Here is a 456264-nt window from a genome sequence, read left to right as displayed (position 1 = left end):
TGTCGTCCAGGCTGCGGGCGCGGGGGATGGCGCGCTCCGCCGGGGTCTGACCATCGGGCATGCAGGCACCTCCGACACTCCGGGGCAAACGGCAATCTGATGCAAGTCGGTTCCCCGGCCGGTCGGCGGGGTGCATGCCGGCCAGGGAACCACCGGGACCAAGAACGACCGGGACCGGGAACCACCGGGACCGATCCGGGGCCTCAGCCCCGCTTCAGCCCGGCATGGGCGGCACGGGCCGCCGCCAGCGCGACACGGATATCGCCCTGCTGGCGGTTCTGCGTCTCGGCCGCGGCCAGCGTCGCCTTCAACACCCCCAGATCGCCGCTGACGATCGCAGCGCGCACACTGGGCCCATAAAGCGCACTCACCATTGCGGTGGCGCCGTCGGACGTCTTGTCGACCATGGCGTTTCTCCCAGCCGCGACGTTCAGCGTTCCAGCTTCGCGATCTCGGTCTTCAGCTGTTCGATCAGCGACGGCAGGTCGCCATACTTGTCCAGATAGGCTTCGGCCTGGCAGATCAGGCTGTCCAGCTCATCCACATCGTTGCGGGCCACCGCGGCATGCAGGGTGGCCGCATAAAGGGGGATCGGATGGGGCTGCGGCGGCGCGGCATAAAGCGGGCGGATGACGGAATCACTCATCTCCGGTCTCCTCGACTGGGTCGCGATCAGGTGATGGATCGCGCGGCAAGATCAGTTCTTAGGGCTGATCACTTCTTGGGTTTGCGGGCGGTCGCCAGATGAGCGCGGGCGGCCGAAACCGCCGAGCGGACATCCCCGTCCCGGGCATAGAGTTCCTGGGCAAGCGACAGCGCCACCTTCAGCGCATCGACATTGCCACTGGCCATCGCCGTGCGGATGGCGACGCCATAGGGCGTAATGGGGGTAAATTCGGTCACGGTAACCTCCCTGCCGGTTGACGCAGGTCAGGCCGGGGCGTCCAGGGTCCCTGCCGGCCCGTCCTGGCGCAGACACCCGCCCCAGACGCCCCGCAGATCACGCCTCTGCCACCATGCGTATGAATATGTACGCACAGAAACGCGCTTAAGGCGAGTCGATTCCGATGCAAAACGCGGAGGTTGTGCCGACCGGCCAGCGATGCCGGACAAGCCGCAACCATCGGGCATGACAAAGCCCATAGCCGGGGGCGTGGCCCCCGGCCGTGGGGTCGGTTCAGGTTCTGGAGGTCGGTTCAGGCGGCCCTGTGGGGCGCGACCCAGATGTTATAAAAGGAAGACGGCCAGAAGCCGTTTCAATCCACGCACCCCCGCGGGGTGCGACCTACCCCTCTTCAATACCCTGATTCGGCGCCAAAAAAGCCGGTTTGCGCGAACCTCGCGGCAGACCATGCCGACGCGTGTGTGTCATGTCACTGCAAAATGCATACGCTTGATAAATATGGGGAATCCCCGCTGCGAACCTCCCGGGGTTTTCACGTGTGCTTGGGGTTCGCGCAAAAGCCTGCGGGGGATCAGTCTGCCGGAAAGGCGGGGCGGCGTCATCTTTGATGGCGGCCGGGGCTGTCGGCGCTTGACGGGCGGGTGGATAAGTAGGTAGATCGGTCTACCTATTTATCGAGGCTGATGCCCATGCCCCCTGCCGCCACACCCCCTGCCGCCACGGATGACAAGACCGGCCGCCCCGCCGATGGCGCCCTTCCCGCGCGCGACCGCCTCCTGAGAGCGGCGGCGGCGCTGTTCTATGATCATGGGATCGCCGGCACCGGCATCGACGCCATCGTGGCCCGGGCCGGGGTGGCGAAGAAGAGCCTTTACAACAACTTCGCCTCCAAGGCCGATCTGGTGAACCAGTATCTGGAGGCGCGCCATGCCGAATGGCTGGGGCTTTACGCCCGGCGGGCCGCAGTGGCGCAAACGCCGCTGGATCATGTGCTTGCGGTTTTCGATGCCTATCGCGACCACGCCGAATTCGCCTATGAGCACGGCTTTCGCGGCTGCGGCCTGCTGAATGCCGCGGCCGAGCTTGCCGCCGACGATATCGGCCGCCAGGCGGTGCGGCGGCACAAGGAAGAAATCGAGGCCCTGCTGGCCGCCCCGCTGGTCGGGCTGGCCGGCGGCGACGGCGCGCGGGCGGCGCGGCTGGCGAAGCGGCTGGCCTTTCTGCTGGAAGGCGCCATGGCCCGCGCCGGGCTGGAGGGCCAAAGCACGCTGATGATCGAGGCCCGCAGCATGGCGGAAGAGATGGTGAGGGACATGATGGCCGATGGCGGGGCGGTTCTGAAGTGAATAACGCATCACGCGACCAGGGGTTGGGTAGTCTGGCGGTGCTGTTTGCCGCCCTCGTCTGGGGCACCACCGGCACGGCCGCGACCTTCGCGCCCGAGGTCGGCGCCGCCGCGATCGGGGCCGCGGCCATGGGGCTGGGCGGGCTGCTTCAGGCCCTGCGTGCCGGGCGCGGCATCCTGCGCGCCCGGCACGATCTTGCCCGCAACCGGGTGCTGCTGATCCTGGGCGGGGTGGCGGTCGCGGTCTATCCGCTCGCCTTCTATGCCTCCATGCGGCTGGCCGGCGTCACCATCGGCACGGTGGTCACCATCGGCTCCGCCCCGCTGCTCTCGGCGCTGATCGAGCGGATCTTCGACCGCACCCGCCTGTCGCCCCGCTGGCTGGCCGGGGCGCTGACCGGTGTCGCCGGCATCCTGCTGCTCTGCCTGGCGGAAGGAGGGGCCGGGGTCGGGGTGACCGAGGTGGGGGCCTCTGACACCGGAGATGCCGTGCTCGCCGGCATCGGGCTCGGCCTGGTCGGCGGCTTCACCTATGCGCTCTATTCCTGGACCGCACGGGGGCTGATGCTGCGCGGTATCCGGTCCTCCGTCGCCATGGGGGCCACCTTCGGCATCGGCGGGCTGCTGCTGATGCCGGTGCTGGCCCTGACGGGCGCGCCCTTCCTCACGTCCTGGGGCAATGCCGCGGTCGGGATCTATATGGCGCTGGTGCCGATGTTTCTGGGCTATGTCTGCTTCGGCCTGGGTCTGGCGCGCATCCCCGCCAGCCTGGCCACCACCATCTCGCTGATCGAACCGGTGGTCGCCGCCATTCTGGCGATCCTGGTGGTGGGCGAAAGACTGCCGCCGGCCGGCTGGGCGGGGGTGGCACTGGTGATCGCCTGCCTCGCCATCGTCACCCTGCCCGCCCGGCGGCGGCCGTTCAGACCAGCACCGCCGGCAGCCACATCGTCAGGGCCAGAACTGCCGTAAGCGCCGGCAGCCGGCGCGGCGCGTAGCTCAGCCCCAGCACCAGCCCGCCGCCGGAGAGGCCAAGCACGCCCCAGAGCGCGGCAAGCCCGATCGACCAGCCCCAGCCGGCGATCGAGGCAGCGGTGGCGAGCCCGAGCAGGCCCCAGCCGGCAAGGGTCGCGATCCGCCGCCGCAGGACCGAGGGCCTGCCGCCCAGAACCTGATCGTGGTGGCGGTCCATGGCCAGTGCCAGCCCCAGAAACCCCGCCCAGGCCAGCACGCAGGCGGGCCAGGTGAATGCAGCCGCGCTCATGCCCGCTCTCCCGCCGCCATGGCGGTTCTGCGGCGGGCGGCGGGCCTGCCAGCCGCCGCCGGCCGCGACAGCCGCCGCGCGGCATGGGCCAGCCCCGCCGCTGTTGCCAGCGACACCAGCGCAAAGCCGATCACCCGCGCATCTCCGGCCAGAAGCCCCGGCATCCCGGCCAGCGGCAGAACCGCCAGCAGCAGCGCCGAAACCCCCAGCTGTTCCACCCAGCCGCGGCGGACCGGGCGCGCCAGGGCGTGCAGCGCGGTTGCCGCCCAGACCAGGAAGAAGATCCTGATCTCCCATTCCGCCCGACCCGCCAGATCGGCCGGCAGCAGGCGGTTGGCCCAGAAATAGCCGGCGGTGGCAAGACAGAGCCCGGCGATGCCGGCCACATTCAGGCGCTCGACGATCCGGAAGCCGATGGAGGGGCCGCCATTGCGGGCATGCTGTGCAGCGCGTTTCACCACCCAGAGCACCAGCCCTGACGCGACCATGATCGTGCCGGCGACACCTGCCACGAAGAACAGCCAGCGCAGCCAGGGCTCGGCAAAGCGGGCCCGGTGCAGCACATTGATGACGGTGTTGATCTCCGCCACCGTGCTCATCCCCGCCGAACCGTCCACCGCCCGGATCAGCCGGCCGTCGGCGGCATCCAGGATCAGCCGGTCGCCGGTGCGGCCGGCGGTCGGCAGGCTGGCGGCATGCAGCGGCCGCAACTCGATCTCCGCCCCCGGCCGGCCGGGTCGGGTGATGGTGACACTGCCGACCTTCCCGCCCCAGCGCGCTTCGGCAGCCTGGATCAGCGGCGCCAGCGGCACGACGGGTGCTGCGGCAGAGGCCGGCGCCACGGCGTGCGCCAGCGGCCGCTCCCCGCCCCGCTCACCACCACTGCGCGGGCCGTCGAACAGGAAGGGCATCAGCGTGCCGGCCAGCAGCACCAGGCCGCTATAGGTGATCATCACATGAAAAGGCAGGGCCAGTACCGCGGTCGCGTTATGGGCATCCAGCCACGACCGCTGCCCGGCCTTGTCGGGGCGGAAGGTGAAGATGTCCTTGAAGATCCGGCGATGGGTGATGATGCCGCTGATGATCGCCACGAACATGAACATGGTGGCGATGCCCACGATCCAGCGCGCGGTGTCGCGCGGCACGGCATACAGCTCGAAATGGAAGCGGTAGAGGAAGTTGCCGCCCGCCGTTTCCCGCGGGTGCAGTTCGGCACCGGTCGCGGGGTCGAGTTCGGCGCGGCGGAACCCCGCCCGCCCCGCCGGCGCGCCATCCGGCCGCCAGGCAGCGCCCAACACGGGCGAACGTTCGTCGGGCAGGGTCAGCATCCACATCCCGGCACCGGCGGCATTGCTCCGCAGCCAGTCCAGCCCCACATCCGCCGCCGTCGCTCCCCCGGCCTCGGCCCGGACCCCGTGCAGTTCGGGCTGCATCCAGTGGGTGACCTCGTCGCGAAAGAAAGCGATCGTGCCGGTCAGGAAGATGGCGAAAAGCAGCCAGCCCATCAGCAGCCCGGCCCATTCATGCAGCCACGCCATGGACTGTCGGAACCCGGCCTTCATGGCAGCCTCCAGGCCAGAAGCAGTGCCACGCCCAAGGGGCAGAGCCAGGCCCAGGCCCGGGCGGCGCTCGCCGCCGCGAACACCCAGATCACCACCCCGCCATGAACCAGAAAGCCCAGCATCATCGCCGCCTGGGCGGCGTCGCGCGCGGGGCCCGGCAGATGGCGCGCGGCCACCAGCGCCGTCATCGCCCCCAGCGCATAGCCGAGCGGCCCCGCCGCCAGGACCCGCAGGATCACACCCAGCCCATGGGGCAGACGCTCCCCGGACCGTGCCTCGACCTGCGTCGTCATCGCAGCCCCTCCCCGCCCCGGCGGCCGCCCTGCCGCCCGTGCCGATCCGTCATGCCCGTCTCCAGTCTTCAGTGTTCTTGCCCGGCCGGCGGGCGGGTTCAGAAACTCGCCCGCAGCCCCAGCCAGAAACGGCGGCCGTCCTCGACATACCAGTACTTGCCCTCCTCGGGCTCGTGCACCTGGTCGGTGACGTTGTAGACCGCGGCGTTCATCGACAGGTTGGGATGGATCTTCCAGGTGCCGCCCAGATCGAAGGTGGTGGTCGATCCGATGCCGTCGCTGGCGGTGTTGCCCTGGCCGAAGGAAATCCGGCTCTCGCGGCTGCGATAGGATCCCGTTACGAAGGTCGAGACATCCTCGGTCACCAGCCAGTCCAGCGTCAGGCTCAGCGTGTGGTCGGGCACGCCGACCAGTTTCTCGCCGTCCAGGCTTTCAAGGCTGTAGTTGTAAAAGGTGGCACCCTTGGTGTTCATCTCGGAATCGATGAAGGTGTAATTGCCGCGCAGCCCGAAGGCTTCGGTGATCTGCCAGCGGCCGGCCAGTTCCAGGCCGCGCATGGTCGCCTCGCCGATGTTGAAATAGCCGCTATAGGGCGTGCCCGATCCGTCGGGGCTGTAGATGATCTCGCCGTTCTCGTCGCGCAGGATGGCCGAGCCGGTATTGGCGATCTTGTTCTTGTAGTCGGTGTTGAACAGCGTCGCGTTGACCGAGAAGTCGCTGCCTTCGTAATAGAGGCCGATTTCGGTGTTCACGCTCTCTTCGGGCTGAAGATCCGGGTTACCCCAGGTGACGGTGCCGCCGCGCTGCGGGTTGCCGATATCCGGGTTGATCTGCACCAGAGCGGGCGATTTGAAGCCCTTGGCGATGCCGCCCTTCAGCGTCCAGTCGGGCGCCATCCGCCAGACCGCATAGGCACGCGGGGTCCAGTGGTCGCCGAAATACTCGTTGTCGTCGACGCGCAGGCCGCCGGTCAGGCTCAGGCTGTCGGTCACCCGCCATTCATTCTCGACGAAGGCCGAACGCTCCCAGACGGAGGTGGTGGTGCGGTCACCATCGGTGCGTCCGCGATAGCCGCCGGAGGAAAGTTCGGACTCCTTCCATTGCAGGCCGATGGTCGGCACATGCTCCTCGAATTCCGTCACCACCAGCTTCGCATCGGCCACGATATTGGTGGCTTCGGGCCGCCAGGTCTCGGTCGGGCCCTCGCGACGGGCGACCTCGCGATACACCGCCACCTCGCTGCGCCCGAACGACCAGTTGCCGCCATGAGAGATCGACATATGGTCGCGGGTGTATTCGGTCTCGCGGTCCTGGCCGCTCTTGTCCAGACGGTTGCGGAATTCCTGGGTGGTGCGACCGCCTTCCAGCTGGATTTCATGGATGTCGTCGGGGGTCAGGGTCAGCCGGGCCGTGCCGTTGCGGCGCAGCGAGCGGCCATGGCCGCTGGCGATGTCGTCCTCGTCGCGCCGCTTCTCATACCCCCAGACCTGCAGCCCCAGCCGGTCTTCGACCAGCGGTCCCGACAGGTAAACATCGCCCTGCCACTCATCGCCGTACTTGCTATGGCCCTGGGCGGTGTAGTCGGCGCCGACGGCCCCCGACCAGTCGCGGCCGACCTTGCGGGTGATGACGTTGATCACGCCGCCCATCGCTTCCGAGCCGTAAAGCGTCGACATCGGCCCGCGCACCACCTCGATGCGCTCGATCGCCTCCAGCGGCGGGATCCAGTTCTGCGCCAGCCCCTCGGCATTGGCGCCCTTGGGATTGGCGGCGCTGGTCTCCTGGCGCTTGCCGTCGACCAGGATCAGCACATGGCCGGCCTCCATGCCGCGGATCGAGATCGAACCCTTGTCGCCGCCCACAACATTGACGCCTTCGACATGGCGCACGGCATCCGACAGCGATCGGAAGGGCCGCTTCTCCAGCTCCTCGCGCGGGATCACGGTGACGCTGGCCGGCGCATCGACCAGCTTCTGTTCATAGCCGGCCGCCGTGGTGGTCACCAGCATGTCTGGCAGCACCACCGACCCCGCCCGTGTGCGCACCGGATCGATGGTGACGGTGCGGCCGTCGACGAAACGGTGGCCGTAGCCCGTGCCCGCCAGCAACCGGCGCAGCGCCTCGTCCACCTGATGCGGCCCGCGAAGCCCGTCCGACGGAATGCTCGCCGCCTCGGGTGCCGAGAACAGCAGCACCAGCCCGGCCTGATCGGCCAGTGCCGTCAGCGCGCCATCCAGCATCTGCGGCGGAATGTCGAAGGTGACCAGCCCGGCCTCTGCGGTTGCCGCCGCCTGCGCTCTGGCCGGCGTTGCCAGCCCTGCCGGCGCCAGCGCAATCACTACCGCACCGGCCGCCGCCAGCCCGATCCCCGCCTTGCGCCCGCCGATCCGGGCACCCTGCCCCGCCATCCGTTCCGTCATACCGATACTCCGTGGACGTGCCGTCTTGTTGGTCGCTGCCGATCCATCAAGCGATTGCGGATCATTCGCAGCTCTTCTATGACCAGGACGACGGGACGGAGGGGAACCGACAATGGGATGCGTGATTTTTTTCGGGACGGGGCATTCAGGGAACGACCGGCGCCCGCCGGGCCGGCACGGGTCAGGCAGCCGCCGTCACCACGACCACACCCCCCACCCGCCGCACGCGCACCGGCAGCACGGTTGCGATTGCCCGCAGCGTCCCTTCCGGATCATCCAGGTCGAAGACGCCGGTGACGGGAAGGGTGCGGGCGGTGTCGCCCAGGACCAGCAGGCGCAGCGCACCGTCGCGGTCCAGGCGGGCGGCCACCTCGGACAGGGGCTGGCCGGTCACGATCAGCCGGCCGCGGGCCCAGGCGGTGAGGCTTGCGGCGTCGACCGGCTCTGCGGTCATGTCGGGGCCGGTGGTGGCGGCCTGGCCGGCGGTGAGGGGCATCGGCACGTGGCCGTCGGCGGGGCCCGCCTCGACGCGCCCCTCGACCACCACCACCCGGGCCGCCCTGCCCGCACAGGCAACCGAGAACAGCGTGCCCATGGCCTCTGCACGGCCGGTGCCGGCCGTCACGATGAAGGGGCGTGTGGTGTCGGCGGCCACCTGGAACAGCGCCTCGCCGGCCAGCAGCTCGATGCGGCGGCCGGCCGCCGAAACATCGACGCGGATTGCCGAGCAGCCGGCGAGCGTCACGCGGCTGCCGTCGGCGAGGGTGATCGCCCGGCGCTCGCCGCGGGATGTCGTCTCGCCGCCATCGAGCGCGGCGATCACCCGGCCGCCGACCCCGGGCCCGGCGGCGACCAGGGCGCCTGCGCCTGCGGCTGCAACCACGCCGGCCGCAGCGGCGCCGGTCAGCAGGCGGCGGCGCGACAGGGCCCGGGGGTGCCGCAGGGTCGGGGCCGGTGGCGGGCGGAGCGGCACGACCCGCTCGGCCCCGAAGGCCCGCTCCGCCCCGAAGATCTGTGCGGTCGGCGTCTGCCCGATCTCGTCGAGCAGGGCTTCGGCCTCGACCGCGGCCGCCTCATGCGCGGGTGATGCCGCGCGCCAGAGAGCGAAGTCCTCCGGATCGGCCGCCCCCAGGCGCACACGCACCAGCCAGTCGATGGCGATATCCGAGACATCGCCACCCTCGGGCGGGGATGGGGGAGAGGATGGCAAGGACGCGACCATCAGGCGCCGCCCTGCCGGCCATGCCCGACGAGCGGCAGAGCCCCCTCGTCGATCCGGCGCTGCCAGTCGCGGCAATGTTTCAGGGCCTGGGCCACGTATTTGATCACCATGCTTTCCGACACCCCCAGCCGCCGCGCGATCTCGGCCTGGGTCAACCCCTCGACACGATGCAGCAGCAGCGCCCGGCGCGGATTATCAGGCAGCGCCTGCAGGGCGGCGTCAAGCACCCGCAGCCGTTCGCGCGCCGCAACCGCGCGGTCCGGCAGGGGCCGCTCGCAGGCCACCACCATGCCTTCGATCTCGTCGCCCTGCTCGCGCCGCAAGCGAAGGTCACGGCGCTGACCGTCGATCGCCAGGTTGATGGCGATCCGGCGCATCCAGGCCGGCGGATCCTCGACCACCCGCCCCTCTTCCTCGGCGGCGCGGACCCGGAAGTACAGATCCTGGATCAGATCGGCCGCACGTTCGGGGTCGCCGCAGCGCCGTTGCAGAAAGCGCAGCAGATCGCCGTAGTGCATCTGGAAGCTCTCGACCAGCCCGGGCAGGTCTGCGGATTTCGTCGGGGCCATGGCCGGCAGCCGTCTGCGGATCAGCGAAAAGGGACGGCAGGCTATCGATTTTGCAACTCATTATCAATATCACTGAAACGCCGCAACCGAGACAGCCGCTGCATCGGCATGATCCGCAACCTTGTGGTTGCACGCCCCCGCCCCTATCCTTCCGTTGGCGACCGGCATCACAGGAAGGACAACCGGCGGATGACCAAGCCCGACAGTTTGCCCACCCATCCGCCGCGACTGAGCCATCCCCCGAAACCGCGCCTCGCCCTGTCCGTCGGCGTCACCGGCCACAGGCCGAACCGGCTGCCGGCATCCGGCGTCCACCGGATCAGCGCAGAGGTCGCAGACGTGCTCCGCCAGATACAGGTCGCCATCGCCGATGTGCAGAAAAGGCATGCGGCTGTCTGGAGCACGGATGATCCGCGGCTGTCGGTCGTCTCCAGCCTGGCCGAAGGCGCCGACCGCATCGTGGCCGAAGCCGGGTTGGCGGCGGGTTTCGAGCTGGAGGCACCCCTGCCCTTCGCGGCGGAGACCTATGCAGAGGATTTCGCCGACGCAGCATCCCGCCAGGCGTTCAGCGCCCTCCTCACCCGTGCCGCCCGCGTGGTGGAGCTGCCCGGACAGCGGGCTGCGGCGGACCAGGCCTATGAGCGCGCCGGACTGGCCATGCTCGACCATGCGGCCCTGCTGATCGCCATCTGGGATGGCGGCCCCGCAGCCGGCCGCGGCGGCACCCCCGACATGCTGGAAGCCGCCGCCCGCCGCGGCATCCCGGTGGTGGTGATCGCAGCGGCCGACGACACCACACCGCCGACGATCCGCTGGCGCGATCTGGACCGGCATCCGCGCACGGATCTTTCCTTTCACGACCTGCCGCCGCAGCCGATCGGGCAGCTGGGCAGGGTGATCGAGCAGCTGACCGCTCCGCCCGTCCATGGTGACGAGGTCGCACATCTGGCCGACTATCTGAGAGAGGGGCGCAGGCATATCCAGTTCCGGCAGGCCTGGCTGTGGCTCCAGGCCATGGCCTTCATGCGCCGGCCGCGCTGGCGGGATTTCTACGCCACGAGCCCCGAAACGGCAGCGGACGACGAAGCGGCGGCCCATGCCGGCGCACCGCCCGACCTTACCGCGGCCTATGGCTGGGCCGATGCACTCGCCAATTATTACGCCCAGATCTTCCGCAGCGCGGTGGTGGTGAACTTCCTCTGCGCGGCCCTGGCGGTGTTCGTCGTTGCCCTGTCGATCCTGGTCGGCAAGAGCTTCGGGGTAAAATCGATCGGCAAGCCGGTCTTCGTCGGCATCGAAATCCTGCTGCTGCTCTGGGTGGTGCTCAACACCATCCAGGGCCGGCGGCGGGCCTGGCATCGCCGTTGGCTCGAGGCCCGCGAGGTGGCGGAGCGGCTGCGCGTGGCGCTGCCCATGCACGGCCTGGCGGCCCGCCCGACCGTGCAGCAGGGCCGGATTGGCATCTGGACCGCCTGGTATGAACGGGCCCTGCTGCGGGCTGCCGGCCTGCCCGTCCTGCGGCCTGCCGACGACCACGGCATCCGGGCCCGGACCGCCCTGCACAGTATGCTCGACGGTCAGTGCCGGTACCACGGCTCCACCCACAAGCGCATGCACCAGCTGGAACACCGCCTCGAGACCTTCGGTGAGCTGCTTTTCGTCCTGACGCTGATTGTCGCAACCGTCTACATGGCGGTCGAATTGTCGGTCGGACCGATCCGCGACTCGTGGCAATTCCTCGTCACAGCCCTGACTGCCGGCCTGCCGGTGCTGGCCACGGCCGCCTATGGCATTCGCGTCATCGGGGATTTCGAAGGCAGCGCCCGCCGTTCGAAACGCATGGCCGCCGACATCACCGCCCTGATCGCCGCCATGGAGGCCGACGATGCGGCCGGCACCGACGGCCTTGCCGCCGCACAGGAACGGGCGCGGCAGGCCGCCGACATCATGCTGGGCGATGTGGCAAGCTGGCGTGTCGCCGCCGAAGGCCGGACCCTCGCCATCCCGGGATGACGAGATCCGGGTTCAGCCGCCCGCCAGCGCCCCAAGACAGATCCGCTCCAGCCGCCCGGCCCAGTCCCCCACCTCCGTCTCGGTCGGCTCCACCAGCAGCACATAGCGGCGGGTGCCGAGCACGGTGAGGAAGGCGGCGCGGATGGCCGCGGCGTCGATGCCCTGGGGCCGGCCGGGGGTCGCCTCCAGGATCCGCAGCCAGGCGGCGGACAATTCCTCATAGGCGCGGCGATGATGTTTCTCTTCGGCGATCGCGTGCTCGACCATCAGCATGTCGTGGTCGAAACAGGGCGCGGCACCGTCCCGGCCGCAGGTCATCCGCACCAGCCGCACGATCCGCGGCCCCCAGGGCAGATCCGGTTCCGCGGCGGCATCGGCCTCCAGCCGCCGGATCAGATCGTCGATGCAGTGGCGGACATAGCCGGAAAGCAGCGCCGCCCGGTTCGGGAAATAGTCGTAGAGCGTGCCGACCGCAAAACCGGTCTCGGCGGCAATCGCTTTCATCGTCACCGCATCCGGCCCGTCGCGCAGCCAGATCCGAACCAGACCGTCATAGATCGCCTGAACGGTGAAGCGCGCACGGGCCTGAACCGGCCGTTTCAGCGGCCTTGCGACCGGCGGTGTCAGCGGCGTGGCAGGCATGGCAAATCCGAACCCCCGGAGCCCGGCAAAGGGCTAGGCTGATGGCAGACAAAGGGAGGATACACCCATGACCGACAGCCCTGCCATCACCCGGCTGCTGACACCGAAGGCCGATCTCGGCGCGGCCCTGATCGAGACCATACCCGCCCCGGCCGCCGCGCCGGGCAGCATACGGCTCCGGCTCGACCGCTTCGCGCTCACCACCAACAACATCACCTACGCCGCCTTCGGCGAGGCGATGCGCTATTGGGATTTCTTTCCGACCGGCCGGCCTGATCACGGCCATATGCCGGTCTGGGGCTTTGCCGAGGTCGAAGCGTCCGATGTCGACGGCATCGCGCCGGGCGAGCGCTTCTACGGCTATTTCCCGATCGCCACCCGGATCGTCATGCAGCCCGGCCGGGTGACGGAGCGCGGCTTCTATGACCAGGCGGAGCATCGCCTGCCCCTGGTTTCGGCCTATAACCAGTATACCCGCTGCACGGCCGATCCGGTCTGGTCGCCGGCCCTGGAAAACGCCCAGATGCTGATCCGGCCGCTGTTCATCACCTCTTTCGTGCTGGCGGATTATCTGGCCGACAATGGCTGGTTCGGCGCGGCGCGGCTGGTGATCTCGTCCGCCTCGGCCAAAACCGCCTATGGGGCCGCCTTCTGCCTGGCGGGCCTTGCCGATCGCCCCGAGCTGATCGGCCTCACCAGCCGGGCCAATCGCGGTTTCACCGAAGCGCTCGGCCTCTACGACCGGGTGGTGACCTATGACGAGCTGGACGGCATCGCCGCCGACCGCCCGACCACCTATGTCGATTTCTCGGGCGACGACGGGCTACGTGCGCGCGTCCATGGCCATTTCGGCCCGGGCCTGGTCCATGACTGTCTGGTCGGCTCGGCGGCCAACACCGCGCCGCTCGACCGGACGCTCGCGGCCGGTGCCGCCCTGCCCGGCCCGGCGCCGGTGATGTTCTTCGCGCCGGTGCAGATCCGCAAACGCAATGCCGACTGGGGCGGGGCCGAATTCACCCGCCGCTTCAACCTGGACCAGACCCGGTTCATGACTGCCGCCACCACCGGCGGCGATCCCTGGATCCGGATCGAGGAAGCCCGCGGGCTGGGGGCCGCCGCCCGGATCATCCGCGCGCTTCATGACGGCAGCGCAGATCCCCGGGCCGGCCATGTCGTGCTTCCGGCAGCCGGGTCGGAGCCCGTATAGTCATCCCGCAAAAAAATCACAAACATGCCGGAGGAACTCCCCCCATGCAGCTGAAGGACAAGGTCGTCGTCGTCACCGGTGGTGGCGCGGGCATCGGCCGCGCGCTCTGCCGCCGCTTCACCGACGAGGGCGCCAAGGCGGTGATTGCCGTCGACCTGAACGAGGCCGGCGCGGCCGAAACCGTCGCCCAGGGCGCCGCCACTGCGTCTTACAGGGCCGATGTCTCGAAATTCGAGGACATTCTGGCGGTGGTCGACGATGTCGAAGCGAAGTTCGGCCCGATCGACCTCTTCTGCTCCAATGCCGGCATCGCGATCGGCGATCCGGATTTCGACGACGTCGCCTCCGCCACCGAAGCCGACTGGCAGCGCAGCTGGGGCGTGAACGTCATGGCCCATATTCATGCGGCAAAGGCGCTGCTGCCACGGATGAAGGCGCGCGGCGCCGGCTATTTCCTGAACACCGTCTCGGCCGCCGGGCTGTTGTCGCAGATCGGCAGCACCACCTATTCCACCACCAAACATGCCGCGATCGGCTTCGCCGAATCGCTCGCCATCGCCCATAAGGACGACGGCATCAAGGTGTCTGTGCTCTGCCCGCAGGGCGTGGATACCGCCATGCTGCGCTCCATGGACGGCAATCCCGCTTCGCTCGACGGCGTGCTGACGCCGGAAGACGTGGCCGGCATCGTGGTCAAGGCGCTCGACGACGAGCGCTTCCTGATCCTGCCGCACGAGGTGGTGCTCACCTACATGCGCAACAAGACCAACGACTACGACCGCTGGATCGGCGGCATGGTCAAGCTGCGTCGCCGGATCAAGGACGCCCGCCCGGCGTAAGCCGTCAGCTCCCCCACCGCTTCCAGTGGGGGCGCAACGCCTCGACCAGGGTGGTATAGACGCCATAGCGGCGGTCGTGGATCTCCGCGGCCGCCGCATCCGGTTCATGGGCGCGGTCCACCACCACCATGCGTGCCGCGGCGGCGGCGAAATCCGGGAAGATGCCGGCGCCGACACCTGCCACCATGGCGGCCCCCAGCGCGCCGGTCTCCTGGCAGCGGGTGACGGTGACCGGCAGGTTCAGCACATCGGCGAAGATCTGCGACCAGACCCGGCTGCGCGCGCCCCCGCCCGAAAGCACGGCGTCTTCGACCGAGATGCCACGATGGCGCAGATTGTCGACATGGGCGCGATGGCCGAAGGCGACACCTTCGAACAGGGAGAACATCAGATCCGCCCGCTGATGCCAGCCGGCCAGACCGAAGAATCCCGCCCGCGCCGCGGCATCGTCGCCGGCCCCGAACAGGAAGGGATGGAAGATCGGCAGATCGGCCGAGGGTTTGACCGTGCCGGCCAGCCGGTTGACCATGTCATAGGGCCGCTCGGCGGCATCGGCCTCGGGCGCCACCCATTCGCGCATGAACCATTCCAGATTGGCGGCAGAGGTCGCCGAGGCCTCCACCTCCATGAAGCGGGTGCCTTCATAGACCGAGGTGATGAAGGGCGGGTTGTCGCGGATCGGCTCGTCCACGATCACCTGATTGATGCTCCAGGTGCCGGCGACCAGAGAGGCAGCACCGGTGCGGACGACGCCTGATCCGAGCGCGCTCGCGATCACGTCGAACAGCCCGCCGACCACCGGCGTGCCGGCGGCAAGCCCGGCATCGGCCGCCGCCCGCGCCGTCACCCGGCCGGTCACCGCGCTCGACCGGTGCACCGGCGGCAGGATGCCGCCGCAGCCCTCCAGCCCATAGGCGGCGAGCAGCTCGTCGTCATAGCGCCCCTCGGGCAGTTTCAGGCAGGCGGCACCGCTCATATCGGTCTCGTCGCTCGCCACCTCTCCCGTCAGCCGGAAGGCGATGTAATCCTTGCAGGTAAACGCGGTGCCGATCCGGGCGAAGGTTTCCGGGTCGGTTTCGCGGATATGCGACAGCAGGGTCGGCAGCTGCGCCGCCCAGGGCCGTTGCAGTGCCAGACGACAGATCCGGTCGGTGGTGCCGTCGCGGTTCCAGCGCTCGACCAGCCCGCCCGCGCGGACATCGATCGACTGAATGCCCATCAGCGGCTGCCGGTCGCGGTCGAGCGCATACAGCCCGTTGCCATGGCCGGCGCAGCCGATCGCCGCAATCTCGGCCGGATCGATCCCGGCCCGGGCGATGCAGCCGCGGATCGCCGCGGCCGCACAGGCCCAGAGTTCGTCCAGGTCGCGTTCGACATGGCCCGGGCGCGGATGGCGGGTCGACCCGCCCTTCTCGGCGACGGCAAGCTCGACACCGTCGATCGAGAACAGCACCGCCTTCACCATGGTGTTTCCGGCATCGAGGCCCAGAAGATAGGCCATGTCTTTTCCTCCCTGACGTCTTCTTACGGGTGGCGCTGCCTCGGGGGGCAGCGCCCGCCCCCGCCTCAGGCGGCAACGGCCTTATACGCCGCGAAGGCCTCTTCCGCGGTGGCGTCGTCATGGATCAGCGTCATCAGCGCCCGGGTCACCCCCGTCGGGTTGTCGTGCTGATAGACGTTGCGGCCATAGACCAGCCCCTTCGCCCCCTGCTTCAGCAGCGCTTCCGACTTCTTCAGCACCGTCAGCAGATCCTCCTTGCCGCCGCCGCGGACCAGCACCGGGCACCGGGCGGTTTCGACCACACGATGGAAGTCTTCCGGGTTGGTAGTCGGATCGGCCTTGATCACATCAGCGCCCAACTCGCGGGCGAAGCGGACCAGGGCGACGATCTTCTCGGCATCGCCATCCACCATATAGCCGCCGGCCTCGGAATGGGGCGCCATCACCAGCGGCTCGATCATCAGCGGCATGCGATAGCGATCGCAGGCGGCGCGGACCTTCGCGATGTTCTCCACGCACTGGCGGAACAGGTCGTGTTCGCCCGGCAGCATCAGCAGGTTGATCACCACGCAGGCCGCATCCAGCTGCACCGCCGGCAGCACCGGATCATCGGCCTGCTGCAGGGTCGACCACATGTGGGTGTGCTTGTGGCGGTTGTAGACATTCGCTGCATCGACCCGCATCACCAGGGCCGGCTTCGCCGAGGTCGGCACCGATTGCAACAGGTCGGCCTGACCGAAATTGGTCTGGATCGCATCGGGTGCGGCCGCGATCAGCCTGTCGAACACGGCCTTGGCATCCTCCAGCCCCGACAGCATGGTCGGCTCGTTGAAGATGCCGTGGTCGATGGCGACGTCGAGGCAGCGGCCATTGCGGAACAGGCGGTTGAGGCGGAACTTGTCGGACATCGATGGTCGGCCCTTTCTTCAAGCCAGGTGTTCAGAGGCAGGTTCGCGCCGGGCTCAGCCTGCGGCCCGGGTCGTCTCGTTGCGCGCGCGGAGCATGTCTTCGGTGACATCGTGCAGCGCGGCCAGCCGCTCCAGCGTCCGGGCCCGTTCATCGGCGGCCCGTTCCGCCGTCCAGCCGCGCTCTTCACTCAGCAGCGCCAGCAGCTCGTCGAGCAGATCGGCCGACAGCTCGCCCGAGATGGCGAGCGAGGTGCGCCGGCAGATCAGGTCTTCCAGCGCCTCGACATGCTCGGCCCGGATCAGATGGCGGATCTCGGCGGTGCCATAGCCCGGATCGGCGGCGAGCGGCCGGTCGCCCGCGGCCACGAAATCATCCGCCAGCCGGCGCGCGGCAGAGCCGTAACGTTCGGCCAGCGCCCGTGCCCGATGGGCACCGATGCCCGTCGCGGCCGCCAGATCGGCGATCCAGCGCTCCCGCGCCGGCCCGGCCGGCGGGAAATCGCGGCCGCCGCCGATCGCGAGCCTGTCGGTCGACACCCGCCGCCGCCCGCCCAGCCGTTCCAGCGCCTGGTCGGCGGCGATCTCGCCGAAGCCGCGGAAGGTGGTCCATTTGCCGCCGATCATGCACATCACCGGGAAGGGCAGCCCGGCCTCTTCCGGCACGAAACGGCAATGGTGATCGCGCGGGATCTGCCCGGTGGTCGCCGCTGCGGCATTGGTCAGCGGCCGCACGCCCGAGAAGGTGTAGAGGATCTGGTCGGGCGTGATCTCGATATCCGGGAAGACGAAGCGCAGCGATTGCAGCATGTAGGCCCGCTCGTCGGTCTCGCAATGCACACCCTCCGGCGTGTCGACCTTGATGTCGGTGGACCCGATCAGGACATTGCCGAAATAGGGGAACAGGATGCAGACCCGGCCTTCCTGGTTCTCGTAATAGATCATCTGGTCGCCCAGCGCCTTCAGCAACCGCGGGTTGCGCACGATCAGATGCGATCCCTTGGTGCCGCCGATCATCCGCGGCAGCGCGCCGGCACCGGGGGCGTCCACCAGGTTGGCCACCCGCCGGTTGGTCAGGTCGATCCAGGCGCCGGTGGCGTTCACCACAAGCTTCGGCCGCAGGCGGAATTCCCGGCCGCCGATGCGGTCGCGCAGCAGCAGGGCGTCGCCATCGGTGCCCTCGGCGGCCAGATAGTTCACCGCCACCGCATCGGGGCAGGTCGCTTCCAGATCACGGATCATCTCCAGCCCCAGCCGTTCGGGATGGGTGATCCAGGCATCGTAATAGGTGGCGCTGCACTTGACCTTCGGATTGAGGTCGGGCCAGTCGCGTGCGGTGCGCGCCTTGCCGGCAAAGCGATGGGTCGGCACCATCCGGCTCTTGCGGGTGAAGATGTCGTAGAAGGTGAGCCCCAGCTTCAGCACCGCCGCCCCGCGCCGGCTGGGCTTGCGGCTCAACCCCACGAAGCGCAGCGGCGCATTGCCGATCCCTGAGAGGTATTCGAACACCGGCACGGTGGTGGCCAGCGGCGCCACGAAATGCGGCGCGTTGCGCAGCAGCAGGTCCCGCTCGCGCAATGCCTCACGCACCAGATCGAACTCGCCGTTCTCCATGTAGCGCAGGCCGCCATGGATCATGCGCGACAGGGCACCGCTGGCGCCGGCGCAGTAATCCTGCGCCTCTGCCAGCACCACTCGCAACCCCTGCAGGGCCAGTTCACGATAGACGCTGATCCCGTTGATGCCGCCGCCGATCACGACGACGTCAGGATCGGGCGCCTTGGCCAGGACATCCAGCCGATGTCCGCGTGTGCGGGTGGTCATGACGGGCAGGCCTCCGGAAAACTGCGGTGACGCGAAAGACGGGACGGGAAAGCGAGGGGTGCGGGCCGGCGGCGCGGAGACAAAGCCTCCCCTCGCGCATCGCAAGGCTGCGATGCGGCGGGCGTCGTCGGCGGAAGGATCTGGGGGCGGGGGGCGGGCTCAGCTCCGGGCGGCAGGTGCCTCCGCCTCAAGGCCGGGCAGCACGGCATCGGCCGTGGTCTCGTCGGTCACCAGCCCTTTCAGATGCCGGCCGCGCAGCACGGCGCGGATCGGGCCGATCTTGGCCGGCCCGACCGCGACGCCCATCGAGAATGGCACGCGGGAGAGTTCCTCCGGGGTGACCGCCACCAGCCGGTCGTTCATCTGATAGCGACAGACCCGCCCTGCCCCATCCAGAAGATGGGCGAGCAGTTCTGCCTCGGCGCCCGACCGCTCGATCTCCGTCCGGTCGTCGGCGAGTTCCGGATGAAGGTCGTAGTAAGAGCTGCCGGCCGGCGTGACCGAGCCCACACCCACCACCGCGATATCGGCATGGCGTGCGCGGTCCAGGATGTCGCGGGTGGACCGCATGTCGATCAGCATGGCGCGCTGGTCCACCGTGTCGGCGAACATCGGCGCATGGATGCGATGGGCGCGCCCGCCCAGCTTCTCGGCCATCTGCGCCGCTACATAGTTGACGTCGGTATAAAGCGGACCTTCGACGAGACCGGTCGCCGGCACGACCGAGACGTCGTAGCGTCGCGCCGGGTTCAGCCCGGCGACCAGGGCGCTGACACCCTTGCCGCCCGAGATGCAGATCGTGTCGCCGTCCTTGAGGCGCGAGAGCAGCAGCCCGGCCGCCGCCTCGCCCACGCTCGCCAGCGCCACCTCGTCATTGGCCGACAGGTTGGGCACCACCAGCGCCTCCATCAGCCCGGCCGCCCGGGCCAGCCGCCGCTCCAGCTCCAGCGAGGGCTGGAAGGGCGCGCGGACGGTGATCTCCACCATGCCCAGATCGTGACCCTGCTTGATCAGCCGGCTGACGGTCGCGATCGACTGGCCGGTCAGCCTTGCGATCTCGGCCTGTTTCAGGCCTTCGACATAATGCATCACCAGCGCCCGGTAGATCCGGCGGGTCAGGTCGTATTGTCTGACATCCCCGGTGGGCGTCCGGTCGTCATGCCGCATGGTCACTCTCCGCATGGGCACCCGACGTTTGAGCGGTTCGGTCATGGGTCGGGTGGCAGGTCAGGCGCGTCTGCGGTTCAGCATATGGTCGACCGAGACCGCGACAAGCAGGATCAGACCTTTCACCATATCCTGCCAGTAGACCGAGACGTCGAGCAGGATGAGCGAATTGGTCACCAGCGACAGCAGGGCGACACCCAGCACCGCGCCCAGCACCGAACCGGACCCGCCCTTCAGGCTGGCGCCGCCGATGACCGCGGCCGCGATCACGTTCAGCTCCATGCCGACGCCGAAGGTGGGGGTGGCGGCGCCGAAGCGGGCCATGAAGATCACGCCTGCCAGCCCGGCCAGGGCCGAACTCAACACCGTCACCCAGAAGATGACGCGCGAGGTGCGGATGCCGGAATAGTCGGCCGCCTTGGGGTTGCTGCCGGTATAGAACACCCGCCGGAAGGCCACGGCCCGGCGCATCAGCAGGTCGAAGACCACCACGATCGCCAGGAAGATCAGGATCACCACCGGCACCTGACCGAGCGAGCCCTGACCGACGAATTTGAACTCTTTCGGCAACGAGAACAGCGACAGCGGCGTGCCCTCGGTGATCACCAGGCAGGCGCCGCGGACGATCACCATCATCGCGAGCGAGGCGATGAAATGGTTGAGACCGATCCGCGTGACACAGGCGCCCATGATCACGCCGCACATCGCCGCCGCGGCGATGCCGCCGAGCGACGCGGTCCAGGGGTCGACGCCCAGCAGGAACAGCTTGCCCGCCACCACCATGGCGAAACAGACCACCGCCCCCACCGACAGGTCGATGCCGCCCACGATCAGCAGGATGGTCATGCCGACCACCACGATGCCCTCGATCGAGAACGAGAGCATCAGCGCCTTCATGTTGGCGACGGTCAGGAAATAGGGCGAAGCGAAGCTCATGATCACGAACAGCGCCGCGATGATCACGATCAGCCCGGCCTCGCGCATCTTGTTGAAGCGGGCGAGCAGCGACAGGCGGGGTTCGGCCGGATGCGCCCCGGCCTTCATGTCTCCGGTCTTCCGCCCGTCAGTCTCTGCGCGGTTGGTTTCTGCCGTGCTCATGGCCGCAGGCTCCCTTCGCCGGCGGCGCCGGGGGCGCCCACGCCGGATGCAAGTCGGATGATGTGTTCCTCGGTCATCTCCGGCCCCGCCACCTCACCGGCGATCCGGCCTTCGCGGATCACCAGGATGCGATCGGCCAGGCCGATCAGCTCGGGCAGTTCCGACGAGATGACCACGACCCCCCTACCCTCGGCCGCCAGGCCGCGGAGGATCTGATAGATCTCGGATTTGGCGCCGACATCGACGCCGCGGGTCGGCTCGTCCAGGAAGACGATACGCGGGCCGGTCAGCAGCAGCTTGGCGATCGCCACCTTCTGCTGGTTGCCGCCCGACAGCTCCGACACCTTCTGGCCGGGGCCCGCCATGCGCAGCGACATCCGCCGGCCGAATTCGGCCGCCTGGGCCGCCTCGGCGCGGCCGTCGATCATGCCCAGCCGGCCGGCTACGCGGCCCGGATCCTGGGCCGAGACATTGGCCGCGATCGACATGTCGAGGAACACGCCCGCCCCCTTGCGGTCTTCGGAAAGATAGGCGAGGCCCTGTTTCGTGGCGCCACGATAGTCGGGGATCCGCGCCTCGTGCCCCTCGACCACCACCCGGCCGGCCGCGCGGTGGCGCAGCCCGCAGACGGTCTGGGCGATCTCGCTTCGCCCGGCGCCCATCAGCCCGGCCAGACCCAGGATCTCGCCGGCCTTCAGGTCGAAGCCGATTTCCGCGATATGGTCGTCGGCATCGGCCAGACCCTCCACCTGCAGCAGCACCGGCGCGCCCGCGGGCACGCCCGGCTTTTCCGGGTAGAGGTCGCCAAGTTCGCGGCCGACCATGCGTTCGGCCACCTCTTCGGGCGTGGTGTCGGCGATCGCCTTGGTCACCACCTTGCGGCCGTCGCGCAGCACCGTGATCCGGTCGCAGATCTCGAAGATCTCGGCCATGCGATGGCTGATATAGATGATCGCGATGCCCCGTGCCTTCAGCGTGCGGATCACGTCGAACAGCCGCCGGGTTTCGGCCTCGGTCAGGGCGGCGGTGGGCTCGTCCAGGATCAGGATCCGGCAGTCGAGCGTCAGCGCCTTGGCGATCTCGACCAGTTGCTGGGCCGAAATGCCGATCTGCCCGACCGGCGTATCCACCGGCATCGGGTGCAGCAGCCCCAGCACCGCCTCGGCCTTGCGCCGCAACTCGCGCCGGTTCAGGAACCAGCGGCCGCGGGCATGGGGTGCCGCCATGAAGATGTTCTCGGCGATCGAGATGTCGGGGCAGAGGGCGATTTCCTGGTGCACGAAACCGATGCCCCGCGCCTGGGCCTCGGCCGGCCCCGACAGATGCACCGCTTCACCGAACAGCTCCACCTGCCCGCCATCGGGGCGATGGATGCCGTCGATGATGTTCATCAGGGTCGACTTGCCGGCACCGTTCTCGCCGGCCAGCGCATGGACCTCGCCCGCCTTCAGGTCGAAATCCACCCCGGTCAGCACCCTGACCGGGCCGAAGGATTTGGTGATGCCGCTAAGCTTCAGGACGGTCTCGCCCTGTGCGCCGGCCACCGGTTCAGGATGGGTCATGGATCAGCCGGACCGTTCTCGGGTGATGCTGAGGCAGGAAAGAGAGGGGGCAGGAGAAAGAGGGCGGGAGCATGCCGGGCGGTCACCCGCCCGGCCGCAGGGGCCGCACCCCTCAGTTCACTCGTCGATGCCCTTGGTGCCGCGGCGCTTCAGGTAAGCGTCCCAATAGAAATCCTGGGCGTTCTCGGGCGTCACGATCGAGAAGCCGTTGTCGATGACCGGCAGCGTGAACGGGTTGAAGCCGCTGCGCTTATAGTCGTTCATCGGGTCGATCAGATCGGGATGGGCCGCCAGGAACAGCATCATGAAGCCCATATAGCCCTGGACGCCCTGGTTCGGGTTGATCGCGCCGAACATCTGGCCGGCCTTGATCATATCGAGCACCTTGGCGTTCACGTCGACGCTCATGACCTTGATCTTGCCGCCCAGCTCGTTCGCCGCCTGGGCAGCGCCCAGCGCCGAACTCGCCTCGGGCATGAACACGGCGCCGAGCCCGGGATGGGCCTGGGCCATGGTCAGCACCGCGTTATAGGCGCGGGTCGGATCCTGGTTGGTGGCGGTGCGGGCCACCAGCTTCATCTCCGGATACTTTTCCTCCATCTGCCTGATGAAGGACGACACCCGGCGGTCGTGATTGTCCTGGCCGGGATTCTCCAGGATGGCGTAGTCGCCCTTGCCGCCCATGGCCTTGGCGAGAGTATCGGCGGCCGTGGCGCCCTCGCGGAAATTGTCGGAAGTGACATAGGCGACGCGCTTGCTGTTGGGCGAATCGGCCGCAAAGGTCACGACCGGAATGCCCATCTCTGCGGCGCGATCGATCGGCTCGATGAACGGATCGGGGTTCATCGGGTGCAGCAGCACGCCGGCCGGCTGTTTGGCCAGCACCTGTTCGAAGGTCGCCAGCTGCTTGGTCACGTCGTAATCCGGCGTGCCGGTATAGACGGTCTTGCAGCCCATCTGATGGGCGGCCTGCTTGAACATCTCATAGACCGGGAACCAGTATTCCACGCCCGACACCATGACGTTCATGGCATAGGTCTCGCCTTCCTTGCAGCGGAAGGGAGAGGTCTCTTCGGCCTTGGCCGCGGCGGTGGTCATGCCCATCCCGGCCACGGCGATCGCCCCCGCGAGCAGGGCGGCGGTGAAAGTCTTCATCTCGGCGTTTCCCCAACGTCTCGGACCGGGATCGCTTGGCTTCGGATCCCTCGGCGCCCGTTCTGGCCCATACCCTCCGCCCGGCCCTCCCGGCCTGCGTCGGTGCTTCACTGCGGCCGCATCCCGCGGCCCGATGATGGCTGTGAAAGTTTTTTCATAGATCAGAATTTCTTTCACGCCTCGACGTTACGGCGCCGTGACAGGCCGAGTCAAGGGGACCGGAACACGCAAAAAAGCCGGTACCGCTCGCCTCTCGCGCGCAGGCACCGGCCATCGCAACCGGTCGGATCAGGGAATAAAAGAGGGAGGATTCGGATTTATGTCAGGCGGGTTCTTCCGGACGGGCGGCCAGCCGCCCCAGGAACATGTCCCGCAGGGAATTCCCCATCAACCGGCTGAAATCAAGCCGATAGGGCGCCATCTCGGGCCGCTCGTACAGCCCGGCCAGATTGGGCGGCGGCATCGCGACGTGATGGCAACCGATCATGCACACGAACAGGCCGGGCACGACCTCCGCCGCCTCCCGCGCCGGCAGGCCGAGCACCCGGCCGAGATCGCGGGCGATGCCGTTCAACCGTTCGATCATGCCGATCTTGACCGCATAAAGCGCATCCGCATCCAGCCGCGGTTCCAGCGAGCCGTGCAGCGCGGCGTTCAGCCGGGCCATCAACGGCACGTCCGTACAGGCCCCCACCACGGCGGCCGCCGCAGCCCGGGCCGCATCGGCGGCATAGCCCGCCCGCGCCGGATCGGCTGCCGACTTGGCGGCAAGCCGCGCCTCCAGCCGGTTGAGCCAGGCCAGGGTGGTGCGCTCATAAAGCGCCAGGAACAGCGCTTCCTTGGACGGCGCATAAAGATAGACCGTGCCCTTGGCGACACCGGCCGCGCGGGCGACCTCTTCTATACCCACCGCCTCGATCGTCGGCGCCGCCTCGTAAAGCCGCCGGGCGGCATCGAGGATCGCCTCGCGCCGGGCAGCCTTGGCTTCGGTACTGCGTGCGCGCCGTCCGGGGGCAATGGTCAAGGGGGCTCCATCCTGGCCAGTGGCGGGACGTCCGCACGGATCGTCCCATCTGGGTGCCAGAATGGCCGGGAAGTCGCAGCGGGGCAAGGCCGGGACGGCATGTCGACCTGCGCGCACACGCGAAGCGGAGGGGCGCCGCCGCGGCGGCCCTCCGGCCGTCACGAGGCTCAGAGGTCCTGCGCCGTCGGGCGGATGACGATCTCGTTCACGTCGACGGTTGCGGGCTGGGCCATGGCATAGGCCACGGCATCGGCGATCGCCTCGGGGCCGATGGCGATCTCCTGATAGCGGCGGATCATGGCCGCCACCTCGGGCACGGTGATGGTGTCGGCAAGTTCGGTCGCAACCGTGCCGGGTGAAATCACCGTGGTGCGGATCTTCGGCCCCGCCTCCATCCGCAGCCCTTCCGACAGGGCCCGGACGGCGAATTTGGTGGCGCAATAGACGGCGGCGCCGGGGAAGACCTTGTGAGCTGCGACCGAGGCCACGTTGATCACATGGCCGCGCCCCTGGGCCTGCATCTTGGGCAGCACCGCGGCAATGCCGTAGAGCACGCCCTTCAGGTTGACGTCGACCATCCGCTCCCACTCCTCCACCTTGCCGGCGGCGAGCGGCGAGAGCGGCATCAGGCCGGCATTGTTGACCAGCACGTCGATGGCGCCGAAGCGGGCTTCGGTTTCGTCGGCCAGACGCTGCACCGCGGCGCGGTCAGCAATGTCGACCGTGGCAATTGCGGCCGTGCCGCCGGCGGCGGTGATCTCTGCGGCAAGCGCCTCAAGGCGGTCGGTGCGGCGGGCGGCGAGCATCACGGCCGCGCCGTCGGCGGCAAGGCGGCGGCCGATGGCGGCGCCGATGCCGCTGCTGGCACCGGTGATGAGCACGCGGCGGCCTGCGAAGATGGGGGCGGGAGAAGCGGACATGCTGGAAATCCCTGGCTGAGTGATAGATCGACGGCCCCCATAATAAATGACCAATGGTCATTTATGGCGCGACATTGGTCACAGCCCTCGTTCCTCCGCCGAAAAATCTCCCGATACAATCGCCGCTGCCGTCTCGACCGCGCGCCCCGGAACGGGCATCATCCGGCAACACCAGGACGAAGGAGGCCGGCCTGCCGAAGAAGCCGGCCCCGCGCAAGGGAGACCGCCCCGGATGCCCACGACCACCAACCCCGCCGCCACCCGCCACCCGATGGGGCCGCGCTTCCGCATCGCCTCGATCGCCGATGTCGAGCGGATCGAGACCGAGATGCCGCTCGACCAGCGCCTCGGCTTCACCAGCACCTATGACGTGCTGCGCTGGGCGGCGATGGCCTATGGCGATGCACCGGCCATCACCCATCTGTCGGCAGGTACCGCCGAGGAAACCCCGCGTGAGCTTGGCTACGCTGCCTTTTTCGAGGCGGTGACCCGTGCGGCCAATGCCTTTGCCGGGCTCGGTCTCGGGCGCAGCGATGCCGTGGCCATGCTGATGCCCAACCTGCCTGAAACCCATATCGCGCTCTGGGGTGCGGAGGCGGCCGGCATCGCGGCGCCGATCAACCCGCTGCTCGGCATCGACCAGATCGTCGAAATCGCCGAGGCGGCGGATGCGAAACTGATCCTGGCCCCGGGTCCCCTCCCCGGGCTCGACCTCTGGGAAAAGGCCGTGGCCGCGGCCGAGCGCCTGCCGGGCATCACGGCGGTCATCAAGGTCGGCGGCGGGCCCGTGGACATGGCGGTGCATCCGAAGGTGAAGGACTGGGGGGCCCTGCTCACCGCCGCCCCCGCCGACCGGCCGGTCGGCTGGTCGGAACCCGGCCCGGACGATGTCTGCGCCTATTTCCACACCGGCGGCACCACCGGCACGCCCAAGCTCGCCCGCCATCTGCACCGCAACGAGCTGTATATGGGCTGGATCCTGTCGCGGGTGATCGGCATGTCGCCGGCCGACTGCACGCTGTCGGGGCTGCCGCTGTTCCATGTCAATGCCGTCCATGTCACCGGCCTGGCGCCGTTCATGGCCGGCGCCCGGGTGCTGCTCGCCACCCCGGCCGGCTATCGCAACCCCGATCTGATCCGCAATTTCTGGAAGATCGTCGAGCGCTACCGGGTCACGACCTTCTCATCCGTGCCCACCGTACTGACCGCGCTGATGCAGGTGCCGGTGGCGGGTGCCGATCTCTCCAGCCTGCGTTTCGCCGTGGTCGGCGCCGCCCCCCTGCCGCTGGAGGTGATCCGCGGCTTCGAGGGGCTGACCGGTATCAAGCTGCTCGAAGGCTATGGCCTGACCGAAGGCACCTGCGCCTCTGCGGTCAACCCGCCTTATGGCGAGGCACTTGCAGGCTCGGTCGGCATCCGCTTTCCGTACCAGCCGATGAAAACCGTGATCCTGGATGCGGACGGCAAGCTGGCGCGTGATGCCGCGGTCGACGAAATCGGCGTGCTGTGCCTCAAGGGCCCCAATGCCATCTCGGGCTACAAACAGAGCCGGTTCGACGCCGGACTGTTCGTCGGCGACGGCTGGATTTCGACCGGCGACCTGGCACGCATCGACGATCAGGGCCGGATCTTCCTGGTCGGCCGCGCCAAGGATCTGATCATCCGTGGCGGCCACAATATCGATCCGCAATCGATCGAAGAGGTGCTGCACGCCCACCCCGCCGTGGCGCTGGCGGGCGCGGTCGGCCGGCCCGATGCCTATGCGGGCGAGATCCCGGTCGCCTTCGTGACGCTGAAGCCGGGCGCCGCCGCCAGTTCCGACGAGCTGGTCGCCTGGGCGCGCGACCGGGTGCCGGAACGGCCCGCAGCCCCGCATGAGGTGATCATCCTGGCCGAGATGCCGGTGACCGCGATCGGCAAGATCTTCAAACCGACGCTCCGCCAGCTCGCCACCGACCGGGTCTATGCGGCCGAACTGGCGGCGCTGGAGGGCCTGGCCGCGACCGTTAAGACCGGTCCCGACGACCGGCTGGGCACCTGCGCGGTGGTGACGCTGACCCTGGACGACGGCACGCCGGTGCCCGAGGACGACAGGCCGGCGCTGGTCGATCGGGTGGAGCAGATCCTGGGCCGCTTCCCGGTGCCGCACCGGGTCGTCTTCGGCTGAGATACATCGACGTCGATGGATATTGAAATACATCGACATCGATGCATATACTTCGACGTCGATGCAGTTCGGAGACAGGAGCGCATGTCCAGACCACCCCGCCTGATCCACCTTCTGGCCGCCGCCAACCGGCGGGTGATGGCGATCGCCGAGGCGGGGATCGAGGATCTGGGCATCACCACCTCGCAATCGGCGGCGCTGTTCGTGCTGGGGGAGCGCGGGCCGTCGTCGGTGACGGCGCTGGGGGCGGCGCTGGATCTTGGCCAGTCCGCCACCTCCACCCTCGTCCAGAAGCTGGAAACGGCCGGGCTGGTCGCCCGTACCGATGATCCGGCCGACCGGCGGGCGGTCACTCTCCGGCTCACCGAGCGTGGCGAGGCGATCCGCCGGGTCGCCGCGCGCCGCGCCAACGACCTCACCCGCCGCATGGCCCACGGGCTTACGCCCGAGGAGCGCGCGGTGATCGCGCATTGGCTGAAGACGGTCGGCACGAACACCGATGCCGGTCTCCCGCCCGAGGATCAGGAAAGCACCCCCATCATGACGTCACCGATCGTGACCGACGATATCCGCACGACCACCGCCGACGGGATCATGGAGATCGTCTTTGCCCGCCCGGCGAAGAAGAACGCGATCACCAACGAGATGTACGGCGCCGTCGCCGACGCGCTGGAAGCGGCCGAGGCCGATGACGCGATCCGCGTGGTGCTGATCCGCGGCGAGGGCGGCGATTTCACTGCCGGCAACGACCTCGGCGATTTTGCGAAGATCGCCGCCGGCCAGGGCCCGGCGGTGCGCCATGTCCAGCGGGTGCTGAAACAGCTCGCCCGGATGCAGAAGCCGGTGGTGGCGGGCGTGCTGGGCCAGGCGGTGGGCATCGGCACCACCATGCTGCTGCATTGCGACCTGGTCTATGTCGCCCGGGATGCCAAACTCTCCACCCCCTTCGTCGGCCTGGCCCTGGTGCCGGAAGCGGCATCGAGCCTGCTGCTGCCGGCCGCGATCGGCCATCGCCGCGCCTTCGCGATGTTTGCCCTGGGCGAGGTGCTGAGCGGTTTCGACGCAGCCAAGATCGGCTTGGTCAATGCGGCCCTGCCCGCCGACGATGTGCTCGGCGCCGCACGTGCCGCCGCCGGCCGGCTTGCGCAGCAGCCGATCGGCGCGCTTAAGGCGACCAAGGGGCTGATGCGGGATGCGGCCGCCATCGCCTCGGTGATGGACACCGAAAGCAAGCTGTTCTTCGAGCGTCTGCAGAGCCCCGAAGCCCGCGAGGCCTTCACCGCCTTTGCCGAGCGCCGGCGGCCCGACTTCACAAAGCTCGGCTGATCACGATGCGTTCACGTCTCCTGACAAGATGCTGTCAGGAGACGTGCGCTATGGATGGGGCGCAGATGGGACAACCCAGACAAGGCCTCAGCCCCATGGACCAGATCAGTCAGCCTTCCCCGGTTCTCGAAATCGTCCGCTTCCGCCTCAGGCCCGGCATAGATCCTGAGGCCTTCACCGCCGATGCCGCCCGCATGGACGGCTGGCTGGCCACCCGCCCCGGCTTCGTCCGCCGGCGCCTGGGCCTCGCCGATATGGGGGTCTGGATCGACTGCATCGAATGGCAGGATCTGGCCACAGCCCGCGCCGCGGCCGATGCGCTGATGCAGGAACCCACCGCCCGCCCCTTCCTTACTGCCATCGACGGGGGTAGCGTGGTGATGACCCATCTCGACATCGCCCACGCGAGCTGACGCCGATGCGCCGCGCCGACCGCCTCTTCGCCATTCTTCAGTCGCTTCGGGGCGGTCGGCTGCGCACGGCACAACAGCTGGCCGACGAGCTGGAAGTCTCGGTCCGCACGGTCTATCGCGATCTGGCCGATCTTCAGGCCCAGGGCGTGCCGGTGGATGGCGAACGCGGTATGGGCTATCTGCTCCGCGACGGCTTCTTCCTGCCGCCGCTCGCATTGTCGGCGATCGAGCTTGAAGCCCTGACCTGGGGTGTCGCCATGGTCCGTGCCCATGCCGATGAAAGCCTGGCGCGGGCGGCGGAAGAGCTGGAGATCAAGCTCCGCGCCGCCACCCCCACCCGTGGCATAACCATCCCCACCACGGCCGCCGCCTACGGTTTCCGCCTGACCGCCGCCGACCGCCAGCGGCTCAAGGCGGCGCGCGAGGCGATTGCGACCCGCGAGAAGCTGGCGCTCGACTATGCCGATGCGGCCGGCGCCACCTCCGAACGGGTGGTCCGGCCGCTGGAATTGCAGCATTGGGGCGCGGTCTGGACGCTGACCGGCTGGTGCGAGCTGCGCGGCGATTTCCGGGCCTTCCGCATCGACCGGATCCGCCAGCTTACCCGCACCGGCGAGCATTTCCGCCCCGAGCCCGGCAAGCGGATCGAGGATTACATGGCGCTGGTCAGATGCGAAGCGCGGCCACCAGCGTCCTGACGTTATAGTCCATCATGTCCAGATAGGTGGCCGCCGGCCCGTCGGCGGGGGAGAGCGCATCGGAATAGAGCGTGCCGCCGATGGTCGCATCGGTTTCCGACGCGATCCGCTCCAGCAGCCGCGGATCGGAAATGTTCTCCATGAACACCGCCGGGATCTTTTCCGCCCGGATCTGGTCGATCAGCTTTGCGACATCCCCCGCCGAGGCTTCGGCCTCGGTGCTCACCCCCACCGGTGCCAGGAATTCCACGCCATACGCGGCCTCGAAGTAGCCGAAGGCATCATGGGAGGTGACGACCTTGCGGCGCTCAGCCGGCACGCTCGCGATCTCAGCCCGGATCCGGGCGTCGAGCGCGTCGATCTTTTTCAGATAGGCGGCCGCATTGGCTTCGAACACCGGCTTGTCGTCGCTGTCGGCGGCAATCAGCGCTTCCAGCACGTTATGGACATAGATCCGGGCATTGGTCAGGCTCTGCCAGGCATGGGGATCGGTGCCGCCATGGTGGTGGTCGTGATCGTGGTCGTGATCATCGCCCCCGGCGTGATCGTGATCGTGATCGTGATCCTCTTCCTCCGCCATCTTGCGGGGTACGATGCCGGTGGTTGCGACGGCAACCGGGCCGTCATAGCCCGAGGCCTGAACCAGCCGGTCCATCCAGCCCTCGAAGCCCAGCCCGTTCATCACCACCAGATCGGCATCGGCGACCGTGCGGGCATCGGCCGGTGCCGGCTGCCAGACATGGGCATCGCCGTCGGGGCCGACCAGGGTGGTGACGCGGACCCGGTCGCCACCCACTTCCTGCACCATGTCGCCCAGGATGCTGAAGCTGGCGACGACCTTGATCGGTTCATCGGCCGCAAGGGCCGGAACCGGCAGCCGGAGGGCGAGCACAGCCAGCGTGCCCGCGGCCAGCAGATGGCGACGGTTGATCATGAGACGGTCCTTTCTGTCCGGGAGGAAGGTTCCGGGAGGAACCGCCGGCGCGCGCCGGCAGGAGCGGTCAGCAGCGCCGCCAGATAGCAGGCGCCGGCGGCCAGGATGATCGCGGGGCCGGAAGGCAGACCCAGATGATAGGAAAGCAGCAGCCCGACCATCCCCGACACGAAGGCGATGGTTCCGGCCACCAGGATCCGCCACAGCAGGCTGTGGGGGGCGATGAAACGCGCGGCCGCAGCCGGCAGGATCATGATGCCCACCGACATCAGCGTGCCCAGGGCATGGAAGCCGCCGACCAGGTTCAGCACCGACAGCACCAGCAGCCCGTAATGGGCCATGGGGCTGGAACGGCCGACCGCCCGCAGGAAGCCCGGATCGACGCATTCCAGCACCAGCGGCCGCCAGATCACCGCCAGGGTCAGCATCGACACCGAGGCGATCCCTGAGAGCAGGAACAGTGCGGCATCGTCCAGCGCCAGCACCGAGCCGAACAGCACATGCAGCAGATCGACATTGCTGCCGCGCAGCGACACGATCAGCACACCGGCCGCCAGCGACAGCAGGTAGAAGGCAGCGAGGCTTTCATCCTCGCGCCCGCCGGTACGCCGGGCCACGAGGCCTGAGAGCACCGCCACCACCAGCCCGGCGATCAGGCCACCCAGCGTCATCCAGGCGAGCGACAGCCCGGCGGCCAGATAGCCGATCGCGGCCCCGGGCAGGATGGCATGGGACATGGCGTCGCCGGTCAGGCTCATCCGGCGCTGGGTCAGGAACACGCCGATCGGCGTGGCGCCCAGCGCCAGCGCCAGACAGCCGACCAGGGCGCGCCGCATGAAGGCATAGTCGGCGAAGGGACCGATCAGCAGATCGTGGATCACGGTGAATGCGCCTTCGCTTCAGGAATGCCGCGCCTGGGCAAGCCGGGCCCTGCCAAGGGTCTCGGCCGTCAGCACGCGGTGTGTGGGGCCGGCGGCGATCATCCGCCCTGCGATCAGCAGGCAGTCGGGGAAATGCGCGCGGATCGCGTCCAGATCGTGGAGAACGGCCAGCACGGTGCGGCCCTCTTCATGCCAGCCGCGGATCACCCCGATCAGCTCGGCCGCCGTCGCCTCGTCGATCGCGGCGAAGGGCTCGTCGAGCAGGATCAGCCGGGCGTCCTGCAAAAGCAGCCGGGCGAAGAGCAGGCGCTGCATCTGCCCGCCCGAGAGCGCCGCGATCGGCCGGTCGGCCAGATCGGCAATACCCACGGTTGCGAGCGCCTGGAGCACTGCCGCCCCCTGCCTGCGGCCGATCGCCCGGAACGGCCCAAGCCGCTGCCAGAGCCCCATCGCCGCCATCTCGGCCACACAGATCGGAAAGCTGCGGTCGATCTCGGTCTGTTGCGGCAGATAGCCGAGGGCACGCCGGTCCAGCCCCCCGAGATCGATCCGCCCGGCTTCCGGGGTGAGCTGTCCGGTCAGGGCCTTGAGCAGGGTGGACTTGCCGGCCCCGTTCGGCCCGGCAATGGCGGTCAGGCTGCCGGAGGCAAGCGTCAGGCTCACCCCCTCTACCGCCGGCCGGCCGGATCCGTAGCCGAGGGTCAGGTCGGTGCACACCACCTGCGGTCCCGGCACCGATATGGGAGAAAGCCGCCCACCGGCGGCAGGGGACATCATCACCGGATCGCCCCCATCACCGCCAGCCAGAGCAGGGCGACCGGAATGGCCGCAATCAGCAGCCGGCGCAACACGCCGACCCCGAGCGCACTGCGCATCAGCGCCTGCCCCGGCGGCGGATGGGGAACGGGCGGCGTGGCGACGGGGCGATGCAGGTCCATGGGCTCAAGGTCCGGAAGGAGGCGGAACCCCTTCTGCTTACGCCCGCGCCTACGTTAATGCAACAGTATAACATAACTCCTACACAGCCCGATCCCGACCGCCGGAGCGGTCGGGCCGGAAGCTGCCGTCAGAGCTGCAGGATGCCGCGGCTGTACTGGTCCGGCCAGGGCAGCTCCGCCCCCAGCGCCTTGGCGGCGCGGAGCGGCCAATGCGGGTCACCCAGGGTCACGCGGGCCAGCGCCACCAGATCGGCACGGCCATTGGCGATGATCTCCTCGGCATGTTCGGGCTGGGTGATCAGCCCCACCGCGGCGGTGGCGATGCCCGCCTCGCGCCGGATCGCCTCGGCGAAGGGCACCTGATAGCCGGGATAGGCGCGCAGCTTCTGGCGCGGATCACCGCCGCCCGACGAGCAGTCGATGAGGTCGACATCGCCGCGCGCCTTCACCCGCTTCGCGATCTCGACCGAGGCCGCGATATCGAGCCCGCCCTCGACCCAGTCGGAACACGAGAGCCGCAGGAACAGCGGCAGCTCCGCCGGCCATTCGGACCGCACGGCATCCAGCACCAGCATCAGCGCCGCCATCCGCCGGTCGGCATCGCCGCCGAAAGCATCGTCGCGGGTGTTGGACAGGGGGCTCAGGAAGGAATGCAGCAGATAGCCATGGGCGCCATGGACCTCGATGATCCGGAAGCCGGCCCGACGGGCGCGGGCGGCAGAGGCCGCGAAGGCATCGGCGATGCGATGGATACCGTCTTCGGTCAACGCCGTCGGCACCGCATGGGCGGGTGAGAAGGCGGCATCGGTCGGCCCCACCGGCTGCCAGCCGCCCTGATCGGGGGCAAGCAGCCCGCCGCCCCGCCAGGGCGCATCGGTCGAGGCCTTGCGCCCGGCATGGGCCAGCTGGATCGCCGGCACCGCGCCCTGCCCGGCCACAAAATCGACCACGCGGGCAAAGGCCGTCTCCTGCGCATCCGACCACAGCCCCGGGCACCAGGGCGTGATCCGCCCTTCGGGCAGCACACCGGTCGCCTCGGCGAAGACGATGCCCGCCCCGCCCTTGGCGAAGCCGCCCAGATGCGCCAGATGCCAGTCACCCACCAGCCCGTCCGGCACGCTGTACTGGCACATCGGCGCAATCATGATCCGGTTGCGCGCGGTGACGCTGCGGAAGCTGATCGGCTTGAACAGCTGCGGATCCCGCCCCGGCGCCGGAATGGCACTCGGCACAGGCGTGGATGCAGGCGCAGAAGCGGGGGCAGAAGCGGCAGGCTTGTCGGACATCGGTCTCTCCGCGAGGCATCGAACGGGATCGCGGAGAGGATGGAACGACCGGGCGGCGGTGCCAAGCCCGGCGTCCACATCACGATGTATTCAAACCCTGTTCGACTTCAAACCCCATTCGGATTCAAACCCCGTTCGATCGGCCCCGCCGGATCTGCCGGGCCGCCAGCCCCATGGGCGGCAGCAGCGAGGCCGCCAGCGACAGCACCCAGGCGGTCATCGGTGGGGTGGAGGTGACGGCAAGCGCCATGACGGTAGTGAAGACGGCAAGGCTGCTCATGCCGCCGAGCGCCGCAAGCATGGTCTGGCGGGCGGTTTCGCCGCCATAGCGCTGGTGGACGGTCAGCGAGATGGTGATCATGCCGATCGGGAAGCCCATCAGCAGCCCGGCCCAGACCGGCCCCGCCAGGGCCGCCACCACCGAGACGCTGGCAACCAGCGTGCCGGCCAGGATGCCACGCAGGACAAGGTCGGCGATGCGCCGCGCGCCCCGCGGGGCCGGGCCGTCGCCGGCGGCGTGGCGGCAGAAGCGGAGCGCGATGATGGCGACCACGACATAGAGCGGCAGCGCCACCACCAGTTCCACCGGCAGGGCCGCGGTCACCGCGGCCACCACGCACCAGGCGAGGATGGCCGCGCCGACCGAGGCGAAGGGCCCTGCCCGTTTCGCGACCACGATGAAGCAGGCGACGAAGATCAGGGTCGCCACCAGCGCCATCAGCGTCGCCACCGCCGCATCATGCAGGAAATCCGGCGGGTGGTGGCCGATCAGGAAGAAGAAGCCGGGGCCCATGACGATGGGCAGCCCGGCGGCGATACCGCCGAGGGCGGGCCCCGCATGCTGAACCAGCAGCGAGACGCCCATGACGACGATCGCGGTCGCAACCACGCGGGCCGCGATCGGCAACAGCTGGACCGAGAGGTCGGCGAGCAGCGTTTCCATGGCGCGGGGGGAGCCAGGGCCGCTCAGGCAGCGCGGGTGCGGACGACCAGCGCCTCCACACCGGCCGCCACGTCGAGCAGGTCGTGATCGGCGCCGTTGCGGCCCAGCAGCATCAGCCCGGCCGGGAGTGCGCCCGGCTCTGCGATCGGCAGGGTGACGCCGCAGAGGTCGAGCACATTGCCGAAGGTCGGGTTGCGCAGCACCAGCAGGTTCAGCCGGGTGTAATCGGCATCATCGGCCAGATCCGCGATCCGCGGCGGCACGATCGGCACCGTCGGCATCAGCAGCGCGTCGAAGGGGCGGAGCGCCAGATCGGCGGCGGCGACCATCCGGCGGCGGCGCTTGATCAGGTCGATGTAATCGGCCGCCCCCATCGCCTCGCCGCGGCGGATGCGCGACAGCACCCGCGGATCATAGCGCTCGGCGCCGGTCTGGATGATCGCGCGGTGCCAGGCCCAGCTTTCGGCAGCCGAGAAGCCGCCGGCCGCGTTCAGCTGCGGCACCTCGGCGATCTCGGGCAGTTCCAGCTCGATCAGCCGGACGCCGGCATCGCGGAGCCGCTTCAGGGCCGCGTCATAGGCATTGGCGACCTGGTCGTCGACACCGTCCATCGGCAGGCCGCGGGCAACGGCGAAGGTCAGCGTCTCGGGCGCGCGGGGGCGCAGGATGCGCGGCGCCTCGCCCGCCAGCACGGCATCGACCAGCGCGCAGCAGGCGACGGTGGGGGCCAGCGGGCCGATCGAATCCTGGGTGGACGACAGCGGCAGCGCGCCTTCCAGCGGCACCCGCGCCTGCGAGGGCTTGAAGCCGACGATGCCGGCGAAATTGGCCGGGATGCGGATCGAGCCGCCGGTATCGGTGCCGATGGCGGCGGCCGCCATGCCCTTCACCACCGAGATGCCGGCGCCGGCCGACGAGCCGCCGGGGATGCGGTCGGCATCGAAGACATTGCCGGGCGTGCCGTAATGCGGGTTGAGCCCGACGCCCGAAAAGGCGAATTCGGTCATGTTGGTCTTGCCGGTGATCACGGCACCGGCCGCACGCAGCCGGGCCACGATCGGGGCATCGGCCATGGCCGGGGCGGCATCCTTCATCACCACCGAGCCCGCCATGGTGGTCTCGCCCGCCACATCGAACAGATCCTTGATCGAGATCGGCAGGCCGGCCAGCGGCCCCTGGGACAGCCCGGCCGCGCGGCGGTGGTCGGCGGCCAGGGCCTCGGCGCGCGCAGAGGCGTCATAGACGCGGGTGAAGATCTGCGCGCCCGGCGCGAACCCCTCGTCATGAATGCGGGCGAGCGCGGTCTCGGCCAGCTTCAGGGCCGAGACGCTGCCGTCGTTGAACCCGGCCGCGATCCGGGACAGAGGGGTCGGATAGGTCATCTCGCGCGCTTCCTCGTCGGACTGTTATGAAGGCGAACCTGTTACGAAGCCCCGGCGCCGCGGGATCAGGCGACCACGGGCAGGATCTTCGGGGTATAGCGGTGCGTGATCCGCCGGCCAAGCACGGGGTCCTCCAGCTGGACCTCGAAAGCGTCGGCCGGGCGGATGCCGCCGATGACCGCGAGCGTGCCGCAGAGCATCGCCTGGCCGGGGGCCAGACCGTCCCGGCCGGCATTGTAGTCCCGAACCAGCTCCCGCGGGTCAAGCAATCCGTTCACCGGGCCTTCCTGATAGAGCACGGCCTCACCGCCGAAAAAGGCGCGGGAGCGCAGAATCAGCCGGTCCCAGTGGGGGGCGACCTCGTCGAAACGCCAGGCGTCGCGGGCGACCGGCTTGGGGCACATCTGCTTGGAGACGGCGACCGAATAGGCCTCGACACGGCGATCGGTATGGTCGGAGCCGACCGTCACCCAGATCGTGCCGTCGGTATCGCCGACCAGCACCGCCTCGGCCTCGCCCGAACTGTCGGGGCCCAGAACCTCGATGCTCTCGTCCTGGGTCAGCATCTGGGCCGACAGCCGGTAGAACAGCGGCACCCGCGACGGGCGGGGCACGCCGATCGCTTCCAGTTCGCGGATATGTTCCTCCACGTGATGGCGGTCGCGGCCGGCCCAGCCGGCAATGACCAGCTCGGTGACGTCGATGCGGCAGGTGCCTTCGGTGGTGTCGAGGCTGATGACGGACATGAGGGGGGCGTCTCCTCTGAACGGGCGATCGGGCCCGGAGGTTGGCGGATGTCTGCGATTGGAAGGCCGGGGAAAAGCGGCAGGCGGGATCAGCCCGCCATGGCCCCCGGCAGATAGAGGGCGATCCCGGGGAAGAGCACCAGCAGCAGCGCCATCACCAGCATGGCGGCGACGAAGGGCAGCGCGCCGGTCATCACCCGGTTGAGCGAGATGCCCCCGCCCACGCCCTGAACGACATAGAGGTTGAGCCCGACCGGCGGCGTGATCAGCGCCATTTCGATCATCAGGATCAGCAGCACGCCGAACCAGATCGGATCGAAGCCGAGCGCGATCACCACCGGGGCTACGATCGGGATGGTGATGACCATCAGCGACAGGGTCTCGATGAAGAAGCCCAGGATCACATAGAGCAGGATGATGCAGGCGAGCATGCCATAGGCGCCGAAGCCCAACCCGTCAATCAGGGCCGCGAGCTGGCGGGTGACGCCGGCGCCGGCGAGCACGAAGTTGAGGAAATAGGCCGAGATGATGATCAGCATGATCATCGCCGTGGTCTTGACCGCGCTTTCCACCGCCTCTTTCAGCATGCGGAGGTTGAAGCTGCGGTTGGCGACCGACAGCGCCAGTGCCGCAACCACGCCCAGCGCCGCCGCCTCGGTCGGCGTCGCCCAGCCGGCATAGATCGAGCCCACGATCACCGCGAACAGGCCCAGCACCGGCAGCAGATCGGGCAGCGCCCGGAACCGTTCCGACCAGCGCGCCGGGCGGCGGGGGCCGCCAAGCTCGGGGCGGAGCGTGCAGGCGGCGGCCGCGGTCGCCATGAACAGGGCCGCGAGCAGCAGGCCCGGGATCAGCCCGGCGAGGAAGAGGCGCGGAATCGAGGTTTCGGTCAGGAAGCCGTAGACGATCAGGTTGATCGAGGGCGGGATCATAATGCCGAGCGTGCCGCCGGCCGCGATCGAGCCCGCGAACAGCCGGTCGTCATAGCCCAGCGCCTTGGCCTGGGGCATGGCGACCGAGCCCACCGTCGCCGCGGTCGCAACCGACGAGCCCGAGGTGGCGGAGAACAGCGTCGCCGTGCCGATATTGGCGTGGAGCAGCCCACCCGGCATCCAGGACAGCCATTTGTCGAGGGCCGCATAGGTGCGCCCGGCGATGCCGGCCCGGACCAGGATCTCGCCCAGCAGCACGAAAAGCGGCACCGCGATCAGCAGGAAACTGTTGCTCGCGCTCCAGAACACCTCGCCCATCGCCTTGTAGAGCGGGAAGAACGAGAAGGTCTGGTCGAGGAACAGGCCGAGCCCCACCAGCGTGGCCGCGATCGGCACGCTGAGCAGAAGCAGGACGAGCAGGACGACAAGGGCGATGCCGAGCACGGGACGAGGTTCCCCTGAGAATGCGGACGGGCGGAACGAAGCTAAGGGCGACGGATGAGCGGCGGCCGGTCAGCCGCGCGTCGAGTGGTCGTTCTCCGCGATCTCGTCCTCAATGCTGCGATTGCCCCAGACGCGGGCCACGGCATCGCGATCGCCGGTCAGCGCGCCGAGCAGGGTGCGGGCGGCGAGCACGAAGACCGTGAAGGCGAACCAGACCAGGCCAGCCATCCACAGCATCTGCGGGATCCAGAGCGGGGTTTGCAGCGGCGTGTTGGCGGTGGAGCCGCGCTTCAGCGTGCCGGCGACCAGTTCCCAGACCTGGGAGAGCAGCACCACCACGAACAGCGCCATCATCAGGATCGCGATCAGGTCGAGCACGGTCCGCAGCCGGGGGCCGACCCGCATATAGATCACGTCGATCCGGATATGCGCCTTTTCGATCAGCGCCCAGGCCAGCCCCCAGGAGGTGACGATGGCCAGCACATAGCCCGAGAGTTCATGCGCGCCGTGCAGCGACGAGCCGAAGGCGCGAAGCACGATCTCGATCACGATCATCGCCACGGCGGCAAACAGCAGCGCGCCGCAGGCCCAGACCCCTGCCCGGCTGATCCTGGTCGAGATGCCCAGAAGGCAATCGAGGGTTCGGACGAGCGGAGCGGTAGAGGCGGTTCTGGCCATGGGGTCGGGTTCCTGCGGCGGCTGATGGCTGGAGACTGATCTTACGCGACGGCTGCGATCACTTCTTCGCCGCCGTGAGGCCGGTGACCGCACCGACGCCGTCGTTCCAGGCGGTGACCACCGCCGGATCCACGCGCCCCGCCCAGCCGGGCAGGATGGTCTCGGTCAGCACCTTGCGGGCAAGCTCCCGGTCGCCGTCGGTGACCTGAACCAGGGTCATCTTGCCGGGCTCGCCGCGGGTGCAGCTGCCCTTGCCGGTGAGGCACGCGATGCCTTCGACCGTCTCGCCCACAGCGGCGTTCCAGACCGGGGTCTCGAACTTGGTCGCGATCTCGTGCTGGATGAACTTCTGCGTCGCCGGGTCGACCTCGGCCCATTTGTCCTTGTTGACCGCGGTCACGACATAGTCCCAGCCGCCGAGCGGCATGGGCAGAAGATGGGTCGAGACCTCGTGCCAGCCCGAGCTGTAGCCCGACAGCGAGCCGGTGACGGCGCAGTCGACGACCTTGCGCTGAAGGGCGGCCGGCACTTCCGAGAAGGCGAGCGTGATGCCCTCGGCGCCGATGGCGTTCAGGAATTCGGCGGTGGTGCGGCCGCTGGCGCGGACCTTCTTGCCCTTGAGGTCCGCCAGGCTCTCGATCGGCGCATTGCAGAACACGATCTGGCTGGGATAGGGCACGATCGCCAGGATCTCGGCATTGAAACGCTTGCCGAAGGCCTCGTTCAGGGTCGGGCGATAGGCCTCCACCACCTTCTTCGCATCGGCCACACCCGGCGCGATCATCGGCATGTCCAGGCCCTCGATCTCGGGCGCATCCTCGATCGAGTAGTCGGCGACGGTGGCGCCGATGGTGAACACGCCGCGCGACAGCAGGCGGTAGACCTCGGCACCCGCCAGGCCCATCTGGTCGAAGGTCGTGACCTGAACCTCGACGGCGCCCTTGCTGTCGGCGGGCAGGGTCTCGGACCAGAACGGCTTCTCGAAATTCTTGTGCAGGCTGAGCCCGCTCCAGCTGCCCACGAAGCTGAGCTTCGCGGACGGGATATCGGCGGCGGAAGCCGGCGCCGCCAGGATGGCGAGAGCGGTTACCGGAAGCGCCACACCGGCGAGAAGGGCCTTGCTGATGCTGGTCATCTGATCCTGAACTCCTGTGTCAGTCGTCGGGCGGTTGCGTTGCCGCACGATCTCATCGCGGTGCCTCGTGGTTCTGTCGTCTGCTCAGATCACCGCCAGCCGCGCATTGCGCAGATCGGTGATCAGCATATGTCCGGGGGCATGGGCAATGGCGATCGGCGGCTTCGCCGCTTCCACCGCCACCTGGGGCGTGACGCCGCAGGCCCAGAAGACCGGAATCTCCCCCGCCTCCATGATCGGATCGTCCCCGAAATCGGCATGGGCCAGATCGGTGATGCCGATTTCCACCGGGTCGCCCAGATGGACCGGCGCGCCGTGCACCGCCGGGAAGCGGCTCGTCACCTGGATCGCGCGGATGGCGTCGGCCGCCCTGAACGGCCGCATCGACACCACCATACCGCCGCCGAAACGGCCGGCGGACGTCAGCGGAATGGAACTGCGATACATCGGCACATTGCGACCGCGGGCGACATGGCGCACCTCCAGCCCGTCCTGGATCAGCGCCTCTTCGAACGAGAAGGAGCAGCCGATCACGAAGGTGACGAAATCATCCTGCCAGAGATCACCGATATCGGTGGGTTCCCCGGCCGCGGCGACGCCGTCGCGGAACACGCGATAGCGCGGCACGTCGCTGCGGATGTCGATATCGGCGCCCAGCCCGGGCAGCATCGGATCGCCCGGCTCCCCCACCGCCAGCAGCGGGCAGGGCTTGGGGTTGGCCTGGGCGAAGCGCAGGAAATCCCCGGCATAAGAAGCGGGCAGGATGATCACATTGCCCTGCACGAAACCGGGGGCGAGCCCCGCCGTCTGCCCGGTGAAGGCGCCGCTGCGGATCGCCGCCCGGCAGATCGCCGGATCCGCGCGGTCGACGCACAGCTCTCCCGTCGCCGCATGCCTGGTGCCTGCCGCCATCTCGTCCCGTCCGTCCTGTCGTCAACTGGGGGCCGGAGACGCCCTCCCATGGCATCTCCGTGTCCGTCAGGCTACGCCGTCCCGACTGAGCGGGTCCAATGATTCGTTTGGATGGTGACTGATCGGAATTTTCGATCAGTCATGACAGTTGCATAGTGTCCGGGCAAGGCGCGGCTTGAGTGGCCGTCCACGCACGCCAGCGGGACAAGACAAAAAGGGACCAGCCCCCTTTTTCTTCTTTCGGTTGATGAACTGGTGCATTTTGCGTTACCGCTGAAAATTCAGAACAGTCGGCGGCTGTTGCTAATGAAAATTTAAGATGATCAGCGTCATCATGTCCTCACGCCTGCTCCGCACCTGTTTCATAGATGCGCTGCGAAGATGAGACTTCCCTTCAACCTTCGCGACCCAGACCCGGGGCACCGTCAAAGATGTCGTACAGACCATCAAAGCCCAGATCGTGAGGGACGACCACATGTTCGATTTCCTGTCGCCGCGTCGACGGAGCGATGCCGAGGCAGTGATTGCCGCCATCAACCGCTCCCAGGCCATGATCACGTTTGATATGGATGGCCGGATACTCGATGCCAACGCCAATTTCCTGACCCTCGTCGGCTATACGCTCGACGAGATCAAGGGCCAGAACCACCGCATGCTGGTGGATGTGGCGGAGCGCGAGAGCCCGGCCTATACCGCCTTCTGGGACGCGCTGCGCCGGGGCGAGTATCAGGCACGTCAGTTTCGCCGGATCGGCAAGGGCGGCAAGGTCGTCTGGATCGAGGCCTCGTACAACCCGGTGCTCGATGGCGCGGGCCGGCCGGTGAAGGTGGTCAAATACGCCACCGACATCACCGCCGAGAAGACCGCGGCCGCCGACCTCGACGGGCAGATGCGGGCGATCCGCAAGGCGCTGGCCGTGATCGAGTTCGACCTGGACGGCAAGGTCCTGTGGGCGAACGACAATTTCCTGAACGTCATCGGCTATCGCCTGGACGAAATCCAGGGCCGCCAGCATGCCATGTTCGTAGAGCCCGCCGAACGGGACTCGGCGGACTACAAGGCATTCTGGACGGCGCTGCGGCGCGGCGAGTACCAGGCCCGGCAGTTCAAGCGCATCGGCAAGGGCGGCCGTACGGTCTGGATCGAGGCCTCGTACAACCCGATCCTGGATGCCGATGGCCGGCCGATGAAGGTGGTGAAATACGCCACCGACATCACCCGGCAGATCGGCATGCTGACCGATCTCAAGACTCTGATCGACAACAATTTCGCCGAGATCGACCACGCGGTCGACCGCTCCACCAACGAGGCCGGCGCGGCCGCCACGGCCGCCGGCCAGACCAGCGGCGCGGTTCAGATGATGGTGGCGGGGACGGAAGAACTGGCAGCCTCGATCGCCGAGATTTCGCAGAGCATGGTGAAGTCGCGGGAAGCGACCGATGGCGCGGTCGACCGGGCCACGCGCGCCGACGAGGCCGCCCAGCGCCTGGACGGTGTCGCCCGCTCGATGGAGGGCGTGGTCGAGGTGATCCGCGGCATTGCCGGCCAGATCAACCTGCTCGCGCTCAACGCCACGATCGAAGCCGCCCGCGCGGGCGAGGCCGGCCGCGGCTTCGCGGTGGTCGCAACCGAGGTCAAGACCCTCGCCAACCAGTCGGCCGACGCCACCACCCGCATCTCGACCGAAATCGAAGGCATGCAGGGGCTGTCGGGCGAGGTGGCGGAAGCGCTGCGCACCATCCGCGGCTCGATCCTCACCGTCCGCGACCATGTCACCACCACCGCGGCCGCGGTCGAGGAACAGAGCGTCGTCACCCGCGACCTGTCGGCCAATATGCACACCACCGCCGCCGCAGTCGACACCGTCACCCGCAGCCTGGACGGCATCACCGACGCGGTCAGCCGCGTCGCCGGCGCGGTTCAGACCACCAAACAGGCCGCGACGGTACTGGCGCGGTGAACGTCTAACTACTTTAGGCTGTAACTATGCCGTGAATTCGTATTTTCAATTGCAAAGAGTGACCATGCAGGATTAGCGTCACAAGATGCTCTGCTGCCAAGGGCCTCCTTGCCATGCCTTCACCCGCCAGCAAGATCGCAACGACCGTCGAGCCGGAGCAACTTCTCCGGCTCGACATCGCCTATCCAGCCGAAGCCGTTCTTCACACCGCCTATGAAATGGCGGCGGACGCGCTGATCTGGCTGGTGCCCGACGCACCTGAGGACACCCGGCTGGTGGCCTTCGCCCGCAGGCTCCCCGATGGGGTGCCGGTGGATGCAGCACTCATCGCCCGCTTTCTGGAACGACTGACAGATCAATCCCTGCGGGTCATGTTGCGTGATCGCACTGCCGGGATGCGCGACGCCGTTTTCAGGACGGCCATGGCTGCGCTGATACCAGGATGAACAGCCTCGACCTCATGCCCCTGCGTTTCGAGCGGCTGACCTTCCCACCGGCTCAGGTTCTCGTCACCCATGATGGTGGTGATTTCGCGTTTCTGAGCCAGACGGATTTCCGCCGCCTGATCGAGGATCCTGCCGAACTCGCGCCCGATATCCGGGACGACCTGCTCGCCCGTGGCTTCCTGCACGACCCGCTCGCCCCCACCACCATGCGGATCACTGCCGCTCAGCTTGCGACCCGGAAGCGTTTCGTCGCCGAGGGGCCGTCGCTGCATATCTGCGTGGTGACGCTGCGCTGCGACCATGCCTGCGACTATTGCCAGGTCTCGCGCCGTGGCCCCTCCGCCGCCGGCTTCGACATGTCGGAAGAGACGGCCCGAGCTGCGGTCGACCGGATCTTTGAAAGCCCCGCCCCCTCGCTCACCATCGAATTCCAGGGTGGCGAACCGGCGCTGGCGTTCGATCGGGTCCGGCAGATCGTGACACTTGCCCGGGAGCGCGCGGGAACGGACGGACGACCGCTCACTTTCTCGATGGTCTCCACCCTGCAGCGCCTCGATCACGACATGCTTCGCTTCTGCCTGGAGCATGAAATCGCGCTCTCGACCTCGATCGACGGCCCGGCTGCGCTGCATGACCGCCATCGCCGACGGCCCGACGGTGGCGCGTTCGATGCCACCCGACGCGCACTGGACCGCGCCCGCGAGATTCTGGGGGCGGAGGCCGTTGCCGCGATTGCCACCATCACCGGCGATGCACTGGACCGGCCCGACGACGTCGTCGACGCCTATGTCGATCTCGGCTTCCGGTCGGTGTTTCTGCGGCCGGTCGCCCCCTACGGCTTCGCCCGACGCCAACCCGGCCTCGCCCCGTCCGTCGCCGGCTTCATCGAATTCTATCGCCGGGCGCTCGATCGCTGCATCGAACATTGCCGTGCCGGCCGGCACATCGAAGAAGCTTATGCCGCCATCCTGTTGACCCACATCCTCACCCCCTTCGGCGGCGGCTATGTCGATCTCCGCTCCCCCGCGGGTGCCGGGCACGGCGTGCTGGTCTATAACCATGATGGCGGCGTCTATGTCTCGGACGAGGCGCGGATGCTGGCGGCAAACGGGGATCATCGGCTGAGGATCGGGGACGTTCACACGCCGTTCCGGGAGCTTGCCGGCAGCGGCACCCTCCGCGCCCTCCTCGCCGCCGGTCTGGCGGAAAGCCTGCCCGGATGCTGGAGCTGCGCCTTTCTGCCCTATTGCGGCAATGACCCGGTTCACCATCTGGCCACGCAAGGCGACCCGGTGGGCCATCGCGCTTTCAGCGATCACTGCGCGCGCCACAAGGCGCTGTTTCGCCTGCTCTTCGCCCGGATCGCAGCGAACGACCCCGAGGTCAACCGGATCTTCGCAGCCTGGGTCGGTCGACGACAGCCCGCCGATCTCAGCGGCAACATCCGCCTCGACTGATCGGAGAGGCTGCACGCCATGTCCCTGCCCCTGCATCAGCGCCTGATCCGCACCGGTCCTCCGGTCGCCATCGACGTCGCCAAAATCGCGGACCTCGATGTCCTCGCCGCAGGCCGGGTACCAATCGATCACTGTCTGCTCTGGCAGGATGATCTGTCCGGCGGGCGTCTTCCCGCCGGCGTCGAGGCTCTCGCCGCCGGCGTCTTCGGGGCCGGCCATGCCGCGCCACCGACCGGCTATGAAGGACCCTGGTGGGGCGGCGGAAGCCGACGGGATCTGGTGGCACCGGGCGACGTCGTCGGGCTCACGCCTGAAGGCGGACTCGTCACCATACTCTGGCGGCGCGGCTCGCATGCGAACACACTGCTCGCCACGGAACGCTGCAACAGCCTCTGCCTCATGTGCTCCCAGCCCCCGCGTGAGGTCGACGACACGCACCGCGTCGAACATCTGACGCGGATCATCACGCTGATCGACCCCGAAGAGACCCAACTCGGCATATCCGGCGGCGAGCCGACCCTGCTCGATGACGGCCTGATCGAGGTGATCTGGACCGCCCGCCGGCATCTGCCGGCGACCTCCCTGCATGTGCTGAGCAATGGCCGGCGTTTCGCCGATCCCGGCCTGGCACGCGCCATGGCCGGTGCCGCCCCCGAGGCAGTGACCTGGGGCATCCCCCTTTATGGCGACATCGCCAGCCTGCATGACCATGTGGTGCAGGCCGAAGGCGCCTTCGCCGAGACCATGGCGGGCCTGTACAATCTTGCAGCGATTGGCGCGACGGTGGAGATCCGTGTGGTCCTGACCCGACAGACCGTGGCGCGTCTGGAAGCGCTTGCCCGCTTCATCTATCGCGCACTGCCCTTTGCAGCCCACATCGCTTTCATGGGGCTGGAGCCGATGGGCTTCGCCCGGCGCAATCGCGCGAAGATCTGGATCGATCCGGCCGACTATGCCGATGCCCTCTCCCGCGCCGTTCATCGGCTGACGGCTCTGGGCATGACGGTCTCGATCTACAACCTGCCGCTCTGCGCGCTTCCTGCCGATCTTTTCGCCGTCGCCCGGGCGTCCATTTCGGACTGGAAGAACGATTTTGCGCCGCTCTGCGCCCCCTGCCCCGCCCGGCAGGACTGCGCCGGCTTTTTCACCTCGGCCGACGCCCGATGGATCGGGCGCGATGTCAGGCCGTTCGATCACTGGCCACCAACTGCCCATCAGGGAACAGGACCGTCATGTCCCGTCTGATCAAAAAGACCGTCACGGCTCTGGCGGGGCTGTCCCTGCCGGCCATGCTGTCAGGCCTTCTGCCACAACCGGCACTTGCCGCGCGCGGCCCCGCACCCGAATTCGGCCCGGACGGAGGCCTGCCTGTTCCCGTATTCGACAACCCGTTCGATGCGGCAGGTGCCGGCCTGAACCGCTTTGCCGGCCACCGCAGCCATTCAAGCCATCGCAGCCATTCGAGCCACCGCTCGCACTATTCATCCAGCAGCTATCGCAGCACGCCCGGCTATACGGTGCCGACCTACCCGGCCCCCAGCTACACGGCACCGCTCTACACCGCACCGGGCCAGACCTCTTCCGGCAACAGGTCTTCGGCCACCACGTCCGGCCCGGCGGCCGGCAATGCCGTCGCGGCCACCCGTCAGGAGCTGCGCGACATGGTTCTGCGGGCGCAGATCGCCCTCAATGCCCGCGGCTATGATGCCGGGCCGGCGGACGGCATTCTGGGAGAGAGGACCAGATCTGCGATCAGAACCTTCCAGGGCGACAGCCGCCTGCCGGTTACCGGACGACTGGATGGCGACACGCTGGTGAAGCTTGGCATCACCGGCATGTGAGGCAGAAAAAAACCCGCCGGCACCAGGCCGGCGGGTCTGACCTCACATCGTGTGCAGGTCGTAGGAGAGATTGTAGAAGCGGGTGCCTGCGAAGGTCACCGTCATGACCGCGGGATCGGTCGAAATGACCGCGGTGCTGACATTGGTGCCGATGACGTTGTCGATCGCCACCGTGGCCGTCGTCGCACTGCCCGAGGCGCGGGCGAAGGTGACTTCCGCGTAGGACGGGGTGCTGTTCCAGGCATTGGTCCAGACCTTGATCCGCCCGCCGATCGCAGTGCCGATCGGCACGTCGACCGAGGCCGCCTGCGGCAGGCCATAGGGCTGACGCGGCGTCGACATGCCGGGGATGGTCACCGAGCCCAGGCGCACCGGCCGGCCATAGACCAGCTGCTGTGCCGAGGTGTCGGTGCCCCCGAACACACCCGACCCACCCGGATAGCTGGCGGCATAGCCGCCGAAGCCGCCGCCCGAGGCGGTTTCGCCGGCATTGGCGAAGATGGTGATGTTCGAGGTGACGCCCGCGGTACCATCCATGTTGTAGACATAGGCCGGTGCCATCGCGCCGCTGCCGCCGTCATCGACGCCAGCGCGATAGCGGTTGCCGGTAATGGTGCAATCGCGCTGATAGTAGATCTTGATATGGCAGCTGTCGGCGACGGTCGGCGGTGCCAGATAGGCGTTGTGGCCCGGGATCGCCCAGTTCCAGCGGCCCATGCTGCCGTCGCCGCCGGCGCCGTTGCGCGAGAAGTAGTTGCCGGTGACCACATTGCCCCAGCCGCCGTTCAGGTACAGGCCGGCCCAGCCGTTGCGATCGAACAGATTGGCGGTGAAGGTGTGCTCGCCGCTGTTCGACTGGATGCCGTAGGTGGCATTCCATTCGATGCGGCAGCTGGTGATGATCCAGTAATTGGTCGTCAGCAGGATGCCCGCCTCGTGGCAGAACATGGTCACGCTGTTGGTGATCATGCCGTCCGAGCCGCTGGTGGTGATGCCCCGGCGCGAGCGGAAGATGTGGCAGCGCATCACCTTGGTGGTGGTGCCCAGAACCAGCGCCGAATCGGCGAACCCCTGGGAGACCACGTCCTCGACCGTGTTGGCCGAGCCGGTCCGCAGACCGATCGAGGTGTTGCCCGTGCCGGAGGGATAGACCGCACGTTCGTAGGTCACCGCCGCCTCGTTATGCGGCTGCAGCTTCAGATCGCGGATGGTGCAGGACTGCCCCGTCTCCATCACCGCATCGCCGGCGGTGTCGCCATTGGTCTTGACGATGGTGGTGCGGGCATTGGCCGGACGGAAGGCACCCGAACCGTCACCGGTGACGATCGTACCGGCCGGCACGGTCAGCGTCGCCGAGACGGGATAGGTGCCGGCCGGCAGGTGCACGGCGGAAAAACCCGCATCCAGCGCCGCCTGGATGGCTGCGGTGTCGTCGGTGCTGCCATCGCCGCGGGCACCCCACCAGCGCACGCTGACCGGGGCGGCGCTGTCCACGATCCGCTGCCAGAGACCGCCGGTCGCGACCGTGCTTTCGATCCAGAGTCCACCGTCATCGGTGGCGGTGGCACCCGCCTGCCAGGCGAACAGACCGCCGCCGCCATCGGCAACGGCGTGGTAGCCCAGCACCTCGACTTCCATGTTGGAAGACGTGACCGCAAGGGCCTTCAGGTCCGCAATGGTATTCGTCATAATCGACACCTTCTTCTCCGGTGGAAACGAAGACGAGGTGCAGTTTCCTCGCCCTCTTGCAGTGACGATCACTGCTCCAAGGGCGACATTATTGATGTTCTCCAGGCATCGCCACGTGTGGTCTGTTGCAACTTGCGGCAACAGGATCAGGAAGCGGCATCCCGCACAAGTCCGTCAGCGGCCCGGGTCATCTCCGGATCCAGCGCCTGCATCGCCGCATGCTGGCTGAGAAACACCCGACCGGTCAGCTCGTCCAGGAAATGGCTGCGGGCCAGCCGGTCCATCACCGGCCCCTTCACTTCCGACAGGTGGAAGCTGATGCCGCCCTCGGCGAGGCGGCGGTTGATCGCCTCCAGGCTTTCCAGGGCGGAGAGGTCGATGAGATTCACCGCCGGGCACATCAACACCACATGGCGGAGGCTGGGCCGGCAGGCGACCAGCGACGAGATCCGGTCTTCCAGCGCCCGCGCATTGGCGAAATAGAGGCTTTCGTCGATCCGCACCGTCAGCACGGTGTCCGAAACGGCGACGCGATGGCGATCGACATTTCGGAAATGTTCACTGCCCGGCACCTGTCCCACCACCGCCATATGCGGCCGGGCACTGTGGCGCAGGAACAGGGCGAGCGAGGCGATTACACCCGCCAGGATGCCGGCCTCCACCCCCGCCAGCAGCACGCCCAGAATGGTCACCGCCATGGCGATGCCGTCGGCCCTGGAATAGGCCCAGGCCCTGAGCGGCGCCTTGAGGTCGACCAGCGACAGCACGGCGACGATGATGGTCGCCGCCAGCACCGCCTGCGGCAGGTCGCGGAAGGCCGGGGTCAGGAACAGGGCGGCGAGCGCGATGCCGGCCGCGGTGAACACGCCCGCCATCGGGGTTTCCGCCCCCGCGTCGAAATTCACCACCGACCGGGCGAAACCGCCGGTGACCGGATAGCCGCCGGTGACCGAGGCGGCGATGTTGGCCGCCCCCAGCCCGACCAGCTCGGCATCGGCGGAAATCCGCTGGCGGCGCTTGGCGGCCAGGGTCTGGGCGACCGAAATGCTTTCCACGAAGCCGATCAGCGAGATCAGCGCCGCAGGGCCCAGCAGGGCCAGCACGGCATCGGCATCCAGCGGCGGCAGGGTCAGCGGCGGCAGGCCCGCGGGCAGCACGCCCACGACTTTCACCCCCGCGGCGGCCAGATCCAGCTGCCCCACCGCCAGGATCGAGGCGAGCACCGCCACGGCAGGGGCGGCCTTGGCGACGGCATCGGCCGCACGCGGCCCGAAGCCGGCCTTGACCAGCAGCGGCTTCAGCCGCTTGCGGCACCAGAACAGGAAGATGAGCGACAGCCCGCCCACCACCAGGGTCGGCAGGTTGATGCCGCGGGTGAGCAGCCCGTCGTAAAGTGCCGTCAGAATGGCCGGCAGGGTGTCGCCGCGGGCGGAAACACCCAGCAGATGGCCGGTCTGGCCCAGCGCGATCAGCAGGCCCGAGGCGGTGATGAAACCGCCGACCACGGGATGGCTGAGGAAATTGGCGACGAAGCCCAGGCGCAGCGCCGCCATGGCGAGCAGCATCAGCCCCGACAGCCCTGCCAGCAGCAGGGCCGCTGCGGCAGGCGCGATGCCGGTCGCCGCGGCGGCTTCGGCGGTGGCGGCCGCGGTCATCAGCGAGATGACCGCCACCGGCCCCACCGCCAGCGTCCGGCTGCTGCCGAAGGCGGCATAGGCGATCAGGGGCAGGATCGAGGCATAAAGCCCCGCTGCCGGCGGCAGGCCCGCCAGCATGGCATAGGCCAGGCTCTGCGGTACCAGCATGATGGTCACGATGACTGCGGCAAGACCGTCGGCGCCGGCCGTCCGGCCGTCATAGCGCCGCAGCCAGTCGAGCGCGGCCGGACGGAAACGGGCCATGGCGAGGTCGACCTTCAGGCGGGGGGCGGGTTTATGCGGTCAGCGCCGCGCCAGCGGGCAGGTGCGGATGCCGAACAGCGTATAGGCCGGGCACCAGCGCACCAGGCCGGTGGCGAGCGGCAGCAGGCCGATCAGCCCGTACCACTTCCAGCCCTCGTCGCCCCAGAGCAGCATCGACAGCAGGGCCAGGCCCACGACGATGCGCAGCACGCGGTCGAGACCGCCGACATTCGCCTTCATGTTTTCATCTTCCGTCATCTGCGGGCCCGGTCGGGACCCATTGGTTTCCGGCGATAATCCAGGCTTTCCTCAGAAGAGGTTCACCGGGATCTTGAGATAGGCGACGCCATTGGCTTCGGCCGGTGGCATCTCGCCGGCCCGCATGTTCACCTGCACCGAGGGCAGAATCAGCCGGGGCATGGACAGGGTGGCGTCGCGGCCCTGGCGCATGGCCACGAAATCGTCTTCGGAGATGCCTTCGTGGACATGGATGTTGCGCGCCTTCTCTTCCGCCACGGTCGTGACCCAGCGATAGTCGCTCCGCCCCTCGGGCAGATAGTCGTGGCACATGAACAGCCGGGTTTCGCCGGGCAGCGCGAACAGGCGCCGGATCGAGCGGTAGAGCACCCGGGCATCGCCGCCGGGGAAATCGCAGCGCGCGGTGCCGTAATCGGGCATGAACAGCGTGTCGCCCACGAAGCCGGCATCGCCGATGACATAGGTCATGCAGGCCGGCGTATGGCCGGGCGTGTGCAGGGCCACCGCCTCGATCGAGCCGATGGCGAACCGCTCCCCATCCGCGAACAGATGATCGAACTGGCTGCCGTCGCGGGCAAAGCCGGGCTCGGCATTGAAGGCGTCGCCGAAGGTCTTCTGCACGGTGCGGATATTGGCGCCGATCCCGACCCGTCCGCCCAGGGCGTCCCGGATATGGGGCGCCGAAGACAGGTGATCGGCATGGACATGAGTCTCCAGGATCCAGTCGATGGTCAGGCCCCGGGCACGGACATGGGCGATCACCGCATCGGCCGACTGCGTCGAGGTCCGGCCCGAGGCCGGGTCGTAGTCGAGCACCGGATCGACGATGGCCGCCCGCTTCGTCGCCGGATCGGCGACCACATGGGTGACCGTGAAGGTGGCCGGGTCGAAGAAGCTCTCGACCTCGGGCGCCACGGCGGCAGGGATGGCGAAATCGGGCTGGAACGCGGTCGCGGACATCGGATCACCTCTTCAGGGCAGCGGGGGACGCGGAGGCCGGAGACGCCGAAGCCGGCGCGGCGGAGATGAAGCGGGCGGCAATCATGCCGGCGAGCATGGCCGCCACGAAGATCACCACCTCGATCCGGCCGCCGGCGAGGGAGGCGATCGCCGGGCCCGGGCAATAGCCGGCGAGCCCCCAGCCGATGCCGAAGATCGCCGCACCACCGACCAGACGCCGGTCGATCGCGGTTGCGGTCGGCCAGGAAAAGCCGGTGCCGAGCAGTGGATGGCGGCGGCCGCGCAGGATGCGGAAGCCGATGAAGGTCACGATCACCGCCCCGCCCATCACGAAGGCGAGTGCCGGATTCCAGGCACCGGCGACATCCAGGAAGCCCAGCACCACCGCCGGATCGGTCATCCCGGCAAGCGCCAGACCGGCACCGAAGATCAGACCGGTGATCAACCCTGAGGCGAGCCTGAGCATAAGCGTCTCCTTGATCCGCAGGGTGTGCGGATAGCGTGTTGTCTCAATATTTTGGCCTGATCAGATTCAGATCAGGTGGCGCATAACCAGAACGGTCAACGCACCGGTGGCCATGAAGGTGCCGGTCGCGACCAGCGAACGCGGCGACAGCCGTGACAGGCCGCAGACGCCATGGCCGCTGGTGCAGCCCGAGCCGATCACCGTGCCGAAGCCGACCAGCAGTCCCGCCACCACCAGGAGCGGCAGCGACACCACCGGGGCGCCGATCGCCGGGGCGCCGGTCACCGCCTGGACGATCAGCGGACCACCGATCAACCCCAGCGCGAATGTGATGCGCCAGCCGCGATCGCCACCCGCCGCAGGCTTCGGCGGCAGCAGGCCGGCCAGGATGCCGCTCACCCCCATGATCCGCCCCTGGGCCGCCATCAGCCAGACCGCGGCCGCCCCGATCAGCACGCCGCCGATCAGGGCAATGCTCCAGCTCTGGATCATCTCGGGCGTCATGCCACGCTCTCCGTGATGGGTGCCGCACCTTCGGTGGTTTCCGAAGGCGTGCAATAGGTTGCGTAGAGAAAGCCGAGCAGTTCCGCAACATCCGGCCGCGCCAGGCGATAGAGGATGCTCTGGGCTTCCCGCCGGGGGGCGACGATGCCCTCCCGGCGCAGCAGGGCCAGCTGCTGCGACACTGCGGTCTCGCGCATATCGGTCAGCCGGGCGAGGTCGCCGACCGATCGTTCGCCTTCCACCAGGTTGCACAGGATCAGCAGACGCTTCGGATGCGACAGCGTCTTCATCAACTCGGCGACCCGCTCGGCGGTCTCTGTCATGGCTTCAATCTTCATATCTTTGAATATATGCAGATACGCAGATTCCACAAGCCCGAATCGGAAAGATCCTCCCGCCCCTGCCCGCGACGGGTTGCCGCATGCCAGGCGTTGACGGGGCGCCCCGATTGCGGCAATGCTTCAGGTCATGATCACGATGCGCGCATATCCGGCCATCCATGGCCGCCAGTGGCGGGGCCCCGTTCGACCGGGGTCGCCGATCACGCGCGTCTGACCGACCGCACGGCCGCCCCGGAAGACGGGGGTCCGGCCGAGACTGCCGCCCATGCCCGCACGCGGGCGGGCCGCAACCCCTGCCCGCTCTCCCGCCCATCCGGCCGGACCATCCGGTTGTTCCACGGCAAAGGAGAGCCCGCCGCATGACCGCCGAGACCATCCCCGCCCCGTCCAGCTGGCGCACCGCCGGCGGCGTGATCGTGCGCCGCCATGTCGAGGCCCTGCCCCATGACGGTGCCACCCAGCCGCTGATCGATGCGCTCGACACCCGGCCCGGCGTGCTGCTTGCGTCCTCTTACGACTATCCGGGCCGCTATGTCCGTTTCGATCTGGGCTTCACCGATCCGCCGCTGGTCTTTACCGCGCGCATGACCGGGCTTGCCGGTGCCGAGGTCGAAATCCGGGCGCTGAATGCCCGCGGCCGGGTGCTGCTGCCGGCGATCACCCGGGCGCTGGGCGATCACCCCCATGTCACCGGGCTGATGATCGACGAAGACCAGGTCACCGCCCGCATTCTCGACGGCCCGGCCGAATTTCCGGAAGAGGACCGCAGCCGCCAGCCCTCGGCCTTCTCGGCGATCCGCGCGATCATCGATCTGTTCGCGAGCCCCGAGGATCCGCATCTGGGCCTCTATGGCGCCTTCGGCTACGACATCGCATTGGCCTTCGAGCGTATCCCCCTGGCTCGCAAGCGGATGTCGGATCATCGCGATATCGTGCTCTACCTGCCCGACCGGGTGATCTCGGTCGACCATGCCGCCCGCCGGGCCTGGTCGATCGCCTACGACTTCACCGTCGACGGCACCTCCACCGACGATCTGCCGCGCGAGGTGCATGCCGACGTCGCGGCGCCGCCTGCCGCCAATGCCGCGGCCGACGACATGGGCCCGGGCGAATACGCCGCGATGGTCGAGGCCGCCCTGCCCGAATTCGCCGCCGGCAATCTGTTCGAAGTGGTGCCCGGCCGCGTCTTCCGCCGCCCGGCGACGACACCGCCATCGGAACTGTTCCGGCGCCTCTGCCGCCGCAACCCCGCCCCCTATGGCTTTCTGATCAATCTCGGCCGGTCTGAGCATCTAATCGGCGCCAGCCCCGAGATGTATGTCCGGGTGACCGGGCGGCGGATCGAGACCTGCCCGATTTCCGGCACCATCGCCCGCGGCCGCGACGCGATCGAAGATGCCGAACGCATCCGCACCCTGCTCGCCTCGGCCAAGGAAGAGGCCGAACTGACCATGTGCACCGATGTCGACCGCAACGACAAGTCGCGGGTCTCGGTCCCGGGCAGCGTGCGCATCGTCGGCCGGCGCCAGATCGAGATGTATTCCCGCCTGATCCACACGGTCGATCATGTCGAGGGCATGCTGGCCGACGGCTATGACGCGCTCGACGCCTTCCTCAGCCATTGCTGGGCGGTGACGGTAACCGGCGCGCCCAAGCGTGCGGCGATGAGCTGGATCGAGCGGATGGAGAAGAGCCCGCGCGCCTGGTATGGCGGCGCCATCGGCCGCATCGGCTTCGACGGCGACATGAACACCGGCCTCACACTCCGCACCATCCGGGTGAAGGCGGGCGTGGCCGAGGTCCGCGCCGGCGCCACCCTGCTCTTCGACAGCGAACCGGCCGCGGAGGAGGCCGAAACCGTGCTCAAGGCCTCGGCGATGATCGACGTGCTTGAGCGTCCGGATCAGGAGCGCCGCGAGACCCTGCCGCCCCGTCCGGGCAAGGGCCGCCGGATCCTGCTGGTCGACCACGAGGACAGTTTCGTCCACACGCTCTCGGCCTATCTGAAGGCGACCGGCGCGGAAACCGTCACCTGGCGCGCGCCGCTCGCGGCCGACCTGCCCGCCCGCCTTGCCCCCGATCTGGCCGTGCTCTCCCCTGGGCCCCGATCGCCGGCGGATTTCGGCATGAACGCCACGCTCGACCTGCTGACCGCCGCCCGCATCCCGATTTTCGGCGTCTGCCTGGGCCTGCAGGGCATCGTGGAGTATTTCGGCGGCCGGCTGGGCCGTCTGCCGGTACCGATGCACGGCAAGCCGTCGCGCATCCGCGTCCTTGTCCCCGATCTGCTGTTCGAGGGCTTGCCGGAGCAGATCACCATCGGCCGCTACCATTCCCTGTTCGCCGCCGAACTGCCCGACTGCCTGGAGGCGACCGCCGTCGACGAGGCCGGCATCGTGATGGCACTGCGCCACCGCGAGCGGCCGATCCGCGCCGTGCAGTTCCACCCCGAAAGCCTGCTCAGCCTTCAGGACGAGGCGGGCCCGCGCATGATCGCCAATCTCTGCCGCGGACTTGGATGAAGCCACACGGCATCCCGATCAGAAAAGGCTTGGACACACTTCGCGCGTCTCTCATATCGTTGCGGATGACCGGTCTGCCGCACGCAATCCGTGTGCAGCGGACCGGTTGCGCGACAAGATCGGATGCCCCGCCCGAATGAAACTTTTTTCCTGCCAGAACTGCAGCCAGACCCTGTTCTTCGAGAACACAACCTGCCTGCGCTGCGGGCACCGGCTGGGTTATCTGCCCGATGCCACCACGCTGAGTGCGCTGGAGCCTGAAACCGGCGGGCGCTGGCGGCCGCTGGCGATGCCCGATCAGATGTTCCGCTTCTGCGCAAATGCCACCCACGACGCCTGCAACTGGCTGATCCCGACCAGCAGCCCGCATGCCTGGTGCAAGGCCTGCCGGCTGAACCGCACCGTGCCGGACCTTGCCGTGCCGGCCAATCTCGCCGCCTGGCAGAGGCTGGAGGTCGCCAAGCACCGGCTGATCTACGCCCTGCTCCGCCTGGGCCTGCCGGTCGCGGCCAAATGGGAAGATCCGATCGGCGGGCTTGCCTTCAACTTCCTGGCCGATGTCGATCCCGAGGCGCCGCGGGTGATGACCGGTCATGCCGAAGGGCTGGTCACCATCAACGTCGCCGAGGCCGATGATGCCGAGCGCGAGCGGATCCGCCGCGACATGGGCGAACCCTACCGCACCCTGCTCGGCCATTTCCGCCACGAGATCGGCCATTATTACTGGAACCGGCTGATCCGCGACGCCGACCCGTCCCTCAGCCGGCTGGACCGGTTTCGGGCGATGTTCGGCGACGAGAGCTGCGACTATGCCGAAGCGCTGGCCCGCAACTATGCCGAAGGCCCGCCGGCCGACTGGCAGGAACGCTTCGTGTCGACCTATGCCGCCTCTCACCCCTGGGAGGATTTCGCCGAGACCTGGGCGCATTACCTGCACATCGTCGACACGCTGGAAACGGCGCATGCCTTCGGCATCCGCCTGAAGCCGCAGAACATCCTGGACCCCGCCGCCCCTACTGACGTCGCCTATGATTTCGACGCCTACCGCCAGCGCGATTTCGCACCGCTGATCGAGGCCTGGCTACCGCTGACCTATGCCGTCAACAGCCTGAACCGCAGCATGGGCCAGCAGGATCTCTATCCCTTCGTGCTGGCCCCGGCCGTGATCGACAAGCTGCGCTTCGTCCACGACCTGATCCGCGAGGCGGGCTGAAGCGCCCCCGCCGCCCTATTCCGGCCGCGGCGTCGTTGCCGTACTGGCCGGCAGGATCGGATAGGTCACCACCGGCGGCGTGCCGGTCAGCGTGTGCAGGAAGGCGGTGACAGCGCGCACGTCCTCATCGGTCATTTCGGTGCCGAGCTGAGCGGTGCTCATGATCGCCACCGCCTGTTCCAACTCCCACGCCTGGCCGCTGTGGAAATAGGGCGCGGTCAGCGCGACGTTACGCAGCGGCGCCGCTCGGAAGACATATTCGTCGTCGGCAGTGTTGGTCACCGCAAACCGGCCCTTGTCTCCCTGGGGCAGGACCTCGGCGCCCGGACGCTCGACCACACCAAACGGGAAATAGTCCTGGCCACCGACATTGGGGCCGTTATGGCAAGCCGCACAGCCGCTATCGATGAAGACCTGCAATCCGCGGCGCTCGGTCGCGTCCAATGCCGCATCATCGCCGCCCAGAAAACGGTCGAACCGCGCGCCGGGCGTGATCAGCGTGGTCTCGAAGGCCTCGATCGCCAATGCCATATTGTCGAAAGTCACCGGATCGGCCATCCCCGGAAAAGCACCGGCGAATTCGGCGACATAGTCGGGAATGCTTTTCAGGGTAGCCACCACCCGCTCAGGGGTGCTGTTCATCTCTACGCCCGCCTGAACCGGACCTTTGGCCTGCTCGCGCAGATCCGCGGCACGGCCATCCCAGAACTGGGCGACGTTGAAGGCGGCATTATAGACCGTGGGCGAGTTGCGCGGCCCCTTCTGCCAGCCATGGCCGATCGACGTGGGGACATTGTCGGCCCCGCCGGTGCCGAGATTGTGGCAGGTGTTGCAGCTGATCACATGGCTGCGCGACAGCCGGGGCTCGAAGAACAGTTTCCGCCCCAGCTCCACCCGTTCGGCGGTCACCGGCGCGCCACGCACCTGCTCCACCCTGGCCGGCACCGTTGCGAACAGACCGAGAGCCGTTTCCCGCAACTCGTCTGCCATGGCCGGCACGCCCGGCAGGGCGAACGCCGCCATCACGGCGGCTGACATCAACCGACGCATCGTCTTCTCCTCACTTGGATCCGGAACCGGTTTCTTTGGAACCGTTACAAGGAAGGAGACGACAGCCGGTTGCCGCCGACTTTGATCTGGATCAAACGCTGCATGCGACATCCTGGCCGTCGGGGCCGGATCTCACGCCTCGGCATCCCCTGCCGCGGTCTCGATCGCGGCTTCGGCAATGGCACGGGCCAGCGGCGTGTCGGCCTGGGCCTGCCAGGATACGGTGAAATCCATCCCCGGCAGCGTGGCGGCGGCATCGGTTTCCACCAGATGCAGGGCGCCGGAGGCCAGTTCCTCGCGCACGATCCGGGGCGGGATGGCGCTGATCCCGATGCCGTCCAGGGTCATCCGCACGATGGTGGCGAGCGAGCTGGAGCCGTAGATCCGCGGCCGGCGCCCGGGCAGGCCGTGCATCATGTCCTGAATGGCGATATAGGGCCGGCTGAGCCGCGGATAGGTGATGATCGGCCAGTTGGCGAGGGTGTCGAGCGTGACCGCACCGTCGCGCGGCAGCCCCAGCCGGGGGCTCGCCACCCAGGCCAGGGGATAGTGGCAGAGCGGCCGGTTCTGCACCGTCGGCTGGCTGACCGGTCCCAGCAGGAAGGCGATGTCCAGCCCGCGATTGACCAGGCCGTCACGCAGGTTGAGCGAGGTATCGACCTCCAGTTCCAGCGTCACACCCGGGTAATGCTTGTGGATCCGCTCGATCAGCCGCGGCAGCCAGGTGTGGACGATGGTTTCGGCCGCCCCCATGCGGATCGTGCCGCCCAGCCCCGAAATATCGGCCACAGCCGACAGCATCGAGGCCCTGAGCCCCAGCAGCCGTTCGGCATAGTCCAGCAGCACCCGCCCTTTCGAGGTGAGCGTCACATTGCGGGCGCTGCGATCGAAGAGCTGGACACCCAGCTCCTGCTCCAGCTTGGCGATACGCGCCGAAACCGAGGGTTGTGCCGCATTCAGCTTGTCCGCCGCCGCCCGAAAACTGCCGAGGCGGGCGATCCAGACGAAGCTCTCCAGGCTGCGGAAATCGACCATGGCGGCAGTCTAGGGCGCCGCCGCTGCCATGCAAGCGGCTTCAATCGGCGCTGTCTTGCCCTGCCCGCGCCACCCGGTCGCGGCCGGCAGCCTTGGCCGCATAAAGGGCGCGGTCAGCTGCGGCGATCAGGGCGTCACGGTCGCGTTGGCTGCCGATGTCCCGGGGAGGCAGGCCGGCCACACCCAGGCTGATCGTCACATGACCCGACGGCACGTCATCATGGGGGATGGCCAGATCGGCCACCGCCTGGCGCATCCGCTCCGCCACGCGGGCAGCACCGTCCAGATCGCTGCCAGGCAGGATGGCGACGAATTCTTCGCCCCCATAGCGACAGAGTTCATCTTCTCCCCGCCCCAGCGCCGCCGCCGCAGCCTGCGCCACCAGTCGCAGGCAGTCATCGCCGGCCGGATGGCCATAGCGGTCGTTATAGGATTTGAACCGGTCGATATCGGCCATCACCACCGAGAGGGTCTGCCCGCTGCGACGGGCACGGCGGATCTCACGCGCCAGCGCCGCATCCAGATAGCGGCGGGACGGGATGCCGGTCAGGTGATCTTCCCATACCCGCGCCTTCAGGCGCCGGTTGGCTTCCGACAGGCGCTGTTCGACACGTTTCAGCCGGCTGATGTCCGTGAAGGCGATCACGAAGGCCGTGACATTACCGTTGTCGTCTCTGACCGGACGGACCGATACCTGATAATGCCGACCGTCAAAAACCATCTCGTGATCCGGAAGCGTCAGTCCGGCCTCGGCCAGCCAGCCGTCGCGGGCCAGATTGCGCGTCGCATCCTGGTGGAACTCCGACACCTTGCGCCCCACCACCGCCTCGGGTGAGTGGCCCTGCAGAACTGATGTCGCGGGATTGGCGGCGAGGATATTTCCATGACGATCCACCAGAACGACCGCCACCGGAAGAGCTGCGAACAAGGACGGTAGAGAAATTGCCGTCTTGCCGGCGAAGATGTTCGACATGACCATCCATTCCTCCCGATCAGCCAGCTTCGCATGTCGTTCTCGTTCTCATGCAACCGGCAACCTCGGAAGAAATATGTCGTCGTATCAGATAAGAAACCATGAATATCGACGAGGGGACGGCCCCGCCACGGGAATGGCGGGGCCTCTGCCTCAGGCTGCCGTCTCTTCCGCCTCGCGGATGCGGCGGCGAACCTCGTCGGCATAGGCGACGAAGACGTCGAGGCTTTCCGGGTTGCGCATGGCCCCCGGATTGGCCGCCTTCTCGATCGGCGCCCCCATCAGGATGCGGCGCACCGGCACCTCGATCTTCTTGCCGGTCAGCGTATAAGGCACGTCGGGGATCTCGACGATCACATCGGGCACATGGCGGGGGGAGCAGGCCTCGCGGATCTCGCGGCGGATCCGGTTCTGCAGCGCCTCGTCCAGGCTCGCCCCCTCTTCCAGCGACACGAAAAGCGGCATGAAGAACCGACCATGGGGCAGATCCAGGTTCACGATCAGGCTGTCGCGCACGCCGGGCAGATTGTCGACCACGCGATAGACCTCTGCGGTGCCGATGCGGATGCCGTGACGATTGAGCGTGCTGTCCGACCGGCCATAGATCACCGCGGTGCCGCGCTCGGTGATCTTCAGGAAGTCGCCGTGGCGCCACCAGCCGGGATACATCTCGAAATAGCTTTCGCGATAGCGGCTGCCACCCTCGTCGTTCCAGAACATCACCGGCATCGAGGGCATCGGCCGACGGATCACCAGCTCGCCCACCTCGCCGATCAGCTCGCGGCCCTCGTCATCCAGCGCGGCGACGTCGACGCCGAGCGCCCGCGCCTGCATCTCGCCGGCATTGACCGGCAGGATGACCGATCCGCCGACGAAGGCGGCGCAGGTGTCGGTGCCGCCGCTGATCGCGTTCAGCCACAGATCCCGCTTCACCTTTTCGTAGACGAAGGCATAGCCCTCGGGCGGTAGCGGCGAGCCGGTGGAGCCGATCGAGCGCAGGGCCGACAGGTCGAACATGGCACCGGGCTCGGCACCGGCGGCGGCCTGGGCGGTCAGCCAGGCGGCCGACGTGCCGAAGACGTTGAGCTTCGTCTTCTCGATCAACCGCCAGAGCGGATAGGGGTCGGGCCAGGCCGGGTTGCCGTCATAGATCACCAGCGTCGCGCCGACCAGCAGCCCCGACAGCTGGCTGTTCCACATCGTCCAGCCGGTGGTGGTGAACCACATGAAGCGGTCGCCCGGATTGAGATCGCCCGCAAGGCCGTGGCTCTTCACATGCTCCAGCACGATGCCGCCATGGCTGTGGACGATGCCCTTGGGCAGGCCGGTGGTGCCGCTGGAATACTGAATCCAGAGCGGGTGTTCGAACGGCACCTCTTCGAATTCCTGGGTCGCGGCAAGGGCCATCGCCTCGGGCCCCTCGACCAGATCATCCCAGAGCACGGCGCTCTCGACAGGCAGGCTGCGATCGGCCGGGTTCAGATAGGGCAGGAAGACCAGATGCTCGGCATCGGGCAGATGGTCGAAGATCTGCTTCACCACCGCCCGCCGGTCGAACTGCCGGCCGCCATAGGCATAGCCGTCCACCGCGAACACCACTTTCGGCCGGATCTGGCCGAAACGGTCGAGCACCGATCGGGTGCCGAAATCGGGCGAGCAACTGGACCAGATGGCGCCGACGCCGGTCGCCGCCAGGCAGGCGATCGCCGCCTCGGGCGTGTTGGGCAGATAGGCCGCGACCCGGTCGCCGGGCTTCACGCCCATGGCGCGCAGCCGGCCCATCAACGCCCGCACCTTCACCTCGAAATCGTCCCAGGTCAGCGCCCGGAGCGGGCGGACTTCCGACTGATGGAAGATCGCGACCTCGCCCGGCCGGGCCTGATCGAAGGCGACGCGGGCATAGTTGATCATGGCCCCCGGAAACCACACCGCCCCCGGCATCTCTTCCGAGGCGATCGGGGTTTCGGCCGGGCTGGAGAAGCGGATGCCGAAGCGGTCGATCAGCGCCTGCCAGAAGGCCGCGGGCTCGGTCACCGACCAGCGGCGAAGCGCCTCGTAATCGCCGGTTTCGACGCCGCGCTCGGCCGCGAGCCAGCGCATGAAATCTGTGATGCGCGCGGCCTCGACGGTCTCGGCCGAGGGGCGCCAGAGTTCGGCGCCCTCTTCGATACGCATGGGCATGTGCTTCCTCCTGGGGCGCGGCCCTCGGCTGTGCCGGTCTTCACCGGCCGTTTCCCTGCCCGGGGCCGTTCGTGTCGTCCAAGTGTTAGCCTCTGAGAGGCAAGATACGCAAGACTGTTGTATTATTTCGCATGCCGATCAATTGCGTTCGCCGCTGCGGCGCGCCGAGACAAAAGGTCGCTGCGTCGCTATACTGTCATTCTCCACGGGGCCTGCGCCACACTTCCGCAGGCCGCCGGCCATCATCGGTGACGCCACGGCATGACCTCACCCGACAACGGGCGTGCGGCCGCCCTTTCCGAGACCACCGCCGCTTCGGGAGCCACCACCGGCTCCGGAACGGCGGATGGGCCGCTCGCCGGCGGCGGGCCGCATGGCGTCACCCGCGAAATGCTGCAGGCCGACGAGATCCGCCGCCGCTTCGCCCGGCTTTATCCGCACATCCACATTCTGGACGATGCCGAGCTGGCGCAGTCGCTGGAAGAGATGCTCGACACCGCCCCGCCCGGCGCTTTCGCGGGCGGCGCACCGCGGCTGTTCGGCTATGGCTCGCTGATGTGGAACCCTTGCGTGGCGATCACCGAGCGGCGGCGTGCGCGGGTGGTGGGGCTGCACCGCAGCTTCTGCCTGTGGATGCCCTTCGGCCGCGGCACGCCCGATCAGCCCGGGCTGATGCTGGCGCTCGACCGGGGCGGCTCGTGCACCGCCATGACCCTGATGCCCGATCCGGCCGACTGGCGCGCCGAACTTGCCCTGATCTGGCGGCGCGAGATGCTGACCGCCTCTTACTTGCCGCGCTGGGTATCGGCCCAGACACCCGACGGGCCCGTGCCGGCCCTGACTTTCGTGATCAACCCCGCCCATGAACGCTATGCCGGCCGGCTGACGGAAGATCAGACCGCCCGGATCATCGCCCATGCCGCAGGCGAACTCGGCTCGTCGGCCGACTATCTGCGGGCCTGCGTGGGGGCGCTCGACGCCGCCGGCATCCACGACCGGCGCATGGTCGCTCTGCTATCACGGGTGGAATACCACCAGCAGGCGTACACGGATATGCCCGAAGACATCGGTGGTCGCTGAGTCCCATATTCGTCACGCGGAATGCTGTGGACAGGACCGTCACCACGGGTTAACCAGGACACATCATGCGCCCTGCACTGTGGAACGGGCGCGCCACCGCGGGCGGCGACCGGGCCGCGCAGGAGAGATGACGTTCGACCTGACCACCGACCGGCGGAAAATCGAGACGCTGCGCCGCTATCGGGTTCTCGGATCGGAGTCTGCGCCGGCGTTGAGCCAGCTCGTAACGGCGGCGGCCTCGGCGCTCGACGCAACCGCCGGTCTGTTGGTCGGGCTGGATGAACGCGGCCCGCGTGTCCTTGCGGGCACACAGGCCGATGGGCGTGGCAGCTCCGCTTCCCAGGACCTGTTCGACCGGGTGACACGTCAGCTGAGCAGCGAAGGCGATGAGGATCTGCTGCTGGCCGCGATCCGGGCGAAAGACGGCACCACGATCGCCGTTCTGGCGCTGGACGGCTGCCCGCGCATGGATGCCCACGCCACCGCCATTCTGCAGCGACAGCTCGACGCCCTGTGCGCGGTGATGGATCTGGGCGTGACAGTGGCGACCGCCCTCGATCAGGCCGACCGCCTGGCCGCACACGAGGCCGAACTGACCCATCAGAGCAGCCTTCTGGAACAGCAGGCGGAAGAACTGGTCCGGCTGGCCGAGGAAAACTACGCCCAGCGGCTGTCCGCCGAAGGCGCCTTTCAGCAGAAATCGCTGTTCCTGGCCACGCTGACCCACGAACTGCGCACGCCGCTGACCGCGATCATCGGTTTTGCCGAGCTGATGGAACAGCAGGTTCTGGGACCGATCGGCAACGAGACTTATCTGGGCTATCTGAACTCGATCCACGGCAGCGGCAAGCACCTGCTCTCGATCATCAACGACCTGCTCGACATGGCCAAGATCGAGGCCGGCAAATACGACGTCACACCAACCGCCATGGCCGCCAATCCGGTGCTGTCGCAGACCATTCGCGTGGTCGGCGGGCTTGCGATCGAAAAGCGGGTGCGGATCGCCTGGACACCGCTGCGCCCCTCGCCCGAGATCGTCGCCGACGACCGCGCGCTCAAGCAGGTGATGCTGAACCTGCTGTCGAACGCCATCAAATACAGCCCGCCCGGCGGGTCGATCACCGTCGACAACCGGGTGCAGAACGATCGCTTCATCGTGGCGATCAGCGATGAAGGTCCCGGCATCGCGCCGGAAGATCTGGCACGGCTGATGCGCCCCTACGAGCAGGCGCGCAACGGCGGTGCCGAAACCCAGGTCAAGGGCACCGGGCTCGGCCTGACCATCAGCCGCATGCTGGTGGAATTGCAGGGTGGCACGCTGACGCTTGAAAGCGCCGAGGGCCGGGGCACCACCTCGTGCTTCGACCTGCCGCTGGCCGCACCCGACGCCCGACGGGCGGACTGACCTCTCGCGCACACCCGCATATCCGACCCGTGACTGGCACAGTACTTGCTGTTTCCGGGGGCGCACGCATTCCCGACCGTCGGGGTGCGGCCCCCCGGTCGAAAGCCGTTGCCGATGTCCGCTGTTGCCCCCGCATCGCTGACCGAACTTTTGTCGGGCCTGATCGGCCGTTCCACCGGATCTGCCGGCGGCACGGCTGCCCCTCAGGCCGTGACGGTGTCGGACGACAGTGCAGCCGCCTTCCAGGCGCTGCTTGCCGCACATGTGACGGCGGCCGCCGATGTGGCGGGCGAGGTGCGTGCCCCGGCCCAGCCCTCTGCCCCGGCCCAGCCCACCGCCCCCGAGCGGCAGGCCACCCCCTCGGCTTCCGGTCCCGCCATTCCTGCCCCGGCCGGCCGCACGGTCGGTGTGACGGCGGACCAGGGCGCCGATACGCCCGCATCCCCGGCCGCCGCCCCCGCCACCCCGATGGCGGCAGAGGCGCCGCAGACCCCGGTGGCTGCGAACACACCGCCCATGGCGCACGCAGCGGCAGGCGCTGAGACCACGGCGGAGCCTCCGCGCCCCACGGCGGAGCCTCCGCGCCACGCCACCGATCCGGCAGTTTCCCCCCGGCAGGATTTGCCGGGACCGGCAATTGCTGCCGTCGATCGCCCGGCGCCCGAGTTCCTTGTCGACACGAAGACGCAGGCGAGCGCAGAAGCGCGGGTGACCGATACCCCGAGCGGTACCGATACCGCCACGTCCTTGCCGCTTGGCCAGGATCTGGCCGCCCGCGCGGTGACCGCGGCCGCGGTGGTGATCGATACCGCCCGCATCCGCATGGACAGCGCGCCGGCCATGCCCGAGGGCCGCGTCGACCTCCAGCCCGGGCGACCGGCCGGCACAGAGGCCCCCGCCGGCCAGGCGCCGCGCGCCCCCCGCGCCATCGCCGATGAAGACGACGAGATCGATCCGGCGACGCTGGCGGCGGTCGCGAGCGCCGCGGCCCCTGCACCGGCAATCCTTGCGCCCGCGACGACGGCTGCGGCACCCCTGACGCTTACCCCCGACGAGGTCGTGGTGGCCGGCGTGGCGCAGCCGCCCGCGGCAGCGCCCGCCCTGCCCGACGCACCCGCTCTGCCCGATGCAGCCGTGGTCGGGCAGACCGTCACCGTACCGGGGGCGATCAGCTTCGAAGACGCGGTTTCGACCGCGCTCGACAACCCGCCGGCGGGCGACGACGCCGTTCTGGCGGTGACGGTCCGGGCCGGCAATGACGGCGTGGTCACCACCCGCACCCGCCAGCCGGTCGCCGCCGACCAGGCCGTGGACATGATGGGCGGCGAGCTGGTGGCGCGGATGGACCTGCCCATCGGTCTGGCGCGCCCGGCCGGCCGCACCGTCGCCTTCACCGCCCACACCGATACGACCTCGGTCCCGACCGGTCGCAACGCCACCCCCGATGCGGCGCTGGTTTCGGCAGAGCCGGCGGCAGCCGGGGCCCCTGCCCCGGCCGGCCGCCCGGCTGCCCCCATGACCGGTTCGGAAACGGCACCGGTGATCGATGGTCCGGCCGTCGACCGCCCGGTCACGGTTCTTGCGACGGCCGACACGACGCCGACCGTCGCGCCGCGTGACGTGGCGGATACCCGCCCGGCCGCGCGGCCGCAGGTGGAGATGCCGGCACAGCCGACCATCATTGCCCCGACGGTGATGGCGAACGACGCCGGCCCGGTCGCCGGCGATGCCCGCACCGCCCCGACGGCCCCCTCCGCCGAGACGAAACCGGCCCCGCAGGCGGCATCGATGGCGGAAACCACCCCGGCCGGGCGCGACGTGCCCGAGACGGCGACCATCACCGACGGCACCGTTCAGGCGGCGCCTGTTCGGGTGACGACCACCCAGGCAGCGACCGTGCCGGCGGCCGCTGGCCGGAGCGCCCCGGGGACCGCCGAGGCCCCCACCATGCAGGCCCCGGCCACGCAGGCCACAGCCGTGCGGGCACCGACCGTTCAGGCACCGGCTACTGAGGTCCAGGCCGACCGGATCCAGACCGACCGGGCGCCGGCCGTCGAACCCCCGGCAGCCCCGGCGCCGCAGACGGCAAGGACTGCCGTGCCGACCGCCGCGCCGACGGCAGAAACTGCCGCCCCGGCAGGAAATGCCCGCGCAGCCGGTCAGAACCTCGCGCCCCGGCAGGATCCGCCGGCCGGCCGCACGGAGATGGCGGCGGCCCCGGCGGCACCCGCCGCAGCCGATGTCGCCCCCGTCGCGACGGCCCGGACGGACGAGGCCGTCCAGCCGATGGTTGCCCGACCGGACGCAGCCGCCGGCGCCCGGCAGACCGATGCCGAGCCGACCGCTGCCCCGCGTTCCGCCGCCGAACCGGCCCGGGAGGCCGCAAATCCCAGGGTTCAGGCCCCGATCCAGGCCCTTCCCGCCGGTGCAGCAGCCCTTTCGGCCATGACCAGTTTCGACGAGGCGAGCCGCCCCTTGGCGGCCGGCGGCGATCTGGCAGCGGCGATGGGCCTGCCCGAAACCGGCCAGCTCCGCACCGGCTGGACCGGCCAGACCCAGGCCCTGCCGATGCAGGATGCCGCACCGGGCCGGCCGGCGATGCAGGTGGCACAGCACATGCATACGGCCTTGGCAGGCAGCATGTCTCCGGCAGGTGGTATGCCGCTGGCAGGTGGTGAGAGCCACTTCGTGATGACCCTGATGCCGGCCGATCTTGGCCGGGTCCGGGTCGAAATGAAGATCGACGCCCAGGGCCGGATCAGTGCCCGCTTCTCGGCCGAAAAGCCGGAAGCCGTCGATGCCCTCTCCGCCGATGCGGGCGATCTGGAACGCAGCCTCACCCAGGCCGGGTTCAAGATCGAGCCGGGCGCGCTGCGCTACGACATCGACCGTTCGCTCGCCAACCAGGCGGGGGGACAGCAGATGGCGGGGCAGCAGGGCTCCGGTCAGCAGGGCCAGGGCTTTGCGGGCCAGAACTTCGCAGGCCAGGGTTTTAACGGAATGGCCGGTGACGGCAACCGCCGCGGCAATGGCGCCCCGCGCCGCGACCGCGACACGAATATCGATCGCGACCCGCTGGCCGGGATCGGCAGTCTGAACGGCCTGGCGGCGGACCAGGTGGCCACAATCGACGGCCGCCGCGTCGACATGCGGATCTGAGGCGAGAGGAGCAGAGGACATCATGGCGACCAGCTCCGTCACGAACACCACGACGACCACCGCGACGACGTCGAAGGCGACGATCGCCAACAACAAGCTCGCCGATGATTTCGATCAGTTCCTGACGCTGCTGACCACGCAGCTCAAGAACCAGGACCCGACCAATCCGCTCGACACCAACGAATTCACCAACCAGCTGGTTCTGTTCACGCAGACCGAGCAGCTCGTCCAGTCCAACAGCAATCTGGAGAGCCTGATCTCGCTGTCGGAAGGCCAGCAGGTTGCAAACGCCGCCTCGTATATCGGCAAGGTCGTCGACGCCAATGGCGACACGATCCAGATGACCGACGGCAGCGCCAGCTATCACTACCGCCTGCCCGAGAACGCCGAAAAGGTGACCGTCAACATCATCGACGAAAGCGGCAAGGTGGTCCGCTCCGAAGCGGGCGAGACCACGGCGGGCGTGCACAACTATGAATGGGATGGCAAGGACAGCGAGGGCAAGCTGCTGGAAGACGGCCAGTACCGGATGAGCGTCACCGCGCTCGATGCCACGGGCAAGACGATCGCGGTCACCACCTCCATCACCGGCACCGTCGACAGCGTCGGCATCACCAACGGCAATGTCGTGCTGAACGTGAACGGGGTGGAAATCCCGCTCTCCGAAGTGACCGGCATCCGCGATGCCTCGGCCGCAACCAGCGAGGCCGACGCCACGCTGAAGGCCCTCCAGCAGCTCTACAACTCCGGTCTCATCGACCAGTCGACACTTCTCGCGGCTCAGGAAGCGGCCGCGGCTTAAGGATCTCGGGAAGCGACGGCGCAGACCGCGCCGACCTTCAGAGCTTGGGCGGGTCGCCAGGACGGCAGCCCGTCAGAACCATCGGCCGGTGGACCAGACACCCCGGCCCGAAAGTCAGAATCAGGCGGGCGGACGTGCCCCGCCCCCATGATTGAGGAGTGCCCCTGATGAGCTTCGGTCTCTATGGCTCGCTCTATTCCGGTGTGTCGGGCCTGGGTGCCCAGAGCACGGCGATGGGCGTCATCTCGGACAACATCGCCAACGTCAACACCGTGGGCTACAAGGCGAAGACCACCAACTTCCAGACCCTGGTCACCGACAGCGGTTCCGAGTCCTTCTACGCCCCGGGCGGTGTGCGCGCCAGCGTGCAGCAGCTGATCGACCAGCAGGGCCTGGTGCAGGGCACGACCTCGGGTCTGGACGTGGCGATTTCGGGTGACGGCTTCTTCGTCGTCGAAGGCAAGGCCACGGGCACCAACGAGGTGCTCTATACCCGCGCCGGCTCTTTCGTGCCCGACGAGCAGGGCTATCTGCGCAACGCCGCCGGCTTCTACCTGCAGGGCTGGCCGCTCGATTCGGCCGGCCGTCTGCCGGGCGAGGCTGGCAACGTGACCAACACCACCTCCTCGGCCGATATTTCGAGCCTTGAGACGGTGAATGTCGGCCAGATCAGCGGTACGGCAGTGGCGACGACCGAAATGACGGTCGCGGTCAACCTGAACACCAATCAGGAGACCTATACCGGCGCCACCTCGACCAGCACCTCGACCCCCGGCGTCTCCACCTCCGACGATCTGATCGCGGCCGGCGTCGTCACCGCCGGCCAGACGATCACCCTGTCGGACGGGGTGAACACGGTGACCTTCACCGCGGGCACGGGTACGGGTGAGTTCTCGACCCTGGCCGAACTGGCCGATCTGGTGGAAGGCACCGGCAGCTTCGTCGCCGAGCTGGGTGGCACCGCCACCGCCGGCACGATCTCGATCTCGGCCTATGATCCGCGCCGGACGCTGGACGTGTCCGGAACCGCAGCCAGCGGCTCCCTCGCCCTCGACACTGCCGGCACCCCGGTCGCCGCCACCTATGATGCCTCCGACAGCGCGCTCAACATGAGCTCGGGTGCCGTCTCGTCCGATTTCAGCCGCTCGGTGCGCGTCTATGACGGTCAGGGCCGCGGCCACGATCTGATGGTCAACTTCCTGAAGGTCGGCAACAACGAATGGGCGGTTGAAATCAACGCCGTCGACAAGAACGACGTCGTCACCACCGCGCCGACCCCCGAGGCGCAGATCGCCGCCGGCGTCGTCACCTTCAATTCCGACGGCACGCTCAACACGGTGTCCACTTCTCTGACCGACGCGCTGCATATCGACTGGGCGGCCGGTGCGGGCTCGTCGGACATCACCATCGACTGGGGCACCGCCGGCCCGCTCGGCACCGGTCAGGCCGATGGTCTGCGGCAGTATGCCGGCGACTACGAGGTCCGCGACCTCAGCCAGAACGGCGCCTCCTCGGGCGAGTTGACCGAGGTGAAGATCGACGCCGACGGCTTCGTGGTCGCCTCGTTCAGCAATGGCGAGCAGAAGCAGCTCTACAAGCTGCCGATCGCGACCTTCGCCAGCCCGCAGAACCTGCAGGAGCGCACCGGCAACGTCTTTGCCCAGACCGACAAGTCGGGCAATTTCAACCTGCGCGCCTCGGGCCAGAGCGGCGCCGGCCTGATCTCGCCCTCTTCGCTCGAGACCTCGAATGTCGACCTGGCGTCGGAATTCACCGACATGATCATCACCCAGCGCGCCTATTCGGCCAGCTCGAAGATCATCACCACCGTCGACGAGATGCTGCAGGAAATCATCAGCACCAAGCGCTGATCCTGGCGGCACCCACGCCAACGACGCCGGGCACCGCGCCCCGCCCCCGAAAAAAGGGGGCGCGGGCCGTGGTGCCCGGCGTCGTTCTGCCGGCCTTCAGATTTTGTTAAACACATCGGACTAGCATCGGATCCGTGTCGGGTGTTCGGGCGAGGTCGCCCTATGCCCCGCAACCGTTGCGAGACCGCCCTTCCGATGACCACACCCAGGTTGAAGCTGGTATCCCCAGCGCCCGACATTGCCGAGGCCACCGACGGCAATGTTCTCGTCCTGCCGGAGAAGCCTCCCCGGCAGAAGCGGTCCACCACGCTGCGTTTCGACCTGCCGCCCGGCAACGGGGTCAGGTGGGTCGCCCGACGGAAGATCGAGGTCGTGGCGGCGGTGATGGCCGGTGCCGCAGCCCTCGACGAGATCTGCCGGCGCTATGCCCTCAGCCTCGAAGAGTTCGAAAGCTGGCGCCAGACCCATGGCGCCGAGGCCAGCCGGCTGATCGCCAGCCGTTCCCGCCGCGGACGCAAGGGTTGATCTGACCGCACAATCCCGGCAAATGCTTACCTTTCGTTAAGACACCGATCCTCCGCCCGCCACCTCCCCCCTGCCGGCGCGGCCCCGGTCCGCGGACATCATCGCCGCGGATTTCTCTGTATTTTTCGCAAAAACAAGACATTGCCATTGCGTTGAACCACAGTATGATCCGGGCGGAAATTTTTGCCGCCCACCCGGCAAAATCTGCCGGGCATTAACCTTCTGTTCACCAAAGATCGCGTAAACAGGGGTGGGCGGTGCACTGCATCGCCCGGCTTCTTCGTGCGTGCCGATCCCCAGACCCGGGGTCAGGCATCGCGGAAAGAGGATCGTCGGGCGCCCCGATCGGGGCATTGCGAGACGGAGTGGAACGGGTCTCATGGCGGATACGCTGAAGGCCTGGATGCAGGCACTGAAGGGATTGGGGCCGGCGCGGCTTGCGGCACTGGGTGCCGTGGCGGGCGGTCTGCTGATCTTCGCGGTCTTCCTGGCCACCCGGCTGGGCAGCCCGACCATGGGCCTGCTCTATGGCGACCTCGACACTGCCGATGCGGCCTCGGTCGTGGCGGAACTGGAACAGGCGGGCGTGCCCTACACGCTCAGCCCCGACGGCCGCCGGATCATGGTGCCGCAGGATCAGATCGCCCGGCTGCGCCTGACGCTCGCCGAAGGCGGCCTGCCCAAGGGCGGATCGATCGGTTACGAGATCTTTGATCGCTCCGAAGGCCTTGGCACCACCGATTTCGCCCAGAACGTCAATCTGGTCCGCGCGCTGGAAGGCGAGCTGCAGCGCACGATCATGACCATTGATGCGGTTTCGGCCGCCCGGGTCCATATCGTGCTGCCGCGGCGGGAACTGTTCTCGCGCAATCAGGCCGAGCCCACCGCCTCGATCGTGGTCAGCCCCAAGGGCGGCCGCAGCCTGACCCAGGGCCAGGTGCGGGCCATCCAGCAGCTGGTCGCGGCCGCCGTGCCGGGGCTGCGCCCGGAACGGGTGGCGATCGCCGATGATCGCGGCACCCTGCTCGCCCGCGGCGACGGCGGCACGGAAGGCGCCCCGGGTGCCGCCCTCACCGCCGCCGAAGAGGTCCGCCAGAACGTCGAAAGCCAGCTGCGCGCCCAGGTCACCCGCCTGATCGAAGAATCGGTCGGCCCCGGCCGGGTGCAGGTCGAAGTCCATGCCGAGATCGACCACAACCGCGTGACCATCTCGCAGGAAACCTTCGACCCCGATGGCCAGGTGATCCGGTCCCGCCAGGTGAACCGCGAGAACGAGCTGTCGACCGAGGCCGGCGACGAGGCGGTGACTGCGTCCAATAACATCCCCGATGCCCAGCAGGGCCAGGGGGCGGGCGGCAACCGCACCCAGTCCAACCGCGACGGCCAGACGGTCAATTACGAAATCTCGCGCACCGTGCGCAACGAGGTCCGCGAGGGCGGTGCGGTCAAGCGGCTGTCTGTGGCCGTGCTGGTCGACGGCACCTATGTCACCGCCGATGACGGCACCCAGACCTATCAGCCCCGCGCCGCCGACGAGATGGAGCGTCTGACCCAGCTGGTCCGCTCCGCCGTGGGCGCCGATGACGAGCGCGGCGACCGGATCGAAGTGGTGAACCTGCCCTTCGCCCGCAGCCAGGAGACGGTGGTGAATGCCGGCCTGCTGGGGCTGGAGACCAGCGACTATATGCGCATCGCCGAAATGGTGGTGCTGGCGATCGTGGCCCTGCTGGTCATCCTGCTGGTGCTGCGGCCGCTGGTCGGCCGGCTGGGCCCGCAGCCCGCGGGTGCGGCAGCCGGTGCCGGCGGCATGGGCGGCGTCGGTGGCGTGACCATGATCCCCGGTCCCGACGGCACCCCCATGGCCGCCCTGCCCGGCCCCGACGGCAACCCGGTTCCGGCCCTGGCCGGCCCCACCGCCGAACGGGCGCTGGCCGCCGCCATCGAAAGCAGCGAGGCGATGATCGACATCAGCCAGGTCGAGGGCCGGGTGCGGCAGTCCTCGATCCGCAAGATCGCCGAAATCGTCGACCGCCATCCCGAAGAAGCACTGGCCGTGATCCGTTCGTGGATCCGGGAAGAGGATTGAGCCTCCATGGCACGTGGCAAGAGTGAACTCCGGGGGCTGGGCGGCCCCGAAAAAGCCGCCATCCTGCTGCTGGCGCTGGGCGATGAATACGCCGCCAAGCTCTTCCGCATGATGGAGGACGACGAGATCCGCGAGATTTCGCAGGTCATGGCCTCGCTCGGCAAGGTCTCGTCCGAAATGGTCGAGGGGCTGCTGGTCGATTTCGCCGAACAGATCTCGTCCACCTCCACCCTGGTCGGCACCTTCGAGACCACCGAGCGCCTGCTGCTGGCATCGGGCCTGGAGAAGGAACGGATCGAGGCGATCATGGAAGAGATCCGCGGTCCCGCGGGTCGCACCATGTGGGACAAGCTCGGCAATGTGAACGAGCAGATCCTGGCCAATTATCTGAAGAACGAATACCCGCAGACCGTTGCGGTGGTGCTCTCCAAGGTCCGGCCGGAACACAGCGCCCGGATCCTGGCCGCCCTGCCCGATGATTTCGCCATGGAAGTGGTGATGCGCATGCTGCGCATGGAGCCGGTCCAGAAAGAGGTGCTCGACGGGGTCGAGCGCACGCTCAGGGCCGAGTTCATGAGCAACCTGGCCCGCACCAGCCGCCGCGACGCCCACGAGATGATGGCCGAGATCTTCAACAACCTCGACCGGCAGGCGGAATCGCGCTTCCTGGACGCGCTGGAAGGCCGCAACAAGGATTCGGCCGAGAAGATCCGCTCGCTCATGTTCACGTTCGAGGATCTGGGCAATCTGGCCCCCACCGGCGTGCAGACGGTGCTGCGCGTGGTCGACAAGGACAAGCTGGCGCTGGCGCTGAAGGGCGCGTCGGAAAAGATCCGCGAGCTGTTCGTCCAGAACATGTCGGAACGCGCCGGCAAGATGCTGCGCGAAGACATGGCGGCGATGGGTCCGGTCCGGCTGCGCGACGTCGACGAGGCCCAGGCCTACATGGTGATGGTCGCCAAGGACCTGGCCGACAAGGGCGAAATCGTCATCGCCGACGGCAAGGGCGACGACGTCCTGGTCTACTGAGGATCCGCAGTCACGGCATCCGGCCCCGGAGGAACGGCAGAGACATGGCGGGCTACAAGAAGTTCACCTTCGACGTCAGCTTCGACGACGACATCGATTTCGGGCGGCCGCGCAAGAAGAAGCCCGAGCCGGTGGTCGAAGCCGCCCCCGTGCCGCCACCGCCCCCGCCGCCGCCGACCTTCTCGGAAGCCCAACTCGCCGAGGCCCAGGCCGCCGCCTTCGAGGAAGGCCGGCGGGCAGGTGCCGCCCAGGCGCTGGCCGCGATCGAGCAGCAAACCCTGCAGGCCATTCAGCGGCTGGAACGCCAGTCGGCCGAGGCCATCCATGGCTGGCACGACCGGCTGGATGCGACCACCGCCGATCTGGTCCGGCTGGCCCGCATGATTGCGGTCAAGCTGGGCTGCACCGAGGAACAGCGTCTGGACCGGATCGAGACCATGCTGCGCGACTGCATCGCCGGCATCGCCGAGACCGGCGAGGCGGTGCTGCACGTGAACCCCGCCGCCGAGGCGGTGATGAGCGCGCGCGTGGCGCCGGTGCTGGCCGAGGAAGGCGTTCTGGGCCAGTGCCGGGTGATCGCCGATCCGGGCATCGCGCCGGGCGATGCCCGGCTGGTCTGGCCGGGCGGCATGGCCGTGCTCTCACGCGAGGATATCCTGCAGCGGATCGACGAAACCCTGGCGGAGGCGACCGCGTCGGGGCACGGTTCCGGCATGGAGCACTTGACGCCGGGGCATGCTCCGTCCGAATGATGACCTGACGCCTTCTTCCGTTTCACCCCTCTTGTCCCTCCAACCGGCGCCGCGGCGCGGAGATCATCGATGGCCGACGACAAGGACAATCTGAGCCTCGAGGAATTCGACGGCGAGCGCCGCCGGGAGCCCTCGCGCGACGAGATGGACCAGCAGGTCCCCGACGTGCCGCGCAGTGCCGCCGACCTCGAAGCCGTCTATCAGGTGCCGGTGCAGGTCTCGGCGGTGCTGGGCAAGGCCACCATGCAGGTGAACCAGCTGCTGAAGCTGGGCCGCGGCGCGGTGGTGGAGCTGGACCGCAAGGTCGGCGAGGCGGTGGACATCTATGTGAACGACCGGCTGGTGGCCCGCGGCGAAGTCGTCGTCGTGGAAGACCGGCTGGGTGTGACCATGACCGAAATCATCAAGACCGATCGCGGCTGACCTTCCGGTCCGCACACCGTTCTTTTCTGACGTCAACCTCCAGCGCCTGCCCTCGCCCCCCACCGCCTTCCACGTCGGACCGGACCGGAACCCAGGACCTCATGGATCTCGCAACCGTCATCGGCCTTATCGTCGGCTTCCTTCTGGTGGCGGCGGCCATCATCCTCGGCGGCTCGGTCGGCGCCTTCATCGACATCCCGTCGATCCTGATCGTCATCGGCGGCACCTTCTTCATCACCATGGTCAACTTCTCTCTGGCCGAGGTGATCCGGGCCCAGAAGCTGCTGGTGAAGACCATGGTGTCGAAGCCGGTCGATCCGTCGAAGGCGGCGATGCAGGTGGTGGAACTGGCGGATCAGGCCCGGCGCAAGGGCGTGCTGGGCCTGCAGCAGACGCTGGCCCAGCTGCAGGGAGAACCCTTCCTGCACAAGGCATTGAGCATGGTGGTCGACGGCATACCGGTGGAAGACGTGGAGCGGATCCTGAAGCGCGACATTTCGCAGATGGCCTATCGCCATATGCAGTCGGCCCAGATCCTGAAGCGTTCGGCCGAAGTGGCGCCCGCGATGGGGCTGATCGGCACGCTGGTGGGTCTGGTGCAGATGCTGGGCAATCTGGAAGACCCCAGCACCATCGGCCCGGCGATGGCGGTGGCGCTGCTCACCACCTTCTACGGCGCGGTGCTGGCGAACATGGTGTTCAACCCGCTGGCGGGCAAGCTGGAACGCAACTCCATGGAGGAGCAGATGTTCAAGCAGATCTTTCTGGCGGGGGCGACCTCGATCGGCCGGCAGGAGAACCCCCGCCGGCTGGAGCTGACCCTGAACGCGATGCTGCCCCCGGCAAAGCGGATCCAGTTCTACGACTGACCAAGACACCAGGGGCCGCCGCCCGTGCGGAACGACCCCACAAGACGACGAGTTCCGGTTCAAGAATGCCGGTGACGCCCCCCGGGGCGTAACGGCGGCAGGAGTAACCCCGAGATGCGACTTCTGATCATCGGTTCCCTGGGCGGCCAGATCGGCGCGGCGACGCGCATCGCCGTGTCGCGCGGCGCCAAGGTGTCGCAGGTTCCCGACGTGGAAGCGGCGCTGGACCATCTGCGTGCCGGCCATGGGGCGGAGCTGGTGATGGTCGATGTCGGTCTCGACATCGGCCGTCTGGTCCGAAGCCTGGAACAGGAACGCATCCATGTCTCGGTCGTCGCCTGCGGGGTGGGGGCGGATGCCCAGGCCGCCGTGCGCGCCATCAAGGCGGGCGCACGCGAATACATCCCCCTGCCGCCGGACCCGGAGCTGATCGCGGCGGTGCTGGAGGCGGTCGCGTCCGAAGACCATGCGCTGATCTTCCGCGACCCGGCCATGGAACGGGTGGTGTCGCTGGCCGAACAGATCGCGCCCGCCGATGCCACGGTGCTGATCACCGGCGAAAGCGGCACGGGTAAGGAGGTCATGGCGCGCTTCCTGCACCGCAAGAGCCGCCGGGCCGACCAGCGCTTCGTGTCGGTCAACTGCGCCGCCATCCCTGAAAACCTGCTGGAAAGCGAGCTGTTCGGCCACGAGAAGGGCGCCTTCACCGGCGCCGTCGCCCGCCGGGTCGGCAAGTTCGAAGAGGCCGATGGCGGCACGCTGCTGCTGGACGAGATCAGCGAGATGGACCCGCGCCTGCAGGCCAAGCTGCTGCGCGTGATCCAGGAACGCGAGGTCGACCGGGTCGGCGGCACCCGGCCGGTCAAGGTCGACATCCGCCTGATCGCGACCTCCAACCGCAATCTGGAAGACGAGGTCCGCCGCGGCAATTTCCGCGAAGACCTCTATTTCCGCCTGAACGTGGTCAATCTGCGCCTGCCGTCGCTGCGCGAGCGGCCGTCGGACGTGGCGGCGCTGGCCGATCATTTCGTGCAGCGCTATGCCGCCGCCAATGCCCTGCCCGACCGGCCGCTGTCGCCCGACGCGCGCAACCTGCTGCTGACCTATGACTGGCCGGGCAATGTCCGCGAGCTTGAAAACACCATGCACCGGGCGGTGCTGCTGGCCCGCGGCACCGAGATCGGTGCCGAGGCGATCATGCTGGCCGACGGCACCAGCCTGGCGACCGCCGCGGCCCGGCGGCAGGATTTCCAGCCCCCGCGCGCGCCTGCGGCACCGGCGGGCGTGCCCGCGCACAACCCCTATGCCAACCCCTATGGCGGGCCACCCGCGGCCTATGGCGTGCCGCCCGCGGCCTATGGCCAGCCGGCCGGCTTCGCCCCGGCGGCCCCGGCCGCACCGGTCGCCGCCGACGACGAGGACGCCACCCGCGCCCTGGTCGGCCGGACGGTGGCGGAGGTGGAGCGCGACCTGATCATCAACACCATCCAGCACTGCCTGGGCAACCGCACCCATGCCGCCACGATCCTCGGCATTTCGATCCGCACGCTGCGCAACAAGCTGAAGCTGTATGCCGAAGAAGGCGTGGCGGTGCCGCCGCCGGCGGGCGGGGATTTCGAACGCTCCGGCGCCTACGACCGCTGATCCGGGGCGATCACACCGTGGCGGGGGATGGATGCATGACCAAGGCTGCTACCGATGGCTGAACGAGGCGGTCTTCCGACACCCGTGACCGGACGCGGCCCCGGCGGCATGCCGCAGGGCGGCGGGCCGGGCGGTGGCGGCGGCGGCCTGCTCGGCCGGCTTGGCGCCATGCTCGGCAGTGCCGATCTGGTCGTGGCGCTGGGCATGCTCGGCATCCTGATCGTCATGATCTTTCCGGTGCCGACCTGGACGCTCGACCTGCTGCTGTCGATGTCGATCAGCCTGTCGGTCGTCATCCTGCTGATCACGCTGTTCATCCAGAAACCGCTGGATTTCAGCTCTTTCCCGACCATCCTTCTGGTCTCGACGATGTTCCGCCTGGCGCTGAACATCGCCTCGACGCGCCTGATCCTGAGCCATGGCCACGAGGGCACATCGGCCGCCGGCCAGGTGATCGAGGCCTTCGGCCAGTTCGTGATGGGTGGCAACTTCCTGATCGGCGTGGTGGTCTTCATCATCCTGGTGCTGATCAATTTCGTGGTCATCACCAAGGGTTCGGGCCGCATCGCCGAAGTGTCGGCGCGCTTCAGCCTGGACGCCATGCCCGGCAAGCAGATGGCCATCGACGCCGACCTGTCCGCCGGGCTGATCGACGAGGCCGCCGCCCGCACCCGGCGCAAAGAGCTGGAGGACGAAAGCACCTTCTTCGGTGCCATGGACGGTGCGGCGAAATTCGTGCGCGGCGATGCCATCGCCGGCCTGCTGATCACCGTGATCAACGTGGTGGGCGGCATCATCATCGGCACGGTGCAGCAGGGCATCACCTTCAACGAGGCGCTGCGCAGCTATACGCTGCTGACCGTCGGCGACGGTCTGGTCTCGCAGATCCCGGCCCTGCTGATCTCCACCGGCGCCGGCCTGCTGGTCACCAAATCCGGCATCATCGGCACCGCCGACCAGGCGATCATCGGCCAGCTTGGCCGCTATCCCAAGGCGCTGGGCGTCGCGGCCGGCCTGCTGCTGTTCATGGGGCTTCTACCCGGCATCCCGACCGTGCCCTTCTGGGGTTTCGCGGTCGTGCTGGGCTTCATGACCTGGCGGCTGATGAAGCGCAGCCAGCGTCTGGCGGTGGAAGCCGCCGAGGCCGACATCCCGCCGCCGGCCGTGCCGATGGACGAGCCGATTTCCTCGGCGCTGCACATCGATCTGGTCCGCATCGAGCTGGGCTATGGCCTGCTGCCGCTGATTTCGGAAGAGCGCGGCCACCGGCTGACCGAGCAGATCAAGGCGCTGCGCCGCCAGATCGCCGGCGATCTGGGCTTCGTGATGCCGGCGGTGCGCATCCAGGACAATATGCAGCTGCCCGCCAACACCTATGTCCTGCGCGTGAAAGAGATCGAGGCCGGGCGCGGCGAGCTGCGCCCCGCCATGCTGCTGGTGATGGATCCGCGCGGTGAGCCGATCTCGCTGCCCGGCGAAGAGACCACCGAGCCCACTTTCGGCCTGCCGGCCAAATGGGTGGACGAGACCCGGCGCGAAGAGGCACATTTCCGCGGCCTGACCGTGGTCGACCCGGCAACCGTGCTCACCACCCATCTGACCGAGATGGTGAAAGAGTACATGCCCGAGCTGCTCTCGCGCCTGGAGACGCAGAAACTGCTCGACGAGCTGGGCCCCGACCACCAGAAGACCGTGGCCGAGATCGTGCCCAGCCAGATCACGGTCGGCGGGCTGCAGCGGGTGCTGCAGAACCTGCTGCGCGAGCGGATCTCGATCCGCGATATGCCGACCATCCTGGAAGGCGTGTCGGAGGCCTGCAGCTATACCCAGTCCGCCATGCTGATCACCGAACATGTCCGCGCAAGGCTCGCCCGCCAGATCTGCGCCTCGGTGATTTCGGAACAGGGTTATGTGCCGATCGTGACGCTGTCGCCCGATTGGGAGCATGCCTTCGCCGAGAGCCTGGTCGGCCAGGGCGACGAGAAACAGCTGGCCATGGCGCCGACCAAGCTTCAGGAGTTCATTTCGCGTGTCCGGCAGAGCTTCGAGCGTCAGGCGATGCTGGGTGAGACACCGGTGCTGTTGACCAGCCCCATGATCAGACCCTATGTCCGTTCGATCATCGAGCGCTTCCGGCCCATGACCGTGGTCATGTCCCAGAACGAGATCGATTCCCGCGCCCGCATCCGAACGGTGGCCCAGATCTGATGAGTTTGCTGTCGACGTCTCAGCTCCGACGCCTTCGGGCCGGTGACCGCCGGACAGCCATCAACCGGCCCCGGGAGGTCTGCCCATGCGGCTGAAGACCTTCCAGGCCCGCAACATGGCCCAGGCGCTTGCCGAGGTGCGCAAGGTGCTGGGCGAGGACGCGATCATCGTCGCCACCGTGCCGGCCGAAGACGGCCGCGGCGTGGTGGTGACCGCCGCGGTGGATGGGGCCGCGCGACCCTCCGTCGCCACGCCCGCCAGCCTGCCCGCCGCCGTGCCGGCCGCGGAAGCGGTGCTGGCCGAACGCCGGGCCGCTGCCGGTCGCAGGCGCCCGGGCGCGGCCGAGATGCCCTTGCGCAGCGGCCCGCGCGCCGTGCCGCCGGCGGCACCGCCCCCCGATCTGCCGCCCGCCTCGCCCCCGGCGCGGCCCGGGCTTCGCAGCCGCGCCGATGATGTCGACGACGAGATCGAGCTGGAGTTCGAGCGCGAGGAAACCGCATCGATCACGCCGGCCGCCGCTGCGACCGCCCGCCGGGAAGCCGCTGCGGCAGAGGAGGATCCGGAGACCGTCTCCAAGGCGGTCTCGCCAGAACTCGCCCAGATCGAACGGGCGCTCGCCTTCCATGGTGTCGGCGGCCAGACCGGCCGGCGGCTGCTGGCCATGGTCCGCGAACGGCTGCGGGCGGGCGAGGCGCCGGATCGGGCGCTGGCCCAGGCGCTGGACCGGGTGGTGGGTTTCGACCCGCTTGGCCGCACGGCCGGCCGGCCCCAGGCGCTGGCGCTGATCGGCCTTGCCGGCGCCGGCAAGACCGTGACCGTCGCCAAACTCGCCGCCCGCGCCCTCACCCAGGGCCGGCGGCTGACGGTGGTGACGGCCGATACCATCCGCGCCGGTGGGGTGGAACAGCTCGCCGCCTATACCGGCCTGCTCGGCATCGACCTGCTGGTCGCCGGCTCGTCGCGGGAACTGGCCCGCGTCGCCGCCCGTGCCCGGGCCGACGCAGCGGGAGAGCCGATGACCCTGCTGGTGGATACCGCCGGCGTGAACCCCTTCTTCACCGAAGAGACCGAGGAACTCGCCACCCTGCTCGATGCGGCCGAACTGGAACCCGTGCTGGTGCTGCCGGCCGGGATCGACCCGTTCGAGGCCGCCGACCAGGGGGCCGCCTTCTCGGTGCTGCATCCCAGACGGGCGATCTGCACCCGGCTCGACGGTGCCAGGCGATTGGGCGCAGTGATCTGCGCCGCCGCCGCGGCACGCGTCCGGCTGTCGGAGGCCAGCGTGACCGCTCATGTTTCCGAAGGACTGAACCCGTTGAGCGCGACCGGGTTGGCGCAACTCTTGCTTAGAGATCCGCTGAACCTCCGCCCCGCCAAGCTCGACCGAGACGCCGAGATCCGCCCATGAACGTCGACCGTTCGGTTCACATACATCCCGCCGCGAAGCTGCGCGCCCGCAACGTCGTCGCCATCGCCTCCGGCAAGGGGGGCGTCGGCAAGACGTGGTTCTCGATCACGCTCGCCGGCGCGCTCGCCCGCCGCGGGCGGCGGGTGCTGCTGTTCGACGGCGATCTGGGCCTCGCCAATGTCGACGTTCAGCTGGGGCTGACGCCGCCCACCGATCTGGCGGGTGTCGTCACCGGCCGGATCGGCTTTGCCGAGGCGATCAGCAGCTACGAGGCCGGCGGCTTCGACATTCTGCCCGGCCGCTCGGGGTCCGGCTCGCTGGGCCGGCTGCCGGCGGAACGGGTCGCCATGCTGCGCCTCGGCATCGTTCAGGCCGCGCGCCAGTATGATACCGTGCTGATCGATCTGGCCGCCGGGCTCGATCAGTCGGTGCGGGCGCTGGCCGCCACCGCCGGCACCGCCCTGGTGGTGACCACCGACGAGCCGACCTCGATCACCGATGCCTATGCCTTCGTGAAGGCGATGCTGCGCGACAACCCCGAGGCCGACCAGCGCATCGTGGTCAACATGGCCGACAGCCAGGCCGGCGGCTTCCGCACCTATGAAACCCTGCGCAATGCCGCCCAGAACTTCCTGGGCGTCGCGCCCAGGCTTGCCGGCATCGTGCGCCGCGACAAGCTGGTGCGCGAGGCCATCCGCCGCCAGACGCCGCTGACCATCCGCCACCCCAACGCCCCGGCGGCCATGGACGTCGACAAGATCGCCGGCGAACTGACCCTCTGACGGAATACAGGGCCGACGGGGCGTTTTCTGCACGAAACTTGCGTGGCACCCGGCAATAATTGCCCTGACCCGGCAAAATCTGCCGGGTCATCCGCGCATCCGCCCGGGACGCCATGGTCGACATCATCCCGCCTGCCATCCCAGCCGCCCTGATCCGCACCTCCGTCGACGGCCGCCCGGCCGGTGGACGAGAGGGGGCGACAGGACGTGACGGCGCGGGCCAGCGACGTGCGCCGGATCAGGGCCAGGCTTCCCAGACCCCGGCGGGCGATCCCGGCCGGACGGGCAGCCGGCAGGACGGCGCCGTGCAGCGCGATGCAACCGGCGGCCGCAACCCCGGCACCGGCGACCAGCCGCCCGGCCAGCTTCCCCGCCGCCCCGGGGACGCACCGCCCCCCGATCCGCGCAGCCCCGACGGCCGGGCCGCCACCACCGCCGATGGCCGGCCCGTCCGCCAGCAGGGCACCACCGGCCTCCAGGGATCCGAGACCGGCCGCCCCGGCGATCCCCGCCTGACCGGCCCCGACGGCACGGCCCGCACGACGGCCACGACCAGCGGGTCCGAGGTCCGCCAGCCCACACCGCCCGAAGACACCGCCGGCCGGATCGCCCTGCCGGTGGTTCTGCGCGGCCGCGACGAGGCCGGCAGGCCGCTGGTCCGCACCCCGCTCGGCCAGCTGGCCCTGACCGCGGCGCCGCGCGACGGCACGGCGCTCGCCTCTGCCCCCGCCTCTGCCACGGCGGCCACGCCAGCCCCCTCGGCGCCCGCCTCGGCACGGGCCGCGCCGCCTGCCGCCCCGGCACCCTCTTTCGCCGCCGGCCTGCTCGCCGATGACGGGGTTCTGGCACGGGTGGACCATGCCTCGGTCGGCCGCCTGCCGGATCATCGCGGCCGGGTGCCGGTCACCCTGCTCGATGCCGCCGGCCGCGCATTGGTCGAGGCGATGGGCCTGCCCACCCCCGATCCGGAAGCCCCCGATCCCGAGACGGCCGCGACACCGCAGCGCGACCGCGCCCTGCTGGCGCTCCGCCTGTCGCCGCCGCTGCCCCATCCCGCCGCGACATCCCGGGCCGCCACGTCCTCGGCCGCGACAACCCTGGGCGGAACCACTGGCACGGCGCCCCGGCCCCAGCCGACCGGCGTCGACCCGGTCGCCCGGCTGGTGGAATGGGCCGCCCGCGCACCGGCCGGCACCGGTCTCACCCTGCTGTCAGTGGAACTGCCGGCCCTCGCGCCCGGACCGACAGCCGCGGCACCGGCGCCCCTCCCCGGCCAGGCCGCACCGGCGCCGGGACCGTCAGGTCAGCCCGCTCCCCCCCAACCCCTGCCGACCGCAGCATCACCAGGCAGCACTACACCGGTTCCCCCTGCGCCGGCAGGCTCGCCATGGCCTGCAACCGGCGGCACGCCGCCGCCTGCATCCTGGCCGCCGGCCGGCCCGACCGGCGCCCCGACCGGCGCCACATCGATGCCGGCCCCTCCACCGGGTCTGGCCGCACCTGCCGTCCCCGCACCGGCGCCGCCCCTGCCCGGTGCAGCGGCACCCGCAGCCGCGCCGCCACCGCATATGGCAGCACCCGATCCCAGCCCGATGCAGGCCGGCGCCTGGCAACCGCCCGCGCCCGCGACGGGCTGGCAGGCCGATCCGGCAGGCGGCCCGCTGCCGCACCGCATGCCCGCCCCCCTGCCATCCGATGGCCGGGCACCGGCGCCCGCGGCCGGGCCGCAGCCATGGACATCGACACAACCGCCGCAGCCGCCGGCCCCCGCGGGCAGTGCAACCGCCTGGCTGGCGCAGCTCCCCGACGCGCCCCGCGCCGCCGGCCCGACATTGCCGTCTCCGACATCCGCGCCCACCGGCACACCAGCGGCTGCGCCGCCATCGCCAGGCCTCGCCCAGAGGCCACATGTCACGCCGGAAGCCGCACCGGAGCCGCAACCCGCGGCACCGGGCCGGCCGGCTGTGGCAACGGCTGAAACCGCCTGGCGCCCGGCATCCTCCTCGCCGCAGCCCCCGGCCTGGGAACCCCCGGCGCCGGCCATGTCCGCAGCACCGTCGCCAGAGGCTGCACAGCCCCCGCCATCCGCCGCCCGCCCGCCGCAGGCACCACCGCCCGTGCAGAGCCCGTTCACGACAGCCTCCGCACCGGAGGCACCCGCCGCCGGAGCCCCGCATGTCCAGGCGCCACCTGCCGCGGCTGCCAGCGCCGGTGCTCCACCTGCCGGCGCCGCGCCTGCCGCGACGGCCACCTCGGCCGTGACCCAACCGACGGTGCCGCAGCCTGAAGCGGCCATGCCGGCAGACCCTGCCGTTCAGCGGTCGCCGGCCCAGCACCCCGCCCCCGCAGCCCTGCCGGCCGACGCAGCCGCCCCGCGCGTGCCCGGCCCGGCTGGATCTTCGGTCCTGGCGACGCCTGATGCCGCGGCCCATGGCGGCGATCCGACCCGGCCTGCCGCCAGCCCGCCGGCCCAGCTCCCCTCCACGCCAGGCCCCTCCCACGCCGGCCCCGTCCATACAGGCTCCGTCCGTGCAGACCCCACCCATGCAAGCCTGGCCCGGCACGGCCCCAACCACCGGCGCGACGGTCCCCCATGCGGAGCCGACGGCATATCAGACGCCCGCCCAGGCACCGGCGTCCCAGCCCCGCCAGCCCGAGGCCGATTTGCCGCGCCCGGCGCTGCCGCAGGCGTCGGCGGCCGGGTTCCAGCCGCTCAACGTTCCGACGGGCGGGTGGCCGGCAGAGGATGGGGCGGCACCGGTGGCCCGGCCGCTCTGGGCACCGGCGCCCGCACCGGCGGCGGCGCCCCCTCCGGCAGCGGCCCCCCTGCCGACCTCCCCGGCGCAGCCCGCCGCCCCGACCACAGCCGTGCAAGCGGAGCCCACCGCCCCCATGCCGGCCGATCCCGCATCGACGATGGCCGCCGATCCGGTCGCGGCCGGAGAGGATCTGGCCGGCGCCCGCGAACTGGCGCAGCGCACCCGCGCGCTGATCCTGGCCGAGGCCGGCCGCAGCGCCCGCATCCCTGCCGACGATGCGCCGCCGGTCCGCCCGGCCCCCGAACACGGGCCCGAGGCGAGCCGTGTGACCGGCGTGGTGCTGGGCCGGGACGGCAATGGCCGGATGCTGGTCTCCACCGCCCTCGGCCTTTTGTCGATCGACCGGCCCGGGCCGTTGCCGCCGCCGGGCACGCGACTGGCGGTGGTGGTGGCGCCCGAAGCCCCGCCCGCCGGCCGCAGCGGTGCCACCCCCGGCGGCGCGCCTGCCGTTCCGCTTCCCGGAACCTCGGCATCGGGCGACTGGCAGTCCCTGGCCGATGCCGCGCGACTGATCGCCACCCTGCATCCGGCCGCAGCCGAACGCCTGCTGGCCCCCGTGCTGCCGACACCCGGCCGGGATTTCGCCGCCAATCTGATGGTGCTGCTGAAACAGGTGCTCTCGGGCAACCGCCCCGCGGCCGCGGACAAACTCGCCGACGAGCTGAACGAGCTGGACGCCGCCGACACGGCCCGTGCCGTACTGTCCGAGTTCGACGGCGCCGGCCGCGGCGCCCAGACGTCCGCCGGTCAGGCCTTGGGCGGTGAGTGGCGCAGCGTCCAGATCCCGAGCTGGGCCAATGCCACCGTCATCCCGGTGCAGATCCACATCCACCAGCCCCGCCGGGATGATGACGGCACCGGGGACGGCGGCGGGCGCGGCGACGGCATCTGCCGTTTCGTGGTCGAAACCCGGCTCAGCCGTCTGGGCGACATCCAGCTCGACGGCCTGGCGGCTCCCGGCCGGGTCGACATGGTGATGCGCACCGCCCGCGCCCTGCCGCCCGGCACCGCCGCGGCGCTGGCACGGGTGATGGACGACGTGCTCGCGGTCTCGGGCCTGCAAGGCGGTCTTGCCATACGAACCGAACCGCCGATTCGCCTGCCCGCCCATGCACGCCCGGCGCCGCGCCCGGATGGCAGCGGCGTGGTCGCATGACCGGTCCGATCGCGCTATGATGGCTGATCCGGTCTCATCCGAGGCCGGTCCTCACGAGATCCGCCGAGATGTCCGACGACGACACCCCGCCGGGCCCCGACCCGGAGCACCCGATCAGCTCGCTCGACCGCCGCTGGCAGGCGGTGGGGGAACGGCGCGCGCATCTGGTTACCGCCGACAACCCGGCGATCGCCCATGACTATCTGGTCGAACATCGCGGCCGGCTGAAGCTGCGCTTCTCGGAAGACGGTCCCCCCGCCACGGTGCTCTGGCGCCTGCGCTATGTGCCCGACCGCCTGGTCCTGCCGCGCCACGCGCTCGACACCTACATGACCCACCTCGCCGCCACCCCCTGGCCGCTCCCCGAAGCAGCAGCCGCCGCCGTCATCGCCGACATCGGCAGCGAAGTCATGCCCCGCTTCCTCCAGCTGGTCCTGCTGCTCGACGCCACCTCGGGCGGCCTGCGCGTCACCTTCGAGGAACGCCGCCCGAACTGGTCGAACCCGGCCCTGATGGCGCGGTTGGCGTTGCTTTAGCAGCCCGGCAGATCCCCCGTCTCGCGGTCATCAACGGAAGGCTTTCGAAACGATGGAAAACACCACCCGCACCACCATCATCGAAGCCGCCGAAGCCCTGTTTTATGAACAGGGTCTGCGCAGTGTCAGCGTGGATGCGATCGCCGCGCGGGCCGGTGTCACCAAGCGGACGCTGTACTATCATTTCGACAGCAAGGATGCGCTGATCGCCGCCTATCTGGCCGCGCGCGATGCGCCGACGGTGGAGCGGTACCGCAGCTGGCTGGGGCCCGATGACCGGCCCTTGCCGGATCGGATCCTGGCCATGTTCACGGCGCTGGCCAATTCTGCGAAGCGGCCCGGATGGCGGGGGTGCGGCTTTACCCGGGCGGCGCTGGAGATGGCCGGCCAACCCGGCCATCCTGCCGTGGTGATGGCCGCCGATCACAAGAAGAGGTTCGAAGCCTGGCTGGTGGAGGAGCTGACGGCGGGCGGTGTTGCCGACCCCGATCTGGTCGGCCGGCAGGTCATGATCCTGCTGGAAGGCGCGATCGTGCACACGCTGATCCACCGCGACACCGCCTATGCCCTGGCCGGCGGCCGCGCGGCGGCGCTGCTGGTCGCCTGCGGCAGCCCGGCGGTGGCGCCGGCCGCCGCACGGGAGCTGATGTATACCGACTAGTGAGTTTCCAGGGCCGGGTGCGGCTCTATCGTTGAGGGGATGTCTTACGAGGAGGACGCCCCCGTGCCACACGCCGCTGCACGATCCTGGACCCCGGCGCTGATCCTGTCGCTGGTCGCCGCCGGTATCATCCTGTCGCTGTCCATGGGGTTGAGGCAAAGCCTCGGCCTGTTCGTCGAGCCAATGGTGCGCGGCACCGGCATCACCGTCGCCACCTTCGGCTTCGCCATGGCGGTGCAAAACCTGGCCTGGGGCATCGGCCAGCCCTTCATGGGCGCGCTCTGCGACCGCTTCGGCGGCCGGCTGGTGGTGCTGATCGCCGCGGCACTCTATGGTCTCGGCCTCTATCTGGCCGCGAGCGGCAGCCATGTCGGGCTCTATCTGGGCGGCGGGCTGCTGATCGGGCTTGCGGTCGCCGGCACATCGCATGGCGTGCTGGTCGGCATCGTCTCGCGCCTGGCGACCCCGGCGGTGCGGGCGACGGCGGTGTCGATCCTGGCCGCGACCGGATCGCTCGGCACCTTCGTGATCGCACCGGCCGCTCAGGGCATGATCGATCGCTGGACCTGGCAGGACGCCATGATCGGCCTTGCCCTGCTCGCGGCGCTGATGGCGGTGGCGACGCTGCTGTTCCGGCGCGGCCCCGCCCCCGCACCCGCCACCGCGGGGGCCGTGCCGCCGGTCAATGCCCGGGCGGCGATCGGCCAGGCGCTGGGCAACCGCACCTTCATCATCACCACCATCGCCTTCTTCGCCTGCGGCTTTCAGCTGATCTTCATCGCCACCCATCTGCCGAATTTCATCGGCATCTGCGGCCTGCCGCCGATCGTCGGTGCCCAGGCGATCGCGCTGATCGGCATCTGCAACGCCTTCGGCACGCTGGGCGCCGGCTATCTCTGCCAGCGCTGGGGCAATCGCAACGTGCTGGCGCTGATCTATCTGCTGCGCACCGCCGCCATCGCCGTGTTCTTCGTGGTGCCGGTGAGCGTCGAGACCACGCTGATCTTTGCGGCCGCGATGGGGGTTCTGTGGCTGAGCGTGGTGCCGCCGGTCAGCGGGCTGATCAACGGCCTGTTCGGCCCGGCCAATTTCGGCGCGCTGTTCGGGGTGATGTTCCTGAGCCATCAGGTCGGCGCGTTCCTGGGTGCCTGGCTGGGCGGGCTCAGCTTTGAATGGAGCGGCAGCTATTCCACCGGCTGGGTCAGCCTGATCGTGGTCGGCACCATCGCCGCCGTGCTGCAGATGACCGCCGGCGACGAGGCCGACCGGGACGGCCCGGCCGGCACGACGGCCGGCCGGGCGCCCGCAACCTCGTGATCTCGCAGCCTCGTGATCGCCCTGGGCGGCAATCCTAGGCCCTGATCTCCTGGCGCTGGAACAGCACGTAAGCCGCGGTGAACAGCAGGATCATCGCGGCGATCAACCCCGACATCTGCGGCCAGACGATGGCGAGGCTTTCGATCGTCGGCAGCGGGGCGCCGAGCAGCGCGCCCCGCAGCTGGTCGATGAACAACGGCCCCACCGACCGGGCCGCCGGGTCCAGCAGGATGGCGGTGATCTCGCCATAAAGCGTCTGAGGCGAGAGCCGCGCCACCGCCTGCTGGGTCTGGAAGGCATCGATCAGCGACATCGGGTTCAGCGGATCGACCGGCGAAATCGCCGAGGCGACCACCGGTGCGATCATGCCCCAGAACACCGACAGCACCAGCCAGATGGAGAGTGCCGCCAGCGCCGAGGTGGCGGTGGAGCGGATCACCGTCGACAGCGTCATCGCCAGCGCCAGCCAGACCCCGGCATAGGCGATGGTCGCCACCAGATAGGCCAGGCCGCGCAGCACCTCAGCCCCCGTGGGCGGCAGCCCCAGGAACAGGATGCCGAGCCCCGTGGTGCCGAGCCAGAGCGTCACCATCGCCACCGCGATCACCAGCAGCCCGCCCAGGAATTTGCCGAACAGGATCGCATCGCGATAGATCGGCTGGGCGAGCAGGCGGCTCATCGTCCGCCGGCCGTGTTCGGCATTGATCGCATCGAAACCGAGGGCGATCGCCACCAGCGGCAGCAGGAAGCCGAGCAGCCCGGCAAAGGACGGCACCGGCTGGCGGGCGGTGGTGAAGAGTTTCAGGAACAGAAACGTGTCGTCGGTGGCCCCGGCACGGATGGTGCCGATCGCGCCATAAAGCGCGCCGGCGGCGGTGAGCAGCACGAGCAGCATGATCAGATGCAGCCGCGCCCCGGTCATATGGTCGGCCGCTTCCTTGAGCGCGATCGTGCCGACCCCGGTGAAGGGAGATCCCTCACGCATCTCTGTCCGCCTCCTCGAAGAACCGGCCATAGGCCTCGTCCAGCCGCACGCGCCTCAGATCCAGCGTGTGGAGTGCAATGCCGGCCTCGACCAGCCGCCGGGCGATCGCCGCCCGCAGATCGGCACGGGCCTCGATCTGCCAGCCGCCATGGGCCGTGGGGATCACGGCTTCGATGCCGTCGAGCCCCGACAGCAGGGCCGGCAGGTCGCCGGCATCGGCCTCCACCTCGATGACATAGACCCCGCCGCCGATCCGCGCGGCCAGCGCCTCCACCGTGCCGATGAAGCCGATCCGGCCGCGATTGAACAGGGCCACCCGCGTGCACACCGTCTCGACCACATCCAGCATGTGAGACGAGAGCAGCACGGTCATACCGTCGGCGGCGAGGCTGCGGATCAGCGCCAGCAGCTCGCGGGTCGATTGCGGATCCAGCCCCGAGGTCGGCTCGTCCAGGATCACCACCCGGCAGTCGCGCATCAGCAGTTCGGCGATCCCCAGGCGCTGGCGCATGCCGCGCGAGAAGGTGGAAACCCGCCGGCCGGCAACCTCCACCAGCCGCACCCGCTCCAGCGCCGCCAGGATCCGACGGGCGGCCTCTGACCCGTCGATCCCGGCCAGGCGGGCGGTATAGGCCAGGTTCTCGCGCGCGGTCATCGCCTCGTAGAAACCGACCTGGTCGGGCAGATAGCCGACCCGCCGCTTCACCGCCAGCGGCTCGCGCAGCGGGTCGTGTCCCAGGATGCGGACCTGGCCCGCGCTGGCCTCGGTCAGCCCCAGCAGCATCAGGATGGTGGTGGTCTTGCCGGCGCCGTTGGGGCCGAGCAGGCCGACCACCTCGCCGGCACCGACCTCAAGGTCGATGCCGGCGACCGCAACCGCCGCGCCATAGCGTTTGACCAGGCCGCGCGCCTCGATCACCGGCGGCCCGGCCGGGGCGGCCGCGATCGCGGTGCCCTTCGGTCTGGATGAGAGTTCGGGCGTCATCGCTTCACCTCCGCCCATAGCGCAGCACCGCGCCGGCCAACACCAGCACCGCCACGGCGATCACGCCCAGGCCGATCATCCCCCAGAGCGTGGAGGTGGTGACGGTGGTGCGGAACTGCACCGATTGCGAAAGACTGCCGCTGCCGGCGCGCACGCCAACCACGTAATCCCCCGCCACCGCCTTTTCCGACGGGGTGATCCTGACCGCCACCTGGGCGTCGGCGCCGGGGGCCAGGCTGGGGATCTGCTGCGGCGCGAATTCGACTTTCCAGCCCGAGGGCGGGGTCGCCGACATCTCCAGCCCCTCGGCCGGGGCCGAGCCGGTATTGGTGACGGTGAAGGGGAATTCTGTCTGCTCGCCCGCGACCACATCGCCCGACAGCCGTTCCTGCGGGCCCGAAATGGCGAGGTCGGGCTGGCCGGTGATCTCGATGCCGAGATCGGTGGCGGCGCTGACCTCGCCGCCGGTCACCGCGACCTTGACCGGATAGCGGCCGGCCGGGGCGGTGCGCAGCGGCACCACCTCCAGCGTCAGGGTCTCGGACGCGCCGGGCTCGATCGGCAGGCCGGTGATTTCTTCGGTGCCGTAGCCGCGCTTGAACCGGGTCTGGAAACCGTCGGGCGCCTGGGCCGACAGGTTGAACAGGCCCCCCTCGCCGCTCTGATTGGTCACCTTGATCCGGAAGCTGAAGGTGGTGCGCGCGGTTCCGCGGAGCGCCGGCAGTTCAGGGGCGAGTTTCAGCCCGCCACCCGCCGCATCCGACAGCCGGATGGTCAGCGGCAGGGTCGTGGTCTCGCCGTCATGGCGGGCATTGACCGCAAGCGGCACCGGCGCCCTGGCGCCCGTCTTCGGCGGGGTCACCTCCAGCGTGATCCGCTCCCGGTCGTCGGGGCCGACCATCACCGCGCCGATCTCGCGGCCGCCACCTTTCAGCGTGGAGGTCCAGCCCTCGGGCAGGCCCGAGACGTCGAGTGTCGCGCGTTGCGGCGGCAGGCCCTGATTACGCAGGGTCAGCGGAATCGAGGCGGTCTCGCCCGGCTTCACCGCCAGATCGGGATAGGGGGTGGTCATCCAGAACCCGTCGGGCCCTGAGCTGGTCTCGGCCGAAGCCGCCATGGGTGCGATGGCGGCGGGCATCAGCAGCGCCGCGATCACCGCGGCGCGAAGGAGCATCGTCTTCATCATTCTCTTCGCCGGAACGGGGGCGCAAGGCGCCACCCCGGGCATCTCCGCCTCCCTCCGCGCGGATATGCCGGTCTCTCTCTGCCGAAGATCGGGCAGCCTGAACGGGGCGCACCCCCGCATGGATCAGGCAGACCGGACCCCCGGCCCCTGCCGACACCGTGGCCCGGCCGGTGCAGACCCGGCGGCATCACGTGCCGGCCCTGGCGCAATCGGGCCATGCAAGACCCGATCCCGCAGGATGGTGGTCAGGCTGTGCTGTGAATGACGGTGCCGCCGGGCGTGGCCTTGCCGGACGCGATGCGGCTGACGACGCAGTCGTGCGAGGGACGGATTTTCATGCCCATCTTCCTTACGCTGGACGACGATGTCGTATGCGACGGATCTGTTGTCCGTCACGCCCGCAAGCGTAGGCAGATGCGGGGTGGGGTTCAAGTGTTTCCGGGTGGAAAGTGGCGGGACTTACGAGACCTGCGGCTTGCCGAGGGGCCATCCCGACTACTCCCCCTCCTCCGCCGCCTTGCGCCGGAAGCCGGCCATGCCGATTTCGTCCATGCGGTCGGTTTCGCGCAGATCGGCCTCGTGGGCGGCGCGGGCCAGGCGGTTGTCGCGGGCGATTTCATAGCGCTTCACGGTGCGGAAGGCCTCGGCCAGGTCTTCAAGCGCGCGTTCGCGGGCCTTGCGCAGAAGGGTCAGATGCCGGGCGATCTCTGCCCGCCTCCGGTCGACCCGGCCGGCATAGGCGACCCAGCCGGCGATCATCGCCGGGTCGTTGCCTGCCGCCGCCTTTTCGGCCGCGACCTCGGCGACCAGCCGGGCGTCGTCGGCCTCGATCGCGGTGATCTGGTCTTCGACCGCGGTGACGTTGCGCCGGGCGGCATCGACGCCGTTGCGGGCCAGGCGGATCAGCCCGTCGAGGGCCTTGACCGGGTTCGCCATCGGGGATCAGCCTCCGGGCTTCGGCATGCCGAGCAGCTGGGCGAGCTGGTCATAGCCTTCGGCCAGCGTCGCGCGTTCGGCCTTGCCCTGCGAGAGGAACCGCTCCAGCCCCTCGTGATAGCGGATCGCCTCGTCGACCGCGGGGTCCGAACCGGCGCGATAGGCGCCGAGGCGGATCATCTCGGCCATGTCTTCATAGGTCGACAGCAGGCGGCGGGCGCGGATCACGACGGCGTTCTGTTCGGGCGTGTTGCAGTCGGGCATGGTGCGCGACACGCTGCGCAGCACATTCACCGCCGGATAGCGCCCCCGTTCGCCGATCGACCGCTCCAGCACGATATGGCCGTCGAGAATGCCGCGGGTGGCGTCGGCCACCGGCTCGTCGTGGTTGTCGCCTTCGACCAGCACGGTGAACAGGCCGGTGATCGAGCCCTGGCCGGTGCCGGGCCCCGCCCGTTCCAGCAGGCGGGGCAGTTCGGCGAAGACCGATGGCGTGAAGCCCTTGCTCGCCGGCGGCTCGCCCGCCGCCAGGCCGATTTCGCGCTGCGCCTGGGCGAAGCGGGTGATGCTGTCAATCATGCACAGCACATCGGCGCCCTGGTCGCGGAAATGCTCGGCCACCGCGAGCGTGGTATAGGCGGCCTGGCGGCGCATCAGCGCCGGCTCGTCGGAGGTTGCGACCACCACCACGCTGCGCGCCAGACCCTCGGGGCCGAGCGCCCCTTCGATGAATTCCTGCACCTCGCGGCCACGCTCGCCGATCAGCCCCACCACCGAGACATCGGCCGCGGTATAGCGGGCGATCATGCCCATCAGCACCGATTTGCCGACGCCCGAGGCCGCGAAGATGCCGAGACGCTGGCCGCGGCAGCAGGTGACGAAAGTGTTCAGCACCCGCACACCCAGATCGATCTTGGCACCGACCCGGGTGCGGGCATGGGCGGGCGGCGGCGGCGCCCGCATCGGCCGCGGACGGGCGCCGGGCACCAGCGGTCCCTTGCCGTCGATCGGCCGGCCGAAGCCGTCGATCACCCGGCCGAGCCAGCCTCCGGAGGGGCGGATGGTCGCCTCGCCGCCGCTCGCCTCCACCTCGGCCCCCAGCGCCACGCCGTCGAGCGGGCCGAAGGGCATCAGCAGGGCACGGCCGTCGCGGAAACCGACCACCTCGGCCGCAAGCCTGCCGCCGTCACGCAGCCGGATGCGGACATGGTCGCCAAGGGCCGTGCGCGCAGCCACGCCGCTGGCCTCGGCCATCAGCCCGCGCACCGCCACGATGCGCCCGCGCACCACGTAGCTGTCGAGCGCCTCGATCGTGCCCGCCAGAGAGCGGATCAGATCCTGCATCGACCCGGCCCTTTCATCTGCCGCCTCTCCATCTGCCGCCGCCTCTTTTCATTTCGGATCCGCGGACGATATCCCGATAAGCGATCCTACACCCTGAGAAGTGCTCGCAAAGCCGTCTGTCCGATTTTCATCACAATCCTGACGTGATACCGTGGGACGACATAAGAAGGGTCGTTCCAGCGCGCCATGGTCGCCAGACCACGTGCGGGACTGGCGGATTGCCGCCGATCGGAAGAGGTTGCTGATCCATGCGTATTCTGCTCGTCGAAGACGATCCGTCGACTGCCCGCTCGATCGAACTCGCCCTGAAGAAGGAAGGGTTCGTCTGCGACACCACCGATCTCGGCGAAGAGGGCCTCGAGATCGGGCGGCTCTATGACTACGACCTCATGATCCTGGATCTGATGCTGCCAGACATGGACGGCTACGAGGTGGTGCGCCGGCTGCGCGCCGCCCGGGTTCAGACGCCGGTGCTGATCCTGTCGGGGCTGACCGATACCGACAAGAAGATCAAGGGCCTGGGCGTCGGCGCCGACGACTATGTCACCAAGCCCTTCGATATGGCGGAACTGGTCGCGCGCATCCAGGCGGTGGTGCGCCGGTCGCGCGGCCATGCCCAGTCGGTGATCCGCACCGGCCGGCTGACGGTCGATCTGGACAAGCAGTCGGTCACGGTCGACGAGCGGCCGGTCCATCTCACCGCCAAGGAATACGCCATCCTGGAACTGCTGTCGCTGCGCAAGGGCACGACGCTGACCAAAGAGATGTTCCTGAACCATCTCTATGGCGGCATCGACGAGCCCGAGCTGAAGATCATCGACGTCTTCGTCTGCAAGCTGCGCAAAAAGCTGACCAGCGCCACCCATGGCGACAACTACATCCACACCGTCTGGGGCCGCGGCTATGTGCTGAAGGACCCGGAACTGGGCAGCCGCAGTGGTGACGACGGATCGGGCCGTCGGCGCACCGACGCCGCCTGAGCGACCAGCAGCCGCCTGGCTGCCGCGTCGGCACTCCCCAAAGAAAACCGCCGGCGGAAGACATTCCACCGGCGGTTTTTTCTGTGTCGTTTTTGCCTGTGGTGTGCCGCCCGGCGGGCGCCGGATCAGGCCGGGACGTAAACGCCCCGGTGATCCGGCAGCGGCCGGAAGCGGTCGGTGATGCCGAGCACGGTTTCGGCACCGCCCAGGAACAGGAAGCCGTCGGGCGCGATCACCTTGCGCAGATCCTCCAGCACCTTCCGCTTGGTGTCCTGATCGAAGTAGATCAGCACGTTGCGGCAGAAGATGACATCGAAAGTGCCGAAGCCCGAAGCCCCATTCAGCAGGTTGTGCTGACGGAACTGCACCATCGACCGGATGGTCTGGTTCAGGCGCCACTGCTCACCATCCTGCTGGAAATACTTCACCAGCATGGTGATCGGCAGGCCGCGCTGCACCTCGAACTGCGAATAGGTCGCAGCCTTGGCCTTGTCCAGCACCTCGTTGGCAAGGTCGGTGCCGATGATCTCCAGCCGCCAGCCGTCGAGCTTGGCCCCCATCTCCTTGAACAGCATGGCGATGGTATAGGCTTCCTGCCCGGTCGACGCGGCGGCCGACCAGATCCTGAGCTGGCGGCGATCCTGCCGCCGGCCCAGCATCTCGGGCAGGACGAAGGTGCGCAGCTCTTCGAAGGGCTTGATGTCGCGGAAGAACGACGTCTCGTTCGTCGTCATCGCATCCGTGACGTCACGCCGGAGTTCTTCCGCCGACGGCTTGCGCAGCTCGGCGATCAGCTCAGACAGTCCCGGCAGCCCACGGCGCCGGGCAAGCGGCGACAGTCTGCTTTCCAGCAGGTACAGCTTGTCGGGGCCGATCACCAGCCCGGACCGCTGCTTCAGCATGCCGCTGATGAAGGCGAAATCCTCCGGCGCCATCACGGTCCTCCGTCGACCAGCCGGCGGACTTCGCCGGCCATACGATCCAGCGGCAGCACGGCGCTGCACAGCCCGGCCTGGGCAGCCGCACCCGGCATGCCCCAGACGACGCTCGACGCCTCGTCCTGGGCCATGACCACGCCGCCTGCCTGCACGACATGTTCGCCACCACGCTGCCCGTCCGACCCCATACCGGTCAGGATCACGGTCAGCAGGTTGCGGCCATAAATCTTCGCCAGCCCCCGCAGCATCGGATCCACCGCCGGCCGGCAGAAATTCTCCGGCGCGTCCTGGTTGATCCGGATCACCGCCCCGCCGGCCGCTTCGGTCGGCACCATGTGCCAGTCACCGCGGGCGACGTGGATGCGACCGGCCTTCACCGGCATGCCGTCCTCGGCCTCGACGCAGGGCAGGCCGCTTGCGCGGGCCAGATGCTCGGCCAGGATGGTGGTGAAGGTGGCGGGCATGTGCTGGGTGATGAACACCGGAATCCGCTGCAATGCGGGCCCCAGCGCTCCGAACAGGGTGAACAGCGCCTGCGGGCCGCCGGTGGAACTGCCGACCGCCAGCGCCTTGGCCCGGAAGGCCGGCGGGAACGGGCGCAGCACCACGGGCTTGCGCTGCAGACCCAGCCGCTGCGGCAGATCCGCCGCCGCGGCCGGCACCGCGGCCGGACGTGCGGCAGGTGCCGCCGGCTCGGTCCGCGGACGATAGGCCGTGGTCGGGCTGGCGGCAGCGGCAGGTGCCGCCGGTGCGGCGGCACCGCCACCGAGTGCCGGCGCCGTGCCGTCGCGACGACCGCGATCGGCATGGGCCTTCACCTTGGCCAGCAGCTCGCGCGAGAAACCCTCGTTCGAGTAGACCTCGCTGGTGGCGCTGGGCTTGGGAATGTAGTCGACCGCGCCCTTGGCCAGGGCCTCCATGCTGACCGCCGCATTCTTGCGGGTCAGCGTGGAGGCCATGATGACCTTGAGCCCGGGCTGCGCCCGCACCAGCTCCGGCAAGGCGGTCAGACCGTCCATTTCCGGCATCTCGATGTCGAGCACGACCACTTCCACCGGCTGGCGCTTCAGCTGGTTGAGTGCGATCCGACCATTCGCGGCAGAGGCGACGACACGGATCTCGGGATCGGCTTCTAGGACACGGATGAACAGACCGCGAATGACCGCGCTGTCGTCGACCACCATCACGCGATAGGGTTCGACACCTCCGCCCCCTGCTGTGTAAGAGCTCACTAGATGAGGCCCACCTGCGTGAATTTGGTTTCGATGATCTCGCTGTCGAACGGCTTCATGATGTATTCGTTCGCACCCGCCATGATCGCCTCCTGAATATGGGAGAGATCGTTCTCGGTGGTGCAGAACACGACGATCGGCGCGTCGCCGCCCGGCATCTGACGCAGTGCCTTCAGGAACTCCAGCCCGTTCATCACCGGCATGTTCCAGTCCAGCAGCACGGCGTCCGGCATGGCCTCGCGGCAGCGATCCACCGCCTCCTGACCATCCGCGGCTTCCCTGGTGGCGAAGGAGAGACCCTCAAGGATACGCCGCGCGACCATGCGGATGACCTTGGAGTCGTCAACGATCAGGCAGGTCTTCATTTCAGATCGGATCCTCGAACGCGCCGCCCGACGCCCGGGCACTTGTGGGGAGGAAAGGCTTCGGTCGGACAGGCCGGGCCGGCGCGAGGGGCGGCATCAGCCGAATTCGAACAGACGCTCGACATCAAGCACCAGCAGCAGCTTGTCGTTCAGTCGGTATACCCCGAGAGAGACGTCTCGCCAATGCTGCGCGAGATTGGCCGGGTTGCGTTCGAACCGGGCATCGTCGAGCGAGAGCACCTCGCCCACCCCGTCGACCATCAGGCTGTACAGCTCGCCGTCGTGTTCGACGACAACGTTCATGCCCTTCATCTCCGCCGGGCGGGGCGCCAGGCCCAGCCGCCGGCGGACATTGATCGCGGTGACGATGCGGCCGCGCAGGTTCAGCGCGCCTGCGACCTCGGCCGGGGCCAGCGGCACCCGGGTGATCTTCTGGGGGCCCAGGATGTCCTGGACCACCAGCACCGGGATGCCGAAGGTCTGCCGTTCGATCACCACCGTCACGAACTGCCGCTGGGCGCCGACGACCTCGTCGTCACCGGTGCGGGCCAGGGCGTTGCCGCCACCGGCGTAGCGGACGATATCCGCACTCATGCCACGCTCCCCTTCGCCATGTTCATCACCTGACCGATCGCCGCGATCAGGCCCTCACGGTCGAACTTCGCCACATAGTCGTCATACCCGCTGTCGCGGCCGCGATCGAAATCCTCGGGCGCGGTATGCGACGACAGCGCAATCATCGGGACCTGGGACCAGGCGCCCTCTTCGCGGATGGTGCGGGCGAAGGCGAAGCCGTCCATGCCCGGCATCTCGATGTCACTGACGATGATATCGAACTCGGCGCCCTGGTCGCGCAGTTTCAGCGCCGCCTCGGCACTTTCCACACCCGAGACCTCGTAACCGGACACGCGCAGAACCGGCGCGATCAGGCTGCGGAAGAAGGCGCTGTCATCGACCAGCAGCACCCGACGGGCACGCGCGGCGCCGATCCTGCGCGGCTCGGCCTCGTACCAGTCGCCGGTGGCGCGGAGCAGGTAATAGCCCACATCCACGATGTCGGTGGTGCGGCCCGCGATCACCGCGGTGCCGATCAGGCCGTCGCGGCGGCTGCGCAGCTCCACATTGAAGCTGTCTTCCACGATGTCGACGATCTCGTCGACCACCAGGCCCATGGTGCGATTGCGCTCGGTGAAGACCACCACCGGCTGCCGGCCCTCGCGCGCCAGTTCCTGGCTCTCGTTCACCATGACCAGCGGCATGATCTGGCCGCGATACTGCACCACCGGCCGGCCGTCGGAGCGTTCGACCGTGGCCAGGTCGATCTCTTCCAGACGTGCCACCAGCGACAGCGGCACCGCCTTCGGATCCTCGCCACCGGCGCGGAACACCAGCAGCGACAGCTTGTCGTCGGCATTGGCGGCGGCCTCGGCCGCTGCCGCCTCGGCGCGGCGGTCGCTGGCGGTCTGGATCTCGCCCACCGAGGTCGCCAGGCCGTTCGGATCCAGGATCATGACCACGCTGCCGTCACCCAGGATGGTGTTGCCCGAGAACATGGTGATGTCGCGCAGGATCGGCGCCACCGGCTTGACCACGATTTCCTCGGTGTCGAAGACCTGGTCGACGATGATGCCGAACGAGAAGGTGCCCACCTTGCAGACGATCACGAACAGGCCGTCGTCGTCGATTTCGACCTGCGGGTCGTGCTCGTCGACCAGGGCCAGGGCGTGGCCCAGGCTCACCAGCGGCAGCAGATGGTCGCGCAGGCGCAGAACCGGCCGGCTGTTGATCCGCTCGATGCGATGCTCGGAAGTGTTGGAGGCACGCACCAGTTCGACCACGCTGATCTGCGGCAGCGCGAAACGGTCGCCCGCGGCTTCCACGATCAGCGCCGCGACGATCGCCAGCGTCAGCGGGATCTTGATGACGAAGGTCGAACCCTTGCCACTGACGGTGCGCAGTTCGATCGTGCCGCCGATCTTCTCGATATTGGTCCGCACCACGTCCATGCCGACGCCGCGACCCGAGACGCTGGTTACCTTCTCGGCGGTGGAGAAGCCCGGCCGGAAGATGTACTGGGCGATCTGGGTGTCGGTCATGCCGTCGAGTTCGTTCTCGGTGGCAAGCCCGACCTTCACGATCTTCTGGCGCACCTTCCCGAGATCAATGCCGCGGCCGTCATCCGCGATCTCGATGATGATGTGGCCGCCTTCGTGATAGGCGTTGAGGGTGATGGTGCCGGTCTCGGGCTTGCCCGCCGCCCGCCGCTCGTCGGGCCGCTCCAGGCCGTGATCGGCCGAGTTGCGGACCATGTGGGTCAGCGGATCCTTGATCAGCTCCAGAACCTGACGGTCCAGCTCGGTTTCGGAGCCGTACATCTTCAGGTCGAGCTTCTTGTTCAGTTCCTGGCCCAGGTCGCGGACGATGCGCGGCAGCTTGGCCCAGGCATTGCCGATCGGCTGCATGCGGGTCTTCATGACCCCTTCCTGCAGCTCCGACGTCACATGGGACAGGCGCTGCAGCGGCACGGTGAACTCGCTGTCGCTGCGGCCGCGCACCATCTGGAGCAGCTGGTTGCGGGTCAGCACCAACTCGCTGACCATGGTCATCAGATGCTCGAGCAGGTCGACACTGACGCGGATGGTCTGACCAGCGATGTGGCTTTCGCGCGGGCCGCCATTGCTGCCGGCATCATGGTGATCGCCGGCATCGGCCCGCGGTGCGGCCTCTGCCGCCGCCGGCGCCTGCTGGGTTGCAACCGCACCGGCACCTGCGGCCACCAGCGCCTGGGGCTGGGCCGTGCCCACCGGCAGGCCCGCCGGGGCCTCGGCCTCGGCCTCGTCTTCGTCGTCCGGCAGGGCGTTGCCCGACATCTCGGCCGCCATCATCCGGCGCACCGCCTCGAAATCGGGGGCGCCGTCGGCACCGGTCGGCGCGGCGGTCTTGGCCGGGGCCTCGACGCCTTCGGCCGCGGCGTCCAGGCGGCCGATCAGGTCGGCATCATTGCCGGCGGGCTCGGCCTGGGTCCGTTCCAGCTCGGCCAGGATCTCCTTGATCTGGTCCAGGCTTTCCAGGATCAGCGTCACGATATAGGGGGTGACCGTCAGTTCGCGGTCACGCACCTTGCCCAGCACGTTCTCGGCCGCATGCGCCACCTTCTCGAGCCGGGGCAGGCCCAGGAACCCGCAGGTTCCCTTGATGGTGTGTACAAGGCGGAAGATGTTCTGCAGCAGTTCCGGATTGTCTGGATTGCGCTCCAGGCGCACCAGTTCGACGTCGAGCGTGGACAGGCTCTCCGTCGTTTCGGTGAGGAACTCGCTCAGCAGCTCGTCCATGGCGTTCTCATCCCTGCTGCCGTGAATGGCTGGCGCCGTGGCGCCTCGCGTGTGAAGTCGTCGGAGTGTCCGCAGACGGAACCGCCGCGGGCAGGCCCGCCGGCGGTGAGGAGAGAGGTTCAGGGACCGGTCTCGCCGGTCCGTTCCAGGCTGGAGACGCCAGCCCGGGCAGTGAAGACCGGCAGATCGCCCGTGATGGTCAGCCGGCGCAGATCGGCGCCCGACCAGTCGGTGGCAACCGCAAGTCGGCCGCCGACGGCGGCGGCCATTTCGGAAACCATGAAGGGCAGCACGGTGCGGGCATCCAGCGCCGCCGGATCGATCCGTCCCTCGATCGACGGGACCAGCGTCTCGGGCAGGCGCATGGCGCCGCCTTCGGCCACCACGCTCACGCTGCCGCCCTCGACCGTGGTCCGCCAGGCAAGGGTGACCGTGCCGCCGCGGAGCAGGGCCTGTGCCGAGATCGCCGCCAGGCACAACACGATGCCGCCATGGGCCCTCAGCACATTGCCGTCGCTCGGCCAGGCGATGACGTCCAGACCGGCACGCTCGTCGGTGAAGTATCCGGCGAGTGCTGCCGACAGATCGCCGGCTGCTACCCGTTCGTCGGGATTGCCGCCGGCGCCCAGGGCCAGACGATAGAAGCTCAACCGGCGGGCAGCGCGGGCCGCACTGTCGGCCAGCAGTTGCAGCGCGTCGTCTCCCATGCCGTCTTCGGCCAGAAACTCAACGCCGTTGACGACACCACCGACGGGACCGACCAGGTCGTGGCAGAGCCTGGCACACACCAGTCCGGAGAGTCGTACCCAATCTCCCTCGCCCACGTCGCGTCACTCCCTGAAACCGATCGCATCCCCGGTGAACCTACCGGGGCTCGCCTTCTTCTTTTACGGCGGCAAGCGTTAAATTTCCCTTAGGCGCAGCGCGATTGCCGTAACCATATGCGCGTCCCCCCGGATCCCGGCCACGGACGGCATCGGCTCCCCGGAAACGGCCCCTGGTGCAGGCGATGCCGCCACCCCATCTGTGTCGGGAACGGACCCAATCCGGAAGGATCGTCAGATGACCACGCCGGCACCTTACGGCATGCTGTACCCGCCGGGAAGCCTCGTCCGCCTGCCCGGTCAGCCCGATTGGGGGCTGGGTCAGGTCCAGAGCGTGGCCGCCCATCGCGTCACCGTCAATTTCGAACATGGCGGAAAGCGCACCGTGCATGCCGATGTCGTCGATCTGGAACTGGTCCGCGGACCGAACCCGCCGGATGATGACGATTGAGCGACCAGGGGCACCGGAAAGCCACGGTACAGCTTTTGCGGTTGCAGCCGCCATCCGGGCTTCGTAAATACAGGATGCGCCGGACGCTGCGTCCCGCGAGACTTTCTCCGCCGAAGGCCAGGGTCTGCGGTTCTCCGCCAAAGACCAACGCCTGCGGTCACTCTGCTATGGGCCGGCCTGCGGCCGCTCTGCCACGGAACGTGATGATACCTGCCCCCGCATCACCATACCCGCCCCGGGACGCTTCGATGATCCGCATCGTGGATTCCGTTGTCGTGGAGAGGGAAGCCGGGCCATATCGGGGAAGCTGCTGGTGGTCGGCGGGGGGATCGTGATCGAACGCGAGGTCGAAGCACTCGCGCGGGCGGCTCTCCAGAAGCCACCATCGCAGCGGCAGGCGATTGCCGGCACCATCGCAACGATGCTGATCGACCGTGAGCGCAAGCTGACCGAACGGGTGCGCGGGGTCGTCGCCCATTTGATCCAACCTTTGGTTGCGGATATCGAGCACACGCTCCGCCGCGAACTGGCGGAAGAACTGGCGGCGATGCCCGAAGCGGGGGAGCTGCCGCCCAATCTGTTCGTGATGCTGGCCAACGACCGGATCGAGGTCGCCCATCCCCTGCTGTCGCGCTCGCCGATCCTGACCGATCCGGATCTGATCGCGATCGCCCGCGAACGGTCTTCCGCCCACCGCACCGCCATCGCCCAGCGACCGGATCTGAGCGACGCCGTCACCGGCGCCCTGCTGGATGCCGCAGAGGCCGAGGTGGTGACGGCGCGACTGGCGAACCGGACGGCACCGCTCTCGCCGAAGCTGCTGGAGCGTATCGTGATGCTGTCGCAGCGGATGGAGGTGATCCAGCCGCCGCTGTTGCAGCGCCAGGAATTGCCGGCGGGGCTTGCCTATCGGATGTTCTGGTGGGTGGGGGCGTCGCTGCGCCGCCACATCGTCCAGCGGTTCGACGTCTCACCCGAGATGATCGAGCGGGCGGTCGCCCGCGTGGTGGACCGCAGGGTGACCGAAACCGGCCGTCTGGCCGAGGATCAGGGCCGGGCGCGGCAACGCGTCGCCATGCTGGCACGCGGCGGTGGCGTCACCGAGACCTTCCTGCTGCAAAGCTATCGCCAGGGCGAGATCGCGCTGTTCGAGGCGGCACTCGCCCATATGACCGAGATCCGCCCGATCACCGCCCGGCGGATCGCCTTCGAGACCACCGGCCAGGCCCTGGCGATCGCCTGCAAGGCGGCCGACGTCACCCGTCAGGGCTTCTCGACGCTGTTCATGCTCACCCGTAAGATGAGCCGCGGCACCAAGGTGTCGGATCCCAAGGATCTGCTTGAAGCGGTGGCGTTTTTCGACATGGTCGACCGCCGGCGGGCGCTCGCCATCCTGGCGCTGTGGGACGGCGACGCGATCTGAACCGCCGGACGCGGCCCTGCCCGGTTGCGTTGCGGCCCTTGCGCGGCAACCTCTGCACCCCCACAATGTTGTCTCAAGACAGCCCGGTGAACGGGACACGCCCCTGATGACGGCCTTTCCATGACGGGCCTCCGGACGAGCGAGCCGCCGCAGTGAGCCAGATCCGCAATGCCTCCCCCATGCCCCTGAGCGATCGCCCCTCGCTGGTCGATCCCTTCGGCCGGCATGTGCACTATATGCGCCTGTCGGTCACCGACCGCTGCGACCTGCGCTGCGTGTACTGCATGGCCGAAAGCATGACCTTCCTGCCCAAGGCCGATCTGCTGACGCTGGAGGAACTTGCCCGGCTGTCGCGCGCCTTCATGGCCCTGGGGGTGCGCAAGCTGCGCCTGACCGGCGGCGAACCGCTGGTGCGCCGCGGGATCATGGATCTGATCGGCGAGCTGGGCCGGGATGTCGCCGCCGGCCGGCTGGACGAACTGACGCTTACCACCAACGCCACCCAGCTCGACCGCCATGCCGAAGGGCTCTACCGGGCCGGCGTGCGGCGGATCAACGTGTCGATCGACAGTCGCGATCCGGTGCGCTTCCAGCGCATCACCCGCTGGGGCACGCTCGATCGGGTGATGAACGGCATCGCCGCTGCCAAAGCGGCGGGGCTGGCGGTCAAGATCAACATGGTCGCGCTGCGCGGCGAGAACGAAGACGAGATCGAGGACATGGTCCGCTGGTGCGGCGAGAACCGGTTCGACCTCACTTTGATCGAGACCATGCCCTTGGGCGAGATCGACGAGGACCGGGTCGACCAGTATCTCTCCCTCGCCGAGGTCCGCCGCAGGCTGGAGGCTCGCTTCACCCTGACCGATCTGCCCGACCGCACCGGCGGGCCGGCCCGCTATGTGCGGATCGCCGAAACCGGCGGCCGGCTGGGCTTCATCACCCCGCTCAGCCACAATTTCTGCGAGAGCTGCAACCGGGTTCGGGTCACCTGCACCGGACGGTTGTATATGTGCCTGGGCCAGGATGATCAGGTCGACCTGCGCGAGCCGCTCCGCGCCAGCCCTGACGACGACACGCCCCTGATCGCGGCCATCCGCCGCGGCATCGACGCCAAGCCCAAGGGCCATGATTTCGTGATCGAGCGCCGGGGCGCCGCCCCTGCCCTCACCCGGCATATGAGCATGACGGGCGGCTGACCGGCAGATGACCCAGATCCCGCCCCAGGGTGTCGCAACGGTCGGCACCACCCCGATGCCGGCCGCCGCCGGCCGCATTCCCACCTTTGCGGTGGTCGCGGGCGATACCGAAGAGGCCTGCGCCGGCCGGGCGGCGATCGAAGCCGCCTATGCCACAGTCCCGCCCGAAACCGCCGAGGTCATCGTGGCGCTGGGCGGCGACGGGCTGATGCTGGAGACCCTGCACCGCTTCATGGACCGCGATGTGCCGATCTATGGCATGAATTGCGGCACGGTCGGCTTCCTGATGAACGAGTTTCGGGTGGAAGGGCTGGACCAGCGCCTGGCCGATGCGGTGCCGGCAACGATCTATCCGCTGCTGATGCGCGCCTATACGGTCGACGGCACCGAGCACAGGGCATTGGCCATCAACGAGGTGTCGCTGCTGCGGGAAACCCGGCAGACCGCCAAGCTGCGCATTCTGGTCGACGACATCGAGCGCCAGCCGATGCTGATCGCCGATGGCGCATTGGTTTCCACCCCCGCCGGCAGCACCGCTTACAACCTGTCGGCGCACGGCCCCATCCTGCCGCTGCGCGCGGGCGTGCTGGCGCTGACGCCGATCAGCGCCTTCCGGCCGCGGCGCTGGCGCGGCGCCCTGCTGGCGGATACCGCGACCATCACCTTCGAGATTCTGGAGCCGATGAAACGGCCGGTCAGCGCGGTTGCCGACTATACCGAGGTCCGCGATGTGCGCCGGGTGGATGTCGCCCGCGATCCCGCGCGTGAACTGACCCTGCTGTTCGACCGCGGCCACAGCCTGGAAGAGCGCATTCTGCGCGAACAGTTTGAACCCTGACCCACAGAGCCCCTGACCCACAGAGCCGGAGCCCCGCTGCCCGATGACCGTCGCCTCGCCCTGCGTCAATGTCTGCCGCATCAGCACCATCACCGGCTGGTGCGAAGGCTGCTATCGCACCATCGACGAGATCCGCGTCTGGCGCCGGCTGGATGACGACGGCAAACAGACGATCCTGGAGCATGTCGAGGATCGCCGCCGCGACATCCGCGCCGGGCGGGTGGTGCCGGCCGGCGCGGCCAGGTGACGGACGAATCAGCCCGTCAGCATGTCGGCGGGCCGCACCTGACCATCCAGCATCACCCGGTTACGGCCGGCATGCTTCGCGACATAGAGTGCGGCATCGGCCGCTGCGATCAGACGGGCATCCTCGTTCACCGTCTCAGGGAAAACCGCAACACCGAGCGAGATGGTGACCGGCCCGAGCGCTGCATCGCCGCTTTCTTCCACCGTCCCGGCCAGGGCACGGCGGAAGGCGTCGGCCCGTGCCGTGGCATCGGCGGCGGTGGCGCCCGGCATCAGGATCAGAAATTCCTCGCCGCCATAACGACAGACCACGTCGCTGCGGCGGAAATGATCGGCCATCACCCGGGCGGTCATCCGCAGCACCCGATCGCCGGCTTCGTGGCCGTGGGCATCGTTGAAGCGCTTGAAATGGTCGATATCGGCCATCACCGCCGCCAGCGGCCGGCCGTCGCGGCGCGCCACGGCAGCCTCGCGGGCCAGGGTTTCATCCGCGAAACGACGGTTGTAGAGGCCGGTCAGCGGATCGCGGATGGTCATGCCGCGCAGCGTCTCGCGCAGCTTGACGTTGGCGATCGACAACGCCACGCGGTCCAGGGCCGCGATTTCGTCTTCGGCCCAGTCGCTGCGGTCGTCGACGGCATCGCGTTCCAGGGTGATCATCCCCAGGATCTCGCCATGGGCGATCAGCGGCACGCAGAGATGCCGGCCCGGCACCCCGTCCAGATGCCGGCAGATCGGCATCGTGCCTTCCGCCCGGCTGACATGGGCATGGCCCAGGCGCAACGACCAGCAGTCGTCCTCGGTGATGCTGTGCCCGGGCAGCAGAGGCTTGCCCCACAGCGCCGCCGGTTCCAGTGCGGCCTGCCCCGGCCGGTGCAGGAAGGCCCGCCCGCGATCGCCGTTCGACAGTGATGGCATCATCCGCGCCAGCACGTCCATCGCCTCGTCGACCGAGGCGCAGGACTGGATCAGATCGGTCATCCGGCCGGCGATCCGCTCACGGTTGCGGCCGCGCTCCAGATCACGCGCCCGCAGGCGCGCCGCCTCGTGCGCATCCGCGAGTTCCGCCGTGCGCGCCGCCACGGTCCGCTCCATGCCCGCCAGGGCACGCTGCAGGGCTTCTTCCGCCCGGTTACGCTGGGTCTCGCGCTCGGCCAGATCGGCGAAAAGAGCATCCAGGGTGGAGGCCAGGTCGCTGATTTCGCGCACCTTCGAGACATCCGGAATATGGCGGGGCGCCTCTCCCCTGGCCATGGCCTTGGCATAACGCGACAGACGGCCGAGCGGGCGCACCAGCGCCATCCGCATCACCGCCATCGACAGGATGACCAGACCGGCCGCCAGCCAGAGCGCCAGGACGAAATTGCTCGACATCAGCGCCCGGACCGGGCCGAACAGCCGCGCCTCGTCCATCGAGATGCCGAGGGTCAGCGCCTCGTCGCCAAAGGACACCGTCTCCAGCATCATCACCCGTTCGGGCAGGTCCTGCACGGCGGGAAGGCTGAGAATAGGAATGGCGAAGCCGGGATCGAACGCCGGAAGCGCGCCGCCCGCGCCGGTCGGCGGGTGAGGCTCCGTTCCATTGGGGTCCGGCGGTGGCAGCGGGCCGGCATGGGTGACCAGCGCCCCCTCGGGCGACCAGAGCGTCACCCCGGTATCCGCCGGCAGCTCTGCCCGGATCCCCTGCACGAAGGCCAGCAGGTCGATCGACGCCCCGACCATGGCGACGGGCCGGCCCTGAGCGTCGCGGACCGGCATGACCACCGGCAGGATCGGACGGCCATTGGCGAGGCCGGGCAGCCAGCCTGCGACCAGCGGATCGGTGGCCCGCATGCCGGCCGCGAAATAGGGCCGCGCCCCCAGGCTGGCCGGCTGGCCGTCCGCCGAGGGGATCGGCCGTGCCGCGCAGACGATCCGGCCTGAGATGTCGGTGACGAACATGTTGTTGTAGATCGGCCGCAGATGCACCAGCTGGGCGAAGCGCGCATCACAATCCGGATCATTCATGCCCGGCACGCCGCCCGCCGCCATCGCGGCGATCAGCTGCCGGGCGGCATCGATCCGCTGGCGCAGTTCCTGAGCGGCGGTATGCGTCGTCACTGAAAACTGCTCGCCGACGCGCTGCTGATCCAACCGGCCGGTGGTGATCACCGACCAGCCCAGGACCGCCATCAGGGGCAGGACGGTCATGACCGTCAGCGCCAGTGCCAGCTGTCTGATACCAATGTTTCGCATGGCCTCACTTCGGGTCGCCGTTTTTCACCCAAAGATCCAGTAGCCATGCGACTTGAAGCGCGAGGCCCCGGTCACCCCCGTCCGCCATATTTATATGAAGGCCGGGGCAGTCGCACAATATCGTCAATATTAGAACGGAATTTACAGATCAGTCCGGCGCGTTGGACTCCAAGGGTGCGGGGAATACACGGTTCATCCTGCCCGTAATACGATAGGCGAGCAGGCCAACCCATTCACGTGTGGCCAGATGGATCTGGTTCAGCCGGTCGGTAAAGCGATAGTCGTTCCAGCCCCAGACCGGGGCGAAGGTATTGTAGTCCACCGGATAGGCGGTCACGTTCCAGCCCTGGGAAACGAAAATGCCGTAAGAGCGCGGCATATGTGCAGCACTGGTGATCAGCAGCCAGGGACGGGTGGAAACGTCGCCCGCCATCTCTTTGGCCAGGATCGCATTCTGAAACGTGTTGCGGCTCTCGCTCTCGATCATCAACCGGTCGGGCGCCACCCCCAGATCGCGCAACAGCGCTTCGGCGACCGGGCCGCCCTTCGCATCCGGATCGCTGAAGACACCGCTGCCACCCGTGAAGAGCACCGGCAGATCGGGGCGCAGCCGGGCAAGAATCGCCGCCTCGATGAAGCGTTCGGCCGCTGCGCCGACCGACGGCTGATGATGCGCCTTGGTCAGTCTGCCGTCCTCGGGGCCGCCGAGCACGACGATGCCGGCAAAATCCCCTTTTGCCACCGTCTCCCGCTCCACCCTCGGGAAGCGGTTTTCAAGCGGGGCAAGCAGCCAGTAGTCAAGCGGCGTGAACAGGGCCACCGCCAGGGCGACACCACCGGCCGTGCCCAGGAAGCGTGAAATCCGCTTCAAGCCCGCCCAGCGCAGGAACGGCACCAGAGCCAGACTCAACAGCAGGAGCGTCACCGGCAGAACCAGGTGCCCCACGAGCTTCGACACCGAGAAAAACATGGCCGGAATTCCTCTTGCGGATGAGATGGAGCCGGAACGTCCCGGCACCGTCGATGCCGGATACGCATTCCGTAATCATTTATCAACCCTCTCAGCCTTAAGATTTGGTATCGGTTTGCCTCACGGCCTGCCACAGGCCGTGGGCAAGCCCCAGAAAAACGTCACGAACCAGCAGGTTGGTCCCGAACATCATGGCTTCGCCCGTCACCGCTTCCGCGCTCGATGCCGAGCGTCTGCGTTTCCTCGGCATCGATGCCGCCACCATCGCCGATCTCGCTTTGGTCCGGCCGGTGGTCGAAGCGGAGATCGAGGATCTTCTGGACGTTTTCTACCGCACGCTCGCGACCTACCCGCCGATGCAGGCGCTGATCGCGAAGCCGGGGATGGTCGACCATCTGAAAACGGCCCAGAAAGCGCATTGGACGGCGCTGATGTCCGGGCGGTTCGACGCCGATTACGTCGCGCGCGCCACCCGGATCGGCAATGCCCATGTCCGCATCGGGCTGGAGCCGCGCTGGTATATGGGCGGCTATCAGATGGTGCTGCAGCGCCTGCTGGCCGCCATTTCGCGAAGCTATCGCTGGTCGCATGACAAGCGGGAACGCGCCATGTCGGCGGTGAGCCGGGTGGTGTTCCTGGACATGGATCTGGCGATGGAGCAGTACATCACCGGCGTCATGGCGCAGGTGCGCGCGGCACGTCTTGAAGCGGCCAGCGAACTCGACGCCTCGATCCGCGGCGTGGTCGAGGATCTGACCCAGACGGTCGGCCGGCTGGGCGGCGCGTCGAACGGGCTGACCAGTGCGGCCGACATGGCGCGGTCCGAAGCGAGCAGCGTGGCCGGCGCCGCAGAGCAGGCCGCCGCCAATGTCGATGCGGTGGCTGCCGCATCCGAGGAATTGTCGCGCTCGATCAGCGAGATCGCCGGCCAGGTGTCGCAGTCGTCGGAAATCGCCCGGCAGGCGGTGGAGGATGCGCGCCAGACCACGACGACCGTTTCAGGCATGCTGGGTGCCGCCGGCAAGGTGGGCGAGATCGTCCAGCTGATCAACGACATCGCCGAACAGACCAATCTTCTGGCACTCAACGCCACCATCGAGGCGGCGCGGGCCGGCGAGGCCGGCAAGGGCTTCGCCGTGGTGGCGGGCGAGGTGAAGAACCTCGCCGCCCAGACCGCGCGTGCGACCGAAGATATCAGCGCCCAGGTGGGCGACATGCGCAATGTCGCCTCGGCCACCGCACAGGCGATCGAGAAGATCGCCGAGACCATCCGGCGGATGAACGAAATCGCAACCGGTGTCGCCGCGGCGGTGGAGGAACAGAGTGCCGCCACCCGCGATATTGCGCTCAACATTCAGCAGGTCTCGTCGGGCACCCGCGAGGTGACCCGCGGCGTGTCGGGTATCGAACGGGTGAATGCCGATACCAAGACCGCCGCCGACGAAGTGGCTGAAACCGCCCGGGCGCTGGAGGCCCGCGCCAATCATCTGTCGACCGAGATGACCGGCTTCATGAACCGGCTGCGGGCCAACCGCGACTGAGAGAGCATTGAGCATTGACCGGACAAGGCGCACCCGCGTCCGGTTGAGGAACGCCCGCAGGACCGGGGGGGCCGTGCGGGCGTTCGTCGTTTCAGGACCGCAGGGTCTCCGACGGCCGTTCGCCGAACCGGGCGCGATAGCTGCGGGCGAATTCCCCCAGATTGACATAGCCCATCGTATAGGCGGCACGCGACACGGTCATGTCCGACCCGCCCGCCTGCAGCAGACGGCGCACCTCCTGCAGGCGGCGTTCGCGCAGGAAGGCGCTGGGGGTATAGCCGCGGAAGCGCCTGAAGGCGTCGGTCAGGCTGCGCAGGCTGACGCCCGCCGCCCGGGCGACCTCGGTCATGGCCGGGAGGCTGGCCGCATGCTCGGCCATGTAGGCTTCGGCGAGCCTCACATGGCGCGGCACCACACTGCGCCCCGGCTCGGCGGGGTCCAACCCGGCCCGGGCGGCCCAGTCGTTCAGCAGATGAAGGCAGACGGTCTGCTCCAGATGCCGGCCGACCCGGTCGGCCGCCAGCCGGTCCGGGGCCTCTGCAATCGCCCGGACCAGATATTCCATCAGCGCGAGCCAGGCCGAGCCCGGCCGCCGATCCGGCATTTGTGCTGCCAGAGCGCATCGCCCGGCACGAAACCCAGCCAGTCGCGGCAGGCCTGTTCCAGCACCGCATGCGGGATGGTCAGGTTCAGCTGCAGATGGTCGGGGTCGAAATCGATCAGATGGTCGATACGGCTGCAATCGGCCACGAAGCTTTCGCCGATGCCGGTATCCTCGAATTGTCGCGCGGTCGCGGCGTGGCGGGCATTGCCGGCGATGGTGGTCAGCACCACCGCATTGCCGGCATCTTCGGACCAGTCCTGCACGCGGACCGGGATGCCATAGGCGAAGCGGGTGACGATGATCCGCCCCACCCGCGCCGAATGCATGGTCGAGGCCGGCGTCGCGGCCGCGCCCGTGGGCGCCACCCGATAGGGCATGTAAACCCGGTTCGACCAGTCGCGGATCTCGTCCCAGTCGCGGGAATTCACCTTGTGATGCTGGCGGATCGGGTTGCCCCGGGCGTCATAGATCAGCGCATCTTTCAGCATGTGCCCGCCTCCCCTGTCGAAGCACGCAGACGTCTTCCTTCCCCCTCCCCCCTTTACGGGTGGTGCTTTGCCATCACGATAGCGCCCCGACCCGCCGGCTGGCGAGTTTCAGGCGGGTCTGCGGTGCAGAAACTGCCGAAATCCGACAGGCGCTGCCGATGCCGGATAGAGACGGGTCGCCCCTGCCCGCTACCCTTGCCCGCCATGGGCCCCAAGGTCGAACCCCGCCCGGATCGAGAGCGGAGAGGCCTGAGGCTCCGTCCAGGGAGGATGGCAATGACCGAGACATTGAAAACCGCCGCCGATGCGGTGCTGAACCGGGCCGTGACCGAGGGCCCCGGTCTGCCGGGCGTGGTCGCCGTGGCGACCGATCGCGCGGGCGACATCTATCAGGGGGCCGCAGGCCTCCGCGCCGCGGGCGGGGATGCGCCGATGACGGCGGACACCGTCTTCGCGATCTTTTCCACCACCAAGGCGCTGACCGGCACGGCCGTGCTGCAGCTGGTGGAAGACGGCCTGCTCGACCTCGACGCGCCGGCGCGCGACTATCTGCCGGCGCTGGGCCGGGTGCAGGTGATCGAGGGTTTCGAGGCCGATGGCAGCCCGCGGCTGCGGGCGCCGCGGCGCGAGATCACCACCCGCATGCTGCTGCTGCACACCGCCGGCTTCGGCTACGACTTTTTCAACCCGGTCTACGAGCGCCTGGCCACCACACGCGGGCAGCCGAGCGTGATCACCGCCACGGCGGCGGCGCTCGACACGCCGCTGCTGTTCGATCCGGGCGAGGCCTGGGAATACGGCAGCAATATCGATCAGGCCGGGCGGGTGGTGGAGGCGATCACCGGCCGCCGTCTGGGCGAGGTGATGCAAAGCCGGATCCTGGATCCGCTGGGCATGACCGACACCGCCTTCACCATGACCGCCGACATGCAGGCGCGGCTGGCGGTGATGCATCAGCGCGGTGCCGATGGCAGCCTGACGCCCCTGCCCGACTTCATGCTGCCCCAGGATCCCGAGATCCATATGGGCGGCCATGGCCTGCAATCGACCGCCACCGACTACACGAAATTCATCCGCATGTGGCTGAATGACGGCATGGGGCCCAACGGCCCGGTGCTGCGGCCCGAAACCGTGCGGATGGCGGAACAGAACGGGCTGGGCGAGATGAAGATCAAGATGCTGCCCGGCGTGATCCCGTCGTTGTCGAACGATGCCGAGTTTTTCCCCGGCATGCCCAAATCCTGGGGGCTGACCTTCATGATCAACGACGAGCCCGCCCCCACCGGCCGGCCGGCGGGCGCGCTCGCCTGGGCGGGGCTCGCCAATCTCTTCTACTGGATCGACCGGCAGAACGGGCTCGGCGGGTTCTGGGCGACGCAGATCCTGCCCTTCGCCGATGCCGCCTCGGTCGGCGGCTATCTCGCCTTCGAAACCGCGGTCTATCGCCACAGCTGACGGGGACAAAACAGGGGGCGGCGCCGTGACGGTGCCGCCCCTTCCCGGTCAGTCGCGCAACCTCGGTCGCGCAACCTCAGGCCAGCGACTTGCTGACCATCTCGTAGACATCGCGCGACAGGCCCTGGCGGGCGGCGATGCGTTCCAGCGCCTGGCGCATCAGGGCCTGACGCTGGTCGTCATAGCGCCGCCAGCGCTTGAACGGGCCCACCAGCCGGGCCGCGATCTGCGGGTTGCTGGCGTCCAGCGTGATGATCTGATCGGCCAGGAAGTCATAGCCGCGGCCCGAGGCCTCGTGGAAGCCGCGTGGATTGCTGGCGGCGAAAGCGCCGATCAGCGAGCGCACCCGGTTGGGGTTGCGCATCGAAAAGGCCGGGTGCTCCATCAGTTTCAGCACATGGTCCAGCGCATTGGCGCGCGAGGCCGTCGCCTGAACCATGAACCATTTGTCGACCACCAGCGGCTCGTCCTTCCAGCGGGCATAGAAAGCATCGAAAGCCGGCTGCGACAGCGCGTCTTCCTGGTCGGCCAGGACCAGCAGCCCGCCCAGCGCATCGGTCATGTTGTCGGCGGTCTCGAAGCGCCGGCGGGCACGCTCCAGCCCGGCCGTACCGCCTGGGGCGCCCAGATAAGCCAGGCACAGATTGGCCAGCGACCGCCGGCCCACCGAGGCGGGATCGAAACTGTAGGGCTTGCCCGCATCCTCGGCCGCCAGCCGGTCGAAGACCTCCAGCAGCAGCCCTTCCAGGCTGCGGCCGATCTCGCGTCGGACGAACTGCCGGGCGGCGGTGATGCCCTCGACATCGATCCGGGTCATGGTCTCGGCCAGATAGCTTTCGCCCGGCAGGGTCAACGCCTCGGCGATCAGGGCCGGATCCAGGCTGTCATCGCCGATCGTGCGGGCGAAAGCGTCGCGGAAATCCGCGGGCAGCACCAGGGGCCGGCCGGCGGCGGCATCGGCGATCAGGCGGTGGATCACCCGGATCGCATAGGTCTGCGCCGCCTCCCAGCGATTGAAGGCGTCGTCGTCATGGCCCATCAGGAAGGCCAGATCGGCATCTTCCGCGCGCGTCTCCAGCTTGACGGGGGCCGAGAAGCCGCGGAGCAGCGAGGGCACCGGCCGTTCGGCCACATCGGCGAAGGTGAAGCGGGTGACGCGATCCTCCAGCACCAGCACCCGCTCGGTCTGGTCGGCTTCGGGTGCATCCGCCGCCTCGTTCGCCAGCCTGAGCGCGAGCGGCGCGCCGTCGGCGCCGATCAGCGCGGTGCGCACGGGGATCACCATCGGCTTCTTCACCGGCTGGCCGGGGGTCGGCTTCAGGGTCTGGGTGAAGGTCAGCTCGAAGCTGCGGCTTTCGGGGTCGTGGCGGGTTTCGACCGAAACCTCGGGCGTGCCGGCCTGAACGTACCAGCGGAAGAAATCGCCGAGGTCCAGCTCGTTGGCATCGGCATGGGCGCGGACGAAATCCTCGCAGGTCACCGCCTGGCCGTCATGGCGCTCGAAATACAGATCCATGCCCCGGGCGAAGGCCTCGGGCCCGATCAGGGTGTGGAGCATGCGGATCACCTCGGCGCCCTTGTTGTAGACGGTCGAGGTGTAGAAGTTGCTGATCTCGATATAGCTGTCGGGCCGGACGGGATGGGCGGTCGGCCCGGCATCTTCGGGGAACTGGGCGGCGCGCAGCACCCGCACGTCGTGGATGCGCGACACCGCCGCCGACTGGTGGTCGGCCACGAACTGCTGCTCGCGGAAAACGGTCAGCCCTTCCTTCAGGCTGAGCTGGAACCAGTCGCGGCAGGTGATGCGGTTGCCGGTCCAGTTGTGGAAGTATTCATGCGCGACCACCGCCTCGATCCCACCGTAATCGGAATCGGTCGCGGTGTCGGGGCGGGCCAGAATGTACTTCGAATTGAAGACGTTGAGACCCTTGTTCTCCATCGCCCCCATGTTGAAGTCGTCGACCGCGACGATCATGTAGATGTCGAGATCGTATTCCCGGCCATAGGCCTGCTCGTCCCAGACCATCGCCTTCTTCAGCGAGGCCATGGCGTGCTCGCATTTGTCGGCGTTGCGCGGCTCGACATAGAGCCGGAGCGAGACGTCGCGGCCGCTCATGGTGGTGAACGGGCTTTCGCAGAGCGCCAGATCGCCGGCCACCAGGGCGAAGAGATAGCTGGGCTTCGGGAACGGGTCTTCCCAGGTGATGTGCCGGAGCCCGTCTTCGCCGATCTCGTCGGCCACCGGATTGCCATTGGACAGCATCACCGGCAGCACCGCCGGATCGCCGATGATGGTGGTGCGATAGCGCGCCATCACATCGGGCCGGTCGGGGAAATAGGTGATCTTGCGGAAGCCTTCCGCCTCGCACTGGGTGCAGAAGATGCCGTTGGAGAGGTAGAGCCCTTCGAGTGCGGTGTTGCCCGCCGGGTCGATCTCGGTCACCACCGTCAGCTCGAAGGCGGCCGGGACCTTGCGGATCACCAGGCGTTCCTCTTCCTGCAGCCAGCGGTCGGGGCCGACGGGCGCGCCGTCGATCGCGACCGAGACCAGCTTGAGCCCGGCGCCGTTCAGCACCAGCGGTGCATCGGCCGGCGTATCGGCGGTCCGCTCCATCCGCGAGACGGCGGTCACCCGGGTGGCATGCGGATCAAGCCGGAATTCCAGATCGATCGACGGCACCAGATAGGCCGGCGGGGTGTACTCGGAGAGCAGGATGGTCTTCGGCGTATCGGTCTTCATGCGCGTCCCGGTAGAAGCGAGGCGATGCCGGCCACCGGGCCGGCCTCATGCATCGATCCTGCACCCCCATGCCGCCAGGAGCAAGGACGCATCGCCGGGGGCAAGGACGCATCGGCATCAGCCGCCGACGATACCCCCGGCCATGGCCCAGGCGACGGCGATACCGATGACGACGGTGATGGCAAGCGGCGCCCGGGCGAAGGCGGCCGCCGCCGCGGCGCCGGCAACCGCCAGTCCGGCCGTCACCCCGCCCTCGATCTGGAACACACCGGGCACGATCAGCGCGCCCAGCGCGGCAAAGGGCACCGCATCCAGAAAGGCCTGAAGCCGACGGCCGGGCCGCCATCCCGCGGGCAGCAGCGCCGGCAGCACCCGCGGCACGGCGGTCGCCGCCGCCATGCCCAGGATGGTGATCAGCAGCAGGGTGTCCGACATCATCACCCGCCCCTCCCCAGTCGGCGCCCGGTCGCATCCGTGGCGGGCTCGGGCGCCGACCCGCCGCCCGAGATGAAGGCATGGCCGCCGGCCACGCACAGGATGGCGACCAGCAGCGCAATGCCCGCCGGCAGCACGGTGCTCAAGGCCGCGTTCAGGATCGCCGCAGCGCTCACCACCAGCGCCATCGCCGGCCGCGCCTTCAGCCCCGGCACCAGCAGGGCGACGAACAGGGCATAGAGCCCGGCAGCCATGGCGGCGCGCAGATCCGCCGGCACCAGCGCACCGGCGGCAATGCCGCCCAGCGTGCCGGCGATCCACGACAGATAGATCGCAAGCACCAGCGTGCCCAGAGTGGCCGGCCTGGCCGCGGCGGGGTCGCGGGCGAAACTCGCTGCGGCAAAGGCCTCGTCGGTGATGCCCGCATAGAGGGCCATCCGCCAGGGCCGCTTCAGCCGGCCGACCGCCGGGCGGATCCCGGGCAGGGCCAGGGTCATCACCATGTGGCGCAGGTTCAGCACGCCCACCGCCAGCACGATCGCCGGCATGGCGGTGCCGGCCGCAATCAGCGCCACGGCCATGAATTGCGAGGCGCCGGCATAGACCAGCACCGACATGGCCACCGCCGCCCAGGCCGGCAGGCCGGATTCGGTCGCAAGCAGGCCGAAAGAGAAGGCCACGGAGAAATAGGCGGCCATGATCGGCAGGGCCAGTTTCAGCCCGGCGATCACCGGCGACGGCGTGTCGCCCGATCGATTGACATCCGACATCGGCGGGGGAGTCCTGACAGGTCGGAGGAATGCCCGGATCAGCCCTGGCGGGCGGGCGGGGCCATCAGCAGCCGGCCGCGCGCGCCGGCGATCCGCTGCAGGGTCTTCATGCCGCGCACCAGATCGAACAGGCGCGGCATGTCGTCAGCGGCCCGTGCCGCACGCGCAGCGCTGCGGGTGCGGTCGTGCAGGGCCGCCAGATCGTCGAGCGCCAGCGCCATCAGCATGGACTCGACGGCGGGACGCTGCGGATCGGCCTCGGCCAGGGCCAGCACCCGAGGCACCGGCACCGGACGCAGATCCGACGCGGGAAAGGACGAGGCGAACATAGGGGTCGCATCCTCGAAGGAGAAGAAAACCGGATACGCCGGGCAGGCGCCCGGTCACAGATGGCCCTCACCGTTCCCCAGCCGCGGACCGGCGTCAAGCCATGCCGCACACAATCATGGATTTATCATCTAGATCTGCCGTTCGCGCCCCTTCCAGAAGCGGTCACGGATCTTGCGCTTCAGCACCTTGCCCACCGTGCTGCGCGGCAATTCGGGCCAGATTTCCACATGTTTGGGGGTCTTGACCCCGCCGAGTTCAGCGCGGAGCCGCAGGGTCAGCGCCTGCACATCGACCGCATCCGGGGCGGCAGGCTCGACGATCGCGGTCACCGCCTCCCCCCAGACCGGATCGGGGATGCCGATCACCGCACAGTCGCGCACGGCGGGATCGGCCAGGATGGCGCGCTCCACCTCGGCCGAATAGACGTTGAAGCCGCCGGTGATGATCATGTCGCGCGCCCGGTCGACGATCGAGACATAGCCGGCCGCATCCATGAACCCCAGATCGCCGGTGCGGTGCCAGTCGCCGAAACGATGTTCGGCCGTCAGCTCCGGCCGGCCGTCATAGCCGGGGGTGACCAGGCTGCCGCGGAAGCAGATCTCGCCGGTCTCGCCGCGCGGCAGTTCCCGTCCCCCGGGGTCGCGGATCGAAACCTGAGACGCGATCCCCGGCCGGCCGGCGGAAACCAGGCGGGCATGATCCCCGGCATCCAGCGCCGCCACATGTTCGGCCGCGCTCATGAAGGTGCCCATCAGCGGGATTTCGGCCTGGCCATAGCCCTGAACCAGAACCGGGCCGAACAGGGCCATCGCCTCGGCCAGCTTGTCGGGTGCCATGGGGGCTGCGGAATAGATCAGATAGCGCAGCGACGACAGGTCATGGCCATGGGTCGACCGGTCGGCCAGAATCATATAGACGACCGTCGGCGGCAGAAAGAGATGCGTCACGCGATAGCGTTCGATCGCATCCATGATCACCACGGGATCGGCCTTGGGCAGGATCACTGTGGTGGCCCCGCCGGCCGTCAGCGGCAGCGCGATCACACCGGCGGCATGGGTCATGGGTGCGGCCACCAGATGCACCGGCCGTTCGCCTTCGGGCATGGGCATATGCGCCCAGATCGACAGGGTCAGCGCCTCCCACATCCGGTCGGTCCAGACCACGCCCTTGGGCCGGCCGGTGGTGCCGCCGGTCGACAGGATCGCCGACACCCGGTCGGGATCATGCACCGGATCGGGCGCCGGCGGCGGCGGGGCCGCGATCAGCGCCGCCGCCCGTGCCAGCTGCAACCGCCGCGCGGGCGGTTCCGGCGGATCGCCGGCCCCAGCAGCAGCACCGCCCCGATCCCCGGCGCCGCATCCAGGATCTCGGGCAGATCGGGCAGAAAGGCATCGGCGATCGCCAGCACGCCCACCCGCGCCTGATTCATGATGAACAGATTCTCAGCCAGGGCGTTGCGGGCATTGATCGGCACCCAGACCACGCCAGCCCGCATGCAGGCCAGCACGGCGGCAAATCCCATGGCGGCATTGGGGGAATAGACCGCCACCCGCAGCTGCCCCGCCCCATCGACCGGCAGCCCCGCCAGCCAGCCGGCCAGCGCCTCGACCCGGGCATTGAGGCCCCGATAGTCGATCGGCGGATCATCGCTTCCGACCTCTATCGCCGCAGCCGCATCGGGGGCCAGCTGCAGGCCGCGCAGGAACGGGTCGATCGGACGCATCGCTTCACCCCATGGTCGATGGCAGCCACAGCACGATGCCGGGCGCCAGGCAGATCAGGAACACGCGCACCAGATCGGCCGCGACGAAGGGGGCGACGCCGCGATAGATGGTGGCAAGGCCGACATCGCGGGCGATGGTGTTCAGCACCAGCACGTTCAATCCGTAGGGCGGGGTGATCAGCCCGATCTCCACCGTCATGGTCACCACCACGCCGAACCAGATCGGGTCGAAGCCCAGCGCCACCGCCACCGGATAGGTGATCGGTACGGTGAGCACGATCATCGCCAGCGTGTCGAGAACGCAGCCGAGCAGGAAATACCCGGCCAGCATCGCCGCCATCACCCCCCAGGGCGACAGGCCGGTTTCGGTCAGGGCCTGAACCAGCAGCTGGGGCGCCCGGGTCAGGGCCAGGAAATAGCCGAAGACCAGCGCGCCGATCAGCACGACCATCACCGAGGCGGCACTGCGGGCGGCCTCGGTCAGGGCACCGCCCACGGCCGCCAGCGTCAGCCGGCCGCGGATCAGCCCCACCGCCGCCACAGCCAGCGCGCCCATCGCACCGGCTTCGCCAGGTGCAAAGACACCCAGATACAGCCCGCCGATGATGCCGAGAAAGATCGCGGCCACCGCCCAGAGCCCGCGCAGGCTGGCGAAGCGTTCGGCCCGGCCGGCGGGCGCACCGCCGGGGGCGGCTTCCGGCCGGCGCCCGGCGATCAGGGTCACCGTCAGCGCATAAAGCGCCACGGCCAGCACGCCGGGCACCAGGCCCGCCACGAACAGCCGGCCGATATCCTGTTCCGTCAACAGCCCGTACAGGGCCAGTACCAATGAGGGCGGGATCAGAATGCCGAGCGTGCCGCCGGCGGCCACCGTGCCGGCCGCAAAGCCGGGCGCATAGCCCCGGGCCCGCATTTCCGGCAGGGCCACCCGCGCCATGGCGGCGGTCGAGGCGACCGACGAGCCGCAGATCCCGGCGAAACCGGCGCTGGCCAGAATGGTGGCGAGGCCGAGCCCGCCCCGCGCGCGCCCCGCCCAGGCATGGCCGGCCGTGTACAGCTCTCGCCCCAGCCCGGTGTGGTTGGCAAGCGCGCTCATCGCGATGAACATCGGGATCAGCAGCATGTCATAGCCGGTCAGCGTGCGCAGCGGCGACTGCACCGCCACCGCCGCCGCCGGGTCGACGCCGATCAGCGCCGCAATGCCACCCAGCCCGGCGATGAGCATGGCGAAGCCCACCGGCACCCGCAGCAGGGCCAGCAGAAACAGACCGCCGAAACCGCCGAGGGCGGCAATCCCGCCATCGATCATGTAGTCTTGTCCCCTTCCCCCTCCACCGGGGCCAGCAGCCGCAGCAGGGCCAGCAACGCCGCCACCACCAGCCCCGCCGCCATCACCAGATGGGCGGGCCAGAGCGGCAGCTGCAGATCGGCCGTGGTTTCGCCCGAACGCAGCAGCAGATCGGTGCCGAGCACGCCGGACCGGGCGAGCAGCACGGCACCGGCCAGCGCCCCCGCCCCGCCCAGAACCGCCACCACCGCCGCCAGCGGCCGCGGCAGGGCCCGGGCGACATCGATCCGGATCAACTCGTCGGCCGCGATGGCGGCGGCGATCCCCCAACAGGCGGCGATGCCGCCGGTCAGCCGGACCAGATCGAACCCGTCGGGCACGGCATAGCCGAAAAGATAGCGGGCAAGGGCCGTCACCCCACCCGCAACCACCGCAAGGCCGAGTGCTGCGGCGGCAGCCGCGCCGGCAAGGCGGCCGGTGACGGTCACCACCTGCATCAACGCCGCCTGCATCGGATCAGCGTGGGACGGGCGGCGCGGCAGCCGCGATCGCGGCTTCCAGCTCGGCCAGCGCCGCGGCACCATCCACCCCCTTGGCGCCGGCATCGGCGATCCACTGCGCCCGGAAGGGCTTGCCGGTTTCGGCCCAGAGCGCGCGCTGCGCCGCATCGGGATTGGTGAAGGTCTGGTTGGGCAGGGCGGCAAGAACGCCGCGGCCGGCACGTTCCCAATCGCCCCAGGCCGTGGACTGACGCACGGCGTCGGCCACCGAGCAATGGGCGTCGACCGCCGCCCTGGCATCGCCGCTCAGCCCCTGATACCAGCGGGTATTGGCAAGGTAGAGCACCGGCACGCTGTAGAGCGGCAGATCCATATGGTTGTTCAGCACCTTGTCGAGCCCGAAGGAGACCAGGGTGCCGTAGGCGAGCGTCGCCGCATCGATCACGCCCCGTGCCGCCGCCTCGCGCGCTTCGGGCGCGCTGATCGACACGGCGGATGCGCCCATCGAGGCGAAGAGCCGGCCGACCAGCGCCGAACCGGGGCGCAGCTTCATGCCCTCTACATCCTCGGGCACCACTACCGGCTTGCGGCTATGCAGGATGCCGGGTTCCTGAACGATGCCCAGGCAATAGGTGACCTCGGGCATTTCGCGGGGGGCGAGCGGCCGGTACCAGCTGTCGAAGGGGGCCGCCGCCTGCGCGGCCGAGGGCACCAGGAAGGGCAGTTCCAGCACCGACACGACCGGGAAGCGGCCGGGGGTGTAGCCCGGCACCACCAGCGCCAGATCGGCGATGCCGCTGGCGACCATGTCGTAATGATCGCGCGCCTTGCCCAGCTGTTCGGCCGGGAAGACCTGCACCTCGAGCGTGCCCTTCGACTCGGCGGTGACCGCCTTCGCCCAGTCTTCCACCCCCTGATGCAGCGCATGGGTGGTGGGCACCCAATGGGCGAAGCGTACCGCCTGCCCCGCCGCATCGGCCCGATCGCCCAGTCCCAGCAGCATCGACGCCACCGCCAGGCCACACGCCATCACCCGCCGCATCCGCCTGCGGCGGATGCCCGTTGCCGTTTCCGTCATCTGACCGTCCCCTCGCCCTGTCTGACGTGCCCGCCCGATGATGCGCTGCCCCGTACCCGTCTGCTGCGATCATACATTCTTATGGTTGAATTTAGCGGCGCATCTCTTCTGTGAGGGTTATATCAGCACGTATGGTTTTTCAAGGGATTTGATCATCGCGGGACAGGCGCATACGCCGGCAACAGAAAGGCCCGCCGGAGGTCGGCGGGCCGGTTGGTGATCAAAGATGTTCCGTGCCGTCCGGGGCGGGGATCAGGCGATCCGGCGCTCACGGCTGCCGCGGCGCTGCGACAGCCGGGCCGCCAGCTGCCGGCGGGCGGTATCCATCGCATCGCGGACGACCTGCACCACGTCGTCGGGGCCGGAGACGCGCGGGCGGATGCGAGTGACCACGATGTCCGGCCCGGGCACCGCCATTTCCACCCGCACCGTCAGGCCCTGCACGCGATCGTCGGCGGTCCGGTTCGCTGCCTCGATCACGATCTGGAGCTGCTCGATACGACCGCCCATGCGGTAGAGAAGCTCAGCCCGATCGTGTATCGCCGTCTCGATCGCCGGGGAACGGTCGAGGTTGCGGAAAGTGATGGTCGGCGAACCTTTGGTCATGATCGGTCTCCATCTGGATCAGGGCTGCAGCCGAGGCGCCGCAGCCTCTATTGATCCACTTGGGCGCCCTTCCCGCGCAGTTCACGTCTTGACAAAAACTTCTTCTGCGTTCCAGGCCGTTCGGGGCTGCGACCTCCCGCCGCAGCCTAAAAACGCAATTTAATTTCAATGAGATGCCAGGATCTTCAAACCCGCGATGCCAGAGACGATCAGCAGGATGCAGGCCAGACGCGCCGCCGTTGCCGGTTCGCCCAGCACGAAGATGCCGAAGAGCACGGTGCCGACCGTGCCGATGCCGGTCCAGACCGCATAGGCGGTGCCGAGCGGCAGGCTGCGGAGCGCCAGGCCCAGCAGCACCACCGAAGCTGTCATCGCACCGGCAGTCAGCACCGAGGGCCAGAGCCGGGTGAAGCCATGGGTGTATTTGAGCCCGACCGCCCAGCCGATTTCGAACAGGCCGGCGATGACGAGAATGATCCAGGACATGCGCGGAGACCTCCCGCAGTGATGCGCAGGGTCGTCCCCGCAGAGGCGCCGGTCCTGACATCGGCCCCCGGGCCGATATCGGGCGAAGGGTCGTCCCCTCGCGGCGCGTCACGATCCCCGTGATATAGCGGCCTTGCCCTGGTGCGTCCAGAGCGCGGATGGCTGGCCCCGGCGACCGGGGAATGCCAAGATGACGGCATGCACCGCCCCGCACACCGCAGAAGGGACAGGCGATGACGGCACGGACGGAGATCGCGGGACTGATCCTTAATGGCGGCCAGGCCGTCCGGATGGGCGGGGTCGACAAGGGCGCCCTGGAACTCGCCGGCCGGCCGATGCTGATCCATGTCATCGACCGCATCCGCCCGCAGGTCGGCCATCTGGCGATCAGCATCCGCGCCGGGCGCACGCTCCCCCGCATTGCCGGCGACGCGCCACCCGGCTGCGCCTCGGGCGCGCTGCGGGCGCTGATCGATCAGCCAGGCCCCCCCATCGGTCCGATCGCCGGCATCGAGGCCGGCCTTGCCTGGGCGGCGACGCTCGATCCCTGCCCACGGGCTCTGCTTGTGGTGCCGAATGATGCGCCGCTGCTGCCCGAGGATCTGGTGCGCGGCCTGCTCGCCGCCCTGCCGGCGGGCGGGCCGCCGCGACCGGCGGTGGCGGCCAGTTTCGGCCGCATCCATCCGGTGGTCTCGCTCTGGCCGCTGACGCTGGCCCCCAGGGTCTCGGCACTGGCCGATACCGCCCGCGCCTGCGCCACCGGCGGCGGCAGGGCCGCCTCTCTCGGCGGGGCGCTGGCCGCATTGGGGGCGGTTGCCGCCGACTTCCCGGCCCGCCGGGATGGCGGCGATCCCTTCCTCAACATCAACACGCCCACCGCCCTGGCGGTGGCCGATGCGGCGGCGCGGCGAGGCTGAGCGCTCTCCCCACCTCGACATCACATAATACCGACATGAAACTGTCATGATTCCCGGGCATGATCCGCCGGACCTTTCCGACCAGGAGCACGCCCAGATGCAGATCTCCGTCCACAAATCCGACGATGCCGTCACCCGGATCGTGCTCGAGGGCCGTCTCGACGTCGCCGGCAGCGCCACTGCCGAACTGCCCGTCTCCACCGCCTGCGGTGCCGCGAAGAACGTGATCGTCGACATGACCGACGTCGCCTTCCTGGCCTCGATCGGCATCCGCCTGCTGCTGGCCAATGCCAAGGCGGTCACCCGCCGCGGCGGCCGGATGATCCTGGTCGGCGTACAGGATCAGGTGCGCCAGACCATCACCATGTCGGGCCTGGCCGACCTGCTGCCGATGGTGGACGACGAGGAGACGGCGCGCCGGCTGATCGCCGGCTGACGCGCCCCTCCGCATCTTCGACATCAGGCCGCGGCCTGGCTCGCCATCCAGGCGCGCCAGCCGCCATGGCCGGTGATGTCGCGCGCCTCCGATGCGGCCGCCCCTTCGCAGATGAAGCCTGCGACCGTGCCGCCATCCTCCAGCACCAGCGTGCCCAGACCCAGCGGCGCGGCGATGCCGGTCACGAAACGGCCGAGCGCCGCCACCGGCATCCGCCAGATCTCCACCGCGATCCCGGCACCGCCCTCGTCCACCCGCACCAGCCCCGGCCGGGCGGGGGACAGCTGGTTCAGCGCATACAGCCGGTAGACCGGCGCCGTGGTCGCCGCCCGCACGAACTGCGCCCCGGCCGCGACCAGCTCGCCATTGAGCGGCAGCCCCGCCATATGGGCGCCGACCACGGCGAGATCGACCGTACGCCCGGCCTCCACCGGTCCGCGCGGGCCCGCAGGCCCAAGCGGCAACCCCGTGGCGCCGGCGGTCAGCCCGGCTGCCCGGTGCAGCCGGTCGCCCAGCGCCAGCAGCCGACGATCGGCGAAAGCCGGCGCCAACAGGGTCACGCCGAAGGGCAGCCCGTCATCGCGAAACCCGGCCGGCACCGCCACCGCGGCATAGTCCAACAGGTTCATGAAGTTGGTGTAATAGCCGAGGTTGCTGTTCAGCCGCACCGGATCGGCCTCCAGCGCCGCCACGGTGTAGGTCGTACCGGCGGTCGGGGTGATCACCAGATCGACGGCCTCCCAGACGGCATCGCAGACCTTGCGCAGCTCTTCCAGCCGGTACATGGCGCGGAAGGCCTCGACCGCGGTGACGCCATGGCCGCCATCGATGATCCCGCGCACCACCGGATGGCCTGCCTCGGGGTTGGCGGCCAGGAAATCGCCCACCGCCGCGGTGCGTTCGGCCACCCAGGGCCCCTGATAGAGCAGGCGCGCGACCTCAAGGAAAGGCGCGAGATCGATCTCCACCGCCTCGCCGCCCAGGCTTTCGAGCCGGGCGACGGACGCCGCGAAGAGCGGCGGGTTGAGCCGGTCGCCGAAGAATTCCAGCGCATCGGCAGCGGGCACGCCGAAGCGGAAGGCCGATGGCGCCGCCGGCAGGGGCTGGCCCGCGGGCCAGGGGGCCGGGCGCGAATAGGGGTCGGCCGGATCATAGCCGGCGGCCACATCCAGCACGGCAGCGGCATCATCGGCGGTCTGGGCGAAGACGGTCACGCAGTCGAGCGAGCGGCAGGCCGGCACCACGCCGGCGGCGCTGACCAGCCCGCGGCTGGGCTTCAGCCCCACCGTGTTGCCGAAGGCGGCCGGCACCCGGCCCGAGCCGGCGGTATCGGTGCCGAGCGAGAACGAGACCAGCCCGGCAGCCGCGGCGACACCCGATCCGGAACTCGACCCGCCCGAGACATACTCGGCATCGAAGGCGCTGCGGGGCGCCCCCCAGGGGGAGCGCACGCCCACCAGACCGGTCGCGAACTGATCCAGATTGGTCTTGCCGATCAGCAGGGCGCCCGCCGCCACCAGCCGCGCCACGACCGTGGCTGAACGTTCAGGCGTGTAGGTGAATTCGGGACAGGCGGCCGTGGTCGGCAGCCCCGCCACATCGATATTGTCCTTCACCGCGAAGGGGATGCCCCAGAGCGGCAGCCCCGCAGGCCCCCGCGCCATCAGCGCCCGCGCCTCGGCCAGCAGATCCGCCTCGTCGCGCAGCAGGATCCAGACGGCCGGGTCGGGCCAGGCGCGGATCCGCTCGAAGGCGAGCCGCACCACCGTCACGGGGTCGGTCTCGCCCGCGGCATAGGCGGCGGAAAGCCGGGCAACGTCGAAGGCGGCAGGCAGGGTGTCGGTCATCGGGCGACGTCCTTAAACGGGCTGGTCGGATCTGGCGGTGCTGCGGGCGCGGGTGCCGACATAGGCGACGGAGGCGGCGCTGACCGTCAGCACATGGGCGCGGGTCTCGGCCGCAGCGGCCTCGGCATCGCCGCGCAGGATGGCCTGCACCATGCGGTCATGTTCCTCGCAGGACGAGGCGAGCCGGCCCAGAACGTTGAACTGGGCACGCCGGAAGGGCGCCAGGCGCTTGCGGGTCAGCCCGACCAGCTCCTCCAGATAAGAATTATGGGCGCCGGCATAGATCGCCTGGTGGAAGCGGGTGTTGAAGGCGGCATAGTCGTCGGTGGCGCCGGCCCGCACCGCGGCGGCGCTGTCCAGATGCAGCGCCTCCAGCCCGCGGCGTTCGGCGCCAGTCATATGCAGGGCGGCCAGCCGGGCCGCCGCGGCCTCCAGCTCGGCCATGGCCACGAACATCTCTTCCAGCCGGGCCTCGGACATCACCATCACCAGCACGCCGCGATTGGGGCGGCGTTCGGCCAGGCCCATGGCGCAGACCTGGCCCAATGCTTCACGCACCGGCGTGCGCGAGACATCGAAGCGGGCAGCCAGTTCATGCTCGTCAAGCCGCACGCCCGGCAGCAGGCGGCCTTCGATGATGTCGTCGGCAATCGCACGGGCAAGGGTATCAGCCAGGCTGCGACGCAGCCCGCCTGGCGGGCCGTCGGCGGCGGGTCGGATCTGATCGGTCATCGGGGGCCTTCGACTGCTGATGCGGGGGCCAGAAGCTGCATACGAATTTGCATGCAAAATGCCAATTCAGCAAATGCCATATTTTTCTCTTTTAAAACAATATATTAATCCAAAAATTCCGAAGAGCTTCCCCGGATATTTCGAGCATCATCCCTATATATGATTATAAATTAATCATTGCATGCAATTAATGCACATAAAATAGACAAACACATGCGGTCAGCCTCTGTGTTGACGGCGCAACTGTCGGCTTCTTCTTTTTGAATCAATCCATTGCGACGGACAGAGGCGCTTGGCACGCGGCTTGCGGACGGCGGATCAGACACGGCCGATCAGCCCCCATCGCCCGTCCGGCCCCACAGCCCGCCCGTCCCGAGGAGGATGCTCTCGTCATGGCCCATGATCTTTTCCTCAACCGCCGCACGCTGCTGAAGGGCGCCGGCGCCCTCGGCGTGCTCGGCGCCACTGCGGGCCTGCCGTTCAGGCGGGCGCTGGCGGCCGGTAAGCTGACGGTCGGCTTCATCTATGTCGGGCCGCGCGACGATTTCGGCTACAACCAGGCCCATGCCCAGGGCGCTGCCGCGGTGAAGGCCGCCTTCCCGAACGTCACGGTGCTTGAAGAAGAGAACGTGCCCGAGACGATCGAGGTTCAGAAGACCATCGAGAGCATGATCAATCTCGACGGCGCCGAACTGATCTTTCCCACCTCCTTCGGCTATTACGACCCGCATGTGATGAAGATGGCGGAGAAGTATCCGGAGGTGACCTTCCTGCATTGCGGTGGCCTCTGGGCCGAGGGTCACCCCAAGAACGCCCACAGCTATTTCGGTTATATCGACGAGCCGCAATATCTGTCGGGCATCGTCGCCGGTCATGCCTCGAAGACGAAGAAGCTGGGCTTCGTCGCCGCCAAGCCGATCCCCCAGGTGCTGCGCAACATCAACGCCTTCACCCTCGGTGCCCGCTCGGTCGACCCTGCCATCACCACCCAGGTGATCTTCACCGGCGACTGGTCGATGCCGGTCAAAGAGGCCGAGGCCACCAACAGCCTGGCCGATCAGGGCGCCGATGTCGTGACCTGCCATGTCGACAGCCCCAAGGTGGTGGTGGAGACCGCCGAACGCCGGGGCATGTTCACCTGCGGCTATCACGCCACCCAGGCGCCGCTGGCGCCCAAGGGCTATCTCACCGGCGCCGAATGGAACTGGGAGAGCCTTTATCCCCGCTTCGTGAAGGACGTGCTGGCCGGCACCGACATCCCGTCGCTGGTTCGCGGCGGGCTGAAAGAGGGCATCGTCAAGACCTCGGCCTATGGTGCCGCGGCGCCCGAGGCCGGGCGCGCCGCGGCCGATGCGGTCAAGGCGCAGTTCATGGCCGGCGATTTCGCGATCTTCAAGGGCCCGATCAGGGACAACAAGGGCGGCACCGTGATCGCCGCCGGCACCACCCACGGCCAGACCGACATCGCGCTTGAAAAGATGGACTACCTGGTCAGGGGGTGATCGGCGCCACCGCCTGATCGGCCCCCTCCCCCCAACTCGCCCCCTCCCCCCCGCATCCTCTTCCATCGCCGTCAGGAAGTCGCACAGCGCCATGCTCCAGGCCCGGACGATGTCAGACCCGAAACTCCGGCAGGCGGCCGAGGCCGTCGCCATTCCCGTGTTGGCGGTCGCGGTCAGCATGGTGCTGTTCGGCGCCTTCGTGGCGGCGGTGGGGGTGGATCCGATCGAGCTGTATCAGCTGATGTATCGCGGCGCCTTCGGCACCTGGTTCTCGTGGCAGAACACGCTTCAGCGTGCGGCCCCGCTGCTGCTGGTGGCGCTGTGCACCGCCCTGCCGGCCCAGATGGGGCTGGTGGTGATCGGCGCCGAAGGGGCGCTGGTGCTGGGCGGGCTGGCGGCCATGGCCGCCGGCCTGCCGCTGGCCGATGCCGGGGCACCGGTGCTGGTGGTGCAGCTGGCCATGGCGGCGGCCGGCATGGCGGCCGGTGCGGTCTGGATCGGCGTCGCCGGCGGGCTGCGCCATGCCCGCGGCGTCAGCGAGACGATTTCCAGCCTGCTGATGGTCTATATCGCAATCGCGGTGCTGAACCACATGGTCGAAGGGCCGATGCGCGACCCGGCCAGCCTGAACAAGCCCTCCACCCCCGCGATCGGCGATGGCTTCATGATCGGCGACATGCCCGGCATGGACGTGCATTGGGGCTTCGTGATCGGCGTGGTCTTCTGCCTGGCCGCCTGGGTGCTGATGTTCAAGACCACCTTCGGCTTCGCGGCCCGCATGGTCGGCGGCAATGTCCGCGCCGGGCGCGCCGCCGGCCTGCCGGTCGGGTGGCTGATCGTCGCCGTGACCATGATCGGCGGCGCCGCTGCGGGACTTGCCGGCATGGTCGAGGTCGCGGCCGTCCATGGCCGTGCCAATGCCACGCTCGCCGCCGGTTATGGCTTCACCGGCATTCTGGTCGCCTTCCTCGCCCGCCAGAACCCGCTCGCCATCATCCCGGTCGCGATCCTGATGGGCGGGATCGGTGCCAGCGGCGGCCTGCTTCAGCGCCGGCTGGACCTGCCCGACGCCACGGTTCTGGTGCTGCAGGGCATCCTGTTCGTGGTGCTGCTTGCCAGTGAAACCCTCTATGGCCGGCTGCGCCTGCCCTCTCTCCCCCGCCGCCGCAACGCCGCCCCCGCGGCACCGGCCGCCACCGGAAAGGCCTGATCCCATGGAAGACGCGGCTCTGGGCTGGTGGGGCGTGCCGCTGGCGGTGATCGCAGGCGCGATCCGCATCTCCACCCCCTTCCTCTTCGTCAGCCTGGGCGAATGCCTGACCGAGAAGAGCGGCCGGATCAATCTCGGCCTGGAAGGCACGCTGGTGATGGGCGCGATGAGCGGCTACGGCACCGCCTATCTCACCGGCTCGCCCTGGGCGGGCGTGCTGGTCGCGGGCCTCGCCGGCACGGCCTTCGGGTTGCTGCATGCGCTGATCTGCGCCCTGCCGCGGGTCAACGACATCGCGGTCGGCATCGCGCTGATGCTGCTGGGCACCGGCCTCGCCTTCTTCCTGGGCAAGCCCTTCATCCAGCCCACCGCCCCGCATCTGCCGGCGATCAGCCTGGGCTTCTGGAGCGAGGTGCCGCAGATCCGCGCGGCGCTGGAGGTGAACGTGCTCTTCGTGATCGGCGCCCTGCTGGCGGTCGCCATGCTGTGGGCCTTCCGCGCCACCCCCTGGGGGCTGATCATCCGCATGGTCGGCGACAGCGCCGATGCCGCTCGCGCCATGGGCTACGACCCCGACCGGGTGCGGATGTGGGCGACGATGACGGGCGGCTTCCTGGCCGGTGTCGGCGGCGCCTTCCTGTCGCTCTACTACCCCGGCAGCTGGAATGAAGGCCTGTCGAGCGGCCAGGGCATCACCGCGGTGGCGCTGGTCATCTTCGCCCGCTGGAACCCGATCTGGTGCTTCTATGCCGCGCTGCTCTTCGGCGGCGCCAGCGCGCTCGGCCCCGCGCTCCAGGCGGTGGGGGTCACCCAGGGCTACTACCTGTTCAACGCCGCCCCCTATCTGCTGACCCTGGTGATCATGGTCCTCGCCTCTTCCTCGCGCCGCCGCCTGGCCGGCGCGCCGGGCGAGCTGTCGGTCACCCGCTGATCCCGCCCCACGCTCGCCTGAACCGAGGATGTCCAGAATGACCGTGACCGATCTCCACACCATCCCGGGCGATCCCTATCCCTGGCCCTTCGACGGCAGGCTTGCCCCCGCCAACACCGCGCTGATCATCATCGACATGCAGACCGATTTCTGCGGGGTCGGCGGCTATGTCGACAAGATGGGCTACGACCTGTCGCTGACCCGGGCGCCGATCGGGCCGATCGGGGCGGTGCTGGCGGCGATGCGGGCCCGGGGCTATCACATCATCCACACCCGCGAAGGCCATCGCCCGGATCTGTCGGACCTGCCGGCCAACAAGCTCTGGCGGTCGCAGCGCATCGGCGCCGGCATCGGCGATCCGGGCCCCTGCGGGCGGATCCTGGTTCGCGACGAACCGGGCTGGGAAATCATCCCCGAACTGGCGCCGCTGCCGGGCGAACCCGTGATCGACAAGCCGGGCAAGGGATCGTTCTGCGCCACCGATCTGGAGCTGATCCTGCACACCCGCGGCATCCGCAACATCGTGCTCGCCGGCATCACCACCGATGTCTGCGTCCACACCACGATGCGCGAGGCCAATGACCGCGGCTTCGAATGCCTGCTGCTGGAAGACTGCTGCGGCGCCACCGACCGGGCCAATCACGATCATGCCATCCGCATGATCAAGATGCAGGGCGGCGTTTTCGGCTCGGTCTCCAGCTCCACCGCCTTCATCGAGGCTCTGCCATGAGTACGGCGGCAGAGATCGAAGCGGTACCGGACGCCCCGGTACCGATCGGGGCCGATGACGGCCCGGAGATCCGGGCGCTCGGCATCGAAGCCGTGGCGATGACCAAGCGCTTCGGCGCCTTCACGGCGCTCGACGGCGTGAACCTGCGGGTCCGCCCGGGCAGCGTCCATGCCCTGCTGGGCGAGAACGGCGCCGGCAAGTCGACCCTGGTCAAATGCATCATGGGCTATTACCGCCCCGAAGAGGGGGCGGTGATCGTCGGCCGCCGCGAAACGCCGATTTCCAACCCGCGCGAGGCCCATGCGTTGGGCATCGGCATGGTCTATCAGCACTTCACCCTGGTGCCGGGCATGACCGTGCTCGAAAACCTGGTGATGGCCCGGGCGGATACGCCCGCGATCATCGACTGGGTGGCGGCGCGCGCCGAGGCCGAAGCCTTCATGGCCCGCATGCCCTTCCGGGTGCCGCTGGATGCGCCCGTCGCCACGCTTGCCGCCGGTGAGAAGCAGAAGGTCGAGATCCTGAAACAGATCTGGCTCGATGTCCGCTTCCTGATCCTGGACGAGCCGACCTCGGTTCTGACCCCCGACGAGGCCGACGACATTCTTGGCCTGCTGGCGGACATGGCGCGGGCGGGGGAGCTGACCATCCTGATCATCACTCACAAATTCCGCGAGGTTCTGGCCTTTGCCGACGAGGTGTCGGTGCTGCGCCGCGGCCGGCTGGTCGGCGGCGGCCGGGTCGCCGATCTGGATGTCGACCGGATGGCGGCCATGATGATCGGCGAGGCGACACCGGCGGCACCGGCCGCCCGCCTTGCGGGCACCCCGGGCGAGGTGGCACTCGACATCCGCGATCTGGAAGCGCTGGACGATACCGGCGAACCCACCTTACGCGGCGTCTCGCTCCAGGTCCGACGCGGCGAGATCGTCGGCATCGCCGGCGTGTCGGGCAATGGCCAGAGCGCCCTGGTCGAGGTGCTGGCCGGCCAGCGCCGGGCCGAGGCGGGACACATGGCCGTCGACGGCGCGCCCTATGCCGCAAAGCGGGCACAGATGCTGCGCCACAAGGTGTGCCTGCTGCCCGAAGAGCCGCTGAAGAATGCCTGCGTCGGCCGCATGAGTGTCGCCGAAAACATGGCCTTCCGCCGCTTCGATCAGGCGCCCTATGCCCGCGGCTGGTTCCTGTCGAAGGGCAGGATCCGGGCGGCGGCGCGGGAACTGATCGCCCGCTACAACGTCCGCACGCCATCGCCCGACACCCCGATCGCAGCGCTGTCGGGCGGCAATGTCCAGCGGGCGGTGCTGGCGCGCGAGATCGGCGGCGAGGTCGAGGTGCTGATCGCCGCCAACCCGGTCTTCGGGCTGGATTTCTCGGCGGTGGCCGACATCCACGGCCAGATCGTCGGCGCCCGCAATCGCGGCGCCGCGGTGCTGCTGGTCAGCGAGGATCTGGACGAACTGCTGGAACTGGCCGACCGGATCCTGGTCATCTCCGACGGCCGCATCGTCCACGAGACGGCCGGCGCCACGGCCGACCGCGTGGCGATCGGCCGCCACATGGCCGGCCACTGACGGGAGCCCTGCCACACCATGCCGGTTACCATCACCATCGATGCCGCCCCTTACGCCTTCACGGCGTCCGCCGACCGGCTGGCGCTCATCGTCATCGACATGCAGCGCGACTTTCTGGAGCCGGGTGGTTTCGGTGCCTCGCTCGGCAATGATGTCGCCCGGGTGCGGCCGTCCATCGCGCCGACTCGCCGCCTGCTGGACGGCTTCCGCGCGGCGGGGCTTCCCGTCTTTCACACCCGCGAATGCCATCTGCCGGACCTTTCCGACTGCCCGCCTGCCAAGCATGGCCGTGGGCCGGGGCCGCTCCGGATCGGCGATCCGGGGCCGATGGGCCGGATCCTGATCCGCGGCGAGCCGGGCGCCGACATCATTCCGGAACTGGCGCCGCTGCCGGGAGAGGTCGTGATCGACAAGCCGGGCAAGGGCGCTTTCCACGCGACATCTCTGGGTGACGAGCTTGCCCGCCGCGGCATCAGCCATCTGGTCTTCGCCGGCGTCACCACCGAGGTCTGCGTGCAGACCACGATGCGCGAGGCCAATGACCGCGGCTTCGACTGCCTGCTCGCCACCGACGCCACCGACAGCTATTTCCCCGAATTCAAGGCCGCGACCGTCGCCATGATCACCGCCCAGGCCGGCATCGTCGGCTGGGCGGCACCGGTGGATGCCGTGCTTGCCGGATTGAGGGCCGATACATGACCGCCGATCTTCCCGCCGTGCTCCGCGCCGGCCTGCTCGACCCCGCCGCCCGCGCGGCGCTGGACTGGCAGCCCTTCCGCCCGGGTGTCGAGGCCCACTGGCTGCACCGCAGCCCCGATGGTGGACCTGCGGCAGCCCTGCTGCGCTACGCCCCCGGATCCGACGTGCCGCGCCACGCCCATACCGGCCGCGAGACCATCCTGATCCTGGAAGGCCGCCAGAGCGACGATGCCGGCACCTACGACACCGGCACGCTGGTGGTCAACGAGCCCGGCACGGAACACAAGGTGCGCAGCGACACCGGTTGCACCGCCCTGCTGATCTGGGAACGCGCGCCGCGGCTTTACGAAGGCACCTGACGTGTGGGCACGGGAACGATCAGTGGAGGCCGATCATCGCCTCCGACAGATCCCAGACCGGCTCGCGGGTCTTCAGCGGATGACAGAGATGCTCTGCCAGCATCTGCGGATAGACATAGATGTGCTCCGACATCATCGTCGGGGAGCCGTCATAATAGCGCTGCGGCCGACCATGGCGGTACAGGTCCGCGAGGTCGCGCCGCGGCAGCCAGAGGATGAAGTATCCGTTCCGATCCCCGTCCCGCCACAGATCGACGAGCGCCAGCTCGTCCGTTCCGAAAAAGTCGCGGGCATCCGTGCGATCGTGAAGACCGGCAATTTTCCAGTCCTGCCCCAGACCGCCCGCAACCATTCTGGTGGTCCACAGCCTGTAGAGCGCGCGCGCCCGGATGATCTTCGCAAACCACAGGACCGCGTCGATCTCCTTGCCCCGGTTCAACAGCTCCGCGACCCCCGCCCGCAGCACAACCTCCAGCCGGGCCGCCAGGTCATTCATGTCCTTCAGATGTCTTTCGACTTCGGGCGTGTAATCCGGGTCTTGCGCAATCCCGTCGATGCGGTGATGCAGCGACCGGCGCAATGATCCGTAGTCCTCATCCTCGACCAGAGCGATCTGGTCAGGCGACAGCACAAGGTCCGGGTGGCGTCGGCGCATATGCTTCCAACTTGCCTCCAATACCGCCGCGTCCAGATCGACCGGCCGGGTGAAGCGCAAGGGCAGCACCTCCCGCTCCGGCGGGACCGCCATGTCGGCAGCGCCTTTCGAGACGAGCACCCGGGCCAGATCCTCCAGAGCTTCGGAGAAGCCGCGTGTCGCGAAATTCGCATAAAGCCGGTCCGCCACCTTGAGCGGCATATTCGTGTCGTCGATCCGGATGGGGATCACGAAACGGCGGCCGGTCTGCTCTTCCCGCGCCAGTGCCGCATTCAGCTCCCTGTTGACCCAGCCGGAGCGGATGGCCGCGTCGGACACCACGACCACGACAAAACCGCTCCGCTCCAGACCGTCATAGATGGCATCGAGCAGCGAATCGCCGAGCGTGATGCTCCACTTGTCGAGCCAGACCGGAATGCCCTTTGCGAGAAGCCCCACGGCCAGCCGCAGCACGAAGGGCTTGTCCACTGATGCATGCGAGATGAAGACGTTCGACATGGGGCCTCCCGACGGCGGTGACGCACTTCCGGCCCCGGTGATTCAATCGGAGATTCGGTCAGGTGACAACATCATCGCGTCCCGCCGTCTCCGCCTCCGCTCACCGCCGCATACTCCGGCCTACCCCACCCGCCGGCGCCAGAAACAGGCAGCGGGTCATCGCCACCAGTTCGGCCAGAACCCGCGCCGGGTCGTCGGGGTCGATGGCAGTACCGGCCAGAGCCACCAGCCGGGTGCGGTTGCGCAGCACGTTGTCGCGGATGCCCAGTGTGGCATGCAGCCGCCAGCCGAGTTCCGCCCGGTTCAGATGCGGGGCGATCCGGGCCAGCACATCCAGGAACAGCCGCAGATGGTCGACCTCTTCGGAAAGCGCCCGGCCCAGCGCCGGATCTGCGCTGCGGCGGGTGATGGCGCGGAAGTTCAGGAACACGCGATAGTCCGAGCCCGGGTCGTAACGCCAGCGCACCGACGGCTCCAGCAATGCCGTCAGCACCGCATCCAGCGGCGGCGGTGACGGCCGGGCGGCATCCACGGCCGCGGTCAGCTGGTTCAGTCGCTCGGCATTGAAGCGGGTGTAGCAGCGCGCCATCGCCGCCACCATCAGCGCCTCACGCGATCCGAAATGATAGTTGATCGCCGAAACCGCCACCCCGGCCGCGGCCGCAATGCGGCGCACGGTGATCCGATCGGGATCATCCGCGGTCGCCATCAGGCGCTCGGTCACCTGCAGGATGCGGGCCGTGGTCAGTTCGGTGGACATGCAGGTTCGATGGGCATGGGGCCGGATGCTCTTCACGACGGTTCGATGACGGCTTTCGGGCGCCGTTCTAAGCCGGTCACGCGGATGACATCATGACCGCTTATGGTCGGCGCGTCACCTCGCTGCGGCCGCATACGTCAGGCTGCGCCGGGGGCCGGAAGGATCTGACCGGCCGAAAGGTTCGCGCCCATGCGCATCGCCCTGATTTCCGACACGCATATCGCCACCCGCGCCCGCGGCTTCACCGCCAACTGGCACGTCGCCGCCCGGCTGATCGAGGCAGAGCGCCCGGATCTGATCATCCATCTGGGCGACGTCACCGTCGACGGCGCGGGTGATCCGGCCGAGCACGTCCAGGCCCTGGACGCCCTGCAGGCGCTGTCGGCGCCGCGTCTGGCCGTGCCCGGCAATCACGATCTGGGCGACAACCCGCCCCATCCCGGGGCCTATGTGTCGAGCCCGGTGACGCCCCCGCGCCTGGCCGCCTGGGAGGCCGCTTTCGGCCCCGATCACTGGGTGACCGAGGCGGCGGGTTTCCGGCTGATCGGGCTGAATGCCCAGCTCTTCGGCACGGAGCTGGCCGCCGAGGCGGCACAGTTCGACTGGCTGGCGGCAGCGCTCGCCGCCGCCCGCGGCCCCACGGGCCTGTTCCTGCACAAGCCGCTGTTCCGCGACGGCCCGACCGATGACGAGGCCCATGTCCGCTATGTGCCGGCGGGCCCGCGCGCCCGGCTGCTGGATCTGCTGGCGGGCGTCGATCTGCGCTTCGTGATCTCGGGCCACGCCCACCAGGCCCGACGGCTGATGCTGGCCGGGGTAGAGCATCTGTGGATGCCCTCCACCGCCTTCATCATTCCCGATCACATCCAGGAGCGGATCGGCGAGAAGCGGGTCGGCTGGGCGATGCTGACGCTGGAAGACGGCCACCATCGCCTGGATTTCCGACACCCGGCCAGCCTGCCGGAGAACGACCTGCTCGACCATGACGATGCCTATCCGGCCGTCCGGGCGCTCAGACGCGCCGGCCCTGCCTGATCAGCACCTCCCTTATCCGTATCTCACAGATCCGCATCGATCCGATCTGAATCCGACGAGAGGCCTTCCCGCCATGACCATCACCCGTCGCGACCTGCTGCGCCTGATCGGCGCCGGCACCGCCACTGCTGCCCTGCCCGGCACCTTCTCGTCGGTGGTGCAGGCGGCAGGCGCTGATCCGCGCCCGGTTCTGCGCATCGCCGTTCAGGCCCTGCCGGCCAGTCTGGAGCCGCTGGAGACCATCTCCAATATCGGCCTGCGTCAGACCACCTGCCTGTTCGACAGCCCGCTCCGGCGCGACTTCAGGGCGGAAGCCGCCACGCCCGGCACGGCGAAGACCGACCCGCAGCTCGCCACCGCCGTCACCCGCGTCGACGACCTCACCTGGCGGATGACGCTGCGCCCGGGGGTGAAGCTCCATGATGGCACCACCCTCTCGGCCGCCGATGTCGCGGCGACCTTCGCTCCAGCCCGGATCGGCCCCGAGACCCCCTGGCCCGAGGGCCGGATCCTGTTCGGCCATCTGGCCGAGGTCCGGACGGTGGACGCGCTGACGGTCGATCTCGTCACCCGGAACCCCGACCCGGTGATGCCGCAGCGCCTGGCCGCCTATGGTGCCTGGATCGTGGGCGCGCAGGCGATGGCGGCCGGCGGGCCCGAGACCATGCGCACGGCCCCGGTCGGTGCCGGCCCCTACAAGCTGGCCGAATTCGTCCGCGATACCCGGCTGGTGCTCAGCTCTCATGACGACTACTGGATGGGTCGGCCGGCGGCGCGCGAGGTGCGCATCGAGGTGGTGCCCGAGGCCGCAACGCGGATCGCCGGGCTGATCTCGGGCGAATACGACATCGTCACCAATCTTCTGCCCGACCAGATGCCGCAGCTCGACGGCTATGACGATGTCGAGGCGGTGGCGGTACCGCTCGATCTGGTGCACATGCTGTTCTACGACACCCGCCGCCCTGCGGTGGCCGATGCCCGCATCCGCCAGGCGCTGAACCACGCCATCGACTATGATGCGCTCGGCCGCGCAGTCTGGGGCGAACGGTTCAGCCGGCCGAACGGCCTGCAGACCCCCGCCTTCGGGCCGCTCTATGATGCCGACCGCCGGCATTTCCCCTTCGATCCCGCCCGCGCCAAGGCGCTGCTGGCCGAGGCCGGCTATGGCGGCACGCCCGTGCGCATGCGCCTGATCTCGGGCTATTACGTCGGCGCCGAAGCGGCCGGGCAGATCATTCAGGCGATGTGGGCGCAGATCGGCGTGCCGCTGGAGCTGGAATTCGTCGAAAGCATGAAACAGGCGCTGGAACCCGGGGCCGACGTCCGGATGATCTCGGCCGCCTTCCGCTTTCCCGATCCGCTGGGCGGCGGCGTGGTGCCGGCCTGGGGGCCGGATTCGGCGGTGCAGAAGCGCGGCTTCTGGTCGTCGGACCGGTTCAATGCCGGGATCGCCGAGCTTCAGGCCGCGCAGGACGCCGCCGATCGCCGGCGGATCTTCCAGCACCTGCTCGACCTCTTCGACGAAGAGGCGCCGGGGGTGGTGCTTTACGGCGTCAACGAGGTCTACGGCAAGCGCCGGCCGGTCAACTGGACCCATTACCCGCTCTATTATCTCGACCTCCGCCCCGACAACCTGTCCTTCGCATGACCGCACTCACCGTCGAAAACCTCAGGATCGACGTGCCGGGCGGCCCGGCGGTGGCGGGGCTCGACCTCGCCATCGGCCGCGGCCGGGTGTTCTGTCTGGTGGGCGAAAGCGGTTGCGGCAAAAGCCTGACGGCACTGGCACTGATGGGGCTGCTGCCGGCCGGCGCCCGGGTGGTATCCGGCACCGCCCGTATCGACGGCCGGCCCTTCCGCCCGGGCGGCCCCACCCCTGCCGGGCTCGCCATGGTCCATCAGGATGCCATGGCCTCGCTCGACCCGCTGATGACCGTCGGCCGGCAGATCGCCGAACCGCTGGTGGCACAGGCGGGGCTCAGCCGCCGTGCGGCCATGGCCGAAGCGGTCCGGCTGATGGAACGGGTCGGCATCGCCGGGGCGGCGGAACGGGCCCGGGCCTGGCCGCATGAATTCTCCGGCGGCATGAACCAGCGGGTCGCGATCGCCATGGCGCTCGCCTGCCGCCCCGCCCTGCTGATCGCCGACGAGCCGACCACCGCGCTCGACGTCACCGTCCAGGCCCAGATCCTGGACCTGCTGACCGGTCTCGCCGCCGAAACCGGGATGGGGCTGGTCTTCATCACCCATGACCTGGGCGTGGTCGCCGAAATCGCCGACGAGATGGCGGTGATGTATGCCGGGCGGATCGTCGAACAGGGCCCGGTCGGCCGGATCTTCGATGCCCCTGCCCATCCCTATACCGCCGAACTTCTGGCCTGTCGGCCCGGTCTTCAGGCGCGCGGCAGCCCTCTTGCCGCCATTCCCGGCATGGTGCCCCGGCCCGGGCGGCGCGGTTCCGGCTGCGACTTCGCTCCGCGCTGCCGTCGCGCAACCGAAAGCTGCTCAATGATGCCGCCGAAACTTCTTCCGGCTGCGGGCGGCGGGGCGGTTGCCTGTGGGGTGCCGGCATGACCGCCCCGGCCACCACGCTTCCCGGTACGACATCGGCGGCGCGGCCCGCCGCTATGCCTGCCCTCACCTCCGCCGCACCGCGGCTGATGGCCCGCGGGCTCGGCCTGGATGTGCGGCACCGCGACCCCGGCCTCTTTACCCGGCCGCGCCGGGCCGCGATCGTCTCGAACATCGATCTTGAGGTCGCGCCGGGCGAGATTCTGGGCCTGGTCGGCGAAAGCGGCTCGGGCAAGACCACGATCGGCCGCATGCTGGCCGGCGAGATTGCGCCCGACAGGGGGCGGGTGCTGCTGGACGGCGCGGCCCTCACCCTGCCCCTGCCGCCGGCCCGGCGGCGGGCGGTGCAGCTGGTGTTTCAGGACACGCTCGGCGCCTTCGACCCGCGCATGACCCTTGGCCGGCAGCTGGACGAGCCGCTGGCAGTGGCGGGGCTGCCCCCGGCCGACCGGCGTCGGCGCATCTCTGCGGCGCTCGACGCCATGGGGCTCGATCCCGCCCTGCTCGACCGCTGGCCGCATCAGGTCTCGGGCGGGCAGCGCCAGCGCGCCGTGCTCGCCCGCGCACTCAGCCTCGACCCCTCGGTGCTGGTGCTGGACGAACCGGTCTCGGCGCTCGACGTCTCGGTCCAGGCGCAGGTGGTCAATCATCTGGCGGCGCTGGCCCGGGATCGTGGCCTCGCCATGGTGTTCATCAGCCATGATCTGGGCGTGGTCGGCCATCTGGCCCATCGGGTGGCGGTGCTCTATCTGGGCCGGGTGGTGGAAACCGGGCCGGTCGAGGCGGTGTTCGGCGCCCCCGCCCATCCCTATACCCGCGCCCTGCTCGATGCCGTGCCGGTCGCCCATCCGGGGCTGCGCCGGCCGCGCCTGCGCCTTGAAGGGGAGCCGCCGGCGATCCTGAACCCGCCCACCGGCTGCGCCTTCCATCCGCGCTGCCCGCTGGCCGAAGACATCTGCCGCCGGCAACGCCCGGAACCCTCAGCCCGCGCGACCGCGCGCCATCTCGCCGCCTGTCACTTTCCCCCTCCGGCCGAGGCCTGATCCGCGATGTCCCGCGCCCTTCTGATCCGCCTGGCCCGCACCCTGGTCACCGCGCTGATCTGCATCACCCTCACTTTCGTGATCCTCCGGCTGTCGGGCGACCCGCTCGATGCCCTGCTGCCCGAGGATGCGCCGCAGAGCATCCGCGACGCCTATGCCGCCCGCCTCGGCCTCGACCGGCCGCTCTACGAGCAGTATCTGGGCTATCTGGGCGGGCTCGCGACGGGGGATTTCGGCCGCTCGCTGCTCGACGGGCGCAGTGCCGCGGGCGTGGTGGCCGAACGGCTGCCGGCGACCCTGCTGCTGGGCGGCACCGCCTTCGCCCTCGCCTTGCTGATCGGCATCCCCGCCGGCACCATCGCCGCCCTTCGCCGTGGCGGGCCGGTCGATCGGGGCGCGATGGGGGTGGCGGTCTTCGGCTATGCGATGCCGAATTTTTTCCTGGGGCTGGTGCTGATCCTGGTCTTCGCGCTCTGGCTCAGGGTGTTGCCGTCGTCGGGCTTCGGCACCGCGGCGCATCTGGTGCTGCCGGCGCTGACCCTCGGCACGGCCATGGCCGGCAAGCTCGCCCGTTTCGTGCGCGGCGCCGTGCTCGATGTCCTGGGCCAGCTGCATCTCAGGGTCGCGCGCGGCAAGCGCCTCGGCCGCATCCGCCTGGTCGCGGCCCATCTCGCCCCCAATGCCGCCGTGCCGGTGATCACCTTCCTGGGGTTCGAAGCCGGACTGCTGGTCGGCGGCGGGGTGGTGGTCGAAAGCGTCTTCGGCTGGCCGGGGGTCGGCCGGCTGCTGGTCCAGTCGGTGGCGGCCCGCGACCTGGCGGTGGTGCAGACCATCATCCTGATGATCGCGCTCGCCATGATCCTGGCCAATCTCGCCGCCGACCTGCTCCATGCCCGGCTTGACCCACGGGTTCGCGCCGCCCTTGCCGGAGAGGCCCGCCGATGAGACCGATCCCAGCCCTGCCCGCAGCCGGCCGGCTGCATCGGTTGTTCCGGCCGCTCAAGGCCGGGAAGCCGGCGCACGGTCGCGGCCTGCCCTGGTCGATCCGCTGCGCCCTGGGCTTTCTGGCAGCACTCGTCCTGCTCGCGATCTGCGCCCCCTGGGTGGCGCCGGCCGATCCGCTCGCCATGGATCTGGGTGCGCGGCTGCGCCCGCCGGCAGGTTTCGGCGGCACCCTCGCCCATCCGCTCGGCACCGATGCGCTCGGCCGCGACCTGCTCTCGCGCGTGCTCTACGGTGCCCGGGTGTCGATCCTGATCGCGGTCGCCGGCACGGCGATCGGGGCGGTGCTCGGCACCTGCGCCGGCTTCCTCGCCGCCCGTTTCCGCGGCCTGGCCGACCAGCTGCTGATGATGCTGGTCGACGTGCAGGCGGCGCTGCCCTCTCTGATCCTGGCGCTGGCGGTGATCGCCTTTCTCGGCAACGATCTGGTGCTGTTCGTGATCCTGGTCGGGCTCGACGGCTGGGAGCGCTATGCCCGGCTGTCGCGCAATCTGGTGCTCGCCACCGGCTCGGCCGGCTGGGTGCGGGCGGCGCGGATGACCGGCATCACCGGCACGCGTCTGCATCTTGGCCATGTTCTGCCCAATGTCGCCGGGCCGCTGGTGGTGCAGGCCACCCTCAACTTCCCGGGCACGATCCTGCTGGAGACCGCGCTCTCCTTCCTCGGCCTCGGCGTGCAGCCGCCGGCGACATCGCTCGGCCAGATGCTCGGCGATGGTCGCGGCCTGCTGCTCAATGCCTGGTGGATCGCGGTGATCCCCGGTCTGCTGATCCTGGCCACCACCATGTCCGTCTGCCTGATCGGCGACCATCTCCGCGACCGGCTGGACCCCACGACCGGCAGCTGAGCCGTCAGCCGCCGCGCATGCGCTGATATTTCAGGATCGCCTGGGTCCGGCTCTCCACGCCGAGCTGGCGGAAGATCCGCGACAGATGGCCCTTTACGGTGTTGAGGTTCAACCCCAGCAGATCGCCGATCTGCTGGTTGGAATGACCGCGGGCCAGCAGGTCCATGATCTCCATCTGCCGCTCGGTGAGCGCGGCACCGCTTTCGCCCTCGCCCGCCTCAGCCTGACCGATATCCCCGGCAATCGGCACGGCAGCCGCCGGGATCGGCGCGGGCCCGCGTTCTGCCTCGGCATCCCGCGCCAGCAGTTCATAGGGGAAATAGGTGCCGCCGACCTGGATCATCCGCAGGATGCCGATGATCACCTCGTCATGGGTCGATTTCGGAATGTAGCCGCGCAGCCCCGCCGCCAGCGCCGCCCGCAGATCGGACTTGCTCTCCGACATGGTGAAGGCCACCACCGGCGCCGGCTCCAGCCGCCGCCGGATCCGGTCCAGCCGGTCCTGGCCCAGGAAATCCGGCAGATAGAGATCGACCACCGCGAAGCTGAACCGCATGCCCTCGTCGAGCAGCGCCTCCAGCGCCGCCAGGCCGTTCGCTTCCACGATCTCGACCGGATCGAACACCTCCGCCAGCAGATGCCTCAGCCCCGCCCGCACCACCGAATGGTCGTCGACGATCAACACACGATAGGCGGAGACGGGCTCGGACATGGGTCGGGCGGCATCCTCGGGATTGGGTGTCGTGTCGAGGATAGCGCGGGGCGGGGGGAACGCAAAGCCGTGACACCGGGCGTCACGTGGTCCCCCTCGTCAGTGAGCGGTGCGCGTCCGAATTTTGCCACGCCCGGAATTTCTCCAAAAGGGCGATTATCCTTCTCATAAAGAACGCCAATTGAGTCATGGCCCACAACCTCTGCTTCCGACCCGAACGCCTCACCTCCCTGCTCCTCTGCATCGTCGGCGTCTTCGCCGTTTGGTGGACGCCGCTTTATGGCGGCGAGATCGGGGCGGCGTATATCGCGGGGTTCTGCCTTTATCTTCTGGTCGTCAAGGCGATGCTTCTGCGGCGGGGCGTTTCGGAGCGGCAGCCCTGGGTGAAGACGCGGGTGCTTGCCGGGTGGGTGGCGGTCACATTGGTGGCGGCCGCCGTGGTGCGGCTGGCATTTTGATGGATGCTGAAAGCTTGCCCGCCCGGACTGCGTTGCTCGCCCAGATGCTCAGACAAAGGGGCCACCCGGATGTGGCGCGCCCTTAAGACCTTGTTTACGCCTGCCCGCCTCTCCTGGCCTGAATACCTCGTCCTTGCTTTGGCCGTGCTGCTGATGGTCTGGTCTGCCTGGTGGGGGCGTCTGATAACGGGCGAGGCGCTGACGCCGTATTTCGCCGGGATGTTGATCTATATGGTCGTGGCGCGTCTGCTCACCGGGCCCTGGGACGAGGCAGTTGCGGGCAGGCCCGGAATGCGGCGGAAGCCCTGGGTGCAGACGCTGGTCTATGCGGGCTGGTCGGTGATCACCTTCCTCGTCGCGGCTGCGGTCAGGCTTTGAACGGTATCGGGTCACGAGGGTGACGGCAGTGGCGACGGCGCGCTATGCTGCGCGCCGCCTTCCCCCTTGCGTCTCTCCCCTGCCGGAGCCTGCATACGATGACAACCAGCGCCACCCCCCGCCTGCCCGTCACCGCCATCATTGCGCCCGGCTGGGACCAGCCGCGCTGGCAGCGGGCGCTCATGGCCGCAGCGCCGGGGCTGGAGGTCAGGCTCTGGCCCGATCTGGGGGATGTGTCCGAGATCGAGGCGGTGCTGCTCTGGAAGCAGCCGGCGGGTGCGCTTGCGGGCATGAGCCGGCTTGGTCTCGCCCAGTCGCTGGGGGCCGGGGTCGAGCATCTGCTGAACGATCCGGCGATCGGCGACCATGTCGTCCTCGGCCGGGCGGTCGATCCGGCGATGACCGGAGAGATGGTGCGCTTCGTGGTCCATGCCGTGCTGGCGGTTTCGGTCGATGCGGCCGGCTATCGCGCCCAGCAGGCCGCCGGTCTGTGGGAAGAGCGGAGCGTGCCGGGCGGCGCGCTCAGGGTCGGCATGCTGGGGCTGGGCGAACTGGGGGCCGCGGCGGCGCAGGCGCTGGCAGGCCTCGGCTTCACCGTCACCGGCTGGTCGCGCAGCGCCAGGCAGGTGGCGGGCGTCACCTGCCTGTCCGGCGCCGAGGGGCTGGACCGGCTGATCGCCGGCACCGACTGCCTGGTCAACCTGCTGCCGTTGACCGACGAGACCCGCGGGCTGATCGATGCCGCGCTGCTGGCCCGCCTGCCCCAAGGCGCGCATCTGGTGAACGTCGCCCGGGGCGGCCATGTGGTCGAAGCCGATCTGCTCGCCGCACTCGACGACGGCCGGCTGGCCTCGGCGACGCTCGACGTCACCGCGGTCGAGCCCCTCCCCCAGGGCCACCCCTTCTGGTCGCATCCGAAGATCGTGCTCACGCCCCATGTCGCGGCGGCCAGCACCCCTGAGACCATGGCGCCCATCCTGGCCGAGAGCCTGCGCCGACATGCCGCCGGCCGGCCGCCGCTCGACCCGGTGGAACGGACCCGCGGATACTGACCGACGTTCAGTTGAACCGCGGCGAGCCGGTCTCAAACCCGGTCGCAATTGGTGCAGTGCGGCATAAATCCGCCGTTTTTTCCCGCCGGTTTCCCCCGCCATCACCCTTGACCGGCCGGCCCTGGCGGCGCCAAACTCTTCCTGCCGGATCGGAGCGAACAAGGGGGAAGACCCCCGGCCCCGGACCGGGGGAGGATTGAGTCAGGAACACCCGGCGGGATGACGGTCGTCCCGCCGCCCATGCGGCCCCAGCCGTGCCCCTGCGCGTTCCCGCCATCGCGGTGGTCGATCGCGCGGCTGTACGTTCGCCGCCGGAATGTCGCCGCCCCTCTCCCCGTCCGCCTTTGGGCCTGGCCTGCCCGGGCCGGCACCGCGTGACCTGCGGCAGCCTTGCGTGTGCGGCTGTCCGTCTACCGACCGATGGGGAGGTTATACATGCCGGTCCAGATCAGCCTGACGGTGAACGGCGAGCGTGTCGAACGCTCGGTCGAGCCGCGGACCCTGCTGGTTCAATTCATCCGCGACCATCTCGGCCTCACCGGGACCCATGTCGGCTGCGATACCAGCCAGTGTGGTGCCTGTGTCGTCCATGTCGACGGCAATGCCGTGAAGTCCTGCACCATGCTGGCGGTCCAGGCCGAGGGCGCCGAGGTCACCACCATCGAGGGCCTGGCCACCAACGGCACGCTGCACCCGGTGCAGGAAGCCTTCCATCAGGAACACGGGCTGCAGTGCGGCTTCTGCACCCCGGGCATGGTGATGAGTTCGGTCGACCTGCTGAAGAACAACCCGAACCCGACCGAAGCCGAGATCCGCAAGCACCTGGAAGGCAATATCTGCCGCTGCACCGGCTATCACAACATCGTCAAGGCCGTGCAGTCCGCCGCGGAGACGATGCGCGGCTGACCGCCGCCATCCGCCAGGACAGACCCGGCGGGCAAAGATCCTGCCGGGCGACGGGAGGAGTGAGGACGAGATGACCGAACAGGTGATCGGCAAGCCGGTGAAGCGGACCGAGGACCGGCGCTTCCTGACCGGCCGCGGCCGTTATACCGACGACATCCAGCTGGCGCGGCAGACCTATGCCTATATCATCCGCAGCCCGCACGCCCATGCGAAGATCCTGAACATCGACCCTTCGGCCGCGCTGGCGCGCCCTGGCGTGGTGGCGGTGTTCACCGGCAAGGACATGGCGGCCGACGGCATCGGCGGCCTGCCCTGCGGCTGGCTGGTCCATTCCAAGGACGGCTCGCCGATGAAGGAGCCGCCGCATGCGCCGCTGGTGCCCGACCGGGTGCGCCATGTGGGCGACAATGTGGCCGTAGTGATCGCGACCTCGAAGGAACTGGCCAAGGACGCCGCCGAAGACGTCGCCATCGACTATGAGGAACTGCCCGCGGTGGCCGATGCCCGCCGGGCCCTGGCCGATGGCGCCGCCTCGGTCTGGGACGATCAGGCCCCGGGCAATCTCTGCTACGACTGGGAACTGGGCGACCGGGCCGCGACCGAGGCCGCCTTCACCAATGCCCACCGTGTGGTGGAGCTGGAGCTGATCAACAACCGCCTGATCCCCAACGCCATGGAGCCGCGCGCGGCGATCGGCGATTACGATCCGGCGAGCGGCCAGTACACGCTCTACACCACCAGCCAGAATCCCCATGTCATCCGCCTGCTGATGGGCGCCTATGTGCTGCAGATCCCCGAGCACAAGCTGCGCGTGGTGGCACCGGATGTCGGCGGCGGCTTCGGCTCCAAGATCTATCACTATGCCGAAGAGGCCATCGTCACCTGGGCGGCGAAAAAGCTGGAACGCCCGGTCCGCTGGACGGCCGAGCGCACCGAAAGCTTCATGACCGACGCCCATGGCCGCGATCACTGGAGCCGCGCCCGGCTGGCGATGGATGCCGACGGCAATTTCCTGGGCCTGCATGTCGAGACGGTCGCCAATCTGGGCGCCTATCTTTCGACCTTCGCGCCCTCGATCCCGACCTATCTTTACGGCACGCTGCTCGCCGGGCTCTACAAGACGCCGGCGATCTATTGCGAGGTGAAATCGGCCTTCACCCACACCACGCCGGTAGACGCCTATCGCGGCGCCGGCCGTCCCGAAGCCTGCTATCTGCTGGAACGCCTGGTCGACAAGGCCGCGGCCGAAAGCGGCATCGACCGGATCGAGCTTCGCAAGAAGAACTTCATCACCGCCGACATGATGCCCTATCAGACCCCGGTGGCGGTGCAGTACGACAGCGGCGAGTTCCACAAGAATCTCGACGACGCCATGCGGCTGATCGACTATGCCGGCCTCGACGCCCGCAAGGCCGAGGCGCGGTCGCGCGGCAGGTATCTGGGGCTGGGTGTCTCGACCTATATCGAGGCCTGCGGTCTGGCGCCCTCCGCACTAGCCGGCCAGCTCGGCGCCCGTGCCGGCCTCTACGAAGCGGCTGAAGTCCGGCTGCACCCGACCGGATCGGTCACCGTGTTCACCGGCGCCCACAGCCATGGCCAGGGCCACGAAACCACTTTCGCGCAGGTGGTGGCCGACCGTCTGGGCGTGCCGCTTTCGCAGGTCGAGATCGTCCATGGCGACACCGACCGCATCCCCTTCGGCATGGGCACCTATGGCTCGCGCTCGCTGCCGGTCGGCGGCTCGGCCCTGGTCAAGGCCATCGACAAGGTGATCGACAAGAGCCGCAAGATCGCCGCCCATCTGCTGGAAGCGGCCGAAGGCGATATCGAGTTCCAGAACGGCCGGTTCTCGGTCAAGGGCACCGACAAGGGGGTCGGCATCGGCGAGGTGGCGCTGGCGGCCTATGTGCCGCACAACTACCCGCACGAGAAGCTGGAACCGGGCCTGGATGAGAGCGCCTATTACGATCCCGTGAACTTCACCTATCCCAATGGCTGCCATCTCTGCGAGGTGGAGGTCGATCCCGATACCGGCGTGGTCGAGATCAAGCGCTTCGTGGCGGTGGACGATTTCGGCCGGGTGGTGAACCCGATGATCGTGGAAGGCCAGGTCCATGGCGGCATCGCCCAGGGCATCGGCCAGGCGCTGCTGGAAGCGGCGATCTACGATCAGGACAGCGGCCAGCTGATGTCGGGCTCGTTCATGGATTACTGCATGCCGCGCGCCGACGACCTGCCCAGCTTCACCGTCGCCCATAACGAGGTGCCCTGCACCACCAACCCGCTGGGGGTGAAGGGCTGCGGCGAGGCCGGCGCCATCGGCTCGCCGCCCGCGATCATCAATGCGGTGATCGACGCGCTCCGGCCGCTGGGCGTGACCGACATGGACATGCCGGCGACGCCGCACCGGGTGTGGTCGACCATCCAGGCGGCGCGCATGCCCGCCGCTGCCGAGTGAACACCTCCTGACCCGGCGCCCCGCGCCGGGTTACCGGGACGTCATCGGGGAAGACACCGATATGTACGCATTCGAATATCACCGTCCCTCGTCGGTCGCCGACGCCGCCCAGGCGCTGGGTGCCAACGAGGACGCCAAGCTGGTGGCGGGGGGCATGACCCTGCTGCCGACCATGAAACAGCGTCTGGCGGCACCGTCGGACATCATCGACCTGAACGGCATCGCCGAGCTGGCCGGCATCAGCCGCGACGGTGACACCCTGGTCATCGGCGCCATGACCCGCCATGCCGCCGTCGGCCGCTCCGACGAGGTGAAGGCGGCGATCCCGGCGCTGGCGCATCTGGCCTCGCATATCGGCGATGCCCAGGTCCGCAACCGCGGCACCATCGGCGGCTCGCTGGCCAATAACGACCCGGCGGCGGATTATCCGGCGGCGGCGCTGGCGCTCGGCGCCGAGATCGTCACCGACCAGCGCAGCATTCCGGCGGACGACTACTTCGTCGGCATGTTCGAAACCGCGCTGGAGCCGGCCGAGATCATCCGCGAGGTCCGCTTCCCGATCCCCGAGAAGGCCGGCTATGTGAAGTTCCCGAATCCGGCCTCGCGCTACGCTCTGGTCGGCGTGTTCGTGGCCCGGGCGAAGGACGGCTCGGTCCGCGTCGCGGTCACCGGCGCCGGCCCCTCGGTCTTCCGGGTGGAAGCGATGGAAGCCGCTCTTGCCGCCGATTTCCGCCCCGAGGCGCTGGACGGCATCACGGTGCCGGCCGACGGGCTGAATTCGGACATGCATGCCGGCGCCGACTATCGCGCCCATCTGATCGGCGTGATCGCAAAGCGCGCGGTGGCGGCGGCCCTCGGCTGACCCCAAGACCGACGCAGCGACGCCATAGCGGGCAGCACGGGCACGGATGACGTGCCCGTGCTGCCGTCTCTGCATGTCGTGACGGCTTGCCGCGCACAGATCCGCGCGCCAGATTACGGGTCGTAGCTTCCTGCCCGCCTGTCCATCCCATCCTTTCCAGGAGCCGGTCTTGACGCTCTTCCCCTCCCCGTCCCGCTGCCTGCCTCGGTCGCCGACACGCTGGCCCTGCTCGATCAGGGCGATTATGTGGCCGACGAGGCGCTCGCGACGGTGCTGTTCCTGGCCATGCGCCTCGGCCGGCCGCTGCTGCTCGAAGGCGAAGCCGGGGTCGGCAAGACCGAGATCGCCAAGGTGCTGGCCAAGACCCTGGGCCGCCGGCTGATCCGCCTGCAATGCTATGAAGGGCTGGATCAGGCGCAGGCGCTCTACGACTGGAACTATGCCCGCCAGATGCTGGAAATCCGGCTGGCCGAAGCCTCGGGCGAGGCGGGAGAGGCCGGCGCGCGCGAGCGCCTGTCGGATGATCTGTTCTCGGAACGCTTCCTGCTCCGCCGGCCGCTGCTGGACGCGATCAGCCCGGACCCTGCCGGCGCGCCAGTGCTGCTGATCGACGAAATCGATCGGGCCGACGAGCCCTTCGAGGCTTTCCTTCTGGAATTGCTGGCCGATTTCCAGGTCACCATCCCCGAGATCGGCACCATCCGGGCCGAGACCCCGCCGATCGTGATCGTGACCTCGAACCGGACGCGCGAGATCCACGATGCGCTGAAGCGCCGCTGCCTCTATCGCTGGATCGACTATCCGGATGCCGCGCGCGAAGTGGCGATCATCCGCCGCAAGACGCCCGCGGTCGCCGAGGCGATGGCCGCCCAGATCGTCGGCTTCGTGCAGCGGCTGCGTGCCCAGGATCTGTTCAAGGCCCCCGGCGTGGCCGAAACCCTTGACTGGGCCAATGCCCTGGTCCAGCTGGATGCCGTCGACCTCGACCCCGGGCTGATCGACGGCAGCATGGGCGTGCTGCTGAAATACCAGGACGACATCGCCCGCATGACCGGCGCCGAAACCGCCCGCCTGCTGGCCGAGACTCGCGCCGACATGGCGGCGCGCAGCCATGAGACGAGACCGGCTTGATCCAGGACGGCACCAGCGGCCGCCTGCCGGCCAATATCGGCCGCTTCGCGCGACTGCTGCGCCGGGCCGGCATCGCCATCGGTCCGGGCGACGTGCTGGTTGCAGCCGCGGCGGTGGCTGCCGTCGACATGGCCTCGCGCACCCAGGTGCATGCGGCGCTCAAGGCGACGCTGGTCAAGCGGCGCGAACATCTGCCGCTGTTCGAACAGGCCTTCGACGTGTTCTGGCGCGATCCGCAGCTGCGAGAGCGCCTGCTGTCGCTGCTGCTGCCGCAGGTGGAAAGCGAGCGAACCCCCGACGGCCGCAAGCTGGCCCGCCGTCTGGCCGATGCCTTTGCCGGCGATGCCCCGCCGCCGCCCCCGCCGCCGGAAGAGAAGCTGCGCGAAGAGACCCGGATCGATGCCAGCCTGACCTGGGATGCGACCGAGCGGCTGAAGACCCGCGATTTCGAACAGATGAGCGCCGACGAGGCGGCCGAGGCGCGCCGGGCGATCCGCCTGCTGCGCACCCGCCTGCCCGAACGGCCGGTCCGGCGGCTGAAGGCCGCGCCGCGCGGCCCGCGCATCGATCTGCGCCGCAGCCTGCGCGGCCAGATCCGCACCGGCGGCGAGGCGGTGACGCTGGCCCGCCGCCGCCATCGCCGCGCCCGGCCGCCGCTGGTCGCGATCGTCGACGTCTCGGGATCGATGGATGCCTATGCCCGGATGATGCTGCATCTGCTGCATGCGATGATGCAGGATGCAGGACAGCGGGTGAGCGTCTTCCTGTTCGGCACGCGGCTGAGCGAAGTGACCCGCGAACTGGCCCGCCGCGACCCGGACGAGGCGCTGGAGGCGATCGGCCGCAAGGTGAAGGACTGGTCGGGCGGCACCCGGATCGGGCCGGCGCTTGCCGCCTTCAACCGCCGCTACGCCCGCCGGGTGCTGACCCGCAATGCCGTGGTGCTGCTGGTGACCGACGGGCTGGACCGGGCCGAGGACGACAGTCTGAGCCGGGCGGTAGAGCGGCTGGCGCATCTGACCCCGCGGCTGATCTGGCTGAACCCGCTGCTGCGCTTCGACGGCTTCCAGCCGGCGGCGCGTGGCGTGCGGGCGATTTTGCCCCATGTCCACGAGTTCCGGGCAGTGCATAATCTGACCGGGCTCAAAGCGCTTGCAACCGCGCTGACCCGGACGAAGGCCGAGGCGGACCCGCGGCTTGAAGCCTGGCGGCGCGGCCTGCGGGCCGATGATGCCGCAGTCCCGATCAGGAGGTGACGCAGATGACCGGCGGATCCGATATGGCCACGGGCGACGACGTTCTGGGTGCCGCACTCGACTGGCGCGGCCAGGGTGTGGGCGTGGCGCTCGCCACCGTCGTCTCCACCTGGGGCAGCGCGCCGCGCCTGCCCGGATCGCAGATGGCGGTGGCGGCCGACGGCCGGTTCGCCGGCTCGGTCTCGGGCGGCTGCGTGGAAGGTGCGGTGATCGAGGCGGCCCAGGCCTGCATCGCAGGTGCCGCGCCGAAGCTGATGGATTTCTCCGTCGGCGACGATCAGGCCTGGGCGGTCGGCCTCGCCTGCGGCGGCCGGCTGGAAGTCTGGGTCGAACGGCTGGATTGAGGGGAGCGGCAGCCTGATGGACGCGACACTGATCCGCCGCATCGCCGAAGACCGGGCCGCACGCCGTGGCGTGGCGCTGGTCACCGCCCTGGATGATGCCGCAACCACCGCCCTGGTGGCGACCGACGGCGGCGACATGGGTGCCGCCCTGCCGGCCGCCGTGCGCAATGCCGCGCTGGACGCGATCCGCCAGGACCAGGCGACCAATGTCGAGGCCGAGGGCCGGCGCTGGTTCGTGAACGTCTTCGCGCCGCGCCCGCGGCTGATCGTGATCGGCGCGGTGCATATCGCCCAGGCGCTGGCGCCGATGGCGGCGGCGGTCGGCTATGACATGGTCGTGGTCGATCCGCGCGGCGCCTTCCTCACGCCCGACCGTTTCCCCGGCGTCACCGCCCGGATCGCCTGGCCCGAGGATGTGCTGCCCGAGATCGGCCTCGACCCGGCCTCGGCCCTGCTGGCGCTGACCCATGACCCGAAGCTCGACGATCCGGCCCTGACGCTCGCCCTCGACGCGCCGCTGTTCTATATCGGCGCGCTGGGCAGCACCCGCACCCATGCCAGACGCGTGGCCCGGCTGGAAGAGGCCGGGTTTGATGCCGGCCGCATCGCCCGCATCCATGCGCCCGTAGGCCTCGCCATCGGTGCACGCACGGCACCGGAAATCGCCCTCTCGATCCTGTCGGAAGTGGTCGCTGTCCGGCGCCTCGGCAGTGCCGAGGCACTGAGGCGGCGGCCGCCCAAGGGCTGATATCCGGGCCTTTCACCCCATCCCGTCCCCCTTTAGCATGTGAACCGATCACGCCCATGGATTTCTCCGAACATCCGCTCGACGATGCAGACGGCGTTCTGCTGGCCCACGCGATCGCGGTCGACGGCCGCGTGCTGAAGAAGGGGCACCGGCTGGATCCGGAGACCATCGACCTGATCCGCAAACAGGGCCGCACATCCGTGCTCGGCGCCCGCCTCGGGACCGATGACGTGCACGAGGACGAGGCGGCGCGTCTGGTCGCCCAGGCGGTGGCCGGGCCCAATGCGCGCGTCGCCCGGGCCTTCACCGGCCGGGTCAATCTCTATGCCGCCACCCGCGGCCTCTGCCGGATCGACGAGGCCCTGGTGAAGGCGATCAACCGGATCGACGAGGCGATCACCATCGCCACGCTTGCCGACGATACCGCCTGCGAAAGCGGCGAGATGCTGGCGACGATCAAGATCATTCCCTTCGCCGCCCCCAAGGCCGCCCTCGACCGGGTGCTTGCAGTGATCGCGAAGGCCGGCCGGCCGGCGATCCGCATCGCCCCCTGGCAGGTGATCCACGCCGCCCTGATCCTGACCGAGCTGCCGCATCTGAAGCAGTCGATCTATGAAGAGACCGCCCGGGCCATCGGCAGCCGGCTGATGCATCTGGGCGCGCGCACCCCGGTGATCGAGCGCGTGCCCCACGACCGCACCCGGCTGGCCCGGGCGCTGGCCGATATCGCGCGGGAGCCGATGGATCTGATCGTCGTGGCCGGCGCCTCGGCGATCGTCGACCGCGCCGATGTGATCCCGGCGGCGCTGACCGATATCGGCGGCACCATCGTGCGCCTGGGCATGCCGGTCGATCCCGGCAATCTGCTGATGCTGGGCCGGCTGGCCGGCCGGCCGGTGATCGGCGCGCCGGGCTGTGCGCGCAGCCCCAAGATCAACGGCTTCGACCGGGTGCTGCAGCGCGCGGCTGCGGGCGAGGCGATCGAGGCGCTGGACATCGCCGATTTCGGCGTCGGCGGCCTGCTGAAGGAAGTGGGCGAACGCCCGCTGCCGCGCGCCGCCGCCTCACCCGGGCCACGGCGCGGCGCGCCCAAATCGGTGCGCAACGTCGCCTCGGTGGTACTGGCCGCCGGCCGCGGCACCCGCATGGGCGGGCCGGTGAACAAGCTGGTGCGCGAGATCATGGGCAAGCCGCTCATCGGCCATGTGCTCGATGCAGCCCTCGAAAGCCGGCTCAGGGCGCTCACCGTCGTCACCAACACCGATCCCTCGGTGCGCCTCGCGATCGGCGGCCGGCCGGTGCCGGTGGTGGTGAACGAAGAGCCGGAAGCCGGCATGTCTCGCTCGCTCGCCATCGGCCTCGCCGACGTGCCCGAGGGAGCCGAGGCGGCGCTGGTGCTGCTCGCCGACATGCCCGGCATCACGCCCCGCCATATCGACATGCTGATCGATGCCTATGACCCGGACGAGGGCCGGCTGATCGTGGTGCCGGTCTGGCAGGGCAAGCGCGGCAATCCGGTGCTGTTCGACCGCCGTTTTTTCGCCGAGATGATGGCCCAGACCGGCGACCGCGGCGCCCGCGACGTGATCCGCGCCCATGAGGATGTGGTGGTCGAGGTGGAAATGCCCGACGCCGCCTGCCTGGGCGATATCGACACGCCCGAGGCACTGGCAGCCGCCGAAGCCGCCGCCCGCGCCCAGGGCCTGCCGCCGGCCAGCGGTGCGCCCCTCCCCGCCGCAGGCGGGTAAACCGTGGCATAATCCGCCGCACCCCTGATACCGAGGCCGGCCAACCGGCCCGAGAGACCTGTCTCATTTCCGACAGACCTGTCTCATTTCCGACAGACCTGTCCCGTTTCCCAAGGAACACGCCCCGTGACCACCCTGCCCCCCCATGCCGAACGCACCCGCCAGCAGAGCGATCTCTGGTCGTCCAAGGCCCGGACCTGGAGCCGCTGGGCCCGGCCGCTCGAAGCGATGGCGACCCGCTTCAACGAGATCCTGACCGAGGCGGCGGGCGTCACCCCCGGCGCGCGGGTGCTGGATCTGGCGGGCGGCGCCGGCGAGCCGGCGATGACGCTGGCGCGCAAGGTGGGCGACGACGGTTTCGTGGTCTCGACCGATCTGGTGCCGGCGATGCTGCCCACAATTCGCGCGCGCGGCGAGGAAGCCGGGCTGGGCCAGGTATTGACCGTCGCGGCCGCCGATATGGAGCATCTGCCTTTCGCCCCGGCCAGTTTCGATGCCGTGGTCAGCCGCTTCGGCGTGATGTTCGCCCCTCACACCCAGGCGGTGGCCGACGGCATCCGCCGGGTGTTGCGCCCGGGCGGCCGTACCGCGCTGATGATCTGGACCACGCGTGAGGCCAGCACCATGCTGGAGGTGCTGGGCACCGCAGTCGAGGCCGAGCTTGGCATGGAGCCCGCCCATCCGGACGCCCTCGGCCCCTTCCGTTTCGGCAGCTGCACCCGCCTGCCCGACGCGCTGACCCGCGCCGGCCTGACCGGGGTTACCGCCGAAACCCACGTCTTCTCGCCACGCCCGCGCCTCGCCGACGATTTCTGGCGCCCGCAGCTGGATATGAGCTGGGGCCACCGCCTGGACGCCCGCCCCGAGGCCCGTCCGGCGATCGAAACCCGCATCCGCACCGCCTTCGCCGCCCTCGCCGATGCCGAAGGCCGGGTGCCGCTCCGGGCCGAGATGCGGGTGGTGTCGGGGATCGCGCCGGTGTAAAGCGGCACAGAGCAACGGCATCGGAGCCCTGACATCGCATGCGCATTCTCGTCTTCGGAGGCCGAAGTCTTCTGGGCCGTGCCTTTGTCGGGGCCCCGCCGGCCGGAGCGCACCTCCGCGTCGCCTGCCACACCGCGCTGGAGCATCCGGATTTGATGGACGGCGTGGATGTCGTGGTCAACTTCGCCCGGCATCCCGACGACATGCACCTGCCCCACGACCCCGCACGCAGTGTCGACATCCGTCTTGCCCGACATGTGGCAGCAGCGGGTGCCCACTACATTATGCTGAGTTCACGCAAGGTTTATGCAGCGGACGCACAATGGCAGGCATCCGAAGATGCAGGTCTTTCCGGCCTGGATACCTATGGCCGGAACAAGCTCGCCACCGAGGTGGCCCTGCGGCAGATGCTGCCGGCCGACCGTCTCACCATCCTGCGGCTCGGCAACGTCATCGGCCACGAGCACATGCCCGGCCGCCGGAGTTTCATGGGTCTGATTCTGAACACATTGGCCGACACCGGCGAAATCGTCTTCGACATGAGCCCGTTCGTTTCTCGCGACTTCGTGACGGCCGAACACTTCGCAGCCCAGCTGGGCAGGGTCGTGGAGCTGGGCCTGACCGGCACCTACAATCTGTCGTCCGGCACCGGCGTCATGTGTGGAGAGCTTGCTCTTGCCGTGATCCGGGGATATGGCAGGGGACAGCTGCGCGTCATCGACCCGCGGCAGGCAGATGCCTTTCGCCTCGATGTGTCCCGGCTGACGGGAAAAACCGGCCTCCGGCAGACGGCGGATGATATCCTCCGCTACTGTCACGACCTCGGAAAGGCGCTCGGATAATGCCGAAGATCGTCATCACCGGTGGCGCCGGTTTTATCGGGTCGCACATTGCGTATCATGTTCGGAACCAGTTTCCCGCTCACCAACTGGTCATCTTCGACAAGATGACCTATGCGGCGGATGTCAGAAACATCCAGGACCTGACCGCGGCAGGGGATGCGGAACTCGTTATTGGCGATGTTTGCGATTTCGACCTCGCCTGCAATGTGGTGGCCGGTGCCGACTATGTGGTTCATGCCGCCGCGGAAAGCCACGTCGACAATTCGTTCGGAAACTCGCTGCTCTTCACCAGAACCAATGTCTACGGCACCCATACGATACTGGAAGCCTGTCGCCGGATGGGCGTGAAGCGCATCGTGCATGTCTCGACCGATGAAGTGTATGGCGAGGTGAGAACCGGGGCGGCTGACGAGACGACGTTCCTGAACCCGACCAATCCCTATTCAGCCTCGAAGGCCGGTGCCGAGATGGTGATCTCCGGCTATCTGCATTCCTACCGGATGCCGATCGTGACCGCACGCGGCAACAATATCTATGGCATCCGCCAGTATCCGGAAAAAATCATCCCGCGCTTCGCAATGCTTCTGGATTGCGGCAAGAAGCTGACCGTCTACGGCTCGGGCAAAAACCGCCGCCACTATCTGGCAGCGGAAGATTTTGCCGCGGCGATCGTGCTGCTGATGCGGCGGGGCGAGATCGGCGGGATTTACAATATCGGCTCCGAAGATGAGTTCGAGAATATTGAGATCGCCGGCATGATCGCTGACATCTTTGGTCACGCGCTGGAAGATGTGATCGATTTCGTGCCCGACCGGCCGTTCAACGACTGGCGCTATGCGATCGACAGTTCACGGATCCGCGCCCTGGGATGGGCGCCACAGCACAGACTGGTCGATGACCTGGCCGGCGTCGTGCAGTGGTACCGCGACAACAGGGCCCGCTTTCAACGGCTGGTCTGCGACATCGCAGGCCAGGCCACCGATATCGGAACCGGCTTGCAAACCGGGACGCAGACCCCCTGATCAGTCTCGTTGCGCGAAATCCCCCTCGTTTGTGACGGATCTCACATAGCGTCGACCCGGCCTCCATGGCACAGTGCGGCGGGGCTATATCGGATCGATATCACGGGACGATCCACCAGGGAGACGGGGCGGGCCGACGCCATGGACGTGCGGACGTTGTGCCTGGGCGTGCTGACGCTCGGCGAGGCCACGGGCTATGAGATCAAGCAGGTTTTCGAGGGGGCCTTCGCGCATTTCCACGCGGCGGGCTTCGGCTCGATCTATCCGGCCCTGGCCGATCTGGCCGCCGAAGGGCTGGTGACGGTCACCGAGGTGGAGCAGGAAGGCCGGCCCGACAAGAAGATCTACAGGATCACGCCCGAAGGCCTGACCCGCTTCACCGAGGCGCTGTGCCGCACGCGCCCGCGGGAGCGGGTGCGCTCGGAATTCATGATTCAGATGTTCTTCGCCGCCCTGCTGCCGCCGGCGCGGATCGAGGACGCGCTCAAGATCAAGGCCGGGGAATATCGCGAGATCCTGGCCGATCTGGACCGGCGCGAGGCCGAGGCAGAGGGCGAGATCCCGCCCGGGCCGCGTTTCACCCTTGAATTCGGGCGCGCCGTCTATGGCGCCGCCCTCGCCCATGTCGAAACCCGGGGCCCTGCCCTGGTCGAAGCTCTTGCCGCAACCGCCGCCCGCAACGACGGGGATCCTTCATGAACCGCTCCATCCTGCTCGCCCTGATCCTGGCCGCCGCCCTCGGTGCCTGGATGTATACCGGCCGCATCGAATACGGTTTCGACGCCGATGCCGCCACCGATCCGGCGACGGATGCAGCGGCCGGGACGGCGCCGGCCGCCGGGGAGGCGGCCCCCGCGGCGTCAGCGGAGCCATTCACGGTCAGGGTGGCCGAGCTGACGCTGACCGCCCAGGTCCGGGATCTGGTGGTCAGCGGCCGCACCGAGATGCGCCGGGTGGTGGATGTGGCAGCCGAAAGCGCCGGCAGGGTCATCGAACTGCCCGTGTCCCAGGGCAGCCGGGTCAAGGCCGGGGCCGAGATCGCGAAACTCGACACCCGCGATCTTGAGCCGCGCCGCGCCCGCGCCCAGGCCCTGATCGAACAGCGCCGGGCGGAACTGAAGGCCGCCTCATCGCTCAGTGCCAAGGGATTCCAGACCGAGCTGCGCCTGGCCGAGGCCAAGGCCGAGTTCGAGGCGGCCCGCGCCGAGCTTGCCCAGATCGAGCAGCAGATCGACGACACCATCGTCCGCGCCCCCTTTGCCGGCATCGTCGACCGCCGCCATGTCGAGATCGGCGACTATGTCTCGCCCGGCACTCAGGTCGCCCGGGTGCTGGCGCCCGAGCCCTATCTGATCGTCGCCGACATCGCCGAACGCGATATCGGCGCCATCAGGGTCGGCCAGCAGGCCCGGGCCCGACTGGCCGACGGCAGCCTGGTGACCGGCACGGTCGCCTATATCAGCCGTCAGGCCGATGCCCAGACCCGCACTTTCCGGGTGGAAATCGAGGTCGGCAATCCCGACGGCCTGCTCCCCGGCGGGGTGACGGCCGAGGTGGCGGTGCCGCTGGATCGCAACCCGGCCGTGCTGCTCACCCCCGCCCTCCTGTCGCTCGACGAGCGCGGCCGGGTGGGTGTCAAGGTGGTGGACGGCGACGACCGGGTCGCCTTCGACGTGGTCTCGATCCTCTCGGCCAGCGATGCCGGGGTCTGGGTCACCGGGCTTGCCGAACATGCGCGCGTGATCGTGGTCGGCCAGGGCTATGTCGCCCCCGGGGACAAGGTGATTGCGGTCGAGGTGCAGCCGCAGGAGCTGCGCGGCCTGGTGCCGCTGCCGCCCGAGGTGGAGCGCATGCTCGACCAGCTCGATCTGTCGGCGGCCGGCGCCACCAAGGCCCCGGCGCGTGAAGGGGCCGGCTCGTGAAGACGCTGATCAATGCCTGTCTTGCACGCAGCCGCACGGTGCTCAGCCTGCTGCTGCTGCTGCTGATCACCGGTTCGGTCGCCTATAATGACATCCCCAAGGAAACGCGACCCCGATGTCGCGATCCCGATCCTCTACATCACCATGCGCCATGACGGCATCTCGCCCGAGGATGCCGAGCGGCTGCTGATCCGCCCGATGGAGCAGGAACTGCGCTCCGTCGAGGGGCTGAAGGAGATGCGCGCCACCGCCGAGGAAGGCTATGCCACGGTGGTGCTGGAATTCGAGGCCGGTTTCGACATCGAAAAGGCCAAGCGCGATGTCCGCGAGCAGATGGACATCGCCAAGGCCGACCTGCCCGGCGAGACCGAGGAACCGGAACTGCACGAGGTCAATGTCGCGCTGTTCCCGATCCTGGTGGTGACGCTGTCGGGCGATGTCGACCAGCGCCTGCTGATCCGCCTCGCCCGCGACCTGCAGGACAAGATCGAGGGCCTCTCGGGCGTTCTCGAGGTCGACATCGCCGGCGATCGCGAGGATCTGGCCGAGATCGTGGTCGATCCGCGCGCGCTCGACAGCTATGGCATTTCGCAGGACGAACTGGTCCAGCTGGTCGGCCGTAACAACCAGCTGGTGCCGGCCGGCGCGCTCGACAGCGAGGCGGGCCGGGTCTCGGTCAAGGTGCCGGGGCTGATCCAGTCGATCGACGACATCCTCGACATGCCGATCAAGGCCATCGACGGCCGGGTCGTGACCTTCCGCGACGTCGCGGTCGGCCAGCGCAGCTTCAAGGACCCCGAATCGCTCGCCCGCGTCGACGGCAAGCCCGCGATCGCGCTGGAGGTGACCAAGCGGATCGGCGTCAACATCATCGACACGATCAACGAGGTCCGCGCGGTCGCCGATGCCGAGGCCGCCCTCTTCCCCGAGGGCGTGAAAATCTCGTACAGCCAGGACAAGTCGCAGCAGATCGAGCTGATGCTGTCGGACCTGTCGAGCAATGTGGCGAGCGCGATCATCCTGGTGATGATCGTGGTGCTGGCGGCGCTGGGGCTGCGCTCGTCGATCCTGGTCGGCATCGCCATTCCGGGCTCGTTCCTGACCGGCATCCTGGTGCTGCACGCCATGGGGCTGACGGTCAACATCGTGGTGCTGTTCTCGCTGATCCTGGCCGTGGGCATGCTGGTCGACGGGGCGATCGTGGTCAGCGAATATGCCGACCGCCGCATGCTGGAAGGCGTGCACCGCATCCAGGCCTATCGCGAGGCCTCCACCCGCATGGCCTGGCCGATCATCTCGTCCACCGCCACCACGCTGGCCGCCTTCCTGCCGCTGCTGTTCTGGCCGGGCATCGTCGGCGAGTTCATGAAATTCCTGCCGATCACCCTGATCGTCACGCTGTCCGCCTCGCTCGCCATGGCGCTGATCTTCCTGCCGGTGCTGGGCAGCATCATCGGCAAGCCGGCGAAATCGAGCGGCCGGGTGGTGGAGATGCTGCGCGCGGCCGAAGACGGCGACATCCGTTCGGTCGGCGGGCCTGCCGGGCTTTATGTCCGCACCCTCGACAAGGCCGTCCGCTACCCCTGGGTGGTGGTGGCGATTGCGCTGGTCACGGCGGTCGTCACCCTGCAGGCCTATGGCATGTTCGGCCGCGGCGTCGAATTCTTCCCCTCGGTCGAACCCGACAATGCCCAGGTCCAGGTCCGCGCCCGCGGCAATATGTCGATCTCGGAAAAGGAGACCCTGGTCCGCGAGGTCGAGGCCGAGGTGCTGAAGCTCGACGGCTTCAAAACCGTCTACACCCGCACCGGCACCATCCGCGGCGAGGATCTGCCCGAGGACGTGATCGGCATCATCAATCTGGAATTCGCCGACTGGCGCACCCGTCCGCATGCGAGTGAAATCCTCGAAACCATCCGCCAGCGCCTGAAGCACCATCCGGGCCTGGTGATCGAGGCCCGCGAGGAAGAGGCCGGCCCCCCGGTCGGCAAGGCCATCCAGATCGAACTGGCCAGCCGTTTCCCCGAAACCCTGCCGGGCGCCGTCGACCATGTGCTCGCCGGCATGCATCAGATCGGCGGCATGATCGACATCGCCGACAGCCGGCCGGTGCCGGGCATCGAGTGGGAGATGGTCGTCGACCGCGCCCAGGCGAGCCGCTTCGGCGCCGATGTGCTGGGGGTTGGCAATGCCGTGCGCTTCGTGACCCAGGGCGTCAATGTCGGCACCTATCGCCCGGACGATACCGATGACGAGGTCGAAATCCGGGTCCGCTTCCCTGAAATCGACCGCACCGGCGACCGGCTGGACCAGCTGCGCATCCAGACCGCGATGGGCCAGACGCCGATCAGCAATTTCGTCGAACGCCGCGCCGCCCCCACCCAGGGCATCATCAACCGCACCGATGCCCGCCGGGTGATGACGGTGGATGCCGAAGTGCCCGATGGCGTCCTGGCCGACAACAAGGTACGCGAGATCCGCGCCTGGCTGGCGGCCAATCCGCTCGATCCCCGGGTCGAGGTCAAGTTCAAGGGCCAGGACGAAGAGCAGCGCAAGGCCCAGGAATTCCTGAGCCGCGCCTTCGGCATCGCGCTGTTCCTGATCGCCATCATCCTGGTCACCCAGTTCAACAGCTTCTATCAGACGGCGCTGATCCTCTCGGCGATCGTGTTCTCGTCGCTGGGGGTGCTGATCGGCATGATGGCGACCGCTCAGCCCTTCGGCATCGTGATGGGTGGCATCGGGCTGATCGCGCTGGCCGGCATCGTGGTCAACAACAACATCGTGCTGATCGACACCTATAACGAGATCCGGGGCAAGGGCGTGGATGCCGTGGAAGCGGCGCTCCGCACCGGCGCGCAGCGCCTGCGGCCGGTGATGCTGACCACGGTCACCACCATGCTGGGCCTGGTGCCGATGATGCTGTCGATCAATGTCGACATCCCGAACCGGGTGATCGCGATCGGCGCCCCGTCCACCCAATGGTGGACGCAGCTGTCCACCGCCATCGTCTACGGCCTGGGCTTCGCCACCCTGCTGACCCTGATCCTGACCCCGTCGATGCTGGTACTGGGCGACCGGGTCGGCCGTTGGGTGCGGCGGGTGGCCGGCCGGCTGTCGCGGCGAAAGGCAGATGCCTGATACGAGGGGGCGCCGATTACGACACGCGACATGCCTGTCAGGCGGTCTTCGCAGCCCCGTCCCGCTTTTGCACGATCATTGCGACCTCGGCAGTGTGACGGGTTCCCCACTCGCATAGCGGCGCGAGGACCTGTGCCAGGCTTCTGCCAAAACCGGTCAGGTCGTATTCGACATGCGGCGGCACCTTCTGGAAATCGATCCGCCGGATGACGCCGTCCTCCGTCAGCTCCTTGAGGTGCTGGATCAGCATTTTTTCGCTCACGCCGGTCACCAGTCTGCGAAGCTCGCCGGTGCGTCTGGGCCCGCCGGCCAGATGATAAACGATCAGCGGTTTCCACTTGCCGCCGAGAATGGCCAGAACGGCTTCCAGGCCGCATTGGAAATTTGTCCCGGTCATTCTGATCTCCTGTTTCCGACACTTACAAAAAGGTCAGTACTGGATCGAGAGTCTGCCCTGTCATACCTGGATCGGACGACGATGTCGACGCGCAGGAGCGCGAGCCTATAGAGGGAACATCATGACCAGGATCCTTGTGACGGGCGCCACCGGTAATATCGGCCGAATGACTCTCGACCATCTTTTGAAGCGCAGGCCTGCCGGCGATCTTGTCGGTCTTGCCCGCGATCCCGCCAGGGCGTCAGGCCTTGCCTCGAAGGGGATTGAGATCCGTCGCGGCGACTATTTCGACCACGACGGACTTCTGCGCGCCTTCGATGGCGTCGAGAAAGTGATGCTCGTTTCCGCCACGGCCTTTACGGATCGGACAACCCAGCACGACAACGTCATCAATGCGGCACGACATGCCGGCGTGAAGCACATCGTCTACATGCCGATCATCCACAAGGCCGGCTCTGGCTTCAGCCTTCCGCAGGTAACCGGGGAAGATCTCCGCGTCGAAGAAAAACTGAAGGCATCCGGCCTGACTTACACGCTGGTGCGTCATCCGCCGTTTCTCGAAAACATTGAACTCTATGCCGGTGGCAATCTTCTGAATGCCGGTGTCAATGCCCCGACCGGCGCCGGCAAGGCGGGTTATGCCTGCCGCGACGACCTGGCAGAAGCGCATGCCGTCGTGCTGAGTGAAAGTGGGCACGAGAACAAGGCCTATTCGCTCTACGGCGGTCCGGCCGTGTCCTTCAGGGATGTTGCGCAGATTCTGTCTGACATCAGCGGCAGGCCGGTGCCGTTCAATGCCATCCCGGACCAGGACTACATCACCCGGCTGATGGCGGCAGGACTGCCCGAACCGGTTGCCGGCTTCGTGCTGGCCTGGGTACAGGGCGTCAATGCCGGCGAGTGGGACGGCCAGAGCGACGATCTGGAGAAACTTCTCGGCCGCAAGCCGACGACACCGATCGAGTTCCTGCGGGCCAGCTATGGCGGGAACCGCGGATGACGGCTCAGGCAATGACCACCTCGCCGACCAGATCGATCAGCGCCTCCAGTGCCGGCAGATCGCGGGCGCGGGTGTCGGTGACCAGCAGATCGATCCGCTCGGCCGGGCAATAGCCGACCCGGCTGCGCTGGCCGATCTTGGCATGGTCGGCCAGGATCGCAACCCGGTCGGCGCGGGCGGTCATGGCGCGGGCCAGTTCGGCCTCGTCATGGTCGTGGCTGGTGGCACCCGCGCCGGCATCGACGGCAACCGGTGAGAGCAACGCCCAGTCGGCATGATGACGCAAGGCCTCCGCGATGGTGGCGGCGCCCAGCGTGGCCCCCGCCCCCGGCACGACCCGGCCACCCAACTGGATCACCTCCAGCCCGCGCATGCCGGCACCGGCCATGGCGATGCGTCCGGCGACCTCGAAGGAATTGGTGACGACCGTCAGCCCGGTCAGGGTGGCGAGCACAGCCGCCAGTTCCGCCACCGTGCTGCCGGCATCCAGGAACAGGGTCTGGCCGGGCTCGATCTTCAGCGCGGCGGCGCGGGCGATCGCCTGCTTCTCGCGCGGGCGGATCCGGCTGCGTTCGGCCAGCGGCGGCTCGGCCGCCGGCCGCGGGGCCAGCACGCCGCCATGCACCCGGCAGAGGTCGCCGCGCGCCTCCAGCTCCACGAGGTCGCGGCGCACGGTTTCGCGCGACACGCCCAGATCGGCCGCAATGCGATCGGTGGCGACCCGTCCGAGGGTCGCCACCAGGGCGCGGATCCGCTGATGGCGTTCATCCGCAAGCATGTGTCAGTTCCGGGCGGCAGGCTGACGGGCCGGCAGCTGGCGGCCGGTGGCGATCTCGGTCACCGCGCCATCGGTCAGGCTGACGCGATAGATCTCGCGGGTCACATTGCCGGCAAAACCCAGCTCGACGATCGAGACGGTCTTGAAGTTGACCGGGATCGGGTCGGGCAGGATCTGGTTGAAGGCTTCGGCGGTCTGGTTCATCGCCGCCTGCAGCTCGGGCGTGAAGCGGGCCATGCTGTAGACCAGGGTGGTGTGCGGGTTGTGGCTGCGCAGCTCCTTGCCACCGTCCACCACATTCACGCCGCTGACGCCCACGGTCTGGACCAGCTTCTTGCCGGCATCGCCCATCGCGGCATAGACCGGACCGGTCACGCGCGGCAGCGGCCCGTCGCGCAGCGGCGCCAGGGCGGCGGTGGCGGTGGTGTTGAAGCCCATCATCGCCTCGAATCCGTCACCTTCCTTGGCGAGGCCCAGATCCAGCCACCAGGGGTGGCCGGCGCCCTTGGCCGCCTCGGTGGTGTAGAACCGGCCGAGGGTGACGTTCAGCACCGGCGGCAGCCGGGGCAGCGCCTCCAGCATCCGCGCCGGCGTCTCGGGATCGGCATTGTGGACATGGACGACGGTGACATGGGGGATGTTCGGCTTCACCGCCTCGGCCACCAGGTCCAGTTCCAGCAGCCGTTCCCTCAGCGGGCCACGGATGGTGCGGTCCAGAAGATCATTCACCTCTGCCGGCAGGGTATAGACCAGGCCGAAGGTGCGGGCATGGGGGCGGAAATCGGCCTGGGAAAGCGCCGAATTGTCGATATCCGCAGCCCGGGCGGGCGCGGCGAAGGTCATCGGAAGCACCACGGCCGCAGCGGCCGCAAGCGTGGCGAGGCCACCGGAGACGAGCTTGAACATGGCTGTCTGTCCTTGGGAGGGGAAGATCCGTGCGCGCATCGCCGCACGGCCGTCATCCTGCCGCGGCTGGTTTGCAGATCGATGTCAGCTCTGTGTATTTCCGTGGACTCGTGCATTTCTGTGGATATACCTCCGCCCTCATCTGAACACGCGCATGCCCTCGGCGATCCGGGTTGCGGTGGTGATCAGGCACAGCCCGCCGAAGATCCAGGCCGCCCAGGGAAAGGTCGCCGGCCACAGGCAGATGATCACGAAAACCAGGATGGTCTCGGTGCCCTCGGTCAGCCCGCCCAGATAGTGGATCGCCTTGCCGCGGTGGCCCGAAGGCGGCACGCCGCCGCGTCTGGCGGCGATCGCCGCGAAGGCCAGAAAGCTCGATCCCGTGCCGACGAAGGCGAAGATCAGGAAGGCCGCCGGCAGCGCGTTCACCGCCGGGTCGGCCAGGGCGAAACCCAGGGGCACGGCGGCGTAAAACAGGAAGTCGCAGGCGATGTCCAGAAAGCCGCCGCGATCGGTCGGCCCTGCCGCGCGGGCCACCGCACCATCCAGCCCATCTGCGATGCGGTTAACCAGAATGCAACCAAGCGCAGTCCAGAATGCTCCCAGGGCAAGGGCGGGCACGGCGGCAAGGCCGACCCCGAAACCGGCGAGTGTCAGAGCATCGGCCCGGACGCCACGACCGGCGAGGCCGCGGCCGATACGGTCCAGGATCGGGTCGAGACGTCGGCGGACGGGAATGTCAAACATGAGACCTGGCGAAGATGGAGCCCGGAATGCGCGTGGAAGGGAACCGGCTGCGAAAGATGCGTCCTCCGCATCATGACATGCCTGACAATTCCATGCAGAGCCCCCTATATTTTGAACTGGCACTGTCGGCAGCGCATCACGCCGCCGGCATCGCCGCGAGACCGGTATCGCAGCGGGAAACTGACCGACGATGACCCAGAACAACGCCGTCGATCCGATTGCGGATATCGGCCATCAGACCGAAAGCGCCGCGGCGCGCCGCGAGCGGCTGATCCGCTTCATCTCGTCCCAACCGCTGCCGATCATGCCGCTCAGCGTATCGATCGGCGAGGATGGTGAGATCCGTCGCAAGGATGGCACCGATCCGCTGCGCTTCACCTTCCGCTGGCGCGAGATCGCCTATACCGGCACGCTGCGCGCAGCCCCCGAGGGCGTCTTCCTCAGCCTGATCGCCGATCTGGGCGTGCTGCCCTATTCGGCCGAAGCGCCGGAACGCCGCCAGCGCTTCCTGTCGCTGGTCGGGCGCAAATCCTGGTCGGGCCGGACCGGCATCGGCGTGGAAGTAACGCCGCGCCAGCATATCGTGGTGGTCAATCAGGAACAGCTGATGGAACCGCCCTATTCCGCCAATGCCATCGTCGGCCAGGTCGCCCGCATGGCGCTGACCGCCGCCCCCGTGGTCAACTGGCTGCATGACGAACTGGCCCCGCCGCCGGATGTGGCCGTGAAGACGGGACCGCGCCCGCGCTCGGGCCGTCCCTTCACCGCCGACCGCCGCACCCACGCCCCGGTCTGATCGACCGGCGGATCGGAACCCGCATCGCCCGCACGGGTTGGTCTCCCTCCCCCCTCTCACGGAAGGAGAGACTCATGCCCGTGATCGAAAACGCCCGCATCCTGATCCTCGCAACCGACGGCTACGAGCGCGCGGAACTGACCTATCCGCGGGACGAGCTGCTGCGCCGCGGCGCAAAGGTTCAGATCGCCGCCCCCGAAGCCGGCCGCATCCGCAGCTGGGATGAAACCGATTGGGGCGACCGGGCCGATGTCGACCTGAAGGCCGCCGATGTGCGGATCGAGGATTTCGACGCCCTGGTCCTGCCCGGTGGCCAGATCAATCCCGATAAGCTGCGCCAGGTGCCCGAAGCGGTGCAGGTGGTGAAGGATTTCGTGGCCTCGGGCAAGCCGGTCGCCGCGATCTGCCACGGCCCCTGGATGCTCGTCGAAGCCGATGCACTGCGCGGCCGCACCGCCACCTCCTACCCCTCGATCGCGACCGACGTCCGCAATGCCGGCGCCACCTGGATCGATGAGGAGGTCGTCACCGACCAGGGCATCATCACCTCGCGCAATCCGGGCGACCTGCCGGCCTTCGTCGACAAGATCGTCGAGGAAGTGGCCGAAGGCCCTCATGCCCGCTGAGCTGAGGGGCAGGCTGAGAAAGGGTCAGGAGGCCGTCAGAAAGACCAGCCCCCGCCGGGCGAGTGCCGCCACCGCGGCACGCAAGGCCGCCGGATCCTCGGACGGCAGGCCGGCCAGGATCTCGCCCGTCGTCGCGATGTCGCGGTCCAGCAGCAGTGCCAGGATCGCGCATTCCTGCGCATTCAGGTGGGTCGTCACGCCACCAGCCCTGATGTCGGCCGGCCCCGTCGCCGGCAATACCGGGCGTCGGCGCAGGGCGGGCTGAACCAGAACCGCATCTTCCGGTCCGTCGGCCCCGGTGGCCAGCCCGAGGGCCATGGCCCCGGCCAGCGGGCGCGCCGCGGCCTGCGCCGCCCGGAAGCGGTCCAGATCCAACCCGGCGCACAGATCGGCCAGAACCGCCTTCAGCTGCGCTTCATATGCACCCATTGCGGACGGATCCATCGGCACCGGTGCCGCCAGGCGGTCCGCCATCTCTCGCAGCCGCCAGCGCAGCACCTCCGCCCCGTCCGGCCGCTGGATCGCCACCGTCAGATGCAGCGACTGCCCGCCGGCATCAGCCACTTCGGCGCGGTGATAGTCGCCTTTGGGCACGAACAGCAGATCGCCCGGCTCCAGCACCATCTCCGCCTCGGGCGGGCCCGGATCGCGGCGGGGATCGACCGTTTCGCCGCCGAAGGGCGGGTCGCTGCGCCGGCCATGACAGAACCAGCGCTTGCTGCCGGCGATCTGCACCACCAGCACGTCATGGCCGTCGCGATGGATCTGGAAGGCGCCATCCCGGGTAAAGCTGGCATAGGCGTTGATGGTGACCGGGGCCTCGACATGACGCTCGACCATGGCGGCCAGCGCGGCCAGTGCCTGAACATGCCTATGCATGCCGAGCAGCACCAAGCTGGCCCCGCCCTGGCAGAGCGTCTGAAGCTGGGCATCCAGCAAAACCCGCTGGCCGCCAACCAGGCGGGTCAGCATCTCCAGCGGCACCTCGCGGCCCGCCCGCATCACCGAAACCTCGCCCTCCATCAGCGCCTGCGCCGACAGACGGGCATTCACCGCCGCCCATGGCAAAAGACCGGCACAGGCGGCTGCCTGTCCGGTCTTCACATGCAGGCGCTGCCCTGCCTCCATGGCCGCAGACAAAGGGCCTTCCGGGCGCCGCCGCAGAAGGTCTCTCAGTGTCGCGATCATGCAGGCCCTCACACGCTCGCGATCAGGACGTGGTGGGACCTCCGTCGGGGGTGACGACGTCCATCAACCGGGTCGCCGGCGCCAATGCCCAGACTTCAAGCGCCGGCCGCAGCCAGAGTGGACGATCCTGAACCTGCTTCCGGCTTTCGGTCGTGATCTCGTTTCGCGTCATATCCCGCCCCCGACGACAGACGACGGCATCATTGCCATCCTGCTTCCCTGATAGCCGATCTGCAGTGACCTGTCATCAGACATGCAGATCACCTGGGCAGCATGCTCTGCGGTGTCTGATAGACCTCGGCAAAATAGCCACGGAACAGGCGCATCGCAGGGCTGAGATCAACGCCCTGGCGCCAGGCCAGGCCGACATTCATCGGCGGTACCTCTTCGGCCATCACCACCGTCTCGATCCGTTTGCCTTCCAGCGACCAGGGCCGGTAGACCATGTCCGACAGGATCGAGATCCCCTGGCCGTTGGCCACGATCGATCGTACCGCCTCGATCGACGAGGTGCGCAGGCGGATATTCGGCTGGTGCTGGGTGCGGTTCCAGTATTTGAGCGCCGAGTGCGCCGCTTCGTCGACGGTCAGCATGATATAGGGCTCCTCCGCGATGTCGCCGAAACGCACCCGGTCGCGGCCGAGCAACGGGTGCCCGGCCGGCAGCCACAGCCGGCGCTGGCTCGACATCAGGGTTTCGGTGACCAGTTCCGGATTGTTGACGTTGGACGTCAGCACCACCGCCATGTCGAAGCGGTTGGTGACCAGCCCGTCCTCGATCATCTCGCGGCTGAGTTCATAAAGCTGGATGCGCAGATTGGGATAGCGCCGCTCCAGCCGCTCCAGATGCTGGGGCAGGAAATAGCCGAGCACGGTATAGCTCGCCGCCACCGACAGCGTGCCCGAGAAGGCGTCATCGGCGGTGCCCGGCTGCAACGCTTCCTCGATGCTGGCCAGGATCCTGTAGCCGGCCGCCAGGAAGCGGCGGCCGGCATCGGTCAGCTCCATGCCATGGGCGGTGCGGTCGAACAGCCGGCTGCCGGTCTCGGCCTCCAGCTCCTTGATCGCCGCGGTGATCGCCGATTGCGAGATCGACAATTCCTTGGCCGCCCGGGACACCTGCCCGAGCGTGGCAGTGGCCACGAAGTACTTCACGTGGCGGAAGTTGAGCGACATCCGCGACACCTTCTGATTTTCAGATAATGCCTCACCGCATTTTCGGAACAGATGCCTGAACGGGGGTCAGCGCCCTCGATCATATGCATGAGAATGAAGGATTTGAAAGAGCCGTTGAAGATTCAAGCGTTCGATTTTTTCGATAATGCATTCTCATAATTTAGAAATTGCCGAGGGGTTAAATCCTGGATCACCATATTGTCATGAAGACGTGAACAAGCGCGTTCCGGTATCACGCCACCGCGTCGGATCGCATGCAGCAGGAGAGAGACGCTTGGCTAAAAGACTGGTCGATCTCAATTGTGATCTCGGTGAGAGCTTCGGCCACTGGACGATCAGTGAAGCTCCGGACGATGTCCTGCTCGACCTGATCAGCTCGGCCAATGTCGCCACCGGCTTCCATGCCGGCGACCCCAACCTGATGGACCGGGTGGTGCGGCTGGCGGCCGAACGCGGTGTGGCGCTGGGGGCCCATCCGGGTTTCCGCGACCTGCAGGGTTTCGGCCGGCGGGTGATCCAGGCGCGGCCGGAAGAGCTGGTGAACGACATCATCTATCAGCTGGGGGCGCTGCGCGAATTCGCCCGCCGTCATGGCGTTCGCCTTCAGCACGTCAAGCCGCATGGCGCACTCTATATGGAAGTCGCCCGCGACGAGACCCTGTCGCAGCTGCTGGTCGAGGCGCTGCTGAAATCGAGCCCCGAAACCTATCTCTACTGCATGGATGTGTCGGTGACCTGCACGGTCGCCCGCGCGGCCGGCCTGCCAGTGATCCGCGAATTCTATGCCGACCGCGACTACGACAATTCCGGTTCGATCGTCTTCGCCCGCCGGATGCGCGCGCTCGACCCCGAGGATGTGGCCCGCAAATGCGTCCGGGCCTGCCTGGAGGGCCGCGTCCGTACCGTCGAGGGCGACGATATCGAGATCGAGTTCGAATCGATCTGCTTCCATTCCGACACGCCGGGCGCACTCAAGATCGGCACCGCCATCCGCGCCGGGCTGATCGATGCCGGCATCCGCATCGCCAATGCCGCCGAGGTTTCCGCCGCAGCCTGACGACCACGCACGACCCGCCCTTCTCTCCCTCTCCCCCCCCGCATCTCCACGGTCTCAAGCCCCCGAACCACACCCGCATTCCTGCCAGCCGGAAGGACCCTCATCGATGGCCGAAATCCGCTCGCCGCTTCCCGGTACCTTCTATCGCCGCCCGGCCCCGGACCAGCCGCCCTTCAAATCCGACGGCGACACGGTCGCGCCGGGCGAGGTGATCGGGCTGATCGAGGTGATGAAGTCGTTCATCGAGGTGAAGGCAGAGGTCGCCGGCACCATCACCCGCTTCCTGGCCGAGAACGAGACCCCGGTGATGGCGGGCGCGGTGCTCGCCGAGCTTGAAGGCTGAGGGCGCGATGGCGATCCGCAAGCTCTTCATCGCCAATCGGGGTGAGATTGCGGTGCGCATCGTCCGCGCCGCACAATCCCTCGGCATCGCCACGGTGCAGGGCCATTCCGAAGCCGATGCCGACATGCTGGCGGTGCGGCTGGCCGATCAGGCGGTGTGCATCGGCCCGGCCCCGGCGAAAGCCTCCTATCTGAACGCCGCCCGGATCATCGAGGCCGCAAAGGCCGCCGGCGCCGACGCGATCCACCCGGGCTACGGCTTCCTGGCGGAAAACGCCGCCTTCGCCGACGCCGTCGAGGCGGCGGGGCTGATCTTCGTCGGCCCCTCGGCCGACACCATCCGGGTGATGGGCGACAAGGCCGCCGCCCGTGCCGCCGCCATCGCCGCCGGCGTGCCGGTGGTGCCCGGCTCGGACGGCCGGCTCGCCGATGTCGAGGCCGCCGTGGCAGCGGCGGAAGCCGTCGGCTATCCGGTGATGATCAAGGCGACCGCCGGTGGCGGCGGCCGCGGCATCCGCATCGCCGAAAACGAGGCGGAGCTGCGCAAGCTGGCCCCGCAGGCGGCGTCCGAGGCCGAGGCGGCCTTCGGCGATGGCGGGCTTTATCTGGAGCGGGTCATCCGCGATGCCCGGCATATCGAGGTCCAGATCCTGGGCGACGGCCGCCACGCGATCCATTGTTTCGAGCGCGAATGCTCTTTGCAGCGCCGCCGCCAGAAGGTCTGGGAGGAAGCCCCCGCCGCCTGCCTGGACGAGGCCACCCGTGCCGAGCTTTGCGCGTCGGCGGTCGCACTTGCCCGATCCGTCAGCTACCGCGGTGCCGGCACGCTCGAATACCTCTATGACGACGCCGCCAACCGCTTCTACTTCATCGAGATGAACACCCGCATTCAGGTGGAGCATCCGGTGACCGAAATGGTGACCGGCATCGATCTGGTCGCCTGGATGATCCGCATCGCCGGCGGCGAGCCGCTCACGATCGCACAACAGGATGTCCGCCTCCACGGCCATGCGATCGAGGTCAGGATCAATGCCGAGGATCCCGCCAACGGCTTCATGCCCTTCCCCGGGCTGGTGGGCGCGATGTCGGTGCCCGAGGCCCCGCATATCCGCTTCGACGGCATGATCTACGAAGGCTATCAGATCCCGCCCTTCTACGACTCGCTGCTGGCCAAGCTGATCGTCACCGGCGAGGACCGCGGGGCGGCGATCGACGCGATGGCGGCGGCGCTGGCGGCCATCCGGATCGACGGGCTCAAGACCACCATTCCGCTGCATGCGGCCCTCGCCGCATCGCCGGAGGTGCGCGAGGGCCGCACCCATACCCAGTTCCTCGAAGCCTGGCTGGCCGCCGACGGCCTCGCCACCCGATAGGAGGACCGGATGAAGACGCGCTATTCCTTCGGGGGTGACGAGCACATCTTCGTCGAAATGGACGAAGAGATGTCGCTCGACGCCTTCTTCAAGGCGCTCACCATGAGCAACGCGGTCAAGGCCGCGAAGATCGCCGGGGTGACCGAGGTCTGCCCCGCCAATGCCAGCTTCCAGGTCAAATTCGACCCCGACATCATCGCGCCCGACGAGATGATGGCGAAGCTGAAGGCGCTGGAAAGTGCGGCCGAAGCGGGGCCGAAGCGGCTCGATACCCGGATCATCGAAATCCCGGTCTACTACCAGGATCCCTGGACCCACGAGACCCTGATGCGCTTCCGCGAGCGCCACCAGGACCCGAGCGGCACCGATCTGGACTATGCCGCCCGGATCAACGGGTTCGACGATGCCGCGGGCTTCATCCGCGCCCATCATTCCGCGCCCTGGTTCGTGTCGATGGTGGGTTTCGTGGCCGGCCTGCCCTTCCTCTACCAGCTGGTGGAGCGCGACCGGCAATTGCAGGTGCCGAAATATCTGCGCCCCCGCACCGATACGCCCAAGCTGACGGTCGGCTATGGCGGGTGTTTCTCGTGTATCTATTCGGTGCGCGGCGCCGGCGGCTACCAGATGTTCGGCATCACGCCGATGCCGATCTACGACCCCGAACAGTCGATCTCCTACCTTCAGGACTTCATGGTCTTCTTCCGCCCGGGCGACATCGTGAAGTGGAAGCCGATCGACCGTGCGGAGTACGACGCGATCACGGCTCAGGTCGCGGCCAATACCTATGTTCCGCGCATCCGCCCGGTCTCCTTCGATCTCGATGCCTTCAAGGCGGATATCGACGGCACCAACGCCCGGCTGATGGAGGCCCTCGATGGCGATTAAGGTTCTGAACCCCGGCCTCGCCACCACCGTCCAGGATCTGGGCCGGCCCGGCTATTTCCATCTGGGCATCCCGGTTTCGGGCGCGATGGACACCCTCTCGCTCACTGCCGCCAACCTGCTGGTCGGCAACCCGGCAGGGGCCGCGGGGCTGGAAGTGGTGTTCCTGGGGCCGCAGCTCGAATTCCAGCGCGACGCCACGGTCGCCGTCACCGGCGCCGATCTGCCGCCGAAGCTCGACGGAGAGCCGCGCCAGGGCTGGACCGCCTTCAAGGTCAAGGCCGGCCAGGTGCTGAGCTTCGACTATCTGAAGGCCGGTGCCCGCGCCTATGTCGCGGTCTCGGGCGGCATCGACGTGCCCGAGGCGCTGGGCAGCCGCTCGACCTATGCGCTCGGCGCCCTCGGCGGCTTCCAGGGCCGGGCGCTCGCCGCGGGGGATCTTCTGCCGCTGGGCGAGGGGCCGGGGGCCGACGAAGGCCGCTCGGTTGCCCCAAGCCTGCGCCGCCTGCCCGGCACGCCGGCCGAAATCCGGGTGCTGCCCGGCCTCTACTGGCGTCTGATCACCGAAGAGGCCGGCCGCAACTTCTTCGAGGATGACTGGAAGGTGGCGCCCGAGGCCGACCGCATCGGCTACCGTTTCCGCGGCGGCCGGCCATTCAGCTTCGAGCCGCGCGAGCAGCCCTTCGGCGCCGGCTCCGACCCCTCCAACATCGTCGACGGCTGCTATCAGTACGGTTCGATCCAGGTGCCCGGCGGCTCCGAGCCGATCGTGCTGCATCGCGATGCCGTGTCGGGCGGCGGTTATTTCACCCTGGGCGCCGTCATCTCGGCCGATATGGATCTGATCGGCCAGTTGCAGCCGCACACCCCCACCCGCTTCGTGAAGGTCGACATGGCGACCGCGCTCACCGCCCGCCGGGATCGCGCCTCGCTGATCGCCCGCCTGCACGACGCCCTGGTCTGACCCATGACCGGTCCTCCGGGCGGGGGAGACCGCCCGGAGGACCAGACCACCTGCCTACCCGCCTGAGCAAGAAGAAGACAGCCGAAAACAAGAACAAACACGAAACAACGTGAACGTTCAAAGACGACATCAGAGGCTCACGTCATGAAAAAGCTCGCGATCGCTCTTCTGGCCGGCACGCTCTTCACAGGCGCTGCCCAGGCCGCGGACTGGTTTCCCTATCCCGCCGCCGAGGTGACCCCGGCCTTCTCGGCCGACGGCACGTCGAAAGACATCGACTATGTGCCGCTCGACAAGGCGTCCAAGCCGTGGAACGTCTGCGTCTCCTTCCCGCACATGAAGGACGCCTACTGGCTGGGCGTCGACTATGGCGTCACCGAAGAGGCGAAGCGCCTGGGCGTGAAGCTGAACGTGGTCGAGGCCGGCGGTTATACCGAACTGCCCAAGCAGATCAGCCAGATCGAGGATTGCGTCGCCTCGGGCGCCCAGGCGGTGGTGATCGGCGCGATCTCGTATGACGGGCTCAACAATCTGGTCAAGGAACTGGCGGAAAAGAAGATCCCGGTGATCGACGTGATCAACGGCATCTCCTCGCCCGAACTGGCCGCCAAGTCGCTGGTGTCGTTCTACACCATGGGCAACGAGACCGGTCAGTATCTGGCGGCCAAGCATCCGGCCGGCTCCGCCCCGGTCAAGGTCGGCTGGTTCCCGGGGCCGGCGGGTGCCGGCTGGGTGGAAGCCGCGCATAAGGGCTTCATGGACGCGATCAAGGGCTCGGCGGTTCAGGTGCTGGAACCGCGTTATGGCGATACCGGCAAGGAAGCCCAGCTGCGCCTGGTGGAAGACGTGCTCCAGGCCACGCCCGACGTCGCCTATATCGCCGGCACCGCCGTGACCGCCGAGGCCGCCCAGGGCCTGCTGCGGGAACGCGGCCTTACCGACAAGGTCGGCATCCTCGCCTTCTACATGACCCCCGGTGTCTATCAGGGCATCAAACGCGGCTTCATCGAAGCGGCACCGGCCGACAGCATGGTCATTCAGGGCCGTATCGCCGTCGACCAGGCGGTGCGCATCCTGGAAGGCAAGGACTATGTGAAGCATGTCGGCCCGAAGATCTTCGTGGTCGATCAGAAGAACATCGGCAAGGTGGCGCGCGAAAGCATCCTGCCGCCCGAGAACTTCTCGCCGGTCTTCTCGGTGAACTGATACCGGGCCGATCCCGAACCGCTCCACCGGCGGGGTGCCGGATCATCCCGCGCCCCGCCGGTCTGCGCACCCCCGCAGTCAACGAGCAGGCAGCCCGAGACCATGGCCCAGACATCAGACACCAGCCCGACGCCCCTGATCGAAACCCGGGGGCTGACCAAACGCTATCCGGGCGTCACGGCGCTGAACGCGGTCGATTTCGACCTCCGGCGCGGCGAGGTCCATGTGCTGTTCGGCGAGAACGGCGCCGGCAAATCCACCCTCATCTCCATGCTCGCCGGCGCCTCGACGCCGAGCGAGGGCGAGATCCGCCTCGACGGCCGGCCGGTCGCCTTCCACTCGGTCGCGGATGCCCGCATGGCCGGGATTTCGGCGGTCTTTCAGGAATTCTCCCTGGTCCCGACCCTGTCGGTGGCCGAGAACATCTTCCTCGGCAACGAGCTGAAGACCGGGCCGTTCATCGACCGGCCGGCCATGCGCCGGGCCGCCGATGCGCTGTTCGCCCGGCTCGATTTCCGCATCGACCCGCGTCGCAGGGTGTCGGATCTCAGCCGCGCCGAACAGCAGATGGTCGAAATCGCCAAGGCACTCCAGGGCGAGGTGTCGCTGCTGATCCTGGACGAGCCCACCGCCTCGCTCACCGATCGTGAGGTCGACCATCTGTTCAGGGTGGTGACGGCGATGAAGGCCCACGGCGTCGGCATCATCTACATCTCGCATCGCATCCAGGAATTCGCCCGCATCGCCGACCGGATCACCGTACTGCGCGACGGCACAAAGATCGGCACCTACCCGATGCAAGGCACCGACGAGGCGACGCTGGTCGAGCTGATGGCCGGCCGCGCCATCAGCGAAATCTACCCCGCCATCGCCCATGCCCCCGGGGCGCCGCTGGTCACGATCCGCGGGCTGAATGCCTGGGGCGTCAACGGCATCGACCTCGACATCCGTCCGGGCGAGGTGTTGGGAGTGGCGGGGCTGGTGGGTTCCGGCAAGTCGCGCGCCTTCCGCGCGATGATGGGCCTGCTGCCGGTCACGGCCGGCCGCGTGGTCTGGCACGGGGATGCGTCCGACCGCGACGTCACCGGCATTTCGACCCGTGCCATGATGGCGGCCGGGGCGTATTACCTGCCACCGGATCGCAAGACCGAAGGACTGCAGCTGGCCTTCACCGTCCGCGACAACCTGGCCCAGGGGGTGCTGCCCGGTCTCACCGGCCGGGGGCTGCTGCCCTGGCCGCGCATCCGCAAAACCTGCGAACAGGTGGCGGAGCGGGTGGAGCTGCCGCCCGCCTATCGCGGCCGGCTCGCCGCCCAGCTTTCGGGCGGCAATCAGCAGAAAACGCTGTTCGGCCGCGGGCTCGGCCGCGATTACGCGCTCTACGTCTTCGACGAGCCGACGGTCGGCGTCGACATGGGCGCCCGCGCCGCGATCTACCGGCTGATCCGTGATCTGGCCGAGGCCGGCAAGGCGGTGGTGGTGATCTCGTCGGATCTGCCCGAGGCGATGAACCTCGCCCACCGGCTGGTGGTCTTCTCCCGCGGCCGCATCGCCGCCGAACTCGGCCGCGACGGCATCTCGGAAGCGGCCGTCCTCGCGCATTTCTTCGCGGAAGAGGAGGAGGTCGCATGACCGATACGCCCGCACCCGCCACCGGCATGACCAAGGGACCCGCGCCCATGACCGATACCGCCCGGGGCGCCGCCGCCAACCCGCTGCGCCGCCTGTTCGTCCGTCTGGGTGTCCTGCCCTTCTTCCTGGTCGGCGCACTGATCGTGTTCACGATCCTCTCCGACCGCTTCCTCACCGTCGACAATCTGGTCAATGTCGCCCGGCAGTCGGTCTATCTGATGCTGGTCTCTCTGGGCCAGATGCTGGTGCTGATCACCGGCGGTTTCGACCTGTCGGTCGGCGCCGCGGTCGCCGTCACCTCTGTCGTCTCGGCGCTGGTGATGACGGCGCTGGGCCAGATGTTTCCGGATGCCGTGTGGCTGGTGATCGTGGCCGGCGCCACCGCCGGCTTCTGCGCCGCCATGCTGATCGGCCTGGTCAACGGCATCGGTGTCGCCGCCTTCGGCGTCTCGCCCTTCATCATGACGCTTGGCGTCAGCTCGGTCGCGGCCGGCATCTCGCTGTTCCTGACCGGCGGCGTGCCGGTTTCCGGCCTGCCCTTCGAATTCGCCGACCTCTTCGGCTTCGGCCGGCTGTTCGGCGTGCCGGTGCCGGTGCTGGTCGCGGCGCTGGCGGCGCTGGCCATGTGGGTGGTGATGAGCCGCACCCGCATCGGCATGCATGTCTATGCCATCGGCGGCAACATGAAGGCGGCGCATCTGTCGGCCATCGACACGAAGAAGGTGCTGGTCTTCGCCTATGTGATCTGCGCGCTGATCGCCTCGCTGACCGGGCTGCTGCTCACCGCCCGCGTCGAGAGTGGCGAAGCCAATCTGGGCGGCACCATCGCGCTGGAGAGCATCGCCGCCTGCGTCATCGCCGGCGTGTCGCTGCGCGGCGGCATTGGCCGGGTCGAGAATGTCGTGCTCGGCGCCTTCTTCATCGTCCTGGTCCAGAACGGCATGAACCTGGCCCAGATCAGCTCCTACATGCAGATGGTGCTGCTCGGCGCCCTGCTGATCCTGGCCGTGGTCTTCGACCAGATCCGCTACCGCATGCTGATGGGGCGGGGCTGAGGCCCCACCCCGTCGCCGGGATCAGCTGCCGCCGCCACCGGTGGATGCCGCCGTCTGGCCGAAGAGCAGCTTCTTGCCCTCTTCGGTCACGGTCGGCCGCGACATGTAGGGCTCGCCCTTCTCATAGGCACGGACCGTCGCCGGGCGGGCACGGATATCGTCGAACCAGCGGCGCAGATCGGGGAAATCATCCAGGTTCTGCTGCTGGCGCTTCCACGGCACCACCCAGGGATAGCTCGCCAGATCGGCGATGGAATAGTCGTCGCCCGCAATATAGCGCCGACCCTTCAGCCGGCGGTCGAGCACGCCGTAGAGCCGGTTGGTCTCGTTCACATAGCGGGTGATGGCATAGGGCAGCTTCTCGGGCGCATAGAGCCCGAAATGATGGTTCTGCCCGGCCATCGGCCCCAGCCCGCCCACCTGCCAGAACAGCCATTCGGTGACGGTCTTGCGGGCGCGCAGTTCCGTGGGCAGCAGCCGGCCGGTCTTCTCGGCCAGATAGAGCAGGATGGCGCCCGATTCGAACACGCTGACCGGCGCGCCGCCATCGGCGGGCGCATGATCGACGATCGCCGGCATGCGGTTATTGGGCGAGATCGCCAGAAACTCCGGCTTGAACTGATCGCCCGCGCTGATGTCGACCGGATGGATCCGATAGTCCAGCCCGGTCTCTTCCAGGAACATGGTGATCTTGTGGCCGTTCGGCGTCGGCCAGTAATAGAGATCGATCATATCGGGCCTCACCCGGCTTTGGGATAGTTGGACGGGTAGAGCGCGCGTTGCGCCTGTTCATCGATCACGGTCTTGAAGTCATGATCGCTCCCCACCCTGCGGGCCCGCTCCGCTGCCGGCCGGGCATCGACCGCCTGGAAGAGGCGCTTCAGGTTGGGATAGTCGGCCAGCGGATCGGTCTTGCCCTTCAGCACCCGCTCGGCCCGCTCCAGCCAGCCCCAGGCCGAGATGTCGGCGATGGTGTAGCTGTCGCCCGCGATCCAGTCGCGCCCATCCAGATGCCGGTCCAGCACCTCGTAATGCCGCTCGGCCTCGCGCCGGTAGCGGTTGCGGGCATAGTCCAGCCCCTCGGGGGCGGCGTGCTGGAAATGCACCGCCTGGCCCGAGAACGGTCCCAGCCCCGAGGCGATGAACATCAGCCAGGACAGCAGCTCCGGCCGGTCGTCGGGCGCACCGAGGAAGGCATCGGCCTTTTCGGCGAGGTAGATCAGGATCGCTGTCGAATCGAAGACGCGCGCCGGCTTGCCGCCAGGTCCGTCGAGGTCGACGATCGCCGGCACCTTGGCGTTGGGATTGACCGCCAGGAAGGCCGGATCATGCTGCTCACCCTTGCGGGTATCGACCGGCACCACCTCATAGGGCAGACCGGTTTCCTCCAGCAGCAGCGCCACCTTCGCCGGGTTCGGGGTCGGGTGATAATAGAAGCGGATCACGAGGGCTACCCTCTCTGTTTTCGGGGGAGGAACTTTTGGGGGGAGGAACTCAGGGTCAGGCCGGCCGCCGCACCGGGCGTGCCACCAGCAGCACGCCGGCGACGATCAGCAGGATGGCCAGGGCCTCGGCCGGGGCCGGCAGTTCGCCCAGCACCGGAACGGCTAAGGTCGAGGCGACCACGGGCACCAGGGCGATGATGCCGGTCGCCGCGGCAGGCCCCAGCAGGCCGACGGCACGGTTGAAGGTGATCACCGCCACGGCGCTCATCAGCACACCCTGGTACAGGCCCTGCACGACGACTTCGCTGGCCGGGGCGCTGCCCAGATTGGAAAGACCGGCGGCGAGATAGACCGGCAGGAACAGCACCGCCGACCAGAAGCAGATCAGGGCAGCAGACTGGATCGGGGTGACCAGACTGCCGCGAAACCGCAGGGTATAGATCGCCCAGAGAGCGGCTGCCCCCAGCAGCGCCAGGATACCGCCGGAGTCGGGCAGGCCGTGGATGGCGCTGCCGATCAGGATCAGCGCCGCCTGGCCCAGAACGATCGCGGCATAGCCCGCCCAGCGCAGCCGGCCATGGCGTTCCCCCAGGAAAATGGCCCCCAACACCCCCGCGAAAAGCGGCATGGCGGTGGGGGCGATGGAAGCCGCCTGGGCTGCGGACGTCAGCTGCAGCCCCGCCGCCACCAGCAGCACGAAGGGCACGCCCCAGAGCATGGAGAAGACCAGCCCTTCCTTCCACGCCCGGGCGGGGAGTGGCCGACCGCGTGGAAACAGGGCCGGCAGCAGCAGCACGGCACCGATGCCGAAGCGCAGGGCGGTGATGTCCCAGACCTCCAGGCTCTGGACAACTGCCAGGCGGGTGACCACGAACCAGCCGGAGAAGATCGAGACCGCCAGCGCCGCCCAGGCGAAGCCCTCGATCCCGCGCCCTCTGGGGGCCGTCTGCTGCATGGTCATCGCCAGTCCCATCTGTCCTGTTCCCGGAGCGCCGTCTTGTGTTTTAGGACGCTTGTTTTATAATGCACGTCAGAAAACGATTGGCAAGATGCCGATCGCAGGGATCGAGACGAGGGGACGAACGTTCGACATGGCCCGCCCGAGGGAATTCGACGAAGCGAAGGTTCTGGATGCGGCCACCCGGTGTTTCTGGGCCCGTGGCTATGAATTGACCTCGGTGCGGGATCTGGTGGAGCATACCGGCATCACCAGTGCCAGCCTGTACAATGCCTTCGGCGACAAGCGCGCCCTCTATGGCCGCGTGCTCGACCAGTACATCGAATGCGGCATCGCCGAGCGGATCCGTCGCTGTTCTGCCATGCCGCCACGTGCCGGCCTCGCCGCCTTCTTCGACGAACCGCTGGAACGGTCGATCTCGGATCCCGATCACAAGGGCTGCATGCTGATCAACGCCTCGCTTGAAGTGGCCCCGCATGATGCCGGCTTCCGCGAGGTGGTTGCCGATGCGCTCAGGCGGATCGAGGCCTTCTTTCTGGACCGGATCACCGCCGGTCAGGCCGATGGCAGCGTGACCCGGCGCCTGCCCCCGGAGGACCTCGCAGCCCATCTGCTCGGCACGCTGATGGGGCTGCGCACCCTCTCACGCGTGCGGCCCGAACCCACCCTGCTGACGGCGCTGGTGCACACGGCGCTCGCCCTGCTCGATGAGCCGGCGGCGATCGCCTGCTCTGCCGATTAAACCTCCCGCATAAATTGTATTGCCGATCGGTCACATCTCTCTTGTTTGCGGTAAAGTTCCGCGAATAAGATGAAAGTGCTCGATACATCGGAAACCTGTCCGTTGGACCGCCCTCGCCCTCGATCGCGGCCTGTCTCACCTGCCTCACCCCGATGTATTGCAAAATGCAACATATTTGACAGAAGGATCGGCAGGATGGCGTCCATCACCCTCACCGTCACCAACAATTCGGGCACGCCGGACACGGATGTCTATCTGGGCTTCTGGGGCAGTTCTCTGAGCGCGACCATCAATGGCGCCGCAATGACCGCCCAGACGTGGTATGCGCTGTCCTCGATCACCAGCTTCACCATCGAAGACACCACCAGCGGCCGGATCTATGTGGCCTATAGTGCCACCACCTGCACCATCGATCCGAATGCGTCGGTCCTGACCGGCAATGACAACATCTTCGACAAGTTCGAGCTGACCTTCGACGGGACGCCGACCGGGTGTGCCGACCTGACGGCGATCGATTTCTGGAGCATCCCGATGAGCCTGGACACCTCGCTCCAGGGGACATCGGTCGGCAGCCTGGCGGGGCTGACCGGCAGCACCACCGCCGCCGATGTCTATACGTCGCTGGCGGCCCTCAGCGATCCGGTCCAGTCGACACCAGCCGCAAAAGCGGTGATCGCGGCTTTCGCCGCCGACGGCAATGCCCTGCCGGCCGGCGTGGCGCAGCAGCTGCTCAACCCCGCTTCGGGCGTGGTCACCGACGGCTCGGGCAATTTCGTCCGGATCATCGGCCCCAACAGCTATCCGCCCTTCGGCAGCCCGTCGACCGACGCCATGCCCGGCCTGCCGGCCACGCCCTATGACACCTTCCTGTCCTATTACGATGCGCTGATCGAAACCTTCGGCCCGAAGACGACGGCGCCGGTCCCGGGCTTCACCAGCCTCGGCGGCGGCACCATCGCGCTGATCAAGGGCAATTTCGCCGGCAACGACAAGGAAACCGGCCCGATCTACGAGGCCCAGACCTACGATTTGACCGCGTCGATCGATGCAGCCGGCACCATCACACTCTCGGGCAGCACCGGCCAGTTTTCCAGCGTGACCATCACCATCGACCGCTGGAACCTGCTGAACCCGGCCGCGAGCTATGGCGCGAACCCCGCCTTTTCACTGAATGGTGGCGCGCTTCAGACCCCGGGCAACGACGTCTGGGGCTGGGTGCTGGGCGATTTCTTCGCCGGGCTGAACATCGGCGCCATCGGCTCGGCGGTGACGGTTCAGGGCTCGGGCGGCACGATTGCCGTTGGTGACATGGCAAGTTCCGACTGGTTCTCCACCCTGCCCGGCAAGGGCCTGCTGTTCGCGGCACTGTGGCCCACCGGCATCACCAATCACTGGAACCAGTGGGCAGCCGCCCTGAACCCCTGTTCCCAGGCCTATAACTTCGCCTTCGCCGAACGTTTCTCGGCACCGCAGCTGAACCTGAACCCGGCCAGCGTCGACACGCTGACCGTCACCCTGCTCGACCGGACCGTCACCTCGGGCTGAACGCGCGCGTCCCCAGGATGCGTGGTGCCGCCGATATCCGGCTCCTGCCCGCCATCGCCCTGCCCGTGTGGCCGAGATACCGGCCGGTCTGCCCGGCTGGGCGATGGCGCCGCTGCTGATCGATATCGTCAGGCCGCAGGGCCGGGATCACAACCTGTTCCACATAGGCGAGGAGGTCAGCACCGCCCATAGCGCCATCCAGCGTCACGGCGCGGTGATATCGGACAGCCCGAGGCCACCAACGAAGGTTGTCGCTTTCCATTGACCATGCGGCACCGGCGCGCGGCACTACGCGCTCCGGCCATACATCCGGGCCATCCTGGTCGATGAGCCGCATCCATCAATAAAGACAAGCTGTTCCGGATCAAAATCCGTCTGACCATCGAACTAGGCCTCACGACGCGCAGCTCTTTGGGGCCGGTCCTGCTCGGCTGCATGCGCCGTCTTTCTTGCGCGTCACGGCGTGGCGCTTGAAGAACCGGCACATAGGGCTAGGGCGCGGATGATAGCCCGTCGCCTCCGAGAGACGGTCAACCACCCCTGCCAGCGTCAGATCAGGCTCCGCCTCGATCAGATCCAGAATGAAAGCGCGATGGGCGTCGATCTGGTGGGAGCGGACATCGCCCCCGCGCTTGTCCGGCCTCAGATCACCGCGTGTACGGGCCCGAGCAACCCAGCGGGTCGCCGACGACACACCCACACCGAAACGCGCCGCCGCGGCACGGCACGACATCCCGGACGCAACCGCAACCACCACCCTCTGGCGCAGGTCGACGGAAAGAGCTTTCGCCATACAGGCTGGCCTCCTTCTCCAGCCTCTATCTTGAATCACAACTGACGGCTGAGGGGAATCCCCTGATTTCTATGCTGGGTAATTTGCTCGAGAAAGAGGATGGCAGAACGCAAGCTACCCCCGTTAGACGAGCAAATCCGCCTGCTGGAACGCTTCCGCCCGGATTCCGGGAGCGGCAGGTGCCCTTGTGGCCGTCGACACCTTCTTCGTCGGCACCCAACACCGCACCTGATCACCTCGTCAGAGGGGGCGGCTCTCAGGTAATGACCATCTCGGTACAAACTGCCATATGTCTTAAGAAATTTTCTATATTACATTTCATCTCGATCATTCAATTTTAATTTCGAATGATATTTTTCGAGAGTTCCCTCATATTTTCGTATTCCCTGCACATATCTTTATAATAATGACTTATTTCATCTTTATTCCTCGCCAAAAATTTTTCAAATTCAATAATAGATATGGATTGTATATGTGTACTATTTGAAGAATTTTTGTGCTTAATTGCTTTAATAAATATTTTTATAATTTGAATACATATGTAAGCATAGATATGCCCTACACAATATCTGCGTATATCACGGAGTCCTACAATAGAATTGCGACATCTATTTCTTTTTTCTTTAATTGATTTGCAATTATTCAGTATTTCGTTTAATTTTATTTTTATTTCTCCTCTGTTTTCTTCTATTATTTTTCCCGGCTTATCTCTGGGCAATAGAGATGACTTGGATTGGATCGCTAGAAAATCCGCCCTCACAGGCCATTTCATCCTTCTCATTATATCTTCATGCATTTTTCTTATATTTGATAATGCATCTTCGGGAATTTCATTCGTCATATAAAGTATTGCTTTTATCGCGGAAATCATATTTTCGATATTATACACATCATTTTCCCAACTATATCCATACGTATAAAAAATTCTATGATCTTCAATTTTTTGGTTTAAAATCTGATCGTAATCAGCATCCATTGCAACTATCGTGTTCGCAATATTTTCGGAAATAATATTTTTAGCCAAATTCTCCAGAATTGGCTTTCCTCCCCTCGGCTCGAATTTTATTCTCAGTTCCGGTGTACAAGCAGAAAAAACTTTACTCCAGAAATAGCTGTCTTCAGAAAAGCGTGCGCTACCATGCTCCCCTTCCACATAACAAACAATATCCACTCCTAGAAAGAGTGCTCTATTTTCCTGCCCAGATTTCGTTCTTTCAAAGGTCATCCAATCAATTCCTCCATATTTATTATATTATTCTGAAACCTCCCTACAACATCAGGAGAGTGAGTAGCAAATATCACCTGCGCATTCGGATTAATTCTAAGTAAACTTGGGACAAGTTGCTCTTGCCACTCAATATGCAAAGAGAGCTCTGGTTCGTCAGCAAGGAATATATATGTTTCCTGCTCTTGCAAAAGAGTTTCCACCAAGAAAATAATTAACTGCTTTTCACCAGATGACATGTTTATTAGAGATATAACCTCATCTTTATGAGATTTTACTCTAATTGTATTACTAGAATCAACATCCAAACGCTTCTGAAAAAGCATTTCTGATGCAATTTCGACGAGATTATACTTAGGTCTATAAATTTCAGTTTGCTTATCTTGCAGATCTTGCCACTGCTCGACAAGAGCATGCAACTTCATGACGTCATACATAATTAAAAAATCCTTGAATTCAATTTTTTCTTTCTCCCTAAAGCCTTTAAAAACCCGCTCAGCAAGCTTTCCATGACGCTCAAGCTGACTTGCATAGCTATCTCGTGGAAATTGAAATTTGGAAAATATCTGTTCAATAGCCTTTTTATCTTCATCAATATTGATATCACCTCGCAGGATCGTACCGACGCTCTTCTCAGTGGCAAAAAAGGAAATAAGCCAGCCTCTTTGAAAACTAAGCGTCAGATCTGATACTTTTTTATCCAACCTAGAGAAATATCGAGTGAGTTCATTTGATACTTCCGAGATTTTCTTATCTACACCTGAGGTATATGTGATTTCATCATAGTCAAATTCATCTCTTTCAAACGAATCAGCCCCTCTCTGCAGAGAAAGCCATGTTTTTTTGAAAAGTTTATCCAAATTTCTTTTAATTTCGGTGTAATTGTCCCGTGAAAAATCTGTCTTTCTTTGTCTATTGATCATAACTATCCGCCGTCTCATTTCAGAAAGAAGGATCATTTTCTCCGGATTTGCCTTACTACCATTTTTAAAAATATAGGTTATTTGCTTAAATCCATCTGAATCATTCGATTTTTCTACTGTCATCTGAGGCACAATTCTAGATTGTTTTTTTTAAAGTAAGAACGTTATCTTCGAAAATTTCAAATCAAGCAACGCTTGTCCATCGGCGGAAAGCGCAGCATTTATCAAATTAATAAATGTCGTTTTTCCAGTTCCGTTTCTTCCAATAATAAAATTAGCATCTGGAGATAAATCTATCTTTATCTCACGATTAGAATCCATGAAACCAGAAACGGAAATCGTTTTGACGGTGTACATGGTTCCTCCACGATTTATTGAAAATATACATCGAATCGAGGCACGGACCCAATGTTAGCGAACAACATGACGACATTCAACAGAGCCCCTTCCACCGAACGCGCGTTCGGCTATTCTGCGCCGCGATCCCTCCCCCGGATGCGTGGTGCCCCCGATGTCCAGTTCCTGCCCGCCATCGCCCTCCCCCGCCCTTGCGGCCGACATGCCGGCCGGCCTGCCCGGCTGGGCGGTGGCGGCGCTGATCGCGGCGGTGGCCGGGATCGGCACCGAGGCCTTTGCGGTCGCGCCGCTGCTGATCGATATCGCCCGCGATTTCGACATGGCCGCCACCGATGCCGCCTTCGCGATCAGCGCCTATGGGCTGGCGGTGGCGGTCTCGGCACCGCTCTTCGGCTTGTTCGCCGGGCATCTGCCCCGGCGGCGGCTGATCGCGGCCGGCATGGTCATCGCCACCATCGCCGGCATCGTCGCCGCCACCGCGCAGAGTTTCGGCATGCTGCTGGCCGCGCGCATGCTCTCTGGCCTGGCCTGCGGTGCGGTGTTGCCGACCATCTATGCCTATGTCGGCGACATGGTGCCCTTCGCCGCCCGCGGCCGGGTGATGGGCCGGGTGATGTTCGGCTGGGCGATCACCATGGTCACCGGCGTGCCCCTGGCCGGCATCGCCGCCGAACATCTGGGCTGGCGCGGCACGCTGACCGCGGCGGCGCTGATTATCCTGGTTCTGGCGGTTGCCGTGCTGCGCCTGCCGCAGCCGCCCGCGCGCGATGCCGCCGGCCCCGCCGCGGGCAGCGGTCACGATGCGGCGAGTTTTCTGGCCCGGCTGCGCCATGCGGTCACCCGGCCGGGGGTGGCGGCGCTGCTCGCAACCAACCTCGCCAATATGGTGTCGTTTTACGGCATCTATGCCTATATCGGCACGGCCCTGCGCAACCTTGAGGGCAGCGGTGCCGCCGCAGCCGGCGCCATCGTGCTCTGGTATGGTGTGGGCCTGGCGGGCTCCACGCTCAACGCCCGGCTGGTCGACCGCGTCGGCAAGGATCGCGCCCTCACCGTGGCGCTGGCGTTTCTGGCCGTCGACATGGTCGCCATGTCGCAGAGCCTGGGCCGGCCGGTCGCCTTCGAGGCGACGCTGATCCTCTGGGGCCTGGCCCAGGGCACGGTGGTCACCGCGCTCAACACGCTGGCCACCGAACGTGCCGGCACTGCCCGCGGGCTGGTGATGGCGCTGATGAGCGCCGTCACCTATCTGGGCATCAGCACCGGCACTGCGGTTCTGGGGCTGGTGATGGCCGCCCATGGCTTCGTGGCCGTCGGGCTGACGGCGGCGACCATCAGCCTGGCCGGTGTCGCCGCCGCCCGGATCTCGGCCCGCCGGGGGCGGATCGGCGGCTGATCAGCCGTCATGCCCGGGCAGGACGAAGACCTGGCCCGGATAGATCAGGTCAGGGTTACGGATCTGGTCGCGATTGGCTTCGAAAATGGTGGTGTAGCGGATGCCCTGGCCATAGGTGGCGCGGGCGATGCGCCACAAATAGTCGCCGGGCTGGATGACGACATAGGTCTGGCCCTCGGGCAGCATCATCGGCGAGGCCGCGCGCGAGAACGGGGTCTCCAGCCGCGCCAGCACCTTGCCACCCTCGTCGACCAGATCCACCCGCAGGGTCGCCTTGCCTTCCGGGATCCGGCCTTCGGGCGTCACAACCCAGATGCCGCCGCGATCGGGGTCGGGCCGGGCGGTGGCGATCAGGTCGTTGTCGAGATAGATCCGCACTTCCTTGCCGGCCCTGGCCCGCCCCGACAGGCTGACCCGGCCCTGATCGTCGTAATCGATCACTTCCAGGCTGAGCGGACCTTCCGACACGCCGGTCGGGTCGCTGCGCTGAAGCAGGCGGCCGGTGCCGTCGCCGTCGCGCGGCATCAGCACCGCCATCGGCTGATCCGGCTGGGGCGTCGCATCCCCCGCCGCCGCCGAGGCCTGGGGGGCCGTGTCGGGCACGGCCAGCACCACGACATCCTTCGATTTCACCTTCGCGCCCCCGGGCAGGGTCGCTTCCAGATCGAGTTCGCGATTGCCGCGGTTGAGCGGTTTTTCGGGCAGGATCACCCATTCGCCCCGCTCGTCGGCCCGGGCGCGGCCGATTTCGGTGCCGCCGTCGCGCAGCACCACCTCGGCATTGGGCTCGGCGCGGCCGGCGACCACGGTGTCGCCGCGCGGATTGACCCGCACGATGTCGAAACTGGGCGCTGCCGGTTCGGCGACGGCCCCGGGCGCGGTCGCCGGTGCAACGGGTTCAGGCGTGGAGGGCTTCACCAGCACGTCACGGCCGGTGGCCTCGGCGACCGGCGCAGGTGCCGGCGCGGAGGTCGCCGTCTCTGGCGCTGCCGTCTGGGGCGCGGATGCCTGCGGAGCCGCGGCCTGAGACGCCGCAGCCTCAGGCGCTGCGGTCTGAGGCGCCAGGGCCTGCGGCGCTGAAGCTGCAGGGGCCGGTGTCGCCGCCGGCGCGGCGGGTGCCGGGACCGCCGGCACCGGTGCGGTGGCCACGGCCTTGTCCTGCGCGTCCCCACCCCAGATCAGCCATCCGGCGATGGCGGCGATGATCGCGGCCACAACCGCGATGATGGCGATATTCCGTGACGTCACCTGCGCCTCCCCTTGCGGACCACACGTCGTGCGTGGTCACGCATTCCCGTCCGCAGGAACATTAAACGTCATCCCGGAATGCTTCAACGCCGGCTGAGGCCCCCGACCGCTCAGGACGGCAGGCCCGCCCCCACCAGGATGGCGATTGCCACCGCAATCGCCGCCGGCACGACCGCGACCAGCCCCAGCACCACCAGCCGGACCGGCTTTCCGAACCGCCCCTGGCCGATGCCGAGACGTTTGGACAGTTGCGCCGCGGGTCCGTCGGCGAAGGGCACCAGCAGCAGGATGGCGAGGCAGGCTACGACCAGACCGCTCGGCCGCGACAGAACCAGATGGGCAGCCAGCAGCGCCAGCGAACCGCCGGCGGCAATGACACCGGCCTGACCGAATGCGGCACGCCCGGGCAGAAGCAGCCAGGGCAGGAAGCCCGCCCCGGCGGCGGCGGCCATGAACCCCGCCTGCCCCACCGAGGCACTGCCGCCATTGATCGCCACGAAACCCAGGCCCAGCGCCGCCAGGATCACCAGCAGCTGACGCCCGGCGCCGTCGGCTTCGGCCCTCTGGCTCAACCGGCCGAGCAGGGCGGCAAAGCCCAGGCCCAGCCCGCCCAGCAGCAGCACCAGATCGATGGTTTCGTACCGGCCGAGCCGGGCGCCGGCCATCCAGAGCGTGCCGCCGCCCACCACCAGAAGAGCGGCGGGGATGGCGGCGATCCGGGCGGGCCTGGGGTTGAGCAGCCCCAGCATGGCCGCCGCTGCGGCGGCGGCCGTCAGCAGATAGGGCAGTTTCTGGGTGCTGGACGGGGGCGGCAGCGCCGGCCGGCCCAGCATCAGCACCAGCCCGGCCAGCAGCCCCAGCGGCACCGCCACCACCGCGATCCGCCAGCCGGTGACGCCGCCCGCCAGCCAGCGCAGCGCCGGCGGCAGCAACAGCCCCAGTGCGAACGGCCAGATCAGGGTCACCGCCAGCGGGTGCTCGACAAGGCTGAACAGGTCGGTCAACGGAGAGGGCCTTCCGGTGGTGAAGCGGCTGTGCCGAAGACCGTGGTCCGAACCGCGCCCCGGGTCAAGCCGGTGCCGTGCACGCGCAATCTTCCGTATCTGCGGAAGCTGTTTGCGGCCGGTTTGCAACGGCCGCGCACGATGCTATGTTGCGCGCCGATCGCGACCGGCGTTTGCCGCCCCGGACCGTCCCGGCCCGGGAGCCGCCCCGGTCGCAACGGCGCCCCCGGGGTGCCGCGCATCGCCGAGGAGATCGTCCGCATGACCAAGATCAAGGTCGCCAATCCTGTCGTCGAACTGGACGGTGACGAGATGACCCGCATCATCTGGCGGTTCATCAAGGACAAGCTGATCCTGCCCTATCTCGACGTCGACCTTCTCTACTACGATCTCGGCGTCGAGCATCGCGACGCGACCAACGACAAGGTGACGGTGGACGCCGCCGAGGCGATCGCCAAGCACGGCGTCGGCGTGAAGTGCGCGACCATCACCCCCGACGAGGCCCGCGTCGAGGAGTTCAAGCTGAAGCAGATGTGGAAGTCGCCGAACGGCACCATCCGCAACATCCTGGGTGGCACCGTCTTCCGCGAGCCGATCATCTGCCGCAACGTGCCGCGCCTGGTGCCGGGCTGGACCCAGCCGATCGTGATCGGCCGTCATGCCTTTGGCGACCAGTATCGCGCCACCGACTTCAAGGTGCCGGGCAAGGGCACCCTGACCGTTCGCTTCCAGCCGGAAGACGGCGGCGAGGCGATCGAGTACGAGGTGTTCAAGTTCCCGGGCTCGGGCGTCGCCATGGCGATGTACAACCTGGACGAGTCGATCCGCGGCTTCGCGCGCGCCTGCATGAATTACGGCCTGCAGCGCGGCTATCCGGTGTATCTGTCGACCAAGAACACGATCCTGAAGGCCTATGACGGCCGCTTCAAGGACCTGTTCCAGGAGGTCTTCGACGCCGAGTTCGCCGACCAGTTCAAGGCCGCCGGCATCGTCTACGAGCATCGCCTGATCGACGACATGGTCGCCTCGGCCCTGAAGTGGGACGGCGGTTTCGTCTGGGCCTGCAAGAACTATGACGGTGACGTGCAGTCCGACACCGTCGCCCAGGGCTTCGGCTCGCTGGGTCTGATGACCTCGGTGCTGATGACGCCGGACGGAAAGACCGTGGAGGCCGAGGCCGCCCATGGCACCGTCACCCGTCATTTCCGCGAGCACCAGAAGGGCCGCGAGACCTCGACCAACCCGATCGCCTCGATCTTCGCCTGGACCCGGGGCCTCGGCTATCGCGGCAAGTTCGACGGCAACGACGCCCTGATCGGCTTCGCCGAGACCCTGGAGCGGGTCTGCGTCGAGACCGTCGAGGCCGGCCACATGACCAAGGATCTGGCGATCCTGGTCGGCAAGGATCAGGCGTGGCTCAACACCAACGCCTTCCTCGACAAGATCGACGAGAACCTCAAGAAGGCCATGGCTTCCTGAGGACCTGCCGTTAAGGCAGACGGCTGAAGATCGCGGGCGCGGCAGGGTTTCCTGCCGCGCCCGTCGTCTTTTCAGGGCCAGTATTCAGGACAGGGGGCCAGTTCAGGACGAAGGCGTCGTCCTGCTCCCCCGCGCCAGCAGATAGGCCAGGATCAGCCGGTCGCGCTCGGCCGCCAGCTCCTCGATCGGGCGGGCATCACCGCCGGCCGCCACGCCCTCGGCCAGCATGTCGACCACCTCGGGCGTCATCATCGGCGTGCCCAGATCCTGCCACCAGCTCTGGAAGGCGCCGCCCAGATGGTCGCAGAAGGCGCGGATGCCGCCCGGGCCTCCGCCCAGATGGAACAGGCTGACCGGCCCCATCGCCGCCCAGCGCAGGCCGGGCCCATAGGCCACGGCCTTGTCGATATCCTCGACACTCGCGACGCCCTCGGCTGCGAGATGGATGGCTTCGCGCCAGATCGCCGCCTGAAGGCGGTTGGCGATATGCCCGGGCACCTCCTTGTGCAGCCGCACGCAGACCTTACCGAGGCCGGTATAGAAGGCGTCGGCGGTGTCGATCACATCTGCATCTGTCAGGTCGTTGCCCATCAGTTCCACCAGTGGGATCAGATGCGGCGGGTTGAAGGGATGGGCGATGATCAGCCGCCCGGGTACCGCACATCCGGCCTGAAGCTGGCCGAGGGTAAGCCCCGAGGTGGAACTGCCGATGATCGCCTGCGGCGCCAGCCGATCCGCGATCCGGGCATAGAGCGCGTGCTTGACCTCGACCCGCTCGGGCACGCTTTCCTGCACGAAACCGGCGCCGTCCACCGCCTCGGCGGGGTCGGTGGTGAAACGCATCCGGCTGTCGTCGCCGGCCTGGGGCTGGCCCAGCGCGCTCAGCGCGTCGGCACTGGCCGCCACCAGCCGGCGGCAGCGCGCTTCCGTATCCGGGGCGGGGTCATAGACGACCACCTCGCGGCCGCTCGCGGCGAACAGCGCCGCCCAGCTCATCCCGATCGTCCCCGCCCCGAGGACGGCTATCCTGTCGAACATCGTCATCTCCAACCCGTGCAGCCCCAGGGGCCGTGGCCCCAACACTACGGCGCCGTCCGCCATCTGAAAACACGGCCATTCTCCCAAGCGGTCACGTCTCGACGACGGTTGCGGGCCTGCCTATTCTGGTGCCCCCTTCCCGATGAGGCGCACCATGACCGAACGCCGCATTCCCGTGCTGGTGATCACCGGCTTCCTCGGTGCCGGAAAGACCAGCCTGATCGCCGACATCTTCCGGCAGCGGCCTGAGATCGCCCCATCGACCGCCTTGATCGTGAACGAATTCGGCGAGACCGGGATCGACCATGAATTGCTGCGCATGGCCGGCGAACGGCAGGTGGCGATCGATGCCGGCTGCATCTGCTGCACCCTCAGATCCGATCTGACCGACACGCTGATGCGGCTGCATCTGGATCATGTCCGCGGGCAGATCGACCGGCTGGACCGGGTGATCATCGAGACCACCGGCCTGGCCGATCCGGCGCCGATCATCCACACGCTCGCCGCCCATCCGCTGACCGCGGCGCGGTTCGCGCTGGCGGGTATCGTTGCCTGTGTCGATGCCGAACATGGTGCCGCCCAGCTCGACACCCATGAAGAGGCTCTGCGTCAGGCGGTTCTGGCCGACCGGATCGTGATCACCAAGGCGGATCTCGCCGGGGCCGCCGCCACGGCGGCGCTGACTGCACGGCTGCAGGTGCTGAATCCGGGCGCCCTGATCCTGTCGCGAGAGGCGGCGCTGGCCGATCCCGACCGGCTGATCGCCCCCCTGCCCTATGCGCCCGAAGCCCGGGGCGACAGCGCCCGCGCCTGGCTTGCCGCCGAAGCGGAGGCCGATCGCCGGATCTGTGCCGACGGCGCCTGTTCGGTTCCGGGGAATGGGCATCATCACCATGATCACGGGCACGATCACGACCACGGGCACGATCATCATCACGGCCACCACCACACCGCCGATGCCCGCATCGCCACCGCCACCCGGCGGCTGCCGGCCGGCACCTCGCAGGCGCGGGTGATCCGCGCCGCAGAGCGCCTGGCCGCCCGGATGGGGCCGGCGCTGCTGCGGCTGAAAGGCCTGCTGCCGCCCGAGGGCGACCGCCCGGGCGCCGCCCTGCATGGCGTGCAGCACCGGCTCTACCCGGCCATGCCGCTCGGCCACGATGCCGATCTGCCCGGGGAACCGACGCTGGTCGCCATCACCCTGGATGCCGACCCCGTCGCGGCGCTGGATCAACTGGCGGCCGAGGCGGCGGCATGACCGGCAGTCGGGTGGTCTTCAGCTGGTTCGGCATGGACCGGCCGCCATCCGGTCCAGACCACCCGCAGCCGCCCCGCCCGCAACCGCCCCACCTGCACCTGACGCAGGCCGATGGCGATGTCGAAACCTATCTTGCCGCCTATCGCGCCGTGGGCGGCCCCCATGGCTGGTCGCGGCGCCTGAGCCTGACACGCGATGCGCTGCAGGCGATCCTGGACCGCCCGGGCCGGCGGGTGCTGATCGCACGGGATGCCGCCGGCACGATTCTGGGGTTCGTGGAGCTGGACCTCGCCCATGGCACGCCCGCGGCCCCGGCTGCCGAGATCGTGCATTTCGGCCTGGCCCCCGCCGCCCAGGGCCGCGGCTGGGGCAGCTTCCTGCTCGACCATGCGCTTCGCACGGCGTTCGAAGCCGGCGCGGCCCATGTCGTGCTCCACACCGACACCACCGACCATCCCCGCGCCTTCGGGGCCTATCTGAAGGCCGGCTTCCGCCTGCTCAGGGTCACGACGGCAGAGCCCGACGACTGGAACTGACCGCCGGCTCCCCATGGGGTCCGTGCGGGGGGTCCGTGCGGGCACATTATCTACCATAGATTTCTTATCTTTTCAGAAATATTTTCTTTAATTCATATTTGGCTACCTTTGCGATTTTATTTTTGATAAAAAGCTACGAATAAGTGACTACCCCATTGTTACCCGAACGAACGCGACCGGCGCATGAATGCCGGCCCGGGAGGAGCCCCATGGCCGATTTCTACTCGCAAGCCTTCAACTTCCCCAGCGCATTGCAGGGCGGCGTGGATCCGCGAACCGGGCTTTACAGCGTGACCCTGCCGGTCGCGCGACTGATCGGGAACGCCAATCTCGGGCCCTCGATCGATCTTGCGCTGCGCTATGACCCGCTGGGCGCGGCGGCACCCGGCATCGGCCAGGGATTTTCGCTCGGCCTTTCGCGCTACGACAGTGGGCAACGCCTGCTGATCCTGTCGACAGGGGACCAGTTCAAGGTCAACGAGACGACCAATGGTGTCTCGCTCCAGCAGAACCGGCTCGACACGGTGCGCTTCGAAAAGCTCACGACGGGGCCATACGCCGGCTATTACCGGATCACGCACAAATCCGGCGATGTGGAACTGTTGCGCAACGACGCCTTCGCCGTGAAGGTGCCTGGCCGGATCTACAGCCCGACCGGACGGCGCCTCGATCTGACCTGGGATCAGTCGGGAACCACCCGGCGGCTGACCCAGGTGAAGGACGAGACGACGGTTCTGTTTCAGGCGACTTACGGCACCTCGGTCAGCACGCTCACCGTCTGGCCGGGACAGGCCGGAAGCTACACGCTCCGCCTCTCCTTCCAGGGTAACTATCTGAGCCGGGTGGAGAATACCGCCCAAAACCCTGCCCTCGCCTGGAGCCTGACCTACAATCCGGTCGGCGGCCGGCAGATGCTGACCGAACTTCAGTCGCCCACCGGGCTGATCGAACGGGTGACTTATCTGGCCAGCGGCGCCGCCTTCCCCTCGGGTGCGGGCCTGCCCGCCCTGCCGCGGGTCGACAGCTACACCCAGTATCCGCAGGGAAATCAGCCGGCGATCGCCCGGACTTACACTTATTCTTCAACCAACTACCTGGGCGCCTCGGCCAGCGGCGGTCGCTGGAGCCCGGATTCTGATTATCTCTACGATGTCCTGACCAGCTACAGCTACTGGTCCCGCGAGATATCGGTCTGCGGCGACCGGACGATGACCATCGAGCGGACCTATAACAACTTCCATCTGATGACCAAAGAGGTCGTCAGTCAGGGCAAGGCCGCCCGGACCACCGAGACCGTCTATTACGCGCGGATCGGCACCCAGTTCAAGGATCAGCCGGCACAGTTCCAGCTGCCGCGATCGAGCACCGTGACCTATGCCGGCAATGGCGGCCAGTCGTCACGCACCGAAACCACCACCACCGAATTCGACGGCGCGGGCAACATGACCCTGCAGGTGACGCCGGACGGCACCACCACGAGCTGGGTCTATTATCCGGCCGGTGGCGAGGCGGGCAAATGCCCCGCCGACCCGAACGGCTTCGTCCGTTTCCCCAAAACCTGCACCGTCACCCCGCCCACCACCGGCTACGACGCCCCTGTCGAAGTGACCAGCTATATCTATGGTCAGCTGGGCGTGGTGGCGGGGACGCCGGTCGCAAGCGCGGTGATGAAGACGCGGGAAGATCTGTCCCGCGACGGGCGGCTGCTTCACAGTGCCACCTATGCCTATGTCACCGACACGGGATCGGCCGAATTCGGCCGGATGTCGCGGCTGACCGAGACCATCCATGTCCCCGGCGGCAACCCGCCCTCCTATGACCGGCGCACCGATTTCACCTTCACCCGCCAGGGTGGGGATCTGGTTCAGACCGCGACCATCACCACCCATGACGGCTTCACGGTGACCCGCCGGCGCGTACAGACCACCTATGGCGCCCGACTGGTCTCCGAGACCGATCCCTGGGGTGTGGAGACCCGCTACACCTATGACGGGCTCGGCCGGATCCTGACCAGCACGGCCAGCCCCGGTACCGGCTTCGAAACCGTGCAGAGCTATGCCTACGACCTGCTGACCGGCCCGCAGAAGACCTCGGCGACCACCGTCACCGACACCCGCGGCGTCCGGACCCGCTACTGGACCGACGGGCTTGGCCGGGAAGTCCGGCGCGAGATGGCGGATGCCGACGGGACCCTCCAGGGCTGGATCACCATCGCGTCGCGAAGCTACGACGCCTGGGGCCGGGTGACGGAAGCCACCGATCTCGACACGCTGCGGCCGGATGGCGGCAGCGGCCAGACCACCGTCTCGGGCACCAGCCGTTTCGGCTATGACGACTGGGGCGGCAACGACATCATCACCCTGCCCGACGGTCATCAGGAGCGCAGCGCCTATGATCCGGTGACCCTGCAGACGCAGACCGGCCTGGTCGGCGCAGGACAGGGATGGCAGATCACCACCTGCAATCTTATGGGCCTGCCGACGACGACCCGGCGCTACGCCGCCGACGGCAGGCTCCAGGCCACCATCACCTGCACCTATGACGGCATCGGCCGCCTGCGCCGGCGCACCGACGAACTCGGCCAGGTAACCGCCTATGCCTATGACGACTGGGATCGTGTGACCGCCACCACCCTGCCCGACGGCACGGTGGTCACCAAAAGCTATGCACCCGATTCCAACGGCACGCTGATCACTGCGGTGCGGGTAGGCAACACCTCTCTCGGCACCCAGACCTTCGACGGTCTGGGACGCAAGCAGACGGCCGTCACGGGCGGCCAGACCAGCAGCTTCTCCTACGACGGCAACCGGCCGGTTCCCGCAAGCGAAACCCGCCCCGACGGCGTCACCGCCAGCTTTGCCTGGGAGCCGGCCCTCGGCTTCGCCCGCACGCGCGTCAGCGCGGGCGGCATGGTTCAGACCTATGCCTATGCGCCGGCGGGCATCCTACTGACCGACGCCACCCAGGCCGGCGGCGCCGTCCGCGACATCGCCTATTACCCGTCGGGCCTGCTCAAGGGCGAAACCACCCGGACGGCCACCGATGCGCCCGCCCGCAGCACCTCATATCTGCACTCGCTGCAGGGCCGGCTGCAACACTGGACCGATGTCGGCGGCACCACCCAGCGCTTCGCCTATGACGGGCTTGGCCGGAACACGAGCATCACCGATCCCGGCCTGACCGCCAGCCTCAGCTACGACGCCTTCGGGCGCCCGTCGAGCTGGACCACGACCGACCCCACCACCGGCCGCACGCTCACCACCACCCTCGGCTACGACGCCTTCGGCCTGGAGACCAGTCGGGAAATCTCGGGCGCCGCCAGCCTCTCGATCTCGCAGAGCTGGCGGGCGAACGGCCAGATCCAGAGCCGGACCACCCGTCAGGCCGGCGCCACGCTCCGGCAGGAGAGTTTCGGCTATGACAGCCGCAACCGCCTGACGAGCTACAGCTGCACCGGCAGCCAGCCGCCGACCGATGTCTCGGGGCGCCCCATCTCGGCCCTGGCGCTCACCTATGACGCGCTCGGCAATGTGCTGGGCTGCACCACCACCCTGGCCGACGGCACCGACACCGCCGTCTTCACCTATGATACGACCGATCCCACACGGCTGGTCCGGGTCACCCACACCCATCCCGGCTATCCGGCTCGGATCGACCTCGCCTATGACAGCGCCGGACGGATGATCCTCGATGCCGCCGGACGCCGACTGGGCTATGACCCGCTCGGCCGGCTGATCACGGTCGATGGCGGTGCGACCGCAAACTATGGCTATGATGCCACCGACCGGCTGATCCTTCAGGGCCCGACTGGCGGTGGCCAGGAGCTCCACTATCGCGGCAGCCTGCTCACCAATCAGATCGAGAGCGGCGGCTCACTGCGCTTCCCCAGCCTGGCAGGCCTCGCCCTTGGTCAGCGCCGCGACGGAAGCGGAGCCGCCACGACGCTCTACGGCACCGACGGCAAGGGGAGTGTGCTGCTCGCCGCCGGTATCGGCAGCTTCGCCTATACCCCCTATGGCTTCCGGCCGATCTCGACCGCCGTACCCAACGGCTTCGATGCCGAACGGCAGGATCCGGCGACCGGCATGATCCATCTGGGCAATGGCTACCGGGCCTATGATCCGGCCCTGATGCGCTTCACCACGCCTGATTCCTGGAGCCCCTTCGGCCCGGGCGGCATCAATCGCTACGCCTATTGCGCAGGCGACCCCATCAACCTGGCCGATCCGACAGGGCATCTGAGCGTCAGCGCCTGGATCGGTATCGGTCTCGGCATCGTGGGGATCCTCGCCACCGTCGCCACCTTCGGTCTGGCTGCTGCGCCGGTGATCGCGGCGGAAGGCGTGATCGCGGGGATCAGCGCCGGCGCCTCGGCGGTGGGGGTGATCGGTGGGCTGGGTCTTGCCGCCGACATCACCGGCATCGTCAGTGGTGCCCTTGAGGACGCGGCACCGCAGGCCTCCGCCATCCTGGGCTGGGTGTCGATGGGCCTCGGCGCTCCGGGTGCGATGGAGGGCCTGGGAAAACTCGGCAGCACGGTCGGCCGCCGGGTCAGCAACAGCCTTTCGGAGCTGTCAGAACGTGTCGCAACGATCCAGCGCGAAGGACTGGGCGGCCGTGGCGCGCCCAGGGCTGCGCGCGCCTGGGCAGCGGAGGCCCGGGCGGCCCGCAGACCCTGGGAAGCCGCTACGGAAGGTCGCCAGACCGTACGCGCAACCTCGGGCGTCGAATCGCCCCGGACGGGTTTCGACAATGGCAGGCCTACCGACGTCCAGGGCGGGGGAACGGCCCGGACCAGCGAATACCCGCATCTGTCCCCGGCCGAGAACGACCGCGCCCGCCCTGCAGGACAGCAGCGCGACCATGTCACCTCCACCCGTTATGTCACCACGACGATCGGTGACTGGAACCCGGAGCAGCGCATGCGCGAACGCTTCGACGTCGTTCAGCGCTTCCGCCAGGACAACCAGATCGGCGCGCAACCGCTGCATGACAGATTCATCGCGGCCGACAACCAGGGGCGCCTCTACAACGTGACGGCAAGTTCGCCCAGCGGCAGAACCCAGGTCCCCACCCGGGGCGTTCCGCTCGCCGAGACCAATGCGGACCGGCTGACATTCACCGTCGGTGCACCGACCGGCGACCCGCCGCTCAGCCCGCGCAGCATCCGCCGACGCGTGCCCGACACCGGCTATCGGTAATCACCCCTCCTCCGCAACCCCACCCGCATGTCAAAGGGAGACCGCCAGATGGACGCCGTGCAGAGACAAGCCGCCGCTGGTACCTACGAGAACCCGAAAGTCTGGGGCAATGACGCCCAGAAAGGCGACATCTTCGTCGTCCGCCCGTCCGATGCCGACAACAACCACATCTATGCCGCCGGCGACTTCATGATCGCCCAGTTCGACGGCAGCAGCCAGGGCCGCTACTACCCGGCCTGGGGCGAGAACAATGCCGACTGGCAGCACGCCTGGAGCGGCCTGTCCGATTTCCGCATCGTGTTCGAAACCGGCGCCACCTCCGGCTCGATCTACGGCAACGGCCTCAACCAGATCGGTGTGCGGATCTACTTCACGCCGATCGATGTGAACAGCACCGTAGTGCCGCTGAGCCCGGCCGTGCTGGCGCGCACCAGCATCACCCTGCTCGACTATACCACTGCCCAGTCCCTGCCCTCGGGCTGGGCCTATGGCACCTCGGTCAACCAGTTCCACACCCTGCCCGAAGGACAGAACGCAGTGGCGCGCTTCGCCCAGTTCGTCCAGGAAGTCACGACCTATTACGTCACCTGCGCCACCGATGCGCGGTCACGTGCCATCACCATCGGCAGCAAGATCACCCTGCCGGACGGCGGTTACGCGCTGAACGCCGACCAGCATTTCAGCGCCCCTGCCGGCAACTTCAAATACAGCGTCGCGCTGCGCGCACTGACCCCGATCTTTTACAATTCGAGCAACACCCGTCTCGACCGCGAGGATACGGCGAACGGCAAGGATTGGGACCAGGACAACTATTACTTCACCATCACCGAACAGGGCTGCTACATCATCCGCTCCGACATCAGCGGTGCGCCGAGCGGGCCGTCGAACTGGTCGATCATCTCGAAGGACAAGCACCCCAACTGGCACTACATCTGGCAGTTCGGGCCTGAAAACACCGCCTATATTTCTCAGATCGGCATCAATATCCGCTACAACCAGCGCCGCAATGCCGTCTGCCTGACCCGGCTGCACAGCAGCAGCTACAACTCGGGCTATGACAACTGGTATTACGAGACCCGGTTCACGATCTACGACCAGTACGGCAACAGCGGTCTGTTCAGCGCCGTGCGCAATGAAAGCGACTGGGGCAACACCATCTGGGTGGCCGAGGGCAACCACACCAGCAAGGGATGAGGCCGGATGCAGAAGGGCGGCAGGTCATCACCTGCCGCCCCCCTGGTGAATGATGGAACCGAATGACGCTCAGCCGGCGAGCGCCGCCGCCACTGCCTTCACCGCATCGGCCGCCTTGTCGGCCTCGGGGCCGCCGGCCTGGGCCAGGTCGGGACGGCCGCCGCCGCCCTTGCCGCCCATGGCCTCGGCCGCGGCGCGAACCAGGTCCACGGCGCTGAACCGGCCGGTCAGGTCTTCGGTGACGCCGACCACGACGCCGGCCTTGCCCTCGTGGACGCCCACGATCGCAATCACGCCCGAGCCGATCTGCTTCTTCAGCGCATCGGCAACCCCGCGGAGTTCCTTGGCCGGCACGCCGTCGAGCACGCGGCCGGCGAAGCGGACATCGCCGATCTGCTCGATCTGTTCGCCGCCGCCGGCACCGCCGGTCGCGATGTCGCGGCGCAGCTTCGCCACCTCGGCTTCCAGCTTCTTGCGCTCGTCGAGCAGGCCCTGAATGCGGTCGACCAGTTCGGCCGCCGGTGCCTTCAGCACCGAGGACGCCTCGGCCAGACGGTCCTGCTGCAGCTCCACATAGGCCAGCGCCGCATCGCCCGCCACCGCCTCGATCCGGCGGACGCCGGCAGCGACGCCGCTTTCCGAGACGATCTTGAACAGGCCGATATCGCCGGTGCGGGTGACATGCGTACCGCCGCACAGCTCGACCGAATAGGCCGAACTGCGGCCGTCTTCGCCGAGCAGGCTGCCCATGTCGACCACGCGGACCTCGTCGCCGTACTTCTCGCCGAACAGCGCCATGGCGCCCTGGGCGATCGCCTCGTCGGGCGTCATCAGCCGGGTGCCGACCTCGCCATTGGCGCGGATCAGCCGGTTGACGTCGGCCTCGATCGCCTTCAGATCCTCACGCGCGATCGGGGTCGGCTGCGAGAAATCGAAGCGCAGCCGGTCGGGCGCGACCAAAGAGCCCTTCTGGGTGACGTGATCGCCCAGCCGGCGACGCAGCGCCGCATGCAGAAGATGGGTCGCCGAGTGATGGGCGCGCAGGGCATCGCGCCGGGCGGTATCGACGGTAAGCCGCACCGCGGCACCCTTCGCCACGCGGCCCGCAACCACACGGCCCATATGGATGATCAGGTCACCCAGCTTCTTCGCCGTATCGGTAACCTCGATCTCAAGCCCGCCCTCGCCGGTGATCCGGCCGGTATCGCCCATCTGGCCGCCGCTCTCACCATAGAAGGGCGTCTGGTTGACCACCAGGGCGATCTGGCTGCCGGCTTCCGCGGCATCGACCGGGGCGCCGTCGACCAGCACCGCCTGCACCACGCCGTCGGCCGCCGTGGCGCCATAGCCCAGGAATTCGGTGGCGCCCGCGGCGTCACGCACCTCGAACCACACCCGGTCGGTGGCGGCTTCGCCCGAGCCCGACCACGAGGCACGGGCCTTGGCGCGGGCTTCCGCGAGCGAGGTTTCGAAACCGGCGGTATCCACCCCGCGGCCCTCGGCACGCAGCACGTCCTGGGTCAGGTCGAGCGGGAAGCCATAGGTGTCGTAAAGGCGGAAGGCCACCTCGCCCGGCAGCTTCTCGTCGGCACCCAGCGTCTGGGTGGTCTCTTCCAGCAGGCGCATGCCGCGGTCGAGGGTCTGACGGAAGCGGGTCTCTTCCAGCTTCAGCGTCTCGGTGATCAGGGCCTGGGCGCGGCGCAGCTCGTGATAATGGTCGCCCATGGTCTCGATCAGCGCCGGCACCAGCCGGTACATCAGCGGCTCGGCCACGCCCATCTTATGGGCATGGCGCATGGCACGGCGCATGATCCGGCGCAGCACATAGCCGCGGCCCTCGTTCGACGGCAGCACGCCGTCGGCGATCAGGAAGCCCGACGAGCGCAGATGATCGGCGATCACCCGGTGTGACATCTTGAACGGGCCGTCCGGTTCGGTACCGCTGGCGGTGGCCGAGGCCGAGATCAGCCGGCGGAAGATGTCGATGTCGTAATTGTCGTGCTGGCCCTGCAGGATGGCCGCAATCCGCTCCAGCCCCATGCCGGTGTCGATCGACGGCTTGGGCAGGTCGAGCCGGTTGCCCGGCGCGATCTGCTCGTACTGCATGAAAACCAGGTTCCAGATCTCGATGAAGCGGTCGCCATCCTCGTCCGGGCTGCCGGGAGGGCCGCCGGGGATGTCTTCGCCATGGTCGAAGAAGATCTCGGAGCAGGGGCCGCAGGGGCCGGTATCGCCCATCGCCCAGAAATTGTCGCTGGTCGCGATGCGGATGATCCGGTCGTCGGACAGGCCGGCGATCTTCTTCCAGTAGCCCGCCGCCTCGTCATCGGTGTGATAGACGGTGACCAGCAGCCGGTCCTTGGGCAGGCCGAATTCGCGCGTGACCAGGTTCCAGGCCAGATCGATCGCCTGTTCCTTGAAATAGTCGCCGAACGAGAAATTGCCCAGCATCTCGAAGAAAGTGTGGTGCCGGGCAGTATAGCCGACATTGTCCAGATCGTTGTGCTTGCCGCCCGCGCGCACGCATTTCTGCGAGGTCGCCGCCCGGTCATAGGGCCGCTTCTCGGCGCCGGTGAACACGTTCTTGAACTGGACCATGCCGGCGTTGGTGAACAGCAGGGTCGGGTCGTTCTGCGGGACCAGCGGGCTCGACGCGACCACCTCGTGGCCGTTCTTCGCGAAGAAGTCGAGGAAGGTCCGGCGGATCTCGGTCGCGCTGGTCATGGTGGAAAACGTCATCCCGTGTTGCAAACGCAGGTGAAGATCGACGGAACGGGGGGCCGGGCCGGATTGTTTCCGGCCATCTGCGCCCCTGGCTTCAACAGCCCCTTCGGCCTTAACGGCAACGAGCCCCGCAGGCGGTGCCGGCGACCCCAAGGATCCCAGGATCCCCATGCGTCGCCGCCCCACCCGGAGGCCCGGCCATTCAGGTTCAGCCGCTCCCAGGGTTCGGACGTTTTACCCGTGCCGCCCGCCATTGTCCACGCGGGCGTTCAGGGCGTGACCACCCGTGGTGATCACGCCGTCCCCCAGAGGGTTTCAGTCCTCGTCGTCAGACGCCATGAAGGCCGTGCCGCCGACCACCGAGAGCGGGGTCTTGTTGGCACCCAGGCCATAGGCCTCGCGCACCCGGTTTTCGACCTCGCGGGCGATTTCGGGGTTGTCGCGCAGGAAGGTCTTGGCGTTCTCACGCCCCTGGCCGATACGCTGGTCGCCATAGGAATACCAGGAGCCCGACTTCTCGACGATGCCCTGCTTGACGCCCATGTCGATCAGCTCGCCGGTCTTCGACACGCCCTCGCCATACATGATGTCGAACTCGACCTGCCGGAAGGGCGGCGCGACCTTGTTCTTCACCACCTTGACGCGGGTCTGGCTGCCGACGACCTCGTCACGCTCCTTCACCGCGCCGATGCGGCGGATGTCGAGGCGCACCGAGGCGTAGAACTTGAGCGCATTGCCGCCCGCGGTGGTTTCGGGGCTGCCATACATCACACCGATCTTCATGCGGATCTGGTTGATGAAGATCACCACGCAGCGCGAGCGCGAGATCGAGCCGGTCAGCTTGCGCAGCGCCTGGCTCATCAGCCGGGCCTGCAGGCCGACATGGCTGTCGCCCATCTCGCCCTCAAGCTCCGCCTTCGGCGTCAGCGCCGCGACGCTGTCCACCACCAGCACGTCGATCGCGCCCGAGCGGACCAGCGTGTCGGCGATTTCCAGCGCCTGTTCGCCGGTATCCGGCTGGCTGATCACCAGCTCGTCGATGTTCACGCCCAGCTTGCGCGCATAGGACGGGTCCAGCGCGTGCTCGGCATCGACGAAGGCGCAGGTGCCGCCGCCGCGCTGGGCTTCGGCGATCGCATGCAGCGCGAGCGTGGTCTTGCCCGAACTTTCCGGGCCGTAGATCTCGATCACGCGGCCGCGGGGGAACCCGCCCACGCCGAGAGCGATGTCAAGGGCGAGAGAGCCCGTCGGCACGACATCCACATCGACCTTTTCCTGCTGGCCGAGCTTCATCACCGAGCCCTTGCCGAACGCGCGCTCGATCTGACCGAGCGCGGCTTCGAGTGCCTTCTGCTTGTCCATCTCGTCCTTGCCTGTCAGGCGCAGTTCGGTTTGAACCATGGGCACCATGGCCACGCCCCTCTTGTTCCACAGGCGGTCACCCGATGCAAGCACCGCCGCCTGCAATCACTATGTACTCTTTTTGTTCCGGCTTGCAAGCCTCCCGTCGAGCAGGACGATCAGGGCCGTGAAAAATGGCCGTGTCACAGCGTGACAGGGTACCGCCCCGCTTCTGTCACAGCTTTGTCCGTGTCCGCACGCCCCGCCCTGCAGGCATCATCCGGATCGAGGGGTGGTTCGCCGTGGCGCCAGCAGAGGATCGGTGCCGGTCGAGGGACCGCGAACTGCCCCGACGCAACAGTTTTGGCTACCCCGCGCCTCACACCGGAGGCCGGACCTCGTCACGGAGGGTCGTGTAATGACCGACAGCACCATCAAGCGGATGGACAGCCTGCTCGCCATGGCGCTTGCGATCGCCTGCGCCGGCGCGGTCGCGACCATGACACCCGCCTTCGGCCAGGACGTGATGGATCGACCGGACCCGATCGACTCGCAGACGCTGGAAGCGACACCCGACACCGATCCGCTTGCCGGCCAGTCTGCCCCTCTCAGCCGCGACCTGCCGAGCGATGCCCAGGAACGCATCCGCTTCGAACAGGCTGCCAGTGCCGAAATCCAGCGCTGGGACGCCGAGGTGTCGATGCGCGTCCGCGAGCTTCAGCTTCAGGACGATTATGGTGCCGACCGGGCCCGCACCGACCTGACCAGATCCTGGCAGGAGGTTACCGAGAGTTATCAGCGGCTTCAGGCCGCGCCCGATCGACAGTTCGAGGATCGTAAGGAGAAATTCCTGACCGCCTGGAACGGCTTCGAAGAGACCTGGCGGCGCACGCGCGCGACGTGACGTCGCTCCCTGCCGTCAGCAGGCGCCGGGGCCCGATGCGCCGCGCATCCCGTCCCCTCCCCGCGGCCCCGTCCAGGCCCCGGCGTCGCATTCACCGGTCGATGGCCCGCCCTGCCCTCCCCAGGCATGGCGGGCCATCGCCGTTCAGGACCGGTCAGCCTGCCGCTTCGTCCATGGCGTCGCGCACCGTTTGAACCAGCTGCTTCAGGTTGAAGGGCTTCGGCAGGAAGCGGACATTCGGATCGTCGCCGAGCTTGCGGCGGAAGGTGTCTTCGGCATAGCCCGAGATGAAGACGATCGAGACCCCCGGCACCTTCTCGCGCACTTTCTCGGCCAGTGCCGGGCCATCCATGCCCGGCATCACGACGTCGGTGACCAGCACGTCGATGCCGGCCTCGACCAGTTCGTCCAGCCGGGCCGCCGCCACATCGGCACTTTCGGCCTCTTCCACCGTAAAGCCCCGCTGACGCAGGGCGCGGGCGGCAAAGGCACGCACCGGATCCTCGTCTTCCACGAACAGCACCCGGCCGCCGGAACCTGCGATCTCGGATTTGCGCGGCGGCGCGGCTTCGGGGGCGAGATCGATTTCGAGCCCGCTGGTTTCCACCTCGGTGTGACGGGGCAGCAGAATGCGGAAGGCGGTGCCGCGGCCGGGCTCGCTGCGCACGAACAGGAAGCCGCCGGTCTGGCGGATGATGCCATAGGCGGTGGCGAGGCCGAGCCCGGTGCCCTGCCCGGCCGCCTTGGTGGTGAAGAACGGCTCGAAAATCTTGGGCAGGATGTCGCGCGGAATGCCCGAGCCGGTATCGCGCAGCTCGACCATCACGTAATCGCCGGTCGGCACCCGCTCGCGCCCGCCGGCCATCATCCAGTCGCGATCCATCGCCAGCGTGTCTTCGCTCGCGAAATTGCGGGTCGCGATCGACAGCTGTCCGCCACTCGGCATCGCGTCGCGGGCATTGACCGCCAGATTGATGATCACCTGTTCCAGCTGCCCCTGATCCACCCTGACCGGCGCCAGATCGCGGCCGTGATGGACGTCGAGCATGATCGCCTCGCCCAACAGCCGGCGGAGGAGATGGGTAAGCTCGGCCAGGACATCGGTGATGTCCAGCACCCGCGGCTGCAGGGTCTGCTGGCGCGAGAAGGCAAGCAGCTGGCGGACGAGATTGGCCGCGCGATTGGCATTCTGCTTGATCTGCATGACGTCGGCAAAGGACGCATCACCCGGCGGATGGCGCATCAACAGCAGGTCGCAGAAGCCGATCATCGCCGTCAGCAGGTTGTTGAAGTCATGCGCGACGCCGCCCGCCAGCTGGCCCACCGCCTGCATCTTCTGCGACTGCGCGAACTGGACCTCCAGCTCCTTGCGCTCGGTGACGTCGATGACGTGGATGAGGGCCGCAGCCAGATGATCTTCGTCGGCCCGGCGGAGCAGCAGAGAGGCGACCCGGTCGGGGCGCTGGCGAAACGAGACCTCGATCGGCGCGGTGATCCGCTCGGCGCCGCCGAAGACCGCATCGAAGGCGTCGGACAGGGCAAACCGCCGGTCATGGACCACCAGATCGGTGAAGGCATATCCGGGCTCCAGCCCGTCCTCGCCGGTCAGGCGGATCAGCGCGGCATTCGACGCCAGCACCCCGCCGCGATTGTCGACCAGGGCGATGCCGATCGGTGCCAGATCGAACAGGCGCCGGAAGCGCCCTTCCGCCGGCTCGATCGGCACGATGTCCAGATCGAGCCCACCGCCATGGCTGGCGGGCAGCTGCGACGGCGGCTGCGGCAATCGCAGCGGCTCTTCCGCCTCGGGCACGACCTCAGGCACATGATCCGGCACGGCGGTCACCGCGGAGGGCGTGTCGATGGCGGCAGCCCGCAGCATCGCCGTACGGGCAAGTCCGGCGCCGGCGAAGATGATCAGGATCAGGCCGGCGACATCGACCAGCGTGGTCATGCCGCTTTCCGGCATGCCGCCCAGTTCGACCCCGGTACTGCCCGCCAGAAGGGCGATGCCGGTGATGCCGATCACCAGATCGCGCATCACCGCCTGGGTCGCGCCCTTCAATGCTTCCATGCTCATACCGCCCTGCTCGCCCGTCCTGGTCTCCGGCCGGATGCCGTTCGGGCATCATGCCACAGCACGGGTCATCCGCGCACGCGCCGCCCTTTGGCCCGGAAGACATAGCCGATCACCTCGGCCACGGCCTGATAGTGCTCGACCGGAATTTCCCGGTCGATCTCGGCCGTATCCCAGAGTGCGCGGGCAAGCGGCGGATTCTCCACCACGGCCACATCGTTCTGCAGCGCCAGATCGCGAATGCGGAAGGCGACCGCATCCACGCCCATCGCCACAACCATCGGCGCATGCATCTTGGGTGGGTCGTATTTCAGGGCGACGGCGTAATGGGTCGGGTTGGTGACCACGACATCGGCGGTCGGCACCGCCGCCATCATGCGCTTGCGGGCCCGTTCCATGCGGATCTGGCGCAGGCGGGCCTTGATGATCGGGTCGCCTTCGCTCTGCTTCATCTCGTCGCGGACCTCGCGCTGCGACATCCGCATCTGCTGCATGAAGGTGTAGCGCTGGAAGGCATAGTCGGCCGCGGCGATCACGGTCATCACGCAGGCCGCCGCCAGGACGATCACGAAGGCATCGTCGGCCAGCCGTTCCATCAATGCCGCCGGCGCTTCGCGCGGCACCAGATCCAGATCTTCCAGCCGCGGCCGGGCCACCAGCCACGACACGCCGGCGACCACCATGATCTTCAGCAGCCCCTTCACGAATTCGACCAGCGCCTTGGCCGAGAACTGGCGCTTCAGCCCGGCGATCAGCGAGATCTTTTCGAATTTGGGCTTCAGCGATTCTGCCGAGACGTTGCCGCCGCGCTGCACGAAGCCCGAGGCAAGGGCGGCGATGATGAACACCAGCACCGGCAGCGCCAGCCAGGTGAGCATCTGAATGGCCAGCGCCCTGAGCAGATGGCCGACGGCGCTCGGGTCCATCAGAAAGGTATCGGCGCTGGCGATCAACCCGCGCAGGCCCAGACCGACATCGCGGACCATGCCGGGAAGCACCGCCACGATCGCGATCGAAACCGCAACCAGCATGAGCCAGTGATTGATTTCCTGGCTGGACGGCAGCTGACCCTTCTTGCGCGCGTCCTCGAGCTTTTTTGGCGTGGGGTCTTCGGTTTTTTGGCTGTCGTCTTCGCTCTGCTCGCTCATGGCTCAGGATCCCGGATTCAGGGCAGGAGCATGTCGAGACGCTGGCCGACCCGATCGAGCCAGACCAGCATCGCGGCAGACAGGGTGATCGCCATGACGGACAGCCCGATCAGCATCTGAACCGGAATGGCGATGAAGAACACCTGGATGGTGGGCATCAGCCGCGCCAGCAGGCCGAGCGCCACCTGGAACAATGTGCCGACCAGCAGCAGGGGCGCTGCGACCTGGGTCGCGAGCACGAAGGCCTGGTCCAGCAGCCGCCCCATCATCTCGGCCGCATCGCCGAAGGGCAGCGGCTCGCCCACCGGGAAGGTCTGGTAGCTGTGGATCACGGCGCCCAGCATCATCAGATGCATGCCGCTGGTGAAGATCAGCACCAGCGACAGTGCGGTCAGGAAATTGCCCGGCAAGGCGCCCTGGGCCTGCTGGGTGGGGTCGTACATCATGGCGGTCGCAAGACCGCTCTGCATCGAGATGACCACGCCCGCCGTGTGCAGGGCCGCCACCAGAAGCCGCAGCATCAGGCCGAGCAGGATGCCGACGGCGGCTTCGAGAAAAGCGAGCCGGAGGATCTCCGCCGGCTGGTCGGGCGTAACGGGCAGCTCGGCCTCGATCACGGGCGCGAGTGCCACCGACAGCAGCAGGGCCAGGATCAGCCGTGCCCGGGCCGAGACATTGGTCTCACCGATGCCGGGCATCAGCATCAGGGCGGCGCCGAGCCTCAGGAACACCAGCAGGACCGAGAAGACCTCGACCCCGAGCAGGTCGGTCATGCCCCAGGCCCTCCGGGCGTCATGGCGCCGCGCCGATGGCCGGGATGCGCTCGTAGAGCAGGCGGGTGTAGTCGGCCATGCCTGTCCAGATGAACGGCAGGAAGATCACCAGCGCCACGACGATGGCGATGATCTTCGGCACGAAGGACAGGGTCATTTCCTGGATCTGGGTCAGCGCCTGGACCAGCGAAATGGCAAGGCCCACGGTCAGCGCGACCAGCATGACCGGCGCGCCCAGCCTGAGCATCGTCCACAGCGCCTCGCGCCCGATATCGATTGCCTCGTTGGGCGTCATGGCCGGCCGGTCCGGAACTGGGGAAGACGAAGCGGAAGAGAGAGAGGAACGGAACGCAGGCCAAAGCCGCGCTCAGATCGGCATGCGCATGATTTCCTGATAGGCACCGATCACCCGGTCGCGGATCGCCACCACGGTCTGCAGCGAGGTTTCGGCGGCAGCCACCGAGGTCACCACGTCCTGAAGGCTGGCGGTGCCCGAAACCGCCTGCATCGCCGACCGTTCCGACGCCTGACCGGCCTTTACGCTCTGGCCGATGACGTCACTCACCATGTCGGCGAAGGCGCCGGAAGCACCGGCCCGGTCACCGCCCTCGGTGCCCGGCGCCTTGATGCCGCGGGCGGCATTGGCGTAGGCGGCGGCGGCTGAGGCGAACTTGGCATCCATGGGTCTGATCCGTCCGTGTTCTGGGCCGATACCGGCCGGGGCCGGGTGTCAGGTCAGGTGTCAGCGCAGCAGATCGAGCGCGCGCTGCACCATCGTGCGGGTGGTCTCGATGACGCTGAGATTGGCTTCATAGCCCCGCTGGGCCTCGCGCATGTCGACCATCTCGACCACCGGGTTGACGTTGGGGCGCAACACATAGCCGTTCTCGTCGGCCGCCGGATGGCCGGGATCGTATTCGCGATCGAATGGCGACTGATCGACACCATAGCGCGACACCCGAACCGTCGGCAGGCCCAGTTCCTTGTTCAGCCCCTCGGCGAAACTGATCGTCCGACGGCGATAGGGTTCCGAGCCCGGCGTGGTTCCGGTGCTGTCGGCATTGGCGAGATTTTCCGCCACCACCCGCAGACGTTCCGACTGCACCTGCATGCCGGCCGCGGAGATCCGCGTGATCTTCATCAGGTCCATGAGGCAAGCCTCCCCTGGCCGATGTCAGCGGGATGATCCGTCATGGCCTCACCCCGCCCCGCCACCGCGACCCAGCGCCGTGCGGATCATGTCCATATGCTTCTTGTAGAGGGTGGATGCAAGCGTGAACTGGCTGGCATTGCCGGCAAGCTTCACCGCCTGATCCTCAATGTTGATCTTGTTGTCGTCGATCGTGACCTCGAGCGGCTTGCGGTCTTCAGCCGCACGGTAGCCGCCATCCGCGACGGCCGGCGCCATGTGGCCGGTTTTCGTCGCGGCCATCTGCAGCTCTCCGCCGGCCGCCATGCTGCTGCCGCCGCCCGTCGAGGCGCCGGTCATCCGCAGCCCCGAGGCCCGTTCGGCCATGGCACCGAAATCGACGGGCTTCAGGTCGCGTGCCTTGTAGCCCGGCGTGTTGACGTTCGCTATGTTCTGGGCCAGCACCGCCTGACGTTCGGTCAGCCAGCCCATCCGCTTCTTCAGGGAAGAGAACAGCGGTATGCGCGTTATGTCCATCGTCGGGCCCGGTCCGATCGGATATCTTCAGGAAGCGCGCGAGGCGGGCCGGCAAGGCCGGCAGCAGGATCCGCTTCCGGATGCCTGTCCCGCATCGTGGCAGGAAGGTCGCCGCAGGATCAACAGGATATGCCGGCGGCCTTAAGGAAACGTAAAACCGCGGCGCCCGCGGATCAAGAGAAGGACGCGCGCGACAGATGCGCGCGCCGGCTGCAGAGGGCGGTGAGACCGCGGAAATCGACGGTTCGGAACCGGCGCCCCGATCCGGCTGGCCAAGGCCTGCCGGCAACGGGCCCCGGACATGGAAGGGGCGAGCATGCTCTATCTGACCCGCAAGGTCGGTGAAGCGGTGGTGATCAACGACGAGATCGAGGTGACCGTGATCGAGGTGCGCGGCAAGACCGTGCGGCTCGGCCTCACCTTCCCCGCCGACGCGACCGTACTCAGGCGCGAGGTTTATGACCGGGTCCAGGCGGAAAACCGCGCGGCGCTGGGCCTGGACGAAGCCGGGCAGACCGGCGCGCCGGAAGACGTGCCGGCCTTCGTGACCCGCGGCCCCGCCCCCGACGAGGCCGGCTGAGCGGGTTGACCGGCTCTCTGAGTTGCTTATGGGCCTGGAAGGGATCATCATGAAATCTGTTGCCAGACGACGGCCCCGGTCTGCCAGACGAAGGGCTGTGTCAGCCCGACGGGATGATCCGAGATGACCCAGAAGCAGCCACGCCAGGTGGCGGTGGCCCTTGGCTTCGACCCCACCGGCGACGACGTGCCCAAAGTGCTGGCGGCCGGCCACGGCGCCCTTGCCGAAAAGATCCTCGCCATGGCCTTCGCCTCGGGGATCCCCGTCCGGCGGGATGCCGACCTGGCCGCGATCCTTGAGGCGCTGGAGCCGGAAAGCCCGATCCCGCCGGCCGCCTTTGCGGCGGTGGCGGAGATCCTGGCCCATCTCTACCGCCTGAACGGCAGTCTGGGCGGCGGCGACCGCTGAACGACGTGTACGCTGAACGTGGATACCGACGGAGGAAGACGGGTGATGACGCCTGATCAGGGCGACGACGATCGCGGAACCGGCCTCGGAGACATCCAGGATCCGGTGGCGGCGCTGGATGCCATCGCCGCCGAGATTTCCGTCGCCCGCGAGATGTTGGCCCGCGGCGATGCCGTGGACCTGCACGGTATGGAAGTGCGGGTCACCCGGTTCTGCGAGCAACTGGCGAGCCTGCCGCCCGGCAGCGGCCAGTCAGTACGCCCGCGCATGCTGGGCTTGATCGACGCGCTGAACGTTCTGGAGCGCGAGATGCGGCAGGTTTTCGATGAAACCGCCCGCGAGATGGGCGGGTTCTCCGCCCGCCAGCGCGCCACAGCCGCCTATGGCCGCACAGGCAATCGCTGACCGCGACGAGGCACCGCAACCCCGGCCTTTCCGCCCCTGTACCGGCCTTCCCGCCCCTGCCCCCGCCTTCCCCTGTACTCCCGGACCGTTTGCATGACCTTTAACGACATTCTCCAGATGATCGCCGGGCTGGCACTCGTGGCCGGGCTGATCGGCCTTGTCGCCCTGGCGATCCGCCGCTGGGGCGATCGGGCCGGCGCCCCGGCCCGCGGCCGCCGGCTCGCCCTGGTCGAAAGCCGCCAGATCGACCCCAAGCGGCGGCTGGTGCTGATCCGCCGCGACGATGTGGAACATCTGCTGCTGATCGGTGGCGACGGTGATCTGGTGATCGAGCGGGCCATCGAGGCGCCCGACATGGCCGCTGCACCCGCGCCCATGCGGGGGACCGAGCCCGGCTTCCGCCCCGCAGGCGCCCCCGTCGCCGCGCGCGACTATGCGGATGACGATGACGAGGACGAGCCGGTGCTGCGCGTCGACCGGCGCGGAACCGGACGGCGGCGTGGTTTTCCGCCTCAGCCGGGGCGGCGGATCCCACCGGAGTTCGATCGGTGAAGCAGGGCGTGCGGCACAAGACCGCACAGCTTGCCGGAGTTCTGATCCTGTTCCTGCTGGCGGCCCTGGCCGGCAGTCATCCGGCTTTTGCCCAGTCGGTCACCGTCGATCTGGGGGCCGAGGATCCGGGCGGCTTCACCGGCCGGATCGTTCAGCTCGTCACCCTGGTCACCGTGCTGTCGCTGGCACCGGGGCTGCTGGTGGCGGTGACGTCTTTCACCCGGATCGTGGTGGTGCTGTCGCTTCTGCGCAGCGCGCTGGGCGTGCAACAGACGCCGCCCAATGCGGTGCTGATCGGCCTTGCCATGTTCCTGACCGGCTTCGTGATGACGCCCACTTTCGAGCGCGCCTGGACAGAGGGCGTGGCGCCGCTGGTGGCCGAAGACATCACCGAAGAGGAAGCCTTCGACCGGATTTCCGCGCCCTTCCGCGACTTCATGACCGCCCATGTCGGCGAGCGCGAGCTGACGGCCTTCGTGGATATGGCGGCGCTCGATCCCGAACCGGCATCGGTAGAAGACGTTCCCCTTCAGGTGCTGGTGCCGGCCTTCATGGTCAGCGAGCTGCGCCGCGCCTTCGAGATCGGCTTCCTGGTCTTCCTGCCCTTCCTGATCATCGACATGCTGGTGGCATCGCTGCTGATGTCCATGGGCATGATGATGCTGCCGCCGGTGATGATTTCATTGCCGTTCAAATTGATTTTCTTTGTTCTGATCGACGGCTGGTCGCTCATTGCGGGAAGCCTGGTGCGCAGTTTCGCGGGTTGACCCCTTGAACAGGGCCTCGACCTTCCGATCGGCCCTGCATTATGCGTCGAGACCTGATATCCTCCGAACATGGGACGTCGGGAGGTTCCGGGTATGTACGGCAACAACCAGCCCCACGGGATGACGACATGCCGCGGGCGCGTGTCTGCGGTCATGAAGGCACTCACCATATGCCTGCCTCTGTTCGCTGCACAAAGTGCCGTTGCAGCGGGCCCCGTCGAGCTCTCGACACCCGTTTCACGCGTCGGTGATGGCGAAGGCGGGCTCAGGGCATCCCTGCAGCCCGTGCCGGATGGCAGCGGTACGCTCGAGATGACGGCCTGGGCCACACCTCGTCTTCTCGGCGATTATGCTCAGACCAATGCGATCGCGCTGCTGACGGACGCTCAGGGTACCATACTGATGCAGGCCGCCTTTTCCTGCCGGCGCCATATGCGGCAACTGGCCCAGACGACGCATGCCGCGTGTCAGCAACCCTACAAGATCAGCCGCGATATTCTGGCGCGGGCAAGCTATTTGTTCATATTCAATACACTCTGTGTATGGCAGCAAGCGAGTGGTCAGCCGACCAGAGTTGCCGGATGTGTTGCCGAAGGAGACACGGTTCAGCAGGCCGCTGCTTTCGCAACCCAGACCCTTCCGGCCCTTCTGGACGAAAGTTCACTCGCTGTCGGAGGCCAGATCACGGCAGGCGCGTGGCGAGGGGTACGGCTGCGCTGAGGGGAAGATCGGGCCGCTGATGCCGGTCTCAGCCTCCCGCCGCGAGGCCCGCAAGGGTGGCGACAAGATCCGCCCCCAACCCCGGTACCGCCAGAGGGCGCAGCATGGCGCCCGGCAGAGCCGGCAGGCCCAGCCCGGCGGGCGCATGCGGAATGTCATCATAGCGACCGACATCCGGTACGGCGGCGACGCCCAGACCGGCCGAGAGCGCTGCTGCCAGGGATCGGGCATCAGTCGCCTCGTGCACAAGCCGCCAGCGGCGTCCAGCCCGGCCGAGCGCCACGATTGCCGCCTGCCGGAAAATGCAGGGCGGCCGGAATGCGATCAGCGGCAGGGCCGCCGCCCCTGACGTCTCCGGCCCCCCACGCCAGTGGATCGCGATCGGCAGGCCGCCCCCACCCCCGGCTTCCGCAGCGCCATCCACCGCGATCGCCAGCGGCAGCGCCAGATCCAACTCGCCCGCCGCGATTTCTGCGGTCAGCTGGGCATTGTGGGTGATGCGCAGATCAAGGCCCGTGCCGGGGCGGAGCCGCGCCACTTCCGCAACCAGCCGTCCCAGGATCTCGTCGCTGGCATGCTGGTGCACGCCCAGCCTCAGCGTGGCCGGCAGCTCCTCCAGCCCCAGCATGTCGGCCACCAGCCCGTCATGCAGCGCGATCAGCCGCCGTGCCTGTTCGGCCAGCCGCTCCCCGGCCGCCGTCGGCTGCGGCGGCTGGCTGCGTCCGGGGGAGGCGCGCTGGATCAGCCGGTGGCCCAGCAGATCTTCCAGCCGCCGGATCTGCTGGCTGACGGCCGGCTGGGTCCGGCCAAGCAGGCTGGCCGCGCGGGCGAAACCGCCGGCGTCGAGCACCGTCAGAAAACAGCGCAGCAGGGTGATGTCGAGATCGGGGCGGATCATCCGGCGGCCTGTCGCAGGGAAAACCTATAACGGAGCGTGATAGGATGGATCACGCCATTCGATTTTACAAGCGCTTACCTTGGGAACCACACTGCGCGTGTTCTCCATCGGGCGGTGCCGCACGAACGGCCCTGCCCCGCCCTCCCGAGGATGCGCCATGATCCGCACCGCATCGCATACCCAGGCCCCCACCCTCCCCCTGGCCGACCGGATGATGCCGAGCGGTTTCGTTCTGTTGTGGAGCACCGGTTATATCGGCGGCGCGATCGCGCTCCGCGGGCTGGAGCCGCTGACCATGAGCGTGATCCGCTTCGCCCTTGCCACCCTGGTCATGGCCGGCATCGTCGCCGTCCTGCGCATCCGGCGGCCGGCGCGGCCGATGCTGCTGGTCCATGCCGCCGTCACCGGACTGCTGATGCACGGCCTGCAGTTCGGCGGGCTGTATGGCGGCATGGCGGCCGGCGTGCCGGCGGGCACGGCGGCGCTGATCATGGGGCTGATGCCGGTGGTGGTGACGGTGGCCGCCGGGCCGTTTCTGGGCGAATGGCCGGGGCGGCGGCATCTGGCGGGGCTGGCGCTCGGGGTGGCCGGTGTCGGTCTGGTGGTGGGGCAGCGCCTGGGGGATCCGGGCCAGGCACCGCTCCACGCCTATCTGCTGGTGGCGGCGGGGCTCGCCGGTCTTTCCTTCGGCTCGCTCTGGCAGAAGCGGTTCTGCGCCGGGCTTGACCTCAGGCTGGCCGGCATGGTGCAGACGGCGGCCGGCGGGCTGGTCCTGGTGCCCGCCGCCCTGCTGCTGGAAACCGGCCATATGGTCTGGACCGTCGAGGTGACCGGCGCGGTGGTCTGGCTGGCCCTGGTGAATTCAATCGCCGCAATCGCGATCCTGGGCGCGCTGATGCGGCGTGGTGCGGCTGCCCGCGCGGCCGGGCTGTTCTTCCTGGTGCCCTCTGCCACCGCCATCATGGCCTGGCTGCTGCTGGGTGAGCCGATCACCCCTCTGATGCTGGCCGGCATCGCCCTGTCGGCCGCGGGGGTGCGGCTCGGCCGCAGCTGATCCTTATCAGATCACGGTCATGCCGCCATCGACCGTCAGGGCATGGCCCAGAACGAAGGCCGCGTCGTCCGAGGCGAGGAAGACCACCGCATTGGCGATCTCCTCTGCCTCCCCCACCCGGCCGATCGGGTGCATGGCGGCCATCAGCGGCTCGTGATCGGGCCGGCGCTCCACCGCCCGGGCCATCATCTCGGTGCGAATGACCCCGGGGCAGACCGCATTGATGCGGATACCCTTGCGGCCGTTCTCCACCGCCGCACTCTTGGTCATGCCCAGAACCGCATGCTTGCTGGCAGCATAGAGCGCACGGCCCGGCGCGCCGACCAGCCCGGCCACCGAGGCGGTGTTGATGATCGCCCCGCCGCCCGGACGATCCAGCATATGCGCAAGCTCGTGCTTCATGCACAGCCACACGCCCTTGACGTTCACGTCCATCAGGTGCTGATAGATCTCGTCGTCGCTGCGCACCAGCGGGCCGGTTTCGATCTCTATGCCGGCATTGTTGAAGGCGATGTCCAGTCGGCCGAAGCGTGCCACCGCCTCCGCCACCATCCGGCTCACCTGATCGCCATGGCGGACATCGGCCGCCAGCCCGAAGGCCTCACCACCGCCGGCCGTGATCTCGTCCGCCGTCGCCGCGGCGGCGGCGGCATCGATATCGGCGACACAGACCCGCGCGCCCTCGCGGGCAAAAGCGAGTGCGGTGGCACGACCGATCCCGGCACCGCCGCCGGTCACCAGCGCGGCCCTGCCTGACAGGCGCTGCGTCATCCCGTTCCTCCCGTCTTGTCCTTATGGCCGTCTTGTCGTTATGGCCGTCTTGTCGTTGTGATGCGTCAGGCGGCCCGATGCGGGTCGGCCTGATGATGGGGCCAGAGCAGCTGCCCCAGCAGCAATGTCATGCTTTGCCGCACGGGCTCCGCCGAGCGTTCCAGCTTCATGCGCAGCAGCGCGCCTTCCCAGGCATCCCAGATCAGCCCCGACAGCAGCCCGGCCGGCAGATCGCGGCGCAGCTCCCCCTTGTCCTGCCCCTCGCGGATCAGCCCGACCAGACGGCCGCGCCAGGCCAGATGCGCCGTCTGCAGCGCCTCGCGACACAAGTCGCTCGACAGCGTGATCTCGGCCGCCAGATTGCCCATCAGGCAGCCGGGCCGGTCGGGCGCGCGCTCGTGCCAGGCGATCATCTCGTTGAAGACATGGGCGATGGTGGCCTGCGCCCCCGGCGGGGCGGCGGCGACCATCGCATCCCAGGACCGTTGCAGATGGTCGCCATACTGGCCGATCACCGCGACCGCAAAGGCTTCCTTGCTGGGGAAGTGATTGTAGAACGAGCCCTTTGGCACGCCCGCGGTCTCGGTGATCTGCAGGATGCCGGTGGCGTTATAGCCGTCGCGCCAGAACAGATCGCGCCCCGCCTTCAGGAGACGGTTCGGAATGTCGGCGCTGTCCTTGGTTCGCGGCATGGCAGTCACCCCGGGGGCGGAAGGATTGATCGAACAATATGACCGGTCGTCTCAAGCGGTCAAGCAGCTGCGACACCGCGGTCGATTTCTGGGCTAACCCATTCGTGGAATGGCGAAACCGGGATCCTGCCCCGCCGTCAGCGGCGTCGTGATCAGATCGGCGAGGTCAAGCAGCACCGCACGCGCCGGCCTGAAGCCGCCGTCTTCCGCCCCGACCAGCAGCCCGGCATCCAGCAAGGCATCCCGCACCGCCGAGGGCCCGAGCGGCCGGCCTTCGGCGGCAGCGGTCAGAAGATCGATCGCCCCAGGCAGGGCCAGGGCCGCAAAGGCGCGGCTGGTGGCGGCCTCGGTCATCTGCTGGTCCTTCCGCTTGCCCGGTCAGCTTTCTGCCAGCGGCTGGCGGCAGCGCACGACCTCGTAAAGCATGATGCCGGTGGATACCGCAAGGTTGAGGCTGTCGGCCCGACCCAGCATCGGAATCTTCACCGTCCGGTCGCAGGCCCCCACCATCTGGGGCGGCAGGCCCGATTGTTCATTGCCCATCATCAGCAGCAGCGGCGGCCGGTAGTCGACCAGGCGGTAATCCACCGCCGCGGTAAGCGCGGTTCCCACCACCGTGCCGGTCCAGCCGCGGCGCCAGTCCAGGAAGGCCGCCATCGGGGCACGCACGATGCGGTTCACGAACAGCGAACCCATGGTTGCACGAACCGCTTCCACCGACCAGGGGTCGCAGGTGTCGCCGACCAGGATGGCCCCGGCTCCTTTCACTGCATCCAGCGTGCGCAGCACCGTGCCCAGATTGCCGGGATCCTTGATCCCTTCCAGCACCACCCACAGCGCACCGGGTTCGGGCCGGACGTCGGCCAGGGTGAATTCCCGGCGGCGGAAGGCGCCGATCACGGTCTGCGGGTTGTCGCGCCGGGCGATCTTGACCAGAACCTCGGGTGTCACCTCCAACGCACGGGCGCCGGTGCCGGCGATCAGCTTCGCCAGCCGCCGCCCGGGCGGCAGATCGCGCAGCCGGTCGACGAAGACCACCTCCTCCAGCGTGAAGCCCAGTTCCACGCCTTCGATCACCGCCCGCAACCCTTCGACCAGGAACAGGCCGGTCGCCTCGCGGTTCTTCTTCAGGTGCAGCCCGGCCAGCCGCTTCACCGCCGGATTGGACAGGCTGCTCACCGGCCTCGCATCGATTTCGAAGGTCATGTCTCAGGCTCCGCGAAGGGCGGCGGGCTCGGCCATCAGCGCCGTATCGGACATCCAGCGGGCGAAGAGCGCGGTGGGCAGCACCCGGCCGGCCGAGAGTTCGGCCGTGGCGATCTCGCCGCAGAACACCCGCCCCTGCAGCCGGCCCATGGTTTCGGTCATCAACCCGGCCAGCGCCGCCGAGGTGAGGCGCGTGGCATAGGCGGTCAGGATCACGAACATGGCATCGGGGGCGGTCACGGCCGCGACATCGGCAAGGATCGGCGGCAGATCGTCGAACAGCTTCCAGACCTCGCCCTTGGGGCCGCGGCCGTATTTGGGCGGATCGAGCAGAATGCCGTCATAGGTGTTGCCGCGACGGACCTCGCGCGCCAGGAAGCGGCGGGCATCTTCCACCAGCCAACGGATCGGCAGATCATCGAGACCGGCAGCCGCCTGGTTCTCGCGCGCCTGATGGATCGCCTTTTTCGAGGCGTCGACGTGCACGACCTCTGCCCCGGCAGAGGCGGCCAGCAGCGAGGCGACGCCGGTATAGCCGAACAGGTTGAGCAGCCGCGGCGGCGGGCCGCCGGCGGCGACCCGCGCGCGGATACGTGGCAGCATCCAGGCCCATTGCGTCGCCTGCTCGGGGAAGAAGCCCAGATGCCGGAAGGGTGTGAACCGGCCGAGGAAGCCCACGCCTTCGAATGTCATCGGCCAGGTCTCGGGCATGTCGCCGCGGGCGAAGCGCCAGCGGCCGCCCTCGTCTTCCGATGTCCGGTCGGCATCGAACATCGCATCCGCCCGCTCCCACGCCGCCTCGTCGAGCGCCGGGCTCCACATTGCCTGGGGCTCGGGACGGATGACGGTCATCCGACCGGCGCGCTCCAGCTTGCGGCCATAACCGCTGTCGAGCAGGGCGTAATCGGCCCAGCCCTCGGTGATCATCAGCTCAGGCCGGGGCCAGGCGGGATTGCGGGACGGATCGGCGGGCGCGGACAAGATGCGGACGAAGCTCCGGCAGGGACAGGACATGCGATCCCGGCGGCAGACGGCCCGGGACCGGAGGCGCGCATCCTAAAGCCTCGCCGCGGCAGACGGAACCGCAAAGCGGCAGCCGGGATCAAGGGGACGCGCCCCGATCAGTTGATCGTGCTGAGGCGCTGGGTCGCGACCTGCTGACGATAGGCGGCCAGGAAACTCTCATAGCTGCCGACCTGCGAGAGCGCCGCGCGGAAATCGGCACTTTCCGGCCGTGCGATCGGGTCGGTCACGAAACGGAAGGCGCCGGCGACGGTGGTGCCGGCCATGCGCTGGCCCAGCTTCTGGCGCAGCTCGCGGCGCAACTCGTCATTGCCGGCCAGCACGGCGGCAACCGCGGTCTTCAGCGCCTCGCGCGCGGTGACGTCGTCGACCCGAGCCTCGGGGCTGTTCAGCACCGGCTCGATGACATGGCGATAGGCGGTGGCCGCATCGCCCCATTTCTCCTGGGCCCAGTTGAATTCGGCCCGCAGCCGACGGGCTTCGGCACCGTCATCCCCCTGGATCGCCGCGAAGGCGCCGGGATATTCGCCCAGATCGGCCAGCGCCCGTGCCTCCAGCCGCTGGCGCTGTTCGACCAGCGCCGGGGTCATGTCGGCGGTGACACTGTCCTGCAGGGCCTGGCGTGCACCGGCGGGGTCGTTGTCCAGCAGGCGGATCAACGCCAGCCGGGCGCCCACCCGCGACTTATCGGCGCCGCTCAGCCGGAAGGCGACCTGATGGCGGAGCAGTTCCGAGGCTTCGTCGAGCAGATCGACCGCGGCCAGCTTGTCGGCCATGATCCGGATCATCTCGTCGCCGCGTTCGCCCACCGGGGTCAGCTCGCGATAGTCGTAGAACAGGGCCAGCGCATCCAGCGGCGCCAGTTTCGAAGCGCCGCCATCGACGAACAGCCACGAGAAGGTGTCGCTCATGCGCTTCGCCAGCGCCGCCGATTGCGGGGCGTCGGGATAATAGGTCACGGCCTCTTTCCAGGCGGCGAGCGCATCATGGTAGTTGCCGGCCTTCTCGTGCATCTCGCCCAGAAGCTGCAGCATGTGCAGCTCGATCTCGTCGCCGCGCCAGTCGAAGCGCAGCTTGTCGATCGCGGCCGCCCCGTCGGATGCGGTGATCGCGCCGGTCTCCACCTCAGTCTGGATCTGCGCCAGACGGGCCAGAACCGAGACCTTGCGATCGATGCCCTGATCGGCAATGGCGCGCCAGCGCTGGATGGCCGCCTCGGGATTGCCGGCCGCCTTGTCGGCCAGCCCCGACAGATAGTCGGTCATCGCCCGATCGGACGGCGACAGGTTCATCGACGACAGATTGTCCAGGATCTCGCGGCCGATTTCCAGCCGGCCGCTGGTCAGCGCCGACTGTCCGATCTGGACCAGCATCCGCACCCTGAGTGCTTCGGGGAAATCGGCCGGCACCTTCACGCCGCCCGAGGCATACTCGCCCACCTGTTGATGGCGTTCCCGCCCGGCCGCCACCGCCGCGCGCCACAGCGCATAGCCGGGATCCTGGTCGAAGCGCGGATCGTTGAAAGCGGTCTCGGCCTCGTCGTAATGCCCCTGCATATAGGCCGCCGCCCCCTTCAGGGCCACCACATCCACCCGATCGGCAATGCCCGGCTCCAGGGCGATCGCGGTTTCGATCACCCCTGCCGCCTCGGCCGCGAAGCCGTTGGCCAGCAGGAAGCGGGCCAGCGTCAGCCGCGGTCCGGTGCGCAATGGCGGCGCCACCGACACGATCGCCTGCTGCAGGGCCTGGCGGGTCTCGGTGATCAGATCGGGGGTGCGCACCCAGCGGGCGAAATCGAACGGATCGCGGCCGCCGATCGCCATTTCAGTCATCAGCCGGGCCGCCTCGGTATCGGCCTCCTGCACCGGGGCCGCCGGAGCCGGCGGCAAGGCGGCCGGCGCCAGTGCCTCGGCCGAAATCGGCAGGCCGCCACCACCGCCGATCTCCACACCGTCGCGGCGGCTGGCGACCGGCAGGGTATCCGGCCGCGGCCGTATCGCGACGCCCTGCGCCGTTTCCAGCAGCTCGAAGGGCACGAATTTCCGGGCCGGTACCACCCCGCGCGACGACGCGCGGATCGGCACCAGAATCATGTGGATGCCCGAGACGGGGTCGGTGACGTTGAGCGGTGCTGCACCGTCGCTGCCATCCACCACCAGCCCGCCGGTCGTGCCGCCGGCCACCGTCAGCGGCTGGTTGGGCAAGGGGGCGTCTTCCAGCAGCCGCACCCGCCAGATCCCCTCGTCGCGGCGGACGTGCGGCCGGAGCCCCGGCCGGGTGTCGAGCCGGAGCACCAGCGCCCGGTCGGGATTGTCGACCACCAGCACCCGTTCGATCTGCCCCGCCGACGGCCCGGTCAGGCTTTCGGTGACGACATTGGCCGGCCGGTCGAAGGCGATCCAGATGGCATCATAAGCTTCGAACACCACCGCGGCCGGGGCATTGCCGCCCCAGTCGAAATCGATCACCACACCGCGATCGGCGGGCGTGGTGATGATCGTGACACCCGAGGCCTCGGTGCTGCCGGAGCCGGCCTGAAAACCGGGCAGCAGGCCCGGCAGGCCACCGGCAGGGGCAGGCGTCGCAGGGCTGGGGGCAGCGGGCGCCGCCGGCGTGGTTCCCGAGGTCCCGGCACCGCCCGGCGTCGCACCCGGCGCCGTCTGGATCTGAACCGGCGGCACCGGCCCGTCGGGCATGGCAGGCGCCGGCGTCGGTGGTGTCGGCGTCGCTGGGGCCGGGCTCTCGCCTACCAGGGTCGCGATGTCGGCGATCGGCTCCCGCCCGGCGGCACGTGCCGCGGCATCGGCGGGTTCGTAGATGTCGATCACCACGCGATTGCCGACATAAAAATGGCGGATGCGGGCATCGGCCTTGACGGTAAAACCCGCCGCAGTGCGACCATTGCCGGTCTCAACCGCGGCCGCTGCGACATAGCGGCCAAGGCGCACCGGCACATCGGTGACGTCGATCGTCACCGGTTCCTGAAAGACAATGGTGAGGGCATTGCCCTCGACCTTCACTTCATAGCCGACACGGCCGGTCCAGTCGAAGACGATGCGGCCGAACGTGGGATGCAGGCCGGTGCGCACGCGGATGGACGGCAGGGTTTGCGCGGCCGCCCCATCCGGCCGGGCCGCGGCGGCGGCAGGCGCCTGCTGGGCGAAGGCACGGGGAGGCATCGACGGCAGGCACAACCCCGCCGCCACCGCCAGCGCGACCGTCAGCCGCGTTACGGGCCCACACCCTCCCTTCAGATCCCTCACGATCCGAAGCCCTCCGCTTCCGGTTCGTCGATCAGCACGTCGACCCGCCGGCTCTTCGCATAGCGTTCGGCCCTGGGCAGGCGGATATCGACATCGTCGAACCGCGAAGACCCGTGACCATAGACCGCTATCGTCTTCGTGTACCCGCTCTGGCGCAAGGCCCGTGCGACCGAAGCGGCACGATCGATCGACAGTTCCCAGTTGGACGGATAGCGGTCGTTCTGGATCTGGATCGGATCGGTGTGGCCCTCGACACTCACCCGGTTGGCGAAAACCGACAGGCTTTCACCCAGCAGGAACAGCACCCGGCGCGCCCCCGGCACCAGATCGGCGCTGCCAGGCGGAAACAGGCTGTCGGCCGGCAGGGACAGCACCACCCGGCCGTTCTCACGCCGCAGTTCCAGATCCGGGATCCGTTCCGCCATGGGCAGCTGGGCCAGCTTGGTGGTCATGATCCGGCGCAGATAATCCAGATCCACCGCCCGCGGGATCAGCACGCTCGGCATGTCGACCGAGGCCGAGGGCCGGGGGGCCGGCACCGCCTGGGTCAGGTTCAGCCGCGCGCCGAGCGAGCTTGCGATCTCCTGGAAACGGTCGTCCTGAAGGGAGGACATGGCGAACAGCATCACGAAGAAGGTGAGCAGCAGCGAGACCAGATCGGCGAACGTGTACATCCAGTCGGCCTTGGCGGGCTCACCATGGACCGGACCGTCCTCGGCACCTGTCTGATCGTCGACACCGCTCATCGCGCGCCTCCCGCACCTTCGGTGTCGATCTGCGGCGGAGAGCCTGCCCGGAACTCGATCACCAGTTCGGGGTCCCTGTGGTCGCCGACACCGGTTGCCAGGATCCGTTCGGGCATGCCGAAGGCGACGGCGGTGCGGGCCAGCACCCCGGCGCGGAGCAGGGATTGCCGGTCGACATCACCGCCCGGGCCGCGGGGCAGGCCAAAGGTCACTTCGCGCACCTCGGGCCCGCGGGTGGAGAGCAGATCGCTCACCCGGTCGAGCAGGTCCGAAACCCGCGGCCGCACCCGGGGCTCCCCCTCGGTGAAGACCTCGTCCATCGGCACGCGCACCTGCAGCACATTGCCATTGTCGAAGGCCTGCACCCGGGCGCGCGGGATCGCCGCTTGCAGCAGTTCGAACAGGGCTGTGCGGAAGGCTTCCGAGATATTGCCCGGGCCATAGAGGATCGCGATCCGGTCGAGCCGGCCATCGGTGGCGGTCGAAGAGGCGAAGGTCGACTGCAGGCTGTCGACCGTCGACTGAACCTTCTCTTCGCTGACCTTGGAGATCACGTTCAGCATGATGAAGAAGGACAGGAGAATGAGGTAGAGCCCCAGATACAGGGCCACGTTGCCGTCGGCGTGCCGCCGCTTGGGGCGTGGCGCCTCATCCTCCATTCCCCGTCTCCCTCAGCTTCCCGCCGATCGCAGCATCTGAGCCTCTGGTCTCAATCGAACAGCGCGTCGATGTCTTCCTGGCGGATCGCATCGTCGTTCGACGCCGGCCCTTCCAGGGTCTGATCGTCGTCGACGCGCGAGACCACGTCCTTCCAGGTCTTGTGCGACGGGTCGGCCGGGGCCTTCTCCGCCTCGCCCATATCGCCGAAGACCGAGATCATGGCGTCGATCTTGATCTCGATATACTTCAGCGTCTTGACGACCTTACCGATGCGCTGACCGGTCACGTCCTGGAAGTTGCAGGCCTCGTAGATGCGGGTCACCTGATCGCGCATCCGGTCGGCCGCCTCGCCTTCCAGGCCATCCAGCACGTTCTCGATGGTCTCGACTGCATCCAGGATGTTGCTGGTCGCAACCTCGGTCGCACCCACGATGGCATCCAGCTCGTCGGTGGCCGACGGAATGTGATCGGTCCGGATCTCATGCGGGCTCAGCTCGGCGATTTCGAGCTTGGCGCGCTGGATGTAGGTCGCGAGTTCGTTCAGTTCGCCATAGAGCTGCAGCTCCTGGGCGGTGATGTCGCCATCCATCGTGCCGAGCAGCGCCTCGACCACTTCGGTCACTTCCGAGAGCTGCACGTTCTCGCCGCGTTCGGCACGCAGCGTATCGATACGCTGCTGCAGGTCGGCACGCAGATTGCCTTTGACGTTCATAGCACGGTGCTCCCGATGAGCCTGCGAAAGGACCGGAACCCGCCTGAAATCAGAACGGCCCGAGGACCGCAACAAGCTTCGACTTGAGCGTCTCGGCGTTGAACGGCTTCACGATGTAGTTGTTCACGCCGGCTTCCTTGGCCGCCAGCACGTTCTCGGTCTTGCTTTCGGCCGTGATCATGATGAAGGGGGTGTCCTTCAGCTTCACGTCCTTGCGCACTTCCTTGAGCAGCTGGAGACCGGTCATCGGCTCCATGTTCCAGTCGGAGATGACCAGCCCATACTTCTTTTCGCGCAGCTTGCGCAGGGCCATGCCGCCGTCGGTCGCCTCGTCGACGTTCACGAAGTCGAGCTGCTTCAGCAAGTTACGGATGATCCGCAGCATCGTCTTGTAATCGTCGACGATCAGGATCGGCATGTTGAGGTCGACACTCATTAGGGTCCAACTCCGTTCGTTCTTCAGTTGCCGTTTCCGGGAGCAGCCGGGGTTGCGAGCGTCCCGCCCTCCACTGCACCTTCCGCGCCGGGCGGCAGCTTGCGCCGCTCGGCGAGTTCCGTCGTCACCTCACGTGCGCGGACCGGGTCCATCTGGGCCAGGATCGGCGCGGTGCGGCGCTCTTTCATACGTTCCATCACCTGCATCAGCACCGGCAGGTCCAGGCCCTGGAAGATCCGGGCGGCATCTTCGGGCTCCATCGCCTCGTAGATGCGGACCAGGCGCTGATATTCGCTCTCCTGTGCCTCGCTGACCTTGCCGAGCAGGGACTCGATCTCGGTCTGGATGGAACGGAGCTGGGCGATCTTGTCGTCGATGCGGGTCTCCATCGCCGCCAGCAGCCGCTCGCGCTCGTCGACCCGGGACTGACGTTCGTCAAGCTCGCGGCGACGTTCGGACAGGCGCTGCAGCACGGCCACCTCGCCGCGGGTCAGCTTGCTCACGTCGATCGGCTCGGACCCCTCGCTCCCCGACGGGACGTCGGGGGTGCGGAAGGCATCGGTCGCGATCGGACGGTCGGGTGCCGGTGCAGGCTCGGTCGCGGCAGGCTGGGCCGGCGCGGCCTCAGCCGGGGCAGCGCCCCCCTCGGTGCCGGGCTTGCCCTCGGGCGGGGTCGGCGGCACGGCCTGGGCCTCGGCGGGCGCGCCGCCGACACCGATCTCCACCGCCGGATCCCGGCCGTCGAAAATGTCGACCACGCGCACCGACAGCATCAATGCCGCCACGAAGATCGTCGCCGGCAGCAAACGCAGGCCCAGCGGGCCCGAGCGGCGCTGCACGGCGGCAACACTCGGCCTCGGGTTCGCGGCAGCGGCGTGTGGTGCAGGCGCCGTCGTCCGCCGCCTGCGGATCAGAGAGGCCATCAGTCACCCCCCTTCAGCATGCGCAGGATCGCGGCCGTGGTTTCGGCGCGACTGCGCTGGGCGCGCGGCTGTGCGGGTTCCGGTGCCGTCGCCGGCCGCTCCGCGCGCAACGGCCGGTCGTCGTCCTCGTCGTCGAAATCATGGGCCAGGGGCTCGGCGGCGCCGTTGCGCCGCGCCGGCCCGCTCCGCTCGGCAGGCCCGCCCCGCTCGGCAGACTCGGGCCGTGCGGCCGCCAGGGGGGCGGCAGCACGGCTCTGGGCTTCCACCCGCGCCACCCGGACAGCGGCTTCCAGCCGGTCGGCCAGCTTGCCGCCATGGTCGATCATGAAGGCCAGATCCTCACGCAGCACCTGCGCCTCGCCGAGCTTGGGCCCGATCTCGTCGGCGGTGGCGGCGCTCGCCGCCTTCAGCCCGGCGATGCCGGCCTCCGCCCGACGGGTGGCTTCGATGAAATTGTCGATCAGCTTGGGCAGCTCGCTCTGGGCGGCACGCAGCTCCCCCAGGCGCCGGTGCAGGGCGACGCAATAGCCGATGGTGGCACCGAGCAGCACCACCAGCGTCACGTCGAGAATCATGCCCAGGCTGAAGCTCATCGTGTCATCTTCGACTTGCGCACGCTGTCCTTGAGCTGGACCGCGATGTTATCCATAACCCGCCCCAGACGGCCGCGCGCCAGCGGCACACTGCCGCAGCGCACCAGCACATCGGAATTCGGCCGTGCATTCAGCTTCAGGGTGGTCCCCACCTTGAACCTCATCACCTCGCCCAGGGTCAGGGTCTGTTCGTCGAGCAGAGCCTCGACGGTCACGTTCGTATACCACAGCTCCTGAGCGAGATGAGTCTCCCAGATCGTATCGCGACCGAACTTCTCGCCCATGAACATCTGAAGCAGCAGCTCGCGCACCGGCTCCAGGGTCGCATAGGGTATCAGGATCTCCAGTCGCCCGCCGCGATCCTCCATATCCACCCGGAACCGTGCCACGATCGCGGCATTGGCGCCGCGGGCGATGGTCGCGAAGCGGGGGTTGGTCTCCAGCCGCTCGAACTTCATGTTCACCGGGCTCAACGGATCGAAGGCCGCGGACAGGTCGTTCAGCACCACCCGGATCATCTGTTCGACCAGGTTGCGCTCGATGGTCGTATAGGGTCGGCCCTCGATCCGCATGATCGTGGTGCCGCGCCGGCCACCCAACAGCACGTCGACGATCGAATAGATCAGCGAGCTGTCGACGGTGACCAGGCCGTAATTGTCCCATTCCTCGGCCTTGAACACCGCGATCATCGCTGGCAGCGGGATCGAATTCAGATAGTCGCCGAAGCGGATCGACGAGGTGCTGTCGAGCGAGACTTCGACATTGTCCGAGGTGAAGTTACGCATCGAGGTGGTCATCTGCCGTTGCAGGCGGTCGAACACGACCTCCAGCATCGGCAGACGTTCGTAGGAGACCAGCGAGCTGTTGATGATCGCCCGGATGCCCGAACGTTCCTCGTCGCCCTCATCCCCCTGGTCGAAGCCCAGCAGGCTGTCGATTTCGTCCTGGCTGAGCGCACGCGTGCCCTCTTCGGCGAAGAGCGCATCGACATCGCCCTGATCGCCGCCGCCCTCGCCGGAGCCCTCGGCCGCCATCATCGCTTCCCATTCGGCGGCGATGGCGTCTTCGTCGGGGCTGCCGTCTTCGTCGTTGGGATCGGCCATGGACCTGGTCTCCTTCCGGCAGAGGCGGCGTGGCCGGGGCCCCGCCGCCCGCCGCCTACTGGACGAGCATCTCGCGGAACAGCACGTCGTTCACCACGACAGGCCGGGCCGCCACATTCACCCGGTCGAGCAGCTCCTCGCGGAGGCGGTAGATGCCGGCAGACCCGCTCAGATCCTCGACGCGCATCTCGCGCAGATAGACCTGGAAGCTGTCGATGATGCGCGGCAGCACTTTTTCGACCAGGGGCGTATCTTCCTGCTTCTGGAGTTCGAGGGAAACCTTCAGCTTGAGGAAACTCACACGTTTGCCGCCGGTGTTCAGGTTCACCAGCATTTCGGGGAGATCGTAATACACCGCGGTCAGCGGATCGCGGGCCTGCTGGCCGGCCGGGGCCGCGCCATGGCCGCCGCCTGCGGCGGCCGCTGCGCCGTGCCCGGCCGCATCGCCCTCCGCATGAGCCGCTTCCTCGCCGCCGCCACCTATCATGCCGGTCAGGAAGGCAGCGGCTCCGCCACCGCCGATCAGCAGAAGGGGGAGCAGGATGAAAAGGATCAGCTTTTTGCCGCCCTTCTTCTTCCCCTCGCCCTCGCCGTCCATACCGACTGCCTCGTCAGCCATCTTCCAAGCTTCCCGCTTCTGTCCGTCCCGTCGGAGATCCGGGCACGTGCCTCTGATATACGAGATCGTCCGCCTCTGACGGAGCTGCAAGCCCCGGTGCAGTCCGATCCGCAGGTGCGGCCGTCCTCTCCACCGTTCAGCCGTACCCTAATCGGAACACGGTTAACAAGCTCTTGCGCTGCACCACGAACCGGCAATTTTTTCCGGACCGGCCGGCGGTCGACCCGCAGATCCTGCCGCCCGGCAGGGGCCGAGTCGGCTTCCTGCCGCAGATCCATTCATCAAATTTCATATCTTTCAATAAGTTACGAGTTTGGCACGCCATCTGCATAGAGGTTCAGCGACCCCGCCGGGATGCCGGCAGCAAAGCGTTTCGAGGCCGATCCGATGCAGAACACCAGTTATGTCGCCCTGTCGCGTCAGATGACGATGGCCCGCGAGCTGGAGCTGGTGGCGAACAACATCGCCAACGCGGAGACCACGGCCTATCGCGGCGAGCGGATGATGTTCACCGACTTCCTCCACGACCCGTCCGATGCGCCCAAGACCCATTTCGCCCGCGACGTCGCCGTCGTCCGCAACCTGGCCCAGGGCCGGCCGATCGAGACCGGCGCACCGCTGGACGTGATGATCGAGGGCGACGGCTATTTCCAGGTCGAGACCCCCTTCGGCCCCCGCTACACCCGCAACGGCAAGTTCTCGACCGATGTCGACGGCCGGCTGGTGAGCGTGACCGGCGACCCGGTCACGGCGGCGGGCGGCGGTACCATCACCGTGCCGCTGAACGACGGTCCGATCAGGGTCGGTACCGACGGCACGGTCGCAACGGATGCGGGCCCGGTGGCGCAGATCCGGGTGGTGAATTTCGAAAGCGAATACCTGCTGCGCAAGACCCAGTCGGGCCTCTATGCCACCGACTCGCAGCCGCAGGACATTGACGAGCCCAAGGTCGTGCAGGGCATGATCGAAGGCTCCAACGTCCAGCCGGTGGTGGAGATGACCCGGATGATGACGCTGCTGCGCGCCTTCGAGGCCGCCCAGAACGTCATCGACACCGAACACGACAACCAGCGCCGCGCCGTCGAGCGCATTCTCCGTCAGGCCTGAGCCGGCTGACCCCAGGACGTACAGGATCGGAAGAGAGAGGCCAGGCAGATGAGATCGCTCAGCATCGCAGCCACCGGCATGGTCGCCCAGCAGACCAATGTCGACGTGATCGCGAACAACATCGCGAACATGAACACCGCCGGCTACAAGGTGCGGCGCCCGGAATTCCAGGATCTGCTCTACCAGAACCAGCGCCGCGTGGGCTCCGCCTCGTCGGATGTGGGCACGATCGTGCCGTCGGGCGTGCAGATCGGTCTCGGCGTGCGCACCGCTTCGGTCTACCGCATCACCTTGCAGGGCCCGCTGGAGGTCACCGACAACCCGCTCGACCTCGCGATCCAGGGTGACGGCTATTTCCGGGTGGCGCTGCCCAATGGCGACGACGCCTATACCCGCGCCGGCTCTTTCCAGCTGTCGCCCCAGGGCGCGATCGTCACCGCCGACGGCTTCACCGTTCAGCCGCAGATCGTGATCCCGGCCGAGGCGACCGAAATCTCGATCAACCCGACGGGCGAGGTGCAGGTGAAGCTGGCCGGCCAGGTGGATCCGCAGAATGTCGGCCAGCTGGAACTGACCATCTTCCCGAACGAGGGCGGCCTGGAAGCACTGGGTAATAACCTCTTCGCCCAGACGCCGTCTTCGGGCGAGCCCGCCAATGCCGTGCCCGGTACCGCCGGCTACGGCACCCTGCTGCAGGGCTATATCGAGCGCTCGAACGTCGACCCGGTGAAGGAAATCACCAACCTGATCACCGCCCAGCGGGCCTATGAGATGAATTCGAAGGTCATCACCGCCTCGGACGAGATGTACTCCACCGTCACCAAGCTGCGCTGATCGCCCCCTTCCTCTTCCGCCTCTTCCGTTACCGGAGCCCGGCCGCCATGACCCGCCCCACCGCCCGCCTCACCCGTCATCTCCGCGCCGCCGGCCTTGGCCTGCTGCTTGCCGGCGTTGCCGTGGTCCCGGCCATGGCCGGGGTCGTTCTGCGTGCCGCATCGGATGTCGGCGGCGCCCAGGTCCGCCTGGCCGATCTGTTCGACGGCCTGGCGCCCGAGACCGGCAGCCTGATCGCCTTTCCGGCCCCCGCCCCCGGCGAGAGCATGACCATCAATGCCCGCCAGCTGGACGGCATGGCCCGCCGGGCAGAAATTGCCTGGCAGCCGTCGACCGGCACGGAAGAAGTGACCATCACCCGCCGGGGCCAGCGCATCCCGCGGGAGCAGATCGACGCGCTGATCACCGATGCGCTCGACCGGGCGCCCGGTGCCGGCATGGCAGACGAATACCGGCTGGACTATACCGGCCGCGCCCCCGAGGTCATCGTGGCCGAAGGGCTTGAGGTGATGCCGCGCCTGGCGGATTTCATCTACGACCCGCGCAGCGAGCGCTTCTCGGCCCGGATCGAGGTCGATCAGGGCGAGGGGCTGGCGCCGCTGGTGGTGGTGGCCGCCGGGCGCGCGACCGCGGTGGTCTCGGTTCCGGTGCTGCGGGAACGGCTGGCGCGCGGCGCCATCATCGGCGCGGGCGATATCGACCTGATCGAGGTGGAACGCCGCCGGCTGACCAACCAGCAGGTCACCGACCCCAACCAGCTGATCGGCCAGGCCCTGCGCCGCCCGGGCTATCCCGGCCGGCCGCTGATGGCCCGCGACGTCGGCACCCCACAGCTGATCCGCAAGGGCGAGATGGTCACCATGATCTTCCGCCGCGGCGGTCTGGTGCTCACCGCCCAGGGCCAGGCGCTGGACAATGGCGGCGAAGGCGAGACCGTCCGGGTGCTGAACCCGCGCAGCCGCAACACCGTCTACGGCCGGGTCGCCCCCGACGGCACTTTGGAAGTGGGCGATGCCGGCCCCAGCCTGGCACGCAACTGACCACTGCCGCATCTGCCCGAGCTTTTTCCTTTCCCAGGCTTCCCGAGATCCGAGGACCGCATCATGACGACGGCCCGCACCCCCCGCACCTCTGCCCCTGCCCGGACCGGCCGCCGCTTCGGTGGCGCCCATGTCGCCGTCCTCGGCCTGGCCCTCGCCCTCGGCGCCTGCAATGCCGGTGAGCGCATTGCAAACATCGGCAAGGCGCCCGACCTGTCGCCGATCGACAACCCGACCCAGACGGAAGGCTACAAGCCGGTCTCGATGCCGATGCCGCCGGTGCGCACCGACAGCCGCGCGCCCAACTCGCTGTGGAAGGCCGGCGCCCGCGCCTTCTTCGACGATCAGCGCGCCAAGCAGGTCGGCGACATCCTGACCGTGAAGGTCACGATCAACGATCGCGCCCAGATCAACAACCGCACCAACCGGTCGCGCACCAACAGCGAAAAGATCGGCCTCGACGGCTTCTTCGGTGTCGAAAACCAGCTGGGCAAGGTGCTGGCCGAGCCGATCGATCCGGGCAGCCTGGTCGATCTGGGTTCGTCGACCAGCAATGTCGGCCAGGGCGGCGTGCAGCGGACCGAGGCGGTCGCGATCTCGATCGCCGCGGTGGTGACCCAGATCCTGCCCAACGGCAATCTGGTCATCAACGGCCGCCAGGAGATGCGGGTGAATTACGAGGTCCGCGAGATCCTGGTGGCGGGCGTAGTCCGGCCGGAAGACATTGCCGGCGACAACAGCATCCCGCACGACAAGATCGCCGAGGCCCGCATCGCCTATGGCGGCCGCGGCCAGATCTCGGACGTGCAGCAGCCGCGCTACGGCACCCAGGTCATGGACATCCTGCTGCCCTTCTGACCCGAGCGGCAGATCAATGCAGACGGCCACCCGGCCCCGGAGAGACATCTCCGGGGCCGATGGTTTTTACGGCCGTCGCCGGCGGCTCTGGCGCACCGTCCAGTCCGAGCGTGCGCTCCGCGGGCAGGGTCACCCGCACCGTCGTACCGACCCCCTGCCGGCTCAATATCTCCAGCCGGCCGCCATGCAGTTCGGCGATCGCACGGGCAAGCGGCAGGCCGAGCCCCGTGCCGCCGCCCCGGCCGCGCCCCGCCGCCAGCTGCTCGAAAGGTTGCAGGGCGATGGCGATCTGCTCGGGGTCCATCCCGATGCCGTCATCCACGACCTCCAGCATCACGCCGCCTTCCTTGCGCCGCACGACCGAGAGCGAGACGGCGCCGCCGGTGTCGCTGAACTTCACCGCATTCGACAGCAGGTTCAGCACCAGCTGGCGGAGCTTCAGCCGGTCGGCCAGCACCACCGGCGCCGGATCGGGCAGGTCGAGAGAAACCTCCACCCCGCGCGTCTCCGCCTGCGGCGTGATCAGCCGTACCGCCTCGCGGCCGATAGCGCCCAGATCGGCATGACTTTCATCCAGCCGGGCCTTGCCCGCCTCGATCTTCGACAGATCCAGAATGCTCTCGATCACCCCGAGAAGATGCCGGCCGGCCGACAGCACATCGGTCAGATAGCCGCGATGCCGCTCCGAGGGCGCGCCGCCCAGCCCGCCGAGCATGGCTTCGGTAAAGCCGATGATCGCATTCAGCGGCGTGCGCAGCTCGTGGCTCATATTGGCCAGGAAGATCGACTTGGCCTCGTTCGCAGCCTCGGCCTGTTCCTTGGCGCGGCGCAGGGTCTGGGCGGCGACCCGGTCGGCGGTTGCGTCCAGCAGGGCGGCCAGCAATACCCGCCGGCCGCCATCCACCTCCATGGCGCCTTCCACCCTCAGCCAGCGGGGCTCTTCCCCCGGACGACGGATGCGCAGATCCATGCGCAGCGCGGCACCCGTTTCGACCGTATGGGCCAGCGCCCGGTCGAGCAGCGCCATGTCTTCGGCCACGACATAGTCCGCCAGCCGTTCGAAGGGCAGCGGGCCGGAAGCGGGCGGACGATCGAACAGCCGGTAGGTTTCGGCCGACCACCACACCGTATCCGTCGCCGGGTCCCATTCCACGATGCCGAGGCCGGCAACGCGCTGGGCCGAGGCCAGGCTGCGCTCGCTCAGGCTCAGCCGGCGCATCATCACGGTCTGCTCGGTCACGTCGTCGACCACGATGATGACATGATTGAGGCGGTCATCGCCGCCCGCGAGCGTGTCGCGCACCAGGCTTGCCGTCACCCGCAGCCAGATCGCTTCGCCGGCGCGGATCACCCGGCAGTCGGTCGACAGCACATCCGTCTGCCCCGAAAGCAGGGCGGTGACCCCGACCGTCCAGTCCGGGCGATCGTCGGGATGGACGAAATCATCCACCCGCCGCCCGCGCAGGGTCTGGGTCGACAGGCCGAAAATGGTGGCGAAGCGGCTGTTGCTGCGCTCGATCGTGCCGGCCGGGCTCAGATGGGCGATGCCCACGGCCGCATGATCGAAGGTGCTGCGGAAGCGGCGCTCGCTGATCGCCAGGCGCTCCACCGTTTCCACCAGCCGCCGCTCGGTGTCGTCATGGGCCATGATTTCGGCCTCCAGCTGACGCAGGGTGGCCAGATTACCCGCCCGCGCGTCTTCCAGCATCGCAGCGCGCCGCTGGGTGCGCCGCAGCAGCCCGGCGGCCATGCCGGTCACGGCAAAGCCGGCCAGCAGCACGGCCAGCGCCGGCACTTCGATCGTCCAGCGTCCGGGTATGTCGCTGCCGGCCGCGATCTTGATCCGGAACAGCCGGTCGCCCACCTCCACGGCCCGGACCCGGGTCCAGGCCGAGGGGTCGGATCCTTCCGGCATGCGGTCATAAATTCTCGGTGACACGGCGGCACCCGAAGGCAGGCGCTCGATCGGCCGCAGGCTGAGCTTGCCGGCCCGGGTCAGGTCATCGGTACGCCGGCCGACATCGTCGACCAGCCGCATGGCGTCGATCAGGCCGATCACCACGTCCAGCCCGCCGACCCTGCCGCCGGTGCGGACCGGAATGGCGAACAGCAGCCCGGTGACCGGCCCGCTCGCATCCGGATGGCCGAAGGGTTCCACCGCCGTCGCGCCAGAAAACAGGGCCCGTTCCACCAGCCGCGTCATGACCGACGGCTCCACGGGCGGGCCGCTCGACAGCTGCCCGGTTTCGTCCTCTGGCCCGATCGCATCCCGCGCCTGGACCAGGACCTGCCGCTCCAGCCGCGCCGCCATCAGATCCACGTCATTGGGCAGCATCTCCCCCGGCGCCAGCGGTACCTCCCGCAAGGGCGAGACGATCTGGCCGCGATACCAGGCCAGAGCGCTGATCGCCGGCGCCCGCCTGCGGGCCGAGACGACATAGCGCTCGAACTCGTCGGCCGAAACCTCGTTGGACGAGGCGAACAGGGCCGCAAGATCGTCGGCCACGCCGATATGGCGGTCGATATCGAGCGCCATCGCGGCCGCGGTGGCCGTCGCGATCTCGGAAAAAGCATGTCGGCTGGCCTGAAGCCGGTCATGTCGGGCGATCGACCAGACGAAGATCGAGAACACGACGCCGAGCGAGGCGACGACGATCAGCCAACGGCGCTCACGCCGACGACGCCGGTCCATCGACATCGTCGGATCGGCCATCGACATCGTCGGATCGGATTCCCCCGTCGGCCCGGTCAAGGCCATGCACGACCGTCCATCGGCAGCCACGCCCCCCACGTGTTCCCGGCACCTGCCCTGCGGGACCATCCCCTCCCCGCATGCAACCGTCACACGACTATGGCATCACATTCATCGCCGGACCACCCTTCAGCTCGCTTGGTTCCCCAGCCATCTGCAAGAAATCCAGCCACCTGCAAAAAATAAGGGGCGCACCGATGTTCCCGGCATCGGTGCGCCCCTTATATCTTCATGGTTGCGGAGCGGTGACGCGCCCCGCCTCTGGTGCGTAGCCCCGCGGTCAGTCGTCGCGATAGCTGCGCTCGCGGCGCTCGTGGCGTTCCTGGGCATCGATGCTGAGGGTCGCGATCGGCCGTGCGATCAGCCGCTTCAGGCTGATCGGCTCGCTCGTTTCCTCACAATAGCCGTAGGAACCATCCTCGATGCGCTTGAGCGCGGCATCGATCTTGGAAATCAGCTTACGCTGACGGTCGCGTGTGCGCAGATGGATCGACCAATCGGCCTCTGCCGAGGCACGGTCGGTAATATCCGGCTCCTGCAGGCTGTCTTCCTGCAGGTTGCGCAGCGTTTCCGAAGATTCCCGGAGGATTTCCTCGCGCCATGCCAGAAGGCGACGACGGAAGAACTCGACCTGCCGATCATTCATGAACGGCTCGTCTTCGGACGGCAAGTAGTCGGGCGGCAGCGTGACAGCCATCCTGGTCTCCCCTCAGAGAGGCCATCCACCCACGATACGGCCGCGGGCAGGTGGTCGCTCGCGTTCCGGTTGGCGGCCGGCCCGCGGGGGAACACGGCGGCCCGTCCGGTCGGGCCTGTAGTTACCCGATACGATCGAGTTTCGCAAGCTCGACGGCAGCACGAACGTCGATCTCGGCCAGAACCTCTGCCAGACGGGGATCGGAGACCTTGCCGCGCTCGGCATCGACCAGACTGCGGAGCTGGCCGAGCGCCGCCTTCGGCACCCGCCCGTCCAGCAGGCCCAGGCGGATGTCGTCCAGCAGGTCGAGCATCTGACCGCCGCGCTCGGCCGCATCACGATCGGCATCCTCGCCGCGGCCCGGCACACCCTGCAATGCCAGCAGGGCGTCCATGGCGGTCAGCGGCCCCGCCTTGGCGGGCGCCGCGGTCGAGCGGGTCTCACCTCCGTCGTCGACGCGGCTCGCGAAATCGTCGGAGCTGCCGCTGCGACCCTGGGTCCGACGGCTCTTGGATGCGGGCGCGCCGGTACCGACGCCTGTGACCTTCATTGCCTCGTCAGCCTCCACTGCCTGAAGCGGTCCCACCGGGGACCGCGGGCTGCATACGACGTTTATAACAACCGGCACCCACATCTGTATATCGGCGTGCATGTGCCGGGTGCCAAGCCCCGGCGGCAAGCAGCCATCCGCCGCCCCGCTGTTGCAGCGGGAACCCGGCAGTTTCTGCCGGGCACCATGCAGCGCTTGCCGCGACCCCCGTGGCCGCTTCTGCCCGCCCTGCCCGGGTCGCACCATAAAAACCACGACACGGCAAAGGCTTCGGTCCTGGCACGGTTCTCGCATCTGCACTGCCGAAGCGAAGCCCCCCGAACCGGAGCAGATCCGCCCATGTCCGCGTCCCGCCATCTGACCCCTGACCGCCCGCGCCGCGCACTCCGCGCGATCCGCGCCGTGTTCGCGGCGTCGCTGGTCGCCGTGGCGACCATCGCCCTGCCGGGCGGGGCACTGGCCCAGTCGCGGATCAAGGACATCGCCGATATCGAAGGCGTGCGCGACAACCTGCTGGTCGGCTACGGCCTGGTCGTGGGCCTGAACGGCACGGGCGACAGCCTGAACAACGCCCCCTTCACCGAGCAGAGCCTGGTGGCCATGCTGGAGCGTCTGGGCGTCAACAGCCGCGGATCACGCCTGCGCACCGACAATGTGGCGGCGGTGATGGTCACCGCCAACCTGCCGCCCTTCGCCCGCCAGGGCAGCCGGGTCGACGTGCGGGTCTCGGCGATCGGCGATGCGGAATCGCTCCTGGGCGGCACCTTGCTGGTCACCCCGCTGCTGGGTGCCGATGGCGAGATCTACAGCGTCGCCCAGGGCCAGGTCGCCGTCGGCGGCTTCTCGGCCCAGGGCCAGGGCGCCTCGATTACCCAGGGCGTGCCGACGGTGGGTCGGATCGCCAGTGGTGCCATCGTCGAGCGCGAGGTGACCTTCGCCTTCGACTCGCTCGAACAGGTCACCATCGCGCTCCGCAACCCCGATTTCACCACCGCCCAGCGCATCGCCTCTGCCGTGAATGCCTATATGGGCGGCGCCATCGCCAAGGCGACCGATCCCGCCAGCGTGCGGGTCCAGGTGCCGGCGCAGTGGCAGGGCGACGTCGCCGGGCTGATGACCCAGATCGAACAGCTGCGTGTCCAGCCCGACCAGGTCGCCAAAGTGGTGATCGACGAGAACAGCGGCATCATCGTGATGGGCGAGAACGTCCGGATCGACACCGTCGCCATCGCCCAGGGCAACCTGACCATCCGGATCACCGAGACCCCGCAGGTCTCGCAGCCCGGCCCCTTCTCCCAGGGCCAGACCGCGGTGGTGCCGCGCACCAATATCCAGGTCGACCAGGGCGAGGATCGCAAACTGGCGGTGCTGCCCAAGGGGGTCACGCTGCAGGAACTGGTCGACGGGCTGAACATGCTCGGCATCAGCCCGCGCGACATGATCTCGATCCTGCAGGCGATCAAGGCTGCAGGCGCCCTCCAGGCCGAAATCGAAGTGATGTGAGGACCGGTCAGATGTCGATCAGCAGCTCCGGCGCCCTTGCCACCCCGCTCATTCCCACCGCCTTTTCGGGCACGCGGAGCCGCGATGCCGAAGGCCGCGTCGAGAGCGGCCGGCTGAACCAGCTGGCCACCGGCCGCAGCATCGACATCGACAAGGCCCGCGACAAGACCGAAGCCCTGGAAGGCGTTTTCCTGTCGCGGCTGATGTCGACCATGCTGGAAGGCATCGATCTGATGCCCGGCATGGGCGACGGCGCCGGCGCCCGGGCGGCGGAAGACTTCCAGAAGTCGATGCTGGCCGAAAAGACCGGCCAGGCCATGGCCCAGGCGGGCGGCATCGGTCTTTCGGCCGAAGTCCTCGACCAGTTGATCCGCATCCAGGAAGCCCAGTCCTGAGCTGTCCTGCCGTCCCTTCGGGAGTTTCGTCATGCCCGCACCCACCGACATCATCACCGCCGGCCAGGACGGCCTCGCCGCCGCCATTCGTGCCGCCGCCAGCCGCCAGGATCCCGAAGTCGCCACCCTGGTCGCCGACCTGGCCCATGTGGTCGAGGAACTGACCCGGGTGCTGGAAGAGGAAACCGCGGCGCTGGCGATCAAGGATATGGACCGGATGCGCGCGCTGCAGGGCGACAAGCAGCGCCTGGGCCGCGGCTACGAGCAGCTCTATGCCCTGCTCGGCCGGCAGGATCAGGCGGCGGTGCGGGCGACCCCGGATTTCGCGCGCCTGGGCGAAATCGCCCCGCGCTTCGCCGAGGCGGTGAAGGAAAACCTGCGCCGGATCGGGGCGGCCCGCTCGCTCAACGAACGGATCCTGGGTGCCGTGCGCAGCGCCATCGTCCGGGCCCAGGCGCCCACCACCGTCTATGGCGCCAATGGCCGCACCTGCACCGCAGGCCGCGCCGGCACCATCCGGGCGGGTGCGATCAGCGTGAACACCAGCATCTGATCCAGACCCCGAGCCGCCGGAGCCCTTCGCCATGTCGCTCTCCCTCGACGCCGCCTTCCGCAACGCGACCACCGGCCTGAACGCGGCCCAGGCGGGGTTGTCGGTGACGTCGCAGAACGTCGCCAACGCCAACACGCCGGGCTATACCCGCAAGACGGTCGTCCAGGAATCGGCGACCATCGGCGGCTACGGCATGGGCGTGCGGGTGACCGGCGTCGAGCGCGAGGTCGACAACTATCTGCGTGCCGAGCTGCGCCGCGCCTCTTCCGACGAGGCGCGCGACAGCACCCGCGCCTCGATCCTGGATCAGGTGCAGAGCATGTTCGGCGAGGTCGGCGGCAGCAACTCGATCTCGGCCGATCTGGATGCCTTCCTCACCCAGCTCGAATCGGTCGCCAACGCCACCGAGTCGGGCAGCGAGCGCTACAATCTGGTCTCGGCCGCCAAGTCTCTGACCGACCGGCTGAACACCAATGCCGCCCAGGTCGGCCAGGTGCGCGCCGACACCGATTCGAAGATCGGCGACTCGGTCGAGGCCGCGAATGCGGCGCTGCGCCAGATCTATGATCTGAACGCCCGCATCCAGCGCGCCAATGCGCTGGGCGAATCGGCCTCGGAGTTGGAGGACAAGCGCGACATCGCGATCGCGAGCCTGTCCGCCGAGATCGATGTCGAAATCGTCAGCGGCAGCAACGGCCGGATCGCGATCTATACCGGCGCCGGCCAGACCCTGCTGGACGAAAGCCTGCGCCAGCTGACCTATACGCCGGTGATGGAGCCGGGTGCCGACGCCGTCTATGGCCCGATCAAGGCGGTGGCGGTCGATCCCGACACGCTGGAACAGCTGAACGACGGCGATGTACTGGCGACCGGCGGCACCAGCGACCAGGTCACCTCCACCATCAAGGGCGGCAACCTCGCCGGCCTGCTTCAGGTGCGCGACAAGGATCTGGCGGCGCTCAGCGGCCAGCTCGACACCCTGGCCGACAATCTGGTCGAGCGGATGAACGCCATCCACAATCAGGGCACCGGCTGGCCGGCGCCTTCGTCGCTGACCGGGTCGACCGATGTCGCGGCGACCACGCCGCTCTCGGCCACCGGCACCTTCCGCATCGCGGCGGTCGCAGCCGACGGTACGCTGGTCGCCCCCCCGCTCGACATCGATCTTTCCACCGTCACCAGCATCGGCGACCTGCGCGACACCATCAATGCCAGCGCGCTCGGCCCCTATGTCTCGGCCTCGATCGTGGACGGCAAGTTCACGCTGACCGCCACCGGAACCGCCTCGGGCATCGCGCTGTCGGAAAGCACCAGCCAGGTGACCGACACCGACGGTACGGTGCGCGGCCTGTCGCATCATCTGGGGCTGAACAACCTGTTCGACGGCGACGATGCCGCGACGATCGAAGTATCCAAGGCCGTGGTCGCCGATCCGGGCCGGGTCGCGACCGGGCTGCTGAAGGACACCGCCCTGCTTGCGGGCGACGTCGCCATCACCTCGGGCGACAACCGCAACGCCCAGGCGCTGGCGGTCGGTGTCAACACCGCCCAGGCGATGCCCGGCGTGGGTTCGCTCGCCCGCGGCAACTACACGCTGACCGGCTATGCCTCGGGCATCATCTCCAACATCGCGAGCGTGTCGGCTGAAGCCTCTACCCGCGCCAGCGATTCGGCGATCCTCAAGGAAGATCTCTCCTATCGCGATGCCTCGGTGACGGGGGTCAACATCGACGAGGAGATGAGCAACCTGATCGTGTTCCAGAACGCCTACACCGCATCGGCCCGCGTGCTCACCACCGCGAAGCAGATGTTCGACGAGCTGCTCAACATCGTCGGCAACTGACCTGGCCGGCCCCTTCATTCAGCATGACGCCCGGCCCCCGCCGGTTCCGCCAGATCCTCTCGATGCAGGTTTCCGATCATGATCCGCGTCACCAACTACGCCCAGATGAACCGCAGCCTGAACAACGTGATGGAGGTTCAGGCCCGGACCTATGCGACCAACACGCAGATCTCCAGCGGCAAGGTCGCCCAGAACTATGCGGGCATCGCGGGGGATTCGGAAAAGACGCTGAACCTGCGCTCCGAGGCGACGCGGATCGACAACTATCTGTCGAATGCCAAGGATGTGGATCGCCGGCTGACCCTGATCGATCAGAGCCTCTCGGCCATCGGTGATGCGGCGAGCAGCCTGCGCACCCTGCTGATGCAGGCGACCACCTCGGGGCTGTCGGATGCGGTGCCGCTGGAACAGGAAGCCCAGGGGCTGCTGGACACGGTGACCGGTGCGCTGAACGTGTCGGAGGACGGCCGCTATCTGTTCGGCGGCTCGCGCACCGATACCAAACCGGTGACCGTCCCGGTCCCCGATCCGGCGATCTGGGGCGACCCGGATGCCAGCTATTACGCGGGCGACGAGGTTGAACTCAGCGCCCGACTCGACGACCAGATCACCATGGATTACGGCATCAATGCCGACCGCCCAGGCTTTCAGCAACTGATCGGCTCGCTGAAGGCGGCGATCGAGGCCGGCCAGACCGGATCGACCGCGATGGCGGAAACCGCCTTGACCATGGTCAATGACGCGATCGCGACACTCGCCGATTATCGCGCCGAGGTGGGCACCAATCAGGCCCGGCTCGACAGCATCATCACCGGCCACGAAGACCGGAAGGTGACGCAGGAAGAAGCCATCTCGGCGATCGAGAATACCGACATCCCCTCGGCCACCATCCGGATGTCCAACGACCAGACCATTCTGGATGCCTCTTACATGATGGTGTCGCAGATCAACCGGATGTCGCTGGCCGACTATCTGAAGTAAGCGCCCGCGCAGGGCTGAAGTAAGCGCTCCCGCAGGGGCCTCCCCCTGCGCCCACCCGATTCTCCCCCGTATTGCGGCACAGCCCATACGGGGACTGCTCAAGCGAAGGAAAGCGTGTCATGCTGACGGCTGTCGCCCATGCTATCCGGATGTCGCCCGACATGTCCGAAACCACCCCCGATGCCCCGATGACCCCCGATACACAGATGGTGCTCGACACCCGCTTCGGCCGGATCGCCATCGACCCCGATCGCGCCATCGAAATTCCCCGCGGCCTGGTCGGCCTCGGCGGTCGCGGCCGCTTCGCCCTCGCCGAGGTCGCGGACGAACGCATCGACCATCTGAAGATCCTGGTCTCGATCGACAATCCCAAGGTGTCGATGCTGGTGCTGCCGGTGCCGGTGAAGACCGATGCCATCGATGCCGAGGATCTGGACGAGGCGCTGGCCCATCTGGGCATCGCACGCACCAATGCCGCCGTGCTGCTGGTGGTCGCCAGCCACCGGGTAGAAGGCGGCGTGCTGCTGACCATCAACCGCCGGGCCCCGATCCTGGTGGATGTGGAGGCGCGCCGGGGCTGGCAGCATGTGCTGCACAATCCCAAATATCCGATCCGCCAGCCGCTGATCGCAGGCTGAGCCCAACCCGTCTCGTCCGGACCGCATGGAGCAGGACAGCCCGCGCAATCAACCCGTTCTCGATGCCTTCACGTGCATCGGCCCCGCCTGCGGCGACACCTGCTGCGCCGGCTGGTCGATGCAAGTCGACGACGAGACCTGGGCGCGCTGGCAGGACCTGTTCCCACCGGCAGAGCTGGCGGCACTCACCAGCACCGATGCCGATGCGGGCCGCAGCATGGCCCGTCGCGACGGTGCCTGTGTGGCGCTGGATCAGGGCTGGTGCCGGCTGCACGCAGCCCATGGTCATGACGTGCTCTCCAAAGCCTGTGGCGGCTTCCCGCGCCGGGTGGCGAGCTTCGCCGACGGCAGCCGGCTGCGCATCGCCCAGCTCGCCTGCCCGGAAATCGCCCGACTGGCGCTCGACCCCACCGCCCGGGACGGTGTCGGCCCTCCTGCCCCTCAGGGAGAGGGGCTGAGGGCCGTGATGGCCCGGCTGGCGGCCGATGCGCCGGCCGATCAGCGCATGCGCGCGCTCACCGCGCTCACCGGCTCGGTCGCCCGGTTTGGCGAGGCCGAAAAACCCGCTGCCGCAGCGGCGCTTGCCCGATCGATCCTCGACCGTCTGCCTCGGCCGGCAGGCGACCCGCTCGACGAACCACGCCTGCTGCTGACCCTGGGCGCCCTGGTCCATGCCACCGGCGGCGTCTGGCGGCCGGCGCTCGACCGGCTGACCGGGCGACTGGAGATCGCGCTGGGTGTGACGCTCGATCGCAGGACGCTCGCGCTCGATATCCGAGGGCAAGACGATCCTGATGCATTGAGGGCCGCACGCGACGCGGCCTGGCGGCGCCGGGCCGCCCCGTCGGGCCTCGCCCGGATGCTCGATGCCTGGATCGACCATCAGCTCCTGGCCTCTCCCCACGCGCCGGCGGCGGCCCCGCTCCCCACGACGACGCCGGAAACGCTGCCCGGTATCCGGCTGGCCGTCACCTTCGCCATGACGGCGCTCGCCGCACGGGTGGCGGCCCTGGATCTCGACACCGATGCCGCCCTGCGGGCCGAAGAGGCGCGCGCGGCCTTTGCCGCCGACGCAGCCGTGATCGCCCGCCTGTTCGAGCATCTGAGCCGTCCGGCGCTGATCGATGCGCTTGCCGTCGAGTGTGGCTGGAACAGCGCAGGGCGTGTCCATGGTCTGCTGTCTTACGCAATGTTGACTTGACGGGCCCATCGCTCGATGCGCCATCATGCATCGAGGGATGGCGGGCACGCGGGCATTCAAAAGATTCTTCGGAAAATTTTACTGGTATTTTATGTTTCTCGAGGTTCATATCAGTCCATACCCTGGTCATCGCACCGGTCAGCCCCCGACATCGCAGCGGAACGTCGACGACGATCCGTGTCCCTGGCATCACCCTGGACCCGGTATGGAATTGACAGGATGGTCGCACAACGCTTCGGGCGCCTCGCGCTCGGTCTGATCTGGGTCCTGGCGCTGGTCGCGCTGCTGGCGGCCGCGGCACAGCCGGTCAGCCTGCCGGCGCAGATCGTGCTCATGATCCTGCTGCTGGCGGCCATGGCGGTGCTGAAAGGCACCCGGGCGCACGAGGACGCCAGCGTCCGCCGCACCATGCTGGTGATGATCGGCGGCTTCATCGTGGCGCGCTATCTGTGCTGGCGCACGCTGTCCACCCTGCCGCCGCTGGACGACCCCTTCGCCTTCGTGCCCGGCCTGGTGCTCTATGCGGCCGAGGTCTATGCGATCGTCATGTTCTTCGTGAACAACTTCGTCGTCATCGACCCGGTGACGCGGATGAGCCCGCCTTTGCCCGAAGATCCGGCGGAACTGCCGACGGTCGACGTCTTCGTGCCGAGCTTCAACGAGGATGACGGGCTGATCGAGACGACGCTGATCGGCGCAAAGCGGATGTGGTATCCGGCCGACAGGCTGAACGTCTATCTGCTCGACGACGGGTCGACCGACATGAAGCGGATGTCGGCCGATCCGCAGGAGGCGCTGAAGGCGCGTGAACGGCACGAGCGCCTCAAGGTGATGTGCGCGCGGCTGGGCGTGCACTATCTGACGCGGGAAACCAACGCCCATGCCAAGGCCGGCAATCTGAATGCCGCACTGCCGGAAACCCATGGCGACCTGATCGCGGTGTTCGACGCCGACCACGTGCCCACCCGCGACTTCCTGCTCGCCACTGTCGGCTTCTTCCGCAAGGACCCGAAGCTGTTCCTGGTGCAGACCCCGCATTTCTTCCTCAGCCCGGATCCGCTGGAGCGCAACCTCAAGACCTTCGAGCGCATGCCCAGCGAGAACGAGATGTTCTACGGCATGATCCAGCGCGGCCTGGACCGCTGGAACGGCGCCTTCTTCTGCGGATCGGCCGCCCTGCTGCGCCGTGCCTGCCTGGAAGAAGTGGGCGGGTTCAGCGGCCTGTCGATCACCGAGGATGCCGAAACCGCGCTCGACCTGCATGCCCGCGGCTACAACAGCGTCTATTACGGCAAACCGCTGATCGCCGGCCTGCAGCCGGAAAGCTATGCCGCCTTCATCGGTCAGCGCTCGCGCTGGGCCCAGGGCATGACCCAGATCTTCATGATGAAGAACCCGCTGATCAAGCGCGGCCTGCGGCTGCCCCAGCGGCTGTGCTATCTGGCGAGCAGCATGTTCTGGCTGTTCCCGTTCTCGCGGCTGATGTTCCTGATTGCACCGCTGTTCTATCTGTTCTTTGGTCTGGAAATCTATCGGGCGACGGCGGCGGAGTTTGCCGGCTATACGCTGACCTATCTCGTCGCGTCGCTGATGATCCAGAACGCGCTCAACGGCCGGTTCCGATGGCCCTTGATCTCGGAGCTCTACGAACTCAGCCAGTCGCTGCACACCTCGGTCGCGATCGTCAAGACGATGATCGACCCGCGCAAGCCCGTCTTCAGGGTCACCGCCAAGGGTGAGACGCTGGCCCATGACCATGTCTCGCCGCTGGCAAAGCCACTGGTGGGGGTGGTCGGCCTGCTGATTCTGGGAATGGGGGCAGCATTGTGGCGCTGGTGGATGGAGCCCGCCACCCGCGACGTGCTGCTGGTGGTGACCTTCTGGAACACGTTCAACCTGTTGCTCGCCTCTGCGGCATTGGGGGTAGTCTGCGAGCACGCCCAGCATCGCGCGGCCCCGCGGGTCATGGTGAAGCGCCCGGCACGGATCCTGATCGACGGCACGCTCTATGAAGGCGCCCTGCTGGACCTGTCGCAGGGCGGCGCCCGGCTCGCCATCCCCGCCCGCCAGGCGCCCAAGGGCCGCCTGGCCGGCCGCTTCGCCGAACTTCTGGTCGACGAGCTGACGGCGCCCGCCCACCTCGCCACCGGCGAGGCCCGCCCGGTGCCGGTCGAAATGCGCTATGGGCGGCCCGACGATGCCGGCAACATCCAGATCGGCCTGCGCTTCATGCCCGAAACCGACGCCGCCAAAGAGGCCATCGTCGATCTGGTCTATGGCTCCAGCGCGCTTTGGGCCGAACTGCTCTCGCGCCGTCACAGGCGGCCGGGAGTGGTGCGCGGCGTTGCCCATTTCATCCGTCTGAGTGCTGCCTACGGCTTCCGATCGCTCGGCTTCGTGCTGGGCGGATCGCGCTTCCGTGCCAACCCGGCGCCACCCCCGCCGCCGCGGCTGCAGACCGAGCCGGCCAGCGCGCAAGAGGGTGTGCCGCCGGACGGAAATCTTACGCCGCCCACCGGCTGGAGCGGCAGCGCAACCGCCCCGCGCACCAGCTGAGCCGGAGGACGACGCAGATGGCCATCCATCCATCATTCACCGCACCGGCCCGTGCCCGTGCCCGCCGCAGCCACATCCGGCTTCTGGCGCTGGGCGCGCTTGCACTGCAGCTGGGCGCCGCACCCGCCATGGCCCAGTCACAGGGACCGGTGGATCTGAAGCTCTGGGGGCAGACCCCGGCCGATGCCGGCGGCGCCTATCGCGGGGTCATCGCTCCGGCCCCGGCGCCGGCGGAACCCGCACCGGCACCGCGGATGGTGGAACAGCCGCGGCGTGCCTCGCCGCCGGCCCCCGGCCCGGCATCACAACCAAGACCGGCACCGGAACCGGCGGCGCCCAAGCCGCAGGCACCGCGGGTGACCGTGCCGCCGACATCGCTGCCGGCGGCGTCGGCCCCGGCACCCACGCCCGCCCCCCAGCCGGTGCCGGCGGTGCCGGAAGACATGCTCGGCTACGCCCTGGTGCCGCTGGACCCGACCGGCAGCCGCGGCACGCTGCTCTCGGGCGAGTATGCGGTCGGCCGCTTCTCGGTCCTGCTGCCCGATGCGGTGGCGGTGGATCACGCGGTGCTGAAGCTGGTCTACAGCAATTCGGTCGAGACCTCGCCCGATGCCTCGGCGCTGGATGTCTGGATCAACGGTCAGCCGGTGGCCCGTCTGCCGCTGGATGCCCATCGCGGCCCGGTCACCGCACGGATCGAACTGCCGGTCGAGATGCTGACGGTCGGCCAGAACCGGGTGGATGTCATCGCCCGACAGCGCCACCGGCTGCTCTGCGACATCCCGTCCACCTATGAACTCTGGGCGCGGCTCGACAATCAGGCCTCGCGTCTGATGCTCGCCGTCGCCGATGACGGCCCCAGCCTTGCCGATTTCGACAGCCTGATCACCGACCCGGCCCTGGTGGACGATCCGGTCGCGATCGTGGTCGCCGACGGCTTCCGGTCGGATGGCGGGATGACGGCGGCCGCGATCGCCGCCCAGGCGCTGGCGATCCGCACCGGGGTTTCGATGCCGTCCTTCGAGATGATCGACGCCACCGACGATACCCGGCTGGCCCGCCAGCTGTCGGCCCCCGCCTCTGCCGACGGCCCCCGGCGGGTGATCGTGGTGGGCTCGGCACCGGCCATTGCCGGGCTGGTGGGCGAGGATCCGGGCGATGCCGGCGACGGCGTGCTGCGCCTGATCCGCAGCACCGGCGGCCGCAGCATTCTGGTGCTGACCGGCCGCGACACCCGCGAGGCCCAACTGGCGGCCCGCCGCTTCGCCGACCAGACCCGGCCCCTGCCCGGCAGCGACCGGCTGGTGGCGGACCTCTATGACATCGAAACCCGCGTGCCCGCCCGCCCCACCCCCAGGATCGACGGCGACGCAAGCTACAGCCTTGCCCAGCTGGGCTATCACACCGATCCCTTCGACGGCCTGCGCCAGCGCATCGACCTGCCGGTCGACATGCCCATGGATCTGTATGTCGGCGACAATTCGCGGGTCCGGATCCGTCTGGATGCCGCCTATGGCGCAAATGTCGGCCCGCGGGCCGAAGTGGCGGTGCTGATCAACGGCAACTTCGCCACCGCCCTGCAGCTGGATGCCCCCGGCGGCGCACTGATTGAAAATGCCGAGCTGCTGGCACCGCTGTCGATGTTCCAGCCCGGCCGCAACGTGATCTCGTTCGAGACCCGCCTGCCCGGCACCCCTGCCTTCTGCGGCCCCGACGGCGTTCTGGCCGGCCCCGGGGGCGGCGGCACGGCGGGCGGCGGCGCACCGCGCTTCACCCTGTTCGACACCACGACGATCGAGGTGCCGCCGGTCGCCCATCTGGCCAGCCTGCCCGATCTGCGGGTCATGGCCGGGACCGGCTTTCCCTATAACCGCCCCGGCCACGACATCAGCGCCTTCCATGTGGTGACCCCGCTGGACCAGCCGCTGGGGGTAACGGCGGCGGCCACGGTCATTGCCCGCATGGCCCGGGCGGCCGGCGTGCCGATGGAACCGCATTTCTACGACCAGATGCCGCGGCTGCGCGCCCGCGACACGCTGATCGTGGCGCCGATCGCGCGGCTGGGCCTGGATCTGATCGCGGCGGCACCGGTCGGGCCCGAACTGCTGGGCGATCTGAACCGCGGCCGTCTGCCCGAGACGATCGTGGAGGGCGACGATGCCATAGCCACCGGGGGTGCCGAATCCGGCCCGCAGCTGCTGCAGGCACAGACGGCCCGGCGGCTGGAAGCCCGGGCCGCCGCAACCAGTCGCTGGTCCGAGGGGCTGCGCGAGGAATGGCAGCGCCGGCTGGGGGAAAATGCCGAAGACCGGGGCGACGGCATGATCGGCTGGGCCAGCCGCAGCTGGGGTTGGCTGCGCACCCAGACCCGCTGGATTCTGGATGAAACCCTGCCCGACCGGCGCAGCCCGGAAACGCTGTTCACCGAGGGCAGCCGGCCGTTGCTGGCGGTGATGCAATACGCCGCCCCCCAGGATGTCGGCACCACCTGGACGCTGGTGACCGCGGCCGACGATCAGCGCCTGCTGGGCGGCGTGCGGCTGCTGGCCGCCGACGAGGCCTGGGACGCGCTCAAGGGCGGCGTCGCCACGCTGGCCAGCGACGGGCGCACGGTAGCGACGGCCGATGGCGGCCCGGCCTATCACGTGCTGACCGGAGAGGTGGGGCCCTTCGGCGTGCTGTCGATCACCGCCAGCTGGTTCTCGCGCAATGTGTTGATCTGGGCCGCGGTGATCGCCCTGCTGATCGGCACGCTGGGCATCGCCACCCATATTCTTGTCCGCCATTCCCCCCGGAGACCCGTATGAGCAGCCGTTCCCGCGTGATCAGCCTGGCGGTGATCGCCGCGATCGCCTTTGCGGTCTGGGCGACCACCAAAAGCCGCACGCCGGACGGCACCGCAGAGGCCGGGACGACATCGGCCCTGCCGGCCCCGCGTGCCCTGGCTGCGGCGGCGACGCCGGCGATCGTGCCCGTCTCGTCAGAGGGACAAGCCATACCGAAAGACCGGGCACAGCTGCAGACCCCTGCCCCTGCCGATACCCCGCCGGTTCAAACGGCGCGCGCCGAAGCCCCGCGGACCGAGGCCGATCGAAAGGCGGGGCTGGATGCGGACACCGTGGCCCTGTGGGAAGACTGGCGGCAGCGCTTTCTCACCCCCGAAGGCCGGGTTATCGACACCGGCAATGGCGGCATCAGCCATTCGGAAGGCCAGGGCTATGGCCTGCTGCTGTCGGTGCTGATGGGCGACCGGGCCAGTTTCGCGCGGATCTGGTCGTGGACATATACCACGCTGTTCGTGCGCGATGACGGCATGATGGCCTGGCGCTACGACCCCAAGGCCGATCCGGCGGTGACCGATCGCAACAGCGCGTCGGACGGCGACATTCTGGCGGCCTGGGCACTGGCCGAAGCGGGGCGGCGCTGGAGCGACGATCGCTATCGCGAGGCGGCGGCAGAACTTGCCGCCGCGATCCGCCGCACCGTGATCGTGGAGCATGCCGGGCGGCTGATGGTCCTGCCCGGCCAGGAAGGCTTCCGCCGCGACCCGTCGGTGGTCGTGAACCCGGCCTATTGGGTGCTGCCGGCCTTCCCGGTTCTGGCCGACATCGATCCGGACGGCGCCGCGATCTGGAACCGGCTTGCCGCCGAAACCCCGGCTGTCATGGCCGCCGTGCGGTTCGGCACCCCGGCCCTGCCGCCCGAATGGGTGGTGGCAGAGCCTGACGGCGCCTTCACCCTGCCGCAGGATCCGAATTTCCCCGCCGCCTTCGGCTACAACGCCGTGCGGGTGCCGCTGTATCTGGCCTGGGCCGGGGTGCTGGACCCTGCCCTGCCGATCTATGTCGATCTCGACCGGCTCTGGCCGGCCGGGGCCGCCCGCATCGCCGACCGGCCGCAGGTCGTGGCCCTGCCCGACGGCAGGGTCACCGAGCGCGGCAGCGATGCCGGTTTCCGCGCCGTGGCCGGCCTGGTCGCCTGTATCGTTCACGACCGGCCGATGCCGGCCGATGTCACCGCCGTCGACGACGACGCCTCGTATTACGCGGCCAGCCTGACCCTGATGGTCCGCCTTGCCGCCGCCGGGAGGAAGCCTGCATGCCTGTGACCCTGAGACCGCTTCTCCGCGCCTCCGCGCCGGCGATGGTGTCGGTGATCGCCCTGCTCGCCGGCACCGGCATGGCCGCGGCACAAGGCACCGCCACCCCGCGATCCGGCGCCGAAAGCCTGGCCCCGGGCGTGCGGGTCGAGGTTCAGCCGAGCACGCCGGCCACGGGCGCCGTCGACGAAACGGCGCTGCGCTATTATGCCCGCATCCGCGACATGGAGAAGCTGGAGGCCGAAATCCGCCGGCTGAAGGCGCTGTATCCCGATTGGCAGACGCCGACCGACCTGTTCAGCCGCACGCCCGACAGCCCGGTGGACGAACGCCCGATCTGGGATCTGATCGGCGACGGCCGCTTTGCCGAGGCACGGGCACGGGTGGCGGAGCTGCGGGGGCGCTATCCCGGCTGGTCGCCGTCGCAGGCCATGCTCGACACCCTGGCGATGGGCGAAGACCGCACCCGGCTCGTCTCGGCCAGCGATGCGAAGCAGTGGCGGACCGTGGTGGAGATCGCCGACCGCCATCCGGCGCTGATCAGCTGCTCCAGCGTCGACAGCATGTGGCGCCTGGCCGAGGCGCGGGCCGAACTCGGCGATCCGGATGCGGCATTCGGCCTCTACCGGACCATCGTGTCGACCTGTGACAACGCGCAGGAGCGGCGTGCCACGTTGCAGAAAGCCGGCACCATCCTGCCGTCCGATCAGGTGGAACAGCTGGTGGCGATCGAACGCGGCCGGGTCGGCACCGATCCGGCAGCGCTGCAGCAGGTGGTCGGCGGGCTGCGCCGCGGCGAGCTGGCCGCGGCGATGTCGCCCGAGGCCCGCAAATCCGGCACCCGGCCGCAGGTGACCGCCGAAACGCTGGACGCGGTGAAGGCCGATGTCGAGGCGGGCCGCGATGCCGACGGTGCGATGCTGGTCGCCTGGTATCTGATGGAACAGGGCCAGGCCGGCGAGGCCGAAGCCTGGTTCCGCAAGGCCGAAAGCTGGGGTGCGAAGGAGGCCGGGCTGCGCGGCCGGATTCAGGCCCTCACCCGCCAGGGCAAGACCGCCGAGGCGGCGCGCCTCGCCCGCTCGTCGGGGCTTGGCCGCGACTATGTCGACAGCATGAGCGCCATGCTCGGCCGCCAGACCAACGCGCCGCGCGCCATGGTGGTGGATTTCGCGACCTGGGCCGAAGAAAAGCACGATGCCCGCGCCGCCATGGCGCTCGGCTGGTGGCACAGCCGGCGCGAAGATCCCGCCACGGCAGCGCTCTGGTTCGAGAATGCGCTGGCCTGGGGCGGCGGAGACGAGGCGGTCGAAGGCCTTGCCCTCGGCCTGCAGGGCAGCGGTCAGACCGCCCGGTTCCAGGCACTGGAACAGCAATATGGCGGCCGCTCGGCGCGGCTGACGAAGTTCTTCAGCGGGCTGCGCGGCAGCGGCGGCGGTGGCGGCGGCCCCGCGACCGAAGCCTATGCCCGCGGCGACAATGCCGGCTGCCTGCTGGTGCTGGATGGCCGGCTTGCCCCGGATCCGCGGGGCGGGGCGGCCGGATATGCCACACAGATGCCCACCGACGCCACCCGCGCCCTGGCCGGGCGCCTGCCACCGGTGCTGCCCCCCGACGCCGTGCCCACCGCCTATACCGGCTATGGCACCGGCCGGGCGGGTGTGTCCTGGTCGGCGGGCGAGCCGGTCTATCGGGCGGGCCTGCCGGCCGCGGCCGGCTATGCGCCGACCACAGGCTATACCGGGGGCGACGTCTATGGCCGCTCCTACGGCTATACCCCCGATGCCGTGGCGAGCCGTGGCGCCACCAGTGCACAGACGGGTGTGCCGGCAGGGGTGTCGACCACGGCAGGGCGGGCCACGGCAGGGGGCATCGTCCCCGGCGGCGTGAGCGCAGGATCGCGCGCCACCGCCGTTGCCGCACCGGCAGCCACGACGCTTTCAGGCGCCGCCGCCCTGCCGCCGGTGCCGGTAGAGGCGCCCGGCACCGCCATGCAGCGCGCCTGGTGTCTGCTGGGCCTCGGCCGGCCCGCAGAAGCCCAATATGCCTTTGCCCAGGCCCGCGCGGCCGGCGGCGAGATGGGGGCGGATGCCGTCTATGGCGAAATCCTGACCCTGATGCAGATGGGTCTGGTCAGCGAGGCGCAGCGGATGATCGAAACCCAGCCGATCACCCCTGAACGCCGCACCGATCTGCAGGCGGAACTGCTTGCCGCCCGTGCCCAGGCCGCCTATGACGACGAGGATTACCTGCTGGCGATGCGCCTGCTCGACACCCGCCGCCAGATCGCCCCGGAACGGCGGGATCTGGCCCTGATGCGGGCCTGGTCGCTCTATCACACCCGCAAGCTCGGCCAGTCGCGCCGGCTGTTCGAGCGGCTCGACACCGAACTCAGCACGCCCGAATCGCGCGAGGGCCTGCGCGTCGTCACCTTCTATCCGGAGTGAGCCCGATGACCCGGATGCGCAAGCCTGCCCTCCCCGGCCTCGTCGCGGCTGTCCTGGGCCTTCTGGCCCTTACCGGCTGCACCTATGAACGTGCCGGCCCCGAACCGACGGCGCTGGCGGAAGAGGCCGGTGCCACCCGTCTCGGCCCGCTGGAGGCGCTGGCCCGGCTGGCGGCGGCCCCTGATCCGCTGATCGTCACCCAGACGAAATCGAACAACGGCTCGGAGCTGAAGCAGGTGTCGATCCTGCCCAACCGTTCGGTCGAAGCCGGACAGAACCGGCTGGAGGCCGATCTCTGGCTGGTGCGCACCGACAGCCTGTGGTCTTTCGCCGATCTGCCGGTGAATGCGCCCCGCGACCGGTTCACCCAGGAAAAGCTGAGGCTGCTGCTGGCCAAGGAATTCCCGGGGCTGGAGCCGCAGATCTCGGCCGTGCCGCGCCGCAACGCCTATGGCCGCTACGGTTTTGCCGTCGCCCGCCGGCCGCTGGGCGTGACCTGCGTGCTCGCCTGGCAGCGGCTTCAGGATGAACGCGGGATGCTGCCGCGCCATATCGAGGGCTTCGACATCATCTTCCGGGCCTGCGACCCGGTTCTCGGCCCCGAGGCGCTGCTCGACGGCTACGACACCCTGCAGATCCGCCCCGAGACCGGCGTGGTGGGATACGGCTACCGCTGATCGCGGCCCGCCCGACGCGCCCTGACCTGAGTTGACCGCGGCCGGCGCTTCGACGCGTCGGCCGCATCCGTTTCGGCGGTGGCGGCCGGCGGCTCGTCCATCGGCACCTGATAGCCGAAGACCAGGCGGTTGGTCTCGTTGGCCATGCCGACCACGGCCAGCATCTCGCGGATCATCTCGGGGCTGGCGCCGGCCTTCGCCGCCGCGCCGCCATGGCTGGTGACGCAATAGGCGCAGCCATTGGTGGCGCTGACGGCGGTGAAGATCAGCTCCTTCACCATCGGGTCCAGCGCGCCCGGGGCCATCACCTCCTTCAGACTTTCCCAGGTCCGCTTCAGGGTCGGTGGGTGGACCGCGATCACCTTCCAGAAATTGTTCAGCCGGTCGACGCGGCGGGTCTGCATGATGTCGTCGAAGACCGCCCGCACCTCGGGCGATGCATCCTCGTATTCGACCATCTCGGGTCCGGCCATGGGGCTCCTCCGGCTCGGCAGATATTGACGGGGTCGCGACGAGATTACCGCCGTGCCTCGGGCGATGCGAGCCTGCCGATCGGCAGTTTCTGCCGCCCGCCCTGGCGGAAACTGCCGGGTCGGAATCTCCGCACGGTCTGCAGATGCGGCGGATCAAACTTTTTAACCCATTGTATTTAAATATTTTTCAGACTTGGCACACCCCGTGCAATAAGCGTCCCCGATCAGATCGTGCCGTGCGGGCCGGGCCAGGGTTGGCCGCTCGAAGTGGCGCGATGGAACGCTCCAAAGCCACCGGAAGCGCAAGTATCGGAGAGACCAAGTCATGGCGCTGACGATCAATTCGAACTACGCCGCGAACGTCGCGCACCGCCATCTGAGCGCGAGCGACTCGGACGCCACCCGTTCACTCGCCAAGCTCTCGGCCGGCACCCGTGTGCTGTCGGGTCGTGACGACGCCGCCTCGCTCGCCATCGGCAAGCGACTGGAAGCCGAAACCGCGGCGCTGCGTCAGGCCAGTGTCAACGCCGGCCAGGCGGGCTCCATGCTGCAGATCGCCGATGGTGCGCTCTCCAGCATCAGCGACATCCTGACCCGGATGAAGACGCTGGCCACCCAGTCCGCATCGGATCAGGTTTCGGATGCCGAGCGCGTCTACCTGAACGACGAGTTCGCCTCGCTCCGGTCGGAAATCGACCGCATCGCGGCCGACACCGACTTCAATGGTCAGAAGCTGATCAACGGTTCGCAGACCGTGACCGCGGGCACCATCGGCACCGATATCGAATCGGCCGACGGTTTCGGTGCGATCACCTTCGACACCAACGCGGCCGGCGTGTCGAACGCCGACCAGTTCACCATCGCCTTCGACAGTGCCACCAGCCGCTTCACGGTCACCAACACCACCACGGGTGTTGCCCAGACCTCGGCCCAGGTGACCGCCGCCCCCGCGGCCGGCGCGACCCAGGATGTCCGGCTCGACGAATTCGGCCTGACCCTGACGCTGACCTCGGACTTCGACCCGGCGACCGATATCACGACGAACAACACCTTCGACGTGACCATCGCCAACAACGCCTCGGCGACCTTCACCTACAAGATCGGCACCGGCACCAACGCGATCGAAGACGATCTGGCCTTCACCATCGACAGCGCCGCCGTCGCCTCGCTCTCGGCCGGTCTCGCCGCCGACACGCTCGATACCCGGGCGAATGCCGAAACCGCAATCGACAACGTCGCCGCCGCGATCGACGAGATCAACAGCCGCCGCGCGGGCATCGGTGCCAACCAGAACCGTCTGGAATTCGCCGCGGCGAACCTGGCGTCGAGCATCGAGAACAGCGAAGCCGCCCGCTCGGAACTGCTCGACCTCGACATCGCGTCCGAGATGACCGCCTTCACCTCGAAGCAGATCCTGCAGCAGGCCGGCGTGTCGATGCTCGCCCAGGCCAACCAGATGCCGCAGAACCTCCTCAAGCTGCTGGGCTGATCAGGGCGGCCGCCGCCGCGGCCCCCTCTTCCGCTTCAAGACCGTCCTCCGGGGCGGCTCCGTCCCGCAGCGGCACCTCAGGGTCGCCGCAAAGGGAACCGGGCCGCCCCGCAGTCGTTCAAGCCGGTGTGCCCGGCACGCGCCCCATCCGGCGCATGGCCAGCCCGGCAAAAATAGCCCACTTGCGCCGTCTCCCGGCAAAATCTGCCGGGCCAGACCGCCAACACCCGGCAGATTTTGCCGGGTTTTCTCTGCCTGCGACAGGCTGCCTCACGGTATTTCAGGGGCTTGCGTCTCTGGCATCGTCATTGCATACTTACCCACAGGCACGACCAGGAAGGACGTGCTGCCGACAGGATGTCGGCATCAGCGGGCGGATGCCCGCGCCATCGGTTCCAAGTAGGAGACCGTACCATGGCCATGACCATTGCCTCCAACTATTCGGCCAACGTTGCGTACCGCTACCTGAAGGAAAGCGACAACGACGCGACCCGGTCGCTCGCCAAGCTGTCCGCCGGTACCCGCGTTCTGTCGGGCCGTGACGACGCCGCCTCGCTCGCCATCGGCAAGCGTCTCGAATCCGAGACCGCGGCGCTGCGTCAGGCCAGTGTCAACGCCGGCCAGGCGGGCTCCATGCTGCAGATCGCCGATGGCGCGCTGTCCAGCATCAGCGACGTTCTGACCCGGATGAAGACGCTCGCCACCCAGGCCGCCTCGGACCAGGTGTCGGACGCCGAGCGTGTCTACCTGAACGACGAGTTCACCTCGCTGCGGTCGGAAATCGACCGTATCGCCGGTGACACCGAGTTCAACGGCCAGAAGCTGATCAACGGTTCGCAGACCGTGACCGCGGGCACCATCGGCACCGATATCGAATCGGCCGACGGCTTCGGCGCGATCACCTTCGACAACAACGCAGCCAATGTGTCGAACGCCGACCAGTTCAGCATCGCCTTCGACAGCGCCACCAGCCGCTTCACGGTCACCAACACCACCACCGGTGTTGCCCAGACCTCTGAGCAGGTGACCGCCGCCCCGGCGGCCGGTGCGACCCAGGATGTCCGGTTCGACCAGTTCGGCCTGACCCTGACGCTGACCTCGGACTTCGACCCGGCGACCGACATCACGGCGAACAACACCTTCGACGCGACCGTCGCCAACAACGCCTCGACCACCTTCACCTATAAGATCGGTACGGGGACGACGGCGGCCGAAGACGATCTGGCCTTCACCCTCGACAGCGCCGCGGTGGCGTCTCTGTCGGCCGGTCTGGCCGCCGACACGCTCGACACCCGGGCGAATGCCGAAACCGCGATCGACAACGTCGCGGCGGCCATCGACGAGGTCAACGACCGTCGCGCCGGTATCGGTGCGAACCAGAACCGGCTTGAGTTCGCCGCGGCGAACCTGGCCTCGAGCATCGAGAACAGCGAGGCCGCCCGGTCCGAGCTGCTCGACCTCGACATCGCCTCGGAGATGACCGCGTTCACCTCCAAGCAGATCCTGATGCAGGCCGGCGTGTCGATGCTCGCCCAGGCCAACCAGATGCCTCAGAACCTGCTCAAGCTGCTGTCCTGACGGCCCTTCCGGAGCCGCCGGCGCCTGATGGCCCGGCGGCTCCGGCGCCTTTCCATTACGGTGGCACGATCCGAGAGATCGCACCTGACGGGCGGCGGGGCCGGTTTGGCGCTGCCGTCCGCTTTTGCGTGACATCCATCGTGTACCGCACGTCTCGACCCGACATGTACAGCAAGCCGTCAAGGCATCCTTAGCAGCCGCGTCAGGGCAAGGGAACGCGGCAGCCATGGAGGGGACAATGGACATCGCATCGGTACGCGGAAGCTCATACGTTCAGACCGTGACCGACCGGCCGGCGACCAATGCCCGGTCAGGCAGCGGTGGCGGCGGCGAAGCAGCGGCAGCGGCAGGCTATGCGCGCGCCGCCACGATAGAACCCTTCCGGCGGGTCGACGTGACCCAGGCGGAAGATCAGAGCAGCGGCAGCAAGGCAGCCGAGGCTCTGGCCAAGGCCCTGCGCGAACAGGGCATCGATCTGGGCAGCATGGCCAGCCAGGTCAAGCTGGCGCTCGACATCGATACCAATACCGGCGATGTGGTCGGCCGTATCGTCGACCGGAGCACCGGTGAGGTGGTGGAGCAGCTGCCGCCCGAGAAGACGCTGCGCATGATCGCGGCGCTGCGTGAGATGGTCGGTGCCGTCGTCGACCGGACGTTGTAAACTGTCCGGGTCGGCCCGTCCGACACGCATCTGCCGGTTACAGCCGGCCGCCTGATCCAGTTCTGCGAAGAGGCAAGGCCCCATGTCGACCAGTTCGGTAAGTTCCAGCTACAAGCTGTCGACGGATGCGAACGGCCGCCTCACCGTGACCGGCCTGTCGAACAGCGGTATCGATACCGACGCAGCGGTCGAGGCGCTGGTTGCGGCAAAGCGTGTGCCCATCGACCGGCTTGAAACCAAGGTGGAGACGGTCGACAAGCAGATCGCCGCGCTCAAGGAATACCAGACGCTGATGCAGAACTTCCGCACCGCGGTTGATGGTCTGCGCGGCAAGGTGACCTTCGACAAGAGCGGCAGCGCCTTCGAAACCAAGAACATCTTCCTGCAGACCTCGCGGCTCGACGGCGGCACCGCCTCCAGTGCCGCCAATCTGGTCAGCATCTCGGCCACCAATCAGGCCGAGGTCGGCGTGCGCTCGATCGAGGTTCTGCGGGTCGCGACCCAGGCCAAGGTGGCGACCGGCGCCGCCGCGTCGCAGACCGCGGATCTGGGCACCGCCTTCGGGGGTGCGGCCAATTCGGTCTCCGGCAGTTTCGACATCGTCAATGGCGATGGCGCGGCGACCACGATCAACGTCTCCGGCACGGATACGCTGCAGTCGCTGCGCGACAAGATCAACAACGCCAACACCGGCACCACCAAGACCGGTGTCACCGCCAGCATCATCTCGGTCGGCGGCACCCAGAATTATCTGGTGCTGACCAATGATGCGACGGGCGAGCCGATCCAGATCGGCAACGAGACCGGCGGCGTGCTCTCCACGCTCGGCATCTCGGCAGATGGCGGCGCCACTTTCTCCAACGTGTTGCAGGAAGCGCAGACGGCACGTATGGCGGTCGACGGCCTCAAGGATCCGTCCCGCTACGAAAGCCATCGCTTCGCCAACGACACGGCCTCGATCAAGTCGCTGGTATCGACCGCGCCGTCGACCGGCAGTTTCACGCTGTCGACCGGCCTGGGCTCGGTCGCGATCAATTTTGACACCACCACCGACAGCCTCTCCGACCTCGCCAGCACCATCAACGCCAATGCGGCGGCGATTGGTGTCGAGGCCTCGATCATGGATGACGGCGGCGGTGCGCGGCTGGTACTGAAGGACACCAATGGCGGCCAGCTCAGCGTCATCGACAGCGACGGGCTGATGGCCTCGCTGGGTGTCGACAATGATCTGGTGGTGGAGCGGAGCAGCAACACGGTCTCCGACCTCTTCACCGGCATGACCATCAATCTTTATCAGGCCGAGGAAGGCACCAAGATCAACCTTCAGGTCGAACGCGACCTGAACGGCGTGAAGGATCAGGTCTACGCCTTCGTCGACGCCTATAACGAGATGCGCCGGTTCTATAACGAGCAGAACCTGACCGCAGCCGACGGCACCAAATCCGAAGATGCCGGGCCGCTGTTCGGCAACAGCGCGCTCAAGGACATGAACACCTCGCTGCGTGACGCCATCAACGGCGATGTCGAAGGCCTGGGTATCGATTTCGCCGCCCTGTCGGCGATCGGCATCACGCTGACCTCGACCGCGACGCTGACCGATCCGCTCGACAAGGAAACGCTGCAGATCGACGAATCGAAGCTGAACGAGGCGCTGCTCAACAATTTCGACGATGTGCGCAACCTGCTCAGCTTCCGCTTCACCACCGACAATGCCGATCTGTCGCTGGTGAGCTTCGCCTCGACCACCGGTTACAAGAATGGCGGCTACAATCTGGAAGTCACCGTCGCCGGCGGGGTGATCACGTCGGCCAAGCTCGACGGCGTCGACATGCAGGTCAGCGGCACCACGCTGACCGCCACCGAAGGCAGCGCCAAGGGGCTGAAGCTGTTTTTCCGCCCGGGCGCGGACGGCACCACCAACAGCACCTTCAGCGTCACCCAGGGTGTGGCGTCCCAGCTCTACGACGTTGCCGACAAGGCGCTCGCCAGCGGAACTGGCACGATTGCTGCACAGCTCGATACATTCGAGACCCGGACCAGCGCCTGGGAGGATCAGATCTCCCGGATGGAAACCCGCCTCGACCTGTACAAGACCCGGATCACGGCGAAGTTCCTGCGGATGGAAGAATCGCTCTCGCAGATGAATTCGATCCTGGAAAGCCTGAAAGCCCAGGTGGACGCCATGAGTTCGAGTTCCGACAACTGATCCGCGGCCCTGCCACACGAGGAATAGGCCGATGAGCAACCCCTACGGCGCCTCCGCCCAGACCTATCGCATCCAGTCGGTGATGACGGCCAGCGCCGCGCAGCGCGTGGCGATGCTCTACGACCGTGCCATCACCTGGCTGCAGGAAGCGAAGGCCGCCATCGCGCGCGGTGACGTCAAGGCTCGTCACGACGCCAACAACCATGCCGGTGAGATCATCGTCCATCTGCAGGCGACGCTGGACCTCGACAAGGGCGGGGAAATCGCCGCCAATCTGTCGCGGCTCTACCGCTTCATGCTCAACCGGATGATCCAGATCGACCTGCGCAACGACGCCAATGCCGCTGATGAGGTGATCGGCCTGCTCCGGCCGTTGTCGGAAGCCTGGCATGCGCTGGACGCCCAGATCGTCGCCGAGGCTGGTGCCAGCGGGCGGGCCTCGGGCCAGCAGGGCTATGGCCAGAACGCCACCGGCGGTGCCTATTCGCGGGTCAGCGCCACCGCCTGACCGGCGCTCGGGAACGACACAACCCGGCAGATCCCCCGGCATTTTCTGCCGCCGGGTCGGATCTGCCGGGTATTTTTTGCCGGGCACCGGAATTTTACGGCGACGGATGTCACGCTCAGAGCCCCGTGATCGTCTGACAGGTATCAAGCCCCTGGTACAAGACCCCGGGGGCGGCATTGCCTGACGAAACGGAGTGTCCGTCATGACCAATCTCGCCAATCTGCCCGCCGCCACATCCCTGATCGACATCCACGGCTCAAAGGCTACGGCTGCAACATCGCGCAAGCTGATGGCTGCGAGCGAGGCGTTGAACGGCCCTGCCCTGCCCGCAGCTCTCGGCCATCTGATCGACCTTCACGTCTCGCGGCTGAACGGCTGCAGCTATTGCAAGCTGCTTCACCTGGCAGAGGCTCGCGACACCGGCGTGGATGAAGCGCTGATCGCGCAGATGGGCGATCAGGCCGCCGTGGCTGCGCTTGAAGACCGGCGCCTCGCCGCCGCCCTCGCCTGGGCCGAAGCCCTGACCCTGCCCTGTGACGAGGCGGCACTCGATGCCCCGCGCGCCGAACTGGCCCGCCACTGGTCGCCCGAGGAACAGGCGGCCATCACCGTGAAGATCGCCCTGATCAATGCCTGGAACCGTTTGGGGCGCGGCGCCTGGCACGTCACCGAAGCGGCGTGACCGCCGCCTCGTCCAGTCGCAACCGCGGCACGGTGCCGGCTGAGCCGGCATCGTAGCCGGTGACCGCCACTTCGATACAGCGCAGGGCCGCGGGCCACCAGCCATGCCAGGCATCGGGCCATCGGGCCGGGTCGTCATGGATCACGGCATCGCCGTCGACCCGGAGCCTCAGACCGCGGGCGAAATCGAGGAACAGCAGGCTGACCGCCGGACGCTGGATCAGGTTTCCCAGCGAATTGAACATGGCATTCCCCTTGTAGTCGGGGAAGACCAGCCGCCGGGGGCCCGTCACCTTGACGAGGGGATCATGCCCCCCCTCGCCCCCGCCTTCTGCCCGAGGCATGCGGCCGCGATGGGAACAGTCCGCCGCACCCGCGGCATCGACGGTTCCCAGCATGAAGAAGGGCAGTGCCTCCAGCACCGCCGCCTCGGCGGCCGGGATGGTCACCATGCGGTCGGCCTCCCTGGCATTCTTTATGTGCCCCGAATCGAAAAGGGGCCTCCGCCACCATCACCCCGGTGTGGCGGAGGCCCGGCTGCATCGCCGGATCAGGCGGCCGAGGTTTCGGCCGCGCCGGCGAGCACCAGCTGTTCATCCCAGAACCGCACCCAGAGGTCGCAATACTCCAGGCTGATGCGGCGGACGTGATCGAACTGATCCTCGGTGATCGCCTGGGTCAGGATGAACCAGAGATCGTCCTCGTGATCGTCATCGGCCGCCTCGGCGGTGTCGTCGTCACTGACACCATGGACGTAGTAGTAGCCGTCATCGACCCCCAGACCCAGGGCACCGGTGGCCCGGCGCAGCGGCGGGCTGAACAGGATCACCTCTTCCTCGGCCACCGCCAGCAGGGCCGAGACGTCGACATAGCTTCCGTATGCGTCTTCCAGAAAGGACCGCACCTCGGTGGCGATCGCGGTCGGCCTGAACGTCGCCCGGTCCTCCGCGCTGACGCCGTAATCGTCCAGCACCGCCTCGAACAGCGGATAATGGGCGCAGGCCGGATTGCCGCGGTAATAGCCCTCGGCATCCTTGCCCGGACGGAAACCGAATTCGTCGAGCACGTTCAGGGTCAGCAGGAAACGGCCGGCCATCTTCGAGGCGGGGGCCAGGCGCGGCTCCAGCTGGCGGCTCTGCATCTGGGCGGCGAGCAGCGCATCGGTGAAGATCTGCACGATGGCGTGGCGATATTCCAGATGGATCAGGCGCATCGCGTCGTGATCGAGCACACCGCGGTTCAGGATGTCGATCGCCGGGTGGCGCGACACCGGGTGCGCCGAAATCTCGCGGCGCAGCTCGGCCACGAAGGCGGCGTTCCGCGCCCATTGCTCAGGCGAAAGGCTCGCCTTCATGGCGTCGATCGCCTGGCGACGGGGGGCATTCAGATCGGCTGACTTCAGGGACACCATGTCGTCCTCCCTCTTTTATCTTAGGTTGTGTTCCAAGGCATGCGAGGTCGTCACGAAGACCGGTCAAGGTCAGCGTGAGAGACCGTGTCAGCGGGTATGGCTGGCGGCGTTCAGTCGGCGGCGATCAGCCGCACGATGCGCGCCGGGCAGTTGGCATAGGCCTGGTCGACGGTCACCTCTACCAGCGCGCGGGCCTGGGGCCAGAGCGTTCCCATCTCCGCCTCGATCGCCGCCGGATCGACGGCGCGGCACCGGCCATTGACGCGATAGCGCGCCCGCCGATCGAAATCGACGAAGAGCAGGCCGATGCCGATATCATCCTGAAGGCAGTTATCAAGAACGTCCAGATCGTCCCATGGTTGCAGGGCCATGATCAGGCGTTTCGAGTCGGCGGCGCGGATCAGCGGGGGTTGCCCCGGCATGTCGTCCGGTCGCGCCTTGAAGGCCGTGACCGGACGGCCGGTGCCGTCGACGGTGGTGACGAAGACGATGGACCGGGCCTCGATGAAACGGCGCACCCCCAGGCTCAGCCGGTCGGTGACCATGTCCGAGATCTCCGCCGCCTCGTCCTCGACCCCGAACCGGCGATGCGCCTCGCGCTCGCCCTCGTGATAGACCAGGCGTGCCATCGTCTTCGCCCTCCCCGATCAGACCGATGCCCGGCTCAGAAGAAGCCCAGGGCGTTCGGGTTGTAGCTGACCAGCAGGCACTTGGTCTGCTGATAGTGCGACAGCGCCATCTTGTGGTTCTCGCGGCCGATGCCCGACTGCTTGTAACCACCGAAGGCGGCGTGGGCGGGATAGAGGTTGTAGCAGTTGGTCCAGACGCGGCCGGCCTCGATCTCGCGGCCCATGCGATAGGCGCGGGTGCCGTCACGGCTCCACACCCCGGCGCCCAGGCCGTAGAAGGTATCGTTGGCGATCTCCAGCGCCTCGTCCTCGTCCTTGAAGGTCATGACCGAGGCGACGGGGCCGAAGATCTCTTCCTGGAAGATCCGCATCTTGTTGTTGCCGAGCAGCATGGTCGGCTTGACGTAAAAGCCGTTGGCCAGGTCTTCCGACAGGCGGCTGCGCTCACCGCCGGTCAGGCACTGCGCGCCTTCCTGACGGCCGATATCGATATAGGAGAGGATCTTCTCCATCTGCGCTTCCGACACCTGCGCACCGACCATGGTGTTGCGGTCGAGCGGGTTGCCGGTGGTGATCGCCTCGACGCGCTTGATCGCGCGCTCGATGAAGCGGTCATAGATCGATTCCTGGATCAGCACGCGCGACGGACAGGTGCAGACCTCGCCCTGGTTCAGCGCGAACATGGCGAGCCCTTCCAGCGCCTTGTCGAAGAACGCGTCGTCGCGGTCCATGACGTCGGCGAAGAAGATGTTCGGGCTCTTGCCGCCCAGCTCGACCGTGGTCGGGATCAGATTGTCGGCCGCCGCCTTCAGCACCAGCTTGCCGGTGGGGGTGGAACCGGTGAAGGCGAGCTTGGAAATCCGGGTGCTGGTCGCCAGCGCATGGCCGGCCTCGCGGCCATAGCCGTTGACCACGTTGATCACACCGGCCGGGAACAGGTCGCCGACCAGCTCCATCAGCAGCAGGATCGAGGCCGGGGTCTGCTCGGCGGGCTTCAGCACCACGCAGCAGCCCGCCGCCAGCGCCGGGGCCAGCTTCCAGGCCGCCATCAGCAGCGGGAAGTTCCAGGGGATGATCTGGCCGACGACGCCGATCGGCTCATGGAAATGATAGGCGACGGTGTCGTGGTCGATCTCGGAGATCCCGCCCTCCTGGGCGCGGATGCAGCCGGCGAAATAGCGCAGATGGTCGATGGCCAGCGGCAGGTCGGCCGCCATGGTCTCGCGCACCGGCTTGCCGTTGTCGATCGAATCGGCCACCGCCAGCAGCAGCAGGTTCTGCTCCATCCGATCGGCCATGCGCCACAGCAGGTTGGCGCGCTCGGTGGTCGAGGTGCGCGCCCAGGACTTGCGGGCGGCATGGGCGGCGTCCAGCGCCTTCTCGATGTCGGCCGCACCCGAACGCGGCACCCGGCAGAAGGGCTTACCGGTGATCGGCGAAACATTGTCGAAGTATTCGCCACCGACCGGGGCCACCCACTGGCCGCCGATATAGTTCTCGTACTGCCCCTTATACGGGTTGTCGACGTCGAGCCCCATCTTCTTCGGCTGGATCGTATCCATCAGGTCTTCCTCCCGGAACATTCGGCGCGGCGTTCCCTCGCGCGCCGTCGTTCCGGTCATCGCAACCGTCATGCCACCCGGGAATGATCAGGATAAGACCGCGGAATATCTGGAGTTTCAATCCGTCATTGCCCCGCGTCACCCGGGGTGGCGTCGCGCGTTGCGACGGCCCGGCTGTCGCATACGACGCCGCCCCTGTCGCGTTCTGCGACAGGGGTCAGATCTCGACCACCACGCGGGTACCGACACCCGGGCGGCTGGTGATATCGAACCGTCCGCCATGGGCCAGGACCAGCAGGCGGGTCAGCGGCAGGCCGAGCCCGGTGCCGCCCGCCCGCCGCTGGCGGTCGGCCGAGACCTGTTCGAAGGGCTGAAGCGCGCGGACAAGCTCCGCCTCGGTCATGCCCGCCCCGCCGTCTTCGACCACGAAACGCACCGCATGAGGCGCCGCCTCGGCCGGCGCGATGCCAAGCCGGATCTCTCCCCCCTGATTGCCATAGCGGATGGCATTGGTCAGCAGGTTGATCAGCACCTGCTTCACCCGCCGCGCATCCAGCCTTGCCTGATCCGGGGCATGATCCGCCTCCAATACGATCTCCACACCGGCATCGCGGGCCATCGTCGAGACGATCGACATCGCCTCGGCCGCCAGCTGGCGCGGCGAGGTTTCCACCGGGTCGATATCGATCCGCCCGGCCTGGATGCGCGACAGGTCCAGAATATCCTCGATCAGGGCCAGCAGATGGCGGCCGCTGGCCAGAATGTCGCGTGCATAGCCGGTGTAGCGCGGGTTGCCGACAGGGCCCAGCATCTCGGTCGCGATCATGTCCGAAAACCCGATCACCGCATTCAGCGGCGTGCGCAGCTCGTGGCTCATATTGGCCAGGAAGCGATCCTTGACCGCATTGGCGTCGGCGAGCGCGCGATTGGCACGCAGAAGCTCGGCCGTCCGCACCGCCACCCGGCTTTCCAGCTGCAGATTGGCGGCTTCGACCTGAAGGCGCAGATGGCGTTCCTGTTCCCGGCTGCGGCGCAGGCGGCGAAACATGGCGATGGCGGAGGGGATGGCGAAGCTGAAGCCCAGCAGCGACGCGCCGGCAGCGATGGTGAAGTTCTCGTCCGCAGCCGTAAGCCGCGCGGAAATCCGCTGGCCGATCTGGGTCTGCGCCAGGGCGATCTGCTGGCGCGCCAGATCGACGGCCTGCATCTGCCGCGCTTCCGCGGCCATCAGAACCTCGTCATCGGGACGCCCCTGACGGAGATCGATCACCCGGTCCATGCTCCGGAACGCTTCTTCCAGCATCGCCGTCATCACGCTGCACCCGGCGCCGCTGTCAGGCTGCTCCGCCTCTGCCAGACGTGCCAGCTGACCGAAAGCGACCGGTGCGCTGCCACGGGTACGGCGGTAGTCGTCGAGCGCGCGGGCGGTCTGCAGGCGCAGATAGCGCCCCTGCGCGACCTCGGCTTCCTGAAGCAGATGCAGCAGGCTGTCGGTCTCCCGCATCAGCGCATCGCCGTCGGCCACCGCACGGGTCGACGAGATCACGCCGAAACCGGCCCAGATCTGCAGGGCGAGCATCAGCGTCATCAGGCCCGCGATCCCCGCCGATCCAGATCTGCGATCCGAGTCCGGATCTGCCCTCGCGGGCTGCCGCAGGACCGGCTGCGTCGCGCGCCATTTCACCTCCAGGACCGGCATGTGGTGGACCGTTGTATTATCCTGGATAGAAAACGACAGGAAGCATGAAGAAAGCGTTTGGAAGATGATGCGGGAACGCGAAAACTTGTGATGAAGACACTGGTACCTGCGGATGCCACCCATCCGACGGCTTCATTTCGGTGGAACAACCGTTTCCGAAATACACCCCGGTGCCACGCGGGGTGATCTGGACGAAGGGGAGGATGAGATGCGGAGGCCACGGCACGCAACTCTCATGCCACCGTGTGACAGACGGCAGGGTATCGCATGACCGGCGGCCTCCTCGCCCTGGCCATCAACGTCGTGGTGTCGGGGCTGTTCGCCGCCGTCTTCCTGCTGGTCGCCCGTTCGCACCGGGCCTTCCGGCATCTGGGCTGGATCGCGGCCGCCTGGGCGGTGGGCGCCGGCGCACCGGCCGCGGAGGTCCTGCTGCGGGTCACCCCCTGGACCACGGTCTTATCGTTCACCGGCTATGCCTGTTTCTCCGCCGGTGCCCATCTTCTGGCGCATGGGCTGGCCCGCCACTACCGTCGCGCCCTGCCCCGCTGGCTGTTGCCGGCAAGCTTCGCCGCATCGCTGATCATCCGCCTGGCGATCTGGGACGGTGAGCGCAACACCATGCCCTACGAGCTGTACTATCAGCTGCCCTTCGTCACGGCGCTGGCAATCTCCGGCGTCATCGTCTGGCCTGCCCGCCGCCGCAGCGTGTGGGACGCGATCCTGGCCGGATGTCTCTGGCTGTTCACGCTGACCTTCGCCAGCAAGCCGGTCGCCGCCATCCTGCTCGGATCGGGGGCCACGGCACGCGACTATGCCTCCAGCCACTATGCGATCTATTCGCAGGCGGCCTCGGGGCTCATCGCGCTCGGCTGTGGCATCGCGCTCATGGCCGTGGTGATCCGCGATCTGCGGGTCCGGCTGAAACGCGATCTGGTGACCGACGCCCCGACCGGCCTGCCGAACCGCCGGGGCTTCCTGGCCGGGCTGCAGACCCGGATGGATACCGCTCCAGCCGGCGGTCTGCTGATCGTCTGCGAGACCGGCTGGCAGGCGGCACCGCATGACCGGATCACGGCCCTGCGCCAGGCGCTGCCGCCCACGGCGCTGCTGGGGCGGATCGACCCGCAGCGCCTTGCGGTGCTGCTGCCGGGCGAGACCGACCCCGACCGATCGGCAATCGTCCGGGGGATGATCCGCGACCTGTCGGGCGCCGGACATGATGGCGGCCTGGGAGAGGTGAGGCTTGCGGCAGGCGAGGATGCCGCCGCGGCGCTCGCCCGTGCCGAAGGCAGCCTGTTCCTGGATGCCGAGTTGCGCAAGGGCCGCCGCGGCCCGGCGCCGCAGCCCTGACGCCTTGCTCAGCGCTCTGTCAGCGCCATTTCGCGCAGCTTGACCACCGGCTTCAGCAGATAGTCCAACACGGTGCGCCGCCCGGTCAGAATGTCGACCTGGGCGACCATGCCCGGGATGATCTCGAGCGGATGGCCATCGGGGGCGGTCAGCGCCGCGCCGGTGGTGCGGACCTTGACCAGATAGCTGCTGGAGCCGTCTTCCTTGACCACCGCATCGGCGCCGATGGTCTCGACCTCGGCATCCAGCATGCCATAGACCGAATAGTCATAGGCGGTCAGCTTCACCCGCGCCGGCTGGCCCGGATGCAGGAAGGCGATGTCGGCGGGCTTGACCTCGGCATCGATCAGCAGGGTGTCTTCGACCGGCACGATCTCGGCCAGCGGCTGGCCGGGGGTGGCGACCCCGCCTTCGGTGGTGACCAGCACGCGGTTGACGATGCCCTTGACCGGCGAGCGCACCTCTGTCCGGCGGACCTTGTCGACCAGCGCCGGCAGCTGTTCGACCAGCCGGTCGTGGTCCAGCTTGGCGGTGGCCAGTTCCTCGATCGCGCGGGTGCGAAAGCGTTCGCGGGTGGTGCGGCGCTGCTGCTCCACCTCGTCGATCGCGGCATCGGCCCGGGCAACCGCAAGCCGGCCGGCCTCGATCGCGCCCTCGGCCTCGGCCAGACGCTGTTCGGCGCGGATCCGCTCCAGCTTCGGGGCCAGGCCGCGGGCGACCAGCGGGCCAAGCACGTCCAGCTCTTCTGCCGCCAGCGCACGCCTGCGGCCTGCGGCATCCAGCGCGACGCGGGCCTCGTTCAGCGCCTCCTGCCGCTGGCGGGACTGGGCGTCGACCATGGCGAGGCTGGCCGCCAGTTCGGCGGCCCGCGCCGCATGAATGCTGCGCTCGACCTCGATCATCTCGGCCGGCAGATCGGGCGCGAAGGCCGGGGCCTCGAAGCGCGCCTCTGCGGCCAGACGGGCAAGCCGCGCACGCGCCGCCAGGAAGTCGGTGCGGCTCTGCTCGTAATCGGCGCCGAACTGGGTCGAATCCAGCCGGATCAGCAGGTCGCCCGGCTCCACCCGGTCGCCGGCCATGACCGCGATTTCAGAGACGATGCCGCCTTCCAGATTCTGGGCCACCTGCACCCGTTTCGACGGCACCACCTTGCCGTCGCCGCGGGTGATCTGGTCCAGTTCGGCGACGGCCGCCCAGGTGATCAGCGCAAAAACCGCCAGACAGACGGTGACGATGATGATGCCCGGCACCGCCGAGCGGCGCGGCGGCGCCTCGCCGGGAAACAGGTCGGCGACCGGATCAATCTGCATGGCCACGGAGACCTCGCCGGACGGTTGGGGTTTCACGAAGATTGGCCGGTGCCGCCCCGTCGGCGGGGGTCTGAAGCGCCGCCAGCACCTCGGCCTTGGGGCCGTCGGCCACCACCCGGCCCTGATCGAGCACGATCACCCGGTCGACCAGTTCCAGCATCGACATGCGATGGGTGACCAGGATCAGGGTCCGGTCGCCCAGATGCGGTTTCAGCCGCTTCACGAACAGCGTTTCCGAGCGCACATCCATGGATGCAGTCGGCTCGTCCATCACCAACACCCGCGCGGGCGAGACCAGGGCGCGGGCCAGCGCGATCGCCTGGCGCTGACCGCCGGAGAGCCCCTCGCCCCGCTCGCCCAGCATCAGGTCGTAGCCGTCGGTCATGCCGCCGATGAAATCATGGACGCCGGCGACGCCGGCGGCCGCCAGCATGCGTTCGTCCGAGGGCTCGTCCGCCCCCATCAGGATGTTGTCGCGGACCGAGCCGCTGAACAGCGGCGTGTCCTGCAGCACTGCGGCGACATGGCGGCGCAGCTCGTCCGGGTGCAGCTGGCGCAGATCCACGTCATCCAACAGCACCGTGCCTTCCGACGGCGCATAGAGCCCCGAGGCCAGGCGGACGATGGTGCTCTTGCCCGAGCCGATCCGCCCCAGCACCGCCACCTTTTCGCCCGGCTGAATGATGAAGCCGGCACGGGTCAGCGCCGGCTGGCGGCCGCGGGGATAGGTGAAGGAAACGCCGCGGAAGGTCATCCGCCCCTCGACGGTCCGGCGGGTGAGATAGCGCCGGCCCGGCTCCACCGTCGCCGGCAGGCGCATCAGCCGGTCGATCGCCCGGTAGCTCTGGGCGACGTGGTTGAGACGGGTCAGCAGGGTCGCGATCTGGGCCAGCGGCGCCAGCGCCCGGCCGCAGAGGATCACGCTCGCGATCAGCGCGCCGATGCTGACCGTGCCCTCACGCACCAGGAAGACGCCGGCAAAGACGATGGCGACCTGGGCGCCCTGCTGCACGAAGCTCGCCAAGTTGACCGCCAGCTGGCTCCAGAACCGGCTTTTGGACTGGATGCCGGCCTGAAGCTCCACCGCATCGCGCCAGCGCCCGGCCATGATCCGCTCGGCCCTGGCCCCCTTCACGCCTTCAAGCGAGCCCACCGTTTCGACCAGCACGCCATGCTTGGTCTGGGCGGCCTTGTGGCCCTCGCGCGCGGCACGCGCCAGCATCGGCTGGACGGCGAGCCCCGCCAGGATCACCAGCGGCACCGCCAGCGCCGGCACCCAGACCAGCGGCCCGCCGATCATCAGGATCACGCCCAGGAACAGAAGGACGAACGGCAGATCGACGAAGGCGGCGAGACTGGCCGAGGTCAGAAAATCCCGCAGCGATTCGAATTCGCGCACCGTGGCGGCGAAGGCGCCGGACGAGCCGGCGCGATGCTCCAGCGGAATGCGCAGCACATGGCCGAAGACCCGGCGGCCGATCCGCTCGTCCGCGGTCTGGCCGGCGACGTCGATCACATGGCTGCGCAGCATCTTGAGCAGGAAGTCGAAGACCAGCACAAGCACCATGCCGAGCGTCAGCGCCACCAGAGATTCGACCGCGTCATTGGGGATGACCCGGTCATAGATCGTCATGATGAACAGCGACGAGCCCAGCGCGAACAGGTTGATCACCGCTGCGGCGAGCGCGATCTGGCCGAAGGCCGGCCATTCCCGGCGGACCCCGCTCCAGAACCAGTGGCCGGGGCGCCGGCCCGGATGGACGGCCGCGGCCGTCCCGTCGTCGTCGATGCCTGCGGTCATTCGTCATCTCCCTGACGGGCGAGGCTGAGCAGGCCGACGGCCCCGCCCAGGGCGCCGCTCGCCTCCAGCAGCCGCCAATGGGCACGTTCGGCCTCGACCCGCCCGGACACCAGGCGCGCCGCGGCAAGGTGGTAGTCGCGTTCGACCTCGATCAGGTCGAGCAGGTCGCGCTGCCCGGCTTCGAACTCGTCGCGGAAGATCGCGCGGGCGTGCTCATTGGCCTCCAGCGCGCTCATCAGCGCGCCCAGCTCGGCATCCCGGGCGGCACGAACCGCCACGGCCGCCGAAACGTCGCGGGTCAGCATGCGGCGGATGCGGGCGGTATCGGCCTCGGCCGCGCGCATCGCGGCGCGGGCCTGGGCCTGACGGCCGTCGCGGGCGCCGCCGTCATAGAGCGGCAGGCTGACCACCACCCGCCCGACCAGATCGCTTTCGCGGCCGTCGTCGAAAACGTCATAGCGCCGCCCTTGCACTTGCAGGCTGAGTTCCGGCCAGTCTTCGGCATCGGCGGCGTCGACATCGAAGCGCGCGGCGCGCTCGGCGTCGCGGCGGGCTGCCAGCGCCGGGCTCGTGCCGTCGATCAGCCCGATCGCCTCCTGCACCTCGCGCGGGGCGTCGGGCCGGGGTGGCAGGATCAGCCCCGCCGGCGATTCCTGGCCATAGAGTTCCAGATAGGCTTCGGCGGCGGTGTCGAGCGCCCGGCTCTGCGCGGCCTCGGTCGCCAGCGCCTCGGACAGCCGGGCGGCGATGCGCAGCCCGTCGCCGCGGGTGCCGCCGCCCAGATCCAGACGCTCGGCGATCCGGGCTTCGAGCGCGCGATAGGCATCGGCCTCGGCGCGGGCGAGATCGAGCCGGGTGCGCGCCTCCAGCACGTCCAGATGGGCGATCACCGCATCGCGGATCAGCAGGGCCGCCTCGTCCCGGTCTTCGTTGCGGGCGGCGGAGACCCGGGCGCGGGCGCCGTCGATCCGGTCGAAGGTGGCACCGCCGTCATAGAGCAGCTGGCGCGCGGTCAGCACCACATCGCTGCGGTCGTCGGAGCCGCGGATCCGGCTGTCGAGCGTGTCGACGCCGTGATCGGCCAGCCGGCGCGAGGTATCGAGGCCGATATCGACCGCGGGATACTGGCCGGCACGGGTTTCCCCCAGCCGGCCGCGGGCGGCATCGATCCGGGCCGCCGCCACCGCGCGGCGCGGATGATCGGCGGCAACGGTCAGCAGCCGGTCGCGAAAACGCGCCCAGTCGTCCGGTGCAAGGGCGACCGGAACCGGCCCGTCACGGAAGGCGCCGGGCAGCGGCAGCGGCGGCAGCACGGGCATGCCCGGCAGGGCCGGCTCCACCGCCGGCGCCGTCTCGTCGACCATGGCGGATGCAAGACCCGCATCGAGGGTGAAGACCGCCGCCGCCGCGGCGCCGGCCAGCACCACCCGCCTCAGGGTGGCGCCGGCCGGGCTGCGGCGGCGGGGATGGTTCGGGTTGAACGGAAACAGTGCCGGGGCACTCCGGTGGCAGGTGGGTCGGAAGGCAGGTGGATCAGGCGGCAGCCGGGGTGCCGAGGGCATCGTCCAGATCGTCACGCCAGGCAGGCGCTGCATCGAAGACGAAATCCCCGGCGCCGAGGTTGCCGGCATCGATGCCGGCCAGGGTCAGATGGCCGGTCACGGCACCGCCGCCGGCCCCGGTCAGGCCGTCCAGATCGATCACCGCATTGCCGTCCACCGTCTGGGCGCGGCCCAGCACGTCCTCGATGGTCAGCAGGGCACCATCGGCACCCCGCAGGTCACCGAGATCGATCAGGTCGCCCTCGATCCGAGAGAAGTCGGCGATGGTGACGTCCAGATCGAGCGCGCCTTCGGCTTCATGCGGGGCGATGATGAACCGGTCGGCGTCGGAACCGCCGAACAGATCCACCGCCTCACCCGCCTGATGGGTGGCGACGATGCGGTCGGCACCCGATCCACCCGCCAGCCGGTCGGCACCGGCCTCGCCCAGGATCAGATCTGCACCGGCACCGCCGAAGACGGTATCGTCGCCGGCGCCGGGCAGGATGATGTCGGCACCGGCGCCGCCATCAATGGTCTCGGCCCCACCGGTGCCGAGCAGCAGATCGTCACCATCGGTCGCCCGCCAGGCCGGCACGTCGACCAGCACCAGGCCCTCGGCCTGATGACCGGCGGCATCCTCGACCACATAGGTGAAGGCGGCGGTGCCGTGGAAATCGAGCGCGGGGGTGATGGTGATCGCGCCGGTCTCGGGGTCGAGGGTCACGACCAGCTCGCCCGCCATGCTCTCGGGCACACCGACTGAGACCAGTTTGAGCGTGCCGCCCGCGGCATCCAGCGTGATGTCGTTGGCAAGCGGGTGGTCGTCATCGCCCGCCTCGACCACCAGGCTCTCGCCGCGCGCGACCACGAAGAGATCCGCACCGGCCACCACCTGCGCATCCGCATCGGCGACATCCGGCAGCACATCGGCGAGGCGGGTGATCAGATCGTCGAGCCCGTCGCCATAGCGCGCGGCCAGCCGGTCCAGCGCCGAGGCATCGGCCGTATCGTCGGCAAGCGCCGCGATTTCCTCGGGCAGCACATATTCGGCCAGCAGCGCCGTCGCCCGTGCGCTGGACGACAGCGGATCGGCCGCCATTTCGCTCGCCAGCCGGTCGTTGACCGCGGCCAGCGCATCGGCCAGACGGGCGATGTCGGCGGTGTCGGCATCGGTTCCGGCAGCACCCGCCAGCAGATCGCCGATCAGGGCGCTGTCGGTGAGGTCGATCGGGTCGCCGGTCTCGATCTCGGCGCCCAGCAGGTCGAGCGCCCGGTCGGCGGCGGCCGTGTCGGTGACGCCGTCCTGGATCGCCTGGAGCGCGGCGAGGGTTGCATAGACCATGTGGCCCTGGGCGAGCACATCGCGGGCAAGGGCATCTTCGGCCCCGCCCAGCGCGGCCAGCGGATCGAAGGTCGCAAGGTTCGTGCCCTCGGGCAGGCCCAGCGCCTTCAACAGTTCCGCGGCATCGCCGGTCTCGACCAGCAGCGTGGTCAGGGGCGTGACGACCTCGGCGCCTTCCGGTGCCATCAGCCGGCCCATCACCGCGCCGGTGGTGGTGTCGATGCCGCCCTCGGTGACGATCTGGCCGTCGCGGCCATCGATCTTCACCCGGCCATCGGCATCGGAGACGTCGCCCTTCTCACCCTCGTCGCGGATGCGGTCGCCATCGGCATCGAGGAAGGCCTCGGCGCCGGCAATCTGGTCCTTGACCAGCCGGGCCTCGGTGGCGCCGGCCGAGGGCAGCGGGCCGTCATTGTCCGACGAGCACGCGGCGAGCGCCAGGGCGGCGAGTGCCACACCACCCAGGCCCATGCCACGGTTTTCGATGAAGCGCATCAGCCGCCGGCGCAGCTGGCGACGCAAGGCGCCATGGGCCGCCGCATCGGCGACCGGTGCGGTGGCATTCAGGAAGCCGGCCCCGGACAGGGGTGCGGCACCGGGGAGCCGAAGCCCCCCGGTGCCGTCGTCCAGGCCCAGATCCGCGAGAGACGGGATCGTGGCGAAGGTCATCTCGTGCCCCCCGCTCACGCCGCCGCCGCGGCGGCGACCAGATCCTCGTCGAAGGCGCCGTTCGAGAAGACGAACATGCCTGCATCGAGATCCGCCGCATCGAAGCCCGCGATGGTCAGCGAGCCTGCAACCGCCTCGCCACCGGTGGTGGTGAGGCCGTCGAGTGCGATGACCGCATTGCCGTCGACTGTCTCTGCCATGCCGACCACGTCGTCCAGCGTCAGCACCGCGCCGTCGGCGCCGCGCAGGCCCGACAGGTCGATCATGTCGCCTTCGATGGTCGAGAAGTCGGCGATGATGCCCTCGACATCGATGCCCTCGTCCTCACCGGCCGAGAGGCCGAAGACGTCGGCACCCGAGCCGCCGAACATCACCACCGTCTCACCGGCCTGATGGCCGGCGACGATGACGTCGTCGCCCGAACCGCCCGCGAGGTTGTCCTCGCCGGCATCGTCATAGAGCTGGTCGTCGCCAGCACCACCCAGCAGGGTGTCGTTGCCGGCGCCGCCCGCGATCATGTCGTCGCCGGCACCGCCGTCGAGAACGTCGTCACCGGCACCGCCCGCGACCTTGTCGGCGCGGCTGCCGAAGTCGATCTCGTCATTCGAAGCCGACAGGGTCAGCACGCCGTCTTCCACCGTGAAGGCGCGATCGCCGAAGGCGATGACATCGGCCTGAACCCGGGTCTGCGCGCCGGTCTCCAGATCGGTGATCACATAGGCCGGGGCGTCGGCGTCGAAGGCGGCATCCCCCGCCGCCAGCAGGCGGTTGTAGAGCGAGATGTCGAAGGCGTTCATCGTGGTGATCCCGATCTCGGACGGGTCGAGGTCGAGCATCACGGTGTCGCGGCCTGCGCCGCCGATCGCGATGTCGGCACCGCTGCCGGTCGAGATCATGTCGTCGCCACCGACGCCGACGATGATGTCGTCACCGGCCGCACCCGCCATATGGGCGTCGCCGCCCTCAACCGCCTGGAAGCGGTCGTCACCCGCGCCGCCTTCGGCCGCACCGACGATCTCGACCGTCACGGTCGAGGTGTCGGTGTTGCCGGCCTCGTCGGTCGCCACGATCTCGAAGCTGTCGGTGGTAACCTCGCCCGGATCCAACGCGCCCAGCACCGCCGCATCGGCCTGGTAGGTGTAGCGGCCGTTGTCGTCGATCTCCACCGTCCCCTTCTCGGGGCCTTCGCCGGCCGAGAACACCGGCAGGTCGCCGTTGAGGTCGACCGCCAGCGGTGCTGTGATGTTGTAGAGGCTGGTGGTGCCGCTGACCTCGTTGGCGACGATCAGCTTGGCGATGCCATCGGCCGAGTCGGCGGCCGCGATGTAGAGCACGCCTTCGGGGCTGACATCACCCTCGCTGCGGATCATGTCGAGGAAGGTGACGTTGTCGGGGTCGGTGATGTCGAACACCATCACCGCGCTCGAACGCTCAAGGCCGATGAAGGCCAGCGTGCTGGAGCCGTAGCGGCCGACGGTGACGCCCTCGGGCTCGGGACCCTTGTTGTCCGAGCGGCTGTCGTCCCAGAGTTCCGGGTAGCGGGCGGCGATGATCTTCTCGATCGAGGCGCCGCTGTCGAAGACCATCTCGCCCTGATCGTTCAGGATCGAGAAGGACCGCGCACCATAGGCGTAGAGGGCGTCGTAATCGCCGTCGCCGTCGGTGTCGCCCAGCTCCTTGGTGACGGTCAGCCGGCCGATATCGGCGTCCGCCTGCAGTTCCTCGGCATTCGGGAAGGCGGTCGGGTCGAGATCCAGGTCCTTGACCCGCTCTTCCTCGGCATAATCGCCCCATTCGCGGGCATCGCCCTCGTTGGCGATGACCAGGTAGGTGTCGCCATCGGCGCCGGTATAGGACGCGATCGAGTCCGGCATGTACATGCCGAAGACCGGGTGGTTGGCGATGTTGATGCCGTCGTCACGATCCGAGGCGTCGAACTCGTTGCCGGCCAGCGAATGGTCCTTGTAGCCGAGCGGCACGATCTCGGTCACGACCGGCTCGTCACCCGACAGGTCGACGATCGCAATCGCGTTGTTTTCCTGCAGCGTGACATAGGCGGTCTGGCCGTCCGGCGCGATCGCGATGTATTCCGGCTCCAGATCCTGGGCGACCGTCGAGCCCGGGCCGAAGATCCGCACGCCGGCATCGCGCAGCGCGTCGATCTGATCGTTGAACTGGGTGAAGCCGGCGGTCTGGACGGTGCCCGAGGCAAGGTCGATCACGCTGATCGAGCCTTCCGGATCACCGACGGTGTAGTCCTCGGGCTCGCCCTCGTTGGCGACCAGGATCTTTGTACCATCCGGGGTGAAGGTCACCATGTCGGGCAGGGAGCCGACCGTGTAGCGGCCGATCTCGGCGCCGTCGGTATCCATGACCACCACGGTGCCGGGCTGGGTCTTGTCTTCGGCGCCGACCGCGACCGCGACCATGCCGTTCTTGACCGAGACCGAATTGGCGCCGCCGAGCGCGGAGAGGTCCACGCCACCCAGCACAGTGCCGGTCGCGGCGTCGATGATGTCGACACCGTTCGGGCCGACCGCGAAGATGCGGTTGGTCGCCTTGTCATAGGCGACGATTTCCGAGGCACCGGCGGTCGTGTCAGCGCTGCTGGTGGTCCAGACATTATGCGCGATCACCGAGCCCTCGGCGACATCGTCGCCCGAGACGGTGATGCTGCGGTCGGCCGCGACGGGGCGGCTCTCGATATCGGTCTGCACCGCAAGGTCGACGATGCGGGTATCGTCCGAGGCCGGGGTCTCGGCCTCGCCGAAGGCGGTGCCGCCATTGTCGACATTGTGCGCGTCGAGCAGGTATTCGGCGAGCGCATCCTGTTCGCTGCCCGGGGCGGCGAAGCTCGCATCACCGGCCGCGACGTTGTTCTCGTCCAGCGCCACGACATTGGCGAAATCGGGATCGGCCTCGGCGAATTCCGCGAAGGGATAGCCGTCGCCGCCTTCCTGCATGAAGCCGAGCGTCACGACCCGGATCGGCCGCGAGGCATCGCCCTGCACCTCGCCGCCCGAGACGATGGTGTCGACCACCTCGCCCGCCTCGTTGACGATCTGCAGCGTCTCGATGCGGTCACCGGCGGCGCGCTCGGGGTTGAAGGCGAAGGTCATGCCGCCGACCTGGGCGAACTGGCCCGGGGTGGCGCCGTTGCCGCTGGCGGCAACCGCATGTTCCATCACCGCCTTCAGCTGCGCGGCGGTCACGGTCTGCATCGACAGGGTGTTGTTGAAGCGCAGCGCATTCTCGATATCGAGCTGCGAGACGTCACCCTCTTCCTTGCCCGCCACCGGATTGGCCTGCGGCGGCAGTGCCGAGACCTGGCCGGTCGCGTCGTCGACCACGACCTCACCGATGCCGGCGCGGATGCCGCCGCCATTCTTGATCGAAACCATCACGGTCTCGTCCACCTCGCGCGCCGTCGCCAGATTGGCGTCGGCCGAGAGATTGCCCAGATTGGTTTCCTGGGTGCGGACATCCGCACGGTCGCCATCGAGATAGACATCGGTCTGACCGAGGATGTTGCCATCCTTCTCGACCACCACGGCCTCGACCGCGTCGACCAGATCGTCGACCAGATCGCCCTTGGTGCCCTCGGCGAAGGCAGCGTCCAGATCACCGTCCCAGGCAGCGGCAACATTCTCTTCGGTGCTCGCGACCGGGCCGTTATCCGGGTTGGTGAGGCTCTCTGCGACCACCTTGCCCTCGTCGTCGAACTCGACGATCAGGCGGCCCAGATAGGAATACTCGCCATCGGTCGAGACCACGACCGCGGTGTCGCCATCGGCATTGGTGGTGACGACCGGATAGCCGGCGACCGCCTCGTCACCCGGGTTCAGCACGTCGTCCTCATTGGCGAGGATGGTGTCGGAGCCGCCGGCGATGACCACGTCGACGCCGTGCAGCAGCTTCACCAGCGCCTCTTCAAGCGCGATCTGCTGCAGATGGCTGACCAGAACCACCTTGTTCACGCCCTGGGCGATCACCTCGTCGATCACCGGCTGCAGCACCTCGGCCAGCGCCGCCATATCGTTCTGGTCGGTGCCGATCATCTCGACGCCGCCGGGCGAGGAAATCGTGCCGAGAACCGGCGTCGTCGCGCCGACCACACCGATGGTCTCGACGATGCCGGTCTCGGGGTCGGTGACCTCGATCAGGGTCGCAGGCGCGATCTTCGGCGCGGTGGTCGAGCTCGCCGACTGCTCCGGCCCGGTCGCGAAGGCGTCCGAGGTCAGCAGCTCGTCGGTATAGAGACCGCGGAGGCTCGAATCTCCCGAGAAGTCCAGATTGGCCGAGAGATAGGGGAACTGGGTACCGACCCAGCCGTCATCGGCGACGCCGTCCGCCGCACCGAAATTCGGAGCCAGCAGGCCGCCGATGGTGCTGGTGCCGAGGTCGAATTCGTGGTTGCCGAGCGCCGAGGCATCGAAGCCGATCACGTTCATGATCGAGATGTCGACCCGGCCGGCACCGGCGCCGAGACCGGCATAGCCCTCGCCATCCGCCAGGTCGTAAAGCTCGTTATAGACCTGATCCAGCACGCCGCTTGCGCCGAAGGACGGGTCGGCGGCCGCGTTGAAGAACGGGCCCGACAGATAGTTGTCGCCGGCGGACAGGGTGATCGAATAGGCGTAGTCGTCTTCGAAGGCATCGACCAGCGCCGCAAAATTCGCGGCACGACCGATGGCATCGACGCCACCCTCAAGGTCAGAGGCGTGCAGGATCTGGAGCTGCATGAACCGTATCTCCGGCTTGCGGACCGGTGCGGGGGATCGCCGTCACCGGGTCCGTTTCTGTCGGGAAATTCTGGACGGGTGCGACGTCGCACATGCCTTCGCCTGAAGCCCTGCGCGACGCCCAGGTGTGGAAGATGCCCAAGGAAAGTTGCAGCTTCGGGACAGGACCGTTAAATCCGTGCCCGCCGGCGAACATCATGCAGCGGGTTTCATCCCTGCGCGGTGCCGGGGGCCGCAGCAGCAGCAGCCGTCTCGGCCAGCTTGCGATCACCGGCGGCGATACCCGCCTGCACCAGGCGCTGGGCGACGCCGGCGAACTGGCGTTCCGCCCGCAGGAACGCTTCCACCGGCATGATCAGCATGCCCTTTGGCGCCAGTTTCGGCCGGCCGTCGGCGTCGGCGTCATCGAACACCGCACGGGCCAGTTCAATACGGACCACACCGCCGGCGAGGCGGATGGTGCCGAAACCGTCGATGAAGATCTCCTGCTCGACCATCGGTCTGCTCCTGAAACGAGGCCGGAGGCAGCAGCGCCCCCGGAACGGCCGGCACCCTAGCCACCGCCGGTAACCGTTTCATGACAGATCCCAAGTGGAGCAAATGAGATCGGATATCCATCCAAAGGCGCGCAGATTGCTCCACCATTCGGGGAGTTTCATGATGCTCAATGGTTAGAAAGGTTGACGTATCGGGGCCTTCGGCGCCAGAATTCAAGGATTACGCACTCCAGAACAGAGCGGCCCGCGACGACGAGGCCGCCCACCTGCGACGACAGGTTTCACCGGAACACGAGGAGGAGACAAAAATGACCGAGAGGGACGCCACCGCCACCGACGAGTTGGAGCCTGTCGCCACCGAGGCCGAAGGCACCACCGACAGCACGGCGGCAACCGATACCGCGGCAACGGACACGGCCACCGACGGTGCCAAGACCGTCGAGGCCGACGCTCTCGAAGCCGATGGCCTTGAAGACTTCGATCTCGAAGACGTCGAGATCATCGAAAGCAAGGTTTTCGCCTGACCGGCCGACACGGCCCGCGCGACGCCGCCCCCGCTGCTCCGCGATCCGTCCCGGCCGGACACCGGCCCGCTCCGACATGACGACGACAGGATCCGGCCGTGCCTTTGCGCACATCGCGCAGGCACGGGGCGTTCTCGTTATGTCCGCCGACCGGCCGGTGCGCCCCCGTGACCCCCGGTGTAAATTCCCGCGTCGCTGCCGCCCCGTCGCATGACCGGCCATTTCCGAATGAGCCAGGATCCGGACCTTTTGTCTCCGGATCATCAGGGGATGGACATGCCCGATACCATGATCGCCCGCACCGCCACCGCGGCCTCTGCGGGCTTCGGCGCGAAGCCGACCCTCCGCGTCGGTCTCGTCGCCTATAACTGGGAAGCCGACACCTCGCTCGCGCTGTGGAACCTGGTGACCTATGCCCGGCGCACGCCCGCGATCGCCGACCGTGTCACCTTCATCGAACACTGTGCCGCCACGCCCAAATCCCTGATGGATGAGGAGGCGCAGCTGTTCTTCCTGCTGAAATGGCAGGAGACCCACAATTTCGACGTGGTCGGCTTCTCCTGCTACATCTGGAACATCAAATTCGTGCTGCGCGCCGCCAAGGCGATCAAGGAGCTGTGGCCGCAGACGGTGGTGATCTTCGGCGGCCAGCAGATCCGCGGATCCTATGTACCCTTCGTGTTCGACCGCGAGCGCTGCGCCGATATCTGCGTCTGCAACGAGGCCGAGGTCACCTTCCGCGACCTGCTGAATTCCTTCCTCGACGGCAGCCCGAAGCTCTCGACCGTGGGCGGGATCGCCTATATGGCGCCCGACGGCAACACCGACGACTTCCTGATCTTCGACGGCAGCGGCCGCGTGCCCGCAGGCACGGCCTATCACGAGACCGCCGAGGCCGCGCTGATCGAGGACATCAACGACATCCCCTCGCCCTATCTGGGCGGGATCGAGCTGCCCCATGGTGGCGCCTTCCTCTACGAAGCCTCGCGCGGCTGCCCCTATCGCTGCTCCTTCTGCATCTGGGGCGAGAGCAAGGGTGTGCGCGAATACGAGATGGAGCGGGTGGAGGCAGAGCTTCACAACATCCTCTCGCATCACCCGTCGCACATCATGTTCTGCGACGGCACCTTCAACATGCGCAAGGAACGCGCGGCCCGGATCCTGGAAATCCTGGTCGAGCATCTGCGCGACGGCCGGGTCCAGCCCTTCAGCCTGCTGCTGGAGCTGAAGCTCGAGATCATCGACGACAACCTGGCCCGGGTGATGGACGAGCTGGTGCGGCTGAACCCGCTGGTCACCTTCGAATTCGGCCTGCAGAGCGCCAGCCAGGAAGCGGCGAAGCTGATGCGCCGCCCCTTCACCGAAGACCGCTTCCGCCGCGCCTGGAACCGGCTGTCGGACAAGCTGAAATCCTCGGCGATCATCGATTGCATCTACGGCCTGCCGGGCGACGGCATCCCGCAATTCATGCAGACGGTGGATTTCTGCTACTCGCTGAGCCCGCACCGCATCCAGGCCTTCCGGCTCTCGATCCTGCCCGGCTCGGAATTCGAGCGGCAGGCCCAGGAGCACGAGATCCGCTATATGCGAGAACCGAACCACATGGTCTACGAGACCAAATGGCTCAATCTCGACCAGATGGCCTGGGTGGAGACCTTCGGCTTTGCGGTGGCCGACCTCTATCACTTCCACGGCACCACCATCAAATGCCTGCTGGCCATGAAGGATCAGCTGGGTGTCGACGGCTTCAGCGACCTGATCCGCCGCTTCGTCGACTGGGCGGGCCGCGACCGGATCCTGGGCAGCATCTATGCCGGCAACCGGCCGGAGGGCCGCTGGCGGGCGATCGACCTGTCGAAACCCTTCGAGCAGTTCATCCAGACCCGGCTTCTGCCCGATGCCGGCATTACCGATCCGTCGCTCCGCGACCGGCTGCACGACCTGTTCCGCTACGAGGTGACCATGGGCCGCGTGGCCGTGGGCGGGCTGGCCGAAACGCCGCTTCCGGCGCTGTCGGCCGGCGGCGGGGCGGGTGAACTCGCCATCCGGGTGGAGCTGATGCACAGCCGCTTCGACATTCCGGGCTTCATCATGGGAGCCCATGGTCGCGGCGACATAGACATCATGGATATGGACGAAACGGACAGTTACGTCGCCTTCACCCAGAAGGCCGGCCATCAGGGGGTGCTGGTGCCGATCTCCTACCGGATCAGCGGCCGCATGGCCGGGCTGATCGAGGCGGCGCGGCGCGACACCGCGGCCGGCGCCGGGCTGGCGCCGGTGCTCTCCAAGCTGGTGAAGATCGGCATCGTCGCCGAAGCGACCGGCAGCTGAGGCATCGCATCGCCCGTATTGCACTCCGGGTCCGGATGGATCAACCTTCGGTTATCCATCCAACCCGCGCCGGAGCCGCCCCCGTGCCGCCCATCGAACCACCCTCGCTCGACTTCGTCTGGCCGGTCGTGACCTTCGCGATCGTGGCCCTGCTGTCACCCGGCCCCAACACCGTGCTGCTCACCACCTCGGGCGCCAGCTTCGGCTTCCGGCGCAGCCTGCCGGCGATGGCCGGCATCTGCTTCGGGGCCCCCCTGCTGATCCTGGCGGTGGGGCTGGGCTTGGGCGCCATTCTTGAAACCGTGCCCGCAACCCGGATCGCGATCGAGGTGATCGGCGTCGCCTACATGCTCTGGCTCGCCTGGAAGATCGCGAGCGCCGAGCCCAAGGGGCTGGATCAGAACCTGAAACAGGCCGAGGGCAGGCCGGTGGGCGCGTTGCAGGCGGCTCTGCTGCAATGGGTCAATCCCAAGGTCTGGACCATGGCGGTCGCGACCATGGGGGCCTATGGCGCGGCGGCCAACAACCCCACCGTTCAGGCCGTGATCATCGCGCTGATCTTCTTTCTGGTCTGCGTGCCGGCCGCGGTGATCTGGACCGGCTTCGGCGTCGCGGTCCGCCGGCTGCTCGCCACCAGGCGGGCGGTCAGGATCTTCAACACCGTCATGGCGGTCCTGCTGGTCGCCTCTCTCATTCCTATCGTGGCGGGCTGACGCTGCAACGCGGCCAGGCCTCCCCAGGATCAACCTCCCCGGGATCAACCCTTAAGGACTCCCCGATGGACAAGCCCGCACCGCTCGGCGTCGGCCTGCAGTACAATCCCGAAATCCTCGACTGGTTTCCGTTCGAAACCCAGCCGGTCGACCTGTTCGAGATACTGCTGGACGCGATCATGGGGCCGCTCGACAGCCCCTGGATCTTCCGCCCGGGGCAGGAGCGGCGCATGCAGGCGCTGGGTGCCGCGAAGCCGCTGCTCGCCCATTCCAATTACGGTTGCGAATTCGGCTTCGGCCGGCTGGAAGACACGCCGGCCGTGCGCCGCCATGTGGCGCTGGCCAAGGCGATCAACAGCCCCTGGGTCGGCGATCACTGCTTCTATGGCGACGGGTCCTGGCTCGACATCTGGTCGAGCCCGGTGCAGTTCTCCTCGCCTGAACTCGTCCGGGTCGCCGACCGGGCACGGCGGCTTCAGGACATCTACGGCATGCCGCTGGCGCATGAGAACGCGGCCTATTACATGCCGACCCCGGGGGCTGCGATGCGCGAGGCCGAATTCATGGCCCGGCTGGTCGATCGCGCCGGCACCTGGCTGCATCTCGACCTGCACAATGTCTACACCAATTCGGTCAACCTGGCCGGTTACGACGCCTCCGACTATCTGGCGACCATCCCGCTCGACCGGGTGGTCTGCATCCATCTGGCCGGCGGATCCTGGTATGACGGGCTCTATCACGACTGGCATGACAGCACGGTGCCCGAACCGGTCTGGGCGATGCTCGACCAGGTGCTGTCCCGGGCCCTGCCTTCGGCGGTGATCCTGGAATTCCAGGGCCGCGCCCATCACCCCCAGACCCGCGAGCTGGGCGGGGCCGAGGACGAGGCGATGATCGCCGCCGATCTGGCCCGCGCCAAGGCGGCCTGGGATGCGGCCGCGCGCCGCCATGGCGTGGTGCCGCCGGTTCGGGAGATCGCGTGATGACCGCCATGACCCCGCCCGCCGCCCCCATTCCCGGTGCCGGGCTGCCCGCCGCCACGGTCTATGCCACCTGGCGGCGAATCCTGCGCGAAGCGCCGCTGGCCGAGGCGATGTTCGATCCCGCGATCGACGATCAGACGCTGGGCCGCCGCTTCGGCCTGGACGATGACGGCGTGGCCACGGTACGTGCCTATGCCGCAACGCCCAAGCCGACGCGCATGTTCATTCTGAACTACCGCTTCCGCATGACCGGATCGGTGCAGAACGCGCTGGAAACGGCGGCACCGCTGACCATGCGGGCGCTGAAGGCCAAGGGGCTGGACCTGCGCGAGCTGGCCGAAGGCTTTCTTGAAGCCGATCACTGGCAGGATGACGGCCCCTTCGTCGTGGGCTATTGCGCCCGGATCCTGGACCATCTGGCCGGCGATCCCGCAACCGAAGCGCCGGCCGGGCTGCGCGACCTGATCGCGCTCGACCGCGCCACGGCCGGACTGCTGATGCGGCTTGCCGATGCGCCGCCGCAACCGGCGGTGCCCGCAGGGCATGTCGGCCTCACCGGCCGCGCGGTCGCCGTCACCACGGCCCATGATCTGGCCCCCTGGCTGCGCAATTCTGCGGCGCTGGGCCGCGAGGATCTGCCGGCGCGGCCGGCCGCCTATCTGGTGGCCATGCCCGATCTGGCCGCCGCGCCCAAACTCTCGGCGCTGCCGCCGCGGGGGGCCCTGATGCTGGCGGCCCTGGAAGAAGGACCGCTCAGCCCCGCGGCACTCACCCGGCGGCTGGGCGGTGCCGGCCCGCAGGATGCGGCCCTGTTGGGCAAGCTGGCCGAACGCGGCGCGGTGGTGGGGGCATGACGGTCGCGACCCGCCCGGCCCCATCCGCCACCCGTCTCGCCACCGCAGATCAGGCCGCCACCACAGACCAGGTCTCCACCACAGGCCAGGCATCCGCTGGCGATCTGCCCGCCATCGACTGGTTTCCGCTGTTCTGGATGCGTGGCGCCGGTTTCGGTTTCGCCCGGCTGCGGTGCGCCTGTCTGGACGCGGACATGCTGGCCGTGATCGATGATCCGGCCGTCACGCCCGATAGCCGCGCCGCCGCCTTCGCCCCTGCGGCGGCCGATGCCCGGCGACGGCTGGTTGCGGCGCTCGGCGATGCCATGGCGGAAGAGGCGCTGTTTCTGTCCAACCGCGACGCGCCGGCGCGCATCGCCGAACTCGCGGCCGAAAACCTGGATCAGCCGCGCAAGCGCGCCCGCCAGAAGCTGCGTCTGGCCTGGAGCTATCTGCAGCGCTTTGCGGCCAAGAACGATACCGCGAGCTTTTTCGGCCCCGTCGCCTGGGGGCGGATCGATCCCCGATCCGAAACCGCGCTGCAGGTGACCGGCGATCCGGACCGGGTGCCCGACCGGGTGATCGGCGACCGGGTGATCGGCGACCGGATCACGGTGATCGAACACTGGGTGGCCGAGGCCCTGGCCGAAGCGGTGGCCGCCGATCCGGCGCTGGCCGGGCAGCTGCCGCTGATCCTAAACCCCGGCTGCACGCTGGATGATGCCGGCCGGCTGCGCCTGCCGGTCGATCGCAGCACCCCCCTGCCCGCCCGGGTCGCCGCGGTGGTGCGCGCGGCCATGCGGCTGGGGCCCGCGCGGCCCGCCGGGCTTGCCGCCGCCGCAGCGACCGGGGACGCGGCCGCCGCCATCGACATGCTGGTCGGCCGGCGGGTGCTGCTGCCGGCGCTGACGCCCGCGCCCGGCAGCCGCCGGCCGCTCGATCATCTGGCAGGACTTCTGGGGCGGATCGGCACTCCGGCCGCCGACCTCTGGCTGGATCGCATCGCCGCGATCGAGGCCGGTGCCCGCGATTTCGCCGCCGCGGCCGGGCGGCCACGCGACCGGCTGGCGATCCTGGACCGGTTGCACACCCTGCTGGCCGCTGCCGGCGCCGACCGCGAGCGCGACCATGGCCGGATGTATGTCGGCCGTCAGCCGGTCTACGAAGATTGCGCCCGGGCGGGCAATGTCGTTCTGGGCGGGCCGTTCCTCAAGGCCGCCGAACCGGATCTGGCCCCGGTGCTGAACCTGTACCGGCGAGTGGCGACGGCCGTGGCCATGCTGATCGCCGATGGTCAGGCACAGGCCTTCGACCGGCTGGCGCATGACGGCGCCGCCGATGCCGGGGGAACGGTCGATCTGGTCCGCCTGCTGGCCGCCACCCCCTCGGCCGATCTCGCGACCGCTGCGGTGGCGGTGATCGAGCCGGTGCTGCGCCAGGCCTGGGACCGGTTGGCCACTGACGCCTCCGTCGACGAAATCGCCCTCACCCCGGCCGATATCGCACATGTCGGTGATGCGGTGGAAACGGCCGTTCGCCGCCTGCTGCCGCGCGCCCCCCAGCCGGTCACCCTCGGCCTCGACATCGCCTCGCCCGATCTGATGATCGCGGCCGCAAGCCCCGCGGCGATCGCCCGCGGCGACTGGCGGCTGGTGATCGGCGAAGTGCATCCGGCGGTCGCGACCGCCGTGCAGCCGGTGGCCATGCCCTTCTGCCCCGATCCGGACCAGGCGGCCGACATGGCGGCCGGCTGGGCGCTTGACGGCGCCGCAGGTCCGGCGCGGCTGGGCCTGGCCGATGATGGGCGCCATTACCAGCGCTCGCATATCGACTGGCCGGAACATCCGGCCTTCATCGACATCGCCCTGCCCGGCGATGCCGCGACCGGCCCGCGCCGGCGCATCCGGTCGGCAGAGGTCCGGGTCCGGCGCGCGGCCGACGGCACGCTGCGCATCCGGAGCCGCTGCGGACAGGATGACGACCTGGGCACGCTGACCCGCACGGCCCTGCACCGGGCGATGTTCACGCTTGCCTCTGCGGTGACCGGGCGGCATCTGGCGCCGCGGCTGGTGCTGGGCCGGCTGGTGGTCAAGCGGCGAAGCTGGCAGATCAAAGCCGACGACCCTCGCCCCGGCGGCAAGCCGGCAGAGGATGCCGAGGCCTTCCGGGCCATGCGCCGCTGGGCGCGGGATCTGGGCCTGCCGCCGGCGATCTTCGCCAAAGCGCCGGGGGAGCCCAAACCGGTCTGCATCCTGCTCGATGCCCCTCAGGGGGCGGAAATGCTCGCCCGGCTGTTCGACCGCGACGAGCCGATCGATCTGGCTGAAATGTCGCCGGGCCCGGACGAGCTCTGGCTCGATGCCGGTCCGGAAGGTCGGGTGACGGCAGAATTCCGCCTCAGCACCCGGCTTCGCCCGGCAGCCCCCACGAAAGACCCGGCATGACGACGCTGACCGCGCCTGAGATCGACACCACGGCCGCTGAGAGCGCCGGCGCCGCGATCGCCCGCGGCTGCTTTCCCGCCCGGTTTGAACATGCCGAGATCACCGATCCGGCCCGCGGCCGGCGGATCGAAATCACCGATCCCGCGGGTGACGGCCATTGGGTGCTGGGCCCGGCCGAGTTCGAAGTGGCCCGGGTGTTCGACGGGCAGTCGAGCTTCGGCACCCTGTCCGCCCGGCTGGCGGCGCGCGGTATCCGCGCCGATGCGGCCAAGCTGATGCGGTTCGAAACCAAGCTTCTGGGCCTGGGCCTGCTGGAAATCGACGGCCGCGGCAACCGCGCCCGCGACCCCTTCACCGGCTTCGATTTCGCCCTGCTCCATCATCTGGTCATCCAGCGGCTGGGTGTGGTCCATCCCGAACCGCTGCTCGACCGGCTGCTGGCCTGGCCAGGCGCGGTGCGGATGGGGCTGCTGGGGGTGGTTACCCTGGCCGCCCTGGCAACCCCGGTGCTGCTGATCGTGATGGGCGGGCGCTTTCTTGACGAGGCATCGGCGACGCTGACCGGCTGGATGCTGCCGCTGCTCTATCTCGTGACCCTGGCCAGCGGCTTCCTGCATGAAGGCGGCCATGCGCTTGCCTGCAGGGCGCTTGGCGTCAGGGTGCGCGAGACCGGGTTTGCGATCTATTTCCTGATGCCCTTCGCCTGGACGCGCCCCGACCGGCGCGACTGGGAAGCGCTGGCCATGGGGCCGCGCATGGTCGCGATCCTGGCCGGGCCCTTCGCCAGCCAGGCCCTGGCCGGGCTGGGGCTGGCGGCGATGATGGCCGCCCCCATGGGCAGTCCGCTGCATTCGGGCGGCGTGATCCTGGCTGCCGCCGGGCTGTTCGGGGCCACCGTCACCCTGCTGCCGGTGCTGAACGGCGACGGCTATCTGATGCTGGTCGAGGTGCTGCGCCTGCCCAATCTGCGCCGCCGGGCCTTCGATCATCTGCGCCGGGCAGTCGGACTGCCGGCCCCGGCCCTGGCTGGACCACTGCCCGCCGGGCGCGGGCCGCTGCTGCTGGCCGTCGCCCTCGGCACCATCCTCGGCTGGGCGGGGATCTGGGTCGGCATGGCCTGGTGGCTGGGCGGCATGATGCTGGAGTTGATCCGATGACCGCAGCGCCCACCACCGACGGGGCCGCCGCCACCTATGGCAGCCGCACCCACTGGGATGGCGTCCATGCCCTGCTGGAGGATCGGGCCCTGCTGGAGGATCGCAGTGGCGCCCGTCCGCAGGCAGCGGGCGCCCTGCTCGACCACATGGCGGCGGTGGCCGATCGCCTGGCCGGGGCCGGCGGGGTGGTGATGGATCTGGGGGCAGGCCAGGGCGCGCTTGTCCGTGCGCTGGCCCAGCCGGGCCGCCTGGTGATCGCCAGCGACATCGCGGCCGGCCCCCTGGCGGCCATCCGGGTACCGGGCATCGCCGGGCTCGTCGCCGATGCCGCGCGGCCGGCGCTGAAGCCGGGGGTGATTGATCTGATCACCTGCCTGCGCGGCCTCTGGACCCTGCCCGATCCGGCAGGGGTGCTGACCGCGATGGCCGGGCTGCTGGCGCCCGGCGGCCATATTCTGGTGCAGCTCTGGGACCGGCCGGCCCGCTGCCGGCTGATCGGCACCGGGGCAGCACTGCTCGGCAAGGTGCTGCCCGGTCTGACCCGCCCGGCAGGTGAGGCCGGCCCTTTCGACATCGATCCGGACGGGCTGGTGGCGCTCGCCGCCCCAGCCGGGCTGGAGTTGGTCGCGATCGAAGATGGCGCCGCCACCGCCGGGATCTGCGACGCCGCCGGCTATTGGCGCGAATTCGACGCCCTGGCGGAAACCGCCGCTGCGGCCAGGCTGCGCGCCCCGGCCGCCCTGCAGGCCAGGCTGGATGCCGCCCTGCCCGGCGTGCTGGACCGGGTTCTGCCGCGCGGCGGCGATGCCGCCGTCTGGCAGGCGCCGATCGCCTGGCATCTCTGCACCCTGGCGCCGCGCACGGTGCAGGACCGGATCACCCCGCCGGGCTGATGCCCCCAGCCGCACGCGTCTTCGCCAGCTGACGGTCCATCGCCGCCAGCAGATCGGATCTTAGGGCGTCGAGATCCGCCAGCGCCCGGGTGAACTGCCGGCCGGTCTCGGCGATCTTCGCTGCGGCATCATCGCGGGCCGCGGCATCACCATCGCGGCAGGCGAGCGCATGGGCCAGTTCGGCATCGCCGCGGGCATGATCGATGCGTCCGATCCGGGCATCGAGTTCGCCGATCCGGTTCTGCAGGGCCGCTACCGCAGGGTCTTCGGCATCCTGCAACAGCCCCACCGCCTCGATCATCCGCACCCGGGCCGCAGTATGGCTGCAGGCAAGGCGCTGGCGACGCACCGGCATCGGGCAGAGCCCCGCGCGCACCACCCCGTTCGGCATGTCGGAGGGCAGCGGCGTCTGCCCGTCTGCCGCCCGCAACACCCGTTCATGGACCATCCCGCAATCGACGATACGGGCAGCGGCAATCTCGGCGCGCAGCCCCTCCAGCCGCGTCTGCGGCGGAAGGGGCTGCAGGACCGAAAGGTCAGGGACGACGGGTGCGGCAGGATGCAAGCAGAACCCCTCCGGCGTTGGCGTCAGGCGATAGCGGTGGCCGCGCGCAGCCGTTCGACCGGCCGTTCGCGGATCAGGATATGCAGCAGGGCCGAGATCAGGCCCAGCCCGACCGACAGCCACCAGACCGGATCGTAAGAGCCGACCATGTCGAAGATCCGGCCCGCCAGCCACGAGCCCAGGAAGCCGCCCACCTGATGGCCCATGAACACCAGGCCGAACAGGGTGGACAGATAGACCGGCCCGAACATATGCGCCACCAGCCCGCTGGTCAGCGGCACGGTGCCGAGCCAGGTAAGGCCCAGCAGGAAGGACATGGTGATGACCAGGGTGGGCGACAGCGGCAGCAGCAGGAACCCCAGGAAGATGAACGCCCGGATGGTGTAAAGCAGCGCCAGCGCGTCCTTTTTCTGGATCACCGTGCCCAGCTTGGCGAAGCCATAGGTGCCGAAGATATTGCCCAGCCCCACGGCAGTGAGTGCTGCGGTCGCCACCCAGGGCTCCAGCCCGCGATCCGCGGCATAGGCCGGCAGATGCACGCTGATGAAGGCGAGGTGAAAGCCGCAGACGAAGAAGCCGGCATTCAGCAGCCAGAAGCCCGGGGTGCTGAAGGCTTCGCGCACCGCCTCGCCCAGGGTCTGGCGCGACACGATCGGATCACCCGACTTGGCCGCGCCCATCAGCCCCAGCGCCAGCGGCACCATCAGCGCCGAGGTGATGCCCAGGATCACCAGGCTCCACCACCAGCCGGCGGCATCGGTCAGCCCATGGGCATAGGGCAACGCCACGAACTGGCCGAGCGACGAGCCCAGGCTGGCCAGCGCCAGCGCCGAGGCGCGGAAGCGTTCCGGTGCGGCACGGCCGACGGCGCCGAGGATGACGGTGAAGCCCGCGCCGCTCAACCCGATGCCGATCAGGATACCGGCGCCGGCGAGTTCGAGTTCCGAGCCCGAAAAGGCGAGCCAGACCACGCCCACGGCATAAAGCGCGCCGCCGGCGAGACCCACCGCCATCGGCCCGCGCTTGTCGGCCAGCACGCCGGCAAGGGGCGCAAACAGGCCCCACATCAGATTCATCAGCCCCAGCGACAGCGCATAGGCTTCGCGCCCGGTACCGATCGCCTCGCTGACGGGGGTGAGATAAAGGCCCAGGCTCTGCCGGACCCCCATGGACAGGGCCAGGATGCAGCCTGCCGAAATCACGATCAGGGCAAGCGACCGGGGCATCCGCCCGTCATCGCCGCCTCTGGACACACCGCCTGCGGTGCCGCGCGCCACGCTCATGGCGTCGTCTCCTCCACACGGGCCCGGATCCCCGGCCCGGCCGGCCCCAGCCGCCCAGGTCCGCTGATCGGGCTCTGGCTCTCCGGTGTTCCAGGCGGCATGGCGTCTTCTGGTCCTGCCCTGTCGAGCCGGCGCCATGTTTCTCATTGCTTCTTGGGGCGCAGTATCGCGCGAAGCCGGATGCGCTTCAACGGTCGAATGTGGTTGTAAAATACGCACGCACGACGCGCAGCAGCGCAACCGGCCTCCGCAAGCGGATCCGATCAGGCGAACAGGCTCTCGTCTTCGGCCCCCAGCGATTCGACCGCCAGGCCGTCGGCCCCTGCGGTGAAGATGGTGACCGAGGCCGGGCGCGGGCGGAATTCCAGCACCCGGTCACTGCCGCGGGCATGGCCGACCAGCACGTTGATCGGCACGAAATGCGACACCACGACCACCAGCCCCGACAGGCCCCGGGCGGCCTCTACCACCCCGACCGCCCAGGCGCGCTGTGCCGCCGGCATGTCGCCCCAGCCGCGCCCCAGCCAGTCCTTGATGTCGGCCGCGCGGGAGACGACCGGCTGGCCGTCGGTCCAGGGGATCTCGGCAAAGGCGGGCGCGGGTTCGGGCGCAAGATCCAGCGCCGCGCCGATGATGGACGCGGTCTCGGTGGTGCGCGCCAGCGGGCTCGCCAGCAGCCGGGGGCGCCGGCCTGCAAGCAGCGCCGCCAGATGCGCTGCGGTCTCCGCCGCCTCGTCCCGGCCGCGCGGCGCCAGCGGCGGGTCGCGCAGCTCCTCGGTCATGCGGGTGGCGGTGCCGTGGCGAACGAAAAGCAGGCGTGTGGTCTGGCTGGTCATCTGGCGGGCTCCCGGCGTTTCCGTATCTGTTATGGCGCCAGCCTGCCCGCGCTTTGATGACGCTTGCAACCCCGGGGACGCACAAGCGGGCCGGAACCCGCCGATCCGTCAGGATTGCCGCCGCCGTTCAATCATAGGATGATGATCTTCGCCGACCGCCCGTCCCCCCATCGGAGGCCCTTGTTCCATGCCCTCTTCGCCCCGTCTGAACCGACGTCTGCTGCTGGTCGGGCTTGCCGCCCTGCCCCTGGCTCTTGCCGCCGGCCATCCTGCCCTGACCCGGTCTGCCCTGGCCCAGTCTGCCGACGATCAGGCCGGGCACGGCAATCCCGATGCCGCCGGGCTGTGGCGGACGATCGACGACGAAACCGGCAAGCCGCGGTCGCTGGTCAGGATTTCTGAGCGGGATGGCCGCTGGTACGGCCGGATCGAAAAACTGTTCCGCGAACCGGGCGAGGATCCGGATCCCGTCTGCCATGAATGCACCGACACCCGCGCCGGGCAGAAGATCACCGGCATGGAAATTCTGACCGGGCTGGTTCGCGACGGCCTCTCCTACGAGGGCGGCGAAATCCTCGACCCCAAGAACGGCGAGATCTACGACGCGAAGATGACGCTCTCGCCCGACGGCAACACGCTGGAGGTCCGCGGCTTTATCGGCCTGTCGCTGTTCGGCCGCAGCCAGACCTGGATCCGGGAAGGCTAAGCCCGGATCCGCAAAGGCTAAGGCTGGGCGACCAGCGGCCCGTACACCTCGGTGCGGGCCAGGGCGTGGCGACGGCGGATCCTGTCGGCCATGACGCCGATCGCCACATAAAGCGCCGCCCAGGACGGCGTCACGTCCGGCGGCGGCTTCAGGCCGCCGGTCATCGACAGCATCCGGTCCAGTTCCTGCTCGATATCCGCCTGACCCGCCTGGACGGCCCGGATCATGTCGGCCAGCATCGGGCTGCCGCCCAGGCGGATCAGCGGATACACGATCCCCGCCTCGGTGCGCAGCTGGTCGATCAGCAGGGTCCTGACCCGGATCAGTGCCGCCACCAGCCCCACCGGGTGCCGCGGATCGTCGCGCGCAACGGTCGCCACCGTCTCGGCCAGCCCGATCAGATCGGGCAGCTGGTCGTGAACCAGCGACTGGCCATCGGCCACCAGCGCCGCCAGGACCGAGTCACGATCTGGCATGACCTTCCTCCCCTCGACGCTGTGGCCCCTGGAAAGGATGTCGGCGCTCGCCTGTACCTCGACAAGTCTGACGATGACCGAAGCTCACCGGGATCAGCCGCCGACCCGGCGATACTCTCCTGAAAAATAGAGCAGCGGATTGCCCGGCCGCTCGGCATAGCGCCGGACGGCGCCGACCAGGATGACATGGTCGCCGCCGTCATGCACCGCATGCAGCGCGCATTCGAACCGTGCCAGACAGCCGGGCAGCAGCGGCACCCCGCCCAGCCCGTCTTCGACCGCAAGCCCGGCGAACCGGTCGGCCTCGGGGTCGGCGAACAGGTCCGAAAGCGGCCGCTGATCGGCATCCAGCACGTTGATCGCGAAATGGCCGCTGGTGGTGAAGGCGTTCAGGCTGGGGGAGCTGCGCTCCAGGCACCAGAGCACCAATGCCGGGTCCAGCGAGACCGAGGTGAAGGAATTTACCGTCAGCCCCGCCGGCCGGCCGGCGGCATCGCGGCAGGTCACCACGGTCACCCCGGTCGCGAAACGCCCGAGGGCGGAACGATAGGCACGGCTGTCGCCATCGGCCGGGCTGCCTTGCAGCGCCCATTTCCGGGTGTCGGTCATCCCATCCTCGCGCGCGATCCGCCGGCACCAGGCCGGCCTTGGAGTGTCATGGATATGCGATCGGATGGAGACGAGTCAAACCCGTGCCGATGCCGGCCCCTTTCGGGCGGCCGCGGTCTCGCGCGCCGCAACCTGCCGGCGCGCGCGGCGCTTGCGCCACCAGATCACCACCCCGGTGACCGACACCACCGCCAGCGCCACGCCCGCCACCGCGATCAGGATGCGGCCGGCAAGCCCGCCGATCCGGCCCGAATGCAGCGGGAACTGCACTTGGAGGAACACGTCGCCGGCGGTGCCCTGGCCGGGGATGGTCGCCATCAGCACCTCGCCGGTCTGGTCGTCGAGATAGAGATGCGGGTGGCCGGTGTCGATCGCCCAGACGCTGTGCGTCGCCGCCTCGTCCAGGCTGATGATGTAGACGCCGAAGACGGCATAGTGATAGGCGTCGACCGCCTGCGGCGCCAGGCCCCGGGCCGCGGCATAGGCTTCGGCCCGGGCGGCCGCCGCCTCGAAGCCGAGCGCGGGTGGCGGCGGGTCGGGCCGGTAGCGCGGCGCGCCGATCTCCCGCGCACTCGGCGACAGCGCCGCCACCTGGCCCAACAGCGGCCGCACCAGTTGGGTTTCCAGGTTCAGCGTCACGCTGCTGATCGCCAGCACCAGGAACACCAGCCACAGCCACAATCCCGGGGCCCGATGCAGATCCAGCACCCGGCGATGGCTGCCGGCGCCACCGAGCGACAGGCCGGGCTTGATCTTCCAGGCCGGCGCCCAGCCGGCCCCGAAGCCGCGGGTAAAGGGCAGCCGCCCCCGCGGCAGGGTCAGCCACAGCGCCACCAGCGCATCCAGCGCCCAGATCAGCGCCACCACCCCCAGCAGCCATTTGCCGACCGGACCTGCGGTCAGCGAATAGTGGAAGGTATAGAGGAAGGGCATGATCGCGGTCATCTGGTCGCGCCGGCCCAGAATCTCGCCGCTCACCGGGTCGACGAAGACCTGGTCATAGCCGGGCGGCGGGCTGCCCGGTCGCGGCAGCACCGTCACCAGCACCGCCTCGCCCGCCACCGGTTTCAGCGGCAGCGCGGTGACCGCGATGCCAGGATCGAGCGCCGCCACCCGTGCCGCGATCCGGTCGGGCGAAAGCACCGCCCCCCGCCCCGGCGCCTGGAACAGCGCCGGGTTCAGCCAGGCGTCCAGCTCGTGCCGGAAGACGATGGCACTGCCGGTCAGCCCGGCCAGAACCAGGAAGAGCGCGGTGGAAAGCCCCGCCCAGCGATGAAGCCTGACCAGAAAGCTGCGCATCGCCTGCCCGTCACCACCGGTACTTGATCGCGGCGGTCACCGCCCGGCCGGGGCCCCAATAGCAGCCGGTGGCCGACAGGCAGGTGGAGACATAGCGCTCGTCCAGCAGGTTGGTGGCGTTGACCGCCAGGCTGGCCCCGGCGGCATCGGGGCTGAGCCGACCCAGATCGAAGCGCACACCCGCATCGAACAGGGTTACGCCCGGCGATTTGAAGTCGTTGTTCAGGTCGCCATAAAGGTGGCCGATATAGCGCACGCCTGCACCGAGCCCCAGCCCTTCGGCAAAGCCATCCTCGAAGCTCTTGTCCAGCCAGAGCGACGCGGTGTTGCGCGGCACGAAGGCCAACTGGTTGCCGCGCTGCGCATCGCGCAGGGTCTCGGTGATCTCGCTGTCGCTGTAGGCATAGCTCGCGATCGCGCGATAGCCATCCCCCAGCTCCGCATGGGCTTCGACCTCCAGCCCCTTCACCTCGACCTCACCCGTCTGGATATAGGCGGCACCCGAGGTGCTGGTGGCGACGTTCTGCTGTACCAGGTGATAGGCCGACACCGTGATCATTGAGGCATAGCCGGTCGGCTGATAGCGCAGCCCGATCTCGGCCTGACGGCCCTTGGTCGGCTCCAGCGGCTCCCCTTCAAGGTTCGATCCCCCGAGCGGCTGGAACGAGGTGGTGTAGCTGACATAGGGGGCCAGCCCGTTGTCGAAGGCGTAGACGACACCGGCGCGGCCGGTGAAAGCATGGTCATTCTGACGGACGACGGCACCATTGGTGTCGGTCTTGGCCTCCGCATGGTCATAACGCCCGCCGAGCATCAGATGCCAGCCGCCGAAGCTCATCAGGTTCTGGGCATAGACACCGGTCTGGCGGCGGGTCTGGTCGATGGCTGTGCCGACCGGAGGCACAGTGATCCCGCCGACATACACCGGATCAAAAATGTCGATCGGGGCCGCCAGCGTCAGCTGGGTCTCATCGAACTGGCTGCGCTCATACTGGAGGTCCACGCCCATCAGCAGGTCGTGCCCTACCGGCCCGGTCTCGAATTTCGCTTCGGTCCGGGTGTCGAGGGTCACCGTCCGCGACGTTTCAGGGAAGGCCCAGGCATATCGGTAGAGGGTCTGATCCGACAGGGCATAGCCCTGCACCCGGCGGGTGTCGGTATCGACATCGGCATAGCGCAGGCTGTGGCTGAAGGTCCAGACATCGTCCAGCCGGTGCTCGACCTCGTAGCCCAGCATCCATTGTTCGTTGGTGAACAGGTCGTAATCGGGCTCGCCCACGAAACGGCTGGTCGGGATATAGCCGTCGGGATGGGGGTAGAGCGTGCCCACCGCCGGCAGGGCCGGCGCACCGCCGCCGCCTTCCGAGCGGATTTTCTGATATTGCGACAGGATGGTGACCGTGGTGTCGTCGCCGGCCCAGGTGAAGGCCGGAGCGACGAAGATCTTGTCTTCCTCGACATAGTCATACTCGGTGTCGGCCTGGCGCCCGAGCACGGTCAGGCGATAGAGCAGCCGCCTGTCGTCGTCCATCGCGCCCGAGAAATCGCCGGCGAGCTGGCGGCGGTCGTAGCTGCCGGTGCCGAGTTCGATCTCGTTCAGGCTTTCGGCGGTCGGGCGCTTGGAGGTCATGTTCAGCAGGCCGCCCGGGGCGTTCTGGCCGTAGAGCACCGAGGCCGGGCCTTTCAGCGCCTCGATCCGTTCCAGCCCATAGGGCTCGATGCGGGGCTGGCTGTAGCCGCGCGCACCGAAGGGCAGACGCAGCCCGTCCAGATAACGCCCGGGGGTGAAGCCGCGCACTGTGAACCAGTCGACCCGGAGATCGACATCGCCATACTGGCTGATCACGCCCGGCGTGTAGCGCAACGCCTGCGACACGGTGGTCGAGCCCTGCATGTCCATCTGGTCCCGGGTGACCACCGACACCGCCTGGGGGGTGAGCATGATCGGCGTGTCGGTCTTGGACGCCGTCACCGAATGGGTCGCGACGATGCCCTGAACGGCGCCGCGCGCCGTGCTCTGGCGCCCCGCATCCACCGTCAGCGGATCGAGCTGCGTTGCCCCGTCGGGCGTGGTCGGCAGGGCCTCCAGCATCACCGCCCGCGGCCCCGTCAGCCGATAGGTCAGCCCCGTGCCCGCCAGCAGCCGGCGCAGGGCCTGCTCGCTATCCAGCCGGCCCCGCACACCAGGCGAGACGACACCGGCATCGAGCCCGGCCGCGAAACCCGTATTCCAGCCGGTGGCGGCGCTGAAGGCGTTGATCGCCCCGACCAGCGGCTGGCTGGGGATGTCGAAATCATGCGGCTGATCCTGAACGGCAGCCGCGCTCTGCGCCTGCACCGCCGTGCTGGCGCCCATCCCGGCGCCGGCCAGAATGGCCGCGCCGACCAGGGCCATGGCGGCCTGGCGCCCGGTGGTGTGGCGGCCTGCACTCTTGCGCCGCTGCTGATGCCGTCTGGTCATGTGGATCGTCCCGCCTGTGCGTCACCGAAAGGGCGGGGCGTGCTGCATGTTTTGCGATTGCGTCTCGTATGCAGTTACGCCCCGCAGACCTGACGTCACCGGGCGGCGGATCGCGTAAATTTTTCTGAAGAAAATTTTCCTTATGAACGTCGCATGCCGTCAGATCTTCAGGAAATCGATAAGGGCACGCAGCGGCGCCGGAACCTGCCGCCGGCTCGGGTGATAGAGAAACGCGCCAGGGAAAGGCTGGCTCCAATCATCAAGAACCTGCTCCAGCCGCCCCGCTTCGAGATCCTCCCGCACATCCGTCTCCATATGCCATCCGACGCCCCGCCCCGAACGGACCACAGCCAGCGCAAGATCCGACGAGTTGCAGACGAGAGGCCCCGTAACCTGCTGGCGGAGTTCCTTGCCCTCCTTCTCGAAGTCCCAAGGCATCAGCGTTCCGCTCGACAGGTTGCGATAACCGATGCAGGGATGGCGTCGCAGATCCCGCGGGTGCTCCGGCCTGCCATGAGAACGCCAGTAGTCCGGCGTCGCAACGACCACGGCTCTCATCGGCGGGCCTATCCTGATGGCGATCATGTCCTTCTCGACGGAGTCGCCAAGCCTTATGCCGGCGTCGAATCCTGAAGAAACGATGTCTCGCAGACCATCGTCGACATTTATCTCGACCATGATTTCCGGATGCCGGGCCAGGAATGCCGGCAGACGGTCGGCCAGGAGCGTCGAGGCCATCCAGTGAAAGGTGGTCAAGCGAACGACGCCTGCAGGCGTGTCGCGGAAGTCCGAAAGCGCCGTCACCGCTTCGTCGATCTGCGCGAGCGCAGGGGTCAGTCTTTCGAGCAATGCGTTCCCCGCCTCGGTCGGGGCGACCGAGCGAGTGGACCGTGCCAACAGCCGCACGCCGAGCCGCTCTTCCAGCCCGCGCATCGTATGGCTGAGTGCCGAGGGGGAAACCCCGAGTTCAGCCGCTGCGGCGGTAAAGCTTCGTGCGCGCGCGACCGCCGCGAAGGCTGCAAGATCGTTGAGGATGTGTCGCGGCATTGCTGAAGCCTTCTCACAGGTTCATGCACAAGTGAGAGGGTAATGCCGACAGACGCAAGCTTCTATCCTCTGGAGCACGCCATCAACGACGGCTCGCAGCAAGGAGATGGACATGCACATGAAAGACTATCGCACCTTCGGGCGATCGGGTCTGGTCGTCAGTCCGCTCGCGCTCGGCACGATGACCTTCGGAGCCGGGCGGTGGGGCAGCGACGAAGCCGGCGCCCGCGCGATCTTCGATACCTATGTTGAAGCCGGCGGCAATCTGGTCGATACGGCCGACATCTATAGTGGCGGCGATAGCGAACGGATGCTGGGGCAATTCATTGCCGACAGTGGCATGAGGGATCGGCTCGTCGTCTCGACCAAATCAGGTTTCCCCCGATCGCAGGGACATCCGATGCATGGCGGGAACGGCGCGTTCAACATCCGTCTGGGGATCGAGGGATCGTTGCGGCGGTTGGCGACGGACCGGATCGACCTCTATTGGATTCACGTCTGGGATCGGACGACACCAGCCGAAGAGGTTCTTCAGACACTTGCGGCCGCCGCCACACGAGGCGACATCCTCTATTACGGCTTTTCGAATACGCCTTCATGGTATGTGGCCCGGGTGGCCACGCTCGCCGCAGCCCATGGTCTGCCGGGACCGATCGGTCTGCAGAACGCATGGTCCCTGGTGGAGCGTGGCGTTGAGCTGGATCTTCTGCCCATGGCCCGCGAGCTTGGCCTTGGCATGATGCCGTGGAGCCCTCTTGCGGGCGGTCTGCTGACCGGGAAATATGGCCGCGAGATGCTTGCCCGGGCAGATCAGGCGGTCTCGCTTCCGGATCGCGCCAGGGGCGGAGGCACCGGAAGCGGCGACAGGCTGAGCGGGGACAATCCTTACGGGGGCATGCTGTTCAGCGCACGGAATTTCGACATCGTCGATACCGTCCGAGAGATCGCGGGCAAACTCGACATCACCATGGCGCAGCTCGCGCTCGCCTGGGTGCTGTCCCGACCCGGGATGTCCTCGCTCCTCCTCGGCGCGAGCCGGCCGCAGCAGGTGATCGACAATATGGCGGCACTTGCAGTCCAGCTCAGTGACGAGGATCTCGACCGATTGGACACCGTCAGTGCATTGCCGGTGCTCAACCCCTATTTCATCTTTCAAATGCCGACGGAGATGATTTTCGGGAGCCAGTCGGTGACCCGCCGCCCCGCCGTCTGACCACGCTACGCGCCCGGCACGACAGTGCCGACCGGCGGCCGGCGGCAGTGCCTGACAGATGTCACTGATGCAGAATCAACAGCCTGCCGGTGATCTGCGTGACGTGGGCGCCGGCCACGGCGGCAAGGGCGAGCGTGCTGCCGGCCGGATCGTCCAGCCGGTAATTGCCGGTAACGCGGCGGGCAGCGATGGCGGGGTCGGTGACGAGGATCCGCCCGGGCAGATAGCGGTCGAGTTCGGCCAGGACATCGCCGAGCGGCCGGTCGACGAAGACCAGCCGGCCATCCAGCCAGCCCAGTCCCTGGGCGGGATCGGGGCGGGTGACGATGCCGGGGCCGGCCCCGTCCAGGCGCAGCGCGTCGCCGGCACCCAGCGCGCGGCTGCTGCCGGCTGCCCCCGCCTCCACCCGGCCGCTGCGGACCTGCACCATGACCGCGTCGTCGTCACTGAACCCCACGGCAAAGGCGGTGCCGGTGACCCGCACTTTGGCAGGTCCGGCCGCCACTTCGAACGGCCGGGCGGCATCGGGCGTGACCTCGAAAAAGGCCCGGCCCTCCAGCAGGGTCAGATGCCGTCCGGTCTCGTCGATCGTAACCGCGATGGCGCTGTCGGTGTCGAGCGTCACGCGGGAACCGTCGGCCAGCACCACGAGCCGGCGTTCGCCGGTGGCGGTGATCGCATCGGCCCGCAGCCGCAGCGGCAGGTCGAGTGCCGCCCCGATGCCGATCATGAGCAGGACGGAGGCCGCCAGGGCCAGCGGCCATGCCCGCCGCCGGGGCCGGCGTGCTGCGCCAGACATCACCGGCTGCATCGTTCTGACGAGCGCCGCTGCGAAGGCATCGGCCCCCCACATCGCCTCCACCCGGGCGAGTGCGGCTTCATGGGCCGGATCGGCGGCCGCCCACTCGGCCAGCGCCTGGCGGTCGGCCGGATCGGCATCGACATCGCGGGCGCGGATGAAGCGTTCCAGCGCCGCATCGAGCAGAGCGGCATCGACGGGCACCGTGTCCGTGGAACCGCTCACCGACCGTCCCTCGTGAAACTGCCCAGACAGGCGGCCATCGCGTCCTTCAGATCCTTCTGAACCGTGCTGGTCGACACACCGAGATCGGCCGCGACCTCGGCATAGCTGCGGCCTTCCAGCCGGCAGGCGACCATCACCCGGCGCTGGCGCGGCGTCAACCGCGACATCACCTGTTCCAGCCGGTCGAGCAACTGACGGTCGCCGACTTCCGCCTCGGGGCTGGGCGTGTCGGCGGCGACATGGGCAAGATCGTCCTGATCCTCGCCCTGGCGCAGCACGGCGCCCCGGCGTCGCTCCCGGCGCAGATGATCCAGCGCCAGATTGCGGGCGGTGCGGAAAAGGAAGGGTTCCAGATGCTGGATCTGGGTCTGTGCCAGAGCGGCGCGGACCTTCAGATAGGTCTCCTGCGCCAGATCCTCGGCCACCGCCAGGCTGCCGACGATCGGCATCAGGCTGCGCACCAGGATGCGCCGCTGGCCTGAATAGATGTGGTTGAGCCGGTCGAGCGCCGTTCGGTCCAAGATCCGCACTATCCCGAAGAGCCCGCCGGTCCGCCCGGCCTCCATCAGCTCCCGGAATATCAAGATTGAGACTTATTTGCAATTAGGGGATCGCATCGGACGGGCAGATCCCGTCTCTGAAACGAGGACGCCCGGCGCAGGTTTCCCCACACCGGGCGTACGGCCGGACCGCCCTCCCCCCCGGCGGCAGTCCGGCAAGCTCTCGACACGGGGCTCATGGCCGCCGCGTTACGAAACGTTTACTCCAGGATACGGAAAAAGCAAGTGGGTCCCGCATAATTCCGCCAAATACGATCATTCTGCATCGCGAAATCAGCGTCCGCCGCGGATCTCCCGGCTCAAGAGGCGATGGCGGCCGGCATTCTGCGCGCGACCGGCAGCATGGCGGCACCCTCGGCACTCGCGATCGCGGCATCGACGGCGGCCTGAATGGGCGCGCGACCAAAACCCGCCCGGGCCATAACGTTCAGCCCCTGCAGCACCGCGGTCAGCATGGAGGCGACGGCAGTGACCTGCGTCTCGTCGGCACCGGTCGCACCGCGCACCAGCGCACCGGCAAAAGCCGCGCGAACCCGCAGCAGATGCGCGCGCGCCGCCTCGGCCGCCGCCTCGTCCCAGGGCGCACGTTCGACCGCACAATTGGTCATCAGACAGCCCCAGCGGCGCTCCCCCGCAACGATGCCGTCGACCACCCGGGTGAAGAAGGCGCGGATCGCCCCCAGCCCGTCGCCGCGATCCTGCTCCAGACCATCAAGCGCCTTGTCGACCACCCGCGCGCGGTAGCGGTCCACCGCCTCGAAGAACAGCGTGCGCTTGTCCCCGAAGGCCGCATACAGGCTGCTGGGCCCGATGCCGGTGGCATGACGGATGGCCTCCACCGAGGTGCCGTCATATCCGTGACGCCAGAACAGATCCACCACGTGATCCAGGACCCGTTCGCGGTCGAAGCCTCGCGGCCTGCCCATAATGTGCTTCTCCTTCACTGCCGGTCGGCCCGCTGTTGCATTGCGGGAAACCACATAAAAAAGTCGGATGACAGGCTCAGTTTGACCGAGTGGCGCGCGAACGCCAAGCCCTGCGCTGAGGGCGCGTGCAGGGCGCCTGCGCAGGCATGTCGCCATCCGGCAGCGGCGGCGCGGTGATACCTGCCACCCGCGCGGCCATATCGGGCCCGGCAATGCCCGCCCAGCGGCGGATTTCCGCCGATCCCGGCCCCATGGCGAAACTCAGCGCCAGACCGGTCAGCATCATCGCCTCACCCAGCTGGCGATCGGCGGCAATTTCGGCGCGATAGGGTGCGATCAGCTCCAGCCAGGGCATGGCGTCGCGGCGGACAAGATGGGGCGGCCGCCACAGCAGCACCGAGAGCCCGGCCAGCGCCGCAGACCGGCGTGGCCCCGATCCGTCCTCGGCACCGCGTGCGATCCGCAGCATGCGCCGCGCGCGCCGCTCAGCCGCGGGGCAGTCGCCGCCGGCCAGTTCGGTGACGGTCAGGGCGGCGACCGCCTGCCAGCGCGCGTCCCGTGCCGGGCTCACGATTCCGGCCTGCCGGCCGGACGCCCCGGCGCCCAGCCCGGTGCCGCCAGTTCGAAACCGTCGAAGGTGAAGGCAGGCGCCACCGAACAGCCGACCAGCGTGTACTCGCCCAGGGTTTCCGCCGCCTGCCACCAGCCGGCGGGCACCACCAGCACCGGCCGGCCGGCATCGGCGTTTGCGGGACGGTCTGGATCGAATCCCAGCAGATGGCGCCGCGGGGCCGCAGCATCGTCGGGTGCCATGTCCAGCGCCAGCGGCGCCCCGGCATAGTGATGCCAGACCTCTTCGGCATCGACCCGGTGCCAGTGCGACCGCTCTCCGCGGGCCAGCAGGAAATAGATCGTGGTCAGCGCCCCCCGGCCCCCATCGGGTGCAGGGCTGCGCCAGACTTCGGCAAACCATCCGCCTTCGGGATGGGGGGCAAGCCCCAGGGCCTCCACGATCCGTGCTGCCGCCTGGGGCAGAGCCGCAAGGCGTGCGTCTTTGGGGGCATGGCTCATCGGGCGTCTCCACTGTCGCCTTTCATGTCCCGTCCGCTCAGGATAGCGGCGGAAGGGACATGGCCGCAATCGAACAGACGCCATGATTGCATGGCGGAGACGACCAGGGCATTCTTTCGGCATGCCCGATCGCTGGCGCCGCGCGCTCATCGTCTTCACTCTGGTCTGGATGACCTTCGTCACCGCGGTGACCGGGGCGGATCCCGCGCATCCCCTGTTCGACGGCTTCTTTCTGGTCCCGCTTGCCGCCTGGATCCTGGCCCTACTGGTCCACGGTCTGCGCAATCGCGGCAGGCAGGAACGGCCCCCCGTCAACCCCGACAGCCGGCCGCCCCGCGGCCCCTGAACCGGGCCGGCCGACGAAATCCCGCAATCCATGCGACCACGGGTCGGGAACCCTTGTTTCGCATGCGCCACGCGACCATAACTATGGCGCCGCGGCGTGCTGCCACGCTCAAGGCCTCATCCCCGCGCCCCCGCACGGCCCCGCCTCCTCAGCCAGGCTGCCCGACATGACCGACGGTATGACCATCGATCACGACGCCCGCATGCTGATCAGCGACGGCGACGCCGAACAGGCGGCCGCCCGGGCGGAACAGCTGGGCCAGGCCGCCCTTGAACAGGGTGACCGTAATCTCGCCCGACAGATCTTCTTCCTGCTGGTCGACCGCATCGCCTCCAATGCCGATACGGCGGCGGCGGCCTATCGCCTCTCCCAATCCGCTGCCCAGGTGGGGGAGCCGCTGGCGGTGGCCGATGCCGGTCGCGGCGATATCGATGCCGCCCGCGATGTCTTCCGGCGCCTGTCCCAGCAGGCCACTCGCCACAACCGGGTGCTTCTGCCGTCGATGGCGCGTGTGCTGACCGCCATCGCCGATGCCCATGCCCGCGCCGGGCGGATGCGGGTGGCCTTTGAAGAGGTCCAGCGCGCGGTGCTGCTGCTCCGTCCGCTCTTCCTGGCCGAACGCGAGACCTATGGGCCGTCGATGGCGCCGATCCTGCGCGCCTATCTGGCGCTGGCCCGCGATGCCGGCCAGCCGGTCGATCGCGCGATGGCGCGGGAACTGTTCACCGCCTTCGCCATCGGCACCCCCACCGGCAGCTGACCCGCCCTCCCCCGCCTCTCCCCAGAGGGCCGAACCTCAGGATGAGACGGCCTGTTGCGTATATCCCGTACAAGTTGATCTGCATGCTTCCGATTCGGGGCCGGTGATGTTAGCCTGTCGCCATAATTGATCGGATCATGGACCAGGCGATCCAGGGTTATGTTCGGCCGGAACACGGCCGGTCCCCGGGGCAACGGGGGCAGAACCCGGATCGGCATGGTCCGCACGGGCAAGGGACGGCAGGCACCATGGTCAATATCGTGAAACTTTCCGCCGGCGCGATCGACGAGGCGGCCGAGGTGATCCGCGCGGGCGGGCTGGTCATCACCCCCACGCGCACGCAGTACAATCTGATCTGCGACGCCTTCAACGCCGATGCCATCCAGCGGGTGTTCGACGTGAAGAAGCGCACCAAATTCGGTCCGCTGACCTTCTCGATCGCCAATCCGGCCGAGGCGGCCCGCCATGTGGTGGTCCCCGACTGGGTCGCCCCCGATGCCTTCGTGCGGCTGTGGCCGGGGGAGCTGACGCTGATCTTCGACAAGGCCTGCGACCTGCCGCCGGCCTTCACCATGGGCTATGACACGCTGGGCGTGGCCTGCCAGGGCGCCTCGCCGCTGGAAGACATCATCCGCGCCGCCGGCCGGCCGGTGGGCGCCACCTCGGCCAACATCTCGGGCCAGGGCGACATCTTCGTCGATCTCGACAAGGCGGTCGCCGATATCGGCGACGGGGTCGACCTGATCATCGACCTGGGCGGCGACACGCCCGGTGCCACCTCGGACAGTGCGGTCAAGGCCAACACCATCGTCGACTTCACCTTCGAGCGGCCGTATCTGGTCCGCGCCGGGGTCTATCCGGTCAGCCGCATCCAGGAGGTCTTCCCCAACCTGGATACCGATACCGAGGCCTACAAGCAGCGCCTGATGCAGCGGGTGAACGAGGTCCGCGGCCGCGCGGCCAGCGCGTGAGGACCCGGTCATGAGCATCCGCAGCCCACGCGACGTGCCGCTGATCTATGTCTATCGCATCCTGTCGCGGCTCTATTTCCACCTGCCGATCCTGTTCGTGTTCTTCTACGAACGCGGGCTCGACATCTTCCGGCTGGAACTGCTGCTGGCGGCCTATGGCCTGACCATCTGCCTGGCGGTCGGCCCGGCCGGCCGGCTTGGCCGGGTCTTGCCGCAGAAGGGCGTGATCGCCACCGGCGAGGTGCTGAAGGCGGCCGGCCTCGGCATGATCGTGGCCTTTGCCATGGTGCCGGCATTGCCGGCGCCGCTGGATGCAGCCGGCGGCTTCTGGTGGCTGCTGGCGGCCCAGATCGCCGGCGGTATCGGCTATGCGCTGGCCCAGGGCACCGATTCGGCCCTGCTCCGCAGCCTGCACGGCGATGACGAGGTCATCGCCTATCGCACCCATGAAAGCCGTACCGCCTCTCTGATCTTCCTGGCGGTGCTGGTGGCGGGTACGGCGGGCAGCGTGCTCTATCGCTTCGCCCCGGAACTGCCCTTCCTGGCCGCACTGGCCGCGGCGCTGGTCTCGGCGATCGCGATCCTGATGGTCAGCACCCCGGCGGCGCCGGCACAGACCGCGGCCAGCCCCGGCGCGCCCGCTTCCCTCGCTCCGGCGACCAGCGTGCCGGGCGAGGCGGGCTGGATGGCCTATTACGTGCTGATGCGCGCCTTCGCGCTTGCCGCCTTCGTGGGCTTCCTGCCGGCGCTGTTCTTCCTGACGCTGAAGGTCGATCTCTACTGGTTCGGGCTGGTGCTCAGCCTGTTCAACCTGGCGGCCTTCCTGTCGGCGCGCTATGCGCCGACGGTGATGGACCGGATCGGCGCCCGGGCGATCACCGTGGCCATGCCCGCGATCGGCCTGATCTCGCTGATCCTGTTCGCCACCGCCTCGAAAAACCTGATCGCCGGGCTGGTCGCGATCACCGCACTCGGTTTCGCCACCGGCGGCATACGGCCGGTCACCATGGCCAATCTCAACCGCCTGCCGATGGCGGCCCCCACCCGCGCCCGGCTGATCGGCCGCATGGAACGCTGGTACGGCCTCACCAACGCCGCCGTGCTTGCGGTGGGCGGCTGGTGCCTGGCGGCCTATGGCTTCGTGCCGCTGATGTCGGGCGTGGCGGTGCTGTTCGCGGCCCTGGTTCTGGCCTATGCCCTGGCCGGCGAACAGCTGATGGGCCGCGGTACGGAACGCCGCGCGGCATAGACGGGTCAGCTCCTGCAGATCAGCTCGTGCAGCTCAGCTCGTGCAGCTCAGCTCGTGCAGCTCAGCCGCGCGCGTAGCTGGCAATGGTCTCGCGTGCGGTTGCAATCTCGGCCAGCAGCCAGTCTTCCACCAGGCGGACCTGGCGGCGGCGGCGAAGTTCGGGGCGGCGGACCAGGAAATAGGACACGCCGCTCGGCACCGCCTTGTCGATCGGCACCACCAGCCGGCCGTCGCGAATCGCCTGATCGGCCAGAACCACATCGGCGATCGCGACGCCGAGGCCGGCTTCTGCGGCACTCAGCGCCATGTCGAGCGCGTCGAAATCCAGCCCGTCATGGACGCGCAGCGGCATGCCCGACTTCTCGGACCAGGTGATCCAGTCCTGATGATCGGGCAGCGGGTGGAGCAGCATGGCGCTGCGCAGATCTTCCTCCGGCCGGTCGGGATCCAGATGCCCGGGGGCCGCCACCGGCACGATCCATTCGGCGTAAAGTTCGGTCGCATCCTCGTTGGGAAAGCCGCCACGGCCATAGCGGATGCCCAGATCGGCGCCGGTCTCGTCCACCGTCATGTCGTTCAGCCGGGTCTGGACCACGATCCGGATCATCGGATGCTGTTCGTGGAATCTGTGCAGCCGCGGGAACAGCCAGCGCAGGGCGAAAGTGGGGATCACCTTCAGCGTGACCACATCCTGGTCGTTCTGGAACGGATCGATCGCATTGGCGATGTGATCGAAGGCTTCCGTCACCGCCAGCGCCAGACGGCGGCCCTCTTCGGTGATCTCCATGCCGCCATGGGTGCGCAGGAACAGCGACACGCCCAGCTGGTCCTCCAGGATGCGCACCTGACGGCTGACCGCGCTTTCGCTGACATTCAGCACCTGCGCGGCCTTTTTCACCCCCATATGGGTCGCCACCACCTCGAAGCATCTGAGCGCGTTGAGCGACGGCAGACGTCGGGACATGGCGCGCCTCCTGATGGCCGGTCGTCAGCGATGGGGGTCGAGTGTATCCCTGAGCCCGTTGCCCATGAAGTTGAAACTGGTGACCGTCAGGGTGATGGCGAGGCCCGGCAGGATGGCGAGCCAGGGGGCGGAGGTCAGATAGACCTGGGCATTGTTGAGCATGTTGCCCCAGCTCGCCATCGGCGCCTGAATGCCATAGCCCAGATAGCTGACATAGGATTCGAGCAGGATCGCCCGCGCGACGTTGAGCGTGGCCGCCACGATGATCGCGCCTGCCGCATTGGGCAACAGCTCCACCACCATGATGCGAAGATCCGAGGCACCCGCGGTGCGGGCGGCCGCGACATAATCGGCCGTGCGCAGCGACCGGTACTGCCCCTCCACCAGTCGGGCCACGCTCATCCACGAGGTGGCGGCGATCAGGATGGTGGTGGAGGCAAGGCCGGGGCTGATCAGCAGGGCCAGGGCCAGCACCAGAAAGACGGTCGGAAACGCCATCATCGCATCGACGAAGCGCATCAGCACGGCACCGATCACCCCGCCGCGCCAGCCCGCGACCATGCCGATGGCGGTGCCGATCACCACCGAGAGCAGCATGGCCGAGAAGCCGATGGCGAGCGAGATCCGCCCGCCGCCGAGCAGGCGGGCGAGCACGTCGCGGCCCAGCTCGTCGGTGCCCAGCAGATGACCGGGGCTCAGCGGCGGCAGGAAACGCTTCAGCACGTCGATCCGGTCCGGATCGGTCGGGTCAACCAGGGGGCCGAGAAAGGCCGCAAGCGTCATCAGCAGGATCAATCCGGCGCCGGCCATGGTGGCGGGCCGCGCCATCAGCTGCCGCAGGAAACCGCGCGGCGCGGCAGGGGCTGCGATATCGGAGGCAGTCTGCACGGTCATCGCGGTCAATCCATCCTGATCCGTGGGTCGGCCACGGCATAGAGCACATCGGCCAACAGCGAGCCTGCCATCACCATCAGCGCCGAGAGCATCAGAATGCCCATCACCACCGGGTAGTCGCGATATTCCAGGCTGTCGAGGAACAGCCGTCCCATGCCCGGCCAGCTGAACACCGTTTCGGTGACCAGCGCACCGCCGAGCAGGGTGGGGAATTGCAGCCCGACCAGGGTGATCATCGGCAGCAGCGCGTTGCGCAGCGCATGGGCGCGGATCACCACCCGTTCGCGCAGCCCCTTGGCCCGCGCCGTGCGGATATAGTCCTGCCCCAGCGTGTCGAGCATCGAGGCCCGCATGAACTGCGCCCAGACCGCGGTCTCCACCAGCGCCAGCACCATCACCGGTGCGATCATGTGATGGAGCACATCGCCGAGCGAGCCGTCGCCGATGGTGCTGCGATTGCCGGACGGCAGCCAGCCGAGTTCGATCGAAAACAGATAGATCGCCATCAGGGCGAACCAGAAGGTCGGGATCGACAGCGCGATCATCGCCCCGCCGGTGGCGAGCAGGTCGGTCAGCGAATGCCGGCGCACCGCCGCCCGCATGCCGATCACGCCGCCCAGCAGGGCGGCGATCACGGTGGAGGCAAGCATGATTTCGAGCGTCGGCCCGATATGGGTCGCGATCTTGGTCAGAACCGGCAGCCCGTCACGATATGACTGCCCCCAGTCGCCGGTCACCATCCGGGCGAGCCAGTCGACATATTGCAGCAGGAAGGGCCGGTCCAGCCCCAACTGGCGGGTGATCCGGTCGATATCTTCCTGCGCCATGTTCGACGACAGGACGTATTGCGACAGCGGCCCGCCCGGGGCGAGATGCAGGATGCCGAAGCCGATGACCGAGACCAGCAGCATCAGCACCACGGCCTGCCCGCATCGTCGCGCCAGATAGATCGTCATGGTCCGGAAGATCCTCCGTCACGCCGCCCAGAACCAGTGTCGCATGTTCCAGCAGTTCGACGAGGCATTGATGTTCGGGCGATAGCCGGTGAGCTTCGCCTTCACGCCTTCGACGATCACCGACTGCGACACCGGCAGGAAGACCAGATCCTCGCGGATGATCTGCTGCAGACGCTGATAGATCTTGCGCCGCACCGCCTGGTCCATCTCGCGGCTGCCGCGTTCCAGCAGCCCGTCGACTTCCGGGTTGCGGTACTGATAGGTGTTGAGCCCGCTGCCGCCCTGGGCCGGGATTGCCTTGCTGGAGAAGCGCGGCGTGACGTCCGGGTCGCTGCCCTGCAGGAAGTTGGAGGCGACCATCACCGACTGATACTGCGACTTCTGCCAGAATTCGCCCCAGATCACGGCGCCGGGCATGTTCTCGATCGTCATGTCGACGCCGATCTCGCGCCAGTCCTGTTTCAGCAGCTGCTGGGCCTGTTCGCGCGACTGGGATCCGGCACTGGTCGAATTGGTGAAGGCCAGCCGCACGCCGTCCTTCTGACGGATGCCGTCGGCGCCGGGCAGCCAGCCGGCCTTGTCGAGCAGGGCCTTTGCCGCCGCGGGGTCGTGGCTGTGCTTCGGCAGCCCGTCATCGAAGGCCCAATGACCGTGGGGCACATAGGACTCGGTCTCGATCGGCCGGCCGTGATAGATCGCCTCCAGCCGCGCCTTGCGGTTCATGGCCAGATACAGCGCCTGGCGCACCGCCTTGTCGGCGAAGGGGGCAAAGCCGTGGTTGAGGGCGATATGCTCGACGAAAGGCGCCGGTGCCGCCACGATCCGTCGGTCCGGCAGGGCGCGGGCCTCGACATCGAAGGCCGGCTGCAGGCCGGAGAGGCCCAGATAATCGATCTCGCCGCTGCGGAACTGGGTGTAGAGCATGGTCTGATCGGGGATGTAGCGGAACACCACCCGGTCGAGATAGGGCCCGTCGCCATGATAGGCCGGGTTCTTTTCCAGCAGCACCAGCTCGCCAGCCCGGCGCTCCCCCCAGCGGAACGGGCCGGTGCCGACCGGGGCCGTGTTGAAGGGGGCGGTGTTCGGATCATCCGCCTTGCCCAGAATATGGCGGGGCACGATGAAGGTGAGCGACAGCACCGACATATAGGGCGCGAAGGCCTCGGACAGCACCCACTGGATTTCGTCGTCCGCCGTGACTGTCACATTGCGCAGCAGCGAATGGCCGACCCGGTTGCGCACCTTGAAGTCCGGATTGTTGATCAGATCCAGCGTGTACTTCACGTCATGGGCCGTGAACGGCGTGCCGTCATGCCAGGTGATGCCCTTGCGCAGCCGGACCTTCCAGATCCGGCCATCGGCCGACAGCCCGCCATTGGCGACCGTGGGCAGCTCCGCCGCCAGATCCGGCACGATCGTGCCGTCGGCGTCGATGTACCAGAGCGTGCTGAACACCTGCCACCAGATGCCCTGGTCGTATTCGCTGCCCGGCATCAGCGGGTTGAACACCGTCGGCTCCTGAGAGATGCCGGCGATCACCTGGCCGCCCGGGCGCGGCTCGGGCCCGGCGGCAAGCGCGCGGAGCGGCCCCGCGGCCATGCCGCCGACCGCGCCGGCCACCCCTGCCGCGGCGGAAAGTTTCAGGAAGCTGCGCTTCGAAAGCGAAGGCGTCTGCATGACGTAAGTCTCCCGATGGATCTTCTTTTTTGGTCGATCGTGCCGGCTTTTTGCCGGTCATAGGGCAGCGCGGGGGAAGAGAAGGCGTCAGCCGGCCGCAAGGCCCGGCCGGTCGGGCGACAGCGCCGCAAGGCGGAGGCCCCAGTCGTCCAGATCGTCCGGCAGGGGCCGGTTGCAGGCGATCGCCGCCACCGCCCGGCCGAGCGCCGGCGAGGTCAGCACGCCGCAGCCGCCCTGCCCCGCCAGCCAGACAAAGCCGGGCGCCGCCCCCGACATGCCGCAGACGGGGTTGCGGTCAGCCACGAAACTGCGCATGCCGGCCCAGCTGGCCAGCGGCCGGCGGATGGTCAGCCTGGTGTCGCGCTCGATCGCATGGATGCCGAGGGCGACGTCGAAATCTTCCGGATACATCTCGCCCGGCTGAACCCGATGGGCATCGGCGGGCGAGCCCATGAAACAGCCGGCCTCGGGCTTGACGTACCAATCGTATTCGGCCGAGGTGACATGCGGCCAGTCGCCCCCGATGCTGCCGCCTTCCGGAGCCTGGATCAGCGGGAAGGTGAAAGCGGTGCGGCGATAGGGGGTCAGGCCGATCGGCGCCACACCCGCCAGACCCGCCACCCGGTCGGCCCAGCCGCCGGCCGCATTGACCAGCACCGGCGCCTCGTGGCGACCGGTCGCGGTATCGACCACCCAGAGCCCGCCCTCGCGATGGATGGCGGTTACCGCAGCACCGGTTTCGGTCTGGGCGCCGTTGCGCCGGGCGCCGCGCAGATATCCCTGAAGCAGGCGGTCGACATCGATATCGGCGGCATCCACCTCCAGCACCGCCTCATCGACCGTCTCGGGCCGAAGCGCCGGGAAGGCCGCGAGCGCGCCGGCGCGGTCCAGCCGCTCCGCCCGGCCGCCGGCCTCGGCGATCCGTGCCTCCAGCCGGTCGAGCACCGCAAACCGGTCGCGCCGCGCAACCGTCAGGCTGCCGCGCGGGCTGATCAGCGGCCCCTCGGCGAAGCCCTCGGGCGGGGTCTGAAAGAAGCTGCGGCTGGCGGCAGCGGCGACCCGCATCGTGTCGGCGGAAATGCCGACGGTGAACTGGCCCGCGGTCCGGCCCGAGCTGTGGGTGCCGAAATGGCTCTCCTGCTCGATCAGCACCACTTGCCCTGCTTCCGACAGGAAGAAGGCCGCCGCCGCCCCCGATATGCCACCACCGATGATGACGAAGTCCGCACGCATATCCGTCCGCTCTCCCTGAGGCTGTCTCGTCGCCGTCGATCGGCTGAGCCAATTGGATCGCAGGGCCGGATCGGGTGTCGATTCTAATAAATCGCAGGCCCGACCCAATAAAGTGTGGCGGGGTGACAGCGGATCCTGTCTCGCGCAGGGATCCTCGCCCCATAGAACCAGCTCCTATGCCGGTTCGATTTATTGCACCCCAGGCGCGATTTTTTGACATCGACGTCGGCGGCGCCGGTCTCCGATCCTCATGGCGGAGTTCAACCCGCGACGGTGCCAGAGATGACCGACTTCCCCCATCCCGTGTCTTCGACCCCGCCTTCGACCGGCCGCCGGCTCTATTCCGGCAGTGCCTGGGAACGCCGCTATGCCTATGCCCGGGCGGTGGTGACCGGAAACCGGGTCCGGATTTCCGGCACGACGGGATACGACTACGCGACCGACACCCTGGCCGAGGGTGCCGCGGCGCAGACCGCGCAGATCTTCCGCAATGCCGCCGCGGTTCTGGCAAAGGCCGGCGGCGGGCTCGCCCATGTGGTGCGGGTGCGGATCTACATCGCCCGGGCCGAGGATTACGACGCGGTGATGGACGGCTATGCCGAAGCCTTCCGCGGCATCGATCCCGCCTGCACCACCGTTCAGGCCGGGCTGTTCGACCCCGACATCCGGGTCGAGATGGACATGGATGCCGTGCTCGATGCCGTCGCTTAGTCTTCTGGGCCACGCCCCTGCCGACACCCTCGCCCGGTTGCAAGACGGCGCCGAGCCGCTGCCGGCCACGGCCGACGCCGTGATCCTGGGCGGCGGTATCATGGGCTGTGCGACAGCCCTGTATCTCGCCCGGGCGGGGCTGAAGGTGGTGCTGCTGGAGGTCGCGCGGATCGGCTCGCAGCAATCGGGCCGCAACTGGGGCTTCGTGCGCAGCCTCTGCCGCGATCCGGCGGAACTGCCGCTGGCGGGGCTCGCTTTGTCGCTCTGGCCGGGGCTTCGGACCGATCTGGGTCACGAGACCGGCTGGCGGCAGCGCGGCTGCCTGTTCGTCGCCGCCGATGATGCCGAACAGGCAGCCCATGCCGGCTGGCTGAAAGATGCCGGCGACCGGGTCCACGACACCCGGCTGTTGAGTGCGGCCGAGGTGGCAGAGCGCTTCCCCGGCCTCGGCCGCCCCACGGCCGGCGGCATTCTGGCGGCGAGCGACGGCCAGGCCGAACCGCTGCTCGCAACCCTCGCCTTCGCCCGCGCCGCCTGTGCAGCCGGTGCCGTGTTGATCGAGGATTGCGGCGCCCGGGCGATCGAGACCGCGGCCGGCCGGATCAGCGGTGTCGTCACCGAACACGGCCGGATCGCTGCATCCACTGTCATCTGCACGGCCGGCGCCCGCAGCCATCGCCTGCTGGCCGGGCTGATCCCGGCCCTGCCGCAGAAAACCGTGCGCAGCACCGTGGCCCTGACCGCGCCGATGGCCGATCTGGACCTGCCCTGTTTCGTGGGCGCGGGGCTGGGCCTGCGCCAGCGGCCCGACGGGTCGTGCATCATCGCCACCGATGGCGGCACCGATGTCGACCTCACCCTCGATTCCTTCCGCGCCGCCGGCTTCTTCCTGCGCGAGTTGATCCAGCGGCGGCGGGCCTTCTCGCTCAAGCTGGGGCGCCCCTTCGCCGATGACCTGATCGAGCGTCTGGCGGAACCCGCGACCACGCGCACCCTGCGGCCGCGCGCGCCCGACATCCCGGCCAATCCGAAACGGGTGTCGGATGCGGCCAGGCGCTTCGCGACGCTGTTCCCCGCCGCCGGCACGCCCCCGATCGTCAAATCCTGGGCCGGCGCCATCGACGTGATGCCCGACGCCCTGCCGGTGATCGACGCCCCCGCCGCCACGCCCGGCCTGCTGGTCGCCACCGGCTTTTCGGGCCACGGCTTCGGCCTCGGCCCCGCGGTCGGCCAGGTGCTGGCGGATCTGGCCCTGGGCCGGCCGGCCCCGGTCGATATCACCCCCTTCGCCGCCGACCGCTTCGCAACCGGCAGGTGGCGCCGCCCCTATGGCGGCATCTGAAAGCTATTGCGCCCGGTCTGCTTCCCATCTTTCGCCACGGAGCCTGCGCCCATGACCTGGTCGACCCTCGAAGACACCCGGCGGATCGCCGCAGAGCTGCGCCTGCCCTCGCGGGCCTTCATCGACGGCGCACCAGCCGCCGCCCGCAGCGGCGCCCTGTTCGAGACGCTGAACCCGGCGACCGGCGCGGTGCTCGCCACCCTGCCGCTCTGCGGTGCCGACGAGGTCGACCGCGCGGTTGCCGCAGCCCGTCGATCGTTTCGCGACGGTGTCTGGTCCCGAGCGACGCCCGAACGGCGCAAGGAGGTGCTGCTGCGCCTGGCCGGGCTGATCCGCGCCGCCGCCCCGCGGCTTGCGGTGATGGAAAGCCTGGAAAGCGGCAAGCCGGTCAGCGACTGCCTGAAAGAGATCGGCGGCGAGGTGCCGGACTTCTTCCAGTGGTATGGCGAGGCGATCGACAAGAGCTATGGCGACGTCGCCCCCACCGGCGATGCGGCCTGCGCGCTGATCATGCGGGAGCCGATCGGCGTGGTCGGCGCCGTGCTGCCCTGGAACTTCCCGCTGCTGATGGCGGCCTGGAAGCTGGCACCGGCGCTCGCCGCCGGCTGTTCGGTGGTGGTGAAACCGGCCGAAGAGACCTCGCTGACGACCCTGGCGCTGGCCGAACTCGCGATCGAGGCCGGGCTGCCCGAAGGCGTGCTCAACGTCGTCACCGGCCCGGGGGAGACCACCGGCCGGCTGATCGGCCAGCATGGCGATATCGACGCGGTCTCGTTCACCGGCTCGACCGAGGTCGGTCGGCTGTTCCTGCAATATGCCGGCAGCAGCAATCTGAAGACCGTAGGGCTGGAGATGGGCGGCAAGAGCCCGTTCATCGTGCTCGACGATGCTGAGCTGACCCCTGAGCTGATCGACCATGCGGTGACCGCCGCCTTCTGGAATGCCGGGCAGAACTGCTCGGCCAATATGCGCCAGATCGTGCCGCGCCGCCTGCAGGATGAGTATCTGGCGCGGATCGTCGACCGGCTGCAGTCGCTGGCGCCGGGCGATCCGCTCGACCCCGCGACCGGGATGGGGCCGATGATCTCCGCCGGCCATCGCCGCCGGGTGCAGGCCCATCTGGAACGCGGCCGGGCCGAGGGGGCGAGACTGGTCCATGCCGGCCGGGTCGATCCGGCGCTTGCAGCCGGCAGCTATCTGGCACCAGTGGTCTTCGGCGACCTGACCGCCGGCATGTCGATCGCACGCGAGGAAATCTTCGGCCCGGTTCTCGGCACCTTGCCGGTCGACGGCATGGACGAGGCGCTGGCGGTCGCCAACGGCACCGAATACGGGCTGCATGCCACGGTCTTCACCCGCGACATCGACCGCGCGCTTCATTTCGCCCGCCGGCTCAGCTGTGGCACGGTGGCGGTGAACGGCTTCACCGAAGGCGACGTCAAGACGCCCTTCGGCGGCTGGGGCAAGTCGGGCTCCCTCGCCCGCGACAAGGGCCGGGAAGCGATGGCGCAGTATCAGCAGGTCAAGACGGTGTGGATCGGCCTGAAGACGCCGGTCGACCGCAGGGCTGGAGGGGCGGCATGACCGAGACGGCCTCCCCGCCCGCCCCGGCACCCGTCCTCGAAATCGAAGGGCTGGGTGTTGCCTTCCGCGGCCCCGCCGGCTGGACCAGCGTCGTCCGCAACATCTCGCTCGCCGTCGGTCCGGGCGGGACCGTAGCCGTGGTCGGCGAAAGCGGCTCGGGCAAGAGCGTCACCGCCATGGCGGCGATGCGCCTGCTGCCGGCCGCGACCAGCCGGGTCACCGGCTCCGTCCGCCTTGAAGGCCAGGAGCTGACCACCCTGTCCGAGCCTGATATGTGCCGGGTGCGCGGTGGCCGGATGTCGATGATCTTCCAGGAGCCGATGACCAGCCTGAACCCGGTCCGGACCATCGGCTTCCAGATCGCCGAAGCGCTGATGCTGCATCGCGGCCTGGACCGCCGCGCCGCCGATGCCGAGGTGGTGCGCCTGCTCGACCGGGTCCGGATTCCGGCCGCGGCCTCGCGCCTCGGCGACCATCCGCACAACTTCTCGGGCGGCATGCGCCAGCGGGTGATGATCGCCATGGCGCTGGCCTGCCGGCCGAAACTGCTGATCGCCGACGAGCCGACCACCGCACTCGACGTCACCATTCAGGCCCAGATCCTGGGGCTGATCCGCGAATTGCAGGCGGAAGACGGCATGTCGGTGCTGTTCATCACCCATGATCTGGGCGTGGTGGCCGAAATCGCCGACCGGGTGGTGGTGATGTGCCGCGGCGCCCTGATCGAAACCGCCGGGACCGCCCGGATCTTCGACGCCCCGCAGCAGCCCTATACCCGCGCCCTGCTCGCGGCCGTGCCGCGGCTGGGCGCTATGCGGTCGATCGATCGCCCGACCCCCTTCGATGCGATCGATCCCGAGAGCGGTGCCGCCACCCCGGCGGCGCCGCTCGCAGGCCCCCCCGACCATGCCGCCACCCCGGCGCTGGAGATCCGCGGCCTCACCACCCGTTATCTGACCGGCGGCGGGCTGTTCGCCCGGCGGCGCCCGGCCGTCCATGCGGTGGAGAACGTGTCCTTCACGGTCGCACCGGGCGAGACCCTGGCCCTGGTTGGCGAAAGCGGCTGCGGCAAGTCCACCATCGGCCGCACGATCATGGGGCTCACCCGCCCCCATGCCGGCGAGGTGCTGGTCGACGGCCGGCCGCTCGACGGCCTTGCGCGCCGCGATGCCGTGCGCCGGGTGCAGATGGTGTTCCAGGACCCCTTCTCCAGCCTCAACCCGCGTCATTCGGTGGGCACCGCGATCGCGGCACCGCTGGAGATCAACGGCATCGCCCGGGGCGCCGCCGCCCGGGCGCGGGTTGCGGAGCTGCTGGCCCTGGTCGGCCTCGATCCGCAGATGGCCGGGCGGCGGCCGCAGGAATTCTCGGGCGGGCAACGTCAGCGGCTGTGCATCGCCCGGGCACTTGCTCTCGAACCCTCGGTGCTGATCGCCGACGAGGCGGTCTCGGCGCTCGACGTGTCGATCAAGGCCCAGGTGGTCAATCTGATGCTGGAGTTGCAGGCCCGTCTCGGCCTCGCCTATCTGTTCATCTCCCATGATATGGGCGTGGTGGAGCGCGTCGCCCATCGGGTGGCGGTGATGTATCTGGGCGAAATCGTCGAGATCGGCCCGCGCGCCCAGGTGCTCTACGATCCCCGCCACCCCTATACCCGCCGGCTGCTCGATGCCGTGCCGGTAGCGGATCCGGCCGCACGCTTCCGCCGCCGCGACATCGCCCCCGCCGAGATCGCAAGCCCGCTGCGCCCCGCCGGCTGGCAACCGCCGGTCCGCCGGTATGACGAAGTGGCGCCCGGCCATTTCGTGATGGCCTGACATACCTTTACATGATTTCCGACAGACGAGGACGACCGGACATGGCCCTCTCCGCCGCGGCCCGCGCTCATCTCACCCGCTTCTATGACGGCCAGCTGCTGCCCGACGAGATGATCCGGACCATGACCACCGACACCGGCTGGTTCCCGACCCGGACCATCTCGCGCGGGACCGGTCCGGTACGGGATTTCCAAGACCACCCGGCAGGCGGCCTGCCGCCGCTCGCGATCCACGACAAGGGCCGCGTCTTCGACCTCTACGACTATCTGACGACCAATGCCGTCGCCGGGCTGGTGGTGCTGAAGGACGGCCGGCGGGTGGCCGAGATCTGCCAGCGCGGCGTGACGCCGGATACGCTCTGGCATTCCTGTTCACTCGCCAAATCGATCGCCTCCACACTCGTGGGCGTGGCGATCGCCGAGGGTGCGATCGGCTCGATCGACGACCCGGTGACGGCATATGTGCCCCTGGGCGGCGGCTATCGCGCGGTCACGCTCCGCCAGGTGCTGCGGATGTGCTCGGGTATCCGCTGGAATGAAGACTATGTGGATCCAATCTCGGACCGCCGGCAGCTGCTGGAGGTTCAGGCCCGCTGGCAGCCGGGCGGCATCATCGGCTTCATGACCGGCCTGCCCGCCGCAACGCCACCCGGCGGGGCCTGGGCTTACAACACCGGCGAAAGCTATCTGGTGGCGGCGGTGGTCGAGGCCGCGACCGGCATGCGCCTCACCGACTATCTTTCAAGCCGGATCTGGTCGCGGATCGGCATGGCCCATGATGCCCGCTGGTGGTGCGAGGCGCCCGGCGCCATGACCATTTCGGGCAGCGGCATGAATGCGGCCCTTTCGGACTATGCCCGCTTCGGCCAGTTCGTACTGGACGACGGCCGGATCGACGGCCGCTCCATCCTGCCCGCCGGCTGGCGCGACGAGGCCGGCAGCCCCTATCAGATCGACGGCCGCCGCATCCCCTATGGCTATATGTGGTGGGTGCCGGAACTCGACGATCCGATCCTGGCCGGCAGCTTCCAGGCCGAAGGCATTTACGGCCAGTACATCCACATCAACCCGGCCCATGGCCTGGTGGTCGTGGTGGCGAGCGCCCGCGCCAAGCCCGGCTACAGGCGCCGGCTGGAAATCGACGACGACGCCTTTTTTGCCGCGATCGCCCGGGCGTTGAGTTGACCTGACCGCAACGGCCTAACCGTCGCGCAGCATCTCCACCGCGCGGCGGACATGGGGGTCAAGCCCCTCGCCGCCGGCGGCCAGGTGCTCCAGGATCGCCGCGCGCATCCGCGGGTCCCAGAACTGGCGGATATGCTCCGCGGTGCCCTGGGCCGCCTGATCGGGGCCCTGGGCCACGAAGAAACGGCCGATCTGATTGGCCATCATCACCAGCTTGTCGGGGGACATCGGCGGTCAGCTTTCCTCAGGATTGGTCGAGGCCGGCGATCCGCCGTACCCCGGTGAAGACTTCGAAGCCATCGGCGCGCGCAACCGCGACCAGGGTGATGCCGGCCGCCTCGGCCGTGCGGATCGCCAGTGCCGTGGGTGCCGAGACCGCGATCATCACCGTGATACCGGCCATGGCCACCTTCTGCACCATCTCGATCGAGACCCGGCTGGTGATCACCGCCACGCCCTCGGCCGCAGGCAGGCCGCCCAGCACCAATGCGCCCGCCAGTTTGTCGAGCGCATTGTGCCGGCCGACATCCTCGCGCACCAGCGCCATACCGCGATCGGGATGCCACCAGCCGGCGGCATGCATCGCCCGGCTTTCCCGCCCCCAGATCTGATGCGGGCCCAGCGCGTCCAGCGCCACCAGCACCTGATCGGGCGTCAGCCGCAGCCCCTCCCCCACCGTCTTCGGCGGCCGCATGGCGCCGGCCAGACTGTCGATGCCGCAAAGCCCGCAGCCGCTCGGCCCCGCGACATGGCGGCGCCGTTCGATCAGTCCGGCGGCACGGTCGGCATCCAGGCGGATGCGCAGATCGATGCCGTCTTCCAGTACCACCGCCCGGATCTCCTCGATCTGGCCGGGATGCTCGACGATCGCCTCGTTCAGGCTGAAGCCCACGGCCAGATCCTCCAGATCCGCCGGGCTCGCCATCATCACCGCATGGGTGCTCTGGTTGTAGGTGAAGGCGACCGCGACCTCGTCGGGGATGATGCGCGCCCGGCTGCCGGCATGGCCCTCGTGCCAGAAGGCGGGCATCACCCGGGCCAAAGGCCGCTGGTCCTCGTCACTCCGCTGCATCGACCACGATGCGCCGGCTCTGCCGGCCGAAATCGTCATAGCGTGCCTGCCAGTCGGTGGGGCCGTTGGAGGGCGAGACCTGGACCGCGGTCACCTTGTATTCCGGGCAGTTGGTCGCCCAGTCGGAATAGTCGGTGGTCACCACATTGGCCTGGGTCATCGGGTGATGGAAGGTGGTGTAGACCACGCCCGGCGCCACCCGGTCGGTGATCAGCGCCTTGAGCGCGGTGGCGCCGGCGCGGCTCTGCAGCTTCACCAGATCGCCGTCGCGGATGCCGCGTTCTTCGGCATCATGGGGATGGATCTCCAGCAGATCCTCTTCATGCCAGCGCACATTCTCGGTCCGCCGGGTCTGGGCGCCGACATTGTACTGGCTGAGGATCCGGCCGGTGGTCAGCAGCAGCGGGAAGCGCGGCCCTGTCTTCTCGTCGGTCGGCACATATTCGGTGATCATGAACCGGCCCTGGCCGCGCACGAAACCGTCGACATGCATCACCGGCGTGCCCTGGGGCGCCTTGTCGTTGCACGGCCACTGGATCGAGCCCAACGCGTCGAGCCGGTCGTAAGAGACGCCGGCAAAGGTCGGCGTCACCCGCGCGATCTCGTCCATGATCTCGGACGGATGGCTGTAATCCATGCGGAAGCCCATGGCATGGGCGATGTCGAGCGTGATCTCCCAATCGGCCTTGCCCGAGCGCGACGACATCACCTTGCGGACCCGCTGGATGCGGCGCTCGGCATTGGTGAAGGTGCCGTCCTTCTCAAGGAAGGTGGAGCCAGGCAGGAAGACATGGGCGTAATTGGCGGTCTCGTTCAGGAACAGGTCCTGGATCACCACGCATTCCATCGCCGCCAGCCCGGCCGCGACATGGGCGGTGTTGGGGTCGGATTGCAGGATGTCTTCGCCCTGGACATAGAGCCCCTTGAAGCTGCCGCCGACGGCGGCATCCAGCATGTTCGGAATCCTGAGCCCCGGCTCGTGATCCAGCTCCACGCCCCAGAGTTCCTCGAACATCTGGCGGGTGGCATCGTCGGCGACATGGCGATAGCCCGGCAGCTCGTGCGGGAACGAGCCCATGTCGCAGGCGCCCTGGACGTTGTTCTGGCCGCGCAGCGGGTTCACGCCCACGCCCGGCCGGCCGAGATTGCCGGTGGCCATGGCGAGGTTGGCGATCGCCATCACCGTGGTCGAGCCCTGGCTGTGCTCGGTGACGCCCAGCCCGTAATAGATCGCGGCATTGCCGCCGGTGGCATAGAGCCGGGCGGCCTTGCGGATCTCGTCGGGATCGACGCCGGTATACTGCGCCACGGCTTCGGGCGAATTGGCCGGGTCGGCGACGAACTCCGCCCAGGCGCCGAAGCTTTCCATGTCGCAGCGCGCACGCACGAACGCCTCGTCGACCAGGCCTTCGGTGACGACGACATGGGCGAGTGCCGTCAGCACCGCGACATTGGTGCCCGGGCGCAACGGCAGGTGATGGGCGGCGGCGACATGGGGCGTGCGCACCAGATCGATCCGGCGCGGATCGACCACGATCAGCTTCGCCCCCTGACGCAGCCGCTTCTTCAGCCGGGATCCGAAGACCGGGTGGCCGTCGGTGGGGTTGGCGCCGATCACCATCACCACATCCGACTGTTCGACCGAATCGAAATCCTGGGTGCCGGCCGAGGTGCCGAAGGCGGTCTTCAGCCCATAGCCGGTCGGCGAATGACAGACCCGGGCGCAGGTATCGACATTGTTGTTGCCGAAACCGGCGCGGATCAGCTTCTGAACCAGGAAGGTCTCTTCATTGGTGCAGCGCGACGAGGTGATGCCGCCGATCGCGGTGCGGCCGTATTTGGCCTGGATGCGGCGGAATTCACGGGCGACATGGCCGATCGCCTCGTCCCACGACACCTCGCGCCAGGGGTCGGTGATCCGCTCGCGCACCATCGGCTTCAGAATACGCTCGCGATGGGTGGCATAGCCCCAGGCGAAGCGGCCCTTGACGCAGGAATGGCCGCGATTGGCCTTGCCGTCCTTGTAGGGCACCATGCGCACCAGCTCTTCGCCGCGCATCTCGGCCTTGAAGGTGCAGCCCACCCCGCAATAGGCGCAGGTGGTGACGACCGAGCGTTCGGGCTGGCCGATCTCGATCACCGTGGTCTCGGTCAGCGTCGCCGTCGGGCAGGCCTGGACGCAGGCGCCGCACGACACGCATTCGCTGTCGAAGAAGGCCTCGCCCTGGCCGGCCGCCACCCGCGAGCCGAAGCCGCGCCCTTCGATGGTCAGGGCGAAAGTGCCCTGCACCTCTTCGCAGGCCCTGACACAGCGCGAGCAGACGATGCATTTCGACGGGTCATAGGTGAAATAGGGCGTCGAGACGTCCTTTTCCGCCACCAGATGGTTGGCGCCGTCATAGCCGTAGCGGACATCTCGCAGGCCCACGGCGCCCGCCATGTCCTGCAGTTCGCAATCGCCATTGGCGGCACAGGTCAGGCAGTCGAGCGGGTGGTCGGAAATATAGAGTTCCATCACCCCTCGGCGCAGCTTCTGCAGGCGCGGGGTCTGGGTATGGACCACCATGCCGTCGGCCACCGGCGTGGTGCACGAGGCGGGCGTGCCGTTGCGGCCTTCCACCTCCACCAGGCACAGCCGGCACGATCCGAAGGCATCGAGCATGTCGGTGGCGCAGAGCTTGGGGATGGCGCCCCCCGCCTCGGTCGCCGCCCGCATGATCGAGGTGCCCTCGGGCACCTCCACCTCGCGGCCGTCGATGGTCAGCCGCACCATGGCGGTGGCGTGCGAGGCCGGGGTGCCGTAATCGGTTTCGTGGATCAGCGACATGTCCGGTCTCCTCATTCGGCCGCGGCGGCGGACCCGGCCGCGCCCGCACCGAAATCCTCGGGAAAATGATCGAGCGCGCTCAGCACCGGATAGGGGGCGAAACCGCCCAACGCGCAAAGCGATCCGAACTTCATGGTTTCGCAGAGGTCGCGCAGCAGGGTGATCTGTTTCGGATCCCCCGCCCCGATCCGGTCGATCACCTCCACCCCGCGGGTGGAGCCGATCCGGCAGGGCGTGCATTTGCCGCAGCTTTCGATCGCGCAGAATTCCATCGCGAACCGCGCCTGGGCGCGCAGGTCGACGGTGTCGTCGAACACCACCACCCCGCCATGGCCGATCAGCCCGCCGGCCGCCGCGAAGGCTTCGTAGTCGAAGGGGGTGTCGAACAGGGCGCGGGGGAAATAGGCCCCCAGCGGCCCGCCCACCTGCACCGCCCGCACCGGCCGGCCGCTGGCGGTGCCGCCACCGATCTCGTCGACCAGCTCGCCCAGGGTGACGCCGAAGCCGGTCTCGTAAAGCCCGCCGAAGCGGACATTGCCGGCCAGCTGGATCGGCATCGTGCCGCGCGACCGGCCCATGCCGAAATCGCGATAGGCCCCCGCCCCCTCGGCCAGGATGAAGGGCACGCTGGCGAGAGAGATGACGTTGTTGATCACCGTCGGCCGGCCGAACAGGCCCTGATGCGCCGGCAGCGGCGGCTTGGCGCGGACCTGGCCGCGCTTGCCTTCGATACTGTCGAGCAGCGCGGTTTCCTCGCCGCAGACATAGGCGCCGGCGCCCATGCGCAGCTTGATGTCGAAATCATGGGCCGAGCCGCCGATGCGGCGGCCCAGAAGCCCGGCGCGGCGGGCCTCGTCCAGCGCCAGGGCAAAGGCCGCCGCGGCATGGGGATATTCCGAGCGCAGATAGACATAGCCGCGGGTGGCACCCACCGCGATGCCGGCGATGACCATGCCCTCGATCAGCACGAAGGGGTCGCCCTCCATGATCATCCGGTCGGCATAGGTGCCGCTGTCGCCTTCATCCGCATTGCAGACGATGTATTTCTGCGGCGCCTTTGCAGCCGCGACCGTGCGCCATTTCACACCGGTCGGGAAACCCGCCCCGCCGCGGCCGCGCAGCCCCGACTGCACCACTTCTTCGACGATGCCCTCAGGGCCCAGCTCCAGTGCGCGTTCAAGCCCGGCCCAGCCGCCATGGGCGCGATAATCCTCGACCGATGCCGGATCGACAATGCCGGTTCGCGCGAAGGTCAACCGGGTCTGACGGGCCAGGAACGGGATCGAGGCCGCGGTGCCGAGGCGGAGCGGATGAGCCCCACCCTCGAAGAGACCGGCTGCGATCAGCCTTTCGACGTCGGATGCCTCGACCGGGCCATAGGCGATGCGGCCGGCCGGGGTCGCCACCTCGATCATCGGCTCCAGCCAGAACAGACCGCGAGAGCCGGTGCGCACCAGATTGAGATCCCGCCCGGCTGCGCGGGCGAGACGGGTGAGTTCGGCCGCGACCTCGTCGGCGCCAAGCGCCAGCGCGGCGGCATCCTTGGGCAGGTAGATCGTCACGCTCATCGCACGGCCTCGTCGATCAGGCGTTCGAGCCGGGGCCCGCCCAGCCGGGCGCCGAGCCGCCTTCCGCCCTCGACGCCCGGGCCTTCGAGCATGGCCGACGGCGCCGTGGCGCAGAGGCCCAGGCAATAGACCGCCGCCACCGCCAGCGCCCCGTCGGCCGAGGTTTCCCCGCAGGCAAGGCCGGTCCGCTCCGCCACCCGGCGGGCCACCTGGTCGGCGCCGGCGGCCTGGCAGGCCTCGGCCCGGCAGAGCTTCAGCACCCGGGGTGCCACCGGTGTTTCCTGGAAATCATGATAGAAGCTGACCACGCCGTGAACATCGGCCCGGGTCAGGTTCAGCGCCTCGGCGATCATCGGCACCGCCTCGGCCGGCACATGGCCGAAGCTCGCCTGGATCTCGTGCAGGATCGGCAGCAGGGCCGTGCGGCCCTCCGCCGCCATATCACCGATGATCAGGGCGCCCTTTTCGGGCGTCCAGCTGTCGTATCGCGTCATTCCCCGGCCCGTTTTCTGGTTGTCCTGGGCGAAAGTCCTCTGAGGTGAGGATGGCCCCGGGCCGACGCCGTATCAATATCGCGTTTCCGTTACACGATCAGCTTTTCCTATCGTCGCGATCGGGATTGGGGCATCGACACGCTGTCGGCGGCCACCAGGCGGCGGGCTTCAGCGACCAGGGCTGCGGTCAGCGGCATCATCGGCTCACGCTGGGGTACGACCAGTCCGACCTGGTGAGACACATCCGGATCGACCAGCGGCACGGCATTGATCCGGCCGTCGCCCACCAGACCCAGCGCCTCGGCCAGCCCCACCGGCATGATCGTGGACCAGCGGGTGGTGCGGATATGAGCCGAGAGCACCGAGACCGAATTGGATTCGAGCAGCGGCGCCGCATCGCCGCCGGCGGCCGCCAGCATGCCGTCGATGATCCGGCGGTTCTGCATGTCGCGGCTGAGCAGGCAGAGCGGCAGCCCGGCGGCTTCGGCCCAGGCGATGGAGGCGCGGCCGCCCTCGGGGCTGTCGGCGGCGGTCAGCAGGTGATAACGCTCGCGATACAGCGGCACCGTCCCCACCCGGCCGAGCGGTTCGTTGTCGAGATAGGTGATGCCCGCCTCCACCGCCAGATCATCGACCAGCTGCAGCACCTCGGTGGAGGTGCAGGTTCGTATGGCGAAACGGACCTGGGGGTTGCGGATCCGGAAGCCGGTGGTCAGCCGCGGCGTGATCCCCAGCGCGGTCGGGATCACCGCGATCCTGAGCGTGCCCGACAGGCCGCGCTTCAGCGCATCGATCTCCTGCCGCATCGAGCGTGCATCCCCGACGATGCGCCGCGCCCAGTCCAGCACCCGCTCACCTTCCGGCGTAAAGCCGCGAAAACGTGAGCCGCGCTGGACCAGCATGGTGCCGAGCATGTCCTCCAGCGCCTTCACCCCAGCCGAGAGTGTGGGCTGCGACACGCCGCAGGCCTGGGCGGCGCGGCCGAAATGACGTTCGCGGGACAGGGCCAGCAGGAACTCCAGCCGGTCGATCAAGGGGGCAGCTCCTCGGAAGGCGGTGCAGACATGCTGTGATACCGCCCAGATCCCCGACTGCCAATCCCGGGACCGCATCATCGCGCAAGGCGCGTGTAAGTTTTGGATCGACAAAACCATCAGGTATATGTACCAGTGGTTGTGTATGCAGACCCGCGCCACGATCAAAGGGTTCTGCACGATCGGCAGCAGCCAGCGACGGGGCAAGCCATGGACACCACCGAGAACGGCATCGTTCACATCCGCCAGCCCGCCACCGCACCTCAGCCGCGACGGGTGATGGTCTTCGATACCACGCTGCGCGACGGCGAGCAGGCGCCGGGCAATGTGATGTCGGCCGAGCAGAAGGTGGCGATGTTCCGCCGGCTGGATGCGCTGGGGCTGGATCTGGTCGAAGGCGGTTTTCCGGCCTCGTCGGGCGAGGATTTCGAAGCCTTCCGCGAAATGGCCCAGGGCCCGCGGGCAAGCAAGATCTGCGCCTTCTGCCGGGCCGCCGAACGCGACATCGACATCATCGCCGAGGGGCTGGGCTCCAGCGGCAATGCCCAGATCGAGATCCTGCTGGTCGGCTCGGAAATCCATCTGGAGCACAAGCGCCGGATCACCGCCGAAGAGGCGATTGAGGAGGCGGTGCGCAGCGTGCGCCACGCGGCCTCTCTGGGGTTCGACGACATCGCCGTCGCCCCGGAAGACGCCACCCGGGGCTCCCTGCCCTTCCTGGAGCGCCTGCTCAAGGCCTCGGTCGAAGCAGGCGCGCGCACGGTTGCGATCCCCGATACGGTCGGCTGTGCCCTGCCCCATGAATTCGCCGCCCTGGTCCGCGCCATACGGTCCTGGGTCGGTCCGGACGTGATCCTCTCGGCCCATTGCCACGACGATATGGGGCTGGCGCTCGCCAACACCCTGGCGGCGCTGGAAGCCGGCGCCGACAGCTTCCAGGCGACGCTCTGCGGCATCGGCGAGCGCGCCGGCAACACCGCACTCGAAGAGGCGATCGCCCAGCTGCGGCTCAACGGCCCGCGCATGGGGCTTGCGACCGATGTGGCGCTGGAGCCGGTGATCGAGGCCGCCCATGCCCTGCGCGAGATGATCCGCCTGCCGCTGATGCCGACCAAGCCGCTGCTCGGCACCGAGGCCCGCACCGTCACCGCCCCCACCCATCTCGGCTGGGTGCGCACGGCCGAGGCCTGGCCGGTGCGGCCGGTGGCGGCGCTTCGCCCCAATGCGATCATGGTCGGCGGCACGCCGCGCAACGCCATCACCCGCCGCCTGGCCGAGGCCGGGGTGGTGATCGACATCGACAAGATCGATGCGGTCTGCGACCGGCTGGCAGCCGATCCGACCCCGACCGCTTCAACGATCACGGCGCCCTGGTCGCCCTCTATCGCGAAGTGGCCGACAGCGGCACCGGCCTGCCCGGCTGAGCTGCCGCAGGCCGCAAGGCGTCCTCTTTCCTGTCCCGCAGGGCCTCCCGGCCCCTCTGCTCCCGGCGGTCATCATCGTCGGGAGCTTTTTTCTGCCAAATTGACAAAGATTTTTTGTGTTTGAAGCCGGTTCCACAATGCGTGTCGTTTATATACAGTGCCGCAACGGGCCGGCACTGCCCCCTTCAAGACATGATCCGGGCCCGGCACCATCCAGGGAGCGAGACAAGATGACCCAGTACCGTCACCCCGAGACGGCCGTTCTGCATGCGGGCTATCGTGCGGACCCCACCACCGGCGCGGTGGCGGTGCCGATCTATCAGACGACGTCGTATCAGTTCGAAAGCACCGCGAAGGCCGCCAATCTGTTTGCGCTGTCGGAGCTGGGCAACATCTATACCCGGATCATGAACCCGACCACCGACGTGCTGGAGCAGCGCCTGGCCGCCCTCGAGGGCGGTGTGGCGGCGCTCGCCGTCTCTTCGGGTCAGGCGGCCTCGGCGCTGGCGATCCAGAACCTCGCCCAGGCGGGCGACAATGTCGTCTCCTCGACCGATCTTTACGGCGGCACCTGGAACCTGTTTGCCAACACGCTGCGCCAGCAGGGCATCGAGGTCCGCTTCGTCGACCCGTCGGATCCTGAGAATTTCCGCCGCGCCACCGACGACCGCACCCGTGCCTATTACGGCGAGACCCTGCCCAACCCGAAGCTCCGGGTGTTCCCGATCGCCGAGGTTGCCGAAATCGGCAAGTCCTTCGGCATCCCGCTGATCATCGACAACACCGCCGCCCCGATCATCGCCCGGCCGCTTGAACATGGCGCGGCCGTGGTGGTCTATTCCACCACCAAGTATATCGGCGGCCACGGCACCTCGATCGGCGGCATCATCATCGACGGCGGCACCTTCGACTGGGAAGCCTTCCCTGAGCGTCAGCCGCTGCTGAACACCCCCGATGCCAGCTATCACGGCGCGGTCTGGACCCAGGCGGTGAAGCCGCTCGGCCCCATTGCCTATATCATCAAGGCCCGCGTCACCCTGCTGCGCGACCTGGGTTGCGCCGCCTCGCCCTTCAACGCCTTCCAGACGATTCAGGGGCTCGAGACGCTGCCGCTGCGCATGCGCGAGCACAACAAGAACGCGACCCTGGTCGCCAAGTTCCTGTCGGAGCACCCGGCGGTGCTGACCGTCACCCATCCGAGTCTGGCCGAGGGTGAGGCGCGCGCCCGCGCCGATAAGTATCTGAAGGGCGGCTATGGCGCGCTGATCGGCTTCGAGATCAAGGGCGGCGCCGAGGCCGGCCGCGCCTTCATCGAGGCGCTGAAGCTGCTCTACCATGTCGCCAATATCGGCGATGCGCGCAGCCTGGCCATCCACCCGGCCACCACCACCCACAGCCAGCTGTCGGAAGAGGAGCAGAAGGCCTCGGGCGTGACCCCGGGCTATGTCCGCCTCTCGATCGGCATCGAGCATGTCGACGACATCATCGCCGACATCGAACAGGCGCTGGCGGCGGCGACGTCGGCCTGATCGGCCGGTCCCTGCGGAATGCCTGCGGCGGGCGCGTGGTGAAAGCCATGCGCCCGCTGCCGTTTCGCAATCGGGCAGGATTGCCTGCGGTTTCCACATGGCTGCCGTGTTGTCGATCGGCAATTGACGTAAGCGCGGCGGTGTTTTAGGGTGCCCCTGTCGCGCCGATTTGAGCCACAGCTTGCGGGCGCGTTACAAATGCAGCTAAAGCGGAGGGGTCGGAAACCCGCGCGACGCTGTCACGCGGGTTTTTTCGTGTTTGGTCCGGCAGGTCTCCCGCAAGGGTGAGGCGGCCGGACGGGATCAGGGTCGCAGCCGCCCCCGTGGCCCCGATCCGACGGACAAGATGCAGGGACACCAGTCCAGATGCGGATTCTGAAGACATTGGGCGGCGCGGCCGCCATCCTCGGCCTCATCGCCGCCGGTGCGGCACAGGCCGAAGAGATCAAGATCGGCGTGACCCCCGGCCCCCATGCCCAGATCCTGGAGCAGGTGAAGCCGATCGCCGCCGCGAAGGGCCTCGATATCGACATCATCGAGTTCAGCGACTATGTCGTGCCGAACCAGGCGCTCGCCGCGGGCGATATCCAGGCGAACTCGTTCCAGCACCAGCCCTATCTCGACAACCAGAATGCCGATCGCGGCTATGGTCTGGTGTCGATCGCCAAGACCGTGGTCTTCCCGCTCGGCATCTATTCGAAGAAGATCAAGAGCCTGGCCGAGCTGAAGGACGGCGATTCGGTCGCCATCCCGAACGACCCGACCAATGGCGGCCGCGCGCTGCTGCTGCTGCAGGCTCAGGGCGTGCTGAAGCTGCGCGAGGGGGCGGGTCTCAAGGCCACGCCGCTCGACATCGCAGAGAACCCGAAGAACCTGCGGATCATCGAACTCGACGCCGCCCAGCTGCCGCGCTCGCTGGACGACACCGCAGCCTCGGCCGTGAACACCAACTACGCCGTCGAGGCGGGGCTCGATCCGGTGAAGGATCCGATCGCGCGCGAGGCGGCCGAGTCGCCCTATGCCAACGTGATCGCGGTCCGCAAGGTCGATGCCGACGCCCCCTGGGCCAAGACCCTGGTCGAGGCTTATCACGACCAGAAGATCAAGGATTGGATCAACGAGCAGTACAAGGGCGCGCTCGTCGTCGCCTGGTGATCCGTCCCCAGATCTCGAAGAACGGGCCGCCCGGGGACATCCCCGGGCGGCCCGTTTGCATGTAGGGCTATGGTGTCGTGCTCAAGCCATCTCGTTGCGGGCGATGCCTGCCGCCTCCCAATAGCCCTCTTCCCAGGTGATGAAGGCCTGGGTGTCGGTTTCATAGGGGTTGTCGGTCGCGGTCTGGCCATCCAGGAAGGCGATGAAGCCTTCCTGCAGCTCGCGGACCACCGGCGCCTTGCGCATCGGCGCGTCGCCGCCCTCGACCGGCGGCTCGATCGCGCCGTCCAGCCCCGCGGCCGGGTCGATCACCAGGCCGCAGCGCCGGGCCAGATGGGCACGAAATTCCGGGTAGCGCATCAATACGGTGTCGTCGAGCCCTTCCGGGTTCTCCTTCAGCGCCTCGCGCCCGCGATCGGTGATGCCGAGCAGGCCGTCGCCAACCCGCCGGATCAGTCCTGCGACCAGCAGGCGCCGGAGATCGATGACCACGCGGCGGTCGAATTCGGCCCGCGCCGCCGGATCGCACAGCTCTGCCGCCTTGGGCGCGATGCGCGCCAGATCCTGCAGCAGACGCTCCCCCACCCGGTGCTTGTCGGCCGGCTGCATGACCAGCATCCGGAGCGCGGTGAGCATGATCGTCGAACTCGGCGGGCGGACCTCGGTTTGGAAGGGCATGGGTGATGTCCTCGACTTTGGTACTCGGACCGGCGCCGATACCGGCCCTCTTGCTTCAACATGTGGCGGCGACGCGCAATCGTCACAAGGCCGAAAAAAAGGGCTTTTCAAGCGCACGCCGACTGGCTATAAACCGCGCACCCACTGAGACACGGTGGGGCACGCGAGAGGCTACGGGGGTGTAGCTCAGTTGGTTAGAGCGCCGGCCTGTCACGCCGGAGGCCGCGGGTTCAAGTCCCGTCACTCCCGCCACTCGCTCGGGTTTTGAAAACGCCCGGTTCATCTCTGGATGAGCCGGGCGTTTTCCTTTTGCGGTATTTGCATCGGCCCGACACGGCCGCGCGGAAGACTGGCGACCAGCGCCGGTTTGTCTGAGGCATGAATCTCACAGCGCGCATTCGTTTTCAATTGAACAACCCTTGATGTTGACGGCTGTCGCCCCCCCTCCTAACCTTGACGGATCGCGGGCATCGACCCCCGCGAGAGGGCATCAACCGCGACAGGGCACAAGGGGAGAGCCGCGGCAATGACCACGGTGCTGACCGATGAACTGATTCTGTGCGCCGCACCGCCCGGCGACCGGGATATCGATGCGGCCGGTTTCGCATCCATCTGGCTGGCGGCCGATGTCTATGCCCGTGGCCAGCGGTTGCTGGGCCGGTCGGCCCGGGTGCTGGTGGCGGCGGGTGATGCGCCGCGGCCGCGCAGCAGCCGGGACGGCAGCCCGCGGGACGGCGTCGAAGAGGGCGGCCGCGCGGCCGCCACGCTGCGCCGCGCCGGGATCGGCATCGACGGCGTGCTCACCTTCCAGGGCGAAGGCCCGGGCGTGCTGCCGCTGCGCCGCCAGCGGGGCCGCCAGCTGGGCGACAAGCCGATGCCGGTGCGCCTGACGGTCTTCGCCGGCCGCGATGCCCTCACCGCCCGCAGCCTGATCGAGGCGGTGGCAGAAATTCCGGATCTGGGGCCGATCACCGACACCCGGATCGTGGCGCCGCCGGCACTGACCGACCTGTCCGGCCGCAGCTTCGACCCCTCGACCGGCCGGGCCATCTTCCTGAACGACCTGCTCGATCGGGTTCCGGCCGAGGCACTGCGCTTCTATCTGGCGCTGATGTCGGAACCACACGACGCCCGCGAGCTGTCACTGGCCGATCTGGCCCGCACCCATAATCTGTTCCTGGTCCGTGACCTCGGCACCTCGCTCGGTGCCATCGCCAATCTGGACCCGGTGGCCGGCACCGCCCTGCCCCAGGACCGGGCCGAGGACGACCTCATCGTCGATTTCCGGGCCCGGCTGCATGCGGCGCTCGATGGCCGCAGCTTCTCTCTGGCGGCGCTGGCCGGCGTGGTGCTGGGGCTGAACGGGCAGATGAAGCAGGCGCGGCTTTACGGCACGCCGGAACGGATCCCGCGGCTCGCCGGCCTGTTCCAGCTGTTCGCGCGCCCGGTGATGCCGGCCACCGCCGATGCGGTTGCGGGCTTCCTGGGACTCGGTACCGGCTGGGGCGAGGCCTGGACCCGGGTCGGCGGCGAGATCCCGTCATGCAGCGCCCGCTTCGTGCGTGGCGCCGCCCCCGGTTTCGACACGGTCGACGAGGCGGATCTCGTTGCGCTGGAAAGCGGATCGGCCGCCGCCTGACCGGGCGGACATATCGGCCTCAAACGAAAACGGCGGCCGCTTCACAGCGCCGCCGTTCGCATAGCGAAGCATTGGTACGTCAGTCGAACAGGCTGTCGATGTCGCTCTGCGACACACGGGTGGCGTCGTCGACCGGGCCGTTGAGCAGCCGGGCATCGCCCTCGCGCTCCGCCGGCGGCGGCAGGGCCGCCACCTGATCATGGCCCACGATCTCCAACAGCTCTTCCAGATGGGCATCCACCTGCTGCAGCACCTTGCGCACCTTGGCAATGCGCTGGCCGGTCAGGTCCTGGAAGCCGCAGGCCTCGTAGAGCGCGGTGATCGCCATGCCGGCATTGTCCAGCGCCGCACGGGCCTGACTTTCGGGCGACAGCTCGGCGCTCACCGCATCCAGGGCGGTTTCGATCGCCTCGATCTGCGACAGGATCGCCTCGGTCGCGGCCTCGGTGCCCTCGACCACGCCCTCCAGCGCCTGGGTGGCAGAGGCCAGCGGGTCTTCGCTCGCAGCCGGATGCCTCAGCACCGCCACCGCGCGCCTGATCCGATCGATGGGCGCGGCCTGCGGCATTTCCATGCCGACATCGCCCCAGTCGATATCATCGTCTGCAGGCTCGGTCTCGTCCGTCGCCATCCGTGCCCGTCTCCTGGCCGTCACGCCGTCCGGCCGGGGCCGGACCACTTCCCTCAGGCGCCGTCCAGGCACCCGCGGGCAAAGTTTAAGGCATTCACCCCGGGCGGGAAAGCATCCCCGACCGGCTTTTTCGCAGTGCGGCAGAGACATGCGCCGCGTCGATGCTCAGAATGCAGGACGGGCGGTAAAGAATGCGTCAACGCCTCCGCATACGACGCAGATATCGCAGCCGAGGGTCAGCTGGTGATGTTCGGCCGCCGGGCCTGATCACTCGCCGAAAACACGCAGGAAATTTCCGGCATAGAAGGCGGCGCGCTCTGCCTCTATGCAACCGCCGAGCGTGGCATCGAAGGATGCGACAGGGTCCCGGCCGCCTTCGATATGCGGATAATAGGTGGACAATGCATAAAGCCGGCTGTCGGACGCCCGGATCATCGCCTCCACATCCTCGTGGTGATAGGGTGTGAACAGACACTGATCCAGGATATGTTCCGCTATTACGATGGGACGGAGGCCGGCGCCTGCGAGGATCTCGTCCGTATCCTGTCGCACCTGCAGGCAGCCGGACCGGCCATCACCGCCGAAGCGTGACCTTGTCCCGATCACGCACGGACCCCGTGGTCACTCATCAAGAATTTCCTCGCGCTGTTCCTCGTACTCGTCGGGGGTGATCGCGCCCTTGTCGTAGGCGCCCTTCATGTCGGTCAGCGCCTCGCCCTTGGTGCGGCCGTCGACCGCGACCGAGTCGTCGCCCCCACCGCAGGCGGCAAGCCCGGTGGCCAGACCCATGGCGACCACGGCCGCCGCCAGCATGCGCAGGGGGCGGCGGGCGGCGGCGGTGACCTCGGTGGTTTCGGCTTCGCGATACATGATCGGGCTCCATTCCGGTTGGCTCATGAAGTTGGCTCATGAATCGGAACTGGGCCATCCGGCCCCCGCCCTCAAGCGCTGCACGGTCTTGTCACCGCCTTGGCGCCGTGCCGTCACGGGCGGCGCCCCTCTGCCCCCGAATGGACATGGAACCCGAAGATCGAGGGGGGGGGAGGAGAAACGACGAAGCCGCCGCTGCGAATGGCCCTGATCGGGTCGGCAGCGACGGCTTCGGAGAAGATGGTGCCCAGGGGCGGATTTGAACCACCGACACGCGGATTTTCAATCCGCTGCTCTACCAACTGAGCTACCTGGGCGTGTCCCGCTGCGGCGTCCGCCGCGGCGTGGGTCGGGTTATAGGGCAAAGCCGGACGGCTGTAAAGCGCCGTTTTCAGCGAAAATGAACATCCGATGACGATGGTTGATCCGTCAAGGGCTTGGCCCGGAACCACTCCCGCCGCAGGGCGTGGCCGCGCCTCAATGCTTCAGGCTGTCGGCCGACCACAGCTCGCTGTCGGCCTCTTCCGCCTGGGCGCCGGCCACGACGTAATTGCCGCTCAGCCAGCGGTTCAGATCGATGTCGGCGCAGCGCTTGCAGCAGAACGGCCGATAGCGGGCCAGCTCCGGATCGGGTTTGCGCGGACGCCCGCAGACAGGGCAGCTGCCCTGGCCGGCGGTGCCCTCGCCGGCCGCGGCCGGGGTGTCGTCATGGCTCATGGGATCGGTCCCCTCTTCCGGGACGCCGGCCGCTCAGTCCCGCTCCACCAGATCGAAGGCATCGCGGGCAAGCGCCGGATCGGCGCGCACCTCCAGCACGGCGTCGGTCAGTTCGGCCACCGCCTCGACCATGCCGAGGCGGGGTTCGGTCAACAGCGCCGCCACTTCAGGCGCCGCCATCACCGTCAGCGCCCGGGCGGCCACCTTGCCCGGCCGGGGGCGGAGCAGCAGGCGGCGCGCGGCGCGCATCACTTCATATGCGACCGTCTCGGCGGATTTCACCCGGCCGGTGCCGCCGCAGGCCTGGCAATCCTCGGTCAGCACCTGGGCCAGACTCTCGCGGCCGCGCTTGCGGGTCATCTGAACCAGGCCCAGCTCGGACATCGGCAGCACGGTGGTCGCGGCCCGGTCGCCGACCATTGCGGCGCGGAAGGCGTCGTAGAGCTTCTGGCGGTTTTCCGCCCGCTCCATGTCGATGAAATCGATGACGATCAGCCCGCCCAGATTGCGCAGGCGCAGCTGATGGGCGATGACCTCGGCGGCTTCCAGATTGGTGTGCAGCACCGTCGCTTCCTGGTCGGCCTCGCCGACGAACCGCCCGGTGTTCACGTCGATCGCGGTCAGCGCCTCGGTCTGGTCGATGACGACGAAACCGCCCGACGGCAGCCGCACCCGCGGCTGCAGGGCTTCCGCGATCACCTCTTCGACGTCGAACACCTCGAACAGCGCTTCGGGCCGGTCCCAGAGCCGGATGCGATCTTCCAGATGCGGCATGAAGCGACGGGCGAAGACCAGCGCACGTTCATAGGCCACCGGCTCGTCGACTAGGATTTCCGCCACGCCTTCCTGCGCCTGATCGCGCAGCGCCCGCAGCAGCGGATCCAGATCCAGATGCAGGGGCCGCGGCGCGCCGCCGCGGGCGGCAGAGGCTTCCAGATCCGCCCAGAGCGTGCGCAGATACTGGGCATCGGCCTGAAGTTCCTCGGGCGTCGCCCCTTCGGCGGCGGTGCGGACGATGAAGCCGCCCTCCCCCGCCTCGGCCAGGGGCTGCACGATATCGTGCAGGCGCTGGCGTTCGGCCTCGCTCTCGATCCGGCGCGACACCCCCACCCCACCCTGAAAGGGGGTGAAGACCAGATGCCGGCCGGGCAGGCTGATATTGGCGGTCAGCCGCGCGCCCTTGCCTTTCACCGCATCCTTGGTGACCTGGACCATGATCTGGTCGCCATCGGCCACGCAGTCGCCGATGGTCAGGCGGCGGGCCCGGGCATTGGGCACCGGCGGTGCGGCCACCACGGCCTCGGGCTCTTCAGCGTCTTCGTCGGGCTCCAGCGCCGCGGTCACGGCGGCGGCCGCAGCGGCGGCAGCCGCGGCCGAGGCGGCTGCCGCTTCGGCCGCCTCTCGCGACAGGCGTTCGGCTGCCGCCCTGGCCCGCGGCAGCACGCGGGCATCATCGGCATGCAGGAAGGCGTTGCGCCCCAGCCCCACGCCGACGAAGGCCGCCTGCATGCCCGGCAGCACGCGCGATACCTTGCCCAGATAGATATTGCCGACCGCGCTGCGATGGGCCTGGCGTTCGATCACGACATCCACCACGCGATCGCCCTCGATGAGCGCGACGCGGGTTTCGTGTTCCGCCTGGTCGATCAGCAGCCGGTTGGTCATGGGGTGGCCTCTCCGGTCATCGGGCTGGCATCGGCAGCGGTGATGTCGATGCCGGATGCCGCCAGCAGCACCGCGGTCTCGACCAGCGGCAGCCCGACGACATTGGGATACGACCCGCTCACGAACGGAATGAAGGCGGCCGCCCGGCCCTGGATGGCATAGCCGCCGGCCTTGCCCGCCCATTCGCCCGAGGCGAGATAGGCGCGGAACTCGGCCTCGGACAGGCGCTTGAAGCCGACCTGGGTGGTCACCAGCCGCGACCGCGCGCGGCCGTCGGCATCGATCACGCACAGCCCGCCATGCACCCGGTGCCGGCGCCCCGACAGCAATTCCAGAAAGCGCCGTGCTTCAGCCGCATCCTGCGGCTTGCCCAGCGCCCGGCGCCCCGCCGCCACCACCGTGTCGGCCGCCAGCACCACGGCCCCGTCGGCCGCAGGCCCCAGGGCCTCACGCGCGGCCATCGCCTTGGCGATCGCGAGCCGCAGGGCCAGCGCGCGCGGGGCTTCGTCCTTGAGCGGGGTTTCGTCGATATCGGCGGCCTGGACCAGATCGGGCACCAGGCCGATCTGCTTCAGCAGATCCAGCCGGCGCGGCGAAGCCGAGGCGAGCACCAGGCGTGGACGTGCGAAACGACCGCCCGGGCCATGATCGCCCGCCGGTCCGCCGTCCCCCGCTCCGCCGGTGCAACCGCCGGCAGCGGCCGCTTCGTCGGGCGCGGACACGCCGCGCCTCACTTGAAGCGGTAGGTGATACGTCCCTTGGTCAGGTCGTAGGGGGTCATCTCGACCGTCACCCGGTCGCCCGCCAGGACCCGGATGCGGTTCTTGCGCATCTTGCCCGAGGTATGGGCCAGGATCTCGTGCTCGTTGTCGAGCTTCACGCGAAACATCGCGTTGGGCAGCAGCTCCGTGACGGTGCCCTGGAATTCGATAACGTCTTCCTTCGCCATGTAACCTTCTGCTTCCGTGTGTAATCTGGGGGAAAACCGAACGCACGCACCGCACGCGGCGGTCGCCGCGGCGGCGCGGGAAACTTTTGCGGGATCCGGCAACGGGATAAGCGCCCCGCCGGAAACGAGCGGCGAATTATCGACCGGAGGCGTCCGGGACGCAACCTTTATCGGAGAGGCATCCGGACACACGATCTCTAAAGCGCCACCGACCCCGCCGGCGGAAAGCGCTCGCGGATGCGGCGCATCAGCTGGTCGCGGACGCCGCGATAGGCATCCAGGCGCTGCTCGCGGCTGCCTTCGGCGACCGAGGGGTCGAAGGTCGGCCAGTATTCCACCTCGCAGGCCATGTCGCGGGTCAGATCCACGGCCTTGTGCTGGGCCTCGGGCGACAGCGATACGATCAGGTCATAGGACCCGTCTTCAAGGTCGTCGAAGGTCTTGGCCCGGTGGCGGGAGATGTCGACGCCCAGCTCTTCGGCCACCGCCACGGCGAAAGGATCGATCGGTGCGGTGCGCACGCCGACGCTGTCGACGAAGATCCGCCTGCCGTGAAACAGTTTCAGCATGCCTTCGGCGAGCGGCGAGCGGATCGAGTTCAACGTGCAACAGAACAGCACGCTGGACGGCGTCCTCAGCCTTCCCGTTCCGGCCGGTACCTGCAGCCCAGCCCCGCCCCTCATTGACGGATATGCAGCACGCAAAGCAGGGTGAACAGGCGCCGCGCCGTATCGAGGTCAAGCTCAACCTTGCCTTCCAGGCGGTCGCGCAGCAGTTCCGAGCCCTCGTTATGGATGCCGCGACGGCCCATGTCGATCGCCTCGATCTGCGACGGGCTCTGGGTCTTGATCGCGGAGAAATAGCTCTCGCAGATCATGAAATAGTCCTTCACGATCCCGCGGAACGGCGTGATCGGCAAGGTGATCCGGGTCAACTGACGGCCGCCGGTCTCGGAAATGTCGAAATAGAGCCGGTTGTCCTGGATGCTCAGCAGCAGGTCGAAGGGCCCCTCTGATTCGACGCCCAGCGGCACGAAATGGTTCTGCTCCAGCAGGTCGAAGATCGCCACCTTGCGCTCATGCTCGACCTGGGGGCTCCAGGCCAGAACGCTGCCCTGATCGAGGGTGAGGTTGGCGATCCGCGGTTCGGACGGCCGGCGCGGTTGCGGATCGGTGGGCTCAGGCTCGGGACTATCGGTCATCGGGGGCGCTGACTCCTGAAGGCGGCGGTCGGCGGTGGGTCGGCGGGGGCCGCCCCGGAACGGCGGCGGGCCCCGTTATCGTACCGGATGCCCGCCTTCCATCGCACCGCAGATCAGTCGTCCGCCACATCCAGGCGGATCGCGACCGAAAGGGCATGGGCGCCAAGCCCTTCCGCCTCGGCCAGGCTGATCGCATGGCCCCCGATCACCCTCAGCGAATTCTCGTCGCAGGCGATCAGTGAGCTGCGCTTCATGAAGTCGAGCACCGACAGGCCCGAAGAGTAACGCGCACTGCGTGCGGTGGGAAGCACATGGTTCGGCCCGGCGACATAGTCTCCGATCGCCTCCGGTGTATAACGCCCCAGGAAGATCGCGCCGGCATTGTTGACCCGGGCGGCCAGCGCATCGGGGTCGTCCACCGCCAGTTCCAGGTGTTCAGGCGCGATGCTGTCGATCAACGGGGCAGCCTGGGCCAGATCGCCGGTCACGATGATCGCCCCATTGGTGTTCCAGCTCTCGGCCGCGATATTGCCGCGCGGCAGTTTCGCCAGGAGCTCGTCCACCGCCTGCGCCACCCGGCTGGCAAAGCCCGCATCATCGGTGATCAGGATCGACTGGGCGGCGGTGTCGTGCTCGGCCTGCGACAGAAGATCGGCGGCGATCCAGCGCGGATCGTTGGCCGCATCCGCCACCACCAGGATCTCGGAGGGGCCTGCGATCATGTCGATGCCGACCGTGCCGAACACCTGGCGTTTGGCCGCCGCGACATAGGCATTGCCGGGGCCGACGATCTTGTCGACCGGGGCCACGGTCTCGGTGCCATAGGCCAGCGCCGCCACGGCCTGGGCGCCGCCGATGCGGTAGATCTCGTCCACGCCGCAGATCCGCGCCGCCGCCAGCACCAGCGGGTTGATCTCACCCCCGGGCGTCGGCACCACCATGGCGATGCGTTTGACCCCCGCAACCCGTGCCGGGATCGCGTTCATCAGGACCGAGGACGGATAGGCGGCAAGACCGCCCGGCACATAGATGCCGGCCGCCGCCACCGGCCGCCAGCGCGCCCCCAGCCGCACGCCGGTCTCGTCGACATAGTCCAGATCTTCCGGCACCAGCTTCGCGTGATAGGCGCGGATGCGCTCGGCGGCGGTCTCCAGGCTGTCGAGCAGGTGATGCGGGCAGGCCGCGAGCGCGGCATCGACTTCTTCGGCGGTGATCGCCAGCCGCTCGGCATCGATGGTCATCCGGTCGAAGCGGGCGGTGTAGTCGATCACCGCGGCATCGCCCCGCAGGCGCACATCCTGCAGGATCGCATGCACGGCGTCGTTCACTTCGGCCGTGGTCTCGCGCTTCATGCCCAGCAGGGCCTGGAAGTCCTGGGGGAAGGACGGGTCGTTGACGTCAAGCCGGAACGGCATCGTTCACCACCTCGCGGAAACGGTCGATCCAGGTGCCGACCAGTTGCGGCCGGGTCTTCAGCGCCGCCCGGTTGACCACCAGGTAAGAGGTCACCTCGGCAATGGTCTCGATCTCGACCAGACCGTTGGCCTTGAGCGTCGATCCGGTTGAGACCAGGTCGACGATGCGCCGGCAGAGGCCGAGCTTGGGCGCAAGCTCGATCGCGCCGTTCAGCTTGATGCACTCCGCCTGCACGCCACGCGCCGCGAAATAGGCGCGGGTGACATGGGGGTATTTGGTCGCGACGCGGACATGGCTCCAGCGGCGGGGATCGTCGCCATGGGCCAGATCGGCGGGTTCCGCGACGGCGATATGGCAGCGGCCGATATTCAGGTCCAGCGGCGCGTAGAGCTCCGGATAGTCGAACTCCATGATCACGTCGCGGCCGCAGACGCCGATCTCGGCGGCACCGAAGGCCACGAAGGTCGCCACGTCGAAGCTGCGCACGCGCACAAGCCGGATGTCCGGCACGCTGGTCTCGAATTCCAGCTTGCGCGAGGCGTCGTCGAAGAAGTCGGGCTCCGGCTCGATCCCGACGCGCGCCATCATCGGCAGCACTTCCTTCAGGATGCGCCCCTTGGGCAGGGCGATCGTCAGGCCGCGGCGGGCGGTGGTGGCGGGGCTCATCTCTGACATGTCCTCGGGTTTTGCTGTCCGCAGGGTCGGCCGCGGCGACAATCAGGCGCCGCCGGCGACCCGGACGATATCGGCGCCGCAGGCGGCGAGCTTGGCTTCGATGTTCTCGTAGCCGCGATCCAGATGATAGACGCGGTTGACCAGGGTTTCGCCACGCGCGGCAAGACCGGCCAGCACCAGCGACGACGAGGCCCGCAGATCGGTCGCCATCACCGGCGCCCCGTTCAGCCGCGGCACGCCGCGCACCAGCGCCGAGGCGCCGTGGAGCACGATGTTGGCGCCCATGCGGTGCAGCTCCGGCACATGCATGAAGCGGTTCTCGAAAATGGTCTCGGTGACCATGGCGGCCCCCTCCGCCACCGTCATCAGCGCCATGAACTGCGCCTGCATGTCGGTCGGGAAGCCGGGATAGACCTGGGTCATCACATCGGTGCCGCGCAGCGGACCGTCGGTGCGGGCGATGCGCACGCCCCGCGCCGTGGGGGTGACCCGCACGCCGGCATCTTCCAGCTTGTCCAGCACCGACCGGATCAGTTCCGCATCGAGCCCGGTCAGCTCCACATCGCCGCCGGTGATCGCGCCGGCGATCGCGTAGGTGCCGGCCTCGATCCGGTCGGGCAGCACCGCATGGGTGGCGCCGTGCAGGCGCGCCACGCCGTGGATGGTCAGGGTCTCGGTGTCGATGCCCTCGATGCGCGCACCCATCGCGGTCAGGCAGCGGGCCAGATCGCCGATCTCGGGCTCACGCGCGGCATTGTCGAGCACGGTGGTGCCCTCGGCCAGGGCCGCCGCCATCAACAGGTTTTCGGTCGCCCCCACCGAGACGAAGGGAAAGCGGATATGCGCGCCCTTCAGCCCCTTGGGCGCCGTCGCATGGATGTAACCGCCCTCAAGCTCGATGACCGCACCCAGTTCCTCCAGGCCCTTGAGATGCAGGTCGACCGGACGGGTGCCGATGGCGCAGCCGCCGGGCAGTGAGACCTGGGCCTCGCCCACCCGCGCCAGCAGCGGCCCAAGCACCAGGATCGAGGCGCGCATCTTGCGCACCAGATCATAGGGTGCGGTGGTGTTGCTGATCCGGCCGGCATCCAGGGTGATCACCCGACCGCCATTGGCGGCATCGCGTGCCTCGTCGATCGCGCAGATCACACCGTGCTGGGCCAGCAGCTTCACCATCGTGGTGATGTCGGCCAGGCTCGGCAGGTTGGACAGAACCAGCCGGTCCTCGGTGAGCAGGGCCGCGGCCAACAGCGGCAGTGCCGCATTCTTGGCGCCCCCGATCGGGATCGCCCCTTCGAGCGGCCGCCCGCCGCGGATACGGATGCTGTCCATGCCTGCCCCGTTCTGCCTGGGAGTGGGATCGAGCAACGATGCCTGCTGCAGTGCAGTCGAATTCAGTACGGTCACGTGGATCCCGATCTCAGAGGCGCGGCAGGGTCACGCCCCGCTGCCCCATATACTTGCCCAGCCGGTCCTTGTACGAGGTCTCGCAGGGGCGATCGCCCTTCAGGAACAGAAACTGGCAGGCGCCCTCGCCCGCATAGATCTTGGCCGGCAACGGCGTGGTGTTGCTGAACTCCAGCGTCACATGCCCTTCCCATTCCGGCTCCAGCGGCGTCACGTTGACGATGATGCCGCAGCGGGCATAGGTCGACTTGCCGACGCAGATCACCATCACGTCGCGGGGGATGCGGAAATACTCCACCGTCCGGGCCAGGGCGAAGCTGTTCGGCGGGATCACGCAGACATCCAGCTTGCGGTCCACGAAGCTCTGATCCGAGAACTGCTTCGGATCGATCACCGCGCTGTCGACATTGGTGAAGATCTTGAACTCGTCGGCGACGCGCGCGTCATAGCCATAGGACGACAGGCCGTAAGAGATCATGCCCTCGCGGACCTGCTTCTCGACGAAGGGCTCGATCATCCCCTCGTTCAAGGCTGTTTCGCGGATCCACAGATCGGACATGATCGACATCGGGGCGTCTCCCGGACGTTTGGCAGCGGGCAAAGGCAGGCGGCTGGCAACAGGCGAAGGCCCGCATTCCGCCACCCATGGCATGCGGCCGGCCCCAGATGGTGCGGGCCGGGCACGAATGGGCGGGCGGTGCAGGCCCGAAGCTGCGGTCAGGCAGCCGGCCACTTATAGACGACGCCGCAGCACGGCTCAACGCCGCGTTGGCGGAACTCTCCCCTGCATCGGCAGCACGGGGGTCAGAGCCCTTCGTCCTCGGCGGCACGGTCGCGGGACTGCGCCTTGCGCCGGGCCAGATTGGCACGCAACTGCGCCGCCTGCCGCGCCCGGCGTTCGGCCGCCGCCTGGCGCGCCGCCTCGGTCTCGTTCGGGCGTGGCCTGGGCTCTGGCGCGGATTTCGATGTCATATCAATGGATTCGATCGGCTTGCGGTCGGTCATCGGGCGTCTGGCCTTGCAGTCGGATCAGGGTTCGATGAAGAACAGGGTTGCATGACGCCCGGAAACATGGCACACCCCGCCCACATTCGCGAGCGTCGCCGCCGTAGCTCAGTGGTAGAGCACTCCCTTGGTAAGGGAGAGGTCGCGTGTTCAATCCACGCCGGCGGCACCAGCTTCCGCGAATGATGGCGGCCTCGCCCGAAATCAGGATGATCTTCCGGAAAAATCCGGTTGCGGCTCTTCGGATTTCATGGCAGGTTCCGCCCCGCTTCGCCAGAGGCGCCGCCGTAGCTCAGTGGTAGAGCACTCCCTTGGTAAGGGAGAGGTCGCGTGTTCAATCCACGCCGGCGGCACCATCTCGACCTGGTGCAGATCAGATTGTTTGCCGCCCGCCGGAGATGTGCTCCAGGCGGGCTTTTTCGTCTCGGGAGCCGTTTTCCGACGAAGCGACCGGCATGCAGGTTCAGGACGCGCCGCTCATCTCCACATCCCGCACCGATGACATAGCACCGCCATCGATCGGCAGCACCACCACCGCCCGGGTGCCGACGCCGCGAGCGCTGGTCAGGTCGAAGCGGCCGCCCAGCAGTTCCACCAACCGGGCCGCCAGCGGCAGGCCGAGGCCGGTGCCGTGATGACGGCGATGCATGGCGCTTTCGATCTGGCCGAAGACGCTCAGCGCCACCTCGATCTCTTCCGGCGTCATACCGATGCCGGTGTCTTCTACCGTCAGGATCAGCCGGTCACCAGCCAGGCTTGCCCGCAGCGACACCGTGCCGTCCCGCGGCGTGAACTTCACCGCATTGGACAGAAGATTGATCAGCACCTGGACCAGGCGGCGCTCGTCGGTCCGCAGCCGCGGCAGATCGTCCGGAACCTCGACCACCAGCCGGACCCCGTTCTGCTGGGCCTGGGGCTCGATCATCCTGAGGCAGTTGGCGGCCAGGCCGGCCGGCGAGACGTCCTTCACCTCCACGCTCATCCGGCCGGATTCCACCTTCGACAAATCCAGGATATCGTTGATCAGCATCAGCAGATGCCGGCCCGATGTCGCGATGTCACGCCCGTAAGAGGCATAGCGCGGATTGCCGGCAGGGCCGAACATCTCGGCGCCGATGATCTCGGAAAAGCCGATGATCGCATTCAGCGGCGTGCGCAGTTCATGGCTCATATTGGCCAGGAATTCCGATTTGGCGCGGTTGGCGCGCTCGGCAACCATCTTGGCTTCCATCAGCGCCTGCTCGAAACGGCGCTGTTCGGTCACGTCCTGCACCGCCAGCAGCGCACCGCCCGAAGCCAGCGGCCGGACGAACTGGTCCAGCACCCGGCCGTCGCGCAGCTCCTCGGACCAGGTGCGGATCTCGCGGGTGGCCAGCCGGGCCAGCCGCCGCGACAGGATGTCGCCCAGCTCGGCCACCACATAGCCCTCGGCCCGTGCGGCATGTTCAAGGATCGCGTGCAGCGTGGTGCCGCGGCAGGCCAGTTCCTCACTCAAACCGAACAGCTCGCGATAGCGCTGATTGCACACCACCAGCCGGCGCTCGGCGTCGAACATGGCGAGGCCCAGGAAGACGTTCTCCAGCGCTGCATTGAACTGCTGGCTGCGTTCTTCCAGCTCGCGGGTCCGGGTCTCCACCTCGGCATTCAGGTGGTCGGTCAGATGGGCCAGCGACAGGCGCAGATGCTCTATGCCGGCCATGGCATCCTCGATCTCGCGGATGCCGCCGCTGCCGCCGACCGGGCGGTCGAAACTGCCCTGTTCCACCCGGCGCACCGCCGCACACAGCCGGTCCAGCGGCCGCGACACGGTGCTGCGCGCGATCAGCACCGTGCCGGCGAGCCCGGCGGCCACGATCAGGGTCAGCCCCGCCGTCCGCCAGACTGAAGCCCGCCAGCCGCCCAGGGCATCGGCTGTGGCCAGCAGCACCGCCACCTGCATGTCGCGGCCATGAACCGGCGCCACGGCCGCCACCCAGGGGCCGTCGACATCCTCCTCTCCCACCAGAAACGGCCCGGCAGGGCCTGGATGGTCCGCATCGGCAGGCATCGGCGGCACCTCCTCCGCCAGCGCCGCCATCCGCAGCCGGGTTTCATCGGGCAGGTCGGGGGCCGCGGCCATCACGCCACCGGCCAGCGACGACAGCAGCATCACCCGGCCATTCGGTCCGACCGAAGCAAGGCGATACAGTGCCGCGAACTGGTCGGCGTCCACCACCACCACCACCGCACCGGTGAAATCGCCAGCCTCGTCCGTCAAGGCACGGGCCAGGAAGACCTCCTTGCGGGCCCCGGCACCACCATCGCCCAGCATGCCCACGACCGGTCCGACCGCCGGGTTCAGCATCAGCCGCTGCACGGCCGCCATCCCGGAGAGATCGACAGGCGGCGCCGGGAAGACGCCGGTGTGCAGATAAATCCGTCCCTCACGATCGATCACCCAGATCGCGCTCAGCGCGGTGCCGGTGCGGATGATCGCCTCAAGCCGCTCGAAAAGCCGGCGCGCCTCGGCACCGCCGCCGGCCTCCGCCATGGGAGCCGGCCCGGAGGCGGCCATGTCGATCGCGCGGCCGAGCGTCAGATCCACCCCTTCCAGCGTCCGGGCGGCATGCTCCGCCAGCAGACGAGCGGTGCCTTCGGCACGCACCGCTGCGTCCTTCAGCGGCTGGTCATAGGCGGTGACCAGTTGCACCGCCCCCACACCGACGAACAGCAGAAACACCCCTACGGCCGCCACGATCAGCGCATGGATCAGCCGCCAGCGACCCGGGGACCAGCGCGGCAGGCCATGCCAGCGGCCACGCCGGCCGGCGGGTCCGGATTGTCCTTCCGGTTGAGGACGCAGGCGTGTGGGATGCTGTTCGCTCATCCGTCTCCGACCTGTCAGGGGGGCTGATCGAAGTGTAGCGGCAGAACCTGTGGCGTTTCATCATATTTTACGCTTATCGCGCGCACCACCCGCGAAGCGCGAAGCTGATACGCGATACAACACCATTGATCGCCACATCAGGGACACTGGTTCCATGAGGCAGAAGCGGCCAGAATGCCGGTCCCGTCGACCACCAGCCGCCCCACCCACACCGGAACACGCCATGATCCGTCGCCCCCTTCCGGCCGCCCTGCCCGGGCGCCGTCGCCCCGTTCTCGCCGCGGTCACGCTGGCAGGCGTTCTCACCCTTCCGCCGATCGTCTCGGAGGCCGCCGCCGATCGCAGCTTCAAGGACTGGTGGGTTGCCTGCGACAACCTCAGGTCGTGCTCGGCCTATGGGCCGGAAATGGCGCCGGCCGATGATCACTACGGTGCCTGGCTGCGCCTTACCCGTGAGGGTGCGGCTACGGCGCCGCTCACCGCCCGGATCGGCATGATCCTGGTCGACCAGGCAACAGGCGGCACGGCGACGCTGCGGGTGGGTGGCGATGCCGGGCCTGCGGTCGCGACCGCCCCGGCCCGGATCGAAGGCGGTGTGGTCCTGGCGGACCTGCCGGCCGACAGCCTGCCGGCGCTGCTCGACCAGCTGCGCCGCGCCGACACGCTGCCGGTGACACTCTCGGGCGGCGCCGTCACCATCCCGGTCAAGGCCGGCATCTCGCTCTCCGGATCGGCAGCGGCGATGCTGTTTCTGGACGACGCCCAGGGCCGGGTCGACACCGTCACCGCCGCCTGGAAGCCTGGTCCGAAGCCGGCCGATGCCGTGCCGCCGGTGCCGGAACTGCCGGTGATCCGGGCGGCGCCGGCGTCTCAAAAGCCGGTGCCGGCGGCCCGGCCGGCGATCCTGTCGCGTAAGTCGGACGACGGCGACTGCGAGTCCACCACCGCCGAACAGTTCGATCCGATCATCGAACGCCTGGACGACACCCATGTTCTTTATGGCCAGGCCTGTTTCTCCGGCGCCTACAACGTCGCCTATGATTTCTTCGTCGCAACCGAGGGCGCCGAGCCGGTGCCGGCCGTGTTCGATGTGCCCGACGGGCTGATGGGCGCGGCCGAGCTGATCAATCCCGGCTACGACCCCGCAACCCGCACGCTCTCCACCTTCGCCAAGGGGCGCGGGATCGGCGATTGCGGGGTGGGCGCGCGCTGGGTGTGGGATGGCGCGCGTTTCCGTCTGGCCGGCATGGAGATGATGGGCATCTGCCAGGGCATCGCCTGGGACGACTGGCCGGTGGTCTATCGGGCAAAGGTGGAAGGGGTAGACTGACCGGCCGGAAGCCGGTCAGGTCTCGGCCAGGGTGGCGGCGATGTCCCCGCAGGGTGCGCCGCCCGCCACATGGATGCGATGCCAAAGCGCCAGCATCAGCAGCCCCCAGGCACGCTGTCCCTGGCGGCCGGCCTCGCGGAACAGCCCGATCACCGCCTCGCGCCGTGCCAGTCGGGCGATCAGCGGCTCGTCCGCCACCAGATGGCCCAGCCGGTCGGCATCGGCCGCGATCCAGGCGCCCACCGGCACGGTGAAGCCGCGCTTCGGCGCAAAGGGTGCGGCGGCCGGCAGGTGCTGCGCCAGCCAGTGGCGCAGCACCAGCTTGCCGCACCGGCCATCCATCTTCAGCCGATCGGGCAAGGGCAGCGCAAAGCCGGCGACGCCGCGATCGAGGAACGGGGTGCGCCCCTCGATCCCGTTGAACATCAGCATCCGGTCCAGCTTCAGCAGCAGGTCATTGGGCAACCAGTCGGTGCAGTCTACCGCCTGAAGCCGGCGCAGCCGGCTGCCGCCCGCCTGCGCCGCCGCCGTCTCTGCCGCCTCCATGCCGTCGCGCCAGCGCGCGGCCGCCGCCTCGTATTCGGGACGCAGCAGCCCCGTCCCGTCCAGATCGCCCTTGCGCCGCATCGGCCGGCCGCCCAGCAGCCGCCAGCGCGCGGCCCGGCGATAGCGGCCATAGCCGGCGAAAAGTTCGTCCCCGCCCTCGCCCGACAGCACCACCTTGACCTGCGGCCGGGCGATCTCCGCCAGGCGGAAGCTCGGCAGCACGGCATAGTCGAGTGTGGGGTCGTCGAGCGCCTGTGCCGCGAGCGGGGCGATCCGGTCGAAATCCGCACGCGTGACCAGGGTCTCGATCAGCTCGGCACCCGCGGCATCGGCGACGATGCGGGCCTGGGCGCGTTCGTCGTGGACGCCGCCATCGGCAAATCCGGCCGTGAAGGCGGTCACCGGGCGCGGGTTCAGCCGGGCCATCATCGCCAGCACGGCCGCACTGTCGATGCCGCCCGACAGGAACAGGCCATAGGGCACGTCGCTGCGCTGATGCAGGTCGATCGCCTGTTCGAACACCCGGTCGAAGGCCTCGACCGCCGCCGCCATGTCGCGGCCGGGATCGGGGTCAGGTCGGGCATCGGCTGCCGGCAGGGCCGGGCTCTGCCGGCGAGCGGTCACCTGCCCCGCCGTCACCACCAGCCGTTCGCCCGGCAACACCCGGCGGATCGCCGGGAACACGGTCTCGGGCCCGGTGGTGAAATGCAGCTGCAGCAGTTCCAGGATGCGGGCATCGTCCAGCGCCGCGCCGGCCAGCCCGGCCCGGATCAGCGCCCCCGGTTCCGAGGCGAAGGCAAGACCGAACGCCCCCTCGACATAATAGAGCGGCTTGATCCCGAAGGGGTCCCGTGCCAGCACCAGCCGCCCGCCCTGCCGCGGATCGTGGATCGCCAGCGCATACATGCCGCGCAACCGATCCAGCCCGTCCAACCCCTGTTCCAGGTACAGCGGCAGCGGCGGCTCGCAATCGGATCCGGTGCGGAAAGCGTGGCCGGCCAGCTCGGCCTTCAGCTCGCGATAGTTGTAGATTTCGCCATTGCCCACCAGTGCGAGCGTGCCGCCCGCCTCCCCGGCCCCGGGGTCCAGCGGCCAGAGCAGCGGCTGATCGCCGGTGACGAGGTCGATGATCGCAAGCCGGGTATGGACCAGCCCGACCCCGCCGCGCACCGTGACCCCGTGGCCATCGGGCCCGCGATGGGCCAGCCCCCGGGCCAGGCGGTCGAGCAGTTCCGCCGCAGGCGGGCTGCCGTCGCGGGTCATGATGCCGGCGATGCCACACATGGGGGCGGTCCTCTCAGATCGGCGGGTTCCGGTCAGCGGGTGGGCAGGATGCGGGCAAAAAGATCGGCATAGGCGCGAACCACGGCTGCCTCGGTGAAATGCCCCTCATAGGTCGCCCGGCCGCCTGCGACCATGGTCTCGCGCAGGGCGGTCTCGCGCAGCACCGTCTCGATGCTTGCGGCCATGGCGGCATCATTGTCGACCGGCACCAGCAGCCCGTTCACGCCATGGGCGATCAGCTCCGACGGCCCCTGGGATGCGGCGGCCACCACCGGCACATGATGCGCCCAGGCCTCCAGCACGATATTGCCCAGCGGTTCGTGGCGTGACGAGCAGACGAACACATCGGCCGCGGCATAAAGGGCGGCGACATCGGCGCGCCAGCCCAGGAACGACACCCGATCGGTGATGCCCAGCGACCGCGCCAGCTCGCGCAGATCGTCTTCCAGCGAGCCCACCCCCGCGATCCACAGATGGGCGCGTGGCACCTGCGCCACCGCCCGGATCAGCACGTCGAAGCCCTTGTTCGGATGCAGACGGCCGAGGCCCAGGATCAGCGGCGCATCCTCGGGCGTGCCCCAGCGGGCGCGCGGTTCGGCCGGCAGCGGCGTTGCGTCCACGAAATTCGGCACGTAATGGCTGCGATCGGCCGGCACGCCCTTGCGGCGCAGATAGGCGACGATGTCGCGGGTATTGCCGACGAGATGATCGGCACCCCGATAATGGCGCAGATCGTAATAGCCGCCCAGCCGGGCGACATGCACGAAATCGCCCGAGGGACAGGCCGCCGTCGCCCGGTTCATCCAGGTGAGCACGATGTCCGGACGGAACCGCTTCACCATCCGCCGCAGCGTCCACCAGGTCTTCAGATCCGCATGGCGGCCGAAGCGCAGCCCCTTGGGGTCAAGCCCCGCGGCCCTCAGCTTCGCCATCCGCTCTTCATGCGGCCTGACCGCGATGGCCTGCTCGATGCCGGCGCGATGGAAGGCGATGGCCAGGCGGTCGAAGAAGGCTTCGGCACCGCCATGGGCGGCACCCGCCATGAGCTGCATCACCCGAAGCGGCCGCCCGTCTCTCTGCAGGCCGTCCCTCTGCAGAATGGGACGGTCGGGGGCGGTCGCAGGTCGCGGCTGTTCGGTATCAGGCATCATCCGTCCGTTGGGTTAGCGGGGGTCGGGGCGGGTTACCGGACGTCGAAACCGGCGGGGCGGACACGGGCTGTCCCAGCCGGTCGCGGCGGGCCCGGTCCATCCCGGCCGCGACGTCGCGGATATCGTAGCCCTGGCGGTCCAGATGCGCACGGCCGTTCCGCGCCAGGGCCTCGCGGCGCGCGGGATCATCGGCCAGCGCGCCGATTGCGGCCGCCAGCGCATCCGGCGTGGCCGGATCCAGCGTCAGGCCCGCACCATGGACGATGTCTCGCAGACCGCCGCGTTCGGTCGCGATCAGCGGGCAGCCCATGGCCACGGCCTCCACCGCCGTGCGGCCGAACGGCTCGTCCCAGACCGAGGGCACCACCGCCATTGCCGCCCGGCCGTAAAGGTCGAGCACCTGGTCGTAGGTCCGGAATCCGGTCATCTCGATCAGCGGCCGGTCGCGGCCGGCATTGATCGCCGCCACCCGCGCCCGCACCGCCGTTTCGAACGGCGACACCGCCGCCGCGCGGGCAGTCGCCCCCTCCGGCGGCCGGTCGGCACCCACCATCACCGCCCGCCAGCCCGGCCGGTCGGCCAGCGCCGCCGCCGCCGCTTCGACGAACAGATCGGCGCCCTTGTCCTTCACGATACGGCCGACGAAGAGCACGACCGGCTCTCGGGGTGCCGATATCGCGGCACGCTTCGCGTCGAACACCGGCAGGTCGAAACCGATCGGGCAGACCACCGCCTTGCGGGCCAGCGCGGGATCGTCGATCCCCTCCAGCAGCCGTGATCGGATATGGCCGCTGACACAGAACACCGTGTCGAGCCGGGCGAGCAGCGCCCGACGCTCGCCCGCGCTGCGGAACCGACGCATCGCCTGGGGGTCGTTGTGCAGGAACAGCGCGAAGCCCGCACCGGGTGCCACCCGCATCAGCCAGGGCAGGAATTCCGGCCGGTTGTGAACCTCGATCAGCTTCGGGCGCGCGGTCAGCAGGGCACGGGTTGCCGAGAGCAGATAGGCAAGCCGGCGAGAGCCCGCCAGCCCGCGGGTGGCGAGCCCGCGGAAACGGATGCCCGCAAAGGGCTCGTCGACCCGGGCGCCGAACACCGTGGTCCGGTCGGCATAGCCGCTGAAGCGGACGAAATCGCGCACCGACAACGAGATCGCGCCGGCATTCGCCGCCTGGAAACTGTCGCTCGGCGGCAGCAGAATGGCGAGATCGGCCGGCCGCGCGGTCATGCCGGTATCCGTCCCGACCGCGCCACACGGTCGAGCAGCGCCACCGCCGCCCCTTCCACCGTATCCGTGGCCAGCCCGGTCATGTAGCAGCGATCGGCGGGTGAGGTCGGCCGTTCGGCGGCCAGGCGGTCATACGATTCGGGCGTGCGCACCGCCACGGCATGCGACCCCCAGGGGCCGTAGAGCGAATCGGGTGTGGGGCCGAACAGGCCCAGGGTCGGCGCACCGGCCGCCGCCGCCATGTGCATCAGCCCGCTGTCATTGCCGATGAACAGGGCGCTACGTTCCAGCAGCGCCTGCACGCCCAGCAGCGGCAGGCTGCCGATGATGTCGGGCGCCTCCAGCCCCGCCGCGCGCGCAGCGGCCAGCGCCGGCTCGGCCTGCGGACGTTCGTGGGGGGCGGCGATCACCGCCACCCGTGCCCCGGCCATCGCCCCGCCCGGCCCGGCCAGCCGACCGACCAGTTCGGCGAAACGCTCCGCCGGCCATTGCTTGCCCACCCAGTTTGCGGCCGGTGCCAGCGCCAGGATGGGCTGCGAACCTTCCGGAAAGGCCGCCAGAGCCGCGGCATGATCCTGCGGGCGGGTCCAGATGCGCGGTGCGGGCGGCGGGTCCAGATCAAGCGTGCGCGCCAGTTCATAAAGCTTGTGCCGGCCGTCTTCATGGCGCGACAGCACCCGCCGGTGCCGGGCCCGCAGCAGCCAGGCGATGGCGGAACCGCGCAGATCGACCACCAGATCCCAGCGCGTGCCGATCGTGGCCCGCCAGAGATCGCGCCAGTGGCCGGCGTGGGGCCGCTTGACGATCGGCAGCACCCGCACCAGCCCAGGCACCCCGGCGAAGAGCGGTGCGGCGGGCGCGCCCACGGCCACCGTCACCCGCGGTACCGGGCGGCCGGCAGCGGTTTCGGTTGCGATCAGATGATCGAGCAGTCCCGTCGACAGGACGGCGTCACCGATGCGGGTCGAGGTGATGAACAGCAATTCCATGCGCGGTCCCGGAGATGGGCATCCCGCCGGTTATAGGGCGCGCGGGGGTTCGGGCGCAACCATGGCCGGTCATGGCCGGCCGTCGCCTCTTGAACCATCGGCCCGGCGACGCCACTGTTGAGCGACCTTGTCCGCCCGCCCATCAAGGATCCGGATCCATCGCCATGACCGAGCCCGCGACGACGACCGCGACACTGCCCCTCCGGCCGACGGTCCCCGCCTTCACCCGCCTGCCCGCCCGCAGCCTGGTCGCGGTGGAGGGAGAGGACGCGCTCAAATTCCTCGACGGTCTGGTCTCGGGCGATCTCGACCCGGTGGCCGACGGGCGGGCCTGTTACGGCGCCCTGCTCACGCCCCAGGGCAAGATCCTGCATGACCTGATCGTGGCCCGCGCCGGCGACGACCGGCTGCTGGTCGAATGCGCAACCGGCCTTGCCGCCGACCTGATCCGGCGCCTGACCCTTTACAAGCTGCGGGCGAAGGTGAGGATCGCACCCGCAGCCGGGCTTGCTGTCGCGGTCGCCTTCGGCCCGGGGGTGCAGGATGCGGGACCTGTCGTCGAGGGCGACGGCAACGATGTTCTGCAGGTCCCCGATCCGCGTGGGGCCGGCCTCGGCCTGCGGCTCTGGGGGCCCGAGGCGGCGCTTGAAGCCTTTGCGGCCGATACCGGTCTCACCCCGGTGCCGGAAGCGGCCTGGCATCTGCACCGGATCGAGGCGGGCGTGCCGGAAGGCCCCGAGGATCTGCCGCCCGAACAGGGGCTGGCGCTGGAACATGATCTGGACCGGCTGAACGGGGTTGCGTTCGACAAGGGCTGCTATGTCGGCCAGGAGGTCACCACCCGCAGCAAGTTCCGCGGCCAGGTCCGCAAGCGCCTGTTCGTGGTCGATGCCACAGATGGCGCGCCCCTGCCCGCCCCGGGCACGCCGGTGATGGCGGGGGAACGCGAGGCCGGCCAGCTGCGCAGCGCGATCGGCCCCGTCGGCCTCGCCTTGCTGCGCATCGACCGCACGACCGCAGCCACCGACGGCAGCGGCCCCGCCCTCACCGCCCAGGGGCTGACCATCACCGCCCGGCCGCGAACCGATGGCTGAGCAGGAGGAAGCAAGGCACGGCCCCTGCCCCTGGTGCGGCACCGACCCGCTCTACCGGGCCTATCACGACACCGAATGGGGTGTACCGGTCCGCGACGAGCGGCCGCTCTTCGAGATGCTGGTGCTGGAGAGCTTTCAGTCGGGCCTGTCGTGGATCACGATCCTGCGCCGGCGCGAGGGCTTTCGCCGGGCCTTCGCCGGCTTCGATCCCGACATCCTGGCCCGGTTCGGCCCGGCAGATGTGGACCGCCTGCTGGCCGACCCCGGCATCATCCGCCACCGCGGCAAGATCGAGGCGACCATCGCCAATGCCCGGGCGGCGCTGGCGCTGCGCGACAGCGGGCCCGGCCTCGCCGCCTTTCTGTGGGCGGCGGTGGACGGGCAGCCGCTGACCAATCATTTCACGACCGGTGCAGAGGTGCCGGGCAGGACCGCCCTCTCGGATGCCTTGGCCCGCCGGCTGAAACAGGCGGGTTTCCGGCATCTGGGCTCGACGACAGTCTATGCCTTCATGCAGGCGGCGGGGCTGGTCAACGACCACCTCACGACCTGCCCGCGTCATGCGGAGATCAGCGCCGGCGCCTGATCCTGCCCATGGTCCCGGCGGATCTGGTCAGGCCGGGAACTGCAGCACGGTTTCGGTCCGCACCTCCTGCACGTCCAGCCGCTCGCGGCCGCCGAGGCCCATCAGTTCAATGATGAAGGCAGCGGCCGGAACCTCGGCCCCCACCTTGCGCAGCAGCTCGATCGACGCCGCAGCGGTGCCGCCGGTGGCGAGCAGGTCGTCGACCAGCACCACCCGCTGGCCGCGCTCGATCATGCCGTCCTGCACCTCGACCACATCCTCGCCATATTCCAGCGCATAGGCATGAGACACCGTGCGCCCCGGCAGCTTGCCGCGCTTGCGGACCATCACGAACCCCTTGCCCAGCGCCAGCGCCAGGGGGGCAGCGGCCAGGAAGCCGCGGCTTTCGATCCCGGCCAGAAGATCCGGCTGCATCGGACGGATCGCTTCCGCCATCCGGTCGATGGTCTCGCGCCAGGCCCCGGAATGGGCCAGCAGGGTCGAGATGTCGTAGAACAGGATGCCCGGCTTGGGGAAATCGGGCACCCGGCGGATATGGCTGGCAAGATCCATCGCGGCAGTCTTCCTTCTGGACGTCGACAGGCGGGTCGCCCGACATGGGGCCTGATGGTCGCAACGCGATCCACCATGCGAGAGCCTAGCAAACCGACAACCTGTAGTGGAGATGTTTCGGCATCACTACCGTCGATACGATCAGCGGAAGGTCGGAACGAATTCCGTCACGCCCTTCGGATCGAGATGGGTGATGACCTCGGCATCGGGATAACGTGCACGCAGCAGCGTTTCAACCCGATCGGCGATCCCGTGCGCATCCGCCAGCGGTGCCGCCGGATCCAGTTCCAGATGCAGCTGGATGAAGGTGTGCACGCTGGACGACCGGGTGCGCAGGTCGTGCATGCCACGCACCCCCGGCACCGCCAGAACGATCTTACGGATCTCGTCGCGCTCGGCCTCGGGCAGTTCCCGGTCCATCAGCGCATCCAGCGCGCCCCGCGCGATCTTCCAGGCGCCGCGGATCAGGTGCAGCGCGATCAGCACGGCGATCACCGGGTCGGCCTCGGTCACGCCGGCATACTGGCTGAGCAGGATCGACAGAATGACGCCCAGATTGATCAGCAGGTCGCCCACATAGTGCAGCCGGTCGGCCCCCACCGCCAGAGACTGCGTGCGGGCGATCACCCGGTCCTGATAGCGGACCAGCAGCAGTGTCGCCACGATGGCGAAGACCATCACGGCGATGCCGACCGGTCCTTCGCCCACGGGTTCGGGTTCGATCAGCCGGCGCACCGCCTCGACACACAGCAACAGGGCAGAGCCGGTCACGAACAGTGCCTGGCCCAGCGCTGCCAGCGGCTCGGCCTTGCCATGGCCGAAGCGATGATGGGCATCGGCCGGGCGCATGGCCTGGCGCACCGCGATCAGCGTCACCAGGCTTGCGCCCGAATCCGACACGCTGTCGACCAGGCTCGACAGGATGCTGACCGATCCGGTCATGATCGAGGCGGCGAGTTTCAGCGCCACCAGGATGAGCGCGACCGCAAGCGAGGCGAGCGTCACCCGCCGCTTCAGCCGCGCCACCTCGGGATCGGGCGGCGCCAGAACGCCCAGCGGTCTGATCACGGGAACAGCCACTGACGGGTCCAGCCGTCCCCGTCCTTCAGATAGACCAGACGCTGATGCAGGCGGAAACGGCCTTCCTGCCAGAATTCCATACGCTGCGGCACCACCCGGAAACCCGACCAGTAATCCGGCCGCGGCACCCGGCCGACATTGAACCTGATCGCGAATTCCGCCACCCGCTTCTCAAGATCGTAGCGGCCGGTCATCGGCCGCGACTGGCGCGAGGCCCAGGCGCCGATCTGGCTGTCTCGGGCCCGGCTGCCGAAATAGGCATCGGCCTCTTCCGCCGTCACCTGCTCTACCCGGCCCTGCACCCGCACCTGCCGGCCCAGCGGCATCCAGTAGAACAGCAGCGCCGCCTGCGGATTGGCCAGCAGGTCGCGGCCCTTGTCGCTCTCGTAATTCGTGTAGAACACGAAGCCGTCGCGGTCCCAGGCCTTCAGCAGCACCATGCGCGCCGCCGGCAGCCCGTCGCTCCCGGCGGTGGCGACACACATCGCCGTCGGCTCGGTGATCGCGGGTTCGTCCCGCACCTCGGCATACCATTTGCCGAACTGCTCGAACGGATCTTCAAGTTCGGGGAGGGACATGGTTTCAAAGGCTCCGCGAATGATGGGCGGGGGAGTGGGGGCGGTCTGGTGGCGCGAGCCGGCCCTCCGCTCAATAGATGCACCACACCCGGCAGGGCGGCAAGCGCTGCGGGCAGCACCCGCCCCCTTCCATGGTCGCATCTGTCGCACCCCTTGGCAGACGGGGGTGGGCCGCCGATATCTTCCCCAAGGCCCGGATGTGTTGTCCTCCGACCGAAATTTGACACGCCGAGGCCGCTTGGCCATGGCTGGTCGCGTGCTACCATGCGCACCTGACACGAAACGGCGCCCGGATGTGGCGCCCGCACCCCACACCTCCCCGCACCCGACACATCATCTACCGGAAGCTCCCATGAAGCCGTTCATCCCCCTGATCGTCGCAGCCGGCCTTGCCCTCGGCGCCTGCGCCCAGTCCGACATGGGCACCAAGCAGGGTGTCGGTGCGGTGCTGGGCGGCGTCGGCGGCGCCGTCGCCGGTGCCCAGTTCGGCAAGGGCACGGGCCAGCTGGCCGCCACCGCCGCGGGCGCGCTGCTCGGCGCCTTCGCCGGCAATGAAATCGGCAAGTCGCTCGACCGTGCCGACCAGCTGGAGGCAGAGCGTGCCAGCCAGCGGGCGCTTGAAAGCAACCCCACCGGACAGAGCAGCAGCTGGAGCAACCCGGACAGCGGCAATTCCGGCTCGATCACCCCGGTCAAGACCTATCAGCGCTCCAGCGGCGAATACTGCCGCGAGTTCACCCAGCGCGTGAATGTCGGCGGCAAGACCGAGGAAGCCTATGGCACCGCCTGCCGTCAGCCGGACGGCAGCTGGAAGATCGTCAACTCCTGACGTCTACGGGCTTGACGCAGGGGCCGGCCGCAACGACCCTTGGGCACGGGCCGCCGCCTGATCGGGCGGCGGCCCGCTTACGTCCACGGGGGACCGCGTGAACGCCGATCCTTATCAGACACTGGGCGTGGGCCGTGATGCCACGCCCGACGCCATCAAGACTGCCTACCGGCGCCTCGCCAAGGCCTATCACCCGGATCTGCACCCGGGCGACGCCGAGGTCGAACGCCGGTTCAAGGACGTGTCTGCCGCCTATGCGATCCTGTCCGACCCGGCCCGGCGTGCCGCCTTCGACCGTGGCGAGATCGATGGTGCCGGCAACGGCCGTGCCCGCCCGCGCCCCCGGGGTGCCGAGGGCGGCGGCTTCGCCGATTTCTTCTCGGACATCTTCACCGACCCCGCCCGCAGCCGCCGCGCGCAGCCGGGGCGCAGCGACCAGGCCGCCGGTGGCAACGGCAGCGGCGGCCGCACCGGCATTCATCGCCGCGGTGTCGACGTCACCTATACCGTGACGGTCGAATTCATCGAGGCCGCCCGCGGCACCCGCAAGCGCATCCGCCTGCCCGAGGGGCGCGAGCTGGAAGTCGCCGTGCCCGCCGGCATCCGCGACGGCCAGAAACTGCGGCTGAACGGCCAGGGCATGCCCGGTTTCGGCAATGCCGAGGCCGGTGATGCGCTGGTGGAAGTGAATGTCCGACCCCACCCCCTGTTCCGCGCCGAGGGCCGCGACATCCTGATCGATGTGCCCATCACCCTGCCTGAAGCGGTGCTCGGTGCCGGCATCGTCGTTCCCACCCTGGACGGCCCGGTCCGGGTCGCCGTGCCGCCCGGATCCTCGGGCGGGCGCCGGCTGCGGCTCAAGGGCCGCGGCATGGGTGCGGACAAGAGCGATCGCGGCGACCTGTTCGTGGTGCTGAAACTGGTCCTGCCCGATCGCGACGACCCCGCGCTGACGGAATTCGTGAAGCGGTGGAAGCCGCCCGCGGATTACGATCAGGTCCGGCGGCGAGCCGGGATCGAATGACGGCAACGGCAAACCCTGACAAGACCCCCTTCTACCGCCCTCTTCTCCGCCGGTTGCGCAGCAACCGGCGGGTCCGCGAGCTGATGGTCACCTACGGCCGCTTCACCCGCGACGGCGCCGACCAGATTGCAGGCCATATCGCCTTCGCGAGCCTGTTTTCGATGTTCCCCTTCCTGATCGTGCTGGTGGTGCTGGCCGGCGTGATCGGCCAGGGTGGCGAGGTTCATGCCCTGATCCTCACTCTGCTCGACTATCTGCCGCCCGATGTCGCCCAGGCGCTGCGCGGGCCGATCGACACGATCATCTTCGGCCCCAAGGGCGGGCTGCTCACCTTCGGCATCCTCACCGCCCTCTGGTCGGCCTCCAATGCGCTTGAAAGCCTGCGCAACGCGCTCAACCGCGCCTTCCGGGTGAAGATGGTCCGGCCGCTGTGGAAACGGCGGCTGCAAAGTCTGGCCCTGGTGGCGGGCGGGGCGCTCGCCCTGCCGGTGGCACTGGCGCTGCTGGTCTTCCTGCCGATCGTGATCGGCCCTGCGGTCGATTTCTTCGGCCTGTCCGATGCCTGGGTCTGGCTGGTCCATACCCTGCGCCCGCCCCTGGTGCTGGCCGGCACCGTCACCGTGGTCTGGGGCCTGCTGCGCCTGCTGCCCGATGCCCTGCCGCCGCGCCGGCGGGTGCTGCTGCCGCCGGCAGCCGTCATCGTGCTGGGCTGGATGGCCCTGCTGATCGGCTTTTCGGTCTATCTGCGCCAGACGGGTGGCATGAACGCGGTCTATGGCAGCCTGGGCAGCATGATCGCAACCCTGTTGCTACTGTATCTGGCGGCCTATGTCTTCCTGCTGGGTGGCTATTGGGCCGCCGTGCGGTCGCGGATCGACCGTCACCGGCGCCGGCATGCGGCCGCCCGCAGGCTGGCACGACGGCACATGCACCGGCCCGGACAGCGCTGAAATCCGCCGTTCAGGCCCCGTCCGGTGCCGATTTGACCGGACCGCCGTTTCGTGTAGGATGCGCCGCACCTGTGCCCGGCCGCCGGCCGAACGGCACGTCTGCAACCTGCAGGATGCAACCTGTCACACGAGGTCCGCCAGGGCCGGCCGCGCCCCCGGCGCCTCCCTGGACCGGCCGCCTGGATACTGCGAGGGGACCGCATGATCGTTCAATCGAACGTGATGGCCGGCAAGCGCGGCCTGATCGTCGGCGTCGCCAACGACCGCTCGATCGCCTGGGGGATCACCAGGGCGGTGACGCTGAACGGCGCGGAGGTGGCATTGACCTATCAGGGTGAGGCGCTGGAAAAGCGGGTCCGCCCGCTGGCCGCCGAAGTCGGTGCCACGCTCGTCGCCCCCTGCGACGTCACCGACGACGACAGCATGAAGGCCCTGTTCGACACGATCGCCGAAAAATGGGGCCGGCTCGACTTTCTGGTGCACGCCGTCGCCTATTCCGACAAGAACCAGCTGAAGGGCAAGTATGTCGACACCACGCTCGACAACTTCCTGCGCACCATGCAGATCTCGGCCTTCTCGCTGGTGCAGATGGCGCAGTATGCCCGGCCGCTGATGCAGCATGGCGGCAGCATCCTGACGCTCTCCTATCTGGGGGCGGAGCGGGTGATCCCGCATTACAACGTCATGGGCGTGGCCAAGGCGGCGCTCGAATCCAGCGTGCAGTATCTGGCGGCCGACCTCGGCCCCGAAAACATCCGGGTCAACGCCATCTCGGCCGGGCCGATCAAGACGCTGGCCGCCTCGGGCATCGGCGACTTCCGCTACATCATGCGCTGGAACGAGATGAACTCGCCGCTGCGGCGCACGGTCTCGATCGAAGAGGTCGGCAACGCCTCGCTGCTGATGCTCTCGGACATGGGCACCGGCATCACCGGCGAGGTGATGCATGTCGATGCGGGCTATCACATCGTCGGCATGAAGGCCGAGGATGCGCCCGACATCAATCTCGGCTGACCCCCACCTCTCTCCCACAGCACCGTTTTGAAGGATCGGACCGGCCATGGCAGGCAACAGTTTCGGCGAGCTTTTCCGCTTCACGAGCTGGGGTGAAAGCCATGGCCCGGCAATCGGCTGCGTGGTCGACGGCGTGCCGCCACGCCTGGCGTTGACCGAAGCCGACATCCAGCCTTTCCTCGACAAGCGCCGGCCGGGCCAGTCGCGCTTCACCACCCAGCGGCGTGAGCCCGACGAGGTCGAGATCCTGTCGGGCACCTTCGAAGGCCTCACCACCGGCACCCCGGTCAGCCTGCTGATCCGCAATACCGATCAGCGCTCGAAGGATTACGGCGAGATCAAAGACAAGTTCCGTCCGGGCCATGCCGACTTCACCTATCAGGCCAAATACGGCATCCGCGACTATCGGGGCGGCGGCCGGTCGAGCGCCCGCGAGACCGCGGTGCGCGTGGCGGCCGGCGCGGTGGCCCGCAAGGTGCTGGGAGAGACCGTCACCATCCGCGGCGCCCTGGTCGAGATGGGCGGCATCGGCGTCGATCGCAGCCGTTGGGACTGGGACGAGACCGGCCGCAACGACTTCTTCTGCCCCGATGCCGAAACCGCCGCGCGCTGGGCCGAGTATCTGGACGGCCTGCGCAAATCCGGCGACAGCTGCGGCGCGGTGATCGAAGTGGTGGCGGAAGGCGTGCCGGTCGGGCTGGGCGATCCGCTCTACGACAAGCTGGATGCCGATCTCGCCAAGGCGATGATGGGCATCAATGCGGTCAAGGCGGTGGAGATCGGCGACGGTTTCGCGGCCGCCCGTCTCACCGGCTCGCAGAATGCCGACGAGATGCGGATGCGCGAGGGCAAGCCCGCTTTCCTGGGCAACCGCGCCGGCGGCATCCTGGGCGGCATCGCCAATGGCGAACCGGTGGTGGTGCGCTTTGCGGTCAAGCCGACCAGCTCCATCCTCACCCCCCGGCTCAGCGTCACCCGCGACGGCGCGGATACCGAGGTGGTGACCAAGGGCCGTCATGACCCCTGCGTCGGCATCCGCGCGGTGCCGGTGGGCGAGGCGATGATGGCGGTGGTGCTGGCCGATCATCTGCTGCGCCATCGCGGCCAATGTGGCGGGTGACGCCCGGCTTCTGAAGACAGCCCCGGCCACGGCAGGCATACTCCCCGGATCATACAAGAACCGGGGAGACGCTCACCCATGTCCGCCGACAAGCCGCTGCAGCTGAAGCCCGAGGTGATGGCCCTGCCCATCCCCGACGAAGCCGGCCATGCCGATGACATCCAGGCCTATTACGCGAAGTGCCGCGAGAAGCTCGGCATGGTTCCGCATGTGCTGCAGGCCTATACGCTGCGGCCAGAAAAATTCCGCACCTTCAGCCGCTTCTACAACGAGTTGATGCTGGGCGACAGCGGGCTCGACAAGCTGGAGCGCGAGATGGTGGCGGTGGTGGTCTCGTCGATCAACCGCTGCTATTACTGTCTGGTCGCCCATGGCCAGGCGGTCAGGGCACTGTCGGGCGACCCGAAGCTCGGCGAGATGCTGGTGATGAACTACCGGGTGGCACCGCTGTCGCTCCGCCACCGGGCGATGCTCGATTTCGCCGCCAAGGTCACCGAAACCCCGACCCTGGTCGATGAGGCAGACCGGGCCCGGCTGCGCGACGCGGGCTTTTCGGTCGAAGACATTTTCGACCTGGCCAATGTCATCGGCTTCTACAACATGACCAACCGCGTCGCGAGCGCCGTCGACATGCTGCCGAACGACGAATATCATGATATGAACCGCTGACCACGGATTTGCCGCAGCGCGCAGATGCCGCTTGCCTGACGATCTCATTTGGCGTGATCATTCCAATTAAACGCAACCCACAGTTTGCGAAGGAATGGTCCCGCCATGCGAAACGTCAGGATCTTTCACCTCGATGCCTTCGCCGAGCGGCTGTTCGCCGGCAATCCGGCGGCGGTCTGCCTGATGGATGCCTGGCTGCCGGTGCCGGTGATGCAGGCGATCGCGGCCGAAAACCGGCTGTCCGAGACCGCCTTCCTGGTGCCCGAGGATCCGGGCGGGTTCGGCACGGGCGATGGCGCCGCCGCCGGTCCCTTCCATCTGCGGTGGTTCACTCCCACCACCGAAATGCCGATGTGCGGCCATGCCACGCTGGCCGCCGCCCATGTGGTGTTGAGCAGGGTCGCGCCCGAGGCACCCGCGGTGGTGTTCCGTACCCGGGGCGGGCTGCTCCATGTCACCCGCGATCATTCGGATGGCGGTCGACTGTGCCTCTCCCTGCCGCGTGAGCGGCTGACCGGAATCGAACCGCGCCCGGCGATGCTGCGCGCGATCACCGCGGCCCTGGGCGGTGTCGCCCCCGCCGCCGTGCTGGAAGGCCGCCACGACTGGTATGTGCTGGTCGAGGATCCGGCAGAGGTCGAGGCGATCCGCCCCGACGACGCCGCCATTGCCGCCCTGCCGCCTCGGGGGGTGGCGGTCGCCAGCCTCGCCGACGGCGCCTCTCTGGCCGATGGCGCCGACTATGTCTGCCGCTTCTTCGCCCCGAAGCTCGGCGTGCCTGAAGACCCGGTCACCGGCATCGTCCATGCCGGTCTGGCACCGCTTTTCGCCGACATGCTGACCCGCGACCGGCTGGACGGTCTGCAACTCTCGCCCCGCCGCGGGCGGGTGACGGTGATGCCCCGCGCCAACCACATCGTGCTCACCGGCCGGGTGGTCGAATACTCCGAAGGCCGGCTCACCCTCGACCGCCTGGACGTGGAGCGCACCACCGCCGCCGCGCTGGCGGTCGGCCGCCTGCCCCCCACCCTGGCCGCCGGCGCGGGGCTGCGGGCGCGGGGGTGAGCGCGACGCCCGCTCAGATGAGAGGAATGCGCCAGATTTTCTCTCACGATATATTCTCCAGATAAAATCATCTAAAAACTACTGTCTGCCGCATGCGCTGGTGCGGCAGGGTGTTTCCGAGCTGCGCATTCATGAGGGACCAGGGTATAGGGTTTACTTCGCCCAGCGTGGCACTGTTCTTATTGTTCTTCTATGCGGTGGCACGAATAACCGTCAAAATGACGACATTGAGCAAGCAAAGAGACTTGCGGCGGAAATGGAGAGGTGACAATGGCGCTGGAGACCACGGCCTTTGATCCGGCAGAATATCTGGACGATGACGAGGCTATGGCCGGCTATCTATCCGATGCGTTCGAAACAGGAGACCCTGCGTTTATTTCCGACGCGTTGGGCGTCGTGGCACGCGCTAAAGGAATGAGACAGATTGCCGAAGATGCAGGACTCTCCCGCGAAAGCCTCTATCGAGCCTTGAGCGACAAGGGAAATCCCGAATTCGGAACTATACTGAAAGTTCTGGCTGCCCTTGGTCTTCGTCTTTCTGTAGAACCGCTGCCTCACCCCGGGGAATAAAACGGGCCCGCCCGATCATCGGGCAGGCCCCATCCTCAGATCGCCGGCAGCCGCGCCGTCAGAGCGAGCGCGCGATCAGCAATTTCATGATCTCGTTGGCGCCGCCATAGATCTTCTGGATCCGGGCGTCGGTATACATGCGAGCGATTTCGGTTTCTTCGATATAGCCATAGCCGCCGAACATCTGCAGGCAGGCGTCGACGGTCTGGACCTGGCGTTCGCTGCACCACCACTTGGCCATCGAGGCGGTGACGTTGTCGAGCCGGTTCTCGGCCAGTTTGACCAGACAGTCGTCGACGAAGACGCGCGCGATATGGGCTTCGGTCGCAAGCTCGGCCAGGCGGAAGGAAATGGTCTGGAAGTCGAACAGGGTCTTGCCGAAGGCCTTGCGCTCGTGGACATAAGCGCGGGTGATCTCGACCGCATGCTCCATCGCCGCAACCGCGCCAATGGCAAGGATCAGGCGTTCGCGGGGCAGCTGCTCCATCATCTGATAGAAGCCGCGACCCTCGATGCCGCCCAGAAGGTTGTCGACCGGCGCACGGGCGCCGTCGAAGAACAGCTCGGCGGTATCGGCCGCATGCAGGCCGATCTTTTCCAGCGGCCGGCCGGGCTGGAAACCGGGCGCGCCCTTCTCCACACCGATCAGCGAGATGCCCTTGGCCCCCGGCGTGCCGTCGATGCGCACCGCCACCAGCACCAGATCGGCGGCGATGCCGTTGGTGATGAAGGTCTTCTGGCCGTCGATGACATAGTCGTCGCCGTCGCGCCGGCCGCGGGTGGTCAGCGCCTGAAGGTCGGACCCGCCGCCCGGCTCCGTCATCGCGATCGCACCGATCCACTCACCCGAGCACAGCTTCGGCAGCCAGCGCCGCTTCTGATCCTCGGTGCCATAGGTCAGCACGTAATGGGTCACGATGCCCGAATGCACGCTATAGCCGTTGGCGAGGTCGGAACAGCGCCGGTTGATGGTGTCGAGCAGCACCATCTCCTGATAGACATCGCCGCCGCTGCCGCCCCATTCCTCGGGGATCGCAGCACCCAGCGCGCCCATCCCCCCCAGCGCCGTCCAGGCCGAGCGGTCGATCATCCGCTGCCGGCGCCAGCGCGCGGCATGGGGCTTCAGTTCGGCGTCCAGAAAGCGGCCGAACTGGTCGCGAAGGCTTTCAAGCTCCGGCGTCATCCAGGAAGAGGTCGTCCGGGGGGCAGAAGCGGTCATGGGGATGTCTCCGTCGGATCGTGTGCGGCGGCGGGCCCGGCGGTCACGCCGCGGGGCCCGCCGCCGCCGACAGGTATCAGAGCAGGATGCCGCCGCCGCAGACCAGAACCTGGCCGCTGACGTAATTGCTCTCGGGTGCACAGAACAGATAGACCGCATCCGCCGCCTCGTCCGGCGTGCCGGCACGACCGAGCGGGATCAGCTGGGCCATGGTGTCGAGCAGCTGATGCTGCACGCCGACCTTGATCTCGCGGCCGTCGACATCGATGGTCGCCTGTTCCTTCTCGATCGCCTGGGTCAGACGGGTGGCGATCAGTCCGAAGGCGACGCAGTTCACGTTGACCTTGTAGCGGCCCCATTCCTTGCACAGCGTGCGGGTCATGCCGACCAGCGCCGCCTTGGCCGAGGAATAGCTGACCTGGCCGGCATTGCCGTAGAGGCCCGCGATCGACGAGATGTTGACCACCTTGCGGAAGACCTCGCGCCCCTCCTGCGCCTCGCGCTTGGAGAAGATGCGGATCGGTTCGGCAGCAGCCCGCAGGATCCGGAACGGTGCCGTCAGATGGACGTCGATCATCGCCTGGAACTGCTCGTCGGTCATCTTCTGGATGGTCGAGTCCCAGGTATAACCGGCATTGTTGACGATGATGTCGAGACCGCCGAAGCCCTCGACTGCGGTGTTCACGAAGCGGGTGCCGAAATCCTCGGCCGCCACATTGCCGGCGCAGATCAGGGCTTCGCCGCCCATCTCGCGGATTTCAGCGGCCACCGCCTCGGCCGGTGCCTCGTCGAGATCGTTGATCACGACCTTCGCACCCTCGCTCGCCAGCTTGAGGGCGATGGAGCGGCCGATGCCGCGGCCGGATCCGGAAACCAGCGCGACCTTGCCGTCGAGCTTGCCCATCTTGACGTCACTCCCGATATTTTCTGAGGTTTTTTGAAAAGGGCAGACAGGCCCGGGCCGGATCAGCCGGCGGCGATCAGCGCTTCGCCCTGCACCTTCACCTGGCCGTTCTGGTCGCGGACGGTCACGTCCAGCCGGCGGTCGCCGGCCTCGGTGACGCCGGTCTCCACCGCTTCGACCGTCAGCCGGTCGTGGACCTGGGTGATGGCGGTGAAACGCACGCCATAGGACTTAAGGCGCGAGAGCGGCACGGCCCCGGTCACGGCCCGGGCGGCGAGCCCCATGACCAGCATGCCGTGGGCGAAGACGTCGGGGAAACCGGCGGCCTTGGCGAAGTCGATATCGATATGGATCGGGTTGTGGTCGCCCGAGGCACCGCCATAGAGCGCCAGCTGCGTGCGGGTGATCGGCGGCATCTCGGCCACCACCCGGATCGGTTCACCGCTCATGCCGCACCTCCGGCCACGGGATTGCGGATCACGGTCACCTGCCGCACATCGGCGACATGGGCACCGTCCGACACGCGCTCAACCCGGATCTCCTCGACCAGGAATTCGAGCGCCCCGCCCTTGCGGTCGAAGATGTCGGCGATCCGGCCGATGAAGCGGATCTCGTCGCCCGCCACCACCGGCTGGTGATAGGTGAAGCTCTGCTCGCCATGCAGCACGGTGCCGAGATCGACCCCCAGCTCGTCGAGCAGGGCATAGGGCTCGGGCGCATCCAGCATGCGCAGGCAGAACAGATAGGTGGGCGGGATGGGACAGTCGCGATAGCCGGCGGCCTGCGCCGCGGCCGTATCGTGGTGGATCGGGCTGGTCTCGCCGATCGCATTCAGAAAGAACCGCAGACGGCCGCGTTCGACCGTCGCGGTGACGGGCGGGAGAACCCGCCCGATCGCCGCTCTATCGAGCATGGATGATCATCCTCTCCTGCTCGATGCCGGTCAGGCGCGGTCGTAGAGCGAGATGACGCAGGCGCCGCCCAGACCCAGATTGTGCTGAAGCGCGATCTTCGCGCCCTCCACCTGGCGCGGACCGGCCTGGCCGCGCAGCTGCCAGACAAGTTCGGCGCACTGGGCAAGGCCGGTCGCGCCCAGCGGATGGCCCTTGGAGATCAACCCGCCCGAGGGGTTGGTGACGACGCGGCCGCCATAGGTGTTGTCGCCGTCCATGATGAACTTCTCGGCCGTGCCCTCGGGCGTCAGCCGGAGCGCCTCGTAGGAGATCAGCTCGTTGGCGGTGAAGCAGTCATGCATCTCCACCACGCTCACATCCATCGGGTCGACGCCGGTCTGCTCGTAGACCGCATCGGCCGCGGCGCGGGCCATGTCGTAGCCCACTGCCTTCATCATACTCTTCTCGCCGAAGCTGGACGGGAAGTCGGTGGTCATCACCTGGGCGCGCAGGCGGATCGCGTCGGTCAGGCCGTGCTTGCGGGCGAAGGCTTCGGAGACGACCACCGCCGCCGCGGCACCGCAGGTCGGCGGGCAGCACTGCAGGCGGGTGAGCGGCCCGTACATGTGCTTCGACGCCAGCACCTCTTCCACCGAGGTCGGCGTGCGGAAGATCGCCCGCTCGTTATGCTCGGCATGGCGGCGCGCCTTCACCGAGATCATCGCGAAAGCCGCGTCGCTCGCGCCGTATTTCTGCTGGTATTCCTTGCCGGCACCGCCGAACAGGCGGATGGCCATCGGCGCCTCGGCGGCGGGGTCGAATTCCTTGGCGACCTCGATGAACTTCGCCATCGGGCTGGGCCGGTCCTGATAGACGTCGGCGAGCGCACCCGGAACCATCTGCTCGAAGCCCAGCGCCAGCACGCAATCCGCCGCCCCCGAGGCCACGGCCTGCCGCGCCAGGAACAGCGCCGACGAGCCGGTCGAGCAGTTGTTGTTGACGTTCACCACCGGGATGCCGGACATGCCGACCTCGTAGAGCGCCGCCTGACCGCAGGTGCTGTCGCCATAGACATAGCCGACATAGGCCTGCTGGATCTGGTCGTAGCCGATGCCGGCATCGGCCAGGGCCTGACGGGCGGCTTCGGCCCCCATATCGCTATAGGGCGCGCTGGTGCCCGGCTTCACGAACGGGATCATGCCGACGCCCGCGATCCTCACGCTCTCGACCATAATGAGCTTTCCTCGCCTGTTGGGGGGAACGACTGCCCTCAAGGCTCGCCGTCCTTGGGATGACTGGGCCCTTGACTGGACTTGTGGACAGGCCCGGCGGCCGGTCGCCGCGACGGGCATGGACATTTTCTTTTACCCATGGGTAAGATACCGAATACGAAGTCGGGCCGTCAATCGTCCGGATTGTGATGCGCGGCCGTTCCGATCCGGGGCCGGTCGTGCGATCATCCCCCGGATCTGCCCACCGGCCCGCTCCGGCGGTTACCGGAGGGCGGCGACCCGAGGCCCGTGCAGCAGAGAGATCAGACCCCCCGTGCAGATCGAGATTCCCGCCTCCCCCTGGAAGCCCGCCGCCGAACGCCAGCGCGACCGCGATGCCAAGCGTGATGCGGTGCTGCGCACGGCGGCGCGGCTGTTCGTCGAGAACGGCTTCCACCGGACCAAGATGGCGGACGTGGCCGAGCAGCTGCACATCACCAAGCCCGCGCTCTACCACTATTTCCGCAACAAGGAAGACATCCTCTACGCCTGCTATCAGCTGGGTGGGGAGCTGATCGAAGCCGAGCTTGCCGGTGTCGATGATGCGGGCAAGCGCGGGCTGGACCGGGCGGTCGCCTTCCTCAGGGCCTATACGCTGAACATGACCGCCGATTTCGGCATGTGTCTGGTCAGCGTCGACGATCGCGACCTGGCGCCCGACAGCCGGCGCAAGGTCCGCGACTGGAAGCGGTCGATCGATACCAGGCTGCGCGGCTATATCGCCCAGGGTGTCGCCGACGGCTCCATCCGCGAGGTCGATATCCGCATCGCCGCCTTCCTGCTGGCCGGTGCGGTCAACTGGGTCGGCCAGTGGTTCCGTGAAGGCGGCCCGCGCACGGCCGAAGAGATCGCCGACGTCATGGCAGACATGGCGCGGCACGCGCTGGCACGCTAGGGCCCGGGCGGCGGCCCGCCGCCCTGCCCTCCCTCCCGTGCCGGCGTTCCTGCCCGATCCGCCCGATAAAGAAGTGCGGACGGCATACCGGAGGCAACGCTCAAACCCACTGGGAGGATATATGGGCATCACATCAGGGCTCCGACGGACGATCGCCATTGCCCGCGATCGGACCTCGACGATCTGCGCCGGCCGCACCCGCAGCTGGGGCGAAACCGCCGACCGCGTCGCCCGCATCGCCGGCGCCTTCCGGGCGCTGGGGGTGGAGGATGGCGACCGCGTCGCGCTGCTGACGCTGAACTCCGACCGCTATATCGAATTCTACCTCGCCACCCCCTGGGCGGGCGCGGTGATCGTACCGCTGAACATCCGCTGGAGCCGCGCCGAGAATGCCGACGCGATCGAGGATTGCGGCGCCAGCCTGCTGATCGTCGACGACGCCTTCGCCGAAATGGGCCGGGCGATCGCGGCGGCCTCGGGCTCGCAATTCGCCCTGATCTATGCCGGCGACGGCCCGGCGCCTGAAGACATGCCCCATATCGAGGATCTGATCCGGAACCATGATCCGATCCCCGATGCCGAGCGCAGTGGCGACGATCTGTTCGGCATCTTCTACACCGGCGGCACCACCGGCCGGTCGAAGGGGGTGATGCTGTCGCACGAGAACATCATCTCCAACAGCCTGCATTCCCTGGCCGAAGGTCTGTTTCCCGACGGCACGGTCTATCTGCACAGCGCGCCCATGTTCCATCTGGCCGACGGAGCTGCGACCTTCTCCCTGCTGATGAAGGGGGAACCGCATGTGATCGTCCCCTCCTTCACGCCCGAAGGCGTGATGAAGGCGATCCAGGAGCACAAGGTGACCTCGGCCCTGCTGGTGCCGACCATGATCCAGATGCTGGTCGACCATCCGGCGATCGGCAATTACGACCTCTCGTCGATGAAGCGGATCATCTACGGCGCCGCCCCGATCACCGAAGCCGTGCTCGACCGCGCCACGGCGAAGCTGCCCGGGGTCGAGTTCATGCAGGCCTATGGCATGACCGAGCTTTCCCCCGTCGCTACCCTGCTCCACCCGCAGGAACATGTGGGCGAAAGCCGGGCCAAAGGCCGCCATCGCTCGGCCGGCCGGGCGGTGATCGGCTGCGAGGTGCGCATCGTCGATGCCGACGACCGGCCGGTGCCGGTGGGCGAGGTCGGCGAGGTGGTCGTGCGCGGCCGCAATGTGATGATGGGCTATTGGGAACGCCCGGAAGAAACCGCCAAGGCGATCGTCGACGGCTGGATGCACACCGGCGACGGCGCGCGCATGGACGAGGACGGTTTCATCTACATCGTCGACCGGGTGAAGGACATGATCATCTCCGGTGGCGAGAACGTCTATTCGCTGGAGGTCGAAAACGTCGTCGCCCGCCATCCGGACGTCGCCCAATGCGCGGTGATCGGCATCCCCGACGAGCATTGGGGCGAAATCGTCCATGCCGTGGTGGTGCCGAAGTCCGACGCCCGCCCCACGGCCGAAGAGATCATCGCCTTCTGCAAGCAGCACATCGCCGGCTACAAATGCCCGCGCAGCGTCGAAATCCGCGACGAACCGCTGCCCATGTCCGGTGCCGGCAAGATCCTGAAGCGGGATCTGCGCAAGCCCTATTGGGAAGACCGGGACCGGCGGGTGAACTGAGGTCGATCACATCACTTGTGCCTCCCGCCGCCGGAGATCATATACCTGGTCAGCCAGCGGCGGGAGGACAGGATGGTGTCGCGTTCAGATCAGGACCGCATGACCTTCAGGGATTACCTGCTGAGCGGCCCGAAGACGGACAGCTTCGACCTGCACCGTGACCGGGATACCGGCCGGGACATATCTCTGGCCGATGACGACCCGGCACCGGCATCACCCGCCCCTCTCACTTCCTGACCGGCCCGCCCGTCGCAGGGTCGGTGGCGATATAGGGCAGGCCCCGCTCCTTCCAGGCGCTCATGCCGCCAGCCATATGGGCGATGCGGTCGAAGCCCGCGGCGGCGCAGCGTTCGGCCATGCGGGTGGAGCGCATGCCCGATCCGCAATGCAGCACGATGCGGCGGCTGTCCTGGGGTGGCAGGAAGCGCGGGTCGAAAAACGCCATGGGCATCAGCAGGGCGCCCTCGATATGTTCCACCGCATATTCCTGCGGGGTGCGAACATCGATCAGCACGATTTCCCCCGCCGCCAAGGCGGCGCGGGTTTCTTCAGGGGTGTAGGCATCGAATTCGGTGATGCCCAGAATCTCGCGGATCGGCATGGGATCGGACCTTTCCTTGCTGCGATTGGCTGGCCCTGATCATCTTCAGATCCGCCGTCCTGTCCTTGCGGAATCTCAAAGCGCGCGCCCACCTTCCCCGCCAGGATCGGCGATGTCCCGATCCCGCCTGGCCCGAGGGAGGTTCGTCATGCCCGTCACCACCGATGCCGCGATCCGGGCGGCGCTGGACGAAGCCTGGCGGGCGGCGGCCATCGCCGAGGCGGTGATCGCGCGTTTCGGGCCGGTCATGCCCTTTCGCAACCTGCTGATGTCGGATTATCTGCATGCCGCCACCCTGATCCGCCTGCTCACCGCCCGCGGCCTCCCTGCCCCGGCGCGCCCGGTTGCCGCCCCGCCGGCCCTGCCCGATGATCTGCGGGCCGCCTGCCGGATGGCGGCCGACAACGCCGTGGCGGCGATCGGCTGCTATGAAGGCCGGCTGCTGCCGGCGGTGCAGGGCGATGCCGAGGCCGGGCCCGTGCTGATGCGCCTCCATGATGCGCTCAGCCATGTTCAGCTGCCGGCCCTGCTTCATTGGGCGGAAATGCATGGCTGCCCTGCCCCGGCTGCCGCATCCTGACAGGGAATTCATTTTTGCCATGCTGCATTGCGGCATAGACTCGACCCGTCGATGAGATCGTCGAGCCTCCGCTCCGAACGGCTGCCCCGCTTGCACGCGCAGCCGGAGACCCGGCGACGCCACGCAAAGGAAGTCGCTCATGTCATCGAAATCCGCCGGATCCGCCAGCACCGCCACCCCCAGCGCCGTCCCCGCCTTCTGGCCGCTCGCCATGGCGAACGACATGCTGCAGCAGGGGCTGGAGCTGTACGCCCGCAACGCGAAATTCGTCGAGGAAGAGATCCGCATCCACGATGATCTGCGGCCGAAACTCGCCACGCCCAGCCGGCTGCGCCTCGACCTGCGGACCATGGCCCTGCGCGAGTATGGCCAGCAGGGCAAGGGCATCCCGACGCTGGTGAACGCCCCCTATGCCGGCCATACCGCGATGATCGCGGATTATCACCAGGGCCAGAGCCTGGTTGAAACCCTGCTCGCCAACGGCATCGATCATGTCGCGCTGACCGACTGGAAAAGCGCCACCGCCGATATGAAGGATCTGGAGATCGACGACTATCTGGCCCAGCTGGTGGTCGCGATCGACGATCTGGGCGGCCGGGTCAATCTGGTGGGCCTCTGCCAGGGCGGCTGGACCTCGGCGATGATCGCCGCCCGTTTCCCCGAGAAGGTGAATTCACTGGTGCTGGCCGGCGCGCCGATCGATACCGATGCCGGCGACGGGCCGATCAAGCGCATGGCCCATGCCTCGCCATTGGCCTTTTACGAGGATCTGGTGAAGCTGGGCGGCGGGCTGATGCGCGGCAAGTTCATGCTGCAGGGCTGGAAGAACATGCATCCCGAGCAGCATTACATCCAGTCCCATATCGACCTCTACGAGCATATCGACGACCCGGCCTATCTGGCCAAGGAAGAGGTCTTCGAAAGCTGGTACGAAAACCCGCTCGACCTGCCCGGGCGCTGGTACCTGCAGGCGATCCGGCTGCTGTTCAAGGAAAACCGTCTGGCGAAGGGCGATTTCATCGCGCTCGGCCGCCGGCTGGACCTGAAGACGATCACCTGCCCGACCTATCTTCTGGCCGGTGCCGGCGACGACATCACCACGCCGGAACAGGTGCTGGACGCGGCGAAATATATCGGCACGCCCGCAGCCGACATCGTGCAGCAGACCGTGCCCGGCGGACATATCGGCCTGTTCATGGGCGCACGCACGCTCAAGGAATACTGGCCGGGCATTGCGCGCTGGATTGCCAGCCAGAATTGAATTTGTGGATCAGCCGGCGATGTCTGCAAGCGCGGCGCGGTCGCAGCGCACCAGATTATGCGACAGCGTGGTCAGCACGCCGCTGCGGCGAAACTCGGAAATCGTCCGGCTGGTCGTCTCCAGCGTCACCCCCAGGATCGCCCCCAGATCCTCGCGGCTGAACAGCCGCACCGGCTGATCGGGGGCATCCTCGCTCAGCCACAGCAGCAGCCGGGCCAGGCGCTGGCGGGCATGGCCGGTCGCAAGCTCGGTCAGGAAATCATCGGCGACGCTCAACGCCTCGTACCACTTCTCCATCAGCCGCTGATGCAGCCGGGGCGTTTCGGTCTGCAGGCGGGTCACCACCGAGGTCGGGATCCGGCAGAGTTCCACCGGCTGCAGGGCCATCGCAGCATGGGGATAGGTCGGCCGGACCAGCGCCTCGATCCCGGCCACCCCGCCCGCCCGCACCAGCCGCACGATGCGCTGGCCGCCATCGGGCTGGATATGGACCAGCTTCACCAAGCCGGCGCGCACGGTGAACACCGCCTCTGCCGGATCGTCCAGCCCATAAAGACTGGCCCCGGCTGGTATGCTGCGTTCCTCGATCGGCAGATGGATATGGGCGAAATCCTCCGCCTCCAGATCGGCGAAGAGCGCAAGCCGGCGGATGCCGCAGCTCTGGCACGCGGCGAGACCCTTCCAGGCGGCGGCGATCCGGGTTGGCTGCACGGGCGGGACCTCTCGGTGAGGGGCGGAACCTCTCGGGCTGTGCAGGCCACCGGTCAGGCGCCGGCGGCATCCGCTTCAGCTTCGCCCGGATCGCGCGGCGTGAAAAGCCCTGCGCCGCCGGTGGTGAAGCGGGCCACGATCAGGAATTCGACATTGCCGTCCGGGCCCTTGATCGGACTCTGGGTCACGCCGGTCACCTCGACACCGGGCAGGCCTGCGAACCAGCCGGAAATCGTCTCCACCACCTCGGCATGCAGTTCGGGCTCGCGCACGATGCCGCCCTTGCCGACCCGGCCCTTGCCGACCTCGAATTGCGGCTTGATCAGCGCCACCGCCAGCCCCCCGGGCTTAAGCCGCGAAAGCGCGGCCGGCAGAACCGTGCGCAGGCCGATGAAGCTTGCGTCGCAGACCACCCAGTCGACCGGCTCGGGCACATGCTCTTCGGTCAGATAGCGGGCATTCAGTTTCTCAAGCACCACCACGCGCTCATCCTGACGCAGCTTCCAGGCCAGCTGGCCATGTCCCACATCGACCGCATAAACCCTTGCGGCGCCGCGGGTCAGCAGCACGTCGGTGAAGCCGCCGGTCGATGCGCCGACATCGATGGCGACCGCACCCGTGGGATCCAGCCCGAACTGGTCGATGGCACCCTGAAGCTTAAGCCCGCCCCGCGACACCCAGGGATGGTCGGCCCCTTTCACCAGCAGGGCCGCCCCGGGCTTCACTTTCGTGCCGGGCTTGGTCTCCTTGCGGTCGTCGACGAAGACGTGGCCGGCCATGATCAGCGCCTGGGCGCGGCTGCGCGTCTCCACCAGCCCCCGATCGACGAGGGCCTGGTCCAGACGGGTGGTTGCGGTGGCCATGGGGCAGCGGTCCGGATCAGGCGCGGCTGTTGGTGGTCAGCACCACGTCGACATCGTTATGGCCCAGCGCTTCCAGCGCTTTGGCCACGATCGCCTGCACGCCGAGGCCCGCCATCTCCACCTGATCGCGCGGGCTGGCATGGTCGATGAACAGATCCGGCAGCATCATCGGGCGCAGCTTCAGCCCGCGCTCGATCAGCGCACCGTCGCACAGCAGCTGGGTCACCTGGCTCGCGAAGCCGCCGATGGCGTTCTCCTCGATGGTGATCAGCACCTCGTGTTCAGAGGCCAGGCGGCGGACCAGATCGGCATCGATGGGCTTCGCGAAACGGGCATCGGCAACGGTGGTCGAATAGCCGCGGGCGGTGAGTTCCTCGCCCGCCTTCAGCGCATCGGCGACCCGGCTGCCCAGGGCCAGGATCGCGACCTTGGTGCCCTCGCGCAGGATGCGGCCGCGGCCGATTTCGAGCGGGGTGCCGCGCGCCGGCAGGGGCACGCCCAGCCCCTCGCCGCGCGGATAGCGCACGGCGCTCGGCCGGTCGTCGATCTGGGCGGCGGTCGCCACCATATGCATCAGCTCGGCCTCGTCGGCCGGCGCCATCACCACGAAATCGGGCAGGCAGCACAGATAGGTCAGGTCGAACGAGCCCATATGCGTGGCGCCGTCGGCGCCGACCAGTCCGGCCCGGTCGATGGCGAAACGCACCGGCAGACGCTGGATGGCGACGTCGTGCACCACCTGGTCATAGGCGCGCTGCAGGAAAGTCGAATAGATGGTGGCGAAGGGTTTCATCCCCTCGGCCGCCAGGCCGGCGGCAAAGGTCACGGCATGCTGTTCGGCGATGCCGACATCGAACACCCGGTCGGGGAAGCGCCGGCCGAAGCGGTCGAGCCCCGTGCCCGTCGGCATGGCGGCGGTCACCGCCAGCACCCGCGGATCATGTTCGGCTTCCGCAATCAGCGCATCGGCGTAGACATTGGTATAGCTGGGCGCGCCGGCCGCCGGCTTGACCTGGGCGCCGGTCACCACGTCGAACTTCGCCACGCCGTGATACTTGTCCGCAGCCTTTTCGGCCGGCGGATAGCCCTTGCCCTTCTGGGTGACGATGTGGATCAGCACCGGCCCGTCCTGGTCGGCGTCGCGCACATTCAGCAGCACCGGCAGCAGGTGATCCAGATTGTGGCCGTCGATCGGGCCGACATAATAAAAGCCCAGCTCTTCGAACAGCGTGCCGCCGGTGACCAGGCCGCGGGCGAATTCCTCGGCCCGCCGGGCCGCCTGCTCCAGCGGCTTGGGGAAGACCCGGGCCATCTGTTTGGCGATGTCGCGGAGCGAGCGGTAGGAGCGCGACGAGATCAGCCGCGAGAGATAGGCGCTCATCGCGCCGGTCGGCGGCGCGATCGACATGTCGTTGTCGTTCAGAATCACGATCAGCCGGTCGGGCATGGCGCCGGCATTGTTCATGGCCTCATACGCCATGCCGGCGCTCATCGCGCCGTCGCCGATCACGGCGATCACCCGCCGCTCCTCCTCACCCTTCAACCGGCTCGCCACCGCCATGCCCAGGCCGGCGGAGATGGAGGTGGAGCTGTGCGCGGCACCGAAAGGGTCGTATTCGCTTTCGTCGCGCTTGGTGAAGCCCGACAGCCCGTCCTTCTGGCGCAGCGTGCGGATGCGCTCGCGCCGCCCGGTCAGGATCTTGTGCGGGTAGCACTGATGGCCGACATCCCAGATCAGCCGGTCGCGCGGCGTGTCGAAGACATGGTGGATCGCAACGCTCAGTTCGACCACACCGAGCCCTGCGCCCAGATGGCCACCGGTGACCGAGACCGCGGAGACGGTTTCAGCCCGCAGCTCGTCGGCCAGCTGGCGCAGCTGGTCGCGGTTGAAGCCGCGGATATCGGCCGGCACCCGAACGGTGTCGAGCAGCGGGGTGGACGGGCGATCGGACACTTGCGACCTCTCCTCGCGCACGCGATGTTTTGTTGACCGACCCGGCAGAAAACGACCCTGCCGCATCGGGAGCCCCGTTTCTTAGGGCTCTCGGCCTGCCCTTGCAACCCGCAACGACGGATTTCGCCGAGGGGATCAGGCATTACCGGTGATATGGCATCCCGTCACCGGCAATGAAACCCGCCGAACGGGGGATCGGCGGAATCCCGCCAATATAACGACAGCCATGGGACTTGCACAGCCCGCGGCCACGTACCGGTCAACCGTCATCATTGCAGAAAGGTTGCACTCAGCGGTCACGCGTCACGACATGAACCGCCAGCCGGCGCAGGTCGTCGGCCCGGCCGTCGAAGCCCTGAAGGGCGGCCAGCGCCATGTCCATCAGCCGTGCGGCCTCGGCCCGTGCGCCGTCGACTCCCATCAGCCCCACGAAGGTTGCCTTGCCGCGGGCGGCATCCTTGCCCACCGCCTTGCCCGCGGCCGCGGCATCGCCGGTCACGTCGATCAGGTCGTCGGCGATCTGATAGGCCAGCCCCACCGCGCGGGCATAGTCGCGCAGGCTGGTGCGGGCCTCCATGCCGGCACCGCCGAGGATCGCGCCGGCCCGGCAGCAGAATTCGATCAGCGCGCCGGTCTTCAGCCGCTGCATCCGGCCGATGGTCCCCAGATCCTGCGCCTCGCCGCGGGTTTCGGCCTCGATGTCCAGCATCTGCCCGCCCACCATGCCGCCGGCACCGCCGGCCTCGGCCAGTGCCACCACCAGATCGGCGCGGACCGTGCCATCGGGATGGGTCTCGGGCTCGCCCAGCACCTGGAAGGCCAGCGTCAGCAGAGCATCGCCCACCAGGATCGCGGTCGCCTCGTCGAAGCGGCGATGGGTGGTCGGGCGGCCGCGGCGCAGATCGTCATCGTCCATCGCCGGCAGATCGTCATGGACCAACGAATAAGTGTGCAGGAACTCGGCCGCCGCCCCGGCGCGGTAGAGCCGGTCCGCCGGCACGTCGAACAGCGCCCCCGATGCCGCGATCAGGAAGGGCCGCAGCCGCTTGCCGCCGGCAAAGACCGCATAGCGCAGCGCCTCGGTCAGCCGGGGAGAGGCACCGCCGCCTTCGGGGGGCAGCAGACGGTCCATCGCCGCATCGACGCCCGCCGCCACTTCGGTCAGCCGGTCATTCAGCGCCGCGCGCGCCGCCGCATCGAACACCGGCAGCGGCATCACGGTCTCGTCACTGGCGAAGGGGTCTTGGGCAACGGGATCCCGGGGGCCGGTGCTCATTCGGGATCCACCGGCTCAAGCCCGGCGGGGCGGCCGTCGCCACCCAGCACGATGCGCTCCACCTTGGCCTTGGCCTCGGCCAGCTTGCGTTCGCAATGCCGGCGCAGCAGGGCCCCGCGCTCGTAGTCCTCGATCGCCTCTTCCAGCCGTGCCTCGCCGCTTTCCAGCTTGCGCACGATCTGTTCAAGCTGCTTCAGCGCATCCTCGAAGCTCAGCTCCGCGATCTCCGGCGGCAGGGTGTCGGCGGCGGCCATGGCCTCGGAACCTCCTCGGTCTGTCTGGGGCGGGCGGATCGAATGAGGGCGGAGTGTAAGCCGGCCCTGCGCCGCCGGGCAAGGCAGACCAGGATCAGACTGCAGGATCAGGGCGCCGTCATCAGCACATGGACATGCGAAGCGGTGGCATCGGCCAGCGCCCTCAGATCGTAACCACCTTCAAGCGTGGAGATGATCCGGCCACCGCAATGACGCCGGGCAACCTCGATCAGCTCCTTGGTCATCCAGGCGAAATCCTCGGTGCCGAGGTCCATGCCGCCCACCGGGTCGCGGTGATGGGCATCGAAACCGGCCGAGACCAGCAGCAGGTCGGGCATGAATTCATCCAGCGCCGGGATCAGCCGTTCGATGAAGGCCCGGCGGACCATGATCCCGCCCGATCCGGCACCGAAGGGGATGTTCATGATGTTGCCGGCAACACCCCGCTCCGAAATCCGCCCGGTGCCGGGATAGAACGGCGCCTGATGGATCGAGCCGTAGAACAGGTCCGGGTCGTTTTCGAAGATCGCCTGGGTGCCGTTGCCGTGATGGACGTCGAAATCCACCACCGCGATCCGGTTCACCTTATGCACGGTCCGCGCATGCAGGGCACCGACCGCGACGTTGTTGAACAGGCAGAAGCCCATCGGCCGCGCCGGCTCGGCATGATGTCCGGGCGGGCGGATGGCGCAGAAGGCCCGATCGAAACGCCCGCCCATCACCGCATCCACCGCCGCCACAACGGCGCCCGCGGCGCGGCGTGCCGCCTCTCCCGATCCGGGCGAGACCACGGTATCCGGGTCCAGATGCAGGGCCTGCGCACCGGTTGCCGGAATGGCGGCGAGCACGCTTTTCACATAGGCGGCATCATGGGCGAGGGACAACGTCTCGTCCGAGGCGAGCGGCGCCTCTTCGCGCACCAGGGCCGCGAATTCGGGGGCGTCCAGCGCCTTCAGCACCGCCCGCAGGCGATCGGGCGATTCCGGGTGCCAGGATCCTGTCTCGTGATCGAGACAGGCCGGGTGGGTCAGCAACAGCACCGACATCAGGTTCAGCGTTTCCTCGCATGTCCCGCGGGTCGAGCGGGACGAACTGTCCGGCGTTGGCCGCCGCTCTTGTTTCAAGCGCAGGCGGCGTCGCCGGATCGGCATCGAACTTCCACAGTCGCCCTACTCTCCCGCGCAGGCGCGCCAGAGGCAAGTACCGATACATGCACGGGCAGCAGCATGGGGACAGGATGGGAAAGCCGCGGCCAAACTGGTATACCATCTGGCGCTATATCGACCGCACTACAACCCGAAGGCGAGCAGGATACCCTCGGACGTGATGCCCCTCAGGATCGCCCTCACCCTCGCGACCGGCGCACTCGGCGGTGCCCTCTTCGCCTGGTTGCACCTCCCGCTCGCCTGGATGCTGGGGGCAATGAGTCTGACCGCCGCCGCCGGGATTCTGGGGGCGCCGCTCGGCACCAACCGCCGGCTCAGGATCTGGACGGTGGTGGCGCTCGGCATCGTGCTGGGCGGCAGTTTCCGGCCCGACACCTTTGCCAATGCCGCGGGCTGGCCGCTGGGGCTCGCCGCCCTCACCCTTTATATTCTGCTGCTCTTCGCCCTGGGCTACGGGCTGATGATCGCCTTCGGCCGGGTCGACCGGGCCACGGCCTTTTTCGCTGCCATGCCCGGCGGGATCAACGAAATGACCCGCGTCGCCGAGGAATACCGCGCCGACATCGCCACCGTCGCCCTCACCCATGCCGTCCGGATCTATGCGGTGGTCTTCACCGTGCCGCTCTACCTCGCCTATGTCGAAGGCCACGGGGTGGCCGCGACCATCCGCCCGGCAATTGCGGCACATACCGGCATCATCTCGACCTGGGCAGGCGGCGGCGATACCGGCCGGGTGCTGGAATATCTGGTGCTGATCGCAGGCGGCCTTGCCGGCTGGCGGCTGGCGGAACGGTTCCGCCTGCCGGGGGCCAGCTTCGTGGGCGGGCTGATCGTCTCGGGCGGCCTTCATCTTTCGGGTACCGTCACCGTGCAGATCCCGGTCTGGGGAATCGCTCTCGCCCAGCTGGTGGCCGGTGCGATGATGGGGGCACGTTTCGCCGGGCTGTCGCTGCATCATCTGGCGCGGGTGGTGATCCTCGCCCTGCTCTCGGCCGCGATCATGCTGGGAACTGCCGTCCTGCTTGCCCCGGTCTTCACCTCGCTGACCGGTGCGCCACGCCTGGCGATGCTGCTCAGCCTGGTGCCGGGCGGCTTTACCGAAATGGGGCTGATCGCCCTGTCGCTGGGGCTGGATGCCGCCGTCGTGGCGGTTTTCCATGTGATGCGGGTGGTTTACGTCATCATGTTCGCACCGGTCTTCTTCCGGTGGCGGCGGCGCATCAGCAGCGTGCCACCGGAAGCCGGATGACAGCTTGCGGTTTCGTCGATATTGATAAAAGAGACCAGCGGGGCTCGCTCACAGGTTCCGTCGCCGGTCCTTTGCCGATCCAGCCCGATTCGTTGTCAGATCCTCATGCCATGAGTCACGGCCGCACCCCACGGAAGCCGACCTCCCGATGAACGCGACCCTGCCCGCCGCCCGCCAGGCCGTTGAACGAAAGCCCGACCCGGTCGATGCCGCCGACGGCAACCGCCTGATCGCCGAAGCCCGCGCCTCGATCCGCCGGCATCTGGGCGGTACGGCGGCGTTCAGCGCCGCGGTGAACCTGCTCTACCTGACGCCGTCGCTCTACATGCTGCAGGTGTATGACCGCGTGCTGTCCAGCGGCAGCGAGGAAACGCTGATCTTCGTCAGCATCATCGCGCTGGTCGCCCTTGCCACCATGGCGGCACTCGATCGGGTGCGCGGCATCCTGATGGGCCGTGCCGGGCTCAGGGTCGACCGGGCCCTGGCGGGGCCGCTGCTTGCCCGGCTGATCCGCCAGTCGGCCCTGCCCGGCCAGCCGCCGGCGGCACAGCCGCTGCGCGATCTGGAAACGGTGCGGGTCTTCCTGGCCGGCCCGGCGCCGGGGGCGGTGTTCGACCTGCCCTGGATGCCGGTCTATGTGGCGATCATGTGGGTCATCCATCCCTGGCTCGGCATGCTGGCGCTGGGCGGTGCGCTTCTGCTGATGGCGCTGGCCGTCGCCGGCGAATACAGCATGCGCAAGGCCACGACCACGGCCGGCCAGGCACAGCTGCGCGCCCATGCCGCCAGCGACGCCCTGATCCGCGAGGCGGAGCCGATCGAGGCCATGGGTCTGGCCCCGGCCCTGGTTTCGCGCTGGAACGACGCGCGGGGCGAGGCCCTGGCCGGCCATGCCCGCGCGGCCGAACGCGGTGCCTTCTGGTCCGCCACCACCAAGGGCGTGCGCCTGTCGCTGCAGATCCTGGTGCTGGCGATCGGCGCTTATCTCGCCATCGAACGGCTGGTCACCCCCGGCGCCATGTTCGCGGGCTCGATCCTGATCGGCCGGGCGCTGGCCCCCATCGAGCAGATCGTCGGCATGTGGCGGCAGATGACCTCTGCCCGCGACGCCTGGGGCCGGGTCACCAAGGCGCTGGCCGCCACCCCGCCGCCGCGCCCGGGGGAGACGAAGCTGCCGCGGCCCAAGGGTGCGATCACCCTCGACAAGGTCGTCTTCCGCATGCCCGGCACCGACCGCGCCGCAATCGGCGGTGTGGATCTGGATGTCCGGCCGGGAGAGACCATCGGCATTCTGGGCCCGTCGGCCGCCGGCAAGTCCACGCTCCTGCGCCTGATGATCGGGCTCTGGGTGCCGCTGTCGGGCAGTGTGCGGCTGGATGGGGCCGATGCGGCGCGCTGGCCGCGCGAGACGCTCGGCCCGGCGATCGGTTATCTGCCGCAGGATGTCGTGCTGCTGGCGGGATCGGTCCGCGACAACATCGCCCGCTTCGGCGAGGCCGATGATGCGGCGGTGATCCAGGCGGCCGAACGCGCCGGGGCACATGATATGATACTGGGCCTGCCCCAGGGCTACGACACCCGGGTCGGCGATGGCGGTCTCGGCCTGTCGGGCGGCCAGCGCCAGCGCATCGGCCTGGCGCGCGCTCTTTACGGCGACCCTGCGATCGTGGCACTGGACGAACCCAATTCCAGCCTCGACAACGAGGGCGAGCAGGCGCTGGTCATCGCGCTGAAGCGCCTGCGCGCCGAGGGTCGCACCGTGCTGATCGTCGCCCACCGCACCGGCATTCTGGGCCTGGCCGACCGGCTGCTGGTGATGCGCGACGGCCGGGTGCAGATGTACGGCCCCACCGCCGAGGTCGTGAAGGCGTTGAGCGCATCCCAGGGCGGCCGCCCGCCCGCCCCCACCCATCAGGGGCACAAGGCGGGACATGAAACCGGTCCCGGCCCCGATACATCCCCGCGCGGAGGCACGGCATGACCGCGACGACGATCGCTCCCCGCATCGATGACGGCGCCGGCCGGCCGCTGCGTACCGGGCTGATCATCTCGGTGCTGTTCTTCGGCGTGCTGGGCGGCTGGGCCGCTTTCGCCCCGCTCGACAGCGCCGCGGTCGCCCCCGGCGTGGTGGTGGTGGAAAACAACCGCCAGGCCGTGCAGCACCGCGATGGCGGCATCGTCGCCGAACTGCCGGTGCGTGAAGGCGATCGGGTGGAGGCGGGTCAGTTGCTGCTCCGCCTGGACGACACCGAACTCGCGGCCCAGGTCTCGATCCTGTCCAAGCAGATCGACGCACTGAAGATCCTGGAAGCCCGGCTCGTCGCCGAGCGCGACGGGCTGGACGCGATCGTCTTTCCCGCCGACATCACCGCACGGCTGGGCAAGGGCGAAGAAATCGACCAACTGGTTCATGGTCAGGAACGGGTTTTCGCCACCCGGACCAGTTCGCGCGGTAACCAGGTCGACATCCTGCAACAGCGCATCGTGCAGCTGGGCGCCCAGATCAAGGGCTTCGAGGCCCAGGCCGCGGCCAATGCCCGTCAGCTGGCGCTGATCCGCGACGAATTGAAGGGCACCCGGTCGCTCTACGAAAAGGGCCTCACGCCCAAGACCCGGGTGCTGGCGCTGGAGCGTGCCGCCGCCTCGCTCGACGGCGAGCGGGGAGAGAACGAGGCCAATGCCGCCCGCGCCCGCCAGGCGATCGGCGAGGCCCGCCTGCAGATCGATCAGATCGAGCGCGAGCGCCAGACCGAAGTGGCCGAGCAGCTGCGCCAGACCCAGGAACAGCTCTTCGACCTGACGCCCAGGCTGGAAGCCGTCCGCGCCCAGCTGGGCCGGACCGAGATCCGCGCCCCGGCCTCGGGCTCGGTGGTCGGCCTGACGGCCTTCACGGTGGGCGGCGTGATCCGGCCCGGGGGAGATGGTGATGGAGATCGTGCCCAGCGACACGCCGCTGGTGGTGCGGGCCCAGCTCCGCCCCGACCAGATCGACGATGTCCACCGGGGCATGGTCGCCGAGGTGCGTCTGACCGCCTATCCCTATCGCACCACGCCGATCCTGAACGGCAATGTCGCGCAGATCTCGGCCGACCGCTTCACCGACGAGCGCACCGGCGTCGCCTATTACGACATGCGCATCGAGGTGCCGACCACCGAGCTGCACCGCCTGCCCGATGCCGGCCTGACCCCGGGCATGCCGGCCGAGGTGATGGTGCCGCTGCGCGAGCGCACGGCGCTGGACTATCTGGTGGAGCCGCTGTTGCGCAGCATCGAAGGCACGGCGCGGGAGGACTGATCCCCCCACGCCGCGTGGCCTGCGCTCCGCAGCCCGCGGCCATCGTCAGAGCCTGAGCCAGGCCGCCGCCAGCGCGGCCAGAAGCGACACCGCCGTCGCCGGCGCCAGCAGCCCGGCCATCACCCTGCCGCCGGCGGTGGCGGCCAGCCCGTATTTGACCCCGGTATTGACCAGGGCGGCCGCGACGATCGCGGCCGCGGCCACATCCAGCCGGGCGGCTTCGGCCAGGCTGCGTTCGGCCATGGAGACGGTGATCGCATCCACATCCGCCAGGCCCGACAATGCCCCCACCGCAACCAGCGCCTCGGGCGCCAGATAGCGTTCGGCCAGGGCGGAGGCGAACATGATCACCGCCATCAGCCCTGCGAAGCGGATCGCCGGGCCCAGGCTGAACGGGTTGGCGACCGCGGCCGACACCCTGGCCGCCCCATCGCCCGCCCCCCCGTCGCCCGCCCCCCCATCGCTCGCCACACCCTCGCTCCCCATACCGTCGCCAACCGGGGCGGCAGCCGGAGCGGCCGCGCCCGTCGGTCGCAGCAGCAGCCACGCCGCCCCGGCCATGGCCGGCAGGATCAGCGCCAGCAGCACCGGCCAGAGCAGCACCAGCAGCGACGGGTTGACGGCCACCAGCAGCACCGCGATGCGCCCGGCCATCACCGACCAGCCGATCAGGATGCCGCCGGCCGCGGGGCGCACGGCGTTGCCGTCGACCGCCGCGGCATGGCGGGCCAGCGACAGCGTCACCGCGGTGGACGACACGAGCGCGCCTGCAACGGCAGTCATCAGCGTGCCGGTACGGGCGCCGAAACGGCGCACCGCCACATAGCCCACCAGCCCGAGTGCGGTGATCAGGATCACCAGCAGCCACAGCCGGTAGGGGTTGAGCGCGTCGAACGGGTCGAGCGTGCGGTCGGGCAGCAACGGCAGCACGATGAAGCTTGCGATCAGCAGCTTCATCATGCCCAGCAGATCGGCCTTGTCGAAGCCCTTCACCACCCGGCGGAGCGGCTTCTTGAACGCCAGCGCCGCCGCACAGGCCACCGCCAGCGGCACCGCCATGTCGCGATGCCCCAGCACCGCCAGTGCCGCGAGAGCCGTGGTCGCGACGGCGGCGAGTTCGGTGGTCGCCCCCGATTTGCGCGGATCGAGCGAAACCTCCACCACATAGGAGGCGACCACCACGCCCGAGACCGCCAGCAGCACCGCCACCAGCGGCCAGGGGCTGTCGATCGCGCGGGTCATCAGCGCGCCGACGGCACCGGCCAGCGCCGCGATGATGAAACTCCTGAGGCCGAGCGCGCCCTGGAGATGTTCGTCGGCCTTGTGCTTCTCGCGCTCGAAGCCGATCAGCGCGCCGATGGCCAGCGCGCTAGCCACGTCGAGATAGGGCGTCGGCCAGGCAATTTCCGGCATGGAAGCGGCCGCCGGGTCAGGAGGGGTCGCCGAAGAAGGCGCGGATCAACGGCGGCACCGTCGGCTCGCTGACATCCACGCCGTCGCCCAGGCCCTTGATGATCGCCTCGAAGGCGGCGACCCGGGCCATGTCCTTGTCGTTGGCGTCGATGCGCTGCCAGGGCGCCCGGGGCAGCGAGGTCCGCTCCACCATCTCACCATAGGCGATCTCGTAATCGCGCCAGCGGGCGCGGTTGCGCAGATCGTCTTCGGTCAGCTTCCAGCGCTTTTCCGGGTTGTCGTAGCGCGATTGCAGCCGGTCGAGCTGGGTTTCGGGCGTGATGTCGAGCAGCAGCTTGACGATGTGGATACCCTCGTCCAGCAGCGTTGTCTCGAAAGCGCGGATTTCGTCATAGGCCCGGGTCCATTCGGATTCGGTGGCGAAGCCCTCGATCCGCTCTACCAGCACCCGGCCGTACCACGACCGGTCGAAGATCGCCATGCGGCCGCTTTCCGGCACCCGCGTCCAGAAGCGCTGCATCCAGTGCTGGCGCTTCTCGCCCTGGCTCGGCGCACCGATCGAATGCACCCGCAGATGCCTCGGGTCCAGGCACCAGCCGATCCGGCGGATCAACCCGCCCTTGCCGGCGGCATCCCACCCCTCCAGCACCACGATACCGCGATGGCCGTGGATGACATAGGCATGCTGCAGCATGATAAGCTGATCCTGCAGCCGCTTCAGCGCCGCCTCGGGCCCTTCACCCTTCTCCAGCTCCGGCTCTGCAACCTGCGCATCTTCGCGCCAGTCCGCCGCCTCGGCCTTGGCCTTGCGCTCGGCCTCTTCGGCCTTCTTCTGCTTCTTGTCCTTCTTGCCCATGGGCAGCAATCCTTGCGCGGGGATGGGCCGGCGAACCGGGATGCTCTCATTGAAACGCCGGCCGGCGCGGCGATCAATCCGCGACCTCGCGATTTCCACCCTGGCGACCGGCATCCAGCTGCATATCATGTTCCGGACCCTGCCGCCGAGAGCCACGGACAGCACCGGACCCGATGTCGCATCCTTCAGCCCCTTCCCGACGACGCCCGGCCGTCCTTGTCGCGGGCCTCGTTCTGTTTTCGGCCGGGGTCGGCATCGGCCACTGGTCGGACCGGCTGATCCCGCCCCTGCCTGCCACGGCCGCTGACGAAGCCCCGGCCGGGCTGAAGGTCGTCCGCGGCACCATCGAACGGACGATCTCGGCCCTTGGCGTCGTGGAGCCCCGGGTTTTCGTCGACGTCGGCACCCAGGTATCGGGACAGCTGCGCGCGGTCCATGTGGGTGTCGGCGACGCGGTCACCCGAGGTACGCTGCTCGCCGAGATCGATCCCAGAATCTACGAGACCCGGGTGACCGGCGACGAGGCGCGGCTGCTCAATCTGGAAGCCCAGCTCCGCCAGGCAAAGGCCGAACGTGATCTGGCACGCTTGCGTGAGGCGCGGATCCGTCGGCTGTTCGAAGGCCGTGCCGCCAGCCGCGAGGACGCCGATACCAGCGCGGCCAATCTCATCATCGCCGAGGCTGCGATCGCAGCCATCGAAGCCCAGATCGGCGAGGCGCGATCCACCCTCGACGGCGACCGCACCAACCTGTCCTACACCCGCATTCTGGCCCCCATCGACGGGACCGTCGTCTCTCAGACCTCTGTGGTCGGCCAGACGCTCAATGCCAACCAGACATCCCCGATCATCCTGAGACTGGCCGATCTTGCGACGATGACGGTCAGGGCACAGGTGGTCGAGGCAGATGTGGTACGTCTTGCCCCCGGTCAGCCGGTCCGCTTCTCGACCCTCGGCCGGCCCGACCGCGTCTGGCACAGCCGGGTTCGCCAGATCCTCCCGACCCCGCAGACCCTGAACGACGTCGTACTCTATGACGTGCTGGTCGACGTCGCCAATCCCGATGGTGCGCTGATGACCAGCATGACCGCCCAGGTCTTCTTCGTTCTGGATCAGGCCGTCGATCAGCCGCTCATCCCACTGACGGCACTCGATCGCAGGGAAGACGGCGACCGCGTGCATGTGCGTCTGGCGGATGGCCGGATCGAAAGCCGCAGGGTGGCGGTGGACGTCGTCGCTCAGGGTCTGGCCGCGATCACGTCGGGGCTCAACGTCGGCGACACCGTCCTGCCGATCAATGCCCACGATCCCGGGACGCTGACCGCCCGGGTCGGCGACTGGGGCGCAAGCGGCCGGGCACCGGCCGCGGCAGCGCCAAGATGACCACCACCCCGCCCCTCTTCAGGCTGCGCAGCGTCTCGCGGCGCTTTACCGCCATCGGTGGCGTCGTCGCCCTCGACGACATTTCCCTCGACATCCATCGCGGCGAGATGATCGCGATCACAGGTGTCTCCGGCTCTGGCAAGAGCACGCTGATGAACATCCTCGGTTGCCTCGACCAGCCAAGCAGCGGACAATGCCTGGTCGACGGGCGGGATACGGCGACTCTGGAGCCTGACGAGCTTGCAGCCCTGCGCAATCGCCTCTTCGGCTTCATCTTTCAGCGTTACAACCTGCTCTCCGATGCGACTGCCATCGAAAATGCCGAACTCCCGGCACTTTATGCCGGGGTTCCGGCGGAATGGCGGCGGGCACGGGCATCGGAACTGCTCTCCCGGCTCGGGCTGGGCGATCGTCTCTACCACCGCCCCGCGGAGCTGTCTGGGGGCCAGCAACAGCGTGTCTCGATTGCCCGCGCTTTGATCAACGATGCCGAGGTCATCCTGGCAGACGAGCCGACGGGAGCACTCGATGCCGCCAGCAGCGAGGACGTGCTCCGCCAGTTGGAAGAGCTGAACCGCGAAGGTCGGACGATCATCATCGTGACGCATGATCCGCAGGTGGCCGCGAGAGCCCGGCGGCTGATCCACATGGCCGACGGACGGATAGCCCGCCACGAGACGCGGTGCCCGGAAAACCCGCCAGACCACATACGCACCGGAACATCTGCGTCCCCGCCACCGCAGCCAGGACGCCGCCATCTGGACATGTCGATTGCGGCTGCCCGCACGGCATTAAGGTCGCTGTGGCGTGACCCGTTCCGCACCCTGCTCACCCTCTTTGGTGTGATGATCGGCGTCGCCTCGGTGATCGCAATGCTTGCGGTCGGTGAAGGTGGCGCAGAGGCAACCCTCGCCCGACTGGAGAAGATGGGGACAAATCTGCTGACGGTCAGGCCGGGCGCGCCCGGCGTGCGCAGCACCGCCGATCTCACGTCGCTGACGGTCGAAGATGTCCAGGCCATACGGGGCATCGAAGGATTGACCGCGGTCTCGCCGGTCCGAAGTCTGCGGACCACGCTGCGCGCAGGCGCTACCGACTATATCACCATGGTCCACGGTGTCTGGCCGGATGTCGCAATGGTTCGCAATTGGCGGGCGGTCACGGGCCGCTTCATCACTGCCGAAGATGTCGCCGACTACGGTGCGGTCGTGATGCTGGGCCGGACGGTCGCCCACAACCTGTTCCCCGACACCCCCGATCCCACCGGGCGCTTGCTGGTGATCCGGAACATGCCCTTTCAGGTCATCGGTATCCTGAGCACCCGCGGTGCCGACCAATGGGGCAACGATCTCGATGATCTCGCGCTCATTCCGCTCTCGGCGGGCTTCCTGCGGATCCTCGGCAAACCTTATCTGAGCTCCGTCACCGTGAAGGTCGATCAGGCCGATCGTATGGCCACGGCCGCCGCGGATATCGACCGTCTGATGATGGCGCGGCACGGCATCCGGAATTTCCAGATCGCTGACAGCGCCGCGGCCCAGCAGGCCCTGTCGGAAAGTCAGCGCAGTTTCGCGATGCTCCTCGGAGCCGTGGCCGCAATTTCCCTGCTGGTCGGCGGCATCGGCGTCATGAACATCATGCTGGTCGGCGTCACCGAGCGCACCCGCGAAATCGGCATCCGCATGGCCACCGGCGCCCGCCGCCGCGACGTGCTCACCCAGTTCAACGTCGAAGCCGTCGTGGTTTGCGGCCTGGGCGGGATCATCGGCGTGGCACTGGGCACCGGTGCGGCCCTCATCCTTGCCCGCAACGGCTTCGACGTCGTCATCCGGCCCGGCCCGGCGGTCGCAGCCTTCGGCTGCGCCTTTCTGACCGGTGTGATCTTCGGCTGGCTGCCGGCCCGCAAGGCGGCCGGCATGGACCCGGTCAGCGCACTTGCGGCCGAATGACGCCGGCCTCGCCCTCCAGCGGCACACCGGTCGGTATCACCAGATCCGCGGTAAGACGCAGGCCCGAGGCGTCGGACCGGACAAGCCGCACCCCGTCGGAGGCAAGCGGGAAGCCGCGCAGGACAAGGCTGCCCAGATGAAGATGCACATGGGTCGCATCCCGGGCGAGGCTGAGATCCTTCACCCCGACGGCCAGTCCGACCGCCCCTGCGGCTGGCGGCACGCCCCTGCGGATATCCGCAAGCAGGCTCGACGGAGAGGCGCCGCCGGTACCGCCCGATGCCGCGATGCCGGCAAGCAGCCGCGAGGCTGCGATCCGTGCCGCCGAGGGATCGAGCCCCAGCCGCATCAGCAGGGCGATCAGCTCTCCGTGCAGTGCCTGGGCACCCTTGGCCATGGCCTCTCCAAGCCGGGCAGCCGCGCCGTCCTCGACAGCGACGCCCGCAAGCCCGAACGAGGCCGCTGCCGTACCGCCCGTCGCCGGGACGCGGTCGCTCTGCCCCTTGGGGAGGTCTTCGCCTGCCACGGCCTTGTCTGCGACACCTGCCGCCTCGGCAGGGCTCATGCCCATCAGGCGAAACAGGGCTGCAAGTGCCGCGCGCAGATCGCGCAGGCCGGCCAGAAAGGGATCGTCCTGATCGGACACATCCGACGCGCGATCGGCTGATGCCGTGTAGAGAAGGGGAAGACTGGTCGAAGCTGCGGCGCCGCCGATGCCGAAACGGCCGCCGCCACCTGCCTCGGGCCCGGCGATGGCCGCGGCCTTCAGGCGTTCGATGGTCGCGTCGGACACATGCCTGGGCACCGTCGGCGGATCGCTCCACGCCGACGGTGCCGTCCTTGACCTGAGGAACCGCATCGGGTCCCTGTCTGATGTAGAAGACACCATCGTGCCACCATTCGAAAAACGCGGACACCACCGTCCGGTCAGGCCGGCAGCGTGTTCCGACAGGCCTGGGAAGCCCCTGGCCGTTTGATTTTCGTGGCACGATTCTCGAACCGTCGTTCTCGCAGTTCGTTGGACGCAACTATAACGTCGAAAGCCGCTCAAGCGCAACCATCAAGCCCGGTGACGCACGCATCAACGGCTCAGATAGCGCAACGCCTCGTCCAGGCCGCGCAGGGTCAGCGGATACATCCGGTCCTCCATCAGCTTCTGGGTGATCTTGGCGCTTTCGGTATAGCGCCAGCGCTGCTGGGGTTCGGGGTTCAGCCAGACCATCTTCGGGAAATGGTCGGTGAAGCGCTTCAGCCAGACCTGGCCCGATTCCTCGTTCCAGTGTTCGACCGATCCGCCCGGCATCACGATCTCATAGGCGCTCATGGTCGCATCGCCGACGAAGATCACCTTGTAGTCGGGGCCGAACTTGTTCAGCACGTCCATGGTCGGCGTGCGTTCCGAGAAGCGGCGATAATTGTCCTTCCACACATTCTCGTAAATGAAGTTGTGGAAGTAATAATATTCCAGGTGCTTCAGCTCGGTGCGCGCGGCACTGAACAGCTCTTCGCAGATCTTGACGTGATCGTCCATCGATCCGCCGACATCCAGGAACAGCAGCACCTTCACCTTGTTGCGCTTTTCCGGCACCAGCTTCAGGTCCAGCCAGCCGGCATTGCGCGCCGTGGAGCGGATCGTGTCGTCGAGATCCAGTTCCAGATCGGAGCCTTCGCGCACGAAGGCGCGCAGCCGCTTCAGCGCCACCTTGATGTTGCGCGTGCCCAGCTCGACATCGTCGTCGTAATTCTTGAAAGCCCGCTGATCCCAGACCTTCACCGCCCGGCGGTGGCGCGACCGGTCCTGGCCGATGCGCACGCCTTCCGGGTTGTAGCCATAGGCGCCGAAGGGGCTGGTACCGGCCGTGCCGATCCATTTATTGCCGCCCTGATGGCGCCCCTTCTGCTCTTCCAGACGCTGCTTCAGCGTCTCCATCAGCTTTTCCCAGCCGCCCAGGGCCTCGATCTCGGCCATCTCTTCGGGGGTGAGATGCTTTTCGGCCAGCTTGCGCAGCCATTCCTCGGGGATCTGCCCCTCGATGGCCGCGAAATGCGCCTGGGCGCCCTTGTAATAGGCGGCGAAGACCTGGTCGAAGCGGTCGAAATGCTTCTCGTTCTTCACCAGCGAGGTGCGGGCGAGATAGTAGAACTCCTCAGGGGAGAACTGGGCGAGCCCGGCCTTCATGCCCTCGATCAGGACCAGATATTCCTTGATCGTGACCGGCAGCTTCGCCTCGCGAAGCTTGAAGAAGAAATCGATCAGCATCCGGACCCGCCCTCTCGCCTCGACCTGTGCACCAATGCCTGCCCTCTGCCCCCGGCCTCAGCCCGGACGGCCGGGGCCTTCGGCCCGGCGGCGGGCCATGAACACCAGGCGCTGGGCCAGCGACACGTCCTGCTCGTTCTTGATCAGCGCGCCATAGAGCGGCGGCAGGGCCTTGTCCTTGGACTCGCGCAGCGTCTCAGCGTCCAGATCCTCGGCCAGCAGCAGCTTCAGCCAGTCGAGCAGTTCCGAGGTCGACGGCTTCTTCTTCAGCCCCGGCATCTCGCGCACGCTGAAGAAGATCTCCAGCGCTTCCTTGACCAGCAGCTGCTTGATGCCCGGATAATGCACGTCGACGATGGCGCGCATGGTGTCGGCATCGGGGAAGGAGATGAAGTGGAAGAAGCAGCGGCGCAGGAAGGCGTCGGGCAGCTCCTTCTCGTTGTTCGAGGTGATGATCACCAGCGGCCGGTGCACGGCGCGCACGGTCTCGCGGGTTTCGTAAACGTAGAACTCCATCCGGTCGAGTTCGCGAAGCAGGTCATTCGGGAACTCGATATCGGCCTTGTCGATCTCGTCGATCAGCACGACCGAGGGCTCTTCGCTGGCGAAGGCCTCCCACAGCGCGCCGCGCAGGATGTAGTTGCTGACGTCCTTGACCCGGTCGTCGCCCAGCTGGCTGTCGCGCAGGCGCGAAACGGCATCGTATTCGTACAGGCCCTGCTGCGCCTTGCTGGTCGACTTCACATGCCACTGGTGAAGCTGCCGGCCAAGGGCGCGCGCCACCTCTTCCGCCAGCATGGTCTTGCCGGTGCCGGGTTCACCCTTGATCAGCAGCGGACGGCCGAGGGTGAGTGCGGCATTGACCGCCATCATCAGGTCCTCGGTCGCAACGTAGCTGTCGGTGCCCGTGAATTTGGCCGGCTGCGTGGTCTGGTCCATGGCCCGTCTGGTCCCGTGAAAGCCTCATCTCTGGCCAGAGGGTAGCATCGCGACCGACGGGTTCAAGGCATTAAACCATTAAGCAAAATTTCAAGCGATGTTCGACCGCGCAAAAGTTGCATCGCACACACGGGCGCACGCCCGAAGGTCGATCGGATGCATCGACATCGATACATCGACGTCGATGAAGTTACCCCGCGCCCGATACATCGATATCGATATATCGGCGTCGATGGATCAGCGCTTCCGGGGCCGCTTCAGCGCCGCCAGCGTCGCCAGCACCCAGCCGATCAGAAAGGCGGTGCCGCCCACCGGCGTCACGAAGACCAGCGGCCGCCAGCCGGTGGCGGCATAGAGATACAGGCTGCCGGGAAACAGGATCGCGCCGGCCGCCAGCGCGCCGGCCGCGGCCATCAGCAACCGGACGTCGAGCGCCACCAGCCCGCGATCGACCAGCGGCCGCAGCACCGCGAGCAGCATCAGCACCAGGGAATGGACCAGGCCGTAAAGCGCGCCGGTGCGCACGATCTGCGCGGTGTGCAGATCGCCTGCCTGTTCCAGCCCGTGGGTGGCGAAGGCGCCTGCCGCCACGGCGATCAGCGCGCCCAGCGTGCCGATGATCCAGATCGTCCGCGTCATCCGTCTTCCCTTCCGGTTGAGGTCCGTATCATGGGTCGATCCTGGCGGAAAGCTTGGCCCGAACGCCAGAGGGGCTTATATCCTGGGGCGCCTGCGCCGGACAAGGCGGCGCGCGGTCGCAGGTCTGCCGGCATATCCGCTGCCATCGGAGGGGTGCGTTCGTGAAGGTGGTGGTTCTGGGCGCCGGGGTGGTGGGCATCGCCACCGCCTGGCACCTTGCCGATCAGGGGCACGAGGTCACGGTCATAGACCGCAGGATGGGCCCCGGGCTGGAAACGAGCTTCGCCAATGGCGGCCAGATCAGCCCCAGCCATGCCGAGCCCTGGGCCAACCCCGCCACGCTGAAATCGTTGCCCGGCTGGCTGCTGCGCGAGGATGCGCCGCTGGTGTTCCGCTGGCGCGCCGATCCGGATCTCTGGCGCTTCGGCCTGCGGTTCCTGGCCAATTGCACCCGGGCGGCCGCGCGCCGCAACACCGAACGCGCCTGGCGGCTGGCCCGCTATTCCCTCGACGGCATGAAGGCGATCCGCGCCGCCGAAGGCTTCGCGTATGACGAGGCGAGCCGCGGCATCCTGCATGTTTTCGAAGACCCGAAGGGCTTCGACGCCGCCGGCCGCCATGCGGCCGAGCTGGACCGCACGCTCGGCATCCCCCACCGGGTGATGAGCCCGGCCGAGTGCGTCGCCCATGAACCCGCCCTGGCACCGGTGCAGACCCGGCTGGCCGGCGGCGTGTTGAGCCCGATCGACGAGCAGGGCGATGCCCGGCTGTTCACCGCAAACCTGGCCGAGAGGGTCGCGGCCAAAGGCGGCCGCCTGCTCTATGGCCGGAGTGTCGAGGCCCTGGAAACCAGCGGCGACCGGGTCACCGCCGTGCGGCTCGACATGGGCACGCGGATCGAGGCCGATGCCCTGGTCGCCGCCATGGGCAGTTTCACGCCGCTGCTGCTGCGCCGGATCGGCATCCGCCTGCCGGTCTATCCGCTGAAGGGCTATTCGGTCACGCTGAACGTCGCCGGCCGCAACGACGCGCCCCAGGGCAGCCTGACCGACGATGCCCGCCGGATCGTCTTCACCCGGCTGGGCGACCGGCTGCGCGCCGCCGGCACGGCAGAGCTTGCCGGCTATGATCTCAGCCTCAACCGGGTACGCTCGCAGGCGATCCTGAAGGGCGTGCAGGCGGTGTTCCCTGAGATTGCGCGCGACGCGGTGCCGGACTACTGGTGCGGGCTCAGGCCGGCCAGCCCCGACGGCGTGCCGGTGATCGGCCCGACCCGCTTCCGCAACCTGTTCCTCAACACCGGCCATGGCACGCTGGGCTGGACGATGGCCGCCGGATCGGGCCGCCTGGTCGCCGATCTGGTCTCGGGCCGCACGCCCGAGATTTCGACCGAGGGGTTGACGCTCGACCGGTTCCGGATCTGATCTGGCCACATCTCAGGCCGCCGGCGCAAAATCCAAGGCGACCCGTCGACCATGGCTGCCCGGCGCGATGGTCATGCCGATCCGCTCCGCCACCGCGATGGCATGGGCGACCGCCAGGGTGAAGCCCTGGACCGAGACGTGGCCGAAATCATCGGCGCCGGCCATCTCGGGCGGCAGATCGCCGGTAATGGCAGGGGCAATCGACCGGGGCAGATCGTGGCCGGTAAATCCACCCGGGGCCGAGACGGCGACTTCCGGCCGGCCGCCGGGTGCCTGCCGCAGTTCGATCCGAACCTCCCGGCCCCGCTCCGTGCCGGCGATCAGGCCCGACAGGGTGAACATCAGCAGCTGTTTCAGGATCCGCGGGTCTTCCATAACCAGGCCCGGTGCCGGAGCGGCTCCCCCCGGCGCCATCTGGGGCACCACGGTCACCACCACCTCGCGCCGCCCGGCATGGACCAGCTGCAGATTGGCGACCTCGCCCAGCAGCTGATGCAGATCCACCGGCTCCAACCCGTCGCGGGCAGGACCGCCGCGGACCGGGCCGGCCTTGGCCTCGCTCATCTTCAGCAGCCCGTCGACCATATGGAGCAGATCGCCGCCGCTGCTGTGGATCAGCCCGGCATAATCGGAATAGGCCCGCGCCCCCACCGGCCCCATCATCTCGCCCTGGATCACCTCGGCGAAACCCAGAATGGCATTCAGCGGGGTGCGCAGCTCGTGGCTCATCCGCGAGAGCATTTCGAAATGCGCCTGACGCTCGTCGATCAGCCGGCCGCGTTCGGCATGGACGGCATCCAGCGCGGCGGCCAGCCGGGTCACCGCCTCCTGCACATCGGCCATCAGCCGGCCGGCCTCGTCAACATGGCCGGTCGGCAGCGAGGGAACCCGACCGCCGCGCATATAGTCATGCAGGGCACGCGAGGCCAGTCGCACCGGATCGAGCAGACAATGAAGCGCCCAGAGCGTCGCCCCTGTCCCGGCGAGCGTCGCCAGCAGCACCACCGCCAGCACCGGCTGCGCCTGGTTCCAGGGCAGATCCCCGGCAAGCATGAGATAGATGACAAGACAAATAAGAGGCACATGGACGCCGACAAAGCTGATCGCCAGCATTTTACCGACATAAGACCGGCGCAATCCCAAGTGATCGAGCGCGGCATAAAGCTTCAATTTTTTCATGAGGAGGCGATTTTCTCCAGATGCATCAAGACTATTGTGTGTTTTTGATTTAAAGAAGATTAGCCGAGATATCCACCGGTGAGGAATGCTTGAAATACAGGCCGACCTGCACCACAGGCAGGGCTTGAAGCCCCCGGCTTTCACCCTTGCCGTGCCGGCCCTCCTGAATTAAAACAAGTAAGAACTTGGAAAAAGGAAGTACCATGCCCCCCGCAGGCCATGCCCGCACCCCCCGCCCGGCCAGTGAATGGGCCGAGATCCGCCGCGGCGGACGTTTCGGCGCCTTCATGGTGCTGTGCCTGGGCATCTGGCTGCACGCCGCCGACAGCCTGCTGACCACCACGGTCATGCCGGCGGTGACGGCGGAAATCGGCGGGCTCGCCTGGGTGAACTGGGCGCTGGCGCTCTACGAGCTGGGGTCGATCGTGGCCGGGGCCTGCACCGGGCTTGCCGCCCGCGCGGCCGGGCTGGGCCGGGCCACCACCATGGCGGCCACCGCCTTCGCGGTCGGCTGCGTCGTCAGCGCCGTCGCCCCCGATATGGGCACGCTGCTTGCCGGCCGGCTGGTGCAGGGGCTGGGCGGCGGCATGCTGGTGGCGCTGGCCCATGTCTCGGTGTCGCGGCTTTACGAACCCAGGCTCTGGCCCAGGCTCTATGCGATCATGTCGGGGCTGTGGGGGGCCTCCGCGCTCGCCGGGCCACTGGTCGGCGGGCTGTTCGCCGATGCCGGCCACTGGCGCGGCGCCTTCTGGGCCTTCGGCGCTCAGGCCGCCCTGGTGGCCGTGGCCGGCGGGCTGCTGCTCCGCCGGGTGACGGCAGCCGCCGAAGCCGCCGCCACATCGGGCGCAGCCCATGCCCTGCCCTCGGCCGCGGTTCCGACCGGCCGGCTCGCCCTGCTGATCGTGGCGGTGCTGGCAGTGGCGACCGCCGGCGTCACCGGCGACGCCCTGACCGCTGCCCTCTCGGGCCTGGCCGGCCTTGCCCTGCTCACCCTGTTCTTCCGCCGGGACGGCCGGGCGCCGCTGGGCCAGGGCCTGCTGCCGCCGGGTGCGCTCGACCTGCGCCGCCGCCAGGGCATGGGGCTCGCCATGGTGCTGACCCTCTCGGCCGCAACCGTGCCCTTCACCGTCTACGGGCCGATCCTGTTCGTGGTGCTGCATGGGGCCGATGCCCTGACCGCGGGCTATCTGGTCGCGATCGAAAGCGTCGCCTGGACGCTGGCCGCGATCACCCTCTCAGGCGCCGGCGCCCGGCTGGAGCCCTGGCTGATCCGCGCCGGCGCCCTGGTGATCGTGGCGGGCGTCGCCGGCTTCGCGGTGGTCGTGCCCCATGGCGAGCTGTGGATGGTGGCACCCTTCGCGGCAGCCCAGGGCGCAGGCTTCGGCATGTGCTGGGCCTTCCTGGTCCGCCGGATCGTCTCCGCCGTGCCCGACGAGGTCCGTGAAAGCGCCTCCTCGGCCGTGCCGACCATGCAGATCCTGGGCTATGCGCTCGGCGCCGCCGCCGCCGGTATCGCCGCCAACCTCTCGGGCTTCGGCGGCGCCCATGGTGGCGCCCTGCCCGACCCCGCCACGGCAGAGACCGTCGGCTTCTGGGTCTTCGCCGCCTTCCTGCCGGTCGGGCTGATCGGCATCATCGCGGCGATCAGGTTGACGCGGCGGGGGGTGTGAGGAGCAGAGCGTCTGCCGTCTCGGACGGTCAGTCCTCCGCCGTCAGATCCGCCATAAGATCTGCAACCGTGTCGAATCTCACGCCCTTGCCCGCCTTCAGCTCGGCCATGGCCTGCATCGTGGCTTCGTTGGGCTCCTTCCGGGGCGGAGGCAGCTGCGGTTCGGCCGTGCTCATGATGCACCCCTTGGCTGAACTGGTGCATTTCAGAATAGCCTTGCCGGACGGCCCCGAAAAGAACCGACGCCCGCAGGCCAGGCCTGCGGGCGTCGGACGGTGGCGAGGTCCAGGCGGGAGCAACCCGGCCGGCCGTCAGGCGGCGCGCGAGAGCGCGTCGGCGGGGGTGACGGCGGTCAGGTTCTGGGCCTCGGCCACGGCCTCGATGGTCAGCTGTCCGGCATGGACGTTCAGACCGTTCATCAGATGCGGATCCTCGGCCAGTGCCCGGGCGGCGCCCTTGTCGGCGAGGGCCAGCACGAAAGGCAGGGTCGCGTTGTTGAGCGCGAAGGTCGAGGTGCGGGCAACACCGCCCGGCATGTTAGCGACGCAGTAATGGACGATGCCGTCCACCTCGTAGGTCGGCTGGCGATGGGTGGTGGCGCGCGAGGTTTCGAAACAGCCCCCCTGGTCGATGGCGACGTCGACCAGCACCGCCCCCGGCTGCATGCGCCCCAGGAGCGGCCGGTCGATGAGTTTGGGCGCCGCCGCCCCCGGCACCAGCACCGCACCGATCACCGCATCGGCCGTTGTCACGGCCTCTTCGATGGTCTCGCGGGTGGCATAAAGGGTGCGCATGGCCGGGCCGTAAAGCGCATCCAGTTCCTTCAGCCGGCCGAGCGAGCGGTCGATCACCACCACCTCGGCACCAAGCCCGATGGCGAGGCGGGCGGCATTGGTGCCGACAACGCCGCCGCCCAGCACCACCACCCGCGCCGGGCGCACGCCCGGCACGCCGCCCATCAGCACGCCGCGCCCGCCCTGGGTCTTTTCCAGCGCATGGGCAGCGGCCTGAACCGACATGCGGCCGGCGACCTCGCTCATCGGCGCCAGCAGCGGCAGGCGGCCGGCCGCGTCGGTGACGGTCTCGTAGGCGATGGCGGTGGCGCCGCTTGCCAGCAGCAGCCGGGTCTGTTCGGGATCGGGCGCCAGATGCAGATAGGTGAACAGCAGCTGGCCGGGGCGGAGCCTGCGGCATTCCACCGGCTGCGGCTCCTTGACCTTCACGATCATCTCGCCGCGGGCGAAGACCTCTTCGGCATCGGCGGCGATGGTGGCGCCGGCCGCCTCGTAGGCCGCATCGTCGAGCCCGGCGCCGAGCCCCGCCCCCTGCTCCACCAGCACGTTATGGCCGTGATGGACCAGTTCGCGCACGGCGGCGGGGGTCAGGCCGACGCGGTATTCGTCGGTCTTAATCTCTTTGGGCACGCCCAGAAGCATGGTGTTTCCTCCCCAGGAAAGACGCAGCGCCGCCTCCGCATCTCCGGGCCGCCGGGTCTTGTGCCGGCCTGGGCCAGACCGCCCGGGGAATACCCGGGCGGGGGATGCGGATCGGCGACGACAACGCCGGTCGGATGACGGCGGATCAGGCGGTCGCCTTGATGGCCTCGGCCAGGACCGCATAAAGATGGTCGATCTGGGCTTCGTCGATGATCAGCGGCGGCGAGATGGCGATGATGTCGCCGGTGAAGCGCAGCAGCACGCCCTGCTCATAGGCGCGCACGAAGATCTCATAGGCCCGCTTGGTCGGCTCACCCGCCCGCGGCGACAGCTCGACCGCGGCGACCATGCCGTAATTGCGGATGTCGATGACGTTCGGCAGATCGCGCAGCGCATGCGCCGCCTTGCCGAAATACTCCGACAGGTTCGCCGCCCGATCGAACAGCTTCTCCTCGGCATAGATGTCGAGCGTGGCGAGCGCCGCCGCACAGGCCAGCGGATGGCCCGAATAGGTGTAGCCGTGGAAGAACTCGATCAGGTGCTCGGGCCCGGTCATGAAGGTGTCGTAGATTTCCTTCTTCGCGAAGACCGCGCCCATCGGCACCGCACCATTGGTGATGCCCTTGGCGGTGGTCATCAGATCCGGCGTCACCTCGAAGCTGTCGGCGCCGAAGGCCTTGCCGGTCCGGCCGAAGCCGCAGATGACCTCGTCGAAGATCAGCAGGATGCCGTGACGGTCGCAGATCTCGCGCAGGCGCTTGAGGTAGCCCTTCGGCGGGATCAGCACGCCGGTCGAGCCCGCGATCGGCTCCACGATCACCGCCGCAATGGTCGAGGCATCGTGCAGTGCCACCAGCCGCTCCAGATCGTCGGCCAGCTCCGCCCCATGCTCGGGCTGGCCCCACGAGAAGGCGTTGCGGGCCGGATCATGGGTGTGACGCAGATGGTCGACGCCCGACAGAAGCGTGCCGAAATGCTTGCGGTTGGAGACGATGCCGCCCACCGAAATGCCGCCGAAGCCGACACCGTGATAGCCGCGCTCACGGCCGATCAGACGGGTGCGGCTGCCCTCGCCGCGGATGCGGTGATAGGCGAGCGCCATCTTCAGCGCCGTGTCGACCGCTTCCGAGCCGGAATTGCAGTAGAACACATGGTCGATGCCGTCGGGCGCCAGCTCGACCAGGCGGCTCGCCAGCTCGAAGCTCAGCGGATGGCCCATCTGGAACGAGGGCGAATAATCCATCTCCGAGATCTGACGGGCGACCGCCTCGGAAATCTTGTCCCGGCCATGGCCGGCATTCACGCACCACAGACCCGCGCAGCCGTCCAGCACCTGACGGCCGTCATGCGAGGTGTAGTACATGTCCTTCGCCCCGACCAGCAGGCGGGGCGCCGCCTTGAACTGGCGATTGGCCGTGAACGGCATCCAATGCGCGTCCAGATCGTTCGGAACCGTGATGCGCGCCATGACCGCGTCGCTCCTGTTGGTTTGTCAGCCCCTCGCCGGGCGGGCGCTGCCGCGCCCTTGGCCGCCGCCGCAATGGCGGCTGGGAGTGGTTGTTAGTCCCTCGCCGGGCGGGCGCTGCCGCGCCCTTGGCCGCCGCCGCAATGGCGGCTGGGGAGATGAGCGGCGGCAGCCGTCTGGCCGTGCCTCTCATCCTGTGAAACAGCCTAGCATTGACAATTAAACTCGACAAAGTGATTTCCATGGGAGATGCAAGCTATTGATTTTGCGTTGCGGAACCCATGGAATGTCAAATATCTTGAACAGGAACCGGCAGGGCGGCCGGCAAGGAACAGGGAGAAGCGGGACGATGAGCGGCGATCTGGGCACGCGCCTCAAGACCATCCGACAGATCTACGGTCTGTCGCAGCGCGAACTGGCCAAGCGGGCCGGGGTGACCAATGCGACCATCTCGCTGATCGAGCAGGACAAGGTCAGCCCCTCGGTCGGATCGCTGAAGAAGGTGCTGGAGGGGATTCCGATCTCGCTGTCGGAGTTCTTCTCGCTCGACCTCACCACCCGGCAGCGGGCCTTCTATCGGGCCGATGAACTGACCCAGATTGCCCGCGGCTCGGTCGCCTATGCCCAGATCGGCGAGAATCTGAGCCGGCGGCGGATGCAGATCCTGCACGAGCGCTACGCCCCCGGGGCCGATACCGGCAAGCAGTTGCTGCGCCATGAATCGGAAGAAGGTGGGATCGTGGTCCGCGGCCGGATCGAACTGACGGTCGGCGGCGAAAGCTGCGTGCTGGAAGCCGGCGACGGCTATTACTTCGACAGCCGCCTGCCCCACCGCTTCCGCAATGTCGGCGAGGAGGAAGCCGAAATCGTCTCCGCCTGCACGCCGCCAAGCTTCTAAGAACACATTGCCACTATGGCGCGCATAGCAATTTTGATGATGTCGCAAGAGGATTGACGACGCCGCGCCTTCATCCTAGGCTCCGGCTATGTCGATCGTGCACCGTCGGCCCGAAGGGATGGCGGATCGTCCCCCGATCCTGGCGCCTGAGCCCAGCCCGCCATCCCGCCCGTTCCCCGGTCTCTGGTCCCGGACCGGCACGGATCCTGCGCGGGCCGACCCCGCGATGAACGAACTGACGGCTGTTCCGCCGATGCGGAACAGCCGTCTTTGTCGTTCTGAGCCTGAAAGGACGGGCTTACATCGTCGTCTCGGAGAGCGGCAGCGTGGTCTCCAGACCCGCCGCCTCGTCGAGGCCCAGCATCAGGTTGAGGTTCTGGACCGCGGCACCCGAGGCGCCCTTGCCCAGATTGTCCAGCCGGGCGGCCAGCAGGATCTGGCCGGCAGCATCGTTGCCGAACACGAACAGCTCCAGCCGATTGGTGCCGTTCAGCTCGCGCGGGTCCAGGAACTTGCCGTCGCGCAGACGGTCGCCGCCGCCCAAGGGGGCGACGCTGACGAAGCGCTCGCCGGTATAGCGTTCGGCCAGCAGCGCCTGCACATCCGCCACCGTCGCCGCCTTCGCCAGCTGGGCCCGGGTCAGTGGCACATGCACCAGCATGCCGCATTTGAAGTGGCCGACCGCCGGCACGAACAGCGGTGCGGCGGCAAGGCCGCCATAGACCGCCATTTCGGGCAGGTGCTTGTGCTCCAGCCCCAGGGCGTAGTCACCATAGGGATAGGCCGCCTCGCGTCCGACCGGGGCAGCTGCCTCGTAATCTTCCACCATCTGCCGGCCACCGCCCGAAAAGCCCGAGACGGCATTGACCGACAGCGCCGCATCGGCCGCGATGATCCCGGCATCGACCAGCGGCCGCACCAGGGCGGTGAAACCGGTCGGATAGCAGCCGGGATTGGCGACACGGGTGGCGGCGGCGATGGCCGCCCGCTGGCCGGGCAGCAGCTCGGCGAAGCCGTAGCTCCAGCCATCCTTGACCCTGTGGGCGGTGGAGGCGTCGAGCACCTTCACGGCCGGATTCTCGATCATCGAGACGCTTTCGACCGCCGCCGCATCGGGCAGGCAGAGGATCGCGAGGTCGACCTCGTTCAGCAGGCGTCGACGCTCAGCCGGATCCTTGCGACGCTCGGGGGCAATCGAGACCAGCGCGAGATCCTCGCGCCCGGCCAGACGTGCCCGGATCTGCAGGCCGGTGGTCCCGGCCTCGCCGTCGATGAATACGGTGGGCTTGCCGCTCATGGGAAGGGCCGCTCCTCGAAGAGTCGCATGGGCGTGGGTCGCATGGGTGTGCCGGCCCGGGCCGGCGCGGCGCACTATAGCGCAGCCGGTGCGGGCTTGCGAGCAGTCGCGCCTGCAAGGCTGCCACGCAGCACTCGCCGTGCCGCGGCAGACAAAAAAAGCGGGCGGACCGAAGTCCGCCCGGAATTTGCTCGTGAACGGAAGGCCGGACAAGGGCCATGCGCGTACCATTGTCCGGTACAGAAGACGGACCACCAGGCTCACCGGCGGCCTGACGGGTAGCGATCCCCCATCGCGTCCCCGCCTGATCGATCCGGTGACAGGACCATTCAACCTGTTCGTGATAATCGACCCTTCCCGCCCCCGCTGTCAAGCTTATGGCGAGTTATGGTCCACATGTTATCGCTTAAGGTGTGGTGGGCTTGCAATGTGCGGGCCCCCCGGTCAGGATCGGCCGCTGCCTTCGGCCGCCTGGAAGTCCCTATCCCGAGACAGACCGAGATATGCAGATCCTGATCGATGTATGCCTGCCGTTCTTCGCGGTGATTCTGACCGGCTGGATCGTCGGCCGGCGGCGATTCATCGATGCGGGCGGGCTGGCCGGGCTCAACCGGTTCACCTATTGGGTGGCGCTGCCGCCCTTCCTGTTCGTGAAGGTCGCGGAAATCCCGCTCGACCGGCTGCTCGATCCCAAGCTGATCGGTGCCTATTACGGCGCCGGGCTGATCGTCTATGCGATCGCGGTTGTGGGCGGGCGCCGGCTGTTCGGCGGGGGTCCTGCGATCTCAGGGATCCGCGGGCTGGGCGCCACCTTTTCGAATGTCGGCTATATGGGCCTGCCGCTGGTGATCTTCGCCTTCGGCCCGGAAGCCGCCGCCCCGGCGATGACCATCATCGTGCTCGACCATGTGCTGATGATGGGGCTGACCGTGCTGCTGATCGAAAGCGAGCGCGCGGCCGGCGGCGGGCTGAAGCGGGCCCTGATCAAGATCGCCCGCGGGCTGGCCTTCAACCCGCTGATCCTGACCATCGTGGCCGGCGCGCTTTACGGCGTCTCGGGGCTGCCGCTGCCCAAGCCGGTTGCGGCCTATGGCAACCTCGTCGGCCTGGCGGCGGCCCCTTGCGCGCTGTTCGCGCTGGGCGCCAACCTCGCCGGCTGCTCGCTCGCCCGCGGCATGATCGAGGTCTCGGGGCTGGCTCTGCTCAAGATCGTGGTCCACCCCCTGCTGGTGCTGGGGATGGCCACCATCGTCTTCGCGCTCGACCCGCTGCTGGTCCGGATCCTGGTGCTGGAGGCGTCGCTGCCGATCGCGGTGTCGGTTTTCGTACTGGCCGATCAGTACCGGATGGATACCAGCCGGATTTCGGCCGCGATCCTGGTCTCGACCCTGGGCTCGGTCGCGACCGTCTCTCTCGCCCTCACTTTGCTCGGCAGCTGACCCCGACGGAAGCCGGGATCAGCGCGGCGGCACTGCGCAGCCATCCTCGGGCGAGCAGCCGTCGCCATCAGCGTCGTCGTCCGACATCTCGCCCTCGCCGTCATCGGCGACGCCGCCGCCGGCCGGGTTGGTGGCGGCGCGGACCAGGGCCATCATCATCTGCTCGGGCGCCTGCGCGCCCATCACCGCCCAGCGGCCGTCGATGATGAAACAGGGCACGCCGTCGACGCCGATCCGCCGCGCCTGGGCATCGGCCTCGGCCATCATGTCGCGGTCTTCGTCAGAGGCGAGCCATGCGCCGAGATCGGTGTCCTCGGGGTCGACCGCCAGGCCGATCTCGGTCAGCACCGCCGCATCGCCGATATTGCGGCCCTGCTCGAAAAAGGCGGTGAACAGCGCCTCGACCACCCGGTCGCCGCGATTGCCGCCATCGGCCGCCGCCAGATCGCGCAGCTGCATGCGGTGGATCAGGCGGTGGCTGTCGAGCGTGTTCGGCATCACCGCCGCGCGCTCGGGATCGATGTCGATGCCCGCTTCGGCGCCGGCGGCACGGATGCGGCCATAGATCTGGGCGGCACGCTCGGGCCCGCCGAACTTGGCCGCCAGATAGCCGGCCCGGTCGGTGCCCTCGCGCGGCATGGCCGGGTTCAGCTGGAAGGGATGCCAGCGCACCTCCACCGGCTGGGCAGCCGGGTGCTCCGCGAACATCTCCAGTGCCTCTTCAAGCCGGCGCTTGCCGATGAAGCACCAGGGGCAGACGGTGTCGGAAATCACGTCGATACGCATGGTGCCGGCCTTCCGGTTGCGGACCTTGAAAAAACACGGGGACGGGAGCGCGGGAGAACGAGGCGCCTTCCCCCGTCTCCCTTCACATGCCCCCGCCTCCGGGCGGATGCAAGCGCCGCGGCGCGATCAGCCGGCGAAGAGGCCCTGATGAGCGTCGCGCAGCAGGTTCTTCTGCACCTTGCCCATGGCGTTGCGCGGCAGTTCGGCCGCAAACAGCACCCGCTTGGGCTGCTTGAAATTGGCCAGCTGATCGCGGGTGACCGCCAGCACGCCGGCCTCGTCGGGCGCATCGGCCCCGGCCTCGCGCACCACCACCGCCACCACGGCCTCGCCGAAATCGGGGTGCGGCACGCCGATCACGGCGCTTTCGTCCACCCCCGGGATCCGGTCGATGACCAGCTCGATCTCCTTGGGGTAGACGTTGAACCCGCCCGAGATCACCAGATCCTTGGCCCGGCCGACGATCGAGACATAGCCGTCACCGTCGATGGTACCGATATCGCCGCTGCGGAAGAAGCCGTCGGCGGTGAAATCCTCGGCGGTCTTCTCGGGCTTGCGCCAATAGCCCTTGAACACGTTCGGGCCCTTCAGCTCGATCATGCCCGCCTCGCCCGCCGCCACCGGGCTGCCATCCTCGCCGGTGATGCGCAGCTCCACCCCCGGCAGCGGCCGGCCGACCGTGCCCTGGCGGCGATCGCCGTCATAGGGGTTGGAGGTGTTCATATTGGTTTCCGTCATGCCATAGCGTTCAAGAATGCGATGGCCGGTGACGGCTTCGAACCGGGCGAAGGTTTCGGGCAGCAGCGGTGCCGAGCCCGAGACGAACAGGCGCATATGGGCGGTGGCGTCGCGGGTGAGCCCGGCTTCGGCCAGCAGGCGGACATAGAAGGTCGGCACGCCCATCATCACGGTCGCCCTGGGCATCAGCGCCAGCGCCCGGGCTGCATCGAATTTCGGCTCGAACAGCATGGCGGCGCCCGACAGCAGCACGCAATGGGTGGCGACGAACAGGCCGTGGGTGTGGAAGATCGGCAGCATGTGCAGCAGCACGTCGCGATCGGTGAAGCCCCAGGCATCCACCAGCGTCTCTGCATTGCTCCAGAGGTTCTCGCCCGACAGCATCACCCCCTTGGGCCGGCCGGTGGTGCCCGAGGAATAGAGGATGGCGGCAAGATCGTCGCGGCTGCGGGCGACCGGCTCGGCCACGGTCGCCGTGGCGCGGACCCGGTCGGCGAAGGCGCCGTCGCCGGTGGCATCCAGGGTCGCCACCTCGATCGGCCGGCCATTGGTCATGGTCCGGACCGCGGTTTCCGCTTCGGGCCGGCAAACCACCAGCCGCGGCTCGGCATCGTCGATGAAGTATTCAAGCTCGGCCGGCTTGTAGGCGGTGTTGAGCGGCAGATAGACCGCGCCGCGCCGCAGGCAGCCCAGATAGAGCATCAGCGCCATCGGCGATTTGTCGACCTGCACCGCCACCCGATCGCCGGGGGCGACGCCCATCTGGTCGAGCAGGGCCGCGACCTGGCCCGAGATCCGGTCGGCATCGCCATAGGTGAGCACGCTGCCATCGGGCCGGTAGAGCATCGGCCGGGCCGGGTCGGCCGGGAAACGGGCACGGATACGGGCGTAGAGGTTGTCGCTCACCGCGGGGCCTCCTCTCTGAGCAATTCTGGTCTGAGAAATCCTGGGCCCGGGCACGATAGGCCCGGCCGGGGAAGAGGACAAGCGCGGCGGCAGCCCGGCAAGATCCGGCGGCGTATGCTGAAGATCAGGGAAAATGAAGCCAAGTCCAGAAATGCGAAACGCCGCGCTGGATCGTGAGATCCGCGCGGCGTTTCGCTGACGACGCTTGAGGATTGGCACCCCCAAGGGGAATCGAACCCCTGTTTCCGCCGTGAGAGGGCGGCGTCCTGGACCGCTAGACGATGGGGGCGTCGTCGTGTGGGCGGATATTTACAGCCAGCAGTCAGGCCGTGCAAGAGAAAAAATGAAGGTCAGATGACGAAATATTTCCGGGAGGATCAGGGGGCCGGAAAATCAACGGCTTCGCGCCGTCCCGGCCCGCCTCGGCCTCCTCAGCGCCGGCCGTGGGCGGCCGCGATCGAGGCATGATCCAGGAAACGGTCGACCTCCGCCGGATCGGTCGCCCACGAGGTGACCAAGCGGATGCGCACCGTGCCGGGCGCGGGCTCGGCCCAGCGATAGAAGCCGGCGCCTGCCTTCTCCAGCGCCGCGACGGCCGGTTCGGCCAGATCGACGAACAGCTCGTTCGCCTCCACCGGATGGGCGAGCGAAACGCCGGGCAACGACTGCAGGCCATGGGCCAGCCGGGTGGCCATGGCATTGGCATGGCCGGCCAGCGACAGCCAGAGATCACCTGCCAGATAGGCGCGGAACTGGGCCGACAGGAAGCGCATCTTGGGGATCAGCAGGCCGGCGCGCTTGCGCAGATAGCCCATCGCCTCGGCAAGCTCGGGGTCGAAGACCACCACCGCCTCGGCCCCCAGCGTGCCGTTCTTGGCCGAGCCGAAGCTCAACACGTCGACACCCGCATCCCAGGTGATTTCGGCCGGCGCCACGCCCAGATGCACGCAGGCATTGGCGAAGCGGGCGCCATCCATATGCAGCCGCACGCCCTGCTCGCGGGCGATCGCGCCCGCCCGCCGCACTTGATCGGGGGTGTAGACCGTACCGGCCTCGGTCGCCTGGGTCAGCGTGATCGCCGCCGGCTGGGCGGCATGAACGAAGCCGCGCGGCGCCGCGGCCAGTCGCGCCGCCAGCTGGTCCAGATCCATCCGGCCGTGATCACCGGGCACGAGCGAGAGCTTGGCGCCGCCGGTATAGAATTCCGGCGCCGCGCATTCATCCATCTCCACATGCGCTTCGCTATGGGCATAGATCGTGCCCCAGCGCGGGGTCAGCGCCGCCAGCGACAGCGCATTGGCGGCGGTGCCGGTGGGCGTCATGAACACCCGGACCTCGCGGCCGAACAGCACCGCCAGATCCTCTTCCAGCGCCGCCGAGACCGGATCATTGCCGTAGGACGGGACAGAGCCCTGATTGGCGGCGACCAGCGCCTCCATCACCTTGGGATGGGCGCCCACGACATGATCGCTGTGAAAATTCATCGCATCCCCCTCTGCTTCGGACCACGATCGGTCTTGGCCGCGCCCCGGCCACGCGGCGGGGCATGCGGGTCGTCACGCGGCGCCTGCCGCCCGGTGCCGCCACGGGCTGCCGCCAACGCCGGATCCAGCCGGAATTCGGCCGCAAGCTCCACATGGCGCGACCACAGGAACTGGTCGACCGGCATCACCCGGACCAGCCGGTAGCCGGCCGCGGCCAGGATCTTCGCGTCACGCACGAAGGTCACCGGATTGCACGACACCGCGGCGATCAGCGGAACGCCCGAGGCGGCCAGCTGTTCCGTCAGCGCCCGCGCGCCCGCCCGCGGCGGATCGAACACCGCTGCGTCCAGGATGGCGAGATCGCGGGCAGAGGGCGGCCAGCGCATCAGGTCGCGCGGCTCCACCGTCACCCGGTCGGACAATCCGGCCGCGGCAGCGGCGCGAGAGAGGGCGTCCAGCGCCGGCCCTTCCACCTCGGCCGCGATCACCCGCGCGCCGCGATGGGCCAGGGCGAGCGCGAAGGTGCCCGAGCCGGCAAAGAAGTCGCCGATCGTGCCGCCCTCTTCGATCACATGGCCGAAGACGCCGGCGACGAAGCTCACCAGCGCCTCTTCGCCCGCGGCGGTCGCCTGGGCGAAGCCGGCCGGGGGCGGTTCCAGCGCCACACCGCCGCGATGGACCACCGGCGCCTGACGTCGCACCACCACCTCGGGCTCGGCCAGGATCGCCGGCGCATTGCCGGCGCGGGCCCCCCCGCGGGCGGGGCTTCTCTGCCGGCCCTTCGGATTGCGGCCACGGCCGCCACGCTGCGGCTCGGGCACCGGGTCGGGCTCCGGCCGCCACGAGATCCGGGCAAGGCCGGCGGTTTCGGCGAAGCGCGCCAGCGCCTGCAGCCCCTCGGCGTCGGGCGCCTGCGACAGCGTCAGCACCAGATCGACGCCGCCTTCGGTCGCCTCGGCATGGGCGTCCCGGAAATGGGTCGGATGGGGATAGCCGTCGGGGCCGGACATGAAGGCCCGCAGCTGCGGGATCAGCCGATCGAGTTCGGGCACCAGCAGCAGGCAATGCTCCACATCGACCACATGGCGGCTGCCGGCCTCCATATAGCCGACCACCGCCTTGCGGGCGGTGGCACGCAGCTTCCAGCTGGTCCGCCGGCGCTCACGCGGCTCCGCCGGCAGCATCGGCGCCAGTTTCGCATCTTCGAAGCCGTTGCGGGCCAGGATGTCGGCGACCAGGCCGCGCTTCCAGCCGCGATAGTCGTGCAGCGCCATGTGCTGCAGGGCGCAGCCGCCGCAGGGGCCGAAATGCGGGCAGGCCGGCTCCACCCGTACGGGGCCCGGCTCCACCAGTTCCAGCCAGCGGGCACGGATGCGGTCGCGTTCCACCGTCTCCACGGTCGCCGCCACCAGGTCGCCCGGCAGGGCATGGGACACGAAGACCGGCTGGCCCTCATACGAGCCGATGCCGTCGCCATGGCTGCCCAGATCGGTGATCCTCACCTCGATCTGGGTGCCCGGGCGCAAGCCGCCTGCGTCATCCTCGTCACCCGGGATGCCGTCCAGTTCCGCATCCTCGCGGTCGTCGTCGCGATCGTCGTCCACACATCGTCTCGTTTTTTGACGGAGCCGGTCCCATCATACCGCCGGCCCCTGGTCGAACATCGTTACAGGCGGCGCCAGGTCAAGGCTCGACCGGCCGCGGCGGCCCATAGGCGGCAGGTCTTCCCTCGCCCACGCGCAGCAGGCACTCGATGAAGCAGCTGCCGTCGGCCGCCAGTTGCCAGCAGCGGGCCTCGATCATCTGGCCGTCCTCGACCCGGAAGATCACCCAGATCAGCCCTGCCTCCCAGGCGCCGGCCAGATCGGCCGCCGAGGGCGAGGCCGCCATGTCCGGATGGCCGTGATAGAGGCCGATCACCGGCGCCGCCCCGTCTTCCCGCGACCGGCGCTGCAGACGCAGGCGCAGGGCCGGGTCGATCTCGAAATTGCGCTGCGGATCCGGGGCAACGTTGATCGACGCCACTGCTTCCGCCACCTCTATCAGGTCAGCCCGCACATGCCCCAGCAGCAGGCCGCAGCCCTCGGCCGGATAGGCGGCTTCGACCGTATCGACCGCCGCCCGCATCGCCGCCGGGCGGATCGTCACCCGCGGCGCCCGGATCATTTCGCCTCGGCCGCCGCAGCCGCGGCGTTCAGCGGGATCCGCCGGATCAGCAGGCCCGAGGCCCGGTCGATCACCACCAGCACCTGCGCGCCGTCGGCCCCTTCGGCGACCATCATCACGTCCTCGCCCGCCGCGGCCAGCGTGACGACCTTCTCATCCGGCATCAGCGCCGGCCCGTCGCTGCCGGCCGGGCGGAGCGGCCGGGCCGGGGCGGCAGGCGGGTTGGCGGTGCGGAAATCGCCGGCGATCTGGCCCGGCGCCGCCGGCTGCGGCGCCGGGGTGGCGGCCTCCGGCGTCGCCGGGGCCGTCGCAACCGGGACCTCTGCCGGCTTCTGGTCCTTGTTAGACGTCGCCCGCTGGTATATCAGCACGCCTAGACCGGCACCGACCACCAGGATGGCGATGCCGAGCCCGATGATCACCCGCTTCAGAATGCGGGTCATGCGCTGTTCGATCGTCTCGGGCGCCTTGTCGTTCATCTGGAAGTCCCCGATCCCCCGAAGGGAGTTGATGTTTTGAGCGGACGCGATTCCCGCCGGCCCGGCGACGACGACCTGCCCCGCGAGACGGCGGTGCCGGCCCATTCCGATCCGACCGAAGAGCCTGACCTCATCGAAGACCCGGAGCTCATCGAAGACCCGGGCCTCATCCCGGACGACGACGCCGGGGCGGAGGAGGACGAGCCCTTTGCGGAGGCCGAGGCCGGCCTCGACGACGACGAGCTGTCGGCCCTCGAAGCCGCGGCGGTGCTGGGCGGCACGGTCGACATCACCCTGCCGACCGGTTTCGCGGAGGAACGGGCGGATCGGCTGCTGGCCAATGCCGCGCCCTCGCTATCGCGCGGGCGGGTCCAGGCGCTGATCCGCGACGGCCGGGTCACGCTCGACGGCGCGACGATAGCCGACGCCTCCCGGCGGGTAAAGCCCGGCCAGAAGCTGACCGTGACCGTGCCGGTGCCCGAGGAACGCCGCCTTGAGCCCGAGCCCATGGCGCTCGACATCGTTTACGAGGACGAGTGGCTGATCGTGGTCGACAAACCGGCCGGGCTGGTGGTGCATCCGGGCGCCGGCAACGACCGCGGCACCCTGGTCTCGGGGCTGCTGGCCCATGGCGACGGGCGGCTGTCCTCGATCGGCGCCCCCACCCGCCCGGGCGTGGTGCACCGGATCGACAAGGACACCAGCGGCCTGATCGTGTTCGCGAAGACCGATGCCGCCCATCTGGCCCTGGCCCGGCAGTTCGCCGACCACACCATCCGCCGCGCCTATACCGCCATCGTCTGGGGCGTGCCGGCGGTCGATCCCGGCCGGATCGAGGGCAATATCGGCCGCCATGCCACCGATCGCCAGCGCATGGCCGTGGTCACCCGCGGCGGCAAGCCTGCGGTGACCCATTACCGGATCGCCAATATGGTCGGCGTGGTGGAGGTATCGGAAAAGCCTCTGGCCTCGGTGCTGGATTGCCGGCTGGAGACGGGGCGGACCCATCAGATCCGCGTCCACCTCTCTCATGTCGGCCACCCGCTGGTGGGCGACCCGGTCTATGGCCGCAGCCCCGCCCGGCTGCAGCGGATGGAAGATCCGCGGATCAAGGCCATGTGCAGCTTCCCGCGGCAGGCCCTGCATGCCCGCCGGCTGGGCTTCGTACACCCGGTCACCGGGCGGCGCCTGAAATTCGAAAGCCCCCTGCCGCAGGACATGCGGGAGCTGCTGGCTAGTTTGGAATTCTTCTAAAGTGTGATGGACGTCATCGTCCGGCTGTGTCAGTCTGGGCTACAAGACAAGCGTGCCCGGGAACGGGTGCGCCTGTCTACCCCGACCAAGGGCGGACCAGATGAGAGATCGCCTCACCCGGAAGGTGAAATCCGGGGGATGTAGATTCTCGCGGGCTCTTAAGGTCGTGGTAACGAAAGGCGTGACATCCTCGGGACGTCGAGGGGACGCATGGTCACGAAAAGAGCATGTCGTCCCTTGGGAACTTCGGGGTGATCATATCGGTTGGCCGGACAAGAGAAACCGGAGAGCCTGACGCCACAGAAGAAGGTGGTGCGGCCGCATCCGGATGGACGACCGGGACGTAAGATTGGTGCAACCTGAAACGTAGGATATTGGGCGGCGGCTCGTATAAGCCTCAGAAGAGGGACGAAAACCGCCCGAGATGAACTCAACGGGTCACGCGCGCCGGAAACTGGCGCACTGCTTGCATATCTCCCTGCGACAGGACGCAAGGGCCTTCGCTCCGCATGGTGCGGGCGAACCCTGCCGGTCGCACCAGGGAGAGGCGCGGCCGGACCCACCCCACCGGGACCTTGACTCCCCTGGGGTCAGTCGAGAGGAGGCACGTGCCATGGCTTCACGCACGCCCCGCACCGCCGGACGCGACAACATGTTCGATGCCGGCCTCGGCCCCTATCTGCAGCAGATCCGCCGCTATCCCGTGCTCGAGCTTGAGCAGGAGCAGCGCCTTGCCCGCCGCTTTCGCGACGAAGGTGATGTACGCGCTGCGGATCAGTTGGTCAACAGCCATCTCCGCCTGGTCGCAAAGATCGCGATGGGCTATCGCGGCTATGGTTTGCCGCTGGCCGATCTGATCTCCGAAGGCAATCTCGGCATGATGCAGGCGGTGCATCGTTTCGACCCCGATCGCGGCTTCCGGCTCGCCACCTATGCGATCTGGTGGATCCGTGCGGCCATCCAGGAATACATCATGCGGTCCTGGTCGGTGGTCCGCATGGGCACCACCGCCTCGCAGAAGCGGCTGTTCTTCAACCTGCGCCGGGTGAAGAGCGAACTCGACATCATGGGCGAGGCCGGGCTCAACGACGATCAGGTGGCGATCATCGCCGAAAAGCTGGATGTCGAGCCTTCGGACGTGGTGGCCATGGAACGCTATCTGGACGGCATCGCCAGCTCGCTGAACGAGCCGGTGCGCCAGGAAGCCGACACCGAATGGCAGGACTGGCTGGAAAGCCCTGAGGACGACCAGGAAACCATGCTGGCCGAAGCCGAGGAAACCGGCCGCGCCCGCACCCTGATCGAAGGCGCGGTCGCGAGCCTCGGCGATCGGGAGCGCGACATCTTCAGCCGCCGCCGCCTTGTCGAGGCGCCGGCAACACTGGAGGATCTGAGCCAGGTCTACGGCATCAGCCGCGAACGGGTGCGCCAGATCGAGGCCCGCGCGCTGGAAAAGGTCAGCCGCTGGGTCAAACGCGAAACCCGCCGCGAAATGGGCCGCACCCCGGTGCTGCCGGCAGTGGCGATGCATCACTGAAGATCAGACGGAAAGGGCGGCCGAGAGGCCGCCTTTTTTCGTATAAGATGCGGTATGTTCGGGAGACTGACCTGCCCGGAACGACATGCACGGCAGGATGCAACGCAATGACGATCGAGCTGAAGGTCCGGAACATCGACGGGTCGCTGTGCGTGGATCTTCCAGAGGAGATGATTGCGCGCCTGAACGTCCGCGAAGGTTCCCTGCTCTATCTGGCCGAAACGGAGGATGGCGGATATGTGCTGGTGCCGGATCATCCTCATCGCGAGAGAATACTTGCGAAGGCCAAGGAGATCATGAAGCGCTACCACAACACGCTACACCGTCTTTCGCAGTGACTGCCGTACCCATCCCGACTGCGCCCTGAACGATCACCATCGGGCGGATCTGCCTAAGCTTTCGGCAGATCCGCCCTTTCGCGTCCGGTGCCCGGCAGGGGCTGGAGGGGGAGCGAGACGACGAATTCGGCACCGCTGCGGCCGGTGCCGAGGCCCAGCCGGCCGCCGAAGCTTTCGACGATCTGGCGGCTGATGGCGAGGCCGAGCCCGGCGCCGGTCTGTTGATGGGCTGAGCCGCGGGCAAATTTTTCGAAGATCCGCTCCCGATCCTCTTCGGGCACGCCGCGGCCGTTGTCGCGCACGCTCGCCTCGTAAAGATCGCCGCGCACCCGGCTGGATACCACCACCTGGGGTGTGGGGTCGGTGTTGTATTTGATCGCATTGGCGATCAGGTTGACCATCACCTGGGCGAGCTTGTCGCGATCGCCCAGAATCAGGACATCACGGGTCCGCGTGCCCCGTTTCAGCACCACGCCCGAGCGCAGGGCCAGCGCCTCGCAGCTTTCGATCGCCTGATCCAGCGCCATCTCCGGATCGAGCAGTCCCGGCGACCACGAGAGGCCGCGGGTCTCCAGCAGGTTCATGTCCAGGATCCCGTCCAGCAGCCGGGTCAGGCGCAGGCTTTCGTTCTGGATGATGCCGAGAAAGCGGAGCTTCTTCGCCTCGTCCAGATCCTGATTCTCCAGCAGGATATCGCTGAACGAGCGGATCGAGGCCATGGGTGTGCGCAATTCGTGGCTGATCTGGCTCAGAAAATCGTCCTTCTGCTTGTCGACCTCACGCAGGCGGGCATTGGCGCGGGCAAGTTCCGCCGCCGTGCTCTCGATCTGCTGCGATTTCCGTTCCAGCTCGGCCGAATAGGCGCGGATACGCTCGGTCTCTCCCGCCAGCCGCTTCAGCTCTTCGACGCTGATCGTCTCGCTGGAGACGATGCGCGAGATCATCGTCCGGGCCGAGGCCGCACCGATATGGGCGGCGAGCCGCTGTTCCACCGCCGTGATCAGCTCGTCGCTCGCCACCGTCGCACGGCCCGCCCGGCGGTCGCGGACGAAGATCTGCACGGTTTCCGCCGGGCCCAGCACCCGGTCGGCGATCTGGCGCAGTTCGGTGATCGGGGCCGTGCGGCGCAGCACCCGCTGCTCGCTCTCGGTCCGGCGGCGGAAGACATCGATGAACAGCGCCGATTGCAGCCGGGCGAGCGGCGTCGGCTCGGTCATCATCGAGACCACGACGAAGAGCGCGGTGTTGACGAACAGGCTCCAGAAGGCGGCATGCACCAGCGGGTCGAGCCCGCTCAACCCGAACAGCGTGCGCGGCTTAAGCCAGGCCCAGCCGAAGGGGCCGTTCTGGACCAGCGCGGTCGAGATCAGGAAATGGTCCTGGAAACTGGGCAGGAACAGCATATAGGCCCAGACCAGGAAGCCGGCGATCATGCCGGCGAGGGCCCCCTTGTGGGTTGCCCGCCGCCAATAGAGCCCGCCGACCAGCGCCGGCAGGAACTGCGCCGCGCCGCAGAACGAGATCAGGCCGATATCGGCAAGGGCACCCGCCGTGGCGGCCAGGCGGAAATACAGGAAGCCCAGGAGGATGATGAACAGGATGCTGGCCCGACGCGAGCCCAGGATGAAACTGCGCACGGTTTCGGCATTGGCATCCGACAGCGACGAGAAGCGCAGCGCCAGCGGTGTGACGATGTGGTTGGAGATCATGGTCGAGAGCGCGATCGACGACACGATCACCATCGAGGTGGCCGAGGAAAACCCGCCGATGAAGGCCATCAGCGCGATCACGTCCTGGCCGGCATCCAGCGGCAGGGTCAGCACATAGAGGTCGGGGTTGGCATCGGGCGGCAGGCGGTTGAGCCCGGTGACCGCGATCGGCACCACCAGCAGGCAAAAGACGAAGAGATAGAGCGGAAACAGCCACGAGGCGGTGCGCAGCTGGCGCTCGTTGGAATTCTCGACCACCGTCACCTGGAACTGGCGCGGCAGGCAGATGATCGCCGCCCCCGACAGGATGCAGAGCGTGATCCAGCGCACGCCGAAGGTCTGCTGCGGATTGGTGAGGCTGACCGGCGCATCGGCAAGAGCGGCCGCGGGGGAGCCCGCCAGCCAGAACACCACCCAGAGCCCGACCGCGAGCAGCGCCACCAGCTTGACCACCGCTTCGAGCGCGATCGCCGCGATCACGCCGTGATGGCGTTCGTTCACGTCGATATTGCGCACGCCGAACATGATCGAGAAGACCGCGAGCCCGAGTGCCACCCAGGCACCCGACCAGTAGTCTGGCACGAGATCGATCTTGGTGGCGGTGACGGCGCCCGCCGGGAAGGTAATGACCTGGAAGCTGGCGGTCAGCGCCTGCAGCTGGAGGGCGATGTAGGGCGTGGTCACCACCAACGCCACCAGGGTGACCACGGCCCCCAGCGCCGGATTCTTGCCGAACCTGGCCGAAATCAGATCGGCGATCGAGGTGGTGTTGTGCACCCGGCCGACGGTGACCAGCTTGCGCAGGAACACCCACCAGCCGGTAAAGACGATGGTGGGGCCGATATAGATGGTGGCGAATTCGAGCCCGCTGCGCGCGGCGGAGCCCACCGCTCCGAAAAAGGTCCAGGAGGTGCAGTAGACCGAAATCGACAGGGTGAAGATCAGGGGAGAGGCCGACCAGCGGGCACGCCCGGCCCGGGCCTGCCGGTCGCAGATGAAGGCCACGGTGAACAGCACCGCGACATAGAGCAGACAGACGGTGATGACCAGATTGGCCTGGAGCATCGGTTCAGCCCCGCCCTGCCCGACTGCGCGGCGCCAGGGGCCCAGTCGCCGTCTCCTGCCGGCGCAGCCGCTCTGCCACGATAAAGGCGCCGGCCACGATCAGCGCCCAGACCCCGAACAGATAGACCACGATCAGCGGAATGCCGGCGATCTGCACCGGTGCGGTGAAGATCAGGATGATCGGCGGCATCAGCAGCAGGATGGCGGCATAGGGCAGCACGCCGGCCAGGTCGCGGATCCCCTGCCCCTGCTCGTGCCCCCCGCCGTCATCGACGGGATCGGTCTCCATGCCTGCGGACTTTCGGTAAGATCAGGCCCCGACGAAATGGCTGACCCGTTCGACGATATGGGCGTTGGAAAAGGGCTTCACGATGAAGGCGCTGGCGCCGATCTGCTCGGCCATCTCGCGGTCATGGGCCTGCCCCTTGGCGGTGAGGACGATCACCGGCAGCCCGCCGATCGTCCGATCGGTCCGGATCGCCCGCAGCACGTCGAAACCGTTCATGCCCGGCAGCATGACGTCGAGAATCACGGCTTGAAACGGCTGTCGTCGCAGCCGGTCCAGCGCATCCGCGCCATTGGCGATGGTATCGACCTCGAAGCCTGCCCGCGTGAGTATGAAGCTCAGCGACTCCGCGATATTCGGCTCATCTTCGGCGATGAGTATGCGCGCCCTTGACAAGGCATCTATCCTCCCCGGTTTTTTCTCCAGCCTACAGCCTTCGCCGACCCGCCCCCAAGGGTTTTCCGGATCATGTGATCAACGGGGCTTCCTGGCGATGGTCACAACCGTTGCGCGGACAGAGCCGGCAGACCGTGCCGAGGGGTATGGTGGCGGTCGTCCGGTCGATGCCGTCGCCCTGCACCAGCCGGTCGGCATCGGTTGCCGCGGCGGCCAGCATCACCGACAGCAGGTGCCGGGGTCGGTCGGCCGCAGGCGGCCGCTTTTCCACCGCGCGGGCGAAGAACAGGAAGGCATCGCCCGAGGGCAGCTCACCGAAGGCGCGCGCCGTCACCCCCGGGGTCTGGAAGGCGCCGTAGATCGGCCAGAGCGGACAGGCATTGCCATAGCGCGGCAGCGGCAGCCGCGGCAGCGACATGCGCTTGGTGACATAGCCGGAGCTGTCGGAACGCATGAAGGCGAAGCGCACCCCTTCGGCGCCCGGCCGGCGGAGCGTGGCGGCCCGGTGGGCAGCCTGTTCATAGGAAATGCCGAAGATCCGGCCCAGTCGGTCCAGGTCGTAGCGATGGCGCTCCGCCGCCTCAAGAAACCGGTCATAGGGCATGACGATGGCGGCGGCCATGTAGGATTGCAGCGCTGCCGCGGCCAGCACCCGCGCCTCGTCGGTGCCGAGTGCCGGATGGGCGGCGACGAAGGCCTGGATCTCGTCCCCCGCCAGCACGGCGGCAAGATCGCGCAGCAGGCCGAAGCGCCGCCGCTCGGGCGTCAGCGGATCATCCTCGGGCAGGGCGATCCCCAGCCGGGCGGCAGCGGCGGCTTCGGGCGTTTCTCCCCGCCGCAGCCCGGTGCGGAACCCCTCGGCCGCCGTTTCGAGAAACGGAAAATGGTTGCCGGTCTCATAGATGAATGTGTCGACATGCTCCATCACGGTCGAGGACCGGACCCGCATATGGGCGCTGTCGAAAAACCCGGCCAGACGCTGAGCGGTTTCCGCCAGACGGTGGCTGTCCGAGGCGACGATGGCGGTGAAGCGCGCCCGGTCCGCCTCTTCCAGATCGCCGCCTTCCAGGATTTCGGCCGCCGACGACACCGCCGCCGCCCGGGTCAGGATCCGGTGGACGCTCTCGCCCAGGAAGGGGTCGTGGTTCAGCCGGTCGGCCATGGCCAGCACCACCTGGCGCTGATCCATCCAGGCCCGATAGACCCCCAGCAGCAGCGCGGCCCAGCCCGGGGCACGGCCAACCAGTTCCTCGGCCGCTTCGGCGGGCGGCGCGCCATCGGACACCGCCGGATCGGCGGCGATCTCGTTCAGCATGTCGACCAGCCGGCGCTCGGCACCGCCATCCAGCAGGCCGCGGGGCACGCCGATCCCGCGGGCGATCCGGTCCAGCAGCTCCCCCGCCACCGGCCGGCGATCATGTTCTATCAGGTTGAGATAGGCCGCAGAAATCCCTGCGCGACGCGCAAGCGCGCCCTGCGTCAACCCCGCCTCCTTGCGCAGGGTCCGGATCTTCATGCCGGTGAGCGTGCGTGACATCGGCCCCTCCCCTGTCTCGCCCTCTTGTAAATTAATCACAAACTGATGACATATCGACTCAAAAGATTTACAAAATTATATAACCAAAACAATGACTTATTGAAACACGTCACAAATGAGGGAAGGATAGTGCCCAGGCGGGAACGCCTGACGCGCCGGCCCGCGGATCGGCGCGATCAAGATACGGGAGGAGACATAATGAGCATCGTTCGGATGAACCGACGTGCCTTCCTGAGGAGCAGTGCACTCGTCGGTGCCGGGCTCGCCGTACCGACCATCTTCACCAGCGCCTCCAGAGCCGCGGACTTCTGCAACGCACCGACCGGCAGCACCGTGACCCTCGGCTTCAACGTGCCCCAGACGGGGCCCTATGCCGACGAGGGTGCGGACGAACTGCGCGCCTATCAGCTGGCCGTCAAGCACCTCAACGGCGAGGGCGACGGCGGCATGCTGAACACGTTCAAGGGCTCGCAGCTGAAGGGCAACGGCATCCTGGGCAAGAAGGTCGCCTTCGTCACCGGCGACACGCAGACCAAATCCGACGCGGCCCGCGCCTCGGCCACCCGCATGATCGAGCGTGACGGCGCGATCATGATCACCGGCGGCTCGTCGTCGGGTGTGGCGGTGGCGGTGCAGTCGCTTTGCCAGGACGCCGGCGTGATCTTCATGTCCGGCCTGACCCATTCCAACGACACCACCGGCAAGGACAAGCGCCGCAACGGGTTCCGGCACTTCTTCAACGCCTATATGTCGGGTCAGGCGCTGGGGCCGGTGCTGGGCGAAGCCTATGGCAAGGACCGCAAGGCCTATCACCTGACCGCCGACTATACCTGGGGCTGGACCCAGGAAGAATCGATCAAGGCGGCCACCGAGAAACTGGGCTGGAAGACGGTCGCGACCGTCAGAACCCCGCTGGGTGCGGCGGATTTCTCGCAGTATCTGACCCCGGTGCTGAGTTCGGGCGCGGATGTGCTGATCCTCAACCACTATGGCGGCGACATGATCAACTCGCTGACCCAGGCGGTGCAGTTCGGCATGCGCGACAAGCAGGTGAACGGCAAGAATTTCGAGATCGTCGTCCCGCTGTTCTCGGAACTGATGGCCCAGGGTGCGGGCGATGCCGTGAAGGGCATCTACGGCACCGCCAACTGGGACTGGAAGCTGGAGGACGAAGGCACCAAGGCCTTCACCAAATCCTTCGGTCAGGAATACGGCCAGCCGCCGTCGCAGGCCGCCCACACCTGCTATGTGCAGGCCCTGCTCTACGCCAATGCCTGCGAAATGGCCGGCACCTTCAATCCCGAGGGTGTGGTCAAGGCGCTGGAGGGCTTCAAGTTCGACGGGCTCGGCAACGGCCCCACTCTCTATCGTGCCGAAGACCACCAGTGCTTCAAGCCGGTGCTGGTCGTGCAGGGTAAGGAGAACCCGTCCGACAAGTTCGACCTGATGCGCATCGTCAAGCAGGTGCCCACCGAGGACGTGATCTACGACGCCGCGATGTTCGGCGGCGAACTCGGCCCGGTCAACTCCCGCTGCTGACCCGTTGAGGGATCCAGGGCCGGCCCCGGCGACGGGACCGGCCCGTCCTCATATGCGCGCGTCGCGCATGCGCGTATCTCCTGCCCTCTTGGAAGCGGCCCGCGCAGGCGGGGCTGGGAAAAACCCATGGACGCATTCGCTCTCCAACTGCTCAACGGTCTGGACAAGGGCGGCGCCTATGCGCTGATCGCCCTGGGCCTCACTCTGGTCTTCGGCACGCTCGGTGTGGTGAATTTCGCCCACGGCGCCCTGTTCATGATCGGCGCCTTCATCGCCGTCAGCGTGAACGGGCTGCTGCGCCTGGAAACCGTGACCATCGATCCCACCAAGCTGACCCCCTGGGGATCGCCCATGGAGGTGCGCACGCCCCTGGTCCAGGCCTGGCTGGGCGATTTCGGCGGCTTCCTGCTGCAGTATTCGGTGCCGCTGTCGATCCTGGTCGCGATACCGGTGATGCTGCTGCTGGGCGTCGCCATGGAACGCGGGCTGATCCGCTATTTCTACCGCCGCACCCATGCCGAACAGATCCTGGTGACCTTCGGCCTCGCCATCGTGCTGCAGGAGCTGATCAAGGCCGCCTTCGGCGCCAACCCGATCTCGATGGCCGCCCCGCCGGCCTTTTCGGGCAGCGCCAATATCGGCGAGTGGATCGGGCTCGGCGCCGGGGTGATCTATCCCTGGTGGCGGCTGGTCTATCTGGGCTTCGCCCTGGTCATCATCGCGGGCGTGATCGCCTTCCTGCAATTCACCACCTACGGCATGGTCGTGCGGGCCGGCATGCAGGACCGCCAGACCGTGGGTTTCCTGGGCATCAACATCCAGCGCCGCTTCACGATCGTCTTCGGCATCGCGGCCGCGGTCGCCGGCATGGCGGGGGTGATGTACACGCCGATCGTGCCGCCCAGCTACCATATCGGCATGGAATTCCTGGTGCTCTCCTTCGTCGTCGTCGTGGTCGGCGGCATGGGATCGATCAGCGGTGCGGTCGCCGCCGGCTTCCTGCTCGGCATCCTGCAGAGCTTCGCCTCGATGACCGAGGTCAAGGCCGTGATCCCCGGCATCGACCAGGTGATCGTCTACCTCGTCGCCGTCGCCGTGCTCCTGATCCGGCCGCGCGGGCTGATGGGTCGCAAGGGCGTGATGGAGAACTGAGATGCGCACGCTTCGCCACGACCTGATCTACATGGCCGTCTTCACCCTGGTCATCCTGACCATGCCGCTGTGGATGCAGCCCTTCGGTGCCGCCTATCCCGATCTGCTCCAGCGGTTCGCGATCTACGGCATTCTGGCCATCGGCTTCAACGTCCTGTTCGGCATGACCGGCTATCTGTCCTTCGGCCATGCCGCCTTCCTGGGCGTCGGGTCCTATGCCGCGATGTGGTCGTTCAAGCTGCTGACCATGAGCGCCATCCCGGCACTGATCTTCGGCGTGCTGGTCTCAGGGATCTTTGCCGCGGTGATCGGCTTCATCAGCCTGCGCCGCAGCGGCATCTATTTCTCGATCCTGACGCTCGCCTTCGCCCAGATGTCCTACAATCTGGCCTATTCGGTGCTCACCCCCATCACCAATGGCGAGACCGGGCTGCAGCTGTCGCAGAGCGACCCCAGGGTCATCGATGCGGCGCTGGGCGTCGAACCGACCGTGGGCCTGCCGGTGCCGACCATCTTCGGCATGGATATGAGCGGCTTCGGCGGCTTCTATTTCTGCGCGGTGCTGCTGATCCTGGGCTTCTTTCTGACGCTCCGGATCGACAATTCGCCCTTCGGCATGATGCTGCGGGCGATCAAGTCCAACCAGACCCGCATGGCCTATACCGGCTTCAACACCCGGCCCTATACCATGGCGGCCTTCGTGATCTCGGGCATGTATGCCGGCCTCGCCGGCGCGCTGCTGGTGGTGACCGACCCGCTGGCGGGGGCCGAGCGCATGCAGTGGACCGCCTCGGGCGAGGTGGTGCTGATGACCATCCTGGGCGGCGCCGGCACCCTGCTCGGCCCGCTGATCGGGGCGACCGTCATCAAGTATTTCGAGAACATCTTCTCGGCCTATCACCATGCCAAGCTGGAAGATGCGCTCTCCTTCCTGCCCGACGGGCTGCAGCACACCATGGTAACGGTCATCTCCCCCTTCGTGGGCGAGGGCTGGCACCTGACGCTCGGCCTGATCTTCCTGGTGATCGTGATCTTCCTGCCCGGCGGGCTGATGGAGGGCGCCCGGCGGATCCGGGCGGCCTGGACACGGCGCCGGCAGCCTGCGACGGCGGACCAGACCACGGGCGGCCTGCGCCCGGCCAAGGCGGAATAGGAGATGACGGCCATGGAGAATGCAGTCCTCCACGTCGCCGATGTGCAGAAGAATTTCCGGGGTCTGAAGGCGCTGTCGGATATCGACCTCCAGGTCATGGAGGGCACCACCCACGCCATCATCGGCCCGAACGGCGCCGGCAAATCCACTTTGCTCAATGTCTGCATCGGGCGGCTGCCGCCGGATTCGGGTGCCGTGGTGTTCGACGGCGAGGTCATCACCGGCAAGAAGCCGCACGAGATCAACCAGATGGGCATCGCGCGCGTCTTCCAGACGCCCGAAATCTTTCCCGATCTCACCCTCTTGCAGAATGTGATGGTGCCGGCCTTCGCGAAGCGCGACGGATCGTTCAGGCTCAACCCGTTGCAGATGGTGTCGGCCCAGGCGGTGATCCGCGACGAGGCGGAGCACTGGCTGACCGATGTCGGGCTGAAAGAGCACATGCACCGCACCGCCGGCAGCCTGTCGCGCGGCGACAAGCGGCGGCTGGAACTGGCCATGGCGCTGGTCCAGCACCCGCGCCTGCTGCTGCTGGACGAGCCCACCGCCGGCATGTCGCGCCACGACACCAACTCCACGATCGATCTGCTGAAGAAGATCAAGGAGCGCGGCATGACCAAGGTGATCATCGAACACGACATGCATGTGGTGTTCTCTCTGGCCGACCGGATCACCGTGCTGGCCCAGGGGCGGATCATCGCCGATGGCGCGCCCGACGAGGTGCGCGCCAATCCGAAGGTGCGCGAGGCCTATCTCGGAGGAAACCACTGATGAACGCGATGCCTTCCGCCGGGCCGGCCGCCGCCTCCGCCAAGGCCCCCTATTTCAGCGTGCGCAACATTCACGCCTATTACGGCGAAAGCTACATCGTCCAGGGGGTCAGCTTCGACATGGCCGAGGGCGATGTCGTCGCCCTGCTCGGCCGCAACGGCGCCGGCAAGACCTCGACGCTGCGCACCCTTGCCCGGGCCACCGACCCTGAACTCAAAAGCGGCGAGATCTGGCTGAACGGCGCCGCGCTCCACAAAATGCGCGATTTCGAGGCGGCCAAACACGGCGTGCAGCTGGTGCAGGAAGACCGCCGGATCATCCCCGGCCTGACAGTGGAAGAGAACCTGCAACTGGCCCAGATCGCCGAGCCCAAGGGCTGGCCGCTGGAGCGGATCTATGAACGCTTCCCGCGGCTTGCCGAACGGCGCCACCAGGAGGGGGTGACGCTGTCGGGCGGCGAACAGCAGATGCTGGCGGTGGCGCGCGCCCTTGCCCGCGACCTGAAGCTTCTGCTGCTGGACGAGCCCTATGAAGGGCTGGCGCCGGTGATCGTGGAAGAGATCGAGCGCATCGTCGCCGAGATCAAGCAGATGGGCATCACCACCATCATCGTCGAACAGAACGCGGTTGCGGCGCTTCAGCTCGCCAACCGCGCGCTGATCCTGCATATGGGCGAGATCGTCTTCGACGGCTCGGCGCAGGCCGTGCTCGACGATGCGGAACTGCGCAACGAATATCTGGCGATCTGAGACCGGCCGGACCTGACGACGACGGCATCACCCGGTGATGCCGTCGCCCCATTCCTCGCGCAGCTTTTCCTGACGGGCTTCGAGTTTCGCGACCGAGCGGTCATGGCCGGCATCGGCGAAGACGCCGGCGACCAGCGGCGCCAGCCAGACCAGCGACCAGCCGACGCCGGCGGCACCATACATCTGCAGCCAGACGATCGGGTCACCGACCATCATCCGCGCCTGCGAGAGCAGATGGCCGGTCAGCCACAGATCGCGCAGCACCGGCAACACGCCGGCCAGATTGCAGGCGGTGATGCATTTTGCGGTATAGGCGCCCGGCCGGTTTTCCATGAACACCGCCACCAGCGACGGCGCCATGCCGATGGCCAGCACCAGCGCGGTCGGCGTCGCGAAGATCGCGAGCGTGCCCAGCACCGCCAGAAAGGTCAGCGGCAGGGTCATGCTCTTCTGTTTGGCCGGCGCGCGCCGGGCCGCGGTCTTCTTCTTCGCCATCCTTGCCCCCGCCGGTCAGACGTCGCCCAGGGTGAGCGCCGCCAGCACCCCGAGCAGGATCATATAGCCCAGCATCGCCGCCACCTGCCGGCCGAAATGCTGCGCCTCCAGCCGCCGGGCCGCCCGGGTCTCGTTCAGTCGGCGGATGCCGAAAGACAGCTGGGCATGCAGCGCCTGGGCATTGGCCATGCCGCGGTTGTCGGCCTCGCGCCGTTCGGGATTGTCGACGATCGCCCGAAGCGCGTTCAGGGAGCCGAGCGGCGCCACCCGCTCCAGCTCTTTCTCCATCCATTCCCGCGTGGTCTTGCCGTTATAGCTCTGCACCACCGGCCCCAGCCGCTGCACCAGCCAGCGGGCCAGCATCGGCACGCGCACCTGGGGCTGGGTTTCCTGGGCGAGGCTCAACAGGTTGAGCTGGGCAAGCCGTTCCGAGGCCTCGCCGTCGCCGCCCACCACCACGCCGCGCAGCGCCCCGGCATAAGAGATGCTGAGTTTGGTGGCGATGAAGGCGGCAATATGGCGGTCGACCGGTGCCGTGCCCCGCCCCGCCCCGCGGGCGCGGTGATCCAGCGCCATCAGCAGGTCGGCCACGCTCTGCGGATAGGCGTCGGCGACCAGCGGGCTCAGGCATGGCAGGGTCGGGTTCAGGTCGTAGAGCACCCGCTCCAGCCCGAAGCCCATCATCGGCTCGGCCACGAAACCGCGCAGCCGCATGAAATCGGCCATCTCGCTCTGCGCCAGGCGCCGCTTGGTCTGATCGTTCGGATCGACCAGACTGAGCCCGATCATCGGCAGGCCTTCCATCAGTATTTCGGCCATGGCCTGGCGGGTGTCGCGGTCGTCGTCGAGAAAGGCGACCGCGATCAGCGGCCCCAGCCCGTCCTTCATCACCGCCACATGGCGCAGCCGCAGCGGCCCCTCGGGATCGAGCGCCGCGAGCACACGAGCGAGCGTGGCATCGCCGCCCGGCCCGGCATCGACCCGGCCGGCGGCGATCGCCTGGGTGATCATGTTGCCGCGCCGCTCGTCGCCGATCGCCCGCGCGACCCAGCCGTCGAGCTTTTCGTCGATCACGATCCTGAGCGCTTCCCGCCAGTTCTCGGCCAGCGCGGTGGCGAGACTCATGGCATTGGTGTGCTCGATGCCCTTGAAGATGAAGGATCGCGCCGCCTGCGGCCGGGTGGAATGCATGGCGCCGATGCTGCGCCGGCCGTCCAGCCAGGCCCTGACCTCTTCATAGCCCCAGCGTTCCTCGGCATTGTCGCTCAACAGCCCGCGCAGCAGGCCGCCGACATCGGTGCCGAACCGCGCCCGATCGGTCAGCGCCACATAGGATCCGCGATCCAGCCGACGGCGCATCAGATCTGCCGCGGCATCCGCACTTTCCAGCCCCGGCACCCGGCGGGCCAGCGCCGCGGCGAAAAGCGCACCCAGCGCAAAGAAATCCTCGCGCGGGCCGCCCTCGCCCCGCCCGGCCGGCAGGGCGGCCGCCCGTTCGACGCTTTCGAAGGCGATCGGCTGGCCTTCGCCCGGCGGGCCGCACAGGCAGTCGCCCAGCGCGATGCGGGTGCGGGCCAGATCGGCGAAATAGAGATTGTCGAGCGCGATCGCCCGATGCGCCATGCGCGCGTCGTGCAGCGCCTTCAGCGCCGCGATCAACGGCCGGAGCAGCAGCCGCGACAGTTCCAGATCGTCGCGGTTCTGGCCGTCGGTCTTCAGCCAGTCGATCACCCGGCCACCGAGCGGACGTTCCAGGATCACCGCGAAGCGCCGGCCCTTGCCGTCGCCCGGATCGATCACGCCGCCTTCGATGGTCCGCAGCAGCCCGGGCTGGTCGAGCCGGCGGACCACCCGCAGCCAGTCGTCGCGCACCGGCCGGCCGCGCCGGGCGACCAGGGCGATCAGCGGCCGGTCCTTCTCGCGCAGATCCTCGGCCCCGAAAGCTTCGACATGCGGCCGGTCGAACTCCTCCAGCCGCACGCCCGGTATCATCCGGTAGCGTCCGCCGATGATGGTGTGTTCGTTCTGCCCGGCTTCCGACATCCAGACGTGCCCCGTCCCCTACCCGCTCCCGTCCGGTCGCGGTCCCCTCCCCCTGTATACCCGGTTCCACACGATGCTGCACGGCCGAAGGGGGTGCCCGAACGAAGGGCCGCCGGCAGAAATCCACCGGCGGCCCTGATGTCGTCCCGTCCTGCGACGATCCGGTCAGTCGATGAACGGATCGTGGACCAGGATGGTGTCCTCGCGCTCGGGGCTGGTCGACAGCAGCGCCACCGGCGCCTCGATCAGCTCTTCCACGCGGCGGATGTACTTGATGGCGGTCGCCGGCAGATCGGCCCAGGACCGCGCGCCCTGGGTGCTCTCGCTCCAGCCCTCGATGGTCTCGTAGACCGGCTCGATCTCGGCCTGGGCCCGCGGGCTCGACGGCAGATAGTCGATGACCGCGCCCTTGTGGCGATAGCCGGTGCAGACCTTGATCTTCTCCAGCCCGTCGAGCACGTCGAGCTTGGTCAGCGCGATGCCGTCGATGCCGCCGGTCTTGATGGCCTGGCGAACCGCGACCGCATCGAACCAGCCGCAGCGGCGCGGACGGCCGGTGACGGTGCCGAATTCATGGCCGCGCTCGCCCAGCAGCTTGCCGATCTCGTCATGCAGCTCGCTCGGGAACGGGCCCGAGCCGACGCGGGTGGTGTAGGCCTTGGTGATGCCCAGCACATAGCCGATCTGGCCGACCGCAAAACCGCTGCCGGTCGCCGCCTGCGCCGCCACCGTATTCGACGAAGTGACGAAGGGATAGGTGCCGTGGTCGATGTCGAGCATCGCCCCCTGGGCACCCTCGAACAGGATGCGCTTGCGGGCGCGGCGGGCCTCGTTGAGCGTCCGCCAGACCGGGTCCATATAGGGCAGCAGCTTCGGCGCGATCTCGTCGAGCTTCGCCATCACCTCGTCGCGCGAGAACCGCTCTTCGGCGCCGAGGCCGGTGAGCAGCGCGTTGTGGTGCAGCAGCAGATCGTCGAGCTTGGTCGCCAGCAGGTCGCGATCGGTCAGGTCGCAGAGGCGGATCGCCCGGCGGGCGACCTTGTCCTCGTAGGCAGGCCCGATGCCGCGGCCGGTGGTGCCGATCTTGTTGCCGCCGCGCGCCGCTTCACGCGCGCGGTCGACCACGCCATGCAGCGGCAGGATCAGGCAGACATTCTCGGCAATGCGCAGCGTGTCGGGGGTGATCTTGACCCCCAGCTTGCCGATCCGGTCGATCTCGTCGAGCAGGGCCCAGGGATCGACGACCACGCCATTGCCGATCAGCGACAACTTGCCCCGCACCACGCCCGACGGCAGCAGGCTGAGCTTATAGGTCTTGCCGTCGATAACCAGCGTGTGACCGGCATTATGGCCGCCCTGGAACCGCACCACCACGTCGGCACGGTGCGACAGCCAGTCGACGATCTTGCCCTTGCCCTCGTCGCCCCACTGGGAGCCGACAACGACCACGTTGCTCATGAGCTTACGCCCCCCGGATATCGATGGCGTCGAGCGGGATGGCATCAGCCCCCCGCAGGATGTGGGAACAGCCCTGCGCGCGCGCCTCCGCGACAGGGTCGGTCTCGGGCGCAAGGCCCTGGACGGTGATCCAGCCGTCGGCACGGAAGGTACGGCCCGCAACCGGGCCGCAGCCGAACGGCAGGTAGAGATGACGCGGCCGCACGGGCGCATCGATCGCCCGGAGCACGCTGTCCATATAAAGACTGAAGCCGGTGGCGGGCTCGCCGCCGCCGTTCTGATCGGCACCGGCGACATAGCGGCCGCCGCTGCCCAGCTCTCCGCGAACGCCGGCTGCAAACAGCGAGAAGCTGACGCCGGTCTGATAGTCGAGCCCGCGATGCTCGATCGGATCGATCGTCACCTGGGCATCCAGATCGGCGAGGTCGATGACCCGGACCACATCGGCGACCATGGCGACCAGACGGCGCGCCTCGGCCGGCAGCTCCAGCGCATCCAGCCGGGCCAGCGCCTCGGCGGCGATGCCCGCGGCATCGAGCAGCCCGGCATAGAGCGGTGCTGCGGCACCGGCGAGTTCGGCCACCGCCGTCGGATCCTTGCGGTCCAGCGCCTCGCGCAGCGGGCCCAGCTGATCGGTCGGCAGGCCGAAGGCTTCGGCCACCACATCGACCATGGTCGGCAGGTTGAGGTCGATGGTCAGCCCCTTCACGCCGATGCCGGTCAGTGCCTCGGCGGCCAGCCGCACCACCTCGGCATCCGCCGTGGGTTCGGGCGCGCCGATCAGCTCGATGCCGACCTGAGCGAACTGGCGTTCGGGCCGCAGCATGCCGCCGCGCACGCGCAGCACCTGGCCGGCATAGGACAGGCGCAGCGGCCGGGCGGCATGGGCCAGGCGGGTGGCGGCGATGCGGGCCAGCTGCGGCGTCATGTCGGCGCGCACGCCCATCATCCGCTGCGACACCGGATCCATCACCCGGAAGATCTGGGCGGCGAGCAGCCGGCCCGGGCCGGTCAGCAGGCTGTCTTCGAATTCCACGAGCGGCGGCTTCACCCGCGCATAGCCTTCGGCCGCGAAATGAGCCATCAGCCGCTCGATCGTCTGCGCCTCGAAGGCGGCATCGGGCGGCAGGAGGTCCTGCAACCCGTTCGGCAGGAGCGCGCGCTGGCGGTCGTCGATCATCGGCCCCGGTCTCAACCCATGGAAAACATCCGGACCGCGCATTTCCACGGCCGGTTCAGGACGCACGAAAGCCGTCACGACCCCGTTTCCCGGGCGCCGACGGCCGGGGCGGAGTGTAGCCCCGCGGGGCCCGGCACTCAACCGCAAACGCACGAAACCGGCCGCCCCGGAGGGGACGACCGGTTTCGATACTTTTGAGACCGCTCGCGCTCAGAAGCTGAGCGCGGTCCCTTCGATGAGAGTCGCTCAGAAGCTGAGCGCGGTCCCTTCGATGAGAGTCACTCAGAAGCTGAGCGCGGTCCCTTCGATGAGAGTCGCTCAGAAGCTGAGCGACAGGGCGGTGATCACGTTCGGCAGGCCCTGGACCTGCTTCAGCACCGCCTCGCGCAGGGGCTGGTCGACTTCGATCAGGCAGATCGCGCGGGCGCCGGGCGCCTGACGGCCGAGATGGAAGCTCGCGATGTTGATGCCCGATTCGCCGAGCGTGCGGCCGACGCCGCCGATGAAGCCCGGCTTGTCGTTGTTGACCACGAACAGCATGTTCTCGGCCAGTTCGGCTTCGATCGCCACATCCTCGACCGAAACCAGACGCGGGCGGTTGCCCGCGATCAGGGTGCCGGCGACGCTGCGGCCGCCGCGCTCGTCCGACACGGTCAGCTTGATCTGGGTCTGGAAATCGGTCGCCTTGTCGCTGCGCACCTCGGTCACCGAGATGTTGCGCTCCTTGGCGACGATCGGGGCGTTGACCATGTTGACGCTGTCGAGCAGCGGGCGCAGCAGGCCGGTCAGCAGGGCCGCGGTGATCGGCCGGGTGTTGAGGGTGGCAACCTGGCCCGAATACTCGACGGTCACGCCGCGCAGGCCGGTTTCGGCCAGCTGGCCTGCAAAGCTGCCCAGCTGTTCGGCCAGCTTCATATAGGGCTTCAGCTTCGGCGCCTCTTCCGCGGTCACCGACGGCACGTTGATCGCGTTGGTGATGGCACCGGTCAGCAGGTAGTCGGCCATCTGCTCGGCCACCTGCAGGGCGACGTTCTCCTGTGCCTCGACGGTGCTGGCGCCCAGATGCGGGGTGGCGACCACGCGCTCGTCACCGAACAGCGCATTCTCCTTCGCCGGCTCTTCGGCGAAGACGTCGAGGGCCGCCCCCGCCACCTTGCCGGAGTCGAGCGCCGCCTTCAGGTCCTTTTCGACCACCAGGCCGCCGCGGGCGCAGTTCACGATATAGACGCCGTCCTTCATCTTGGTGAAGGCGTCGGCGCCGATGATGCCGCGGGTGCCGTCGGTCAGGGGCGTGTGCAGGGTGATGACGTCGGCGCGACGGAACAGCTCGTCCAGCTCCACCTTCTCGACGCCCAGATCCTGCGCGCGCTCGGGCGACAGGAAGGGATCGAAGCCGATCACCTTCATCTTCAGGCCCTGGGCGCGGTCGGCGACGATGGCGCCGATATTGCCGACGCCGATCACACCGAGGGTCTTACCCGTCACTTCCACGCCCATGAAGCGGTTCTTTTCCCACTTGCCGGCATGGGTCGAGGCATTGGCCGCCGGAATCTGGCGCAGCATCGACAGCATCAGCGAGATCGCATGCTCGGCCGTGGTGATCGAGTTGCCGAAGGGCGTGTTCATCACGACCACGCCATGGGCGGAGGCGGCCGGGATGTCGACATTGTCGACGCCGATACCGGCGCGGCCGACGACACGCAGATTGGTTGCGGCCGCCAGGATGTCCTTGGTGACCTTGGTGGCCGAGCGGATGGCCAGGCCGTCATATGCGCCGATCACCGCGCGCAGCTCGTCCGGGGTCATGCCCGGCTTCACGTCGACCTCGATCCCGCGCGAGGCGAAGATCTCGGCGGCGGCGGGGCTCATCTTGTCGGAAATCAGGACCTTGGGCATGGGAAGTCTCCATCGCGGGCCGCACGCCTTCCCACGCAGTCTTGCGCGGAAAGGCGGGGCACCGTTTTCGAACCGGGAATACGGGAAAGCAGGGGTCGTATGGAGGGCAGGAAAAGCTCAGGCCGCGGCGGCCTTGGCCTTCACCTGATCCCAGGCCCAGTCGAGCCAGGGCAGCAGCGCTTCCAGATTGGCGCGCTCGACGGTCGCACCACCCCAGATGCGCAGGCCGGCCGGGGCATCGCGATAGGCACCGATATCCAGCGCCGCCCCCTCGGCATCCAGCAGACCGGTCAGGTCCTTCTGGACCTTGGCCTGGCCGGCGGCATCGAGACCCTGGAACCAGGGGTCGACGATCGCGAGGCAGATGGAGGTCGGCGAGCGGGTGGCGGCATCGGTGGCGAGGAAATCGACCCAGTCGGTCTTCGCGACCCAGTCGGCCAGCACCGCGAAATTGCCTTCGGTGCGGGCGATCAGGGCTTCGAGGCCGCCGATCTGCTCGGCCCATTTCAGGGCGTCGAGATAGTCTTCCAGCGCCAGCATCGAGGGGGTGTTGATCGTCTCACCCTTGAAGATGCCGTCGATCAGCTTGCCGCCCTTGGTCATGCGGAAGATCTTGGGCAGCGGCCAGGCCGGGGTGTAGCTCTCCAGCCGGGCGACCGCGCGCGGCGAGAGGATCAGCATGCCGTGCTGGCCTTCCGAGCCCAGCACCTTCTGCCACGAGAAGGTGACGACGTCGAGCTTGTCCCAGGGCAGGTCCATCGCGAAGGCGGCGGAGGTGGCGTCGCAGAAGGTGAGACCCTCGCGATCGGCCGCGATCCAGTCGCCGTTCGGAACCCGCACGCCCGAGGTGGTGCCGTTCCAGGTGAAGATCACGTCGCGGGTAAAATCGACCTGACCCAGATCCGGCAGCTGGCCGTAACCGGCGGTGAAGCTGCGGACATCCGGCAGCTTCAGCTGCTTGACGATGTCGGTCTTCCAGCCGTCGCCGAAGCTTTCCCACGACAGGATGTCGACGCCACGAGCGCCGAGCATCGACCACATGGCCATCTCGAAGGCGCCGGTATCGGAGGCGGGAACGATGCCGACCTTGAAGTCGGCCGGGACGCCGAGGATCGCCGCGGTGCGGTCGATGGCTTCCTTGAGCTTGGCCTTGCCAAGCTTCGCGCGGTGCGAGATGCCGAGCGCAGCGTCGCTCAAGGCATCGAGGCTCCAGCCCGGGCGCTTGGCGCAGGGGCCGGACGAGAAGCGCGGATCGAGCGGCTTCGCGGCGGGTTTCGTCGTCATGTGCCTTCCCCTCAGGAAGAGTGGCGACCCGTTGGGGGGTCGCGGCCCGCTGCCGACGATAGTGAGGTCGCCCCCACCGGTCAACACATGTCAGCCGGGCAGGAACCCGACGGAAGCCATGCACCGGACGCATGGCTCATACGCCGGCCTGTCCCCCGATGACCCGCCAGACCCCGATTGTCCACATGATTTCTTAACCCTGCAGCCCGCATAGTGCTGGTCTGCCCCTGCTGCTTACGGCGACGACTGCAAAATGCTCTCCTGGCCGGACGTCATCGACCTCAGGACGGTCGGGATCATGATCATCATGACCTGCGTCATCTCGTCGATGGTCTCGATCGTTATCTGGCGCCTCAACCGGCCGATGGCCGGCCTCATCTCGTGGATGCTGGCCGCCTTCGGCGGCACGCTGTCGTTTCTCGCCTGGGTATCCATGCCCTGGCTGGGGCGGGAGATCGCCATTCCGCTCAACATGACGATCTCGACCGGCAGCCTGATGCTGATCCTGGACGGGGTGCTCCGGTTTCGTGGGCTGATCCCGGCGGGGAGACTGCGCTGGATGACGCCGACGGCCATGCTGATCGAAGCCGTTCAGGTGATCGTGAACCTGAACCAGGACTGGCTGCGGATCACGCTGAACGACATGCTGAACAGCATGATCCTGGTCGCGATGATCGCGGCCCTGCTGCATCGCGCCCGCCGCGACGAACGGACCATCCATCTGATGATCGCCGCCGGTACCGCAGTGATGGTCTGCAGCTATCTGTTCCGGATCGACGCAGCCCTCGCCGCGCCGCGCGGCACCTTCCGCGCGCCGGGCGATCCGGCGCATGCCTATGTGTTCTTCATCTCGCTGCTGTTCATCCTGAGCTGGACCTTCGGCATGCTGCTGATGGTGAACCTGAAAGTGCATCGCGCGCTGGCAGATCTGGCCGATCGCGATCCGCTGACCGGCATCGGCAACCGCCGCCTGCTCGACCGTCTGGCGACACGCAGCCTGGCCCATGACCGGGCCGGCCTGGTGCTGATCGACCTGGACGGGTTCAAGCACATCAATGACAGTTTCGGCCACGATCAGGGCGACAGGGCGCTGACCTGGATTGCCGACACCCTGCGCGGGCTGCTCAGGCCGGGCGAGACGCCGATCCGACTGGGCGGCGATGAATTCGCGCTGTTCATCGACGGAACGGGCGACAGCAGCGATCTGGATGGCCGGGTGGCCGAACTGGATGCCGACATCAATGGCCGGATCTCCATCGGGGCCGGCTTTCCCCTGCCGGCGCGTGTCAGCATCGGTGCCGCCGCGGCGCCCGCCGACGGATCGACGCTGGATGCGCTGATCATGGCGGCCGACCGGCGGATGTATGCCGACAAGCACGGTTTCCGGCCGGGAACCGAAGCCCGGCCTTAGAGGTAGATGATGCCTTCCATGTAGCGCTGAACCAGGGCTGCCACCACGGCCCGGTCACGCCCGCTGCTGCACCAGGCACTGCCGCCGCGCTGACCGACCACACGGACGGTGAGGTCGTCGCGGTCCAGACGCTGGCGCCAATAAGGCAGCAGGGTGCACAGCGCCGAGGACCGGACGGCAAGTGCCTCGGGCCCCCATTTCGCCGCCACCACCCGAGCGGTGAAATCGCTCTGATCGCCGGGAGAGGTGAGCACCACCACCGGCCGGCCGAGCGTGTCCATGGCAGCGCGGTCGATGCGCACCGCCTCTACCGCCGCCTCGTCGGCCAGCACCGCCACATAGCACGAGCTGTCGAGCATCATCACCGTCTCGGGCGTGATGCCGCCCAGCGCGGCAGTGAGGTCCACCCGGCCCAGCATCTTCACCGGCGGGCGCAGCGGCAGATCGACCAGCACCGACGAGGTGTCGCGCTGGCCCATGATCATGCCCGAGGGGGTGAGCAGCTGCACGCGGCGGAGCTGCGGCTCCAGGTAATGGAAGACGGTATGCGCCGCCGCCAGCGCGCCCGGTGCCGAGAGCGGCACCTCGGCCGCGCGCGAGAACCAGCGAACCTCGTAGACCCCGGCGGAGCCCACCAGGAACACGGTTTCGGCCTTGGCATGCTCGCCGGCGATATCGGCCAGGATGTCGTCGGGCAGCCAGCCGTCCAGCGGGCAGACCACAGCGGGCACGCCGCGGAACACACGGTCGGCGAAGACGTCGAGATGGCAGATGGGGATCTGCATGCGGCGGCCGGAGGTCTCGGAACGTTGGGATCGGGTGGCGGTCGTCGAGGCCCCTCCCGCAGTGGTGGGAGGCCTGGTCGGGGTGAACCGGACCAGTGTGCTGGCTTCAACCGGCGCTGAGGGATCGCCCCGCTCCGGCTTCTCTGACGGACCGCTCGACATCTGGCAAGGTTCCGCGACGACAGGGGAAAGGGTAGACGATGGGTAAAAGGGCAGGCGACAGGCAAAACAATAACGGGGCCCGTGCTGCCGCCGGACGGCGATGCCCGTGCCCCATTCGTTCACCTTACACGCCTTGGCCGCCGGATGCCAACCTGGCGCGCCCCCACCGTCAGTTTCACCATAACGTCGTTATGGGTGATCGGCTGTCACAAAGCCGCCACCATCCGGTTCCAGTCGTGGCGAAGCGGGCCATGGCCATGGCCCAGTCCGGGCGCCGCCAGCATGGCCTGGCGGACATAGGACCGCGCCACCGCCACGGCTTCGGCCATGGGCCGGCCGCGGGCAAGGCCGGCGGCAATGGCGCTGGCGGTGGTGCAGCCGGTGCCGTGGGTATGGCGGCTGTCGATCCGGGCGCTTTCGAAGCGCAGCACCTTGAGGCCGCCTTCGGGGGCGGGCGTCACCAGCATGTCGACCAGCACCGGCCCGTCCATATGGCCGCCCTTGATCAGCGCGGCGCGGGCGCCCTGGGCGATCAGGCTGCGGCCGGCCTGGATCATCGAGGCCGGGTCGGTGACGGCAAGGCCGGTCAGCACCTCGGCCTCGGGCAGGTTCGGGGTCACCACGGCCGCCCGCGGCAGCATCAGGGCCTTCAGCGCCTCTACCGCATCGGCGCGCAGCAGCCGGTGGCCGCCCTTGGCGACCATCACCGGGTCGACCACCAGATCGAGGCCGCCTGCCAGCGCCGGATCCAGCCGCTCGACAACCGTCCGGATCACTTCGGCCGAATGGAGCATGCCGGTCTTGGCCGCGGCGACACCGCCGGCCAGCACCGCGTCGATCTCGGCGATCAGGGCCGGGGCCGGCACTTCCCAGACACCCGTCACCCCCAACGTGTTCTGAACGGTGAGCGCGGTGATCGCCGGGCAGCCGTCGGCACCCAGTGCCAGCGTGGTCTTGACGTCGGCCTGGATGCCGGCCCCGCCGCCGGAATCAGACCCGGCGATGATCAACACACGTGGCAAGCTGGGCACACGCGGCAGGCTGGTGGTCACGGGCAGGTCTCCTCGCCGGCGGGATCGTCGGGCGTCACCGCCCGGAAAGCGGCATGCAGGTCGGTGAAGGGATGAGAGCCGGCCGCGGCGCGCGCAGCCGGATCGGCTGCCACCGTCGCCCGGATCAGCTCGGCATGATGCCGCCACGACCGCCTTGCGTCGAGCCCCCGGATCGCGCCCATGGCGACCGCGGTCGCAAGCCCGATCGGCGGCCCGCCCAGCGGCCCGGCCGCCAGGCCTTCATCGGCGATCAGGTCGATATCGTCATCGGCGAGCATGGCGATGCCGAAGGCGGGACCGCCGGCCACCACCACCTGCTCGGGCCCCAGGCTCGCCAGCGTGGCCACCGCATCGATCAGCCCGTCGACATGGCGGATTTCGCGCCCGACCATCATTTCGGCCGCGGCCAGATCCAGGATCAGCGCCTGGGCGCGGACCACCAGACGGGCCTTCAGCACCTGCAGCGCATCGCGGTTCATCAGATGGCGGCCGGTGGCATCGACCAGCACCGGATCCAGGATCAGCGGCACGCCATGGCCCAGATGTTCCACCACTTCCGACACCGCCAGCAGCTGGTCGGTCTCGGTCACCCGGCCGATGCGCAGGGCATCGGCGCCGATATCTTCCATCACCGCCCTGAGCTGACCGCCGACGATGTCGGCCGGCACCGGCATCGCCTCGCCATCGGCGACGATGGCCGTCACCGTGCTCGCCGCATAGACCCCGCAGGCGGTGGCGAGCTTCAGGTCGAAGGCGATACCTCCCCGGCCTTCGGGATCGCCGTGGTCCACGCTGAGCAGCCGCGGCATCGCCGTCGCAGATGAAGCACCCGTCATCGGACTGCCCTTTCCCCTACCCTGACGGTTCCGGTCCGACAGCCCCCGGCCGGCGGTGCCCGTTCACATGATCCGGCGGAAGCGTTCCTCCACCTTTGTCTGGCATGATGTTAGCGGGCCGAAAGTTAACGCTTCCACCCCTTCCATGCAGATCATTCAGGTCGCGTGGCCACCCGTTCCATCACTTCGACGATGCGACCGACGACCTGTTCCACCAGGACGGGATCATCGGCTTCCGCCATGACCCGGATCAACGGTTCGGTGCCCGAGGGGCGGATCAGAATGCGGCCATGGCCGTCCAGCCGCGCGGTTTCCTCCGCGATCACCCGAACCACCGCGTCGTCGACCGTCGGCGCCTGGCCGGCATAGCGGACATTGCGCAGCAGCTGCGGCCAGGGGTCGAAGCGGCGGGTGGCGGCAGAGGCGCTGATCCCCTCCTCCACCATCACCGCCAGCACCTGCAAGGCGGCGACCAGCCCGTCGCCCGTGGTGGCATAGTCGCTGAAGATCATGTGGCCCGACTGCTCGCCACCGACATTGTAGCCGTCGGCGCGCATGCGCTCGCCCACATAGCGGTCGCCGACCTGTGTGCGCACCAGGGTGAGGCCGCGGGCCTCCAGATAGCGCTCCAGCCCCATATTCGACATGACCGTGGCCACGATCCCGCCGCCGGTCAGCCGGCCGCGCTTCGCCCAGCTGGAGGCGATCAACGCCATGAGCTGGTCGCCATCGACCTGATGGCCGGCCTCGTCGACCACGATCACCCGGTCGGCATCGCCGTCGAGCGCAATGCCGATATCGCAGCCCTTCTCCACCACCGTTCGCGCCAGCGCCTCCGGCGCGGTGGAGCCGCAGTCGCGATTGATGTTGAAGCCGTCGGGCTCCACGCCGATCGCCGTGACCTCGGCGCCCAGCTCCCACAGGATGGTGGGGGCGACGGCATAGGCGGCACCATTGGCGCAATCGACCGCAACCTTCAGCCCGTCGAGCCTGAGGCCCCGCGGCAGCGTGCCCTTGATCGCCTCGATATAGCGGTCGCGGGCGGTATCGAGCCGGCGGGCGCGGCCGAGTTTCTCGGGTGCCGCCAGCCCGCCATCCTGCGGCCCGTCCATCATCGCCTCGATCTCGGCCTGAACCTCGTCGGACAGCTTGTAGCCGTCGGGGCCGAACAGCTTGATGCCGTTATCGGCGAAGGGGTTGTGCGAGGCCGAAATCATCACCCCCAGATCGCAGCGCATCGACCGGGTGAGCATGGCGATCGCCGGCGTCGGGATCGGGCCGACCAGGAAGACATCGCAGCCGGCCGAGACGAAGCCCGCGGTCAGCGCCGGCTCGATCATGTAGCCCGACAGCCGCGTGTCCTTGCCGATCACCACCCGGGTGCGTGCGCGGGCAGAGCGGAAATGCATGCCGGTGGCGACACCGACCCGGAGCGCCACCTCGGCCGTCATCGGCCAGGCGTTGGCCTGGCCACGAATGCCGTCGGTGCCGAAATAACGTCGCGCCATGATCAGATCACCCGAATGTCCTGGTCCCGAGGGCCCTCCGCGCCGGGCTGGCCGGCGGGCGGATGGGCAAGGCTTGGCCCCGCACAGGGGCCCGATGGTGGTGCGACGACCGATGCCGCAGCATCGGCCGGGCGCCGCCGGGCGGCGGCGCGGGCGGCCCTACGCCCGGCCGCGGCCGATTGCCTGGCCGACCACCAGCGCCTGAACCGTTTCAGCCACGTCATGCACCCTCACGATCTGGGCGCCCTGGCCGACCGCGAGCAGAGCGGCGGCAAGCGAGCCCGGCACACGCGCCCGGGGCGCCTCTTCGCCGGTGATCCGGCCGATGAAGCTCTTGCGCGACACGCCGATCAGCAGGGGGCGGCCAAGGCCGTGAAAGATCGACAGGTTATGCAACAGAGCGAGATTCTGGTCCACCGTCTTTGAAAATCCGATCCCGGGATCGACCGCCACCTGCCCCGGCGACACCCCCGCCTCGTCGAGCAGGACCAGCCGATCCTCGAGTTCGTCGAAGACATCGAGCACCACATCGTCATAGCCGGTCAGCTGCTGCATGGTTTCCGGCGTGCCGCGCATATGCATGGCAACGGCCGAGAGCCCCGTCTGTGCCACCACCCCCGCCGCCGCGGGGTCGTAGGTGAAGCCGCTGACATCGTTGGCGATGGCGGCACCGCGGCCGGCGGCATGGTGCATCACGGCGCCCTTGCGGGTATCGACCGAGACCACGGCCCCGGCGGCCGACGCCTCGTCCAGCGCCGGATCCAGCCGCCGGATCTCTTCGGCCGGGTCGATATCGGCGGCGCCGGGGCGGGTCGATTCGGCGCCCAGATCCAGCAGATCGGCGCCATCGGCCAGCGCCCGGCGGACGGCCGCTGCGGCATCGGCGGGCGCAAAGGCGTCGCCGCCATCCGAAAAACTGTCGGGCGTGACGTTCACGATCGCCATCACCCGGGCGCGGCGCTGCAGATCGAGCCCGGCAAAGCGCTGGCGGGGGGCCTCCAGCGCCCGCAGACGCCGGGCCAGACGCCGGCCACCCGGATATTCCATCACCCGGTCGGCGAGCCTGAGTGCCGCCTCTACCGGCAGCACCACCCGCCCCGGGCGGCCCTCCCCGCCCCGCCAGAGCAGCTCCACCATGTCGAAGGCGAGCCAACCGCCCGCCAGGCGCCGGAAGCCCGGCCCCGGCAGGCGCGTGGCGGGTTTCAGAAGCCCCGCCCCCGGGGTGACCGCGACCGGCGCAAAACCGAAGGGGCGGGCATACAGACGAAGACCCGCATCGCCCTCGCGGATGCGGGTCTCCAGAGACGCGGCTGCGGCCGCATCCGAAGATGCGGCCGCAGCGTTGGCAGGCAGGTCATGGGCCAAGGTCGTGTCCTGGTCCGGTCGGTTGATCAGGCGCCGGGCTGCGGGCTGGGACGAAGACCGTCGTCACCGCCGGCCGTGGGAACAGAGGCCCGCGGCGGGCGCGGCTCCGACACCGTGGCCGAACCGCCATCGCCCATGTCGTCGGACCGGCGCGGCTTGATCTGCTCCCCGGCCGCGATCGCCTTCAGCTCGTCACCCGAGAGCGTCTCGTATTCGAGCAGCGCCTGGGCGACCCGCTCCAGCTGGTCGTGGTTTTCAGTCAGGATCGTCCGGGCGCGGTCATAGGCGGTTTCCACGATCCGCCGGACTTCCTGGTCGATGACGTTGGCGGTGGCTTCCGAGATGCCGCGCGACTGGGTGACCGCATAGCCGAGGAAGGGCTCGTTGTCGCCCTCGCCATAGTTCAGCGGGCCCAGCTTGTCGCTCATGCCCCACTGGGTGACCATGTTCTTGGCCAGTTTGGTCGCCATCTGAATGTCCGACGACGCGCCGCTGGTCACCTTGTCGTGGCCGAAGATGATCTCTTCCGCCAGACGTCCGCCCATGGCCACGGCGAGGTCGGCTTCCAGCTTCTCACGCGAGACCGACAGCCGGTCGCGTTCGGGCAGACGCATCACCATGCCGAGCGCACGGCCGCGGGGGATGATGGTCGCCTTGTGAATCGGGTCGGAAGCCGGGCAATGCATCGCGACGATGGCATGGCCGCCCTCGTGATAGGCCGTCAGCCGCTTCTCGTCCTCGCTCATCGCGATCGAGCGGCGCTCGGCACCCATCATGACCTTGTCCTTGGCGTCCTCGAACTCGGCCATGCCGACCACGCGCTTGTTGCGGCGGGCGGCGAGCAGAGCCGCCTCGTTCACCAGATTGGCGAGGTCGGCGCCCGAGAAGCCGGGGGTGGCGCGGGCGATGACGCGGGCATTCACATCCGGGCCGATCGGCACCTTGCGCATATGCACCGACAGGATCTTCTCGCGACCCGACACGTCGGGGTTCGGCACCACGACCTGGCGGTCGAAGCGGCCCGGGCGCAGCAGCGCCGGGTCGAGCACGTCGGGGCGGTTGGTGGCGGCGATGATGATCACGCCCTCATTCGCCTCGAAACCGTCCATCTCGACCAGCAGCTGGTTCAGGGTCTGCTCGCGCTCGTCATTGCCGCCGCCGAGGCCGGCACCGCGATGGCGGCCGACGGCGTCGATCTCGTCGATGAAGATCAGGCAGGGCGCGTTCTTCTTGCCCTGTTCGAACATGTCGCGCACGCGGCTGGCGCCGACGCCCACGAACATCTCGACGAAGTCCGAGCCCGAAATCGAGAAGAACGGCACATTCGCCTCGCCGGCGATAGCACGCGCCAGCAGCGTCTTACCGGTACCCGGAGGACCCACCAGCAGCACGCCCTTGGGGATGCGGCCGCCCAGGCGCTGGAACTTCTGCGGGGCCTTCAGGAATTCGACGATCTCGTGCAGCTCGTCCTTGGCCTCGTCGATGCCGGCGACGTCCTCGAACGTCACGCGGCCGGCCTTTTCGGTGAGCAGCCGGGCCTTGGACTTGCCGAAGCCCATGGCCTTTCCGCCGCCGCCCTGCATCTGACGCATGAAGAATATCCACACGCCGATGAGCAGCAGCATCGGGAACCAGGAGATCAGGATGCCGAACAGCGAGGGAACGTTGTCCTCCACCGGCGCGACATTGATGCGGACATTGCCCTCGCGCAGACGCTCGACCATGCCGTTGTCGTTCGGCGGCGCGATGGTGCGGAACTCGACACCGCTGCCGTCATTGAAATGACCGCGGATCGTGTCGCCCTGGATGGTCACGTCGGTGACGCGCCCCTCCTGGACGGCATTGAGGAAGTCCGAATACGCGACCTGGCGCGACGGGCCCTGACTCTGGGGACTCTGGAACAGATTGAACAGAGCCACCAGCAGCAGGGCGATGATCACCCAGAGCGCGAGGTTCTTAACGTTGTTCACGACCGAGGTCTCTTTCCTGCCGAATGTTCGCCCGCCATCGCCCAGAAGACGCCGTCACCGTCGAGCGGACGGGATGGCGCGAACCATGCCCGGAAAGTGGAGTGGGCAAGGGTTTCGTCCTCCGCAGCCTCCCTGCGGATGCTCTCTGTTAAGTGGGGGAACGCGAGGGGTACGTCAAGTCGCGTGAGCACGGGCAGCGACGCGATCGCCCGCGGAGCGACACGGGCGCGCAGCCATGCCGCCGCGGCCGGCGCCGCCTCGCCCAGGCGTCGGGCCAGATCCTCCCCCATCGCCCGAAGCCGCAGGCGGCCGTCATCGGCGGCGGCGCGACATGCCGGCGTATCGGGAACGACAACCATGAAACGCCCATCCCAATGCAGCACCTCCCCCGGCCTCACCGCCCGGGGCGCTTCGATCGCCCGCGGCTCCCGCAGCACCAGAAGCCTGCGCCCGCCCCAGAGAAACCGGCAGCCCCCCAGCGTGCGCCCGCCTTGTCCCCGCCCGCTCTGCGGCAGATGGTCGCCCCCCGCCCGGCTGCGCGCCATCGCCACCAGATCGGCGGCGAGCCGGGCCGCGGCGGCGCCACGCGGCGGCAGGTCCTGCCCGCCCACCACCATGGCCAGCCGCCCGACCAGCCGTTCGGGCAGGTCATCCTCCAGCCCCGGCGCCGAAAGATCGGGGTCGGCAAACAGCGCCAGCGGCAGTTCCGCCCCGCCCCAGACATGCAGGCGCAACCCGCCGCGGAAGGCGACCCTGAGCATCTGCGCATCAAGGGCGGCCCTGGCCGCCGCGGCACGGGCGGCGGACTGAACCACCCGGGCGGGATCGAGCCCGGCACCTTCAAGGGCGGCGGCGGTCGCCGCGGCGCGCAGACGCACGCGCTGCACCCGGTCGTCATCATTCATCGGATCGTGCAGGGGGGTGAGCCCTGCCGCCGCCACCACCGCCGCAAGGCTTGCGCGGCGGATGCCGAGCACCGGCCGGATCAGGCGGATGCCGTCTTCGGGCCGGACCGGCGGCATGGCCGCCAACCCGTCGACGCCGCTGCCGCGGCCGAGGCGGATCAGCACGGTTTCGGCCTGGTCATCCAGGCTGTGGCCGGTCAACAGATGCAGGATGCCCGCCGCCCGGCAGGCATCGGTGAGGGCGGCATAGCGGGCGGCGCGTGCCCCGGCCTCAATCCCCGTCATGCCGATCGCGCCGGGGGCGAAGGTCAGGATCCGCGCCGGCACCCCGGCCGCAGCCGCCAGCGCCGCCGCCCGCCGGGCATCCCCGGCACTGCCGGCACGGAGGCCGTGGTCGACCACAAGGGCCAGGACCCGTCCGCCGCGTGCCGCGGCCCAGTCGCGGGCAAGCAGGGTCAGGCCCAGACTGTCGGGCCCGCCGGAAAGCGCCACGGCCAGATGTGGCGCCGGTTCCGCGCAGCCGGCCGCCGCCATGGCCCGGGCGAAGCAGGCCCCGATATCGTCGTCCGCCACCGGCTCAGCCGCAGCCGAGCTTCTTCTGCTCACGCTCGGTCAGCACCTTGATATTGGCCGGCGCGTTGGGGAATTTGCGGTTCAGGATCGAATAGGCGCCGCAGGCATCGTCCTTGCGGTTCAGCGCCGCGAAGCTCATGCCCAGCTTCAGCACCATGTCGGGGGCCTTGCTGCTCTTGTCGTGGCTGGTGACGCCCTCACCGAAGGTCAGGGCGGCCCGGTCGTACTGGCCCTGGGCGTAATAGGTCTCACCCAGCCAGTAATAGGCATTGCCGACCAGCTCACCCTGCTTGAAGCGCTGGATCAGCTCGTTGAACGCCACCTCGGCGCCGGCATAGTCGCGATCCTTGAGCAGCAGGTCGAGACCGTAGCGATAGAGTTCCTGCTCGGACTGGATCGACGCGGCCCGGGTCTTGGCCGCCTCTCCGCCCGCGACCGGCGGCGGGGTCGGCTGCGAGGGCGCGGCCTCGGTGGTGGTCACGGAATTGCCGGCCGCATCACGCCGGGTGGTGATGGTGCCGAGCGGCTGCACGGCCCCGCTGCGCGGCGCCTCGCCCTGCCCTGCTGCCTGGCCCTGTCCTGCCGCCTGGCCCTGCCCCGGCGCAGCATCGGCCGGTGCCGCAGCACCCGGGGTCATGCCGGTCGCATCGCCCGTACCCGCAGCAGCGCCGGCGGCCGCGCCGTTCTGAAGCATCTGCTCGATGCGGCCCAGACGGTCGTTCAGATTGCGCTCCAGCCCGTCGACCCGCTCTTCCAGCCGGCGCATGCGGAATTCCAGCTCCTCGATCCGCCCGGTATGGCGGCGCTGGGTCTCTTCCACCCCGCTCAGCCGGCCGTCGAAGGCGCCGAGCGCGGCGGGGGGCAGACTGCCCTGCTGCTGCGCGCCGGCATCGGGCCGGTCGACCACCAGCAGAGCCAGGGTCGTCATCACCAGGGCGGTGCCGCCGACGAGGCGGCGCTTCAGGCCGGACGGACGGGACCGGGTCGCGGGAACGGACATGGTGGTCGATGCCTCGATGGGGAGAAGAAGACGGACGAGCCCGTCCCTTATAGCGCAGGCTGTGGGGCGTCAGAAAGACTGCCACGGGGAAACTGCCGCAGTAAAAACGGCAAAAACGGCCGACGGCCGGTGCTTCCCGTTGGTCGCGGGAAACACCGGCCGCCGATCGAGGTCGGAGCGGACCTTGCAGGAATCCGGCCTGGCCGGATGCCGTCGTCAGTTGACCAGCACGGTCACCGCACGACGGTTCTGCGCCCAGGCGGCCTCGTCGGAACCGAGGACGGCCGGACGCTCCTTGCCGTAGGAGATGGTCTCGATGCGGTCCGGCGAGATGCCGAGCGCAACGAGGTAGTTCTTGGCGGCGGTGGCACGACGGTCGCCCAGGGCCAGGTTGTACTCGCGGGTGCCGCGCTCGTCGGCATGACCCTCGATCACGATCCGCTGCGCCGGGTTGGCGCGGAGGAAATCGGCCTGAACCGACAGGGTCTGGCGACCCTCGGCGGTCAGCGACGAGCTGTCCAGCTCGAAGAAGACGCGGTCGCCGGCGGTCTGCTGGACGTATTCCCAGCTGCCGGGCTGCGCGCCGGTGGAAACGGTGCCCTGGCCCGAGCCATAGGACGACGACGAGGTCGCACCCGAGGCGCCGGTCGAACCGGTATCTTCCGGCGCGGACGAGCAGGCGGCCATGAAAGCCAGGGCGGCGACAGCAGTGAGGATCTTGGTGCGCATTTTCTACCTAAGGTATCCGAGACATGTCGGAGCACCGGAAAGCGGAGAGGCAGTCCTGGCCGGCGTTCGCTCCAATCGCCAGCGTAGGTCACGCGAGGGTCATGACCTACCCGGTCGCCAGGCACACGACGAGTCAAAGTATAACTATTGACCTCATCGAATCAAGGCCGACCACGCCGGATCCGATGCTTCGCCGGGAGTGACGATCAACCGCTCGTTATATCCCGTGATATCGATCGAATACAGTCTGGTCGGTCCGCCAGGACGGTCTTGACGGAAGAAGGCGAGGACACGGCCATTGGGCGCCCAGGTCGGGCCCTCAACCAGATAGCCGTCCGTCAGCAGCCTTTCGTCGCTGCCATCGGGGCGCATGACCCCGATGTAGAACCGTCCGCGGTTCATCTTGGTGAACGCGATCAGATCGCCGCGGGGCGACCAGACCGGCGTTGCATAGGTGCCGTTGCCGAAGCTGATGCGCTGGGCACCCGAGCCGTCGGCACCGGACACATAGATCTGCTGACCGCCCGAGCGGTCGGAATTGAAGGTCATCTGCCGCCCGTCGGGCGACAGCGACGGCGAGGTATCGATCGCCTGCGACGAGGTCAGCCGCTGCACCGACCCGCCATTGGTGTCGAGGCGATAGATCGAGGTCACGCCGTCGCGCGCCATCGACATCACCACGCCACGCCCGTCGGGGGTGAAGCGCGGGGCGAAGGTCATGCCCGGGAAGTCGCCCAGCACCCGCTGACGGCCGGTATCCAGGTCGTAGATGAACACCCGCGCCTGCCGGCCCCTGAAGGCCATATAGGTGATCTCGCGCGAGTTGGGCGAGAAACGCGGGGTCAGAACCTGATCCGCCCCATCGGTGAGATAGCGGTTGTTGGCGCCGTCCTGGTCCATGATCGCCAGCCGCTTGACCCGCTTGTTGGCCGGGCCGCTTTCCGCGACATAAACGATCTGGGTATCGAAATAGCCGCCCTCGCCGGTCATCCGCTCATAGATCTGATCGGCGATCATATGGGCGACGCGGCGCCAGAGCTTGGGATCGACGCGATAGACCACGCCGGCCATCTGGGTCTGGCCGAACACGTCCCACAGCCGGAATTCGACCGCGATCTGATCGCCTTCGCGCCGCACCTGGCCGGTGACCAGCGCCTGGGCATTGATCTGCCGCCAGTCGGCGAAATCCGGCATCGGGTTCATCTCGGCCGGGCCCTGCAGGAAGGCGGCACGGTCGATCGGCCGGAACAGGCCCGAACTCGCGAGATCGTTCGCGACCACACCCGGAATGTCGGCATCGAAGGGTGCCGCCGAGGGATCGACCGCGAGGAAGGGACTGATCGCGATCGGCATCGGCTCCACGACACCGCGGGTGATGTCGATGCGCACCTGCGCCGAGGCCGGCTGAGGCAATCCCGCCCCGCCCAGCCCCACGACCAGCCCGACTGCCGCAACCGCGAATGCCCGCAGGACCGGCCGCATCTTCTGACGCGGCGCCTGACCGGCGGTTGCGGAACGGATCGTGTCTGTCATCGGCCCACCATGTTCTTCGGGTTGAACGCCAGGACAATGTCCTTGAGCTGCTCGTATTTGCCTGCCGGCAATTCCAGCGGACTTGCGGCACGCACGGCACGGACCGCGCTTTCCGCGGCCACGCGATATGCCTCTTCGCCCGGCCGCGACATCCGTGCGCGGTCGACCACGTCGGCAGAAAGCACCGTACCATCGGGCGCCAGACGGATGCGAACCTCGACCACGAGATTCTCAGCCTCCGGCGCACCGACCGGCACCGACCAGCGCCGCTCGATCTGGCTCCGGATGAAGGCAATGTCGCTGATCGACACCTGGTCGGTCTGCTGGGCATTGCGCTGCATCACCGGCGCCTGCGGCTGGCTGGACCGCGCAACCTGCTGTTCCCGGGGGGCGTCCTCTTTCGCCTGCGATTTGAGCTGATCCAGACTCTTACGCAGCGACGCCAGAGGATCATCCGGCTCGGGCTTCTTTTCCGGTTCCGGCTTTTTCTCCGGCTCCGGCTTCTTCGGTGCGGGCTTTGGCGGTTCGGGCTTCTTTTCAGGTTCGGGCTTCTTCTCCGGCTCAGGCTTTTTCGGCGGTTCCGGCTTCTTCTCCGGCTCGGGCTTCTTCGGCGGCTCCGGCTTCTTCTCCGGCTCCGGCTTTTTGGGCGGGGGCGGCGGAGGTGGGGGCGGAGGCGGAGGAGGCGGCGGTGGCGGAGGAGGAGGAGGCGGCGGTGGTGGCGGGGCCGGCTGCGGCTTGGGGGCCGGAGGCGGCGGTGGAGGTGGAGGGGGTGGAGGCGGAGGCGGCGGCGGTGGAGGCGGCGGTGGTGGAGGCGGAGGCGGTGGTGGCGGAGGCGGAGGAGGTGGTGGCGGAGGAGGTGGTGGTGGCGGGGCCGCCGGCGGCGGGGGTGGCGGAGGTGGGGGCGGCGGAGGCGGAGGCGGTGGTGGCGGCGGGCTGGCCTGCGCCACCTGCTTTTCGGGCTCGGGCTTCGGATCGGGCTTCGGGCGCAGCTGCGATGCCCGCGTCACCTCGCTCACCGGAACGACGTCGATCACGATCGTCTGTTCCTCCGGCGGCAAGGGTCGGCTGAGCGACGGCAGGCCGAACCACAGCAGCGCCGCGACGGCGCCATGTGCTGCCAGCGAATATGTCAGACCGCGCTTCACCTGAGGTCCGAAGCTCCATGGAATGCCGGCCGGGGGGAACACCCTCCCCCGCAGCCACGATCCCGGCCGGTATCAACCGGCGCGGGGCCGAAAGGTTCCCGCAGGCGCGGGGCCGTCAACGCCGGGCGGGCGTGCCCTGCTGCAGGGTGGTGACCAGCGAGACCTTGGTGAAGCCGGCGCCGGTCACGGCCCCCATTGCCTGCATCACCCGGCCGTAATCGACGCTGCGGTCGCCGCGCACGAAGATCCGGGTGTCGGTCTTGTTCTTCGCCACGGCCATCAGCGTCGCCGGCAGCTGTTCCAGCGTCACTTCCTTGTCCTGAACGAAGACCCGCCCCTCTGCATCAACCGACACCGAAAGCGGTTCGTCCTGGCCGGCGAGCGGTGCCGCCGAGCTTTCCGGCAGGTCGACCTCGACGCCCGCCGTCAGCAGCGGCGCGGTCACCATGAAGATGATCAGCAGCACCAGCATGACGTCGACCAGCGGCGTCACGTTGATCTCGCTCATCGGCTGACCGCCGCCCCAGCGCCGGCGGCGGCCATGCCCGTTGGAAGGTCGGATGCCACCGGCCATGGGTCAGCGCCTGTCTTCGATCTGGCGGGCGATCAGCGCACCGAACTCGCCCGTGAAATTCTCGAGCCGGGCCCCGTAGCGGCCGACATCGCTCGACAGCTTGTTGTAGAAGATGACCGCCGGGATCGCGGCGACAAGGCCGATCGCGGTCGCGAACAGCGCCTCGGCGATACCCGGCGCCACCACGGCAAGCGTGGTGTTCTTGGTCATCGCGATCGAGGTGAAGCTGTTCATGATGCCCCAGACGGTACCGAACAGGCCGACGAAGGGCGCCGTGGAGCCGACCGTCGCCAGGAAGCCCAGATTGCGTTCAAGCCCCGCCATTTCGCGGTTGAGCGCGATCTCCATCACCTGCTGGATCCGCTGCCGCAGATTGGCCCGCGAGGTGGCATCGGTCAGCGCCGTGCCCTTGGCCTTGGCGCGCCGCCATTCGCCCATTGCCGCGGCGAAGACCTGGGCCATGGGATGGTCGGCCCGTTCGGAAATGGCGTCGTAGAGTTCTTCGAGCGAGCCCCCCGACCAGAACCGGTTCTCGAAATCGTCGGCGCGGCGCTTCAGCCGGCCCATCAGCCGGAACTTGTCGAAAATGATCGCCCAGGACCAGACGGAGGCCAGGACGAGCATGAGCATCACCGCCTTCACGATGATGTCGGCGTTCATAACCAGGCTGAAGATGCTCATATCGTGCGCTGCCACCGATCCGGCGAGCGCCGCCTGGCTCACGACCTCCTGCTCCATTCACGTCCTCCGTGGATCGGACGGGCCCCGGCATTGCCCGGGAAGCTGCCCCGTCCTCATTCATCGACCCGTTTGATTACCAGAGTTCGGCCGAAACCGCTGCCGTTTCACGAATTTGACACGGGATGCCCGGCCGAAGCTCCGACAGTCGGACGAGGTGCGGACACATCATCCCCGGCCGTGAGCCGGCCACGAGATATGCCAACCCGCGTGACTTGTGAAGGGGCCATGTGAGGCGGCGATACGGTCGTTGTGGCGAATGTCATCGCGGCGCAACAGATCCCCGATCGAGGCCCGTGCCGCACTGCAATATTCTCAATATTATACAAAGATTTACGAGAGGAAATTCACAACATGCCAATGCATTTGCCTGGACCCTGCCCTGCGCCGGACGCCATAATCGGGCCGGTCCGATCCGAAGGCACACGGACCGGGCAGCCGGCCCGGCATTTCCCGCCGCCCGATGCCTGCCTCTGCAGGACGAAACCGGCAGATCCAGGCCGGGCCCCCCTGCCCTCCCCGCCTTCGGCCTGTACATACGAAAGGCACCTGTACCCATGACGTCGCTCGCCGATCTGTCCGCCGTTGAGCTGGGGCGGCTCTATGCCGCCGGGGACACCTCGCCCACCGAGGTGACCGAAGCCGTCATCGCGCGGATCGAGGCGTGGGAGCCGAAGCTCAACGCGACCTGGGCCTTCGACCCGGAAGCCGCGCGCACCGCCGCCGCCGAGGCCACCAGCCGCTGGAAGAAGGGTGAGGCGCTGGGCCCGCTCGACGGCGTGCCGGTCACGATCAAGGAAAACATTGCAACCAAGGGCTGCCCCGTCCCCGTCGGCACCGCCGCATCGGACATGACCCCGGCCGCCGCCGACGCCCCCGCCGCCGCCCGGCTGCGCGAGGCCGGCAGCGTGATCCTGGCGAAGACCACCATGCCCGATTACGGCATGCTCTCATCCGGGCTTTCCAGCTTTCACAAGCTGGCGCGCAACCCCTGGGACCTCAACACCAATCCCGGCGGCTCCTCGGCCGGTGCGGGGAGTGCCGCCGCGGCCGGCTATGGCCCGATCCATCTGGGGACCGATATCGGCGGCTCGATCCGCCTGCCGGCCAGCTGGTGCGGTATCGTCGGCATGAAGGGGACCAATGGCCGGGTGCCGGTCGATCCGGCCTATCTGGGCCGGGTGGTCGGGCCGATGACCCGCACCGTCGCCGATACCGCGCTCGCCATGTCGGTACTGTCGAAGGCCGACTGGCGCGACGGCAGCGCCCTGCCGCCGGCCGATATCGACTGGATGGATCTGGACGGGCTTCAGATCCGCGGGCTCCGCATCGGCCTGATGCTCGACATCGGCGCCGGCATGGCGCCGAACGCGGAAGTGCTGGCTGCGGTGCAGGAAGCCGCCCGGCGCTTCGAAGCGGCCGGCGCCGTGGTGGAAGAGGTGCCGGCGGTTCTGACCCGCGAGATGCTCGACGGACTGGACGATTTCTGGCGGGTCCGCGCCTGGGATGACGTCGAGCGCCTGCCCGAGGCGACCCGCGCGAAGATCCTGCCCTATATCCGCGCCTGGGCCGAAAGCGGCCAGACCCGGTCGGCCCTGCAGGCGGTGCGCGGCCTGAACCGCATTTTCGAGATGCGCAAGGCCGCTGGCCGGCTGTTCCATGGCGGCGGCTACGATTTCGTGCTGTCGCCGGTGGCCCCCACCGTCACCTACCCCGCCGACCAGGCCTCGCCGCTGGACGATCCCGAGCGGCCGTTCGAGCATATCGGCTACACCGTCGTCTGGAACATGTCGGAACAGCCGGCGATCTCGGTCAATTGCGGCTACGACGCCAAGGGCCTGCCGATCGGCCTGCAGATCGTCGGCCGGCGCTTCGACGATCTGGGCGTACTGCGCGTGGCGGCCGCCTGGGAGGGCATGCGCGACGAGCAGCGCCCCTGGCCGAACTTCGACTGACCGGATCGGATCCCCGAAGAAGACCTGCCGGGGCCGTCCCGCTCAGCGCGGGACGGCCCCGGCATCGGCAAGGGCGATCAGCGCCTTGGGCAGGCGCCGCGGCTGGCCGCTCGCCGGATTCAGCGCCACGCATTTGATCCGGCCACGCACCAGCACCTGATCGCCGCGCGCCACCACCTGCTCGAACTCAACCCAGGCCGCGCCCCGCCCGGTGACGACGGTCGAGACGGTCAGCAGATCCTCAAGCCGTGCCGGAGCCTGGTAATCCAGCGCCACCTCGCGCACCGCAAAGCCGAAGCCGTCATTCTCAAGCAGCGGCCGCTGGTCGATGCCGCGGCGGCGCAGCCATTCGGTGCGGCCACGCTCCATGAACTTCAGATAATTGGCGTAATAGACGATCCCGGCGGCGTCGGTGTCTTCCCAATAGACCCGCACCCGGATGACATCGGGCTGCACGGTGGCGGGCGTGGTGTCCATGGGGATCCTCCAGAAAGTTCGCGACTCGCGAAATGCAACCTGCGCGCCGCATTATGCGGAATGACACTACCGCAGCGCAAGATGCCCCGAGGGTGGGACCGTTCAGGCTTCGGGGTCGGGGTCGATATCGGCACCGGCGAACAGATCGGCCTCGCCGTCGCGGGCCGGCGGCATCAGCCCCAGATGCTGCCAGCCGCCGCGGGTCAGCACCCGGCCGCGGGGTGTGCGGGCCAGGAAGCCCTGCTGGATCAGGAAGGGTTCGATCACATCCTCGATCGCATCGCGGCTTTCCGACAGCGCCGCCGCCAGGGTCTCCACACCCACAGGCCCGCCGCCATAGTGGCGGGCGATGCAGCCCAGATAGCGCCGGTCCATGGCATCGAGCCCGCGGGCGTCGACCTCCAGCCGGTTCAGCGCCCGGTCGGCGACCCCGGCATCGATCGCGGCCGCCTCGGCCACGGCGGCGAAATCGCGCACCCGGCGGAGCAGCCGGCCGGCGACACGCGGCGTGCCGCGCGACCGCCGGGCGATCTCCATCGCCCCCTCTTCGGTGAGCGGCGCGCCGAGCAGGCGACCGCCGCGCCGGACGATCGAGGCCAGTTCGTCGATCTCGTAATAGTTCAGCCTGAGCGGAATGCCGAAGCGTTCACGCAGCGGCCGGGTGACCAGCCCGGCGCGGGTGGTGGCCGCGACCAGAGTGAAGCGCGGCAGATCGATCCGCACCGAGCGCGCCGACGGCCCCTCGCCGATCACCAGGTCGAGCTGAAAATCCTCCATCGCCGGATAAAGGATCTCTTCCACCGCCGGGTTCAGGCGGTGGATCTCGTCGATGAACAGCACGTCGTGTTCGTTGAGGTTGGTGAGGATCGCGGCCAGGTCGCCCGCGCGCGCGATGACCGGTCCGGAGGTCGCGCGAAACCCCACCCCCAGCTCCTTGGCCACGATCTGCGCCAGCGTGGTCTTGCCCAGACCCGGGGGCCCGTGCAGCAGCACATGGTCGAGCGCATCGCCACGCGCGCGGGCGGCGGCGATGAACACCGCCAGATTGCCCAGCACCTGGCGCTGGCCCACGAAATCCGCCAGCCGTTCCGGGCGCAGCGCCGGATCCTGCCGATCCTCGGCCAGCGCCGCGGGCTGGACCAGACGCTCGTCGCCGCTGCTCATCGCGCCAGCTCCTTGAGCGCGCCGCGGAGCAGGACCTGCACGTCACCCGCCGCCTCGCCCGCGGCCTCGGCCACCCGGCGCAGCGCCGGCTCCGCCTCTGCCTCGCGATAGCCCAGATTGACCAGGGCCGAGAGGGCATCATCGAAGGCCGCGACCTCGGGCGGCTTGCTGACCGCAGCGGCGGCCTCGGGCGTTTTGATCGACTTCGCCAGCACGGCGACATCGGCGGCACCGATGCCGACCAGCGCCGCCTTGTCTTTCAGCTCCATCACGATGCGTTTGGCGAGCTTGGGGCCGACGCCGGTGGCCCGGGCCGGGGCGCGGGCGTCCTGGGCCGCGATCGCCGCCGCCAGGGCCGACGGATCCAGCACCGAGAGCACCGCCAGCGCCACCTTGGCGCCGACACCCTGCACCGTCACCAGCAGGCGGAACCAGTCGCGCTCTGCCCGGTCGATGAAGCCATAGAGATGAATGTCGTTCTCGCGCACATGGGTTTCCACGTGCAGCGTGGCGGCGGCACCGGTTCCGCCCAGTGCGCCGAGGGTGCGGCGCGACGCCTGCACCAGATAGCCGACGCCATGGACGTCGATCACCGCATGATCGGCACCGATCTCGTCGACGATGCCCTTGAGCCGCGCGAACATGCCGGGTGTGGTCTCCCCTGTTGGGCCGCCCTTCAGCGGGCCCGGGCCGTCCAGCCGGCCCGCGTGCCCCCATGATGCGCGTGACAGATCGCGACGGCGAGTGCGTCATAGGCATCGGCGCGCGCATCGCGGTCGATGCCCGGCAGCAGGCGGGCGACCATGGCGGCGACCTGGGCCTTGTCGGCCCGGCCGCTGCCGGTCAGCGCCTTCTTCACCAGGCTCGGCTCGTATTCCGCCACCACCAGCCCCGACTGGGCCGGCACCAGCAGCGCCACCGCCCGGGCATGGCCCAGCTTCAGCGCCGACATCGCATTGGCGTTGACGAAGGTCTGTTCGACGGCTGCCCCTGCCGGCTGGTAGCGCTCCACCACCTCGTAGAGGCCGTCATAGAGCGTGCGCAGCCGGTCGGACAGGGCGGCCTTGTCGTCCGAGGTCACCACGCCATGGCCGACATGGGTCAGCCTGGAGCCCTCGGTATCGATGATGCCCCAGCCGGTGATCCGGAGCCCCGGATCGATGCCGATGATGCGCATGCCAGGCGGCCGCCCCACCCAGGTTCAGCTTGTCCGGCTCAGCCGTTCAGCTTCGCCATCACCTCGTCGGAGACCTCGAAATTCGCGATGACCTCCTGGACGTCGTCATTGTCTTCCAGCACCTCGATCAGCTTGAACAGCGTCTGAGCCTGTTCCTCGTCGATCGCGATGGTGCTGAGCGGCACCCAGCCGAGCTTGAACTCCTGCGGATCGCCGTAATTGCCTTCGAGCGCGGTGCGCACTTCCTGCAGCGCGTCGGGCTGGGTGTAGACGACATGGGTTTCGTCGTCACTCTCCAGATCGTCGGCGCCGGCCTCGATCGCGGCTTCCAGCATCGCCTCGCCGTCTGCGACCGCGAGCGGATAGGTGATGCGGCCGACGCGGTTGAAGTTGAACGCCACCGAATTGGTCTCGCCCAGCGACCCGCCATGCTTGCTGAAGGCCGACCGCACTTCCGACGCGGTGCGGTTGCGGTTGTCGGTCAGCGCCTCGACGATCAGCGCCACGCCACCCGGGCCATAGCCCTCGTACCGCACCTCTTCGTAATTGTCGCCATCGGCACCACCGGCGCCGCGCTTGATCGCGCGTTCGATGTTGTCCTTGGGCATGTTGGCGACGCGGGCTGCCGCCACGGCACTGCGCAGCCGCGGATTGGCGGTCGGATCGGCGCCGCCTTCCTTGGCGGCGATCACCAGTTCGCGGAGCAGCTTCGTAAACACCTTGGCGCGCTTCTTATCCTGCGCGGCCTTGCGGTGCATGATGTTCTTAAACTGTGAATGACCAGCCATCTCTGCCGCCAACCCTCAAGAGCCGAAATCTCTGACACAGGTGGCGCTCGGCCATCCCGTGCTTCCGGACGCTTCGATAACAGAACTCGCCGCCGGATGCATCCCCGGAGACGAAATCATGAACGTCCGGCGCCTCAGCCGACCGTCTCGGCCTGCCCCTGGGGCAGATGCAGCTGCAGCAGGCTTTCGGGCATCGGCTCGGCGCCGGGCCAGGCCGGGCTGAGCCGTCCGCCCACGCGCAGCGGCGCGATCGACTTCGCAAGGCCGGTCGCATCATCGGTCTCGATCAGCGTGCCGCAGATTGTGGCGGGGCCATTGGCCGGCAGCAGCTTCTGGCCGCGCATCTTGCGGGTGAAGCGGTCGAGCGAGGCGTTCTTGTCCATGCCGATGACGCTGTCATAGTCGCCGCACATGCCGGCATCGCACTGGAACGCCGTGCCGCCGGGCAGGACCTGATGGTCGGCGGTGGGCACATGGGTATGGGTGCCGACCACGGCCGTCACCTGACCGTCGAGGAAATGGCCATAGGCCATCTTCTCGCTGGTCGCCTCGCCATGCAGATCGACGAAAATGCCCGAGACCAGACCGCCCAGCGGATAGTCGCGCAGCACCGGCGCCAGCGCCCGGAACGGATCGTCGAGCGATTCCATGAACAGGCTGCACATGACGTTGATCACCACCACGCGGCGGCCGTCGGGCAGGGTCGCCATGGTGGCGCCGCGGCCGGGGGTGCCGGGGGGAAGTTGATCGGCCGCACCAGCCGCTGGTCCTGATCGATCCAGCCCAGGATCTCGCGCTGGTCCCAGATGTGATTGCCGGTGGTCAGGATGTCGACGCCGGCGGCATAGAAGCTCTCGCAGATCTTGGGCGTGATGCCGAAGCCCGAGGCGGCATTCTCTCCGTTGACGATCAACAGGTCGACACCGAGGGCCGACCGGATGGTCGACGCATGATCGATCACCGCCTGCCGGCCGGACCGTCCGACCACGTCACCAAGAAAGAGTATCCGCACCGTTCGACCTTTCGTCTCTGCCGCGTCTGGACAAGAGCGGCACGGGC

At 68.2% G+C, this 456264-nt stretch carries 420 protein-coding genes, 5 tRNA genes, 5 pseudogenes and 1 riboswitch (1 of these 431 only partly in view); of the genes and pseudogenes, 192 read left to right on the top strand and 238 right to left on the bottom strand.

Annotated features, from left to right (window positions below; all coding sequences use genetic code 11):
• The 4 genes from TMO_RS06600 to TMO_RS06585 form a co-directional block, all read right to left on the bottom strand.
• Positions 1–61 carry the start of a GDL motif peptide-associated radical SAM/SPASM maturase gene (locus TMO_RS06600; RefSeq protein WP_014744829.1) on the bottom strand. 1454 nt of this gene lie to the left of the window's left edge, so the window shows 61 of its 1515 coding nt (coding positions 1–61); the start codon lies at positions 59–61; the stop codon falls past the left edge of the window.
• A gap of 142 nt (positions 62–203) precedes the next feature.
• Positions 204–407, bottom strand: a complete 204-nt coding sequence (locus TMO_RS06595) for a DUF1843 domain-containing protein (RefSeq protein WP_014744828.1) — start codon at positions 405–407, stop codon at positions 204–206.
• A gap of 23 nt (positions 408–430) precedes the next feature.
• Positions 431–646, bottom strand: a complete 216-nt coding sequence (locus TMO_RS06590) for a DUF1843 domain-containing protein (RefSeq protein WP_014744827.1) — start codon at positions 644–646, stop codon at positions 431–433.
• Between the two features lie 68 nt (positions 647–714).
• On the bottom strand, positions 715–903 hold the full coding sequence (locus TMO_RS06585; protein WP_014744826.1) for a DUF1843 domain-containing protein: 189 nt from the start codon (positions 901–903) through the stop codon (positions 715–717).
• A 690-nt stretch (positions 904–1593) separates the two neighbouring features.
• Between TMO_RS06585 and TMO_RS06580 the strand changes: the two genes are divergently transcribed.
• Both TMO_RS06580 and TMO_RS06575 read left to right on the top strand, forming a co-directional pair.
• Positions 1594–2250 carry a TetR/AcrR family transcriptional regulator gene (locus TMO_RS06580; RefSeq protein WP_014744825.1) on the top strand — a complete coding sequence of 219 codons (657 nt, stop codon included), beginning with the start codon at positions 1594–1596 and terminating at the stop codon, positions 2248–2250.
• Entirely contained in the window at positions 2247–3221 is a 975-nt protein-coding gene (locus TMO_RS06575) for a DMT family transporter (protein ID WP_041604863.1), read from the top strand. The genes TMO_RS06580 and TMO_RS06575 overlap by 4 nt, the downstream gene beginning before the upstream one ends.
• Here TMO_RS06575 and TMO_RS06570 read toward each other — a convergent pair.
• From TMO_RS06570 to TMO_RS06545, 6 genes are all read right to left on the bottom strand, one after another.
• Positions 3172–3513 carry a DUF3325 domain-containing protein gene (locus TMO_RS06570; protein WP_014744823.1) on the bottom strand — a complete coding sequence of 114 codons (342 nt, stop codon included), beginning with the start codon at positions 3511–3513 and terminating at the stop codon, positions 3172–3174. The two genes, TMO_RS06575 and TMO_RS06570, sit on opposite strands and share 50 nt — an antisense overlap.
• Positions 3510–5075, bottom strand: coding sequence for a PepSY-associated TM helix domain-containing protein (locus TMO_RS06565; RefSeq protein ID WP_014744822.1), 1566 nt, complete (start codon positions 5073–5075; stop codon positions 3510–3512). Before TMO_RS06565 ends, TMO_RS06570 begins: the two co-directional genes overlap by 4 nt.
• A complete protein-coding gene (locus TMO_RS06560) occupies positions 5072–5368 on the bottom strand; it encodes a hypothetical protein (RefSeq protein WP_014744821.1) in 297 nt (98 codons plus the stop codon). The genes TMO_RS06565 and TMO_RS06560 overlap by 4 nt, the downstream gene beginning before the upstream one ends.
• 98 nt (positions 5369–5466) lie before the next feature.
• A complete protein-coding gene (locus TMO_RS06555; protein ID WP_014744820.1) occupies positions 5467–7788 on the bottom strand; it encodes a TonB-dependent receptor domain-containing protein in 2322 nt (773 codons plus the stop codon).
• 181 nt (positions 7789–7969) lie between these two features.
• A complete protein-coding gene (locus tag TMO_RS06550) occupies positions 7970–8998 on the bottom strand; it encodes a FecR family protein (protein WP_228382271.1) in 1029 nt (342 codons plus the stop codon).
• A gap of 11 nt (positions 8999–9009) precedes the next feature.
• Positions 9010–9579 (bottom strand): RNA polymerase sigma factor, encoded by a 570-nt coding sequence (locus TMO_RS06545; protein ID WP_014744818.1) that lies wholly within the window; start codon positions 9577–9579, stop codon positions 9010–9012.
• Between the two features lie 189 nt (positions 9580–9768).
• Here TMO_RS06545 and TMO_RS29170 point away from each other — a divergent pair, with 189 nt between their 5' ends.
• Positions 9769–11592 (top strand): hypothetical protein, encoded by a 1824-nt coding sequence (locus TMO_RS29170; protein WP_051045316.1) that lies wholly within the window; start codon positions 9769–9771, stop codon positions 11590–11592.
• 12 nt (positions 11593–11604) lie between these two features.
• Here TMO_RS29170 and TMO_RS06535 read toward each other — a convergent pair whose 3' ends face one another.
• Positions 11605–12234 carry a TetR/AcrR family transcriptional regulator gene (locus TMO_RS06535; RefSeq protein WP_014744816.1) on the bottom strand — a complete coding sequence of 210 codons (630 nt, stop codon included), beginning with the start codon at positions 12232–12234 and terminating at the stop codon, positions 11605–11607.
• A 67-nt stretch (positions 12235–12301) separates the two neighbouring features.
• Here TMO_RS06535 and TMO_RS06530 point away from each other — a divergent pair, with 67 nt between their 5' ends.
• Entirely contained in the window at positions 12302–13441 is a 1140-nt protein-coding gene (locus TMO_RS06530; RefSeq protein ID WP_014744815.1) for a DUF2855 family protein, read from the top strand.
• Between the two features lie 44 nt (positions 13442–13485).
• Entirely contained in the window at positions 13486–14280 is a 795-nt protein-coding gene (locus TMO_RS06525; RefSeq protein ID WP_014744814.1) for an SDR family oxidoreductase, read from the top strand.
• A gap of 4 nt (positions 14281–14284) precedes the next feature.
• Here the strand turns inward: TMO_RS06525 and TMO_RS06520 are convergent, their stop codons facing one another.
• From TMO_RS06520 to TMO_RS06480, 9 genes are all read right to left on the bottom strand, one after another.
• Positions 14285–15781 (bottom strand): FGGY-family carbohydrate kinase, encoded by a 1497-nt coding sequence (locus tag TMO_RS06520; protein ID WP_014744813.1) that lies wholly within the window; start codon positions 15779–15781, stop codon positions 14285–14287.
• A gap of 65 nt (positions 15782–15846) precedes the next feature.
• Positions 15847–16689 (bottom strand): class I fructose-bisphosphate aldolase, encoded by an 843-nt coding sequence (locus tag TMO_RS06515; protein WP_014744812.1) that lies wholly within the window; start codon positions 16687–16689, stop codon positions 15847–15849.
• Positions 16690–16743: 54 nt separating this feature from the next.
• The gene (locus tag TMO_RS06510) at positions 16744–18510 is read right to left on the bottom strand and encodes a glycerol-3-phosphate dehydrogenase/oxidase (protein ID WP_014744811.1); all 1767 of its coding nucleotides are present in this window, start codon (positions 18508–18510) and stop codon (positions 16744–16746) included.
• Positions 18511–18669: 159 nt separating this feature from the next.
• The gene (locus TMO_RS06505) at positions 18670–19677 is read right to left on the bottom strand and encodes a sugar-binding transcriptional regulator (RefSeq protein WP_014744810.1); all 1008 of its coding nucleotides are present in this window, start codon (positions 19675–19677) and stop codon (positions 18670–18672) included.
• A 60-nt stretch (positions 19678–19737) separates the two neighbouring features.
• The gene (locus tag TMO_RS06500; RefSeq protein ID WP_014744809.1) at positions 19738–20775 is read right to left on the bottom strand and encodes an ABC transporter permease; all 1038 of its coding nucleotides are present in this window, start codon (positions 20773–20775) and stop codon (positions 19738–19740) included.
• Positions 20772–22337, bottom strand: coding sequence for a sugar ABC transporter ATP-binding protein (locus TMO_RS06495; RefSeq protein ID WP_014744808.1), 1566 nt, complete (start codon positions 22335–22337; stop codon positions 20772–20774). The genes TMO_RS06500 and TMO_RS06495 overlap by 4 nt, the downstream gene beginning before the upstream one ends.
• Before the next feature lie 117 nt (positions 22338–22454).
• A complete protein-coding gene (locus TMO_RS06490; RefSeq protein WP_014744807.1) occupies positions 22455–23492 on the bottom strand; it encodes a substrate-binding domain-containing protein in 1038 nt (345 codons plus the stop codon).
• Between the two features lie 322 nt (positions 23493–23814).
• Positions 23815–24516, bottom strand: a complete 702-nt coding sequence (locus TMO_RS31575; protein WP_014744806.1) for a TetR family transcriptional regulator — start codon at positions 24514–24516, stop codon at positions 23815–23817.
• A 167-nt stretch (positions 24517–24683) separates the two neighbouring features.
• Positions 24684–25436, bottom strand: a complete 753-nt coding sequence (locus TMO_RS06480) for an SDR family oxidoreductase (RefSeq protein ID WP_014744805.1) — start codon at positions 25434–25436, stop codon at positions 24684–24686.
• A 271-nt stretch (positions 25437–25707) separates the two neighbouring features.
• Between TMO_RS06480 and TMO_RS06475 the strand changes: the two genes are divergently transcribed.
• From TMO_RS06475 to TMO_RS06460, 5 genes and pseudogenes are all read left to right on the top strand, one after another.
• Positions 25708–27603, top strand: coding sequence for an acyl-CoA synthetase (locus TMO_RS06475; RefSeq protein WP_041605594.1), 1896 nt, complete (start codon positions 25708–25710; stop codon positions 27601–27603).
• Between the two features lie 15 nt (positions 27604–27618).
• Positions 27619–27966 (top strand): annotated as a pseudogene (locus tag TMO_RS32810) (MarR family winged helix-turn-helix transcriptional regulator); the annotation flags it as partial.
• Positions 27967–28158: 192 nt separating this feature from the next.
• Positions 28159–28929 carry an enoyl-CoA hydratase-related protein gene (locus TMO_RS32805; protein WP_041605593.1) on the top strand — a complete coding sequence of 257 codons (771 nt, stop codon included), beginning with the start codon at positions 28159–28161 and terminating at the stop codon, positions 28927–28929.
• A gap of 95 nt (positions 28930–29024) precedes the next feature.
• A complete protein-coding gene (locus tag TMO_RS06465; RefSeq protein WP_041604861.1) occupies positions 29025–29342 on the top strand; it encodes a hypothetical protein in 318 nt (105 codons plus the stop codon).
• 5 nt (positions 29343–29347) lie between these two features.
• Positions 29348–30040, top strand: coding sequence for a helix-turn-helix transcriptional regulator (locus tag TMO_RS06460; RefSeq protein WP_014744801.1), 693 nt, complete (start codon positions 29348–29350; stop codon positions 30038–30040).
• Here TMO_RS06460 and TMO_RS06455 read toward each other — a convergent pair.
• The 12 genes from TMO_RS06455 to TMO_RS06405 form a co-directional block, all read right to left on the bottom strand.
• The gene (locus TMO_RS06455; RefSeq protein ID WP_014744800.1) at positions 30009–30974 is read right to left on the bottom strand and encodes a metal ABC transporter substrate-binding protein; all 966 of its coding nucleotides are present in this window, start codon (positions 30972–30974) and stop codon (positions 30009–30011) included. The two genes, TMO_RS06460 and TMO_RS06455, sit on opposite strands and share 32 nt — an antisense overlap.
• A complete protein-coding gene (locus TMO_RS06450; protein ID WP_041605592.1) occupies positions 30971–31852 on the bottom strand; it encodes a metal ABC transporter permease in 882 nt (293 codons plus the stop codon). The genes TMO_RS06455 and TMO_RS06450 overlap by 4 nt, the downstream gene beginning before the upstream one ends.
• Positions 31853–31873: 21 nt before the next feature.
• Entirely contained in the window at positions 31874–32572 is a 699-nt protein-coding gene (locus TMO_RS06445; protein ID WP_228382270.1) for a metal ABC transporter ATP-binding protein, read from the bottom strand.
• A 59-nt stretch (positions 32573–32631) separates the two neighbouring features.
• Positions 32632–32793, bottom strand: a complete 162-nt coding sequence (locus TMO_RS31570) for a hypothetical protein (protein ID WP_014744797.1) — start codon at positions 32791–32793, stop codon at positions 32632–32634.
• Between the two features lie 128 nt (positions 32794–32921).
• Positions 32922–34079 carry an NADH:flavin oxidoreductase/NADH oxidase gene (locus TMO_RS06440; protein ID WP_014744796.1) on the bottom strand — a complete coding sequence of 386 codons (1158 nt, stop codon included), beginning with the start codon at positions 34077–34079 and terminating at the stop codon, positions 32922–32924.
• 124 nt (positions 34080–34203) lie between these two features.
• On the bottom strand, positions 34204–35022 hold the full coding sequence (locus TMO_RS06435) for an amidase (RefSeq protein ID WP_014744795.1): 819 nt from the start codon (positions 35020–35022) through the stop codon (positions 34204–34206).
• 23 nt (positions 35023–35045) lie between these two features.
• On the bottom strand, positions 35046–36404 hold the full coding sequence (locus TMO_RS06430) for an amidase (protein ID WP_014744794.1): 1359 nt from the start codon (positions 36402–36404) through the stop codon (positions 35046–35048).
• 65 nt (positions 36405–36469) lie between these two features.
• Positions 36470–37150, bottom strand: coding sequence for a DUF2848 domain-containing protein (locus TMO_RS06425; RefSeq protein WP_014744793.1), 681 nt, complete (start codon positions 37148–37150; stop codon positions 36470–36472).
• Positions 37151–37239: 89 nt separating this feature from the next.
• Complete coding sequence (locus TMO_RS06420) at positions 37240–38526, bottom strand: TRAP transporter large permease (protein WP_014744792.1); 1287 nt, start codon at positions 38524–38526, stop codon at positions 37240–37242.
• A 69-nt stretch (positions 38527–38595) separates the two neighbouring features.
• Entirely contained in the window at positions 38596–39204 is a 609-nt protein-coding gene (locus TMO_RS06415; protein ID WP_014744791.1) for a TRAP transporter small permease subunit, read from the bottom strand.
• A gap of 58 nt (positions 39205–39262) precedes the next feature.
• Positions 39263–40339 (bottom strand): TRAP transporter substrate-binding protein, encoded by a 1077-nt coding sequence (locus TMO_RS06410; protein ID WP_014744790.1) that lies wholly within the window; start codon positions 40337–40339, stop codon positions 39263–39265.
• 84 nt (positions 40340–40423) lie between these two features.
• A complete protein-coding gene (locus TMO_RS06405; protein WP_014744789.1) occupies positions 40424–41251 on the bottom strand; it encodes a putative hydro-lyase in 828 nt (275 codons plus the stop codon).
• A 475-nt stretch (positions 41252–41726) separates the two neighbouring features.
• Between TMO_RS06405 and TMO_RS06400 the strand changes: the two genes are divergently transcribed.
• The 5 genes from TMO_RS06400 (at position 41727) to hxsA (ending at position 46955) form a co-directional block, all read left to right on the top strand.
• A complete protein-coding gene (locus tag TMO_RS06400) occupies positions 41727–43211 on the top strand; it encodes a methyl-accepting chemotaxis protein (protein WP_014744788.1) in 1485 nt (494 codons plus the stop codon).
• Between the two features lie 113 nt (positions 43212–43324).
• Positions 43325–43657, top strand: a complete 333-nt coding sequence (locus TMO_RS06395; RefSeq protein WP_014744787.1) for a hypothetical protein — start codon at positions 43325–43327, stop codon at positions 43655–43657.
• Positions 43654–45114 carry a His-Xaa-Ser system radical SAM maturase HxsB gene (gene hxsB, locus TMO_RS06390; RefSeq protein ID WP_014744786.1) on the top strand — a complete coding sequence of 487 codons (1461 nt, stop codon included), beginning with the start codon at positions 43654–43656 and terminating at the stop codon, positions 45112–45114. Before TMO_RS06395 ends, hxsB begins: the two co-directional genes overlap by 4 nt.
• A gap of 18 nt (positions 45115–45132) precedes the next feature.
• Positions 45133–46359 (top strand): His-Xaa-Ser system radical SAM maturase HxsC, encoded by a 1227-nt coding sequence (hxsC, locus tag TMO_RS06385; RefSeq protein WP_014744785.1) that lies wholly within the window; start codon positions 45133–45135, stop codon positions 46357–46359.
• Positions 46347–46955 carry a His-Xaa-Ser repeat protein HxsA gene (gene hxsA / locus TMO_RS06380; protein WP_014744784.1) on the top strand — a complete coding sequence of 203 codons (609 nt, stop codon included), beginning with the start codon at positions 46347–46349 and terminating at the stop codon, positions 46953–46955. The genes hxsC and hxsA overlap by 13 nt, the downstream gene beginning before the upstream one ends.
• 42 nt (positions 46956–46997) lie before the next feature.
• On the opposite strand, the gene TMO_RS06375 is transcribed toward hxsA, so the two are convergent.
• The 7 genes from TMO_RS06375 to TMO_RS06345 all read right to left on the bottom strand — a co-directional run bounded on the left by TMO_RS06375 (position 46998) and on the right by TMO_RS06345 (position 53056).
• Positions 46998–48644 (bottom strand): glycosyl hydrolase family 28-related protein, encoded by a 1647-nt coding sequence (locus tag TMO_RS06375; RefSeq protein WP_041604860.1) that lies wholly within the window; start codon positions 48642–48644, stop codon positions 46998–47000.
• A 146-nt stretch (positions 48645–48790) separates the two neighbouring features.
• Positions 48791–50545, bottom strand: coding sequence for a SulP family inorganic anion transporter (locus TMO_RS06370; RefSeq protein ID WP_014744782.1), 1755 nt, complete (start codon positions 50543–50545; stop codon positions 48791–48793).
• Between the two features lie 39 nt (positions 50546–50584).
• Positions 50585–50785 carry a DUF2892 domain-containing protein gene (locus TMO_RS06365; protein WP_041605588.1) on the bottom strand — a complete coding sequence of 67 codons (201 nt, stop codon included), beginning with the start codon at positions 50783–50785 and terminating at the stop codon, positions 50585–50587.
• Between the two features lie 69 nt (positions 50786–50854).
• A complete protein-coding gene (locus TMO_RS06360) occupies positions 50855–51763 on the bottom strand; it encodes an MBL fold metallo-hydrolase (RefSeq protein WP_014744780.1) in 909 nt (302 codons plus the stop codon).
• A 4-nt stretch (positions 51764–51767) separates the two neighbouring features.
• The gene (locus TMO_RS06355) at positions 51768–52229 is read right to left on the bottom strand and encodes a DUF6691 family protein (protein WP_014744779.1); all 462 of its coding nucleotides are present in this window, start codon (positions 52227–52229) and stop codon (positions 51768–51770) included.
• Between the two features lie 66 nt (positions 52230–52295).
• Positions 52296–52733 carry a YeeE/YedE family protein gene (locus TMO_RS06350; protein WP_014744778.1) on the bottom strand — a complete coding sequence of 146 codons (438 nt, stop codon included), beginning with the start codon at positions 52731–52733 and terminating at the stop codon, positions 52296–52298.
• Positions 52730–53056, bottom strand: a complete 327-nt coding sequence (locus TMO_RS06345) for an ArsR/SmtB family transcription factor (RefSeq protein WP_228382269.1) — start codon at positions 53054–53056, stop codon at positions 52730–52732. The genes TMO_RS06350 and TMO_RS06345 overlap by 4 nt, the downstream gene beginning before the upstream one ends.
• Before the next feature lie 377 nt (positions 53057–53433).
• Here TMO_RS06345 and TMO_RS06340 point away from each other — a divergent pair, with 377 nt between their 5' ends.
• Both TMO_RS06340 and TMO_RS06335 read left to right on the top strand, forming a co-directional pair.
• Positions 53434–55596 carry an anthranilate synthase component I gene (locus tag TMO_RS06340; RefSeq protein ID WP_014744776.1) on the top strand — a complete coding sequence of 721 codons (2163 nt, stop codon included), beginning with the start codon at positions 53434–53436 and terminating at the stop codon, positions 55594–55596.
• Between the two features lie 136 nt (positions 55597–55732).
• Positions 55733–56809, top strand: a complete 1077-nt coding sequence (locus TMO_RS06335) for a putative zinc-binding metallopeptidase (protein WP_014744775.1) — start codon at positions 55733–55735, stop codon at positions 56807–56809.
• A gap of 15 nt (positions 56810–56824) precedes the next feature.
• Here the strand turns inward: TMO_RS06335 and TMO_RS06330 are convergent, their stop codons facing one another.
• The 4 genes from TMO_RS06330 to TMO_RS06315 all read right to left on the bottom strand — a co-directional run bounded on the left by TMO_RS06330 (position 56825) and on the right by TMO_RS06315 (position 62048).
• Positions 56825–57859: a cytochrome-c peroxidase gene (locus tag TMO_RS06330; protein WP_014744774.1), complete on the bottom strand. Its 1035-nt coding sequence runs from the start codon at positions 57857–57859 to the stop codon at positions 56825–56827.
• Between the two features lie 132 nt (positions 57860–57991).
• The gene (locus tag TMO_RS06325; protein WP_014744773.1) at positions 57992–58894 is read right to left on the bottom strand and encodes a LysR family transcriptional regulator; all 903 of its coding nucleotides are present in this window, start codon (positions 58892–58894) and stop codon (positions 57992–57994) included.
• A gap of 40 nt (positions 58895–58934) precedes the next feature.
• Positions 58935–59867 carry a GGDEF domain-containing protein gene (locus TMO_RS06320; RefSeq protein WP_187297818.1) on the bottom strand — a complete coding sequence of 311 codons (933 nt, stop codon included), beginning with the start codon at positions 59865–59867 and terminating at the stop codon, positions 58935–58937.
• Positions 59868–60020: 153 nt separating this feature from the next.
• Positions 60021–62048 (bottom strand): acetoacetate--CoA ligase, encoded by a 2028-nt coding sequence (locus TMO_RS06315; RefSeq protein ID WP_014744771.1) that lies wholly within the window; start codon positions 62046–62048, stop codon positions 60021–60023.
• A gap of 261 nt (positions 62049–62309) precedes the next feature.
• Between TMO_RS06315 and TMO_RS06310 the strand changes: the two genes are divergently transcribed.
• The 15 genes from TMO_RS06310 (at position 62310) to TMO_RS06240 (ending at position 82091) form a co-directional block, all read left to right on the top strand.
• Entirely contained in the window at positions 62310–63128 is an 819-nt protein-coding gene (locus TMO_RS06310; protein ID WP_014744770.1) for a gamma-glutamylcyclotransferase, read from the top strand.
• Between the two features lie 127 nt (positions 63129–63255).
• Positions 63256–64533 (top strand): sensor histidine kinase, encoded by a 1278-nt coding sequence (locus tag TMO_RS06305; protein ID WP_014744769.1) that lies wholly within the window; start codon positions 63256–63258, stop codon positions 64531–64533.
• A 114-nt stretch (positions 64534–64647) separates the two neighbouring features.
• Positions 64648–67692: a flagellar hook-length control protein FliK gene (locus TMO_RS06300; protein ID WP_014744768.1), complete on the top strand. Its 3045-nt coding sequence runs from the start codon at positions 64648–64650 to the stop codon at positions 67690–67692.
• 22 nt (positions 67693–67714) lie between these two features.
• On the top strand, positions 67715–68494 hold the full coding sequence (locus TMO_RS06295) for a flagellar hook assembly protein FlgD (RefSeq protein ID WP_014744767.1): 780 nt from the start codon (positions 67715–67717) through the stop codon (positions 68492–68494).
• A 167-nt stretch (positions 68495–68661) separates the two neighbouring features.
• Positions 68662–70365 carry a flagellar hook protein FlgE gene (locus TMO_RS06290; protein ID WP_014744766.1) on the top strand — a complete coding sequence of 568 codons (1704 nt, stop codon included), beginning with the start codon at positions 68662–68664 and terminating at the stop codon, positions 70363–70365.
• A gap of 195 nt (positions 70366–70560) precedes the next feature.
• Positions 70561–70890 (top strand): DUF1153 domain-containing protein, encoded by a 330-nt coding sequence (locus TMO_RS06285; protein ID WP_081598994.1) that lies wholly within the window; start codon positions 70561–70563, stop codon positions 70888–70890.
• A 379-nt stretch (positions 70891–71269) separates the two neighbouring features.
• Positions 71270–72976, top strand: a complete 1707-nt coding sequence (gene fliF / locus TMO_RS06280; RefSeq protein ID WP_014744764.1) for a flagellar basal-body MS-ring/collar protein FliF — start codon at positions 71270–71272, stop codon at positions 72974–72976.
• A 6-nt stretch (positions 72977–72982) separates the two neighbouring features.
• Positions 72983–74005: a flagellar motor switch protein FliG gene (fliG, locus tag TMO_RS06275; RefSeq protein WP_014744763.1), complete on the top strand. Its 1023-nt coding sequence runs from the start codon at positions 72983–72985 to the stop codon at positions 74003–74005.
• A 44-nt stretch (positions 74006–74049) separates the two neighbouring features.
• Positions 74050–74757: a FliH/SctL family protein gene (locus TMO_RS06270; protein WP_014744762.1), complete on the top strand. Its 708-nt coding sequence runs from the start codon at positions 74050–74052 to the stop codon at positions 74755–74757.
• Positions 74758–74826: 69 nt separating this feature from the next.
• Positions 74827–75180 carry a flagellar motor switch protein FliN gene (fliN, locus tag TMO_RS06265; protein ID WP_014744761.1) on the top strand — a complete coding sequence of 118 codons (354 nt, stop codon included), beginning with the start codon at positions 74827–74829 and terminating at the stop codon, positions 75178–75180.
• Between the two features lie 101 nt (positions 75181–75281).
• Complete coding sequence (locus tag TMO_RS06260) at positions 75282–76049, top strand: motility protein A (protein WP_014744760.1); 768 nt, start codon at positions 75282–75284, stop codon at positions 76047–76049.
• Positions 76050–76163: 114 nt separating this feature from the next.
• Positions 76164–77693 (top strand): sigma-54-dependent transcriptional regulator, encoded by a 1530-nt coding sequence (locus TMO_RS06255; protein WP_014744759.1) that lies wholly within the window; start codon positions 76164–76166, stop codon positions 77691–77693.
• A 108-nt stretch (positions 77694–77801) separates the two neighbouring features.
• A complete protein-coding gene (gene flhA, locus TMO_RS06250; protein WP_041604859.1) occupies positions 77802–79901 on the top strand; it encodes a flagellar biosynthesis protein FlhA in 2100 nt (699 codons plus the stop codon).
• Positions 79902–79986: 85 nt separating this feature from the next.
• Positions 79987–81309, top strand: coding sequence for a protein FlhF (locus TMO_RS29160; protein WP_014744757.1), 1323 nt, complete (start codon positions 79987–79989; stop codon positions 81307–81309).
• Complete coding sequence (locus tag TMO_RS06240) at positions 81306–82091, top strand: MinD/ParA family protein (protein ID WP_014744756.1); 786 nt, start codon at positions 81306–81308, stop codon at positions 82089–82091. Before TMO_RS29160 ends, TMO_RS06240 begins: the two co-directional genes overlap by 4 nt.
• 238 nt (positions 82092–82329) lie before the next feature.
• Here TMO_RS06240 and TMO_RS06235 read toward each other — a convergent pair whose 3' ends face one another.
• Positions 82330–82839, bottom strand: coding sequence for a hypothetical protein (locus TMO_RS06235; protein ID WP_041604858.1), 510 nt, complete (start codon positions 82837–82839; stop codon positions 82330–82332).
• A gap of 1864 nt (positions 82840–84703) precedes the next feature.
• Positions 84704–84985, bottom strand: coding sequence for a hypothetical protein (locus TMO_RS31185; protein ID WP_145978079.1), 282 nt, complete (start codon positions 84983–84985; stop codon positions 84704–84706).
• On the opposite strand from TMO_RS31185, the gene TMO_RS06225 reads away from it, so the two are divergent.
• The 4 genes from TMO_RS06225 to TMO_RS06210 all read left to right on the top strand — a co-directional run bounded on the left by TMO_RS06225 (position 84984) and on the right by TMO_RS06210 (position 88580).
• Positions 84984–86066: a hypothetical protein gene (locus TMO_RS06225; RefSeq protein WP_014744755.1), complete on the top strand. Its 1083-nt coding sequence runs from the start codon at positions 84984–84986 to the stop codon at positions 86064–86066. The genes TMO_RS31185 and TMO_RS06225 overlap by 2 nt on opposite strands.
• Before the next feature lie 68 nt (positions 86067–86134).
• The gene (locus TMO_RS06220; RefSeq protein WP_014744754.1) at positions 86135–86602 is read left to right on the top strand and encodes a hypothetical protein; all 468 of its coding nucleotides are present in this window, start codon (positions 86135–86137) and stop codon (positions 86600–86602) included.
• Positions 86603–86654: 52 nt separating this feature from the next.
• The gene (locus tag TMO_RS06215; RefSeq protein WP_014744753.1) at positions 86655–87263 is read left to right on the top strand and encodes a TetR/AcrR family transcriptional regulator; all 609 of its coding nucleotides are present in this window, start codon (positions 86655–86657) and stop codon (positions 87261–87263) included.
• A 63-nt stretch (positions 87264–87326) separates the two neighbouring features.
• Positions 87327–88580, top strand: a complete 1254-nt coding sequence (locus TMO_RS06210) for an MFS transporter (protein ID WP_014744752.1) — start codon at positions 87327–87329, stop codon at positions 88578–88580.
• 34 nt (positions 88581–88614) lie between these two features.
• Here TMO_RS06210 and TMO_RS06205 read toward each other — a convergent pair whose 3' ends face one another.
• The 5 genes from TMO_RS06205 to fliI form a co-directional block, all read right to left on the bottom strand.
• Complete coding sequence (locus tag TMO_RS06205; RefSeq protein WP_014744751.1) at positions 88615–89565, bottom strand: ABC transporter permease; 951 nt, start codon at positions 89563–89565, stop codon at positions 88615–88617.
• Positions 89558–90550: an ABC transporter ATP-binding protein gene (locus TMO_RS06200; RefSeq protein WP_014744750.1), complete on the bottom strand. Its 993-nt coding sequence runs from the start codon at positions 90548–90550 to the stop codon at positions 89558–89560. The genes TMO_RS06205 and TMO_RS06200 overlap by 8 nt, the downstream gene beginning before the upstream one ends.
• Before the next feature lie 4 nt (positions 90551–90554).
• Positions 90555–91733 (bottom strand): NEW3 domain-containing protein, encoded by a 1179-nt coding sequence (locus tag TMO_RS06195; RefSeq protein ID WP_228382268.1) that lies wholly within the window; start codon positions 91731–91733, stop codon positions 90555–90557.
• 498 nt (positions 91734–92231) lie between these two features.
• Positions 92232–92672: a flagellar FliJ family protein gene (locus tag TMO_RS06190; RefSeq protein ID WP_014744748.1), complete on the bottom strand. Its 441-nt coding sequence runs from the start codon at positions 92670–92672 to the stop codon at positions 92232–92234.
• 6 nt (positions 92673–92678) lie between these two features.
• On the bottom strand, positions 92679–94016 hold the full coding sequence (fliI, locus tag TMO_RS06185; protein ID WP_014744747.1) for a flagellar protein export ATPase FliI: 1338 nt from the start codon (positions 94014–94016) through the stop codon (positions 92679–92681).
• Positions 94017–94264: 248 nt separating this feature from the next.
• On the opposite strand from fliI, the gene ctrA reads away from it, so the two are divergent.
• On the top strand, positions 94265–94996 hold the full coding sequence (gene ctrA, locus TMO_RS06180; RefSeq protein ID WP_014744746.1) for a response regulator transcription factor CtrA: 732 nt from the start codon (positions 94265–94267) through the stop codon (positions 94994–94996).
• 125 nt (positions 94997–95121) lie between these two features.
• On the opposite strand, the gene TMO_RS06175 is transcribed toward ctrA, so the two are convergent.
• The 6 genes from TMO_RS06175 to TMO_RS29155 all read right to left on the bottom strand — a co-directional run bounded on the left by TMO_RS06175 (position 95122) and on the right by TMO_RS29155 (position 101687).
• A complete protein-coding gene (locus tag TMO_RS06175) occupies positions 95122–95931 on the bottom strand; it encodes a CheR family methyltransferase (RefSeq protein ID WP_014744745.1) in 810 nt (269 codons plus the stop codon).
• Positions 95931–97118, bottom strand: a complete 1188-nt coding sequence (locus TMO_RS06170; RefSeq protein ID WP_014744744.1) for a protein-glutamate methylesterase/protein-glutamine glutaminase — start codon at positions 97116–97118, stop codon at positions 95931–95933. Before TMO_RS06170 ends, TMO_RS06175 begins: the two co-directional genes overlap by 1 nt.
• 47 nt (positions 97119–97165) lie before the next feature.
• Positions 97166–97531: a response regulator gene (locus TMO_RS06165; RefSeq protein WP_014744743.1), complete on the bottom strand. Its 366-nt coding sequence runs from the start codon at positions 97529–97531 to the stop codon at positions 97166–97168.
• 96 nt (positions 97532–97627) lie between these two features.
• Complete coding sequence (locus TMO_RS06160) at positions 97628–98125, bottom strand: chemotaxis protein CheW (protein WP_014744742.1); 498 nt, start codon at positions 98123–98125, stop codon at positions 97628–97630.
• On the bottom strand, positions 98122–100863 hold the full coding sequence (locus tag TMO_RS06155; RefSeq protein ID WP_014744741.1) for a chemotaxis protein CheW: 2742 nt from the start codon (positions 100861–100863) through the stop codon (positions 98122–98124). Before TMO_RS06155 ends, TMO_RS06160 begins: the two co-directional genes overlap by 4 nt.
• Before the next feature lie 119 nt (positions 100864–100982).
• The gene (locus TMO_RS29155) at positions 100983–101687 is read right to left on the bottom strand and encodes a histidine phosphotransferase family protein (protein WP_145978078.1); all 705 of its coding nucleotides are present in this window, start codon (positions 101685–101687) and stop codon (positions 100983–100985) included.
• Positions 101688–101925: 238 nt separating this feature from the next.
• Here TMO_RS29155 and TMO_RS06145 point away from each other — a divergent pair, with 238 nt between their 5' ends.
• The 5 genes from TMO_RS06145 to TMO_RS06125 all read left to right on the top strand — a co-directional run bounded on the left by TMO_RS06145 (position 101926) and on the right by TMO_RS06125 (position 105842).
• Positions 101926–102138, top strand: coding sequence for a DUF3553 domain-containing protein (locus tag TMO_RS06145; protein WP_014744739.1), 213 nt, complete (start codon positions 101926–101928; stop codon positions 102136–102138).
• A 313-nt stretch (positions 102139–102451) separates the two neighbouring features.
• On the top strand, positions 102452–103561 hold the full coding sequence (locus TMO_RS06140) for a DUF2336 domain-containing protein (protein WP_014744738.1): 1110 nt from the start codon (positions 102452–102454) through the stop codon (positions 103559–103561).
• A 179-nt stretch (positions 103562–103740) separates the two neighbouring features.
• Entirely contained in the window at positions 103741–104757 is a 1017-nt protein-coding gene (gene moaA, locus TMO_RS06135; RefSeq protein ID WP_041605572.1) for a GTP 3',8-cyclase MoaA, read from the top strand.
• 7 nt (positions 104758–104764) lie between these two features.
• Positions 104765–105595: an NAD kinase gene (locus TMO_RS06130; protein WP_014744736.1), complete on the top strand. Its 831-nt coding sequence runs from the start codon at positions 104765–104767 to the stop codon at positions 105593–105595.
• A 43-nt stretch (positions 105596–105638) separates the two neighbouring features.
• Complete coding sequence (locus TMO_RS06125) at positions 105639–105842, top strand: DUF1289 domain-containing protein (RefSeq protein WP_014744735.1); 204 nt, start codon at positions 105639–105641, stop codon at positions 105840–105842.
• Between the two features lie 8 nt (positions 105843–105850).
• On the opposite strand, the gene TMO_RS29150 is transcribed toward TMO_RS06125, so the two are convergent.
• Together TMO_RS29150 and TMO_RS06115 are read right to left on the bottom strand one after the other, a co-directional pair.
• Entirely contained in the window at positions 105851–108076 is a 2226-nt protein-coding gene (locus TMO_RS29150) for a diguanylate cyclase (protein WP_014744734.1), read from the bottom strand.
• A 148-nt stretch (positions 108077–108224) separates the two neighbouring features.
• Positions 108225–109046 carry a YdcF family protein gene (locus tag TMO_RS06115; protein WP_014744733.1) on the bottom strand — a complete coding sequence of 274 codons (822 nt, stop codon included), beginning with the start codon at positions 109044–109046 and terminating at the stop codon, positions 108225–108227.
• A 191-nt stretch (positions 109047–109237) separates the two neighbouring features.
• Here TMO_RS06115 and TMO_RS06110 point away from each other — a divergent pair, with 191 nt between their 5' ends.
• On the top strand, positions 109238–110587 hold the full coding sequence (locus TMO_RS06110; protein WP_014744732.1) for a globin-coupled sensor protein: 1350 nt from the start codon (positions 109238–109240) through the stop codon (positions 110585–110587).
• Between the two features lie 91 nt (positions 110588–110678).
• Here the strand turns inward: TMO_RS06110 and TMO_RS32035 are convergent, their stop codons facing one another.
• Positions 110679–111191, bottom strand: a complete 513-nt coding sequence (locus tag TMO_RS32035; RefSeq protein WP_014744731.1) for a helix-turn-helix domain-containing protein — start codon at positions 111189–111191, stop codon at positions 110679–110681.
• Entirely contained in the window at positions 111152–111679 is a 528-nt protein-coding gene (locus TMO_RS32030; RefSeq protein WP_014744730.1) for an AraC family transcriptional regulator, read from the bottom strand. The genes TMO_RS32035 and TMO_RS32030 overlap by 40 nt, the downstream gene beginning before the upstream one ends.
• Before the next feature lie 276 nt (positions 111680–111955).
• Here TMO_RS32030 and TMO_RS06100 point away from each other — a divergent pair, with 276 nt between their 5' ends.
• The gene (locus TMO_RS06100; RefSeq protein ID WP_014744729.1) at positions 111956–113134 is read left to right on the top strand and encodes a serine hydrolase domain-containing protein; all 1179 of its coding nucleotides are present in this window, start codon (positions 111956–111958) and stop codon (positions 113132–113134) included.
• 76 nt (positions 113135–113210) lie between these two features.
• On the opposite strand, the gene pepN is transcribed toward TMO_RS06100, so the two are convergent.
• From pepN to sugE, 11 genes are all read right to left on the bottom strand, one after another.
• A complete protein-coding gene (gene pepN / locus TMO_RS06095) occupies positions 113211–115874 on the bottom strand; it encodes an aminopeptidase N (RefSeq protein ID WP_014744728.1) in 2664 nt (887 codons plus the stop codon).
• Between the two features lie 117 nt (positions 115875–115991).
• Positions 115992–116312: an AzlD domain-containing protein gene (locus TMO_RS06090; RefSeq protein WP_014744727.1), complete on the bottom strand. Its 321-nt coding sequence runs from the start codon at positions 116310–116312 to the stop codon at positions 115992–115994.
• Positions 116312–117079, bottom strand: coding sequence for an AzlC family ABC transporter permease (locus tag TMO_RS06085; RefSeq protein WP_014744726.1), 768 nt, complete (start codon positions 117077–117079; stop codon positions 116312–116314). The genes TMO_RS06090 and TMO_RS06085 overlap by 1 nt, the downstream gene beginning before the upstream one ends.
• Before the next feature lie 38 nt (positions 117080–117117).
• A complete protein-coding gene (locus tag TMO_RS06080) occupies positions 117118–117408 on the bottom strand; it encodes a hypothetical protein (RefSeq protein ID WP_014744725.1) in 291 nt (96 codons plus the stop codon).
• 129 nt (positions 117409–117537) lie between these two features.
• Positions 117538–118698 (bottom strand): AMP-binding protein, encoded by a 1161-nt coding sequence (locus TMO_RS32545; RefSeq protein WP_014744724.1) that lies wholly within the window; start codon positions 118696–118698, stop codon positions 117538–117540.
• A complete protein-coding gene (locus tag TMO_RS32540) occupies positions 118671–119132 on the bottom strand; it encodes an AMP-binding protein (protein WP_014744723.1) in 462 nt (153 codons plus the stop codon). The genes TMO_RS32545 and TMO_RS32540 overlap by 28 nt, the downstream gene beginning before the upstream one ends.
• 4 nt (positions 119133–119136) lie before the next feature.
• On the bottom strand, positions 119137–120441 hold the full coding sequence (locus tag TMO_RS06065; protein WP_014744722.1) for a TRAP transporter large permease: 1305 nt from the start codon (positions 120439–120441) through the stop codon (positions 119137–119139).
• Positions 120438–120917, bottom strand: a complete 480-nt coding sequence (locus tag TMO_RS29145; RefSeq protein ID WP_187297817.1) for a TRAP transporter small permease subunit — start codon at positions 120915–120917, stop codon at positions 120438–120440. The genes TMO_RS06065 and TMO_RS29145 overlap by 4 nt, the downstream gene beginning before the upstream one ends.
• Before the next feature lie 19 nt (positions 120918–120936).
• On the bottom strand, positions 120937–121998 hold the full coding sequence (locus TMO_RS06055) for a TRAP transporter substrate-binding protein (RefSeq protein ID WP_014744720.1): 1062 nt from the start codon (positions 121996–121998) through the stop codon (positions 120937–120939).
• Between the two features lie 252 nt (positions 121999–122250).
• Entirely contained in the window at positions 122251–122604 is a 354-nt protein-coding gene (locus TMO_RS06050; RefSeq protein ID WP_014744719.1) for an HPF/RaiA family ribosome-associated protein, read from the bottom strand.
• Between the two features lie 165 nt (positions 122605–122769).
• Positions 122770–123090 carry a quaternary ammonium compound efflux SMR transporter SugE gene (gene sugE, locus TMO_RS06045; protein WP_014744718.1) on the bottom strand — a complete coding sequence of 107 codons (321 nt, stop codon included), beginning with the start codon at positions 123088–123090 and terminating at the stop codon, positions 122770–122772.
• Between the two features lie 233 nt (positions 123091–123323).
• On the opposite strand from sugE, the gene TMO_RS06040 reads away from it, so the two are divergent.
• Entirely contained in the window at positions 123324–124007 is a 684-nt protein-coding gene (locus TMO_RS06040) for an NTP transferase domain-containing protein (protein ID WP_014744717.1), read from the top strand.
• Positions 124008–124104: 97 nt separating this feature from the next.
• Positions 124105–124443 (top strand): STAS domain-containing protein, encoded by a 339-nt coding sequence (locus TMO_RS06035; RefSeq protein WP_187297816.1) that lies wholly within the window; start codon positions 124105–124107, stop codon positions 124441–124443.
• A gap of 23 nt (positions 124444–124466) precedes the next feature.
• Here TMO_RS06035 and atzF read toward each other — a convergent pair whose 3' ends face one another.
• Positions 124467–126290, bottom strand: coding sequence for an allophanate hydrolase (gene atzF, locus TMO_RS06030; protein WP_014744715.1), 1824 nt, complete (start codon positions 126288–126290; stop codon positions 124467–124469).
• Between the two features lie 12 nt (positions 126291–126302).
• Entirely contained in the window at positions 126303–127022 is a 720-nt protein-coding gene (locus TMO_RS06025) for a GntR family transcriptional regulator (RefSeq protein WP_014744714.1), read from the bottom strand.
• 392 nt (positions 127023–127414) lie between these two features.
• Between TMO_RS06025 and TMO_RS06020 the strand changes: the two genes are divergently transcribed.
• The 7 genes from TMO_RS06020 (at position 127415) to TMO_RS05990 (ending at position 134027) form a co-directional block, all read left to right on the top strand.
• Complete coding sequence (locus TMO_RS06020; RefSeq protein ID WP_014744713.1) at positions 127415–128524, top strand: BMP family ABC transporter substrate-binding protein; 1110 nt, start codon at positions 127415–127417, stop codon at positions 128522–128524.
• A gap of 91 nt (positions 128525–128615) precedes the next feature.
• On the top strand, positions 128616–129734 hold the full coding sequence (locus TMO_RS06015) for an ABC transporter permease (protein ID WP_014744712.1): 1119 nt from the start codon (positions 128616–128618) through the stop codon (positions 129732–129734).
• A gap of 4 nt (positions 129735–129738) precedes the next feature.
• Positions 129739–130665 carry an ABC transporter permease gene (locus TMO_RS06010; protein WP_014744711.1) on the top strand — a complete coding sequence of 309 codons (927 nt, stop codon included), beginning with the start codon at positions 129739–129741 and terminating at the stop codon, positions 130663–130665.
• A gap of 37 nt (positions 130666–130702) precedes the next feature.
• Positions 130703–131395 carry a cysteine hydrolase family protein gene (locus TMO_RS06005; protein ID WP_014744710.1) on the top strand — a complete coding sequence of 231 codons (693 nt, stop codon included), beginning with the start codon at positions 130703–130705 and terminating at the stop codon, positions 131393–131395.
• Positions 131392–132969, top strand: a complete 1578-nt coding sequence (locus tag TMO_RS06000; protein WP_014744709.1) for an ABC transporter ATP-binding protein — start codon at positions 131392–131394, stop codon at positions 132967–132969. Before TMO_RS06005 ends, TMO_RS06000 begins: the two co-directional genes overlap by 4 nt.
• A gap of 18 nt (positions 132970–132987) precedes the next feature.
• Positions 132988–133668 carry a cysteine hydrolase family protein gene (locus tag TMO_RS05995; protein ID WP_014744708.1) on the top strand — a complete coding sequence of 227 codons (681 nt, stop codon included), beginning with the start codon at positions 132988–132990 and terminating at the stop codon, positions 133666–133668.
• Positions 133665–134027 (top strand): cupin domain-containing protein, encoded by a 363-nt coding sequence (locus TMO_RS05990; RefSeq protein ID WP_014744707.1) that lies wholly within the window; start codon positions 133665–133667, stop codon positions 134025–134027. Before TMO_RS05995 ends, TMO_RS05990 begins: the two co-directional genes overlap by 4 nt.
• A gap of 19 nt (positions 134028–134046) precedes the next feature.
• Here TMO_RS05990 and TMO_RS29140 read toward each other — a convergent pair whose 3' ends face one another.
• Both TMO_RS29140 and TMO_RS05980 read right to left on the bottom strand, forming a co-directional pair.
• On the bottom strand, positions 134047–135180 hold the full coding sequence (locus tag TMO_RS29140; protein ID WP_014744706.1) for a toll/interleukin-1 receptor domain-containing protein: 1134 nt from the start codon (positions 135178–135180) through the stop codon (positions 134047–134049).
• Between the two features lie 100 nt (positions 135181–135280).
• On the bottom strand, positions 135281–135940 hold the full coding sequence (locus TMO_RS05980) for a TetR family transcriptional regulator (protein WP_014744705.1): 660 nt from the start codon (positions 135938–135940) through the stop codon (positions 135281–135283).
• Positions 135941–136129: 189 nt separating this feature from the next.
• Here TMO_RS05980 and TMO_RS05975 point away from each other — a divergent pair, with 189 nt between their 5' ends.
• From TMO_RS05975 to TMO_RS05950, 6 genes are all read left to right on the top strand, one after another.
• Positions 136130–136975, top strand: a complete 846-nt coding sequence (locus tag TMO_RS05975; RefSeq protein ID WP_014744704.1) for a metallophosphoesterase family protein — start codon at positions 136130–136132, stop codon at positions 136973–136975.
• 73 nt (positions 136976–137048) lie between these two features.
• Entirely contained in the window at positions 137049–138623 is a 1575-nt protein-coding gene (locus TMO_RS05970; protein ID WP_014744703.1) for an ABC transporter substrate-binding protein, read from the top strand.
• Positions 138620–139549, top strand: coding sequence for an ABC transporter ATP-binding protein (locus tag TMO_RS05965; protein ID WP_014744702.1), 930 nt, complete (start codon positions 138620–138622; stop codon positions 139547–139549). The genes TMO_RS05970 and TMO_RS05965 overlap by 4 nt, the downstream gene beginning before the upstream one ends.
• Positions 139546–140589 (top strand): ABC transporter ATP-binding protein, encoded by a 1044-nt coding sequence (locus TMO_RS05960; protein ID WP_228382267.1) that lies wholly within the window; start codon positions 139546–139548, stop codon positions 140587–140589. The genes TMO_RS05965 and TMO_RS05960 overlap by 4 nt, the downstream gene beginning before the upstream one ends.
• A 6-nt stretch (positions 140590–140595) precedes the next feature.
• On the top strand, positions 140596–141534 hold the full coding sequence (locus tag TMO_RS05955) for an ABC transporter permease (RefSeq protein WP_014744700.1): 939 nt from the start codon (positions 140596–140598) through the stop codon (positions 141532–141534).
• Complete coding sequence (locus TMO_RS05950) at positions 141531–142439, top strand: ABC transporter permease (protein WP_014744699.1); 909 nt, start codon at positions 141531–141533, stop codon at positions 142437–142439. Before TMO_RS05955 ends, TMO_RS05950 begins: the two co-directional genes overlap by 4 nt.
• A gap of 4 nt (positions 142440–142443) precedes the next feature.
• On the opposite strand, the gene TMO_RS05945 is transcribed toward TMO_RS05950, so the two are convergent.
• Positions 142444–143151: a response regulator transcription factor gene (locus TMO_RS05945; protein WP_014744698.1), complete on the bottom strand. Its 708-nt coding sequence runs from the start codon at positions 143149–143151 to the stop codon at positions 142444–142446.
• Positions 143152–143339: 188 nt separating this feature from the next.
• On the opposite strand from TMO_RS05945, the gene TMO_RS05940 reads away from it, so the two are divergent.
• The 18 genes from TMO_RS05940 to TMO_RS05860 all read left to right on the top strand — a co-directional run bounded on the left by TMO_RS05940 (position 143340) and on the right by TMO_RS05860 (position 162403).
• Complete coding sequence (locus TMO_RS05940) at positions 143340–143609, top strand: hypothetical protein (protein WP_014744697.1); 270 nt, start codon at positions 143340–143342, stop codon at positions 143607–143609.
• Between the two features lie 69 nt (positions 143610–143678).
• Entirely contained in the window at positions 143679–143987 is a 309-nt protein-coding gene (locus TMO_RS05935; protein ID WP_041604853.1) for a hypothetical protein, read from the top strand.
• Between the two features lie 98 nt (positions 143988–144085).
• Complete coding sequence (locus TMO_RS05930; protein ID WP_014744695.1) at positions 144086–145039, top strand: 2-hydroxyacid dehydrogenase; 954 nt, start codon at positions 144086–144088, stop codon at positions 145037–145039.
• A gap of 435 nt (positions 145040–145474) precedes the next feature.
• On the top strand, positions 145475–145945 hold the full coding sequence (locus tag TMO_RS05925; protein ID WP_014744694.1) for a (2Fe-2S)-binding protein: 471 nt from the start codon (positions 145475–145477) through the stop codon (positions 145943–145945).
• Between the two features lie 70 nt (positions 145946–146015).
• On the top strand, positions 146016–148403 hold the full coding sequence (locus TMO_RS05920; RefSeq protein WP_014744693.1) for a xanthine dehydrogenase family protein molybdopterin-binding subunit: 2388 nt from the start codon (positions 146016–146018) through the stop codon (positions 148401–148403).
• A gap of 61 nt (positions 148404–148464) precedes the next feature.
• Entirely contained in the window at positions 148465–149265 is an 801-nt protein-coding gene (locus TMO_RS05915; RefSeq protein ID WP_014744692.1) for an FAD binding domain-containing protein, read from the top strand.
• A 246-nt stretch (positions 149266–149511) separates the two neighbouring features.
• On the top strand, positions 149512–150396 hold the full coding sequence (locus tag TMO_RS05910; RefSeq protein WP_014744691.1) for an AAA family ATPase: 885 nt from the start codon (positions 149512–149514) through the stop codon (positions 150394–150396).
• Entirely contained in the window at positions 150393–151652 is a 1260-nt protein-coding gene (locus TMO_RS05905) for a vWA domain-containing protein (RefSeq protein ID WP_014744690.1), read from the top strand. Before TMO_RS05910 ends, TMO_RS05905 begins: the two co-directional genes overlap by 4 nt.
• A gap of 5 nt (positions 151653–151657) precedes the next feature.
• Positions 151658–151996 carry an XdhC family protein gene (locus tag TMO_RS05900; RefSeq protein ID WP_014744689.1) on the top strand — a complete coding sequence of 113 codons (339 nt, stop codon included), beginning with the start codon at positions 151658–151660 and terminating at the stop codon, positions 151994–151996.
• A gap of 16 nt (positions 151997–152012) precedes the next feature.
• Complete coding sequence (locus TMO_RS05895) at positions 152013–152744, top strand: XdhC family protein (protein ID WP_014744688.1); 732 nt, start codon at positions 152013–152015, stop codon at positions 152742–152744.
• A gap of 56 nt (positions 152745–152800) precedes the next feature.
• Positions 152801–154492: an NTP transferase domain-containing protein gene (locus TMO_RS05890; protein WP_014744687.1), complete on the top strand. Its 1692-nt coding sequence runs from the start codon at positions 152801–152803 to the stop codon at positions 154490–154492.
• 126 nt (positions 154493–154618) lie between these two features.
• Entirely contained in the window at positions 154619–155476 is an 858-nt protein-coding gene (locus TMO_RS05885) for a class I SAM-dependent methyltransferase (RefSeq protein WP_014744686.1), read from the top strand.
• A 38-nt stretch (positions 155477–155514) separates the two neighbouring features.
• Positions 155515–156318 carry an NAD-dependent epimerase/dehydratase family protein gene (locus tag TMO_RS05880; RefSeq protein ID WP_041604851.1) on the top strand — a complete coding sequence of 268 codons (804 nt, stop codon included), beginning with the start codon at positions 155515–155517 and terminating at the stop codon, positions 156316–156318.
• Positions 156318–157340, top strand: a complete 1023-nt coding sequence (locus TMO_RS05875) for a dTDP-glucose 4,6-dehydratase (RefSeq protein ID WP_014744684.1) — start codon at positions 156318–156320, stop codon at positions 157338–157340. The genes TMO_RS05880 and TMO_RS05875 overlap by 1 nt, the downstream gene beginning before the upstream one ends.
• A gap of 141 nt (positions 157341–157481) precedes the next feature.
• Entirely contained in the window at positions 157482–158039 is a 558-nt protein-coding gene (locus tag TMO_RS05870; protein WP_014744683.1) for a PadR family transcriptional regulator, read from the top strand.
• Entirely contained in the window at positions 158036–159262 is a 1227-nt protein-coding gene (locus tag TMO_RS05865; protein ID WP_014744682.1) for an efflux RND transporter periplasmic adaptor subunit, read from the top strand. Before TMO_RS05870 ends, TMO_RS05865 begins: the two co-directional genes overlap by 4 nt.
• The gene (locus TMO_RS32755) at positions 159259–159417 is read left to right on the top strand and encodes a hypothetical protein (protein ID WP_272481412.1); all 159 of its coding nucleotides are present in this window, start codon (positions 159259–159261) and stop codon (positions 159415–159417) included. Before TMO_RS05865 ends, TMO_RS32755 begins: the two co-directional genes overlap by 4 nt.
• Positions 159350–162403 (top strand): efflux RND transporter permease subunit, encoded by a 3054-nt coding sequence (locus TMO_RS05860; protein WP_081598789.1) that lies wholly within the window; start codon positions 159350–159352, stop codon positions 162401–162403. Before TMO_RS32755 ends, TMO_RS05860 begins: the two co-directional genes overlap by 68 nt.
• 37 nt (positions 162404–162440) lie before the next feature.
• On the opposite strand, the gene TMO_RS05855 is transcribed toward TMO_RS05860, so the two are convergent.
• Positions 162441–162800 carry a winged helix-turn-helix transcriptional regulator gene (locus TMO_RS05855; protein ID WP_014744680.1) on the bottom strand — a complete coding sequence of 120 codons (360 nt, stop codon included), beginning with the start codon at positions 162798–162800 and terminating at the stop codon, positions 162441–162443.
• A gap of 121 nt (positions 162801–162921) precedes the next feature.
• Between TMO_RS05855 and TMO_RS05850 the strand changes: the two genes are divergently transcribed.
• A complete protein-coding gene (locus tag TMO_RS05850) occupies positions 162922–163800 on the top strand; it encodes an SDR family oxidoreductase (protein ID WP_014744679.1) in 879 nt (292 codons plus the stop codon).
• Between the two features lie 4 nt (positions 163801–163804).
• Here TMO_RS05850 and TMO_RS05845 read toward each other — a convergent pair whose 3' ends face one another.
• The 3 genes from TMO_RS05845 to TMO_RS05835 all read right to left on the bottom strand — a co-directional run bounded on the left by TMO_RS05845 (position 163805) and on the right by TMO_RS05835 (position 166231).
• Complete coding sequence (locus tag TMO_RS05845) at positions 163805–164578, bottom strand: DeoR/GlpR family DNA-binding transcription regulator (protein ID WP_014744678.1); 774 nt, start codon at positions 164576–164578, stop codon at positions 163805–163807.
• Between the two features lie 3 nt (positions 164579–164581).
• Positions 164582–165484 carry a hypothetical protein gene (locus tag TMO_RS05840; protein ID WP_014744677.1) on the bottom strand — a complete coding sequence of 301 codons (903 nt, stop codon included), beginning with the start codon at positions 165482–165484 and terminating at the stop codon, positions 164582–164584.
• Positions 165485–165622: 138 nt separating this feature from the next.
• Entirely contained in the window at positions 165623–166231 is a 609-nt protein-coding gene (locus TMO_RS05835) for a CDP-alcohol phosphatidyltransferase family protein (protein WP_014744676.1), read from the bottom strand.
• A 190-nt stretch (positions 166232–166421) separates the two neighbouring features.
• Here TMO_RS05835 and TMO_RS05830 point away from each other — a divergent pair, with 190 nt between their 5' ends.
• Both TMO_RS05830 and TMO_RS05825 read left to right on the top strand, forming a co-directional pair.
• A complete protein-coding gene (locus TMO_RS05830; protein WP_014744675.1) occupies positions 166422–167027 on the top strand; it encodes a hypothetical protein in 606 nt (201 codons plus the stop codon).
• Positions 167028–167101: 74 nt separating this feature from the next.
• On the top strand, positions 167102–167653 hold the full coding sequence (locus TMO_RS05825) for a type 1 glutamine amidotransferase domain-containing protein (protein WP_014744674.1): 552 nt from the start codon (positions 167102–167104) through the stop codon (positions 167651–167653).
• A 24-nt stretch (positions 167654–167677) separates the two neighbouring features.
• Here TMO_RS05825 and TMO_RS05820 read toward each other — a convergent pair whose 3' ends face one another.
• Both TMO_RS05820 and TMO_RS05815 read right to left on the bottom strand, forming a co-directional pair.
• Positions 167678–168793 carry a JmjC domain-containing protein gene (locus TMO_RS05820; protein WP_187297815.1) on the bottom strand — a complete coding sequence of 372 codons (1116 nt, stop codon included), beginning with the start codon at positions 168791–168793 and terminating at the stop codon, positions 167678–167680.
• A 308-nt stretch (positions 168794–169101) separates the two neighbouring features.
• Positions 169102–170016, bottom strand: coding sequence for a LysR family transcriptional regulator (locus TMO_RS05815; RefSeq protein WP_041604849.1), 915 nt, complete (start codon positions 170014–170016; stop codon positions 169102–169104).
• A gap of 274 nt (positions 170017–170290) precedes the next feature.
• Between TMO_RS05815 and TMO_RS05810 the strand changes: the two genes are divergently transcribed.
• From TMO_RS05810 to TMO_RS05775, 8 genes are all read left to right on the top strand, one after another.
• Complete coding sequence (locus TMO_RS05810; RefSeq protein ID WP_014744671.1) at positions 170291–171073, top strand: 5-oxoprolinase subunit PxpA; 783 nt, start codon at positions 170291–170293, stop codon at positions 171071–171073.
• A gap of 106 nt (positions 171074–171179) precedes the next feature.
• Complete coding sequence (locus TMO_RS05805; RefSeq protein WP_014744670.1) at positions 171180–171416, top strand: acetyl-CoA carboxylase; 237 nt, start codon at positions 171180–171182, stop codon at positions 171414–171416.
• Positions 171417–171423: 7 nt separating this feature from the next.
• Positions 171424–172788 (top strand): acetyl-CoA carboxylase biotin carboxylase subunit, encoded by a 1365-nt coding sequence (locus tag TMO_RS05800; RefSeq protein WP_014744669.1) that lies wholly within the window; start codon positions 171424–171426, stop codon positions 172786–172788.
• 9 nt (positions 172789–172797) lie between these two features.
• Positions 172798–173673, top strand: a complete 876-nt coding sequence (locus TMO_RS05795) for a 5-oxoprolinase subunit B family protein (RefSeq protein ID WP_014744668.1) — start codon at positions 172798–172800, stop codon at positions 173671–173673.
• Entirely contained in the window at positions 173663–174634 is a 972-nt protein-coding gene (locus TMO_RS05790; protein WP_014744667.1) for a biotin-dependent carboxyltransferase family protein, read from the top strand. Before TMO_RS05795 ends, TMO_RS05790 begins: the two co-directional genes overlap by 11 nt.
• 144 nt (positions 174635–174778) lie before the next feature.
• Positions 174779–175840 carry a TMAO reductase system periplasmic protein TorT gene (gene torT / locus TMO_RS05785; protein WP_014744666.1) on the top strand — a complete coding sequence of 354 codons (1062 nt, stop codon included), beginning with the start codon at positions 174779–174781 and terminating at the stop codon, positions 175838–175840.
• 102 nt (positions 175841–175942) lie between these two features.
• Positions 175943–177472: a sugar ABC transporter ATP-binding protein gene (locus TMO_RS05780; protein ID WP_014744665.1), complete on the top strand. Its 1530-nt coding sequence runs from the start codon at positions 175943–175945 to the stop codon at positions 177470–177472.
• 47 nt (positions 177473–177519) lie between these two features.
• Positions 177520–178527: an ABC transporter permease gene (locus TMO_RS05775; protein WP_041605548.1), complete on the top strand. Its 1008-nt coding sequence runs from the start codon at positions 177520–177522 to the stop codon at positions 178525–178527.
• Positions 178528–178548: 21 nt separating this feature from the next.
• On the opposite strand, the gene TMO_RS05770 is transcribed toward TMO_RS05775, so the two are convergent.
• Genes TMO_RS05770 through TMO_RS05760 form a run of 3 tightly spaced genes read right to left on the bottom strand, consistent with a single transcriptional unit; the run spans position 178549 to position 180945 of the window.
• Positions 178549–179259 carry a glutathione binding-like protein gene (locus tag TMO_RS05770; RefSeq protein WP_014744663.1) on the bottom strand — a complete coding sequence of 237 codons (711 nt, stop codon included), beginning with the start codon at positions 179257–179259 and terminating at the stop codon, positions 178549–178551.
• 8 nt (positions 179260–179267) lie between these two features.
• Positions 179268–179972 carry a glutathione S-transferase family protein gene (locus TMO_RS05765; RefSeq protein ID WP_014744662.1) on the bottom strand — a complete coding sequence of 235 codons (705 nt, stop codon included), beginning with the start codon at positions 179970–179972 and terminating at the stop codon, positions 179268–179270.
• Between the two features lie 55 nt (positions 179973–180027).
• Positions 180028–180945 carry a DMT family transporter gene (locus TMO_RS05760; RefSeq protein WP_014744661.1) on the bottom strand — a complete coding sequence of 306 codons (918 nt, stop codon included), beginning with the start codon at positions 180943–180945 and terminating at the stop codon, positions 180028–180030.
• Positions 180946–181063: 118 nt separating this feature from the next.
• Between TMO_RS05760 and TMO_RS05755 the strand changes: the two genes are divergently transcribed.
• The 3 genes from TMO_RS05755 (at position 181064) to TMO_RS31565 (ending at position 183482) form a co-directional block, all read left to right on the top strand.
• Positions 181064–181672, top strand: coding sequence for a TetR/AcrR family transcriptional regulator (locus tag TMO_RS05755; protein WP_014744660.1), 609 nt, complete (start codon positions 181064–181066; stop codon positions 181670–181672).
• Between the two features lie 195 nt (positions 181673–181867).
• Complete coding sequence (locus TMO_RS05750) at positions 181868–183217, top strand: hypothetical protein (RefSeq protein ID WP_014744659.1); 1350 nt, start codon at positions 181868–181870, stop codon at positions 183215–183217.
• Between the two features lie 103 nt (positions 183218–183320).
• Entirely contained in the window at positions 183321–183482 is a 162-nt protein-coding gene (locus TMO_RS31565; RefSeq protein WP_187297814.1) for a hypothetical protein, read from the top strand.
• Positions 183483–183611: 129 nt separating this feature from the next.
• On the opposite strand, the gene TMO_RS05740 is transcribed toward TMO_RS31565, so the two are convergent.
• The 4 genes from TMO_RS05740 to TMO_RS30280 form a co-directional block, all read right to left on the bottom strand.
• A complete protein-coding gene (locus TMO_RS05740) occupies positions 183612–184010 on the bottom strand; it encodes a helix-turn-helix domain-containing protein (RefSeq protein WP_041604847.1) in 399 nt (132 codons plus the stop codon).
• 337 nt (positions 184011–184347) lie between these two features.
• The gene (locus TMO_RS31180; RefSeq protein ID WP_145978076.1) at positions 184348–185235 is read right to left on the bottom strand and encodes a DUF4435 domain-containing protein; all 888 of its coding nucleotides are present in this window, start codon (positions 185233–185235) and stop codon (positions 184348–184350) included.
• A complete protein-coding gene (locus TMO_RS30285) occupies positions 185232–186281 on the bottom strand; it encodes an AAA family ATPase (protein ID WP_081598788.1) in 1050 nt (349 codons plus the stop codon). The genes TMO_RS31180 and TMO_RS30285 overlap by 4 nt, the downstream gene beginning before the upstream one ends.
• 27 nt (positions 186282–186308) lie before the next feature.
• Complete coding sequence (locus TMO_RS30280) at positions 186309–186515, bottom strand: ATP-binding protein (protein WP_081598787.1); 207 nt, start codon at positions 186513–186515, stop codon at positions 186309–186311.
• A gap of 154 nt (positions 186516–186669) precedes the next feature.
• Between TMO_RS30280 and TMO_RS05735 the strand changes: the two genes are divergently transcribed.
• Positions 186670–187911 carry an MFS transporter gene (locus TMO_RS05735; RefSeq protein ID WP_014744657.1) on the top strand — a complete coding sequence of 414 codons (1242 nt, stop codon included), beginning with the start codon at positions 186670–186672 and terminating at the stop codon, positions 187909–187911.
• Here the strand turns inward: TMO_RS05735 and TMO_RS05730 are convergent, their stop codons facing one another.
• Complete coding sequence (locus TMO_RS05730; RefSeq protein ID WP_014744656.1) at positions 187912–189159, bottom strand: LysM peptidoglycan-binding domain-containing protein; 1248 nt, start codon at positions 189157–189159, stop codon at positions 187912–187914.
• 110 nt (positions 189160–189269) lie between these two features.
• On the bottom strand, positions 189270–190163 hold the full coding sequence (locus TMO_RS05725) for a hypothetical protein (protein WP_014744655.1): 894 nt from the start codon (positions 190161–190163) through the stop codon (positions 189270–189272).
• Between the two features lie 261 nt (positions 190164–190424).
• On the opposite strand from TMO_RS05725, the gene TMO_RS05720 reads away from it, so the two are divergent.
• The gene (locus TMO_RS05720) at positions 190425–191642 is read left to right on the top strand and encodes an NADP-dependent isocitrate dehydrogenase (RefSeq protein ID WP_041605546.1); all 1218 of its coding nucleotides are present in this window, start codon (positions 190425–190427) and stop codon (positions 191640–191642) included.
• 102 nt (positions 191643–191744) lie between these two features.
• Here the strand turns inward: TMO_RS05720 and TMO_RS05715 are convergent, their stop codons facing one another.
• On the bottom strand, positions 191745–192686 hold the full coding sequence (locus TMO_RS05715) for a 3-hydroxyacyl-CoA dehydrogenase NAD-binding domain-containing protein (protein WP_051045313.1): 942 nt from the start codon (positions 192684–192686) through the stop codon (positions 191745–191747).
• A 148-nt stretch (positions 192687–192834) separates the two neighbouring features.
• On the opposite strand from TMO_RS05715, the gene TMO_RS05710 reads away from it, so the two are divergent.
• The 4 genes from TMO_RS05710 (at position 192835) to TMO_RS05695 (ending at position 200869) form a co-directional block, all read left to right on the top strand.
• Positions 192835–193938 carry a CobW family GTP-binding protein gene (locus TMO_RS05710; RefSeq protein ID WP_014744652.1) on the top strand — a complete coding sequence of 368 codons (1104 nt, stop codon included), beginning with the start codon at positions 192835–192837 and terminating at the stop codon, positions 193936–193938.
• Positions 193935–194474 carry a GNAT family N-acetyltransferase gene (locus TMO_RS05705; RefSeq protein ID WP_014744651.1) on the top strand — a complete coding sequence of 180 codons (540 nt, stop codon included), beginning with the start codon at positions 193935–193937 and terminating at the stop codon, positions 194472–194474. Before TMO_RS05710 ends, TMO_RS05705 begins: the two co-directional genes overlap by 4 nt.
• 209 nt (positions 194475–194683) lie before the next feature.
• Positions 194684–199675: an RHS repeat-associated core domain-containing protein gene (locus TMO_RS05700; protein WP_014744650.1), complete on the top strand. Its 4992-nt coding sequence runs from the start codon at positions 194684–194686 to the stop codon at positions 199673–199675.
• 48 nt (positions 199676–199723) lie between these two features.
• Positions 199724–200869 carry a hypothetical protein gene (locus tag TMO_RS05695; protein WP_014744649.1) on the top strand — a complete coding sequence of 382 codons (1146 nt, stop codon included), beginning with the start codon at positions 199724–199726 and terminating at the stop codon, positions 200867–200869.
• Positions 200870–200938: 69 nt separating this feature from the next.
• On the opposite strand, the gene alaS is transcribed toward TMO_RS05695, so the two are convergent.
• Positions 200939–203593, bottom strand: a complete 2655-nt coding sequence (alaS, locus tag TMO_RS05690; RefSeq protein ID WP_014744648.1) for an alanine--tRNA ligase — start codon at positions 203591–203593, stop codon at positions 200939–200941.
• Positions 203594–203908: 315 nt separating this feature from the next.
• The gene (gene recA / locus TMO_RS05685) at positions 203909–204994 is read right to left on the bottom strand and encodes a recombinase RecA (RefSeq protein WP_041605543.1); all 1086 of its coding nucleotides are present in this window, start codon (positions 204992–204994) and stop codon (positions 203909–203911) included.
• 358 nt (positions 204995–205352) lie between these two features.
• Between recA and TMO_RS05680 the strand changes: the two genes are divergently transcribed.
• Positions 205353–205838 (top strand): hypothetical protein, encoded by a 486-nt coding sequence (locus TMO_RS05680; RefSeq protein WP_014744646.1) that lies wholly within the window; start codon positions 205353–205355, stop codon positions 205836–205838.
• 154 nt (positions 205839–205992) lie between these two features.
• Here the strand turns inward: TMO_RS05680 and TMO_RS05675 are convergent, their stop codons facing one another.
• From TMO_RS05675 to TMO_RS05645, 7 genes are all read right to left on the bottom strand, one after another.
• Positions 205993–207918, bottom strand: a complete 1926-nt coding sequence (locus TMO_RS05675; RefSeq protein ID WP_014744645.1) for an ATP-binding protein — start codon at positions 207916–207918, stop codon at positions 205993–205995.
• A 65-nt stretch (positions 207919–207983) separates the two neighbouring features.
• Positions 207984–209063, bottom strand: a complete 1080-nt coding sequence (flhB, locus tag TMO_RS05670; protein ID WP_014744644.1) for a flagellar biosynthesis protein FlhB — start codon at positions 209061–209063, stop codon at positions 207984–207986.
• A 17-nt stretch (positions 209064–209080) separates the two neighbouring features.
• Positions 209081–209836, bottom strand: a complete 756-nt coding sequence (gene fliR, locus TMO_RS05665) for a flagellar biosynthetic protein FliR (RefSeq protein ID WP_014744643.1) — start codon at positions 209834–209836, stop codon at positions 209081–209083.
• A 19-nt stretch (positions 209837–209855) separates the two neighbouring features.
• Complete coding sequence (gene fliQ / locus TMO_RS05660; RefSeq protein ID WP_014744642.1) at positions 209856–210131, bottom strand: flagellar biosynthesis protein FliQ; 276 nt, start codon at positions 210129–210131, stop codon at positions 209856–209858.
• A gap of 72 nt (positions 210132–210203) precedes the next feature.
• Entirely contained in the window at positions 210204–210518 is a 315-nt protein-coding gene (locus tag TMO_RS05655) for a flagellar hook-basal body complex protein FliE (protein ID WP_014744641.1), read from the bottom strand.
• Between the two features lie 60 nt (positions 210519–210578).
• A complete protein-coding gene (flgC, locus tag TMO_RS05650) occupies positions 210579–210986 on the bottom strand; it encodes a flagellar basal body rod protein FlgC (protein ID WP_014744640.1) in 408 nt (135 codons plus the stop codon).
• Positions 210987–211034: 48 nt separating this feature from the next.
• A complete protein-coding gene (locus TMO_RS05645; protein WP_041604846.1) occupies positions 211035–211502 on the bottom strand; it encodes a flagellar basal body rod protein FlgB in 468 nt (155 codons plus the stop codon).
• A 316-nt stretch (positions 211503–211818) separates the two neighbouring features.
• On the opposite strand from TMO_RS05645, the gene csrA reads away from it, so the two are divergent.
• From csrA to TMO_RS05615, 6 genes are all read left to right on the top strand, one after another.
• The gene (csrA, locus tag TMO_RS05640) at positions 211819–212082 is read left to right on the top strand and encodes a carbon storage regulator CsrA (RefSeq protein ID WP_014744638.1); all 264 of its coding nucleotides are present in this window, start codon (positions 211819–211821) and stop codon (positions 212080–212082) included.
• 123 nt (positions 212083–212205) lie between these two features.
• Positions 212206–212490, top strand: a complete 285-nt coding sequence (locus tag TMO_RS05635) for an EscU/YscU/HrcU family type III secretion system export apparatus switch protein (RefSeq protein WP_014744637.1) — start codon at positions 212206–212208, stop codon at positions 212488–212490.
• A gap of 45 nt (positions 212491–212535) precedes the next feature.
• Complete coding sequence (locus TMO_RS05630) at positions 212536–212895, top strand: hypothetical protein (RefSeq protein WP_014744636.1); 360 nt, start codon at positions 212536–212538, stop codon at positions 212893–212895.
• A 93-nt stretch (positions 212896–212988) separates the two neighbouring features.
• Positions 212989–213447, top strand: coding sequence for a FliO/MopB family protein (locus TMO_RS29135; protein WP_014744635.1), 459 nt, complete (start codon positions 212989–212991; stop codon positions 213445–213447).
• Positions 213444–214214, top strand: a complete 771-nt coding sequence (gene fliP / locus TMO_RS05620) for a flagellar type III secretion system pore protein FliP (RefSeq protein ID WP_014744634.1) — start codon at positions 213444–213446, stop codon at positions 214212–214214. Before TMO_RS29135 ends, fliP begins: the two co-directional genes overlap by 4 nt.
• Positions 214215–214307: 93 nt before the next feature.
• Positions 214308–214934, top strand: coding sequence for a hypothetical protein (locus tag TMO_RS05615; protein ID WP_041604845.1), 627 nt, complete (start codon positions 214308–214310; stop codon positions 214932–214934).
• Between the two features lie 28 nt (positions 214935–214962).
• On the opposite strand, the gene TMO_RS05610 is transcribed toward TMO_RS05615, so the two are convergent.
• Positions 214963–215832, bottom strand: coding sequence for a LysR family transcriptional regulator (locus tag TMO_RS05610; protein ID WP_014744633.1), 870 nt, complete (start codon positions 215830–215832; stop codon positions 214963–214965).
• Between the two features lie 157 nt (positions 215833–215989).
• Between TMO_RS05610 and TMO_RS05605 the strand changes: the two genes are divergently transcribed.
• Complete coding sequence (locus TMO_RS05605; RefSeq protein ID WP_014744632.1) at positions 215990–216886, top strand: DMT family transporter; 897 nt, start codon at positions 215990–215992, stop codon at positions 216884–216886.
• 6 nt (positions 216887–216892) lie between these two features.
• Here the strand turns inward: TMO_RS05605 and TMO_RS05600 are convergent, their stop codons facing one another.
• The 14 genes from TMO_RS05600 to TMO_RS05535 form a co-directional block, all read right to left on the bottom strand.
• Positions 216893–217657, bottom strand: a complete 765-nt coding sequence (locus TMO_RS05600) for an SDR family oxidoreductase (protein ID WP_014744631.1) — start codon at positions 217655–217657, stop codon at positions 216893–216895.
• Between the two features lie 65 nt (positions 217658–217722).
• On the bottom strand, positions 217723–218349 hold the full coding sequence (locus tag TMO_RS05595) for a TetR/AcrR family transcriptional regulator (protein ID WP_014744630.1): 627 nt from the start codon (positions 218347–218349) through the stop codon (positions 217723–217725).
• Between the two features lie 93 nt (positions 218350–218442).
• The gene (locus tag TMO_RS05590) at positions 218443–218703 is read right to left on the bottom strand and encodes a hypothetical protein (RefSeq protein ID WP_014744628.1); all 261 of its coding nucleotides are present in this window, start codon (positions 218701–218703) and stop codon (positions 218443–218445) included.
• A 24-nt stretch (positions 218704–218727) separates the two neighbouring features.
• Entirely contained in the window at positions 218728–219555 is an 828-nt protein-coding gene (locus tag TMO_RS05585) for a TrmH family RNA methyltransferase (RefSeq protein ID WP_014744627.1), read from the bottom strand.
• A gap of 3 nt (positions 219556–219558) precedes the next feature.
• Positions 219559–220536: an RsmD family RNA methyltransferase gene (locus tag TMO_RS05580; RefSeq protein WP_014744626.1), complete on the bottom strand. Its 978-nt coding sequence runs from the start codon at positions 220534–220536 to the stop codon at positions 219559–219561.
• Positions 220537–220676: 140 nt separating this feature from the next.
• Complete coding sequence (locus TMO_RS05575; protein WP_014744625.1) at positions 220677–223841, bottom strand: hypothetical protein; 3165 nt, start codon at positions 223839–223841, stop codon at positions 220677–220679.
• Positions 223838–224587: a flagellar motor protein MotB gene (locus TMO_RS05570; RefSeq protein ID WP_014744624.1), complete on the bottom strand. Its 750-nt coding sequence runs from the start codon at positions 224585–224587 to the stop codon at positions 223838–223840. The genes TMO_RS05575 and TMO_RS05570 overlap by 4 nt, the downstream gene beginning before the upstream one ends.
• Positions 224584–225246, bottom strand: a complete 663-nt coding sequence (locus TMO_RS05565) for a flagellar motor protein MotB (RefSeq protein WP_014744623.1) — start codon at positions 225244–225246, stop codon at positions 224584–224586. Before TMO_RS05565 ends, TMO_RS05570 begins: the two co-directional genes overlap by 4 nt.
• A 50-nt stretch (positions 225247–225296) precedes the next feature.
• Positions 225297–225959 carry a protein phosphatase CheZ gene (locus tag TMO_RS05560; RefSeq protein ID WP_014744622.1) on the bottom strand — a complete coding sequence of 221 codons (663 nt, stop codon included), beginning with the start codon at positions 225957–225959 and terminating at the stop codon, positions 225297–225299.
• A 49-nt stretch (positions 225960–226008) separates the two neighbouring features.
• Complete coding sequence (locus tag TMO_RS05555; protein WP_014744621.1) at positions 226009–226395, bottom strand: response regulator; 387 nt, start codon at positions 226393–226395, stop codon at positions 226009–226011.
• 23 nt (positions 226396–226418) lie between these two features.
• The gene (locus TMO_RS05550) at positions 226419–227234 is read right to left on the bottom strand and encodes a MotE family protein (RefSeq protein WP_014744620.1); all 816 of its coding nucleotides are present in this window, start codon (positions 227232–227234) and stop codon (positions 226419–226421) included.
• An 83-nt stretch (positions 227235–227317) separates the two neighbouring features.
• The gene (locus TMO_RS29130) at positions 227318–227911 is read right to left on the bottom strand and encodes a DUF6468 domain-containing protein (protein WP_014744619.1); all 594 of its coding nucleotides are present in this window, start codon (positions 227909–227911) and stop codon (positions 227318–227320) included.
• The gene (gene fliM / locus TMO_RS05540) at positions 227908–229014 is read right to left on the bottom strand and encodes a flagellar motor switch protein FliM (protein ID WP_014744618.1); all 1107 of its coding nucleotides are present in this window, start codon (positions 229012–229014) and stop codon (positions 227908–227910) included. The genes TMO_RS29130 and fliM overlap by 4 nt, the downstream gene beginning before the upstream one ends.
• 55 nt (positions 229015–229069) lie before the next feature.
• The gene (locus TMO_RS05535; RefSeq protein WP_041604843.1) at positions 229070–229633 is read right to left on the bottom strand and encodes a flagellar basal body-associated FliL family protein; all 564 of its coding nucleotides are present in this window, start codon (positions 229631–229633) and stop codon (positions 229070–229072) included.
• A gap of 387 nt (positions 229634–230020) precedes the next feature.
• Between TMO_RS05535 and flgF the strand changes: the two genes are divergently transcribed.
• The 4 genes from flgF to flgH all read left to right on the top strand — a co-directional run bounded on the left by flgF (position 230021) and on the right by flgH (position 233472).
• Entirely contained in the window at positions 230021–230740 is a 720-nt protein-coding gene (flgF, locus tag TMO_RS05530; RefSeq protein ID WP_041605536.1) for a flagellar basal-body rod protein FlgF, read from the top strand.
• 48 nt (positions 230741–230788) lie between these two features.
• A complete protein-coding gene (gene flgG / locus TMO_RS05525; RefSeq protein WP_014744615.1) occupies positions 230789–231574 on the top strand; it encodes a flagellar basal-body rod protein FlgG in 786 nt (261 codons plus the stop codon).
• 47 nt (positions 231575–231621) lie between these two features.
• Positions 231622–232614, top strand: a complete 993-nt coding sequence (gene flgA, locus TMO_RS05520; protein WP_014744614.1) for a flagellar basal body P-ring formation chaperone FlgA — start codon at positions 231622–231624, stop codon at positions 232612–232614.
• A gap of 63 nt (positions 232615–232677) precedes the next feature.
• On the top strand, positions 232678–233472 hold the full coding sequence (gene flgH, locus TMO_RS05515) for a flagellar basal body L-ring protein FlgH (protein WP_014744613.1): 795 nt from the start codon (positions 232678–232680) through the stop codon (positions 233470–233472).
• Positions 233473–233485: 13 nt separating this feature from the next.
• Here the strand turns inward: flgH and TMO_RS29125 are convergent, their stop codons facing one another.
• The 3 genes from TMO_RS29125 to TMO_RS31560 all read right to left on the bottom strand — a co-directional run bounded on the left by TMO_RS29125 (position 233486) and on the right by TMO_RS31560 (position 237471).
• Positions 233486–236185 (bottom strand): ATP-binding protein, encoded by a 2700-nt coding sequence (locus TMO_RS29125; RefSeq protein WP_145978075.1) that lies wholly within the window; start codon positions 236183–236185, stop codon positions 233486–233488.
• Between the two features lie 319 nt (positions 236186–236504).
• Entirely contained in the window at positions 236505–236921 is a 417-nt protein-coding gene (gene dksA, locus TMO_RS05505; RefSeq protein ID WP_014744611.1) for an RNA polymerase-binding protein DksA, read from the bottom strand.
• A 121-nt stretch (positions 236922–237042) separates the two neighbouring features.
• Positions 237043–237471, bottom strand: coding sequence for a flagellar assembly protein FliX (locus TMO_RS31560; RefSeq protein WP_014744610.1), 429 nt, complete (start codon positions 237469–237471; stop codon positions 237043–237045).
• Positions 237472–237810: 339 nt separating this feature from the next.
• On the opposite strand from TMO_RS31560, the gene TMO_RS05495 reads away from it, so the two are divergent.
• From TMO_RS05495 to bcsN, 12 genes are all read left to right on the top strand, one after another.
• Positions 237811–238974, top strand: a complete 1164-nt coding sequence (locus tag TMO_RS05495; RefSeq protein ID WP_014744609.1) for a flagellar basal body P-ring protein FlgI — start codon at positions 237811–237813, stop codon at positions 238972–238974.
• 11 nt (positions 238975–238985) lie between these two features.
• The gene (locus tag TMO_RS29120) at positions 238986–239369 is read left to right on the top strand and encodes a rod-binding protein (RefSeq protein ID WP_014744608.1); all 384 of its coding nucleotides are present in this window, start codon (positions 238986–238988) and stop codon (positions 239367–239369) included.
• Between the two features lie 31 nt (positions 239370–239400).
• Positions 239401–239922, top strand: a complete 522-nt coding sequence (locus TMO_RS05485; protein ID WP_014744607.1) for a flagellar export chaperone FlgN — start codon at positions 239401–239403, stop codon at positions 239920–239922.
• 31 nt (positions 239923–239953) lie between these two features.
• Positions 239954–241765: a flagellar hook-associated protein FlgK gene (flgK, locus tag TMO_RS05480; protein WP_014744606.1), complete on the top strand. Its 1812-nt coding sequence runs from the start codon at positions 239954–239956 to the stop codon at positions 241763–241765.
• Positions 241766–241843: 78 nt separating this feature from the next.
• Positions 241844–242746: a flagellin gene (locus TMO_RS05475; protein WP_014744605.1), complete on the top strand. Its 903-nt coding sequence runs from the start codon at positions 241844–241846 to the stop codon at positions 242744–242746.
• A gap of 119 nt (positions 242747–242865) precedes the next feature.
• Entirely contained in the window at positions 242866–243384 is a 519-nt protein-coding gene (gene fliW / locus TMO_RS05470; RefSeq protein WP_014744604.1) for a flagellar assembly protein FliW, read from the top strand.
• Between the two features lie 25 nt (positions 243385–243409).
• Entirely contained in the window at positions 243410–244585 is a 1176-nt protein-coding gene (fliB, locus tag TMO_RS05465; RefSeq protein WP_014744603.1) for a flagellin lysine-N-methylase, read from the top strand.
• 219 nt (positions 244586–244804) lie between these two features.
• Positions 244805–247141, top strand: a complete 2337-nt coding sequence (gene bcsA, locus TMO_RS05460; protein WP_014744602.1) for a UDP-forming cellulose synthase catalytic subunit — start codon at positions 244805–244807, stop codon at positions 247139–247141.
• Between the two features lie 17 nt (positions 247142–247158).
• Positions 247159–249948 (top strand): cellulose biosynthesis cyclic di-GMP-binding regulatory protein BcsB, encoded by a 2790-nt coding sequence (locus TMO_RS05455; protein WP_014744601.1) that lies wholly within the window; start codon positions 247159–247161, stop codon positions 249946–249948.
• Entirely contained in the window at positions 249945–251249 is a 1305-nt protein-coding gene (locus tag TMO_RS05450) for a glycosyl hydrolase family 8 (RefSeq protein WP_014744600.1), read from the top strand. Before TMO_RS05455 ends, TMO_RS05450 begins: the two co-directional genes overlap by 4 nt.
• Positions 251240–253684, top strand: a complete 2445-nt coding sequence (locus TMO_RS05445) for a hypothetical protein (RefSeq protein ID WP_014744599.1) — start codon at positions 251240–251242, stop codon at positions 253682–253684. The genes TMO_RS05450 and TMO_RS05445 overlap by 10 nt, the downstream gene beginning before the upstream one ends.
• Before the next feature lie 5 nt (positions 253685–253689).
• Positions 253690–254361, top strand: coding sequence for a cellulose biosynthesis protein BcsN (gene bcsN / locus TMO_RS05440; RefSeq protein WP_014744598.1), 672 nt, complete (start codon positions 253690–253692; stop codon positions 254359–254361).
• Positions 254362–254453: 92 nt separating this feature from the next.
• Here bcsN and TMO_RS05435 read toward each other — a convergent pair.
• A pseudogene (locus tag TMO_RS05435) lies at positions 254454–254834 on the bottom strand (carboxymuconolactone decarboxylase family protein); the annotation flags it as partial.
• Positions 254835–255159: 325 nt separating this feature from the next.
• On the opposite strand from TMO_RS05435, the gene TMO_RS05430 reads away from it, so the two are divergent.
• From TMO_RS05430 to TMO_RS05405, 6 genes are all read left to right on the top strand, one after another.
• The gene (locus TMO_RS05430) at positions 255160–256323 is read left to right on the top strand and encodes a flagellin (RefSeq protein WP_014744596.1); all 1164 of its coding nucleotides are present in this window, start codon (positions 255160–255162) and stop codon (positions 256321–256323) included.
• Between the two features lie 414 nt (positions 256324–256737).
• The gene (locus TMO_RS05425; RefSeq protein ID WP_014744595.1) at positions 256738–257901 is read left to right on the top strand and encodes a flagellin; all 1164 of its coding nucleotides are present in this window, start codon (positions 256738–256740) and stop codon (positions 257899–257901) included.
• Positions 257902–258139: 238 nt separating this feature from the next.
• A complete protein-coding gene (locus TMO_RS29115; RefSeq protein ID WP_014744594.1) occupies positions 258140–258562 on the top strand; it encodes a flagellar protein FlaG in 423 nt (140 codons plus the stop codon).
• Between the two features lie 82 nt (positions 258563–258644).
• Positions 258645–260768, top strand: coding sequence for a flagellar filament capping protein FliD (gene fliD / locus TMO_RS05415; protein ID WP_014744593.1), 2124 nt, complete (start codon positions 258645–258647; stop codon positions 260766–260768).
• Between the two features lie 31 nt (positions 260769–260799).
• Positions 260800–261276 (top strand): flagellar export chaperone FliS, encoded by a 477-nt coding sequence (gene fliS / locus TMO_RS05410; protein ID WP_014744592.1) that lies wholly within the window; start codon positions 260800–260802, stop codon positions 261274–261276.
• Positions 261277–261478: 202 nt separating this feature from the next.
• On the top strand, positions 261479–261958 hold the full coding sequence (locus TMO_RS05405) for a carboxymuconolactone decarboxylase family protein (protein WP_051045312.1): 480 nt from the start codon (positions 261479–261481) through the stop codon (positions 261956–261958).
• Here the strand turns inward: TMO_RS05405 and TMO_RS05400 are convergent.
• The 5 genes from TMO_RS05400 to TMO_RS29110 form a co-directional block, all read right to left on the bottom strand.
• Positions 261942–262409, bottom strand: a complete 468-nt coding sequence (locus TMO_RS05400) for a pyridoxamine 5'-phosphate oxidase family protein (RefSeq protein ID WP_014744590.1) — start codon at positions 262407–262409, stop codon at positions 261942–261944. The two genes, TMO_RS05405 and TMO_RS05400, sit on opposite strands and share 17 nt — an antisense overlap.
• A 98-nt stretch (positions 262410–262507) precedes the next feature.
• Complete coding sequence (locus TMO_RS05395) at positions 262508–263365, bottom strand: hypothetical protein (protein ID WP_372084650.1); 858 nt, start codon at positions 263363–263365, stop codon at positions 262508–262510.
• Positions 263366–263478: 113 nt separating this feature from the next.
• Positions 263479–263997, bottom strand: a complete 519-nt coding sequence (locus TMO_RS05390; protein WP_014744588.1) for a hypothetical protein — start codon at positions 263995–263997, stop codon at positions 263479–263481.
• A 35-nt stretch (positions 263998–264032) separates the two neighbouring features.
• Positions 264033–265559 carry an aldehyde dehydrogenase family protein gene (locus TMO_RS05385; RefSeq protein ID WP_041605524.1) on the bottom strand — a complete coding sequence of 509 codons (1527 nt, stop codon included), beginning with the start codon at positions 265557–265559 and terminating at the stop codon, positions 264033–264035.
• A 217-nt stretch (positions 265560–265776) separates the two neighbouring features.
• Positions 265777–267147 (bottom strand): sensor histidine kinase, encoded by a 1371-nt coding sequence (locus TMO_RS29110; protein WP_014744586.1) that lies wholly within the window; start codon positions 267145–267147, stop codon positions 265777–265779.
• A gap of 378 nt (positions 267148–267525) precedes the next feature.
• On the opposite strand from TMO_RS29110, the gene TMO_RS05375 reads away from it, so the two are divergent.
• Positions 267526–268608 (top strand): GGDEF domain-containing protein, encoded by a 1083-nt coding sequence (locus TMO_RS05375; RefSeq protein WP_014744585.1) that lies wholly within the window; start codon positions 267526–267528, stop codon positions 268606–268608.
• Between the two features lie 8 nt (positions 268609–268616).
• Here TMO_RS05375 and TMO_RS05370 read toward each other — a convergent pair whose 3' ends face one another.
• The 6 genes from TMO_RS05370 to TMO_RS05345 all read right to left on the bottom strand — a co-directional run bounded on the left by TMO_RS05370 (position 268617) and on the right by TMO_RS05345 (position 280513).
• On the bottom strand, positions 268617–269918 hold the full coding sequence (locus TMO_RS05370) for an HlyD family type I secretion periplasmic adaptor subunit (RefSeq protein ID WP_014744584.1): 1302 nt from the start codon (positions 269916–269918) through the stop codon (positions 268617–268619).
• Positions 269908–271719, bottom strand: coding sequence for a type I secretion system permease/ATPase (locus TMO_RS05365; RefSeq protein ID WP_014744583.1), 1812 nt, complete (start codon positions 271717–271719; stop codon positions 269908–269910). Before TMO_RS05365 ends, TMO_RS05370 begins: the two co-directional genes overlap by 11 nt.
• Entirely contained in the window at positions 271716–273314 is a 1599-nt protein-coding gene (locus tag TMO_RS05360; RefSeq protein WP_041604842.1) for a TolC family protein, read from the bottom strand. The genes TMO_RS05365 and TMO_RS05360 overlap by 4 nt, the downstream gene beginning before the upstream one ends.
• Entirely contained in the window at positions 273253–275274 is a 2022-nt protein-coding gene (locus TMO_RS29105; protein ID WP_014744581.1) for a calcium-binding protein, read from the bottom strand. The genes TMO_RS05360 and TMO_RS29105 overlap by 62 nt, the downstream gene beginning before the upstream one ends.
• A gap of 14 nt (positions 275275–275288) precedes the next feature.
• On the bottom strand, positions 275289–280016 hold the full coding sequence (locus TMO_RS05350) for a choice-of-anchor I family protein (protein ID WP_014744580.1): 4728 nt from the start codon (positions 280014–280016) through the stop codon (positions 275289–275291).
• Between the two features lie 209 nt (positions 280017–280225).
• Positions 280226–280513, bottom strand: a complete 288-nt coding sequence (locus TMO_RS05345; RefSeq protein ID WP_014744579.1) for a hypothetical protein — start codon at positions 280511–280513, stop codon at positions 280226–280228.
• A gap of 308 nt (positions 280514–280821) precedes the next feature.
• Between TMO_RS05345 and TMO_RS05340 the strand changes: the two genes are divergently transcribed.
• From TMO_RS05340 to TMO_RS05305, 8 genes are all read left to right on the top strand, one after another.
• Positions 280822–281037, top strand: coding sequence for a hypothetical protein (locus TMO_RS05340; protein WP_014744578.1), 216 nt, complete (start codon positions 280822–280824; stop codon positions 281035–281037).
• A 276-nt stretch (positions 281038–281313) separates the two neighbouring features.
• Complete coding sequence (locus TMO_RS05335) at positions 281314–283371, top strand: B12-binding domain-containing radical SAM protein (RefSeq protein ID WP_228382265.1); 2058 nt, start codon at positions 281314–281316, stop codon at positions 283369–283371.
• Between the two features lie 83 nt (positions 283372–283454).
• A complete protein-coding gene (locus TMO_RS05330) occupies positions 283455–284084 on the top strand; it encodes a LysE family translocator (RefSeq protein WP_014744576.1) in 630 nt (209 codons plus the stop codon).
• 65 nt (positions 284085–284149) lie between these two features.
• Positions 284150–285067, top strand: coding sequence for a DUF692 domain-containing protein (locus tag TMO_RS05325; RefSeq protein ID WP_014744575.1), 918 nt, complete (start codon positions 284150–284152; stop codon positions 285065–285067).
• Positions 285067–285921, top strand: coding sequence for a hypothetical protein (locus TMO_RS05320; protein ID WP_014744574.1), 855 nt, complete (start codon positions 285067–285069; stop codon positions 285919–285921). The genes TMO_RS05325 and TMO_RS05320 overlap by 1 nt, the downstream gene beginning before the upstream one ends.
• Positions 285918–288344 carry a lantibiotic dehydratase gene (locus TMO_RS05315; protein ID WP_014744573.1) on the top strand — a complete coding sequence of 809 codons (2427 nt, stop codon included), beginning with the start codon at positions 285918–285920 and terminating at the stop codon, positions 288342–288344. Before TMO_RS05320 ends, TMO_RS05315 begins: the two co-directional genes overlap by 4 nt.
• The gene (locus TMO_RS05310; RefSeq protein ID WP_014744572.1) at positions 288341–289501 is read left to right on the top strand and encodes a peptidase M50; all 1161 of its coding nucleotides are present in this window, start codon (positions 288341–288343) and stop codon (positions 289499–289501) included. The genes TMO_RS05315 and TMO_RS05310 overlap by 4 nt, the downstream gene beginning before the upstream one ends.
• Positions 289498–290394, top strand: a complete 897-nt coding sequence (locus tag TMO_RS05305) for a class I SAM-dependent methyltransferase (RefSeq protein ID WP_014744571.1) — start codon at positions 289498–289500, stop codon at positions 290392–290394. Before TMO_RS05310 ends, TMO_RS05305 begins: the two co-directional genes overlap by 4 nt.
• Here the strand turns inward: TMO_RS05305 and TMO_RS05300 are convergent.
• From TMO_RS05300 to TMO_RS05290, 3 genes are all read right to left on the bottom strand, one after another.
• Positions 290378–290959, bottom strand: a complete 582-nt coding sequence (locus TMO_RS05300; RefSeq protein WP_014744570.1) for a hypothetical protein — start codon at positions 290957–290959, stop codon at positions 290378–290380. The genes TMO_RS05305 and TMO_RS05300 overlap by 17 nt on opposite strands.
• Positions 290960–290982: 23 nt before the next feature.
• Entirely contained in the window at positions 290983–292242 is a 1260-nt protein-coding gene (locus TMO_RS05295; protein ID WP_014744569.1) for an MFS transporter, read from the bottom strand.
• Between the two features lie 263 nt (positions 292243–292505).
• Positions 292506–293078 (bottom strand): histidine phosphatase family protein, encoded by a 573-nt coding sequence (locus TMO_RS05290; protein ID WP_014744568.1) that lies wholly within the window; start codon positions 293076–293078, stop codon positions 292506–292508.
• Positions 293079–293265: 187 nt separating this feature from the next.
• Here TMO_RS05290 and TMO_RS05285 point away from each other — a divergent pair, with 187 nt between their 5' ends.
• Entirely contained in the window at positions 293266–293784 is a 519-nt protein-coding gene (locus tag TMO_RS05285) for a DUF2147 domain-containing protein (RefSeq protein WP_014744567.1), read from the top strand.
• 17 nt (positions 293785–293801) lie between these two features.
• Here the strand turns inward: TMO_RS05285 and TMO_RS05280 are convergent, their stop codons facing one another.
• From TMO_RS05280 to TMO_RS05260, 5 genes are all read right to left on the bottom strand, one after another.
• A complete protein-coding gene (locus tag TMO_RS05280) occupies positions 293802–294260 on the bottom strand; it encodes a hypothetical protein (RefSeq protein WP_014744566.1) in 459 nt (152 codons plus the stop codon).
• A gap of 93 nt (positions 294261–294353) precedes the next feature.
• Positions 294354–294869, bottom strand: a complete 516-nt coding sequence (locus TMO_RS05275) for a flavin reductase family protein (protein ID WP_014744565.1) — start codon at positions 294867–294869, stop codon at positions 294354–294356.
• A 75-nt stretch (positions 294870–294944) separates the two neighbouring features.
• The gene (locus TMO_RS05270; protein WP_014744564.1) at positions 294945–296168 is read right to left on the bottom strand and encodes a PepSY-associated TM helix domain-containing protein; all 1224 of its coding nucleotides are present in this window, start codon (positions 296166–296168) and stop codon (positions 294945–294947) included.
• Between the two features lie 10 nt (positions 296169–296178).
• Positions 296179–298629: a TonB-dependent siderophore receptor gene (locus TMO_RS05265; protein WP_014744563.1), complete on the bottom strand. Its 2451-nt coding sequence runs from the start codon at positions 298627–298629 to the stop codon at positions 296179–296181.
• Positions 298630–298788: 159 nt separating this feature from the next.
• The gene (locus tag TMO_RS05260) at positions 298789–299676 is read right to left on the bottom strand and encodes a LysR family transcriptional regulator (RefSeq protein ID WP_014744562.1); all 888 of its coding nucleotides are present in this window, start codon (positions 299674–299676) and stop codon (positions 298789–298791) included.
• Between the two features lie 112 nt (positions 299677–299788).
• Between TMO_RS05260 and TMO_RS05255 the strand changes: the two genes are divergently transcribed.
• Positions 299789–300889, top strand: a complete 1101-nt coding sequence (locus TMO_RS05255; RefSeq protein WP_014744561.1) for an aldo/keto reductase — start codon at positions 299789–299791, stop codon at positions 300887–300889.
• Positions 300890–300950: 61 nt separating this feature from the next.
• Here TMO_RS05255 and TMO_RS05250 read toward each other — a convergent pair whose 3' ends face one another.
• The 5 genes from TMO_RS05250 to TMO_RS05230 all read right to left on the bottom strand — a co-directional run bounded on the left by TMO_RS05250 (position 300951) and on the right by TMO_RS05230 (position 304470).
• Positions 300951–301913 carry a FecR family protein gene (locus TMO_RS05250; RefSeq protein ID WP_014744560.1) on the bottom strand — a complete coding sequence of 321 codons (963 nt, stop codon included), beginning with the start codon at positions 301911–301913 and terminating at the stop codon, positions 300951–300953.
• Positions 301910–302443: an RNA polymerase sigma factor gene (locus TMO_RS05245; RefSeq protein WP_416069003.1), complete on the bottom strand. Its 534-nt coding sequence runs from the start codon at positions 302441–302443 to the stop codon at positions 301910–301912. Before TMO_RS05245 ends, TMO_RS05250 begins: the two co-directional genes overlap by 4 nt.
• Positions 302444–302772: 329 nt before the next feature.
• Positions 302773–303399 (bottom strand): TetR/AcrR family transcriptional regulator, encoded by a 627-nt coding sequence (locus TMO_RS05240; protein ID WP_014744558.1) that lies wholly within the window; start codon positions 303397–303399, stop codon positions 302773–302775.
• 76 nt (positions 303400–303475) lie between these two features.
• Positions 303476–303970 carry a hypothetical protein gene (locus TMO_RS05235; RefSeq protein WP_014744557.1) on the bottom strand — a complete coding sequence of 165 codons (495 nt, stop codon included), beginning with the start codon at positions 303968–303970 and terminating at the stop codon, positions 303476–303478.
• Positions 303967–304470: a cupin domain-containing protein gene (locus TMO_RS05230; protein WP_014744556.1), complete on the bottom strand. Its 504-nt coding sequence runs from the start codon at positions 304468–304470 to the stop codon at positions 303967–303969. Before TMO_RS05230 ends, TMO_RS05235 begins: the two co-directional genes overlap by 4 nt.
• A gap of 121 nt (positions 304471–304591) precedes the next feature.
• Here TMO_RS05230 and TMO_RS05225 point away from each other — a divergent pair, with 121 nt between their 5' ends.
• The 4 genes from TMO_RS05225 (at position 304592) to TMO_RS05210 (ending at position 307796) form a co-directional block, all read left to right on the top strand.
• Entirely contained in the window at positions 304592–304816 is a 225-nt protein-coding gene (locus tag TMO_RS05225) for a hypothetical protein (protein ID WP_014744555.1), read from the top strand.
• A gap of 166 nt (positions 304817–304982) precedes the next feature.
• Positions 304983–305576: a hypothetical protein gene (locus TMO_RS05220; RefSeq protein WP_145978071.1), complete on the top strand. Its 594-nt coding sequence runs from the start codon at positions 304983–304985 to the stop codon at positions 305574–305576.
• A 248-nt stretch (positions 305577–305824) separates the two neighbouring features.
• Positions 305825–306547, top strand: coding sequence for an L-threonylcarbamoyladenylate synthase (locus TMO_RS05215; protein ID WP_014744553.1), 723 nt, complete (start codon positions 305825–305827; stop codon positions 306545–306547).
• 10 nt (positions 306548–306557) lie between these two features.
• Entirely contained in the window at positions 306558–307796 is a 1239-nt protein-coding gene (locus tag TMO_RS05210) for an MFS transporter (protein WP_014744552.1), read from the top strand.
• Positions 307797–307857: 61 nt separating this feature from the next.
• On the opposite strand, the gene TMO_RS05205 is transcribed toward TMO_RS05210, so the two are convergent.
• The 5 genes from TMO_RS05205 to TMO_RS05185 all read right to left on the bottom strand — a co-directional run bounded on the left by TMO_RS05205 (position 307858) and on the right by TMO_RS05185 (position 313520).
• Positions 307858–308760 (bottom strand): LysR substrate-binding domain-containing protein, encoded by a 903-nt coding sequence (locus TMO_RS05205; protein ID WP_014744551.1) that lies wholly within the window; start codon positions 308758–308760, stop codon positions 307858–307860.
• A 24-nt stretch (positions 308761–308784) separates the two neighbouring features.
• Entirely contained in the window at positions 308785–309663 is an 879-nt protein-coding gene (locus TMO_RS05200; protein WP_041604841.1) for an ABC transporter permease, read from the bottom strand.
• Positions 309660–310610: an ABC transporter permease gene (locus TMO_RS05195; RefSeq protein ID WP_014744549.1), complete on the bottom strand. Its 951-nt coding sequence runs from the start codon at positions 310608–310610 to the stop codon at positions 309660–309662. Before TMO_RS05195 ends, TMO_RS05200 begins: the two co-directional genes overlap by 4 nt.
• 18 nt (positions 310611–310628) lie before the next feature.
• A complete protein-coding gene (locus TMO_RS05190; protein ID WP_014744548.1) occupies positions 310629–312287 on the bottom strand; it encodes a peptide ABC transporter substrate-binding protein in 1659 nt (552 codons plus the stop codon).
• 87 nt (positions 312288–312374) lie between these two features.
• A complete protein-coding gene (locus tag TMO_RS05185) occupies positions 312375–313520 on the bottom strand; it encodes an NAD(P)/FAD-dependent oxidoreductase (protein ID WP_014744547.1) in 1146 nt (381 codons plus the stop codon).
• Positions 313521–313802: 282 nt separating this feature from the next.
• On the opposite strand from TMO_RS05185, the gene TMO_RS05180 reads away from it, so the two are divergent.
• From TMO_RS05180 to TMO_RS05160, 5 genes are read left to right on the top strand one after another with little or no spacing between them, the layout of a single operon-like run.
• Positions 313803–314231 (top strand): Rid family hydrolase, encoded by a 429-nt coding sequence (locus TMO_RS05180; RefSeq protein ID WP_051045310.1) that lies wholly within the window; start codon positions 313803–313805, stop codon positions 314229–314231.
• Entirely contained in the window at positions 314218–315573 is a 1356-nt protein-coding gene (locus tag TMO_RS05175; protein ID WP_014744545.1) for an NAD(P)/FAD-dependent oxidoreductase, read from the top strand. The genes TMO_RS05180 and TMO_RS05175 overlap by 14 nt, the downstream gene beginning before the upstream one ends.
• A 51-nt stretch (positions 315574–315624) precedes the next feature.
• On the top strand, positions 315625–317157 hold the full coding sequence (locus TMO_RS05170; RefSeq protein ID WP_014744544.1) for an aldehyde dehydrogenase family protein: 1533 nt from the start codon (positions 315625–315627) through the stop codon (positions 317155–317157).
• Positions 317154–318974, top strand: a complete 1821-nt coding sequence (locus TMO_RS05165; protein WP_014744543.1) for an ABC transporter ATP-binding protein — start codon at positions 317154–317156, stop codon at positions 318972–318974. The genes TMO_RS05170 and TMO_RS05165 overlap by 4 nt, the downstream gene beginning before the upstream one ends.
• A 41-nt stretch (positions 318975–319015) precedes the next feature.
• The gene (locus TMO_RS05160; protein ID WP_051045309.1) at positions 319016–320158 is read left to right on the top strand and encodes a serine hydrolase domain-containing protein; all 1143 of its coding nucleotides are present in this window, start codon (positions 319016–319018) and stop codon (positions 320156–320158) included.
• A 15-nt stretch (positions 320159–320173) separates the two neighbouring features.
• Here TMO_RS05160 and TMO_RS05155 read toward each other — a convergent pair whose 3' ends face one another.
• The 6 genes from TMO_RS05155 to TMO_RS05130 all read right to left on the bottom strand — a co-directional run bounded on the left by TMO_RS05155 (position 320174) and on the right by TMO_RS05130 (position 327153).
• Positions 320174–320386, bottom strand: a complete 213-nt coding sequence (locus TMO_RS05155; RefSeq protein WP_014744541.1) for a formate dehydrogenase subunit delta — start codon at positions 320384–320386, stop codon at positions 320174–320176.
• A gap of 16 nt (positions 320387–320402) precedes the next feature.
• Positions 320403–321230: a formate dehydrogenase accessory sulfurtransferase FdhD gene (gene fdhD, locus TMO_RS05150; protein ID WP_228382263.1), complete on the bottom strand. Its 828-nt coding sequence runs from the start codon at positions 321228–321230 to the stop codon at positions 320403–320405.
• A complete protein-coding gene (gene fdhF, locus TMO_RS05145) occupies positions 321217–324057 on the bottom strand; it encodes a formate dehydrogenase subunit alpha (protein ID WP_014744539.1) in 2841 nt (946 codons plus the stop codon). Before fdhF ends, fdhD begins: the two co-directional genes overlap by 14 nt.
• An 11-nt stretch (positions 324058–324068) precedes the next feature.
• Positions 324069–325625 (bottom strand): formate dehydrogenase beta subunit, encoded by a 1557-nt coding sequence (locus TMO_RS05140; protein WP_014744538.1) that lies wholly within the window; start codon positions 325623–325625, stop codon positions 324069–324071.
• Complete coding sequence (locus TMO_RS05135) at positions 325622–326119, bottom strand: NADH-quinone oxidoreductase subunit E (protein ID WP_014744537.1); 498 nt, start codon at positions 326117–326119, stop codon at positions 325622–325624. The genes TMO_RS05140 and TMO_RS05135 overlap by 4 nt, the downstream gene beginning before the upstream one ends.
• Before the next feature lie 107 nt (positions 326120–326226).
• The gene (locus TMO_RS05130) at positions 326227–327153 is read right to left on the bottom strand and encodes a LysR family transcriptional regulator (RefSeq protein WP_014744536.1); all 927 of its coding nucleotides are present in this window, start codon (positions 327151–327153) and stop codon (positions 326227–326229) included.
• Between the two features lie 210 nt (positions 327154–327363).
• Here TMO_RS05130 and TMO_RS05125 point away from each other — a divergent pair, with 210 nt between their 5' ends.
• The 3 genes from TMO_RS05125 to TMO_RS05115 all read left to right on the top strand — a co-directional run bounded on the left by TMO_RS05125 (position 327364) and on the right by TMO_RS05115 (position 331261).
• On the top strand, positions 327364–328701 hold the full coding sequence (locus tag TMO_RS05125) for a LeuA family protein (RefSeq protein WP_014744535.1): 1338 nt from the start codon (positions 327364–327366) through the stop codon (positions 328699–328701).
• Positions 328702–328807: 106 nt separating this feature from the next.
• Entirely contained in the window at positions 328808–330106 is a 1299-nt protein-coding gene (locus TMO_RS05120) for an O-acetylhomoserine aminocarboxypropyltransferase/cysteine synthase family protein (RefSeq protein WP_014744534.1), read from the top strand.
• A 151-nt stretch (positions 330107–330257) separates the two neighbouring features.
• Positions 330258–330335: riboswitch (SAM riboswitch) on the top strand.
• A 146-nt stretch (positions 330336–330481) separates the two neighbouring features.
• Positions 330482–331261 carry a MetQ/NlpA family ABC transporter substrate-binding protein gene (locus TMO_RS05115; protein WP_041605506.1) on the top strand — a complete coding sequence of 260 codons (780 nt, stop codon included), beginning with the start codon at positions 330482–330484 and terminating at the stop codon, positions 331259–331261.
• Positions 331262–331342: 81 nt separating this feature from the next.
• Here the strand turns inward: TMO_RS05115 and TMO_RS29100 are convergent, their stop codons facing one another.
• The gene (locus TMO_RS29100; RefSeq protein WP_145978070.1) at positions 331343–331897 is read right to left on the bottom strand and encodes a hypothetical protein; all 555 of its coding nucleotides are present in this window, start codon (positions 331895–331897) and stop codon (positions 331343–331345) included.
• Here TMO_RS29100 and TMO_RS31175 point away from each other — a divergent pair.
• The 3 genes from TMO_RS31175 (at position 331896) to TMO_RS05095 (ending at position 333578) form a co-directional block, all read left to right on the top strand.
• The gene (locus TMO_RS31175) at positions 331896–332087 is read left to right on the top strand and encodes a hypothetical protein (protein ID WP_145978069.1); all 192 of its coding nucleotides are present in this window, start codon (positions 331896–331898) and stop codon (positions 332085–332087) included. The genes TMO_RS29100 and TMO_RS31175 overlap by 2 nt on opposite strands.
• A 27-nt stretch (positions 332088–332114) precedes the next feature.
• Positions 332115–332191: transfer RNA gene (locus TMO_RS05100), tRNA-Asp, on the top strand.
• A gap of 274 nt (positions 332192–332465) precedes the next feature.
• Entirely contained in the window at positions 332466–333578 is a 1113-nt protein-coding gene (locus TMO_RS05095; protein ID WP_014744531.1) for a class I tRNA ligase family protein, read from the top strand.
• Positions 333579–333657: 79 nt separating this feature from the next.
• Here TMO_RS05095 and TMO_RS05090 read toward each other — a convergent pair whose 3' ends face one another.
• The 15 genes from TMO_RS05090 to TMO_RS05025 form a co-directional block, all read right to left on the bottom strand.
• Positions 333658–334209 (bottom strand): protein phosphatase CheZ, encoded by a 552-nt coding sequence (locus tag TMO_RS05090; RefSeq protein ID WP_014744530.1) that lies wholly within the window; start codon positions 334207–334209, stop codon positions 333658–333660.
• Between the two features lie 267 nt (positions 334210–334476).
• Positions 334477–334761 (bottom strand): hypothetical protein, encoded by a 285-nt coding sequence (locus TMO_RS32010; protein WP_145978068.1) that lies wholly within the window; start codon positions 334759–334761, stop codon positions 334477–334479.
• Between the two features lie 69 nt (positions 334762–334830).
• Complete coding sequence (locus TMO_RS05085; RefSeq protein WP_014744527.1) at positions 334831–335106, bottom strand: SHOCT domain-containing protein; 276 nt, start codon at positions 335104–335106, stop codon at positions 334831–334833.
• Positions 335107–335320: 214 nt separating this feature from the next.
• Positions 335321–335396, bottom strand: a tRNA-Phe gene (locus TMO_RS05080).
• 160 nt (positions 335397–335556) lie between these two features.
• Positions 335557–335796 carry a DNA gyrase inhibitor YacG gene (locus tag TMO_RS05075; RefSeq protein WP_014744526.1) on the bottom strand — a complete coding sequence of 80 codons (240 nt, stop codon included), beginning with the start codon at positions 335794–335796 and terminating at the stop codon, positions 335557–335559.
• Between the two features lie 33 nt (positions 335797–335829).
• Complete coding sequence (locus TMO_RS05070; protein WP_014744525.1) at positions 335830–337461, bottom strand: Rne/Rng family ribonuclease; 1632 nt, start codon at positions 337459–337461, stop codon at positions 335830–335832.
• Positions 337458–338072, bottom strand: coding sequence for a Maf family protein (locus TMO_RS05065; protein ID WP_014744524.1), 615 nt, complete (start codon positions 338070–338072; stop codon positions 337458–337460). The genes TMO_RS05070 and TMO_RS05065 overlap by 4 nt, the downstream gene beginning before the upstream one ends.
• Before the next feature lie 119 nt (positions 338073–338191).
• Positions 338192–338410: a translation initiation factor IF-1 gene (gene infA, locus TMO_RS05060; RefSeq protein WP_014744523.1), complete on the bottom strand. Its 219-nt coding sequence runs from the start codon at positions 338408–338410 to the stop codon at positions 338192–338194.
• Positions 338411–338607: 197 nt separating this feature from the next.
• Entirely contained in the window at positions 338608–339093 is a 486-nt protein-coding gene (locus TMO_RS05055; RefSeq protein WP_051045308.1) for an arsenate reductase ArsC, read from the bottom strand.
• The gene (locus TMO_RS05050) at positions 339090–339611 is read right to left on the bottom strand and encodes a UPF0262 family protein (RefSeq protein WP_014744521.1); all 522 of its coding nucleotides are present in this window, start codon (positions 339609–339611) and stop codon (positions 339090–339092) included. Before TMO_RS05050 ends, TMO_RS05055 begins: the two co-directional genes overlap by 4 nt.
• 113 nt (positions 339612–339724) lie before the next feature.
• Entirely contained in the window at positions 339725–341026 is a 1302-nt protein-coding gene (gene hisD, locus TMO_RS05045; protein ID WP_014744520.1) for a histidinol dehydrogenase, read from the bottom strand.
• Positions 341010–341693: an ATP phosphoribosyltransferase gene (gene hisG / locus TMO_RS05040; protein ID WP_014744519.1), complete on the bottom strand. Its 684-nt coding sequence runs from the start codon at positions 341691–341693 to the stop codon at positions 341010–341012. The genes hisD and hisG overlap by 17 nt, the downstream gene beginning before the upstream one ends.
• Before the next feature lie 51 nt (positions 341694–341744).
• On the bottom strand, positions 341745–343034 hold the full coding sequence (murA, locus tag TMO_RS05035; protein ID WP_014744518.1) for a UDP-N-acetylglucosamine 1-carboxyvinyltransferase: 1290 nt from the start codon (positions 343032–343034) through the stop codon (positions 341745–341747).
• Between the two features lie 88 nt (positions 343035–343122).
• A complete protein-coding gene (gene dcd / locus TMO_RS05030; RefSeq protein WP_014744517.1) occupies positions 343123–343677 on the bottom strand; it encodes a dCTP deaminase in 555 nt (184 codons plus the stop codon).
• A 236-nt stretch (positions 343678–343913) separates the two neighbouring features.
• Positions 343914–344114, bottom strand: coding sequence for a hypothetical protein (locus TMO_RS05025; protein ID WP_041604836.1), 201 nt, complete (start codon positions 344112–344114; stop codon positions 343914–343916).
• A gap of 97 nt (positions 344115–344211) precedes the next feature.
• Here TMO_RS05025 and TMO_RS05020 point away from each other — a divergent pair.
• Both TMO_RS05020 and TMO_RS05015 read left to right on the top strand, forming a co-directional pair.
• Positions 344212–344286: transfer RNA gene (locus TMO_RS05020), tRNA-Thr, on the top strand.
• Between the two features lie 109 nt (positions 344287–344395).
• A tRNA-Thr gene (locus tag TMO_RS05015) sits at positions 344396–344470 on the top strand.
• 107 nt (positions 344471–344577) lie between these two features.
• On the opposite strand, the gene TMO_RS29095 is transcribed toward TMO_RS05015, so the two are convergent.
• Positions 344578–346980: an ATP-binding protein gene (locus TMO_RS29095; RefSeq protein ID WP_014744516.1), complete on the bottom strand. Its 2403-nt coding sequence runs from the start codon at positions 346978–346980 to the stop codon at positions 344578–344580.
• Between the two features lie 223 nt (positions 346981–347203).
• Here TMO_RS29095 and TMO_RS05005 point away from each other — a divergent pair, with 223 nt between their 5' ends.
• Positions 347204–348310 (top strand): DUF1176 domain-containing protein, encoded by a 1107-nt coding sequence (locus tag TMO_RS05005; RefSeq protein ID WP_014744515.1) that lies wholly within the window; start codon positions 347204–347206, stop codon positions 348308–348310.
• Positions 348311–348325: 15 nt separating this feature from the next.
• On the opposite strand, the gene asnB is transcribed toward TMO_RS05005, so the two are convergent.
• The 4 genes from asnB to TMO_RS04985 are packed head-to-tail and all read right to left on the bottom strand — an operon-like array spanning position 348326 to position 353508.
• Entirely contained in the window at positions 348326–350140 is a 1815-nt protein-coding gene (gene asnB / locus TMO_RS05000) for an asparagine synthase (glutamine-hydrolyzing) (protein WP_014744514.1), read from the bottom strand.
• A gap of 32 nt (positions 350141–350172) precedes the next feature.
• Positions 350173–351288, bottom strand: coding sequence for a glycosyltransferase (locus tag TMO_RS04995; RefSeq protein WP_145978199.1), 1116 nt, complete (start codon positions 351286–351288; stop codon positions 350173–350175).
• Entirely contained in the window at positions 351281–352519 is a 1239-nt protein-coding gene (locus tag TMO_RS04990) for a glycosyltransferase family 4 protein (RefSeq protein ID WP_014744512.1), read from the bottom strand. The genes TMO_RS04995 and TMO_RS04990 overlap by 8 nt, the downstream gene beginning before the upstream one ends.
• Entirely contained in the window at positions 352516–353508 is a 993-nt protein-coding gene (locus TMO_RS04985; RefSeq protein WP_014744511.1) for a glycosyltransferase family 9 protein, read from the bottom strand. Before TMO_RS04985 ends, TMO_RS04990 begins: the two co-directional genes overlap by 4 nt.
• A gap of 164 nt (positions 353509–353672) precedes the next feature.
• Here TMO_RS04985 and TMO_RS04980 point away from each other — a divergent pair, with 164 nt between their 5' ends.
• Together TMO_RS04980 and TMO_RS04975 are read left to right on the top strand one after the other, a co-directional pair.
• Positions 353673–354602 carry a YgfZ/GcvT domain-containing protein gene (locus TMO_RS04980; protein WP_014744510.1) on the top strand — a complete coding sequence of 310 codons (930 nt, stop codon included), beginning with the start codon at positions 353673–353675 and terminating at the stop codon, positions 354600–354602.
• Entirely contained in the window at positions 354595–355188 is a 594-nt protein-coding gene (locus tag TMO_RS04975) for a DNA-3-methyladenine glycosylase I (RefSeq protein WP_014744509.1), read from the top strand. The genes TMO_RS04980 and TMO_RS04975 overlap by 8 nt, the downstream gene beginning before the upstream one ends.
• A gap of 27 nt (positions 355189–355215) precedes the next feature.
• On the opposite strand, the gene TMO_RS04970 is transcribed toward TMO_RS04975, so the two are convergent.
• The 3 genes from TMO_RS04970 to pdxH form a co-directional block, all read right to left on the bottom strand.
• Positions 355216–355740: an adenine phosphoribosyltransferase gene (locus TMO_RS04970; RefSeq protein ID WP_014744508.1), complete on the bottom strand. Its 525-nt coding sequence runs from the start codon at positions 355738–355740 to the stop codon at positions 355216–355218.
• Positions 355741–355881: 141 nt separating this feature from the next.
• Positions 355882–356808, bottom strand: coding sequence for a cation diffusion facilitator family transporter (locus TMO_RS04965; RefSeq protein WP_014744507.1), 927 nt, complete (start codon positions 356806–356808; stop codon positions 355882–355884).
• Positions 356805–357398, bottom strand: coding sequence for a pyridoxamine 5'-phosphate oxidase (gene pdxH / locus TMO_RS04960; protein WP_014744506.1), 594 nt, complete (start codon positions 357396–357398; stop codon positions 356805–356807). Before pdxH ends, TMO_RS04965 begins: the two co-directional genes overlap by 4 nt.
• Before the next feature lie 352 nt (positions 357399–357750).
• Here pdxH and TMO_RS04955 point away from each other — a divergent pair, with 352 nt between their 5' ends.
• From TMO_RS04955 to TMO_RS30265, 9 genes and pseudogenes are all read left to right on the top strand, one after another.
• Complete coding sequence (locus TMO_RS04955; RefSeq protein ID WP_014744505.1) at positions 357751–358227, top strand: RT0821/Lpp0805 family surface protein; 477 nt, start codon at positions 357751–357753, stop codon at positions 358225–358227.
• A gap of 97 nt (positions 358228–358324) precedes the next feature.
• The gene (locus TMO_RS04950; protein WP_041604834.1) at positions 358325–359251 is read left to right on the top strand and encodes a DnaJ C-terminal domain-containing protein; all 927 of its coding nucleotides are present in this window, start codon (positions 358325–358327) and stop codon (positions 359249–359251) included.
• Entirely contained in the window at positions 359248–360201 is a 954-nt protein-coding gene (locus TMO_RS04945; protein ID WP_014744503.1) for a YihY/virulence factor BrkB family protein, read from the top strand. Before TMO_RS04950 ends, TMO_RS04945 begins: the two co-directional genes overlap by 4 nt.
• Positions 360202–360402: 201 nt before the next feature.
• Positions 360403–361215 (top strand): enoyl-ACP reductase FabI, encoded by an 813-nt coding sequence (gene fabI, locus TMO_RS04940; RefSeq protein WP_014744502.1) that lies wholly within the window; start codon positions 360403–360405, stop codon positions 361213–361215.
• A 46-nt stretch (positions 361216–361261) separates the two neighbouring features.
• Entirely contained in the window at positions 361262–362335 is a 1074-nt protein-coding gene (gene aroC, locus TMO_RS04935; protein ID WP_014744501.1) for a chorismate synthase, read from the top strand.
• Positions 362336–362413: 78 nt separating this feature from the next.
• Complete coding sequence (locus TMO_RS04930; RefSeq protein WP_014744500.1) at positions 362414–363004, top strand: peroxidase-related enzyme; 591 nt, start codon at positions 362414–362416, stop codon at positions 363002–363004.
• A gap of 105 nt (positions 363005–363109) precedes the next feature.
• On the top strand, positions 363110–364069 hold the full coding sequence (locus tag TMO_RS04925) for a PhzF family phenazine biosynthesis protein (RefSeq protein WP_014744499.1): 960 nt from the start codon (positions 363110–363112) through the stop codon (positions 364067–364069).
• 100 nt (positions 364070–364169) lie between these two features.
• Positions 364170–364337: pseudogene (locus TMO_RS30270) on the top strand (type II toxin-antitoxin system RelE/ParE family toxin); the annotation flags it as partial.
• A 2-nt stretch (positions 364338–364339) separates the two neighbouring features.
• Positions 364340–364639 carry an addiction module antidote protein gene (locus TMO_RS30265; protein ID WP_014744498.1) on the top strand — a complete coding sequence of 100 codons (300 nt, stop codon included), beginning with the start codon at positions 364340–364342 and terminating at the stop codon, positions 364637–364639.
• 58 nt (positions 364640–364697) lie between these two features.
• Here TMO_RS30265 and TMO_RS04920 read toward each other — a convergent pair whose 3' ends face one another.
• The 5 genes from TMO_RS04920 to TMO_RS04900 all read right to left on the bottom strand — a co-directional run bounded on the left by TMO_RS04920 (position 364698) and on the right by TMO_RS04900 (position 368887).
• On the bottom strand, positions 364698–365858 hold the full coding sequence (locus TMO_RS04920; protein WP_014744497.1) for an acyl-CoA dehydrogenase family protein: 1161 nt from the start codon (positions 365856–365858) through the stop codon (positions 364698–364700).
• A gap of 76 nt (positions 365859–365934) precedes the next feature.
• Complete coding sequence (locus tag TMO_RS04915; RefSeq protein ID WP_014744496.1) at positions 365935–366762, bottom strand: SDR family NAD(P)-dependent oxidoreductase; 828 nt, start codon at positions 366760–366762, stop codon at positions 365935–365937.
• 62 nt (positions 366763–366824) lie between these two features.
• Positions 366825–367211, bottom strand: a complete 387-nt coding sequence (locus tag TMO_RS04910) for a MaoC/PaaZ C-terminal domain-containing protein (RefSeq protein WP_014744495.1) — start codon at positions 367209–367211, stop codon at positions 366825–366827.
• Positions 367208–367675, bottom strand: a complete 468-nt coding sequence (locus TMO_RS04905) for a MaoC family dehydratase N-terminal domain-containing protein (protein WP_014744494.1) — start codon at positions 367673–367675, stop codon at positions 367208–367210. The genes TMO_RS04910 and TMO_RS04905 overlap by 4 nt, the downstream gene beginning before the upstream one ends.
• Positions 367676–367705: 30 nt before the next feature.
• On the bottom strand, positions 367706–368887 hold the full coding sequence (locus tag TMO_RS04900; protein ID WP_014744493.1) for a lipid-transfer protein: 1182 nt from the start codon (positions 368885–368887) through the stop codon (positions 367706–367708).
• A gap of 313 nt (positions 368888–369200) precedes the next feature.
• Between TMO_RS04900 and TMO_RS31550 the strand changes: the two genes are divergently transcribed.
• Positions 369201–369821, top strand: a complete 621-nt coding sequence (locus TMO_RS31550) for a TetR/AcrR family transcriptional regulator (protein WP_014744492.1) — start codon at positions 369201–369203, stop codon at positions 369819–369821.
• A 121-nt stretch (positions 369822–369942) separates the two neighbouring features.
• Positions 369943–371502, top strand: coding sequence for an acyl-CoA synthetase (locus TMO_RS04890; RefSeq protein ID WP_014744491.1), 1560 nt, complete (start codon positions 369943–369945; stop codon positions 371500–371502).
• Between the two features lie 226 nt (positions 371503–371728).
• Here TMO_RS04890 and TMO_RS04880 read toward each other — a convergent pair whose 3' ends face one another.
• A complete protein-coding gene (locus tag TMO_RS04880; RefSeq protein WP_014744489.1) occupies positions 371729–372103 on the bottom strand; it encodes a rhodanese-like domain-containing protein in 375 nt (124 codons plus the stop codon).
• Between the two features lie 148 nt (positions 372104–372251).
• On the opposite strand from TMO_RS04880, the gene TMO_RS04875 reads away from it, so the two are divergent.
• On the top strand, positions 372252–372683 hold the full coding sequence (locus TMO_RS04875; protein WP_014744488.1) for a hypothetical protein: 432 nt from the start codon (positions 372252–372254) through the stop codon (positions 372681–372683).
• A gap of 139 nt (positions 372684–372822) precedes the next feature.
• Positions 372823–373944 (top strand): alpha/beta fold hydrolase, encoded by a 1122-nt coding sequence (locus tag TMO_RS04870; protein WP_014744487.1) that lies wholly within the window; start codon positions 372823–372825, stop codon positions 373942–373944.
• Positions 373945–373953: 9 nt separating this feature from the next.
• Here TMO_RS04870 and TMO_RS04865 read toward each other — a convergent pair whose 3' ends face one another.
• The 6 genes from TMO_RS04865 to TMO_RS04840 form a co-directional block, all read right to left on the bottom strand.
• Entirely contained in the window at positions 373954–374655 is a 702-nt protein-coding gene (locus TMO_RS04865; protein ID WP_014744486.1) for a Crp/Fnr family transcriptional regulator, read from the bottom strand.
• A 53-nt stretch (positions 374656–374708) separates the two neighbouring features.
• Positions 374709–375518 (bottom strand): TlyA family RNA methyltransferase, encoded by an 810-nt coding sequence (locus tag TMO_RS04860; protein WP_014744485.1) that lies wholly within the window; start codon positions 375516–375518, stop codon positions 374709–374711.
• 16 nt (positions 375519–375534) lie between these two features.
• The gene (gene dxs, locus TMO_RS04855; protein WP_014744484.1) at positions 375535–377472 is read right to left on the bottom strand and encodes a 1-deoxy-D-xylulose-5-phosphate synthase; all 1938 of its coding nucleotides are present in this window, start codon (positions 377470–377472) and stop codon (positions 375535–375537) included.
• Positions 377473–377761: 289 nt separating this feature from the next.
• A complete protein-coding gene (locus TMO_RS04850; RefSeq protein WP_014744483.1) occupies positions 377762–378688 on the bottom strand; it encodes a polyprenyl synthetase family protein in 927 nt (308 codons plus the stop codon).
• 56 nt (positions 378689–378744) lie between these two features.
• On the bottom strand, positions 378745–379002 hold the full coding sequence (locus tag TMO_RS04845) for an exodeoxyribonuclease VII small subunit (RefSeq protein WP_014744482.1): 258 nt from the start codon (positions 379000–379002) through the stop codon (positions 378745–378747).
• Positions 379003–379109: 107 nt separating this feature from the next.
• Entirely contained in the window at positions 379110–380048 is a 939-nt protein-coding gene (locus TMO_RS04840; RefSeq protein ID WP_014744481.1) for a histone deacetylase family protein, read from the bottom strand.
• 280 nt (positions 380049–380328) lie between these two features.
• Here TMO_RS04840 and TMO_RS04835 point away from each other — a divergent pair, with 280 nt between their 5' ends.
• The 4 genes and pseudogenes from TMO_RS04835 (at position 380329) to TMO_RS29085 (ending at position 384712) form a co-directional block, all read left to right on the top strand.
• Positions 380329–381417 carry an AbrB family transcriptional regulator gene (locus tag TMO_RS04835; RefSeq protein ID WP_041604832.1) on the top strand — a complete coding sequence of 363 codons (1089 nt, stop codon included), beginning with the start codon at positions 380329–380331 and terminating at the stop codon, positions 381415–381417.
• A 148-nt stretch (positions 381418–381565) separates the two neighbouring features.
• Positions 381566–383398, top strand: a complete 1833-nt coding sequence (locus TMO_RS04830; protein WP_014744479.1) for a type I secretion system permease/ATPase — start codon at positions 381566–381568, stop codon at positions 383396–383398.
• A pseudogene (locus TMO_RS32900) lies at positions 383395–384276 on the top strand (HlyD family type I secretion periplasmic adaptor subunit); the annotation flags it as partial. The gene TMO_RS04830 and the pseudogene TMO_RS32900, both read left to right, overlap by 4 nt.
• A gap of 67 nt (positions 384277–384343) precedes the next feature.
• Positions 384344–384712, top strand: a complete 369-nt coding sequence (locus TMO_RS29085; RefSeq protein ID WP_187297812.1) for an HlyD family secretion protein — start codon at positions 384344–384346, stop codon at positions 384710–384712.
• Positions 384713–384757: 45 nt separating this feature from the next.
• Here the strand turns inward: TMO_RS29085 and TMO_RS04820 are convergent, their stop codons facing one another.
• Both TMO_RS04820 and TMO_RS04815 read right to left on the bottom strand, forming a co-directional pair.
• On the bottom strand, positions 384758–386125 hold the full coding sequence (locus tag TMO_RS04820; protein WP_014744477.1) for an MgtC/SapB family protein: 1368 nt from the start codon (positions 386123–386125) through the stop codon (positions 384758–384760).
• Between the two features lie 16 nt (positions 386126–386141).
• A complete protein-coding gene (locus tag TMO_RS04815) occupies positions 386142–386981 on the bottom strand; it encodes a polyphosphate kinase 2 family protein (protein ID WP_145978065.1) in 840 nt (279 codons plus the stop codon).
• Between the two features lie 173 nt (positions 386982–387154).
• Between TMO_RS04815 and TMO_RS04810 the strand changes: the two genes are divergently transcribed.
• The gene (locus tag TMO_RS04810; protein WP_014744475.1) at positions 387155–388363 is read left to right on the top strand and encodes an efflux RND transporter periplasmic adaptor subunit; all 1209 of its coding nucleotides are present in this window, start codon (positions 387155–387157) and stop codon (positions 388361–388363) included.
• Positions 388360–390312 carry a MacB family efflux pump subunit gene (locus TMO_RS04805; protein ID WP_014744474.1) on the top strand — a complete coding sequence of 651 codons (1953 nt, stop codon included), beginning with the start codon at positions 388360–388362 and terminating at the stop codon, positions 390310–390312. Before TMO_RS04810 ends, TMO_RS04805 begins: the two co-directional genes overlap by 4 nt.
• Here the strand turns inward: TMO_RS04805 and TMO_RS04800 are convergent.
• From TMO_RS04800 to TMO_RS04785, 4 genes are all read right to left on the bottom strand, one after another.
• On the bottom strand, positions 390290–391105 hold the full coding sequence (locus TMO_RS04800; RefSeq protein ID WP_014744473.1) for a hypothetical protein: 816 nt from the start codon (positions 391103–391105) through the stop codon (positions 390290–390292). The genes TMO_RS04805 and TMO_RS04800 overlap by 23 nt on opposite strands.
• 288 nt (positions 391106–391393) lie before the next feature.
• Positions 391394–392572 carry a vWA domain-containing protein gene (locus tag TMO_RS04795; protein ID WP_014744472.1) on the bottom strand — a complete coding sequence of 393 codons (1179 nt, stop codon included), beginning with the start codon at positions 392570–392572 and terminating at the stop codon, positions 391394–391396.
• Between the two features lie 57 nt (positions 392573–392629).
• Positions 392630–393511 carry an AAA family ATPase gene (locus TMO_RS04790; RefSeq protein ID WP_014744471.1) on the bottom strand — a complete coding sequence of 294 codons (882 nt, stop codon included), beginning with the start codon at positions 393509–393511 and terminating at the stop codon, positions 392630–392632.
• Positions 393512–393748: 237 nt separating this feature from the next.
• Positions 393749–394150, bottom strand: coding sequence for a DUF423 domain-containing protein (locus TMO_RS04785; protein ID WP_014744469.1), 402 nt, complete (start codon positions 394148–394150; stop codon positions 393749–393751).
• 161 nt (positions 394151–394311) lie between these two features.
• Between TMO_RS04785 and TMO_RS04780 the strand changes: the two genes are divergently transcribed.
• On the top strand, positions 394312–395574 hold the full coding sequence (locus TMO_RS04780; protein WP_014744468.1) for a D-amino acid dehydrogenase: 1263 nt from the start codon (positions 394312–394314) through the stop codon (positions 395572–395574).
• A gap of 12 nt (positions 395575–395586) precedes the next feature.
• Here the strand turns inward: TMO_RS04780 and TMO_RS04775 are convergent, their stop codons facing one another.
• Complete coding sequence (locus tag TMO_RS04775; protein WP_014744467.1) at positions 395587–396753, bottom strand: sensor histidine kinase; 1167 nt, start codon at positions 396751–396753, stop codon at positions 395587–395589.
• Between the two features lie 203 nt (positions 396754–396956).
• On the opposite strand from TMO_RS04775, the gene TMO_RS04770 reads away from it, so the two are divergent.
• Positions 396957–398423 carry an MFS transporter gene (locus TMO_RS04770; protein WP_014744466.1) on the top strand — a complete coding sequence of 489 codons (1467 nt, stop codon included), beginning with the start codon at positions 396957–396959 and terminating at the stop codon, positions 398421–398423.
• Positions 398424–398451: 28 nt separating this feature from the next.
• On the opposite strand, the gene TMO_RS31545 is transcribed toward TMO_RS04770, so the two are convergent.
• From TMO_RS31545 to TMO_RS04760, 3 genes are all read right to left on the bottom strand, one after another.
• Complete coding sequence (locus TMO_RS31545; RefSeq protein ID WP_014744465.1) at positions 398452–398598, bottom strand: hypothetical protein; 147 nt, start codon at positions 398596–398598, stop codon at positions 398452–398454.
• Positions 398599–398733: 135 nt separating this feature from the next.
• Positions 398734–399858 carry an alanine dehydrogenase gene (gene ald, locus TMO_RS04765; RefSeq protein ID WP_014744464.1) on the bottom strand — a complete coding sequence of 375 codons (1125 nt, stop codon included), beginning with the start codon at positions 399856–399858 and terminating at the stop codon, positions 398734–398736.
• 145 nt (positions 399859–400003) lie between these two features.
• The gene (locus tag TMO_RS04760; protein ID WP_014744463.1) at positions 400004–401326 is read right to left on the bottom strand and encodes an aspartate aminotransferase family protein; all 1323 of its coding nucleotides are present in this window, start codon (positions 401324–401326) and stop codon (positions 400004–400006) included.
• Positions 401327–401672: 346 nt separating this feature from the next.
• Here TMO_RS04760 and TMO_RS04755 point away from each other — a divergent pair, with 346 nt between their 5' ends.
• The gene (locus TMO_RS04755; protein ID WP_014744462.1) at positions 401673–402221 is read left to right on the top strand and encodes a cupin domain-containing protein; all 549 of its coding nucleotides are present in this window, start codon (positions 401673–401675) and stop codon (positions 402219–402221) included.
• Positions 402222–402519: 298 nt separating this feature from the next.
• On the opposite strand, the gene argC is transcribed toward TMO_RS04755, so the two are convergent.
• On the bottom strand, positions 402520–403518 hold the full coding sequence (argC, locus tag TMO_RS04750) for an N-acetyl-gamma-glutamyl-phosphate reductase (RefSeq protein WP_014744461.1): 999 nt from the start codon (positions 403516–403518) through the stop codon (positions 402520–402522).
• 503 nt (positions 403519–404021) lie between these two features.
• On the opposite strand from argC, the gene TMO_RS04745 reads away from it, so the two are divergent.
• Entirely contained in the window at positions 404022–404957 is a 936-nt protein-coding gene (locus TMO_RS04745; protein ID WP_014744460.1) for an AEC family transporter, read from the top strand.
• 18 nt (positions 404958–404975) lie between these two features.
• Here TMO_RS04745 and TMO_RS04740 read toward each other — a convergent pair whose 3' ends face one another.
• The 7 genes from TMO_RS04740 to TMO_RS04710 all read right to left on the bottom strand — a co-directional run bounded on the left by TMO_RS04740 (position 404976) and on the right by TMO_RS04710 (position 411516).
• Positions 404976–405743, bottom strand: coding sequence for a DsbA family oxidoreductase (locus tag TMO_RS04740; protein ID WP_014744459.1), 768 nt, complete (start codon positions 405741–405743; stop codon positions 404976–404978).
• A gap of 126 nt (positions 405744–405869) precedes the next feature.
• Complete coding sequence (locus TMO_RS04735; protein WP_014744458.1) at positions 405870–407387, bottom strand: malonate--CoA ligase; 1518 nt, start codon at positions 407385–407387, stop codon at positions 405870–405872.
• A gap of 213 nt (positions 407388–407600) precedes the next feature.
• Positions 407601–407676 (bottom strand) — tRNA-Glu (locus TMO_RS04730).
• Positions 407677–407818: 142 nt separating this feature from the next.
• Positions 407819–408871, bottom strand: a complete 1053-nt coding sequence (locus TMO_RS04725; protein WP_014744457.1) for a threonine aldolase family protein — start codon at positions 408869–408871, stop codon at positions 407819–407821.
• Entirely contained in the window at positions 408868–410475 is a 1608-nt protein-coding gene (locus tag TMO_RS29080) for a class I SAM-dependent RNA methyltransferase (RefSeq protein WP_014744456.1), read from the bottom strand. The genes TMO_RS04725 and TMO_RS29080 overlap by 4 nt, the downstream gene beginning before the upstream one ends.
• A 79-nt stretch (positions 410476–410554) precedes the next feature.
• The gene (locus tag TMO_RS29075) at positions 410555–411037 is read right to left on the bottom strand and encodes a Mov34/MPN/PAD-1 family protein (RefSeq protein ID WP_014744455.1); all 483 of its coding nucleotides are present in this window, start codon (positions 411035–411037) and stop codon (positions 410555–410557) included.
• Positions 411034–411516, bottom strand: a complete 483-nt coding sequence (locus TMO_RS04710) for a hypothetical protein (RefSeq protein ID WP_014744454.1) — start codon at positions 411514–411516, stop codon at positions 411034–411036. Before TMO_RS04710 ends, TMO_RS29075 begins: the two co-directional genes overlap by 4 nt.
• Positions 411517–411552: 36 nt before the next feature.
• Here TMO_RS04710 and TMO_RS04705 point away from each other — a divergent pair, with 36 nt between their 5' ends.
• The 3 genes from TMO_RS04705 (at position 411553) to TMO_RS04695 (ending at position 414645) form a co-directional block, all read left to right on the top strand.
• Positions 411553–412770, top strand: coding sequence for an RluA family pseudouridine synthase (locus tag TMO_RS04705; protein ID WP_014744453.1), 1218 nt, complete (start codon positions 411553–411555; stop codon positions 412768–412770).
• A 613-nt stretch (positions 412771–413383) separates the two neighbouring features.
• Positions 413384–414307, top strand: coding sequence for an RNA polymerase sigma factor RpoH (gene rpoH, locus TMO_RS04700; RefSeq protein WP_014744452.1), 924 nt, complete (start codon positions 413384–413386; stop codon positions 414305–414307).
• Positions 414308–414414: 107 nt separating this feature from the next.
• Entirely contained in the window at positions 414415–414645 is a 231-nt protein-coding gene (locus TMO_RS04695; RefSeq protein ID WP_014744451.1) for a transcriptional regulator MazE, read from the top strand.
• 53 nt (positions 414646–414698) lie between these two features.
• Here the strand turns inward: TMO_RS04695 and TMO_RS04690 are convergent, their stop codons facing one another.
• From TMO_RS04690 to TMO_RS04675, 4 genes are all read right to left on the bottom strand, one after another.
• On the bottom strand, positions 414699–417419 hold the full coding sequence (locus TMO_RS04690; protein ID WP_014744450.1) for a sensor histidine kinase: 2721 nt from the start codon (positions 417417–417419) through the stop codon (positions 414699–414701).
• Positions 417420–417423: 4 nt separating this feature from the next.
• Positions 417424–417708: a hypothetical protein gene (locus TMO_RS04685; RefSeq protein ID WP_014744449.1), complete on the bottom strand. Its 285-nt coding sequence runs from the start codon at positions 417706–417708 to the stop codon at positions 417424–417426.
• 21 nt (positions 417709–417729) lie between these two features.
• A complete protein-coding gene (locus tag TMO_RS04680) occupies positions 417730–418101 on the bottom strand; it encodes a response regulator transcription factor (RefSeq protein WP_014744448.1) in 372 nt (123 codons plus the stop codon).
• Positions 418102–418171: 70 nt separating this feature from the next.
• The gene (locus TMO_RS04675) at positions 418172–419638 is read right to left on the bottom strand and encodes a helix-turn-helix domain-containing protein (RefSeq protein WP_014744447.1); all 1467 of its coding nucleotides are present in this window, start codon (positions 419636–419638) and stop codon (positions 418172–418174) included.
• A 198-nt stretch (positions 419639–419836) separates the two neighbouring features.
• Here TMO_RS04675 and TMO_RS04670 point away from each other — a divergent pair, with 198 nt between their 5' ends.
• The 5 genes from TMO_RS04670 to TMO_RS04650 all read left to right on the top strand — a co-directional run bounded on the left by TMO_RS04670 (position 419837) and on the right by TMO_RS04650 (position 425002).
• On the top strand, positions 419837–421177 hold the full coding sequence (locus TMO_RS04670; protein ID WP_014744446.1) for a substrate-binding protein: 1341 nt from the start codon (positions 419837–419839) through the stop codon (positions 421175–421177).
• Between the two features lie 126 nt (positions 421178–421303).
• Positions 421304–422329: a branched-chain amino acid ABC transporter permease gene (locus TMO_RS04665; RefSeq protein WP_014744445.1), complete on the top strand. Its 1026-nt coding sequence runs from the start codon at positions 421304–421306 to the stop codon at positions 422327–422329.
• Position 422330: 1 nt separating this feature from the next.
• Positions 422331–423482 (top strand): branched-chain amino acid ABC transporter permease, encoded by a 1152-nt coding sequence (locus tag TMO_RS04660; RefSeq protein ID WP_014744444.1) that lies wholly within the window; start codon positions 422331–422333, stop codon positions 423480–423482.
• 12 nt (positions 423483–423494) lie between these two features.
• On the top strand, positions 423495–424253 hold the full coding sequence (locus TMO_RS04655) for an ABC transporter ATP-binding protein (RefSeq protein WP_014744443.1): 759 nt from the start codon (positions 423495–423497) through the stop codon (positions 424251–424253).
• Positions 424253–425002, top strand: a complete 750-nt coding sequence (locus TMO_RS04650) for an ABC transporter ATP-binding protein (RefSeq protein ID WP_014744442.1) — start codon at positions 424253–424255, stop codon at positions 425000–425002. The genes TMO_RS04655 and TMO_RS04650 overlap by 1 nt, the downstream gene beginning before the upstream one ends.
• Before the next feature lie 27 nt (positions 425003–425029).
• On the opposite strand, the gene TMO_RS04645 is transcribed toward TMO_RS04650, so the two are convergent.
• The 6 genes from TMO_RS04645 to TMO_RS04620 form a co-directional block, all read right to left on the bottom strand.
• On the bottom strand, positions 425030–425497 hold the full coding sequence (locus TMO_RS04645) for a hypothetical protein (protein WP_014744441.1): 468 nt from the start codon (positions 425495–425497) through the stop codon (positions 425030–425032).
• A gap of 15 nt (positions 425498–425512) precedes the next feature.
• Positions 425513–427540 (bottom strand): hypothetical protein, encoded by a 2028-nt coding sequence (locus TMO_RS04640; protein WP_014744440.1) that lies wholly within the window; start codon positions 427538–427540, stop codon positions 425513–425515.
• A gap of 165 nt (positions 427541–427705) precedes the next feature.
• Entirely contained in the window at positions 427706–428998 is a 1293-nt protein-coding gene (locus tag TMO_RS04635) for an adenylosuccinate synthase (protein ID WP_041604831.1), read from the bottom strand.
• 4 nt (positions 428999–429002) lie between these two features.
• On the bottom strand, positions 429003–430178 hold the full coding sequence (locus TMO_RS04630) for an ATP phosphoribosyltransferase regulatory subunit (protein WP_014744438.1): 1176 nt from the start codon (positions 430176–430178) through the stop codon (positions 429003–429005).
• A gap of 318 nt (positions 430179–430496) precedes the next feature.
• A complete protein-coding gene (serA, locus tag TMO_RS04625; protein ID WP_014744437.1) occupies positions 430497–432074 on the bottom strand; it encodes a phosphoglycerate dehydrogenase in 1578 nt (525 codons plus the stop codon).
• 117 nt (positions 432075–432191) lie between these two features.
• Positions 432192–433358, bottom strand: coding sequence for a phosphoserine transaminase (locus TMO_RS04620; RefSeq protein ID WP_014744436.1), 1167 nt, complete (start codon positions 433356–433358; stop codon positions 432192–432194).
• Between the two features lie 298 nt (positions 433359–433656).
• Between TMO_RS04620 and TMO_RS29070 the strand changes: the two genes are divergently transcribed.
• Positions 433657–434769, top strand: a complete 1113-nt coding sequence (locus TMO_RS29070) for a GGDEF domain-containing protein (RefSeq protein WP_187297811.1) — start codon at positions 433657–433659, stop codon at positions 434767–434769.
• Here the strand turns inward: TMO_RS29070 and TMO_RS04610 are convergent.
• The 11 genes from TMO_RS04610 to TMO_RS29060 form a co-directional block, all read right to left on the bottom strand.
• The gene (locus TMO_RS04610; RefSeq protein WP_014744434.1) at positions 434766–435554 is read right to left on the bottom strand and encodes a PhzF family phenazine biosynthesis protein; all 789 of its coding nucleotides are present in this window, start codon (positions 435552–435554) and stop codon (positions 434766–434768) included. The two genes, TMO_RS29070 and TMO_RS04610, sit on opposite strands and share 4 nt — an antisense overlap.
• 368 nt (positions 435555–435922) lie before the next feature.
• A complete protein-coding gene (gene thiD / locus TMO_RS04605) occupies positions 435923–436768 on the bottom strand; it encodes a bifunctional hydroxymethylpyrimidine kinase/phosphomethylpyrimidine kinase (protein WP_014744433.1) in 846 nt (281 codons plus the stop codon).
• Positions 436765–437604, bottom strand: a complete 840-nt coding sequence (locus TMO_RS04600; protein ID WP_014744432.1) for a bifunctional hydroxymethylpyrimidine kinase/phosphomethylpyrimidine kinase — start codon at positions 437602–437604, stop codon at positions 436765–436767. The genes thiD and TMO_RS04600 overlap by 4 nt, the downstream gene beginning before the upstream one ends.
• A gap of 152 nt (positions 437605–437756) precedes the next feature.
• Complete coding sequence (gene glmM / locus TMO_RS04595; protein WP_014744431.1) at positions 437757–439112, bottom strand: phosphoglucosamine mutase; 1356 nt, start codon at positions 439110–439112, stop codon at positions 437757–437759.
• Between the two features lie 159 nt (positions 439113–439271).
• Positions 439272–440477: a dihydropteroate synthase gene (gene folP / locus TMO_RS04590; protein ID WP_014744430.1), complete on the bottom strand. Its 1206-nt coding sequence runs from the start codon at positions 440475–440477 to the stop codon at positions 439272–439274.
• Between the two features lie 26 nt (positions 440478–440503).
• Positions 440504–442447: an ATP-dependent zinc metalloprotease FtsH gene (gene ftsH, locus TMO_RS04585; protein ID WP_014744429.1), complete on the bottom strand. Its 1944-nt coding sequence runs from the start codon at positions 442445–442447 to the stop codon at positions 440504–440506.
• Positions 442444–443958 (bottom strand): tRNA lysidine(34) synthetase TilS, encoded by a 1515-nt coding sequence (tilS, locus tag TMO_RS04580; RefSeq protein ID WP_145978063.1) that lies wholly within the window; start codon positions 443956–443958, stop codon positions 442444–442446. Before tilS ends, ftsH begins: the two co-directional genes overlap by 4 nt.
• Positions 443930–444925 (bottom strand): tol-pal system protein YbgF, encoded by a 996-nt coding sequence (gene ybgF / locus TMO_RS29065; RefSeq protein ID WP_014744427.1) that lies wholly within the window; start codon positions 444923–444925, stop codon positions 443930–443932. Before ybgF ends, tilS begins: the two co-directional genes overlap by 29 nt.
• Before the next feature lie 216 nt (positions 444926–445141).
• Positions 445142–445654, bottom strand: coding sequence for a peptidoglycan-associated lipoprotein Pal (pal, locus tag TMO_RS04570; protein ID WP_014744426.1), 513 nt, complete (start codon positions 445652–445654; stop codon positions 445142–445144).
• A gap of 153 nt (positions 445655–445807) precedes the next feature.
• Positions 445808–447187, bottom strand: coding sequence for a Tol-Pal system beta propeller repeat protein TolB (gene tolB, locus TMO_RS04565; RefSeq protein WP_014744425.1), 1380 nt, complete (start codon positions 447185–447187; stop codon positions 445808–445810).
• A complete protein-coding gene (locus TMO_RS29060) occupies positions 447184–447528 on the bottom strand; it encodes a TonB C-terminal domain-containing protein (protein WP_014744424.1) in 345 nt (114 codons plus the stop codon). The genes tolB and TMO_RS29060 overlap by 4 nt, the downstream gene beginning before the upstream one ends.
• A gap of 347 nt (positions 447529–447875) precedes the next feature.
• On the opposite strand from TMO_RS29060, the gene TMO_RS31540 reads away from it, so the two are divergent.
• Complete coding sequence (locus TMO_RS31540; protein WP_014744423.1) at positions 447876–448256, top strand: hypothetical protein; 381 nt, start codon at positions 447876–447878, stop codon at positions 448254–448256.
• Between the two features lie 191 nt (positions 448257–448447).
• On the opposite strand, the gene tolR is transcribed toward TMO_RS31540, so the two are convergent.
• Both tolR and tolQ read right to left on the bottom strand, forming a co-directional pair.
• Positions 448448–448906 (bottom strand): protein TolR, encoded by a 459-nt coding sequence (gene tolR / locus TMO_RS04555; RefSeq protein ID WP_014744422.1) that lies wholly within the window; start codon positions 448904–448906, stop codon positions 448448–448450.
• Between the two features lie 3 nt (positions 448907–448909).
• On the bottom strand, positions 448910–449644 hold the full coding sequence (gene tolQ, locus TMO_RS04550; protein ID WP_014744421.1) for a protein TolQ: 735 nt from the start codon (positions 449642–449644) through the stop codon (positions 448910–448912).
• Between the two features lie 557 nt (positions 449645–450201).
• Between tolQ and TMO_RS04545 the strand changes: the two genes are divergently transcribed.
• Positions 450202–451599 carry an amidase gene (locus TMO_RS04545; protein WP_014744420.1) on the top strand — a complete coding sequence of 466 codons (1398 nt, stop codon included), beginning with the start codon at positions 450202–450204 and terminating at the stop codon, positions 451597–451599.
• A gap of 42 nt (positions 451600–451641) precedes the next feature.
• On the opposite strand, the gene ybgC is transcribed toward TMO_RS04545, so the two are convergent.
• From ybgC to TMO_RS04515, 6 genes and pseudogenes are all read right to left on the bottom strand, one after another.
• Positions 451642–452076, bottom strand: a complete 435-nt coding sequence (gene ybgC / locus TMO_RS04540) for a tol-pal system-associated acyl-CoA thioesterase (protein ID WP_014744419.1) — start codon at positions 452074–452076, stop codon at positions 451642–451644.
• 102 nt (positions 452077–452178) lie between these two features.
• Positions 452179–453240, bottom strand: a complete 1062-nt coding sequence (ruvB, locus tag TMO_RS04535) for a Holliday junction branch migration DNA helicase RuvB (protein WP_014744418.1) — start codon at positions 453238–453240, stop codon at positions 452179–452181.
• Positions 453237–453884 carry a Holliday junction branch migration protein RuvA gene (gene ruvA, locus TMO_RS04530; protein ID WP_014744417.1) on the bottom strand — a complete coding sequence of 216 codons (648 nt, stop codon included), beginning with the start codon at positions 453882–453884 and terminating at the stop codon, positions 453237–453239. Before ruvA ends, ruvB begins: the two co-directional genes overlap by 4 nt.
• 32 nt (positions 453885–453916) lie before the next feature.
• Positions 453917–454417, bottom strand: a complete 501-nt coding sequence (gene ruvC / locus TMO_RS04525) for a crossover junction endodeoxyribonuclease RuvC (RefSeq protein ID WP_014744416.1) — start codon at positions 454415–454417, stop codon at positions 453917–453919.
• A 38-nt stretch (positions 454418–454455) separates the two neighbouring features.
• Positions 454456–455205, bottom strand: coding sequence for a YebC/PmpR family DNA-binding transcriptional regulator (locus tag TMO_RS04520; RefSeq protein WP_014744415.1), 750 nt, complete (start codon positions 455203–455205; stop codon positions 454456–454458).
• 134 nt (positions 455206–455339) lie between these two features.
• Positions 455340–456217, bottom strand: a pseudogene (locus tag TMO_RS04515) (TIGR00282 family metallophosphoesterase).
• Between the last annotated feature and the right edge of the window lie 47 nt (positions 456218–456264).

Source organism: Tistrella mobilis KA081020-065 (assembly GCF_000264455.2).
GTDB lineage: Bacteria > Pseudomonadota > Alphaproteobacteria > Tistrellales > Tistrellaceae > Tistrella > Tistrella mobilis.
This window is presented reverse-complemented; position numbering and strand designations above follow the sequence as displayed.

Bases quoted from the DNA above. Each gene is read 5' to 3' on its own strand.
- TMO_RS06595 (WP_014744828.1), bottom strand. From the start codon at position 407: ATGGTCGACAAGACGTCCGACGGCGCCACCGCAATGGTGAGTGCGCTT.
- TMO_RS06590 (WP_014744827.1), bottom strand. From the start codon at position 646: ATGAGTGATTCCGTCATCCGCCCGCTTTATGCCGCGCCGCCGCAGCCC.
- TMO_RS06580 (WP_014744825.1), top strand. From the start codon at position 1,594: ATGCCCCCTGCCGCCACACCCCCTGCCGCCACGGATGACAAGACCGGC.
- TMO_RS06570 (WP_014744823.1), bottom strand. From the start codon at position 3,513: ATGAGCGCGGCTGCATTCACCTGGCCCGCCTGCGTGCTGGCCTGGGCG.
- TMO_RS06565 (WP_014744822.1), bottom strand. From the start codon at position 5,075: ATGAAGGCCGGGTTCCGACAGTCCATGGCGTGGCTGCATGAATGGGCC.
- TMO_RS06560 (WP_014744821.1), bottom strand. From the start codon at position 5,368: ATGACGACGCAGGTCGAGGCACGGTCCGGGGAGCGTCTGCCCCATGGG.
- TMO_RS06555 (WP_014744820.1), bottom strand. From the start codon at position 7,788: ATGACGGAACGGATGGCGGGGCAGGGTGCCCGGATCGGCGGGCGCAAG.
- TMO_RS06545 (WP_014744818.1), bottom strand. From the start codon at position 9,579: ATGGCCCCGACGAAATCCGCAGACCTGCCCGGGCTGGTCGAGAGCTTC.
- TMO_RS29170 (WP_051045316.1), top strand. From the start codon at position 9,769: ATGACCAAGCCCGACAGTTTGCCCACCCATCCGCCGCGACTGAGCCAT.
- TMO_RS06535 (WP_014744816.1), bottom strand. From the start codon at position 12,234: ATGCCTGCCACGCCGCTGACACCGCCGGTCGCAAGGCCGCTGAAACGG.
- TMO_RS06530 (WP_014744815.1), top strand. From the start codon at position 12,302: ATGACCGACAGCCCTGCCATCACCCGGCTGCTGACACCGAAGGCCGAT.
- TMO_RS06525 (WP_014744814.1), top strand. From the start codon at position 13,486: ATGCAGCTGAAGGACAAGGTCGTCGTCGTCACCGGTGGTGGCGCGGGC.
- TMO_RS06520 (WP_014744813.1), bottom strand. From the start codon at position 15,781: ATGGCCTATCTTCTGGGCCTCGATGCCGGAAACACCATGGTGAAGGCG.
- TMO_RS06515 (WP_014744812.1), bottom strand. From the start codon at position 16,689: ATGTCCGACAAGTTCCGCCTCAACCGCCTGTTCCGCAATGGCCGCTGC.
- TMO_RS06510 (WP_014744811.1), bottom strand. From the start codon at position 18,510: ATGACCACCCGCACACGCGGACATCGGCTGGATGTCCTGGCCAAGGCG.
- TMO_RS06505 (WP_014744810.1), bottom strand. From the start codon at position 19,677: ATGCGGCATGACGACCGGACGCCCACCGGGGATGTCAGACAATACGAC.
- TMO_RS06500 (WP_014744809.1), bottom strand. From the start codon at position 20,775: ATGAGCACGGCAGAAACCAACCGCGCAGAGACTGACGGGCGGAAGACC.
- TMO_RS06495 (WP_014744808.1), bottom strand. From the start codon at position 22,337: ATGACCCATCCTGAACCGGTGGCCGGCGCACAGGGCGAGACCGTCCTG.
- TMO_RS06490 (WP_014744807.1), bottom strand. From the start codon at position 23,492: ATGAAGACTTTCACCGCCGCCCTGCTCGCGGGGGCGATCGCCGTGGCC.
- TMO_RS06480 (WP_014744805.1), bottom strand. From the start codon at position 25,436: ATGTCCGCTTCTCCCGCCCCCATCTTCGCAGGCCGCCGCGTGCTCATC.
- TMO_RS06475 (WP_041605594.1), top strand. From the start codon at position 25,708: ATGGGGCCGCGCTTCCGCATCGCCTCGATCGCCGATGTCGAGCGGATC.
- TMO_RS06465 (WP_041604861.1), top strand. From the start codon at position 29,025: ATGGACCAGATCAGTCAGCCTTCCCCGGTTCTCGAAATCGTCCGCTTC.
- TMO_RS06460 (WP_014744801.1), top strand. From the start codon at position 29,348: ATGCGCCGCGCCGACCGCCTCTTCGCCATTCTTCAGTCGCTTCGGGGC.
- TMO_RS06455 (WP_014744800.1), bottom strand. From the start codon at position 30,974: ATGATCAACCGTCGCCATCTGCTGGCCGCGGGCACGCTGGCTGTGCTC.
- TMO_RS31570 (WP_014744797.1), bottom strand. From the start codon at position 32,793: ATGGACCTGCATCGCCCCGTCGCCACGCCGCCCGTTCCCCATCCGCCG.
- TMO_RS06440 (WP_014744796.1), bottom strand. From the start codon at position 34,079: ATGTCCGACAAGCCTGCCGCTTCTGCCCCCGCTTCTGCGCCTGCATCC.
- TMO_RS06435 (WP_014744795.1), bottom strand. From the start codon at position 35,022: ATGGAAACGCTGCTCGCCGACCTCTCGGTCCAGCTGTTGCCGATCGCG.
- TMO_RS06430 (WP_014744794.1), bottom strand. From the start codon at position 36,404: ATGACCTATCCGACCCCTCTGTCCCGGATCGCGGCCGGGTTCAACGAC.
- TMO_RS06425 (WP_014744793.1), bottom strand. From the start codon at position 37,150: ATGTCCGTCATCAGCCTCGACACCACCGAAGGCACCTGCCGCATCGAC.
- TMO_RS06415 (WP_014744791.1), bottom strand. From the start codon at position 39,204: ATGGCCAGAACCGCCTCTACCGCTCCGCTCGTCCGAACCCTCGATTGC.
- TMO_RS06410 (WP_014744790.1), bottom strand. From the start codon at position 40,339: ATGACCAGCATCAGCAAGGCCCTTCTCGCCGGTGTGGCGCTTCCGGTA.
- TMO_RS06405 (WP_014744789.1), bottom strand. From the start codon at position 41,251: ATGGCGGCAGGCACCAGGCATGCGGCGACGGGAGAGCTGTGCGTCGAC.
- TMO_RS06400 (WP_014744788.1), top strand. From the start codon at position 41,727: ATGTTCGATTTCCTGTCGCCGCGTCGACGGAGCGATGCCGAGGCAGTG.
- TMO_RS06395 (WP_014744787.1), top strand. From the start codon at position 43,325: ATGCCTTCACCCGCCAGCAAGATCGCAACGACCGTCGAGCCGGAGCAA.
- hxsB (WP_014744786.1), top strand. From the start codon at position 43,654: ATGAACAGCCTCGACCTCATGCCCCTGCGTTTCGAGCGGCTGACCTTC.
- hxsC (WP_014744785.1), top strand. From the start codon at position 45,133: ATGTCCCTGCCCCTGCATCAGCGCCTGATCCGCACCGGTCCTCCGGTC.
- hxsA (WP_014744784.1), top strand. From the start codon at position 46,347: ATGTCCCGTCTGATCAAAAAGACCGTCACGGCTCTGGCGGGGCTGTCC.
- TMO_RS06375 (WP_041604860.1), bottom strand. From the start codon at position 48,644: ATGACGAATACCATTGCGGACCTGAAGGCCCTTGCGGTCACGTCTTCC.
- TMO_RS06370 (WP_014744782.1), bottom strand. From the start codon at position 50,545: ATGGCCCGTTTCCGTCCGGCCGCGCTCGACTGGCTGCGGCGCTATGAC.
- TMO_RS06365 (WP_041605588.1), bottom strand. From the start codon at position 50,785: ATGAAGGCGAATGTCGGCGGTCTCGACCGCGTGCTGCGCATCGTCGTG.
- TMO_RS06360 (WP_014744780.1), bottom strand. From the start codon at position 51,763: ATGTCCGCGACCGCGTTCCAGCCCGATTTCGCCATCCCTGCCGCCGTG.
- TMO_RS06355 (WP_014744779.1), bottom strand. From the start codon at position 52,229: ATGCTCAGGCTCGCCTCAGGGTTGATCACCGGTCTGATCTTCGGTGCC.
- TMO_RS06350 (WP_014744778.1), bottom strand. From the start codon at position 52,733: ATGACGCCCGAGATGATCCAGAGCTGGAGCATTGCCCTGATCGGCGGC.
- TMO_RS06345 (WP_228382269.1), bottom strand. From the start codon at position 53,056: ATGACAGAGACCGCCGAGCGGGTCGCCGAGTTGATGAAGACGCTGTCG.
- TMO_RS06340 (WP_014744776.1), top strand. From the start codon at position 53,434: ATGACCGCCGAGACCATCCCCGCCCCGTCCAGCTGGCGCACCGCCGGC.
- TMO_RS06335 (WP_014744775.1), top strand. From the start codon at position 55,733: ATGAAACTTTTTTCCTGCCAGAACTGCAGCCAGACCCTGTTCTTCGAG.
- TMO_RS06330 (WP_014744774.1), bottom strand. From the start codon at position 57,859: ATGCGTCGGTTGATGTCAGCCGCCGTGATGGCGGCGTTCGCCCTGCCG.
- TMO_RS06325 (WP_014744773.1), bottom strand. From the start codon at position 58,894: ATGGTCGATTTCCGCAGCCTGGAGAGCTTCGTCTGGATCGCCCGCCTC.
- TMO_RS06320 (WP_187297818.1), bottom strand. From the start codon at position 59,867: ATGTCGAACATCTTCGCCGGCAAGACGGCAATTTCTCTACCGTCCTTG.
- TMO_RS06315 (WP_014744771.1), bottom strand. From the start codon at position 62,048: ATGCCCATGCGTATCGAAGAGGGCGCCGAACTCTGGCGCCCCTCGGCC.
- TMO_RS06310 (WP_014744770.1), top strand. From the start codon at position 62,310: ATGACCTCACCCGACAACGGGCGTGCGGCCGCCCTTTCCGAGACCACC.
- TMO_RS06305 (WP_014744769.1), top strand. From the start codon at position 63,256: ATGACGTTCGACCTGACCACCGACCGGCGGAAAATCGAGACGCTGCGC.
- TMO_RS06300 (WP_014744768.1), top strand. From the start codon at position 64,648: ATGTCCGCTGTTGCCCCCGCATCGCTGACCGAACTTTTGTCGGGCCTG.
- TMO_RS06295 (WP_014744767.1), top strand. From the start codon at position 67,715: ATGGCGACCAGCTCCGTCACGAACACCACGACGACCACCGCGACGACG.
- TMO_RS06290 (WP_014744766.1), top strand. From the start codon at position 68,662: ATGAGCTTCGGTCTCTATGGCTCGCTCTATTCCGGTGTGTCGGGCCTG.
- TMO_RS06285 (WP_081598994.1), top strand. From the start codon at position 70,561: ATGACCACACCCAGGTTGAAGCTGGTATCCCCAGCGCCCGACATTGCC.
- fliF (WP_014744764.1), top strand. From the start codon at position 71,270: ATGGCGGATACGCTGAAGGCCTGGATGCAGGCACTGAAGGGATTGGGG.
- fliG (WP_014744763.1), top strand. From the start codon at position 72,983: ATGGCACGTGGCAAGAGTGAACTCCGGGGGCTGGGCGGCCCCGAAAAA.
- TMO_RS06270 (WP_014744762.1), top strand. From the start codon at position 74,050: ATGGCGGGCTACAAGAAGTTCACCTTCGACGTCAGCTTCGACGACGAC.
- fliN (WP_014744761.1), top strand. From the start codon at position 74,827: ATGGCCGACGACAAGGACAATCTGAGCCTCGAGGAATTCGACGGCGAG.
- TMO_RS06260 (WP_014744760.1), top strand. From the start codon at position 75,282: ATGGATCTCGCAACCGTCATCGGCCTTATCGTCGGCTTCCTTCTGGTG.
- TMO_RS06255 (WP_014744759.1), top strand. From the start codon at position 76,164: ATGCGACTTCTGATCATCGGTTCCCTGGGCGGCCAGATCGGCGCGGCG.
- flhA (WP_041604859.1), top strand. From the start codon at position 77,802: ATGCCGCAGGGCGGCGGGCCGGGCGGTGGCGGCGGCGGCCTGCTCGGC.
- TMO_RS29160 (WP_014744757.1), top strand. From the start codon at position 79,987: ATGCGGCTGAAGACCTTCCAGGCCCGCAACATGGCCCAGGCGCTTGCC.
- TMO_RS06240 (WP_014744756.1), top strand. From the start codon at position 81,306: ATGAACGTCGACCGTTCGGTTCACATACATCCCGCCGCGAAGCTGCGC.
- TMO_RS06225 (WP_014744755.1), top strand. From the start codon at position 84,984: ATGCCGGCCGATCCCGCATCGACGATGGCCGCCGATCCGGTCGCGGCC.
- TMO_RS31185 (WP_145978079.1), bottom strand. From the start codon at position 84,985: ATGGGGGCGGTGGGCTCCGCTTGCACGGCTGTGGTCGGGGCGGCGGGC.
- TMO_RS06220 (WP_014744754.1), top strand. From the start codon at position 86,135: ATGTCCGACGACGACACCCCGCCGGGCCCCGACCCGGAGCACCCGATC.
- TMO_RS06215 (WP_014744753.1), top strand. From the start codon at position 86,655: ATGGAAAACACCACCCGCACCACCATCATCGAAGCCGCCGAAGCCCTG.
- TMO_RS06205 (WP_014744751.1), bottom strand. From the start codon at position 89,565: ATGCGTGAGGGATCTCCCTTCACCGGGGTCGGCACGATCGCGCTCAAG.
- TMO_RS06200 (WP_014744750.1), bottom strand. From the start codon at position 90,550: ATGACGCCCGAACTCTCATCCAGACCGAAGGGCACCGCGATCGCGGCC.
- TMO_RS06195 (WP_228382268.1), bottom strand. From the start codon at position 91,733: ATGAAGACGATGCTCCTTCGCGCCGCGGTGATCGCGGCGCTGCTGATG.
- TMO_RS06190 (WP_014744748.1), bottom strand. From the start codon at position 92,672: ATGGCGAACCCGGTCAAGGCCCTCGACGGGCTGATCCGCCTGGCCCGC.
- fliI (WP_014744747.1), bottom strand. From the start codon at position 94,016: ATGCAGGATCTGATCCGCTCTCTGGCGGGCACGATCGAGGCGCTCGAC.
- ctrA (WP_014744746.1), top strand. From the start codon at position 94,265: ATGCGTATTCTGCTCGTCGAAGACGATCCGTCGACTGCCCGCTCGATC.
- TMO_RS06175 (WP_014744745.1), bottom strand. From the start codon at position 95,931: ATGGCGCCGGAGGATTTCGCCTTCATCAGCGGCATGCTGAAGCAGCGG.
- TMO_RS06170 (WP_014744744.1), bottom strand. From the start codon at position 97,118: ATGGTGGTCGACGACAGCGCGGTCATTCGCGGTCTGTTCATCCGTGTC.
- TMO_RS06165 (WP_014744743.1), bottom strand. From the start codon at position 97,531: ATGAAGACCTGCCTGATCGTTGACGACTCCAAGGTCATCCGCATGGTC.
- TMO_RS06160 (WP_014744742.1), bottom strand. From the start codon at position 98,125: ATGAGTGCGGATATCGTCCGCTACGCCGGTGGCGGCAACGCCCTGGCC.
- TMO_RS06155 (WP_014744741.1), bottom strand. From the start codon at position 100,863: ATGGACGAGCTGCTGAGCGAGTTCCTCACCGAAACGACGGAGAGCCTG.
- TMO_RS06145 (WP_014744739.1), top strand. From the start codon at position 101,926: ATGACCACGCCGGCACCTTACGGCATGCTGTACCCGCCGGGAAGCCTC.
- moaA (WP_041605572.1), top strand. From the start codon at position 103,741: ATGCCCCTGAGCGATCGCCCCTCGCTGGTCGATCCCTTCGGCCGGCAT.
- TMO_RS06130 (WP_014744736.1), top strand. From the start codon at position 104,765: ATGACCCAGATCCCGCCCCAGGGTGTCGCAACGGTCGGCACCACCCCG.
- TMO_RS06125 (WP_014744735.1), top strand. From the start codon at position 105,639: ATGACCGTCGCCTCGCCCTGCGTCAATGTCTGCCGCATCAGCACCATC.
- TMO_RS29150 (WP_014744734.1), bottom strand. From the start codon at position 108,076: ATGCGAAACATTGGTATCAGACAGCTGGCACTGGCGCTGACGGTCATG.
- TMO_RS06115 (WP_014744733.1), bottom strand. From the start codon at position 109,046: ATGTTTTTCTCGGTGTCGAAGCTCGTGGGGCACCTGGTTCTGCCGGTG.
- TMO_RS06110 (WP_014744732.1), top strand. From the start codon at position 109,238: ATGGCTTCGCCCGTCACCGCTTCCGCGCTCGATGCCGAGCGTCTGCGT.
- TMO_RS32035 (WP_014744731.1), bottom strand. From the start codon at position 111,191: ATGCCGGATCGGCGGCCGGGCTCGGCCTGGCTCGCGCTGATGGAATAT.
- TMO_RS32030 (WP_014744730.1), bottom strand. From the start codon at position 111,679: ATGCTGAAAGATGCGCTGATCTATGACGCCCGGGGCAACCCGATCCGC.
- TMO_RS06100 (WP_014744729.1), top strand. From the start codon at position 111,956: ATGACCGAGACATTGAAAACCGCCGCCGATGCGGTGCTGAACCGGGCC.
- pepN (WP_014744728.1), bottom strand. From the start codon at position 115,874: ATGAAGACCGATACGCCGAAGACCATCCTGCTCTCCGAGTACACCCCG.
- TMO_RS06090 (WP_014744727.1), bottom strand. From the start codon at position 116,312: ATGATGTCGGACACCCTGCTGCTGATCACCATCCTGGGCATGGCGGCG.
- TMO_RS06085 (WP_014744726.1), bottom strand. From the start codon at position 117,079: ATGTCGGATGTCAATCGATCGGGCGACACGCCGTCGCCGGTGATCGCC.
- TMO_RS06080 (WP_014744725.1), bottom strand. From the start codon at position 117,408: ATGTTCGCCTCGTCCTTTCCCGCGTCGGATCTGCGTCCGGTGCCGGTG.
- TMO_RS32540 (WP_014744723.1), bottom strand. From the start codon at position 119,132: ATGCGTCCGATCGACCCGTTCCTGCGCGGCCTGCAGCTGGCCCCCGAT.
- TMO_RS06065 (WP_014744722.1), bottom strand. From the start codon at position 120,441: ATGATCGATGGCGGGATTGCCGCCCTCGGCGGTTTCGGCGGTCTGTTT.
- TMO_RS29145 (WP_187297817.1), bottom strand. From the start codon at position 120,917: ATGCAGGTGGTGACCGTCACCGGCCGCCTTGCCGGCGCGGCTGCCGCC.
- TMO_RS06055 (WP_014744720.1), bottom strand. From the start codon at position 121,998: ATGACGGAAACGGCAACGGGCATCCGCCGCAGGCGGATGCGGCGGGTG.
- TMO_RS06050 (WP_014744719.1), bottom strand. From the start codon at position 122,604: ATGACCAAAGGTTCGCCGACCATCACTTTCCGCAACCTCGACCGTTCC.
- sugE (WP_014744718.1), bottom strand. From the start codon at position 123,090: ATGTCCTGGATCATTCTCGTCATCGCCGGCCTGTTCGAAATCGGCTGG.
- TMO_RS06040 (WP_014744717.1), top strand. From the start codon at position 123,324: ATGACGGCACGGACGGAGATCGCGGGACTGATCCTTAATGGCGGCCAG.
- TMO_RS06035 (WP_187297816.1), top strand. From the start codon at position 124,105: ATGCAGATCTCCGTCCACAAATCCGACGATGCCGTCACCCGGATCGTG.
- atzF (WP_014744715.1), bottom strand. From the start codon at position 126,290: ATGACCGACACCCTGCCTGCCGCCTTCGACGTTGCCCGGCTTTCCGCC.
- TMO_RS06025 (WP_014744714.1), bottom strand. From the start codon at position 127,022: ATGACCGATCAGATCCGACCCGCCGCCGACGGCCCGCCAGGCGGGCTG.
- TMO_RS06020 (WP_014744713.1), top strand. From the start codon at position 127,415: ATGGCCCATGATCTTTTCCTCAACCGCCGCACGCTGCTGAAGGGCGCC.
- TMO_RS06015 (WP_014744712.1), top strand. From the start codon at position 128,616: ATGCTCCAGGCCCGGACGATGTCAGACCCGAAACTCCGGCAGGCGGCC.
- TMO_RS06010 (WP_014744711.1), top strand. From the start codon at position 129,739: ATGGAAGACGCGGCTCTGGGCTGGTGGGGCGTGCCGCTGGCGGTGATC.
- TMO_RS06005 (WP_014744710.1), top strand. From the start codon at position 130,703: ATGACCGTGACCGATCTCCACACCATCCCGGGCGATCCCTATCCCTGG.
- TMO_RS06000 (WP_014744709.1), top strand. From the start codon at position 131,392: ATGAGTACGGCGGCAGAGATCGAAGCGGTACCGGACGCCCCGGTACCG.
- TMO_RS05995 (WP_014744708.1), top strand. From the start codon at position 132,988: ATGCCGGTTACCATCACCATCGATGCCGCCCCTTACGCCTTCACGGCG.
- TMO_RS05990 (WP_014744707.1), top strand. From the start codon at position 133,665: ATGACCGCCGATCTTCCCGCCGTGCTCCGCGCCGGCCTGCTCGACCCC.
- TMO_RS29140 (WP_014744706.1), bottom strand. From the start codon at position 135,180: ATGTCGAACGTCTTCATCTCGCATGCATCAGTGGACAAGCCCTTCGTG.
- TMO_RS05980 (WP_014744705.1), bottom strand. From the start codon at position 135,940: ATGTCCACCGAACTGACCACGGCCCGCATCCTGCAGGTGACCGAGCGC.
- TMO_RS05975 (WP_014744704.1), top strand. From the start codon at position 136,130: ATGCGCATCGCCCTGATTTCCGACACGCATATCGCCACCCGCGCCCGC.
- TMO_RS05970 (WP_014744703.1), top strand. From the start codon at position 137,049: ATGACCATCACCCGTCGCGACCTGCTGCGCCTGATCGGCGCCGGCACC.
- TMO_RS05965 (WP_014744702.1), top strand. From the start codon at position 138,620: ATGACCGCACTCACCGTCGAAAACCTCAGGATCGACGTGCCGGGCGGC.
- TMO_RS05960 (WP_228382267.1), top strand. From the start codon at position 139,546: ATGACCGCCCCGGCCACCACGCTTCCCGGTACGACATCGGCGGCGCGG.
- TMO_RS05955 (WP_014744700.1), top strand. From the start codon at position 140,596: ATGTCCCGCGCCCTTCTGATCCGCCTGGCCCGCACCCTGGTCACCGCG.
- TMO_RS05950 (WP_014744699.1), top strand. From the start codon at position 141,531: ATGAGACCGATCCCAGCCCTGCCCGCAGCCGGCCGGCTGCATCGGTTG.
- TMO_RS05945 (WP_014744698.1), bottom strand. From the start codon at position 143,151: ATGTCCGAGCCCGTCTCCGCCTATCGTGTGTTGATCGTCGACGACCAT.
- TMO_RS05940 (WP_014744697.1), top strand. From the start codon at position 143,340: ATGGCCCACAACCTCTGCTTCCGACCCGAACGCCTCACCTCCCTGCTC.
- TMO_RS05935 (WP_041604853.1), top strand. From the start codon at position 143,679: ATGTGGCGCGCCCTTAAGACCTTGTTTACGCCTGCCCGCCTCTCCTGG.
- TMO_RS05930 (WP_014744695.1), top strand. From the start codon at position 144,086: ATGACAACCAGCGCCACCCCCCGCCTGCCCGTCACCGCCATCATTGCG.
- TMO_RS05925 (WP_014744694.1), top strand. From the start codon at position 145,475: ATGCCGGTCCAGATCAGCCTGACGGTGAACGGCGAGCGTGTCGAACGC.
- TMO_RS05920 (WP_014744693.1), top strand. From the start codon at position 146,016: ATGACCGAACAGGTGATCGGCAAGCCGGTGAAGCGGACCGAGGACCGG.
- TMO_RS05915 (WP_014744692.1), top strand. From the start codon at position 148,465: ATGTACGCATTCGAATATCACCGTCCCTCGTCGGTCGCCGACGCCGCC.
- TMO_RS05900 (WP_014744689.1), top strand. From the start codon at position 151,658: ATGACCGGCGGATCCGATATGGCCACGGGCGACGACGTTCTGGGTGCC.
- TMO_RS05895 (WP_014744688.1), top strand. From the start codon at position 152,013: ATGGACGCGACACTGATCCGCCGCATCGCCGAAGACCGGGCCGCACGC.
- TMO_RS05890 (WP_014744687.1), top strand. From the start codon at position 152,801: ATGGATTTCTCCGAACATCCGCTCGACGATGCAGACGGCGTTCTGCTG.
- TMO_RS05880 (WP_041604851.1), top strand. From the start codon at position 155,515: ATGCGCATTCTCGTCTTCGGAGGCCGAAGTCTTCTGGGCCGTGCCTTT.
- TMO_RS05875 (WP_014744684.1), top strand. From the start codon at position 156,318: ATGCCGAAGATCGTCATCACCGGTGGCGCCGGTTTTATCGGGTCGCAC.
- TMO_RS05870 (WP_014744683.1), top strand. From the start codon at position 157,482: ATGGACGTGCGGACGTTGTGCCTGGGCGTGCTGACGCTCGGCGAGGCC.
- TMO_RS05865 (WP_014744682.1), top strand. From the start codon at position 158,036: ATGAACCGCTCCATCCTGCTCGCCCTGATCCTGGCCGCCGCCCTCGGT.
- TMO_RS05860 (WP_081598789.1), top strand. From the start codon at position 159,350: ATGACATCCCCAAGGAAACGCGACCCCGATGTCGCGATCCCGATCCTC.
- TMO_RS05855 (WP_014744680.1), bottom strand. From the start codon at position 162,800: ATGACCGGGACAAATTTCCAATGCGGCCTGGAAGCCGTTCTGGCCATT.
- TMO_RS05850 (WP_014744679.1), top strand. From the start codon at position 162,922: ATGACCAGGATCCTTGTGACGGGCGCCACCGGTAATATCGGCCGAATG.
- TMO_RS05845 (WP_014744678.1), bottom strand. From the start codon at position 164,578: ATGCTTGCGGATGAACGCCATCAGCGGATCCGCGCCCTGGTGGCGACC.
- TMO_RS05840 (WP_014744677.1), bottom strand. From the start codon at position 165,484: ATGTTCAAGCTCGTCTCCGGTGGCCTCGCCACGCTTGCGGCCGCTGCG.
- TMO_RS05835 (WP_014744676.1), bottom strand. From the start codon at position 166,231: ATGTTTGACATTCCCGTCCGCCGACGTCTCGACCCGATCCTGGACCGT.
- TMO_RS05830 (WP_014744675.1), top strand. From the start codon at position 166,422: ATGACCCAGAACAACGCCGTCGATCCGATTGCGGATATCGGCCATCAG.
- TMO_RS05825 (WP_014744674.1), top strand. From the start codon at position 167,102: ATGCCCGTGATCGAAAACGCCCGCATCCTGATCCTCGCAACCGACGGC.
- TMO_RS05815 (WP_041604849.1), bottom strand. From the start codon at position 170,016: ATGTCGCTCAACTTCCGCCACGTGAAGTACTTCGTGGCCACTGCCACG.
- TMO_RS05805 (WP_014744670.1), top strand. From the start codon at position 171,180: ATGGCCGAAATCCGCTCGCCGCTTCCCGGTACCTTCTATCGCCGCCCG.
- TMO_RS05800 (WP_014744669.1), top strand. From the start codon at position 171,424: ATGGCGATCCGCAAGCTCTTCATCGCCAATCGGGGTGAGATTGCGGTG.
- TMO_RS05795 (WP_014744668.1), top strand. From the start codon at position 172,798: ATGAAGACGCGCTATTCCTTCGGGGGTGACGAGCACATCTTCGTCGAA.
- TMO_RS05790 (WP_014744667.1), top strand. From the start codon at position 173,663: ATGGCGATTAAGGTTCTGAACCCCGGCCTCGCCACCACCGTCCAGGAT.
- torT (WP_014744666.1), top strand. From the start codon at position 174,779: ATGAAAAAGCTCGCGATCGCTCTTCTGGCCGGCACGCTCTTCACAGGC.
- TMO_RS05780 (WP_014744665.1), top strand. From the start codon at position 175,943: ATGGCCCAGACATCAGACACCAGCCCGACGCCCCTGATCGAAACCCGG.
- TMO_RS05775 (WP_041605548.1), top strand. From the start codon at position 177,520: ATGACCGATACCGCCCGGGGCGCCGCCGCCAACCCGCTGCGCCGCCTG.
- TMO_RS05770 (WP_014744663.1), bottom strand. From the start codon at position 179,259: ATGATCGATCTCTATTACTGGCCGACGCCGAACGGCCACAAGATCACC.
- TMO_RS05760 (WP_014744661.1), bottom strand. From the start codon at position 180,945: ATGGGACTGGCGATGACCATGCAGCAGACGGCCCCCAGAGGGCGCGGG.
- TMO_RS05755 (WP_014744660.1), top strand. From the start codon at position 181,064: ATGGCCCGCCCGAGGGAATTCGACGAAGCGAAGGTTCTGGATGCGGCC.
- TMO_RS05750 (WP_014744659.1), top strand. From the start codon at position 181,868: ATGGCGTCCATCACCCTCACCGTCACCAACAATTCGGGCACGCCGGAC.
- TMO_RS31565 (WP_187297814.1), top strand. From the start codon at position 183,321: ATGGCGCCGCTGCTGATCGATATCGTCAGGCCGCAGGGCCGGGATCAC.
- TMO_RS05740 (WP_041604847.1), bottom strand. From the start codon at position 184,010: ATGGCGAAAGCTCTTTCCGTCGACCTGCGCCAGAGGGTGGTGGTTGCG.
- TMO_RS31180 (WP_145978076.1), bottom strand. From the start codon at position 185,235: ATGACCTTTGAAAGAACGAAATCTGGGCAGGAAAATAGAGCACTCTTT.
- TMO_RS30285 (WP_081598788.1), bottom strand. From the start codon at position 186,281: ATGACAGTAGAAAAATCGAATGATTCAGATGGATTTAAGCAAATAACC.
- TMO_RS30280 (WP_081598787.1), bottom strand. From the start codon at position 186,515: ATGTACACCGTCAAAACGATTTCCGTTTCTGGTTTCATGGATTCTAAT.
- TMO_RS05735 (WP_014744657.1), top strand. From the start codon at position 186,670: ATGTCCAGTTCCTGCCCGCCATCGCCCTCCCCCGCCCTTGCGGCCGAC.
- TMO_RS05720 (WP_041605546.1), top strand. From the start codon at position 190,425: ATGACCAAGATCAAGGTCGCCAATCCTGTCGTCGAACTGGACGGTGAC.
- TMO_RS05715 (WP_051045313.1), bottom strand. From the start codon at position 192,686: ATGACGATGTTCGACAGGATAGCCGTCCTCGGGGCGGGGACGATCGGG.
- TMO_RS05710 (WP_014744652.1), top strand. From the start codon at position 192,835: ATGACCGAACGCCGCATTCCCGTGCTGGTGATCACCGGCTTCCTCGGT.
- TMO_RS05705 (WP_014744651.1), top strand. From the start codon at position 193,935: ATGACCGGCAGTCGGGTGGTCTTCAGCTGGTTCGGCATGGACCGGCCG.
- TMO_RS05700 (WP_014744650.1), top strand. From the start codon at position 194,684: ATGGCCGATTTCTACTCGCAAGCCTTCAACTTCCCCAGCGCATTGCAG.
- TMO_RS05695 (WP_014744649.1), top strand. From the start codon at position 199,724: ATGGACGCCGTGCAGAGACAAGCCGCCGCTGGTACCTACGAGAACCCG.
- alaS (WP_014744648.1), bottom strand. From the start codon at position 203,593: ATGACCAGCGCGACCGAGATCCGCCGGACCTTCCTCGACTTCTTCGCG.
- recA (WP_041605543.1), bottom strand. From the start codon at position 204,994: ATGGTTCAAACCGAACTGCGCCTGACAGGCAAGGACGAGATGGACAAG.
- TMO_RS05680 (WP_014744646.1), top strand. From the start codon at position 205,353: ATGACCGACAGCACCATCAAGCGGATGGACAGCCTGCTCGCCATGGCG.
- TMO_RS05675 (WP_014744645.1), bottom strand. From the start codon at position 207,918: ATGAGCATGGAAGCATTGAAGGGCGCGACCCAGGCGGTGATGCGCGAT.
- flhB (WP_014744644.1), bottom strand. From the start codon at position 209,063: ATGAGCGAGCAGAGCGAAGACGACAGCCAAAAAACCGAAGACCCCACG.
- fliR (WP_014744643.1), bottom strand. From the start codon at position 209,836: ATGACCGACCTGCTCGGGGTCGAGGTCTTCTCGGTCCTGCTGGTGTTC.
- fliQ (WP_014744642.1), bottom strand. From the start codon at position 210,131: ATGACGCCCAACGAGGCAATCGATATCGGGCGCGAGGCGCTGTGGACG.
- TMO_RS05655 (WP_014744641.1), bottom strand. From the start codon at position 210,518: ATGGATGCCAAGTTCGCCTCAGCCGCCGCCGCCTACGCCAATGCCGCC.
- flgC (WP_014744640.1), bottom strand. From the start codon at position 210,986: ATGGACCTGATGAAGATCACGCGGATCTCCGCGGCCGGCATGCAGGTG.
- TMO_RS05645 (WP_041604846.1), bottom strand. From the start codon at position 211,502: ATGGACATAACGCGCATACCGCTGTTCTCTTCCCTGAAGAAGCGGATG.
- csrA (WP_014744638.1), top strand. From the start codon at position 211,819: ATGCTCTATCTGACCCGCAAGGTCGGTGAAGCGGTGGTGATCAACGAC.
- TMO_RS05635 (WP_014744637.1), top strand. From the start codon at position 212,206: ATGACCCAGAAGCAGCCACGCCAGGTGGCGGTGGCCCTTGGCTTCGAC.
- TMO_RS05630 (WP_014744636.1), top strand. From the start codon at position 212,536: ATGACGCCTGATCAGGGCGACGACGATCGCGGAACCGGCCTCGGAGAC.
- TMO_RS29135 (WP_014744635.1), top strand. From the start codon at position 212,989: ATGACCTTTAACGACATTCTCCAGATGATCGCCGGGCTGGCACTCGTG.
- TMO_RS05615 (WP_041604845.1), top strand. From the start codon at position 214,308: ATGTACGGCAACAACCAGCCCCACGGGATGACGACATGCCGCGGGCGC.
- TMO_RS05610 (WP_014744633.1), bottom strand. From the start codon at position 215,832: ATGATCCGCCCCGATCTCGACATCACCCTGCTGCGCTGTTTTCTGACG.
- TMO_RS05605 (WP_014744632.1), top strand. From the start codon at position 215,990: ATGATCCGCACCGCATCGCATACCCAGGCCCCCACCCTCCCCCTGGCC.
- TMO_RS05600 (WP_014744631.1), bottom strand. From the start codon at position 217,657: ATGACGCAGCGCCTGTCAGGCAGGGCCGCGCTGGTGACCGGCGGCGGT.
- TMO_RS05595 (WP_014744630.1), bottom strand. From the start codon at position 218,349: ATGCCGCGAACCAAGGACAGCGCCGACATTCCGAACCGTCTCCTGAAG.
- TMO_RS05590 (WP_014744628.1), bottom strand. From the start codon at position 218,703: ATGACCGAGGCCGCCACCAGCCGCGCCTTTGCGGCCCTGGCCCTGCCT.
- TMO_RS05585 (WP_014744627.1), bottom strand. From the start codon at position 219,555: ATGACCTTCGAAATCGATGCGAGGCCGGTGAGCAGCCTGTCCAATCCG.
- TMO_RS05570 (WP_014744624.1), bottom strand. From the start codon at position 224,587: ATGAGCGGTGTCGACGATCAGACAGGTGCCGAGGACGGTCCGGTCCAT.
- TMO_RS05565 (WP_014744623.1), bottom strand. From the start codon at position 225,246: ATGGAGGATGAGGCGCCACGCCCCAAGCGGCGGCACGCCGACGGCAAC.
- TMO_RS05560 (WP_014744622.1), bottom strand. From the start codon at position 225,959: ATGAACGTCAAAGGCAATCTGCGTGCCGACCTGCAGCAGCGTATCGAT.
- TMO_RS05555 (WP_014744621.1), bottom strand. From the start codon at position 226,395: ATGAGTGTCGACCTCAACATGCCGATCCTGATCGTCGACGATTACAAG.
- TMO_RS29130 (WP_014744619.1), bottom strand. From the start codon at position 227,911: ATGAGCTTCAGCCTGGGCATGATTCTCGACGTGACGCTGGTGGTGCTG.
- fliM (WP_014744618.1), bottom strand. From the start codon at position 229,014: ATGGCCGATCCCAACGACGAAGACGGCAGCCCCGACGAAGACGCCATC.
- TMO_RS05535 (WP_041604843.1), bottom strand. From the start codon at position 229,633: ATGGCTGACGAGGCAGTCGGTATGGACGGCGAGGGCGAGGGGAAGAAG.
- flgF (WP_041605536.1), top strand. From the start codon at position 230,021: ATGCAGAACACCAGTTATGTCGCCCTGTCGCGTCAGATGACGATGGCC.
- flgG (WP_014744615.1), top strand. From the start codon at position 230,789: ATGAGATCGCTCAGCATCGCAGCCACCGGCATGGTCGCCCAGCAGACC.
- flgA (WP_014744614.1), top strand. From the start codon at position 231,622: ATGACCCGCCCCACCGCCCGCCTCACCCGTCATCTCCGCGCCGCCGGC.
- flgH (WP_014744613.1), top strand. From the start codon at position 232,678: ATGACGACGGCCCGCACCCCCCGCACCTCTGCCCCTGCCCGGACCGGC.
- TMO_RS29125 (WP_145978075.1), bottom strand. From the start codon at position 236,185: ATGGCCGATCCGACGATGTCGATGGACCGGCGTCGTCGGCGTGAGCGC.
- dksA (WP_014744611.1), bottom strand. From the start codon at position 236,921: ATGGCTGTCACGCTGCCGCCCGACTACTTGCCGTCCGAAGACGAGCCG.
- TMO_RS31560 (WP_014744610.1), bottom strand. From the start codon at position 237,471: ATGAAGGTCACAGGCGTCGGTACCGGCGCGCCCGCATCCAAGAGCCGT.
- TMO_RS05495 (WP_014744609.1), top strand. From the start codon at position 237,811: ATGTCCGCGTCCCGCCATCTGACCCCTGACCGCCCGCGCCGCGCACTC.
- TMO_RS29120 (WP_014744608.1), top strand. From the start codon at position 238,986: ATGTCGATCAGCAGCTCCGGCGCCCTTGCCACCCCGCTCATTCCCACC.
- TMO_RS05485 (WP_014744607.1), top strand. From the start codon at position 239,401: ATGCCCGCACCCACCGACATCATCACCGCCGGCCAGGACGGCCTCGCC.
- flgK (WP_014744606.1), top strand. From the start codon at position 239,954: ATGTCGCTCTCCCTCGACGCCGCCTTCCGCAACGCGACCACCGGCCTG.
- TMO_RS05475 (WP_014744605.1), top strand. From the start codon at position 241,844: ATGATCCGCGTCACCAACTACGCCCAGATGAACCGCAGCCTGAACAAC.
- fliW (WP_014744604.1), top strand. From the start codon at position 242,866: ATGCTGACGGCTGTCGCCCATGCTATCCGGATGTCGCCCGACATGTCC.
- fliB (WP_014744603.1), top strand. From the start codon at position 243,410: ATGGAGCAGGACAGCCCGCGCAATCAACCCGTTCTCGATGCCTTCACG.
- bcsA (WP_014744602.1), top strand. From the start codon at position 244,805: ATGGTCGCACAACGCTTCGGGCGCCTCGCGCTCGGTCTGATCTGGGTC.
- TMO_RS05455 (WP_014744601.1), top strand. From the start codon at position 247,159: ATGGCCATCCATCCATCATTCACCGCACCGGCCCGTGCCCGTGCCCGC.
- TMO_RS05450 (WP_014744600.1), top strand. From the start codon at position 249,945: ATGAGCAGCCGTTCCCGCGTGATCAGCCTGGCGGTGATCGCCGCGATC.
- TMO_RS05445 (WP_014744599.1), top strand. From the start codon at position 251,240: ATGCCTGTGACCCTGAGACCGCTTCTCCGCGCCTCCGCGCCGGCGATG.
- bcsN (WP_014744598.1), top strand. From the start codon at position 253,690: ATGACCCGGATGCGCAAGCCTGCCCTCCCCGGCCTCGTCGCGGCTGTC.
- TMO_RS05430 (WP_014744596.1), top strand. From the start codon at position 255,160: ATGGCGCTGACGATCAATTCGAACTACGCCGCGAACGTCGCGCACCGC.
- TMO_RS05425 (WP_014744595.1), top strand. From the start codon at position 256,738: ATGGCCATGACCATTGCCTCCAACTATTCGGCCAACGTTGCGTACCGC.
- TMO_RS29115 (WP_014744594.1), top strand. From the start codon at position 258,140: ATGGACATCGCATCGGTACGCGGAAGCTCATACGTTCAGACCGTGACC.
- fliD (WP_014744593.1), top strand. From the start codon at position 258,645: ATGTCGACCAGTTCGGTAAGTTCCAGCTACAAGCTGTCGACGGATGCG.
- fliS (WP_014744592.1), top strand. From the start codon at position 260,800: ATGAGCAACCCCTACGGCGCCTCCGCCCAGACCTATCGCATCCAGTCG.
- TMO_RS05405 (WP_051045312.1), top strand. From the start codon at position 261,479: ATGACCAATCTCGCCAATCTGCCCGCCGCCACATCCCTGATCGACATC.
- TMO_RS05400 (WP_014744590.1), bottom strand. From the start codon at position 262,409: ATGGTGACCATCCCGGCCGCCGAGGCGGCGGTGCTGGAGGCACTGCCC.
- TMO_RS05390 (WP_014744588.1), bottom strand. From the start codon at position 263,997: ATGGCACGCCTGGTCTATCACGAGGGCGAGCGCGAGGCGCATCGCCGG.
- TMO_RS05385 (WP_041605524.1), bottom strand. From the start codon at position 265,559: ATGGATACGATCCAGCCGAAGAAGATGGGGCTCGACGTCGACAACCCG.
- TMO_RS29110 (WP_014744586.1), bottom strand. From the start codon at position 267,147: ATGACGCTGATGCTCGCCCTGCAGATCTGGGCCGGTTTCGGCGTGATC.
- TMO_RS05375 (WP_014744585.1), top strand. From the start codon at position 267,526: ATGACCGGCGGCCTCCTCGCCCTGGCCATCAACGTCGTGGTGTCGGGG.
- TMO_RS05370 (WP_014744584.1), bottom strand. From the start codon at position 269,918: ATGCAGATTGATCCGGTCGCCGACCTGTTTCCCGGCGAGGCGCCGCCG.
- TMO_RS05365 (WP_014744583.1), bottom strand. From the start codon at position 271,719: ATGACCGCAGGCATCGACGACGACGGGACGGCCGCGGCCGTCCATCCG.
- TMO_RS05360 (WP_041604842.1), bottom strand. From the start codon at position 273,314: ATGCAGCGCCTGCCTGGCGTGACGATCTGGACGATGCCCTCGGCACCC.
- TMO_RS29105 (WP_014744581.1), bottom strand. From the start codon at position 275,274: ATGACCTTCGCCACGATCCCGTCTCTCGCGGATCTGGGCCTGGACGAC.
- TMO_RS05350 (WP_014744580.1), bottom strand. From the start codon at position 280,016: ATGCAGCTCCAGATCCTGCACGCCTCTGACCTTGAGGGTGGCGTCGAT.
- TMO_RS05345 (WP_014744579.1), bottom strand. From the start codon at position 280,513: ATGGTCGAGCAGGAGATCTTCATCGACGGTTTCGGCACCATCCGCCTC.
- TMO_RS05340 (WP_014744578.1), top strand. From the start codon at position 280,822: ATGACCGAGAGGGACGCCACCGCCACCGACGAGTTGGAGCCTGTCGCC.
- TMO_RS05335 (WP_228382265.1), top strand. From the start codon at position 281,314: ATGCCCGATACCATGATCGCCCGCACCGCCACCGCGGCCTCTGCGGGC.
- TMO_RS05325 (WP_014744575.1), top strand. From the start codon at position 284,150: ATGGACAAGCCCGCACCGCTCGGCGTCGGCCTGCAGTACAATCCCGAA.
- TMO_RS05320 (WP_014744574.1), top strand. From the start codon at position 285,067: ATGACCGCCATGACCCCGCCCGCCGCCCCCATTCCCGGTGCCGGGCTG.
- TMO_RS05315 (WP_014744573.1), top strand. From the start codon at position 285,918: ATGACGGTCGCGACCCGCCCGGCCCCATCCGCCACCCGTCTCGCCACC.
- TMO_RS05310 (WP_014744572.1), top strand. From the start codon at position 288,341: ATGACGACGCTGACCGCGCCTGAGATCGACACCACGGCCGCTGAGAGC.
- TMO_RS05305 (WP_014744571.1), top strand. From the start codon at position 289,498: ATGACCGCAGCGCCCACCACCGACGGGGCCGCCGCCACCTATGGCAGC.
- TMO_RS05295 (WP_014744569.1), bottom strand. From the start codon at position 292,242: ATGAGCGTGGCGCGCGGCACCGCAGGCGGTGTGTCCAGAGGCGGCGAT.
- TMO_RS05290 (WP_014744568.1), bottom strand. From the start codon at position 293,078: ATGACCAGCCAGACCACACGCCTGCTTTTCGTTCGCCACGGCACCGCC.
- TMO_RS05285 (WP_014744567.1), top strand. From the start codon at position 293,266: ATGCCCTCTTCGCCCCGTCTGAACCGACGTCTGCTGCTGGTCGGGCTT.
- TMO_RS05280 (WP_014744566.1), bottom strand. From the start codon at position 294,260: ATGCCAGATCGTGACTCGGTCCTGGCGGCGCTGGTGGCCGATGGCCAG.
- TMO_RS05275 (WP_014744565.1), bottom strand. From the start codon at position 294,869: ATGACCGACACCCGGAAATGGGCGCTGCAAGGCAGCCCGGCCGATGGC.
- TMO_RS05270 (WP_014744564.1), bottom strand. From the start codon at position 296,168: ATGCGCAGCTTTCTGGTCAGGCTTCATCGCTGGGCGGGGCTTTCCACC.
- TMO_RS05265 (WP_014744563.1), bottom strand. From the start codon at position 298,629: ATGACCAGACGGCATCAGCAGCGGCGCAAGAGTGCAGGCCGCCACACC.
- TMO_RS05260 (WP_014744562.1), bottom strand. From the start codon at position 299,676: ATGCCGCGACACATCCTCAACGATCTTGCAGCCTTCGCGGCGGTCGCG.
- TMO_RS05255 (WP_014744561.1), top strand. From the start codon at position 299,789: ATGCACATGAAAGACTATCGCACCTTCGGGCGATCGGGTCTGGTCGTC.
- TMO_RS05240 (WP_014744558.1), bottom strand. From the start codon at position 303,399: ATGGGCAGGCCGCGAGGCTTCGACCGCGAACGGGTCCTGGATCACGTG.
- TMO_RS05230 (WP_014744556.1), bottom strand. From the start codon at position 304,470: ATGAGCCATGCCCCCAAAGACGCACGCCTTGCGGCTCTGCCCCAGGCG.
- TMO_RS05225 (WP_014744555.1), top strand. From the start codon at position 304,592: ATGCCCGATCGCTGGCGCCGCGCGCTCATCGTCTTCACTCTGGTCTGG.
- TMO_RS05220 (WP_145978071.1), top strand. From the start codon at position 304,983: ATGACCGACGGTATGACCATCGATCACGACGCCCGCATGCTGATCAGC.
- TMO_RS05215 (WP_014744553.1), top strand. From the start codon at position 305,825: ATGGTCAATATCGTGAAACTTTCCGCCGGCGCGATCGACGAGGCGGCC.
- TMO_RS05210 (WP_014744552.1), top strand. From the start codon at position 306,558: ATGAGCATCCGCAGCCCACGCGACGTGCCGCTGATCTATGTCTATCGC.
- TMO_RS05205 (WP_014744551.1), bottom strand. From the start codon at position 308,760: ATGTCCCGACGTCTGCCGTCGCTCAACGCGCTCAGATGCTTCGAGGTG.
- TMO_RS05195 (WP_014744549.1), bottom strand. From the start codon at position 310,610: ATGACGATCTATCTGGCGCGACGATGCGGGCAGGCCGTGGTGCTGATG.
- TMO_RS05190 (WP_014744548.1), bottom strand. From the start codon at position 312,287: ATGCAGACGCCTTCGCTTTCGAAGCGCAGCTTCCTGAAACTTTCCGCC.
- TMO_RS05185 (WP_014744547.1), bottom strand. From the start codon at position 313,520: ATGCGTGCGGACTTCGTCATCATCGGTGGTGGCATATCGGGGGCGGCG.
- TMO_RS05180 (WP_051045310.1), top strand. From the start codon at position 313,803: ATGACCGACTTCCCCCATCCCGTGTCTTCGACCCCGCCTTCGACCGGC.
- TMO_RS05175 (WP_014744545.1), top strand. From the start codon at position 314,218: ATGCCGTCGCTTAGTCTTCTGGGCCACGCCCCTGCCGACACCCTCGCC.
- TMO_RS05170 (WP_014744544.1), top strand. From the start codon at position 315,625: ATGACCTGGTCGACCCTCGAAGACACCCGGCGGATCGCCGCAGAGCTG.
- TMO_RS05165 (WP_014744543.1), top strand. From the start codon at position 317,154: ATGACCGAGACGGCCTCCCCGCCCGCCCCGGCACCCGTCCTCGAAATC.
- TMO_RS05160 (WP_051045309.1), top strand. From the start codon at position 319,016: ATGGCCCTCTCCGCCGCGGCCCGCGCTCATCTCACCCGCTTCTATGAC.
- TMO_RS05155 (WP_014744541.1), bottom strand. From the start codon at position 320,386: ATGTCCCCCGACAAGCTGGTGATGATGGCCAATCAGATCGGCCGTTTC.
- fdhD (WP_228382263.1), bottom strand. From the start codon at position 321,230: ATGCAGCGGAGTGACGAGGACCAGCGGCCTTTGGCCCGGGTGATGCCC.
- fdhF (WP_014744539.1), bottom strand. From the start codon at position 324,057: ATGTCGCTGATCCACGAAACCGATTACGGCACCCCGGCCTCGCACGCC.
- TMO_RS05140 (WP_014744538.1), bottom strand. From the start codon at position 325,625: ATGAGCGTGACGATCTACCTGCCCAAGGATGCCGCCGCGCTGGCGCTT.
- TMO_RS05135 (WP_014744537.1), bottom strand. From the start codon at position 326,119: ATGACGCGATACGACAGCTGGACGCCCGAAAAGGGCGCCCTGATCATC.
- TMO_RS05125 (WP_014744535.1), top strand. From the start codon at position 327,364: ATGGACACCACCGAGAACGGCATCGTTCACATCCGCCAGCCCGCCACC.
- TMO_RS05120 (WP_014744534.1), top strand. From the start codon at position 328,808: ATGACCCAGTACCGTCACCCCGAGACGGCCGTTCTGCATGCGGGCTAT.
- TMO_RS31175 (WP_145978069.1), top strand. From the start codon at position 331,896: ATGATCGTCGAACTCGGCGGGCGGACCTCGGTTTGGAAGGGCATGGGT.
- TMO_RS29100 (WP_145978070.1), bottom strand. From the start codon at position 331,897: ATGCTCACCGCGCTCCGGATGCTGGTCATGCAGCCGGCCGACAAGCAC.
- TMO_RS05095 (WP_014744531.1), top strand. From the start codon at position 332,466: ATGACCACGGTGCTGACCGATGAACTGATTCTGTGCGCCGCACCGCCC.
- TMO_RS05090 (WP_014744530.1), bottom strand. From the start codon at position 334,209: ATGGCGACGGACGAGACCGAGCCTGCAGACGATGATATCGACTGGGGC.
- TMO_RS05085 (WP_014744527.1), bottom strand. From the start codon at position 335,106: ATGAGCCAACCGGAATGGAGCCCGATCATGTATCGCGAAGCCGAAACC.
- TMO_RS05075 (WP_014744526.1), bottom strand. From the start codon at position 335,796: ATGAGCCATGACGACACCCCGGCCGCGGCCGGCGAGGGCACCGCCGGC.
- TMO_RS05070 (WP_014744525.1), bottom strand. From the start codon at position 337,461: ATGACCAACCGGCTGCTGATCGACCAGGCGGAACACGAAACCCGCGTC.
- infA (WP_014744523.1), bottom strand. From the start codon at position 338,410: ATGGCGAAGGAAGACGTTATCGAATTCCAGGGCACCGTCACGGAGCTG.
- TMO_RS05055 (WP_051045308.1), bottom strand. From the start codon at position 339,093: ATGAGGGGCGGGGCTGGGCTGCAGGTACCGGCCGGAACGGGAAGGCTG.
- TMO_RS05050 (WP_014744521.1), bottom strand. From the start codon at position 339,611: ATGACCGATAGTCCCGAGCCTGAGCCCACCGATCCGCAACCGCGCCGG.
- hisD (WP_014744520.1), bottom strand. From the start codon at position 341,026: ATGCCGTTCCGGCTTGACGTCAACGACCCGTCCTTCCCCCAGGACTTC.
- hisG (WP_014744519.1), bottom strand. From the start codon at position 341,693: ATGAGCCCCGCCACCACCGCCCGCCGCGGCCTGACGATCGCCCTGCCC.
- murA (WP_014744518.1), bottom strand. From the start codon at position 343,034: ATGGACAGCATCCGTATCCGCGGCGGGCGGCCGCTCGAAGGGGCGATC.
- dcd (WP_014744517.1), bottom strand. From the start codon at position 343,677: ATGTCGATCATGTCCGATCTGTGGATCCGCGAAACAGCCTTGAACGAG.
- TMO_RS05025 (WP_041604836.1), bottom strand. From the start codon at position 344,114: ATGACCGACCGCAAGCCGATCGAATCCATTGATATGACATCGAAATCC.
- TMO_RS29095 (WP_014744516.1), bottom strand. From the start codon at position 346,980: ATGAGCGAACAGCATCCCACACGCCTGCGTCCTCAACCGGAAGGACAA.
- TMO_RS05005 (WP_014744515.1), top strand. From the start codon at position 347,204: ATGATCCGTCGCCCCCTTCCGGCCGCCCTGCCCGGGCGCCGTCGCCCC.
- asnB (WP_014744514.1), bottom strand. From the start codon at position 350,140: ATGTGTGGCATCGCCGGCATCATGACCCGCGACGGCAGCCCGCCTGCG.
- TMO_RS04995 (WP_145978199.1), bottom strand. From the start codon at position 351,288: ATGCCTGATACCGAACAGCCGCGACCTGCGACCGCCCCCGACCGTCCC.
- TMO_RS04990 (WP_014744512.1), bottom strand. From the start codon at position 352,519: ATGACCGCGCGGCCGGCCGATCTCGCCATTCTGCTGCCGCCGAGCGAC.
- TMO_RS04985 (WP_014744511.1), bottom strand. From the start codon at position 353,508: ATGGAATTGCTGTTCATCACCTCGACCCGCATCGGTGACGCCGTCCTG.
- TMO_RS04980 (WP_014744510.1), top strand. From the start codon at position 353,673: ATGACCGAGCCCGCGACGACGACCGCGACACTGCCCCTCCGGCCGACG.
- TMO_RS04975 (WP_014744509.1), top strand. From the start codon at position 354,595: ATGGCTGAGCAGGAGGAAGCAAGGCACGGCCCCTGCCCCTGGTGCGGC.
- TMO_RS04970 (WP_014744508.1), bottom strand. From the start codon at position 355,740: ATGGATCTTGCCAGCCATATCCGCCGGGTGCCCGATTTCCCCAAGCCG.
- pdxH (WP_014744506.1), bottom strand. From the start codon at position 357,398: ATGTCCCTCCCCGAACTTGAAGATCCGTTCGAGCAGTTCGGCAAATGG.
- TMO_RS04955 (WP_014744505.1), top strand. From the start codon at position 357,751: ATGAAGCCGTTCATCCCCCTGATCGTCGCAGCCGGCCTTGCCCTCGGC.
- TMO_RS04945 (WP_014744503.1), top strand. From the start codon at position 359,248: ATGACGGCAACGGCAAACCCTGACAAGACCCCCTTCTACCGCCCTCTT.
- fabI (WP_014744502.1), top strand. From the start codon at position 360,403: ATGATCGTTCAATCGAACGTGATGGCCGGCAAGCGCGGCCTGATCGTC.
- aroC (WP_014744501.1), top strand. From the start codon at position 361,262: ATGGCAGGCAACAGTTTCGGCGAGCTTTTCCGCTTCACGAGCTGGGGT.
- TMO_RS04930 (WP_014744500.1), top strand. From the start codon at position 362,414: ATGTCCGCCGACAAGCCGCTGCAGCTGAAGCCCGAGGTGATGGCCCTG.
- TMO_RS04925 (WP_014744499.1), top strand. From the start codon at position 363,110: ATGCGAAACGTCAGGATCTTTCACCTCGATGCCTTCGCCGAGCGGCTG.
- TMO_RS30265 (WP_014744498.1), top strand. From the start codon at position 364,340: ATGGCGCTGGAGACCACGGCCTTTGATCCGGCAGAATATCTGGACGAT.
- TMO_RS04920 (WP_014744497.1), bottom strand. From the start codon at position 365,858: ATGACCGCTTCTGCCCCCCGGACGACCTCTTCCTGGATGACGCCGGAG.
- TMO_RS04915 (WP_014744496.1), bottom strand. From the start codon at position 366,762: ATGGGCAAGCTCGACGGCAAGGTCGCGCTGGTTTCCGGATCCGGCCGC.
- TMO_RS04910 (WP_014744495.1), bottom strand. From the start codon at position 367,211: ATGAGCGGTGAACCGATCCGGGTGGTGGCCGAGATGCCGCCGATCACC.
- TMO_RS04905 (WP_014744494.1), bottom strand. From the start codon at position 367,675: ATGCTCGATAGAGCGGCGATCGGGCGGGTTCTCCCGCCCGTCACCGCG.
- TMO_RS04900 (WP_014744493.1), bottom strand. From the start codon at position 368,887: ATGGTCGAGAGCGTGAGGATCGCGGGCGTCGGCATGATCCCGTTCGTG.
- TMO_RS04890 (WP_014744491.1), top strand. From the start codon at position 369,943: ATGGGCATCACATCAGGGCTCCGACGGACGATCGCCATTGCCCGCGAT.
- TMO_RS04880 (WP_014744489.1), bottom strand. From the start codon at position 372,103: ATGCCGATCCGCGAGATTCTGGGCATCACCGAATTCGATGCCTACACC.
- TMO_RS04875 (WP_014744488.1), top strand. From the start codon at position 372,252: ATGCCCGTCACCACCGATGCCGCGATCCGGGCGGCGCTGGACGAAGCC.
- TMO_RS04870 (WP_014744487.1), top strand. From the start codon at position 372,823: ATGTCATCGAAATCCGCCGGATCCGCCAGCACCGCCACCCCCAGCGCC.
- TMO_RS04860 (WP_014744485.1), bottom strand. From the start codon at position 375,518: ATGGCCACCGCAACCACCCGTCTGGACCAGGCCCTCGTCGATCGGGGG.
- TMO_RS04850 (WP_014744483.1), bottom strand. From the start codon at position 378,688: ATGCCGCTGCCGGTGTTCGATGCGGCGGCGCGCGCGGCGCTGAATGAC.
- TMO_RS04845 (WP_014744482.1), bottom strand. From the start codon at position 379,002: ATGGCCGCCGCCGACACCCTGCCGCCGGAGATCGCGGAGCTGAGCTTC.
- TMO_RS04840 (WP_014744481.1), bottom strand. From the start codon at position 380,048: ATGTCGGTGCTGTTGCTGACCCACCCGGCCTGTCTCGATCACGAGACA.
- TMO_RS04835 (WP_041604832.1), top strand. From the start codon at position 380,329: ATGCCCCTCAGGATCGCCCTCACCCTCGCGACCGGCGCACTCGGCGGT.
- TMO_RS04830 (WP_014744479.1), top strand. From the start codon at position 381,566: ATGAACGCGACCCTGCCCGCCGCCCGCCAGGCCGTTGAACGAAAGCCC.
- TMO_RS29085 (WP_187297812.1), top strand. From the start codon at position 384,344: ATGGAGATCGTGCCCAGCGACACGCCGCTGGTGGTGCGGGCCCAGCTC.
- TMO_RS04820 (WP_014744477.1), bottom strand. From the start codon at position 386,125: ATGCCGGAAATTGCCTGGCCGACGCCCTATCTCGACGTGGCTAGCGCG.
- TMO_RS04815 (WP_145978065.1), bottom strand. From the start codon at position 386,981: ATGGGCAAGAAGGACAAGAAGCAGAAGAAGGCCGAAGAGGCCGAGCGC.
- TMO_RS04810 (WP_014744475.1), top strand. From the start codon at position 387,155: ATGTCGCATCCTTCAGCCCCTTCCCGACGACGCCCGGCCGTCCTTGTC.
- TMO_RS04805 (WP_014744474.1), top strand. From the start codon at position 388,360: ATGACCACCACCCCGCCCCTCTTCAGGCTGCGCAGCGTCTCGCGGCGC.
- TMO_RS04795 (WP_014744472.1), bottom strand. From the start codon at position 392,572: ATGCTGATCGATTTCTTCTTCAAGCTTCGCGAGGCGAAGCTGCCGGTC.
- TMO_RS04790 (WP_014744471.1), bottom strand. From the start codon at position 393,511: ATGGACCAGACCACGCAGCCGGCCAAATTCACGGGCACCGACAGCTAC.
- TMO_RS04785 (WP_014744469.1), bottom strand. From the start codon at position 394,150: ATGACGCGGACGATCTGGATCATCGGCACGCTGGGCGCGCTGATCGCC.
- TMO_RS04775 (WP_014744467.1), bottom strand. From the start codon at position 396,753: ATGAAAAAATTGAAGCTTTATGCCGCGCTCGATCACTTGGGATTGCGC.
- TMO_RS04770 (WP_014744466.1), top strand. From the start codon at position 396,957: ATGCCCCCCGCAGGCCATGCCCGCACCCCCCGCCCGGCCAGTGAATGG.
- TMO_RS31545 (WP_014744465.1), bottom strand. From the start codon at position 398,598: ATGAGCACGGCCGAACCGCAGCTGCCTCCGCCCCGGAAGGAGCCCAAC.
- ald (WP_014744464.1), bottom strand. From the start codon at position 399,858: ATGCTTCTGGGCGTGCCCAAAGAGATTAAGACCGACGAATACCGCGTC.
- TMO_RS04760 (WP_014744463.1), bottom strand. From the start codon at position 401,326: ATGGCGCGCATCACGGTTCCGAACGATCTGGACGCGCATTGGATGCCG.
- TMO_RS04755 (WP_014744462.1), top strand. From the start codon at position 401,673: ATGAGCGGCGATCTGGGCACGCGCCTCAAGACCATCCGACAGATCTAC.
- argC (WP_014744461.1), bottom strand. From the start codon at position 403,518: ATGAGCGGCAAGCCCACCGTATTCATCGACGGCGAGGCCGGGACCACC.
- TMO_RS04745 (WP_014744460.1), top strand. From the start codon at position 404,022: ATGCAGATCCTGATCGATGTATGCCTGCCGTTCTTCGCGGTGATTCTG.
- TMO_RS04740 (WP_014744459.1), bottom strand. From the start codon at position 405,743: ATGCGTATCGACGTGATTTCCGACACCGTCTGCCCCTGGTGCTTCATC.
- TMO_RS04725 (WP_014744457.1), bottom strand. From the start codon at position 408,871: ATGAATTTTCACAGCGATCATGTCGTGGGCGCCCATCCCAAGGTGATG.
- TMO_RS29075 (WP_014744455.1), bottom strand. From the start codon at position 411,037: ATGATCCGGGCGCCGCGGGTGACGATCCGCCCGGCGGCGATGCGGGCG.
- TMO_RS04710 (WP_014744454.1), bottom strand. From the start codon at position 411,516: ATGAACGACAAGGCGCCCGAGACGATCGAACAGCGCATGACCCGCATT.
- rpoH (WP_014744452.1), top strand. From the start codon at position 413,384: ATGGCTTCACGCACGCCCCGCACCGCCGGACGCGACAACATGTTCGAT.
- TMO_RS04695 (WP_014744451.1), top strand. From the start codon at position 414,415: ATGACGATCGAGCTGAAGGTCCGGAACATCGACGGGTCGCTGTGCGTG.
- TMO_RS04690 (WP_014744450.1), bottom strand. From the start codon at position 417,419: ATGCTCCAGGCCAATCTGGTCATCACCGTCTGTCTGCTCTATGTCGCG.
- TMO_RS04685 (WP_014744449.1), bottom strand. From the start codon at position 417,708: ATGGAGACCGATCCCGTCGATGACGGCGGGGGGCACGAGCAGGGGCAG.
- TMO_RS04675 (WP_014744447.1), bottom strand. From the start codon at position 419,638: ATGTCACGCACGCTCACCGGCATGAAGATCCGGACCCTGCGCAAGGAG.
- TMO_RS04670 (WP_014744446.1), top strand. From the start codon at position 419,837: ATGAGCATCGTTCGGATGAACCGACGTGCCTTCCTGAGGAGCAGTGCA.
- TMO_RS04665 (WP_014744445.1), top strand. From the start codon at position 421,304: ATGGACGCATTCGCTCTCCAACTGCTCAACGGTCTGGACAAGGGCGGC.
- TMO_RS04660 (WP_014744444.1), top strand. From the start codon at position 422,331: ATGCGCACGCTTCGCCACGACCTGATCTACATGGCCGTCTTCACCCTG.
- TMO_RS04655 (WP_014744443.1), top strand. From the start codon at position 423,495: ATGGAGAATGCAGTCCTCCACGTCGCCGATGTGCAGAAGAATTTCCGG.
- TMO_RS04650 (WP_014744442.1), top strand. From the start codon at position 424,253: ATGAACGCGATGCCTTCCGCCGGGCCGGCCGCCGCCTCCGCCAAGGCC.
- TMO_RS04645 (WP_014744441.1), bottom strand. From the start codon at position 425,497: ATGGCGAAGAAGAAGACCGCGGCCCGGCGCGCGCCGGCCAAACAGAAG.
- TMO_RS04640 (WP_014744440.1), bottom strand. From the start codon at position 427,540: ATGTCGGAAGCCGGGCAGAACGAACACACCATCATCGGCGGACGCTAC.
- TMO_RS04635 (WP_041604831.1), bottom strand. From the start codon at position 428,998: ATGAGCAACGTGGTCGTTGTCGGCTCCCAGTGGGGCGACGAGGGCAAG.
- TMO_RS04630 (WP_014744438.1), bottom strand. From the start codon at position 430,178: ATGATCGACGACCGCCAGCGCGCGCTCCTGCCGAACGGGTTGCAGGAC.
- serA (WP_014744437.1), bottom strand. From the start codon at position 432,074: ATGCCCAAGGTCCTGATTTCCGACAAGATGAGCCCCGCCGCCGCCGAG.
- TMO_RS04620 (WP_014744436.1), bottom strand. From the start codon at position 433,358: ATGACGACGAAACCCGCCGCGAAGCCGCTCGATCCGCGCTTCTCGTCC.
- TMO_RS29070 (WP_187297811.1), top strand. From the start codon at position 433,657: ATGATCATCATGACCTGCGTCATCTCGTCGATGGTCTCGATCGTTATC.
- TMO_RS04610 (WP_014744434.1), bottom strand. From the start codon at position 435,554: ATGCAGATCCCCATCTGCCATCTCGACGTCTTCGCCGACCGTGTGTTC.
- TMO_RS04600 (WP_014744432.1), bottom strand. From the start codon at position 437,604: ATGACGGGTGCTTCATCTGCGACGGCGATGCCGCGGCTGCTCAGCGTG.
- glmM (WP_014744431.1), bottom strand. From the start codon at position 439,112: ATGGCGCGACGTTATTTCGGCACCGACGGCATTCGTGGCCAGGCCAAC.
- ybgF (WP_014744427.1), bottom strand. From the start codon at position 444,925: ATGTCCGTTCCCGCGACCCGGTCCCGTCCGTCCGGCCTGAAGCGCCGC.
- pal (WP_014744426.1), bottom strand. From the start codon at position 445,654: ATGCGCACCAAGATCCTCACTGCTGTCGCCGCCCTGGCTTTCATGGCC.
- tolB (WP_014744425.1), bottom strand. From the start codon at position 447,187: ATGACAGACACGATCCGTTCCGCAACCGCCGGTCAGGCGCCGCGTCAG.
- TMO_RS29060 (WP_014744424.1), bottom strand. From the start codon at position 447,528: ATGCAGCGCAATGCCCAGCAGACCGACCAGGTGTCGATCAGCGACATT.
- tolR (WP_014744422.1), bottom strand. From the start codon at position 448,906: ATGGCCGGTGGCATCCGACCTTCCAACGGGCATGGCCGCCGCCGGCGC.
- tolQ (WP_014744421.1), bottom strand. From the start codon at position 449,644: ATGGAGCAGGAGGTCGTGAGCCAGGCGGCGCTCGCCGGATCGGTGGCA.
- TMO_RS04545 (WP_014744420.1), top strand. From the start codon at position 450,202: ATGACGTCGCTCGCCGATCTGTCCGCCGTTGAGCTGGGGCGGCTCTAT.
- ybgC (WP_014744419.1), bottom strand. From the start codon at position 452,076: ATGGACACCACGCCCGCCACCGTGCAGCCCGATGTCATCCGGGTGCGG.
- ruvB (WP_014744418.1), bottom strand. From the start codon at position 453,240: ATGAGCAGCGGCGACGAGCGTCTGGTCCAGCCCGCGGCGCTGGCCGAG.
- ruvA (WP_014744417.1), bottom strand. From the start codon at position 453,884: ATGTTCGCGCGGCTCAAGGGCATCGTCGACGAGATCGGTGCCGATCAT.
- ruvC (WP_014744416.1), bottom strand. From the start codon at position 454,417: ATGCGCATCATCGGCATCGATCCGGGGCTCCGGATCACCGGCTGGGGC.
- TMO_RS04520 (WP_014744415.1), bottom strand. From the start codon at position 455,205: ATGGCTGGTCATTCACAGTTTAAGAACATCATGCACCGCAAGGCCGCG.